416 protein-coding genes, 6 tRNA genes, 6 rRNA genes and 2 pseudogenes (1 of these 430 running past the window's edge) are annotated in these 454,499 nt (G+C 70.3%); 155 read left to right on the top strand and 275 right to left on the bottom strand.

The features are described from left to right. Positions 1–281, bottom strand: partial view of a hypothetical protein gene (locus tag OAW74_RS13390; protein WP_262874865.1) — the beginning only. Its footprint begins 649 nt before the window's first position; only the first 281 of its 930 coding nucleotides appear in the window; its start codon is at positions 279–281; its stop codon lies off the left edge, out of view. Between the two features lie 136 nt (positions 282–417). Here OAW74_RS13390 and OAW74_RS13385 point away from each other — a divergent pair, with 136 nt between their 5' ends. Then, positions 418–810 (top strand): HsmA family protein, encoded by a 393-nt coding sequence (locus tag OAW74_RS13385; RefSeq protein WP_262874864.1) that lies wholly within the window; start codon positions 418–420, stop codon positions 808–810. Between the two features lie 13 nt (positions 811–823). Here the strand turns inward: OAW74_RS13385 and OAW74_RS13380 are convergent, their stop codons facing one another. Continuing rightward, positions 824–1,282, bottom strand: coding sequence for a DoxX family protein (locus OAW74_RS13380; RefSeq protein ID WP_262874863.1), 459 nt, complete (start codon positions 1,280–1,282; stop codon positions 824–826). Positions 1,283–1,367: 85 nt separating this feature from the next. Between OAW74_RS13380 and OAW74_RS13375 the strand changes: the two genes are divergently transcribed. The 3 genes from OAW74_RS13375 to OAW74_RS13365 are packed head-to-tail and all read left to right on the top strand — an operon-like array spanning position 1,368 to position 3,912. Beyond that, a complete protein-coding gene (locus OAW74_RS13375) occupies positions 1,368–1,922 on the top strand; it encodes a TetR/AcrR family transcriptional regulator (protein ID WP_262874862.1) in 555 nt (184 codons plus the stop codon). Between the two features lie 24 nt (positions 1,923–1,946). Further along, positions 1,947–2,285 (top strand): hypothetical protein, encoded by a 339-nt coding sequence (locus OAW74_RS13370; protein ID WP_262874861.1) that lies wholly within the window; start codon positions 1,947–1,949, stop codon positions 2,283–2,285. A gap of 13 nt (positions 2,286–2,298) precedes the next feature. Beyond that, positions 2,299–3,912, top strand: coding sequence for an acyl-CoA dehydrogenase family protein (locus OAW74_RS13365; protein WP_262874860.1), 1,614 nt, complete (start codon positions 2,299–2,301; stop codon positions 3,910–3,912). Positions 3,913–3,951: 39 nt separating this feature from the next. Here OAW74_RS13365 and OAW74_RS13360 read toward each other — a convergent pair whose 3' ends face one another. Beyond that, a complete protein-coding gene (locus OAW74_RS13360) occupies positions 3,952–4,284 on the bottom strand; it encodes a HepT-like ribonuclease domain-containing protein (protein ID WP_262874859.1) in 333 nt (110 codons plus the stop codon). Then, a complete protein-coding gene (locus OAW74_RS13355) occupies positions 4,281–4,601 on the bottom strand; it encodes a nucleotidyltransferase family protein (RefSeq protein ID WP_262874858.1) in 321 nt (106 codons plus the stop codon). The genes OAW74_RS13360 and OAW74_RS13355 overlap by 4 nt, the downstream gene beginning before the upstream one ends. 136 nt (positions 4,602–4,737) lie before the next feature. Here OAW74_RS13355 and OAW74_RS13350 point away from each other — a divergent pair, with 136 nt between their 5' ends. The 6 genes and pseudogenes from OAW74_RS13350 to OAW74_RS13325 all read left to right on the top strand — a co-directional run bounded on the left by OAW74_RS13350 (position 4,738) and on the right by OAW74_RS13325 (position 9,117). Next, positions 4,738–5,157 carry a hypothetical protein gene (locus OAW74_RS13350; protein ID WP_262874857.1) on the top strand — a complete coding sequence of 140 codons (420 nt, stop codon included), beginning with the start codon at positions 4,738–4,740 and terminating at the stop codon, positions 5,155–5,157. A 4-nt stretch (positions 5,158–5,161) separates the two neighbouring features. Next, positions 5,162–5,647 (top strand): hypothetical protein, encoded by a 486-nt coding sequence (locus OAW74_RS13345; RefSeq protein WP_262874856.1) that lies wholly within the window; start codon positions 5,162–5,164, stop codon positions 5,645–5,647. Next, positions 5,644–5,964 (top strand): hypothetical protein, encoded by a 321-nt coding sequence (locus OAW74_RS13340; protein ID WP_262874855.1) that lies wholly within the window; start codon positions 5,644–5,646, stop codon positions 5,962–5,964. The genes OAW74_RS13345 and OAW74_RS13340 overlap by 4 nt, the downstream gene beginning before the upstream one ends. A 438-nt stretch (positions 5,965–6,402) precedes the next feature. Next, positions 6,403–6,927 (top strand): annotated as a pseudogene (locus tag OAW74_RS15535) (hypothetical protein); the annotation flags it as partial. Between the two features lie 59 nt (positions 6,928–6,986). Next, complete coding sequence (locus OAW74_RS13330) at positions 6,987–7,844, top strand: HNH endonuclease (RefSeq protein WP_262874853.1); 858 nt, start codon at positions 6,987–6,989, stop codon at positions 7,842–7,844. A 115-nt stretch (positions 7,845–7,959) separates the two neighbouring features. Then, positions 7,960–9,117 (top strand): DUF4232 domain-containing protein, encoded by a 1,158-nt coding sequence (locus OAW74_RS13325; RefSeq protein WP_262874852.1) that lies wholly within the window; start codon positions 7,960–7,962, stop codon positions 9,115–9,117. Between the two features lie 134 nt (positions 9,118–9,251). Here OAW74_RS13325 and OAW74_RS13320 read toward each other — a convergent pair whose 3' ends face one another. Together OAW74_RS13320 and OAW74_RS13315 are read right to left on the bottom strand one after the other, a co-directional pair. Further along, positions 9,252–9,722 (bottom strand): hypothetical protein, encoded by a 471-nt coding sequence (locus OAW74_RS13320; protein WP_262874851.1) that lies wholly within the window; start codon positions 9,720–9,722, stop codon positions 9,252–9,254. A gap of 53 nt (positions 9,723–9,775) precedes the next feature. Further along, a complete protein-coding gene (locus OAW74_RS13315; RefSeq protein ID WP_262874968.1) occupies positions 9,776–10,477 on the bottom strand; it encodes a TetR/AcrR family transcriptional regulator in 702 nt (233 codons plus the stop codon). 144 nt (positions 10,478–10,621) lie between these two features. Between OAW74_RS13315 and OAW74_RS13310 the strand changes: the two genes are divergently transcribed. Continuing rightward, entirely contained in the window at positions 10,622–11,185 is a 564-nt protein-coding gene (locus OAW74_RS13310) for an NYN domain-containing protein (protein ID WP_262874850.1), read from the top strand. 115 nt (positions 11,186–11,300) lie between these two features. Here OAW74_RS13310 and OAW74_RS13305 read toward each other — a convergent pair whose 3' ends face one another. Continuing rightward, positions 11,301–11,678, bottom strand: coding sequence for a hypothetical protein (locus OAW74_RS13305; RefSeq protein WP_262874849.1), 378 nt, complete (start codon positions 11,676–11,678; stop codon positions 11,301–11,303). Between the two features lie 181 nt (positions 11,679–11,859). Further along, positions 11,860–11,933, bottom strand: a tRNA-Pro gene (locus OAW74_RS13300). A gap of 104 nt (positions 11,934–12,037) precedes the next feature. On the opposite strand from OAW74_RS13300, the gene OAW74_RS13295 reads away from it, so the two are divergent. The 3 genes from OAW74_RS13295 to OAW74_RS13285 are packed head-to-tail and all read left to right on the top strand — an operon-like array spanning position 12,038 to position 13,712. Beyond that, positions 12,038–12,619, top strand: coding sequence for a GNAT family N-acetyltransferase (locus OAW74_RS13295; RefSeq protein ID WP_262874848.1), 582 nt, complete (start codon positions 12,038–12,040; stop codon positions 12,617–12,619). 59 nt (positions 12,620–12,678) lie between these two features. Continuing rightward, positions 12,679–13,356 carry a lysoplasmalogenase gene (locus tag OAW74_RS13290; protein ID WP_262874847.1) on the top strand — a complete coding sequence of 226 codons (678 nt, stop codon included), beginning with the start codon at positions 12,679–12,681 and terminating at the stop codon, positions 13,354–13,356. Continuing rightward, a complete protein-coding gene (locus OAW74_RS13285; RefSeq protein WP_262874846.1) occupies positions 13,353–13,712 on the top strand; it encodes an RNA-binding S4 domain-containing protein in 360 nt (119 codons plus the stop codon). Before OAW74_RS13290 ends, OAW74_RS13285 begins: the two co-directional genes overlap by 4 nt. A gap of 1 nt (position 13,713) precedes the next feature. On the opposite strand, the gene OAW74_RS13280 is transcribed toward OAW74_RS13285, so the two are convergent. Beyond that, positions 13,714–14,616, bottom strand: coding sequence for an NUDIX domain-containing protein (locus OAW74_RS13280; RefSeq protein WP_262874845.1), 903 nt, complete (start codon positions 14,614–14,616; stop codon positions 13,714–13,716). A 67-nt stretch (positions 14,617–14,683) separates the two neighbouring features. Between OAW74_RS13280 and OAW74_RS13275 the strand changes: the two genes are divergently transcribed. Together OAW74_RS13275 and OAW74_RS13270 are read left to right on the top strand one after the other, a co-directional pair. After that, on the top strand, positions 14,684–16,528 hold the full coding sequence (locus OAW74_RS13275; protein WP_262874844.1) for a ribonucleoside triphosphate reductase: 1,845 nt from the start codon (positions 14,684–14,686) through the stop codon (positions 16,526–16,528). Between the two features lies 1 nt (position 16,529). Beyond that, positions 16,530–17,285: an anaerobic ribonucleoside-triphosphate reductase activating protein gene (locus OAW74_RS13270; protein ID WP_262874843.1), complete on the top strand. Its 756-nt coding sequence runs from the start codon at positions 16,530–16,532 to the stop codon at positions 17,283–17,285. A gap of 151 nt (positions 17,286–17,436) precedes the next feature. On the opposite strand, the gene adhE is transcribed toward OAW74_RS13270, so the two are convergent. The 23 genes from adhE to OAW74_RS13155 form a co-directional block, all read right to left on the bottom strand. Beyond that, positions 17,437–20,130, bottom strand: a complete 2,694-nt coding sequence (gene adhE, locus OAW74_RS13265) for a bifunctional acetaldehyde-CoA/alcohol dehydrogenase (protein WP_262874842.1) — start codon at positions 20,128–20,130, stop codon at positions 17,437–17,439. Positions 20,131–20,284: 154 nt separating this feature from the next. Beyond that, complete coding sequence (der, locus tag OAW74_RS13260) at positions 20,285–21,811, bottom strand: ribosome biogenesis GTPase Der (RefSeq protein WP_262874841.1); 1,527 nt, start codon at positions 21,809–21,811, stop codon at positions 20,285–20,287. Then, positions 21,801–22,505 carry a (d)CMP kinase gene (gene cmk, locus OAW74_RS13255; protein ID WP_262874840.1) on the bottom strand — a complete coding sequence of 235 codons (705 nt, stop codon included), beginning with the start codon at positions 22,503–22,505 and terminating at the stop codon, positions 21,801–21,803. The genes der and cmk overlap by 11 nt, the downstream gene beginning before the upstream one ends. A 58-nt stretch (positions 22,506–22,563) precedes the next feature. Then, positions 22,564–23,682, bottom strand: a complete 1,119-nt coding sequence (locus OAW74_RS13250; RefSeq protein WP_262874967.1) for a prephenate dehydrogenase — start codon at positions 23,680–23,682, stop codon at positions 22,564–22,566. Between the two features lie 5 nt (positions 23,683–23,687). Continuing rightward, entirely contained in the window at positions 23,688–24,467 is a 780-nt protein-coding gene (locus tag OAW74_RS13245) for a pseudouridine synthase (protein ID WP_262874839.1), read from the bottom strand. Continuing rightward, positions 24,464–25,066: an SMC-Scp complex subunit ScpB gene (gene scpB / locus OAW74_RS13240; RefSeq protein ID WP_262874838.1), complete on the bottom strand. Its 603-nt coding sequence runs from the start codon at positions 25,064–25,066 to the stop codon at positions 24,464–24,466. The genes OAW74_RS13245 and scpB overlap by 4 nt, the downstream gene beginning before the upstream one ends. Continuing rightward, entirely contained in the window at positions 25,056–25,928 is an 873-nt protein-coding gene (locus tag OAW74_RS13235; RefSeq protein WP_378734004.1) for a segregation and condensation protein A, read from the bottom strand. Before OAW74_RS13235 ends, scpB begins: the two co-directional genes overlap by 11 nt. Then, positions 25,912–26,745 carry a ParA family protein gene (locus OAW74_RS13230; protein WP_262874965.1) on the bottom strand — a complete coding sequence of 278 codons (834 nt, stop codon included), beginning with the start codon at positions 26,743–26,745 and terminating at the stop codon, positions 25,912–25,914. The genes OAW74_RS13235 and OAW74_RS13230 overlap by 17 nt, the downstream gene beginning before the upstream one ends. Before the next feature lie 88 nt (positions 26,746–26,833). Further along, complete coding sequence (gene xerD, locus OAW74_RS13225) at positions 26,834–27,757, bottom strand: site-specific tyrosine recombinase XerD (RefSeq protein ID WP_262874837.1); 924 nt, start codon at positions 27,755–27,757, stop codon at positions 26,834–26,836. Between the two features lie 10 nt (positions 27,758–27,767). Next, a complete protein-coding gene (locus OAW74_RS13220; RefSeq protein WP_262874836.1) occupies positions 27,768–28,391 on the bottom strand; it encodes an NUDIX domain-containing protein in 624 nt (207 codons plus the stop codon). Further along, positions 28,391–30,088, bottom strand: coding sequence for a CTP synthase (locus OAW74_RS13215; protein ID WP_262874964.1), 1,698 nt, complete (start codon positions 30,086–30,088; stop codon positions 28,391–28,393). The genes OAW74_RS13220 and OAW74_RS13215 overlap by 1 nt, the downstream gene beginning before the upstream one ends. 65 nt (positions 30,089–30,153) lie before the next feature. Next, positions 30,154–31,842, bottom strand: coding sequence for a DNA repair protein RecN (recN, locus tag OAW74_RS13210; protein WP_262874835.1), 1,689 nt, complete (start codon positions 31,840–31,842; stop codon positions 30,154–30,156). Beyond that, on the bottom strand, positions 31,839–32,771 hold the full coding sequence (locus OAW74_RS13205) for an NAD kinase (protein WP_262874834.1): 933 nt from the start codon (positions 32,769–32,771) through the stop codon (positions 31,839–31,841). The genes recN and OAW74_RS13205 overlap by 4 nt, the downstream gene beginning before the upstream one ends. Next, positions 32,768–33,568 (bottom strand): TlyA family RNA methyltransferase, encoded by an 801-nt coding sequence (locus OAW74_RS13200; RefSeq protein ID WP_262874833.1) that lies wholly within the window; start codon positions 33,566–33,568, stop codon positions 32,768–32,770. The genes OAW74_RS13205 and OAW74_RS13200 overlap by 4 nt, the downstream gene beginning before the upstream one ends. After that, on the bottom strand, positions 33,565–33,720 hold the full coding sequence (locus OAW74_RS13195; protein WP_262874832.1) for a hypothetical protein: 156 nt from the start codon (positions 33,718–33,720) through the stop codon (positions 33,565–33,567). The genes OAW74_RS13200 and OAW74_RS13195 overlap by 4 nt, the downstream gene beginning before the upstream one ends. Before the next feature lie 77 nt (positions 33,721–33,797). Then, positions 33,798–33,914, bottom strand: a 5S ribosomal RNA gene (gene rrf, locus OAW74_RS13190). 100 nt (positions 33,915–34,014) lie between these two features. Then, positions 34,015–37,120: ribosomal RNA gene (locus OAW74_RS13185) — 23S ribosomal RNA — on the bottom strand. Between the two features lie 417 nt (positions 37,121–37,537). Next, positions 37,538–39,061, bottom strand: a 16S ribosomal RNA gene (locus OAW74_RS13180). Together the 16S, 23S and 5S rRNA genes form the textbook arrangement of a ribosomal RNA operon. A 508-nt stretch (positions 39,062–39,569) precedes the next feature. Continuing rightward, positions 39,570–40,607 (bottom strand): HAD-IIA family hydrolase, encoded by a 1,038-nt coding sequence (locus OAW74_RS13175; protein ID WP_262874831.1) that lies wholly within the window; start codon positions 40,605–40,607, stop codon positions 39,570–39,572. Further along, a complete protein-coding gene (locus OAW74_RS13170; protein ID WP_262874830.1) occupies positions 40,607–42,016 on the bottom strand; it encodes a primosomal protein in 1,410 nt (469 codons plus the stop codon). The genes OAW74_RS13175 and OAW74_RS13170 overlap by 1 nt, the downstream gene beginning before the upstream one ends. Positions 42,017–42,093: 77 nt before the next feature. Beyond that, a 5S ribosomal RNA gene (gene rrf / locus OAW74_RS13165) occupies positions 42,094–42,210 on the bottom strand. A gap of 100 nt (positions 42,211–42,310) precedes the next feature. Further along, positions 42,311–45,416, bottom strand: a 23S ribosomal RNA gene (locus tag OAW74_RS13160). 417 nt (positions 45,417–45,833) lie between these two features. Further along, a 16S ribosomal RNA gene (locus tag OAW74_RS13155) occupies positions 45,834–47,357 on the bottom strand. Between the two features lie 596 nt (positions 47,358–47,953). Here OAW74_RS13155 and OAW74_RS13150 point away from each other — a divergent pair. Continuing rightward, positions 47,954–49,216 carry a CoA transferase gene (locus tag OAW74_RS13150; protein ID WP_262874829.1) on the top strand — a complete coding sequence of 421 codons (1,263 nt, stop codon included), beginning with the start codon at positions 47,954–47,956 and terminating at the stop codon, positions 49,214–49,216. A 4-nt stretch (positions 49,217–49,220) separates the two neighbouring features. Here the strand turns inward: OAW74_RS13150 and OAW74_RS13145 are convergent, their stop codons facing one another. Then, positions 49,221–50,024 carry a DUF4184 family protein gene (locus OAW74_RS13145; RefSeq protein ID WP_262874828.1) on the bottom strand — a complete coding sequence of 268 codons (804 nt, stop codon included), beginning with the start codon at positions 50,022–50,024 and terminating at the stop codon, positions 49,221–49,223. A 6-nt stretch (positions 50,025–50,030) separates the two neighbouring features. Continuing rightward, positions 50,031–51,341 carry a tyrosine--tRNA ligase gene (gene tyrS, locus OAW74_RS13140; RefSeq protein WP_262874827.1) on the bottom strand — a complete coding sequence of 437 codons (1,311 nt, stop codon included), beginning with the start codon at positions 51,339–51,341 and terminating at the stop codon, positions 50,031–50,033. A 241-nt stretch (positions 51,342–51,582) separates the two neighbouring features. On the opposite strand from tyrS, the gene OAW74_RS13135 reads away from it, so the two are divergent. Beyond that, on the top strand, positions 51,583–54,573 hold the full coding sequence (locus OAW74_RS13135) for a thioester domain-containing protein (protein ID WP_262874826.1): 2,991 nt from the start codon (positions 51,583–51,585) through the stop codon (positions 54,571–54,573). Positions 54,574–54,666: 93 nt separating this feature from the next. After that, entirely contained in the window at positions 54,667–55,272 is a 606-nt protein-coding gene (locus tag OAW74_RS13130; protein WP_262874825.1) for a hypothetical protein, read from the top strand. Positions 55,273–55,279: 7 nt separating this feature from the next. On the opposite strand, the gene OAW74_RS13125 is transcribed toward OAW74_RS13130, so the two are convergent. Continuing rightward, the gene (locus OAW74_RS13125) at positions 55,280–55,912 is read right to left on the bottom strand and encodes a SatD family protein (RefSeq protein ID WP_262874824.1); all 633 of its coding nucleotides are present in this window, start codon (positions 55,910–55,912) and stop codon (positions 55,280–55,282) included. Positions 55,913–56,061: 149 nt separating this feature from the next. Between OAW74_RS13125 and OAW74_RS13120 the strand changes: the two genes are divergently transcribed. Next, a complete protein-coding gene (locus tag OAW74_RS13120; RefSeq protein ID WP_262874823.1) occupies positions 56,062–57,678 on the top strand; it encodes an L-lactate permease in 1,617 nt (538 codons plus the stop codon). Between the two features lie 30 nt (positions 57,679–57,708). Here OAW74_RS13120 and argH read toward each other — a convergent pair whose 3' ends face one another. The 20 genes from argH to infC all read right to left on the bottom strand — a co-directional run bounded on the left by argH (position 57,709) and on the right by infC (position 78,050). After that, positions 57,709–59,139, bottom strand: coding sequence for an argininosuccinate lyase (gene argH / locus OAW74_RS13115; protein ID WP_262874822.1), 1,431 nt, complete (start codon positions 59,137–59,139; stop codon positions 57,709–57,711). A 213-nt stretch (positions 59,140–59,352) separates the two neighbouring features. Next, complete coding sequence (locus OAW74_RS13110) at positions 59,353–60,486, bottom strand: heparan-alpha-glucosaminide N-acetyltransferase domain-containing protein (protein WP_262874821.1); 1,134 nt, start codon at positions 60,484–60,486, stop codon at positions 59,353–59,355. Then, a complete protein-coding gene (gene argF / locus OAW74_RS13105; RefSeq protein WP_262874820.1) occupies positions 60,465–61,388 on the bottom strand; it encodes an ornithine carbamoyltransferase in 924 nt (307 codons plus the stop codon). The genes OAW74_RS13110 and argF overlap by 22 nt, the downstream gene beginning before the upstream one ends. After that, positions 61,385–62,611: an acetylornithine transaminase gene (locus OAW74_RS13100; RefSeq protein ID WP_262874819.1), complete on the bottom strand. Its 1,227-nt coding sequence runs from the start codon at positions 62,609–62,611 to the stop codon at positions 61,385–61,387. Before OAW74_RS13100 ends, argF begins: the two co-directional genes overlap by 4 nt. Continuing rightward, positions 62,608–63,504 carry an acetylglutamate kinase gene (gene argB, locus OAW74_RS13095; RefSeq protein ID WP_262874818.1) on the bottom strand — a complete coding sequence of 299 codons (897 nt, stop codon included), beginning with the start codon at positions 63,502–63,504 and terminating at the stop codon, positions 62,608–62,610. Before argB ends, OAW74_RS13100 begins: the two co-directional genes overlap by 4 nt. Continuing rightward, positions 63,501–64,658, bottom strand: coding sequence for a bifunctional glutamate N-acetyltransferase/amino-acid acetyltransferase ArgJ (gene argJ / locus OAW74_RS13090; RefSeq protein ID WP_262874817.1), 1,158 nt, complete (start codon positions 64,656–64,658; stop codon positions 63,501–63,503). The genes argB and argJ overlap by 4 nt, the downstream gene beginning before the upstream one ends. Beyond that, on the bottom strand, positions 64,655–65,704 hold the full coding sequence (gene argC, locus OAW74_RS13085; RefSeq protein WP_262874816.1) for an N-acetyl-gamma-glutamyl-phosphate reductase: 1,050 nt from the start codon (positions 65,702–65,704) through the stop codon (positions 64,655–64,657). Before argC ends, argJ begins: the two co-directional genes overlap by 4 nt. A gap of 226 nt (positions 65,705–65,930) precedes the next feature. After that, positions 65,931–67,514 carry a hypothetical protein gene (locus OAW74_RS13080; protein WP_262874815.1) on the bottom strand — a complete coding sequence of 528 codons (1,584 nt, stop codon included), beginning with the start codon at positions 67,512–67,514 and terminating at the stop codon, positions 65,931–65,933. After that, the gene (locus OAW74_RS13075) at positions 67,496–68,275 is read right to left on the bottom strand and encodes an ABC transporter ATP-binding protein (protein ID WP_262874814.1); all 780 of its coding nucleotides are present in this window, start codon (positions 68,273–68,275) and stop codon (positions 67,496–67,498) included. Before OAW74_RS13075 ends, OAW74_RS13080 begins: the two co-directional genes overlap by 19 nt. Positions 68,276–68,299: 24 nt before the next feature. After that, positions 68,300–68,695, bottom strand: coding sequence for a hypothetical protein (locus OAW74_RS13070; protein ID WP_262874813.1), 396 nt, complete (start codon positions 68,693–68,695; stop codon positions 68,300–68,302). A 73-nt stretch (positions 68,696–68,768) separates the two neighbouring features. After that, positions 68,769–71,279, bottom strand: a complete 2,511-nt coding sequence (gene pheT / locus OAW74_RS13065) for a phenylalanine--tRNA ligase subunit beta (protein ID WP_262874812.1) — start codon at positions 71,277–71,279, stop codon at positions 68,769–68,771. Then, positions 71,279–72,319, bottom strand: a complete 1,041-nt coding sequence (gene pheS / locus OAW74_RS13060; RefSeq protein ID WP_262874811.1) for a phenylalanine--tRNA ligase subunit alpha — start codon at positions 72,317–72,319, stop codon at positions 71,279–71,281. Before pheS ends, pheT begins: the two co-directional genes overlap by 1 nt. Positions 72,320–72,370: 51 nt before the next feature. Beyond that, complete coding sequence (locus OAW74_RS13055; protein ID WP_262874810.1) at positions 72,371–73,315, bottom strand: amino acid ABC transporter permease; 945 nt, start codon at positions 73,313–73,315, stop codon at positions 72,371–72,373. Then, positions 73,312–73,959 carry an amino acid ABC transporter permease gene (locus OAW74_RS13050; RefSeq protein ID WP_262874809.1) on the bottom strand — a complete coding sequence of 216 codons (648 nt, stop codon included), beginning with the start codon at positions 73,957–73,959 and terminating at the stop codon, positions 73,312–73,314. Before OAW74_RS13050 ends, OAW74_RS13055 begins: the two co-directional genes overlap by 4 nt. Before the next feature lie 75 nt (positions 73,960–74,034). Next, positions 74,035–74,946: a glutamate ABC transporter substrate-binding protein gene (locus OAW74_RS13045; RefSeq protein ID WP_262874808.1), complete on the bottom strand. Its 912-nt coding sequence runs from the start codon at positions 74,944–74,946 to the stop codon at positions 74,035–74,037. Between the two features lie 62 nt (positions 74,947–75,008). Beyond that, the gene (locus OAW74_RS13040; RefSeq protein WP_378733991.1) at positions 75,009–75,797 is read right to left on the bottom strand and encodes an amino acid ABC transporter ATP-binding protein; all 789 of its coding nucleotides are present in this window, start codon (positions 75,795–75,797) and stop codon (positions 75,009–75,011) included. Positions 75,798–75,880: 83 nt separating this feature from the next. Then, a complete protein-coding gene (locus OAW74_RS13035; protein ID WP_262874807.1) occupies positions 75,881–76,675 on the bottom strand; it encodes a TrmH family RNA methyltransferase in 795 nt (264 codons plus the stop codon). Positions 76,676–76,758: 83 nt separating this feature from the next. Beyond that, positions 76,759–77,139: a 50S ribosomal protein L20 gene (gene rplT / locus OAW74_RS13030; RefSeq protein ID WP_262874806.1), complete on the bottom strand. Its 381-nt coding sequence runs from the start codon at positions 77,137–77,139 to the stop codon at positions 76,759–76,761. Positions 77,140–77,169: 30 nt separating this feature from the next. Then, positions 77,170–77,364, bottom strand: a complete 195-nt coding sequence (gene rpmI, locus OAW74_RS13025; RefSeq protein WP_005048908.1) for a 50S ribosomal protein L35 — start codon at positions 77,362–77,364, stop codon at positions 77,170–77,172. A 71-nt stretch (positions 77,365–77,435) separates the two neighbouring features. Then, positions 77,436–78,050 carry a translation initiation factor IF-3 gene (infC, locus tag OAW74_RS13020; protein WP_262874962.1) on the bottom strand — a complete coding sequence of 205 codons (615 nt, stop codon included), beginning with the start codon at positions 78,048–78,050 and terminating at the stop codon, positions 77,436–77,438. Positions 78,051–78,265: 215 nt separating this feature from the next. On the opposite strand from infC, the gene OAW74_RS13015 reads away from it, so the two are divergent. Beyond that, positions 78,266–78,655, top strand: coding sequence for a DUF1844 domain-containing protein (locus tag OAW74_RS13015; RefSeq protein WP_262874805.1), 390 nt, complete (start codon positions 78,266–78,268; stop codon positions 78,653–78,655). 94 nt (positions 78,656–78,749) lie between these two features. On the opposite strand, the gene OAW74_RS13010 is transcribed toward OAW74_RS13015, so the two are convergent. From OAW74_RS13010 to OAW74_RS12985, 6 genes are read right to left on the bottom strand one after another with little or no spacing between them, the layout of a single operon-like run. After that, complete coding sequence (locus OAW74_RS13010; RefSeq protein WP_262874804.1) at positions 78,750–79,538, bottom strand: SseB family protein; 789 nt, start codon at positions 79,536–79,538, stop codon at positions 78,750–78,752. Further along, positions 79,522–80,268, bottom strand: coding sequence for a bifunctional 1-(5-phosphoribosyl)-5-((5-phosphoribosylamino)methylideneamino)imidazole-4-carboxamide isomerase/phosphoribosylanthranilate isomerase PriA (gene priA / locus OAW74_RS13005; RefSeq protein ID WP_262874803.1), 747 nt, complete (start codon positions 80,266–80,268; stop codon positions 79,522–79,524). Before priA ends, OAW74_RS13010 begins: the two co-directional genes overlap by 17 nt. 52 nt (positions 80,269–80,320) lie before the next feature. Further along, positions 80,321–81,007 carry an imidazole glycerol phosphate synthase subunit HisH gene (gene hisH, locus OAW74_RS13000; protein WP_262874802.1) on the bottom strand — a complete coding sequence of 229 codons (687 nt, stop codon included), beginning with the start codon at positions 81,005–81,007 and terminating at the stop codon, positions 80,321–80,323. Continuing rightward, positions 81,004–81,618, bottom strand: a complete 615-nt coding sequence (gene hisB, locus OAW74_RS12995) for an imidazoleglycerol-phosphate dehydratase HisB (protein ID WP_262874801.1) — start codon at positions 81,616–81,618, stop codon at positions 81,004–81,006. Before hisB ends, hisH begins: the two co-directional genes overlap by 4 nt. Continuing rightward, positions 81,615–82,709, bottom strand: coding sequence for a histidinol-phosphate transaminase (locus tag OAW74_RS12990; protein ID WP_262874961.1), 1,095 nt, complete (start codon positions 82,707–82,709; stop codon positions 81,615–81,617). The genes hisB and OAW74_RS12990 overlap by 4 nt, the downstream gene beginning before the upstream one ends. A gap of 14 nt (positions 82,710–82,723) precedes the next feature. After that, on the bottom strand, positions 82,724–83,077 hold the full coding sequence (locus tag OAW74_RS12985) for a LysM peptidoglycan-binding domain-containing protein (protein WP_262874800.1): 354 nt from the start codon (positions 83,075–83,077) through the stop codon (positions 82,724–82,726). Between the two features lie 258 nt (positions 83,078–83,335). Between OAW74_RS12985 and lexA the strand changes: the two genes are divergently transcribed. Continuing rightward, complete coding sequence (lexA, locus tag OAW74_RS12980; RefSeq protein WP_262874799.1) at positions 83,336–84,016, top strand: transcriptional repressor LexA; 681 nt, start codon at positions 83,336–83,338, stop codon at positions 84,014–84,016. A gap of 52 nt (positions 84,017–84,068) precedes the next feature. Further along, the gene (locus tag OAW74_RS12975) at positions 84,069–85,577 is read left to right on the top strand and encodes a hypothetical protein (RefSeq protein ID WP_262874798.1); all 1,509 of its coding nucleotides are present in this window, start codon (positions 84,069–84,071) and stop codon (positions 85,575–85,577) included. On the opposite strand, the gene metE is transcribed toward OAW74_RS12975, so the two are convergent. Then, on the bottom strand, positions 85,574–87,895 hold the full coding sequence (gene metE / locus OAW74_RS12970; protein ID WP_262874797.1) for a 5-methyltetrahydropteroyltriglutamate--homocysteine S-methyltransferase: 2,322 nt from the start codon (positions 87,893–87,895) through the stop codon (positions 85,574–85,576). The genes OAW74_RS12975 and metE overlap by 4 nt on opposite strands. Further along, positions 87,892–88,845 carry a methylenetetrahydrofolate reductase gene (locus OAW74_RS12965; RefSeq protein ID WP_262874796.1) on the bottom strand — a complete coding sequence of 318 codons (954 nt, stop codon included), beginning with the start codon at positions 88,843–88,845 and terminating at the stop codon, positions 87,892–87,894. The genes metE and OAW74_RS12965 overlap by 4 nt, the downstream gene beginning before the upstream one ends. Positions 88,846–89,040: 195 nt before the next feature. Between OAW74_RS12965 and OAW74_RS12960 the strand changes: the two genes are divergently transcribed. After that, positions 89,041–90,966, top strand: a complete 1,926-nt coding sequence (locus tag OAW74_RS12960; protein ID WP_262874795.1) for a S9 family peptidase — start codon at positions 89,041–89,043, stop codon at positions 90,964–90,966. A gap of 96 nt (positions 90,967–91,062) precedes the next feature. On the opposite strand, the gene hflX is transcribed toward OAW74_RS12960, so the two are convergent. Continuing rightward, positions 91,063–92,577: a GTPase HflX gene (gene hflX / locus OAW74_RS12955; RefSeq protein ID WP_262874794.1), complete on the bottom strand. Its 1,515-nt coding sequence runs from the start codon at positions 92,575–92,577 to the stop codon at positions 91,063–91,065. 102 nt (positions 92,578–92,679) lie between these two features. On the opposite strand from hflX, the gene OAW74_RS12950 reads away from it, so the two are divergent. Beyond that, positions 92,680–93,321, top strand: a complete 642-nt coding sequence (locus OAW74_RS12950) for a class I SAM-dependent methyltransferase (protein WP_262874793.1) — start codon at positions 92,680–92,682, stop codon at positions 93,319–93,321. 77 nt (positions 93,322–93,398) lie between these two features. On the opposite strand, the gene dapF is transcribed toward OAW74_RS12950, so the two are convergent. The 4 genes from dapF to miaB all read right to left on the bottom strand — a co-directional run bounded on the left by dapF (position 93,399) and on the right by miaB (position 97,264). Then, entirely contained in the window at positions 93,399–94,256 is an 858-nt protein-coding gene (gene dapF / locus OAW74_RS12945; protein ID WP_262874792.1) for a diaminopimelate epimerase, read from the bottom strand. Between the two features lie 29 nt (positions 94,257–94,285). Continuing rightward, positions 94,286–94,708 carry a GNAT family acetyltransferase gene (locus OAW74_RS12940; protein ID WP_262874791.1) on the bottom strand — a complete coding sequence of 141 codons (423 nt, stop codon included), beginning with the start codon at positions 94,706–94,708 and terminating at the stop codon, positions 94,286–94,288. A 4-nt stretch (positions 94,709–94,712) separates the two neighbouring features. After that, a complete protein-coding gene (gene miaA / locus OAW74_RS12935; RefSeq protein ID WP_262874790.1) occupies positions 94,713–95,645 on the bottom strand; it encodes a tRNA (adenosine(37)-N6)-dimethylallyltransferase MiaA in 933 nt (310 codons plus the stop codon). A gap of 74 nt (positions 95,646–95,719) precedes the next feature. Next, complete coding sequence (gene miaB, locus OAW74_RS12930; RefSeq protein WP_262874789.1) at positions 95,720–97,264, bottom strand: tRNA (N6-isopentenyl adenosine(37)-C2)-methylthiotransferase MiaB; 1,545 nt, start codon at positions 97,262–97,264, stop codon at positions 95,720–95,722. Between the two features lie 176 nt (positions 97,265–97,440). Between miaB and OAW74_RS12925 the strand changes: the two genes are divergently transcribed. The 5 genes from OAW74_RS12925 to OAW74_RS12905 are packed head-to-tail and all read left to right on the top strand — an operon-like array spanning position 97,441 to position 103,683. After that, a complete protein-coding gene (locus OAW74_RS12925; RefSeq protein ID WP_262874788.1) occupies positions 97,441–98,718 on the top strand; it encodes an efflux RND transporter periplasmic adaptor subunit in 1,278 nt (425 codons plus the stop codon). After that, positions 98,715–99,461 (top strand): ABC transporter ATP-binding protein, encoded by a 747-nt coding sequence (locus OAW74_RS12920; protein ID WP_316250226.1) that lies wholly within the window; start codon positions 98,715–98,717, stop codon positions 99,459–99,461. The genes OAW74_RS12925 and OAW74_RS12920 overlap by 4 nt, the downstream gene beginning before the upstream one ends. Next, the gene (locus OAW74_RS12915) at positions 99,458–100,690 is read left to right on the top strand and encodes an ABC transporter permease (protein ID WP_262874787.1); all 1,233 of its coding nucleotides are present in this window, start codon (positions 99,458–99,460) and stop codon (positions 100,688–100,690) included. The genes OAW74_RS12920 and OAW74_RS12915 overlap by 4 nt, the downstream gene beginning before the upstream one ends. A gap of 22 nt (positions 100,691–100,712) precedes the next feature. Then, positions 100,713–101,603 carry a hypothetical protein gene (locus tag OAW74_RS12910; protein WP_262874786.1) on the top strand — a complete coding sequence of 297 codons (891 nt, stop codon included), beginning with the start codon at positions 100,713–100,715 and terminating at the stop codon, positions 101,601–101,603. Further along, a complete protein-coding gene (locus tag OAW74_RS12905) occupies positions 101,596–103,683 on the top strand; it encodes an HlyD family efflux transporter periplasmic adaptor subunit (protein WP_262874785.1) in 2,088 nt (695 codons plus the stop codon). The genes OAW74_RS12910 and OAW74_RS12905 overlap by 8 nt, the downstream gene beginning before the upstream one ends. Before the next feature lie 98 nt (positions 103,684–103,781). On the opposite strand, the gene OAW74_RS12900 is transcribed toward OAW74_RS12905, so the two are convergent. From OAW74_RS12900 to thyX, 12 genes are all read right to left on the bottom strand, one after another. After that, entirely contained in the window at positions 103,782–104,294 is a 513-nt protein-coding gene (locus tag OAW74_RS12900) for a regulatory protein RecX (RefSeq protein ID WP_262874784.1), read from the bottom strand. Positions 104,295–104,455: 161 nt separating this feature from the next. Further along, positions 104,456–105,505, bottom strand: a complete 1,050-nt coding sequence (gene recA, locus OAW74_RS12895) for a recombinase RecA (protein ID WP_262874783.1) — start codon at positions 105,503–105,505, stop codon at positions 104,456–104,458. Between the two features lie 233 nt (positions 105,506–105,738). Further along, entirely contained in the window at positions 105,739–105,960 is a 222-nt protein-coding gene (locus OAW74_RS12890) for a DUF3046 domain-containing protein (protein WP_262874782.1), read from the bottom strand. Positions 105,961–105,972: 12 nt separating this feature from the next. Then, on the bottom strand, positions 105,973–106,281 hold the full coding sequence (locus OAW74_RS12885) for a helix-turn-helix domain-containing protein (RefSeq protein ID WP_172990241.1): 309 nt from the start codon (positions 106,279–106,281) through the stop codon (positions 105,973–105,975). 147 nt (positions 106,282–106,428) lie between these two features. After that, positions 106,429–106,890 carry a CinA family protein gene (locus OAW74_RS12880; RefSeq protein ID WP_262874781.1) on the bottom strand — a complete coding sequence of 154 codons (462 nt, stop codon included), beginning with the start codon at positions 106,888–106,890 and terminating at the stop codon, positions 106,429–106,431. After that, positions 106,887–107,459 (bottom strand): CDP-diacylglycerol--glycerol-3-phosphate 3-phosphatidyltransferase, encoded by a 573-nt coding sequence (gene pgsA, locus OAW74_RS12875; RefSeq protein WP_262874780.1) that lies wholly within the window; start codon positions 107,457–107,459, stop codon positions 106,887–106,889. The genes OAW74_RS12880 and pgsA overlap by 4 nt, the downstream gene beginning before the upstream one ends. 16 nt (positions 107,460–107,475) lie before the next feature. Then, the gene (locus tag OAW74_RS12870; protein ID WP_262874779.1) at positions 107,476–110,136 is read right to left on the bottom strand and encodes an FtsK/SpoIIIE family DNA translocase; all 2,661 of its coding nucleotides are present in this window, start codon (positions 110,134–110,136) and stop codon (positions 107,476–107,478) included. Positions 110,137–110,187: 51 nt separating this feature from the next. Further along, on the bottom strand, positions 110,188–110,682 hold the full coding sequence (locus tag OAW74_RS12865; protein WP_262874778.1) for a GNAT family N-acetyltransferase: 495 nt from the start codon (positions 110,680–110,682) through the stop codon (positions 110,188–110,190). A gap of 23 nt (positions 110,683–110,705) precedes the next feature. Beyond that, positions 110,706–112,382 (bottom strand): ribonuclease J, encoded by a 1,677-nt coding sequence (locus OAW74_RS12860; protein WP_262874777.1) that lies wholly within the window; start codon positions 112,380–112,382, stop codon positions 110,706–110,708. Between the two features lie 12 nt (positions 112,383–112,394). Beyond that, positions 112,395–113,372: a 4-hydroxy-tetrahydrodipicolinate synthase gene (gene dapA, locus OAW74_RS12855; protein WP_262874776.1), complete on the bottom strand. Its 978-nt coding sequence runs from the start codon at positions 113,370–113,372 to the stop codon at positions 112,395–112,397. Positions 113,373–113,417: 45 nt separating this feature from the next. Next, positions 113,418–114,176: an SDR family NAD(P)-dependent oxidoreductase gene (locus tag OAW74_RS12850; RefSeq protein ID WP_262874775.1), complete on the bottom strand. Its 759-nt coding sequence runs from the start codon at positions 114,174–114,176 to the stop codon at positions 113,418–113,420. A gap of 2 nt (positions 114,177–114,178) precedes the next feature. Beyond that, positions 114,179–114,922, bottom strand: coding sequence for an FAD-dependent thymidylate synthase (gene thyX, locus OAW74_RS12845; RefSeq protein ID WP_262874774.1), 744 nt, complete (start codon positions 114,920–114,922; stop codon positions 114,179–114,181). Positions 114,923–115,016: 94 nt separating this feature from the next. Here thyX and OAW74_RS12840 point away from each other — a divergent pair, with 94 nt between their 5' ends. The 4 genes from OAW74_RS12840 (at position 115,017) to OAW74_RS12825 (ending at position 117,360) form a co-directional block, all read left to right on the top strand. Further along, positions 115,017–115,454 carry a TlpA family protein disulfide reductase gene (locus OAW74_RS12840; protein WP_262874773.1) on the top strand — a complete coding sequence of 146 codons (438 nt, stop codon included), beginning with the start codon at positions 115,017–115,019 and terminating at the stop codon, positions 115,452–115,454. Then, positions 115,447–115,974: a DUF4395 domain-containing protein gene (locus OAW74_RS12835; RefSeq protein ID WP_262874772.1), complete on the top strand. Its 528-nt coding sequence runs from the start codon at positions 115,447–115,449 to the stop codon at positions 115,972–115,974. The genes OAW74_RS12840 and OAW74_RS12835 overlap by 8 nt, the downstream gene beginning before the upstream one ends. Before the next feature lie 71 nt (positions 115,975–116,045). Next, positions 116,046–116,471 carry an OsmC family peroxiredoxin gene (locus tag OAW74_RS12830; RefSeq protein WP_262874771.1) on the top strand — a complete coding sequence of 142 codons (426 nt, stop codon included), beginning with the start codon at positions 116,046–116,048 and terminating at the stop codon, positions 116,469–116,471. Beyond that, on the top strand, positions 116,464–117,360 hold the full coding sequence (locus OAW74_RS12825; protein ID WP_262874770.1) for a TIGR01777 family oxidoreductase: 897 nt from the start codon (positions 116,464–116,466) through the stop codon (positions 117,358–117,360). The genes OAW74_RS12830 and OAW74_RS12825 overlap by 8 nt, the downstream gene beginning before the upstream one ends. 243 nt (positions 117,361–117,603) lie before the next feature. Here the strand turns inward: OAW74_RS12825 and OAW74_RS12820 are convergent, their stop codons facing one another. After that, positions 117,604–118,047 carry a hypothetical protein gene (locus OAW74_RS12820; RefSeq protein WP_262874769.1) on the bottom strand — a complete coding sequence of 148 codons (444 nt, stop codon included), beginning with the start codon at positions 118,045–118,047 and terminating at the stop codon, positions 117,604–117,606. Then, positions 118,044–118,856 carry a 4-hydroxy-tetrahydrodipicolinate reductase gene (gene dapB / locus OAW74_RS12815; RefSeq protein ID WP_262874768.1) on the bottom strand — a complete coding sequence of 271 codons (813 nt, stop codon included), beginning with the start codon at positions 118,854–118,856 and terminating at the stop codon, positions 118,044–118,046. Before dapB ends, OAW74_RS12820 begins: the two co-directional genes overlap by 4 nt. Positions 118,857–118,910: 54 nt before the next feature. Between dapB and OAW74_RS12810 the strand changes: the two genes are divergently transcribed. Continuing rightward, the gene (locus OAW74_RS12810; protein ID WP_262874767.1) at positions 118,911–119,375 is read left to right on the top strand and encodes a GNAT family N-acetyltransferase; all 465 of its coding nucleotides are present in this window, start codon (positions 118,911–118,913) and stop codon (positions 119,373–119,375) included. 5 nt (positions 119,376–119,380) lie between these two features. On the opposite strand, the gene OAW74_RS12805 is transcribed toward OAW74_RS12810, so the two are convergent. From OAW74_RS12805 to OAW74_RS12795, 3 genes are all read right to left on the bottom strand, one after another. Continuing rightward, positions 119,381–119,983 (bottom strand): histidine phosphatase family protein, encoded by a 603-nt coding sequence (locus tag OAW74_RS12805; RefSeq protein ID WP_262874959.1) that lies wholly within the window; start codon positions 119,981–119,983, stop codon positions 119,381–119,383. 105 nt (positions 119,984–120,088) lie between these two features. Next, entirely contained in the window at positions 120,089–121,123 is a 1,035-nt protein-coding gene (locus OAW74_RS12800; protein WP_262874766.1) for an aldo/keto reductase, read from the bottom strand. Between the two features lie 268 nt (positions 121,124–121,391). Continuing rightward, positions 121,392–123,671 (bottom strand): polyribonucleotide nucleotidyltransferase, encoded by a 2,280-nt coding sequence (locus tag OAW74_RS12795; protein ID WP_262874765.1) that lies wholly within the window; start codon positions 123,669–123,671, stop codon positions 121,392–121,394. A 368-nt stretch (positions 123,672–124,039) separates the two neighbouring features. Between OAW74_RS12795 and OAW74_RS12790 the strand changes: the two genes are divergently transcribed. The 3 genes from OAW74_RS12790 to OAW74_RS12780 all read left to right on the top strand — a co-directional run bounded on the left by OAW74_RS12790 (position 124,040) and on the right by OAW74_RS12780 (position 126,355). Beyond that, entirely contained in the window at positions 124,040–124,717 is a 678-nt protein-coding gene (locus tag OAW74_RS12790) for a YqaJ viral recombinase family protein (protein WP_262874764.1), read from the top strand. Between the two features lie 26 nt (positions 124,718–124,743). Then, positions 124,744–125,214, top strand: coding sequence for a MarR family winged helix-turn-helix transcriptional regulator (locus OAW74_RS12785; RefSeq protein WP_262874763.1), 471 nt, complete (start codon positions 124,744–124,746; stop codon positions 125,212–125,214). 109 nt (positions 125,215–125,323) lie between these two features. Continuing rightward, a complete protein-coding gene (locus tag OAW74_RS12780; protein WP_262874762.1) occupies positions 125,324–126,355 on the top strand; it encodes an NADP-dependent oxidoreductase in 1,032 nt (343 codons plus the stop codon). On the opposite strand, the gene OAW74_RS12775 is transcribed toward OAW74_RS12780, so the two are convergent. Beyond that, positions 126,352–127,239, bottom strand: coding sequence for a LysR family transcriptional regulator ArgP (locus tag OAW74_RS12775; protein ID WP_262874761.1), 888 nt, complete (start codon positions 127,237–127,239; stop codon positions 126,352–126,354). The two genes, OAW74_RS12780 and OAW74_RS12775, sit on opposite strands and share 4 nt — an antisense overlap. Positions 127,240–127,311: 72 nt before the next feature. On the opposite strand from OAW74_RS12775, the gene OAW74_RS12770 reads away from it, so the two are divergent. Next, a complete protein-coding gene (locus tag OAW74_RS12770) occupies positions 127,312–127,965 on the top strand; it encodes a LysE/ArgO family amino acid transporter (RefSeq protein WP_262874760.1) in 654 nt (217 codons plus the stop codon). A gap of 6 nt (positions 127,966–127,971) precedes the next feature. On the opposite strand, the gene OAW74_RS12765 is transcribed toward OAW74_RS12770, so the two are convergent. After that, the gene (locus OAW74_RS12765; RefSeq protein ID WP_262874759.1) at positions 127,972–128,343 is read right to left on the bottom strand and encodes an iron chaperone; all 372 of its coding nucleotides are present in this window, start codon (positions 128,341–128,343) and stop codon (positions 127,972–127,974) included. A gap of 45 nt (positions 128,344–128,388) precedes the next feature. Between OAW74_RS12765 and OAW74_RS12760 the strand changes: the two genes are divergently transcribed. The 4 genes from OAW74_RS12760 to OAW74_RS12745 all read left to right on the top strand — a co-directional run bounded on the left by OAW74_RS12760 (position 128,389) and on the right by OAW74_RS12745 (position 132,969). After that, on the top strand, positions 128,389–128,664 hold the full coding sequence (locus OAW74_RS12760; RefSeq protein WP_262874758.1) for an acylphosphatase: 276 nt from the start codon (positions 128,389–128,391) through the stop codon (positions 128,662–128,664). A gap of 28 nt (positions 128,665–128,692) precedes the next feature. Next, positions 128,693–129,694: a LacI family DNA-binding transcriptional regulator gene (locus tag OAW74_RS12755; RefSeq protein ID WP_262874757.1), complete on the top strand. Its 1,002-nt coding sequence runs from the start codon at positions 128,693–128,695 to the stop codon at positions 129,692–129,694. A gap of 169 nt (positions 129,695–129,863) precedes the next feature. Continuing rightward, positions 129,864–131,345, top strand: coding sequence for an APC family permease (locus OAW74_RS12750; RefSeq protein WP_262874756.1), 1,482 nt, complete (start codon positions 129,864–129,866; stop codon positions 131,343–131,345). Further along, positions 131,338–132,969, top strand: coding sequence for an amidohydrolase (locus OAW74_RS12745; RefSeq protein ID WP_262874755.1), 1,632 nt, complete (start codon positions 131,338–131,340; stop codon positions 132,967–132,969). The genes OAW74_RS12750 and OAW74_RS12745 overlap by 8 nt, the downstream gene beginning before the upstream one ends. Before the next feature lie 62 nt (positions 132,970–133,031). On the opposite strand, the gene rplA is transcribed toward OAW74_RS12745, so the two are convergent. The 7 genes from rplA to OAW74_RS12710 form a co-directional block, all read right to left on the bottom strand. Next, on the bottom strand, positions 133,032–133,724 hold the full coding sequence (gene rplA / locus OAW74_RS12740; RefSeq protein WP_262874753.1) for a 50S ribosomal protein L1: 693 nt from the start codon (positions 133,722–133,724) through the stop codon (positions 133,032–133,034). A gap of 14 nt (positions 133,725–133,738) precedes the next feature. After that, positions 133,739–134,170 carry a 50S ribosomal protein L11 gene (gene rplK, locus OAW74_RS12735; protein WP_262874752.1) on the bottom strand — a complete coding sequence of 144 codons (432 nt, stop codon included), beginning with the start codon at positions 134,168–134,170 and terminating at the stop codon, positions 133,739–133,741. A 96-nt stretch (positions 134,171–134,266) separates the two neighbouring features. Then, the gene (gene nusG / locus OAW74_RS12730; RefSeq protein ID WP_262874751.1) at positions 134,267–135,283 is read right to left on the bottom strand and encodes a transcription termination/antitermination protein NusG; all 1,017 of its coding nucleotides are present in this window, start codon (positions 135,281–135,283) and stop codon (positions 134,267–134,269) included. 54 nt (positions 135,284–135,337) lie between these two features. Beyond that, entirely contained in the window at positions 135,338–135,601 is a 264-nt protein-coding gene (gene secE, locus OAW74_RS12725; protein ID WP_262874750.1) for a preprotein translocase subunit SecE, read from the bottom strand. Positions 135,602–135,647: 46 nt separating this feature from the next. Continuing rightward, positions 135,648–135,720, bottom strand: a tRNA-Trp gene (locus OAW74_RS12720). A gap of 154 nt (positions 135,721–135,874) precedes the next feature. Next, on the bottom strand, positions 135,875–136,330 hold the full coding sequence (locus OAW74_RS12715) for a pyridoxamine 5'-phosphate oxidase family protein (protein ID WP_262874749.1): 456 nt from the start codon (positions 136,328–136,330) through the stop codon (positions 135,875–135,877). A gap of 60 nt (positions 136,331–136,390) precedes the next feature. Beyond that, positions 136,391–137,143, bottom strand: a complete 753-nt coding sequence (locus tag OAW74_RS12710) for a DeoR/GlpR family DNA-binding transcription regulator (RefSeq protein WP_262874748.1) — start codon at positions 137,141–137,143, stop codon at positions 136,391–136,393. A 56-nt stretch (positions 137,144–137,199) separates the two neighbouring features. Here OAW74_RS12710 and OAW74_RS12705 point away from each other — a divergent pair, with 56 nt between their 5' ends. Beyond that, positions 137,200–137,568, top strand: a complete 369-nt coding sequence (locus OAW74_RS12705) for a DUF4406 domain-containing protein (protein WP_262874747.1) — start codon at positions 137,200–137,202, stop codon at positions 137,566–137,568. Between the two features lie 28 nt (positions 137,569–137,596). Here OAW74_RS12705 and OAW74_RS12700 read toward each other — a convergent pair whose 3' ends face one another. The 6 genes from OAW74_RS12700 to gabT are packed head-to-tail and all read right to left on the bottom strand — an operon-like array spanning position 137,597 to position 145,636. Then, the gene (locus OAW74_RS12700) at positions 137,597–138,964 is read right to left on the bottom strand and encodes an NAD-dependent succinate-semialdehyde dehydrogenase (RefSeq protein WP_262874746.1); all 1,368 of its coding nucleotides are present in this window, start codon (positions 138,962–138,964) and stop codon (positions 137,597–137,599) included. 19 nt (positions 138,965–138,983) lie between these two features. Beyond that, positions 138,984–140,450, bottom strand: coding sequence for an NAD-dependent succinate-semialdehyde dehydrogenase (locus OAW74_RS12695; RefSeq protein WP_262874745.1), 1,467 nt, complete (start codon positions 140,448–140,450; stop codon positions 138,984–138,986). Then, positions 140,447–142,006 carry an APC family permease gene (locus OAW74_RS12690; protein WP_262874744.1) on the bottom strand — a complete coding sequence of 520 codons (1,560 nt, stop codon included), beginning with the start codon at positions 142,004–142,006 and terminating at the stop codon, positions 140,447–140,449. Before OAW74_RS12690 ends, OAW74_RS12695 begins: the two co-directional genes overlap by 4 nt. After that, entirely contained in the window at positions 142,003–142,890 is an 888-nt protein-coding gene (locus tag OAW74_RS12685) for a universal stress protein (RefSeq protein ID WP_262874743.1), read from the bottom strand. Before OAW74_RS12685 ends, OAW74_RS12690 begins: the two co-directional genes overlap by 4 nt. Then, complete coding sequence (locus OAW74_RS12680) at positions 142,887–144,251, bottom strand: flavin monoamine oxidase family protein (RefSeq protein WP_262874742.1); 1,365 nt, start codon at positions 144,249–144,251, stop codon at positions 142,887–142,889. The genes OAW74_RS12685 and OAW74_RS12680 overlap by 4 nt, the downstream gene beginning before the upstream one ends. 32 nt (positions 144,252–144,283) lie before the next feature. Then, positions 144,284–145,636: a 4-aminobutyrate--2-oxoglutarate transaminase gene (gabT, locus tag OAW74_RS12675; protein ID WP_262874741.1), complete on the bottom strand. Its 1,353-nt coding sequence runs from the start codon at positions 145,634–145,636 to the stop codon at positions 144,284–144,286. A 93-nt stretch (positions 145,637–145,729) separates the two neighbouring features. Here gabT and OAW74_RS12670 point away from each other — a divergent pair, with 93 nt between their 5' ends. The 5 genes from OAW74_RS12670 to OAW74_RS12650 all read left to right on the top strand — a co-directional run bounded on the left by OAW74_RS12670 (position 145,730) and on the right by OAW74_RS12650 (position 151,592). Further along, on the top strand, positions 145,730–147,256 hold the full coding sequence (locus OAW74_RS12670; protein ID WP_262874740.1) for a PucR family transcriptional regulator: 1,527 nt from the start codon (positions 145,730–145,732) through the stop codon (positions 147,254–147,256). A 116-nt stretch (positions 147,257–147,372) separates the two neighbouring features. Continuing rightward, positions 147,373–148,668, top strand: a complete 1,296-nt coding sequence (locus OAW74_RS12665) for a sugar ABC transporter substrate-binding protein (RefSeq protein WP_262874739.1) — start codon at positions 147,373–147,375, stop codon at positions 148,666–148,668. A gap of 6 nt (positions 148,669–148,674) precedes the next feature. After that, complete coding sequence (locus OAW74_RS12660; protein ID WP_262874738.1) at positions 148,675–149,604, top strand: carbohydrate ABC transporter permease; 930 nt, start codon at positions 148,675–148,677, stop codon at positions 149,602–149,604. Position 149,605: 1 nt separating this feature from the next. Then, positions 149,606–150,427 carry a carbohydrate ABC transporter permease gene (locus OAW74_RS12655; protein ID WP_262874737.1) on the top strand — a complete coding sequence of 274 codons (822 nt, stop codon included), beginning with the start codon at positions 149,606–149,608 and terminating at the stop codon, positions 150,425–150,427. A 10-nt stretch (positions 150,428–150,437) separates the two neighbouring features. Further along, positions 150,438–151,592 (top strand): glycoside hydrolase family 1 protein, encoded by a 1,155-nt coding sequence (locus OAW74_RS12650; protein ID WP_262874736.1) that lies wholly within the window; start codon positions 150,438–150,440, stop codon positions 151,590–151,592. Between the two features lie 3 nt (positions 151,593–151,595). Here OAW74_RS12650 and OAW74_RS12645 read toward each other — a convergent pair whose 3' ends face one another. From OAW74_RS12645 to OAW74_RS12635, 3 genes are all read right to left on the bottom strand, one after another. Then, a complete protein-coding gene (locus OAW74_RS12645) occupies positions 151,596–152,246 on the bottom strand; it encodes a TetR/AcrR family transcriptional regulator (protein WP_262874735.1) in 651 nt (216 codons plus the stop codon). Next, complete coding sequence (locus OAW74_RS12640; RefSeq protein ID WP_262874734.1) at positions 152,236–153,819, bottom strand: glucoamylase family protein; 1,584 nt, start codon at positions 153,817–153,819, stop codon at positions 152,236–152,238. Before OAW74_RS12640 ends, OAW74_RS12645 begins: the two co-directional genes overlap by 11 nt. An 89-nt stretch (positions 153,820–153,908) precedes the next feature. After that, positions 153,909–155,375 carry an XRE family transcriptional regulator gene (locus tag OAW74_RS12635; protein WP_262874733.1) on the bottom strand — a complete coding sequence of 489 codons (1,467 nt, stop codon included), beginning with the start codon at positions 155,373–155,375 and terminating at the stop codon, positions 153,909–153,911. A gap of 132 nt (positions 155,376–155,507) precedes the next feature. On the opposite strand from OAW74_RS12635, the gene aceB reads away from it, so the two are divergent. The 4 genes from aceB (at position 155,508) to OAW74_RS12615 (ending at position 160,512) form a co-directional block, all read left to right on the top strand. Next, entirely contained in the window at positions 155,508–157,139 is a 1,632-nt protein-coding gene (gene aceB / locus OAW74_RS12630; RefSeq protein WP_262874732.1) for a malate synthase A, read from the top strand. Between the two features lie 79 nt (positions 157,140–157,218). Next, entirely contained in the window at positions 157,219–158,814 is a 1,596-nt protein-coding gene (locus OAW74_RS12625; RefSeq protein WP_262874731.1) for an isocitrate lyase, read from the top strand. 107 nt (positions 158,815–158,921) lie between these two features. Then, on the top strand, positions 158,922–159,263 hold the full coding sequence (locus OAW74_RS12620) for a YciI family protein (RefSeq protein ID WP_262874730.1): 342 nt from the start codon (positions 158,922–158,924) through the stop codon (positions 159,261–159,263). A 46-nt stretch (positions 159,264–159,309) separates the two neighbouring features. Beyond that, positions 159,310–160,512: a pyridoxal phosphate-dependent aminotransferase gene (locus OAW74_RS12615; protein ID WP_262874729.1), complete on the top strand. Its 1,203-nt coding sequence runs from the start codon at positions 159,310–159,312 to the stop codon at positions 160,510–160,512. Positions 160,513–160,515: 3 nt separating this feature from the next. Here the strand turns inward: OAW74_RS12615 and OAW74_RS12610 are convergent, their stop codons facing one another. The 10 genes from OAW74_RS12610 to OAW74_RS12565 all read right to left on the bottom strand — a co-directional run bounded on the left by OAW74_RS12610 (position 160,516) and on the right by OAW74_RS12565 (position 167,325). Then, the gene (locus OAW74_RS12610; RefSeq protein WP_262874728.1) at positions 160,516–161,652 is read right to left on the bottom strand and encodes a UDP-N-acetylmuramate dehydrogenase; all 1,137 of its coding nucleotides are present in this window, start codon (positions 161,650–161,652) and stop codon (positions 160,516–160,518) included. 4 nt (positions 161,653–161,656) lie between these two features. Then, positions 161,657–162,079, bottom strand: coding sequence for a MaoC/PaaZ C-terminal domain-containing protein (locus tag OAW74_RS12605; RefSeq protein WP_262874727.1), 423 nt, complete (start codon positions 162,077–162,079; stop codon positions 161,657–161,659). Further along, positions 162,076–162,522 (bottom strand): MaoC family dehydratase N-terminal domain-containing protein, encoded by a 447-nt coding sequence (locus OAW74_RS12600; RefSeq protein ID WP_262874726.1) that lies wholly within the window; start codon positions 162,520–162,522, stop codon positions 162,076–162,078. Before OAW74_RS12600 ends, OAW74_RS12605 begins: the two co-directional genes overlap by 4 nt. A gap of 37 nt (positions 162,523–162,559) precedes the next feature. After that, entirely contained in the window at positions 162,560–163,354 is a 795-nt protein-coding gene (locus OAW74_RS12595) for a sulfite exporter TauE/SafE family protein (protein WP_262874725.1), read from the bottom strand. Further along, positions 163,351–164,163: a DUF2510 domain-containing protein gene (locus OAW74_RS12590; protein ID WP_262874724.1), complete on the bottom strand. Its 813-nt coding sequence runs from the start codon at positions 164,161–164,163 to the stop codon at positions 163,351–163,353. The genes OAW74_RS12595 and OAW74_RS12590 overlap by 4 nt, the downstream gene beginning before the upstream one ends. Before the next feature lie 26 nt (positions 164,164–164,189). After that, positions 164,190–164,642, bottom strand: a complete 453-nt coding sequence (locus OAW74_RS12585; RefSeq protein ID WP_262874723.1) for a hypothetical protein — start codon at positions 164,640–164,642, stop codon at positions 164,190–164,192. A gap of 150 nt (positions 164,643–164,792) precedes the next feature. Next, a tRNA-Met gene (locus OAW74_RS12580) sits at positions 164,793–164,866 on the bottom strand. A 35-nt stretch (positions 164,867–164,901) separates the two neighbouring features. After that, positions 164,902–164,973, bottom strand: a tRNA-Thr gene (locus OAW74_RS12575). 65 nt (positions 164,974–165,038) lie between these two features. Continuing rightward, positions 165,039–166,358: a M23 family metallopeptidase gene (locus OAW74_RS12570; protein WP_262874722.1), complete on the bottom strand. Its 1,320-nt coding sequence runs from the start codon at positions 166,356–166,358 to the stop codon at positions 165,039–165,041. Between the two features lie 166 nt (positions 166,359–166,524). Then, positions 166,525–167,325, bottom strand: a complete 801-nt coding sequence (locus OAW74_RS12565; protein WP_262874721.1) for an inositol monophosphatase family protein — start codon at positions 167,323–167,325, stop codon at positions 166,525–166,527. Between the two features lie 35 nt (positions 167,326–167,360). On the opposite strand from OAW74_RS12565, the gene OAW74_RS12560 reads away from it, so the two are divergent. Further along, positions 167,361–168,935, top strand: coding sequence for a phytoene desaturase family protein (locus OAW74_RS12560; RefSeq protein ID WP_262874720.1), 1,575 nt, complete (start codon positions 167,361–167,363; stop codon positions 168,933–168,935). A gap of 30 nt (positions 168,936–168,965) precedes the next feature. Here the strand turns inward: OAW74_RS12560 and OAW74_RS12555 are convergent, their stop codons facing one another. The 4 genes from OAW74_RS12555 to OAW74_RS12540 all read right to left on the bottom strand — a co-directional run bounded on the left by OAW74_RS12555 (position 168,966) and on the right by OAW74_RS12540 (position 171,573). Next, a complete protein-coding gene (locus OAW74_RS12555; protein WP_262874719.1) occupies positions 168,966–169,820 on the bottom strand; it encodes a hypothetical protein in 855 nt (284 codons plus the stop codon). Positions 169,821–169,993: 173 nt separating this feature from the next. Next, positions 169,994–170,075 (bottom strand) — tRNA-Tyr (locus tag OAW74_RS12550). Positions 170,076–170,164: 89 nt separating this feature from the next. After that, positions 170,165–171,076, bottom strand: coding sequence for a PfkB family carbohydrate kinase (locus tag OAW74_RS12545; RefSeq protein ID WP_262874718.1), 912 nt, complete (start codon positions 171,074–171,076; stop codon positions 170,165–170,167). Next, positions 171,073–171,573 carry an FBP domain-containing protein gene (locus OAW74_RS12540; protein WP_262874717.1) on the bottom strand — a complete coding sequence of 167 codons (501 nt, stop codon included), beginning with the start codon at positions 171,571–171,573 and terminating at the stop codon, positions 171,073–171,075. The genes OAW74_RS12545 and OAW74_RS12540 overlap by 4 nt, the downstream gene beginning before the upstream one ends. A gap of 263 nt (positions 171,574–171,836) precedes the next feature. Here OAW74_RS12540 and OAW74_RS12535 point away from each other — a divergent pair, with 263 nt between their 5' ends. After that, on the top strand, positions 171,837–172,325 hold the full coding sequence (locus OAW74_RS12535) for a YajQ family cyclic di-GMP-binding protein (RefSeq protein ID WP_262874716.1): 489 nt from the start codon (positions 171,837–171,839) through the stop codon (positions 172,323–172,325). Positions 172,326–172,338: 13 nt separating this feature from the next. On the opposite strand, the gene OAW74_RS12530 is transcribed toward OAW74_RS12535, so the two are convergent. From OAW74_RS12530 to OAW74_RS12505, 6 genes are all read right to left on the bottom strand, one after another. Beyond that, a complete protein-coding gene (locus OAW74_RS12530; RefSeq protein ID WP_262874715.1) occupies positions 172,339–174,057 on the bottom strand; it encodes a hypothetical protein in 1,719 nt (572 codons plus the stop codon). A 2-nt stretch (positions 174,058–174,059) separates the two neighbouring features. Beyond that, positions 174,060–176,906 carry a hypothetical protein gene (locus OAW74_RS12525; RefSeq protein ID WP_262874714.1) on the bottom strand — a complete coding sequence of 949 codons (2,847 nt, stop codon included), beginning with the start codon at positions 176,904–176,906 and terminating at the stop codon, positions 174,060–174,062. Positions 176,907–176,996: 90 nt separating this feature from the next. Then, complete coding sequence (locus tag OAW74_RS12520) at positions 176,997–177,971, bottom strand: alpha/beta hydrolase (protein ID WP_262874713.1); 975 nt, start codon at positions 177,969–177,971, stop codon at positions 176,997–176,999. A gap of 22 nt (positions 177,972–177,993) precedes the next feature. Continuing rightward, complete coding sequence (locus tag OAW74_RS12515; RefSeq protein WP_262874712.1) at positions 177,994–179,367, bottom strand: FAD-dependent oxidoreductase; 1,374 nt, start codon at positions 179,365–179,367, stop codon at positions 177,994–177,996. Positions 179,368–179,396: 29 nt separating this feature from the next. Continuing rightward, a complete protein-coding gene (locus OAW74_RS12510; protein WP_262874711.1) occupies positions 179,397–180,452 on the bottom strand; it encodes a polyprenyl synthetase family protein in 1,056 nt (351 codons plus the stop codon). 52 nt (positions 180,453–180,504) lie between these two features. Next, on the bottom strand, positions 180,505–181,176 hold the full coding sequence (locus tag OAW74_RS12505; protein WP_378734053.1) for a class I SAM-dependent methyltransferase: 672 nt from the start codon (positions 181,174–181,176) through the stop codon (positions 180,505–180,507). 114 nt (positions 181,177–181,290) lie between these two features. Between OAW74_RS12505 and OAW74_RS12500 the strand changes: the two genes are divergently transcribed. Both OAW74_RS12500 and OAW74_RS12495 read left to right on the top strand, forming a co-directional pair. Further along, on the top strand, positions 181,291–182,586 hold the full coding sequence (locus tag OAW74_RS12500; protein ID WP_262874709.1) for an isochorismate synthase: 1,296 nt from the start codon (positions 181,291–181,293) through the stop codon (positions 182,584–182,586). Positions 182,587–182,610: 24 nt separating this feature from the next. After that, positions 182,611–183,372 (top strand): class I SAM-dependent methyltransferase, encoded by a 762-nt coding sequence (locus tag OAW74_RS12495; protein ID WP_262874708.1) that lies wholly within the window; start codon positions 182,611–182,613, stop codon positions 183,370–183,372. Positions 183,373–183,375: 3 nt separating this feature from the next. Here OAW74_RS12495 and OAW74_RS12490 read toward each other — a convergent pair whose 3' ends face one another. From OAW74_RS12490 to OAW74_RS12480, 3 genes are read right to left on the bottom strand one after another with little or no spacing between them, the layout of a single operon-like run. Beyond that, a complete protein-coding gene (locus OAW74_RS12490) occupies positions 183,376–184,239 on the bottom strand; it encodes a polyphosphate kinase 2 family protein (RefSeq protein WP_262874707.1) in 864 nt (287 codons plus the stop codon). A 39-nt stretch (positions 184,240–184,278) separates the two neighbouring features. Then, positions 184,279–186,069, bottom strand: a complete 1,791-nt coding sequence (gene menD / locus OAW74_RS12485; protein ID WP_262874706.1) for a 2-succinyl-5-enolpyruvyl-6-hydroxy-3-cyclohexene-1-carboxylic-acid synthase — start codon at positions 186,067–186,069, stop codon at positions 184,279–184,281. Between the two features lies 1 nt (position 186,070). After that, on the bottom strand, positions 186,071–186,424 hold the full coding sequence (locus OAW74_RS12480) for a PLD nuclease N-terminal domain-containing protein (RefSeq protein WP_262874705.1): 354 nt from the start codon (positions 186,422–186,424) through the stop codon (positions 186,071–186,073). A 76-nt stretch (positions 186,425–186,500) separates the two neighbouring features. On the opposite strand from OAW74_RS12480, the gene OAW74_RS12475 reads away from it, so the two are divergent. Further along, complete coding sequence (locus tag OAW74_RS12475; RefSeq protein WP_262874704.1) at positions 186,501–186,776, top strand: DUF4229 domain-containing protein; 276 nt, start codon at positions 186,501–186,503, stop codon at positions 186,774–186,776. 12 nt (positions 186,777–186,788) lie between these two features. Here the strand turns inward: OAW74_RS12475 and OAW74_RS12470 are convergent, their stop codons facing one another. After that, positions 186,789–187,766, bottom strand: coding sequence for a 1,4-dihydroxy-2-naphthoate polyprenyltransferase (locus tag OAW74_RS12470; protein WP_262874703.1), 978 nt, complete (start codon positions 187,764–187,766; stop codon positions 186,789–186,791). A gap of 70 nt (positions 187,767–187,836) precedes the next feature. Between OAW74_RS12470 and OAW74_RS12465 the strand changes: the two genes are divergently transcribed. Then, complete coding sequence (locus OAW74_RS12465) at positions 187,837–188,220, top strand: VOC family protein (protein ID WP_262874702.1); 384 nt, start codon at positions 187,837–187,839, stop codon at positions 188,218–188,220. Between the two features lie 124 nt (positions 188,221–188,344). Here OAW74_RS12465 and OAW74_RS12460 read toward each other — a convergent pair whose 3' ends face one another. After that, positions 188,345–189,496 carry an AMP-binding protein gene (locus OAW74_RS12460; protein WP_262874701.1) on the bottom strand — a complete coding sequence of 384 codons (1,152 nt, stop codon included), beginning with the start codon at positions 189,494–189,496 and terminating at the stop codon, positions 188,345–188,347. Position 189,497: 1 nt separating this feature from the next. Next, complete coding sequence (locus OAW74_RS12455; RefSeq protein WP_262874700.1) at positions 189,498–190,400, bottom strand: 1,4-dihydroxy-2-naphthoyl-CoA synthase; 903 nt, start codon at positions 190,398–190,400, stop codon at positions 189,498–189,500. Between the two features lie 65 nt (positions 190,401–190,465). Between OAW74_RS12455 and OAW74_RS12450 the strand changes: the two genes are divergently transcribed. Genes OAW74_RS12450 through OAW74_RS12440 form a run of 3 tightly spaced genes read left to right on the top strand, consistent with a single transcriptional unit; the run spans position 190,466 to position 194,484 of the window. Beyond that, a complete protein-coding gene (locus OAW74_RS12450) occupies positions 190,466–191,011 on the top strand; it encodes a hypothetical protein (protein ID WP_262874699.1) in 546 nt (181 codons plus the stop codon). Then, positions 191,008–194,049 carry an ATP-binding cassette domain-containing protein gene (locus tag OAW74_RS12445; protein WP_262874698.1) on the top strand — a complete coding sequence of 1,014 codons (3,042 nt, stop codon included), beginning with the start codon at positions 191,008–191,010 and terminating at the stop codon, positions 194,047–194,049. The genes OAW74_RS12450 and OAW74_RS12445 overlap by 4 nt, the downstream gene beginning before the upstream one ends. A gap of 9 nt (positions 194,050–194,058) precedes the next feature. Further along, positions 194,059–194,484, top strand: coding sequence for a hypothetical protein (locus OAW74_RS12440; RefSeq protein ID WP_262874697.1), 426 nt, complete (start codon positions 194,059–194,061; stop codon positions 194,482–194,484). A gap of 7 nt (positions 194,485–194,491) precedes the next feature. On the opposite strand, the gene metH is transcribed toward OAW74_RS12440, so the two are convergent. Genes metH through OAW74_RS12420 form a run of 4 tightly spaced genes read right to left on the bottom strand, consistent with a single transcriptional unit; the run spans position 194,492 to position 200,219 of the window. Continuing rightward, positions 194,492–198,118 (bottom strand): methionine synthase, encoded by a 3,627-nt coding sequence (gene metH, locus OAW74_RS12435; RefSeq protein ID WP_262874958.1) that lies wholly within the window; start codon positions 198,116–198,118, stop codon positions 194,492–194,494. A 5-nt stretch (positions 198,119–198,123) separates the two neighbouring features. Next, complete coding sequence (locus OAW74_RS12430; protein WP_262874696.1) at positions 198,124–198,921, bottom strand: LLM class F420-dependent oxidoreductase; 798 nt, start codon at positions 198,919–198,921, stop codon at positions 198,124–198,126. Positions 198,922–198,930: 9 nt separating this feature from the next. Then, a complete protein-coding gene (locus tag OAW74_RS12425) occupies positions 198,931–199,881 on the bottom strand; it encodes a permease prefix domain 1-containing protein (protein ID WP_262874695.1) in 951 nt (316 codons plus the stop codon). A gap of 2 nt (positions 199,882–199,883) precedes the next feature. Continuing rightward, positions 199,884–200,219, bottom strand: coding sequence for a PadR family transcriptional regulator (locus OAW74_RS12420; RefSeq protein ID WP_262874694.1), 336 nt, complete (start codon positions 200,217–200,219; stop codon positions 199,884–199,886). Positions 200,220–200,236: 17 nt separating this feature from the next. Here OAW74_RS12420 and OAW74_RS12415 point away from each other — a divergent pair, with 17 nt between their 5' ends. Together OAW74_RS12415 and OAW74_RS12410 are read left to right on the top strand one after the other, a co-directional pair. Next, positions 200,237–200,506, top strand: a complete 270-nt coding sequence (locus tag OAW74_RS12415; RefSeq protein ID WP_262874693.1) for a hypothetical protein — start codon at positions 200,237–200,239, stop codon at positions 200,504–200,506. 4 nt (positions 200,507–200,510) lie between these two features. Next, the gene (locus tag OAW74_RS12410) at positions 200,511–201,503 is read left to right on the top strand and encodes an o-succinylbenzoate synthase (protein WP_262874692.1); all 993 of its coding nucleotides are present in this window, start codon (positions 200,511–200,513) and stop codon (positions 201,501–201,503) included. A gap of 3 nt (positions 201,504–201,506) precedes the next feature. On the opposite strand, the gene OAW74_RS12405 is transcribed toward OAW74_RS12410, so the two are convergent. Next, on the bottom strand, positions 201,507–202,130 hold the full coding sequence (locus OAW74_RS12405) for a TetR/AcrR family transcriptional regulator (protein WP_262874691.1): 624 nt from the start codon (positions 202,128–202,130) through the stop codon (positions 201,507–201,509). A gap of 147 nt (positions 202,131–202,277) precedes the next feature. Here OAW74_RS12405 and OAW74_RS12400 point away from each other — a divergent pair, with 147 nt between their 5' ends. Together OAW74_RS12400 and OAW74_RS12395 are read left to right on the top strand one after the other, a co-directional pair. Continuing rightward, positions 202,278–205,181 carry an MMPL family transporter gene (locus OAW74_RS12400; protein WP_262874690.1) on the top strand — a complete coding sequence of 968 codons (2,904 nt, stop codon included), beginning with the start codon at positions 202,278–202,280 and terminating at the stop codon, positions 205,179–205,181. Continuing rightward, a complete protein-coding gene (locus tag OAW74_RS12395) occupies positions 205,178–207,358 on the top strand; it encodes a YhgE/Pip domain-containing protein (RefSeq protein WP_262874689.1) in 2,181 nt (726 codons plus the stop codon). Before OAW74_RS12400 ends, OAW74_RS12395 begins: the two co-directional genes overlap by 4 nt. A gap of 246 nt (positions 207,359–207,604) precedes the next feature. On the opposite strand, the gene ccsB is transcribed toward OAW74_RS12395, so the two are convergent. The 7 genes from ccsB to OAW74_RS12360 all read right to left on the bottom strand — a co-directional run bounded on the left by ccsB (position 207,605) and on the right by OAW74_RS12360 (position 214,548). Next, entirely contained in the window at positions 207,605–208,633 is a 1,029-nt protein-coding gene (ccsB, locus tag OAW74_RS12390) for a c-type cytochrome biogenesis protein CcsB (RefSeq protein ID WP_262874688.1), read from the bottom strand. Between the two features lie 34 nt (positions 208,634–208,667). Then, positions 208,668–210,371, bottom strand: coding sequence for a cytochrome c biogenesis protein ResB (gene resB, locus OAW74_RS12385; RefSeq protein ID WP_262874687.1), 1,704 nt, complete (start codon positions 210,369–210,371; stop codon positions 208,668–208,670). Further along, positions 210,352–211,155: a cytochrome c biogenesis CcdA family protein gene (locus OAW74_RS12380; protein WP_262874686.1), complete on the bottom strand. Its 804-nt coding sequence runs from the start codon at positions 211,153–211,155 to the stop codon at positions 210,352–210,354. The genes resB and OAW74_RS12380 overlap by 20 nt, the downstream gene beginning before the upstream one ends. Next, a complete protein-coding gene (locus tag OAW74_RS12375; protein ID WP_262874685.1) occupies positions 211,152–211,739 on the bottom strand; it encodes a TlpA family protein disulfide reductase in 588 nt (195 codons plus the stop codon). Before OAW74_RS12375 ends, OAW74_RS12380 begins: the two co-directional genes overlap by 4 nt. Then, positions 211,739–212,368, bottom strand: a complete 630-nt coding sequence (locus OAW74_RS12370) for a histidine phosphatase family protein (RefSeq protein ID WP_262874684.1) — start codon at positions 212,366–212,368, stop codon at positions 211,739–211,741. Before OAW74_RS12370 ends, OAW74_RS12375 begins: the two co-directional genes overlap by 1 nt. Positions 212,369–212,412: 44 nt before the next feature. Beyond that, positions 212,413–213,015: a DedA family protein gene (locus OAW74_RS12365; protein WP_262874957.1), complete on the bottom strand. Its 603-nt coding sequence runs from the start codon at positions 213,013–213,015 to the stop codon at positions 212,413–212,415. A 138-nt stretch (positions 213,016–213,153) separates the two neighbouring features. Then, on the bottom strand, positions 213,154–214,548 hold the full coding sequence (locus tag OAW74_RS12360) for an HNH endonuclease signature motif containing protein (protein ID WP_262874683.1): 1,395 nt from the start codon (positions 214,546–214,548) through the stop codon (positions 213,154–213,156). Positions 214,549–214,733: 185 nt separating this feature from the next. Here OAW74_RS12360 and aspS point away from each other — a divergent pair, with 185 nt between their 5' ends. From aspS to OAW74_RS12345, 3 genes are all read left to right on the top strand, one after another. Then, complete coding sequence (gene aspS, locus OAW74_RS12355; protein WP_262874682.1) at positions 214,734–216,074, top strand: aspartate--tRNA(Asn) ligase; 1,341 nt, start codon at positions 214,734–214,736, stop codon at positions 216,072–216,074. A 16-nt stretch (positions 216,075–216,090) separates the two neighbouring features. Continuing rightward, positions 216,091–216,876 carry a tyrosine-protein phosphatase gene (locus OAW74_RS12350; protein WP_262874681.1) on the top strand — a complete coding sequence of 262 codons (786 nt, stop codon included), beginning with the start codon at positions 216,091–216,093 and terminating at the stop codon, positions 216,874–216,876. A 66-nt stretch (positions 216,877–216,942) separates the two neighbouring features. Beyond that, positions 216,943–218,670 carry an AMP-binding protein gene (locus tag OAW74_RS12345; RefSeq protein WP_262874680.1) on the top strand — a complete coding sequence of 576 codons (1,728 nt, stop codon included), beginning with the start codon at positions 216,943–216,945 and terminating at the stop codon, positions 218,668–218,670. 7 nt (positions 218,671–218,677) lie between these two features. Here OAW74_RS12345 and OAW74_RS12340 read toward each other — a convergent pair whose 3' ends face one another. From OAW74_RS12340 to OAW74_RS12320, 5 genes are all read right to left on the bottom strand, one after another. Continuing rightward, positions 218,678–218,977: a Dabb family protein gene (locus OAW74_RS12340; RefSeq protein WP_262874679.1), complete on the bottom strand. Its 300-nt coding sequence runs from the start codon at positions 218,975–218,977 to the stop codon at positions 218,678–218,680. Next, positions 218,974–219,231 (bottom strand): glutaredoxin family protein, encoded by a 258-nt coding sequence (locus OAW74_RS12335; RefSeq protein ID WP_262874678.1) that lies wholly within the window; start codon positions 219,229–219,231, stop codon positions 218,974–218,976. The genes OAW74_RS12340 and OAW74_RS12335 overlap by 4 nt, the downstream gene beginning before the upstream one ends. Positions 219,232–219,241: 10 nt before the next feature. After that, positions 219,242–219,535 (bottom strand): rhodanese-like domain-containing protein, encoded by a 294-nt coding sequence (locus OAW74_RS12330; RefSeq protein WP_262874677.1) that lies wholly within the window; start codon positions 219,533–219,535, stop codon positions 219,242–219,244. Between the two features lie 85 nt (positions 219,536–219,620). Next, positions 219,621–219,719, bottom strand: a complete 99-nt coding sequence (locus OAW74_RS12325; protein ID WP_003792170.1) for a 30S ribosomal protein bS22 — start codon at positions 219,717–219,719, stop codon at positions 219,621–219,623. Positions 219,720–219,802: 83 nt separating this feature from the next. Continuing rightward, positions 219,803–219,994 (bottom strand): helix-turn-helix domain-containing protein, encoded by a 192-nt coding sequence (locus OAW74_RS12320; protein ID WP_262874676.1) that lies wholly within the window; start codon positions 219,992–219,994, stop codon positions 219,803–219,805. A 169-nt stretch (positions 219,995–220,163) separates the two neighbouring features. Between OAW74_RS12320 and OAW74_RS12315 the strand changes: the two genes are divergently transcribed. Continuing rightward, a complete protein-coding gene (locus OAW74_RS12315) occupies positions 220,164–220,556 on the top strand; it encodes a hypothetical protein (protein WP_262874675.1) in 393 nt (130 codons plus the stop codon). Positions 220,557–220,562: 6 nt separating this feature from the next. Here OAW74_RS12315 and OAW74_RS12310 read toward each other — a convergent pair whose 3' ends face one another. Continuing rightward, positions 220,563–220,967, bottom strand: a complete 405-nt coding sequence (locus tag OAW74_RS12310) for an ArsR/SmtB family transcription factor (protein WP_262874674.1) — start codon at positions 220,965–220,967, stop codon at positions 220,563–220,565. 69 nt (positions 220,968–221,036) lie between these two features. On the opposite strand from OAW74_RS12310, the gene OAW74_RS12305 reads away from it, so the two are divergent. Continuing rightward, positions 221,037–222,479 carry a TrkH family potassium uptake protein gene (locus tag OAW74_RS12305; RefSeq protein WP_262874673.1) on the top strand — a complete coding sequence of 481 codons (1,443 nt, stop codon included), beginning with the start codon at positions 221,037–221,039 and terminating at the stop codon, positions 222,477–222,479. Then, positions 222,472–223,143 (top strand): potassium channel family protein, encoded by a 672-nt coding sequence (locus OAW74_RS12300; RefSeq protein ID WP_262874672.1) that lies wholly within the window; start codon positions 222,472–222,474, stop codon positions 223,141–223,143. The genes OAW74_RS12305 and OAW74_RS12300 overlap by 8 nt, the downstream gene beginning before the upstream one ends. Position 223,144: 1 nt before the next feature. Here OAW74_RS12300 and OAW74_RS12295 read toward each other — a convergent pair whose 3' ends face one another. Genes OAW74_RS12295 through proC form a run of 3 tightly spaced genes read right to left on the bottom strand, consistent with a single transcriptional unit; the run spans position 223,145 to position 225,855 of the window. Continuing rightward, entirely contained in the window at positions 223,145–223,552 is a 408-nt protein-coding gene (locus OAW74_RS12295) for a potassium channel family protein (RefSeq protein WP_316250224.1), read from the bottom strand. Between the two features lie 55 nt (positions 223,553–223,607). Continuing rightward, the gene (locus OAW74_RS12290) at positions 223,608–224,972 is read right to left on the bottom strand and encodes a TrkH family potassium uptake protein (RefSeq protein WP_262874671.1); all 1,365 of its coding nucleotides are present in this window, start codon (positions 224,970–224,972) and stop codon (positions 223,608–223,610) included. A gap of 40 nt (positions 224,973–225,012) precedes the next feature. Continuing rightward, positions 225,013–225,855 (bottom strand): pyrroline-5-carboxylate reductase, encoded by an 843-nt coding sequence (proC, locus tag OAW74_RS12285; RefSeq protein WP_262874670.1) that lies wholly within the window; start codon positions 225,853–225,855, stop codon positions 225,013–225,015. Between the two features lie 133 nt (positions 225,856–225,988). On the opposite strand from proC, the gene OAW74_RS12280 reads away from it, so the two are divergent. The 3 genes from OAW74_RS12280 to OAW74_RS12270 are packed head-to-tail and all read left to right on the top strand — an operon-like array spanning position 225,989 to position 229,031. Further along, positions 225,989–227,101: an alpha/beta fold hydrolase gene (locus OAW74_RS12280; RefSeq protein WP_262874669.1), complete on the top strand. Its 1,113-nt coding sequence runs from the start codon at positions 225,989–225,991 to the stop codon at positions 227,099–227,101. A gap of 21 nt (positions 227,102–227,122) precedes the next feature. After that, complete coding sequence (locus OAW74_RS12275) at positions 227,123–228,094, top strand: cation diffusion facilitator family transporter (protein WP_262874668.1); 972 nt, start codon at positions 227,123–227,125, stop codon at positions 228,092–228,094. A gap of 7 nt (positions 228,095–228,101) precedes the next feature. After that, positions 228,102–229,031, top strand: coding sequence for an LLM class F420-dependent oxidoreductase (locus OAW74_RS12270; RefSeq protein ID WP_262874667.1), 930 nt, complete (start codon positions 228,102–228,104; stop codon positions 229,029–229,031). Between the two features lie 6 nt (positions 229,032–229,037). On the opposite strand, the gene OAW74_RS12265 is transcribed toward OAW74_RS12270, so the two are convergent. Then, positions 229,038–229,505, bottom strand: a complete 468-nt coding sequence (locus tag OAW74_RS12265; protein ID WP_378733936.1) for a nucleoside deaminase — start codon at positions 229,503–229,505, stop codon at positions 229,038–229,040. A 42-nt stretch (positions 229,506–229,547) separates the two neighbouring features. On the opposite strand from OAW74_RS12265, the gene upp reads away from it, so the two are divergent. Further along, positions 229,548–230,180, top strand: coding sequence for a uracil phosphoribosyltransferase (upp, locus tag OAW74_RS12260; protein ID WP_262874666.1), 633 nt, complete (start codon positions 229,548–229,550; stop codon positions 230,178–230,180). Between the two features lies 1 nt (position 230,181). Here the strand turns inward: upp and OAW74_RS12255 are convergent, their stop codons facing one another. Continuing rightward, positions 230,182–233,709 (bottom strand): TM0106 family RecB-like putative nuclease, encoded by a 3,528-nt coding sequence (locus OAW74_RS12255; RefSeq protein ID WP_262874665.1) that lies wholly within the window; start codon positions 233,707–233,709, stop codon positions 230,182–230,184. Positions 233,710–233,792: 83 nt separating this feature from the next. Between OAW74_RS12255 and OAW74_RS12250 the strand changes: the two genes are divergently transcribed. Then, positions 233,793–235,862, top strand: coding sequence for an NAD(+) synthase (locus OAW74_RS12250; protein ID WP_262874664.1), 2,070 nt, complete (start codon positions 233,793–233,795; stop codon positions 235,860–235,862). Here OAW74_RS12250 and OAW74_RS12245 read toward each other — a convergent pair whose 3' ends face one another. Then, on the bottom strand, positions 235,863–236,450 hold the full coding sequence (locus tag OAW74_RS12245) for a hypothetical protein (RefSeq protein WP_262874663.1): 588 nt from the start codon (positions 236,448–236,450) through the stop codon (positions 235,863–235,865). 251 nt (positions 236,451–236,701) lie between these two features. Here OAW74_RS12245 and OAW74_RS12240 point away from each other — a divergent pair, with 251 nt between their 5' ends. After that, positions 236,702–237,268 (top strand): phosphorylase family protein, encoded by a 567-nt coding sequence (locus tag OAW74_RS12240; RefSeq protein WP_262874662.1) that lies wholly within the window; start codon positions 236,702–236,704, stop codon positions 237,266–237,268. 67 nt (positions 237,269–237,335) lie between these two features. Here the strand turns inward: OAW74_RS12240 and OAW74_RS12235 are convergent, their stop codons facing one another. The 3 genes from OAW74_RS12235 to OAW74_RS12225 all read right to left on the bottom strand — a co-directional run bounded on the left by OAW74_RS12235 (position 237,336) and on the right by OAW74_RS12225 (position 242,489). Beyond that, positions 237,336–238,169, bottom strand: a complete 834-nt coding sequence (locus tag OAW74_RS12235) for a GDSL-type esterase/lipase family protein (RefSeq protein WP_262874661.1) — start codon at positions 238,167–238,169, stop codon at positions 237,336–237,338. A 178-nt stretch (positions 238,170–238,347) separates the two neighbouring features. After that, positions 238,348–241,338, bottom strand: coding sequence for an AAA family ATPase (locus OAW74_RS12230; protein WP_262874660.1), 2,991 nt, complete (start codon positions 241,336–241,338; stop codon positions 238,348–238,350). Further along, positions 241,335–242,489 carry an exonuclease SbcCD subunit D gene (locus OAW74_RS12225; RefSeq protein WP_262874659.1) on the bottom strand — a complete coding sequence of 385 codons (1,155 nt, stop codon included), beginning with the start codon at positions 242,487–242,489 and terminating at the stop codon, positions 241,335–241,337. Before OAW74_RS12225 ends, OAW74_RS12230 begins: the two co-directional genes overlap by 4 nt. A 148-nt stretch (positions 242,490–242,637) precedes the next feature. Here OAW74_RS12225 and OAW74_RS12220 point away from each other — a divergent pair, with 148 nt between their 5' ends. Continuing rightward, positions 242,638–245,985 (top strand): hypothetical protein, encoded by a 3,348-nt coding sequence (locus OAW74_RS12220; RefSeq protein WP_262874658.1) that lies wholly within the window; start codon positions 242,638–242,640, stop codon positions 245,983–245,985. Positions 245,986–246,040: 55 nt separating this feature from the next. Here OAW74_RS12220 and OAW74_RS12215 read toward each other — a convergent pair whose 3' ends face one another. Then, complete coding sequence (locus tag OAW74_RS12215) at positions 246,041–246,334, bottom strand: DUF2277 domain-containing protein (protein ID WP_262874657.1); 294 nt, start codon at positions 246,332–246,334, stop codon at positions 246,041–246,043. A 200-nt stretch (positions 246,335–246,534) separates the two neighbouring features. Beyond that, a complete protein-coding gene (locus tag OAW74_RS12210; RefSeq protein WP_262874656.1) occupies positions 246,535–248,016 on the bottom strand; it encodes an MFS transporter in 1,482 nt (493 codons plus the stop codon). 42 nt (positions 248,017–248,058) lie between these two features. Between OAW74_RS12210 and OAW74_RS12205 the strand changes: the two genes are divergently transcribed. Further along, entirely contained in the window at positions 248,059–248,811 is a 753-nt protein-coding gene (locus tag OAW74_RS12205) for an alpha/beta fold hydrolase (protein ID WP_262874655.1), read from the top strand. Between the two features lie 2 nt (positions 248,812–248,813). Here OAW74_RS12205 and OAW74_RS12200 read toward each other — a convergent pair whose 3' ends face one another. The 9 genes from OAW74_RS12200 to OAW74_RS12160 form a co-directional block, all read right to left on the bottom strand. Then, entirely contained in the window at positions 248,814–249,017 is a 204-nt protein-coding gene (locus OAW74_RS12200; RefSeq protein WP_262874654.1) for a hypothetical protein, read from the bottom strand. Next, a complete protein-coding gene (locus tag OAW74_RS12195; protein ID WP_262874653.1) occupies positions 249,007–249,375 on the bottom strand; it encodes a hypothetical protein in 369 nt (122 codons plus the stop codon). Before OAW74_RS12195 ends, OAW74_RS12200 begins: the two co-directional genes overlap by 11 nt. Before the next feature lie 95 nt (positions 249,376–249,470). Next, complete coding sequence (locus OAW74_RS12190) at positions 249,471–249,764, bottom strand: GNAT family N-acetyltransferase (protein WP_262874652.1); 294 nt, start codon at positions 249,762–249,764, stop codon at positions 249,471–249,473. A gap of 226 nt (positions 249,765–249,990) precedes the next feature. Next, positions 249,991–251,418, bottom strand: coding sequence for a GH1 family beta-glucosidase (locus OAW74_RS12185; protein ID WP_262874651.1), 1,428 nt, complete (start codon positions 251,416–251,418; stop codon positions 249,991–249,993). Next, on the bottom strand, positions 251,415–253,652 hold the full coding sequence (gene yicI, locus OAW74_RS12180; RefSeq protein ID WP_262874650.1) for an alpha-xylosidase: 2,238 nt from the start codon (positions 253,650–253,652) through the stop codon (positions 251,415–251,417). The genes OAW74_RS12185 and yicI overlap by 4 nt, the downstream gene beginning before the upstream one ends. After that, positions 253,652–254,542, bottom strand: coding sequence for a carbohydrate ABC transporter permease (locus OAW74_RS12175; RefSeq protein WP_262874649.1), 891 nt, complete (start codon positions 254,540–254,542; stop codon positions 253,652–253,654). Before OAW74_RS12175 ends, yicI begins: the two co-directional genes overlap by 1 nt. Further along, positions 254,542–255,513, bottom strand: coding sequence for a carbohydrate ABC transporter permease (locus OAW74_RS12170; RefSeq protein ID WP_262874648.1), 972 nt, complete (start codon positions 255,511–255,513; stop codon positions 254,542–254,544). Before OAW74_RS12170 ends, OAW74_RS12175 begins: the two co-directional genes overlap by 1 nt. 53 nt (positions 255,514–255,566) lie before the next feature. Continuing rightward, the gene (locus OAW74_RS12165; RefSeq protein WP_378733930.1) at positions 255,567–256,886 is read right to left on the bottom strand and encodes an ABC transporter substrate-binding protein; all 1,320 of its coding nucleotides are present in this window, start codon (positions 256,884–256,886) and stop codon (positions 255,567–255,569) included. A 91-nt stretch (positions 256,887–256,977) separates the two neighbouring features. Further along, positions 256,978–258,006 carry a LacI family DNA-binding transcriptional regulator gene (locus tag OAW74_RS12160; protein ID WP_262874646.1) on the bottom strand — a complete coding sequence of 343 codons (1,029 nt, stop codon included), beginning with the start codon at positions 258,004–258,006 and terminating at the stop codon, positions 256,978–256,980. A 505-nt stretch (positions 258,007–258,511) separates the two neighbouring features. On the opposite strand from OAW74_RS12160, the gene OAW74_RS12155 reads away from it, so the two are divergent. Both OAW74_RS12155 and OAW74_RS12150 read left to right on the top strand, forming a co-directional pair. Continuing rightward, positions 258,512–259,240 carry a winged helix-turn-helix domain-containing protein gene (locus OAW74_RS12155; protein ID WP_262874645.1) on the top strand — a complete coding sequence of 243 codons (729 nt, stop codon included), beginning with the start codon at positions 258,512–258,514 and terminating at the stop codon, positions 259,238–259,240. 235 nt (positions 259,241–259,475) lie between these two features. Next, positions 259,476–260,447, top strand: a complete 972-nt coding sequence (locus tag OAW74_RS12150; RefSeq protein WP_262874644.1) for a DNA-3-methyladenine glycosylase family protein — start codon at positions 259,476–259,478, stop codon at positions 260,445–260,447. 75 nt (positions 260,448–260,522) lie between these two features. Here the strand turns inward: OAW74_RS12150 and OAW74_RS12145 are convergent, their stop codons facing one another. Both OAW74_RS12145 and OAW74_RS12140 read right to left on the bottom strand, forming a co-directional pair. After that, complete coding sequence (locus tag OAW74_RS12145; RefSeq protein WP_262874643.1) at positions 260,523–264,014, bottom strand: M14 family metallopeptidase; 3,492 nt, start codon at positions 264,012–264,014, stop codon at positions 260,523–260,525. 261 nt (positions 264,015–264,275) lie between these two features. Beyond that, positions 264,276–264,707, bottom strand: a complete 432-nt coding sequence (locus tag OAW74_RS12140) for an Lrp/AsnC family transcriptional regulator (RefSeq protein WP_262874642.1) — start codon at positions 264,705–264,707, stop codon at positions 264,276–264,278. Between the two features lie 76 nt (positions 264,708–264,783). On the opposite strand from OAW74_RS12140, the gene OAW74_RS12135 reads away from it, so the two are divergent. Together OAW74_RS12135 and OAW74_RS12130 are read left to right on the top strand one after the other, a co-directional pair. Continuing rightward, positions 264,784–265,014 carry a hypothetical protein gene (locus OAW74_RS12135; protein WP_262874641.1) on the top strand — a complete coding sequence of 77 codons (231 nt, stop codon included), beginning with the start codon at positions 264,784–264,786 and terminating at the stop codon, positions 265,012–265,014. A gap of 71 nt (positions 265,015–265,085) precedes the next feature. Continuing rightward, complete coding sequence (locus OAW74_RS12130) at positions 265,086–265,271, top strand: DUF1918 domain-containing protein (protein WP_262874955.1); 186 nt, start codon at positions 265,086–265,088, stop codon at positions 265,269–265,271. Between the two features lie 13 nt (positions 265,272–265,284). Here the strand turns inward: OAW74_RS12130 and OAW74_RS12125 are convergent, their stop codons facing one another. After that, complete coding sequence (locus OAW74_RS12125; protein WP_262874640.1) at positions 265,285–267,375, bottom strand: S9 family peptidase; 2,091 nt, start codon at positions 267,373–267,375, stop codon at positions 265,285–265,287. A gap of 281 nt (positions 267,376–267,656) precedes the next feature. On the opposite strand from OAW74_RS12125, the gene OAW74_RS12120 reads away from it, so the two are divergent. Further along, positions 267,657–268,826, top strand: a complete 1,170-nt coding sequence (locus OAW74_RS12120) for an RtcB family protein (protein ID WP_262874639.1) — start codon at positions 267,657–267,659, stop codon at positions 268,824–268,826. Positions 268,827–268,842: 16 nt separating this feature from the next. Here OAW74_RS12120 and OAW74_RS12115 read toward each other — a convergent pair whose 3' ends face one another. Both OAW74_RS12115 and OAW74_RS12110 read right to left on the bottom strand, forming a co-directional pair. Further along, positions 268,843–269,676: an aldo/keto reductase gene (locus OAW74_RS12115; protein WP_262874638.1), complete on the bottom strand. Its 834-nt coding sequence runs from the start codon at positions 269,674–269,676 to the stop codon at positions 268,843–268,845. 106 nt (positions 269,677–269,782) lie between these two features. Next, entirely contained in the window at positions 269,783–270,601 is an 819-nt protein-coding gene (locus tag OAW74_RS12110; protein WP_262874637.1) for a Cof-type HAD-IIB family hydrolase, read from the bottom strand. Positions 270,602–270,727: 126 nt separating this feature from the next. On the opposite strand from OAW74_RS12110, the gene pgi reads away from it, so the two are divergent. Next, the gene (gene pgi / locus OAW74_RS12105) at positions 270,728–272,407 is read left to right on the top strand and encodes a glucose-6-phosphate isomerase (protein ID WP_262874636.1); all 1,680 of its coding nucleotides are present in this window, start codon (positions 270,728–270,730) and stop codon (positions 272,405–272,407) included. Positions 272,408–272,449: 42 nt separating this feature from the next. Here pgi and OAW74_RS12100 read toward each other — a convergent pair whose 3' ends face one another. Both OAW74_RS12100 and OAW74_RS12095 read right to left on the bottom strand, forming a co-directional pair. Beyond that, positions 272,450–273,103, bottom strand: coding sequence for a YdeI/OmpD-associated family protein (locus OAW74_RS12100; protein ID WP_262874635.1), 654 nt, complete (start codon positions 273,101–273,103; stop codon positions 272,450–272,452). Further along, positions 273,100–275,217 (bottom strand): glucose PTS transporter subunit IIA, encoded by a 2,118-nt coding sequence (locus OAW74_RS12095; protein ID WP_262874634.1) that lies wholly within the window; start codon positions 275,215–275,217, stop codon positions 273,100–273,102. The genes OAW74_RS12100 and OAW74_RS12095 overlap by 4 nt, the downstream gene beginning before the upstream one ends. Positions 275,218–275,416: 199 nt before the next feature. Between OAW74_RS12095 and OAW74_RS12090 the strand changes: the two genes are divergently transcribed. The 3 genes from OAW74_RS12090 to OAW74_RS12080 all read left to right on the top strand — a co-directional run bounded on the left by OAW74_RS12090 (position 275,417) and on the right by OAW74_RS12080 (position 279,439). After that, entirely contained in the window at positions 275,417–276,910 is a 1,494-nt protein-coding gene (locus OAW74_RS12090) for a phytoene desaturase family protein (protein WP_378733925.1), read from the top strand. Positions 276,911–276,914: 4 nt separating this feature from the next. Next, positions 276,915–278,387 carry a lipase maturation factor family protein gene (locus OAW74_RS12085; protein WP_262874632.1) on the top strand — a complete coding sequence of 491 codons (1,473 nt, stop codon included), beginning with the start codon at positions 276,915–276,917 and terminating at the stop codon, positions 278,385–278,387. A 155-nt stretch (positions 278,388–278,542) separates the two neighbouring features. Then, the gene (locus OAW74_RS12080) at positions 278,543–279,439 is read left to right on the top strand and encodes an aggregation-promoting factor C-terminal-like domain-containing protein (protein ID WP_262874631.1); all 897 of its coding nucleotides are present in this window, start codon (positions 278,543–278,545) and stop codon (positions 279,437–279,439) included. Positions 279,440–279,445: 6 nt separating this feature from the next. Here the strand turns inward: OAW74_RS12080 and OAW74_RS12075 are convergent, their stop codons facing one another. Genes OAW74_RS12075 through OAW74_RS12060 form a run of 4 tightly spaced genes read right to left on the bottom strand, consistent with a single transcriptional unit; the run spans position 279,446 to position 283,326 of the window. Next, positions 279,446–279,766 carry a DUF4387 domain-containing protein gene (locus OAW74_RS12075; RefSeq protein WP_262874630.1) on the bottom strand — a complete coding sequence of 107 codons (321 nt, stop codon included), beginning with the start codon at positions 279,764–279,766 and terminating at the stop codon, positions 279,446–279,448. Then, a complete protein-coding gene (locus OAW74_RS12070; protein ID WP_262874629.1) occupies positions 279,759–281,135 on the bottom strand; it encodes a DUF1446 domain-containing protein in 1,377 nt (458 codons plus the stop codon). The genes OAW74_RS12075 and OAW74_RS12070 overlap by 8 nt, the downstream gene beginning before the upstream one ends. After that, entirely contained in the window at positions 281,132–281,998 is an 867-nt protein-coding gene (locus tag OAW74_RS12065; RefSeq protein ID WP_262874628.1) for a hypothetical protein, read from the bottom strand. Before OAW74_RS12065 ends, OAW74_RS12070 begins: the two co-directional genes overlap by 4 nt. After that, the gene (locus OAW74_RS12060) at positions 281,995–283,326 is read right to left on the bottom strand and encodes an MFS transporter (RefSeq protein WP_262874627.1); all 1,332 of its coding nucleotides are present in this window, start codon (positions 283,324–283,326) and stop codon (positions 281,995–281,997) included. The genes OAW74_RS12065 and OAW74_RS12060 overlap by 4 nt, the downstream gene beginning before the upstream one ends. 74 nt (positions 283,327–283,400) lie before the next feature. On the opposite strand from OAW74_RS12060, the gene OAW74_RS12055 reads away from it, so the two are divergent. Then, positions 283,401–284,111, top strand: coding sequence for an RraA family protein (locus tag OAW74_RS12055; protein ID WP_262874626.1), 711 nt, complete (start codon positions 283,401–283,403; stop codon positions 284,109–284,111). Here OAW74_RS12055 and OAW74_RS12050 read toward each other — a convergent pair. Both OAW74_RS12050 and OAW74_RS12045 read right to left on the bottom strand, forming a co-directional pair. Continuing rightward, entirely contained in the window at positions 284,081–284,797 is a 717-nt protein-coding gene (locus OAW74_RS12050) for a GntR family transcriptional regulator (protein ID WP_262874625.1), read from the bottom strand. The two genes, OAW74_RS12055 and OAW74_RS12050, sit on opposite strands and share 31 nt — an antisense overlap. A gap of 509 nt (positions 284,798–285,306) precedes the next feature. After that, entirely contained in the window at positions 285,307–287,106 is a 1,800-nt protein-coding gene (locus tag OAW74_RS12045; protein WP_262874954.1) for a DUF2207 domain-containing protein, read from the bottom strand. Between the two features lie 67 nt (positions 287,107–287,173). On the opposite strand from OAW74_RS12045, the gene OAW74_RS12040 reads away from it, so the two are divergent. After that, positions 287,174–287,602: a MarR family winged helix-turn-helix transcriptional regulator gene (locus tag OAW74_RS12040; RefSeq protein WP_262874624.1), complete on the top strand. Its 429-nt coding sequence runs from the start codon at positions 287,174–287,176 to the stop codon at positions 287,600–287,602. 3 nt (positions 287,603–287,605) lie between these two features. Here the strand turns inward: OAW74_RS12040 and OAW74_RS12035 are convergent, their stop codons facing one another. The 10 genes from OAW74_RS12035 to OAW74_RS11990 all read right to left on the bottom strand — a co-directional run bounded on the left by OAW74_RS12035 (position 287,606) and on the right by OAW74_RS11990 (position 296,524). Beyond that, positions 287,606–288,340 carry an ABC transporter permease gene (locus OAW74_RS12035; protein WP_262874623.1) on the bottom strand — a complete coding sequence of 245 codons (735 nt, stop codon included), beginning with the start codon at positions 288,338–288,340 and terminating at the stop codon, positions 287,606–287,608. Continuing rightward, entirely contained in the window at positions 288,337–289,122 is a 786-nt protein-coding gene (locus OAW74_RS12030; protein WP_262874622.1) for an ABC transporter ATP-binding protein, read from the bottom strand. Before OAW74_RS12030 ends, OAW74_RS12035 begins: the two co-directional genes overlap by 4 nt. 2 nt (positions 289,123–289,124) lie before the next feature. Next, a complete protein-coding gene (locus OAW74_RS12025) occupies positions 289,125–289,415 on the bottom strand; it encodes a DUF4287 domain-containing protein (RefSeq protein WP_262874621.1) in 291 nt (96 codons plus the stop codon). 59 nt (positions 289,416–289,474) lie between these two features. Continuing rightward, on the bottom strand, positions 289,475–290,473 hold the full coding sequence (locus tag OAW74_RS12020; RefSeq protein ID WP_262874620.1) for a DUF2804 domain-containing protein: 999 nt from the start codon (positions 290,471–290,473) through the stop codon (positions 289,475–289,477). Then, a complete protein-coding gene (locus OAW74_RS12015; protein ID WP_262874619.1) occupies positions 290,470–292,323 on the bottom strand; it encodes a glycoside hydrolase family 2 protein in 1,854 nt (617 codons plus the stop codon). The genes OAW74_RS12020 and OAW74_RS12015 overlap by 4 nt, the downstream gene beginning before the upstream one ends. After that, positions 292,320–293,654: an MFS transporter gene (locus tag OAW74_RS12010; protein WP_262874618.1), complete on the bottom strand. Its 1,335-nt coding sequence runs from the start codon at positions 293,652–293,654 to the stop codon at positions 292,320–292,322. The genes OAW74_RS12015 and OAW74_RS12010 overlap by 4 nt, the downstream gene beginning before the upstream one ends. A 169-nt stretch (positions 293,655–293,823) precedes the next feature. Continuing rightward, the gene (locus OAW74_RS12005; RefSeq protein WP_262874617.1) at positions 293,824–295,305 is read right to left on the bottom strand and encodes an L-serine ammonia-lyase, iron-sulfur-dependent, subunit alpha; all 1,482 of its coding nucleotides are present in this window, start codon (positions 295,303–295,305) and stop codon (positions 293,824–293,826) included. A 26-nt stretch (positions 295,306–295,331) separates the two neighbouring features. Then, positions 295,332–295,697: a VOC family protein gene (locus OAW74_RS12000; protein WP_262874616.1), complete on the bottom strand. Its 366-nt coding sequence runs from the start codon at positions 295,695–295,697 to the stop codon at positions 295,332–295,334. A gap of 120 nt (positions 295,698–295,817) precedes the next feature. Next, a tRNA-Arg gene (locus OAW74_RS11995) sits at positions 295,818–295,890 on the bottom strand. A 46-nt stretch (positions 295,891–295,936) separates the two neighbouring features. Further along, positions 295,937–296,524, bottom strand: a complete 588-nt coding sequence (locus tag OAW74_RS11990) for an asparagine synthase (RefSeq protein ID WP_262874615.1) — start codon at positions 296,522–296,524, stop codon at positions 295,937–295,939. Between the two features lie 85 nt (positions 296,525–296,609). Between OAW74_RS11990 and OAW74_RS11985 the strand changes: the two genes are divergently transcribed. Further along, on the top strand, positions 296,610–297,455 hold the full coding sequence (locus OAW74_RS11985) for an SDR family NAD(P)-dependent oxidoreductase (protein WP_262874614.1): 846 nt from the start codon (positions 296,610–296,612) through the stop codon (positions 297,453–297,455). 2 nt (positions 297,456–297,457) lie between these two features. On the opposite strand, the gene OAW74_RS11980 is transcribed toward OAW74_RS11985, so the two are convergent. Next, a complete protein-coding gene (locus OAW74_RS11980) occupies positions 297,458–297,886 on the bottom strand; it encodes a YdeI/OmpD-associated family protein (RefSeq protein ID WP_262874613.1) in 429 nt (142 codons plus the stop codon). A gap of 102 nt (positions 297,887–297,988) precedes the next feature. Here OAW74_RS11980 and OAW74_RS11975 point away from each other — a divergent pair, with 102 nt between their 5' ends. Beyond that, on the top strand, positions 297,989–298,189 hold the full coding sequence (locus tag OAW74_RS11975) for a hypothetical protein (protein ID WP_262874612.1): 201 nt from the start codon (positions 297,989–297,991) through the stop codon (positions 298,187–298,189). Between the two features lie 113 nt (positions 298,190–298,302). Here OAW74_RS11975 and OAW74_RS11970 read toward each other — a convergent pair whose 3' ends face one another. The 5 genes from OAW74_RS11970 to OAW74_RS11950 all read right to left on the bottom strand — a co-directional run bounded on the left by OAW74_RS11970 (position 298,303) and on the right by OAW74_RS11950 (position 305,820). Then, complete coding sequence (locus OAW74_RS11970; protein WP_262874611.1) at positions 298,303–300,468, bottom strand: S8 family serine peptidase; 2,166 nt, start codon at positions 300,466–300,468, stop codon at positions 298,303–298,305. 87 nt (positions 300,469–300,555) lie between these two features. Further along, on the bottom strand, positions 300,556–301,497 hold the full coding sequence (locus tag OAW74_RS11965; protein WP_262874610.1) for an aldose 1-epimerase family protein: 942 nt from the start codon (positions 301,495–301,497) through the stop codon (positions 300,556–300,558). 10 nt (positions 301,498–301,507) lie between these two features. Then, positions 301,508–303,010, bottom strand: a complete 1,503-nt coding sequence (gene araA / locus OAW74_RS11960; RefSeq protein ID WP_262874609.1) for an L-arabinose isomerase — start codon at positions 303,008–303,010, stop codon at positions 301,508–301,510. A gap of 76 nt (positions 303,011–303,086) precedes the next feature. Then, positions 303,087–304,712, bottom strand: a complete 1,626-nt coding sequence (locus OAW74_RS11955) for a xylulokinase (RefSeq protein ID WP_262874608.1) — start codon at positions 304,710–304,712, stop codon at positions 303,087–303,089. 103 nt (positions 304,713–304,815) lie between these two features. After that, a complete protein-coding gene (locus OAW74_RS11950; RefSeq protein WP_262874607.1) occupies positions 304,816–305,820 on the bottom strand; it encodes a LacI family DNA-binding transcriptional regulator in 1,005 nt (334 codons plus the stop codon). Between the two features lie 151 nt (positions 305,821–305,971). Between OAW74_RS11950 and OAW74_RS11945 the strand changes: the two genes are divergently transcribed. The 8 genes from OAW74_RS11945 (at position 305,972) to OAW74_RS11910 (ending at position 315,698) form a co-directional block, all read left to right on the top strand. After that, entirely contained in the window at positions 305,972–307,195 is a 1,224-nt protein-coding gene (locus OAW74_RS11945) for an MFS transporter (RefSeq protein WP_262874606.1), read from the top strand. A 407-nt stretch (positions 307,196–307,602) separates the two neighbouring features. Continuing rightward, the gene (locus OAW74_RS11940; protein ID WP_262874605.1) at positions 307,603–308,589 is read left to right on the top strand and encodes an ABC transporter substrate-binding protein; all 987 of its coding nucleotides are present in this window, start codon (positions 307,603–307,605) and stop codon (positions 308,587–308,589) included. Between the two features lie 83 nt (positions 308,590–308,672). Next, on the top strand, positions 308,673–310,217 hold the full coding sequence (locus tag OAW74_RS11935) for a sugar ABC transporter ATP-binding protein (RefSeq protein WP_262874604.1): 1,545 nt from the start codon (positions 308,673–308,675) through the stop codon (positions 310,215–310,217). Further along, a complete protein-coding gene (locus tag OAW74_RS11930) occupies positions 310,214–311,260 on the top strand; it encodes an ABC transporter permease (protein ID WP_262874603.1) in 1,047 nt (348 codons plus the stop codon). Before OAW74_RS11935 ends, OAW74_RS11930 begins: the two co-directional genes overlap by 4 nt. Further along, positions 311,257–312,282 (top strand): ABC transporter permease subunit, encoded by a 1,026-nt coding sequence (locus OAW74_RS11925; RefSeq protein ID WP_262874602.1) that lies wholly within the window; start codon positions 311,257–311,259, stop codon positions 312,280–312,282. The genes OAW74_RS11930 and OAW74_RS11925 overlap by 4 nt, the downstream gene beginning before the upstream one ends. Positions 312,283–312,332: 50 nt before the next feature. Next, complete coding sequence (locus OAW74_RS11920) at positions 312,333–313,844, top strand: sugar ABC transporter ATP-binding protein (RefSeq protein ID WP_262874601.1); 1,512 nt, start codon at positions 312,333–312,335, stop codon at positions 313,842–313,844. Further along, on the top strand, positions 313,841–314,854 hold the full coding sequence (locus OAW74_RS11915; protein ID WP_262874600.1) for a LacI family DNA-binding transcriptional regulator: 1,014 nt from the start codon (positions 313,841–313,843) through the stop codon (positions 314,852–314,854). Before OAW74_RS11920 ends, OAW74_RS11915 begins: the two co-directional genes overlap by 4 nt. 241 nt (positions 314,855–315,095) lie before the next feature. Then, positions 315,096–315,698 (top strand): DoxX family protein, encoded by a 603-nt coding sequence (locus OAW74_RS11910; RefSeq protein WP_262874599.1) that lies wholly within the window; start codon positions 315,096–315,098, stop codon positions 315,696–315,698. An 88-nt stretch (positions 315,699–315,786) separates the two neighbouring features. Here the strand turns inward: OAW74_RS11910 and OAW74_RS11905 are convergent, their stop codons facing one another. The 9 genes and pseudogenes from OAW74_RS11905 to OAW74_RS11865 form a co-directional block, all read right to left on the bottom strand. After that, entirely contained in the window at positions 315,787–316,821 is a 1,035-nt protein-coding gene (locus OAW74_RS11905; protein ID WP_262874598.1) for an alcohol dehydrogenase catalytic domain-containing protein, read from the bottom strand. Between the two features lie 19 nt (positions 316,822–316,840). Then, positions 316,841–317,836, bottom strand: a complete 996-nt coding sequence (locus tag OAW74_RS11900) for a tocopherol cyclase family protein (protein ID WP_262874597.1) — start codon at positions 317,834–317,836, stop codon at positions 316,841–316,843. Between the two features lie 155 nt (positions 317,837–317,991). Next, positions 317,992–319,308, bottom strand: a pseudogene (gene efeB / locus OAW74_RS11895) (iron uptake transporter deferrochelatase/peroxidase subunit); the annotation flags it as partial. 205 nt (positions 319,309–319,513) lie between these two features. Continuing rightward, positions 319,514–320,740 (bottom strand): iron uptake system protein EfeO, encoded by a 1,227-nt coding sequence (gene efeO, locus OAW74_RS11890; protein WP_262874596.1) that lies wholly within the window; start codon positions 320,738–320,740, stop codon positions 319,514–319,516. Next, positions 320,737–321,732, bottom strand: a complete 996-nt coding sequence (efeU, locus tag OAW74_RS11885; RefSeq protein WP_262874595.1) for an iron uptake transporter permease EfeU — start codon at positions 321,730–321,732, stop codon at positions 320,737–320,739. Before efeU ends, efeO begins: the two co-directional genes overlap by 4 nt. Before the next feature lie 146 nt (positions 321,733–321,878). Then, positions 321,879–322,871: a VOC family protein gene (locus OAW74_RS11880; protein WP_262874594.1), complete on the bottom strand. Its 993-nt coding sequence runs from the start codon at positions 322,869–322,871 to the stop codon at positions 321,879–321,881. Between the two features lie 25 nt (positions 322,872–322,896). Then, entirely contained in the window at positions 322,897–323,997 is a 1,101-nt protein-coding gene (locus tag OAW74_RS11875; protein WP_262874593.1) for a PrpF domain-containing protein, read from the bottom strand. Further along, a complete protein-coding gene (locus tag OAW74_RS11870) occupies positions 323,984–324,694 on the bottom strand; it encodes a 4-carboxy-4-hydroxy-2-oxoadipate aldolase/oxaloacetate decarboxylase (RefSeq protein WP_262874592.1) in 711 nt (236 codons plus the stop codon). Before OAW74_RS11870 ends, OAW74_RS11875 begins: the two co-directional genes overlap by 14 nt. Next, positions 324,691–325,440 (bottom strand): PIG-L deacetylase family protein, encoded by a 750-nt coding sequence (locus tag OAW74_RS11865; protein ID WP_262874591.1) that lies wholly within the window; start codon positions 325,438–325,440, stop codon positions 324,691–324,693. Before OAW74_RS11865 ends, OAW74_RS11870 begins: the two co-directional genes overlap by 4 nt. Before the next feature lie 161 nt (positions 325,441–325,601). Here OAW74_RS11865 and OAW74_RS11860 point away from each other — a divergent pair, with 161 nt between their 5' ends. From OAW74_RS11860 to OAW74_RS11840, 5 genes are all read left to right on the top strand, one after another. Further along, positions 325,602–326,261 carry a GntR family transcriptional regulator gene (locus OAW74_RS11860; RefSeq protein ID WP_262874590.1) on the top strand — a complete coding sequence of 220 codons (660 nt, stop codon included), beginning with the start codon at positions 325,602–325,604 and terminating at the stop codon, positions 326,259–326,261. Positions 326,262–326,432: 171 nt separating this feature from the next. Next, positions 326,433–327,410, top strand: a complete 978-nt coding sequence (locus OAW74_RS11855) for an ABC transporter substrate-binding protein (protein WP_262874589.1) — start codon at positions 326,433–326,435, stop codon at positions 327,408–327,410. A 2-nt stretch (positions 327,411–327,412) separates the two neighbouring features. Beyond that, positions 327,413–328,258 carry an ABC transporter permease gene (locus OAW74_RS11850; protein ID WP_316250223.1) on the top strand — a complete coding sequence of 282 codons (846 nt, stop codon included), beginning with the start codon at positions 327,413–327,415 and terminating at the stop codon, positions 328,256–328,258. Further along, positions 328,255–329,031, top strand: coding sequence for an ABC transporter permease (locus OAW74_RS11845; RefSeq protein ID WP_262874588.1), 777 nt, complete (start codon positions 328,255–328,257; stop codon positions 329,029–329,031). Before OAW74_RS11850 ends, OAW74_RS11845 begins: the two co-directional genes overlap by 4 nt. Positions 329,032–329,062: 31 nt before the next feature. Then, entirely contained in the window at positions 329,063–329,920 is an 858-nt protein-coding gene (locus tag OAW74_RS11840) for an ABC transporter ATP-binding protein (RefSeq protein WP_262874952.1), read from the top strand. A 214-nt stretch (positions 329,921–330,134) separates the two neighbouring features. Here the strand turns inward: OAW74_RS11840 and pcaC are convergent, their stop codons facing one another. The 6 genes from pcaC to OAW74_RS11810 all read right to left on the bottom strand — a co-directional run bounded on the left by pcaC (position 330,135) and on the right by OAW74_RS11810 (position 335,021). Then, on the bottom strand, positions 330,135–330,536 hold the full coding sequence (gene pcaC / locus OAW74_RS11835; RefSeq protein ID WP_262874587.1) for a 4-carboxymuconolactone decarboxylase: 402 nt from the start codon (positions 330,534–330,536) through the stop codon (positions 330,135–330,137). Next, positions 330,533–331,312: an alpha/beta hydrolase gene (locus OAW74_RS11830; protein ID WP_262874586.1), complete on the bottom strand. Its 780-nt coding sequence runs from the start codon at positions 331,310–331,312 to the stop codon at positions 330,533–330,535. The genes pcaC and OAW74_RS11830 overlap by 4 nt, the downstream gene beginning before the upstream one ends. Then, complete coding sequence (locus tag OAW74_RS11825; RefSeq protein WP_262874585.1) at positions 331,309–332,634, bottom strand: lyase family protein; 1,326 nt, start codon at positions 332,632–332,634, stop codon at positions 331,309–331,311. Before OAW74_RS11825 ends, OAW74_RS11830 begins: the two co-directional genes overlap by 4 nt. Positions 332,635–332,687: 53 nt before the next feature. Continuing rightward, complete coding sequence (gene pcaG / locus OAW74_RS11820) at positions 332,688–333,269, bottom strand: protocatechuate 3,4-dioxygenase subunit alpha (RefSeq protein WP_262874584.1); 582 nt, start codon at positions 333,267–333,269, stop codon at positions 332,688–332,690. A 1-nt stretch (position 333,270) separates the two neighbouring features. Further along, positions 333,271–334,137: a protocatechuate 3,4-dioxygenase subunit beta gene (pcaH, locus tag OAW74_RS11815; RefSeq protein WP_262874583.1), complete on the bottom strand. Its 867-nt coding sequence runs from the start codon at positions 334,135–334,137 to the stop codon at positions 333,271–333,273. Between the two features lie 122 nt (positions 334,138–334,259). Continuing rightward, a complete protein-coding gene (locus tag OAW74_RS11810) occupies positions 334,260–335,021 on the bottom strand; it encodes an IclR family transcriptional regulator (RefSeq protein WP_262874582.1) in 762 nt (253 codons plus the stop codon). Between the two features lie 145 nt (positions 335,022–335,166). Between OAW74_RS11810 and OAW74_RS11805 the strand changes: the two genes are divergently transcribed. Beyond that, the gene (locus OAW74_RS11805) at positions 335,167–336,366 is read left to right on the top strand and encodes an MFS transporter (RefSeq protein WP_262874581.1); all 1,200 of its coding nucleotides are present in this window, start codon (positions 335,167–335,169) and stop codon (positions 336,364–336,366) included. A 104-nt stretch (positions 336,367–336,470) separates the two neighbouring features. On the opposite strand, the gene OAW74_RS11800 is transcribed toward OAW74_RS11805, so the two are convergent. The 9 genes from OAW74_RS11800 to OAW74_RS11760 all read right to left on the bottom strand — a co-directional run bounded on the left by OAW74_RS11800 (position 336,471) and on the right by OAW74_RS11760 (position 345,712). Next, on the bottom strand, positions 336,471–336,797 hold the full coding sequence (locus OAW74_RS11800) for a hypothetical protein (RefSeq protein WP_262874580.1): 327 nt from the start codon (positions 336,795–336,797) through the stop codon (positions 336,471–336,473). Between the two features lie 12 nt (positions 336,798–336,809). Further along, positions 336,810–337,856, bottom strand: coding sequence for an FUSC family protein (locus OAW74_RS11795; RefSeq protein WP_262874951.1), 1,047 nt, complete (start codon positions 337,854–337,856; stop codon positions 336,810–336,812). 114 nt (positions 337,857–337,970) lie between these two features. Next, complete coding sequence (locus OAW74_RS11790; RefSeq protein WP_262874579.1) at positions 337,971–339,239, bottom strand: sugar ABC transporter permease; 1,269 nt, start codon at positions 339,237–339,239, stop codon at positions 337,971–337,973. Further along, positions 339,236–340,021 (bottom strand): ATP-binding cassette domain-containing protein, encoded by a 786-nt coding sequence (locus OAW74_RS11785; RefSeq protein ID WP_262874578.1) that lies wholly within the window; start codon positions 340,019–340,021, stop codon positions 339,236–339,238. The genes OAW74_RS11790 and OAW74_RS11785 overlap by 4 nt, the downstream gene beginning before the upstream one ends. A 78-nt stretch (positions 340,022–340,099) precedes the next feature. After that, positions 340,100–341,209: a sugar ABC transporter substrate-binding protein gene (locus OAW74_RS11780; protein WP_262874577.1), complete on the bottom strand. Its 1,110-nt coding sequence runs from the start codon at positions 341,207–341,209 to the stop codon at positions 340,100–340,102. A 160-nt stretch (positions 341,210–341,369) separates the two neighbouring features. After that, positions 341,370–342,578, bottom strand: a complete 1,209-nt coding sequence (locus OAW74_RS11775; RefSeq protein ID WP_262874576.1) for a sugar ABC transporter permease — start codon at positions 342,576–342,578, stop codon at positions 341,370–341,372. After that, positions 342,575–343,423, bottom strand: coding sequence for an ATP-binding cassette domain-containing protein (locus OAW74_RS11770; RefSeq protein ID WP_262874950.1), 849 nt, complete (start codon positions 343,421–343,423; stop codon positions 342,575–342,577). Before OAW74_RS11770 ends, OAW74_RS11775 begins: the two co-directional genes overlap by 4 nt. 64 nt (positions 343,424–343,487) lie before the next feature. Further along, a complete protein-coding gene (locus tag OAW74_RS11765; protein WP_262874575.1) occupies positions 343,488–344,528 on the bottom strand; it encodes a sugar ABC transporter substrate-binding protein in 1,041 nt (346 codons plus the stop codon). Continuing rightward, the gene (locus tag OAW74_RS11760) at positions 344,525–345,712 is read right to left on the bottom strand and encodes an ROK family transcriptional regulator (RefSeq protein WP_262874574.1); all 1,188 of its coding nucleotides are present in this window, start codon (positions 345,710–345,712) and stop codon (positions 344,525–344,527) included. Before OAW74_RS11760 ends, OAW74_RS11765 begins: the two co-directional genes overlap by 4 nt. A gap of 148 nt (positions 345,713–345,860) precedes the next feature. Between OAW74_RS11760 and OAW74_RS11755 the strand changes: the two genes are divergently transcribed. The 3 genes from OAW74_RS11755 to OAW74_RS11745 all read left to right on the top strand — a co-directional run bounded on the left by OAW74_RS11755 (position 345,861) and on the right by OAW74_RS11745 (position 350,166). Further along, on the top strand, positions 345,861–347,603 hold the full coding sequence (locus tag OAW74_RS11755; protein ID WP_262874573.1) for a thiamine pyrophosphate-binding protein: 1,743 nt from the start codon (positions 345,861–345,863) through the stop codon (positions 347,601–347,603). A gap of 238 nt (positions 347,604–347,841) precedes the next feature. Beyond that, complete coding sequence (locus OAW74_RS11750) at positions 347,842–348,135, top strand: GIY-YIG nuclease family protein (RefSeq protein WP_262874572.1); 294 nt, start codon at positions 347,842–347,844, stop codon at positions 348,133–348,135. A gap of 312 nt (positions 348,136–348,447) precedes the next feature. Further along, positions 348,448–350,166 (top strand): Na+/H+ antiporter, encoded by a 1,719-nt coding sequence (locus OAW74_RS11745; RefSeq protein WP_262874571.1) that lies wholly within the window; start codon positions 348,448–348,450, stop codon positions 350,164–350,166. 9 nt (positions 350,167–350,175) lie between these two features. Here OAW74_RS11745 and OAW74_RS11740 read toward each other — a convergent pair whose 3' ends face one another. Then, complete coding sequence (locus OAW74_RS11740) at positions 350,176–351,318, bottom strand: acyl-CoA dehydrogenase family protein (protein WP_262874949.1); 1,143 nt, start codon at positions 351,316–351,318, stop codon at positions 350,176–350,178. 121 nt (positions 351,319–351,439) lie between these two features. Here OAW74_RS11740 and OAW74_RS11735 point away from each other — a divergent pair, with 121 nt between their 5' ends. From OAW74_RS11735 to OAW74_RS11725, 3 genes are all read left to right on the top strand, one after another. Then, the gene (locus OAW74_RS11735; protein WP_262874570.1) at positions 351,440–352,624 is read left to right on the top strand and encodes a CaiB/BaiF CoA transferase family protein; all 1,185 of its coding nucleotides are present in this window, start codon (positions 351,440–351,442) and stop codon (positions 352,622–352,624) included. A 283-nt stretch (positions 352,625–352,907) separates the two neighbouring features. Beyond that, entirely contained in the window at positions 352,908–354,809 is a 1,902-nt protein-coding gene (locus OAW74_RS11730) for an FAD-dependent monooxygenase (RefSeq protein ID WP_262874569.1), read from the top strand. Between the two features lie 8 nt (positions 354,810–354,817). Further along, positions 354,818–355,237 (top strand): MarR family winged helix-turn-helix transcriptional regulator, encoded by a 420-nt coding sequence (locus OAW74_RS11725; RefSeq protein ID WP_262874568.1) that lies wholly within the window; start codon positions 354,818–354,820, stop codon positions 355,235–355,237. A gap of 102 nt (positions 355,238–355,339) precedes the next feature. Here OAW74_RS11725 and OAW74_RS11720 read toward each other — a convergent pair whose 3' ends face one another. Together OAW74_RS11720 and OAW74_RS11715 are read right to left on the bottom strand one after the other, a co-directional pair. Next, positions 355,340–357,193 carry an FAD-binding monooxygenase gene (locus tag OAW74_RS11720; RefSeq protein ID WP_262874567.1) on the bottom strand — a complete coding sequence of 618 codons (1,854 nt, stop codon included), beginning with the start codon at positions 357,191–357,193 and terminating at the stop codon, positions 355,340–355,342. 29 nt (positions 357,194–357,222) lie between these two features. Further along, positions 357,223–358,605, bottom strand: a complete 1,383-nt coding sequence (locus OAW74_RS11715; RefSeq protein WP_378733903.1) for an MFS transporter — start codon at positions 358,603–358,605, stop codon at positions 357,223–357,225. Between the two features lie 110 nt (positions 358,606–358,715). On the opposite strand from OAW74_RS11715, the gene OAW74_RS11710 reads away from it, so the two are divergent. From OAW74_RS11710 to OAW74_RS11680, 7 genes are all read left to right on the top strand, one after another. Next, a complete protein-coding gene (locus OAW74_RS11710) occupies positions 358,716–360,350 on the top strand; it encodes a fumarylacetoacetate hydrolase family protein (protein WP_262874565.1) in 1,635 nt (544 codons plus the stop codon). Continuing rightward, positions 360,347–361,030, top strand: coding sequence for a GntR family transcriptional regulator (locus tag OAW74_RS11705; RefSeq protein WP_262874564.1), 684 nt, complete (start codon positions 360,347–360,349; stop codon positions 361,028–361,030). The genes OAW74_RS11710 and OAW74_RS11705 overlap by 4 nt, the downstream gene beginning before the upstream one ends. Positions 361,031–361,043: 13 nt before the next feature. Beyond that, on the top strand, positions 361,044–362,588 hold the full coding sequence (hpaE, locus tag OAW74_RS11700) for a 5-carboxymethyl-2-hydroxymuconate semialdehyde dehydrogenase (protein ID WP_262874563.1): 1,545 nt from the start codon (positions 361,044–361,046) through the stop codon (positions 362,586–362,588). Positions 362,589–362,693: 105 nt separating this feature from the next. After that, positions 362,694–363,854 carry a 3,4-dihydroxyphenylacetate 2,3-dioxygenase gene (gene hpaD, locus OAW74_RS11695; protein ID WP_262874562.1) on the top strand — a complete coding sequence of 387 codons (1,161 nt, stop codon included), beginning with the start codon at positions 362,694–362,696 and terminating at the stop codon, positions 363,852–363,854. 99 nt (positions 363,855–363,953) lie between these two features. Continuing rightward, a complete protein-coding gene (locus OAW74_RS11690) occupies positions 363,954–364,739 on the top strand; it encodes a 2-keto-4-pentenoate hydratase (RefSeq protein ID WP_262874561.1) in 786 nt (261 codons plus the stop codon). After that, positions 364,724–365,524 (top strand): HpcH/HpaI aldolase family protein, encoded by an 801-nt coding sequence (locus tag OAW74_RS11685; RefSeq protein WP_262874560.1) that lies wholly within the window; start codon positions 364,724–364,726, stop codon positions 365,522–365,524. Before OAW74_RS11690 ends, OAW74_RS11685 begins: the two co-directional genes overlap by 16 nt. 204 nt (positions 365,525–365,728) lie before the next feature. Continuing rightward, entirely contained in the window at positions 365,729–367,744 is a 2,016-nt protein-coding gene (locus tag OAW74_RS11680) for a primary-amine oxidase (RefSeq protein ID WP_262874559.1), read from the top strand. Between the two features lie 58 nt (positions 367,745–367,802). On the opposite strand, the gene OAW74_RS11675 is transcribed toward OAW74_RS11680, so the two are convergent. Next, entirely contained in the window at positions 367,803–369,320 is a 1,518-nt protein-coding gene (locus OAW74_RS11675) for an APC family permease (RefSeq protein WP_262874558.1), read from the bottom strand. 157 nt (positions 369,321–369,477) lie between these two features. On the opposite strand from OAW74_RS11675, the gene OAW74_RS11670 reads away from it, so the two are divergent. Continuing rightward, a complete protein-coding gene (locus OAW74_RS11670; protein WP_262874557.1) occupies positions 369,478–370,443 on the top strand; it encodes an AraC-like ligand-binding domain-containing protein in 966 nt (321 codons plus the stop codon). A 109-nt stretch (positions 370,444–370,552) separates the two neighbouring features. Beyond that, positions 370,553–371,962: an aldehyde dehydrogenase family protein gene (locus OAW74_RS11665; RefSeq protein ID WP_262874556.1), complete on the top strand. Its 1,410-nt coding sequence runs from the start codon at positions 370,553–370,555 to the stop codon at positions 371,960–371,962. Between the two features lie 87 nt (positions 371,963–372,049). On the opposite strand, the gene OAW74_RS11660 is transcribed toward OAW74_RS11665, so the two are convergent. Both OAW74_RS11660 and OAW74_RS11655 read right to left on the bottom strand, forming a co-directional pair. Further along, positions 372,050–372,592, bottom strand: a complete 543-nt coding sequence (locus OAW74_RS11660; protein ID WP_262874555.1) for an NADPH-dependent FMN reductase — start codon at positions 372,590–372,592, stop codon at positions 372,050–372,052. Positions 372,593–372,629: 37 nt separating this feature from the next. Continuing rightward, positions 372,630–373,208 carry a TetR/AcrR family transcriptional regulator gene (locus OAW74_RS11655; protein ID WP_262874554.1) on the bottom strand — a complete coding sequence of 193 codons (579 nt, stop codon included), beginning with the start codon at positions 373,206–373,208 and terminating at the stop codon, positions 372,630–372,632. An 89-nt stretch (positions 373,209–373,297) separates the two neighbouring features. Here OAW74_RS11655 and OAW74_RS11650 point away from each other — a divergent pair, with 89 nt between their 5' ends. The 4 genes from OAW74_RS11650 to OAW74_RS11635 all read left to right on the top strand — a co-directional run bounded on the left by OAW74_RS11650 (position 373,298) and on the right by OAW74_RS11635 (position 377,189). Further along, positions 373,298–374,131, top strand: a complete 834-nt coding sequence (locus OAW74_RS11650) for an SDR family oxidoreductase (RefSeq protein ID WP_262874553.1) — start codon at positions 373,298–373,300, stop codon at positions 374,129–374,131. A gap of 2 nt (positions 374,132–374,133) precedes the next feature. Continuing rightward, positions 374,134–375,075: an alpha/beta hydrolase gene (locus OAW74_RS11645; protein WP_262874552.1), complete on the top strand. Its 942-nt coding sequence runs from the start codon at positions 374,134–374,136 to the stop codon at positions 375,073–375,075. A gap of 55 nt (positions 375,076–375,130) precedes the next feature. Continuing rightward, entirely contained in the window at positions 375,131–375,889 is a 759-nt protein-coding gene (locus tag OAW74_RS11640) for an IclR family transcriptional regulator (RefSeq protein WP_262874551.1), read from the top strand. A gap of 115 nt (positions 375,890–376,004) precedes the next feature. Beyond that, a complete protein-coding gene (locus OAW74_RS11635; RefSeq protein ID WP_262874550.1) occupies positions 376,005–377,189 on the top strand; it encodes a 4-hydroxybenzoate 3-monooxygenase in 1,185 nt (394 codons plus the stop codon). A 221-nt stretch (positions 377,190–377,410) separates the two neighbouring features. On the opposite strand, the gene OAW74_RS11630 is transcribed toward OAW74_RS11635, so the two are convergent. Further along, positions 377,411–378,250, bottom strand: a complete 840-nt coding sequence (locus tag OAW74_RS11630) for a hypothetical protein (protein WP_262874549.1) — start codon at positions 378,248–378,250, stop codon at positions 377,411–377,413. Further along, the gene (locus OAW74_RS11625; RefSeq protein ID WP_262874548.1) at positions 378,247–379,287 is read right to left on the bottom strand and encodes a Gfo/Idh/MocA family protein; all 1,041 of its coding nucleotides are present in this window, start codon (positions 379,285–379,287) and stop codon (positions 378,247–378,249) included. Before OAW74_RS11625 ends, OAW74_RS11630 begins: the two co-directional genes overlap by 4 nt. A gap of 106 nt (positions 379,288–379,393) precedes the next feature. On the opposite strand from OAW74_RS11625, the gene OAW74_RS11620 reads away from it, so the two are divergent. The 3 genes from OAW74_RS11620 (at position 379,394) to OAW74_RS11610 (ending at position 382,128) form a co-directional block, all read left to right on the top strand. After that, entirely contained in the window at positions 379,394–380,659 is a 1,266-nt protein-coding gene (locus OAW74_RS11620; RefSeq protein WP_262874547.1) for an ROK family protein, read from the top strand. Between the two features lie 63 nt (positions 380,660–380,722). Next, positions 380,723–381,133 (top strand): C-glycoside deglycosidase beta subunit domain-containing protein, encoded by a 411-nt coding sequence (locus OAW74_RS11615; RefSeq protein ID WP_262874546.1) that lies wholly within the window; start codon positions 380,723–380,725, stop codon positions 381,131–381,133. Between the two features lie 14 nt (positions 381,134–381,147). Next, complete coding sequence (locus OAW74_RS11610; RefSeq protein ID WP_262874545.1) at positions 381,148–382,128, top strand: restriction endonuclease subunit R; 981 nt, start codon at positions 381,148–381,150, stop codon at positions 382,126–382,128. Between the two features lie 19 nt (positions 382,129–382,147). Here OAW74_RS11610 and OAW74_RS11605 read toward each other — a convergent pair whose 3' ends face one another. From OAW74_RS11605 to OAW74_RS11540, 14 genes are all read right to left on the bottom strand, one after another. Next, positions 382,148–383,011 (bottom strand): ThuA domain-containing protein, encoded by an 864-nt coding sequence (locus tag OAW74_RS11605; protein WP_262874544.1) that lies wholly within the window; start codon positions 383,009–383,011, stop codon positions 382,148–382,150. A 10-nt stretch (positions 383,012–383,021) separates the two neighbouring features. After that, on the bottom strand, positions 383,022–384,029 hold the full coding sequence (locus OAW74_RS11600) for a sugar phosphate isomerase/epimerase family protein (protein WP_262874543.1): 1,008 nt from the start codon (positions 384,027–384,029) through the stop codon (positions 383,022–383,024). Between the two features lie 17 nt (positions 384,030–384,046). Next, positions 384,047–385,207: a Gfo/Idh/MocA family protein gene (locus OAW74_RS11595; RefSeq protein ID WP_262874948.1), complete on the bottom strand. Its 1,161-nt coding sequence runs from the start codon at positions 385,205–385,207 to the stop codon at positions 384,047–384,049. Positions 385,208–385,272: 65 nt separating this feature from the next. Beyond that, on the bottom strand, positions 385,273–385,689 hold the full coding sequence (locus tag OAW74_RS11590; protein ID WP_262874542.1) for a C-glycoside deglycosidase beta subunit domain-containing protein: 417 nt from the start codon (positions 385,687–385,689) through the stop codon (positions 385,273–385,275). Between the two features lie 10 nt (positions 385,690–385,699). Beyond that, positions 385,700–386,482: a nuclear transport factor 2 family protein gene (locus OAW74_RS11585; protein ID WP_262874541.1), complete on the bottom strand. Its 783-nt coding sequence runs from the start codon at positions 386,480–386,482 to the stop codon at positions 385,700–385,702. Positions 386,483–386,494: 12 nt separating this feature from the next. Continuing rightward, positions 386,495–387,547 carry a sugar phosphate isomerase/epimerase family protein gene (locus OAW74_RS11580; RefSeq protein ID WP_262874540.1) on the bottom strand — a complete coding sequence of 351 codons (1,053 nt, stop codon included), beginning with the start codon at positions 387,545–387,547 and terminating at the stop codon, positions 386,495–386,497. Beyond that, positions 387,544–388,650: a sugar phosphate isomerase/epimerase family protein gene (locus OAW74_RS11575; protein WP_262874539.1), complete on the bottom strand. Its 1,107-nt coding sequence runs from the start codon at positions 388,648–388,650 to the stop codon at positions 387,544–387,546. The genes OAW74_RS11580 and OAW74_RS11575 overlap by 4 nt, the downstream gene beginning before the upstream one ends. Next, a complete protein-coding gene (locus OAW74_RS11570; protein WP_262874538.1) occupies positions 388,647–389,042 on the bottom strand; it encodes a C-glycoside deglycosidase beta subunit domain-containing protein in 396 nt (131 codons plus the stop codon). The genes OAW74_RS11575 and OAW74_RS11570 overlap by 4 nt, the downstream gene beginning before the upstream one ends. A 50-nt stretch (positions 389,043–389,092) precedes the next feature. Continuing rightward, positions 389,093–390,613, bottom strand: coding sequence for a GMC oxidoreductase (locus OAW74_RS11565; protein WP_262874537.1), 1,521 nt, complete (start codon positions 390,611–390,613; stop codon positions 389,093–389,095). Next, positions 390,610–391,404 carry a sugar phosphate isomerase/epimerase gene (locus OAW74_RS11560; protein WP_262874536.1) on the bottom strand — a complete coding sequence of 265 codons (795 nt, stop codon included), beginning with the start codon at positions 391,402–391,404 and terminating at the stop codon, positions 390,610–390,612. Before OAW74_RS11560 ends, OAW74_RS11565 begins: the two co-directional genes overlap by 4 nt. Before the next feature lie 14 nt (positions 391,405–391,418). Then, positions 391,419–391,793: a nuclear transport factor 2 family protein gene (locus OAW74_RS11555; protein WP_262874535.1), complete on the bottom strand. Its 375-nt coding sequence runs from the start codon at positions 391,791–391,793 to the stop codon at positions 391,419–391,421. Positions 391,794–391,800: 7 nt separating this feature from the next. Next, a complete protein-coding gene (locus OAW74_RS11550; protein ID WP_262874534.1) occupies positions 391,801–392,637 on the bottom strand; it encodes a carbohydrate ABC transporter permease in 837 nt (278 codons plus the stop codon). A gap of 1 nt (position 392,638) precedes the next feature. Continuing rightward, positions 392,639–393,598, bottom strand: a complete 960-nt coding sequence (locus OAW74_RS11545; protein WP_262874533.1) for a carbohydrate ABC transporter permease — start codon at positions 393,596–393,598, stop codon at positions 392,639–392,641. Between the two features lie 77 nt (positions 393,599–393,675). After that, positions 393,676–394,971 (bottom strand): ABC transporter substrate-binding protein, encoded by a 1,296-nt coding sequence (locus OAW74_RS11540; RefSeq protein ID WP_262874532.1) that lies wholly within the window; start codon positions 394,969–394,971, stop codon positions 393,676–393,678. Between the two features lie 231 nt (positions 394,972–395,202). On the opposite strand from OAW74_RS11540, the gene OAW74_RS11535 reads away from it, so the two are divergent. Continuing rightward, positions 395,203–396,147, top strand: a complete 945-nt coding sequence (locus tag OAW74_RS11535) for a LysR family transcriptional regulator (protein WP_262874531.1) — start codon at positions 395,203–395,205, stop codon at positions 396,145–396,147. Here the strand turns inward: OAW74_RS11535 and OAW74_RS11530 are convergent. The 12 genes from OAW74_RS11530 to OAW74_RS11475 form a co-directional block, all read right to left on the bottom strand. After that, positions 396,136–397,611 (bottom strand): sugar phosphate isomerase/epimerase, encoded by a 1,476-nt coding sequence (locus OAW74_RS11530; RefSeq protein WP_262874530.1) that lies wholly within the window; start codon positions 397,609–397,611, stop codon positions 396,136–396,138. The genes OAW74_RS11535 and OAW74_RS11530 overlap by 12 nt on opposite strands. A gap of 14 nt (positions 397,612–397,625) precedes the next feature. After that, the gene (locus OAW74_RS11525; protein ID WP_262874529.1) at positions 397,626–398,927 is read right to left on the bottom strand and encodes a sugar phosphate isomerase/epimerase; all 1,302 of its coding nucleotides are present in this window, start codon (positions 398,925–398,927) and stop codon (positions 397,626–397,628) included. Between the two features lie 14 nt (positions 398,928–398,941). Further along, a complete protein-coding gene (locus OAW74_RS11520) occupies positions 398,942–400,507 on the bottom strand; it encodes a GMC oxidoreductase (RefSeq protein WP_262874528.1) in 1,566 nt (521 codons plus the stop codon). 28 nt (positions 400,508–400,535) lie between these two features. Next, positions 400,536–402,029: an MDR family MFS transporter gene (locus OAW74_RS11515; RefSeq protein WP_262874527.1), complete on the bottom strand. Its 1,494-nt coding sequence runs from the start codon at positions 402,027–402,029 to the stop codon at positions 400,536–400,538. 452 nt (positions 402,030–402,481) lie between these two features. After that, positions 402,482–403,480 carry a fumarylacetoacetate hydrolase family protein gene (locus OAW74_RS11510; RefSeq protein ID WP_262874526.1) on the bottom strand — a complete coding sequence of 333 codons (999 nt, stop codon included), beginning with the start codon at positions 403,478–403,480 and terminating at the stop codon, positions 402,482–402,484. Beyond that, on the bottom strand, positions 403,477–403,917 hold the full coding sequence (locus OAW74_RS11505; RefSeq protein ID WP_262874525.1) for a VOC family protein: 441 nt from the start codon (positions 403,915–403,917) through the stop codon (positions 403,477–403,479). The genes OAW74_RS11510 and OAW74_RS11505 overlap by 4 nt, the downstream gene beginning before the upstream one ends. A 74-nt stretch (positions 403,918–403,991) precedes the next feature. Then, positions 403,992–405,170 (bottom strand): alpha/beta hydrolase family protein, encoded by a 1,179-nt coding sequence (locus OAW74_RS11500; protein WP_262874524.1) that lies wholly within the window; start codon positions 405,168–405,170, stop codon positions 403,992–403,994. A gap of 52 nt (positions 405,171–405,222) precedes the next feature. Beyond that, on the bottom strand, positions 405,223–406,017 hold the full coding sequence (locus OAW74_RS11495) for an SDR family NAD(P)-dependent oxidoreductase (RefSeq protein ID WP_262874523.1): 795 nt from the start codon (positions 406,015–406,017) through the stop codon (positions 405,223–405,225). After that, positions 406,014–406,430 (bottom strand): VOC family protein, encoded by a 417-nt coding sequence (locus OAW74_RS11490; protein ID WP_262874522.1) that lies wholly within the window; start codon positions 406,428–406,430, stop codon positions 406,014–406,016. Before OAW74_RS11490 ends, OAW74_RS11495 begins: the two co-directional genes overlap by 4 nt. Next, on the bottom strand, positions 406,430–407,005 hold the full coding sequence (locus OAW74_RS11485) for a cupin domain-containing protein (RefSeq protein ID WP_262874521.1): 576 nt from the start codon (positions 407,003–407,005) through the stop codon (positions 406,430–406,432). The genes OAW74_RS11490 and OAW74_RS11485 overlap by 1 nt, the downstream gene beginning before the upstream one ends. Beyond that, positions 407,002–408,129: an FAD-dependent oxidoreductase gene (locus OAW74_RS11480; RefSeq protein WP_262874520.1), complete on the bottom strand. Its 1,128-nt coding sequence runs from the start codon at positions 408,127–408,129 to the stop codon at positions 407,002–407,004. Before OAW74_RS11480 ends, OAW74_RS11485 begins: the two co-directional genes overlap by 4 nt. Before the next feature lie 105 nt (positions 408,130–408,234). Continuing rightward, a complete protein-coding gene (locus OAW74_RS11475; protein WP_262874519.1) occupies positions 408,235–409,149 on the bottom strand; it encodes a LysR family transcriptional regulator in 915 nt (304 codons plus the stop codon). Positions 409,150–409,248: 99 nt separating this feature from the next. Between OAW74_RS11475 and OAW74_RS11470 the strand changes: the two genes are divergently transcribed. From OAW74_RS11470 to OAW74_RS11460, 3 genes are all read left to right on the top strand, one after another. Then, a complete protein-coding gene (locus OAW74_RS11470; protein WP_262874518.1) occupies positions 409,249–410,187 on the top strand; it encodes a VOC family protein in 939 nt (312 codons plus the stop codon). 40 nt (positions 410,188–410,227) lie between these two features. Further along, the gene (locus OAW74_RS11465) at positions 410,228–410,746 is read left to right on the top strand and encodes an RpiB/LacA/LacB family sugar-phosphate isomerase (RefSeq protein ID WP_262874517.1); all 519 of its coding nucleotides are present in this window, start codon (positions 410,228–410,230) and stop codon (positions 410,744–410,746) included. A 202-nt stretch (positions 410,747–410,948) separates the two neighbouring features. After that, positions 410,949–412,250: an FAD-dependent oxidoreductase gene (locus tag OAW74_RS11460; protein ID WP_262874516.1), complete on the top strand. Its 1,302-nt coding sequence runs from the start codon at positions 410,949–410,951 to the stop codon at positions 412,248–412,250. On the opposite strand, the gene OAW74_RS11455 is transcribed toward OAW74_RS11460, so the two are convergent. After that, positions 412,166–412,786: a TetR/AcrR family transcriptional regulator gene (locus OAW74_RS11455; RefSeq protein WP_262874515.1), complete on the bottom strand. Its 621-nt coding sequence runs from the start codon at positions 412,784–412,786 to the stop codon at positions 412,166–412,168. The genes OAW74_RS11460 and OAW74_RS11455 overlap by 85 nt on opposite strands. Positions 412,787–412,901: 115 nt before the next feature. Between OAW74_RS11455 and OAW74_RS11450 the strand changes: the two genes are divergently transcribed. Further along, a complete protein-coding gene (locus tag OAW74_RS11450) occupies positions 412,902–413,816 on the top strand; it encodes an alcohol dehydrogenase catalytic domain-containing protein (protein ID WP_262874514.1) in 915 nt (304 codons plus the stop codon). 102 nt (positions 413,817–413,918) lie between these two features. Here OAW74_RS11450 and OAW74_RS11445 read toward each other — a convergent pair whose 3' ends face one another. Further along, entirely contained in the window at positions 413,919–415,295 is a 1,377-nt protein-coding gene (locus OAW74_RS11445) for an NADP-dependent succinic semialdehyde dehydrogenase (RefSeq protein WP_262874513.1), read from the bottom strand. 134 nt (positions 415,296–415,429) lie between these two features. Here OAW74_RS11445 and OAW74_RS11440 point away from each other — a divergent pair, with 134 nt between their 5' ends. From OAW74_RS11440 to OAW74_RS11405, 8 genes are all read left to right on the top strand, one after another. Beyond that, positions 415,430–416,134, top strand: a complete 705-nt coding sequence (locus tag OAW74_RS11440) for a GntR family transcriptional regulator (protein WP_262874512.1) — start codon at positions 415,430–415,432, stop codon at positions 416,132–416,134. Further along, complete coding sequence (locus tag OAW74_RS11435; RefSeq protein WP_262874511.1) at positions 416,131–417,135, top strand: ornithine cyclodeaminase family protein; 1,005 nt, start codon at positions 416,131–416,133, stop codon at positions 417,133–417,135. The genes OAW74_RS11440 and OAW74_RS11435 overlap by 4 nt, the downstream gene beginning before the upstream one ends. A gap of 12 nt (positions 417,136–417,147) precedes the next feature. Beyond that, on the top strand, positions 417,148–418,167 hold the full coding sequence (locus OAW74_RS11430; RefSeq protein WP_262874510.1) for a dihydrodipicolinate synthase family protein: 1,020 nt from the start codon (positions 417,148–417,150) through the stop codon (positions 418,165–418,167). A gap of 65 nt (positions 418,168–418,232) precedes the next feature. Continuing rightward, a complete protein-coding gene (locus OAW74_RS11425) occupies positions 418,233–419,828 on the top strand; it encodes an FAD-binding oxidoreductase (protein ID WP_262874509.1) in 1,596 nt (531 codons plus the stop codon). A 216-nt stretch (positions 419,829–420,044) separates the two neighbouring features. After that, on the top strand, positions 420,045–420,812 hold the full coding sequence (locus tag OAW74_RS11420; RefSeq protein ID WP_262874508.1) for a cyclase family protein: 768 nt from the start codon (positions 420,045–420,047) through the stop codon (positions 420,810–420,812). Positions 420,813–420,936: 124 nt separating this feature from the next. After that, positions 420,937–421,230, top strand: coding sequence for a putative quinol monooxygenase (locus tag OAW74_RS11415; protein WP_262874507.1), 294 nt, complete (start codon positions 420,937–420,939; stop codon positions 421,228–421,230). A gap of 1 nt (position 421,231) precedes the next feature. Continuing rightward, the gene (locus OAW74_RS11410) at positions 421,232–422,200 is read left to right on the top strand and encodes a fumarylacetoacetate hydrolase family protein (RefSeq protein ID WP_262874506.1); all 969 of its coding nucleotides are present in this window, start codon (positions 421,232–421,234) and stop codon (positions 422,198–422,200) included. Positions 422,201–422,412: 212 nt separating this feature from the next. Next, positions 422,413–423,345, top strand: coding sequence for a LysR family transcriptional regulator (locus OAW74_RS11405; RefSeq protein ID WP_262874505.1), 933 nt, complete (start codon positions 422,413–422,415; stop codon positions 423,343–423,345). Here the strand turns inward: OAW74_RS11405 and OAW74_RS11400 are convergent, their stop codons facing one another. Together OAW74_RS11400 and OAW74_RS11395 are read right to left on the bottom strand one after the other, a co-directional pair. Beyond that, entirely contained in the window at positions 423,346–423,726 is a 381-nt protein-coding gene (locus OAW74_RS11400; protein ID WP_262874504.1) for an NAD(P)/FAD-dependent oxidoreductase, read from the bottom strand. It abuts the gene before it with no gap. 117 nt (positions 423,727–423,843) lie between these two features. Then, entirely contained in the window at positions 423,844–424,767 is a 924-nt protein-coding gene (locus OAW74_RS11395; RefSeq protein ID WP_262874503.1) for a LysR family transcriptional regulator, read from the bottom strand. A 102-nt stretch (positions 424,768–424,869) separates the two neighbouring features. Between OAW74_RS11395 and OAW74_RS11390 the strand changes: the two genes are divergently transcribed. Together OAW74_RS11390 and OAW74_RS11385 are read left to right on the top strand one after the other, a co-directional pair. After that, entirely contained in the window at positions 424,870–426,135 is a 1,266-nt protein-coding gene (locus OAW74_RS11390; protein WP_262874502.1) for a multidrug effflux MFS transporter, read from the top strand. Further along, positions 426,122–426,889 (top strand): SDR family NAD(P)-dependent oxidoreductase, encoded by a 768-nt coding sequence (locus OAW74_RS11385; RefSeq protein ID WP_262874501.1) that lies wholly within the window; start codon positions 426,122–426,124, stop codon positions 426,887–426,889. The genes OAW74_RS11390 and OAW74_RS11385 overlap by 14 nt, the downstream gene beginning before the upstream one ends. 97 nt (positions 426,890–426,986) lie before the next feature. Here OAW74_RS11385 and OAW74_RS11380 read toward each other — a convergent pair whose 3' ends face one another. Both OAW74_RS11380 and OAW74_RS11375 read right to left on the bottom strand, forming a co-directional pair. Then, positions 426,987–427,379: a type II toxin-antitoxin system VapC family toxin gene (locus OAW74_RS11380; protein WP_262874500.1), complete on the bottom strand. Its 393-nt coding sequence runs from the start codon at positions 427,377–427,379 to the stop codon at positions 426,987–426,989. Position 427,380: 1 nt separating this feature from the next. Then, entirely contained in the window at positions 427,381–427,644 is a 264-nt protein-coding gene (locus OAW74_RS11375; protein WP_262874499.1) for a type II toxin-antitoxin system prevent-host-death family antitoxin, read from the bottom strand. 168 nt (positions 427,645–427,812) lie between these two features. Here OAW74_RS11375 and OAW74_RS11370 point away from each other — a divergent pair, with 168 nt between their 5' ends. From OAW74_RS11370 to OAW74_RS11360, 3 genes are read left to right on the top strand one after another with little or no spacing between them, the layout of a single operon-like run. Then, positions 427,813–429,231: an FAD-binding protein gene (locus OAW74_RS11370; protein WP_262874498.1), complete on the top strand. Its 1,419-nt coding sequence runs from the start codon at positions 427,813–427,815 to the stop codon at positions 429,229–429,231. After that, the gene (locus tag OAW74_RS11365) at positions 429,231–430,016 is read left to right on the top strand and encodes an SDR family NAD(P)-dependent oxidoreductase (RefSeq protein ID WP_262874497.1); all 786 of its coding nucleotides are present in this window, start codon (positions 429,231–429,233) and stop codon (positions 430,014–430,016) included. The genes OAW74_RS11370 and OAW74_RS11365 overlap by 1 nt, the downstream gene beginning before the upstream one ends. A gap of 50 nt (positions 430,017–430,066) precedes the next feature. Then, on the top strand, positions 430,067–430,777 hold the full coding sequence (locus OAW74_RS11360; protein WP_262874496.1) for an SDR family NAD(P)-dependent oxidoreductase: 711 nt from the start codon (positions 430,067–430,069) through the stop codon (positions 430,775–430,777). A 96-nt stretch (positions 430,778–430,873) separates the two neighbouring features. Here OAW74_RS11360 and OAW74_RS11355 read toward each other — a convergent pair whose 3' ends face one another. Beyond that, complete coding sequence (locus OAW74_RS11355) at positions 430,874–432,808, bottom strand: hypothetical protein (protein WP_262874495.1); 1,935 nt, start codon at positions 432,806–432,808, stop codon at positions 430,874–430,876. 150 nt (positions 432,809–432,958) lie between these two features. On the opposite strand from OAW74_RS11355, the gene OAW74_RS11350 reads away from it, so the two are divergent. From OAW74_RS11350 to OAW74_RS11330, 5 genes are all read left to right on the top strand, one after another. Beyond that, positions 432,959–433,120 carry a hypothetical protein gene (locus tag OAW74_RS11350; protein WP_262874494.1) on the top strand — a complete coding sequence of 54 codons (162 nt, stop codon included), beginning with the start codon at positions 432,959–432,961 and terminating at the stop codon, positions 433,118–433,120. A gap of 53 nt (positions 433,121–433,173) precedes the next feature. Continuing rightward, positions 433,174–434,322 (top strand): sugar ABC transporter substrate-binding protein, encoded by a 1,149-nt coding sequence (locus OAW74_RS11345; RefSeq protein WP_262874493.1) that lies wholly within the window; start codon positions 433,174–433,176, stop codon positions 434,320–434,322. Beyond that, positions 434,319–435,917: a sugar ABC transporter ATP-binding protein gene (locus OAW74_RS11340; protein ID WP_262874492.1), complete on the top strand. Its 1,599-nt coding sequence runs from the start codon at positions 434,319–434,321 to the stop codon at positions 435,915–435,917. The genes OAW74_RS11345 and OAW74_RS11340 overlap by 4 nt, the downstream gene beginning before the upstream one ends. Next, positions 435,914–436,930: an ABC transporter permease gene (locus OAW74_RS11335; protein WP_262874491.1), complete on the top strand. Its 1,017-nt coding sequence runs from the start codon at positions 435,914–435,916 to the stop codon at positions 436,928–436,930. The genes OAW74_RS11340 and OAW74_RS11335 overlap by 4 nt, the downstream gene beginning before the upstream one ends. 116 nt (positions 436,931–437,046) lie before the next feature. Further along, on the top strand, positions 437,047–437,991 hold the full coding sequence (locus tag OAW74_RS11330; protein WP_262874490.1) for a LysR family transcriptional regulator: 945 nt from the start codon (positions 437,047–437,049) through the stop codon (positions 437,989–437,991). Between the two features lie 199 nt (positions 437,992–438,190). On the opposite strand, the gene OAW74_RS11325 is transcribed toward OAW74_RS11330, so the two are convergent. Continuing rightward, the gene (locus tag OAW74_RS11325) at positions 438,191–438,619 is read right to left on the bottom strand and encodes a nuclear transport factor 2 family protein (protein ID WP_262874489.1); all 429 of its coding nucleotides are present in this window, start codon (positions 438,617–438,619) and stop codon (positions 438,191–438,193) included. A 285-nt stretch (positions 438,620–438,904) separates the two neighbouring features. Between OAW74_RS11325 and OAW74_RS11320 the strand changes: the two genes are divergently transcribed. Next, the gene (locus OAW74_RS11320; RefSeq protein WP_262874488.1) at positions 438,905–439,351 is read left to right on the top strand and encodes a tellurite resistance TerB family protein; all 447 of its coding nucleotides are present in this window, start codon (positions 438,905–438,907) and stop codon (positions 439,349–439,351) included. Between the two features lie 14 nt (positions 439,352–439,365). Here OAW74_RS11320 and OAW74_RS11315 read toward each other — a convergent pair whose 3' ends face one another. Both OAW74_RS11315 and OAW74_RS11310 read right to left on the bottom strand, forming a co-directional pair. Beyond that, entirely contained in the window at positions 439,366–440,382 is a 1,017-nt protein-coding gene (locus tag OAW74_RS11315; protein WP_262874487.1) for a zinc-dependent alcohol dehydrogenase, read from the bottom strand. Between the two features lie 98 nt (positions 440,383–440,480). Continuing rightward, complete coding sequence (locus tag OAW74_RS11310) at positions 440,481–441,074, bottom strand: TetR/AcrR family transcriptional regulator (protein WP_262874486.1); 594 nt, start codon at positions 441,072–441,074, stop codon at positions 440,481–440,483. Between the two features lie 157 nt (positions 441,075–441,231). Between OAW74_RS11310 and OAW74_RS11305 the strand changes: the two genes are divergently transcribed. Beyond that, entirely contained in the window at positions 441,232–441,846 is a 615-nt protein-coding gene (locus tag OAW74_RS11305) for a GTP pyrophosphokinase (protein WP_262874947.1), read from the top strand. 48 nt (positions 441,847–441,894) lie between these two features. Here the strand turns inward: OAW74_RS11305 and OAW74_RS11300 are convergent, their stop codons facing one another. From OAW74_RS11300 to OAW74_RS11250, 11 genes are all read right to left on the bottom strand, one after another. Further along, positions 441,895–443,238 (bottom strand): papain-like cysteine protease family protein, encoded by a 1,344-nt coding sequence (locus OAW74_RS11300; protein WP_262874485.1) that lies wholly within the window; start codon positions 443,236–443,238, stop codon positions 441,895–441,897. Positions 443,239–443,242: 4 nt separating this feature from the next. After that, positions 443,243–444,625 (bottom strand): papain-like cysteine protease family protein, encoded by a 1,383-nt coding sequence (locus OAW74_RS11295; RefSeq protein WP_262874484.1) that lies wholly within the window; start codon positions 444,623–444,625, stop codon positions 443,243–443,245. Further along, a complete protein-coding gene (locus OAW74_RS11290) occupies positions 444,622–445,386 on the bottom strand; it encodes a hypothetical protein (protein ID WP_262874483.1) in 765 nt (254 codons plus the stop codon). The genes OAW74_RS11295 and OAW74_RS11290 overlap by 4 nt, the downstream gene beginning before the upstream one ends. Next, positions 445,383–445,631 (bottom strand): hypothetical protein, encoded by a 249-nt coding sequence (locus OAW74_RS11285; RefSeq protein ID WP_262874482.1) that lies wholly within the window; start codon positions 445,629–445,631, stop codon positions 445,383–445,385. The genes OAW74_RS11290 and OAW74_RS11285 overlap by 4 nt, the downstream gene beginning before the upstream one ends. Before the next feature lies 1 nt (position 445,632). Then, complete coding sequence (locus tag OAW74_RS11280) at positions 445,633–445,788, bottom strand: hypothetical protein (RefSeq protein ID WP_262874481.1); 156 nt, start codon at positions 445,786–445,788, stop codon at positions 445,633–445,635. Continuing rightward, positions 445,788–447,749 carry a hypothetical protein gene (locus OAW74_RS11275; protein ID WP_262874480.1) on the bottom strand — a complete coding sequence of 654 codons (1,962 nt, stop codon included), beginning with the start codon at positions 447,747–447,749 and terminating at the stop codon, positions 445,788–445,790. The genes OAW74_RS11280 and OAW74_RS11275 overlap by 1 nt, the downstream gene beginning before the upstream one ends. A 9-nt stretch (positions 447,750–447,758) precedes the next feature. Then, a complete protein-coding gene (locus OAW74_RS11270; protein ID WP_262874479.1) occupies positions 447,759–448,883 on the bottom strand; it encodes a hypothetical protein in 1,125 nt (374 codons plus the stop codon). Between the two features lie 8 nt (positions 448,884–448,891). Beyond that, positions 448,892–450,256: a hypothetical protein gene (locus OAW74_RS11265; protein WP_262874478.1), complete on the bottom strand. Its 1,365-nt coding sequence runs from the start codon at positions 450,254–450,256 to the stop codon at positions 448,892–448,894. Continuing rightward, on the bottom strand, positions 450,253–450,729 hold the full coding sequence (locus OAW74_RS11260; protein WP_262874477.1) for a hypothetical protein: 477 nt from the start codon (positions 450,727–450,729) through the stop codon (positions 450,253–450,255). Before OAW74_RS11260 ends, OAW74_RS11265 begins: the two co-directional genes overlap by 4 nt. 15 nt (positions 450,730–450,744) lie before the next feature. Then, the gene (locus tag OAW74_RS11255) at positions 450,745–452,079 is read right to left on the bottom strand and encodes a S8 family serine peptidase (protein WP_262874476.1); all 1,335 of its coding nucleotides are present in this window, start codon (positions 452,077–452,079) and stop codon (positions 450,745–450,747) included. A gap of 94 nt (positions 452,080–452,173) precedes the next feature. Next, positions 452,174–452,953: a helix-turn-helix transcriptional regulator gene (locus OAW74_RS11250; protein WP_262874475.1), complete on the bottom strand. Its 780-nt coding sequence runs from the start codon at positions 452,951–452,953 to the stop codon at positions 452,174–452,176. 180 nt (positions 452,954–453,133) lie between these two features. Between OAW74_RS11250 and OAW74_RS11245 the strand changes: the two genes are divergently transcribed. Next, on the top strand, positions 453,134–454,288 hold the full coding sequence (locus OAW74_RS11245) for an AI-2E family transporter (RefSeq protein WP_262874474.1): 1,155 nt from the start codon (positions 453,134–453,136) through the stop codon (positions 454,286–454,288). Positions 454,289–454,499: the final 211 nt, after the last annotated feature.

The following is a 454,499-nucleotide window of genomic DNA, read 5'->3' as shown; positions in this document are numbered from 1 at the left end:
GTGAGCAGCAGCCCGTCGCTGGCCATATTGGCGGGGCCGGAGGCCGCAGCATCCGCCTCCGCCTGCGCGGCGGCCTGCGCGTTGGCGACCGAGGCGACCGTGACGCCGGCGGCGGCCACCACGACGACGGCGCCCGCCGCGCTCCACCCGATGATGCGGCGGCGGCGCTTCTCGCGTGCGAGGCGCTCCCGCTCGGCGCGACGCACCTCGCGCACGAACTGCTGCCTCTCGCGCTTGGTCATCCCCTGCACGAGTTTCCGATCCACGGTGACCTTGGCCACGCCACTCCCTTCGCCGGGCCGTTGCGGCCTCTCTGGGAACGGTACGAGCGCGGGCTTGGCGGCGGTTCAGCGCAGGTTGAGAGCGAGCTATGCACGTCGCCTTCAGTATTGCTGAAGCTTGGCGTATGCTGACGGCATGCTCGTCCCTGCGATCGTCATCATCACCGCCGCGCTCGTCTTCTATTCGATCGGGGTGTGGGCCGAGCGCATTCAGCGCACGCTGAAGTGGTGGCACGCCGCGATGTTCGCGGTAGGGCTCGCGTGCGACATCACCGGCACGCTGCTGATGACGCGCCTCGCCGCAGATCAGGCCGCCGCGGGCGTCGCGATGTCGGGCGCCGACGTGCTGATGAGCTGGACCGGCACCCTCGCGATCGTGCTCATGGCCGTGCACCTCGTGTGGGCGGTCGTCGTGCTCGCGCGCGGCAGCGAGCACGCGAAGAGCGTGTTCCACCGCTTCTCGATCGTCGTGTGGGCGATCTGGCTCGTTCCGTATATCGCAGGTGCGGCCGGCGCGATGATGGGCTGAGGCGGATGCCGCCTCACGCCGTCACGGCGACCACGACCGCCGCAGCCACGAACGCGACCTGCATCAGCGTGCGCGGCACGAGCGGCGTGTGCGGAGCGTCGGGGTGGCGACGGGCGCGCGCCGCGTAGACGTTCGCGGGAAAGAGCACGAGCAGCAGCAGGGCGAGACAGATCGCCGCGGCCGTGCGGATGCCGGCGATCCAGGTCGGCGAAACGAGCAGGCCGATCGCCCCCGCGATCTCGAGCAGTCCGGTGGCCGTCACGACGAGGCCGGGGCGTGGGATCGCCGGCGGCACGATCGCGATGAGCCCCGCGCGACGCGGCCGGGCGAAGTGCGCCGATGCGGTCAGCAGGAACATCGCCGCGAGTCCCACGGCGAGCGCCTCCGGCCAGGTGTCGACGTAGGTGACGCCGGTGAGGCCCACGAGGCGGGCGGCTGCGGTGACGACGACGAGAGTGACGAGCGGTGCCATGGCGGCCTCCCTTATCTAGTCGGTGACTAGATTGCCCTTCCAGGCGGGACTTGTCAATGACTAGATCGCCGATAGGCTGAGCGACATGCCTTCGAGCTATCACCACGGAGACCTTCGCGCCCAGGTGCTGCGCGGCGCCGCCACGGCCGTCGCCGACTCCGGCCCCGACGCGCTGTCGCTGCGCGACCTCGCCCGGCAGGTCGGCGTGTCGCACGCCGCCCCCGCCTACCATTTCGGCGACCGGCGGGGTCTGTTCACGGCGCTTGCGGTCGAGGGATTCGGCCTACTCGGCGATGCCCTCGCAGACTCGGTCGCGCAGGGGGCGTTCGACCGCACGGCGGTCGCGTACGTGGGGTTCGCCGTCGCGCACCCCGGGCACTTCGCCGTCATGTTCCGCCCCGCGCTGCTCGATGCCGCCGACCCCGACCTGGTCGCCGCTCAGGCGCAGACGGGCGCACTGCTCGACGCCGGGCTCGACAGCATCCGAGACGAATGTCTGCGCGTGCCGCGCGCGCAGGCACGCGCGGCCGCGTGGGCGCTCGTGCACGGCGTCGCCGTGCTGTGCCTGAGCGGTGCGCTGCCCGATGCGCAGCCCGAGGAGCTCGCACTTGCGGCCGCGCGGCAGCTGTTCGGCGAGTGAGCGGCGCGCCGTAGTCTGTGCGACATGTCGTTCCCCTCGATCCTCCGCAGCGTCGTGGGCGCCGCCCTGCTCGTCAATGCCGTGCCGCACGGCGTCAGCGGAGTGCAGGGACAGCCCTTTCCCAGCCCCTTCGCCGACCCGCCGGGAGTGGGCGATTCTCCACCCCTGGTGAACGTCGCGTGGAGCGCGGCCAACGCGAGCGCCGGCGCGCTGCTGCTGCGCGGCGGGGCGCGGTCACGGGGCGAAGCGCTCGGCGCGGTGCTCGGCGGCGTGGGGATGGCCTTCGCGCTCGCGTTCCATTTCGGCGACGTGCGGCGCGGCGGGAAAGGCCTGCGAGGTCTGGCAGATCGGGCGCGACACTGATTCGATGGGCGCGATGAGCACTCACGATGTGGTGAACCAGGCTCCCCCGCGCACGGGCCTCGACGAGTACGCCGAGAATGCCGCCCTCGTCGAGGCGGTCGAGCGGCACGACGCCGGCTGGGCGCACCATCGCCTGCACCTGACGGGCCAGCGCGTCGGCACCGAGGCCTTTCAGCACGACGCCGCGCGGGCGAACCGCGCAGAGCCGGTGCTCCACACCCACGACAGATACGGGCATCGCATCGACGAGGTCGAGTACGACGAGAGCTACCACCGGGTCATCGCGGCGGCCGTCGCCGACGGGGCGCACACCGCCGCCGATGCCGACCCGCGGCCCGGCGCGCACGTCGCGCGTGCGGCGACGTTCATGCTCTACGCGCAGGTCGAGCCCGGGCACGCCTGCCCGATCTCGATGACCCACGCCGTCGTGCCGGTGCTGCAGCAGCATCCGGGGGTCGGCGCCGAATGGCTGCCCCGCGGGCTGAGCACGACGTACGATCCGGCGCTGCGGCCGGGCAAGACGAGCGCGCTGTTCGGCATGGCGATGACCGAGAAGCAGGGCGGCTCGGATGTGCGCGCGGGCACCACGGTGGCGCGCCCCGTCGGCGACGGCCGGTATGCGCTGAGCGGGCACAAGTGGTTCTGCTCGGCGCCGATGTCGGATGCCTTCCTCGTGCTCGCGCAGGCCCCGGGCGGCCTCTCGTGCTTCCTCGTGCCGGGCGTCGTCGACGGGCGACGCAACGGCATCCGTCTGCAGCGGCTGAAAGACAAGCTGGGCAACCGCGCGAACGCGTCGAGCGAGGTCGAGTACGACGATGCGATCGGCTCTCTCGTCGGCGACGAGGGGCGAGGCGTGCGCACGATCATCGACATGGTCGCCGGCACGCGGCTCGACTGCGTGCTGGGGACTGCCGCCGGCATGCGTCAGGCGGTCGCCGAGGCCGCGTGGCACGCGCGCCACCGCCGCGCCTTCGGCGCGCTGCTGAGCGAACAGCCGGCGATGGTCGGCGTGCTCGCCGATCTGCAGCTCGAGACCGAGGCCGCCACGGCGACCGCACTGCGGCTCGCCAGGGCGTACGACCTCGACGCATCGCCCGACGAGGTCGCGTTCCGCCGACTCGCGACCGCCGTGGCGAAGTACTGGATCTGCAAGCGCGGCCCTGGGCACGCGTACGAGGCGATGGAGTGCCTCGGCGGCAACGGCTACACCGAGGCGTTCCCCCTCGCGATGCGCTACCGCGAGCAGCCGGTCATGGCGATCTGGGAGGGGTCGGGCAACGTCATCGCGCTCGATGTGCTTCGGGCCCTCGCGCGCGAACCCGAAGCGTTCGAGGCGTTCGACGCCGAGCTGTCGCTCGCGCGCGGAGGCGACCGGCGGCTCGATGCCTTTCTCGATCGTGCGCGGATGCTGGTGCGCGACGTCGCGACGGATGCCGCACCCGAGACCCGTGCGCGCGAGCTGGTCTCGACGCTCGCACTGGCACTGGAGGCTTCGCTGCTCGTGCGCTTCGCGCCGGCGGCCGTGGCCGACGGGTTCGTCGCGGCGCGACTCGTCGACGGCGTCGGCGGCCTGTACGGCGCGCTGCCGGCCGGCTTCGATGCGGCCTCGATCGCCGCGCGGGCGTGAGGGCGGGCTGCCGGATTCCTCGACGCCGGCTCCGGGCGATCAAGCGCGATGTGCGCGAATCGCCGCAGCCAGCGGGACCAGTTCGTCGTCGAGGATCTCGACGACGAGCGCAGGCTGGACGCGGAAATACTCATGCACCACCACATTGCGCAGACCCGCGATCGACACCCACGGGACGTCGGCCATTGACGCGAGATCGTCGTCGGGAAGCGCACGGACTGCTTCACCGATCACCGCGAGGTTTCGCAACACGGCGTCGTAGGCCATTCTCGCGATCAACGGATCGGCGCCATCCAGAAATCTCCTGTATCCCAGGCACCTTTCGATCGCCGCAAGGATGTCGGCGAAGCGCTCGTCCGAAGACCGACTCACAACGCGACCAGGTCGCGCCGCACGGTCGTAGAGACCGGATCGCGTAACAACTCTTCCGCGACCACATCCACTCGGACTCCGAGAAGGCGGCTGAGTTCCTCGCCGATACCCGCGACGCGAAGCAGCGGATTGCCGCCGCTGGGATCGAGGTCGACGAACAAGTCGACGTCACTATCAATGCCCGCGTCACCTCGCGCCACCGAGCCGAAGAGGCGCGGATTGGCCGCGCCGTGACGAGCGAGGATGCTGCTGAGCGCGAGATGGTTCGCACTGAGTGCTGCACGCAGGGCTCGCGCGTACTCAGTCTCGGCGGGCATGACTAGAGGATACTGGCCGGCGGCGTTGTGAGTTGCGCTACGTTCACCTCACTTGCAGATCGGGAGGACTGAAGAGATGACGCGAGCACGCCCTCGGACTCGCCACTGGGGGTGCGATCGCTGCTTCTACTGCGAGATGTACCTGTCGTCCCGGCACGAGCACGACCACTTCCCTCTCCAGTGGACCTTCGGCGGCGAAGGAACAGTCCCGACCTGCGTCAATTGTCATGATCTCAAGGACCGGGTTCCATTGCTGAGCTGGCCGCTCATCGCCGTGGCAGCGGGATTCGAAGAAGTCGGAGAGGAACTCGTTCCACCGAGCGAGATGAAGCGGCAGATCCTGGCCGATGGCGCGCCCAGAGAGTACCCGCATTGGCTCCTGACGCACCTCCGTTGGGTCGTCGTGCAGGAGAAATGGCAGTCCCTGTCTCCCATTGCACGCATTCTCGTCGCGAAACTGCTCGTCATCGACCAGATGGGGAGGCATCGCGCCTGGCACACGTGGTCGGCCGAGGTCGAAGACGCAGAGTTCCAGCCAGGCGGAGAGAAGGGTTAGTCCGATGGAGATTGCGATCGACGAAGGCACGCGCGCCAATAGGCCCACGATCCTGCTCTTCCACGTGATGCGTGCTGATGAGGCATTCGAGGAGACCGCCGAGATGGTCTTCGCCGTCGTAAGGGAATCCGCCCTGAAGCACCCGGGACGACCGCGAACGCTCGTTCTCGATATCGAAGGACATCGAGCGGGTCGCAATGGGGCCTACGACCCCGATGCCTACGAGATCATGAGCAGCTTCGCGATCGGCATCCTGTCGCCCTGGCTGACCGAGATCTGGACTCCACTGATACGAACCAGAGCGAGGCGCGGACAGCGGGAAGATGTCCCTGACCGACTCCTCGTTCTAGAGACGCCAACGACTCTGGACCAGGCACGGGACCTCTCCCATCGCCTCGGCATGCCCGTCTTCCACTCCGATACAGGACAGTGGGTGAGCGAAGTTCACGACACATCATCCGAGCGCCAGAGCAAGAGCAAGAACTATTGAGCGCACTGAGACAGCTTGAATCGGGCAAGTGGTGCGCGTCGGTCCTCCTCGACAGCGGGCACTCCGTTCGTCGAGAGTTCTCGACGCTCGAGGCGGCGGTCGAATGGTCGGCGGCTACCGAGAACACACGCAACAACGAACGGCGCCTACGCAGTTCCGCTGACGCCCGCCGGTCGATAGACGTCGCCTTGGCAACCTTGCGGCGACACGCCAACCATGGGCGCCTCGGTGGTGCCGACCTTGAGGCGCTGGAGTACATCACTCTGATCGCACAGAACCATCCTGATGAGGATGCCGCGGGCATCAGGGCCGAATGAAACGCCGGAGAGCCTCACCGATGCGCCACATCGCGCAGGCCACTCTTTGGCTACCCCCGCGGCTGCTCACTGACGGGGGCGGGAGCTGGCGTCGAAACTAACCGGTCACGACTGGTTGCGACCACCACTGCCGTACACATACGTCAGTGCATCGAGTTCGACACACCAGAGCCCCTCTCGCTGGCGAGGCTCGAACCGCATCGCCTGCTTCACGTCGATTCCGTAGTGGACGAAAGGCGCCGCGGCTTCGTGCTCACCTGATTGCTCTTGCTCTGGCCTTCAGGCGTAAGTTTGAGGGCCCTCTTGGCTTCCTTCGAGGCTAGGGCAGTTCAATGGTTCGTCCCCACGAGATGGCCATTGAACGTTGTCCACAGTTTCGAGGTTTGATCTGGGGTTTGTTCTGCGGGGAATGTCGGAGGTACTCGGCAGACTGGAGTCATGACCAGTTCGACCGAACCGACACCCGCTCCCGGGTTCTCCGATGATGAGGCGCGGCTGCTCGATGAGCTCACGACCCGGGTGGTCGAGGCGCGGAAGGCGAAGGCCGCGGCCGAGGCGGCGGAGTCGGTGGCGCTATCGGAGGCGATGAACCTGGCGATCGTGCGCCGCGCACGATCGGGGGATGCGGGGAGGATCGATCTGCCGTTGCGGGAGATCGCCGCGGAGCTCGCGTGTGCGGTGCGGGCCTCGGACCGCACGATCCAGGCACGGCTCGCCGAGGCCGCGATGCTCGCCGACGACTTCCCCGAAACCCTCCGAGCTCTCGCCGGTGGCCAGATCGAACGCGGACACATCGTCGCGATCCTCGACACGGGGTCGCGGATCGCCCACCCGAAGGCACGGGCCGAGTTCGAGCAGAAGGCTTTGGGCATCTGCCGGAGGGAGACCCCGGGGCGGGCGCGTCCGCTGCTGCGGATGCTCGCCCAGCGCATCGATCCGATCCCTCTGCAGGAACACCACGACCTCGCCCGCCGCGACCGCGACGTGCGACTGCGCGACGGTGACGACGGCATGAGCGAACTGTGGAGCCTGCAACCCACCGTCATCCACACGGCATCTTCGACCGCCTCACCCAACAAGCCAAAGCCGTCATCGACGCACGCAAGACGGATGCTGCCGGCACCGGCGCCGACACACTCGAGGGATTCGATGCGCTCGACGGCGACGGCGACGGTGGCGGAGGCGGGGCCGGCGGCACCGACGGCATCGGCGGCACGGACAGGTCGTCCGAACCCACCCGCGACACTCGCACTCTCAGCGAGGTACGCGCCGACGTGCTCGCCGACACGCTGCTCACCGGCCACGCGACGGCGGCCGTGTCGGACGCGTCGGTGCCCGAAGCGCAGGCCATCCACGCCCGCGTGCAGATCACCGTGCCGGCATCGACCCTCACCGGCCAGGGCGACGAACCCGCCGAACTCATCGGACACGGCCCCATCGACCCCGACACCGCCCGCCGCCTCGCCGGTCACGCCCACGTCTGGATGCGACTGTTCACCGATCACGGCACCGGCTGCGTCCGCGCGATCGACCAATACCGCCCGCCCGCCTCGCTGCGGCGACTGCTCGCCGCCCGCGACGAACACTGCCGATTCCCCGGATGCCGCCAACCCGTCTGGCGCTGCGACCTCGACCACACCTTCGCCCACGTCGAAGGCGGGCGCACCGAAGCCTGCAACCTCGCCCACCTCTGCGAAGGGCACCACATCCTCAAACACCACACCGCATGGAAAGTGCAACAGCTGCCCGGCGGTGTGCTCGAGTGGACGAGCCCCACCGGACGCACCTACCCCGACACCCCCGCCCGCACCCTCATGTTCACCACCATGCAAGCCGACGCACCACCCGGCGACCCACCCGACCCCCCACCCCCGTTCTGACCGGCTGGGTCGCGGCCTCCGTGGCCCTGGCGACCCTGGTGCCAGACGACGGCGTCGCACACCGCCCCACGACAAGGGCACGAGCGGCGCAGCCGATGGGACAGGATGAGACGTGATGAGCTCCTCGATCAATCGCCGCCAGTTCGCCTCGAGCGCGCTCGCAGCGGCCCTGTGGCTGCTGTTCGCCGTCGGACGCTGGCTCCTCTCGCAGCTGCAGGGATCGGCCGTCCAGCTCGCAGGCCTCGTCCCCGAGGTGGTGCCGTCGCAACTCATGGGGACCGAGAGCAGCATCTGGGTGATGCTCGGTCTGCTCGTCGGCGCAGTCTCGATCGCACTCGTGCACGCCTCGCTCATCTCGATCACCGCACGCGGCACGGAGATGTTCGTTCCGGCGTGGTTCGCGACGGTGGCAGCGGGGGCCGTGGTGGGGCTCGCTCTCGACCTCGCCGCCGCAGCGGATTCCATCGGCGACTTCGGACTTCGCGGCCTGCTGGTCGGCGACTTCGGCGCGGCCGCGGCCTCCGGCGCCCTCTGGGGCCTGGGAGTCGGATGGATGGTGGGCCTCGTGGCCCGCACTCCCGCGCACGTGCCGGGATATGACGGCCGACCGGCGACACCGCGAAACCGACCGAGGTGGCTTGCGCCCGCAGCATCCGTCTCTGTCGTCGCCGTGCTGTTGAGCGGTCTGGCGTCCGACGCTGCGCGCACCGCCGCCATCGAGGCCGAGGTCGCGGCGCGGCAGGAGGCCGAGGCTGCCACGACCTTCGGCGCTCTCCCCGACCCCGAGGCATCCGGTGTGCCGGTTCCCGACAGGGTTGACGCCGCTTCCGCGGCCCTGGATCCCGAGTGGTGCACGCCCGACAAGGCGACGGTGCTCAAGGGTGAGCCCGACGCGGCGACGGGACACCGCGCCATGACGATTCGACTCATGAACTTCTCGGACGAATCGTGCGTGATCGAGGGATACCCCGATGTGGCCTTCGGCGACCAGAATCAGCACCTGCTCGACGTGACCATCGAGCACGGCGGATCCTTCATGACGCACGACCCCGGTTCCCAACGCATCGAGATCCCTGCCGGAGGCTACGCGGTGACGGTGCTCGGATGGGATGCCGCGTCGCCGCACGGAGCGCTCGTGACGAAGACCGTCTACGCCGCACCGACGGCGGGAATGCCTCGCGGGTCGTGGCCGATCGATCTCGACATCGTCGAGGGCTCCACTGTCGCGGTCACCGCCTGGATGCTCGACGCCGCGCCCGAGTCATCCGACTGACCGCCGGCTACGCCCCACGGGTCACGTCACGCAAAGAGAAAGCCCCGACCGTTACCACACAGCCGGGGCGAGACGAATGAGAAGTTCGCCTATCCCGAACAGCATACCGCGCCCACCTGGGAAGTGGCTCGGCGTCAGTGCTCGGCGGCGAGGTCGGCTCGGCGTGCTCGGCGGAGAGCCTTGTGCTGACCGAACGGAACGGCGACGCCCCCGCAAACGACCAGAGCGACCCAGAGGCCGTCCAGTGCCGGAAGCGGCAGCACGATCGAAACGGCCCACAGTGTCGCCACGCCCACTCCCGCGCCGAGGATCGCGAACGAGAGCAGGTGGAGGCGCTCGGAGCGAATGCTGCGGAGCGAGACCCCGAGGAGCCAGGCCAACGGCGAACCGAGGAGGGTCGAGATCGTGCTCGCCGTCAGGCCCACAGTCCCGCCCATGACGGAGATCATGAAGGCTCCGGACACGACCGATCCAGAGCTTGCGGCCCCGCCACTGGGAAGGGTGACGATCACGCCTGTGGTGAACACGGCGAGCGCGCCGGCGCATTGGAAGAACAGCCAGGCGCACCACGCGCCGTAGGCGAACTCGCGCCGGGTGAACGCCATCGGTCGCTCGAGCGTTCGTGGAGACGACAACGGACGGGAGTCCGCGACGGCGCTCACTTGCCCACCTGCCCCACCAGGTCGAGCAGCTGGAGCAGCGGACCCCGCACGAGGGGCATCCGCGTCAGCGGGAGTCCGAGCTTGAAAAGCCTCAACGCCAGGTCGAGCAGCGTGAAGGAGCGTGCCTGCCCCGCGCTGCGGTCGTAACTCCAGTAGAGACTCAGCAGGAGGTAGGCGAGCCACAGCGCCTGAGGCACACGTGCGGCGAACTCCGCCGGCAACGGATTCTTCGCTCCGGTCACAGCGTCTCGGAACAACCCGACTGTGATGTCGCGAGCAGGACCGGACTCGGAAGACAGGGGGTTCAGCGGCGACTCCGGAGCGATCATCGCACCGAGAAAGCTCGGTGCGAACCCGTGGAACGGCGCCAACTGATCGAGCCCACAACGGAAGACGACGCCCAGGCGATCGGTCAGGTCCGCGGTCTTGGCAAGCAGGGGCGTCACGGCGTCGCGGTGCGCCTCCTGCACCTCCACATACAGCTCCTGCACCAGATGCGTCTTCGTCGGGAAGTAGTAGTAGGCATTTCCGACCGAGACGCCCGCGTCGGCGGCCACCTTGCGCATCGAGGTGGCTTCGAACCCGTGCTCGCGGAACGACCGGAGGGCAGCATCCCGAATCGCGGTACGAGTGCGAGCCGCTTTCGGTGTCAGCGGAGGATTCGAGTCGCCGTCCAGCTCGGAGTCATTTTCGAACATGTTCAAAACATAGCACGTCGACGGGGACTCTCGAAGAGGCGCGGCCGCCTGACCGGATCGACGGGCAAGGGTGGCGCCGTCATCCGAGCCACCCGGCGAGACACCGGCCGCTTAGGATTCGAAGAGGCGGATCGAAGGAGACGGATGTCAGACGCAGGATCTCGAACCACATGGCTTCTCATCGACGGCGAGAACATCGACGCGACCCTGGGTGGATCGATCCTGAATCGGCGCCCCCAGCCCGACGAGAGGCCGCGCTGGGACCGGCTGATCACGTTCGCGCAGAAGACATGGGCGCAGCCCGCACGCGGTGTGTTCTTCCTCAACGCCTCCGCCGGCATCCCGATGCCGTTCGTGCAAGCGCTGAAGGCGATGGACTACCTCGTCGTGCCGCTGTCGGGCGATGCCGATGAAAAGGTCGTCGACATCGCGATTCAACGGACACTTCGCGCCATCGCCTCGCGGCCCGCCGACGTGCTCCTGGTCAGCCACGACGGCGACTTCATCGAAGACCTCTCGGCCCTCATCGCGCCGCCGCGCCGGGTGGGGATCGTCGCCTTCTCCGAGTTCCGCAATGCCGGCTTCAGTTCGATCTCCGGCCTCGAGAAGTTCGACCTCGAATACGACGGACGGGTCTTCGACTCGCCCCTCCCCCGCATCCGCATCATCCCCATCGACGAGTTCAACCCTGACTCGTTCCTGGACTGAGGTCGGGCGCACCGACGAACGACAAAGCCCTGGTGAGTCCATTCCCGGCTCACCGCCCCGCTTCGGTGGGCCGCTGTGCGAATGCTCGGCAGCGCGACCGACGCGGCGAGGGCCCTCAAGGACCGGTCAGGTACCAGAAGAGCAGAACGGGCATCAGCACGTTCACGATGATCATGAAGGCCGAAGCGCTCAGGATCACGATGCGAGGAACCCGTGGCATCGGCGCAGCAACGGCGACCACGAGTGCGATGAGCGCCAACACCACAGCCGGGACCGCAACGACGAGCCCGAACAGCAGCGGAAAGACCACCACGTATCCCTCGACCGGGTCTGAGGCGGCCGCGACGAACGACCACGTGAACATGGATGCTGAGAGAAAGGTCACGGCCGCTGCGAGCCCGACGAAGGTGGTCGCAACGACCGTACGCCCGATGCCGGTGGCCGGCGGCGGGACCGCTGGGGGCCAGGGTGGCGTCGGCGCGAACTGGGTCATGGCGTCACGGTACCGACCCGCGTGGGCGCGCGGTGTAACGATTACGCCGCGAGATGCCTTACGCGCCACCGACGCGCAGCAGGACGGGCTACGGGGAGAAACGAGAAGGGCACCTGCGCGAGGCAGGTGCCCTTCTCATCTTCCGGCCGTTTGCAATCAGTATTGCCGACGGCCTTTTCTGTCGGGATGACAGGATTTGAACCTGCGACCCCTTGACCCCCAGTCAAGTGCGCTACCAAGCTGCGCCACATCCCGTTGTTCATCGTCCGCACGCGGACAACTCCCCTATCCTACCCGCTCCGCAGGCCACTCGCGAACCACGCTTGGCGCTGTCGGCGCCCGGGAGTAGCGTCGCCGCCATGTCGACGATCACGATCGAACCAGCGACGCCCTCCCGCTTCGACGACACCGAGCTCACCCTCACCGGCGGCGGCGACGGCGGCAGCTGTCAATGCCAGTGGTGGATGCTGACCGGCGCGCAGTTCGACGCAACCACGCGGTCGGAACGCGTCGAACTGCTGCGCGAGCAGCACGAGCAGACCCTCGCACCCGGGCTCATCGCTTACGTCGACGGCGAGGCCGCCGGGTGGGTGAAGGTCGCACCGCGCACCGCCCAGCCCCGACTCGCGCGCACGCGCGCCTACGCGCAGAACTCCCCCGAGCCCTTCGACGACCCCAACGTGTGGGCTGTCAGCTGCTTCTCGGTGCGCAGAGAGCACCGAGGCCAAGGACTCAACGCCGCACTGCTCGAGGCCGCTGTGGCCTTCGCGAAGAATCACGGCGCCCGCTACGTCGAGGGCTACCCCATCGACACCGACGCGGGCGAGAAGGTCTCGTCGAACGATCTCTTCCACGGCGCGCTGTCGACCTTCGAGGCCGCGGGATTCCGCGAGGTCGCCCGCCACAAGCCGACACGCGTGATCGTCGGCCTCGACCTCTGACGCCTCGCGACGACGCGGCGTGCGACGATGGGTGCTGCCCATCCGCGACGAGGAGGATCATGCACAGGCTGTGGCTCGCGTTCATCCCCTACACGCTGGTCTCGATCATCCACGTGGTCGCCCTCTCGGCCAATGCCGACGCCGTCGCGGCACCCACCAAGCTGCTGCTCATGCCGCTGCTGGCCGCCGCGGTGGCATGGAGCCTGCGCGCGACGCCCGGTGCGGCGACCGCGCTGCTGCTCGCGGCCATCGCCCTGTCGTGGCTCGGCGACGGCGCGGGCACCTTCGTGCCGTTCCTGCCGACGATCCCGATGATGATGCTCTTCTTCGGACTCGCCCACGTCTGCTACATCGTGCTGTTCACGGGCCACCTCGCCCAGCGCCGACTCCCGGCCTGGTCGATCGTGTACGCGCTGTGGTGGGGCGTGCTGCTCGCGGTGCTCTGGCCGCACCTGGGCGGCCTCACGATCGCCGTGGCCGTCTACGGTCTCGTGCTGGGCGGCACCGCGGTCGCCGCATCCCGCTGCCACCCGCTCGTGGTCGCCGGCAGCGTCTTCTTCCTCACCTCCGACTCGGTGCTCGCGTTCCGCCTGTTCCTTCCCGACGCGATGCCCGACTGGACGAGCCCGCTCGTCATGGTGACCTACTGCCTGGGCCAGGGGCTCATCGCCGCCGGCTCCGTCAGCGCGCTGCGCACCCGCACCTGCACCGATGCGTCGAGGGCGGTGCCGGCGTGACCGGCGCCGTGCGCGTCGACTCGTGGCTGTGGGCGGTGCGCGTCTACAAGACCCGCTCCGCCGCGACCACTGCATGCCGCGCCGGGCATGTTCGTGCGAACGGTGAGAAGGCCAAGGCCGCGCAGCAGGTGCGGCCGGGCGACGAGCTGCGCGTGCGGATCGCCGGATTCGACCGCATCCTGGTCGTCCGTCAGCCCATCGCCAAGCGTGTCGGCGCCGTGCTCGCCGCCGAGGCCGTCGACGACCGCACTCCGCCGCGCGAGACCGTGCCACAGGTCGCCGCGCGCGACCGCGGCGCGGGGCGCCCCACCAAGCGCGAGCGCCGCGAGATCGACCGCTTCCGCGGGCGAGAGTGACCTACGCCGGCAGCTGGTCGAGCAGCCAGCGCGCTCCGCGCGCCGTGGCGCCCGCATCCGTCACGCGTCGAGCCAGCTCGCGGTCGCTCGTGACCACCGTCACCGTGCGCCCTGCCGACGCCAGCCGGGAGGCCTGAGCGACGATCTCATCGTCGCCCGAACCCGGCGCGGCCACCACCTCGACCGCGCCACCCGACGCCACTCGCGCCGCCTGCCCCTCGACCACCGCCAGCCACTGCGGAAACCACGTGTCGGCGGGCAGGCCGATGCGCTCGGCACTGACCCCGACCTCGGCGAGCGCCGTCAGCCGCGCGATCAGGCGCTCCGCCGCCCCTGCGCGATCGCGCCACCACCCGTCGGGCACGGCGCCCATCACGTTGGCGACGTCGACGACGACGGCGGGTCGCACCGCCAGCAGTGAGCGCAGCGCCGGCCAGGACGCGGCGAACCCCGGATGCAGCAGGTACGACTCGACGGCATCCACCGGCACCCATGCCAGCTCGCGGCTCTCGGGGTCGCTGATCACCGGCTCGAACGGCGCCACGACATCGGCCACGAGCGTCGCGTAGGTCCAGACCTCGAGGTCGAGCACGCTCAGCAGGCGCGGCCGCACGGCACCCGCGGGCACGCCGGCCTCCTCCGCGGCCTCGCGCAGCGCCCCGTCGCACGCCGATTCGCCCTCGTGGCGCGCACCGCCGGGGAGCGCCCACGTGTCGCCGTGGTGGCTCCACGCCACCCGGTGCTGCAGCAGCACACCGCGGTCCGCATCGATCGCCAGCAGCCCCGCGGCACCGAACCGCCCCCAATACCGCGTGCCGTCGCCTCTCACGACCCACGCATCACCGGGATCGCGCGGCCCGAGCGGGCGGCGCGGCTCACCGGGCGCTGGGGGCTCGATCGTCACGCCTCCACCCTGTCACAGCCGCTGTGGACCGACCACATCCGCGACACGCCACATCTGGCCTTCACGAATGTCGGAGGCCCCACATATTGTGGTCAGACAACAATCCCCCGCCGCCCGAAGGAGAACCATGAACGGCACCGTGCACGTCGCCGACACGATCGACGAATACCTCTCGCGCGGCGACTGGCGCGTCAACGCGAACGCCAACCAGGGTTACTCGCTCGGCGGACTCATGCTCAACGCGTCGGGCAAGCTCGTGGCCAACTACTGGCTCGACGAGGTCTACTCCCCCGAAGCCGGCGGTGCCCACCGCGAGGGTGATCTGCACATCCACGACCTGGACATGCTCGCCGGCTACTGCGCCGGCTGGTCGCTGCGGATGCTCCTCGAACAGGGCTTCAACGGGGTGCCTGGGAGGATCTCGTCGCGGCCGCCGAAGCACCTCTCCACGGCCCTCGGCCAGATGGTCAACTTCCTCGGCACCCTCCAGAACGAGTGGGCGGGCGCTCAGGCGTTCAGCTCGTTCGACACCTACCTCGCCCCCTTCGTGCGCCTCGACGGCCTCTCCTACGAGCAGGTGCTGCAGGGGATGCAGGAGTTCGTCTACGACCTCAATGTTCCGAGCCGCTGGGGCACCCAGACCCCCTTCACCAACCTCACCTTCGACTGGACCTGCCCCGACGACCTCGCGCCGCAGCATCCGCTCATCGGCGGAGCCGTGCAGCCGTTCACCTACGGCGAGCTCACGGCAGAGCGCGAGGTGATCAACCGCGCGTTCATCGAGGTGATGACCACCGGCGACGCCGACGGCCGCGCCTTCACCTTTCCCATCCCCACCTACAACATCACGCGCGACTTCGACTGGGACGGCCCCGTCGTCGACGACCTCTTCGCGATGACCGCGAAGTACGGCCTCCCCTACTTCCAGAACTTCGTCAACTCCGACCTCGACCCCGGCATGATCCGCTCGATGTGCTGCCGCCTGCAGCTCGACCTCACCGAACTGCTCAAGCGCGGCAACGGCCTGTTCGGCTCGGCAGAGCAGACCGGCTCGCTCGGCGTCGTCACGATCAACTGCGCGCGGCTCGGCTTCGTGCACACGGGAGATGAGGATGCTGCGCTCCACCGCCTCGACGCACTGCTCGAGCTCGCCCGGGACACCCTCGAGGCCAAGCGCGCCGTCATCTCCCATCACATGGAGCACGGGCTCTTCCCCTACACGCAGCGCTACCTCGGCACGCTCGACAACCACTTCTCGACGATCGGGGTCAACGGCCTCAACGAGTTCGTGCGCAACCTCACCGGCGACGCCGACGACATCACGACGTCGACGGGGAGGGCGATCGCGGAGCGGCTGCTCGACCACGTCCGCGCGCGCATGGTGGAGTTCCAGGAATCCACCGGCAGCATGTACAACCTCGAGGCGACGCCCGCCGAGGGCACGACGTATCGGTTCGCCAAGGAGGATCGGGCGCGGTTCCCGGGCATCCGGCAGGCCGGCACGGCGCAGCATCCGTACTACACGAATTCATCGCAGCTGCCGGTCGGCTACACCGACGACGCCTTCGAGGCCATGGAGCTGCAGGAGCCGCTGCAGCAGAAGTACACCGGCGGCACCGTGCTGCACCTCTACATGGGCGAGGCCCTCGCCTCGGCCACGGCCTGCAAGCAGCTCGTGCGGCGGTCGCTCGAGCGATTCCGGCTGCCCTACCTCACGATCACCCCGACCTTCTCGATCTGCCCCGCGCACGGCTACCGCTCGGGCGAGCACGCGGCCTGCCCCGACTGCGGTGCGGCCTGCGAGGTGTGGACTCGCGTGATGGGCTACTTCCGCCCGATGAGCTCGTTCAACATCGGCAAGCAGGGAGAGGCCGCCGAGCGGGTGTACTTCGATCAGGGCAAGGCCGCCTGACATGGCCGCCGCCAACCTCGGCCCCGCCCGCGCGGCGCCCGCAGCCGAAAGCCTCCGCATCGCGGGCCTCTCTCGGCTGTCGAGCGTCGACTGGCCCGGCCGCCTGGCGGCCACGATCTTTCTGCAGGGCTGCCCGTGGGACTGCTTCTACTGCCACAACCCCTCCCTCATCGACCCGCGCACCGACGGCGCGATCGCCTGGGAGCAGGTCGAGCAGTTCGCCCGCAGCCGCGTCGGGCTGCTCGACGCCGTCGTCTTCTCGGGCGGCGAGCCGACGATGCAGCCGGGCCTGGGCGACGCGGTCTCGCGCGTGCGCGACCTCGGCTTCGCCGTCGGGCTGCACACCGGCGGCGCCTACCCGGCAGCGCTCGGGCGCCTGCTGCCGCAGCTCGACTGGGTGGGGCTCGATATCAAGACGACGGATGCCGCCTACGACCGGGTCACCGGACGCCCCGGCGGCGCCGCGAACGCCTGGCGCTCGCTCGAGCTCGTACTCGGCAACCAGGCGCTGCGCGAGCACACCGACCGACCGCTCGCGTTCGAGGTGCGCACGACGGTGCATCCTGCCGCGATCGACGACCATGGGCTCGGCGAGCTCGGCTGTCGCCTCGCCGACGCCGGCGTGCGGTCGTGGGCGGTGCAGCGCTTCCGCGCGACGGGTGCCCGCTCTCCCCTGCCCCGGGTCGGGCAGACCGCCGCCGAGCCGCAGCTCGACCGCATCCCCCGCACCCGCTTCGCCTCGTTCACCATCCGCTGACCCCGCGCCCCATTCCGTTTACGGTCACGACGCGCCGTGCGACCGCTCCCCGCACGCGGCGCGTCGTGACCGTAACCGATCTCGGGCACACGACGACGCGCCCGCTCCGAAACGGGAGCGGGCGCGTCGTGGCTGTGAGGCCCGAGGGGGGTCAGGCCTTCTGGGCGACGACCTTCACGGTGCCGGTGACGGCGTCGCTCTCTTCGTGCGTGGTCACGCGCTGGGCGCGCACGGCGTCGAACGAGGTGCCGTAGTAGGCGGCCTCCATGAGCGTCTTCATGTCGGCGAGCATCGGCATCCGCGGGTTGGCGGGTGCGCACTGGTCGCCGTAGGCGGCCATCGCGAGCTCGTCGAGGCGGCCGATGAACTCGGCCTCGGCGACGCCCTGCTCCTGGAACGAGCGCTCGATGCCGACGGCGTCGCGCAGACGCTCCACGGCGGCGGCGTAGCTCTCGACGCCCTCCTCAGGGGTGGATGCCGGCAGGCCCAGGTGCGCGGCGATCTGCTGGAACCGCTCGGGGGCGACGTAGCGCTCGTACTTGGGCCAGCTGGTGAGCTTCGACGGCACCCGGCCGTTGTAGCGGATGACGTGCGGCAGGTACACCGCGTTGGTGCGGCCGTGCACGAGGTGGAACTTCGATCCCGTGACGTGGGCCATGGCGTGCACGATCCCGAGGAACGCGTTGCCGAACGACATGCCGGCCAGGGACGACGCGTTGTGCATCTTCTCGCGGGCGAGCTTGTCGGCAGGATCCGTGCTGCCCGGCTGCGCCTTGGCGCTGCGCTCGATGTTCTCGAAGATCAACTTGATGGCGTGCAGGGCCAGACCGTCGGTGAAGTCGTTCGCGTACACCGACACATACGCCTCGGTGGCGTGCGTGAGGGCGTCGAAGCCGGCGTCGGCGACCAGGAACGCGGGCAGCGCCGAGGTCAGCACCGGGTCGATGATCGCGACCGAGGGGGTCAGCGCGTAGTCGGCCAGCGGGTACTTCATGCCGGTCTCGTCGTCGGTGATGACGGCGAACGGGGTCATCTCGCTGCCGGTGCCCGACGTGGTCGGGATGCAGACGAGCTTGGCCTTCTTGCCGAGGTCGGGGAACTTGAACGCACGCTTGCGCACGTCGAAGAACTTCTCGCGCATGTCGCTGAACTGCACGTCGGGGTTCTCGTAGAGCAGCCACATGACCTTCGCCGCATCCATCGGCGAGCCGCCGCCGAGAGCGATGATCGTGTCGGGCTGGAACTCGCGCATCTGCGCGGCGCCCGCCTGCACGGCCGACAGCTTCGGCTCGGGGAGCACGTTGTCGATGATCTGCAGGTGCACACGGCCGGGGCGGCGGTTGAGCACGTCGATCACCTTGTCGACGAAGCCCATGCGGGTCATGCCGCCGTCGGTGACGATCGTGACGCGCTCGACGCCCTTCATGTCGATGAGGTAGCGCACGGCGTTCGGCTCGAAGTAGGTCTTGGCCGGCACCTTGAACCACTGCAGGTTGTTGTTGCGGCGCCCGACGCGCTTGACGTTCAGCAGGTTGACGGCCGACACGTTGTTCGACACCGAGTTGTGCCCGTATGAGCCGCAGCCGAGCGTCAGCGACGGCATGAAGGCGTTGTAGATGTCGCCGATTCCGCCGAGGGCCGACGGGGCGTTCTCGATGATGCGCACGGCCTTGACGACCTCTGCGAACTCGGCGACGACCGCGGGGTCGTTCGAGTGGATCGCGCCCGAGTGGCCGAGGCCGTCGAAGGCGACCATCTGCGCCGACAGGTCGATGCCCTCGGCGGGGGTCGCGGCGCGCAGCACCGCGAGCACGGGGGCCAGCTTCTCGCGGGTCAGCGGCTCCTGCGGACCGACGCTCGCCACATCGGCGAGCAGGATCGAGGTGTCCTCAGGCACCGAGAAGCCCGACTGCTCGGCGATCCAGACCGCCGACTGCCCGACGACCTTCGCGTTGAGCTTGGCCAGGCCGCAGTTCTCGCTGGTGGCAGAGACGCCGAAGATGAACTCCTCCAGCATCCGCTTCTCGTCGGCGTTGACGCGGTAGGCGTGCAGCCGCTCGAACTCGGCGAGCGCCTCGTCGGCGATCGGCGCGTCGAGGATGACGGCCTGCTCCGACGCGCAGACCATGCCGTTGTCGAACGACTTCGACAGCACGATGTCGTTGACGGCGCGGCCGACCTTGGCGGTGCGCTCGATGAAGGCGGGCACGTTGCCGGCGCCCACGCCGAGGGCGGGCTTGCCGCACGAGTAGGCGGCGCGCACCATGGCGTTGCCGCCCGTGGCGAGGATGAGCGCGACACCCGGGTGGTTCATCAGGGCGCCGGATGCTTCCATCGAGGGCTCTTCGATCCACTGGATGCAGTCGGCCGGGGCGCCCGCGGCGATCGCCGCGTCTCGGACGATCGTGGCGGCTGCCACCGACGAGCGCTGCGCCGACGGGTGGAACCCGAAGACGATGGGGTTGCGGGTCTTCAGCGCGATGAGCGACTTGAAGATCGTCGTCGAGGTGGGGTTGGTCACGGGAGTCAGGGCGCAGATGACGCCGACCGGGTCGGCGATCTCGGTGATGCCGGTGATCTCGTCATGCGAGATCACACCCACCGTCTTCTGCTTGATGATCGAGTGCGTGACGTGCTCGCACGCGAACATGTTCTTGACGGCCTTGTCTTCGAACAGGCCGCGGCCCGTCTCTTCGACGGCCATCACGGCGAGTTCACCGTGGTTGTGCAGTGCCGCCACCGAGGCCTTCCGCACGATGTGGTCGATCTGCTCCTGCGTGAATGATGCGTACTCGGTCAGGGCGCTCTGCGCCTTCTCGACCAGGACATCGATGGGGGTGGACATGGGATTCCTCTCGAACCCGGCGCGGATGCGGTATCCGCACCATTGCTGCCGGGTCTGAGATCGTGTCTCTCGCCCTCTTCCTTCCTCTATTGTGCACCATGTGGTCTGACCACACAAGGGATGCGGGAAAACTCCCAGAAGGAGTTCCCGAAAATCAGCGCTGGCGGCGCTCGCGCACCCGCATGTTGATGACGATCGGCGTGCCCTCGAAGCTGTAGAGCTCACGCAGGCGCCGCTGGATGAAGCGGCGGTAGCCCGGGTCGAGGAACCCGGTCGTGAACAGCACGAACGTCGGCGGGCGGGTCGAGGCCTGCGTGCCGAACAGGATGCGGGGCTGCTTGCCGCCGCGCACCGGGTGCGGGTGCTCGGCGACGAGCTCGGAGAGGAACGCGTTGAACTTCCCGGTGGGGATGCGGCGGTCCCACGACTCGAGGGCCAGCTCGAGCGCGGGCACGAGCTTGTCGAGGTGGCGGCCGGTGCGGGCCGAGATGTTGACGCGGGGCGCCCACGCGACGTGCGCGAGGTCCTGCTCGATCTCGCGCTCGAGGTAGCGCCGGCGATCGGCGTTCTCCATGTCGTCGTCGTTCAGGCGGTCCCACTTGTTGAACGCGAGCACGAGGGCGCGGCCCGACTCGAGCACGAGATCGATGATGCGCACGTCCTGCTCGCTGAGCGTCTCGCTCACGTCGAGCACGACGACGGCCACCTCGGCCTTCTCGAGCGCGGCCGACGTGCGCAGCGACGCGTAGAAGTCGGCGCCCTGCTGCAGGTGCACACGGCGGCGGATGCCGGCGGTGTCGACGAAGCGCCACAGCTTGCCGCCGAGCTCCACGATCTCGTCGACGGGGTCGCGGGTGGTGCCCGCGAGTTCGTTGACGACGACGCGCTCTTCGCCGGCGGCCTTGTTCAGCAGCGACGACTTGCCGACGTTGGGCCGGCCGAGGATCGCGACGCGGCGAGGCCCGCCGATCTCCTGCTTGGCCACCGCCGAGACCTCGGGAAGAACCTTCATGATCGCGTCGAGCAGGTCGGCCACTCCCCTGCCGTGGATGGCGGAGACCGGATGCGGCTCGCCCAGGCCCAGGTTCCACAGCGCGGCGGCCTCGGGCTCCTGGCGGGCGTCGTCGATCTTGTTCGCCACGAGGAAGACGGGCTTGCCGCTCTTGCGCAGCAGTCGCACGACGTGCTCGTCGGTGGAGGTGGCCCCCACCATCGCGTCGACGACGAACATCACGACATCCGACAGATCGATGGCGACCTCGGCCTGCGCTGCGACCGACTTGTCGATGCCCTTGGCATCGGGCTCCCAGCCGCCGGTGTCGACGAGCGAGAAGCGCCGGTCCATCCACTCGGCCTTGTAGGTCACACGGTCGCGAGTGACGCCGGGGGTGTCTTCGACGACCGCTTCACGGCGACCCAGGATGCGGTTGACCAGCGCCGACTTGCCGACGTTCGGCCGCCCGACGATCGCGACGACCGGAAGCGCGGGCAGGAACTCGATGCCGTCTTCGCCGAGCTCGACGCCGGCAAGCAGCGCGGCGTCCTCGTCGTCGAGTTCGTAGTCGGTCAGCGATGCGCGCAGGGTCTGCGCGCGCTGCTCCGCCAGCTCCTCATCGAGGTCGGCCAGCTTCTCGGCGAGCTGGTCGGGTCCGCCTTCGTATTCTTCGTCTTCAGCGCCCATGGGTCGCTCCTGTCTGCTGCTCCTCGACCGTGGCGATGACGCCGAGCACGGCATCCACGCTCTGATCGAAGTCGAGTTCTGTCGTGTCGACGACGGTCACGCCCGGTGCCGCCGTGAGAAAGTCGACGACCGTCGAGTCGGCCGCGTCGCGTCGGTGCAGCGCTTCGGCGACCGCGGCCGCCGACTGCGTCGTGACCTCGGCGCTGCGCCGAGCCGCCCGCACCTCGGGGGCCGCCGTCAGCAGGATCCGCACCGGGGCGTCGGGGGTGACCACCGTCGTGATGTCGCGCCCTTCGACGACGACTCCCGCCCGGCCCGACTCGGCGATCAGCTGACGGAACAGCCGGTTCGCCGCCTCGCGCACCGCCGGCACGCGTGCGACGCCGCTCACGGCTTCGGCCACCCGCGTCTCGCGGATCGCGGCGGTCACATCGGTGTCGCCGACGCGCACCCAGTAGGCGTCGGGGTCGAGCGAGATGGCGTAGTCGAAGTCGCCGAGGATGTCGATGACGGATGCCGCATCCGATGTGTCGGCTTCGTGCGCCAGCGCGTGCCACGCGAGGGCGCGGTAGGCCGCGCCGGTGTCGAGGTAGCCGTAGTCGCGGCGGCGCGCGACCTCTTTCGAGACGCTGGACTTGCCGCTGCCGGCCGGTCCGTCGATCGCGACGACGAACACGGTCCCTGAGCCTGTCACGGTCCCTGAGCCTGTCACGGTCCCTGAGCCTGTCACGGTCCCTGAGCCTGTCGAAGGGTCAGTCATTGGTGGTGCTCGCAATCTTCCAGCCGCGTGCTTCGAGACCCCGCACGGCACGCTCCACGGCGGAGGGCACGACGCTGATCTCGGCGAGGCCGAACTGGGCGCCGGGAGAGTGCTCCAGGCGCAGGTCTTCCACGTTCACGTCGAGCTCGCCGAGCTCGCCGAACAGTCTTCCGAGCTGGCCGGCGGTGTCGTCGACCATGACGACCAGCTGCTCGAAACGGCGCTTCTGCCCGTGCTTGCCCGGGAGGCGCCCCACGCCGTCGTTGCCGCGGCGGATGGTGTCGGCGACGGCCCGGCGCGAGCCGGGCGCGTCGGGGTCGCGCAGGGCGTCGGCGACCGACGCCAGGTCGACGGCGAGCGCGTCGAGCACGTCGACGACGGGCTGCGCATTGGCCCCGAGGATCTGCACCCACAGCTCGGGGGCCGATGCCGCGATGCGGGTCGTGTCGCGCACGCCCTGGCCGGCGAGCCCCAGGAACTCGTCGGGAGCCCCGGTGAACCGGCCGGCGAGCAGGCTCGCGACCAGCTGCGGCACGTGCGAGACGAGCGCGACGGCCCGGTCGTGCTCGTCGGGCGACATCTCGACGGGCGTGGCGCCGAGGTCGAGGGCGAGCCCCTCGACGATCGCGAGGTCGGCCGACGCCGTCTCTTCGTCGCGGCACACGACCCAGGGGCGCCCGATGAAGATGTCGGCGCGCGCCGAGATGGCACCGCCGCGCTCCCGGCCCGCGAGCGGGTGGGAGCCGATGTACTTGGCGAGGTCGACCCCGCGCTCGCGCAGCGCCGTCAGCGGCTCGAGCTTGACCGAGGCCGTGTCGGTGACGACGGCGTTCGGGTAGGCGGCGAGCTCACGCTGGATGACGTCGGCGGTCACATCGGGCGGCACGGCCACCACGATCAGTGCGGGGTCGTCGCCGTCGGCTTCCCGGCGACCCGCGCCGTAGTCGACGGCCAGGCGCAGCTGCGCGGGCGAGGCGTCGGCGAGCGCGACATCGACGCCCAGGCGCGAGAGGGCGTGCCCGATGCTCGAGCCCAGAAGGCCCGCGCCCACGATCCGCACCGTCCCCGACGTGCGTGCAGCCAGTGCTCCTGCGGCGCGCGCGTCGGCGATGCTGGTCACGGTGTCTCCTGGTCCCCCGGGTCACGGCGCGCGAGAGTCAGCAGAGCGCCACGTTCCACTGTAGTCAACTCGCGGGCCCGCCCCGCTGGGAGCGTGCCCAGGTGCAGCGGGCCGAACTGGCGCCGCACGAGCTCGACGACGGGGTGGCCGACCGCCGCCATCATGCGGCGGACGATGCGGTTGCGTCCAGAGTGCAGCGTGAGCTCGACGAGGCTCGTACCCCGCTCCGAGCCCAGCAGCCGCGCCTTGTCTGCGGCGATGGGGCCGTCCTCGAGCTCGATGCCCTTCGTCAGCTGCGCGACCGTCTGCGGCGTGACCCGGCCGTCGACCTTGGCGATATAGACCTTGGTCACCCCGAACGACGGATGCGCGAGCACGTGGGCGAGCTCGCCGTCGTTGGTGAGCACCAGCAGACCGCTGGTCTCGGCATCGAGGCGCCCCACGTTGTAGAGGCGCTCGGGCCAGTCCTTCGTGAAGCGACGCAGGTCGGGACGGCCGTGCTCGTCCTTCATGGTGCTGACCACGCCCGTGGGCTTGTTGAGCATGACGTAGCGCTTGGACTGATCGAGCTGCACGGCGACGCCGTCGACGTCGACGAGGTCGTTCTCGGGGCGGATGCGGCTGCCCAGCTCGGTGACGACCACGCCGTTCACGCGCACGCGCCCCTCGACGATCAGCTGCTCCGACACGCGACGCGACGCGACGCCCGCGTTCGCGAGCACCTTCTGCAGCCGCACGCCCTCGTCGTCGGCTCCCTGAGCCTGCCCAAGGGTCACCGCACGACCTCCCCGTCGAAGCCGGCCGATCCGTCATCGAGCAGCGGCGAGATCGGCGGCAGCTCGTCGAGCGAGTTGATGCCGAGGTGGCCGAGCAGGGCATCCGTCGTTCCGTAGTTGATGGCCCCCGTCTCGCTGTCGGTGAACAGCTCGGTGATGAGGCCGCGCGCGAGGAGGGTCCGCACCACCGAGTCGACGTTGACCGCGCGGATGGATGCCACCTGGCTGCGGGTCACCGGCTGCTTGTAGGCGATGACGGCCAGGGTCTCCAGCGCCGCCTGCGAGAGGCGCGAGGGCGCCTGCGCGTTGACGTACTCGCTGATCATCTCGTCGTGCTCCTCGCGGGCGTACAGCCGCCAGCCGCCGCCGACCTCGCGCAGCTCGAAGCCGCGCCGCGGCCCGCCGCCGGAACCGTCGTAGTCGGCCACGAGCGTCTCGATCGCCTGCCGCACGGCCGGCACCGGCGCGGCGACGGCGGCGGCGAGCGCGACGAGGCTCTGCGGCTCCTCGACGATCAGCAGGATCGCCTCGAGCTTCTGTGCGACGGTGGTGGCAGCATCCGCCTCGGTCACTGAGCTTGTCGAACGGTCAGTGGTCATAGTCGGCCCCCAGGGTCGCGAGATTCTCGTCGGACCACCGGTCGGCGGTCCAGCGCAGGGTGAGTTCGCCGAGCGGCTCGAGCTGCTCGAACGACAGCGCGGCATGGCGATAGAGCTCGAGCACCGAGAGGAACCGCGCCACGACGATGCCGGGCTGGGTGACCCCTGCGACGAGCTCTCGGAAGTTCAGGCTGCCGGCATCGCGCAGCAGTGTCACGACGACCGCGGCCTGTTCGCGGATGCTGACCAGCGGCGCATGCAGATGGTCGAGCCCCACGTGCGGGATCTCCTTGGGCGCGAAGGCGAGGAGTGCGAGCGCCGCGAAGTCGTCCTTCGACAGGCTCCAGACGAGCTCCGGCACGGCGTTGCGGTACTTCGCGTCGAGCTTGACGGTGCGGGCGTGCCTGCTCTCTTCGCGCTGGAGGCACCGGGCGAACCACGCCGACACCTCTTTGAACGCGCGGTACTGCAGCAGGCGCGCGAACAGCAGATCGCGGGCCTCGAGCAGCGCGACCGACTCCGCATCGACGAGCTCGCCCTGCGGGAGGAGACCTGCGACCTTCATGTCGAGCAGGGTCGCGGCCACCACGAGGAACTCGCTGGCCTCTTCGAGCTCTTCGTCGGACTCCACCTGGCCGAGGTACGCGATGAACTCGCCGGTCACCGCCGACAGGGCGACGTCGGTGATGTCGAGCTCGTGCTTGCTCAGCAGCGTGAGCAGCAGGTCGAACGGGCCGTCGAAGACGCCGAGCGAGACGCGGAACCCTTCGACTCGCCCTTCGGGCTCGCTCAGGGACCGCCCTTCGACAGGACCGGATGCGACAGCATCCGCGTCGTTCGACGGATCAGGCGACGGCACCACGCGCGACCAGCTCTCGCGCCAGTCGCAGATAGGCCTGGGCGGCCGCGTGCTCGGGCGCGAACTCGGTGATGGGCATCCCAGACACCGACGCGTCGGGGAACTTGACGGTGCGCCCGATGACCGTCTCGAGCACGTCGTCGCCGAAGGCCTCGACGACCCGCTCGAGCACCTCGCGGGAGTGCAGAGTGCGCGGGTCGTACATCGTGGCGAGGAGCCCGTCGAGGGTGATCGCGGGGTTGAGCCGGTCGCGCACCTTCTCGATCGTCTCGATGAGCAGGGCGACGCCGCGCAGGGCGAAGAACTCGCACTCCAGCGGAATGAGCACACCGTGGCTCGCGGTGAGCGCGTTGACGGTGAGCAGGCCCAGCGACGGCTGGCAGTCGATGAGGATGACGTCGTAGTCGCCGGCGACCTGGCGCAGCACGCGGGCCAGGATCGTCTCGCGCGCCACCTCGTTGACCAGGTGCACCTCGGCGGCCGACAGGTCGATGTTGGCCGGGATCACGTCGAGGTTCTCGACCGACGAGTGCACGATCACCTCGCGCGGGTCGCGCTTGGTGTCCAGCAGCAGGTCGTAGATCGTGGGCACGTCGTGCGTCGGGATCCCGAGGCCCGCCGACAGCGCGCCCTGCGGGTCGAAGTCGACGGCGAGCACCTTGCGCCCGTACTCGGCCAGCGCCGCGGCCAGGTTGATGCTCGTCGTGGTCTTGCCGACGCCGCCCTTCTGGTTGCACAGGGCGATGATGCGGGCGGGGCCGTGGCCGTCGAGCTTGGGTGGTGTCGGAAAGCCGTGGTACGGACGACCGGTGGGTCCCATCGTGGTCTCGTCCGACGACTTCGTCGTACCCCGCTTGCTGCCCGCCACCGGCGTTCCTGCCCTTCTCACAGTCGTCACCCGATTCTAGTCATCGGGCGCGCGGGTGCGAGGTCGCGTACACGTCGCGCAGCGCATCGACCGACACGTGGGTGTAGATCTGCGTGGTCGCCACCGACGCATGGCCGAGCAGCTCCTGCACGACGCGCACATCGGCGCCGCCCTGCAGCAGATGGGTCGCGAACGAGTGGCGCAGCGTGTGCGGCGAGACGTGGGCGGTCAGCTGCGCGCGGGCCGCGGCATCCTGGATCACCTTCCACGCGCTCTGCCGCGACAGCGGAGCGCCCCGCGCCCCCAGGAACAGCCGAGGTGTGGCGCGACCCCGACGCGACAGCTCGGGCCTGGCGCGGGTGAGGTAGGCCTCGAGCGCGGCGCGGGCATACGAGCCGACCGGCACGATGCGCTCCTTCGAGCCCTTGCCCCGCACCCGCACGATCTCGCCCTGCGCGAGGTCGTCGACGTCGAGCTGCACGACTTCCGACACGCGCGCTCCGGTGGCATAGAGCAGCTCGACCAGCGCCCGGTCGCGCAGGGCGACGAGATCGGTCTCGGTCGCCGCTCCCGGAGCGGGGCCGGAGGCATCGAGCAGCCGCTCGACCTGGTCGATCGTCAGCGCCTTCGGCAGTCGCTGCGGAGCCTTGGGCGGCCGGAGCCTGCCCGTGGGGTCGTCGGAGGAGATGCCCTCGCGCGCGAGAAAGCGGTGCAGCCCCCGCACCGACGACTGCAGACGAGCGAGGCTCGATGCTGCCGGTGCCGGCTCTGCCGACGCACGCGCCGCGGCGAACTCCGACACGAGCCCCGTGGTGACCTCGCCGGTGTCGGTCACCGCCCGCTCGGCGAGCCACGACGAATACGCGGCCAGGTCGCGCCGGTAGGCGCCGACGGTGTGCTCGGACAGTCCGCGCTCGATCGTGATGTGCCTCAGGTAGGCGTCGATCGCGCGGTCGAGCTGCATACCGCGGAATCTACCCGCCGACAGGGCGCGAACGGCGCGCCCACTCGGAATCGGCCGCGGCGAGCGTCGACCAGCCGCGCGCGCGCGAGGCGAACGCGGTCATGGCGCCCACGACGAGCGACGGATTCTGCAGACGCCGGTCGAGCACCGCGTCGACCACCTCGTCGAGGGGCGCCCACCGCACCTCGATGTCGGCCTCTTCCGCCGTGCGGTCGAACGCCTGAGGTGCGGGCCGCAGCCCTCGGGCCAGGTAGATGCGGATCGCCTCGTCGCTGCCGCCTGGAGTCGTGTAGAACTCTGCCAGCACATCCCAGCGGTCGGCGACGAGGTCGGCTTCTTCCGCGAGCTCGCGCTGCGCCGAGGCCAGCGCCGCTTCGCCGTCGATGTCGAGCAGCCCCGCCGGGATCTCCCAGTCGCGCGCGCGCACGGGGTGACGGTACTGCTTGATCAGCAGCATCCGATCGTCGTCGTCCAGCGCGAGGATCGCGACGGCGCCGGTGTGGTCCATGTACTCGCGCACGATGGTCTCGCCGTTGTAATCCACCTCATCGCGGCGGATGTTCCACACCCGGCCCTCGAAGACCGTCTCGGTGCCGATGACCGGCGCTGCGAACGGCTCGTCGCTGAGCACCATCAGTCGTTCTCGACCTCGAACAGCTCGCTGGCGCGGTGACGCTCCAGCGCCGCGCCGATGAGGCCGCGGAACAGCGGATGCGCCTGCGTCGGCCGCGAGCGCAGCTCGGGGTGGGCCTGCGTGGCGATGTAGTACGGGTGCACGTCGCGCGGCAGCTCGATGTACTCCACGAGGTTGCGGTCGGGCGACAGGCCCGAGAACACCAGGCCCGCCTCGGCGATCGACTCACGGTACGCGTTGTTGACCTCGTACCGGTGACGGTGGCGCTCCTGCGAGGTCGACGAGCCGTAGAGCTCGGCCGCCAGCGACCCCTCGGCGAGGTCGGCGGTGTACAGCCCCAGGCGCATCGTGCCGCCCATGTCGCCGTGCTCGATGATGTCGACCTGCTCGGCCATCGTGGCGATCACCGGATGCTGCGTGTCGGGGTCGAACTCGCTCGACGACGCGCCCTCGATGCCGGCGGCGTGACGGGCGTATTCGATGACCATGCACTGCAGGCCCAGGCAGATGCCGAGGGTCGGGATGCCCTGCTCGCGGGCGAAGCGCAGGGCCCCCACCTTGCCCTCGATGCCGCGGATGCCGAATCCGCCGGGCACGACGATGCCGTCGATGTCGGCGAGCGCCTTCTCGGCGCCCTCGGCGGTCTCGCAGAGGTCGGAGGGGATCCAGGTGATCTTGACCTTGGTCTCCTGCGCGAAGCCGCCGGCCTTGAGGGCCTCGGTCACCGAGAGATAGGCGTCGGGCAGGTCGATGTACTTGCCGACGAGGCCGATCGTCACTTCGTGCTTGGGGTTGTGCACGGCGCTGAGCACCTTCTGCCACCGCGTCCAGTCCACCTCGCCCGCCTTGGCGGCAAGGCCGAGGCGCCGGGTGATGTAGCTGTCGAGGCCCTGCTCGTTGAGCGTCGAGGGGATGTCGTAGATGCTCGGCAGGTCGACGGTGTTCACGACGCCCTCGACGTCGACGTCGCACATGAGGGCGATCTTGTTGCGGTTGCTCTCGCTCACGGGTCGGTCGCTGCGCAGCACGAGCGCGTCGGGCTGGATGCCGACCTGGCGCAGGGCCGCAACCGAGTGCTGCGTGGGCTTGGTCTTCTGCTCGCCCGAAGCGCCCATGAACGGCACGAGCGAGACGTGCACGAAGAACACGCTGTCGCGGCCGAGCTCGTGACGCAGCTGTCGGGCGGCCTCGAGGAACGGCTGCGACTCGATGTCGCCGACGGTGCCGCCGACCTCGGTGATGATCACATCGGGCCGGGGGTCCTCGGTCGCCTGCAGGCGCATGCGGCGCTTGATCTCGTCGGTGATGTGCGGAATGACCTGCACGGTGTCGCCGAGGTACTCGCCGCGGCGCTCGCGCGCGATTACCTGCGAGTAGATCTGACCGGTCGTCACGTTCGCGGCCTGGCTCAGCTCGATGTCGAGGAAGCGCTCGTAGTGGCCGATGTCGAGGTCGGTCTCGGCGCCGTCGTCTGTCACGAAGACCTCGCCGTGCTGGAACGGGTTCATCGTCCCGGGGTCGACGTTCAGGTAGGGGTCGAGCTTCTGCATGACGACCCGCAGACCCCGCGCCGTGAGGAGATTCCCCAGGCTCGCCGCCGTCAGACCCTTACCCAAAGAAGAGACGACACCGCCGGTCACGAAGATGTGCTTGGTGGTGTCGCCAGTCGATTCCGCTGCTGAGTCTGAAGTCTGCATCACGGGCTTTGATCCTATCAGTCGGAAACGGGGGCAGGCTGTGGACTCACCGCATCGGCGGTCTCCTACGGCGCCGCGCCGGTGGTCAGCAGCTCTCTGGCGTGGGTGAGCGCGGCCGCCGAGTCGGGAGTGCCGGACAGCAGGCGTGCGATCTCTGCCTCGCGATCGGCGCCGGCCAGGGCGCGCACATCCGACGCCGTCACCGAGCCGTCGTTCGCCTTGACCACGGTGAGGTGATTGGTGGCGAAGGCGGCGACCTGGGCGAGGTGGGTCACCGCGATGACCTGGGAGTTCTGCGCGAGGCGGGCCAGGCGGCGCCCCACCTCGATCGCCGCGGCGCCGCCGATGCCGGCATCCACCTCATCGAAGACGAACGTCGGCACGGGGTCGACGGCGGCGATGACGACCTCGATCGCGAGCATGACGCGGCTCAGCTCACCGCCGGAGGCGCCCCTGCTCACCGAGCGCGGCGTGGCACCGGGGTGGGGGGCCAGCAGCAGCGCCACCTCATCGCGTCCCGCGGCGCTGGTCGCCGTCTCGGTCACCGCGACGGTCAGGTTCGCATCCGGCATCGCGAGCGCCCTCAGCTCGGCGGTCACCGCTGCGCCCAGTCGCCCGGCCGCCGTCGTGCGCGCGGCGGTGAGCGCGGCTGCCGCCTCGTCGAGGGCGGATGCTGCGGCATCCTGTTCCCCGGCGAGCCGGTCGATGCGGTCATCGTCGTCGTCGAGTTCCACCAGCCGCGCCGAGCCGGTCTGCAGCAGCTCGAGCGCCGCGTCGAGCGTGCCGTGCTCGCGTACGAGACCGCCCAGCACAGCCCGACGCTCCTCGACCGCGGCGAGCTCGTGCGGGCCCGACTCGTCGAGGTCGGCGAGGTAGCCGGCGAGGTCGCCCGCGAGGTCGGCGGCGCGGTACTCGAGGTCTGCCAGCTGCGTCGACAGCTGCGTGAGCGCGTCGTCGCCTGCCCGCTCGAGCGTGCGGCGGGCCTCGGCGAGCAGCGCCTGCACGTCGGGGGCGTCGTCGTCGGCAGACAGGGCCTGATGGGCGGATGCCGCCGCCACCCGCAGCTCTTCGGCGTTGGCGAGGCGCTCCGCGCGGGCGGTGAGCTCGAGGTCCTCTCCCGGCTGAGGATCGGCCTGCTCGATGCCGGCGATCGCCGCCCGCAGCTGCTGAGCCTCGTCGGCACGGGTGTCGCGGTCGCGCACGAGCGCCGACAGCTCGTCGTCGACGGCACGGAAATGCTCGTACGCGGCGCGGAACGTCTCCAGCGCTGTGGCGACCGCGGCGCCGCCGAAGCGGTCGAGGGCGTCGCGCTGCGCGACCGCCGAGCGCAGCCGCAGCTGGTCGGACTGTCCGTGCACGACCACGAGGTGATCGGCGAGGTCCGCCAGCACGCCGGCCGGCGCCGCACGGCCGCCGACGGTCGCTCGGCCTCGGCCTTCGCTCGAGATCGATCTGCCCAGCAGCAGCTCGGCCGATCCGCCGCCGATCGGCTCGAGGTCTCCCCCTGCCTCCTGCACGCGCTCCGCGACGACACCGTGCTCAGGAACGATCCAGGTGCCGTCGACCGCGGCCTGCGCGGCGCCGGCGCGCACGACGCCGGAGTCGGCGCGCTGACCGAACAGCAGCCCGAGACCGGTCACCACCATCGTCTTGCCCGCGCCGGTCTCTCCGGTGATCGCGGTGAACCCAGGGCCGATGGGCAGCGTCGCCTCGGCGATCACCCCGAGATCCCGCAGGCGCACCTGCTCGATCACGGCGCCTCGCCCGAGATCGCCGCCGGCCCCCGCCAGCCCGAGACGGGCAGACGGAACTTGCGCACCAGTCGGTCGGTGAACGCCGCCGGGTGCAGCCGCGCGAGCCGCACGGGGTGCTCGGAGCGCCGCACGACGACGCGTGCCCCCGGCGGCAGGTCGTGCGAACGACGACCGTCGCACCAGAGGATGCCGTTGACATCCGTGCGGTCGAGCACCTCGATCGCGACGGAGTGCTCGGGGCCGACCACGAGGGGCTTGGCGAACAGGGCGTGCGCCGACAGGGGCACCACCGAGATGGCCTCGACGGTCGGCCAGATCACCGGACCGCCTGCCGAGAAGTTGTAGGCGGTCGAACCCGTCGGGGTCGAGACGACCACGCCGTCGCATCCGAACGACGACAGCGGGCGGCCGTCGATCTCGATCACGACCTCCATCATGCGCTCGCGTGCCGCCTTCTCGACGGTCGCCTCGTTGAGCGCCCAGGTCTCGAACACGACGTCGTCGGCGGTGTCTTTGACGCGCACCTGCAGCGCCATGCGCTCCTCGACGCCGTAGTCGCGCGCGATCACGCGGCGCACCGCCGCGTCCATGTCGTCGCGTTCGATCTCGGCGAGAAACCCCACGTGCCCCATGTTGATGCCGAGCACCGGCGCGGTGCCCTCTCGCACGAGCTCGGCCGCGCGCAGGATCGTGCCGTCTCCGCCGAGCACGATCGCCAGCTCGATGTCGTCGACGGGCACCTCGACGCCGAGGATCGCGATGCCCTCGGGGTCGGGCAGCGCCTGCACGAGGGTGTCGCGATCGTCGGCCGGAACGACCGGCCGGGCACCCGCTTCGCGCAGCGCCGCCACGACGCGCGCCGCCGCCTGCACGGTGTCGTCGCGCAGGGCGTGCACGACGACCAGGATGCTGCGGTCTTCGTCGCTCATCTGCTCCCCGTCAGTCGGTCCACGGTCTGCAACCATTCTGTCGGATTGTCGCCGCGCCCCGGCGCGAGGTGCACGACGAACTCCGCGTTGCCGTGCGTCCCGGCCAGCGGAGAGGCGATCACTCCGAGGGTTCCCAACCCCGCATCCCAGGCCGCCCACAGCACCGTCGCCACGGCGTCGGACCTGGCGGCAGCATCCGTCACGAGGCCGCCCTTGACCGCCGTGCGCCCCACCTCGAACTGCGGCTTCACCAGCAGCACCAGATCGGCTGCCGGGGCGGCGACAGCGGCTGCCGCCGGCAGCACGTGCGTCAGCGAGATGAACGAGAGGTCACCGGTGACCAGCTCGGGTGCGGCGGCGATGCCGCTGGCGGCGGCGAGCGACTCGGGCGTGAGGTAGCGCACGTTCAGCCCCTCGACCGATATGACCCGGTCGTCGCCGGCGATCTCGGGCGCCAGCTGACCGTGGCCGACATCGACGGCGATCACGCGGTCGGCGCCGCGCTCGCGCAGCACCTGGGTGAATCCGCCTGTCGACGCACCCATGTCCAGTGCGAGTCGGCCCCGCGGGGCGACTCCGAACGCGTCGAGCCCGGCGATGAGCTTGTGCGCGGCACGGCTGACGTAGTGGTCGGCGGCGGCGACCTCGATCAGGGCGTCGTCGGCGACCTGCGCCGACGCCTTCACGACCGGCATGCCGTCGACGGTCACGAGTCCCTGCGTGATGAGCGCCTGGGCCTGCGTGCGCGAGCGCGCCAAACCGCGCGCGGCCAGAGCCGCATCGAGTCGCGACGTCATGACCGCGGCACGGGTGCCGACTCGAGCCGACGCGCCAGCACATCGTGCAGACCCTCGTAGGCGTGTGCGCGGGTCTCGAGCGGCTGCGCCTCGATCACCTCGAGCGTCGAGACGAGATCGTCACGGTCGTCGGTGTCAGGCGTGCGGTCCATGCACCCCAGAATACTCGGTGCACGGCCCGTAAACGGGAAAAGGCCACCCAGCGTTGGGTGGCCTTTTCTCGGAAGAAGTCCGGCGGTGTCCTACTCTCCCACAGGGTCCCCCCTGCAGTACCATCGGCGCTGTGAGGCTTAGCTTCCGGGTTCGGAATGTAACCGGGCGTTTCCCTCACGCTATGGCCGCCGAAACACTATTGATGTTTCAGTCTGCATAACAAAGTCATTGTCATGCGGTTCTCGACCGTACATCGAGAACCACTCAGTGGACGCAAGCACCAAGAACGGTGTGTTATCAAGTCATCGGCTTATTAGTACCAGTCAGCTGCACGTGTTACCACGCTTCCACATCTGGCCTATCAACCCAGTAGTCTGGCTGGGAGCCTCTCGCCCGAAGGCATGGAAGTCTCATCTTGAGGCCGGCTTCCCGCTTAGATGCTTTCAGCGGTTATCCATCCCGAACGTAGCTAATCAGCGGTGCTCCTGGCGGAACAACTGACACACCAGAGGTTCGTCCAACCCGGTCCTCTCGTACTAGGGTCAGATCCTCTCAAACTTCCTACGCGCGCAGCGGATAGGGACCGAACTGTCTCACGACGTTCTAAACCCAGCTCGCGTACCGCTTTAATGGGCGAACAGCCCAACCCTTGGGACCTACTCCAGCCCCAGGATGCGACGAGCCGACATCGAGGTGCCAAACCATGCCGTCGATATGGACTCTTGGGCAAGATCAGCCTGTTATCCCCGAGGTACCTTTTATCCGTTGAGCGACAGCGCTTCCACAAGCCACTGCCGGATCACTAGTCCCGACTTTCGTCCCTGCTCGACCTGTCAGTCTCACAGTCAAGCTCCCTTGTGCACTTACACTCGCCACCTGATTGCCAACCAGGTTGAGGGAACCTTTGGGCGCCTCCGTTACTTTTTGGGAGGCAACCGCCCCAGTTAAACTACCCACCAGGCACTGTCCCTGAACCGGATTACGGTTCGAAGTTAGATATCCAGAGTGACCAGAGTGGTATTTCAACAATGACTCCACGGTAACTGGCGTCACCGCTTCAAAGTCTCCCACCTATCCTACACAAGCCACACCGAACACCAATACCAAGCTGTAGTAAAGGTCACGGGGTCTTTCCGTCCTGCTGCGCGTAACGAGCATCTTTACTCGTATTGCAATTTCGCCGAGTTCGCGGTTGAGACAGTTGGGAAGTCGTTACGCCATTCGTGCAGGTCGGAACTTACCCGACAAGGAATTTCGCTACCTTAGGATGGTTATAGTTACCACCGCCGTTTACTGGGGCTTAAATTCTCAGCTTCGCCTTGCGGCTAACCGGTCCTCTTAACCTTCCAGCACCGGGCAGGCGTCAGTCCGTATACATCGTCTTGCGACTTGGCACGGACCTGTGTTTTTAGTAAACAGTCGCTACCCACTAGTCTCTGCGGCCTCCAAACGCTTTCGGAGCAAGTCCTAATACGTCGAAGGCCCCCCTTCTCCCGAAGTTACGGGGGCATTTTGCCGAGTTCCTTAACCACGATTCTCTCGATCTCCTTGGTATTCTCTACCTGACCACCTGAGTCGGTTTGGGGTACGGGCGGCTAGAACCTCGCGTCGATGCTTTTCTCGGCAGCATAGGATCACCCACTTTTCATCCGCATCGTGTCTCAGCCTGTATGAGAGACGGATTTGCCTATCTCTCGGCCTACGCACTTGCCCCGGGACAACCATCGCCCGGGTTGGGCTACCTTCCTGCGTCACACCTGTTAATACGCTAACCGCACCAGCATGGGGTCGTGCGCTAGCTCCAACGTTCTCACCCCGAAGGGATCGATACAGAGGAATTCGGGCACTTAGCACCACTGGATTGATTGGGGCGGTTCTTCGCCGGTACGGGAATATCAACCCGTTGTCCATCGACTACGCCTGTCGGCCTCGCCTTAGGTCCCGACTTACCCAGGGAAGATTAGCTTGACCCTGGAACCCTTGGTCTTTCGGAGGACGTGTTTCTCACACGTCTTTCGCTACTCATGCCTGCATTCTCACTCGTGTAGCCTCCACGGCTGGTTCACACCGCCGCTTCGCTGGCCACACGACGCTCTCCTACCCATCAACACGGCTGGACCACGAAGGCCTACCAATAATGTCAATGCCACAACTTCGGTGGCGTGCTTGAGCCCCGTTACATTGTCGGCGCGGAATCACTTGACCAGTGAGCTATTACGCACTCTTTCAAGGGTGGCTGCTTCTAAGCCAACCTCCTGGTTGTCTAAGCAACTCCACATCCTTTCCCACTTAGCACGCGCTTAGGGACCTTAGTTGGTGGTCTGGGTTGTTTCCCTCTCGACTATGAAGCTTATCCCCCACAGTCTCACTGCTGCGCTCTCACTTACCGGCATTCGGAGTTTGGCTGACGTCAGTAACCTTGTAGGGCCCATCGGCCATCCAGTAGCTCTACCTCCGGCAAGAAACACGCAACGCTGCACCTAAATGCATTTCGGAGAGAACCAGCTATCACGAAGTTTGATTGGCCTTTCACCCCTATCCACAGCTCATCCCCTCAGTTTTCAACCTAAGTGGGTTCGGCCCTCCACGACGTCTTACCGTCGCTTCAGCCTGGCCATGGATAGATCACTTCGCTTCGGGTCTAAGACATGCGACTGAATCGCCCTATTCAGACTCGCTTTCGCTACGGCTACCCCACACGGGTTAACCTCGCCACATATCGCTAACTCGCAGGCTCATTCTTCAAAAGGCACGCTGTCACAGCTACCAGGGCTGCTCCAACGGTTTGTAAGCAAACGGTTTCAGGTACTATTTCACTCCCCTCCCGGGGTACTTTTCACCTTTCCCTCACGGTACTTGTCCGCTATCGGTCATCTGGGAGTATTTAGGCTTATGAGGTGGTCCTCACAGATTCACACGGGATTTCTCGGGCCCCGTGCTACTTGGGATACTCTTCGCGCTGCGGAAGACATTTCGACTACGGGGTTGGCACCCTCTATGACCTGGCTTTCAATCCAGTTCGTCTATATCGCCACATCACGCTCGCTGCTCGGCAGAACAACATGAAAAGTCCCACAACCCCGAATACGCAACTCCTGCCGGATATCACACGTACTCGGTTTAGCCTGTTCCGGTTTCGCTCGCCACTACTAACGGAATCGCGGTTGCTTTCTCTTCCTGTGGGTACTGAGATGTTTCACTTCCCCACGTTCCCTCTACCCGCCCTATATATTCAGGCGGGAGTCACTGGGTCGGCACGCCGCCCAGCGGGGTTTCCCCATTCGGACATCCTCGGATCAAAGTGTGCTTATCCACTCCCCGAGGCTTATCGCAGATTGCTACGTCCTTCTTCGGCTCCAGATGCCAAGGCATCCACCGTTTGCTCTTAAAGACTTGAAATCACATGAGTTCAATCAAAGAATCGGATCCGGCCGAAACCGGATCAGAAATTGACTAATGATCTAAAAGATCATCTATGTGAAATGACTCGAAAGTCATCTCAAAGATGCTCGCGTCCACTGTGTAGTTCTCAAAGTACGGGCGGTACCCTTCCCGCCGCCGGCCACGCCGACAACCAGAAAAGGCCCTGAGGTTCGTCTGCTCCCGACCCCGAAAGGTCGAAGCGCATCCGGTCCCTCAGGACCCAACAGCGTGCATGTGCCGGCTCACTCACCCCCAGCGTTCCAGACCCGAAGGCCGTACTGACTCGAAGATCACTCCCCGACACCCCATCAAATGTTCCACCCATGAGCTCCCTGCAGAGACATTCGCTCTGATCAGGGTTCTGGAAGCCCGAAGACTTCAGATGCTCCTTAGAAAGGAGGTGATCCAGCCGCACCTTCCGGTACGGCTACCTTGTTACGACTTAGTCCTAATTACCGATCCCACCTTCGACGGCTCCCTCCACAAGGGTTGGGCCACCGGCTTCAGGTGTTACCGACTTTCATGACTTGACGGGCGGTGTGTACAAGACCCGGGAACGTATTCACCGCAGCGTTGCTGATCTGCGATTACTAGCGACTCCGACTTCATGAGGTCGAGTTGCAGACCTCAATCCGAACTGGGACCGGCTTTTTGGGATTCGCTCCACCTTACGGTATTGCAGCCCTTTGTACCGGCCATTGTAGCATGCGTGAAGCCCAAGACATAAGGGGCATGATGATTTGACGTCATCCCCACCTTCCTCCGAGTTGACCCCGGCAGTATCCCATGAGTTCCCACCATTACGTGCTGGCAACATAGAACGAGGGTTGCGCTCGTTGCGGGACTTAACCCAACATCTCACGACACGAGCTGACGACAACCATGCACCACCTGTTCACGAGTGTCCAAAGAGTTCTACATTTCTGCAGCGTTCTCGTGTATGTCAAGCCTTGGTAAGGTTCTTCGCGTTGCATCGAATTAATCCGCATGCTCCGCCGCTTGTGCGGGTCCCCGTCAATTCCTTTGAGTTTTAGCCTTGCGGCCGTACTCCCCAGGCGGGGAACTTAATGCGTTAGCTGCGTCACGGAATCCGTGGAATGGACCCCACAACTAGTTCCCAACGTTTACGGGGTGGACTACCAGGGTATCTAAGCCTGTTTGCTCCCCACCCTTTCGCTCCTCAGCGTCAGTTACGGCCCAGAGATCTGCCTTCGCCATCGGTGTTCCTCCTGATATCTGCGCATTCCACCGCTACACCAGGAATTCCAATCTCCCCTACCGCACTCTAGTCTGCCCGTACCCACTGCAGGCCCGAGGTTGAGCCTCGGGTTTTCACAGCAGACGCGACAAACCGCCTACGAGCTCTTTACGCCCAATAATTCCGGATAACGCTTGCACCCTACGTATTACCGCGGCTGCTGGCACGTAGTTAGCCGGTGCTTTTTCTGCAGGTACCGTCACTTTCGCTTCTTCCCTGCTAAAAGAGGTTTACAACCCGAAGGCCGTCGTCCCTCACGCGGCGTTGCTGCATCAGGCTTTCGCCCATTGTGCAATATTCCCCACTGCTGCCTCCCGTAGGAGTCTGGGCCGTGTCTCAGTCCCAGTGTGGCCGGTCACCCTCTCAGGCCGGCTACCCGTCGACGCCTTGGTGAGCCATTACCTCACCAACAAGCTGATAGGCCGCGAGCCCATCCCAGACCGAAGTTCTTTCCAGCTGCTGAAGATGCCTTCGCAGCTCGTATCCGGTATTAGACGCCGTTTCCAGCGCTTATCCCAGAGTCCGGGGCAGGTTGCTCACGTGTTACTCACCCGTTCGCCACTGATCCCCAAGAGCAAGCTCCTGGTTCACCGTTCGACTTGCATGTGTTAAGCACGCCGCCAGCGTTCATCCTGAGCCAGGATCAAACTCTCCGTAAAGAAAATTTGCTGCGATCAAACCGGAAAAAGGCTTGAAGCAGCGAGCTTGATCTGACGATCGGATGCCATTGCTGACATCTCGTTTAATCTCAAAAGAATCTCACCGGCCAGCAAAGCTGACCGCGAGGTTATTTGGCATTTGACAAGTGCACGCTGTTGAGTTCTCAAGGATCGGATGCTCCCGCAACCCAGCCACACGACCAGGCCCACCGGGGCAACTTCTCTATCTTAGTCCACGCTGTCGGGCTGTCAAATCGGCCGGCATGCGTGTGAAGCGGATGCTGCCGACTCGACGAATCCTGTCGAGAGTGGAAGTCCTCCTCCGAAGCGGCTCACGCCGACAGACTCGAGAGTCCTGATCGAAGGGGGGTGGTTCTCCACTTGAGGGGGCGAGGCCTTCTGGCTCTTCGCTCTTCCCTGTGGGGCGAACAAGTAAAAACTTACGCGAGATCCGCGGGTCTGCCAAATCGGCACGTGATCCCGGGCGTGTCGCGCCGGAATCCCGCGGCTACGGCCGATGGAAGGGGTCTGCGTACAGCTGCTCCGGCACGCGGAACCCGAAGATCGCCCGACCGGTGTCCCAGATCGCCGTGGCGCCGGCGCGGAGCAGGTCGATCTGCCGCTCCCCCGCCGCGAGGATGCGCACGTCCGCGCCGTCGATCCGTACGGCCGCCTGGCCCACGGTCACCACGCCGTCGCGCACCTTCGCCACAGGGTACGGCTCGTGCAGCTCCCGCAGATCGGAGAGCAGGAACCGCGGCTGCGAATCGGCCGGGCTCGCGAGCACGTGCTTGGGACGGTCCACACCGGTGAGCACGAGCGCCGACGGGATGCCGGCGCGGTTCGCCCCGAGGATGTCGGTGTCGAGCCGGTCGCCGATGAACAGCGGATGCTGCGCACCGAACCGCACGACGGCCTCCTCGAAGATCGGCACCTCGGGCTTGCCGGCGACGGTCGCGAGGCGCCCGACGGCGGTGTGCACCGCCGAGACGAGCGTGCCGTTGCCCGGCGCGATCCCCCGCGACTGCGGAATGGTCCAGTCGGTGTTCGTGGCGATCCAGGGGATGCCGCCCTCGTCCTCAGGCGTCTTCAGCGCGAACGCCGCTTCTGCCAGGTGCGACCAGCCGACGTCTGGAGCGAATCCCTGCACGACCGCTGCAGGTGCATCGTCGGCGCTGCGGGTCACGGCATAGCCGGCCTTCTCGAGCTCGACGACGAGTCCCTCTCCGCCGACCACGAGGATCGTGGAGCCGGCCGGCACGCGCGATGACAGCAGGCGCATGGCGGCCTGCGGGCTCGTGACCACCTCGTCGGGCGCAGTCTTCAGTCCGAGCTCGGTGAGGTGCGCGGCCACGGATGCATCGGTGCGCGAGGCGTTGTTCGTGATGTACCCCAGGCGCCGCCCCTCGCGCGCACGCTCGAGGCTCTCCACCGCGTGCGGCAGCGCGCCCGAGCCGGCGTACACGACGCCGTCGAGGTCGGCGAGCACGAGATCCACGCCGGCCAAGGGCGTCGTCGCACGTGCCTCCCGCGAGAACAGCGCCATCAGCTCTCGTCCGCCTCGGCGGCGGGCTCTTCGGCGGTCTCGCCGGATGCCGCATCGGCAGCATCCGTCGGCATGTCTTCTGCGGGCAAGTCTTCTGCGGGCATCGCCACTTCGGGCTCGTCATCGTCGATCGACTCGACCAGCACCACCTCGGTGTCGTCGAAGCCGGAGGCTGCGTCGAGCGCATCCGCGGCGACCTCGGCACGATGCTGCCACTGCGCCGCCTCGCCGGCGCGGCCGAGCTCCTCGAGCACTGCGGCTCGAGCAGCGAACAGCGCGGGGCTCCATTCGAAAGCCCGCTCCGGATCCAGTTCGGGGATGTCGAGCTCGAGCAGGGCACGTTCGGCCTGCCCGAGGTCCAGACGGGCGCCCGACATCGCGATCGCCAGCTCCGCGCGCACCGCGGGTGCGAGCGCCGCACGATCGACGCTGCGCCCCAGTTCGAGCGCCTGCTCGGGCCGGCCGATTCCGCGCTCGCTGTCGACCATGAGCGCGATCTGATCGTCCTTGCCCGAGATGCGACGGTACGTGCGCAGCTCGCGAAGCGCCAAGGCGAAGTCGCCGATGGCGTACGCCGTGATCGCTGCGGTCTCGCGCACGACGGCGATGCGGCCCGCACGCCGGGTCGCGGCGACGGCATGGCGGTGGGCCAGCTCCGGATCGTCGTCGATCAGCTGCGCGGCCATCGCGAGATGGCGGGCCACCTCGTCGGCGTTCTCCTTGCTCAGCGTCTTCAGCTCGTTGCGGGCGCTGGGGTGCAGGTCGCGGGCGGTGATCTCCTCGGGGATCTCCGGGGCGTCGCTGCGCGGACGCACCGACCGCGTGTCGATCTCGCGCTGGTCGCGCGGCCCCCGGTCCGCGCCGCCGCGACTCGGGTAGCTGCTCGAGCGGCGCTGCTCGCCATCGCGCGGCGTGTAGGGACGTCGCTCGCCGTCGCGCTTCGGATAGGGGCGCTTCTCGCCATCGCGCTTCGGATAGGGGCGCTTCTCGCCATCGCGCTTCGCGTAGGGACGATCGCCGTCGCGCTTGACATAGGGGCGCTTCTCGCCGTCGCGCTTGGCATACGGCTTGTCGCCATCCCGCTTCGGATAGGGACGCTTCTCACCGTCCCGAGGCGGGTACGGACGCTTTTCACCGTCCCGCTTCGCGTACGGCTTGTCGCCATCGCGCTTCGGATAGGGACGCTTCTCACCATCGCGCTTCGCGTACGGACGGTTCTCGCCATCGCGCGGAGCGTACGGACGCTTCTCACCATCGCGCTTCACGTACGGCTTGTCGCCATCGCGCTTCACGTACGGACGCTGCGCGCCCGCGCCGCGCGGAGAAGACGCGCGTCTCGGCGCGCCGGAGGGTCGATCGGAACGACGCCGGTCGCTCGACGCGTTCTCGGGGTGTTCGGTATCCGACATGTCTCGATCCTCTCGCGGAAATCACCGCGTAAACGGGAAAAGGCCACCCAGCGTTGGGTGGCCTTTTCTCGGAAGAAGTCCGGCGGTGTCCTACTCTCCCACAGGGTCCCCCCTGCAGTACCATCGGCGCTGTGAGGCTTAGCTTCCGGGTTCGGAATGTAACCGGGCGTTTCCCTCACGCTATGGCCGCCGAAACACTATTGATGTTTCAGTCTGCATAACAAAGTCATTGTCATGCGGTTCTCGACCGTACATCGAGAACCACTCAGTGGACGCAAGCACCAAGAACGGTGTGTTATCAAGTCATCGGCTTATTAGTACCAGTCAGCTGCACGTGTTACCACGCTTCCACATCTGGCCTATCAACCCAGTAGTCTGGCTGGGAGCCTCTCGCCCGAAGGCATGGAAGTCTCATCTTGAGGCCGGCTTCCCGCTTAGATGCTTTCAGCGGTTATCCATCCCGAACGTAGCTAATCAGCGGTGCTCCTGGCGGAACAACTGACACACCAGAGGTTCGTCCAACCCGGTCCTCTCGTACNAGGGTCAGATCCTCTCAAACTTCCTACGCGCGCAGCGGATAGGGACCGAACTGTCTCACGACGTTCTAAACCCAGCTCGCGTACCGCTTTAATGGGCGAACAGCCCAACCCTTGGGACCTACTCCAGCCCCAGGATGCGACGAGCCGACATCGAGGTGCCAAACCATGCCGTCGATATGGACTCTTGGGCAAGATCAGCCTGTTATCCCCGAGGTACCTTTTATCCGTTGAGCGACAGCGCTTCCACAAGCCACTGCCGGATCACTAGTCCCGACTTTCGTCCCTGCTCGACCTGTCAGTCTCACAGTCAAGCTCCCTTGTGCACTTACACTCGCCACCTGATTGCCAACCAGGTTGAGGGAACCTTTGGGCGCCTCCGTTACTTTTTGGGAGGCAACCGCCCCAGTTAAACTACCCACCAGGCACTGTCCCTGAACCGGATTACGGTTCGAAGTTAGATATCCAGAGTGACCAGAGTGGTATTTCAACAATGACTCCACGGTAACTGGCGTCACCGCTTCAAAGTCTCCCACCTATCCTACACAAGCCACACCGAACACCAATACCAAGCTGTAGTAAAGGTCACGGGGTCTTTCCGTCCTGCTGCGCGTAACGAGCATCTTTACTCGTATTGCAATTTCGCCGAGTTCGCGGTTGAGACAGTTGGGAAGTCGTTACGCCATTCGTGCAGGTCGGAACTTACCCGACAAGGAATTTCGCTACCTTAGGATGGTTATAGTTACCACCGCCGTTTACTGGGGCTTAAATTCTCAGCTTCGCCTTGCGGCTAACCGGTCCTCTTAACCTTCCAGCACCGGGCAGGCGTCAGTCCGTATACATCGTCTTGCGACTTGGCACGGACCTGTGTTTTTAGTAAACAGTCGCTACCCACTAGTCTCTGCGGCCTCCAAACGCTTTCGGAGCAAGTCCTAATACGTCGAAGGCCCCCCTTCTCCCGAAGTTACGGGGGCATTTTGCCGAGTTCCTTAACCACGATTCTCTCGATCTCCTTGGTATTCTCTACCTGACCACCTGAGTCGGTTTGGGGTACGGGCGGCTAGAACCTCGCGTCGATGCTTTTCTCGGCAGCATAGGATCACCCACTTTTCATCCGCATCGTGTCTCAGCCTGTATGAGAGACGGATTTGCCTATCTCTCGGCCTACGCACTTGCCCCGGGACAACCATCGCCCGGGTTGGGCTACCTTCCTGCGTCACACCTGTTAATACGCTAACCGCACCAGCATGGGGTCGTGCGCTAGCTCCAACGTTCTCACCCCGAAGGGATCGATACAGAGGAATTCGGGCACTTAGCACCACTGGATTGATTGGGGCGGTTCTTCGCCGGTACGGGAATATCAACCCGTTGTCCATCGACTACGCCTGTCGGCCTCGCCTTAGGTCCCGACTTACCCAGGGAAGATTAGCTTGACCCTGGAACCCTTGGTCTTTCGGAGGACGTGTTTCTCACACGTCTTTCGCTACTCATGCCTGCATTCTCACTCGTGTAGCCTCCACGGCTGGTTCACACCGCCGCTTCGCTGGCCACACGACGCTCTCCTACCCATCAACACGGCTGGACCACGAAGGCCTACCAATAATGTCAATGCCACAACTTCGGTGGCGTGCTTGAGCCCCGTTACATTGTCGGCGCGGAATCACTTGACCAGTGAGCTATTACGCACTCTTTCAAGGGTGGCTGCTTCTAAGCCAACCTCCTGGTTGTCTAAGCAACTCCACATCCTTTCCCACTTAGCACGCGCTTAGGGACCTTAGTTGGTGGTCTGGGTTGTTTCCCTCTCGACTATGAAGCTTATCCCCCACAGTCTCACTGCTGCGCTCTCACTTACCGGCATTCGGAGTTTGGCTGACGTCAGTAACCTTGTAGGGCCCATCGGCCATCCAGTAGCTCTACCTCCGGCAAGAAACACGCAACGCTGCACCTAAATGCATTTCGGAGAGAACCAGCTATCACGAAGTTTGATTGGCCTTTCACCCCTATCCACAGCTCATCCCCTCAGTTTTCAACCTAAGTGGGTTCGGCCCTCCACGACGTCTTACCGTCGCTTCAGCCTGGCCATGGATAGATCACTTCGCTTCGGGTCTAAGACATGCGACTGAATCGCCCTATTCAGACTCGCTTTCGCTACGGCTACCCCACACGGGTTAACCTCGCCACATATCGCTAACTCGCAGGCTCATTCTTCAAAAGGCACGCTGTCACAGCTACCAGGGCTGCTCCAACGGTTTGTAAGCAAACGGTTTCAGGTACTATTTCACTCCCCTCCCGGGGTACTTTTCACCTTTCCCTCACGGTACTTGTCCGCTATCGGTCATCTGGGAGTATTTAGGCTTATGAGGTGGTCCTCACAGATTCACACGGGATTTCTCGGGCCCCGTGCTACTTGGGATACTCTTCGCGCTGCGGAAGACATTTCGACTACGGGGTTGGCACCCTCTATGACCTGGCTTTCAATCCAGTTCGTCTATATCGCCACATCACGCTCGCTGCTCGGCAGAACAACATGAAAAGTCCCACAACCCCGAATACGCAACTCCTGCCGGATATCACACGTACTCGGTTTAGCCTGTTCCGGTTTCGCTCGCCACTACTAACGGAATCGCGGTTGCTTTCTCTTCCTGTGGGTACTGAGATGTTTCACTTCCCCACGTTCCCTCTACCCGCCCTATATATTCAGGCGGGAGTCACTGGGTCGGCACGCCGCCCAGCGGGGTTTCCCCATTCGGACATCCTCGGATCAAAGTGTGCTTATCCACTCCCCGAGGCTTATCGCAGATTGCTACGTCCTTCTTCGGCTCCAGATGCCAAGGCATCCACCGTTTGCTCTTAAAGACTTGAAATCACATGAGTTCAATCAAAGAATCGGATCCGGCCGAAACCGGATCAGAAATTGACTAATGATCTAAAAGATCATCTATGTGAAATGACTCGAAAGTCATCTCAAAGATGCTCGCGTCCACTGTGTAGTTCTCAAAGTACGGGCGGTACCCTTCCCGCCGCCGGCCACGCCGACAACCAGAAAAGGCCCTGAGGTTCGTCTGCTCCCGACCCCGAAAGGTCGAAGCGCATCCGGTCCCTCAGGACCCAACAGCGTGCATGTGCCGGCTCACTCACCCCCAGCGTTCCAGACCCGAAGGCCGTACTGACTCGAAGATCACTCCCCGACACCCCATCAAATGTTCCACCCATGAGCTCCCTGCAGAGACATTCGCTCTGATCAGGGTTCTGGAAGCCCGAAGACTTCAGATGCTCCTTAGAAAGGAGGTGATCCAGCCGCACCTTCCGGTACGGCTACCTTGTTACGACTTAGTCCTAATTACCGATCCCACCTTCGACGGCTCCCTCCACAAGGGTTGGGCCACCGGCTTCAGGTGTTACCGACTTTCATGACTTGACGGGCGGTGTGTACAAGACCCGGGAACGTATTCACCGCAGCGTTGCTGATCTGCGATTACTAGCGACTCCGACTTCATGAGGTCGAGTTGCAGACCTCAATCCGAACTGGGACCGGCTTTTTGGGATTCGCTCCACCTTACGGTATTGCAGCCCTTTGTACCGGCCATTGTAGCATGCGTGAAGCCCAAGACATAAGGGGCATGATGATTTGACGTCATCCCCACCTTCCTCCGAGTTGACCCCGGCAGTATCCCATGAGTTCCCACCATTACGTGCTGGCAACATAGAACGAGGGTTGCGCTCGTTGCGGGACTTAACCCAACATCTCACGACACGAGCTGACGACAACCATGCACCACCTGTTCACGAGTGTCCAAAGAGTTCTACATTTCTGCAGCGTTCTCGTGTATGTCAAGCCTTGGTAAGGTTCTTCGCGTTGCATCGAATTAATCCGCATGCTCCGCCGCTTGTGCGGGTCCCCGTCAATTCCTTTGAGTTTTAGCCTTGCGGCCGTACTCCCCAGGCGGGGAACTTAATGCGTTAGCTGCGTCACGGAATCCGTGGAATGGACCCCACAACTAGTTCCCAACGTTTACGGGGTGGACTACCAGGGTATCTAAGCCTGTTTGCTCCCCACCCTTTCGCTCCTCAGCGTCAGTTACGGCCCAGAGATCTGCCTTCGCCATCGGTGTTCCTCCTGATATCTGCGCATTCCACCGCTACACCAGGAATTCCAATCTCCCCTACCGCACTCTAGTCTGCCCGTACCCACTGCAGGCCCGAGGTTGAGCCTCGGGTTTTCACAGCAGACGCGACAAACCGCCTACGAGCTCTTTACGCCCAATAATTCCGGATAACGCTTGCACCCTACGTATTACCGCGGCTGCTGGCACGTAGTTAGCCGGTGCTTTTTCTGCAGGTACCGTCACTTTCGCTTCTTCCCTGCTAAAAGAGGTTTACAACCCGAAGGCCGTCGTCCCTCACGCGGCGTTGCTGCATCAGGCTTTCGCCCATTGTGCAATATTCCCCACTGCTGCCTCCCGTAGGAGTCTGGGCCGTGTCTCAGTCCCAGTGTGGCCGGTCACCCTCTCAGGCCGGCTACCCGTCGACGCCTTGGTGAGCCATTACCTCACCAACAAGCTGATAGGCCGCGAGCCCATCCCAGACCGAAGTTCTTTCCAGCTGCTGAAGATGCCTTCGCAGCTCGTATCCGGTATTAGACGCCGTTTCCAGCGCTTATCCCAGAGTCCGGGGCAGGTTGCTCACGTGTTACTCACCCGTTCGCCACTGATCCCCAAGAGCAAGCTCCTGGTTCACCGTTCGACTTGCATGTGTTAAGCACGCCGCCAGCGTTCATCCTGAGCCAGGATCAAACTCTCCGTAAAGAAAATTTGCTGCGATCAAACCGGAAAAAGGCTTGAAGCAGCGAGCTTGATCTGACGATCGGATGTCATTGCTGACATCTCGTTTAATCTCAAAAGAATCTCACCGGCCAGCAAAGCTGACCGCGAGGTTATTTGGCATTTGACAAGTGCACGCTGTTGAGTTCTCAAGGATCGGATGCTCCCGCAACCCAGCCACACGACCAGGCCCACCGGGGCAACGATGAAGATCCGTCATCCGCTCGGCGACCCTCTCGGGCGCCCGGCTGGACAACTTCTCTATCTTATCCCTCCTGCGATGGCTGTCAAATCGTCTTCGACAGCTTCTCGAGGAGTGGAACCTCCATCCTAGACCTCTCGGCCCGACACCTCAATCACGAGGATGTCTGATGGGGGGGTGGTTCTCCACTTGAGGGGGCGGGGCCTTCCGGCTCTTCGCTCTTCCCTGTGGGGCGAACAAGAAAGAATCTACGTGAGATCCGGGGGTCGGGCAAATCGAGCGGTGCCGCCGGGCGTGTCGGGCAGGTCAGCGCGGATTTCGGTGCCGGCGGTCGGCCGAGGGTCTTCTCGCCGCCGCGGCGTGCGCGTAGCGTCGGCGCATGCCGCCTCCCTCCGACGTGCCCCTGCCGGCCCGCACCTCGGTCGCAGGGCTCGCCGCCCTCAGCGTGGCCGCCGCCTCGCGCGCAGCCGCGCGTGTGGCGGGTGTCGCCGAGGGCGAGCCCGACCCGCAGCGGATCGCCGTCGCGTACTCGAGCGAACGCTGGTTCCGCATCGACGGGCTGCGGCCCAACGCCTTCGCTCCGCTCTCCGGCTTCTTCCGCACCCGTGACGGCTGGGTGCGGACGCACGGCAACTACCCGCATCACGCCGCCGTGCTGCGGGCGCAGCTCGGGCTCGCGGCCGACGCGGACTGCGAGGCTGCCGCGCTCGCATTCGCCTCGACGGATGCTGCCGCCATCTCGGCACGCATCCAGTCCGCGGGCGGACTGTGCGTCGTCGTCGGCGGCGAGCAGCCGCGCCTCGACCGCACGCTCCGCTCGCAGGCCCTGGTCGAGGTGCATCGGCTCGGCGCCGGCTCCCCCGTCGCCCTCCCTGGCGCCGGCGATGCTCGGCAGCCGCTTCAGGGCGTGCGGGTGCTCGACCTGACGCGGGTGATCGCGGGGCCCGTCGGCACTCGGGTGCTCGCACTGCTCGGTGCCGACGTGCTGCGCATCGACCCGCCGCGCCTGCCCGAGATCGAATGGCAGCACCTCGACACCGGACACGGCAAGCGCTCCGCACTGCTGGATCTGGCCGCTCCCGCCGATCGACGCGCATTCGACGAGCTGCTCGCCGACGCCGACGTCATCGCGCTCGGCTATCGGCCGGCGGCCCTCGCGCGCCTCGGCCTGACGCCCGAAGCGCTGGCGGCGCGCCGGCCGGGCATCGTCGTGCTGCAGCACTCCGCGTGGCCCGACCCCGCACGCCGCGGATTCGACAGCCTCGTGCAGGCGGAGTGCGGCATCGCATTCATCGAGGGGTCGGCCGGCCAGCCCGGCGCCCTTCCCGCCCAGGCGCTCGACCACAGCACCGGCTACCTGATGGCCGCCGCCGCGATCACGCTGCTGGAGCGCAGATCGGCAGAAGGGGGCTCGTGGCTGGCGCGCACGTCGCTGCGCCGCGTCGCCGCCGAGCTGCTGGGCATGCCCCGCACTCCGGAGCCGCGCCCCGACGGCTCGATCGACCCGTCGGGGCGCACGCAGCACTTCGTCGTCGACGGCCACGAGATCACCACGAGCGGGCCGGCGATCGCCTACGCGGGGGCGCCGAGCGCTTATCCGCCGCCGCGCCCGTGGGGCCGCGACGAACCGGTGTGGCGGTGAGCGCTCAACCGCGTCGGCGGCGACGCACGACGACCGCGACGCACAGCGCGAGAGTCGCCATGCCCCACACCGCGACGGCGGGCGGCAGCACGCGATAGGCCAGGTGGGCGGGCGTCCACACAGCGGTGAGCGGCCCATAGACGGCGAGGCCGATCACCCACGCGGCGATGAGAGCCAGGGGCAGTGCGCCCCACCAGAGCACGCGCACCGCGGGCGCGATGAGGCGATCGACGGATGCCGCCGCCTCCCGGCCGGCCAGCCACACGGCGCCGGCGATCGCCAGAACCACCAGACCCAGCACGCCCGAGCCGTACTGCAGCCACTTGTATCCGAGGAGCGGCCCCCACTGCTCGTCGAGCGCGGGGACGAGTCCCACCCCTGCCCGCCCCTCATGGGTGAACGCGTCCCACGCGATGTGCGAGATGACCCCCAGCATGAGCGAGATCGCGAGCGTCAGCGGATACAGCGCGCGCCAGACGGCGTGGCGGGCGCCGGGGCGCGGGGCGCGGATGCCGTTCCAGGTCGCGACGGCGCCGGCATCCCACTCCTCCGGCAGCCGACGGGCGAGCCAGGTCGGCGACAGTTCACGCACGGCAGGCCGCAGCAGCAGGTACCACCCGGCATAGAGCACGAGGGCCACCAGTGCGCCGACCACGACGTTCGTGTGCGTCGCGTCGTAGGTGAGGGGCGTTCCTCGGACGAACAGCGGCAGGTCGGGCGCCATGGCACCGACCGCGATCGCGGGGGCGATCAAGGGCGTCCGCACGAACGGCAGCGCGACGACCGCGTGACTGGGAGTGAACGGCACCGCGGCTCAGGCGGCCGAGGTCACGAAGAGCCCCGCGAGCGTCTTCTTGCCGCGGCGCAGCACCGACACGCCGCCGGGGAGGCCGCCGTGCACCACCGCGGCCTCGTCGTCGACGCGCGCTCCGTCGAGCGACACCCCACCCTGGCCGATGGCGCGCCGGGCCTCGCCGAGGCTGGCGACCAGCCCCGTGTCGACGAGGGCCTGCACGACCGTCGCGCCCGCGGGCACCGCAGCGTTGGGCAGCTCCTCGAGTGCCGTGCGCAGGGTCTGCGCGTCGAGCGAGGTGAGGTCGCCCTGGCCGAACAGCGCCTCGGACGCGGCGCGGGCGGAGGCGGCAGCATCCGCGCCGTGCACGGTCGTGGTCACCTCGAGCGCGAGACGCTTCTGCGCCGCACGCCGGAAGGGCTCGTCGGCCACCAGTCGTTCGTACTCGTCGATCTCGGCGCGCGTGAGGAACGTGAAGATCTTCAGTCGCGAGATCACGTCGGCGTCGTCGGTATTGAGCCAGAACTGGTACATGCGGTAGGGGCTGCACATCTCGGGGTCGAGCCAGATGGCGTTGCCCTCGCTCTTGCCGAACTTGGTGCCGTCGCTGTTGGTGATCAGGGGCGTGCCGATGGCGTGCACCGACCGCCCCTCGACGCGGTGGATGAGATCGGTGCCGCTGGTGAGGTTGCCCCACTGGTCGCTGCCGCCGGTCTGCAGCACGCAGTCGTACTGGCGGTGGAGCTCGAGGAAGTCCATGCCCTGCAGGATCTGGTAGCTGAACTCGGTGTAGCTGATGCCGGCCTCGGAGTTCAGGCGCGCACTGACGGCGTCTTTCTTGAGCATCGTGCCGACGCGGTAGTGCTTGCCGATCTCTCGGAGGAAGTCGATGGCGCTCATCGGCGCCGTCCAGTCGAGGTTGTTGACGATGCGCGCGGCGTTGTCGCCCTCGAAACTCAGGTAGCGCTCGACCTGGCCGCGGAGGATCGCGACCCACTCACCGACCGTCTCCTTGGTGTTGAGGGTGCGCTCGGCGGTCGGCCGCGGATCGCCGACGAGTCCCGTCGATCCGCCGACGAGACCGAGCGGCTTGTGGCCTGCCAGCTGCAGCCGGCGCAGCAGCAGCAGCTGCACGAGATTGCCCAGGTGCAGGCTCGGCGCTGTCGGGTCGAAGCCGCAGTAGTACGTGATCGGGTCGCCCGAGAGCAGGGCGCGCAGCGCCTCCTGGTCGGTGGACACGTGCACCAGGCCACGCCACACGATCTCGTCCCACACGTTCTCGAAGGTGGGGTCGTTGGCGGGCGCGAGGGCGCTCACGACGGTTTCGGACACGCGCTTCAGGCTATCAGCGGGAGTAATAGGTACACCAAACACGGGCGATCCAATCCGATGCTGTGGGAACGCTCCCGAGTGTGAGGTTTCCACAGCCCGATTCTTTGTGGTCGGACAACAGATGAGAAGCTGATGAGACCGAAGCAGTGGGCATAACCCGATGCCCTGCCGTGGTGACGTCGCATCGACCCGAATCGATTCGGCGCCATTCGGCTCGCGCCTACCACTGGGAGGTGCTGCAATGAGCGCGAAGCAATCCAGCAGCAGAAGGAAGAAGAGGGGTCTTCTGCAATCGATCACGGCGGTTCTCGCCGCCGTGGCACTCACCCTCACCGGAGCCGTGCCCGCCAGCGCGGCCGAAGAGACCGTCGACGACACGATCACGGTCACCGGCTACGAGACCGGCCAGAACGTCACGGGCGCCACTCCGAGATCGGGTGGCGGATCCGTTGTCGTGCCGAGCACGACCGCGACCTACCCCGCGAGCATTCCGAGCAGCGGATACAACTCCAGCTCTCGTTCGTGGGCCGGACTCATCGAGGCGAAGAGCAGCTCGGGGACGACGTTCAACCTGTACTGCATCGACATCAACACGCCGACGAGCACGGGATACGAGTACGAGCTCGGCACCTGGTCGGAGGCGAATGTCACGCACTCGGGCTACGTCGCACGGATCCTCAACGAGTACTACCCGAACACCAGCGCGCCGGCCGGCCTGACCAGCAATCAGAAGGCCGCAGCGGTGCAGGCGGCGATCTGGTATTTCAGCGACGGCTACGTGCTCGCCTCGAACGACAGCATCCGCTCGTACACCGCTGCGATCGTCAACGCCGTCATGGTGGCCGGACCCATGTCCGAGCCCATCGCACCGACGCTGTCGATCGACGGTGTGAACACGACCGTGATGGCCGACGAGCTCGCCGGTCCGTTCACGGTCAGCGGCTCGAGCGGGAACGTGACCGTGACCGCGTCGGGTGCCACGATGTACCGTGACGCCGCCGGCACGCAGCCGGTGTCCAACGGCGCCTCCGTCCCCGTGGGCACGCAGATCTGGCTGGAGGCGATCGGCGACGCGACCAGCGCCACCCTCACCGCCACCGGCTCGGTGACCGTGCCCGGCGGCAGCGCCTGGCTCTACACCGGCAACACGTCGGCGCAGAGCGGGCAGAAGCTCATCCTGGCCCAGCAGGTCACGATGAAGACGAGCGCCGAGGCGACCGCGCGGTTCACGCAGTTCGGCTCGCTCACGATCGACAAGACGATCACGGGCAACGGCGCGGGACTGCAGAGCGACATCGTCATCAGCGTGAAGGGCGACAACGGTCTCGACAAGACCTGGACGATTCCCGCGGGCAGCGAGGCGGACCCCTACTCGAAGGAGTTCACCCGCATCCCGGTCGGCACCGTCGTGACGATCACCGAGACGAGCACCGGAGACAACGGGCACGTCGTGGTGGATGCATCCGGCACCCAGAAGGTGACGATCAAGAAGGGCGACGTCAACACCGCGTCGCTGACGAACGACTACACCCACGTGGGTTCGCTCGTGATCGACAAGGTCATCGCGGGCGACGGCGGCTACCAGGACGCGATCCAGCTGAAGGTGGAGATCGACGTCGACGGCGAGGTCTCGACGCAGACCATCGACATCGCAGCCGGCAAGACCGGAACGGTGCAGACGGTCATCGACGACGTGCCGGTCGGCGCGATCGTCACCGTCACCGAGCCGGTCACCGGCCAGAGCACCTGGGTGGAGGTCTCTTCGACCGCACCGCAGACGATCGAGATCGAAGACGGTGTCAACACGGTCACGGTCACCAACACCTACAGCGCTTATGGTTCGCTGACGCTCGACAAGACGATCACCGGCCCCGGTGCCGGCGATCAGGGCGAGATCGTCATCGACGCGCTGGTCGACTCGGAGGTCGTCGGCTCGATGACCATCCCGGCGAACGCGGCTGCGGGTGACTACAGCAAGCTCGTCATCGAGCGGCTGCCGATCGGCACCGTCGTCACGATCACCGAGACCCAGAACGGCTCCACCGAGACCGTCGCGGTCGCCACCGTGATCGAGGGCGAGACCGGCGTCACGGCCGAGCACGAGCTCGGCGTCGGCGCGAACACCATCGAGGTCGTCAACACCGTCGTCGCGTACGGCACCGTCGAGGTCGTCAAGACCATCGACGGCGAGGGCGCGGCGCTGCAGGACGACATCGTGCTGCTCGTGACCGGCGACAACGGCTTCGAGCAGGAGATCACGATCCCCGCGGGGACCACCGGCGAATACCGGGCCTACCTCGACGAGATCCTGCCCGCGGGCACGATCGTCACGATCACCGAGACCTCGAACGGGGCCAACGGCTTCGTCGAGGTCGAAGTGACCGGCGGAGACCCCATCACGGTGGAGGCGCACGAGGTCACCCAGCTGGAGCTGACCAACACCTACGAGCACATCCGCGGCTCCATCGAGGTCGTCAAGACGATCGACGGTGAGGGTGCGGGCGCGCAGAGCGACATCGAGCTGCAGGTCACGGGCGTCATGCCCCAGACCGGCATCACGACTCTCGACCAGGTGGTCGTCATTCCCGCCGGCTCCACCGGCGACGTGGCGACGCTCATCGAAGATGTCCCGGTCGGCACGGTCGTGACCGTGACCGAGACGGTCGACGGCGCGAACCACCTGGTGAGCGTGACGGTCACCGAGGGCGACACCGCCGTGGTGTCGGCCGAAGAGGTCGCCCAGATCACACTCGTGAACACGTACGACGCCCGCCCGGGCTCGCTCGTGGTCACCAAGCTGATCGACGGCACCGGCGCCGGGCTGCAGGACGACGTGGTGCTCCACGTCTCGGGCAGCAACGGCCTCGAGCAGGACATCATCATCCCCGCCGGCACGACCGGATCCACCACGACCGCGATCACCGGCATCCCCGCCGGCACCGTGGTCACGGTGACCGAGACGGCAGACGGCGCCAACGACTCCGTGACCCTCGTGGTCTCGGCGTGGGAGCAGGCGGTGATCGGCGCCGACGAGGTGTCGAGCATCGTGGTGACGAACACCTATACCGCCAACGAGGTGGGTGGGGACTCCGTGGTCGCCGATGACTCGACGACCGAGCTGGCCGCGACCGGGGCGGACTTCTCCGCCGCCATCCGCGTGCTGCTCGCCGGAATCGGCATCGCGCTGGCCTCCGGCATCACCCTGCTGGTGGTGCGCCGCAAGACCGCCTGAGCGGTCTGACGCTGAGCGGCCGGGCATCCTTGGGGGTGTCCGGCCGCTTCGGCGTTCCCTGACACCGCGCGGGGCCCATGCCAGACTGACGCCATGCTGTTCTCCCCGGAGGTCATCGCCGTCGCCGTGCTGTCGATCTACCTGTTCCTGTCGCTGTGCGGGGTGCTGGTGCTGATCGTGCTGAGCATGCGCTCGCCCGGCAGCATCCCGCTGCTGATCGCGACCGGCCTTCTGGTGCTCGCCCTCGTGGTCGTGGCGGTCGCCCCGGTCAACGTGCCCCTCGTGGTCGGACTCATGGTCGCGCTCCTGGGCGTCGCCATCGGGGTCGTTGGCGGCAATCCGGTCACCCGCCGCGTGCTCGAGATCGCGACCGGCGGCCGCGTGCGCGAGACCGAAGACGGCGGCATCGTCGTGCCCGTCGCCTCGTCGGATGCCGCCACCCCCGCATCCGACGGGACCACAGAGCGCGCCGTGCTGCGCGGCGGCCGGACGATCGGGTATCTCGAGCGCCTCGGCACGGTCGTCGCGATCGTCGCGGGATTCCCGGAGGCCATCGCCGTGATCGTCGCGATCAAGGGCATCGGCCGCTTCTCGGAGCTGGCCGGCCCCGAGGCGCGCGAGCGCTTCATCATCGGCACCCTCGCCAGCCTGCTGTGGGCCGGTCTCGCCGGCGGCCTCGTGCACCTCGCACTGTGGTGAGCCGCCGTCACTGCGCGACGAGCAGCCGGAACCCCTCCACCACGGCGCCCGCGCCCGACGTCGCCAGCGCCTGCGAGACCGCCGACTGGGTGATCCCCTCACCGGCTGCCAGATCGGACTGGGTCGCCCCCAGACAGCGTCCGTAGACGAGCCGCCGCGTGCGCTCGGTCATGTCCGAGACGAGCTGATCGCGTGCGAGCAGGTAGGCGTTCGCCGCACTCGCGGCGGCGTCGGCATCGGCCTGCGCGGCTGCGGCGACCCACGTGCGCGCCCCCGGCACCGCACGGGACTGCAGTGCGTGCACGGTGTCGATCGCCGCGCGCGCCGCCCACCACCCCGGGCCCTCCGCGATCCCGCCGGCGGCGGAAGGCACCTCTCCTACGGCTCCGATACCCACTCCGAAGCGGCATTCGACGCCGTCGGGCAGGGCCAGCCGCAGCAGCAGAGTCGTCGCCATGGCGTGCGGCAGCGAGGGGTAAAGCCCCTGCAGCTCGTCGCCGACGATGGGTCGGAGCGCACGGACCGCGCCGGGCAGATCGGCGTCGACCTGCGCGAGTGCCGTGTCGAGAAGCGCCTGCGCCGAACTCCGGTCGGGCAGCTGTCTCGAGCCGACGATGTCGGCGATGACGGGAGTGATCACGGCATAAGCATATCGCTTATCTCTGAAGAATATAAGCAAGAACCTTCTGCCGAGACACCACCTCGGGGTGCTTCCCCCCACCCTCTCGCGGTCGATACGCTACCCGCATCCGCCCCCGGATAGGGGGTCAGCGAGAAAGGCCCTCCGCCATGTGGCAGCAGGACATCGACCCGGTCGGCCAGCTCTGGGTCTCGGCGCTCGTCGCGATCATCCCGATCCTCGTGTTCCTGATCTGTCTCGTCGTCTTCAAGCTGCGCGGCATCGTCGCCGGCCTCATCGCCGTCGTGCTGCAGATCGTCATCGCGATGTGGCCGTTCGGGATGCCGGTGCCCTCGGTCGCCGGCGCCGGACTCCTGGGCCTTCTCACCGCGATCTGGCCGATCGCCTACATCATCATCATGGCCGTCTGGCTCTATCGGCTGACCGTCGCCAGCGGACGCTTCGACATCATCCGCACCTCGATCTCGAGCGTCTCCCCCGACCAGCGGGTGCAGGTGCTGCTGATCGCGTTCTGCTTCGGCGCCTTCCTCGAGGGCGCCGCGGGATTCGGGGTGCCGATCGCCATCTGCGCGGCCCTGCTCGTGCAGCTCGGGTTCCGTCCGGTCAAGGCCGCCATGATCTGCCTCGTCGCCAATGTGGCCGCCGGCGCGTACGGTGCGATCGGCATCCCCGTGATCGTCGGCGCGCAGGTCGGCGAAGTCGACGTCATGGCGCTGAGCTTCCAGATGGTCCTCGTGCTGCAGCTGCTGTCGTTCGTGACACCGTTCCTGCTGGTCGTGATCCTCGACGGCGTCAAGGGGCTGCGCGAGACCCTTCCGATGGTGCTCGGCGTCAGCATCGCCTACAACGCGGCGCAGGCGCTGATCCTCATCACCCTCGGCCCCGAACTCGCCGACATCCTGCCGGGACTCGTGGGCATGGTCGTCGTCTTCATGATCAGTCGCGCATGGAAGCCCTCCCGCGTCTTCCGCGAAGACGGCGGCGAGCCTCCGGCTCCCGTCAAGCAGGAGTTCGGCGAGGTGGTCGTCGCGTGGAGCCCCTTCTACATCCTCACGGCGGTCATCTTCGTGTGGTCGATCCCGTGGTTCAAGGCGCTGTTCGCCGCCGGCGGGCCGCTCGAAGCCCTCGTTTTCAAGATCCCCATCCCCGGCGTGACGGGCGTGATCGTTCCGGCGGGGAAGGATGCCGCCACCACCGCCACGTGGGACTGGGCGCCGATCTCCGCCACCGGAACCGCGATCCTCATCGCGGTGCTGATCACCTTCTTCACGACGCCCCAGCTGAACGGCAGGCAGCTCTGGGACGAACTCGTGGCCACCGTGCGGCAGCTGTGGGAGGCACTGCTGCTGATCGCGCTGATCCTCATCGTCGCCAACATCGCGAACTACTCCGGGGGTTCGGCGAGCATCGCCAACGCCCTGGCCGGCGCCGGGGCGCTCTTCCCGCTGTTCTCGCCCATCATCGGCTGGTTCGGCGTGTTCATCACCGGGTCGGTGGTCAACAACAACACCCTCTTCGCGCAGCTGCAGAGCATCACGGCGCAGCACATCGGGGTCGACCCCACGCTGCTGGTCGCCGCGAACACGTCGGGCGGCGCGGTCGCCAAGATCGTCTCGCCGCAGTCGATCGCGATCGCCGCCGGAGCGGTGGGGCTGGCCGGCCGCGAGAGCGATATCCTGCGGGCATCCATCAAGTACAGCCTGTGGATGCTGGTCTACATCTGCGTGTGGGTGTTCCTGCTGTCGCTGGTCGGCCTCAGCCTCTGAGAGCGCGAGGCGGCAGCATCCGCCCCGCCGTCACAGCCCGAGGGCGTGCGTGGCGGCCTGCGCCCGCGAGATGAGCTCTGCACGCTGCTCCGCCACCCGCGCGGGCGCCGTCCCACCGGCTCCGGTGCGACTGGCGACCGAGCCGGTGATCGTCAGCACGTCGCGCACGTCGGGGGTGAGATCGGGCGAGATCGCGGCGAGCTGGTCATCGCTCGCCTCGTGCAGTTCGAGGCCCTGCCGCTCGCAGAGCGCGACGAGGGCGCCCGAGACCTCGTGCGCGTCGCGGAAGGGCACGCCCTTGCGCACGAGCCAGTCGGCCACGTCGGTCGCCAGCGAGAAGCCCTGCGGGGCGAGCTCCGCCATGCGGGCGGTGTCGAAGGTCAGCGTCGCGACCATGCCGGCGAAGGCGGGAAGAACCGTCTCGAGCGTCGTGACCGAGTCGAAGACGGGCTCCTTGTCTTCCTGCAGATCGCGGTTGTACGCGATCGGCAGGCCCTTGAGGGTCGCGAGAAGTCCCGCCAGGTTTCCCAGGAGCCTGCCCGCCTTGCCTCGGGCGAGTTCGGCGATGTCGGGGTTCTTCTTCTGCGGCATGATGCTCGACCCGGTCGAGAAGCCGTCGTGCAGCGTGACGAAGCCGAACTCGCGGGTGTTCCAGAGGATCACGTCTTCGGCGAAACGCGACAGGTCGATGCCGATCTGGGCGGCGACGTAGGCGAACTCGGCGACGACGTCGCGCGCCGACGTGCCGTCGAGCGAGTTCTCGGCCGGGCGCGACAGCCCCAGTTCGCGGGCGACGAGCGCGGGGTCGAGGCCGAGGCTCGAACCGGCGAGCGCGCCCCCGCCGTAGGGGCTCACGGCCGCGCGGGCCGACCAGTCGCGCAGGCGCTCGAGGTCGCGCACGAGTGGCCAGGCGTGGGCCTGCAGGTGATGGGCGAGCAGGATCGGCTGCGCGTGCTGCAGGTGGGTGCGGCCGGGCATGATCGCGTCGGGGTGCGCTTCGGCTTGCGCGACGATCGCGTCGATGAGACGCAGGATCTCGCGCGCGACGGTGCGGGAGTGGTCGAGCAGATACAGCCGCACGAGGGTCGCGATCTGGTCGTTGCGGCTGCGTCCGGCGCGCAGCTTGCCGCCGAGCTCGGGCCCGACCGTCGCGATGAGGGCCGCTTCCAGCGCGCCGTGCACGTCTTCGTCGGTGTCGGTGGGCTGCAGGGTGCCGTCGGTGATGCGACCGGCGAGCTCATCGAGCCCCGCGTGCATGCGCGCCGCCTCGTCGGCGGTGAGATAGCCCGCCGCTTCGAGGGCGACGGCGTGCGCGTGGGAGCCGGCGATGTCGTAGAGCGCGAGCGTCCAGTCGAAGTGGGTCGACCGGCTCAGCGTCGCCAGCTCGGGCGAGGGCCCTGAGGCGAAACGGGCGCCCCAGAGGGCTCCCTCGTTGGTGCCGGATGCCTTGTTCTCGCTCACCGTGCCAGCCTATCCGCGCGTGGCCGCGGCATCCGCCGGTCGCGGCAGGGCCGACGCGCCTCACTCCGCCAGATCAGGTGATCTCGCCGCATCCCCTCTGCCAGATCAGGTGATCTCACCGGCACAGGTCGTTCCGCGGCCGAACGACCTGTCTCGGCCGAAACTCCTGATCTCAGGGCACGGGCGAGGGCACGGGCGAGGGCGGAGGCGGGATCACGCGTCGGGCACGACCCAGCGGGTGACCCGCATCGTCAACTGCTCGAGCGGGCCGCGGCCGACCAGCAGCGCCCATGCGGTGCAGCCCGCCAGGGTGATCAGGGCGAACCACCAGAACGGGTCGAGGGCGCGGAAGCCCGACAGGTCGCCCGAACTGCCCAGCAGCACGGCCGACGCGATCGCCCAGACGACCAGCTGCCCCGTGTAGGCGGTCAGCGGCATCGCCCCGACGGCGCGCAGCGGCAGCGTGAGCCATGAGATCGCGACCGCGGCCGGCCGGTGAGGCTCTGCGGCGGCGCGGATGCTGCGGCACAGCAGCAGGCAGGCCCCCAGCACGGCGAGCGCGAAGCCGCCCGAGCCCACGACCTCGAGGATGCCGCCCGAGTGCGCCTGCGCGGTCCAGACGCCGACCCACCAGCGCACCGGGATCGCTCCCTCCGGCAGTCCTGCCACGGCGTCCCATCCGTAGCCCAGGGCGGCCAGCGCCGCACCTCCGCCCAGCAGCCACCACTGCACACGGCTGCGCTGCAGCCCCGCGCGGGCGGCGCCCATGCCGGCCAGCACGAAGGTGATCCAGGTGACGAACGGGTAGTGCCAGCCGAGCCCCTGGACGACCTGCTCCGCGGCGGGCGTCGCCCAGAACTCCCACGAGTCGATGAGCACCAGCAGGAACGGCGAGACGATCGCCCAGACCGCAGCGAGCGGCAGCAGCACCCGCGCGGAGAGCCCCGTGAACGGCAGCGCCAGCACGAACAGCACCGCGTAGGCGGGGAGGATGACGTAGACGGGCACGCCGGTCGAGATCAGCACGACGCCGAGCACCCACAGCAGCGCCGCGCGCACCGCCAGACGCCCGCACGCGCGGGCGCGGGCGGAGCCGCGCAGGGGCGTCGTCCCCCCGGTGACGAGCGCGATCGAGACCCCGGCGAGGGTCGCGAACAGGATCGAGGAACGGCCGGCGGCGATCCCGCCCCAGGTCGACGGATCGGCCCAGACGAGATCGGGCAGCGCGGAGAGGTGGGCCGCCAGCATCCCCATCACGGCGAGGCCGCGCGCCAGGTCGACCCCGGCGAATCGCGGCGGCGCGTTCAGGCGCCGCAGGTGCGCGGTCAGCCCTGCCGCAGCAGCCACACCAGCAGCGCCTTCTGGGCGTGGAGCCGGTTCTCGGCCTCGTCCCACACGACGCTCTGCGGGCCGTCGATCACTTCGGCGTCGACCTCGTAGCCGCGATCGGCGGGCAGGCAGTGGATGAAGATCGCGTCAGACTTCGCGAGTCCCATGAGCTCGGTCGTCACCTTGTACTCGCCGAGATCGCGCAGGCGCGCGAGCTTCTCCTCCTCCTTGCCCATCGACACCCACGTGTCGGTGACGATGATGTCGGCACCGGCGGCGGCCTCGTTGGGATCGGTGTAGAGGGTCACCGAGCCGCCCGTCTCGGCGGCACGGCGGTCGGCGTCGACCACGACGTCTTCTCGCGGCGCATACGACTCCGGCGACGCGACGCGCACGTGCATGCCCGCAGTCACGCCGGCCAGCACATACGAGTGCGCCATGTTCGACATCCCGTCGCCGAAGAACGCGAGGGTCAGACCCTGCAGAGCGCCCTTGTGCTCGGTGATCGTGAGCAGGTCGGCAAGCAGCTGGCAGGGGTGGAAGTCGTCGCTGAGCGCGTTGACGACCGGCACGCGGGTGCCCTTGGCCATCTCTTCGAGCCCGGCCTGCGCGTAGGTGCGCCACACGATCGCGGCGACCTGGCGCTCGAGCACGCGTGCCGTGTCGCTCGGGGTCTCTTTGCCGCCGAGCTGGCTGTTGGCGGTCGAGATGATCAGCGGCGACCCGCCGAGGTCGGCGATGCCGACGGCGAACGACACGCGCGTGCGCGTCGACGACTTGTCGAAGATGACGGCGACGGTCTGGGGCCCTTCGAGGGGCTTCAGCTTCCAGCGGTCCTGCTTCAGCTCGAGGGCGAGCTCGAGGATCTCGGCCTGCTCGGAAGCGGTCAGGTCGTCGTCGCGCAGCAGGTGGCGGGTCATGCGGGGGTCTCCTCGGTGGCATCGAGCACGAGCGCGTCGGCGACCGTGTGCAAGGCGGCGGTGAACAGGGCGACGAACTCGTCGATCTCGACATCGCCGATGTTCAGCGGCGGCGCGAGGCGCACGGTGTCGTCGTTGGCGGCGTTGACGATGAGGCCGTGCTGCTGGGCGGCGGCCGTGACGGCCCCGGCGACGGGATGCTGCAGCGCGACGCCGATGAGCAGTCCGCGCCCGCGGGTGCCCGCGATCAGGGGCGAGTCGATCGCCGCGATCGCCTCTCTCAGCTGCCGCCCGCGGTCGGCGGCGTTGTCGACGAGGCCCGCGCGCTCGATCTCGGCCAGCACGGCGCCCGCGACGGCGGTGCCGAGGGCGTTGCCGCCGAAGGTGGAGCCGTGGGTGCCGGGATAGAACAGGTCGCTCGCCGTGCCGAAGGTGACCAGCGCCCCGATCGGGAACCCGCCGCCGATGCCCTTGGCCACCGTGATGGCGTCGGGGGTGATGCCGGCGTGCTGGAAGGCGAACCATGCGCCGGTGCGCCCGGCGCCGGTCTGGATCTCGTCGATGATCAGGAGCGCCCCGTGGCGCTCGGTGAGCTCACGCGCCGCCTCGAGGTAGCCCTCGGGCAGATCGACGACTCCCGCCTCGCCCTTGATGGGCTCGACGAACAGTGCGGCGACGCGGTCGTCGAGGGCGGCCTCGAGCGCTTCGACCGTCGAGTCGAGGAACTCGACGCCCGGGGTCATCGGCAGGAACGGCTCCTGCATGTAGGGCTTGCCGGTGAGGGCCAGCGTGCCCATCGTGCGACCGTGGAAGGCGTCTTTCAGGGCGAGGATGCGGGGGCGCTCCGTGCCGCCGTGAAGGCGCGCGAGCTTGAACGCGGCCTCGTTGGCCTCCGCACCGGAGTTGCCGAAGTACACGCGGCCCGCAGGCCCCGTGCCCGCCAGCCGCTTGAGGGTCGCGGCCAGGGCGAGCTGCGGAGGCGTCGCGAAGTAGTTCGAGACGTGGGCGAGGGTCGCCGCCTGCGCCGAGATCGCCTCGACGAAGGCGGGATGGGCGTGGCCGAGCGCGTCGACGGCGATGCCGGCGAGGAAGTCGAGATAGCGCCGGTCGGCGTCGTCCCAGAGGTATGCGCCCTCGCCGCGGACGAACATCGCCTTGCGGTCGCCGACGTTGAGGGTCAGATCGCTCCCCGCGGCCTCCTGCCAGGTCTGCGTGTCGGTCATGCCACCACCTCCGTGCCGATGCCCTTGGTCGTGAAGATCTCCACCAGCACCGAGTGCGGCACGCGGCCGTCGATGATGGCCGCCGTCTCGACACCGCCGGTGACGGCGTCCAGGCACGCCTGCATCTTGGGGATCATCCCCGACTCCAGCCGCGGCATCAGCTCGCGCAGCTCGGTCGAGGTCAGGTGCGAGACGAGCGATTCGCGGTTCGGCCAGTCGGCGTAGAGGCCGGGCACGTCGGTCAGCACGACGAGCTTGGTGGCCTTCAGCGCCACGGCGAGGGCGGCGGCCGCCGCATCCGCGTTGACGTTGAGCGAATGGCCCGGATTGTCGAGGTCGGGGGCGATCGACGAGACCACCGGGATGCGGCCGGCGGCGAGGTGGTCGAGGATCGGCTGCGGGTCGACCTCGGCGACGTCTCCCACACGGCCGAGGTCGTGCTCGACGCCGTCGATGACGACCCCGCGGCGGCGCCCGCCGAACAGGCCCGCGTCTTCGCCGGATAGTCCCGTCGCGAGCGGCCCGTGCGCGTTGATCTTCGCCACCAGCTGCGGATTGATCTGGCCGGTGAGCACCATGCGCACGACCGAGATGGCCTCGGTGCTGGTGACGCGGTAGCCGCCCTTGAACTCGCTCGGGATCGCGAGACGGTCGAGCATGTTCGAGATCTGCGGGCCGCCGCCGTGCACGACGACGGGCTTGGCGCCCACGTAGTTGAGGTAGGCGATGTCGGCGGCGAAGGCGTCCTGCAGCTCCTCGGAGACCATCGCGTTGCCGCCGTACTTGATCACGACGATCTGGTCGCGGAATCTCCGCAGCCACGGCAGCGACTCGACGAGGGTCGCGGCCTTGGCGGAGGCCTCTGCGGGATCGGTGTCTTGGATGTCGGTCATGAGGAGTACGCGCTGTTCTCGTGGACGTAGTCGTGGGTGAGGTCGTTGGTGAGGATCGTGGCGGTGGCCTCGCCCACCCTGAGGTCGATGATGAGGTGGGTCGCGCGCGGCGTGAGGTCGACGGCTTCGCGGGGCGCATCGGGGCCGCCGGCGGTGCACACCCGCACGCCGTTCATCCACACGTCGACGTCATAGGGGTCGAAGGCGGCCGCCGTCGTGCCGATGGCGGCGAGCACGCGCCCCCAGTTGGGGTCGTTGCCGAAGATCGCGGCCTTGAAGAGGTTGTTGCGGGCGACCGAGCGGCCCACCTCGACGGCGTCGGCCTCGCTCGCGGCGTGCGTCACCTCGATCGTGATGTCGTGGCTGGCGCCCTCGGCGTCGCCCTGCAGCTGGCGGGCGAGGTCGGCGCACACCGCGGTGAGAGCCTGCGCGAACGCGTCGGGGTCTGGGCGAACGCCGCTGGCCCCCGAGACCATGAGAGTCACCTGGTCGTTGGTCGACATGCAGCCGTCGGAGTCGAGCCGGTCGAAGCTCACCCCCGTGGCCCGCCGCAGCGCCGCATCGGCCTCGGCCGAATCGAGCACGGCGTCGGTCGTGATCACGACGAGCATCGTCGCAAGGCCGGGCGCCAGCATCCCCGCGCCCTTCGCCATGCCGCCGATCGTCCAGCCGCTGTCGGTGACGACGGCGCGCTTGGGCTTGGAGTCCGTCGTCATGATCGCGAGGGATGCCGCCGCTCCCCCCTCTGCGGACAGCTCGGCGATCGCCGCGGCGGTGCCGTCGAGCACCTTGCCGCGGAACACCTCGTCGCCCGTGCCGATGAGGCCCGTGGAGCACACCAGCACGTCGCCGGGGCTCACCTCGAGCAGCTCGGCGGCCTTCTCGGCGGTCTGGTGGGTGGTCTGGAAGCCGAACGACCCGGTGAAGCAGTTGGCACCGCCCGAATTGAGCACGACGGCTTCGACCACTCCGTCGGCGATCGCCTGCTGCGACCAGATGATGGGGTTGGCCTTGGCGCGGTTGCTCGTGAACACGGCGGCGCCGACCTTGAGCGGACCGCGGTTGACGACGACCGCGAGGTCTTTCTTGCCGGTGGACTTCAGGCCAGAGGCGACCCCGGCCGCCTCGAAACCCTGGGCTGCGGTGACGCTCACGGGGCGACTCCGTTCACGGTCAGGCCCGTGCCCTCTTTCAGGCCGAGCGCGATGTTCATGGACTGCACGGCGGCGCCGGCGGTGCCCTTGACGAGGTTGTCGACGGCGGTGACGACAACGACGCGGTTCGCCGCACGGTCGATCGCCAGACCGATGAGCGCCGTGTTGGCGCCCAGCACGTCGGCGGCGCGGGGGAACTGCCCCTCGGGGAGCAGCTGCACGAAGGTCTCGTCGGCGTAGGCCGCCTCCCACGCGCCGCGGATGTCGGCGTCGGTCGCACCGGCTGCGATCGGGGCGGTGGAGGTGGCGAGGATGCCGCGGGCCATCGGCACCAGCACGGGCGTGAACGAGATGCGAGGGTCGACGGTCGCCGAGCCCGCGGCGCTCAGCGCCTGCTGGATCTCGGGTATGTGCCGGTGCGTGCCGCCGACGGCGTAGGGGTTCGCCGTGCCGAGCAGCTCGCTGCCCAGCAGGTGCGGCTTGAGGCTCTTGCCCGCCCCCGACGGGCCGACGGCGAGCACGCTCACGATGTCGCCGGCGTCGATCACCCCCGCCGCGACGCCCGGGGCGAGGCTCAGGCTCACCGTCGAGGCGTTGCAGCCGGGGGCGGCGATGCGGGTCGCCCCCACGAGGCTCTCGCGCTGCTTGCGGCCGCCCACGAGCAGCTCCGGCACCCCGTAGGCCCACGGCTCGTGGAAGTGCCCGCCGTAGAACGCATCCCAGGCGGCCTCGGAGGTGAGGCGGTGGTCGGCGCCGGCGTCGATCACGAGCGGGGTCGTGCCGAGCGCATCGGTGTACTGGCCCGACTGGCCGTGCGGCAGCGCGAGGAAGACGATGTCGTGCCCCGCGAGGATCTCGGGGGTCGTGTCCTGCAGCGTCAGGTGGGCGAGCGAGCGCAGGTGCGGCTGGTGCTGCACGAGGGGCTGCCCGGCGTTCGAGTGGGCGGTGACGGTGCGGATCTCGATGTCGGGGTGAGCTGCGAGGATGCGCAGGATCTCACCGCCGGCGTAGCCGGAGGCGCCGGAGACGGCGACCGAATAGGTCATGCTTCTACCTTAGTTTCCACGACGGAGTCACCAGACGATGACGAGGGCCGGCGGCGGCGACACCGCCGACTCCACCCGGAAACGGGGAGCGTGCAGCGTCGCCTAGAGTCGGCGCCCGCGTCGGCGCGCACGCGCGTCACCCGTGAGGGGAGCAGCGAGGGCCGAGAGCATGCGCCGACGATAGCGGCCGGGGCGCGGCATCCGCAAATCGGGCGGCGCGCCCCGCTCACGAGACCGGGAAGGCCTTGATGCGCATGAGCAGATCGGGACCGGTGCGCTCGATGGCCCGGCCGCCGACGACGACCCCGAGCGCGATCTCGGCGACACCCCCCACGAGGGCGATCGCCAGGGCGAGCCAGCCCAGGCCCGCGGATCCGCCCACGAGCGCGATCGCCGAGACGATGCCGGCGGGAGCGGCCAGCACGGCGACCGCTGCCAGCACGACGAACACGAGCAGACCGTTCACGAAGGTCTGGCCAGGCACGGTCTTGAAGGGGCTGTCACCCGGTGCCGCCACCGGACTGGCGATGAGCGCCGACGACACCGCCGTGACCGCGTAGCCGGCCAGCAGCACCCCGAGCGCGGCGCCGAGCAGGGCCGGCAGCCGAGCGAGAGACCCCGAGATCGCCGCGGTCACCACGGCGATCAGCACGATGCTCGGCACGCCGACGCACGCGGCGCCGAGGAGGCGCCCGAGGCGGTCGTCTCGCCCGCGCGCGGGGGTCGAGAGCACCGAGGCGAAGGCCGTGCCGTCGTACGAGACGTCGGTGTAGCCGGCCATCACGAGGATGAGCGCCACGACCACGGCGCTCAGGCCGAAGAGGGGTCCGTCGATGCCGCCGGTGAAGGCGAACAGCACGGGGAACAGCGGAACGAGCAGCAGCTGGCGCCCGTACCGAGGGTCGCGCAGCCACCCCGTGAGCGACCGCGCCCACGTCGCCCCGAGGGCGCCTGTGGGCATGCGGCCGAACAGTCCCAGTCGGCCGGGCGCCACGGTGCGGGCGGCCTGGCGGGGCGGCGACGACAGCGAGGCGTCGAGGGCGCGGGCCCACAGCATCCACACCGTCACGAGGGTCGCCACCGCGATGAGCGCCGTGGCGAGCGCCTCGACCCACGCGCCCTGCGCGACGTAGGCGGGCGCCGCCCAGGCGGCCCCGAGCGGGGTCCACGCCAGCACGGCTGCGGCCTGCTGCACCCGCGCACCGAGATCGGCGGCCTCGTCGAGCAGCGTCATGACGCCGGTGAGGATCGGCCCGGTCATGATGAGCACGACCAGCACGATCGTGCTGACGAGCTGACTCGCGCGGCGGCTGGCTCCGAGCCCCACCGAGAGCGTCGCGACCAGGCGCCCCGCGACGACGCAGGTGAGCACCGCGAGCAGCGCGCAGGGCACCGCCGCGATCGCCGCGGCTGGCCGGTGCAGCCACAGCGCGGCGGCGGCGAGCGCCGCCAGGGTCGTCACGATCCCGGGGATGCCGGTGGCGCCGACACCGGCGAGCGCGACCATCGTCTGCCGGCGGCTGAGCGGGAAGGGCGCCAGGCGCGCCGCGTCGACCGACGTGTCGATCCCGGCCACGAGCACCGGGGCGAGCACCCAGCCGACCAGCAGCAGCGAGCCGGCGACCACCGCGACCACGCGCGACAGGGTCGGATCATCCGCCGCACCGACCGCGACGCACGCCACCACGATCAGGGCGAGGATCGACAGCGCCCACAGCACGCCGAAGCAGAAGCCGACCAGCTGCCAGGGCCTGCGCGCCAGGCTGTTGCCCAGCACCCGCCACCGCAGCCTCAGGACCGTCGCAACCACTGCGGTCCCTCCGAGCTGTGGCGGCCGCCCACGAGGGAGACGAACCGGTCTTGCAGGCTCTCGCCCGCGCGCACCTCGTCGACGGCGCCCGCCACGAGCACACGCCCGGCGGCGATGATCGCGACGTGGTCGCACATGCGCTGCACGAGATCCATCGAGTGGCTCGAGATCACGACCGATCCGCCCGAGGCCGTGTATCCGCGCAGCACGTCCTCGATGTTGGCCGCCGAGACCGGATCGACCGACTCGAACGGCTCGTCGAGCACCAGCAGGCGCGGTGCGTGCACGAGAGCGCAGGCGAGCGCGATCTTCTTGGTCATGCCCGCCGAGTAGTCGGCGACGATCGTGCCGGCGGCATCCGTCAGATCCATCATCGTGAGGAGGTCGGCCACCCGAGGCGCGATCTCGGTGCGCGGGATGCCGAACATCATCGCCGTGTAGGTGATGAGCTGCTCGCCGGTCAGGCGGTCGAACAGCCGCACCCCGTCGGCCAGATTGCCGATGATCGCCTTGGCCTGCACGGGATGCTGCCAGACGTCGATGCCGTGCACCTGGACGCTGCCGCCGTCGGGGCGCAGCAGGCCTGTCGCCATCGACAGGGTCGTGGTCTTTCCCGCTCCGTTGGGACCGACGAGGCCGTAGAACGATCCGGCGGGCACCGTGAGATCGATGCCCGCCACCGCGACCTTCTCACCGAAGCGCTTGAGCAGGCCGCTCAGCTGCAGGGCGGGCGGGGATGCGTCGAGGGAAGGGTCGCTCACCGCCCCGAGCCTATCGGGGCGAGGTCACAGCAGCACGAGCACGATGCCGACGACCACGAAGAACACGCCCACCGCGAACCCGCAGATCGTCATCGCGCGGAAGGCGCCGATCAGTCGCCGCCCCGGCGTCGCACGCAGGGCGCCGACGACGGTCACGATGACCGCCACGGCCATGATCACCCACCACAGGTCGCCGCGCCCTGTGTAGTCGTCGTATGCGCTCGGGAACAGCCCGGACGCCTGAGGGAAGAAGATCGCGAGCCCGCCGGCGGTCTGGGTGAAGGTGAAGCCGATGACGCTCAGCACGATCGCGAGCACGTTGAACGCGGCGAAGGCGAGGATGAGCGGCGTCAGTCCGCGGACGGGGCGTACGGATGCGGCGGCAGCGGCGTCGGCGTCGACGGGCGCGGAGATCGTCATGGTCGCACGGTACCGCGCCGGCGGGCGCCGCGTCCGTCCCCTCTTCGGGGGACACCGCGCGCACCCCCTGCGCTCACTCCCTGATCTTCGCGCCGAAGCGCTCGGCGGCCACCGCCACGCCCTGCAGCTTCGCGTCGGTCGCCTCGGCGGCCGTCAGCGTGCGATCGGCGGAGCGGAAGCGCAGCGCGAACGTCAGGCTCTTGGTGCCCTCCGGCAGCCCCTGACCGCGGTAGTCGTCGACCAGGTGCAGCGCCTCCAGCAGCGCGCCCGCACCCTCGGCGAGCGCGGCGCCCACCTCGGCGGCCGCGACGTCGGAGGGAACGACCACCGACACGTCCTGCGTCGCGGCGGGGTACCCCGACAGCGACGCGGCGACGACCCGTTCGCCGGCGAGCGCGAGCACGCGGTCGAGATCGAGCTCAGCCACCACGACACGACCGGGCAGATCGGATGCGGCGGCCACGGCCGGCAGCAGTTCGCCGACGTAGCCCACCTCGGTGCCATAGGCGCTGAGCACGCCGGTGCGCCCGGGGTGCAACGCCGCCCGCTGGGACTGCGTCACCGTGATCTCGACGCCCGCGGCCGAGCCGATCGTGCGCACGGCGTCGAGGGCATCGGCGAGGTCGAACGCCTCGGCGGCCACCCCGGGCTGCTTGGCGACGCGGTGACCGGTCAGCAGCACCGCGACGTGGCGCGGCTGCGGCGGGATGGCGGCGTCGAGTGCGGCGAGGGTCGCGGCGTCGGGTCGGACGGCTGCGGCCGGCACCGTGTCGGTGCCGTAGGTCACACCGGGCTCGGGGAGGAAGACCGTGCCCGTCTCGAAGAGCGCGAGGTCGGTGAGACCGCGTGAGGCATTGCGGTGCGCGACCTGCAGCAGGCCAGGGATGAGGGAGCGCCGCAGGAACGGCGCCTGGCCGTCGAGCGGGTTGGCGAGCTTGATCGAGGGCAGGTGCGCGCCGGTCGCCGAGCCGTGCAGGTCGTTCTGCTCGTCGGTGGTGAACCCGAACGACGGCGTCTCGACGAGGCCGGCCGCCGCGAGTGCATTGGCGACGCGTCGGCGCCCCTGCTGGGCGGGCGTGAAGCCGCTGCCCGAGGGCGGCACGGGCAGCTCGGAGGGGATGCGGGCGTATCCGTCGATGCGGGCGACCTCTTCGGCGAGCGTCCACTTGTCGGTGAGGTCGGGGCGCCACGACGGAGGGATGACGGTCCAGGAGGCGCCTGCGGCCTCGACCTCGCAGCCGATCTTCTCGAGCGCGGCGACGATCTCGGCATCCGTGTAGTCGACGCCGATGAGGCCGGGCACGAACGCCTTCGGCAGCTCGATCGCCTCGAGGAAGACCTCGGTGAACAGGGCCCCGCCGGTGGCGGTGTCGAGCGTGCCGCCGGCGAGCTCCACCATGAGGTCGGCGACCCGGCGAGCCGCGACGAACGGGATCAGCGGGTCGACGCCGCGCTCGAAGCGCCGCGACGCCTCGCTGGGCAGCTTGTGACGGCGCGCGGTGCGGGCGATCGTGACGGTGTCGAAGATGGCCGCCTCGATGAGCACGTTGCGGGTCGACGGCGTCATCTCGGTGGTGCCGCCGCCCATGACCCCTGCCAGGCCGATGGGGCCGGACTCGTCGGTGATGAGGAGGTCCTCGACGTGGAGGGCGCGCTCCTTGCCGTCGAGCGTCGTGAGCTTCTCGCCGGGCGCAGCCCGGCGCACCGTGATGCCGCCGGCGAGCGTGTCGAGGTCGTACCCGTGGATGGGATTGCCGAGCTCGAGCATGACGTAGTTGGTGATGTCGATGAGGATGCCCAGCGACCGGATGCCGGCCAGCGTCAGCCGCGCGACCATCCACGCGGGCGTGGGCCTGGTCGGGTCGACGTCGCGGACGATCCGCACGACGAACTCGCTCGCACCCACGCGTCCGCGGATCGGGGCGTCGTCGACGACGGCCACCGCGAAGCCGCCGGTGGGCTGCTCGAGCTCTTCGAACGCGCGCGCGCCGGGGTCGCGGAAGGCCGCGCCGGTGGCGTGCGAGTACTCACGGGCGACGCCGCGCAGCGACAGCGCGTAGCCCCGGTCGGGGGTGACGTTGATGTCGACGGCGACGTCGTCGAGGCCGAGCAGCGCGATCGCGTCGATGCCCACCTCGGGGTCGAGCCCCAGTTCGACCAGGCGCAGGATGCCGGAGTGCTCGTCGCCGAGACCCAGCTCCTTGGCCGAGGCGATCATGCCGTCCGAGACGTGCCCGTAGGTCTTGCGCGCCGCGATCGGGAACGGGCCAGGCAGCACCGCCCCCGGCAGGGTCACCACGACCTTGTCGCCCGCGAAGAAGTTGCCTGCACCGCAGACGATGCCGCGCACTCCCCCGTTCTCGGGACCCACGTCGACCTGGCACCACCGGATCGTCTTGCCGTTGGACTGCGGCTCCTCGACGAACTCGACCACCTGGCCGACGACGATCGGGCCGGTCAGCTCGAACGAGAAGACGTCCTCCTCCTCGAAGCCGACCGACACCAGCGACGCCAGCACGTCGTCGGCCGACGCCTCCGCCGGCACCTCGACGTATTCACGCAGCCACGAAAGCGGGACGCGCATCAGACCACCATCCCGAACTGCTCGCTGAAGCGCACATCGCCCTCGGCCATGTCGCGCATGTCTTTCACGTCGGAGCGGAACATCAGCGTCCGCTCGAAGCCCATCCCGAAGGCGAACCCGGAGTACACGTCGGGGTCGATGCCCGCCGCGCGCAGCACGTTCGGGTTGACCATGCCGCAGCCGCCCCACTCGATCCAGCGCGCGCCGCCCTTGAAGGTCGGATGCCACAGGTCGAACTCGGCGCTCGGCTCGGTGAACGGGAAGTAGTTGGCCCGGATGCGGGTCTTCGCGTCGGCGCCGAACAGCTGCCGGGCGACGTGGTCGAGCGTGCCGCGGAGGTGCGCCATCGTGATGCCCTTGTCGACGACGAGTCCCTCGAACTGGCTGAAGACGGGCAGGTGGGTCGCGTCGAACTCGTCGGTGCGGAAGACGCGCCCTGGCGAGACGATGTAGATCGGCAGGTCGCGCGTGAGCATCGAGCGCATCTGCACGGGGCTGGTCTGCGTGCGCAGCAGCAGGTGCCGGGCGACGGGGTCGACGTAGAACGTGTCCTGCATCTGCCGCGCCGGGTGGTCGGCGTCGAGGTTCAGGGCATCGAAGTTGTACCACTCGTGCTCGAGCTCAGGGCCCTCGGCGATCTCCCACCCCATGCCGACGAACAGATCGGCCACCTGATCCTGCAGCAGGGTCAGCGGATGCCGGGCGCCCACACGGGCGCGCTGCGGCAGCGCCGTGATGTCGACCCGCTCGGCCTCGAGCTTCGCGGCCGTCTCGGCTGCCGCGAGCTCCTCCTCGCGTGCGGCGAGGGCCTGGTTGACGCGCCCGCGCGCCTGACCGATGAGCTTTCCGAACTCGGCCTTGCGATCGTTCGGCACGTCGCGCAGCCGCGCGTTGAGCGCCGCCAGCGGCGAGCCCTCTGCGGTGTGCGCCGATCGGGCGGCCTTCAGCTCGGCGGTCGTGCCGGCCGCCGCGATCGCCGCGAGGGCGTCGTCGACGGCGGTCTGCACCGCGTCAGGGGAGATCTCGGGAGTGTCGGACACGAGGATCAAGTCTACCGACGGCGGATGCGGCATCCCGCCGTCGTCGTGCCGTCAGTGCCCCATGCCCGCGCTGCCGTCGTACTTGCCGAATCCGCGACGCGCAGCGATCCGGTCGGGCTCTTCCTGCGTCGCGATGAGCTGCGTCGTGGTGAGGTCCTGGATCGGTCGTGCCTCGCCGCGCTGCGCCCTCGGCGAGCGCCGCGTGCGCTTCTCGAGCAGGTACGCGACGTACGAGAGCGCGAGGCACAGCGCGACGTAGATCGATCCGCCGACCATCGCGGCGGGGATCAGCGGCGAGCCGAATTGCGCGTTCGAGCCGAGGAGCTTCACGAGGTAGAGCAGCTCGGGGTACGTGATGATGAACCCGAGCGCGGTGTCCTTGAGGGTGACCACGAGCTGGGCGACGATCACCGGCATCATGGCGCGGATCGCCTGTGGCAGCAGCACGAGGCGCATGACCCCCGACTTGCGCAGGCCGATGGCGTAGCCGGCCTCCTTCTGGCCGCGGGGCAGCGACTCGACGCCGGCGCGGATCACCTCGGCCAGCACCGAGCCGTTGTAGGCGACGAGGGCGATGACGACGGCGAAGTAGGGCGCCATCTTGACGCCGACCACCGGCAGCCCGTAGTAGAGCAGCATCATGAAGATCAGCACGGGGATGGCCCGCAGCACCTCCACGATCCAGCTGACCGGCACGCGGATCCAGGCGTGATCGCTCAGCCGCCCGAGCGCGAGGACGAACCCGAGGATGATCGCGCCCACGGCGGCCGAGGCGAAGGCGGCGAGCGTGTTCAGCGTCGCCTCGAGGAACCGCATCCAGATCGCGGTGTAGGTGAACAGCTCCCACTTCTGCGCGGTGAACTGCCCCGTGTCGAACAGGCGCCAGATCACCCACGCGGCGATCGAGAGCACGACGAGCACGACGACGACGCCGATGATGCGGTTGCGGACGATCGCCTTGGGGCCCGGGACGTCGTAGAGGACGGAGGAGCTCATCGCGCGACCCTCCACTTCTCTTCGAGCACCCGTTGCAGCCATGCCAGCAGCAGCACCAGCACGACGAAGATGACCATCACCCACAGCAGCACGACGAGCTGGTTCTCGCCGCGCTCGCTCAGCCAGTTGCGGATCGAGCCGAGGTTGAGCACCGAGAAGCCGGCGGCGACCGTCGTGTTCTTCAGCAGCGCGATGAACACGCTCATCATCGGCGGGATGACCGATCGGGTGGCCTGCGGCAGCACCACGAGGCTCATGACCTGCCCGAAGGTGAGGCCCAGGGCCCTCGCCGCCTCGGCCTGACCGACCGGCACCGTGTTGACGCCCGAGCGGATCGTCTCGGCGACGTAGGTCGCCGTGTAGATGCCGAGGGCGATCGTGGCGAGCAGGATCGCGTCGATCCGCTGCCGCAGCAGGATCGGCAGGCAGAAGGCGAAGAAGAACATCACGAGGGTCAGCGGGGTGTTGCGGATCCAGTTGACGTAGACCGTGCCGACCGAGCGGGCGATCGGCACCGGCGAGACGCGCATGGCGCCCACGATCAGCCCCAGCACGAGGGCGATCAGCCCGCCCCCGAAGAACAGGATCAGCGTGCCGGCGAGCGCCTCGCCCCACAGGTCGAGATTGTCGGTGACGGTCCCCATCGGGTTCCCTTCGTGGTGGTGCAGACGGCGGATGCTGCGGCGGCGGCGCCTCTCGGACGCCGCCGCCGCGCAGCCTCACTCGACGGGGTCGACCGCCGGCTGCTCGGCGCTCACGCCCGAGGCGCCCAGGTTCTTGTCGAAGATCGCCTGCCAGGTGTCGCCGCCGTCGGTGAACATCGTGTTGATGAACTCCTGCAGCGCCGTGTCGCCCTTGGCAAGACCCACGCCGTAGCGCTCCTCGCTGAAGACGTCGCCGACGACCTTGAGGTTGTCGGGGTCCTGAGCCGCGTAGCCGATGAGGATCGCCTCATCGGTGGTGACGGCATCCACCTGGCCGTTCTTGAGGTCTTCGACGCACGTGGAGTAGGTGTCGTACTCCTTGGTCTGGGCCGGGGTCTCGTCCTTGATGCGCTGGATCGAGGTCGAGCCCGTCGCCGAGCAGACGACGTCATCGGCGGTCAGGGAGTCCTTGCCGGTGATGGTGTCGTTGTCTGCTGCCACCAGCAGGCCCTGCCCGGTGATGAAGTAGGGGCCGGCGAACGAGATCTGCTGCTTGCGCTCGTCGGTGATCGAGTAGGTGCCGACGTAGTAGTCGATGTCGCCGTTGATGATGGCCTGCTCGCGGTTGGCCGACGGGATCGCCTGGAACTCGATCTTGTCTTCGTCGTAGCCGAGCGAGGCGGCGATCCAGCGCGCGATGTCGACGTCGAAGCCGGTGCGCTCGTTGGTGGTCGGGTCGAGGTAGCCCAGGCCCGGCTGGTCCTCCTTCACACCGACCTTGACCGATCCTCGCGAGCTGATCGCGTCGAAGGTGGGGCTGCCGTCGATCGAGACGTCGGTGGCGACCTCCCAGGGGTTCTCGCTGGTCGTGCCGTCGCCCTCGCCCTCGGAGCCCGTGCTGCCGGGCGTTCCGCTGTTGCAGGCGGTCAATGCCAGTGCCGCGATCGCGATGCCCGCGAACGCCGCACCGATCCGTGATGTGCGCATGTGATCCTCCACGTCTGGTTTCGTATCTTCTGTTGTGTCGCCGCGCACGGGGCGCGGACGTCTCAGTGGGTCAGGAGCTTGGAGAGGAAGTCCTTGGCGCGCTCGCTCTTCGGGTTCGTGAAGAACTCCTCTGGGGTCGCCTCTTCGACGATCTGCCCGTCGGCCATGAACACGACGCGGTCTGCGGCCTTGCGGGCGAAGCCCATCTCGTGGGTCACGACGATCATCGTCATTCCCTCTTCGGCGAGTTCGACCATGACGTCGAGCACTTCGTTGATCATCTCGGGGTCCAGCGCGCTCGTCGGCTCGTCGAAGAGCATGACCTTCGGCGTCATCGCCAGGGCGCGGGCGATCGCGACGCGCTGCTGCTGACCGCCGGAGAGCTGTGCGGGGAGCTTGGCCGCCTGGTGGGCGACCCCCACGCGCTCGAGCAGCGTCGTGGCGGCGGCCTCGGCATCCGCCTTCTTGGTCTTGTTCACCTTGATGGGTCCGAGTGTGACGTTCTCGAGGATCGTCAGGTGCGAGAACAGGTTGAACGACTGGAACACCATGCCCACGTCGGCGCGGAGGGCGGCCAGCGCCTTGCCCTCTTTGGGCAGCTCTTTGCCGTCGATCGTGATGGTGCCGCTCGTGATCGTCTCGAGGCGGTTGATCGTGCGACACAGCGTCGACTTGCCCGACCCGGAGGGGCCGATGACGACGACGACCTCGCCGCGGTTGACGGTGAGGTCGATGTCTTTCAGCGCCTGGAAGTCGCCGTAATGCTTCTGCACGTCTTTCACGACGACCAGCGGGTCACCCCGCCGCACCGTGATGTTCGACGTCGGGGGCGCACCGGAATCCGCTGTCATATCGACACCCTAGGAGCGCGCGTCGGGCGTTGTCAGGGGGTTGACGGCAAGCTTTACCCTCTTGTAACAGCCGCGGAACAGCCTCAGGAGCGCTGCGCGAACGCCGTCTCGTAGAGGCACACGCTGGCGGCGGTGGCGAGGTTGAGCGACTCGGCGGCACCGAAGATCGGCAGCCGCAGCGAGAGGTCGGCGTGGGCGACCGCCTCGTCGTCGAGGCCGCGCGCCTCGTTGCCGAACAGCCACGCGGTGGGCTCCGCCAGCAGTGCCCGACTCGCGAGGAAGTCGCCGCCGCCGACATCGGCGGCGATGATGCGGATGCCGGCGGCCGCCGCCTTCTCGGCGACCACCGCGAGGTCTGCGCCCACGGCGACCGGCACGTGGAAGAGCGACCCGGTCGTGGCGCGCACGACTTTCGGGTTGTAGAGGTCGACGGTGCGCCCCGTGAGGATCACGGCGTCGGCGCCCGCCGCGTCGGCGGCGCGGATGATCGTGCCGAGGTTGCCCGGATCGCGCACCTCTTCGCAGATCGCGATGAGGCGGGGGGAACCGGCGAAGACGTCTTTCAGCGCGGTCGGCGCCTGCCGAGCGACCGCGACGATCCCCTGCGGCGTGACGGTGTCGGCCATCGCGTCGAGCACGGCCTCGGTCGTGTAGACGACCTCGATGCCGGCATCCGCCGCCGCCGCACGAAGATCGTCGTGCCGCTCGAAGGCGGTGGGGGTGGCGAACAGCTCGACCAGGGTGTCTGGGCGGTGCCGCAGCGCTTCACGAGTGGACTGCGGCCCCTCGAGCAGAAACAGCCCCGTCTCCTGACGGGCGCTGCGCTTTGTCAGCTTCGCGACGCCGCGCACGCGCGGGGATCGAGGGTTCTCGAGCACCCCTCCAGTCTATTGATCGCGAGGGGGAAAGACCGAACGGGCGCCCTCCGGAGAGGACGCCCGTTCGACGAGGATGCTGCGCGTTACGCCTTGGGGGCGTTCACGTCGCTGGGCAGCGCCTTCTTGGCGGTCTCGACGAGCGACGCGAACGTCTTGGGCTCGTGGACCGCGAGCTCGGCGAGCATGCGACGGTCGACCTGGACGCCGGCAAGGCCCAGGCCCTGGATGAAGCGGTTGTAGGTGATGCCGTTCTGACGGGCAGCGGCGTTGATGCGCTGGATCCACAGGCGGCGGAAGTCGCCCTTGCGCTTGCGGCGGTCGCGGTACGCGTAGACGAGCGAGTGGGTGACCTGCTCCTTCGCCTTTCGGTACAGGCGCGAGCGCTGCCCGCGGTAACCGGATGCGCGCTCGAGGATGACGCGACGCTTCTTTTGGGCGTTGACAGCCCGCTTGACTCTAGCCATTTGGTTTCGTTCCTATTCCTGCGTCGGCGCTCAGATGCCGAGAAGCTTCTTGGCGACCTTGGCGTCACCCGGGGCGAGGATCTTGTCCGCCGACAGGCGGCGGGTGCGCTTGGTGGGCTTGCCCTCGAAGTTGTGGCGGAGGTTCGCCTGCTGCTTCTTGATCTTTCCGCTGCCGGTGACCTTGAAGCGCTTCTTGGCACCCGAGTGGGTCTTCTGCTTAGGCATCTTCGTTTTCCTATTCGTGTCGCCCGTTCGGGCTTCGTTGTGCATCCCGCCGGAGCGGGAGTCTGTGGGGGCTACTCCGTGGGAGCAGCCTGAGGCGAGGGGCCGTCGGAGCGGGCGGCGCGAGCCGCCTCCTTGTTCGCCGCACGGGTGGCGTTCTGCTCCGTCTTGACCTCGGACTTGTTCTTGTGCGGGGCGATCACCATGACCATGTTGCGACCGTCGATCGTCGGGTTCGACTCGACCGTGCCGAACTCGGCGACGTCTTCGGCGAACTTGCGCAGCAGCCGCACACCCTGCTCGGGGCGCTGCTGCTCGCGACCGCGGAAGAGGATCATGGCCTTGACCTTGTCACCCGACTGCAGGAAGCCCTCGGCACGCTTGAGCTTGGTCTGGTAGTCGTGCGCCTCGATCTTCAGGCGGAAGCGAACCTCTTTGAGGACCGTGTTGGCCTGGTTGCGCCTGGCCTCCTTGGCCTTCTGCGCGGCTTCGTACTTGAACTTGCCGTAGTCCATGATCTTGACCACGGGCGGCTTCGAGTTGGGGGCCACTTCGACCAGGTCCAGATCGGCCTCCTGCGCCAGACGCAGGGCGACCTCGATGCGGACGACGCCGACCTGCTCTCCGGCGGGACCCACGAGACGGACCTCGGGGACGCGGATGCGGTCGTTGGTGCGGGGATCGCTGATTGCGGAACTCCTCTTCGTGCGGGGTGTGGCGGGAAATCGGCGCACACACCACCCGGCACGACGCGGAGCGCCGGCTCTGCACCCTGGACAACCCCGAATGGGGCGGAGTGCGTGGACCCGGTAGCCTGGAGCGGCAAGCGCGGGTGGGATGTGATCCTCTTTCGGTCCGGAGCAGAACGCACCGGAGCCCGCAGAAGTCTACCAGAGAGTGCCCCGTGACGACGATTCCGCCCGACGACGCCCGCTACCAGCGCTGGGAGGAGGAGCAGTCCCGCGCGGCCGAGGCCTCGGCATCCCGCGACATCGCCGATGTTCCGGCCGTCGAGGTGATCACGACGACCGCCGTGCATCTGATGAGCGCCGCGGCCGTCAAGGTGGGCCTTGCCGACGACCCGTCGACCCAGACCGACCTCGACGAGGCCCGCAAGCTCATCAACGCACTGGCCGGACTCATCACCGCCGGTGCCCCCGAGATCAGCGACATGCACGCCCGGTCCCTGCGCGACGGCCTGCGCTCCGTGCAGCTCGCGTTCCGCGAGGCCTCGCTCATCCCCGACCCCATCGGCAAGGGCCCCGGCGAGAAGTGGACCGGCCCGGTCACCTGACCGAACCCCCTTCCCCCCTGCGCGAGTTGGCACCTGTTGTCGCTCGCGCCGGCGGCGCAGCGACCACAGCTGCCAACTCGCGGAGAGGATGCGGTCAGAGCGGGGTGCGGCGGAGCTTGACGGTCAGGGAGTCGACCAGCACCGCGATGCGGTCGTCGGCGGCCCAGCGCTTGGCGAGGCGCTGCAGCACGGCGTCCAGGGCCTGTTGATCCAGGCCAGGAACGAGCTCGAGCGTCACGACCAGCTCGGGGCCGCGCAGGCGCGCATCGGGGTCGCCCGGCGCGACGGCGAGGTCGATGACCGACAGTTCCGCGCCGATGCTCTGCTGCAGGGCCGTGTAGACCTCGGGCGACGTGAAGGCGGGCTCCCACGGCTGGCCCTGCGCGATCGCCCACACGGCGGGGCGACGCATGACGAACTCGGTCGGGCTCGTCGGATCGACGACGATGAGATCGGTGTCGTCGTCGGCTGCCGACAGTGCGGTGCGCACGCCGTCGGCCGGAACGGGGCGCGCCTTCGCATCCCAGTGCGCCATCGCCGCGACCGAGGTGAACACGGGCAGCACGCGGCGACCGTCGGGGGCGGCCACCGTGACGATCGACAGCTCCTGCGTCTTGTCGACGACCAGGCCCGTGGGGCCGACTCCCTCGTCGCCCTTCTCGGCGACGAGCGGGATCAGCAGGCGCGCGTTCCGGTAGGCGTCGACGACCTCGGCGGCTCCCGCCTCGCCCGCCCGGAAGCGCTCCAGCGCCGCCGCGAGCGCGGGGTCGGCAGAGCCGTCGTCGCCGGCGTGCGGGTTCTGCTCGAAGCTGCGGCCCGCCCACGGCACGCCGGCGGAGTCCGCCGAGTGGTCGCAGGCGTCGGGGTCAGTGCCCTGCGACATCCAGCGCCTCGGCCAGCGTGAACGCGCCGGCATACAGCGCCTTGCCGACGATCGCGCCCTCGACGCCCAGCGGCACGAGTTCGCGCAGCGCCGCGATATCGTCGAGGCTCGACACGCCGCCCGAGGCGACAACGGGCTTCGGGGTGCGGGCGGTGAGCTCGCGCAGCAGATCGAGGTTGGGGCCGCGCAGCGTGCCGTCCTTGGTCACATCGGTCACGACGTAGCGGCTGCATCCGGCGTCTTCGAGGCGGTCCAGCACCGTCCACAGGTCGCCGCCGTCCTGCGTCCAGCCACGCGCGGCGAGGGTCGTGCCGCGCACGTCCAGGCCCACGGCGATGACGTCGCCGTAGCGCCCGATGACGTCGGCCGCCCACTCCGGGTTCTCGAGAGCCGCCGTGCCGAGGTTGATGCGGGCGGCGCCGCTGTCCAGCGCCGACTCCAGCGACGCGTCGTCGCGGATGCCGCCCGACAGCTCGACCTGCACGCCGCGCACCTGCTTGATGACCTTGCGCATGATCGCGGCGTTGCTGCCGCGCCCGAAGGCGGCATCGAGGTCGACCAGGTGGATCCACTGCGCCCCCTGGCGCGCCCACTCCAGCGCCGCATCGACGGGGTCTCCGTAATGCGTCTCGCTGCCGGCCTCCCCCTGGGTCAGACGGACGGCCTTGCCGCCGGCGACATCGACCGCCGGCAGAAGGACAAGCTCAGGCGTGGACGCGAAATCGTTCATGGCTCCCTGTGCCCCTGGCGCCACGGCGGAGTGCCCGGCGACATGCACGACTTCAGAGGGTAGCCGCGCGGAGGCCGTCGATCCAATTGGCGAGGAGCCGGATGCCGGCCGCCCCCGACTTCTCGGGGTGGAACTGCGTCGCCGACAGGGGTCCGTTCTCGACCGCCGCGAGGAACGGCGTGCCGTAGTCGCACCAGGTGAGCTGCGGCTGCGGGAAGGGCGGGATGACGTCGAGGCTCCAGTGCTGAGCCGCGTACGAGTGCACGAAGTAGAACCGCTCGTGCTCGATGCCGCGGAACAGCCGAGAGCCCGCATCGGGGGTCACGGTGTTCCAGCCCATGTGCGGCAGCACGGGGGCGTCCAGCTCGGTCACGACTCCCGGCCACTCGCCGAGTCCCTCGGTGTCGGTGCCACGCTCGACGCCTCGGCCGAACAGAACCTGCATGCCGACGCAGATGCCCAGAACGTGGCGGCCGCCCGCGAGGCGTCGATCGATGAGCTCGTCGCCCCTGCTGGCCCTGAGCGCCTCCATGACGGCGCGGAACGCGCCGACACCGGGCACCAGCAGGCCGTCGGCGTCCATCACGAGTCCGCGGTCCTTGGTCAGCCTGGCGTCTGCTCCCGCAGCCACGAGGGCCTTGACCGCCGAGTGCACGTTGCCCGAGCCGTAGTCGAGTACGGCCACGAGCGGCCTCGGGGTGTCGGGATCGTCGATGCCCGCAGCATCCGACGGGCTCACAGCGCGCCCTTGGTGCTGGGGATCCCCTCCACGAGAGGGTCGAGAGCCTTCGCCAGGCGGAACGCCCGAGCGAAGGCCTTGTACTCCGCCTCGGCGATGTGGTGCGGGTCACGCCCGCCCAGCACCGTGACGTGCACCGTGAGCCCCGCGTTGAACGCGATGGCCTCGAATGTGTGCCGCACGAGCGAACCGGTGAAGTGCCCGCCGATGAGGTGGTGCTCGTAGCCTGCGGGTTCGCCGGTGTGCACGAGGTAGGGGCGGCCGCTGATGTCGACGACCGCCTGGGCCAGAGCCTCGTCCAGCGGAACCAGCGCGTCGCCGTAGCGGGCGATGCCGCTCTTGTCGCCGAGCGCCTCGCGGATCGCCTTCCCCAGCACGATCGCGACGTCTTCGACGGTGTGGTGGGCGTCGATGTCGGTGTCGCCAGAGGCGCGCACCGTGAGGTCGGTCAGCGAGTGCTTGGCGAACGCCGTGAGCAGGTGGTCGAAGAACGGCACGGTCGTGTCGATGTGGCTGCGACCGGTGCCGTCGAGGTCGAGCTCGAGCTCGACGGTCGACTCGCTCGTCGCACGGCGCAGCGACGCCGTGCGGTGTTCGGTGGGGCGCGTCATGAGCGCGAGTCTATCGAGGCCAGTGCGTCGAGGAACGCCGTGGTCTCGCCTTCGGTGCCCGCCGTCACCCGCAGGTGGTGGGCGATGCCCACGTCGCGGATGAGCACGCCGCGGTCGTAGAGCGCCTGCCACGTGGCGGCGGGGTCGTCGACGCCGCCGAACAGCACGAAGTTCGCCCAGGACTCGTAGGGCTGATAGCCCAGGGCATCGAGGGTCGCCGAGATGCGGTCGCGCTGGGCGACGATCTCGTCGACCATGCGCAGCATGACCGGCGCGTGGCGCAGCGCCGCGGTCGCGGCGGCCTGGGTGAGTGCGCTCAGGTGATAGGGCAGCCGCACGAGGCGCAGGGCGTCGATCACCGCCGGATCCGCGGCGAGATAGCCCACGCGCGCGCCGGCGAACGCGAACGCCTTGCTCATGGTCCGAGAGACGACCAGCCGCTCGCGCCCCGGCAGCAGCGTCAGCGCCGAGCGCTCGTCACGCGGCGCGAACTCCCCGTACGCCTCATCGACCACGACGATGCCCGGGGCCGCGTCGTAGACGGCCCTGATCACCTCGAGCGGCAGCGGCGTGCCGGTCGGGTTGTTCGGCGAGCAGAGGAACACGACGTCGGGCTGGAGCACGCGCACCTGGGATGCCGCATCGTCGGGGTCGATCGTGTAGTCGTGGCCGCGGGTGCCCGCGATCCACTCCGCTCCGGTCGCCCGCGTGAGCAGCGGATACATGGAGTACGTCGGGGCGAAGCCGAACGCCGTGCGCCCGGGGCCCGCGAAGGCCATCAGCACGTGCTGCAGCACTTCGTTCGAGCCGTTAGCCGCCCAGATCTGGTCGCGCGAGAGCCCGTGTCCGAGGTAGTCGGCGAAACCCTCGCGCAGGGAGGTGAACTCGCGGTCGGGGTAGCGGTTGACGTCGCGCAGCGCCAGTGCGACCGCGTCGACGATGTCGTCGGCGACCTCCTGTGGAACCGGATGCGTGTTCTCGTTGACGTTCAGCGCCACCGGCAGCGGCGCCTGCGGTGCGCCGTAGGGCGTCAGTCCGCGCAGATCGTCGCGGAGGGGCAGGTCTTCGAGTCGAGAACTCACCCTTCCCATCGTAGGGGCGCCGCTCACGACCCGGCGGTGTACTCCGCGGGGATCGCGAGGCTCTGGCCGGCGGTGAGGCCGGCGCCGTGCAGAGCGTTCAGGCGGACGATGTCGTCGATGACGTCGCGCGGGTCGGCGTCGGGCGCGACCCGCTCGGCGATCGACCACAGCGAGTCGCCCGCGGCGACCGTGATGCTCGAGAAGGCGTCGGCGGGCGCACCCGCGGAGTGCGACGCCAACGCCGAGCCTCCGCCGATGACCGCGGCGGCCAGTACGACGGCGGCGGGCAGTGCCGCCAGACCCAGCAGCACGCGACGGCCACGCGCCGTGAGACGCAGACGGGTGGTGGTCGTGACCGGCAGTGCGATGGCGCTCATGCGATTCCTCCTGTGTGCGAGGGAGATTCGCCCGAGCCGACCGCGGGAGCGGTGCAGCATCCGAATCTCTCTTCCGAAGCTATCTTCGATGTTCTAGAATGTCAACGTGGTCGTCGGTGGCGGATCTCTCGAACACGACACGCGGGTGGGCTGACCACTCGCGAGGCCGGAAGCGGATACCGTTTCGACAGGAAGACCACATCACGGACCTCCGACATTCGAAGACGACTGCACGATCCAGGAACAGGAGCCGGCACGGTGAGCGAAGCGAACGGGCGCGAGAAGCCCCAGACCAGGCGGCGCAAGAGCCTCAGCGACAAGCAGCTGGCGATCCTCGAGGTGATCCAGCGGTCGATCGCTCGGCACGGCTACCCGCCGAGCATGCGCGAGATCGGCGACGCCGTCGGCCTCAAGTCGCTCTCGAGCGTGACGCACCAGCTCAATCAGCTCGAGCTGAGCGGCTACCTGCGCCGCGACGCCGGCAAGACCAGAGCCATGGAGGTGCTGATCGATCTGCCGGGCACCGCCGCCGAGAACCCCGACGACGCGGCGCCCGCACTCGGCGATGCGGCCCTCGTTCCGCTCGTGGGCCGCATCGCCGCCGGTGTGCCGATCACGGCCGACCAGCAGGTGGAGGAGATCTTCCCGCTCCCCCGCCAGCTCGTGGGCAAGGGCGATCTGTTCATGCTCAAGGTCGTCGGCGAGTCGATGATCGATGCGGCGATCTGCGACGGCGACTGGGTCGTCGTCCGCGCCCAGGCGACGGCCGACAACGGCGACATCGTCGCGGCCATGCTCGACGGCGAGGCGACGGTCAAGACCTTCCGCCAGCGCGACGGTCACACCTGGCTGCTCCCCCGCAACTCGGCCTTCGAGCCCATCCTCGGCGACGAGGCGGTCGTGCTCGGCAAGGTCGTGGCGGTGCTGCGCGCGGTCTGATCATCCACGTCGGGTGGTGCGCCGATCGGCCGTCTCGGCCACAATGGCGCCCATGAGCAAGAACCCGTCCGCCGACATCGACGAGCTCCACGAGCGCCTGCGGCGACTCGAGAGCGAGAACGCACAGCTGCGCTCGGCGGCGGGTGAGCCGCAGGACCGCTCGGCGGCGGCGCCCGGCCGCTGGCGCGCCTTCGTCTCGGCGCTGTGCATCGTGATCGCCTCGATCCTGGTGCCCGTCGCGATCGTCGGCGCCTGGGCAAGGCTGCAGCTCGTCGACGAAGACGCGTTCGTCGCGACCCTCGCCCCGATCGCCTCAGACCCCGCCGTGCAGAGCATGGTCGTCGACGAGACGATGGAGGCCATCGGCGCCCAGGTCGACTTCGGCGAACTCACCTCGAACGTGTTCGACGGCATCGCGTCGATCGAGGGGATGCCCCCGGCCGCGGTCTCTGCGCTCGGGCTGCTCGAACAGCCCGCGGCCCAGGGTCTGGAGAACCTCGTGCAGACGACCGTGACGCGGGTGGTCGAATCCGACGCGTTCGTCGACGTCTGGGCGACCGCGACCCGCGGCGCGCACCGCGCCGTCACCGCCGCGGCCACCTACGACAACCAGGGCGCCGTGGTGATCACCGACGAGGGCCTGGGCATCCAGCTCGGCGTCATCGTCGACCAGGTCAAGCAGCGCCTCACCGAGCGGGGCATCGGCATCGCCTCGCTCATCCCCGCCGTCGATCGGGTGGTGATCATCGGCACCGGGTCGGCACTCGTCGCGATCCAGACGATCTACACGATCGCGACGCTGGTGGGCCTCTGGCTGCCGTTCCTGTGCCTCGCGCTGTTCCTGGCGGGCATCCTGGTGGCGCGCAGACGCACGACCGCCGTGCTCGGCTCGGGCATCGGCCTGGCGGTGGGCGCCGGCGCGCTCGCGCTCACGTTCTCGATCGCCTCCGCCGTCGTGGCCCAGGCCGCCGTGAGCCTCGCCGTCTCGCCGACGGCGCTCGACGTGGTCTACCGCCAGCTCGTCGACGCGATGGCGCACACGGCCGCCGTCGGCTTCGTCATCGGACTCGGCATCGCGGTGCTGGCGTGGGCACAGGGCCGCTGGAAGGCCGCCAGAGCGGTGCGCGCCGGCGTCGGCTCGATCAATGCCGGCCTGCGCCGCGCTCTCGTCTGGCGCGGCATCGACACCGGCGCGTTCGGCACCTGGATGTACGAGCGGCGCGCCGTCGCCCGCGGCATCCTCGTGGCGCTCGTCGTGCTCTGGCTGCTGCTGCTGCGCCCGCTCGGGTTCGGCGAGGTCGTGCTCGTGACCGTCGTCGCCCTGTTCGTCTGGTGGCTCATGGAGCTGGCCCAGCGCCGCCCCGGCGAGGCGATCGGCGTCTCGACCGACGCCGCCGCGCAGGCAGCCGAGGCCGCGCACGCCGAAGCGTACGGCACGGCCGAGCCGACGGTGGCCGCCGACGTGCCGGCCGCCGTCGTCGCGGCGCAGGCGGCGGATGCTGCGCCCGCGCCCTCCGATGAGCCGGAGCCGGCAGCATCCGCCCCCCGCAGCGAAGGCTAAGCGCCCGCCGCGACCGCCTCGCGCACCTGCCGCGCAGCCGTGACGAGGTTGCGCAGCGACGCGACGGTCTCGTCGTAGCCGCGGGTCTTCAGCCCGCAGTCGGGGTTGACCCACACCTGGCGGAGGGGCAGTTCGGCGACGGCGCGCTCGAGCAGCTGAGCGATCTCGTCGGTGGACGGCACGCGCGGCGAGTGGATGTCGTACACGCCGGGCCCGACGCCGTGCGAGAAGCCGGAGTCGCGGATGTCGTCGATCACCTCGCCGCGGCTGCGCGCCGCCTCGATCGAGGTCACGTCGGCATCGAGCGCCGCGATGGCGTCGATGACGACGGCGAACTCCGAATAGCAGAGGTGCGTGTGCACCTGCGTGGCATCCGCTGCTCCCGCGGTCGCGAGCCGGAACGACCCCACCGACCAGTCGAGATAGGCCGGCTGGTCTGCGCGCTTGAGCGGCAGCAGCTCGCGCAGCGCGGGCTCGTCGACCTGGATGATGCCGACTCCGGCGGCCTCCAGGTCGGCGATCTCGTCGCGCAGGGCCAGGGCGACCTGATTCGCCGTCTCGGCCAGCGGCTGATCGTCGCGCACGAACGACCACGCGAGGATCGTCACCGGCCCGGTGAGCATGCCCTTGACGTGCTTGTCGCTGAGCGATTGCGCGAACCGGGTCCACTCCACCGTGATCGCCGAGGGGCGCGAGACGTCTCCCCACAGGATCGACGGGCGCGTGGCGCGCGAGCCGTAGGACTGCACCCAGCCGTTCGCCGTGACGGCGAAGCCGTCGAGGTGCTCGGCGAAGTACTGCACCATGTCGTTGCGCTCCGCCTCGCCGTGCACGAGCACGTCGAGCCCGAGGTTCTCCTGCAGGTCGATCACGGAGCGGATCTCGGCGCGCAGGAACTCCTCGTACTCGGCCACCGACAGCTCGCCGCGACCGTGCTGCGCGCGTGCGCGACGGATGTCGCCGGTCTGCGGGAACGACCCGATCGTCGTGGTGGGGAGCACGGGGAGACCGAGCGACTCCTGCGCGGCGGTGCGCGCGGCATAGTCGCCGCGGTCGAAGTCGGCACCGGTGAGGGCGGTGAGCCGCGAGCGCACGACACCGTCGCGCACGCCGGGGGCCTCGCGGCGGTCGGCGAGGGCGGCGGATGCCGCCGCGAGCTCTGCCGCGATCGCCTCGCGCCCGTCGGCGAGCCCGCGCGCCAGCGTCACGATCTGCGCCGTCTTCTGGTCGGCGAACGCGAGCCACGACGCGAGGCGCGGGTCGAGCGCGGTCTCGTCGGCGACGTCGTGCGGGACGTGCTGGAGCGAGGTCGTGGTGCCTGCCGCGACGGCCGCTGCACCGAGGCCGCGCAGCTCGTCGAGCGTGGTCCAGGCGCCCTCGAGGTCTCCGCGCCAGATGTTGCGACCGTCGACGACGCCGCCCACGAGGGTCTTCGCCTCGAGTCCGGCGGCAGCCGGCGGCACAGCGCCGCGGCGCAGGTCGACAGCGATCGCCTCGATCGGCGCGGCGGCCAGCGCCGCCCACGCCTGCGGCGACAGCTGCGCATAGCCCGCGGCGACCAGCAGCTGCGGGCGGTCAGCGGCAGAGCCGAGCACCGCGTACGCGCGCTCGGCGGCCGCCGCCAGCGCATCGGGCGAGACGTCGAGGCTCTCCGAGACGAGCGCCGGCTCGTCGAGCTGCACCCACGCCGCCCCCGCCGCCTTCAGCGACGCGAGCAGCTCGACGTAGACGGGCAGCAGGTCGTCGAGGCGCTCCAGCGGCGAGAAGCCGGTGGGCGCCGCATCCGTCGCCTTCGCGAGCGCCAGAAGCGTCACCGGACCCACCACGACGGGGCGCACCGTGAACCCGTCGGCGGCGGCCTCGGCGACCTGCCGCGCGAAGCGGTCGCTCGACAGCGAGAACACCGTCTCGGGTCCGATCTCGGGGACGAGGTAGTGGTAGTTCGTGTCGAACCACTTGGTCATCTCGAGCGGCGCGTGCTCGCCCTCACCGCGCGCGGCCGTGAAGTACGCGGTGAGCCCGATCGATCCGTCGGACTCTCGGAGGTGTGCGAACCGCGCGGGCAGCGCGCCGACGGTCGCGGCGGCGTCGAGCACCTGGTCGTAGAACGAGAACGACTCGGGGATCGACGAATCGGTGCGGCCGAGGCCCAGCTCGGCGAGGCGCTCCCTGGTCGCCCGGCGCAGGTCGGCCGCGGCGCTCTCGAGCCCCGCCTCATCGAGGGCGCCCGCCCAGTGGGCCTCGACGGCGCGCTTGAGCTCGCGGCGGCGGCCGATGCGGGGGTAGCCGAGGATCGTTCCTGCGGGGAAGGCGGTCATCGTGTCGTCTCCTTGTCGGTGGTGAGGATGCCGGCCTCGCGCAGCGTCGCGAGCACCGTGTCGTGGTTGTTGAAGGCATAGAGGTGCACGCCGGGCGCTCCGCCGGCGACGACGTCGCGGGCCAGCGACGCGGCATGGGCGATGCCGATCTGGCGCTGCCCCTCGGCGGTGGGCTCGACCTCGAGCGCGACGGCGAGCTCTCCCGGCAGCGCTTCACCACTGAGCTCGAGCACGCGCTTCAGGCGCGAGGGCGAGGTGATCGGCATGATGCCGGGGAGGATCGGGATGCCGATGCCTGCGGCGCGGGCGCGCTCGACGAAGCCGAGATAGTCGTCGGCGTGGAAGAACAGCTGCGTGATGGCGAACTGTGCGCCTGCGGCCTGCTTGGCCAGCAGCGCGTCGATGTCGGCGGTCGCGTGCGGGGCGCGCGGATGCCCGTTGGGGAAGGCCGCGACGGCGATCTCGACGGGCGAGCGCCGCGTGACGCGCGCGGCCCCCGGCAGCGTGGGGATCGCTGATTCGGCATAGGGCTCGCGCTCGGTCTGCACGCGGCCGATCAGCTGCACGAGCTGCGCGGCGCTCTCGAGGTCGCCGAGGAAGACGTCCTCCTCGGCGACTCCGGCCGGCGGATCGCCGCGGAGGGCGAGGAACTTCGTGATGCCGGCATCGAGGAACTCTCGGATGATGGCGGTCGCATCGGCGTAGGTGCTGCCGACGCAGGTGAGGTGCGCGAGAGGGGGCACCGAGGTCGTGTGCAGGATGTGGGTGAGCACGTCGAGCGAGCGGTCGGTGGTCGATCCGCCCGCGCCGAAGGTCACCGAGATGAACTGCGGCCCGGCCGCGGCGAGATGACCGATGGTCTCGTGCAGCGCGGGCATGCCCTCGGGCTTGCGCGGCGGGTAGATCTCGAAGGAGAACGGCACCGGCGGGGTGCGCGATTCGTTCGGCATGACGTGCTCTCGATAGCGGGCGGAGGGGCCGGTTCGGCCGCGGACGACACGCAGAGGCGGGTCGTGCATCGCGGGCGGGTGCCGGGCTCGGCTGTCGCTCCTGCCGGGGTGCACCCGGCGACGATGTGGCCAGCGTATTGCACGGCGCTGGGCGCGCACGGTGTGTGACGGTCTGTTTCGCCCTAGCGTGGAGGGGTGCCCCAGATCCTTCCCTTCGGCTCATGGCCCTCGCCCCTGTCCGCCGACTCGGTGGCCGCCGCATCCCCCCGCATCGACGGCGCGCGATTCGTCGGCGACGACATCTGGTGGGGCGAGACGGTCGCCCACGAGGGCGGCCGCACGGCGGTGCGCCGCCGCGGTGCCGACGGCGCCGTGACGGACGTGCTGCCGGCGCCCTGGAGCGCCCGCTCACGCGTGCACGAATACGGCGGAGGGTCGTGGACGACCACCGCCGACGGCGCGCTGCTGTTCGTCGAGAAGAGCGACCAGCGGGTGTGGATGCTGCGCCCCGGCGCCGAGCCGACGCCCCTCACGCCCGCCCTCGGCGGCATGCGCTTCGGCGGTCTCGCTTACACCGCCGGGCGCCTCATCGCGGTGCGCGAGACGCACGACGGCACGGGCGGGGTCTCCCGCGATCTCGTGGACATCCCGCTCGACGGCAGCGCCACCGCGAACCCCGGCGCGCTGCGGTTTCTCGTCGCCGACAGCGACTTCGTCGCCCAGCCCGCGCTGAGCCCCTCAGGCGACCTGCTCGCGTGGATCGCCTGGGATCACCCCGACATGGCCTGGGACCGCAGCGAGCTGCGCGTGGGCCGCATCGAAGACGGCACGGTGGCGGAATGGACGACCGTCGCGGGAGGAGCGAGTTCGCCGCTGCAGCCGATGTGGGTGGGCGATGCCGATCTGGTGTTCGTCGACGACCCCACCGGACGCTGGAACCTCTGGCGGGTGCACCTGAACGCCGGGCTCGAGGTGCATCCTGTCGCCCCTGCCGACGCCGACACGGGCGGCCCGCTGTGGGTGCTCGGCCCGCGCTGGTTCGCGCCGCTCGACGACGGACGCACCGTCGCGGTGCGCACGAACGGCGCCGACGAACTCGTGCTGATCGACCCGGAGGGGTCGGCCGTGCCGGTGCCCCTGCCGGTCTCCGCCGACGTGACCATCGACGACGTGCAGGGCACGCGCGTGCTGCTCTCGGGGGCGGGCCCGGCCGCCATGCCGGGGCTCTGGCTGGTCGACCTCGACGACCCCACGGGTGCGGCCGCCGTCCGCGGCGGCGAGGCGCCGTGGGGCGCCGAATGGATGCCGCGGCCCCGCGCCGCGACGTACGACGGCCCGCACGGCCCCGTGCACGCCTTCGACTACCCGCCGACGAACCCCGACGCAGCCGCGCCCGCCGATGAGAGGCCCCCGTACGTCGTATTCGTGCACGGCGGACCCACCTCGCACGTGGCGGGCGCCGCATCCGGGCGCATCGCCTACCTCACGAGCCGCGGCATCGGGGTGCTCGACGTCAACTACGGCGGCTCCACCGGCTACGGCCGCGCGTACCGCGAACGCCTCCGCGGACAGTGGGGCATCGCCGACGTCGACGACGTCGTCGCCGCCGCGCGCGGGCTCATCGCGGAGGGCGCGGCCGACCCCGCCCGCATCGGCATCGCGGGCGGCTCGGCAGGAGGTTGGACGGTGCTGTGCGCGCTCGTGGGCTCCGACGTGTTCTCGGCGGGCATCAGCCGCTACGGCGTCGCCGACCTGCGGCTGCTCGCCGCCGACACGCACGACTACGAGTCGCGGTACCTCGACGGCCTGGTCGGCCCGCTGCCTGTGGCCGAGCAGGTCTACATCGAGCGGTCGCCGCTGTCGCACCTGGAGCATCTGCGCACTCCGCTGCTGATCGAGCAGGGGCTCGACGACGAAGTGGTGCCCCCCGCGCAGTCCGAGGCGGTGCGCGACGCCCTCGCCGCGCGGGGCGTGCCGCACGCCTACCTCGCGTTCGAGGGCGAGGGCCACGGCTTCCGCCGCGCCGAGACGCTCATCGCGACCATGGAGGCCGAGGTCGGCTTCCTCGGCGCCGTCCTGGGCTTCGCCCCCGACGCGCTGCCCCCGCTCCCCCTGGACTGATCCGACTCACCCCTCCCGCGACTTGGCACCTGCCGTCGCTTGAGCGGGCCGTCGAGCGGCAACAGGTGTCAAGTTGCGGGGTGTGGTGAGGCGGAGTCAGGCGAGGAAGGGCTCGAGCTCGGCGGCGAGGCGCTCGCCGACATAGGCGTGCAGCGCCGTCCCGCCCGCCTCGTGGGTCTGCGAGACGATGTGCCCGGACTCGTGCGCGGCAGAGACGAGGTCGCCGCGGTCGTAGGGCACGAGCGCGTGGATCTCGACGGCCGGCAGCGGCAGCATCCGCTCGATCTGCGCGCGCAGCTCGTCGATGCCCTCCCCCGTGCGCGACGACGCGAACAGCGCGGTCGGCTCGAGTCCGCGGAGCACGAGGCGTGTGTCGTCGTCGACCAGGTCGGCCTTGTTGAACACGACGAGCTCGGGCACATCGCGCGCACCCACGTCGCCGATCACATCGCGCACGGTCTGCAGCTGTGCGGCGGGGTCGGGGTGGCCGGCGTCGACGACGTGCACGATGACATCGGCGTCGCCGACCTCTTCGAGGGTCGAGCGGAACGCCTCGACGAGCTGGTGCGGCAGGTTCCGCACGAACCCGACGGTGTCGGTGAGCGTGTAGACGCGTCCATCGGATGCCTCGGCGCGGCGCACCGTGGCGTCCAGGGTCGCGAACAGTGCGTTCTCGACGAGCACCCCGGCGCTGGTGAGCCGGTTGAGCAGGCTCGACTTGCCGGCGTTCGTGTACCCGGCGATCGCGACCGAGGGGATCGTGTTGCGCTTGCGCTCGGCGCGCTTGGCGTCACGTGCCGGCGCGAAATCGCGGATCTGACGGCGCAGCTGCGCCATGCGGGTGCGGATGCGGCGGCGATCGAGTTCGATCTTCGTCTCACCCGGTCCGCGCGAGCCCATGCCGGCGCCACCGGCGCCGACCTGGCCGCCGGCCTGACGGCTCATCGAGTCGCCCCAGCCGCGGAGGCGGGGAAGCAGGTACTCGAGCTGGGCGAGCTCGACCTGGGCCTTGCCCTCGCGGCTCTTGGCGTGCTGGCTGAAGATGTCGAGGATGACGGTCGTGCGGTCGATGACCTTGACCTTGACGACGTCTTCGAGTGCGCGGCGCTGGCTGGGTGCGAGCTCGGTGTCGGCGATGACGGTGTCGGCGCCGAGCGCCGCGATGAGGTCGCGCAGCTCCTGCGCCTTGCCGCTGCCGAGGTAGGTCGCGGGGTCTGGGTGCGGGCGGCGCTGCAGCACGCCGTCGAGCACGACGGCTCCGGCGGTCTCGGCGAGCGCCGCGAGCTCGCGCAGCGAGTTCTCGGCGTCTTCCTGCGCGCCCTGCGGGTGCACGCCGACGAGCACGACGTTCTCGAGACGCAGCTGCCGGTATTCGACCTCGGTGACGTCCTGCAGCTCGGTCGACAGACCTGCGACGCGGCGGAGCGCGGCACGCTCTTCGCGGTCCCACTGCTCGCCGTCGGTGTCGCCGCCGACGGCGGTCGCCGCGTCCTGCAGGGCCTGCGCGCCGAACACCCGCACACCCGATCGCGCTTCGGCGCGCGCGAGCACGCGGTCGACGGGGTCGACCTGCGTCTCGTCGGTGTCGACAGGGGTGGTCGTGTCGGTCATTGTGTCCTTTCGGGGCGGTTTTCCCGCCTGTTCGGGCGGTTCCGCCCATCCGTGTACTCTAGCTTTCCCGCCTGGACGGCGGCTCCGCTAGGCTCGATCGCCATGGGCAATGAGCACTATTTCAGCGCGTCGCCCGCCAGCGCCGAGAATCTGCGCCGCATCCGCGTCACCCTCGCCGGGCACCCGCTGGAGGTGACGACGGCGGGCGGGATCTTCAGCCCCGACCACGTCGACTCCGGCACCGGCGTGCTGCTGGCCAACACCCCCGCACCTCCCCCCGGCGGCGACCTGCTCGACCTCGGCTGCGGGTGGGGGCCGATCGCCCTCACGCTCGCGCTGCAGTCGCCCAGGGCTCGCGTCTGGGCCGTCGACGTCAACGAGCGTGCCCTCGATCTCGTTCGCCGCAACGCCGCCGATCTCGGTCTCGACAATGTCAACGCCGTGCTGCCGGACGATGTTCCCGACGACGTCGTGTTCCGCAGCATCCGCTCGAACCCGCCGATCCGCATCGGCAAGAACGAACTGCACGGGCTGCTCGAGCGCTGGATCCCTCGGCTCGATGAGCGCTCGGACGGCTGGTTCGTCGTGCAGCGCAACCTCGGGTCGGACTCGCTGCAGCGCTGGCTCGACGCGACGTTCGACCGCGGCTACTCGGTGCACCGGGCCGCGACCTCGCGCGGGTTCCGGGTGCTCAAGGTGCGCAGGCACGGCACGCCGCCGACGGCTCCGGTCGCCCTTCCCTGACCGCCGACTCTCGCAACTTGGCAGTTCTTGCCGCCCACCCGGGCTCGGGAGCGGCGATAGCCGCCAACTCGCGGGGATCAGGCGAGGGTGACCTCGCCGGAGAAGACGAGGGCCGCGGGGCCTGAGAGCAGCACGCGGCCGTCGACCATGCGCACGCCCAGGGTGCCCCCTGGCACCTCGACCGTCCACGCGTCGGGTGCCGCCGCTCCCGCCCAGTGCCGAACGGCGAGCGCCGCCGCCGCGACGCCCGTGCCGCAGCTGAGCGTCTCGCCGACGCCGCGCTCGAAGACGCGCATGCGGATGCCGCCGACGCCGCCCTGCACGAGCGGGTCTCGCGGCACAACGAACTCGACGTTGGCGCCGTGCGCGGGCTCGGGATGGAGCTGGGGCCGCGTCGACAGGTCGAGCCCGGCGAGCTCGGCCTCGCTCGAGAGGGCGACCACGACGTGCGGATTGCCGACGTCGATGCCCTGGCCCGGACGGGCCACCTCGATGCCCTCCGCCCGCACGAGCACGTCGGCATCGTCGACGATCCACTCCCCCAGGTCGACCTCGTAGCCGAGGTCGCTGCGAGTGAGCGTCTTGACGCCCGCCCGCGTGCCGATCGGCAGCGGCGCGTCCAGCGAGGCGAGGCCGGCCGACTCCAGGTAGTGCGCGAACACGCGGATGCCGTTGCCGCACATCTCCGCAGCCGACCCGTCGGCGTTGCGGTAGTCCATGAACCACTCGGCGCCGGATGCCGCAGCATCCGCCCCCTCGTCGATCGCGGCCGCGCGCACCACCCGCAGGATGCCGTCGCCGCCGATGCCGAACCGGCGGTCGCACAGGGCGGCGACCTGGTCGTCGGTGAGGGCGAGCGCGCCGTCGGCGTCGGGGACGATCACGAAGTCGTTGCCGGTCCCGTGGCCCTTCGCGAAGGGGATGGTCTGCGGCATCCCTCCAGCATAGGGCGGCGGCGCTGCGGTCAGTCGGCGATGAGCCGCTTGCCGGTCGCCCAGACCTCGAAGGGCTCGTACCCGAGTGCGGCATAGAAGCCGTGCGCCTGTTCGTTGCCCGGGCGCACCATCAGCTGCACCTTGGGGCATCCCATCTCGTGCAGCAGATGCTCCGCCTCCGCCACGAGGCGCCGTGCGATGCCCTGGCCGCGCCGGCCGGGATCGCTGGCGAGGTAGTAGAGCCAGCCGCGGTGCCCGTCGTAGCCGGCCATCACCGAGCCGACCACCTCGCCGCCGTCGACGGCCACGAGGAAGAGCTCGGGCTGCACCGCGAGCTTGCGGTTGATGTCCTGATACGGGTTGTTCCACGGCCGGGTGAGGCCGGCCGACTGCCACAGCGAGACGACGGACTCGGTGTCGGCCGGTGCGAACGTGCGGATCTCGAGCGTCATCCGGTCAGTCTGCCAGGGCCGCGGCATCCGCGCCCTGGTCGACCCACGTCACCCCGGCGTAGCGGCGGAACCACGACACCTGGCGGCGCGCGTAGCGCCGCGTCAGCGCCTGGGTCTCGGCGATCGCCTCGGCCTCGGTCATCCGCCCCTCCAGCTGGGCGAGCGCCTGCGCATAGCCGATGGCCTTGCGCGCCGTGACGCCCTGCTCGAGCCCCCGCTCGCGCAGACCCGCGACCTCGTCGACGAGGCCCTCGCGCCACATGCCCTCGACCCGCGCGTCGAGGCGCACGACGAGCTCGTCGCGGGGCACCTGCACGCCGATGACGCGGGTGGGCTCGTGCCAGAGCGTCGGCGCCGCCGGCAGGGCGGCCCCGTGGGTCTGCTCGCCCTGGGCGAGGACTTCGAGCGCCCGCACGATACGGCGGCCGTTGCGCGGATCGACGCGCTCGGCCGTGGCGGGGTCGAGCGCTCGCAGCCGGGCGAACAGCGCACCGGCGCCCTGCGCGTCGAGCTCGGCCTCGAGCCTCTCGCGCAGCGCGGTGTCGCGCGGAGGGAAGCGGAAGTCGTAGATGACCCCCGAGACGTAGAGCCCAGAGCCGCCGACGAGGATCGCGTCGGCGCCGCGCGCGTGGATCTCGCCGATCGTCGTGCGCGCCGCATCCTGATACCAGGCGACGGCCGCCTCGTCGGTCACCTCGAGCACGCCGAAGAGGTGATGCGGGATGCCGCGGCGATCGGCGACCGGCAGCTTCGCCGTGCCGATGTCCATGCCCCGGTACAGCTGCATCGCGTCGGCGTTGACGATCTCGGCGGGAGTGCCGCGGGCGGCGAGCGCTTCGGCGAGGTCGAGCGAGAGCGCCGTCTTGCCGGTGCCGGTGGCGCCGACGACCGCCCAGAGGGTCGGCTCGGCGCGTTTCGTCTCGCTTCGCTCGCTCAACGCCCGGGTGCTCTCGTCAGGCTCGCTCAACGCCCGGGTGCTCTCGTCAGGCTCGCTCAACGCCCGATCGATGCTCACACGCCGATACGCAGCGTCGGCAGCCCGAGCGACACGGCGCGGGGTGCGCCCGCGTCATCAGCAGGGGCGGGGATGCCGCAGCTCTCGGCCTGCGAGCGGTCCCACGCGTCGCCGGCCCGTGTCCGACGGATGCGCAGCGGCGCGCCGTCCGGGGCGTCGGCGAGCAGGTGGAAGGGCGCGGCGTGCGTGATCACGACCGAGACGACGTCGCCCGGCCGCGGCACGGCGGAGCCCGCCGGCACCTCGAAGTGCACGAGGCGGTTGTCTTCTGCGCGCCCCGTGAGCCGGTGCGTCTCGGCGTCCTTCTTGCCCTCGCCGGCCGACACGAGCACCTGCACCTCGCGACCGAGCTGCTTCTGGTTCTCTTCGAGGCAGATGCGCTCCTGCAGCGCGACGAGGCGCTCGTAGCGCTCCTGCACGACCTCCTTGGGCACCTGGCCCTCCATCGTGGCCGCCGGCGTGCCCTCGCGGATCGAGTACTGGAAGGTGAAGGCGCTGGCGAACCGCGCCTGCTCGACGACCCGCATCGTGTCTTCGAAGTCCTCCTCGGTCTCGCCGGGGAAGCCGACGATGATGTCGGTGGTGATGGCGGCGTGCGGCATCTTGGCGCGCACGCGATCGAGGATGCCGAGGAACCGGTCGCTGCGGTACGAGCGGCGCATCGCCTTGAGGATGCGGTCGCTGCCCGACTGCAGCGGCATGTGCAGCTGCGGCATGACGGCGCCGGTCTCCGCCATCGCGTCGATCACGTCATCGGTGAAGGCCGCGGGGTGGGGCGAGGTGAAGCGGATGCGCTCGAGCCCCTCGATCTCGCCGGCGGCGCGCAGCAGCTTGCCGAAGGCCTGCCGGTCGCCGAACTCGACGCCGTAGGAGTTGACGTTCTGGCCCAGGAGGGTGACCTCGATCGCGCCGTCGTCGACCAGCATCCGGATCTCGCTGAGGATGTCGCCCGGACGCCGATCCTTCTCCTTGCCCCTCAGGCTCGGCACGATGCAGAAGGTGCAGGTGTTGTTGCAGCCCACCGAGATCGACACCCAGCCCGAGTGCACGCTGTCGCGCTTGGTGGGGAGGGTCGACGGGAAGATCTCCAGCGACTCGAGGATCTCGAGCTCGGCCTCGTCGTTGTGGCGCGCTCGTTCGAGCAGGCTCGGCAGAGACCCCATGTTGTGGGTGCCGAAGACGACGTCGACCCAGGGGGCCTTCTGCTGCACGACGTCCTTGTCCATCTGGGCGAGGCAGCCGCCGACGGCGATCTGCATGCCCTCCTGCTTGTCCTTGCGGCTCTTGAGGTGCCCGAGGGTGCCGTAGAGCTTGCCCGCGGCGTTGTCGCGCACGGCGCACGTGTTGATGACGATGACGTCGGCGTCTTCGCCCGCGGGCGCCGGAACATACCCGGCGCTCTCGAGCGAGCCCGACAGCCGCTCGGAGTCGTGCACGTTCATCTGGCAGCCGAAGGTGCGCACCTCGTAGGTGCGCGCGCGGCCGGAGGCATCGCGGGCGGCCGGCGAGGGCGCGATCAGGGTGGGGGCGGCGCTGGTCATGATGTCCCATTCTACGATCCGCATCTCCCTGTGCGCCGTGAGCGCCGTGGCGCGCGATCCCGCCTTTCATAGCGAACTCATCACTGCAGAAAACCGTGCGCATGAATGCGGTTCGTAGCGTCGGTGGCGCCCGACTTCCCTGCATCCTTCTGCACGTTCTGAGGAGACCCGACTCGATGAGTCCACGCTCGTTCATCCGCAAGATCCCCCGCTGGACCTGGTTCACCCTCTCGACGGTGCTGGTCGCCGTGGTCGGTCTGTCGATCTGGGCCTTCGGCTTCCTGCTGCCCTCGCAGCAGGCGGCGGCCGAGACGATCACCCAGACCGCGACGGCCGACCTGCAGACCATGGAGAAGTCGGTCACCACCACCGGCACGGTCACCCCCACCGTGCAGGAGGACGTCAGCTTCGCCGTGTCGGGCACCGTGACCAAAGTCGCCGTCGAAGCCGGCGAGACCGTCGAGAAGGGCCAGACGCTCGCGAAGGTCGACACGCTCGAGCTGAAGGCGTCGCTGCTGGAAGCCAAGGCGACGCTCGCCGAAGCCGAGGCGACGCTCGCCACCGCCGAAGACGACAACGACGGCACCGACTCCGCGCAGGCGCGAGAGGATGCGGCTGCCGCTGCCGTCGAGGTGGCGCAGGAGTCGGTCGACGACGCCGAAGACGCGATGGACGACGCGACCCTGGTCGCCCCCGCAGACGGGCTCATCACGAGCGTGGGCGTCGCGGTGGGCGACAAGATCTCCGGTTCGTCGAGCTCGGGGTCGAGCTCGACCTCGGGCGGCTCGGGTGCCACGATGGGCGGCTCCGGCTCGTCGAGCACCTCCACCACGACCACCTCGTCGAGCGCGGCCTTCACCCTCGTGAGCACCGACTCGTGGAGCCTGGATGTCACCGTCGGCGAGACCGACGTCTCGAACGTCGCCGCCGGCGACCAGGTCGAGCTCACCACCGACGACGGCACCGAGTACTTCGGGCTCGTCGAAGAGGTCGGGCTCCTGCCGTCGACCACCTCGGGCTCGGCGGCCTACCCCGTCTCGATCGCCGTCACCGGCGACGGCGAGGGGCTCTTCGACGGCGTCTCGGTCGACGTGTCGATCATCTACGAGCGCCGCACCGACGTGCTCGCCGTGCCGTCTGCCGCCGTCACGACCGCCGACGGAACGAGCACCGTGACCGTCGTCGCCGACGACGGCACGCAGACCGAGACCCCCGTCGAGGTCGGCGACTCGAGCGGCAGCTACACCGAGATCGTCTCGGGCATCGACGAGGGCACCACCGTGCTGGTCGCCAGCTTCACGCCTGGCGAGGGCAACAGCGGCACGACCGGCGGCTTCCCGAGCGACGGAGAGTTCCCGAGCGACGGCACGTTCCCCGGCGGCGGCGAGATGCCCAGCGACGGACAGTTCCCCGGCGGCGGCCAGATGGGCGGCGGCATGGGCGGCAACCAGTGAGCGCGGTCACGACGTCGTTCGCCGAGACCGCAGCCGACGGCATCCGCGAGCCGGTCATCGAGCTCGTCGACGCACGCAAGACCTACCGCACCGGCGAGATCGAGTTCGAGGCCCTCCGAGGCATCGATCTGCAGGTCACCGAGGGCGAGTACGTCGCGATCATGGGCCCGTCGGGCTCGGGCAAGTCGACGCTCATGAACATCCTCGGCTGCCTCGACGTGCTCACCACGGGGTCCTACCGCCTCGGCGGCGAAGACGTCGAGCAGCTGAGCGAGGCCGACCTGGCGCGCGTGCGCAACCGGCAGATCGGGTTCGTCTTCCAGCAGTTCCACCTGCTGCCGACCCTGTCGGCGTGGCGCAACGTGGAGCTGCCGATGGTCTACGGGCAGGTCGCCAAGGCGGAGCGCCGCGAGCGCGCAGAAGCCGCGCTCACGCGCGTGGGCCTCGGAGACCGCCTCGACAACCGCCCGGGCGAGCTCTCCGGCGGCCAGCAGCAGCGCGTCGCGGTGGCGCGGGCGCTGGCCGGAGAGCCGACCATGATCCTCGCCGACGAGCCCACCGGAAACCTCGACTCGGCCTCGACGGCCGACGTGCTGGGGCTGTTCGACGAGCTGCACGAGGCGGGCCGCACCATCGTGCTCATCACGCACGAGCTCGAGGTCGCCCAGCGCGCGCGGCGCATCGTGTTCGTGCGCGACGGCCGCATCACCTCCGACGAGCAGGTGCGGGAGGTGGCGGCATGAACTGGTCGGAGACCCTCTCCACCTCGTGGCACGCGATCCGCTCACACGCGCTGCGGTCGCTGCTGACGGTGCTCGGCATCCTCGTGGGCATCGCCGCCGTCGTGGTGACGGTCGGGCTGGGCCTGGGCACCCAGAAGGACGTCAGCGAGCAGATCAGCTCGCTCGGCAGCAACCTGCTGATCGTCTCGCCCGGTTCGAGCACCGACTCCAGCGGCATCCGCGGCGGGTTCGGCTCGGCCTCCACGCTCACCCTGTCCGACGCAGAGGCGCTCGAGTCCGACGTGGCCGCGCCCGACGTGCAGGCCGTCGCCCCCGAGAAGACCTCGTCGCTGTCACTGGAGGCCAACGACACCAACTGGACGACGTCGGTCACCGCCACGACCACCTCGTGGACCGAGGTGCGCTCGCGCACCCTGGAGTACGGCGACTTCTTCAGCCAGGAGCAATACGACACCAACGAACGGGTCGTGGTGCTCGGCTCGGAGACGGCCGAAGAGCTGTTCGGCACCACCTCGGTCGTCGGCCAGACGGTCACGATCGATGCGACCGACTTCGAGATCATCGGCGTGCTCGACACCGCGGGCTCGAGCTCCTCGACGAACCTCGACGACATCGCCGTCATCCCGATCACCACCGCGGCCAACACCGTGATGGGCGGGACGGATGCTGCCAGCGTCTCGACCGTGTACGTCAAGGCGGTCTCGGACGACGTGCTGTCGGCGGCCTATCAGGAGGTCACGGCGATCCTGACGAACCTGCACGGCATCACCGACGCCGACAGCGCCGACTTCACCGTCTCGAGCCAGGACGCCCTCGTCGACACGGCGACGGCGATCTATCAGACCCTCACCGTGCTGCTCACCGGCATCGCGGCGCTGTCGCTGCTCGTCGGCGGAATCGGCGTGATGAACATCATGCTGGTCTCGGTCACCGAGCGCACCCGCGAGATCGGCCTCCGCAAGGCGCTCGGGGCGCCCCCCGGGGCGATCAGGCGCCAGTTCCTGATCGAGGCGGCGATCCTGGGCCTCGGCGGCGGCATCCTCGGCGTCATCGTCGGCATCGTCGCCACCTGGGTGCTGCCGGCACTCATCGGCAGCTCGGTCATCGTCTCGGTGCCGATCATCTTCCTGGCCCTCGGCGTCGCCGTCGCGATCGGCATCACCTTCGGTGTGTACCCCGCCACCCGCGCCGCGCGCCTGACCCCCATCGACGCACTCCGCAGCGAGTGAGAACGCGAACAAGAGAGATCCCATGAAAACTCCCCCTTCCCCTTCCCGTCGTCCGCTGAAGACGCTCGCCGCGTTCGCCGGCGGTGCCGCCGCACTGCTTGTGCTCGCCGGGTGCGCCACGAGCGCAGCATCCGAGCAGACCGCCACGCCTGCGGCGACCGATCAGCCGCAGCAGCAGGGCGGCTTCGATCAGGATCGCGCCGGCGTGTCGGGCCTCATCGCCTACGCTCAGGACGGCACCCTCCAGGTGCAGGCCAGCGACGCGCAGACGGCGGTGCGCTACACCGACGACACGACCGTCTCGAAGACCGTCTCGACCGACGTCTCGGCGATAGCGGTGGGCGACTGCGTCATGGCGGTCGTCGACGAAGACACGCAGACGGCGACCACGATCACCGTCACCGCCGCCTCCGACGACGGCACCTGCACGAGCGGCTTCGGCGGCGGGCAGATGCCCGGCGGCGACCTGCCCGAGGGAGGCATGCCCAGCGGCGCGCCGAGTGGCGCACCCGACGGCGCCGGCATGCCCTCCGGCGCTCCGTCCGGCATGCCCAGCGGTGGCACCGACGGCGGCGGCATGCCCTCAGGGGGCGGCTTCGGCCAGCTCACCGTCGGCGCCGTCACCGCTGTCTCCGACTCGACCGTGACCGTCGAGGCGGTCGGGCAGGACGACGAGACCACCACCACCGAGGTCGCGGTCGACGCCGACACGGTGGTCACCACGACCGAGGAGGCCGACGCGTCGGCCGTCGAGGTGGGCCTGTGCGTCACCGCGATGGGCACGGCCGACGACTCCGGCGGCTATGACGCGACGTCGCTGACGCTCTCGGACCCCGATGAGAACGGCGACTGCAGCACCGGCTTCGGCGGGTTCGGCGGCGGGCGCCCCGATCAGGGCGGCACGGATGAGTGACACGCCGGGTGTGAAGGGCGCCGCCGGTCGCGCGTGGGAGAAGGCCCGCGCAGGGCTCGCCACGCGCCGCGGCAGGATCGTCGCCGGCGGTGCGGTGGCCGTCGTCATCATCGGCGCCGGCAGCGGCGCGGTGTTCGCGGTCGGCCGCACCGACGACAGCCGGTACCGCACTGCGGTGGCCGAGCTCGGCCAGGTCGCCGAGACCCTGAGTCTCACGGGGCAGCTCGCGTCCAGCAGCAGCGTCGACGCCGCCTTCCAGGTCTCCGGCACGGTCGGCGAGGTGCTCGTCGCCCTCGGCGACACGGTCGGCGCAGGCGACGAACTGGCCTCGCTCGACACGGACGATCTGGATGCTGCGGTCACCAACGCCGAGGACGCCCTCGCGCAGGCCGAGCAGCAGCTCGAAGACGACCTCGAGGCCCAGAGCGACTCGTCGAGCTCATCGAGCTCGACCTCATCGAGTTCGTCGTCGTCGAGCTCATCGTCGTCGAGCACCGGATCCTCGTCGCCGACGACCGGGTCGGGCGCCGCGTCGTCGGGCTCGTCGGGCTCGGGCTCGTCGGGCAGCGGCTCGAGCGGCACCGGGTCGAGCGGAGCCGGATCGTCGGGATCTTCGATCTCGACCGACCCCGCTGTCATCGCCGCGACGACCGCCGTCACCGACGCGCAGAGCGCGCTGCTGGCCCAGTACGACCTGACCGTCGCGGCCCAGGACGCCTCGCGTGCCGCCGTGACCTCGACGCAGCAGACCTGCGCTCCGTTCCTCGAGGCGCAGATCGCCGATGACGGAACGATCGTCGAGGACGATGCGGACGCGGACGCGGAAGCGGAAGCGGAAGCGGACGCCGACGCCGACGCCGACGCGGAAGCGGAAGCCGACGCCGACGCCGACACCGACACCACGGCCGCCGAGCAGCTCGCCGACGCGCAGGCGCTTCTCACCGAGTGTCAGAGTGCGATCTCCGGCACCCTCGACGCGCAGGAGGCGACGGCCGACGCGCAGGAGGCGCTGACCACCGCGGCCTCAACCCTCGACGAGGCCGTCACGGCGCTCCACCAGGCGATTGCCGAGGCGGAAACCGCGGCGACGACGTCTGGTCCCACGGGTTCGACCGGGTCAAGCGGCTCCACCGGCTCCACCGGCGGCTCGGCGGACTCCGACACCGATGCATCCTCGTCGGGCTCGACGGCGAGCGACTCGTCCGCGGCCGGGACCTCCTCGGGCGACTCGGGCACCGCGGCGGGCGCGAGCGGGTCGACCGCTTCGCTCGGCGGGTCGAGCTCGGCCACGAGCGGCACCGTCACGGCCGAGCAGATCCTCGCCGATCGCGCCGCGATCGACGTCGCAGAGGCCGACCTCGCCCTCGCCGAGCAGGACCGCGAGTTCGCCACCCTGACCAGCCCGATCGACGGCACCGTCGTCGCGGTCGCGATCGCGGAGGGCGACACCGTCTCGGCGGGTTCGACCACGTCGATCATCACGATCGAGGGCGAGGGCGGATACACCGTCGAAGCGACCGTGTCGCTGTCGAAGATCGCGAAGGTCGAAGTCGGCCAGTCGGCCGACGTGCTCCTGCCCGCCTTCGCCGCGACCTACGACGCGACGGTGAGCTCGATCGGCGTGCTGAACGTCTCGGAGACCTCGACCCCGTCGTACACGGTGTCGATCGCGGTGGATGCCGGAGACGATCAGCCGCGCATCGGCGCGACCGCGCAGGCCACGGTCTCGCTGTCGACAGCCGACGATGTGCTCACCGTTCCGACGTCGGCCGTGTCGATCACGGCCACCGGCGCCACGGTGAACGTGCTCTCCGACGGAGAGGTGCGCGCCGTGACCGTCGAGGTCGGTGCGGTGGGCACCGAGCGCACCGAGATCACGTCGGGGCTGTCCGAGGGCGACGTCGTCGTGCTGGCCGACCTCGAGCAGGCGATCACCACCGACGATGACACCTCATCGGGCAGCCTCACCGACCTGGGTGGCAGCACCGACGGGTTCTCGGGCGGCAGCTTCCAGAGCGGGGGCAGTTTCCCCAGCGGCGGCAGCTTCCCGGGCGGTGGAAGCTTCCCCAGCGGCGGATGACCTGAGGCAACCCGCCCCGCCAGAAGGCCCCCATGACGTGTGACGCCGTGGGGGCCTTCTGACGTTCTCTCGGCTCTCCGCCGAGCGACATTCCGCACTCAGCGGAACTGCACGCCGCTGCGGGGACGGTCGTCGAGTGCGCGCCGCGCCGCCGACAGTGCCACGGAGCCGGGGTAGCCGCGGCGGGCGAGCTGACCGCTGAGCCTGCGCAGGGCCACGTCCGGCTCGAGCGAACGCATCGCGGCGACCTTCGACCGGGCGAACTCGAGCGCCCGATCGAAATCGTCGTCGGGGAGCTCGGCCAGTGCCGCGTCGGCGACGTCGCGCGGGATGCCGCGCTTCGACATCGTCTGCGCGATCACCTGACGCCCCTGCCCCTTGCGGTCGACACCGGCGTGCACGAGCTGTTCTGCCAGCGCTGCATCGTCGAGGTAGCCGCGATCGAGGAAGACCTCGACGAGCTCATCGGCGATCCCTGGGGCGAGATCGTGCTCGGAGAGCACGGCGCGTGCCTCGCGTTCAGACAGCGACCGCGTGCGGAGCTTGCGCAGCAGACTGCGCTCGGCCGCCTCGCGAGACGTCTCGGCATCGGCGGGGGCATGTCGTGGCACACCGCGTCGATCGCGCCCGTGGTCCCCGCTCTCGCGGGCTGCGTCCGCCGCTGCGGTGACACCCCCCTCGTCGCCCCACCTGTCGTTCCACGCAGGGGCGGGGGCGCTCGCTCCGAAGATCGGAATCACCGGAGCGAGCCCCTCAGCATCCGAATCGCGCATCAGGCCGGTCGACGCGCTGCCAGCTCGTCTGCAGCACCGGCTTCGGCCTTGGGCTGCCCGATGCCGAGCTTCTGCAGGATCTTGGTCTCGATGTCGGCGGCGATGTCTTCGTTCTTGAACAGGAAGTTGCGCGCGTTCTCTTTGCCCTGACCGAGCTGCTCGCCGTCGTAGGTGTACCAGGCGCCGGACTTCTTGACGATGGCGTGCTCGACGCCGAAGTCGATGAGGCTGCCCTCGCGGGAGATGCCGACGCCGTAGAGGATGTCGAACTCCGCCTGCTTGAACGGCGGCGCCATCTTGTTCTTGACGACCTTGACGCGCGTGCGGTTGCCCACGGCATCGGTGCCGTCTTTCAGCGTCTCGATGCGGCGGATGTCGAGGCGCACCGAGGCGTAGAACTTGAGCGCCTTGCCGCCGGCGGTGGTCTCGGGCGAGCCGAAGAACACGCCGATCTTCTCGCGCAGCTGGTTGATGAAGATCATCGTCGTGTTGGTCTGGTTGAGCCCACCGGTGAGCTTGCGCAGCGCCTGCGACATGAGGCGCGCCTGCAGACCCACGTGCGAATCGCCCATCTCGCCCTCGATCTCGGCCTTGGGAACGAGCGCGGCGACCGAGTCGATGACGATGAGGTCGATCGAGCCCGAGCGGATGAGCATGTCGGCGATCTCGAGCGCCTGCTCACCCGTGTCGGGCTGAGAGACCAGCAGCGAATCGATGTCGACGCCCAGCTTCTTGGCGTACTCGGGGTCGAGCGCGTGCTCGGCGTCGATGAACGCCGCGATGCCGCCGTTGCGCTGGGCGTTGGCGATGGCGTGCAGGGTGAGCGTCGTCTTACCCGACGACTCCGGGCCGTAGATCTCGATGATGCGGCCTCGAGGGAGTCCGCCGATGCCGAGGGCGACGTCGAGGGCGATGGAGCCGGTGGGGATGACCTCGACGGGGGCGCGCTCGTCGCTGCCCAGTCGCATCACCGAGCCCTTTCCGAACTGCCGGTCGATCTGTGCGAGTGCCGACTCGAGGGCCTTCTCGCGGTCTGCGGGTGAGGGCATGGCGTGCTCCTTCGTGCTCGTGTTCCGTCGCCTGTAGGCTGTCGCGCTCCGTGCCGGTTGGAACGGATGCTGCGACAAGGCGGAGGTGTCGTGTGACGGTCTTCACGTTAGGAAGGGGTTCCGACATCCGTCGGCGCCCGATCCGATCCGTGGAGAGATCGACCCTCGACACCCGCTGTTGAGGAGACTACGTGTCTGTCGAACACTTCTTCGATGTGACACGCCGTGAGGAATCAGCGCCGCGCGTCCAGGCGCCCCACGCCGTAGCGGCGCTCGGGCGGCACATCGGTCTCCGCGCAGAGAGCGAGCCAGATCTCGCGGGGCGGCACGCCCTCTTCCAGCGCCTCGGCTGCGGTGCGCCCGCCCACCGCGGGCAGCACGAGATCGGTCAGGAGAGCGGCGCTGCGCGAACCGAACTCGCCGCGCACGGCGCGTTCGAACTCACTGCGGCGCACGGAGATCGAGGATCAGCGCAGCGACAGCTCGGCATCGACCGATGCCACGAGCTCGTCGGGGACGACATCGGGGAAGGTCTGCAGACCCTCGAGCACCGAGATTCGATCGCCGACCTCGCGCATGATCGTCGAGATGGGAACATCGAGCGCTTCGGCAACGGAGGCGAGGATCTCGCTGGAGGCTTCTTTCTGACCCCGCTCGACCTCGCTCAGGTAGCCGAGCGCGACGCTCGCGCGGCTGGCGACCTGGCGGAGGGTGCGACCCTTCTGCTGACGGAAGTCACGAAGGACTTCGCCGATCTCTTGACGTACCAAGATCATCTGGATCCCCTCCTCACTGCTGATCACCGCCCCATCCGGGTGCACCACAGTACAACACCGAATGAGGTCAATCTAATCCCCTGCCCTGTGCGATGGGTGGGAATCGCCGAATGTAACGGACGTGAAACACGGGCTATTCCCGAGCCGTCACACCAGTTCCAGAGCCCGCGCGATCACCTCGTCGACGGCGGCCGCACGGATGCGGTCGCGGTCGCCAGGCAGCTGCAGCGCCGTGACGGTCGAGCCCTCGGGAGTGCTCACCGCGACGTAGACGGAGCCGACGGGCCGGCCGTCCTGCGGGTCGGGGCCGGCGACTCCGGTCGTGGCCAGTCCGACATCGGCCCCCGTGGCCACCCGTGCGCCTTCCGCCATCTGACGCGCGACCTCGGGGTGCACGGCGCCTTCGGCGGCGAGAAGATCGGCATCCACTCCCAGCAGCGAATGCTTGAGGCCGGTCGCATACGCGACGATCCCGCCGCGCATCGAGGCCGAGGCGCCCGGCACCGCGACGATCGCGGCGGCGACCAGTCCCCCGGTCAGCGATTCGGCCGTCGCGACGGTCCAGCCGCGAGCCGCGAGCCGCTCGAGCAGCAGCGCGGCCGAGCTCATGCCGCCTGACGCTTCGCGCGCGCGGCGCGCACCTCGGTGACGATGTAGTCGATGCCGCTGGTGATCGTGAGCACGACGGCCACCGTCATCGCGACGCCGTTGACCCAGAAGATCCACTCCCCCACGAGGGTCCACAGCGGCAGCAGAGCGAGCGAGAGTGCGACCGCCTGCGCGACCGTCTTGACCTTGCCCATCCACGCCGCGGCCAGCACATGGTCGCTGACGACCATGAAGCGGTAGACCGTGATGCCGATCTCGCGGATCAGCACGACGATCGTGATCCACCACGGCAGCTCGCGCAGGATCGACAGGCACACGAACGCGCAGCCGGTGAGCGCCTTGTCGGCGATCGGGTCGAGGAGCTTGCCGAGGTCGGTGACGATCTCGTACCTTCGGGCGAGATAGCCGTCGATGCCGTCGGTGGCGATCGCGACGATGAACAGCACGGCGGCCCACCAGCGGAGCGCCCCGTCGGCGCCGGCGTCGGCCAGCAGCATCCACACGAAGACCGGTGCGCACAGGATGCGCACGATCGTGATCGCGTTGGGAAGCTGCCTGGGGATCGCCACGGGGAGAGACTACCGGTCAGTCGCGGCCGGTGAGGCCCCAGGCGTCTTCGGAGCCCTCGTCACCGTCGACGACCTCGTAGCCGTCGTACTGGGCGGCCACGGCATCCGCCCCATAGCCGTCGCCGGCGGGCGCCGCAGGCACGTCTTCGCCGCGCAGCCGCGCGAGCACCGCCGGCAGCTGGTCGGGTGTGACGAGCACGTCGCGGGCCTTCGAGCCCTCGGAGGGCCCGACGATCTCGCGCGACTCGAGCAGATCCATGAGGCGACCGGCCTTGGCGAAGCCGACGCGGAGCTTGCGCTGGAGCATCGAGGTCGAGCCGAACTGCGTCGAGATGATCTGCTCTGCGGCCGCCAGCAGCAGCTCGAGGTCGTCGCCGATGTCGGCGTCGATCTCTTTGCGCTCGGCGACCGCCTGCACGTCGGCCCGGTACTCTGGCCGCGCTTGGCGCGTCACGTGCTTGACGACCTTCTCGATCTCGGACTCGCTGACCCACGCGCCCTGCACGCGCACGGCCTTGGAGGCGCCCATCGGCAGGAACAGTCCGTCGCCCTGCCCGATGAGGCGGTCGGCGCCGGGCTGGTCGAGGATGACGCGGGAGTCGGTGACGCTCGTCACGGCGAAGGCGAGCCGCGAGGGCACGTTCGCCTTGATGAGGCCCGTGACGACGTCGACCGACGGGCGCTGGGTGGCCAGGACCAGATGGATGCCGCTGGCACGGGCGAGCTGGGTGATGCGCACGATCGAGTCCTCGACGTCGCGGGGGGCCACCATCATGAGGTCTGCCAGCTCGTCGACGACGACGAGCAGGTAGGGGTAGGGCTTGAGCACGCGCTCGCTGCCGGGCGGCAGCTGGATCTCGCCCGCGACGACGGCGCGGTTGAAGTCGTCGATGTGGCGGAACCCGAACGACGCGAGGTCGTCGTAGCGCATGTCCATCTCTTTCACGACCCACTGCAGCGCCTCGGCCGCCTTCTTGGGATTCGTGATGATGGGGGTGATCAGGTGCGGCACCCCGGCATAGCTGGTGAGCTCGACCCGCTTGGGGTCGATCAGCACCATGCGCACGTCAGAGGGCTTGGCCCGCATGAGCAGGCTCGTGATCATCGAGTTCACGAAGCTCGACTTGCCCGATCCGGTGGACCCTGCCACGAGGAGGTGCGGCATCTTGGCGAGGTTCGCCACGACGTAGCCGCCGCCGACGTCTTTGCCGACGCCGATCGTCATGGGGTGGGTCGACGAGGTCGCCGTCTGCGAACGCAGCACGTCGCCCAGGGTGACGATCTCGCGATCGGTGTTGGGGATCTCGACGCCGATCGCGCTCTTGCCGGGGATCGGGGCGAGGATGCGCACCTCGTTGGAGGCCACCGCGTAGGCGATGTTGTTGGTCAGGGCCGTGATGCGCTCGACCTTGACTCCGGGGCCGAGTTCGATCTCGTACTGCGTCACCGTCGGGCCGCGCGAGAACCCGGTCACCCTGGCATCGACCGAGAACTGGTCCAGCACCGCCGTGATCGCCGCGACCGTGCGGTCGTTGGCCTCGGAGCGGGCCTTGTGCGGCGCGCCGGCGACGAGAGTGGTCGCCGCGGGCAGGTTGTAGGGCGCGTCGAGGGTCGTCTTGGAGCCCTCGGTCCCGAGCCCGGAGAGCCCCGGCAGCACACCGTCGTCGATCGGATCGGTGCTGTCGTCGCGCAGTCCGGTGTCGCCGCGGGGCGCTGTGCCCAGCGGCGCGATGACCTCGGTGAGCGCGTCGGGCGCAGCAGGCAGCGGCGGAACGGGCGGCGCGGCGATCGCCTGATCGAAGCCGCCCTCGCTCGCACCCGGATTGAGCAGTGCCGTGAGCGCATCGGAGTCGAGGCCGTCGTCGGGATCCTCTTCTCGGCCGGTCTTGTTGCGCCGCCACCACGGCACGCTCGCCTCCGCCTCGTCGGCATCTGCGTCTGGCGCGAACGCCGGCTTCTCCCGGGGCTCGGGGCGCTCGGCGCCGAACATCCAGGCGTACAGGTCGCCCAGGCGCCGGCCGATGCGGTTCGGCGGGGTCTTGGTGAGGATCAGGATGCTGAGCACGGCCAGCAGCGACAGCGCGACGTAGGCGCCCACGGCGGTCAGCAGCATCGCGAGCGGCTCGCCCAGCATCCACCCGAGCACCCCGCCCGCCGCGCTCAGCGCGGGAAGGCCCTCCCGAGGCTGCGGGCGATCGCCGGCGACGTGGCAGAAGCCGGCGACGGTGATCACGAACAGGCCGAAGCCGATGCCGATGCGTCCGTTGTCATGCACCGAGGCGGGATGGCGGAACAGCCACCCGGCCAGCACGATCAGCAGCACCGGCATGACGAAGGCCTCGCGGCCGACGAGCCCACCCACGCTGTAGGCGCTGATGGTCTCGGCGACCTCGGTGCCGATGAAGAACCACTCGACGACCGCGCCGGCGATCGCCAGCAGCACCAGCAGGAGCGGGAAGCCGTCTCGACGCTGGTCTTTCTCGAGAGTCTCGGGTCCGAAGGCGCGGAAGATCCCACCCGTGGCATGGGCCAGGCCCAGCCATGCGCGCACGGCGACCGGCGGCTTCGGCTCTTCGCCGACGTAGCGCTTGGGCGTCGGCTCGGGTTTGCGGGCGCGCGAAGACGACCCCTTCGCGGGCGCGCGTCCACTCGCGGTCGAGCTCGAGCTCCTGGCCATGCGTTCCACGCTACGGCGGGGGTGCGACTTTTCGCCGGAGCGACGCGGTGCTCAGCGCAGCCGCTTGACCATGGTGTCGCGGCCGATCCCGCTCTGGGTGACGGCGAATCCCTCGCTGCGGTAGAGGGTCGCGGCGAAGTTGCCGCGCTCGACGCTCAGGCTGATGCGGGCGAACCCCTCGGCTCGGGCATGCTCGCAGAGGCGCTGCAGCAGCATCCGCCCCACGCCGTGTGCGCGCCAGATCGGGCGCACCCCGATGATGAGCTCCGGCACGCCCGTGCCGACGTAGCCGTATCCGGGGTCGCTGCGGGGCAGCATGCGGTACCAGGCGGCGCCGATCGGCTCCCCGTTGCCGTCGAGCGCGACGAACCCGGCGTCGCCCGGGCGCATCCAGCCGGCGAGGTAGCGCCGGTGCTCGTCATCGGTCATGACGTCGTGGCGCGGTCGGGCGCCGCCCTGCCGCCAGTTGGCCGCCTCGACCACCATGTCGGCCAGGAACGCGCCGTCTGCGGCCGTGGCGGGCCGCACCGTGAACGTCGCTGGCATGGCGGAAGTGTAGGGCTCCTGTGTTACGCCTCGATGACAAGGGGCACGATCATGGGGCGGCGGCGCAGGGTCTGGTTGACCCAGCGGCCGATCGTGCGCCGAACGACCTGCGACAGCGCATGGGTGTCGCGCACGCCCGAGGTCGCCGCCTCTTCGAGCGCGGCGGCGATCTTGGGCTTGACCGAATCGAACACCTTGTCGTCTTCGGCGAAGCCTCTCGCGTGGATCTCGGGGCCCGAGATGATGCGCCCGGTCGCGGCATCCACGACGACGATGACCGAGATGAAGCCCTCTTCGCCGAGGATGCGGCGATCCTTCAGGTCGGCATCGGTGATCTCGCCGACCGTCGAGCCGTCGACGTAGACGAAGCCGAGGTCGAGCTGGCCGACGACCTTCGCGACGCCGTCCTTCAGATCGACGACGGTGCCGTTCTCGCCGATGATCGTGTTCTCGGCGGGGATGCCGGTGTCCTGCGCGAGACGGGCGTTGGCCATGAGGTGGCGGTACTCGCCGTGCACGGGCAGCACGTTGCGAGGTTGGAGGATGTTGTAGCAGTACAGCAGCTCGCCGGCGGCGGCGTGGCCCGACACGTGCACCTTGGCGTTGCCCTTGTGCACGACGTTCGCGCCGAGCTTGGTGAGCCCGTCGATCACGCGGTAGACGGCGTTCTCGTTGCCGGGGATCAGGCTCGAGGCCAGGATCACGGTGTCGCCCGGCCCCGGTTCGATCGCGTGGTCGAGGTTGGCCATGCGGCTGAGCACCGCCATCGGCTCGCCCTGCGAGCCGGTCGACATGTAGACGATGCGGTCGTCGGGGAGGTCCTTGGCCTTCTTGTAGTCGATGAGCACGCCGTCGGGCACCTTGAGGTAGCCGAGGTCTTCGGCGATCGTCATGTTGCGCACCATCGAGCGGCCGAGGAAGGCGACGCGACGGCCGTGGGCGTGGGCCGCGTCGATGACCTGCTGCACGCGGTGCACGTGGCTCGAGAAGCTCGCGACGATGACGCGCCGAGGCGCCTTGCCGATCACCTGGTCGAGCACCGGCCCGATGGCGCGCTCGAGCGGCGTGAACCCCGGCACGTCGGCGTTGGTGGAGTCGACGAGGAAGAGGTCGACCCCCTCCTCCCCCAGCCGCGCGAAGGCGCGCAGGTCGGTGAGCCGGTCGTCCAGCGGGAGCTGGTCCATCTTGAAGTCGCCGGTGGCCAGAACCATGCCCGCGGGCGTGCGGATGGCGACCGCCAGGGCGTCGGGGATCGAGTGGTTCACCGCGACGAACTCGAGGTCGAAGGGGCCGAGCTTCTCGCGCTCGCCCTCCTTGACGGTGAGCGTGTAGGCCTTGATGCGGTGCTCTTTGAGCTTCGCCTCGGTGAGGGCGAGCGTCAGGCCGGAGCCGATGATCGGGATGTCCTGCTTGAGTCGCAGCAGGTACGGCACGGCGCCGATGTGGTCTTCGTGGCCGTGCGTGAGCACGACCCCGACGATGTCGTCGAGGCGCCCGCGGATGGGCTCGAGGTCGGGAAGGATCAGGTCGACGCCCGGCTGATGCTCTTCGGGGAAGAGCACGCCGCAGTCGACGATGAGCAGCTTCCCGTCGTATTCGAAGACGGTCATGTTGCGACCGACCTCGCCGAGGCCTCCGAGCGGGGTCACCCGAAGGGTTCCGGTTTCGAGGGCGGGCGGGTCGTACACGGTGTTCGGCATGGAGTGCCCTTGCTATCTGGTGGTGCCCGACACCTTCGGAAGCGCGCCGCCGGCGGCGGCGTTGCGGTCGGGACGGAAGTTGGAGAAGTCGGCGCCCGGCACGTCGGTGACCAGGGCGATCTCGTCTTCGATCTTGGCGGCCTCCCACTCTTCTGGGCCCACGAGGGGCAGCCGCACGCGGGGGCTCGAGATGCGACCGAGGCCGTGGAGGATGTATTTGGCCGCGACCGTGCCCGGCACGTGCGTCATGACGGCGCGCACGAGCGGCTCGAGCTGACGGTGGGCGGCCGTGGCGGTCTTCAGATCGCCCGTGTTGACCGCATCCACGATCTGGCGGTAGGGGGCCGCAGCGATGTTGGCCGTCACGCCGATGAGGCCTGAGGCCCCGATCGACAGGTGCGGCAGCACGTTGGCGTCGTCGCCGGAGAAGTACAGGAGGTCGGTCTGGTTGAGCACGCGGCTCACCTCGCTGAAGTCGCCCTTGGCGTCTTTGATCGCGAGGATGTTGGGGTGCTTGGCCAGGCGCAGGATCGTCTCGTACTGGATCGGCACGCCGGTGCGGCCGGGGATGTCGTAGAGGATGACCGGCAGATCGGTCGCGTCGGCGACGAGGCGGAAGTGCGTGAGGATGCCGGCCTGCGTCGGCTTATTGTAGTACGGCGTCACGATCATGATGCCGTCGGCGCCGGCCTTCTCGCTGTGCCGGTAGAGCTCGATCGCGTGGGCGGTCTCGTTGGAGCCGCCGCCGGTGATGATCTTGGCCCGGCCCGCCGCGACGTCTTTGCCGACCTCGACGAGACGGATCTTCTCGGGGTCGGTGAGGGTCGAGGTCTCGCCCGTGGTGCCGGTGACGACGATGCCGTCGGCCCCCGCGGTGATGACGTCGTCGATGTGCTTCTCGACGGCGGGCCAATCGACCTCGCCGTCGGCCGTCATCGGGGTGACGAGCGCGACGAGCACCTGTCCGAAGGGATTGCCCGTGTGCGTCATCCCTCCAGGCTATCGGGTCGGCGCGGCCCCGACGGGACCCGGCCCTCAGCGCCCCTTCTGACCGAGCGAGGCAGACACCCGGTCGGGGAGCAGGCCGACCAGCCGCGTCATGACCTTGTACCTGACGGAGGGCACCGACACCGACCTGCCGCGGGCGGCATCGCGCAGCGACTCGGCCACGACGTCGGCAGCGTCGAGCCACATCCACGAGGCGATGCCCTCGCGCCCCGGCGCGAGACCCATGCGCTCGTGGAAGTTCGTGTGCGTGAACCCCGGGCACACGGCGGTCACGGTCACGCCGCGCGGTGCGTAGCGGGTGTTCGCCCATCGGCTGAAGGCGACGGTCCAGCCCTTGACGGCGCCGTAGGTCGAGCGGGGCATGAAGGCCGCGACCGAGGCGACGTTGACGATGCGGCCGTGTCCTCGGTCGAGCATCGGCTGCAGCGCCGCGTGCATGAGCCGCATCGGCTCTTCGACGTGCAGACGCAGGTGGCGCACCTCGTCTTCGATGTCGTTGCGCTCGAACGCGAGCGGCAGCCCGAAGCCGGCGTTGTTGATGAGCAGCTCGATCGGATGCCGCGGGTCGGTCACTCGCGCGATCACGGCGTCGCGCTGCTCGGGCACCAGCAGGTCGGCCACGAGCACCTCTGCCTCGACGCCGGATGCCCTCGCCTCGACCGCGACCCGCTGCAGCGCCTCGCGGTCGCGCGCGACGAGCATGAGATCGGCGCCGCGCGCCGCCAGCTGCCTGGCGAACTCGGCGCCCAGGCCCGAGCTCGCGCCCGTGATGAGCGCGGTCGCCATGCCTAGGGGGCGACCCGGCCGTTGGCGTTGAAGGCGGCGTGGGTGAGCGGCATGAGCTCGGTCCAGAACGCCTCCATCTTCTCGGCGCACATCTCGATCTCGCGCTGCGGGAACGAGGGGAAGTGCGTGCCCTCGACCTTGGTGCGCAGCGAGAGGAAGTTCATGAGCGATCGCGCGTTGAGCGTCACGTACATCGACGAGTAGATGTTCAGCGGCAGCACGATGCGCGCCACCTCGCGGGCGACGCCGGCCTCCAGCATCCGCTGATACGCCCCGAACGCGTGCGTCGACGCCTCACGGGTGGTCTCGTCGACGAGCGCGAACTGCTCGTCGGTGCCGGGGAGGAACTCGTAGGCCCCAGGCTTGCCGACCTGGTTGAGGTTGCGCTCGCGCGCGGGAACGTAGAAGACGGGGCGCAGCTCGCGGTAGCGGCCGGACTCCTCGTTGTACGAGGCGATGCGGTGGCGCATGAACTCGCGGAACACGAAGATCGGCGCCTGCACATAGAAGGTCATCGAGTTGTGCTCGAACGGCGAGCCGTGGCGGTCGCGCATGAGGTAGTTGATGAGGCCGCGGTCGCGGGCGCCGGCCTCTGCGCCGGATGCGGCCGCCTCCAGCGTCTGCTCGCCCTGTGTCGACACGCGCGCGGCGAACAGCACGTCGGAGTCGGCGGCACTCGCGCGCACGAGCTCCACGGTGACGTCGCTTCGGAATTCGATCGAGGGGGCTTCGCTGGCTTCGCTCACGGGTGCAACACTACCGGCGCGATTGTTACGCACCGGCTGTCACACTCGGGGGTTTCACCCTCCATCCAGGCGCATGGGGTTACTCTGAACAGTTGTGACCCTCGTGAGCGCTCTCGTCGCGATCGCCGCCCTGCTGGTGGCGACCGTGGCGCTGGGCGTCTACGTGCAGTGGCGGCAGGGCCGCCCGAGCCACCACATCGAGCACGAGGTGGTCGAGCCCGCCCGCCTCGGCGCCGATCGCCTCGGCGAGGCGGCGACGCTGCTGCAGTTCAGCACCGAGCTGTGCGCCCGCTGCCCCGGCGTGCATCGCACGCTGTCGCAGATCGCCGAGGGGCACGAGGGCGTGCGTCACCTCGACATCGATCTGACCCACCGCCCCGACATCGCCAAGCACTTCCACGTGCTGCAGACGCCGACCACGCTCATCCTCGACAAGCAGGGCGCCGTGCAGTCGCGCATCGCCGGCGCCCCGAACCGCGACGTCATCGAACTCGAGCTGACCCGCCTGACCAGTGAGGCCGCCAATGTCTGACCGAACGGATGCCGCCGCCACCCGCCGGGGCATCGACCCGCGCGGTCCGCGCTTCACGGCCGGGATCACGGCGCTGCTGCTGCTCGTCGACGCCTTCCTGGGGCTGACCGGGCTGTCGACCTCGGGGGACCTCGCGACCGCGAGCCTCGCCGAGCGCGTCGCCGACCCGGCCTTCGTGCTGCTGGCGATCATCGCAGCGCTGTTCCTGTGGGGCGTGCTCTCTCCGCGCACGGCGCCGTGGGGCGCCCTCTTCCGCGCGCTCGTGCAGCCCCGCCTCGCTCCCCCGACCGATCTCGAAGACCCCCGCCCGCCGCGCTTCGCGCAGGGCGTGGGCCTGTTCGTCACCGTCGTCGGGCTGCTGCTGCACCTCGTCGGCGTGCCGTGGGCCCTGCCGATCGCCGCGGCCGCCGCGTTCATCGCGGCCTTCCTCAACGCCGTGTTCGGCCTGTGCCTGGGCTGCCAGCTCTATCTGCTGCTGCAGCGGGCGGGCATCGTCGGCCGGGAGCGCCCCGCCGTCTGAGCCCCGTTCCGCTGTGCGCGGGCCGCGGTTAGGCTGGCCGCATCCGTCTCACCCACGACAGGGAGCACAGCATGAGCGTGACCAGCGAAGCGACGACCACCTGGCAGGGCAGCCTCTTCGAAGGGTCGGGCCAGGTCGCGCTCGAGAGCTCGAACCAGGGACCCTTCCCGGTGAACTGGAAGGCGCGCAGCGAAGGCTCGTCGTCGGTGACCACCCCGGAAGAGCTCATCGCCGCGGCGCACTCGTCGTGCTTCAGCATGGCGTTCTCCAACGCGCTCGCCCAGAACGGCACCCCCGCGCAGTCGATCGAGACGACGGCATCCGTGACGTTCATCCCCGGCACGGGCATCACCGGCAGCCACCTCAACGTCAACGCGACGGTGCCGGGGCTCGCCCAGGCCGACTTCGACCGGCTGGCCGCCGAGGCGAAGGCCGGGTGCCCCGTCTCGGCCGCGCTCGCGGGCATCGAGATCACCCTCGAGGCGACGCTTGCCTGACCCCTCGCGGGTCGTCATCGCCGGTGCGTCCGGTCTCATCGGCAGCGCCTTGGCCGCGAGCCTGCGGGCCGACGGCGTCGCCGTGACCCGGCTCGTGCGCAGACCGCCGGAGTCATCCGACGAAGTCGAGTGGGCGCCGGGCGCGACCGCGCTCGACCCTGCTGCACTGGCGGGCGCCGACGCCGTCGTCGGCCTCAACGGCGCGAGCATCGGGCGGTTTCCGTGGACCGCGAGCTACCGGCGCACGCTGCTGTGGTCGCGCATCACGCCGACCGTCACGATCGCGGGTGCGCTGCGCGAACTCGGAGCCGACGCGCCGCTGTTCGTGTCGGCATCCGCCGTCGGGTATTACGGCTCGGCGCCCGGCGCGCGCCTCGACGAGACGGCGCGCCGCGGCGACGGGTTCCTCGCCGACGTGTGCGGCGAGTGGGAGGCGGCGGCGCGCGGCGCAGGCGAGCGGGTGGCGCTGCTGCGCACGGCGCCGATCGTGCACCGCGACGGCGTGCTCAAGCCCCTCATGCTGCTGACCAGGGCAGGGCTCTCCGGCCCCATCGGCCGGGGCACCCAGACCTGGGCGTGGATCTCGCTCGACGACGAGATCGCCGCGATCAGGCACGTGCTGCACCACCGGCTGACCGGGCCGGCCAATCTCACCGGTCCCACGAAGGCGACCGCGAACGACCTCGGCTTCGCCCTCGCCCGCGCCCTGAACCGCCCCTACCTGCTGCGCGCGCCGGAGTGGGCGCTGCGCCTCGCGCTCGGCCGCGACGCGACCGAGGCCCTGCTCACGGTCGATGCCGACGTCGTGCCCTCGGTGCTGGAGAGCACGGGCTTCGCCTTCACCCACCCGACCGTGGAGGCCGCCGTGGAGGCTGCCGTCGCGGGCTGATCGTCTCGACCGAACCGAGCGACCCGACGCTCAGTCGTCACAGATGGCGACCGCTTCGGCCGACAGGTCACCGTTTACGACGACCGAATGGAGAGGCCCGACGCTCAGTCGTCACAGATGGCGACCGCATCACCCCCGCAGGTCACCGTTTACGACGACCGAAGGCGGATGCGGAGCGGCGATCACGATCGCCGCGGATGCCTGCGCCTCGGGCATCCGTGATGGCGGCTCTCCCTGCCGGCCTCAGCGGGTGGCCGACTCCAGCCGGATGGCCCTGCGCACGGCCTCGCGCGCGCGGCGGCGGTCGCCGGCGGCGTCGTAGGCGAGACCGAGGCGGTACCAGGCCCGCCAATCGTCAGGATGCTGCTCGACGTCGGCGCGGTAGCGCGGAAAGGCCGCCTCGCCGTCGGCGCGCACGACACGTCCGCTCGGGTGCACCTCGACCTCGTCGACGGGCAGCGCGTCTTCGGTCTCCATGCGGGTGGCCAGCTGCTGGGCTCGCACCCCGAACCACAGCTCCCGCCCGAGCGCCCAGACCGCGACCGCCGGCAGCACCACGAGCGCGACCCCCATCGCGATCAGCACGGGTTCGCCGCTGGTCAGCATCACCCAGGCCCGCTGGCCCACCAGGAAGATGTACAGCGCCAGCAGCACCGCCATCACGGCGACGCCGAAGCGGGCGCTCATGCTCCGGTGGCTCGCGCGACCTGGCCGGGCACGCCGCCCTCGTCGAGCGGGCGCGCGGGCGCGCCGCCTGGCGTGCGCAGACCGATGTCGATGAAGCTGTCGAGCCCCACGACCACGCCGCGCACGTCGCGCGCGGCGGCGAGGGCGAGTCGGATGCCGGGGCCATAGGCCAGGGCGGGGTCGACGGTGTCGTGGGTGAGGGTGAGCGATTCCCCCGGCCCCGAGAGCACGACGTCCTGGCGGGCGACGACGCCGGGGCGACGCAGCGAATGGATCGGCACGCTCGCGACTTGCTGTCCGCGGGCGCGCTGGTCGACGTGCGGCGACTCGACGGGACCCACCTCGGCGCGTGCCGCCGCGATCAGCTCGGCCGTGCGCACGGCGGTGCCGCTGGGCGAATCGACCTTGGTCTCGCGGTGGGCCTCGACGATCTCGATCGACGGGAAGAAGGGCGCTGCGGCGGCGGCCAGCGCCGTTCCGAGCACCGAGCCCAGCGAGAAGTTGGGGATGAAGATCGCGCCGGTGCCGGCAGCTTCCACGAGCGGCCTGATGAGCGCGATGCGCTCTGCCGACCAGCCCGAGGTGCCCACGAGCACCGGGATGCCGCGCTCGATCGCGGCCCGCACGACATCGATCGAGACCGCAGGGGTCGAGGCGTCGATCACGAGGTCGGCACCGTCGAGTTCGCTCAGCTCCGACCGCGACGAGAGCGTCGCCGAGATCTCGTAGCCCTCTTCGCCATCGACCACCGCCCGGATGATGCCGCCCAGCTTGCCGGTGCCGCCCACGATGGCCACGCGCGTCGTCATGCCCTCCAGCTTAGGCGGGGCACCGGCCGCCCCCGCCCGATTAGGCTCGTCGACATGGTCGAACTGCGTCCGATGCCCGCCGACGATCCCGTCTCGCGAGGGCTGCTGACCGACTACTTCGCGATGCGCGCCGAGAGCTTCCCCGGTCAGTACACGCCGGCCTTCCCCTCACGTACGGTGTTCGAGGCGCCCGCGGGCGTGTTCGTGGTCGTCTTCGACGGAGCGGATGCCGTCGGCTGCGGCGGCATCCGGCGCGTGGCCGACGGGCCGACCGGCATCCGCTACGAGGTCAAGCACCTCTACCTCGCGCCGTCGACCCGGGGCCGCGGCTGGGGCCGGCTGCTTCTCGATGATCTCGAGCGTCGCGCGCGCGAGTGGGGCGCGTCGGAGCTCGTGCTCGACACGCATCACACCCTCGCCGCTGCCGGCGGGCTCTACACCTCGAGCGGGTTCACCGAGATCGAGCCCTACAACGACAACCCCAACGCGACGCGCTGGTACGGCAAGCGCCTGACCTGAACCGATCAGACCGGGTACTGCTCGGGGAGCCCCGTGCGCAGTTCGACCGGCAGATGGGCGAGGTCGTTGTGCGAGACGAGGGTCCAGGGGCGCCCCTGCTTCTGGGCGATCACGGTGAGACCGCAGTGCGCCTGATTGAGGGTCATCCACCGCCACGCCGGCGCCTGCAGCACTTCGCGCACGAACCAGCCGATGACGAAGTTGTGCGTGATGAGCAGCTCGTGCACCTCGCCGGGCTTGCGCACGAGGAACTCGCTGACGGCATCGTCCATCTGGGCGCTGCCTGCCTCGATCTCGGCGTCGGTGACGCTGCCGAAGAAGGGCTCGAAGCTCGCCGGGGTCTGGTCGGTCATGCCGGTCGGCACGCAGTCGAACAGCAGCGCCGAGGGCTCGGGCGACACCGACGGCAGTCGATCCGCGACGGCCTTCGCGGTCTCGCTGGCGCGCATCAGCGGCGAGTGCCACACGGCATCCAGCGGCACGCCCGACAGCCGATCGGCCACCAGCGACGCCTGCCGACGGCCGCGCGGCGACAGCGGTCCATCGACCAGTCCGTGCTCGGCGTCCTGATGCTCGCCGTGCCGCACGAGGTAGATGTAGTGCGTCATCAGCGAGTCGTCTCCGTGGGGGTCCGGCGCCACGAGGCGCTCCTCCACCCTACGTCACGACGCCCCGACCGCCAGTTCGGCGTCGGCGCGTGACCGGCGACGCGCCTACTCCGCCGCGCGTGCGATCTCGGCCAGCTGCGAGCGGCTCAGGCGCACCCCGACACCCTGCACGAGCTCTTCGACGTGCTGCGGGGCGAACGCGTTGATGATCGGTGCGGTCACGATGCGCTGTGCGAGCAGCCACCCCACCGCGACGGCGGCATCGGGCACGCCCAACTCCGATCCGACGGCGTCGAGCGCCCGCAGCGTTCGGCTGCCTCGGCGGTTGAGGTGTGCGGCGATCTGCAGCCCTCGCACCGACAGGCTGCCCTTGGCCCTGGTGCGCAGGCGGCCGGACAGGAATCCGTGCTCGAGTGCGTGCGAGGGCGTGACCGCCATGCCCTGCGCCGCGGCGACCAGCCGCAGGTCCGCGTCGAATTCGTCGCGTCGCACGATGTTGAAGGGCACGTCGAGCACCGTGATGCGGGGGTAGCCGGCCGAGGCGAGGATGCGGGCCTGCACGAGCTGCTCGGCGGCGTACTCGGTCGCCCCGATCGCTCGTGCCTTGCCCGATTCGACGAGCCACTCGGCGGTGGCGAGGGTGTCTTCGAGCACGGCGGAGCGATCGGCCGATGCGTCGAGGTAGAGCAGATCGATGCGGTCGGTGCCCAGGCGGGTGAGCGACGCCTCGACGGCGCGCACGAGGTTGACGGGGCCGAGCCCCGGGTTGTCGGGGTGGCCGCCGACGCGCACCGACAGCACGACGTCGTCGCGCACACCGCGTGAGCGCAGCCACTGGCCGATGATGTGCTCGCTGCGACCGCCCGAGTAGCTGTCTGCGGTGTGCAGCGCGTTGCCGCCGAGACCGGCGTAGGCATCGAGGATCTCGTGGCTCGACTCGAGGTCGACGTTCCAGCCGAACTCGGCGCCGCCGAGGATCAGCGGGAAGACCCGGAACCCGGTCTCGCCGAGGGCGATGCGCACACCTTCTCCGATCGGGGGACCCTGCACGGGGATCGGTGCGGAGGGATGCACGAGCGCGGGCGAGTGCGGCGCGGCGGCCGCCGCATCCGTCACACTGCCGACGCCGGACGTGGCCATCTCTCTCACCCCCTCACGATCCGAGCGGACCGTGGAACGCTGTCTCTCCCGCACCCCCCGGCGCGTACTTAGAGGGTAGGGCAGCCCGTGGACACTCCCGGTCATTGAGGCGGCCGAGCGGTAAACATTCGATAACGCTTGAGTCACGGCTTCGTCCGGGACCGGTCCCACGTCCCCCATCCGGCGGACAGCGGCCGGGAATGCGGAATGCCCGCTCCTCTGCGAAGGAGGAGCGGGCATTCCTGCGGGGTGATACCCGCAGCCTGGATCAGCCCTCGGCGGGCGCCTCGGGGCCCTCGCTGGCGGCAGCGGAGCCCTCCTGGTCGGCGGCCTCTTCGAGCACCGGCTCGAGCGACAGCTTGCCGCGGTCGTCGATCTTCGTGATGCGCACGAGCAGCTTCTGGCCGACGCCGAGCACGTCTTCGACGTTCTCGACGCGCTTGCCGCCGGCGAGCTTGCGCACCTCGCTGACGTGCAGCAGGCCGTCCTTGCCCGGCAGCAGCGAGATGAACGCGCCGAACGTCGCGATCTTCACGACCGTGCCGAGGAACTGCTCGCCGACCTCCGGGTTGGTGGGGTTGGCGATCGCGTTGACCTGGGCCCGGGCGGCCTCGGCCGACGGTCCGTCGACGGCGCCGATGTAGACGGTGCCGTCCTCCTCGATGGAGATCTGCGCGCCGGTCTCGTCCTGGATCGCGTTGATCGTCTTGCCCTTCGGGCCGATCAGCTCGCCGATCTTGTCGACCGGGATCTGCACGCTGATGACGCGCGGCGCGGTGGGCGCCATCTCGTCGGGGCCGTCGATGGCGGCGTTGAGCACGTTGAGGATCGTCAGACGCGCGTCCTTGGCCTGGGTCAGCGCGGCGGCGAGCACCGACGACGGGATGCCGTCGAGCTTCGTGTCGAGCTGGATCGCGGTGACGAACTCGCTCGTGCCGGCGACCTTGAAGTCCATGTCGCCCAGCGCGTCTTCCGCACCGAGGATGTCGGTCAGCGCGGCGTAGCGCGTCTGCCCGTCGACCTCGTCCGAGACCAGGCCCATCGCGATGCCGGCGACGGGAGCGCGCAGCGGCACACCCGCGTTCAGCAGCGACAGCGTCGAGGCGCAGACCGAGCCCATCGACGTCGAGCCGTTGGAGCCGAGGGCCTCGGAAACCTGGCGGATCGCGTAGGGGAACTCCTCGCGCGAGGGCAGCACCGGCACGAGGGCGCGCTCGGCCAGGAAGCCGTGCCCGATCTCTCGACGCTTCGGCGAGCCGACGCGGCCGGTCTCACCGGTCGAGTACGGCGGGAAGTTGTAGTGGTGCATGTAGCGCTTGTGCGTCACCGGCGAGAGCGAGTCGATCTGCTGCTCCATCTTGAGCATGTTCAGCGTCGTGACACCCAGGATCTGGGTCTCGCCGCGCTGGAAGATCGCCGAGCCGTGCACTCGGGGGATGACCTGCACCTCGGCGTCGAGCGCACGGATGTCGGCGAGGCCTCGACCGTCGATGCGCACACCCTCGGCGAGGATGCGGCCACGCACGATCTTCTTGGTGACCGACTTGTAGGCGGCGGACACCTCGGCGTTCGCCGCGGCAGGCAGCTCGCCGGCCTCGACGGCGGCGGCGACCTCTGCCTTGACGGCATCCTTCAGTGCGTCGTCGGCGGTCTGGCGCTCGACCTTGTCGGCGATCTGGTAGATCGGCACGAGCTTGTCGTAGGCGCGGCCGGCGACGAAGTCGTAGGTCTCCTGCGCGTACGGCGGGAACACCGGGTACGGCTGGATCTCCTTCGCGGCGGTGTTCGCCACGACGTTCTGCGCCGCGACGAGCTCCTTGATGAAGGGCTTGGCGGCCTCGAGGCCCTGCGCGACGATCTCTTCGCTGGGCTTGGTGGCGCCGGCCTTGATGAGGTTCCAGCTGTGCTCGGTGGCCTCGGCCTCGACCATCATGATCGCGACGTCACCGTCGGGCAGCACGCGGCCGGCCACGATCAGGTCGAACACGGCCTCCTCGAGCTGCTCGGCCTTGGGGAAGGCGATCCACTGGTCGGCGTGCTCGCCGTGACCGGGGATGAGCGCGAGGCGCACGCCCGCGATCGGGCCGGAGAACGGCAGACCCGAGATCTGGGTCGACAGCGACGCGGCGTTGATGGCCAGGGCGTCGTAGAACTCGCCCGGCGCGATCGAGAGCACCGTGACGACGATCTGCACCTCGTTGCGCAGGCCGTCGACGAACGACGGACGCAGCGGGCGGTCGATCAGACGGCACACCAGGATCGCCTCGGTCGAGGGGCGGCCCTCGCGGCGGAAGAACGAACCGGGGATCTTGCCGGCGGCGTACGAGCGCTCCTCGACGTCGACGGTCAGCGGGAAGAAGTCGAAGCCTTCGCGGGGCTGCTTGCCGGCGCTGGTGGCCGACAGGAGCATCGTCTCCTCGTCGAGGTAGGCGGCGACGGCGCCCTGCGCCTGCTGGGCGAGGCGACCGGTTTCGAACCGGACGGTGCGGGTGCCGAAGCGTCCGTTGTCGAGGACGGCTTCGGCGAACGTGATTTCAGGACCTTCCAAGAGGTCTCTCCTTCTTTGTTTAGCCTCGCCGAGCCGTGTGCCGGGCGAGGGTCATGCGAAGGAGCAGGAACAGACAGATCTCGGCGCGCGGGAATCCCGCGATCCAGCGCTGGCCACCAGTAGAAAACCACCCGGCACGATGACGGGGGATCCACCACAGGGGACCAGCTAGCTGCCGGCCTGCTCCGTGAGCTCGTGTTGAATTGAGCGGTCGCCCAGAGGGCAACCTCACCGATCCTATCAGCGCCGCCGTTCTGGCGCCTGTTCCGGCCTTATCCCCGCGCGCCTCGACGCGCAAGGGCGACGGATGCGGTGACGCGCGGCCGAGGCGACCGGTGCTGTCGGCAGATCGGCGTAGCCTCGAAGACGTGTCGCCCGAACTCGCCGCCCGATCGCCGCAGCTGGCGGCCAGGATCGTGGCGGACTCGCGCGATCGGGTCGCATGGGTGCGCGCTCGCTCCCGCGGGATCACCGCGACCGACGTCGCGACGCTGACCAGTGACAACGCGATCGCCCGCGCGGCCGACGCCAAGCTCATGGGGTCGGGGTTCTCCGGCAACGCCTACACGGCGCACGGGCGCCTCCGCGAGCCCGAGATCGCCCGCTGGGTCGCCGCGACCCACGGCATCAGCCCCTCCAGCGCCCTCTTCCACGCCGAGATCGAGCGTCGGCACCTGGCCACCCCCGACGGCATCGCGGTCGACGCCCATGGGCGGGTCACCCTCGCCGAGATCAAGACGACCAACAAGGCCTGGCGCAGCATCCCTCGGACCTACCTGCGACAGGTCTTCTGGCAGCAGCACGTGCTGGGCGCCGAGCGCACACTCGTGGCCTGGGAGCAGCACGACGACTTCGTTCCGGTCGGCGACGAGCCGCGGTGCGCCTGGGTCGACCGCGATGAGGCCGAGATCGCGAAGCTCGTGCGGCTCGCGACGGCGCTCATCGACGAACTCCACCGGCGCACCACCGGCGGACGCCGCCCGGTCGAGTCGACGCCGGCCTCGGCGCCCCGGCAGCCGTTCCGCGCCCTCGCCCTCGCAGACTGAGCGCCGCCGCACCCTAAAATCATCACGTGCACGAAGACGACTCGGAGCAGGCGCGCATCGATGCCGTGCGCGGCCTCGAGGCCGAGTTCGGCGAACTGGTGAACACGATGCGGCGGATGGTCGCCGACAACGCCGCCCGACTCGCCCCCGGCATGCTGCCGGCGGCATACAAGGTGTTCACGACGATCGTGCGACGCGAATCGGTCACCCAGTCGGCCCTCTCCGAGCTCCTCATGGCCGACAAGGGTCAGATCAGCCGCACGGTGCACGACCTCGAAGACCTCGGTCTGGTCGAGCGCACCCCCGACCCGAACGACCGCCGTTCGAGTCTGCTCTCGCCGACGGCCGAGGGGCTCGCCCGTCTGCAGCAGGCTCGCGCGCCCATGGAGCGCTCGCTGGTCTCCACCGTGCAGCAGTGGCGCGTCGACGAGATCCGCAGCCTCACGCAGCTGCTGCACGCCCTCACCACGGGCGAGCTCCCGTCGTCGCGGGATTAGCCGACCGGTAGCAACCGCGTAACACTGCCGAGACAATGCTCGGGTTGACTGTCGACAGAGACATCGAGCCGCACCGACGGCGGTGCTGGCCAGGCGGAAGGAGCGACCGATGAGACTGCGGCCGCTGCGGGGAACCACGACCCCCGCCACCGAGATCGTTCCCGTGCCCGAGCCGCCGGCATCCATGCGTGCCATGGCGATCGATGCACCTGGCGCTCCCACCGCCCTGCACTCCGCGACAGCAGCCGTGCCGTCGCCGGTGCTGAGCGAAGTGCTGGTGCGGGTGGTGGCGGCGGGGATCAACCCCATCGACGCCAAGACGCGCTCCGGAGCAGGGGTCAGCGGCGCGATCGCCGACTTCCCCGCCGTGCTCGGCTACGACTTCAGCGGCATCGTCGTGAAGGCGCCCTACGAGTCCCACCCCTTTCCGCCTGGGACGCCCGTGTTCGGCATGGTCTCGTTCCCCCGCACGGGGGGCACCTACGCCGAGTACGCCGTGGCGCCGACCCTCTCGCTCGCGCACAAGCCGTCGACGCTCTCGCACGTGGAGGCCGCGGGCGTGCCGCTGGCCGCCCTCACCGCGTGGGGGCTCGTCGTCGAGACGGCGCGGGCGCACCAGGGCCAGCGCATCCTCATCCATGCCGCGAGCGGCGGTGTCGGCCATTTCGCGGTGCAGTTCGCCGCCTACTTCGGCGCGCACGTGACGGCCACGGCGTCCGGCCGCAACGCGGGCTGGCTGCGCGACCTGGGCGCCGACGTCGTGATCGACTACACCTCGACGCGGTTCGATGAGGTGATCGCCGGAGTCGACGTCGTGATCGACCTCGTCGGCAACGTGTCCGGCGACACCGGCGCCCGCTCACTGAAGGTGCTGCGACCCGGAGGACTCTATGTTCTGGTGCCCACCGGGGGCTGGCCCGACTACGCCGAGGCCGCCGCGGCGGCAGGGGTGCGGGCGACGTCGTACAAGGTGGTCCCCGACGGCGGAGCGCTGGCCACCATCGGGCGCCTGCTCGACTCGGGCGCTGTGCAGGTCTACATCGACGAGGTGTACGACCTCGCCGATGCGCCCGCCGCCCACGCGGCCCTCGAGCAGGGGCACACCCGCGGCAAGATCGTGCTGCGCGTGAGCGACGACTAAGCCGCTCCCAGCACCCGCCTGCCCTCCGCGACGATCTCGTCGGCGACCGCCTGCAGCAGCGGCGAGCGCAGATTCCACTGCTGCCAGTGCAGCGGCACGTCGATCGGCGCTCCCCCCAGGCGTACGAGACGCCCGTCGGCCAGCTCGTCGCGCGACTGGAAAGCCGGCAGCAGTCCCCACCCCAGCCCGAGCTTCACGGCGACGGCGAAGTCGTGGGACGCCGGAACGCAATGCCGGGGCGCGGATGCCGGGGCGACGCCCGCCCGTTCCAGCCACTGCGACTGCAGATCGTCGCGGCGATCGAAGTCGACGCGCGGCGCCCGTGCCAGGCTCCGCGGATCGAGCCCGGATGCGAGCCACGCCGCGCGATACTGCGGGGTGGCCACCGCCTCGTAGCGCATGGTGCCGAGCGCCACCACCCGGCATCCCGACACGGGGGTCGCCCGCGAGGTCACCGCACCCATGACGGTGCCCGACTCCAGCAGCCCTGCGGTGAAGTCCTGGTCGTCGCGGTGCAGGTCGAACACGACCCCGTGCCGGCCGGTCAGCCGCGCCAGCGGCGGCAGGAACCAGGTCGCCAGCGAATCGGCGTTCACCGCGAGCGGCACCGAGACCAGGTCGGTGTCGCCGTCGCCGAGGTCGGCGATCGCGTCGTGCTCGATCAGCTCGAGCTGTCGAGCCAGCCGGACGATCCTCTCCCCCGACTCGGTGGCCCGCACGGGCTTGCTGCGCACGAGCAGCACACGGCCCACCTGCTCTTCGAGCGCCTTGACGCGCTGGCTCACCGCCGACGGGGTGATGTGGAGTCTGCGCGCGGCCGCCTCGAGCGTCCCCTCGTCGACGACGGCCGCCACGGTCGCGGCGAGATCGAGCGGAATCCTCATGTGAAGTCATGCTAATGCTGGTGAAGAATCCTGAGCTTCACTGAAGAGATCCGTCTGGGTACCGTCGAAGGCGTGACCCCCGCCTTTCTCGCCGGCCTCGGCCTCGGACTGTCGCTGATCATCGCGATCGGCGCGCAGAACCTGTTCGTGCTGCGCCAGGGACTGCGCCGCGAACACGTGCTCGCGGTCGCGGCGATCTGCGCCGCCTCCGACGCGGCGCTCATCGCCCTCGGCGTCTCGGGGGTCGGTCTCGTGCTGCACGCCGTTCCGTGGCTGATCGATGCGGTGCGCTGGGCCGGGGCGCTCTTCCTCGTCGGATACGGGCTGCTGGCGGCCCGCCGCGCGCTGCGCCCGAGCGGCGAGGCGCTGCGCGTCGAGGCCTCCCCCGCAGCGGATGCGATCGCCGCCGACGGCACGACCATGACGACGAGGCGCACCCGCCTCGTCCCGGTCGTGCTCACGTGCCTCGCGCTCACGTGGCTCAACCCGCACGTCTATCTCGACACGGTGTTCCTGCTCGGCACCGTCGCGAACACGCACGGAGACCAGCGCTGGATCTTCGCGGCGGGTGCGGTGCTCGCCAGCATCCTCTGGTTCTTCGCACTCGCCCTCGGCGCCCGCTACCTCAGCCGGTGGCTGGCCACCCCGCGCGCGTGGCGCGTGCTCGACGGCGTCATCGCGGTCGTGATGATCGCGCTCGGCGTCTCCCTCGTGCTGCCGCGCTGAGCGGAGTCACTCGACGGGACGCTTGCGCAGTCCGGGGTCGTCGATCTCGGCCAGGCGCGCCGTCACGACCGCTTCGACAGCGGCGTCGGGCAGCGGTCGGTCGGGCTGGAAGCGGATCGTGCCCTTGTCGTGGTCGAACCCCTCGAGCGCATCCGCGACCGCTTCCGGCACGCGTCCGCTGAACGGGTACACGCCGATGTGCCTGCGGGTGCGCATGACCGAGATGAGCGGCTTGCCGCGCACGATGAGAGCCGGCATCCCGTAGCCCTTGCCCTGCTCCGCGTCCGGCGCGAGCCGGCGCGCGACGTCGTAGACGTGGTCGATCACGGCGCGGTCGGCCTCGTCGAGTCCGGCGAGGTAGTCGTCGACGGTTCCCATGCCGCCATCCTGTCGCGCCGGCTCGCCCGGCGGCAAGATGGAGGGATGCGGCGGGTGCACGTGATCGTCAGGGGCGAGGTGCAGGGCGTGGGCTATCGCTACACGCTGCGCATGGTGGCGACGCAGGAAGGCGTCGCCGGGTGGGTGCGCAACCTCCGCGACGGCACCGTCGAGGCCGAGCTCGAGGCGCACGACGACGCGGTCGACGCCGTGCTCGCCTGGATGGCGCAGGGCCCGCCGGGGTCGCGGGTGTCTGGGGCGAGCGTGTCGGAACTCACCCCCGAGGGCACGAGGGGCTTCGAGGTGCGCCGCGACGGCTGAGCCGCACCCGCTGTCTAGACTTGCGGGCGTGCCCCCCGTCGTGACGCTGCAGGACGTCGCCGATCGTGCCGGCGTCTCGCGGGCGACGGCTTCGCTGGCGCTGCGCGGACTCGGTCGCATGTCGGACGAGACACGCGAGCGCATCCGCCGTGCCGCAGACGATCTGGACTACGTCGTCAACATCACGGCGCGCAACCTCCGCACCTCGCGTTCGGGGGCTGTCGGCCTCTACGTGCCGGACAACGGGCAGAGCTACCGCTACTACATGGACGTCGCCTTCGGCGCGGTCGCCCGCGCGCAGGAGGACGACGTGCTGGTCACGCTCGTTCCGACCGCACGCGACCTCCGCGCGCCGATGCTCGAGCAACTCGACGGCTACATCGTGGTCGACCCCGTCGACGACGACCCGATGGTGGCGCGGCTGCTGGAGAGCCGTCGCCCCGTCGTGACCGGCGAGTTCCCCCCGGAGGGGGTCCCTGAGCCGTGGGCGGCAGCCTTTGGCGACCATCGCGCCGGCATGCGGATGCTGCTCGATCACGTGTGGGAGCGCGGTGCGCGGCGCCCCGTGGCGCTGCTGCCCACCGGGCAGATGTCGTGGAGCCGCGAGATGATCGCGGCGCACGAGGAGTGGTGCGTCGAGCGCGGCGTGCCGGTCGTCGCGCTGCAGAGCTTCTTCGGCACGTCGGAGGAGGAGCTCAGGGCCCGCGTCGAGGAGCTCCTGCGTCGTGACGACCGGCCGGACGCCGTCATCACGGCGCCCGAGGGGATGGCGACGCTCGCCCTCGAGACGGCGCGCCTCGTGGGGCTGGAGGTCGGGCGCGACCTTCTGCTGGCGAGCTATGTCGACAGCGACGGACTGCGGTTGAGCGCCCCGTCGGTGACGGCGCTGGATCTGAATCCGCGCGAGATGGGCCGCACGACAGCCGAGCTGCTGCTGGGCGCCCTCGACGGGTCGGTCGCGCGCGGCGAGCGGCGCGTCGTGCCGATCGCGCTGATCGAGCGCGAATCGACCGCCGCGCTGCCGCGCTGACGGCATCCGCATGAGAAATCGATTGACCATTGCCTTATCTGTGTGAATAATCGATTTACCCGTGCGATGCACGCTCGTGACGAACTCGAAACAACCGCTCCATAATGTGACGCGGGTCCACCCGATTCGAGTCGCACGAACTGACCGACTCGAGCAAAGGAGCCGAGAGATGCCACCCGCCACCGACAACGACATCGCCCCGATCGTCGATACGAGCCACGTCCACACGCTGCAGCGCAATGCGCTCGGCACCGGCGGCATCGTCTTCATGGTGATCTCGGCCGCAGCGCCCCTGACCATCGTGGCGGGCGTCGCACCGCTGGCGATCCTCATCGGCGGAGTCTCTGCACCGCTGGTCTACACGATCGCCGGGATCATCCTGGCGATCTTCGCCGTCGCCTTCATGGCGATGACCAAGCACGTCAAGGCGCTCGGCGGCTTCTACACCTACATCACCGAGGCTCTCGGCAAGGCGGCCGGGCTCGGCGCCTCGCTGGTCGCACTCGTCTCGTACAACGCGCTGCAGATCGGCCTCTACGGCATGATGGGCACCGCCGGCCACGACCTGCTGCAGGTCGAATTCGGCATCGACGTGCCGTGGTGGCTGATCGCGGGCGTCGGCATCGCCGCCGTGTTCGTCGTCGCCTGGCGCGGCATCGACGTGGGAGCGAAGGTGCTCGGCGTGCTGCTGGTGGCCGAGACCCTCATCCTGCTGGTGCTCGCCGTCGCGATCCTCGCTCAGGGCGGCGCGGAGGGCATCACCTTCGGCACGTTCGACCCGGCCAACATCTTCACCCCCGGCATGTTCGCCGTCATGGGCATGGGCTTCGCGGCCTTCATGGGCTTCGAGTCGACGGCGCTCTACCGCGAAGAGGCACGCGACCCCGAGCGCACCATCCCCCGGGCGACCTACATCTCGGTCGTCTTCATGGCCCTGTTCTACGGGTTCATCGTGTGGACGATCGTCGTCGGCGTCGGCGAGTCGAACGTCGTGGGCGCCGCGGCCGAGAACACCGCGGGGCTGGTCTTCGCCACGGCATCCGACTACCTCGGCGGCTGGGCGGAGCTCGTGATGTACCTGCTCATCCTCACGAGCGTCTACGCGTCGCAGCTCGCCTTCCACAACGCGATCAACCGCTACACCTTCTCGCTCGCCCGCGACGGCGTGCTGCCCCGCCGCCTCTACGACACCGACCCGAAGACCCACTCCCCCGTCGTGTCCGGACTCGCCCAGACCGCGCTGGCCGCCCTGGTCGTCGCCGTGTTCGCCGTGCTGGGCATGGATCCCTACCTGCAGCTGCTGCTGTGGGTGAACAGCCCCGGCGTCGTCGGCATCATCGTGCTGCAGATCCTCACCTGCATCGCCGTCGTGGTGTTCTTCGTGAAGCGCCCTCAGCTCGCCCGCCGCTGGTACGTGCTTCCCGCCGCGATCGTCGCGGGGCTGGCGATGACGGTGATCCTGGTGATCCTCTGCCTGACCTTCGATCTGCTGACCGCCGCGTCGCCGCTGGTCAACGGCCTGCTCATCGCGATCACGCCCGTGACGTTCCTGGTCGGCGTCGTGCTCGCGGTGCGGTGGAAGCGCACACGACCCGACGTGTACGCCCGCATCGGCGGCCACCGCGACGAAGCGGAGACGATCGATGCCTGAGCAGATCGACCTGCTGGTGCGCGCCGGGCGCGTGCTCACCCCCGCCGTGCTGGCCGGTGACGAGGCGGCGGCGGCCGGGTTCGTCGCGGTGCGCGGCGACACGATCGTCGCCGTCGGATCCGAATCGGATGCCGATGCCTGGGCCGCGCACGCGCACCGAGTCGTCGACGTCGGCACCGGCTGTCTCACCGCCGGCATCGTCGACGCGCACATCCACCCGGTGGGCGGCATCCGCATGACCCGCGGTGTCGACCTGTCGGGCATCCAGGACCTCGCGGCGGCCCGTGCCGCCCTCGCGGCGGAGGCCGCGGCGAGCGACGGGTGGGTGCTGGGCTGGGGGCTCGACCCCAACGCCTTCGGCGACGCCGCCCCTTCGGCGGCCCTCTTCGACGGCGCCACCGGCGACCGGCCCGCCTTCGTGCAGCTGTTCGACGGGCACTCGGCCGTCGCGTCACGGGCAGCACTCGCGGCGGCGGGCATCACCGGCGCCGAGCGCTTTCCCGACGGGTCGTCGGTCGCGATCGATGCCGCCGGATCCCCCACGGGGTTCCTTCTCGAGCTCAGCGCCATGGCACTCGCGCAGCGGGTCATCCCCGAGCAGAGCTTCGACGAGCGCGTCGAGGCCCTCGGCGGGATCCTCGGCGGCATGGCCGCGTGCGGAGTCACCTCCGGGCAGATGCTCGATCTCTTCGACGACGACGCGTTCGAGCTGCTCGACGAGCTCGAGCGGCGGGGAGACCTGCCCCTCCGGCTGCGCATCTCGCCGATGGTCGCCCCCGGCTCGACCGAGGCCGACCTCGAAGAGCTCCTCGCGCTGCAGGGCCGCCACGGCAGGCGGTGGCACGTCGCCGGCATCAAGCTCATGATCGACGGGACGATCGACAACGGCACGGCGTGGCTGTTCGAACCGGACGCCCTGGGCGAATCGACCGACTCCCTCTGGCTCGAGCCGGAGGAGTACGCCGCCGCCGTGCGGTTCTTCCACGCGCGGGGCATCCGCACGACGACCCACGCGATCGGCGACAAGGGCATCTGGTTCGTCGCGCAGACGCACGCGGACCTCGCACCCAACGGCACGCAGCATCGCATCGAGCACATCGAGACCCTCCCCGACGAGGTGCTCGAGCTCATCGCGTCGTCGAGTGTCGCGGCGAGCATGCAGCCCACCCACTGCACGCACTACACACGCGCCGACCACACCGACAACTGGTCGCGGCGCCTCGGCGACGAGCGCGCCGATCGTGCGTGGCGCATCCGCGACCTGCGCGAGCGCGGCGTCATCGTCGCCCTCGGCTCGGACTGGCCGATCGCCCCCTACGACCCCCGAGGCACGCTCGCCGCCGCGACGCTGCGTCGGCCGGCAGGGCGGCCGGAGGTCGCCCCCGTGCAGCCGGCACAGGCGCTGTCGGCCGCCGCCGCGCTCGACGCGCACACGGCGGGATGGTGGCGGTCCGTCGGCGAAGAGGGCGGCGCGCTGCGGGCGGGCCTGCCCGCCGACCTCACGGTGTTCGCCGACGATCCGCTGGCGACCGACCCCGACGTGTTCGCGGACAGTCCCGTGCTGCTCACGGTGGTGGGCGGCGAGGTCGTCGTCGATGCGGTGCCGGCCGGCGCGCAGCGCTGACAGCATCCGCGAACGCAGGAAGGCCCCCTCCGAGGAGGGGGCCTTCCTGATGAAGCGATGCGTCAGACGAGCGCGTTCACGTCCAGCGGGATGCCGGGGCCGAACGTGGTCGACACGGCGCCCTTCTGGATGTAGCGGCCCTTCGAGCTCGACGGCTTCAGACGCACGATCTCTTCGAGCGCGGCCTTCAGGTTCTCGTCGAGCTGCTCGGCCGAGAACGACGCCTTGCCGACGACGAAGTGCACGTTGGCGTGCTTGTCGACGCGGAACTCGATCTTGCCGCCCTTGATCTCCTCCACAGCCTTGGCCGGGTTGGGGGTCACGGTGCCGGTCTTCGGGTTCGGCATGAGGCCTCGGGGACCGAGCACCTTGCCGAGACGTCCGACCTGACCCATGAGCTCAGGGGTCGAGACGGCGGCGTCGAACGACGTCCAGCCGCCGGCGACCTTCTCGATGAGCTCGGCGCCGCCGACCTCATCGGCGCCCGCGGCGATCGCGGCCTCGGCCGCGGGGCCGGTGGCGAACACGATGACGCGGGCGGTCTTGCCGGTGCCGTGCGGGAGGATGACGGTGCCACGCACCATCTGGTCCGCCTTGCGCGGGTCGACCGCGAGCTTCAGCGCGACCTCGACGGTCGAGTCGAACTTCGCCGAGCCGGTCTCCTTCGCGAGGGTCACGGCCTCGGTGGGCGTGTAGAACTTGTCAGCCGCGATCTTGGCGGCGGCGGCCTGGTAGGCCTTGGACTTGGTAGCCATTGTCGTTATCCCCCTCAGTCCTCGACCGTGATGCCCATGGAGCGGGCGGTGCCGGCGATGATCAGCGAGGCAGCCTCGATGTCGTTCGCGTTCAGGTCGGGCATCTTCGTCTCGGCGATCTGGCGCACCTGGTCCTTGGTGATCTTGGCCACCTTGGTCGTGTGCGGGGTCGGCGAGCCCTTGGCGACGCCTGCGGCCTTCTTGATGAGCTCGGCGGCCGGCGGGGTCTTCAGGACGAAGGTGAAGCTGCGGTCCTCGTAGACGGTGATCTCCACGGGGATGACGTTGCCGCGCTGCGACTCGGTCGCGGCGTTGTACGCCTTGCAGAACTCCATGATGTTGACGCCATGCTGACCGAGCGCGGGGCCGATCGGCGGCGCCGGGTTGGCTGCACCGGCGTTGATCTGAAGCTTGATCAGGCCGGTCACCTTCTTCTTCGGTGCCATTCGTGTTTCCTTTCATCGAGCGGATGCTGCCGCATCCGTCTCTCCCGCACGTCCGGCATCTCCGGACAGCGGTTCTCCTCCCGGCGGGAGGAAGTCCTATTGCTTGGTGACCTGGTCGAACGACAGCTCGACGGGGGTCTCGCGCTCGAAGAGCGAGACGAGCACGGTGAGCTTGCCGCTCTCGGGCTTGATCTCGCTGATCGAACCGGGAAGACCCGCGAACGAGCCCTCCTTGATCGTGATGGTCTCGCCGATCTCGAAGTCGACCTCGGTGACCACCGAGCGCGCCTGCGTGGCAGAGCCCTTGGCGGCGCCGCCCTTCGCGGTGGCGACCTCCTTGACCTCGACGAGCGACTTCAGCATGTTGAAGGCCTCTTCGAAGCGCAGCGGGGTCGGGTTGTGCGCGTTGCCCACGAACCCGGTGACGCCGGGCGTGTGACGCACGACCGACCAGGTGTCTTCGTTGAGCTCCATGCGCACCAGCACGTAGCCGGGGATGCGCACGCGCGTGACCATCTTGCGCTGGCCGTTCTTGATCTCGACGACGTCCTCCATCGGGACCTCGATCTGGTAGATCTCCTCTTCGACCTCGAGCGTGGATTTGCGCTGCTCGATATTGGCCTTCACCTTGCGCTCGAAGCCCGCGTAGGAGTGGATGACGTACCACTTGCCCGGGAGCATCCGCAGCTCGGTGCGGAAGGCCTCGTAGGGGTCTTCGTCTTCGTCGGCGGCCTCGTCGTCGGCAGCCTCGTCCTCGTCGGCGCCGAGCTCGGGGCCGACGTAGGGCGTCACCTGGTCGGCGGCGTCGGCGGCGGCATCCGCTGCCTCTTCCGCGTACGAGTCGTTGAGCACCTCGGCGGCGGCCTCGACCTCAGCGGCCTCGTCGATCTCGAGTGCGTCGTTCACGATGGCGTCTGCCTCCGGGTCGTCGATGTCGATGTCTTCGTCGTCGGACTCGTCGTCCTCGCCCTCGATGTGCAGCGCGGCGTGCTCGGCGGCGTCACTGGCGCGCACCTCTTCGGCCAGGACGTTGCCCTCCTGGGCCTCGTCGTCTTCGCTGGACAGCTCGGCCGCGGTCGCCCAGTCGGCGTCGTCGACATATCTTTCAGACACGTGGTTTGTTCTCTTCCGTTGCGGCGGATGCGGTGACCCGCCCGGTCAGGATGCTCAGGCGGGGATGCCGAAGACGATGGTCGTGACCCAGACGAACAGTGCGTCCAGACCGTAGACCAGCGCCATCATCACGACGACGAATCCGAGGACGACCGCCGTGTACTTGCCCAGCTCCTGCCGCGTCGGAGTGACGACCTTGCGGAGTTCGGCGAAGACCTGACGGATGAACAGGGCGATGCGCGCGAAGAAGTTCGGCTTCTTCTCACGGGGTGCCGCGGAGGCCGCGACCACCTCGCCCTTCGACTCGTCCTGGACCATCAACCCACCTGACTGGTTTTTCGTTGGATCAGCTTGCGCTGACGCGCAGGGCGGACAGGAATCGAACCTGCAACCTGCGGTTTTGGAGACCGCTGCTCTGCCAATTGAGCTACCGCCCTAAGGGGCCGGATGGCCCCCGCGAAGCCCGCACTCTTGCACCATCGGATTCGTGAGGAATACCGCCCGGAGGCCGGGCATGGCAAAAGAATGCAGATTTCGACTGCACTCCCCAGTGTACGGCATGCCTCGGGCAGCCGCGAACCGGGGCAGCGCTCAGTACTGCTGGATCCCGTACCGATCCGGCTCCACTCCTCGGCGGAATGCACGCCCCGACAGCGACGTCGGGGTGATGCGCACGTAGTTGTACTTCAGCGTCGGAATCCACGGAGTGAGGGCGAGTCCGTCTGCGCGCTCGACCTCGGCCGCCGACTCGAGGCGCGACGCATGCCCGCGCACCACGACGCTCCACGCATCGGCGTCGGAGTGGTCGTCGACTTCGAACAGCACCTCGTCGTTGATGCTCAGCTCGAACAGCTTGCTGCCCTCACCGGTGCGGAAGAGCACCGTCCGGTCGTCGACGACGTAGTTGACCGGAAAGATGTCGAGCACGTCGCCGACATGGGTGACGAGCCTGCCGAGCTGCTGACGTCCCAGCAGCTCCCAGCATCCGTCGTCGTCCAGCATCGCCACCGGACCCTGGTCCGCGCCGGTCGTCTCGCTCTCGCTCATACATCCATCCTGCCCCTTCCGGCGCCGTGCCGCTCGGGCCTTTCGTCCCGCCCGCTCGCCTCAGCCGCCCGCGACCAGGATCTCGACTCCTGCGGCGGCCAATTGGTCGGCGACGCCGTGACGAACGGTGGTGATCACTCCGGCCACTGCGGCAAGGGGCAGGACCTCGAAGCGGGACGCCGCGCCGATCTTCTCCTCGCTGGCCAGTACGTAGGTCTCGGCTGCTCGGGAGGCGAGGGTGCGCTTCATCGCCGCCTCGTCGGCGTCGCCGGTGGTCAACCCTGCGGTCGGATGCACGCCGGTGACGCCCACGAAGAACAGGTCCGCCGTGATGCGGCCCGCCGCTTCGGCGGCCGCCGCCCCGCATGTCACTGCGGAGTGCTTGAACAGCTGACCCCCGATGAGGAACACGTCGGCATCGTGTTCGAGCAGAGCCGCAGCGATCGTGGGGCTGTGCGTGACGATCGTGCAGCGAAGCGTCCGCGGAAGCGCGGCGACCATCGCGAGCGTGGTCGTCCCGCCGTCGAGGATCACCGTGGACCCCTCTCCGATGAGCGTGACCGCCGCGGCCGCGACGAGCCGCTTGCTGTCGGTGGCCACTGCGGCGCGACTCGCGTAATCGACGACGGCCGGCGACGCCGGCAGCGCGCCGCCGTACACGCGCACCGCCAGGCCCGCCGCATCGAGCTCGCGCAGATCACGGCGGATGCTGTCTTCGGACAGCCCCAGCTCGGCGGCGACCTCCTTCGCGACGACGCGACGGTCACGGCGCAGCCTCTCCAGCAGCAGATCCTTTCGCGCAGCCGCCAGCATTCTCATTCCTTCCGGTTTTTGCACGTTTGTACACGTTTGGGTCTAGGGTAGCGCATATGACTGCTTCCCTCATGATCCTCATCGCCGGCCCCTACGCCTCCGGGACGGACGGCGATGCCCAGAAGATGGCCGACAACCTGAAGCGCCTCGAAGAGGCGGCGTGGCCGATCTTCCAAGCCGGACATGTGCCGATGATCGGCGAATGGGTCGCGCTGCCTGTGCTGTCCAGCGCCGGGGCCAGCGGGCCCGGCGACCCTCTGGCCGCGGAGGTGATGTATCCCACGGCCGAACGCCTGCTGCAGCACTGCGACGCCGTCCTGCGTCTGCCCGGCGAGTCGCGCGGGGCCGATCAGGACGTCGCGATCGCCCTGTCCCGCGGCATCCCGGTGTACAACTCGCTCGCAGAGATCCCTCGCGCCGCCTGACCGAGGGGCGCGAGGGATCTCGGGGCGACTACGCGCCGACGCGGATGAGCTTCTTGTTCACGAACTCGTCGGCCGCGAGCAGCCCCATCTCGCGCCCGGTGCCGCTGCGCTTGACGCCGCCGAAAGGCAGCTCGGGCGAGTCGGCGAGCACGAGGTTGACGTAGACCATGCCGGCCTCGATGCGGTCTGCCACACGCTCGGCCTGTGCGGCGTCGGTCGTGAACAGGTACGAGCCCAGACCGAAGTCGGTGCCGTTGGCCACCTCGAGCGCCTCGTCCTCGTCGGCGACGCGGTAGACGACGCCCACCGGGCCGAAGAACTCCTCTTTGTAGGCGTCCATGTCGGCCGTGACGCCGGTGAGCACCGTGCCCGGATAGAAGGCGCCGTCGCGCTTTCCGCCGGTCACGAGGGTCGCACCCTGCGCGACGGCGCGATCGACCTGCTCCTGCAGGCGCTCTGCCGCGAGCTCCGACGAGAGCGGGCCGAGCACCGTCCCCTCGGCGAAGGGGTCGCCGACGGTGGCGGCGGCCATCGCGGAGGTGAACTTGTCGAGGAACTCGTCGTAGAGGCCGTCGACGACGATGAACCGTTTGGCCGCGTTGCACGACTGGCCGGTGTTGTCCAGGCGCGCGTCGACGGCGGCCTGCACGGTGGCGTCGAGGTCGGAGGTCGACAGCAGGATGAACGGGTCGGAGCCGCCGAGCTCGAGCACGACCTTCTTCAGCGCCCGGCCGGCCGCCTCGGCGACGGCGGAGCCCGCGCGCTCGGAGCCGGTGACCGAGACGCCCTGCACGCGGCGATCCGCGATGACCTCGGCGGCCTGCTCGTTGGTCAGGCGCACGTCGGTGTAGACGCCCGCCGGGAAGCCCGCGTCGGTGTAGATGGCCTCGAGCGCCGCCGACGACTCCGGGCACTGGCCCGCGTGCTTGAGCAGGATCGTGTTGCCCAGGGCGATGTTCGGGGCGGCGAAGCGGGCCACCTGGTAGTACGGGAAGTTCCACGGCATGATGCCCAGGAGCACCCCGAGGGGTGACCGGCGGATGACCGCGGTGCCGTCGCCGAGGATGTCGACCGGAGTGTCGCCCGTGATCTTGTCGACGTTGTCGGCGTAGAACTCGGTGATGTCGGCGGCGAAGTCGACCTCGCCCAGCGCCGCCTCGATCGGCTTGCCCATCTCGCGCACGATGATCGCGGCGAGCTCCTCGCGGCGCTCGCGGTGCAGCTCGGCGACGCGACGCAGCAGTGCGGCGCGGTCGGCCGGCGTGGAGGTGCGCGACCAGCCGCGGTACGCCTGGTCGGCGGCGGCGACGGCCGCCTCCACCTCGGCGTCGGTGGCCGTCGGGTACGTCGCCAGGGTCTCGCCCGTTGCGGGGTTGACGACCGCGTAGTGGCTCATGATGCTCCGTTCCTCCCGCTCACTGAGCGGGGATCAGCGTGTACTTCGTGGACAGGTATTCGTTGATGCCTTCGAGGCCGCCCTCGCGGCCGACGCCGGACTGCTTGACGCCGCCGAAGGGTGCGGCGGCGTTGGAGACGACTCCGACGTTGAGTCCCATCATCCCGGTTTCCAGGCGCTCGATCATGCGGTGCCCCCGCGCGAGGTTCTCGGTGAAGACGTACGAGACGAGCCCGTACTCGGTGTCGTTGGCCAGCCGCACCGCCTCGTCCTCGTCGGAGAAGGTCGAGATCGCCAGCACAGGGCCGAAGATCTCCTCGCGGAGGATCGCGCTGCCCGGTGCGACGTCGGCGACGACCGTCGGCTCGTAGAACGACCCCGCGCCCTCGATCGCGCGGCCTCCGGCCAGCAGGCGGGCGCCGCGGGCCACGGCGTCGTCGACGAGCTCGGTGGCCTTGGCGACCGCGCGGTCGTCGATGAGGGGGCCGATCTGCACACCCTCCTCCGTGCCTCGACCGAGCGGCATCCGCTCGACCCGCTCCGTCACGCGGCGGGCGAACTCGTCGGCGACCGATTCGTGCACGATGAAGCGATTGGCCGCTGTGCAGGCCTGGCCGATGTTGCGGAACTTCGCGAGCATGGCGCCGTCGACCGCCCTGTCGAGATCGGCATCGTCGAACACGACGAACGGCGCGTTGCCGCCGAGCTCCATCGAGACCCGCAGCACGCCCTCGGCCGCCTGTGCGATGAGCTTGCGGCCGACCGGCGTCGAGCCCGTGAACGAGAGCTTGCGCAGCCGCGGGTCGGCGATGATCGGCGCCGAGACGGCGCCGGAGGTCGAGGTCGTGACGACGTTGACGACGCCGGCGGGAAGCCCCGCCTCGACCAGCAGCTGCGTGAACAGCAGCGTCGTCAGGGGCGTGAGCTCCGGCGGCTTGATGACGACGGTGCAGCCGGCGGCGAGCGCCGGCGCGATCTTGCGGGTCGCCATCGCGAACGGGAAGTTCCACGGCGTGATGAAGAACGAGGGGCCGACGGGTCGCTGCGAGACGACCATGTGCCCGGTGCCCTCGGGGTTGAGGCCGTAGCGGCCCGAGATGCGCACGGCCTCCTCGCTGAACCAGCGCAGGAACTCGCCGCCGTAGGCGACCTCCCCGCGGGCCTCGGCCAGGGGCTTGCCCATCTCGAGGGTCATCAGCAGCGCGAGGTCCTCCTTGCGCTGCTGCACGAGGTCGAACGCGCGCCGCAGGATCTCGCTGCGGGCCCGCGGTGCGGTGGCCGCCCACGCGTCCTGCGCGGCGACGGCCGCGTCGAGCGCCCTGACGCCGTCTTCTGGTGAGGCGTCGGCGATCGAGGCGATGACCTCGCCGGTCGCGGGATCGTGCACGTCCAGCGTGCGGGCGCCTTCGGCATCCACCCACTCCCCGTCGATGAACAGCCGGCGCGGGATGCTCTCCAGCAGGGTCTTCTCGTCGGCTGCGGTCACCGGCGTGCTCCGTTTCCGGCGCGCAGTGCGCGCCTCATGCTCTCGGGGGCGTCTGTGGTCAGGGTCTCGCCGCGGAAGAAGGCGGGTCGGCGGATGCGCTGCCAGATCATCACGACGACGCCGGCGAGGATGATGGCGACCCCGAGGATGAAGACGAGCCCGACGCCGCCGATGTTCGAGCCGCTGCCGTAGGCAGGGTCGGCGCTGTCGACGAGGGTGATGACGAACAGGATCGCGAGGATCACTCCGCCCACGATCGGGAAGAGGAAGGCGAAGAAGAACATCCGCACCGAGTCGAACCACTGCCGGCGGAAGTACCAGACGCAGGCGAAGGCGGTCAGCCCGTAGTAGAAGCAGATCATCATGCCGAGGGCCGTGATGGTGTCCCACAGCACGTTCTCGCTCGCGAAGCGCATGACGGCGTAGAACACCGAGGCGACGACGGCGGAGACGATCGTGGCGTACCCGGGCGTGAAGAACCTCGGGTTGACGCGCGCGAACGACGACGGCAGCGCGCCGTAGTGTCCCATCGCGAGGAGCGTGCGGGCAGGACCGACCGCCGTCGACTGCAGCGAGGCGGCAGAGCTGGTGAGCACCGCTAGCGACACGAGGAAGGCGAGGGGTCCGAGGATCGGCCCCGACAGGTAGAAGAACACGTTGCCCTGGATGTCGGGGTTGCCCAGGCCCAGCTCACCCTCGCCGACGCCGGCGAACGACAGCAGCGACATCGACAGCAGCAGGTAGAGGCCCGCCACGATGATCACCGTGATGGTGGCGGCACGACCAGGCGTCTTCTCCGGGTGCTTGGTCTCCTCGTTCATCGTGAGCACGACGTCCCAGCCCCAGAAGATGAAGATCGACAGCGACAGGCCCGCCACCACCGCGCCGAAGTCGCCGACGGCGAACGGGTTGAACCAGCTGAGCTCGACGGGGCTCGCGTCGTAGGCGGTGCCGTTGGCGACATGCACGAACGCCACGACGGTGAACAGCACGAGCACCAGCACCTGGAAGCCCACCAGCACGTACTGCAGCTTCTGCGTGGTCTGCAGGTCGCGGTACGAGATGAACGTGGCGCCCAGCATGAACAGCAGGCACACCGCGACGTTGATGAACGGGTTGAAGGCGAGTTCGGCGATCCAGCCGGGGCTGCCGGCGAGCTGGTCGATGAGCAGGAACAGGAACTCCACCGCGATGCCGGCGAGGTTCGAGAGCACGATGACGGTGGCGGCGACCAGGCCCCACCCGGCCATCCAGCCGATCCAGGGTCCGAAGGCGCGGGTGGCCCACGTGAACGACGTGCCCGAATCGGGCATGCGGGTGTTGAGCTCGCGGTAGCCGAAGGCCACCAGCAGCATCGGCAGGAACCCGACGATGATGATCGCCGGCACCTGGAAGCCGACCTCCGAGACGGTGGGGCCGAGCGAGGCGGTGAGGGTGTAGGCGGGGGCGATCGTCGAGATGCCGATGACGACGGCGCCCACGACGCCGACCGTTCCCGCGCTCAGGCCCTTCTTGGTGATGCCCCCGGTCTCGGCGGTCTGCTGCGAGGTGCTCATGAGCGCGCCCCCTTCTGCTCGGCGCGGGTGCGCGGAACGACGACCACGGGAACGGGGACCTCGTGCATCATCTTGGCGGCGGTCGATCCGAGGAACAGGCGCCGCGGCTGGGCGAGCCGGCTCGAGCCGACCATGAGCAGCTCGCCGGGCTGCCAGTCCAGGTGCGCGACGGCGTCTTCGATGCTCTCGCCGTCGGCGACGACGACGTCGGTCTCGATGCCGTCGGGCATCGCGGTCTCGGCCGCCGCGAGCACCTCTCCGGCATGCGTGCTGCCGGCGATGCGGATCGCGGCGGTGTCTGCGGTGGCGGGCAGGTCGACCGTCAGCAGCGACAGCAGGCGGATCGGCACGTGCGCCGCGAGTGCGAGCCGGGCGGCATCGTCGATGAGGGCGTCGGCGCCTGGACGCGAGCCGATCGCGACCGTGAGGCGGGTCAGACCGGTCTCGGCGGCGATCTTGCGCGCCCCACGGGGCACGAGCACGACGGGGACGTCGGAGGAGTGCACGAGCTCGCTGGTCGTCGTGCCGAGGCGGTGCCCGCCGCGCGAGGCGCCGTCTGCCGCACCGACGACGATCGAACCGGCGCCGAGTTCGTGGGCCAGATCGATGAGCCCCTCGGCGAACGACTCCGCCGTGCGGATGTGCGAGTACGCCGTGACGTCGGCGGGGATGCGGTCGATCGCGGCCGTGATCCAGCGCTGGGCCTGCTCCCGCAGCATCCGGTCGTACGACGCGTCCGGCGGGGTGATGACGCTGCGCGCCGCCGGCAGCACGATCGCGACGTCGAGCGGAGCACCGACGGCGGCGGCCATGCGGGCGGCGAAGGCGACGGCATCGCGCCCCGTCTTGGTCGCGGTGTAGCCCACGACGATGCGGCCGGTCACGAGCGGGCCTCTGCGACGATGTTGCCCGCGACCAGGCGACCCATGCGGATCGCACCGTCGACGTGCTGGTAGCCGGCGCCCGCCATGTCGCTGCAGGCGAAGTGGATCGGGCCGACGGGAGTGCGCAGGTCGGCGCCGTAGCGGCTGAGCCCGCCGAGGTCGAAGCTCGCGGCGTAGGCGCCCCTGGTCCATTCCTCGGCGCCCCAGTCGCTCTCGAAGTACACGAGCGGGCTCTTGGCCTCGTCGCCGAAGTAGTGCGAGAGCGACTCGAGGATGCGCTCCTTGCGCTCCGCGGCGGAGACCCGGAACAGGTCGTCGGCGTTGCGGTCGGAGACGAAGCCGACGAGCGTGCCGCGCTCATCGCCGTGGTTGGTGTTGTCGTAGGCCTCGTGCGAGATCTCGTACGGGCTGAAGGCCGTGCCCGACAGCCCCTGCTCGCGCCAGAACGGCCGGTCGTAGACGGCGTGCACCTTGATCACGAAGCCCATCGAGATGTGCTGGTGCAGCTGCTGCTTGAGCCGAGGCAGCGGTGGCACGAACTCGATCCAGGGGTAGAGCACGGGCGCGTGGGCCAGGATCGCGAAGCGCGCATGCACCGTGAGCCCGGCATCCGTGACGACGGTCACGCCCCCTTCGGCACCCCAGTGCACCTCGGTGACCGGCTGCTCGAGCAGCACGTCGTCGCCCAGGCGCTCGGCCAGCAGCAGCGGAACCTGCTGGAGGCCGCCGACCACGCGCGCGTCGAGGATGTAGTCGGCGTCGACCAGGTGCGAGAAGCTGCCGGCGCTCGCGGCCATCAGCAGCGCCTGCAGAGCCGAGAACGCGTAGGCGGGCTTGGTGAGCATGGCCCCCGCGATGAACAGGGCGATGTTGTCGCGCGCCTCCTGGTCGTCGGTCTCCTGCTCGAGCCACGCCTCGAACGAGATGCGGTCGAGCTCTTCGGCGTCGGGGTGCTCCCATGGCCTATCGGGGTCGATCTCGGCGACCATCGCGTCGAGCTTGTCGATGAGGCGCACGAGCTCGGCCTCGGTCTCGGGCCCCACGGGGAAGATCTCGCCGGTGAACCGGGTCAGCGCTCCGTCGGGGCCGACGTAGACGCTCTCGCCTTCGCGGTAGCGGGGGTAGGTCTCCAGCCCCAGCTCCTCGATGGTCTCCAGCAGCGCCTCCTGGTCGGGCGAGACCCACTGGCCGCCGATCTCGAGCATGGCGCCGTCGATCTCGTCGGTCCACAGCCGCCCGCCGACGCGGTCGCGCGCCTCGAGCACGAGCACCGAGAGCCCGGCCTTCTTCAGCTGGCTCGCCGCCGTGAGGCCGGCGGCGCCGGCGCCCACGATGACGACATCGCAGTTCTTCTCGTTCATGACAACCCCTTCGTTGCGAGCGAGTGCTCGGGTCAGGATGCGGCCAGCGCCGCAGCCACGACGTCCAGGCCCTCGGCGAGCAGCTCGTCGGTGATCGACAGCGGCGGGAGGAAGCGGATGACGTTCCCGTAGGTGCCGCAGGTGAGGACGATCACGCCCTCGGCGATGCATGCCTTCGCGATCGCGGCGGTCAGCGCAGCATCCGGCTCGTTCGTCTCGGGGTCCACGAACTCGGCCGCGATCATGCCGCCGTGGCCGCGGATGTCGCCGATGCGCGCGTCGCCGGCCTGCAGCTCGGAGAGGCGGGCCTTCAGCAGCGTCTCGATCTCGAGCGCGCGGCCCGCGAGCCCCTCGGTCTCGAACACCTCGATGGAGGCCAGCGCCGCGGCGCAGGCCACGGGGTTGCCGCCGTAGGTGCCGCCGAGGCCTCCCGCGTGCGAGGCGTCCATGATCTCGGCGCGGCCGGTGACCGCCGCCAGCGGCAGGCCGCCGGCGATGCCCTTGGCGGTCGTGATGAGGTCGGGCACGATGCCGAACAGCTCGCTGGCGAACATGCGGCCGGTGCGTGCGAAACCGGTCTGGATCTCGTCGGCGATGAAGACGACGCCGTTGGCGCGGCACCACTCGACGAGGGCGGGGAGGAAGCCGTCGGCGGGCACGATGAAACCGCCCTCGCCCTGGATCGGCTCGATGATGACGGCGGCGAGGTTCTCGGCGCCGACCTGCTTCTCGATGACCGAGATGGCCTTCTTGGCGGCCTCTGCGCCCGTCAGCCCGTCGCGGAACGGGTACGACAGCGGTGCGCGGTAGACCTCGGCGGCGAACGGGCCGAACCCGCTCTTGTAGGGCATCGACTTGGCGGTCAGGGCCATCGTGAGGTTCGTGCGGCCGTGGTAGCCGTGGTCGAAGGCGACGACGGCGGGCTTGCCGGTGAACTTGCGGGCGATCTTGACCGCGTTCTCGACCGCTTCTGCGCCCGAGTTGAACAGCGCGCTCTTCTTGGCGTGGTCGCCCGGGGTGACGCGGTTGAGCGCCTCGGCGACGGCGACGTACGACTCGTAGGGCGAGACCATGAAACACGTGTGGGTGAACTGGGCGACCTGGGCCTGCACAGCCTCGACGACCTTGGGGTGGGCGTTGCCCACCGTCGTCACGGCGATGCCGGAGCCCAGGTCGATGAGCGAGTTGCCGTCGGCGTCGACGACCACGCCACCGCCGGCAGCGACGGCGTGGACGGGAGCGGTGTGACCGACGCCGGCCGCGACCGCGGCGGCCTTGCGCGCCAGCAGCTCCTGCGACCGAGGACCGGGGATCGAGGTGACGAGGCGGCGCTCCTGCGGGAGGGTGGGGCCGCCCAGGGGCGCGGTGGAGATCGTCGTGGTCATGGGGCGACTGTACGGTCCGAGACGGCGCGCCGACACTGGACGCGATGTACATTCTTCTCGACGTGATGTGCACGCCGTACAAGAAGGACACGAATGGATGCTGTCGCCGAGACCCCCACGCTGCGCTCGCTGCTGCGCCGCACCGACCTCTCGCTGACCCTCGCCGGTGACGAGAGGGCGCTGGAGGCCGGCGCTCTCGACCGCCCGATCCGCTGGGTGCACAGCACCGACCTGGCCGACCCCACGCCGTTCCTGGCCGAGGGCATGGCACTGCTGACGACGGGGCGGCAGTTCCTCGAGGGCGGCGAGGGAGCCGCCTTCGCGAGCGACTATGTGCAGCGGCTCGTGCGGCGAGGCCTCGTCGCACTCGGCTTCGGCACCGAGGTCGTGCGCGACGGCATCCCGCCCGCGCTCATCGCGGCATGCGCGGCCCAGCGCCTGCCGCTGTTCGAAGTGCCCTACCGCACGCCCTTCATCGCGGTGGCGCGCGCCAACGCCGAGGCCATCGCCGCGAGGGCCTATGCCCGACGCACCTGGTCGCTGGCCGCGCAGCGCGCGATCTCGCTGGCTGCCCTGCGCCCCGACGGCCTCGGAGCCACGGTTGCGGAGCTGGCCAGACAGCTCGACACGTGGGTCGGACTCTACGACGCGTCGGGCGCGCTGAGCCGCGAGCATCCGCGTCGCGCGCGAGGTGCGGCCGGCGCCGGTCTGCACGAGCAGGTCGCGGCGGTCCTGCGCCGCGGCGCACTCGCGGCGACGAGCCTGCGGGTCGGCGACGACGTCTTCACCGTGCAGACGCTCGGCCGCGGTGGGCACCTCCGCGGCGCTCTCGCGGTGCGCTCGGGAGAGCTCGACCAGGAGGCCCGTGGGGTCTTCAACGCCGTCGCCGCCATGACCGGCCTCGCCCTCGAGCAGAACGAAGGCATCCGCCGCGAGCGGGGACTCGTGCGGGCGGCCGTGCTGTCGTCACTGCTGACCGACGACGCCGGCCTCGCGCGCGGCATCGCGCACGACCTCTGGGGCGCCCTGCCGCCCGAGCCCCTGGTCGTCGCCGTCGCAGACACCCAGACCGACGCCACCGCCGAGTGGCTCGAGGCGCGGTCCGTCGACCTCGGCGGCGCGCTTTTCTTCGGGCGCGACGGCGCGTCGACGGTGATCGCCGTGCCGGCCTCCGAGACGGCGGTGCTCGACGAGTTCGCCGCAGCCTTCGACCTGCAGCTCGGCGCGTCGGCGCCCGTCGAGTACTCCGGCTTCTCGACCGGGCGCGCCCAAGCGATCACCGCGCAGCACCGCGGCGGCGGCCAGGTCGCGCATTTCGGCAGCCTCGCCGGCTCGAGCGTGCTGACGGCGCTGGACACCGAGGCGGCGCGCGCGCTTGCGACGGCGTTCCTCGCACCGCTGCGGGCACACGACGCCGCGCACGGCAGCGCCCTGATCACGACCGTGCGCACCTGGCTGGCCGAGGACGCCCGCATCGACGCGGCAGCCGACGCCCTCGGGATGCACCGCCACACGGTGCGCGCACGGCTCGCGCAGGCCGAGGCGCTGCTGGAGGTCGACCTCTCGTCGTTCCCGGTGCGGGCCGAGCTCTGGGCCGCGCTCGTCGCGGCGAAGGTGTAATACCTTCCACCTGTTCAGTTTTTGCGGTACAGTGTCGGAACCGCCGCGCGCTCCTGCCGCGCGGATCGAGGCGAAGGCGCTGCAGAAGCGGCGACACCAATGGAGGCGTCAGACCGATGAACCGCTCGACATCCACGACCACCCGGTGGCTGAGTGCCACCGCCCTGCTCGGAATCGGAGCTCTGGCACTGGCCGGCTGCGGCCGCAGCGACTCCCCCGCCGAACCGGCCGCATCCGCCGGAGCGGCGATCGACGACAGCCCCGCCGAGGGCACGATCGACATCTGGGCGATGGGCAACGAAGGCGAAGTGCTCGACGAACTGGCCGCACAGTTCGAGGAGCAGAATCCCGACGCGACCGTGAACGTGACCGCCGTCCCCTGGGACGGCGCCCACGACCGCATCGCGACGGCGATCGCCGGCGGCCAGACGCCCGACGTGACGATGCTGGGCACGACCTGGGTCGGCGAGTTCGCCTCGACGGGAGCCTTCGAGCCGACCCCGGAGGGTGTCGTCGACCCCTCGGCGTTCTTCGAGGGATCGCAGGGGACCACCGAGGTCGACGGGGTCTCGTACGGCGTGCCGTGGTACGTCGACACCCGGGTGCTGTACTACCGCACCGATATGGCCGAGAAGGCCGGACTCGAGGCGCCGGAGACATGGGACGATCTCACCGCGTTCGCCCAGGCCATGGTCGACGAGGGCGCCGGCTCGGGGCTTTCGCTCCCCCCTGGCGGCCTCGACTCGTCGCTCTACCTGCTCCCCTTCGTGTGGCAGGCCGGCGGCGATGTGCTCACCGACGACGGCAGCGACTTCGCGTTCGACACGGATGCGTGGAAGACGGCGCTGGAGTACTACAACAGCTTCTTCACCGACGGGCTCAGCGAGAACGTGCGGCTGGAGACCGGCGAGATCGAGCAGAAGTTCATCGACGGCGACGTCGCCGCGTTCTACTCCGGCCCCTTCCACGTGAGCCTGCTCAAGGAGCAGGGCGGCGCCGACTTCGAAGACGACTTCGCCGTGGCGATGGTGCCAGGCGACCAGAGCCGCACGAGCTTCACGGGCGGCGGCAACCTCGCCGTGTTCGACGACGCCGACAATCGCGACGCCGCGTGGAAGTTCGTGCGCTGGCTGAGCCAGCCCGAGACGCAGGTGCAGTGGTACGGCATCTCGACCGATCTGCCCAGCGTGCAGTCGGCCTTCGACGACCCGGTGTTCGCCGACGACCCGTACACGAGCGTGTTCGGCGAGCAGCTGGCCGACGCCAAGGCTCCCCCGGCGATCCCCACGTGGGCGCAGATTTCGGCGGTCATCGACCAGGAGATCGAGCAGGTGACCCGCGGCGACAAGAGCGTCGACGACGCCCTGGCCAGCATCCAGCAGCAGGCCGAGGCCATCGGCACCGGCAGCTGACCCGACATGGCCATCGCAACGGCGCCGGCCGTCACCGTCGCCCCGCCGCCCCGGCCCGGGCGGCGGCGGCGACGCATGACCTTCACGGCGTGGGGCTTCGCCGCCCCGTTCGTCGCCCTCTTCGCGGTGTTCCTGGCGGGCCCCATCGTGGCGAGCCTGTTCATGAGCTTCACGGACATGACCACGCGCGACCTGCGCAGCCCGCTGAACGTGAACATCGTCGGGTTCGCCAACTACATCGCGCTCTTCCAGGATCCGCGGTTCCTCCGGAGCCTCGGCAACACGGCGTACTTCGTGCTCGTGGGCGTGCCCGTCACGATGGCCCTCGCACTGCTGGTGGCGCTCGCCCTCGACAAGGGCATCCGGCGACTGCGCACCGTCTTCCGCGTCGGCTACTACGCGCCGGTCGTCACGAGCATCGTCGCGATCGCCATCGTGTGGCGGTTCATCCTGCAGCCGGACGGACTGCTCAACGGCTTTCTCGGGATGCTGGGAATCCAGGGCCCCGATTGGCTGCAGTCGACGACCTGGGCGATGCCGGCGCTGATCATGATGGCCGTCTGGCGCAACATCGGCACGCTCATGGTGATCTTCCTCGCGGGTCTGCAGGGCGTGCCCCGCGAACAGCACGAGGCGGCCATGGTCGACGGCGCGAACGTGTTCCAGCGTTTTCGCAACGTGACGCTTCCCGCCCTCCGCCCGACGATGCTGTTCGCCGCCGTCATCACCGGCATCGGCTTCCTGCAGTTCTTCGAGGAGCCGTTCGTCATGACCCAGGGCGGGCCGCTGGATGCGACCCTCTCGACCGCGATGTACACCTACGACCAGTTCGGCTTCGGCAACTACGCGTTCGCGTCGGCCTCGAGCTACGTGCTGTTCCTGGCGATCGTGCTGCTGTCGCTGATCCAGTTCCGCCTGCTCGGACGGAGGGACTGACATGGTGCGCACCCGCCCCCGCTGGTGGCTCTATGTGCTGCTGACGCTCGGTCTCGTGGCCATGATCATGCCGTTCGTCTGGATGATCCTGGGCTCGTTCAAGACCACCGCCGAGATCCGCCAGTACCCCACCGAGTTCCTCCCGCGCGACGCGACGCTCGACAACTACACGCAGCTGTTCGGCCGGCTCGATTTCGCGACCTACTTCACCAACAGCGTCGTCGTCGCCGTGTGCGTGACGGCGGGCAACATCGTCTTCTCGTCGATGGTCGGCTATGCCCTCGCCAAACTCGACTTCGCCGGCAAGCGGCTGCTCTTCGGACTGGTGCTGGTGACCCTCATGGTGCCGGGCGTGGTGACCTTCGTGCCGCTGTTCGTGCTGACCGCGAACCTGGGGCTCGTCAACACCTACCCCGGACTGATCCTGCCGTTCCTGATCACCCCGCTCGGGGTCTTCCTCATGCGGCAGTTCATGCTGAGCCTGCCCGACGACATCATCGAGGCCGCCCGCATCGACGGGGCGAATGAGTGGCGCATCTTCCTGCGCGTCATCATGCCGCTGTGCGGCCCGGCCGTCGCGACCCTCACGATCCTCACGTTCCTGGGCAGCTGGAACAACTTCCTCTGGCCCCTCGTGGTGGCCACCACCGAGGACAAGTACACCCTGCCGGTCGCGCTCGCCCTGTATTCGGTCGGCCAGAACGCCGCACAGTACGGGCTCATGATGGCGGGAGCCGTCGTCGTGGTCGTGCCGGTGCTCGTCGTCTTCGTCGCCCTGCAGCGCTTCTTCGTGCAGGGCATCGCCCTCACCGGCATCAAGTGAAAGGAACCGCATGACCTTCCCCGACGGCTTTCTGTGGGGCGCGTCCACGGCGGCGCACCAGATCGAGGGCGGCAACGTCAATTCGGACTGGTGGCAGCGCGAGTGGGGGCACCTGCCGGGTCCGCCCGTGGCCGAGCCCTCTGGCGACGCCGCCGACGGCTACCACCGCTACCCCGAAGACATGGCGCTGCTCGCGCAGGCGGGCCTGAACTCGTACCGGTTCAGCATCGAGTGGGCGCGCATCGAGCCCGAGCGGGGGTTCTTCTCGCGCGCCGCGCTCGACCACTATCGGCGCATGGTCGACACCGCCCGCGAGCGCGACCTGACCCCGATGGTGACGCTGCACCACTTCACCCATCCGGTGTGGGTCGCCCGCGCGGGCGCGTGGCTCGACGACGGCATCGTCGACCAGTTCGCCCGCTACGTCGAGGCGGCCCTGCCCGTGCTCGACGGCGTCGACCTCGTGTGCACGATCAACGAGCCGAACATGGTCTCGGTGCTCGCAGACCCCGAGGTGGGCTTCCCTTCCATCGGGCTGCCCCCTGGCGTGCCCGCCGTCACCGACCGCCTCGTGGCCGCACATCGTCGAGCCGTCGAGGTGCTGCGCGGCGCCGGGCACCGGGCGGGCTGGTCGGTCGCGACCCAGGCGTATCAGCCGGAGCCGGGCGCAGAGGCTGTCGCCGCCGACTACGGCCGATCGCGTGAAGACGTCTTCCTCGACGCCGCCGCGGGCGACGACTGGGTCGGCGTGCAGGCCTACACCCGCACCAGGATCGGCCTCGACGGGCCCCTTCCCATCCCCGACGGCGTCGAACGAACCCTCACCGGGTGGGAGTTCTTCCCTCCCGCCGTCGGCGACGGCATCCGCAATGCCTGGCGGCGCGCGGGCGTGCCGGTCTACGTGACCGAGAACGGCATCGCCACCGCCGACGACGACCGCCGTATCGTCTACACGACGGGGGCCCTCGAGGCCGTCCAGGACTGCCTGCGTGAGGGGGTCGACGTGCGCGGCTACCTGCACTGGAGCGCCCTCGACAACTACGAGTGGGGCTCCTACCGTCCGACCTTCGGGCTCATCGGGTGGGACCGAGATACGTTCCAGCGCCGGCCCAAGCCGAGCCTGGGCTGGCTGGGCGCGGTCGCGAAGGCGAACGCGCTGCCGTGAGCGTCAGGGGCGCAGGTAGCCCCGCACGAACTCCGCGAACAGCGCGTTCATGTCGACGTCGTCGTCGAGCAGCCACTGCAGCTGGATGCCGTCCATGACGGCGCTGATCAGGCGAGCCGCGAGCGCGGGGTCGAGGTCGGCGCGCACCTCGCCGTCGCGCTGGCCGGCGGCCAGCAGCTCGGTCGCCCCCGCCGCACTGGCGCGATAGCGCTCGGCGAACTCCTCATGCGACGGATGCTGCGGGTCGGTCGCCTCGGCGGAGACCATCGCGTAGAGCGAGGTGAGGCCGCGCGTCTGCTGGTTGTGGGCGACCACCTTGGCCGCCTGCTCGACGACCGTGTGCGCGGCGGGATCCCCCGCCGCCTGCCGCACCTTCTCGTCGCGCTGGCGCAGCACCTCGGCGAACAGCTCCTCCTTGCTGGAGAAATGGTGCAGCACTCCGGCAGGGGTCAGATCGACGCGTTTGGCGATCTCGCGGATCGATCCGGCGGTCAGCCCGCTGCGGGCGAACACGAGCAGCGCCTCGTCGACGATGCGCTGGCGTCGAGCCTGCCCCTTCGCGTAGCTGCCGCGCTTGGCGCGGGTGGCACGCGCCGGCGCGGCCGCCCCGTCGCCGGGGGCGGCCGCATCCGTCAGGTCTTCGTCAGCGCTCACCGGTCTCCTTCTTCGCCGATCCCCAGTCTGCACTGAAGACCAGCTCACGGATCGCCGGGGCCAGGCGCGTCCGCGCGGCCCGGTCGACGAAGTAGTCCTTGAGCGTGTCGCCGGTCAGCTCGTTGCCGATGGCGGCCATGATCATCGACTGGTCGAGCGAGAGGTAGCGCTCGGCGATCGTGCCGCTGTGCACGGCGACGGAATCGTAGAACCCGCCGGGGCCGTAGGCTCCGAGGTCGTTCTCGATGCCTCGCAGGTTCTTCAGCGCTCCCGCGCGGTCGTAGGGCAGCGCGAGGAAGCTCGCGTGCGGCGTGACGACGCCGTCGCCGAAGGTCGGATCGGGGTTCGTTCCCATCGTGCACCCTGGACGGTCGATGTCGACGTCGGTCTTCTCCACGTCGGAGGCGTAGCCGTCGGAGCGCATGCCGGCCAGGTCGACGCCGTATTCGGAGTAGCCGCCGAACGGGTTGCTGGCGGGCGAGAAGCCCCAGTACCCGTAGCCCGCGTCGGCGCCGTGCGCCTCTTGCACGGCGACCGTGATCGAGTGATTGAGCGCCCACGAGCGGTGGCCCCACTGCGCCTCCGGCACGAGCAGGTCGGGCATGAGCGCCTCGAACATGCTGCCGCCCCAGCTCGGCACGAAGCTCATGCCGTCGTAGGAATAGACCCCCTCCCACACGTCGTAGCCGTGATAGCTGCGCGTCGTGCCGGTGGGGAGCTGCTCCTGCCACGCCCAGTCGCACCCGGGCGGCATGGTGCGGTGCGTGCCGGCGAGCGCCGTCGACGGGATCTGCCCGTTGATGATGCCGAGGTAGGTCGCGATGCGGCTCTCACTGACGGTCGTGTCGTAGTGGTGGCAGGTGTAGAAGGCCGTCTCGCCCGACCCGTTGTACATGGGCGCGGCCACCGAGCACCCGGCGGGCTCGGCGTCCCAGAATCCGCCGCGGTTGGTGCCCGCCTCGAGCCCGGCCGCGCCCGCCGGGTCGAAGAAGGCACCGAAGTCCATCGAGTCGTAGAGACGGTCGGCCTGGCGCGCCAACCGCGGCTCGGCCTCGGCGACGATGCGCAGCGCCGCGGCCAGCCACCCGTTGTCGACCGTCGACAGGAACGGCTCGACCGGGTCTCCCGATTCGGGCCACGTCGTGAGCTTCTCTCCCGTGGCCGGGTCGTACCAGTTGTAGAACATGCCGCTGGCCTCGTTGCGCTCCAGCCGTTCGAGCGTCGTCAGCGTCGTGCGCAGTCGCTCCCGCGCGTCGCGGCGGTCGATGATCCCGAGATCGCGCGCCGTGACCGTCGACCACAGGTAGCCGCCGATGTTGGTGGGCGACGTGTAGGCACCGGGGTCGGTGAGGTCGCCCTCGATGTTGTCGGCGGCCAGGCCGGTGTCGGGATCGGTCATCGCGTCGAGCGACGCCCAGGTGTCTTCTGCATACCTCTCCAGCGTCTCGCGGGTGGAGCCGCCGCCGTGGTCGCCTCTGCCGGTGGCCACGGCATCCGCCGCCGCCGGCATTGCGGTCGCGATCAGCCCGGCCGTCGCCGCGGCCGCGATCAGGGCACGTGTGGATCGTCTCATCGTCGCTCTCCTCATCGAAAGCGCCCGCGGGAAGCGTCAGCGCTTCCCTAAAACCATACACGCGGCAGGTTTTTGCACAACCCCCTCGCTCACCGCGGCGCGTGGGCCTCGAGGAACTCGTAGAGATCGGTGGTGTCGACGCCGGGGAACGAGCCGGTCGGCAGGGTCGCCAGCAGGGTCCGCGGCGTGCGAACATTTGGCCACGAGTTCTCGCGCCATGCCGATTCGAGCTCGGCGGGTGCGCGCCGGCAGCACACCTCGACCGAATGCTTCGACACTCCGCGATTGGTCGTGTCGCGCCCGAGGAACCACTTGGTGTCGTCGAAACGCACGCCCACCGAGACCGAGTGCGCCCCCTCGCTGGAGTTCTCGACCCTGGCCGTGCACCAGTACGTGCCGTTGCCGGTGTCGGTGTACTGGTAGTAGGGGTTGAAGTGGTCGTCGACGTCGAAGACGACCCGCGAGGTCCACTTGCGGCAGCACATCTGCCCCTCGATCGCGCCGAGGCGGTCGGTGGGGAAGTTGACGTCGTCGTTCTCGTAGGCCTTGGTGATCGTGCCGGACTCGTGCACCTTGAGGAAGTGCACGGGGATGCCCAGGTGCACCGTCGCGAGGTTCGTGAACCGGTGCGCGGCCGTCTCGTACGAGACCGAGTAGCCGTCGCGGAGGTCTTCGATCGAGATGGCTCGATCGGCCTTGGCGTCTTCGAGGAACGGCACCGCGTGCGCCTCGGGGATCAGCAGCGCACCCGTGAGGTAGTTCGTCTCGACGCGCTGGCGCAGGAACTCGTCGTAGCTCGTGGGCTCGCGGTGCCCGAGGATGCGGCTCGACAGCGCCTGCAGCACGGCGGTGCGCGGATCACCCTTGGAGGTCAGGCGGCTGGACAGGTAGAGCCGGCCGTTCTTGATGTCGGCGACACTGCGGGTGGTCTGCGGCAGATCGGGCACGTAGTGCAGCGTGAAGCCCAGATGGGCGGCGATATCGGATGCTGTGCGCTGCGTGAGCGGACCGCCGGGGTGGTCGACGGCATCCAGGATGCGCCGCGCCTGCACCTCGAGCTCGGGGAAGTAGTTGTTCTGCGTGCGCATGAGACGGCGGAGAGCCACGTTGGCGCGCCGCGCCTCTTCGGGGGTCGCCGCCCGCTCGTCGCGCAGCCGCTCGATCTCGCCCTGGAGCGCCAGCATCGCGCGGAGGGCGTCATCGGGGATCGCCTTGCCGATGCGGAAGGGTGCGATGCCGAGTGCCGAGAAGGTCTGGCCCTTCATGGCCCGCTCGAGCGAGATCTCGAGCGTCGCCCGCTCGTCGAGGGGTTCAGACTCCAGCAGCGCATCGAGGGTCGTGCCGAGGGTTCTCGCGATCGCGCGCAGCAGCGTCAGCTTGGGCTCGCGCTTGCCCGTCTCGATCATCGAGAGCTGGCTGGGGGCCCGATCGACGGCCTCCGCGAGCTCGTCGAGCGTCATGCCGCGACTCGTGCGCAGCTGCCGGATGCGGCGGCCGATGGTCAGCGCGTCGGCCTCCGCCTCGCCCTCGTCGACCGCGTCTTCGATGATCGTCATGTCGGAGAGTGTGTCACACGAGCAGAAGAACGGCAAAACTTCACAGCGTGATTGGTCGGCTCGGGTTCCGAACTTCACGCAGAGTGGTCACACGGACCTCCCCGCACCACCACCACACAGGAAGGCAGGGCCATGACACCTCCCGCCACGGGCATCGCGCCCACCCGCATGATCGAGATCACCGGGCCCCTCCGCGACCGCTACGACGAGATCCTCACGACCGAGGCGCTCGCCTTCCTCGCCGAGCTGCACCACCGCTTCGCGGCGCGCCGCCACGATCGCCTCGCCGACCGCATGCGTCGCCGCTTCGAGATCGGCAACGGCCACGACCCGCAGTTCCGCGACGACACGCGTCACATCCGCGAGGATGAGGGCTGGCGGGTCGCCGGCGCCGGCCCCGGGCTGGAGGACCGCCGCGTCGAGATCACCGGACCGACCGACCAGAAGATGACGATCAACGCGCTCAACTCGGGCGCCAAGGTGTGGCTGGCCGACCAGGAGGACGCCACGAGCCCGACCTGGAGCAACGTCATCGAAGGCCAGCTGAGCCTGCGCGACGCGATCCGCGGCGAGCTGTCGTACACGAGCCCCGAGGGCAAGCGCTACGAGGTGACCGCCACCGAGACCCCGACGATCGTGATGCGCCCCCGCGGCTGGCACCTCGTCGAGAAGCACATCCGCTACACCGACCGCACCGGCCGGGCGCTCGACGCCTCGGGCTCGCTCGTCGACTTCGGTCTGTACTTCTTCCACAACGCGCAGCAGCTCATCGCGGGCGGCCGCGGCCCCTACTTCTACATCGCCAAGCTCGAGTCGAGCGAAGAGGCGAAGCTGTGGGACGACGTGTTCACCTTCAGCGAGGAGTACATCGGCATCCCCCACGGCACGATCCGCGCGACCGTGCTGATCGAGACGCTGCCGGCGGCGTTCGAGATGGAGGAGATCCTGTTCGAGCTGCGCGACCACATCGCGGGCCTGAACGCCGGCCGCTGGGACTACATCTTCTCGATGATCAAGAACTACCGCGGCCGAGGGGCCCGCTTCGTCCTGCCCGACCGCAGCCAGGTCACCATGACGGTGCCGTTCATGCGCGCCTACACCGAACTGCTGGTCAAGACCTGCCACAAGCGGGGGGCCTTCGCGATCGGCGGCATGAGCGCGTTCATCCCGAACCGCCGCGACCCCGAGGTGACCGAGCGCGCGTTCGAGAAGGTCGCCGCCGACAAGAAGCGCGAGGCCGGCGACGGCTTCGACGGCACGTGGGTCGCCCACCCCGACCTCATCCCGGTCGCGCGGGCGGAGTTCGACGCAGTGCTGGGCGAGCGGCCCAACCAGGTCGACCGCCAGCGGCCGGAGGTCTCGGTGCGCGCGGAGGATCTGCTCGATGTGCACATCGGCCTGCCGATCACGGCGGAGGGCGTGCACGGCAACGTGTCGGTCGCGATCCGCTACATCGAGGCGTGGCTGCGGGGCCTGGGCGCCGTCGCGATCGACAACCTCATGGAAGACGCCGCCACCGCCGAGATCAGCCGCAGCCAGGTGTGGCAGTGGATCCACCAGGACCGCTCCACCGACGACGGCACGCAGATCACCCTCGGCTACATCGAGGGCCTGATCGAGCGCGTGCTCGGCGAGGTCGAGCGCCGAGACGGCGACCGATTCGACGACGCCGCGGAGCTCTTCCGCGAGGTCTCGCTCGGCCAGGAGTTCCCGATGTTCTTGACGGTGCCCGCCTACGCGAAGTTCCTCGTCGAGAGCGAGTGACACTCCCCCGGCCATCGGACCGCACGACACACCGACGCCAGACCCCTTTGACGCCAGACCCCACGACGCAGGAGACGCCATGACCACCTATCAGCACGACATCGAGGCCATCGAGGCCCTCACCCAGCGCAACGGCAGCAGCTGGGACGCCATCAACCCCGAGTACGTCGCACGGATGCGGGCGCAGAACCGCTTCAAGACGGGCCTGGAGATCGCCCAGTACACCGCCGACATCATGCGCCGCGACATGGCCGAGTACGACGCCGACTCGTCGGTCTACACCCAGTCGCTCGGCGTCTGGCACGGCTTCATCGGGCAGCAAAAGCTGATCTCGATCAAGAAGCACCTGAAGTCGACGAACAAGCGCTACCTCTACCTGTCGGGCTGGATGGTCGCCGCGCTCCGGTCGGAGTTCGGCCCCCTCCCCGACCAGTCGATGCACGAGAAGACCTCGGTGCCCGCCCTGATCGAAGAGCTCTACACGTTCCTGCGCCAGGCCGACGCCCGCGAGCTCGACCTGCTGTTCACCAAGCTCGACGCCGCACGCCTGGCCGGCGACGAGACGGCGGTGGAGTTCCTGCAGTCCGAGATCGACAACCACGAGACCCACGTCGTGCCGATCATCGCCGACATCGACGCGGGCTTCGGCAACCCCGAGGCCACCTACCTCCTGGCCAAGAAGATGATCGAGGCGGGTGCCTGCGCCATCCAGATCGAGAACCAGGTCTCCGACGAGAAGCAGTGCGGCCACCAGGACGGCAAGGTCACGGTTCCGCACGACGACTTCATCGCCAAGCTCAACGCCGTCCGCTACGCGTTCCTCGAGCTCGGCATCGACAACGGCATCATCGTGGCGCGCACCGACTCGCTGGGTGCGGGGCTCACCCAGAAGCTCGCCGTCTCGCGCACCCCCGGCGACCTCGGCGACCAGTACAACGCGTTCCTCGACGTCGAGGAGATCACCGAGGCGGACCTCGGCGACGGCGACGTGATCATCCGCCGCGAGGGCAAGCTCCTGCGCCCGAAGCGCCTGGCCAGCAACCTCTACCAGTTCCGCAGCGGCACCGGCGAGGAGCGCTGCGTGCTCGACTGCATCACGGCCCTGCGCAACGGCGCCGATCTGCTGTGGATCGAGACCGAGAAGCCCCACGTCGAGCAGATCGCCGGCATGGTCGACGAGATCCGCAAGGAGATTCCGAACGCGAAGCTCGTCTACAACAACAGTCCCTCGTTCAACTGGACGCTCAACTTCCGCCAGCAGGCCTACGACCTGCTCGTGGCGGAGGGGCGCGACGTGTCGGCCTACGATCGGGCCGACCTCATGAACGTCGCCTACGACGAGACCGAACTGGCCCAGCTGGCCGACGAGAAGATCCGCTCGTTCCAGAAGGACGGCTCGGCCAGGGCCGGCATCTTCCACCACCTCATCACGCTGCCGACCTATCACACGGCGGCCCTGTCGACCGATGACCTGGCCAAGGGCTACTTCGGCACCGAGGGCATGCTCGCCTACGTCAAGGGCGTGCAGCGCCGCGAGATCCGCGAGGGCATCGCGACCGTCAAGCACCAGAACATGGCAGGGTCCGACATCGGCGACAACCACAAGGAGTACTTCGCCGGCGACGCCGCCCTCAAGGCCGGCGGCAAGGACAACACGATGAACCAGTTCGGCTGAGCGCCGATCCGCTCGGATTCTCGAGCCGCAGCATCCCGGATGTCGATTCCGGATGCTGCGGCTCGACGTGTGGTCGTAACGTCGCAACTGACGAAAGGACCACTGCGATGCGTTTTCTCATGCTGGTGCTCAGCGACCCTGAGCTGACCGACCCGGCCGCCGAGCCGGCACCCGTGACCATCGAGGAGTGGTCGGCCGAGGTCTACGACACCGGGCGCGGAATCGAGGGAGACCGGCTGCGCCCGCCCGCCGAGGCCAAGACCGTCCGCCGCCGCAAGGGCGAGGTGATCGTCAGCGACGGCCCCTTCGCCGAGAGCTACGAGCTCATCGGGGGCTTCGACGTGCTCGAGTGCGCAGACCTCGAGGAGGCCGTCGAGATCGCGTCGCGGCATCCGATGGCCGCCTGGGGCGCGATCGAGCTGCGGGCGTACTGGCCGCTGGATCTCTGAGGCAACACTCACGCGCCCGCGGCGGCGCCGCACTACGCTTTCAAGGGTGACCGAACGCGCTCCCCTCTCTCGCAAGCTGTCCGCCATCGCCGAGTCGGCGACCCTCAAGGTCGACGCGAAGGCGAAGGCCCTGCAGGCCGCCGGTCGGCCCGTGATCAGCTACGCGGCGGGCGAGCCCGACTTCGCCACCCCGAGCTTCATCGTCGACGCCGCCGCGCACGCGCTGGAAGACCCCGCGAACTTCCGCTACACCCCCGCCGCCGGACTCCCTGTGCTCCGCGAGGCGATCGCCGCCAAGACCCTGCGCGACTCGGGCCTGGAGGTCGCACCGTCGCAGGTGATCGTCACCAACGGCGGCAAGCAGGCCGTGTACCAGGCCTTCCAGGCGGTGGTGAACCCCGGCGACGAGGTGCTGCTGCCGGCTCCCTATTGGACGACCTACCCCGAGGCGATCCGCCTGGCCGACGGCACCCCTGTCGAGGTGTTCGCCGGCGCCGACCAGGAGTACAAGGTCACGGTCGCCCAGCTCGAGGCCGCCCGCACCGACCGCACCACCGTGCTGGTGTTCGTGTCGCCCTCGAACCCGACAGGCTCGGTCTACACACCGGAGGAGACCAGGGCGATCGGCCAGTGGGCGCTCGAGCACGGCATCTGGGTCATCACCGACGAGATCTACCAGAACCTCGTCTACGAGGGCGCGCGGGCCGTGTCGATCGTCGAGGCGGTGCCCGAGCTCGCCGGCCAGACGATCCTCGTCAACGGCGTCGCGAAGACCTACGCCATGACCGGCTGGCGCGTCGGCTGGATGGTGGGGCCCGCCGACGCCATCAAGGTCGCCGCCAACCTGCAGTCGCACCTGAGCTCGAACGTCAACAACATCGCCCAGCGTGCGGCGCTGGCCGCCCTCACGGGCCCGCAGACCGAGGCCGAGGAGTTCCGCCAGGCCTTCGACCGCCGCCGCAGGCTCATCGTGGCGGAGCTCTCGAAGATCGAGGGGGTCACCGTGCCGAACCCGCTCGGCGCCTTCTACGTCTACCCCGACGTGCAGGGACTGCTCGGCCGCGAGTGGCGGGGTGTCACCCCGACGACGTCGCTCGAGTTGGCAGACCTGATCCTCGACAAGGCCGAGGTCGCCGTCGTGCCGGGTGAGGCGTTCGGCCCCTCGGGGTACCTGCGCCTGTCGTACGCGCTGGGCGACGACCAGCTGCTGGAGGGCGTGCAGCGCCTGCAGGAGCTGTTCGCCTCGTAGGGGCTACAGCTCGACGCCGACGAGCACGGGCTCGGGCTGGAGGATGAGCCCGAACTCGGACTGCACACGGCCCTGCACGTAGCGCGCGAGCTCGGCGATCTCCTCTGCCGTCGCGCCGCCGCGGTTGGTGAGCGCGAGCGCGTGCTTGGTCGACAGCGCCGCGCGCGACCGCCCGAGGCGGAATCCCTTGCGCACTCCTGCGTGCTCGATGAGCCAGGCGGCGCTGACCTTGACGTCGGGCTCGACCGACGCCGGCGGCGCGATGTAGCCGTCGTAGCGCTCCAGCGGAATCACCCGAGTGGCCTCGCGCACCTGCGCCATCGGCCACCTCGGGCACGCCTCGGGCAGCGTGCGGGCGAAGGATGCCGAGACCACCGCGTTCTGGAAGAACGAGCCCGCGCTGTGCGTGTCGGGGTCGGCGTCGTCGAGCACCATGCCCTTGCGGGCGCGGGTGGCCAGCACCGTCTCGCGCACCCATTGCAGGGTCACGGTCGCGTCAGGAGCGAGCCCCAGCGCCTGGCGCAGCTGGTCGCCCCGCACCGGGAACTCGCCCGAGCCGACCTCGGCGAGTTCGAGCGTGACCGAGAGGATCACGGCGGGGCGGGTCGGCACCGACCCGTAATGCTGCTTGAGCACCGAGGTGCGAAAGCCCAGCCCGAGCTCGTCGGCGGGCACCGTCGACACCTCGCCGGTCGCCTCGTCGATGAGCTCGACCTCGACGAGGGTCTGCACGATCTCCTGACCGTAGGCGCCGATGTTCTGCACGGGCGCCGCTCCGACCGTTCCCGGGATGCCCGACATCGCCGCGATTCCGGAGAGCCCCTCGGCCACCGAGTGGGCGACGAGGGCATCCCAGCTGTGGCCCGCCTGCACGCGCAGCCGCACGAAGCCGGGCCGTGGCGACGGCAGCCGCTCGATTCCCTCCGTGAGCACACGGATCACGGTGCCGGCGAAGGGCTCGTCGCCGGCCAGCAGGTTCGAGCCACCGCCGAGCACGAGCCACTCGTCGCGTTCCGCCCAGACGTCGCGGAGGGCGTCGACGAGCTCATCGACGCTGCGGGCGTCGATCATCCGCTCGGGGGTGCCGCCGGCGCGCAGCGTCGTCAGCTGCGCCAGCGGGATCGGCGTGACCTCGGGCATGTCGTCAGGCGGTCCGCACGCGCACCTGCGCCTTGCCGAGCACCGTGGTGTCGGCGGCGGTGACGGTGAGGTCGATGCGTGCGGTCTCGTCGTCGACGACGCCCACGGTGGCCACGACCGAGACGTCGGCGCCGCTGTCGGCGTCGACGACGACGGGGCGCGTGAAGCGCACGCCGTATTCGACGATGCGACCGGAGTCGCCGAGCCACGGTACGAGGGTCTCGATCGACAGGCCCATCGTCAGCATCCCGTGCGCCAGCACGCCGGGAAGTCCCACGCGGGCCGCGACGTCGTCGCGGTAGTGGATGGGATTGAAGTCGCCCGACGCGCCCGCGTAGCGCACGAGCGATTCACGCGTGAGATGGATGCTGCGCTCGGCGACGACATCGCCGACCGTCAGGGCTCCGAGGCCCGCAGACGCGCTCACTCGTCGCCTCCGATCAGGAGCACCGAGGTCGCCGTGACGACGTGGGCTCCGGCCGCATCGGTGATCTCGGCCTCGCTGGTGACCATGGCGCCCTTGCCGATCGCGCGCACGCCGACGATCGACAGCTGCCCGGTGAGCTCATCGCCTGCCACGATTGGCCGCGTGTAGCGGAAGCGCTGCTCGGCGTGGATCGTGCGCTCGAGCGCGATGCCCGAGTCGGGCTCGGCGAGAAGCTGCTGCAGAGTCAGGTCTTGGATCACCATCGCGAAGGTGGGCGGCGCGACCACGTCGGGGTAGCCCAGGGACTGCGCCGCGGCGGGGTCGAGGTGCTGGGGGTCGGTGGCGAAGACGGCGCGCGCGAACTCGCGCACCTTCTCGCGGCCGACCAGGTAGGCATCCGTCGGGGGGAAGACACGCCCGACGAGCTCTGGGTTCACTGGCACCCGACAAGTCTATCGAGCGCGCTGGGCGGGCCGATGGTCACCGCCGTCGGCCGCGGACCGCCTTGACCGCCATCTGGACGGCGATGTAGGTCATGAACAGCGCGAACAGCGCGTTGGCCACGACGGGGTCGAGCAGGGTCGCGATCCAGGCGCCGAGCGCCGTGGTCGTGCAGGCGGCGATGCCGATCGTGACGGCGGCGACCAGATCGACATTGCGCCGCCGGACGTTTCCGACGGTGCCTGAGACCGCGGTCGGGATCATCATGAGAAGCGAGGTGCCCTTGGCGACCAGGTCGCTCGCGCCGAAGAGCACCATCAGCGCCGGCACGACGACGACGCCGCCGCCGACGCCGAGCAGCCCGGAGAGCACCCCCGTGAACAGGCCGAGCACGAGCAGCGCGATGATCGACCACGGCGTCAGCTCGATCGTCGCACCACGATCGGGCACGACGAGGAAGAGGCTGACGATCGTGACCGCGACGAAGACGACGAAGCCCCACCGCAGCGCGGTCTGCGAGATGCGCGGCAGCAGCCAGGTGCCCAGCTGCGCGCCGAACACCGCTCCCAGGGCGAGCACGAGCGCCGGGATCCACGCGACCGACCCGTGCACCGCGTAGGAGACGACTCCGACGGATGCCGTCGGCACGATCGCCGCGAGGGAGGTGCCGGCCGCGAGCCGCTGGTCGAAGCGCAGCAGCATCACCAGCATCGGCACGATCACGGTGCCGCCGCCCACCCCGAACAGCCCTGAGAGCAGTCCGGCGAGCAGGCCGATCACGATGCACGCGACGAAGAACCGCGCCGTTCGAGGGCGCGCGCCTGCCTCGCTCACTCGTCGGTCGAGGTCAGCACGTCGATGGCCCATCCGTCGGCCGAGGGCACGGTGACGTAGCGGTAGCCGCTCGAGTAGTCCTGCGGCTCGTCGATCGGGTCGCCGTTCTGGTCGAGGTAGGCCGAATAGTCCTCCGTCGTCTCGAGGACGATCTCGTCGTCGGCGGCGTCGATCGAGGTGATGGTCACCTCGTACGAGGCGATCGACTCGCTGAAGTACCCCGCCTGCTCCTCGAACACCGCGCAGTCCTCGAGCAGCTGATCGGCCCGGAACCGGGCCGTGGTGGCCTGCTGGAACTTGTCGCAGTCGGCCTCCTTCCACGCCTGGTCGTAGAGCTCCACGGCGGCGACGGCGGCCTGTTCGTCAACGCTCTCCGGCGCCGCGGCGGCCGCCCCCGAGAAGAACCGGAGCGCGAGCGGGATGAGCACAGCGGCGGCGATCACGAAGAACAGCAGCACGGCGCCCAGCACGACCCAGACGACCCACAGCCTCGACCTGCGCGGCTCGGTGGCGGCAGTGAAGATCCCCCCGCCGCCGGGGTACCCGTCGGGCGGCGCCAACGGCGGAACGGTCGCCGCGGGCTCGGCGGAGACGTCGGTCACCGGTGCCGACGGCCCGGCCTGCGGCTCGACGGGCGCGAAGCCGAGCTGCTGCTCGAGCGGCTGCGGCGCGGGCTCGGCGGCCGGAGCCTCGGCATCTGCGGCGGGCTCGGGATCCGGCTCTGCCACGTGCTCCGTCCACTGCTGGCCGTCCCACCAGCGGAGGGCACCGTGCCCGTCGTCGTACCAACCGGGAGGCGTCGTGCTCATGCCGCCCACCCTACCCCGGTGCGCTGTCAGGGGCGGTGGATCCAGAGGGTCGCCTGCCGCGAGAACAGCAGCACAAGGGCGATCACGACGAGGCACAGGTGCACGATCCCGACGGCGACGAACATCCCGCCGCGCAGCATCGTGAGAACGGACGAGGCGGCCCCCAGTGCCAGCCCGAACGCCATGAACCAGCGCATCAGCGAGGTGCCGAAAAGCACGCCGGTCGCCACCGTCGCAGCGACGAGGCCGGCGACGATGAGATACACCCCGACGGCGGCCGCGGCGCTGTCGGCGTCGTAGCGCTGCACGAAGGCTGCATCGGTGAGGCGGGTGAGCAGGACGAGCCCGACGATCGTCTGCAGCGCGGCCTGCGCGTAGCCGAGCACGGCGACGACGGTGATCTCCCACGGGCGCGTGCGCACGGGCCATTCGACACTCGCGACCATCCGCTGCCCTTCCGGGTCGGGTTCCCCGCCCATCGTGGCACGCTTCGGTTGCCGAGACCCGCTATACCGCCCGAAACCGATCCACTGCGACGAGGTTTCGCTCCAGAGGGCAGGTCTCGCGCGCAGCGGCGACGCAGCGCGATCCGGCAACGAGAAAGGGCCCCGGAAAGGGGCCCGTTTCGGTAGCGGGAGCGGGGCTTGAACCCGCGACCTCACGATTATGAGTCGTGCGCTCTCACCAACTGAGCTACCCCGCCGCGCCGCATCCGCACGGCGAGATGTGGATGCTGCGAGCCCCGAGTCAGGATTGAACTGACGACCCCTTCCTTACCATGGAAGTGCTCTGCCACTGAGCTATCGGGGCGTGCTGCCCGCAAGCAGGCAACTAGAAGAGAATACCAGAGCGAACGGGCACCTCTGAACCTCAGGTCACCCCACCGTGTGGGTGCCGTCGGTGTACTCACGCAGCCACACGATCGGGTCAGTGGGGGTCGTGCCGTTCAGCAGAACCTCGACGTGGGTGTGGGCGCCGTACGAGCGACCGGTGTTGCCGGTGTTGCCGATCACGGTGCCGACGGTGACCTTGTCGCCGACCGAGACCTTGAGCGAGCCGTACTGCATGTGTCCGTACCGCGTCGAGACCAGCTTGCCGTCGATGATGTGGTCGATGACGACCGTGACACCGTAGGCCCCGCCGCTCTCGGTCGCGATGCGCACCGTGCCGTCGGCGATCGCCTGCACGTTGGCGCCGTTGCCCGGAACGAAGTCGGCGCCCTCGTGCATCGCGCCCGATCGCCAGCCGAAGCCGTAGGAGATCGAGACGCCGACCGCGAACGGCCACTGGATGTTCGAGGTCGGATCGTTCGTGTAGAAGTCCGACGGGTAGAGGATGTTGTCGTCTTGCGCGATCTGCGCCGTGCTGACCATCGAGTAGTTCTCGTTGCGCGAGAGCTCGACATTCTCGACGCTGGCCGGAGCGACGTAGGCCTGGATCTCGCTGTCGTCTGCGGCGACGTCGCCGGCCGGTGCGACGACCGACATCGACGCGGTCGCCGTTCCGCTCGCGGCGGCGACGGCGACGGCAGGGGTGGTCATTCCGACGGCCAGTAGGCCGACGACCCCGACGACCCCGATCGAGAAGGATGCCGTGGCCAGCCGTCGAAGCGACACTCCACGTCGGAGCGACACCCCCGGCACGACGACATCGGCCGCAGCGACGGGCTCGGCGTCGGCCGGCGCATTCTGCGTCGGGATGTCGGCGGTGAAGGAGAAGAGCCGGGCCGCGGCCTCGAACTCGTCGAACTCCGCACGGAACGCGTGCTGCGGCTCGGGCTCGGCCTCTCGCTCGGGCTCCGGAACGTCGACGGGCTCCTGCAGGAACGGCTCGTCGAAGACGAGGTCGGCGTAATCCTGACCGGGGTCACCGGCGGCGACCGCCTGAGTGAACGTCTCGGGCTCCGCGGCCTGCTCTGGCGCGACCTGCTCCGCGACGATCTCCTGTGGTGCGGTGGCGACCCGACGAGCGCGACGCGACAGCACGGCGGCGACAGGCGCCGGAGCGACGACATCCGTCGTCACGTCGTCGGTCACGACGTGCGCGTCGACCTGCGGCACCGCGGCGGCAGCGCGCCGGCGGAGCTCTGCCCTGGTCGTCACCGACGGCACCGACGGCGCCTGCACAGGCGTCGCGGAGGTGCGGCTCGATCGGCGCGTGGGCGCGGAATCGGGCACAGGGGGGTGAAACGACAAGCGGGGATGCTCTCAGCTCGGGCGCCGGGGGGCAGCGTTCGGATCTCGGGTGTCGAACCCACGCCGTTCGGGCGGCGTTGGTAACGAATGGGTAAACACTACTCCCCCGAGCCTGGGAATGCCATGCGCGCGAGCCATCGACTCGCCGTCGATCGACGGACGGGCTTCAGTGCCCCTTGGCCGCCGCCGACAGGGCCGCGAACAATCCGGGACCCGACGCGACGGTGAGGTCGCGATTCGGGGTGTCGCCGATGCCTGCTCCGCCGACCATGCCGCCGGCCTCGGTCACCAGCAGCGCCCCGGCCGCGTGGTCCCAAGGGTGCAGTCCGCGCTCGAAGTAGCCGTCGAGCCGCCCGGCGGCGACGAACGCGAAGTCGAGCGAGGCCGCTCCCGCCCGCCGCAGGTCGCGCGCGAGGGGCATCACCCGCGCCACGCGGGCGAGGTCGCCGACGTGCGTGGCGGGGTCATAGCCGAAGCCGGTGGCCAGGAGCGCCCCGGCCGCCGACGGTTCTGCGTTCACCGCGAGCCGCTCCTCGCCGAGCCATGCCCCCTCGCCGCGCGCCGCGTGGAACAGCTCGCCGGTGACCGGGTTGAAGACGACCCCCACGAGCGCGAGCCAGGTCGCCGGGTCGGGCTCGCCGGCGACCGCCGCGATGCTCACGGCGTACGACGGAATGCCGTAGGCGTAGTTGACGGTGCCGTCGATCGGGTCGACGACCCACGTGAGATCGCCGATGCCGCGCTCGGCTCCCGACTCCTCGCCGAGGAAGCCGTCGCCCGGCCGCGCCTCGGCGAGCCGATTGCGGATGAGCCGCTCCACCTCGCGGTCGGCCTCGGTGACGATGTCGGCGACGGCCGACTTCGTCGCCGCGATGCGCACGCCCTCGCTGCGCCGCAGCCTGGCGAGCTCACCGGCCTCGCGCGCGATGTCGATGGCCAGCTGCTGAAGGGCGCGCACGTCGGTCACGCGTTCCACGCTAACCCTCGCGCTACGGTGGCGTCATGCCCGACGCCTCCCCTGTCACCCACGACGTCGTCATCGTCGGCGGCGGCCATAATGCCCTCGTCGCCGCCGCGTACCTCGCGCGCGCGGGACTTCGCACCGTCGTTCTCGAGCGGCTCGCGCACCTCGGCGGGGCGGCGGTGTCGCAGCGCCCGTGGGACGGCGTCGAGGCGAGGCTCTCGCGCTACTCCTACCTGGTGAGCCTGATGCCGCAGCAGATCATCGACGACCTCGGGCTGCGCTTCGATCTGCGCCGACGCCGCTACTCCTCGTACACCCCCGACCCCGGCGACCCCTCGCGCGGCATCCTCGTCGACAACGCGGATGCCGCCGCCACGGCGGCGTCGTTCGCGCGGGCCACAGGAGATGCAGCCGAAGCCGAGCGGTTCGCCGCGTTCTCGGCACGGCTCGGACCGCTCGCGCGCACCATCTTTCCGACGATGACAGACCCGCTGCGGCCGGGGCACGAGCTGCGCACGGCGCTGGGCGACGACGCGCTCTGGCGCGATGTGGTCGAGCGGCCGCTCGGGCGGCTGCTGCGCTCGTCGCTGTCGACCGATCTCGCCCGCGGCATCGCCCTGACCGACGGCCTCATCGGCACGTTCTCGACGGCCGACGACGAGAGCCTGCGGCAGAACCGCTGCTTTCTTTATCACGTGATCGGCGGTGGCACCGGCGACTGGGACGTGCCCGTGGGCGGCATGGGCCGGGTCACCGCGGAGCTCGAGCGCGCCGCCCGCGAGGCCGGAGCGGAGCTTCGTGTCGACGCGCCGGTGACCTCGGTGCACCCCGACGGTGAAGTCGAGGTCGGCGGCGAGCGCCCCGAAGTGCTCCGCGGGCGGGTCGTGCTCAGCGGGGTCGGGCCGTCGGCGCTGCGTCGGCTGCTCGGTGAAGACGACGTGCGCACACCTGAGGGCGCTCAAGTCAAGGTCAACATGCTGCTGCGGCGGCTCCCCCGGCTCCGGGACACGAGCGTCGCCCCCGAGGCCGCGTTCGCCGGCACCTTCCATGTCAACGAGACCCTCACCCAGCTCGACGCCGCGCACGCGGCCGCGATCAGCGGCAGCATCCCGTCGCCGCTTCCCGCCGAGATCTACTGCCATTCGCTGACCGACCCGTCGATTCTCGGGCCAGAGCTGCAGGCGGCGGGTGCGCAGACGCTGACGCTGTTCGGGCTGCAGGTACCGCACCGGCTCGTCGCCGGCGCCGACACGGATGCCGCGCGCGCGGCGCTGCTGCAGGCTGCGACGCGCTCGCTCGACAGCGTGCTGGGCGAGTCGCTCGAGGATTGCCTCTGGCTCGACGACGCGGGCGACCCGTGCATCGAGGCGCGCACGACGGCCGATCTGGAGGGGTCGCTGGGCATGATCGGCGGCGACATCTTCCATGGCGATCTGTCGTGGCCGTGGGCAGACGACGATGCCGACCTGTCGACGCCGGCGCAGCGCTGGGGAGTCGCGACCGACCACGAGCGGGTGCTGCTGTGCGGCTCGGGCGCACGCCGCGGCGGCGCCGTCAGCGGGCTCGGCGGGCACAACGCGGCCATGGCCGTGCGGGAGATGCTGCTGGCGTGACGCGCGACGTCGCCGTGCGCGCCGACGCGGTCAGGAGCGCGGCGGCAGCGGGGGCGGCGGCGGGTATCCCTCGTAGCCGGCGGCCTGGGCGGGCGCGGGCGGCTGAGAGCCGGTGGGGTAGCCGGTGTAATAGGCGTTCCAGTCGGGCGACCCGTCGACCAGTGCCGGAAGCGGCGTGATGCCGTCGACATACGTGGGCCAGGCGGCGAACGCCTGCGGCGTGTAGGCCGCAGCGGCGGGTGGCGCGAGCCGGGGCCGGCGCGGGGCGAACAGTGCGTTGACGAGCGGGATGAGCGCGGTGCCGAGGGCCGCGAGGATCGCGACCGCCACCACGATGCGCCAGTAGATGTCGAGGAAGATCACATACTCCGACCACATCAGCGGAACGATCAGCAGCGCCGCCAGGCCCACCACCAGCGCGATCGTGATGACGGCGACCGTGAGCGTGAACCCCGTGCGGTAACGCGCGAGCGCCTTGGAGTAGAGCCGCACATGCAGGAGCGCCAGCTGCAGGATCAGCACGATCAGCAGGAACTGCATGAACCGGCCGATGCCGCCGAAGAGGTAGCGCTCCGGCATCCAGATGAGGATCGCGCCTGCCAGGAGCGCGACGACCCACGAGGCCATGCTGGCCAGAGCGAACCACGCGGGGCGGCGTGCAGCCAGGTGCGCCTCGAGGATCGCGATGCCACCGAACGCCGCCAGCAGCAGGATCGTGAGGAACGCGCGGCCGACGATGCCGTTCTGCGTGCCGACGAGCACCCAGATGACGCACACGATCGCGGCGGCGATGAGTGCGCCGATGGCCACCCAGATCGCGGCGCGCACCAGGGCGCTGCGTTCGCCGGTGTGCGGGGGCTGCGGGTACTGATCGGGCGCGGTCATGCGGGATCCTCTCGGCGGTACGTGCCCTCATCCTGGCATGACCCGGCCGGTGCGCGCCGCCGTCGCTCCTCTATCGGGGACGGATGCGGCGCGGCCGAGCCTGGGGAGGAAGAGGCGACGGTCGTCCGCTCCCGCAGACGAGAACACCCCTCCGAGGAGGGGCGTTCACAGGGTGGCGAGTGAGGGATTCGAACCCCCGAAGTCTAAGACGGCTGATTTACAGTCAGATCCCTTTGGCCGCTTGGGTAACTCGCCAGGTGCGCACCCGCCCGGCTTTTGCAGTCGATCGGAGGCGCGATCCACAATCCTACTCTGCGATCGCCGACGTCAGAAATCGGCGTCGCTCACGTGCCGATGCGGTCGAGATCCTGCCCTTCGAGGGCTGACGGCAGCCGCAGCAGCGCTCCCTCGAAGCGGCACGTTGCTGCGGCGATGTCCATGGCCCGCTGCAGCGCACTCGTCCACCCGTCGGCGTCGTGCGGAGGCGTGCCGAGCATCGTCGTGACGACGGCGGCGAAGGCCGCATCCCCCGCGCCCATGGTGTCGATGATCCGGCCCGGCAGCGCCGACACCGGCCGGGTGACCACGATGCCGTCGGTCTCGACCGTCGCTCCCTGCGCGCCCTCGGTGGCCAGCACCACGCCGACCCCGCGATCGATGAGGTCGGCCCGCATGGCGTCCAGCGGCTCGCCGTAGAGCAGCGTCGCGTCGTCGTCGCCGACCTTCACCAGGGCCGCGCCGGCGGCGAGCGCCTCGAAGCCCCGCACGAACTCGGCCCGGTCGTGCAGCATCCCCTCCCGAGGATTCGGGTCGATCGCGAGCTGAGTCCCCGCGCACACACGGGTCAACTCGAGGGCCTGCGCGACGTTGTCGAACGGAAAGCAGCTGACCGCGACGATGTCGGCCGCGGCGATCGCGTCGCGCTCGCGTTCGCCGAAGCGGATGCTGCGCCCCTGCGCGGCGGCGTTGAACTCGTACTGCGGCTCGCCGCCGCCGCTGCGCACACTCACGGCGCGGGAGCTGCCCCGCGGCGAGGGACTCGCGAGCAGTTCGACATCGAAGTCGGCGAGGTAGCTGCGGATGCGCTCGCCGGGCTCGTCGTCGCCGACCATGGCGATCAGCGCCGTCGGCACGCCGAGGCGGGCGAGACCCACCGCGACGTTCAAGGCCGCGCCGCCGACGAACTCGCGCACGCCGGTGTCGTCGCGCAGCTCATCGATGAGCGCGTCGCCGACGACGACGACGCGGGCGGTCACCGCCTGCTCCCCGCGGTCTCGGCGACCCGCTGCACGAACGACTCCGCGCGATGGCGGGTGCCGTCGATGCGCCGGTCGACGCTCGCGCGCACCTCGCTGGGCGCCAGCGGAGCCGCGATCCGCACATTCTCGTGGCACGACAGATCGCTGCAGATGTACGTGCCGACGCTGTCACCGTTGGCTCCGGCATCCCCCGCCTTGCGCGCCGAGAACAGCGACACCTGGTCGCCCGGCTGCATCGTGTGGCAGAAGTCGCACATCGCCGAGCGCGAGCGCGAGTTGCCGTCGGCGCGGCGCAGCACGATGCCCGTCGCCTCGCCGTCGATCTCGGCCACCATGTAGCCGCGACTGCGCGTGCGCGGATCGCGCCAGGCGAAGAAATCGAGGTGGTCCCAGTCGACGAGCGGAAGATCGAGGGGCGGCTCGAGCAGACGCAGCTCCTCGGCGGAGGCGTTGACGAACGCGGCCCGCAGGTCCCCTTCGGTGAGCGGTCGCATCGCCCCAGTCTACGAAGGCGGGTTCGGGCCGAACAGAGGATCCGGCTCGCGTGCCGTGCCGGTCGCAGTACCTGCGGCTCACGCGCCGTGGGGCGACCGGTTGTGAGACCCGCTCGGCGGCGAAGTCGCACAATCTGCGGCTCACGCGAGCGCAGGCCACCACTTGTGCGACACACCCGGGTCGCCGGTCGCACTATAGGGCGACCGGATGGTCAGGCAGGCACGCCCCACCCTGAGCGGCACCGGCTGGCTAGACTCTCGGCATGGCAGATTCCTCGTTCGACATCGTCAGCAAGGTCGACCACCAGGAGGCGGAGAACGCCCTCAATCAGGCCCGCAAAGAGATCGAGCAGCGCTACGACTTCAAGGGCACCGGCGCATCGGTCGAGTGGAGCGGAGAGTCGGTGCTCATCAAGGCGAGCACCGAGGAGCGCGCCAAGGCCGTGCTCGACGTCTTCCAGTCCAAGCTCATCAAGCGCGGAATCTCGCTGAAGAGCCTCGAGTCGGGCGACCCGTTCGCCAGCGGCAAGGAGTTCCGCATCGTCTCGACGATCAAAGACGGCATCTCGTCGGAGAACGCGAAGAAGATCTCCAAGCTCATCCGCGACGAGGGCCCCAAGTCGGTCAAGTCGCAGATCCAGGGTGACGAGCTGCGCGTGCAGTCGAAGTCGCGCGACGACCTGCAGGAAGTGCAGCGGATGCTGAAGGCAGCCGACCTCGAGGTGGACCTGCAGTTCGTCAACTACCGCTGACGCACGCTTCTGATCAGGGCCGTCCCACGGTCGTCCAGTTGAAGGCGAAGCCGGTCGCCAGCTCGAACATGAACGCGTGCTGGATGTCGTCGTCGCGAAACGCGGGATACGTCGGCAGCGTCGGAGGCGTGGGCGGTGCGGCTGCCGTGAGATAGGGATTGCTCGCAGCGAAGGCGACCCAGCGGTTCGATGGCCCCGCCCAGAACTCGGCGCGACGAGAGGGATCACTGCCGCGCAGCACCGGCCTGCGCGTCGCGGCCGCAGCCAGCGCGGGGAAGCGGGTGACGAGGTCGGTCGCGGTGGTGGTGCCCGATGCCCCCAGCACGAAGCGTCGCTCGTTGTTCTCGCCGAGCCACGCGAGAAGTGCCTTCTCGAACACATCCGAGCCGACCGACTCCCCCGCCTTGGTGAAAGGGTCCAGCGCCCACGTCTCGCGCCAGGCCTGGTCGGCCACAGCCTGCACGGTGGGCGAGGGGCCCCACAGCGCCGCATCGAACCGGCGACCCTGCGCCTCGGAGGTCAGCAGCGGGACGAGCTGAACCGACGACGCGCTGTACGCGGCCACGGCGATCCGTCGCGTCCCCGGGATCGGCGTCGTCACCGTCGTCGAGACCGGGGGGCCCGATCCGGCTCCCCACCACCGCGTCAGCGCGTCGGCCGACAGGCCGTAGCGCACGCGATGGAGGAAGAACTTGACCTCTTCGACGAGTCGCCACATGCCGCTCCGATCGCGGAAAGGGCGCCCGTAGTCGAGCTGGTCGTCACCCGCGGTCTGCCCCTTGGCGAGCGGCGGGGCACCGGGCATGATCGGCATCACCACGACCGCCGAGTTGCCCGGCCACCGATACTTCGCCCACGAGCCGACCAGGTAGCGCATCGCGAGCTCGACGTACGGCTGGAAGGTGCGACCGCTCGGCTGCTCGCCTTTGGGCGGCGGGACCGGCACCACTCCATAGGGGTAGCCGCCCGACCGGTAGGGGTGACCGGCGGGCGGGAAGGGAGGCTTGCTCGTATTCGGGTGCAGGAACGCGACGAAGTCGTGCTCCGTGGGCGCCTTGCGCGCGTCATGCGCCGGCGCCCAGATCGCCACGAGGAATCGCGCCCCCGATGTCGACGAGCCGACATCGCCGTACTCGAGCAGCAGCGGCGCCCCGGCCCGGTTCATGTCGAGGTTCGTCTTGGTGATCCGATTGAACCTGCCCCAACCGGGCGCGTCCGGGTCGGCGAAGACCGTGCCCCCGGCCGCGGGAGGGCTCAGCGCCTCGAGCGACGGCAGAGCGCCGAAGGACTGCATCCGCAGATCGCCGTACACGACAGAAGGCAGAGCGGGGTTTCCCGACGCCGTGAGCCATGGTCCGGTCAGGATGCCCGGGTCGGGCTGCGGACTGATGGGCACGCCTCTACTCTCGCGCAGCCGCAGAAGCCGAGTCGACACGACGAGCGCGTCAGCGCCGGCCGTCACGACCGACAGCGGATCGTCTCGATACACGCTCTGATCGCGTCCACTCACCGTGAGACGCAGCGGCGCATACCGCACCGGATTCACTTCGATGACCGCCGACGACCAGGATGCTGCTGCCAGGGTCGCGGTGAGCACGGCGCCGGAGTAGGGCGTCGGCGGCTGGGAGGCGACCGGCCGCCCGTTGTCGGAGAGGGTGACCGACCAGGTTCCCCCGCCGACCGCGGCGACCGCGACCGCATCGGCCAACCCCACCGTCACCCGCACGGGCATCTCTAGAGCTGTCTGCCGGTCTTCGGGTCGTAGCTCACCTCGACGGGCACCACCTGGTCGGTCGGCACGATCTCGAGCCATTGATCGAAGACCTCGTAGTCGTCCGAGACGTTGGCACGGAAGCCGCCCTGAAGCGGGAAGAACCCGTGCTCGTAGACCCGATCGATCGGTGTCGACGTCACGACGTTGTCTTCGTCGACCAATTGAGGGTCGGCGACTTCGGAAGCCTTGGGGAAGGTGCCTTTCGACACCGCCTCCTCGTGCTTGCGGCGCACCTTCGCACCGAGGTCGTGGATCACATCCAGCAGCGGCTGACCGTCGAGCGGGTTGCCGTCGATGTCTTTCTCGTCGGGGTTGGAGGTCTCGTAGCGATCGTCATCGCCGATGCCGTTCATGCCTTCGACGCCCGTGAGCCAGTTGATCGCCGCCTCCTCCTTGCCAGGGCGGATCGGGATCACGGCCTTCACCCACGGCGCATTGAGGAAGGCGTTGCGCAGGTTGTCGCCGTCGAGCTGCAGCAGCCATCCCAGCGAACTGCCGAAGCGAGCCGGACGGGAGTCCTCGGTGATGAAGTAGTTGTCGCGACCCACGTCGCCCGCACCGCCCCACCCCACGGTGCTCGACGAGAGCGGCGAGGGCTTGGCGAAGGCCGACACGGCGCCGAACCCCCGCGCGAGCGAGGCGATGGTCGCCGTCGCGGCGGCGCCACCTCCGCCCGCGGCCCCCGCGGCGACGCCGCTGGGTGTCGGACCGAGCTGCTGCTTCGTGCGCCGCAGCCGGGGGCGCCACCACTCCGGAGCGACGAAGTAGAGCATCTTGTCGACGTCGAAGATGGAATTGATCAGCTCGGCCACGACGTGCCGCGTGCGGTCGTCCGGCTGGGGCACGCCGGCCGTGAGCAGCTCCTGGATGAGCTTTCGATACACCACGATGCGCTCTTCCTCGCGCAGCTCCTCGCTCGGCCTGGACGTTATCGCGTGCGTCAGCTTCACCCGGTCGCGGGCGTTCTGCAGGTAGGCCTTCTGGTACTCAGCGGCCTCCTTCGCCTTGAACTCCGCCTTGGCTTTCTTGTTGGCCTCGATCGCCTCGGTGTTGGCCCCTGGAGCGGGAGCCCAGTGCAGGGTGAGCTGCACCTGCACGCTGTTCTGCCCCTGGAAGTCGACGGAGTCGAGGTGGAGGACGAACTTCGCCTTGTCACCGGCGTTGGAGATATCGCCCTTCCGTGACGCGGTGACGGGCTTGCCCAGGCCGTCGAACTCGACATCGGCCAGCACGTATCCGCTGCGGGAGCACACGAACTCCATGTCGAAGTCGGACTGGATCTGCTCGTAGCTTCCGGCGAACTCCGAGTCGTCGACTTCGCCGCCGTCGCGATACACCTCCCCCTCGTTGTCTGCATCGCTGTCGTTGATCGAGATGAACGGAATCGTGACCTGGCGGGTCTCGGGGAACTCCTTGAGCATCGGCACCTCGGCGGGCGCGTGCAGACCGTCCAGCTCCGGCGGCTTGGCGATGTGCAGCAGCTCGGCCACACCGAGCGTCTCGCCCGGCCGATCGACGTAGGTCTGCCAGCACAGGTACGTTCCGACGTCCTGCACCTGCACGGCGACCTGACGCATCTTTCGCCGCAGCTCGTAGTTGACCAGGTCGGTCCCGCTGTTGGTGAGCAGGTAGCGCTTGCTGGAGGTGTCGGTGGTCTCGGTGACGGTGCGGAAGGTCGACTTGTAGTTCTTGCGGATCTCGCTCGAGAGCTTCTCGGTCTGCCTCCGCATCCGCTTGTGCGTCTCTTCTCGCGCAGTCTGCTGCGTCGTGGCGAAGTCGAAGCTCGAGTTCGCCGTGATCGATGCGTACGAGGCTGTGACGCTCGCGCCGAACTTCACATCCTGCTTGTTGTCGGTCTTGACCGCCTCGCTGAGCTCGTCCTCCTCCACCCGCTCCGACTCGGACTTGATCGTGGTCTCGGTCGCGAACTCCTCCACTCGCTCGACCAGCGTGCGGCGGGTGCTCACCTCGATCAGCTCGACCGTCGAGCCCGGCGAGAGCCACACGTGCCCGACCGGAGTGCCCAGAAAGCTGTCGAGCTCGAAGAAGTACTGGCGGAACAGGTGCACCACGCTGATCGGCGACAGCGCGACTCGGCGCAGCTGCTCGGCGCTCTGCGGATCGAGCGTGTCGATTCCGAACAGACCCTCCAGCGGGCCGGCGGCCTCGGCGAGACGCACGAGGGCCGCGAAGCGCTCGGCGTCGTCGTGCACAGCGTAGAAGATCGACTCGAGCTGCCGGATCTGTCCGCCCTCTCGAAGCTGCAGCACGGCGCCGGCGACGCGGGACTCCTGCGCGAGGCGCTCTTCGAGGGCCGCGTGCGCGAGACGGGGATCGGTGCGCACGACGGCGGCGAACTGCTCGTTCTGCCCGCGCGCCGCGCTGAAGCCGAGCTCCTCGTACAGCGGCGCGACATCGCGGGCGAAGAGCTCCTCGACCGCCTCTCGCGTGATCACCTCGTCGAACGCCTCCGGCCGGTACTCCTCCCACGGCGGGAGTCGATCGGCGATCAGCTGCAGGATGCGCTCGTCGAAGCGCCGCGTCCGCCCGCCCACCGGCTCGGCGGCATGCAGATCGATCTTCGGGTAGCCGTCTTCGTTGTACGTGACCCGCGCCCGCGGCGCCAGCGGTGCCGCGAGGGAATCGATGACGCGACGGCGGTCGCGAGCGAAGCCCGCGTCGAACCTCGCTGCCATGCGCTTGGACTTCCACCCCAGCAGCGGCTGGTAGACGCCGAAGAGCTCGCTGGCGTAGGGCAGCACCGCCGTGTAGTCGGTGAGTTCGGAAAGCCTCTTGTTGCCGGGCATGATGACGTCCCCCCGTCACGTGATGCCACCGACTGTGGCACGCCGTCGGCCGGGACGAAACCCCCCCCCTGGCTCACCGGCCGGGCGCCGCTACAGCGCCGAGCGGGTGAGCCATTGCCGCAGCATCCCGTACGCCTCTTCGCGGGACTCCGCCCGCGAGAGGAACACGTCGTGGATCGCGCCGTCGATGCGACCGATCGTCACGCGCGACCCCAGGCGCGTCGCGGCCCGGGCGATGTCGTCGACGACGAGCACCGAATCGGTCGAGGTCATCGCATCGACCCAGCTGAACGCCATGGTCGAGCGCGCCGACAGCAGCACGAGCGTGGGCACGTCGATGCCGAGCCCTGCGGCGACCTGCGCGTGCCCTGTCAGCACGGCGCTGAGCCAGCCGGGGTGGGTGGCGAAGCCCCTCTCGGGCCGCCACTCCTGCCGGTAGCCGGGCACCGGCAGCGCCCCGACCTCGGTCTGCGCGCGCGTGTAGAAGCCGAGGTCGACGACCGGCTGCGTGCCGAGCGGATCGTACTTGGCCCGCACCCCCACGATCGGGGCGAGCGCTTGCCGGCCGAAGCCTCCCGTCTGGAGCTCCAGCCAGGGGCTGTTGAGCACGAGCGCGTGCACTTCGTGCTCGAACCTGGCCGCCCACAGCGACAGCGTGAGGCCGCCGGTGGAATGGCCCAGCAGCACGAGGCGCCGCCCGGTCGCCGCGTCCCTGCCCATCGCCGTCAGCGCGGCGGCGATGTCGGCGTCGTAGTCGTCGAGGTTCGTGACGAAGCCCGGCGTCTGCCCCGGTCGCAGGCTGCGCCCGTACTTGCGCAGGTCGAGGGCGTAGAAGCGCGCACCCAGGCTCGTCCAGAAATGGGCCTGCTCGGGCTGGAAGAAGTAGTCCGACCAGCCGTGCACGCTCAGCACATCGACGTCGTGCAGCGGTCTGGTGAGCGCGATGACGGGATTCGGGATGCTGCGCACCACCGTCGCGACGACGGGCCCCTCGGCGTCCTCCCCCAGCTCGAGCGTCTGCTGCTCGAAGCCAGGACCGAGGATGTCGGGCTGCCAGCGGCTCATGGGCTCAGCCTATGAGGGCCCGCTACTCGCCGCGCGAGACGCGCACCATCTCGTCGCGCGGCACGACCTTGATGCGCGCCCGGCCGTGCGGCTCGCCGAGGGCGATCTCGTGCTCGTCGAGGCGGTGCCAGCCGTCGAGGTCGGTCCACCGCACGTCGCGCGACGCCAGCAGTGCCGGGATCGCCTCGGGCGACGGGTCGGCAGGGCTCCACCACGAGCCCTGGTCGTTGATGAGGTGGCTGATCGTCTCCATCGCATCGGACTTGGTGTGGCCGATCAGACCCACCGGCCCGCGCTTGATCCAGCCGGTCGCGTAGATGCCAGGCACCCGCTCGTTGGAGTCCTTCTGCAGCACCTGACCCTCGTGGTTGGGGATCACGCCGTGCCGCTTGTCGAAGGGAACGCCGGGCAGCGGCGAGCCGAAGTAGCCGACGGCGCGATAGATCGCCTGGATCTCGACCTCGCGGATCTCGCCGGTGCCGACCACTCCGCCCTGACCGTCGGGCGCCGTGCGCTCGTAGCGCAGCGCCGCCACGCGGCCGTCGTCGCCGACGCGCACCTCGAGCGGCTTCGCCCAGAAGTGCAGGTGCAGGCGGCGCGATGCGGTGCCGCCGGCGTTGTTGACCGAGGCGCGCGTGCGCCACGACTGCAGCACGCGGTCGATCACCATGACCTGCTTGTTCGAGGCGATCGCCGCCTTCGCGGCGTCGTCGTAGTCGAAGTCCTCGTCGTAGACGACCATGTCGACGTCGCGCAGCTCGCCGAGCTCGCGCAGCTCGAGCGGCGTGAACTTCACCTGCGCGGGGCCGCGGCGGCCGAACACGTGCACGTCGGTGACCTTCGATGCGGCGAGGCCCTCGTGCACGTTGTCGGGGATCTCGGTGGGCAGCAGGTCTTCGGCGTGCTTGGCCAGCATCCGCGAGATGTCGAGGGCGACGTTGCCGTTGCCGACGACGGCGACGGATGCCGCATCCAGCGGCCATTCGCGCGGCACATCGGGGTGGCCGTCGAACCAGCTGACGAAGTCGGCCGCACCGTAGGAGCCCACCGCGTCGATGCCGGGGATGGCGAGGTCGGCGTCGCGGATGGCGCCGGTCGAGAAGATCACGGCGTGATAGTGCTGCTTGAGGTCGTCGAGGGTGATGTCACGCCCGAACAGCACGTTGCCGAAGATGCGGATGTCGCCGCGGTCGAGCACTTCGCGCAAGGCCGTGATGATGCCCTTGATCCGAGGGTGGTCGGGGGCGACGCCATAGCGCACGAGGCCGTAGGGGGCGGGCAATTGCTCGAACAGGTCGATCGAGACGTCGAACTTGCGCTCGGCCTTGAGGAGGATGTCGGCCGCGTAGATGCCGGCGGGGCCTGCCCCGACGATGGCCAGCCTGAGCTTGGTCATGGGTGTTCCTTGCGTTGTGGGTTCGTGCGTCAGCTGCTGCGGTCGGCCACGGCCTGCGCGAAGCGGGTGAGGGCTTCGCGCACCGGGCCGTCGGGCAGCGGCGAGAGGGCGTCGATGGCGTCGCGCGACCACTGCTCGGCGAGCGCGAGCGTGGCCGCGGTGGCCTCGTGGTCGCGCAGGGCCGCGATGTCGTCGTCGAGGATCGAGGGGTCTTCGCCCTTCGCGATGCGGGCGACGCCGTCGTCGATGCGGGCGCGCAGCGCCACGGATTCGGCGTCGGTGCGCCGGGCCAGCAGCAGATAGGGCATCGTCACGACGCCGGCACGCAGGTCGGTGCCCGGCACCTTGCCGGTCTCATCCGCGTCGTCGGAGAGGTCGATGACGTCGTCGAGCAGCTGGAAGGCGACACCGGCGCGGTCGCCGAAGGCGACGAGCGGCTTCTCGTACTCCCCGGGAGCCCCCGAGAAGATCACGCCCGCCTGCGCGGAGGCGGCGATCAGCGACCCCGTCTTGTCGGCGAGCACCTTCAGATAGAACTCCACCGGGTCGGCGCCCTCGGCAGGGCCCACCGTCTCGTGCAGCTGCCCGAGAACGAGCCGCTCGAAGGTGTCGGCCTGGAGCCGGATCGCGCCGTCGCCCAGGCGCGACATGATCACGCTCGCGCGCGAGAACAGCAGGTCGCCGGTGAGGATGGCGACGTTGTTGCCCCAGATCGCATGGGCGCTGGGCACTCCGCGGCGGCGGTCGGCGGCATCCATCACGTCGTCGTGGTAGAGCGAGCCGAGGTGGGTCATCTCCAGCGCCGTCGAGGCCAGCACGACCTCATCGGTCGCCCCCGACCCGAGCTGTGCGGTGAGCAGGGCCAGCATGGGGCGCACGCGCTTGCCGCCGGCCTCGTACAGGTAGCGCCCTGCGGCATCGGCGATGGGATCGGCGCTGCGCAGTTCGTGGCCGAGGGAGGCGTCGACGCGCTCGAGCCCCGCTTCGACCGCCGCGAGCAGCGCCCGCGCGCGGGTGCCGGCGAAGATGCGGTCGGCCAGGCCCAGCTTGCCTGCGATGCGCGAGCGCGGCACGGGAGGAGTCACGCCGTCCAGCCTACCGGGCCGCGCTTCGACAGGCTCAGCGACCGCGACAGGCTCAGCGACCGGATGCTGCCGGCTTGGTGGCCCGATGCAGCGCGACGATGCCGAACGACAGGTTGCGCCATGCGACGTCGGTCCACCCCGCCTCGCGCAGCCACGCGGCGAGCGTGCGCTGGTCGGGCCAGTCCTTGATCGACTCGTTGAGGTAGTCGTAGGCCTCGGCGTTGGTGCTGACCGCCTTGGCCACGACGGGCAGGATGCGGTCGTTGTAGAAGCGGTAGAAGCCGTTGAAGACGCGAGAGGGCGGCTGCGAGAATTCGCAGACGACAAGCCTGCCGCCGGGCTTGGTCACCCGCAGCAGCTCGGCGATCGCCTTCTTCGGCTCGTTGACGTTGCGCAGTCCGAACGACATCGTCACGGCGTCGAACTCGTCGTCGCCGAAGGGCAGCGCCGTGGCGTCAGCCTCGACGAAGGTGAGGTTCGGGATGCGACCGTGCCGACGCCGGCCTTCGGCGATCATCCCCGCCGAGAAGTCGGCGGCGACCACGTCTGCACCGCTGGCGGCGAGTGCGACGGAGCTCGCCCCGGTGCCGGCGGCGAGGTCGAGGATGCGCTGCCCGCGGCGCGGAGCGACGGCGCGCGTCGTGGCTGCCCGCCAGAGCCTGTCGTTGCCCAGGCTCAGCACCGTGTTGGTGCGGTCGTAGCCCGCGGCGACCTCGTCGAACATGCCGCTGACGCGGGCGGGGTCTTTGCCGAGGTCGGCCCGGTTGGGTTCAGCGCTCACCCGACCAAGCTTAGGCGGGCCGATCGGCGGTCTCGGCGCCGCGTCTACGATGGAGGAGTGACCGGCTCGCCTGCTCCTCGACTCGTCGTCGAGACGCGCGAGATCGACCCGATCGACGATCTGCTGGCCTACGCCGACCCGCGCGATCCGCTGGTCTGGCTGCGCCGAGGCGACGGGATCGTCGGACTCGGCAGTGTCGGCGGCTACGAGCACGGCATCCACCTGCCCCCGGGCGTCGACGCGGCAGATGCCCCCTCGCCGTCGGAGGCGTGGCGGCGCATCGCCGCGACAGCGCACGTCGACGACCCGGTCGGCCTTCCCGGCACGGGGCTCGTCGCCTTCGGCACGCTCGTGTTCGACGAGCGCTCCACCGCGACCAGTCGTCTCATCGTGCCCCGTGCGGTCGTCGGCCGGCATGCGGGGCGCTCCTGGATCACCCGCATCCGCCCGACCTATGCCGATCTCGCCGAGCCCCCCGCGCAGCGGATTCCGTTCGGGGCGTACTGGTCGGCCACCCTCGGGCCGGGTTCGCTCGACCCCGCAGGGTACGAGGATGCCGTGCGCGGCGCGCTCGCGGCCATCTCGGCGGGCGAGGTCGAGAAGGTCGTGCTCGCGCGCGACGTCGTCGGCACGCTGCCGGCCGGCGCCGATCTGCGCCGACTCGTCCGCTCCCTGGCCGACGGCTACCCCGACACCTGGACCTTCGCCGTCGACGGCCTCATCGGCGCGAGTCCGGAGACCCTCGTGACCGTCTCGGGCGGTGCCGTGACGGCACGGGTGCTGGCAGGGACCGTCGCGCGCGGAGCGGACGCCGACGAGGATGCGGCAGCATCCGCCGCTCTCGCGCACAGCGGCAAAGACATCGGCGAGCACCGCTACGCCGTGCGCAGCGTGCTCGACGCCCTCGAATCGCACACCCGGGGGCTGCGGGCAGACGACGAGCCCTTCGTGCTCGAGCTGCCGAACCTCTGGCACCTCGCCACCGACGTCGCGGGCGAGCTCGCCGACCACGCGTCGGCGCTCGACCTCGTGGCCGCGCTGCACCCGACCGCCGCGGTGGCCGGCACGCCCACGCCCGTGGCGCTGGATCTCATCCGGCGGCTCGAGCCCTTCGACCGCGGCCGCTACGCGGGACCGGTCGGGTGGATCGACGCGGCGGGCAACGGCGAGTGGGCGATCGCGCTGCGGTGTGCGCAGATCGGCGCGGCCCCCGCGCACCGCTATGCGGCGTTCAGCGACACGATCCCTGTGGTCGCCCACGCCGGCGCCGGGATCGTGGCCGGCAGCGACCCCGAGACCGAGCTGCTCGAGACGCGGGTGAAGTTCCGTCCCATCGTCGACGCGCTCGCGTAAGGCCGCGGGCGTAGACTCCGCGCCATGTCGTTCGAGGTCGCGGCACAGTCGTACGACCGGTTCATGGGGCGCTTCTCGGTGCCGCTGGCCGAGCGCTTCGCCGCGTTCGCCGCTCCCCCGCCGGGTGCCCTCCTCGACGTCGGCTGCGGTCCCGGTGCCCTCACCGCTGTGCTCGCCCGGCGGGCAGGCGAGGAGCAGCTGTCGGGCGTCGATCCCTCCGAGAGCTTCGCGGCAGCAGCATCCGCCCGCTTCCCCCTGGCCGACATCCGCCGCGCCTCCGCCGAGGCACTGCCCTTCGCCGATGCCGTCTTCTCGGCGACGCTGGCGCAGCTCGTGGTGCACTTCATGGCGGATGCCGATGCCGGCGCCCGCGAGATGCTGCGGGTCACCCGCCCCGGCGGCGTGGTCGCCGCGTGCGTCTGGGACTTCGCGGGCGGCCGCGCGCCGCAGAGTCTGTTCTTCTCGGCGCTGGCCGACGTGGTCGACGACGTCGAAGACGAGTCACACCGGGTGGGCGCCCACCGCGGCGATCTGCGCGCGCTGCTGGAGAAGGCCGGCTGTGGCGAGGTGACCGAAGCCGAGCTGAGCGTCCAGGTGCCGATCGCGGGCTTCGACGACTGGTGGGAGCCGTACACGCTCGGCGTCGCCCCGGCCGGGCGCCAGCTCGCGGCGCTCTCGCCCGCCGACCGCGAGCGCGTGCGGGCCGCCGCCCGGCCGCTCGTGCCCGACGGGCACTTCAGCGTGACGGCGACCGCGTGGGCCGCCCGCGGTCTGCGCCCGGCGTAGGCGTCAGCTCGCGGCGAGCCGTGCCTTCTCGGCCTCGACGTCGAAGGTCGCCGCCGGCCACTGCGGGTCGATGTCTTCGAGCGCCTGCAGCAGCAGGGCCTGCACCGCCAGCCGCGCGTACCACTTGGCGTTCGCCGGAACGACGTGCCAAGGCGCGTGCTCTGTCGAGGTGCGCTCGAAGACCGTCTGGTAGGCCTGCATGTAGGCGGGCCACAGCTCGCGCTCGTCGACGTCGCCGGGGTTGTACTTCCAGTGCTTGTCTGGGCGGTCGAGCCGCTCCATGAGCCGCTCCTTCTGCTCGTCGGGCGAGATGTGCAGCATGACCTTGACCACGCGCGTGCCGCCGTCGACGAGGCGCTTCTCGAAGTCGTTGATCGCGCCGTAGCGCCGCTCGATCTCGTCCGCCGGCGCGAGCTCGCGCACCCGGCCGATCAGCACGTCCTCGTAGTGCGAGCGGTCGAAGACCCCGATGAACCCCGGCTCGGGCAGGCGCCGCTCGACCCGCCAGAGGAAGTCGTGTGCGAGCTCCTCGGCCGTGGGCTTCTTGAACGCCGTGAGCGAGACGCCCTGCGGATCGACGGCGCCGATCACGTGGCGCACGATGCCGCCCTTGCCCGCCGAGTCCATCGCCTGCAGCACCAGCAGCACCGAGGCGTCGGTGGCATCGACCCGGCTCGCGGCGAAGAGCTTCTCCTGCAGCTCGTCGAGCTCGGCGACGCCGGCGGCCAGGTCTTCCGCGCCGTCCTTCTTGTCGCCCTCGTAGCCGGGCTTGGAGTCGGGGTCGACGGCGGCGAGAGAGAATCCCTCCCCCACGCGCAGGGTCTCGGCGGGGTCGGCGTCCCAGTTCTGCTGGCTCTTCGCGGTCATTCCGCCATTGTTCCCTCCGGCGGCCCCGCTGTCACGGGCTCAGCGGTCCAGCGGCACCTCGATGATCTGCCGGCCGCCGACGGGCGCCGTCAGGGCCTGATCGAGAGCGGCGCGCGTCGTCACGCGATGGTGCTCCCAGCCGTACGCCTCGGCGAGCTGGGCGATCCTGGCCGTCTGCGGCGTGTAGAGCACGCGCTCCATCGCCGCGGCGTCGGCGACCGACGAGACCTCGAGCCCGTCGAAGATCGTGCCGCCGCCGTCGTTGCCGACGATCACCTGCACGCGCGGCTCGCGTTCGCCCGGCGTGCGCAGCAGCGCCCCGACGTCGTGCAAGAAGGTCAGGTCGCCCACGAGCACGCGGGTGAGCCCTGGCGCGCCGTCGCGCTGGCTGGCCAGGGCCACCCCGATCGCGGTCGCGATCGTGCCGTCGATGCCGGCGAGACCCCGGTTGGCGTGCACGGGCACCTTCTTGCCGCCCAGCACCGCGTCGGCCACGCGCACGAGGCGCGAGGATCCGAACACGAGACGGTCGTGCGGCCACGTCGCCCGCCACACCGCGTCGACGAGCGTCGTGCGGTCCAGGGGCGCACGGAACACGGCGAGCTCGGCGGCGATGGCCGGCAGACGCTCGCCCGGAACGGCCGACGAGAGGCCGGCAGCATCCGGCGCGGGAGGCGCGAGATCGACGGCCGCCGCCTGCGAGGCCCGCAGCCATGCGCCCACCCACTCCCGGTCGGTCTCTCCGACGGCGACCGCGACGAGGTCGACGGGCGTGGTGGCCCCGTTGAGGTTGAGGGGCTCGCCAGGACCGCGGACGGCGTAGACGTCGACGTCGGCGCGTGAGAGCAGCGCCACGACTTCGCGGCTGAGGGTGGGGTGCCCGAGCACGACCGCCCGCTCCACACGTCCACCGAGGTCGGCGTCGCGCAGCAGTTCGCGATAGCCGTGCACGAGGTTGCGGCCGTAGCGCGCGCCGCTGACGATCTCGGCGACGAGCGGCCAGCCGCCCAGGTGCGCCAGCTCTTCGGCATCCGCACCCGCATCGGCGCCGGCGATAACGACGGTGCGCGGCCCGCGGGTGAGCACGAACGGCTCATCGGCCGTGTCGATCGGCACGTCCGACTCGCCGATGCCGCCGCCGCCCTGGTAGAGCGCGCCGAACGACTCGTCGTCGGGCACGGGCTCTTCGGGCGCCGCGTCGAGATCGACGGATGCCGGTGCCTCCGGCGCAGGAGCGCCCAGCCACTGCGGCAGGGGGCCCGCCAGCGGCTCGCGGAACGGCAGGTTCAGGTGCACGGGGCCCGGCGACCGGGTGCCGGCGCCGAGCGCCGCGCTCAGCGCCTGCTCGGCGACCTCGCGCAGCATCGCGGACTGCTCGCTGTCGCCGCCCTGGTCGACGGTCTCTGGGACGGGAAGGTCGGCTTCGAACCGCACGGTGGGGGCGAACATGCCCGGCTGACGCGTCGTCTGGTTGGCACCGACGCCGCGCAGCTCGGGAGGCCGGTCGGCCGTCAACAGCAGCAGCGGCACGCCCGCATGGTGCGCTTCGAGGGCGGCGGGCAGCAGGTTGGCCGCCGCCGTGCCCGACGTGCAGACGACGACCGCCGGCATGCCGCTCTCGCGGCCGATGCCGAGTGCCGTGAAACCGGCGACGCGCTCATCGATGCGCACGTGCAGCGAGATCTCGCCACGGCGCTCGAGTTCGGCAGCGACCAGGGCGAGCGCCTGCGACCGCGAGCCGGGGCTCAGCACGACGTGACGCACACCCTGCGCGACGAGACCGCACAGCAGGGCCGCGGCGGCATCCGTCGCCGGTGACGCGGCAGGCACGTCAGCCGGCCGTCCCGCTCGAGGGCCGAGGGTCGTCGTCGTCTTCCGCGTCGAGGCGCGCCAGCTCCTCTTCGAGCTTGCGGATGCGCTCGTCCTGATCGGCCTTCGCGCGGATGCTGCCGAGGAATTCGGGGTCGTCGTCGGGAGCCAGCCCCACCCGCAGCGACGAGGCGCGTGCGCGGCCGACGGCGAACCAGAGGATGCCGCCGAGCACCGGCAGCAGCACGACGATGAGGATCCACACCGGCTTGCTCACACCGCGGTGGCGGGTCGGGGGCTGCACCGCGCAGTCGACGACGGTGTAGACCCAGAACGCGGTCGCCACCAGGGCGAGGATCAGCAGTACCCGTGGCACGTGTCCCATCCTAGGCGCGCGTCGCACCGGCGGCTCGCCCGCAGGTCACGGCTCGGTGCCGATTTAGACTGGTGGGGTGAAGGTCCGCTCCGCTGTCGTCTACACCGTGCTGCGGCTCGCCGCCTTTCTCGTGCCGTTCGGCATCATGATGCTCTTCCCGATCCTGCGCGAGTACTACTGGCTCGCCGCGATCTTCGCCGCCCTCATCGGGCTGAGCCTGTCGGTGCTGTTCCTGGGCCGCCCTCGGAGCGAGGTCAGCGCCGGACTCGCCGAGCGCCGCGCGAGCCGCCGCGACGCGGCCCCGACCGATGAGGACGTGGAGGATGCGGCATCCGATGCCGCCGAGCGCTGAGCGCGCCGCGGCTCAGCCGAAGTACGCCCAGGCCAGCAGCAGGCCGTAGGCCAACGACGTGAGCGAGGTCACGCCGAGCGCGACGACGAGCTCGCGCGGCTGGCGGTAGGTCCAGACGATGAGGATCGCCGGCAGTGCGCCCAGCAGCGCCAGCAGCGTGAGCCAGGCGATCGGGTAGAACAGCGCCAGCATCACGCCGATCGCGAACGGCACCAGGACGAACACGGTGAACAGCACCTGGGTGGCGCGGCGGCCGATCAGCACCGACAGCGTGCGCTTGCCGGCCGCTCTGTCCTGCTCGATGTCGCGCAGGTTGTTGGCCAGCAGCACGGCGCAGGCGAACAGGCCCGCCGCGACGGCGCCGAGCCACGCCTCCTGCGGCAGCGCGAAGGCCTGCACCCAGGTCGTGCCGAGGGTCGCCACGAGTCCGAAGAAGACGAAGACGAAGACCTCTCCCAGACCCGCGTAGCCGTAGGGGCGCTTGCCGCCCGTGTAGAACCAGGCGGCGACGATGCTCGCAGCCCCGACCAGCAGCATCCACCACTGCCCCGTGCGGATGACGATCGCGAGCCCCGTCACTGCGGCGAGCGCGAAGAAGACGAGGGCGACCGTGAGCACCGTGCGAGGCTTCGCCTTGCGGCTCGCGGTGAGGCGCGCGGGACCCACGCGGTGGTCGTCGGTGCCGCGGATGCCGTCGCTGTAGTCGTTGGCGTAGTTGACGCCGATCTGCAGCGCCACGGCCACGATGAGGCAGCACAGCGCGATGACCCAGTGGAAGCTCACATCGACCACGTGCGCGGCGCCCGTGCCGATGACGACGGGGGTGACCGCCAGCGGCAGCGTGCGCAGCCGCGCGGCGCCGATCCAGTCGCCGAGCGTCGCCTTCTGCACGTGACGGGGGTCGCCGTGCTGCTTGGGCCGCGCGGGATTGCCGCCGGTGGAGGCCTTGCGGGGGGCCGGGTTCTTGCGCTTCTTGCTCTGCGTCGCCACGACTGGCGATCCTAGTCGGCCCGCCGATGAGGGGGTGTTCCCGGCGCGCGTCGCCCTCGACAATGGGGGGATGCTGAGCATCGGAACCATCGTGCTGACGGTCGAAGACATCGCGCGGGCCGGCGAGTTCTGGCGCGCGGCGCTGGGCTACGTGAACCGCGGCGAGCCGAGCGGGGACTGGGTGATCCTCGACCCGCCCTACAAGGAGCACTGGGATGCGCCTGGGGCGAGCGTGGCCCTCTCGGTGACGGGGTATCCGCAGGCCTATCCTCCCCGCATCCATCTCGATCTCTATGCCGACGATCAGGCGGCGGAGGTCACTCGACTGCTCGCGCTGGGGGCGCGCGAAGTGGACTGGCACGGCTATCCGGAGGATGCCGACTGGGTCGTGCTCGAAGACACCGAGGGCAACCGCTTCTGCGTCGTCGACACCGCCGCCGACACCGCCGCCTGACCTTCTCTCCTCCGCAACTTGGCGGCTGTCGCCGCATGCGGGCGCCGCTGAGCGACAGCAGGTGCCAAGTTGCGGGAGAGGGAGGGGCGGATGCTGCGGGAGAGGGCGGGGCGGATGCTGTGGGTCAGTGCAGTGCGGCGACCGCGCGGCGGATCGCCTCACGGTCGGGCTTGCCACTGGGCAGCACCGGCAGCTCGTCGACGAGCACGAGCCGCGACGGGCGCGCGTGCGGACCGACGGCCTGCGAGACGGCGGCGCGGGCGTGGTCGAGCTGCTCGGCCTCGCTGCGGCGCAGCGCCTCGCCGCGCGGCGCGACGACGACCGAGGCCTCCCCCCAGGTCGGATCATCGACCCCGACGACGACGGCCTGGGCGAGGCCCGGGATCGCGCGCACCGCCTGCTCGACGCGGTCGAGCGAGATGTTGATGCCCCCCGAGACGATGACGTTGTCGATGCGGCCGTGGATGCGCAGCATCCCGTCGTCGATGAGCGCCGCGTCGCCGGTGCGGTACCAGCGCCCCTCGTCGCGCACGAAGACGCGGTCGGTGAGCTCGGCGTCGCCGAGGTAGCCGTCGGCCAGGGTCGGGCCGCCGATCTGCAGCTCGCCGTCGACGACACGCATGCGCACGGTGTCGAGCGGGCGGCCGTCGTAGACGCAGCCGCCGCTGGTCTCGGTCGAGCCGTAGGTGCGCACGATGCGCACGCCCGCCGCGTCGGCACGCTCGCGCACGGCGGGCGGCAGCGCCTGCCCGCCGACGAGGATCGCCGCGAACGAGGTGAGCGCGCGGCGCACGTCGGCGTCGTGATCGGCCGCATCGAGCAGCTTCACCAGCTGCGCGGGCACGAGCGAGGTGTAGGCGGGCACCCGCTGACCGCCGACGCTCGAGGCCATGCCGTTCGCCGCCGCCGCGAAGGCGGCCGGCGAGAACGAACCGGCGAGGATCGAGGGCTCGCGGCCGGCGACGAGCGAGCGCACGAGCACCTGCAGTCCCGCGACGTAGGTCGCCGGCAGCGCCAGCAGCCACGCCCCGTCGCCGATGCGGGCAGCCGTCGCCATGGCGCTGGAGGTGAGCGCGTCGCGGCTGAGCACGACGCTCTTGGGGATGCCGGTGGAGCCGCTCGTGGTGACGACCACCGCCGTGCCGCCGGCGACCTCCGCGGCGGGCGGCTCCCCCGCAGCCCCCAGCGCCAGCGCAGGGCCGGCGCCGTGCAGCGCGCCGCGCAGACCCCGCAGCACGTCGCGCGGGTCGTCGCCGATGAGGGGCTCGAGCTTCATGTCAGTACAGCCAGGGCGACGCCGACCAGTCCGGCTCCCGCTTCTGGAGGAACGCATCGCGCCCCTCGACGGCCTCATCGGTTCCGTACGCGAGGCGGGTGGCCTCGCCGGCGAACACCTGCTGGCCCACCAGGCCGTCGTCGACGGCGTTGAAGGCGAACTTCAGCATGCGGATCGCCGTGGGCGACTTCGTCAGGATCGTGCGCGCCATCGCGATCGCCTCGCGCTCGAGGTCGGCGTGCGGCACGACGCGGTTGACGGCGCCCATCTCGTAGGCGCGCTGGGCGGAATACTCCTCGGCGAGGAAGAAGACCTCGCGTGCGAACTTCTGCCCGACCTGGCGCGCCATGTAGGCCGAGCCGTAGCCGGCGTCGAACGAGCCGACATCCGCGTCGGTCTGCTTGAACCGGCCGTGCTCGGCGCTCGCGATCGATAGGTCGCACACGACGTGCAGCGAGTGCCCGCCCCCTGCCGCCCACCCGGGGATCACGGCGATGACGACCTTGGGCATGAAGCGGATGAGTCGCTGCACCTCGAGGATGTGCAGGCGCCCCGCCCGGCCGGGATCGGCGACGGATGCCTCGTCGTCGCTGTACTTGTAGCCGTCGCGCCCGCGGATGCGCTGGTCGCCGCCCGAGCAGAACGCCCAGCCGCCGTCTTTCGGGCTCGGACCGTTGCCGGTGAGCAGCACGACGCCGATCCTCGTGTCCTGCCTGGCGGCATCGAGCGCCCGATACAGCTCGTCGACGGTGTGCGGGCGGAAGGCGTTGCGCACCTCGGGGCGGTCGAACGCGATGCGGGCGATGCGCCCATCGGGCGAGACGTGCGCCGTGATGTCGGTGAAGGCCTCGGCGCCGGGCGCGAGCACCCATTCGGACGGGTCGAACAGCTCGGATACGCTCACCGCCCCAGCCTACGCGCGCCGTCATCGAGGCGACGGCGGTGGATGCGGCGCCCTACGCTGGATCGGTGACTTCGACGCCCCGCATCCTCGCCCTCGCCGCCGCCGCGGCGCTCGCCCTCAGTCTCGCCGCGTGCTCTTCGACCACGACGGCCCAGCCGGGCAGCAGCGCCGCCGAAGAGACCGCCGCTCCGACCAGCGCCCCCTGCGCGGGCGACGAGGGCGTGACCTTCGTCGTCGATTCGTCGGCTCTGGCCGGCGGAGCGGACGCCCAGTACTGCGTGCCCGCCGAGGCGACGATCGCCGCCGCCGACGTGCTTGCCGCGACCGGCGTCGAGACCGAGGGCACCGACGAGTACGGCGACCAGGTGGTCTGCCGCGTGAACGGCCTGCCGTCGGCGACCGAGCCGGTGGGCTCGACGGAAGATCCCGCCTATGTCGAGGAGTGCGCCTCGATGCCGGCCGCCTTCGCCTACTGGTCGCTGTGGGTCAAGCCCGCGGGCGGCGAGTGGGGCTATGCCGAAGAGGGCCTGTCGACGCTGCAGGTCGAGCCCGGCGACAGCCTCGAGCTGCTGTTCACCCTCGACGGGGAGCCCGCAGCCCCCGCGTCATGAGCCTGCGCCCCTCGGCACTGAAGCCCGCCGCCGCGCTGGCGGCGGGCTTCATCGTCGTGCGGGTCGTCTACCGGGTGCTGTTCCACGGAGCCGACGGCGGCGGACTCGTGCTGCTGCCGATGCCGGTGCTGCGCCTGCCCGCACCGTTCGCGCATGTCGAGCTGCTCGGGCCCGCGACGCTGGACGGCGTGTGGACGGCGGCGGTCAGCGCCGTGCCGATCGCCGCGACGATCCTCGCGTTCGGGGTGCTCAACGCGCTGGTCGACGTGCCGCGGCTCATCGCGCGCGGCGCGCGGCGGGGGCCGCTGCGCGGCGTCGCGCGGATGCTGTCGATCGCCTGGGCGACCCTGCCCGCTCTCGCCGACGCCGTGCGCTCGGCACGCTTCGCGCGGCGGCTGCGCGGCGAGCGGGGCGGGGTGCGCGTGCTCGCGCCGGTGCTGGAGCGCACGCTCGAGCGCGCGACCGCGGTGGCCGCGGCCCTCGAGCTGCGCGGCTACGCCGGCAGCGCGCGCGAGGGCGACTGCGACCACCCCGTGGAGCTGCGGGGGGTGTCGGCGGGGTTCGCCGCGTCACCGACCGTGGCGGTCGACGACGTGTCGCTCGGCACCGGCCGCCTGGTGCTGCTGGCCGGCCCCACCGGCTCGGGCAAGTCGACGCTGCTGCGCGCCCTCGCGGGGCTGCACTCGCAAGTGGACGGCGGGTGGCTGACCGGACGGATGCGGGTGGTCGGGCTCGACCGCCAGACGGTGCCGCCCCGCGACACGTCGCGCACGGTCGGGGTCGTGCTGCAGCATCCGCGCGACGCGTTCGCGACGGAGCGGGTGCGCGACGAGGTCGGGCTCGCGCTGGAGCTGCGAGGAGTCGCGCCGGTGATCGCCGAGGCGCGCGTGGCCGAGGTCGCCGAGCGGGTCGGGATCGTCGAGCTGCTCGACAGGCCCGTTCGGGGGCTGTCGGCGGGTCAGGCGACTCTCGTCGCAATCGCGGCGGCGATCGTGGAGCAGCCGATCCTGCTGCTGGTCGACGAGCCGCTGGCCGACCTCGACATCGCCGCCCGCGCCCGTATCGTGGCGCTGCTCGACGCCCTCGCGCACGAGGCCGGCATGTGCGTCGTGGTGGCCGAGCACCGCACGGCGGCGCTCGCCGGGATCGCCGACGAGGTGCTGCTCATTTCGGAAGGGGTGGTGCGTGCGGACTCGGTCTCAGAGCTCGGGGCGGACACAACTCCTCCTGAGACCGGGGCGAGCGGCCCGATCCGGACCGAATGGCCCTCCGCGGCATCGACCAGGAGGAGTAATGGACGCGCCGAGGGCGAGACTGCGGCCGCCTCGGCGGCCGCGACGGCCCGGGCGGTGCTCGAGGTGCGCGGCCTCACGGTGCGCCACGGCGACACCGTCGCGGTCGCGGATGCCGCGCTGGCGGTGAACGCCGGCCAGATCGTCGCCCTGACCGGGCCCAACGGCGCCGGCAAGTCGAGCCTGCTGGCCGCGATCGCCCTCGCCGACAGCGATGACGCCGTGCAGGTCGGCGGCCGGCGCGCAGACTGGCGTGATCGGGCGATCGCGCTCGTGCCCGATGCCTCCGACGACCTGTTCGTGCGCGACACGGTCGCCGCCGAGTGCCGGCACGCCGATCGCGCCGCCCGCAGCGCCCACCGGGTCGCACCCCGCGGCACCGGCAGCGGTAGAGGTGCCCGTCGAGGCGCGCTTGCGGGAGGCGCCTCGGTGCCCGACACTGCGGAGCGCTTCGCAGCCCTGCTCGGCCTCGACCCGCACGGCGCCGGGTTCGCGCGGCGGCTCGCACAGCATCCGCGCGATCTCTCGGTCGGCGAGCGTCGGTGCCTCGCGATCGCGCTGCAGACGGCGCACCTGCCCCGCGTGCTGCTGATCGACGAGCCGACGCGCGGGCTCGACGCGGCCGCGCGCGACCTGGTCGCGGGGTCGATCGTCGCGCAGGCGGATGCGGGGACCGCCGTCGTGCTCGCCACGCACGAAGCGGAACTCGCCGCGGCTCTCGCGGATCGCGTGCTGCCGATCGAGGGCGGGGTCGTGGAGCAGGCACAGCACGTTTCGTCTCGTCGCTTCGCTCCTCGCTCAACGCCCGGGGAGCACAAGTCGGGCACCTCCCGAGCGCAGCGAGACGAAACGCAACCCCCGGGCGTTGAGCGAGCGCAGCGAGACGAGACGTCGCCACGTCCGGACGCCTCCCGAGCGCAGCGAGACGAAACGTCGCGACCCGCACGCCCCTCCTGGCGCACCCTCGCCCTCGTCGCGGCGAACCTCGCGGCAGCCACCGCCTTCCTGTGGCCCCTCGTCGCGATCGCGGTTCCGGCGCAGGCGCACGCCGCCGTGCCCTACATCGCCCTCGCGCTCGCACCCGTGGCCGTCGTGCTGGTGCTCGCCCTTCTCGACGGCTCGGTGCGCTCGGCGCACACCCTCGCCCTTCTGGCCGTGCTGGCCGCGATCGGCGCGGCCATCCGCATCGTCGGCACCGGCGTCGGCGGGGTCGAGGCGCTGTTCGTGCTGCTGATCCTGGCCGGCCGTGCCTACGGCCCGCGCTTCGGGCTGCTGGTGGGTGCGGCATCCATCCTGCTGTCGGCGGTCGTCTGGGGCGGAGTCGGTCCGTGGCTGCCGTTCCAGATGTTCGCGTGCGGCTGGATCGGCGCCGGTGCGGGACTGCTCCCCCGACGCGTGCGGGGCTGGGCGGAGATCGGGATGCTGTGCGCCTACGGCGTGGTCGGCTCGTACGCGTTCGGCCTCATCATGAACATGTGGTTCTGGCCGTTCGCGGTGGGCGCCGACACGAGCATCTCCTACGTCCCCGGCGGATCTGTCGGCGAGAACCTCGCGAACTTCCTCGTCTACTCCCTCGTGACCTCCACGCTCACCTGGGACACCCTTCGCGCCGTCACGACGGTCATCGGCCTCATCGTGGTCGGCCGCCCCGTGCTCGCGGCGCTGCGCCGGGCGAAGCCGGTGGCGCCGGCATCCGCCGTGGAACCGGACCACACAGTCCTGGCGACCGCGTCGCATCGGCCGTAGGGTCGGGCCATGCCCGCCACGCGCATCGACCTCCGCCGGCCCTGCGCACTGCTCTTCGCGATCCTGGCTGTCGGGGTGTGCACGGCGTGCAGCACGACCGAGGGCGACCCCGCCACGTGGGAGCTCCGCTCCGCGGTGACCTCGGCGAGCACCTCGCTGACGATCGGCGCGAGCCGCCTGGAATGCGCGAGCGGCGTCACCGGTGAGCTGCTCGAGCCCGTGATCGCCTATGAACCCGACCGCATCGTCATCCGGGTGGATGCCGCGCCCAACGGCGACCAGGCGGCGGACTGCCAGGGCAACGACGTCGTCGACGTCGACGTCGTGCTCACCGAATCCGTCGGCGACCGGGATCTCGTCGACGGCGCGTGCGCGCAGGATCGCGCCGCCACGGGGACCGTCTTCTGCGACACCGCGGTGCGCTGGTCGCCCTGAGCGGGTCTCAGACCGAGAAGTACTTCGCCTCGGGGTGGTGGAAGACGAACGCGTCGGTGGACTGCTCGGGATGCAGCTGCAGCTCTTCGCTCAGCTCGACGCCCATGCGCTCGGGGCGCAGCAGCCCGACGACCTTGCGGCGGTCCTCCATGTCGGGGCACGCCGGGTAACCGAGCGAGAAGCGCGCACCGCGGTACTCGAGCTTGAACAGCCCCGCCGTGTCGGCCGGGTCTTCGGCGGCGAAGCCGAGCTCCGAGCGGATGCGGGCGTGCCAGAACTCGGCGAGCGCCTCGGTCAGCTGCATCACGAGGCCGTTGAGCTCGTAGTAGTCGCGGTACCTGTCTTCGGCGAAGAGCTTCGCGGTGACGGCGTCGATCGCGGCTCCCGCGGTGACCAGCTGCACCGGCAGCACGTCGACCTGCCCCGCGTCGCGCGAGCGCACGAAGTCGGCCAGGCACAGGTGCCGGTCGCGACGCTGCCGCGGGAAGTGGAAGCGCAGGCGCTCGCTGCCCAGCGCGCCCGACCCGCCGTCTGGGGCCAGCAGCCCCGGCACCCCGAGCACGCCCGACGGGTCGTCGCCGTGGTGCAGCACGACGAGGTCGTCGCCGTCGGAGACCACCGGGAAGTAGCCGTAGGCGACGGATGCGTCGAGCATGCCCTCCGAAAGGATCCGGTCGAGCCAGTACCGCAGCCGAGGCCGTCCCTCGGTCTCGACGAGCTGCTCGTACGACAGGCCGTCGTCGCCGCGGCCGGGCTTGAGGCCCCACTGACCCATGAAGGTCGCCCGCTCGTCGAGGAAGGCGGCGTAGTCGGCCAGGGCGATCCCCCGCACGATCCGGGTGCCCCAGAAGGGCGGTGCGGGCACCGGGTTGTCGGCGGCCACGTCGGAGCGCGCCGGCATCGCCTCGGGCTCGGTGAGCGTCAGCTGCGAGCCCGCTCGGTGGATGCGCTTCTTCAGCGGCGGGAGGCCCACGGCATCCGCCGCCTCGCCTCGTGCGATGCGCACGAGCGGCTCCATGAGCGTCAGCCCCTCGAAGGCGTCTTTCGCGTAGCGCACCTCGCCGTCGAACAGGCCCGCGAGGTCGTCTTCGACGTAGGCGCGGGTGAGGGCTGCGCCGCCCAGCAGCACCGGCCAGCGCTTCGCGAGCCCTCGGGACTGCAGCTCCTGCAGGTTCTCCTTCATGACGACCGTGGACTTGACCAGCAGCCCGCTCATGCCGATGACATCGGCGTCGTGCTCTTCGGCAGCGGCGATGATGTCGGCGATCGGCTGCTTGATGCCGAGGTTGATCACCTCGTAGCCGTTGTTGGTGAGGATGATGTCGACGAGATTCTTGCCGATGTCGTGCACGTCGCCGCGCACGGTCGCCAGCACGATGCGGCCCTTGCCGGCCGAATCGCTCTTCTCCATGTGCGGCTCGAGCAGGGCGACGGCGGTCTTCATGACCTCCGCCGACTGCAGCACGAAGGGCAGCTGCATCTGGCCGGAGCCGAAGCGCTCGCCGACGACCTTCATGCCCTCCAGCAGATGGTCGTTGATGATCTCGAGCGGCTTCAGCCCACCGGCGCGGGCGAGGTCGAGATCGGCCTCGAGACCCTTGAGCTCGCCGTCGATGATGCGCCGCTCGAGGCGCTCACCCACCGGCAGTGCGGCCAGCTCGGCCGCACGCTGGTCGCGCAGGGCCGCCGTGTCGACCCCGGCGAACAGGTCGAGCATCGTGGCGAGCGGGTCGTAGACGAGGTTGCCGTCGGCGTCGTACTCGCGGCGGTCCCACACGAGGTCGAGCGCGACCTGACGCTGCTCGTCGGGGAGGGAGGCGAGCGGCACGATCTTGGCGGCATCCACGATCGCCGACGACAGCCCCGCCTCGCGCGCCTCGTTGAGGAACACCGAGTTGAGCACCGAGCGGGCGGCCGGGTTGAGGCCGAACGACACGTTCGAGACGCCGAGAGTCGTGTTGATGCCGGGGTATCTCGCGACGAGCCCGCGGATCGCCTCGATCGTCTCGATGCCGTCGCGGCGGGTCTCTTCCTGGCCCGTCGCGATCGGGAAGGTCAGGCAGTCGACGACGATGTCCTCGACGCGCATGCCCCACTCGCCCACGAGCTGGTCGACCAGCCGCGAGGCGATGCGCAGCTTGTCTTCGGCGGTGCGGGCCTGCCCCTGCTCGTCGATCGTCAGGGCGATGACGGCCGTGCCGTGCTCTTTGACCAGCGGCATGATGCGCCCGAAGCGGCTCGACGGCCCATCGCCGTCTTCGTAGTTGACCGAGTTGACGACGGGGCGCCCGCCGATGAGGGCGAGCCCCGCGCCGATGACGGCGGGCTCGGTCGAGTCGATCACGAGGGGAAGAGTGGATGCCGAGGCCAGCCGCGAGACGACCTCGCGCACATCGTCGACACCGTCGCGGCCGACGTAGTCGACGCACACGTCGAGCAGGTGCGCCCCGACGCGGATCTGGTTGCGGGCGATCTCGACGCAGTCGTCCCAGCGCTCATCGAGCATCGCCTCGCGGAACGCCTTGGAGCCGTTCGCGTTCGTGCGCTCGCCGATCGCGAGGTAGGCCGCATCCTGCGCGAACGACACGTGCTGGTAGAGCGACGCGACCCCCGGCTCCCCACCCCCGGGCGTTGAGCGAGCGCCGTAGGCGCGAGACGAAACGTCACCGCCGTGCAGCCGTTCGACGACCGCAGCGAGGTGCTCGGGCGTCGTGCCGCAGCATCCGCCGACCAGGCCCACGCCGAACTCGCGGACGAACTGCTCGTGCGCCGTCGCGAGCTCGGCGGGCGAGAGCGGGTAGTGCGCGCCGTCGGCGGTCAGCACCGGCAGCCCCGCGTTGGGCATGCACGCGATCGTGACGGGCGAATGCTGCGAGAGGTGCCGCAGGTGCTCGCTCATCTCGGCGGGCCCGGTCGCGCAGTTCAGACCGATCGCGTCGACCCCGAGGGGCTCGAGCGCCGTCAGCGCCGCGCCGATCTCTGAGCCCATGAGCATCGTGCCCGTGGTCTCGACGGTGACCTCGACGAAGATCGGCAGCCGCACCCCGCGGGCGACGATCGCCTGCTTGCAGCCGTTGACGGCCGCCTTCGTCTGCAGCAGGTCCTGGCTCGTCTCGACGAGGAACGCGTCGGCGCCGCCGTCGATGAGTCCCTCGGCCTGCAGCGCGAAGGTCTCTTTGAGGTGCTCGTAGGTCGTGTGCCCGAGCGAGGGCAGCTTGGTGCCTGGACCCATCGAACCCAGCACCCACCGCATCCGCCCGTCCGCCGTCTCAGCGGCCTCCGCCCGCTCGCGGGCGATGTGCGCGCCCGCCTCGGCGAGCTCGGCGATGCGGTCGTCGATGCCGTAGTCCGACAGATTCGACCAGTTGGCCCCGAACGTGTTGGTCTCGACGGCATCGACGCCGACGGCGAGGTAGGCGTCGTGGATCTCGCCGATCATGTCGGGTCGCGACACGTTGAGGATCTCGTTGCAGCCCTCGAGCTGCTGGTAGTCGTCGAGGGTCGGATCGTGCCGCTGCAGCATCGTGCCCATCGCGCCGTCGGCGATCACGACGCGCTCGGCGAGCGCCTGAAGCAGCGCCTCCGATCGGGCGGGGCGCGCGATCGCGGCGATGTCGAGCGGATGCCGCAGCACGGCCGTCACGCGTTCTTGGCGTCGCGCCAGTCGAGCCAGCGCTGCACGAGGTCGTAGTCGAAGTCGGGGCCGCTCATGCCGAGCGTGTAGAGCCGCACGCCGCCGTCGAACAGGGCGTCGGCGAAGGCCGCGTCGCGGCCCTGGAGCTCGTTCGAGATCACGAGCTGCGACAGGTCACGCTGCTCGGTCTCGCCCCACTTCGCGATGACGTCGAGCTTGTGCGGCAGCTCTTCGTGGCCGACGAAGCTGTGCCAGATGTCGGCGTGGCGCGCGACCAGGCGCAGCGTCTTCTGCTCGCCCTTGCCGCCGATCAGCACCGGGATGCGGCGGGTCGGAGCAGGGTTGAGCTTCGCCCACCGCGTCTCGATGCGCGCGAGGCCCTGCTCGAGGTCGCGCAGGCGCGAGCCCGGCGTGCCGAACTCGTAGCCGTACTCGTCGTAGTCGCGCTCGAACCAGCCGGCCCCGGTGCCGAAGATGAACCGGCCCGTGCCGCCCTTGGCCGAGATGTGGTCGATCGTGCGGGCCATGTCGGCCTGGAGGTCCGCGTTGCGGTAGCTGTTGCAGTTGACGAGGGCGCCGAACTCCACCCGCTCGGTCTGCTCGGCCCAGGCCGCGAGCATCGTCCACGACTCGAAGTGCAGCCCGTCGGGGTCACCCGAGAGCGGGTAGAAGTGATCCCAGTTGAACAGGATGTCGACGCCGAGCTCTTCCATGCGCAGCACCGCGTCGCGGATCTGCGCATAGGTGGAGTGCTGGGGCTGAATCTGCACGCCGAAGCGCACCGGAGTGTCGAGAAGGGGCATGCCTCCAGCTTAGGAGCGGCGGGCCTTGAGGAAGGCGTCGATCGCGTCCCAGATCGCGATCACCGCGATGCCGAAGCCTGCGATCACCGAGAGGATGCCGAAGACCTCGACGCCGTCTTCGGGGATGACCGCGATCCAGAACGCGGGGTCGAGCAGGCGCCCCTCGACCAGCAGCCAGATCGCCGGGATGGCGACGACGGCGTCGAGCACGGCGTTGAACGCCGCCAGCCCGTACGTCCACCGACGGCGCAGGTAGACGACGACCTGCAGCACCGCCTCGGCCGCCATGACGATCAGCAGCGCCGCGATCCACCAGGGCCACAGGTCGTGGTGCAGCAGCGAGTACCACTGCCCGTCGACGTAGACGAGGCCCACCCGCTGGTCCCACAGCACGACGCCGGCGCCGATCACCAGGAAGATCAGGCTCGCCAGCATCTCGCCGAAGGTGGCGCCGCGCTCATGCGGCAGGGGCAGCTGGTCGAGGCTCCACGCCGGCAGGGCCATGCCCTTCGCCCCCTGCGCACTGCGCTCCACGATCGCGAAGACGAGGGTCGTCCAGAACGACAGGTTGACGACGACTCCCAGCATCCCGGCGACCGTCGAGCCGATGATCGCGCCGATCGGCGCTCCCGACAGGGTCTGGCCGAGCGCGATGCCGAAGGCGGCCAGAGGGGTCACGATCCACAGCAGCAGCTTCAGCAGGCGCCACCACTCCAGGTAGTACCGCGGGCCGATCAGGTGCAGCGGCCGGTCGGTGTAGCCGGCGGCGAGCTTGTCGGGGTCGCCGAGGTCTGTGAGCACGGCGCGCTCGGCGACCTCGCGGGCAGCACCTGACTCGGCGCGCGCCTCGATCTGGTCGTCGATCGATGCCCGCAGCTCGGCGGCCAGGTCGGCGCGCTGCGCCTCGGGCACCGTGCGCATGGCGGCCAGCACATAGCGGTCGGTCAGCGTCTCGTTCATGTTCAGTCCTCCTCGGGAAGGGCGTCGATCGCCGCGGCGATCGCATGGAAGTCGTCGGTGAGAGCGGCGGCCAGTCGCGCCCCCGCGGCACTCGTGCGGTAGAACTTGCGCGGCCTCGCCTCGTCGGTGTTCCACTCGCTCACGAGGTGCCCCTGTTTCTCGAGGCGCCGCAGCAGGGGGTAGAGGGTGTTGGCGTCGGTGTCGAAGCCTCGACCCTGCAGCTGCTCGAGCAGCCCATAGCCGTAGCCGGGCTCTGCCAGCAGGCGCAGGCACGCGAGCACGACCGTGCCGCGGCGCAGCTCCTGCAGGTGGGTCTCGAGCGCTTCCGTTTCACTCATGGCTCACACCTTACTGTGTGTCACACACTATCGTCAAGCACACATTATCGGATGCTGCGACCCTTCGCGCCGAGCGGATGCTGTGGCAAGATGCCGTCAAGGAGGCCACCATGACCGCCACGCCCTCGCTGTTCATCCGCCTGAAGCACGCGATCTTCGGAAAGCCGCTCAACCATGAGGAGGCCCGCGCCCGGCACGACGCCGAGGTCGCGACCCAGCGCCAGGCGAACGGCGTGAACGGATCGGAGCGCGGCCGTCAGGTGCAGAACCAGTCGTACTGGTTCTGACGCCGTGCCCGCACCACTCCCCCCGCTCTCCGAGATCCTCGCCTCCGCGCGAGTGGTCGCGCTGCCGCTGGCCACCCGTTTCCGCGGCGTCGACGTGCGAGAGGCCGTCGTCTTCGAGGGATCGGAGGGCTGGACCGAGTTCTCGCCCTTCGCCGAATACGACGACGTCGAGGCTGCGACGTGGCTCGCCGCGGCGATCGACTACGGCTGGAGCGCGCAGCCGGCGGCCGTGCGCGAGACGATCGCGGTGAACGCGACGGTGCCGGCCGTGCCGGCGGCATCCGTCGCCGAGGTGCTCGCTCGCTTCGACGGCTGCCGCACCGCCAAGGTCAAGGTCGCAGAGCGCGGCCAGTCCCTCGCCGACGACATCGCGCGGCTGCGCGCCGTGCGCGCGGCGATGGGTCCGGAGGGGCGCGTGCGGGTCGATGCGAACGGCGGGTGGAACCTCGACGAGGCCGAGCACGCCGTGCACGCCCTCGCCGAGTTCGATCTGGAATACGTCGAACAGCCCTGCGCGAGCGTCGACGAACTCGCCGAGCTCCGCCGCCGCGTGAAGCACATGGGCATCCCGATCGCCGCCGACGAGAGCGTGCGCAAGGCATCCGATCCCCTCGCCGTCGCGCGGGCGGGGGCCGCCGATCTGCTCGTGGTCAAGGCGCAGCCCCTGGGCGGCGTGCGCCGCGCACTCGCGATCGTGGCCGAGGCGGGACTTCCCGCGGTCGTCTCCAGCGCGCTGGACACCTCGATCGGACTGTCGATGGGGGTCGCCTTGGCCGCCGCGCTGCCCGAGCTCGACTTCGACTGCGGGCTGGGCACGTCGGCGCTGTTCACCGCCGACGTGACCGCCGCGCCGCTGCGACCGCGAGACGGGATGCTGCCGATCGGGCGGGTCGAGCCCGAACCCGCCGCGATGGACGCCGTGGCCGCTGACGCCGAGCGCACGCAGTGGTGGTTCGAGCGGGTCGCGCGCTGCCACGCGCTGCTCGAACGGGCCTGATGCTCAGCCGATGTCGACGAGGGCGACGACGATCTGCTGCAGACGCTCTTTGAGCAGCTCTTCGGTCTGAGCGCGCGAGCACCCCTCGATGGCGGCTCGGACGCACGTGTCGTCGGCGATGTCGACGAGCAGCCGCGCGGCCTGCGGCGCGGTCAGGCGCAGGCGCACGGGGTGCAGCGCCGTGACCTCGTCGATGATCTGCTCGACTCTGCCGATGATGCCGTCGTGCCACGCGAGGTACGCCTCGGCCATCCGCGGATCGCGCAGCGCCTGCGTGCGCAGCTCGCTGACGAGCTGCGGCTCCATGCCCGCACCTTCGGAGACGCCGATGATCTGATGCACGAGAGCGGCGGGGTCGGCGATCTCGCCCGGCTCAATGGCCCGCACGCGGACGGCGACCTCGTCGAGCTTGGCCTCGGTCATGTGCGTGATCAGCTCGAGGAAGAGCTGATCCTTGGACTCGAAGTTGGAGTAGAACGCCCCGCGGGTGAACCCCGCGCGATCGCAGATCATCTCGACCGAGGCAGCGTCCATCCCCACCTCGGCGAACACCTGTGCGGCCGCCTCGAAGAGCTTCGCCCTCGTGGTCTCTCGGCGACGGGAGGGGGCGACGGTGATGTCGGTCACTGCCTCTCCTCTCGTCACGATTCACACCGCGCGTTCAGCTTTCACACCCGATGGATTTCCTACGATACACTCATGTATCCGATACACCGGTGTATCCGACTTCTCGCATCGCTCTGATGCACACTTCCTGAACGCCACGGAGGCGCCGTGTCCACTCTGCTGTACTCGCTCGGACGGTGGGCGTACAACCGCCCGTGGCGGGTTCTCGTCTCCTGGGTGCTGCTGCTGGCTCTCGCCGGCGGCGGGGCGGCGCTGTTCATGAAGGGCACCGACAACTCGTTCTCGATCCCCGGCACCGAGGCGCAGGAGGGCATCCTGCTGCTGGAGCGCACGTTCCCGCAGGCCAGCGGCACCTCCGCGCAGCTGATCGTCGTGGCCGCCGACGGCGACCAGGTCGACGAAGAGCCCTACGTAGATGCGATCGAAGACACCGTCGCCGCCTACGAAGACCTCGACGGCGTGATCGCCGTGACGAGTCCCTTCAGCGAGGTCGTCGACGGCCTCGTCTCCGACGACGACTCGGCGGCCATCATCCAGCTCCAGTTCGACGGTCAGTCCACCGCCGTCAGCGACGAGACCAAGGACGAGCTCAACGCACTCGCCGACGACCTGGGCGCCTCGCTCCCCGGGGGCTCGCAGGTCGCGCTCGGCGGTGACCTGTTCTCGTCATCTGTGCCCGCCCTCTCGCTCATCGAGGCGGTCGGCGTGTTGATCGCCCTGTTCGTGCTCATCGTCACGTTCCGCTCGTTCGCCGTCGCCTGGTTCCCGCTCGTGAGCGCTCTGATCGGCGTGGGTCTGGGCATCGCGCTCATCTACGTGTCGACGGCGTTCGCCTCGGTCTCGTCGACCACACCGATGCTCGCCATCATGCTGGGCCTGGCCGTCGGCATCGACTACGCCCTGTTCATCGTCGCCCGACATCAAGACCAGGTGCGCGCCGGCGTCGACCCAGAGGAGTCGGCCGCGCGCGCCACCGGCACGGCGGGCTCCGCCGTCGTCTTCGCCGGCGTCACGGTGCTCATCGCCCTCATCGGCCTGGGCTTCGCCGGCATCCCGTTCCTCACGACGATGGGCATCGCCGCCGCCGTCACCGTCGCGATCGCCGTGCTCGTCGCGATCAGCCTCACCCCCGCCCTGCTCGGGTTCGCGAAGGGGCGAGTGGCCGGCTGGGGATACCGGATGCTGTCGGCCGGGGTCGGACCGCGGCGCGGCGCCGCCTCCCCCGAGAAGAAGCGGGCGGACGCGAAGAAGGAGGCCGCGAAGGCCGAGAAGGCGGCGGCCAAGGCCGCAGCCGCGCAGCGCCCGAACCGCTGGGTCATGCTGGTGACGCGGCATCCTCTGGTCACCACCATCGCCGTCATCGTGGGTCTCGGCGTCGTCGCCATCCCGGCGGCGAGCCTGTCGCTGGCCCTCCCCAACGCGGGTGTGCAGCCGACCTCGAGCCAGGCCAGACAGGCCTACGACCTCACCGCCGAGCACTTCGGCGCCGGCTACAACGGCCCGCTCATCATGACCGGCACGATCGTGACCTCGACCGACCCGCTCGGGCTCATGGACGATCTCGCCGCGGAGGTCGAGAAGATCCCCGGCGTCAAGGAGGTGGCCCTTTCCACCCCCAACGAGACCGCCGACACCGGGCTCATCCAGATCATCCCCGAGACGGCCCCCGACGACCCGGCGACCGCCGACCTCGTGCGCGAACTGCGCGCGCACCACGACGAGTGGCTCGACGAATACGGCGTCGACCTCAAGGTCACCGGCTTCACCGCCGTCGGCATCGACATCTCCGACCGCCTCGGCGCGGCGCTGCTGCCCTTCGGCATCTTCGTGGTGGGGCTCTCGCTCGTGCTGCTGATGATCGTGTTCCGCTCGATCTGGGTGCCGATCAAGGCGGCGGCAGGCTACCTGCTGTCGGTGCTGGCCGCGTTCGGCGTCGTCGCCGCCGTCTTCGAGTGGGGCTGGGGCGCCGACCTGCTGCACGTGACCCGCACGGGGCCCGTGATCAGCTTCATGCCGATCATCCTGATGGGCGTGCTGTTCGGACTCGCGATGGACTACGAGGTGTTCCTGGTCTCGCGCATGCGCGAGGACTATGTGCACACCAGCCGCGCCCGCGGCGGCCGCGCCGACCGCGCGACCGCGATCGGCGCCGTGCGCAGCGGGTTCACGGCGTCGGCCCGCGTGGTCACGGCGGCCGCGATCATCATGTTCGCCGTCTTCGCGGCGTTCGTGCCGGAGGGCGATTCGTCGATCAAGCCGATCGCTCTGGGCCTTGCCGTCGGCATCGCCGTCGACGCGTTCGTCGTGCGGATGACGCTGGTGCCGGCGGTCATGACCCTGCTCGGCGAGAAAGCGTGGTGGATGCCGCGCTGGCTCGATCGGGTGCTCCCCCACTTCGACATCGAGGGTGAGGCCGTGGAGCGCGAGCTGAAGCTCTCGGACTGGCCGGAGGATGCCGCATCCACTCCCGTCGTCGCCGACGGCCTCACCGTGCTCGCCGACGCGGGCTCGGGCGGAGAGGTGCCGCTGTTCACCGGCGCCCGGTTCCGCATGGAGCACGGCGGCACGCTGCTCGCCCTCGGCGACCCGCGGGCGGCGCGGGCGCTGCTGCTGACCGTCGCCGGGCGCATCGAGCCGTCGGCGGGGCGCCTGCGCGTCGCCGGGCACCTGCTGCCCGGCCGCGGGGCCTGGGTGCGCGCCCACGTGGGCGTCGCCCTGCTCGAGGGCGCGGAAGACCCGGCAGGGGAGCTCACGCGGGCGCTGGCCGGCGGCACCCGCATCGTCGTGATCGACGGCATCGACACCCTCGACGACGCCGAGCGCGATCAGGCCGCCGCAGTGCTGCGCGACGCGTCCGGACCGCGACGCGACCGTCGTGGCGTCGAGCGCCCCCTCACCGTGCTGGCCTCGGCGCGCCGGGAGGGCGCCGCGCTCGCCTTCTTCGCCGACGCGCACCGCGACGGCGTCTCCGAACTCGTGCTGCGCCGCGATCCCGTGCGCACACCCACGACTGCCTCCGCGCAGACCGACTCGAAGGGAGTCGAAGCATGACCGTTCCGGTCGAACGCGCCCGCCCGAGAAAGCCCGTCACGTGGCTCACCCTCGCCGGGGTGCTGCTGCTTCCCGTCATCATCGGCGGAATCCTCATCGCGACGCTCTACAACCCCGTCGAGCGGCTCGACAACATGAGCGCCGCGATCGTCAACTCCGATGAGCCGGTGACGATCGACGATCAGTACATTCCGCTCGGCCGCCAGCTCACGGCGGGCCTGGTCGAAGGCTCCGACGACCTCGACAGCAACCTCACGTGGACGATCTCCAACGAGGACGACGCCGCGGAGGGGCTGGCCGACGGCACGTACGACGCCGTCATCACGATCCCCGAGGACTTCTCGGCCGCCGCCACCTCCACGGCCCCGGGGTCCACCCCGCAGCGCGCCGTGATCCAGGTCACGACCTCGCCCGACGCGCTGATCGTCGACGACGCCATCACGGCCCAGATCACCGCCGCCGCGGCCTCGCTCATGGGCCAGCAGCTGTCGGAGACCTACCTCGAGAACGTGTTCCTCGGCTTCACGACCCTCGGCGACGGCATCGCGGATGCCGCCGATGGCGCCGACAAGCTCGCCGACGGCTCGGCGGAGGCCGCCGACGGTGCCGTGAGCCTCGCCGACGGCGTGCGCCAGCTCTCGTCGGGCGCCTCGCAGCTCGCCACCGGTGCCAACGGCATCGCCGACGGCGCCTCGCAGTCGGCCTCCGGAGCGTCGCAGCTCGCCTCGGGAGCGTCCCAGCTCTCCGGCGGAATGACCTCGTGGGCCTCGGGTGCGCGCTCCGCCGCCGACGGCCTCGACGACTGGGCATCCGGCGCGCGCTCGCTCGCCGACGGCAGCACCGGGCTCGCCGACGGCCTCGATCAGCTGGCAGACGCCGCCTCGATCATCCCCGCCATCCCCGACGACGTCGTCTCGGCCGTGAACGATCTGGCCGCTGACAGCGACGAGATCTCGCAGAACATGACGGATGCGGCATCCCAGCTGTCTCAGCTGTCGGCAGACTGCCTCGCCGACGGCGGGACGCAGGAGCTGTGCGACGCCGTCGCCGAGATCTCCTCGCAGGTCGACGCGGCGATGCCCTCGGTCACCGGCGTGCTCGACAACGCCGACACGATCGCCGCCGGCGTGGCAGGCCTTGCACAGTACGGCCCGCAGCTCACGGCCGGCATCGAGGCCTCGGCCGACGGTGCGCGCGAGATCTCGGGCGGCATCGACAAGCTCGCCGACGGAGCCTCCGACGCGGCCGGCGGCATCGACAAGCTCGCCGACGGCGCGCAGTCGCTCGCCGGCGGCGCCGGCGGCATCGCGACGGGCACCTCGCAGCTGGCCTCGGGCATCACGCAGCTCTCGTCCGGCGCGGCCACGTGGGCCTCGGGCGCAGGCACGTGGGCCTCCGGCGCCTCGGAGGCCGCAGACGGCACCGACACCTTCGCCGACGGCGTCGACCAGCTCGCCGACGGCACGTCCGACCTCGCCGACGGCCTCCACACCGCGGCCGACTCGGTGCCCTCGTACACCGACGACGAGGCGACCGAACTCGCGAGTGTCGTCTCCGACCCCGTGCAGGCCGAGGGCCTGGGCTCGAGTCTCTTCGGCGCCTCGGCGATTCCGCTGCTGGCCACCGCCGTGCTCTGGTTCGGCGGTCTCGGCAGCTTCATCGCCCTGCAGGCCGTCTCGCGTCGCGCGCTCACCTCGCGCCGCTCGTCGGGCATGCTCGCCCTTCGCACCCTCGCCCCCGCCGCCGCACTCGGAGCCGCGCAGGGCCTGCTCGTGGCCGTGGTCGTGCAGATCGCGGGCTCGTACAGCTGGAGCGACTGGTCGATCTTCGCGGGTGTCGCGATCGTCGCGGGCATCGCCTTCGCCGCGGTCAACCAGGCGCTGGTCGCGGTGTTCGGCGGCGCGGGCCGCTGGGTGAGCGCCCTGATCGGCGTGCTGGCGCTGGCGACGGGCATCGTGTCGACCATGCCCGGCGTGTTCGGCGACATCGCAGCCCTCCTGCCCACGGCACCCGCCTACAACGCGATGCTCGCGGCCCTCACCCCCGCGACGGGGGTCAGCGCGGGCCTTGCGGGCCTTGTGATCTGGTCGCTGCTGGGCTTCATCGTCACGGTGATCGCCGTGACCCGCAGGCGCACGACGTCTGCTCGAGCGCTGCTGGCGGCATCCCCCGCCTGATCGCTCCTGCGCACGACGGCGGCCGGCTCCCTCTCGGGGCCGGCCGCCGTCGTTCGTGGCGCGGGTCGTCCGTCACTGTTGCGCGCCAGGTCGCAGCATCCTCCCTACCGATCGACGGCGCGGATGCGGCGAACTGGCGCGCGCGTGGGATCACAGCCGCCGAGGCCTGGCGCGACGGTCGAGACCTGGCGCGGATGCGGCGAGGTGGCGCGGATGCGGGGAGCAGCGCCCCGGGTCGAGCTCAGCTCAGCTCAGGCCGGAGTAGGCGTGCAGACCCTTGAAGAACATGTTCACGATCGTGAAGTTGAACAGCACCGCGGCGAAGCCGATGATCGACAGCCAGGCCGAGCGCGAGCCGCGCCAGCCGCGCGTCGCGCGCGCGTGGATGTAGCCGGCGTAGAGCACCCAGATGATGAAGGTCCAGACTTCCTTCGTGTCGAAGCCCCAGTAGCGGCCCCACGCGTCGTTGGCCCAGATGGATCCGGCGATGAGGGTGAAGGTCCAGAAGATGAAGCCGATGATCGCGAAGCGGTAGGCCAGCGACTCGAGCTTCTCAGAGCTCGGCAGGGTCCGCAGGAACCGCGGCCCGCTGCCCGTCGCGGCAGCCGCCACGAGCTTCGCCTCGCGCCGCGCCTGCATGAGCTGCAGCACCGACAAGCCGAAGGCGAGTGCGAACAGGGCCGTCGCGAGAGACGCGACGAACACGTGGATGACGAGCCACACCGACTTCAGCGGATCCATCAGCGGCACGACCTCGACGTAGAAGCCGAGGGCGGCACCGCCCAGCAGCACCACGACGAGCCCCGTGATGAACGTGCCGAGGAAGCGCAGGTCGTACTTCACCAGCACGACGAGGTAGACCAGCACGATCAGCAGAGTGCCCGTGAGAGCGAACTCGTACATGTTCGACCACGGCACACGCCCGGCGGCGATGCCGCGGGTGACGGCGCCGGCGAGGTGGAAGAGGAAGCCCAGCACCGTCAGCGACGTGCCGATGCGGGCCCACAGCAGCCGCGGGCGATCGGCCGGTCGGGCCTCGAGCGCGGCGTCGGCTTCGCGGGCGGCGGCGCGCGCCTCGACGAGGGTCTCACCGGCAGCGCCCACTCCGACGAGCTCACGGGTGCGGGCGGCGGCATCCTTGGCCTCGACCGCCGCGGCGCCCCGGCGGGCGAGGTCGACGGTGTAGGCGATGAACGCGAGCGCGTAGATGGCGATGGCCGTCCAGACCAACAGCACCGAGACGTCGTCGAGCGTGAGGGTTTCGGTGCCGGTCATGGATTCCAGTCTACGCGGGGGGACGGATGCGGCCTCAGTCGGCCGCTGGGGGCTCGCCGAGGGCGCGCTCGAGCGCGTCGCCGTGCCGCTGCTGCAGCTGCTGCACGGCGTCTTTCAGCGTCGGGTCCTCGCCGCGGGCCAGGCCCGCGTACTCGATCTCGAGGGCGCCGCCGGAGCGGGTGACCTTGACCCACATGCGGCGCCGGGGCACGAAGAGGGCGGCGAGCAGACCCGCCAGCGCGATGATCGCGAAGGCGAGCACCCACGGGGCGGCGAGGTCACGGTGGATCGAGAGCGACACGAAGCGCTTGACCGACTGCTCGTAGCCCTCCGCACCCTCGGGCGCCTCGTTTTCAAAGGTGATCGTGCCGAGGTCGTTCGGCAGGTCGACCGTGTCGCCGGGGGCGAGCTGGATCGAGTCGACCCCGGTGTCGCCGCCGGTGAGGCGCTGCATGTCGCCGGTGTCGAGGGTGTAGACCGAGCGCGGCGTGCCGTCGTCGATGCCGAGGTCGCCCTCGAAGACGTTGAGGGTGACGACGGGGTTCGTCAGCGACGGGTAGGCGGAGGTCGCCGCCCCCGAGCTCATCAGCACCTGGGTCGGGTAGAAGAAGCCGACCAGGCCCAGCTGCTCGGGCATGCCGTCGGTCACCTTGACTACGCCGACGGAGGTCATGTTGGTGTCCTGCGGCAGGAAGGGCACCGACTCGCTGAACACGACGTCGCCGTCGGCGTTTCGGATCGTGAGGGTCGGCGCATAGCCGTTGCCCATCAGGTAGACGCTGTCGCCCTCGATGTGCATCGGGTGGTTGACCCGCACAGCGCCCTCGGCGGGCTCCTCGCTCGGCACCTGCACCGTGAGGTTCGCCGCGAAGTCGCCCGCCTGGCCCGCGGCCTCGGTGCCGGCCGGCTGGTAGGTGACGTCGAACGAGTCGAGGGTCAGCGCATACGGCGACAGCCGCTCTTCGTCGACGAAGCGACCGGGGTTGAACGACGCGTAGTCGAGCATCGTGTTGACGAACGAGCCGCCCTCGATGATGACGGCCTGTCCGGTGTAGGTGAATCCGCCGCCGACTCCCACCGAGATGAGCACGCCGACGAGGGCAGAGTGGAAGACGAGGTTGCCGGTCTCGCGGAGGTATCCGCGCTCGGCCGAGACCGACAGCATCCCGTTGCCGTCATAGCGCTCGGTCCGGTAGCCGAGCTTGCGCAGCTGCTCCCCCGCGAGACCGGTCGCCTGCTCGGCGGCGGCATCGGCGTCGGTGCCGGGGGCGAGTTCGACGATCGCCGTGCCGTGCGCCTCGAGGCGCGACAGGCGCGCGGGGGTGCGCGGGGGCCGCGCCCGCAGTGCCTTGTAGTGGTGCTTGGTCCGAGGGATCACGCAGCCGATCAGCGAGATGAACAGCAGGATGTAGATCGCCGAGAACCACACCGAGCTGTAGACGTCGAACAGCTGCAGCGTGTCGAGCACGGGCGCGAGGTCGGGATTGTCGGTGTAGTACTGCGTGACGCCGTTGGGGTCGGCGCTGCGCTGCGGCACAAGCGACCCCGGCACGGCGGCGATCGCCAGCAGCAGCAGCAGCACGAGCGCCGTGCGCATCGAGGTGAGCTGGCGCCAGCCCCATCGCAGCCACCCCACGACGCCGAGCGCGGGCGAGGTCACCCCGTCGGAGTCGGCGTGGTCATCGGGCCGCAGCGGATCGGTCGCGGTGTCGGAGCTGTCAGAGCGGGAGTTCGACATACGGCAGCACCCCCTGCAGCTGAGCCATGAGCTGGGTCCAGACGCCGGTGACCATGAGCAGGCCCAGCAGCACCAGCATCCCTCCCCCGATGAGGTTGACGGCGCGGATGTGACGTCGCAGGAACGCGACCGACCGCGTCGCCCAGCCGAAGCCGAGCGTCAGCAGCACGAACGGGATGCCCAGGCCCAGCGAGTACGCGAGCCCCAGCAGGCCCGCGCGCACGGGATCGCCGAAGCCCCACGAGATCGAGAGGATCGCCGTGAGCGTCGGGCCGATGCACGGCGCCCACCCGATGCCGAGCGCGAGGCCCAGCAGGGGCGCGCCGATCAGGCCGATGTTGCCGCGCACCTGCGGGTGCACGATGCGCTGGGCGAACCCGAAGACGCCGATGAAGACGAGGCCCAGCACGATGATCACGACGCCGAAGATGCGCGTGAGCACCTCGGTGTACTGGATGAAGAAGGTGCCGGCCACGCCGCCGAAGATGTTGACGGCCATGAACACCACGGTGAACCCGGCGATGAACAGCAGCACGCCCACGAGCAGCCGGCCGCGGGTGGGGGCGAGTTCAGTGGGCGCCTGGACGGCGGATGTGGCGCCCTCCGGCCGCGCGGAGGCCACGACCCGCGGCGCCCGGGGCGCGACGGCGCCCCCGATGTAGCCGAGGTAGCCCGGCACGAGCGGCAGCACGCACGGCGAGAGGAACGACAGCAGGCCCGCGACCAGCGCGATCGGCAGCGCCAGCCAGAGCGCGCCGTCGGCGACGATCTCGCCGGCGTTCACGCCTCGGCCTCGACGTCTTCGATGAGCGTCGCGAGAACGGAGGCGTCGGGCAGCTGCCCGATGATGCGGGCGGCGACGCGGCCCTCGCGGTCGAGCACGAGCGTCGTGGGCGTCGCGTTGATCGGCGTCTTCTCGGCGAAGGCGAGCTTGACCGAGGGGTCTTCGCTGGCGATGACGCTCGGGTAGCTGACCTCGTAGGTGTCGGCGAAGGCGGCCGCGGCAGCGGCGGAGTCGACGGTGTTGACCCCGAGGAACGCCACGTCGTCGCCGCCGGTGCGGTCGAACGCCTCGTTGAGCTCGGGGGCCTCGGCGCGGCACGGACCGCAGGCGGCGTACCAGAAGTTCACGACGAGCACCTGCCCGGCGAAGTCGTCGCTCGCCACGGCGGCTCCCGCTTCATCGACGCCGGTGAACGCGACGGGTTCGGTGCGGTCGGCCGGATCGATCTCGACGACGCGGAAGTCGCCGGCGATGTACCCCTTGTTGTCGCCGTCGCGGTACTGCTCGGCGAGCGGGTCGGCGGCGCACGACGCGAGGGTCGCGACCAGGGCGAGGGCGGCCAGGGCCGACAGCATCCGCTTCATCACACGGCCCCCACATCGACGGCACCGGTCGTGGCGGCGGGCTCCGCGTACGCGACCTCGATCCAGCGGTCGCCGTCGCGCTCGAAGCTCGTGACGCTCGAGAGCGCGCAGCGGCGGTTGCGAGGGTCGTGCCGGAGCGGCTCGCCCTCGACGTGCAGATGGGTGATCCAGATCGGCAGCTGGTGCGAGACGACGACGACGTCGCCGGATGCCGTGCGGTTCCACGCGTCGGTCATGGCGGCGTCCATGCGGGCCACGACTTGGGCGTACGGCTCCCCCCAGCTCGGCACCGAGGGCCGGAGCAGGTGACGCCAGTTGAGCGGATTGAGGAGTGCCCGCTTCATGCGGCGCCCCTCGAAGACGTTGGTGGGCTCGATGACCCGCTCGTCGACGAGCGGTTCGATGCCGAACAGCTCGACGAAGGGCTCGGCCGATTCGCGCGTGCGCTGCAGCGGCGAGTGGACGAGCGCGCCGACGGGGCGGTCGAGTGCGCGCACGTGCTCGGCAGCGGCCCGCGCCATCTGCCGGCCGGCGGTGCTCAGCCGGAAGTTCGGCAGTCGCCCGTACAGCACGCGCGTGGGGTTGTGGACCTCCCCGTGGCGCACGAGGTGGAGGCGTTCGGCGGGCACCTCGACAGTCTACGTGGGCCGACTCTGTGGGCAGGCCGAGAGGGTCAGGCGAGGTCGGGGTCGAGGTCGCGATCACGACCGCGCAGCTGGCGCACCCGCGCGACCACGAACCAGACGACGGCGACGGCGACCGCCGCGATCACGACGTACTGCAGGATGTCGGCGTAGGCCTCCACGATGTGCCAGGACTCGCCGAGGAAGAAGCCGGCGAGCACGAACACGGTGTTCCAGATGAGCGAGCCCGCGAAGGTGAGCAGGCCGAAGCGCCACAGCGGCATGCGGGTGATGCCGGCCGGGATCGAGATGAGGCTGCGGAAGATCGGGATCATCCGTCCGAAGAACACCGCCTTGCCGCCGTTGCGCCCGAACCAGGCGACCGTGCGGTCGATGTCTTCCGGATGCAGCAGCGGCACGCGCGCCGCGATGCGGCGCAGCCTGTTCAGCCCCAGCCACGCGCCCAGCCCGTAGAGCGCGAAGGCGCCGACGACCGATCCGGCGGTCGTCCACGCGAGCGCCTCGAACAGCGTGAACGAACCGCGCGAGGCGGCGAGCCCCGCCATCGGCAGGATCGCCTCGCTGGGCAGCGGCGGGAAGAGGTTCTCGAGCGCGATCGCGATGCCGGCGCCGGCCGGCCCGATCACGTCCATGAGCGAGACGACGGCGTCGACGAGCGCGGTCAGCCAGGAGCCGTCGGATGCAGTCACCCGCTCGAGGCTAGGCGGCCAGGATGAACGGATGCTGTGCTCCGCGCCAGCGGGGGGCCTGCCCGGCCGCCGCCGACCCGGTCAGAAGGGCGCAGGCTCTTCCATGGGAAGGGGGTCGCTCGGCACGAACCGCACCAGCGCGGGCGGCTTGTCGAGGTACCTGCGCCCCGACGGACCGGTCCACTCCAGCGTTCCGCGGCCGACCTGTCGCACCCGCCATGCGGTGTGGTGCTTGCACACGTGGTGGCGGCGGCAGCAGTGGGCGAGGTTGCCCACGCAGGTTCTGCCACCGCCCGCGTGATCCTCGGTGTGGTCCACGTCGCAGCGGTGCACCGGGCGGGTGCACCCGGGGGTGCGACACCGCTCGTCTCGCGCAGCCAGATGCCGGCGCAGCGCATTCGACGGCCGATACCTGTCGACCTCCAGCGGCTCGCCGGTGCCGGGGTCGACGAACACCCGGTCCCAGCCGGGAGCTGCGACCGCGAGTCGGCGGGCGAGCTCGACGCCGATCGGTCCGTAGCCGGCGAGCAGCGCGGGATCACCGCCGGCACCGGCGAGCGTCAGCGCGGGAACGGTGATCTGGATGCTGCCGCGGATCGCGCCGATCGCGTCGCCGTGCGCGGTGGGCGCCGCCGCCAGCGGCAGGTCGCAGAGCACATCGGCGCGCACCTGATCCATCGTGCGGGTCGCGCCGATGCCGGTGACCACCGCGGTCTGCGCTGACTCGGCGTCGCCGCGCTGTTCGTCCATCCCGCTCTCACCCGCTTCATCGGCCGCGTCATCGTCGGCGAGCCCCGCCTCGGTCGCGATCAGGTGCCGTGCCATCTCGGTGAGCCGGTCGGCGATGGCGTACGCGAGGGGTGCCGGCAGATCTGCGACCAGCCGCGCGAGGCCCGCCTCGAGGGCGTACACCGGTACCCGCCGCTCGCCGTGGGCGCAGCCGAGCAGCTCTTCGAACGTCTCTGGATCGATCGATGCCGCGATCGCCTTCGCAATCGGCCCCAGTCGGGCCGGCGACTCCGTCGCGGCTGCCGCGAGCGCGAGCTTCTCGTAGCGCCGGCGCTTCTTCGCCCGGCCGATCGAGACCCCCGCATGCACGATCGCCCACACATGCCCCGCGTCGATGTCGCCCGACTCCCAGCGCGCCAGCGTCGCGCGGAACTTCGTCACCAGGGTGAACGAGTCTCCGATGCGCCCCTGCACGGTGCGGTCGGAGACGCGCATCGCCATGCCGAGCTCGAGTGCCACCTCGCGAAGCGGCAGATCCCTGTCTGAGACGAGCCGGCGCTTGCGACCGGCCTCGTCACGGCGCTGCGCGATGCGCGCCGTGATGAGCTCGGCGGATTCCGCGAGCACCCTCGCCTCGGCGGCCTGTGCTGCCGCGACCTGCGCCCGGGTGCGCACGAGTCGCCCGACGAGATCGTCGAGCTCCGGCCAGAGCATGTCGCTCGGCGGTGGTTTCGTTGTGTGCCCCATCGTTTCCCTCTCTCCGACGACGTCGGATCAGATCACCGGGAAAGTGGGCACGATCGGCGATATGCCCAGCGTAGTTCTTTTCTTCTACCTGCACAAGCCTTTCGGCACACATATCTCGTATATCTCTTCGCCCTGTCTCCTCACCCGCCGAGCCCGCCGGCATCCCCCACGTAGACTGGTCGATCGTGAGTGAACGCGTTCTCGTCAGTCAGCTGCAGTCCCGCGAAGACGGCCCCGTCTCGGTATCCGGATGGGTCGAGACCGTCCGCGATCAGAAGAAGGTGCAGTTCGTCATCCTGCGCGATGAGACCGGCGCCGTGCAGCTGGTCAACCCGGCCACGCGTCCCGACCCCGAAGGCGGCGAGCAGGATGCTGGGGCCCTCGCCCTCACGACCCTCATCTCCGAGATGAGCACCGGCACGTTCCTCACCGTCACCGGCGACCTCAAGCACGACGAGCGCGTCAAGCTCGGCGGCGTCGAGATCAAGATCGCGAACCTCGAGGTCGCGGCAGCGGCCCTGCCCGAGACCCCGATCGCCGCCGACAGCGGCCTCGACAAGCGCATGGACTGGCGCTTCCTCGACCTGCGCCAGCGCCGCAACAACCTCATCTTCCGGGTGCAGACGACCCTCGAGCACGCGATGCGCAGCTACTGGATCGAGCGCGACTACATCGAGATCCACTCCCCCAAGCTCATGGCGAGCGCCTCGGAGTCCAACGCAGAGCTGTTCGAGGTTCCCTACTTCGAAGACAAGACGGCCTACCTCGCCCAGAGCCCGCAGTTCTTCAAGCAGATGGCCCAGTCGGCCGGCTTCGGCAAGATCTTCGAGATCGGCGACGTCTACCGCGCAGACCCGTCGTTCACGAGCCGTCACGCGACCGAGTTCACGAGCATCGACGCCGAGATCAGCTGGATCGACTCGCACGAAGACGTCGCGGCGATGCAGGAGGAGCTGCTGCGGACGGCGATCCAGGCCGTCGCCGACAAGCACGGGGCCGAGATCAAGGAGCTCTTCGGCCTCGACGTCGTCGTGCCCGCCGTCCCGTTCCCGCGGATTCCGCTCGCCGAAGCCCGCGAGATCGTCACGGCGCGCGGCTACGAGATCCCGCGCACCGACGGCGACCTCGACCCCGAGGGCGAGCGCCAGATCTCGGCGCACGTGCTCGAGACCTACGGTCACGAGTTCGTCTTCATCACCGATTACCACCCCGAGATCCGGGCGTTCTACCACATGCGCGACCCCGAGACCGGGCTCACGAAGTCGTACGACCTGCTCTACAAGGGTGTCGAGATCACCACCGGCGCTCAGCGCGAGCACCGCGTCGACGTGCTGGAGGTGCAGGCGCGCGAAAAGGGCCTCGACCCCGAGCACCTGGCGTTCTACTTCGACTTCTTCCGCTACGGCGCCCCGCCGCACGGCGGCTTCGGCATGGGCCTCGCGCGCGTGCTCATGCTGCTGCTGGGCGAGTCCAGCATCCGCGAGGTCACCTATCTTTTCAGAGGCCCTACGCGCCTCGCCCCCTGACCCTAGGGTGGGGTCCATGACGACGATCGAGGGCCTGCACAACTTCCGCGACACCGGCGGCACGCCGCTGACCGGGGGCGGTGCGACGCGCACCGGCGTGCTCTATCGCTCCGACGCGCTCAACGCGCTGACCGCCGACGGTCTCGCGCAGTTCGCCGAGAGCCCGATCGGCGTCATCGTCGACTTCCGCACGCCCACCGAGCGCGCCATGGCGCCCGACCTGCTTCCCTATGCCCGCCCGTTCGAGGTGGTCGAGCTGTCGATCCTCGAGGGCGCCATGTCGACGATGGCGCAGGACCTGATGCGCGCGGGCGGCGCCGATCCGTCGCTGGTCGCGCAGGCGATGGCGATGCTTCCGACCCTCGGCGAGCTGTACATCGGCATGCTGCAGCACGGCGCCGCCGCCTTCGCCGAGGTCGCGCGCCTGGTCGCCGCCTCGACCGACGACGCACCCACCGCCGTGCTCGTGCACTGCACGGCGGGCAAAGACCGCACGGGGGTCGCCACGGCACTGCTGCTCGACGCGGTGGGCGCCGACCGTGCGGCCGTCGTGGCCGACTACGCCTCCAGCGCCGAGAACCTCGCGGGCGTCTGGGCCGACGGCATGCTGGCGACACTCGAGCGCATGGGCGCCCCGCTGACGCCCGCCCTCGTGGAACTCGTCACCGGCACGCCGGCGGCGGCCATCGAGCACGCCCTGGGCTGGGTGGATGCCGAGCACGGCGGATCGGCCGGCTACCTGCGCTCGGGCGGCCTCACCGACGCCGAGCTGGCGTCGCTGCGCGGCCGGCTCGCCTCCTGACGCGGCACCGAGACCGCGCCGACCCGCATGCCGCGGCGCGCATGCCTCTGGCAATAGCCTGGGGCGATGCCCTCCCGTGACTTCTCCGGACGCCCCGCCACCCCCGCGACCGAGAAGGTCCGCGCCGCCCGCGACCTGCTGTTCGCCCATGCCGACGACTACGACGGCGCCGTCGCGGCGTTCTCGTGGCCCGAGCTCGATGAGTTCAACTTCGCCCTCGAGTGGTTCGACGTGGTCGCAGGCGAGCACCCCGACCGCGCCGCCGTCACGATCGTCGACGCCGATCTCGAGGCGCGCTCGTGGAGCTATGGCGAACTCTCACAGCGCTCCGACCAAGTTGCCAATCACCTGCTGAGCCTCGGGCTCCACCGCGGCGACCACGTGATCGTCATGCTCGGCAACCAGATCGAGCTGTGGGAGACGATGCTGGCGCTCACCAAGATCGGCGCCGTCGCGATCCCCACCACGACGCTGCTGTCGGCCGACGACCTCGCCTACCGCGTGACGCACTCCGACGCCCGCGCGATCGTCGCGCCCGTCGAGGTGGCCGACCGCGCCGAGGGCGTCGCCGCCGAGGTGCTGCGCATCGGCGTGGGTGCGAACGTGCCCGCCGACTGGAGCGACTTCGCCGCATCCGCCGACGCCGCCGAGCAGTTCACGCCCGAGAGTGCCACCGCCGCCGACGAGCTGAACCTGCTCTACTTCACGTCGGGCACCACCTCGGCGATCCCCAAGCTCGTACGGCACACCCACGTCTCGTACCCGGTCGGGCACCTCTCGACCCTGTGGTGGCTCGGCGTGCGCCCCGGCGACGTGCACATGAACATCTCGTCGCCCGGGTGGGGCAAGCACGCCTGGAGCAACTTCTTCTCGCCCTTCCTCGCGCAGGCGACCGTGTTCGTCTACACCTACGACCGGTTCGACGCGGCGACCCTCATGCACGTCATGGACACCCACCGGGTGACGACGTTCTGCGCGCCCCCGACGGTGTGGCGGATGCTGATCCAGGCCGATCTGACGCAGCTCACGACTCCGCCGCGTGAGCTGCTGGGCGCCGGCGAGCCGCTGAACCCAGAGGTCATCACGCGGGTGCGCGAGGCGTGGGGCGCGACGATCCGCGACGGCTACGGCCAGACCGAGATGACCTGCGCGATCGGCAACTCTCCCGGTCAGGTGGTCAAGGACGGTTCGATGGGACGGCCCCTGCCCGGCTACCCCGTGGTGCTCATCGACCCCGAGACCGGCGAGCGCGTCGACGACGAGGGCGAGATCTGCCTCGATCTCTCCCGGCCGATCCTCGGCCTCATGGACGGCTACCACGGCGCCCCCGACCGCACGGCGCGCGCGATGCACGACGGCCTCTACCGCACCGGCGACATCGCGAGCCGCGATGCCGACGGCTACCTCACCTACGTCGGCCGCAGCGACGACGTGTTCAAGGCGTCCGACTACAAGATCTCGCCGTTCGAGCTCGAGTCGGTGCTGCTGGAGCACTCCGCGGTGGCAGAGGCCGCCGTCGTGCCGAGCCCCGACCCGCTGCGCCTGGCCGTGCCGAAGGCCTTCGTGCGGCTGAGCGCACTGGCCCCCGACGACCCCCGCGAGGCCGCGCGCGAGATCTTCGCGCACGCCCGCGGGCGCCTGTCGGCGTATCAGCGGGTGCGAAGGCTCGAGTTCGTCGACGAGCTCCCCAAGACGATCTCGGGCAAGATCCGCCGCGTCGAGCTGCGCGCCCGGGAGACCGAGGCCGGCAGCATCCGCCCGGAGGGCGAGTTCTCCGACCGCGACTTCCGCTGAGCGGGGTTCAGAGCTCGATGTCGATCGCGGCGCGCCCAGAGCGCACGCTCGCGATGTAGGCGACGACCTCGCGGTGCGCCGGGTGCTCGGAGTAGGCCGTGAGCGCGTCGGCGTTGGGGAAGTCGGCCGTCAGCGCGAGATCCCAGTTGCCCTCGAGCGGCAGCACGTTCGGGCCGACGACCATGTTGGTCAGGGCGGGCACGACACCCACGAGAGCCTTCAGGCGGCGAGCGGCCTCGGCGGCGTGCTCGGCACGCACCGCGGGGTCGTCGGCTGCCATCTGGAACGCGGCGATGTGACGGATCATGCGGAGACCTCCTGGTCGAGCGCGGCGCGCAGCCGCTCGGGGGACACACGCCAGTGGGCGTGCAGACGGCCGTCGATGAGCACGACCGGGATCTTCTCCCACCACTGGGCGTAGAGCGCCGGGTCGTCGGCGATCGAGAGCTCCTCGACGGCGACCGCGTCTTCGGGGAGTTCTGCCACCACCGTCTCGACGACCTCGCGGGCGACGTCGCAGAGGTGGCAGTCGGGCTTGCCGATGAGGGTGAGCGAGGTCACTTCTCGATCGTCACTTCTCGACCGGGTACCCCGAGGCCACCCAGTCGCCCGTGCCGCCCTCGACGTTGGTGACGTCGTGGCCGCGGGCCTCGAGGGCCTCGACGACGCGGGCGGAGCGGCCGCCGATCTGGCAGATGACGTGGAACGGCTCGGCCGGCAGCGCGTCGAGGTGCTCGCCGAGTGACGACATCGGCAGGTTGATGGCCCCCGGCACGTGACCTGAGGCGAACTCGTCGACCTCGCGCACGTCGATGAGGGGGACCCCGGTGCTCTCGCGCAGCTGCTGAACGGTGATGGACTTCATGATGCCTCCCGACATCCCGCGGCCGGATACACGAAGCGCCCCCTGCGACGGTGAGACCATCGGGGGCGCTTGTGTCGGATGCCGCTTACTTCTTGTTGCGGCGCTGGTGGCGAGTCTTGCGAAGCAGCTTGCGGTGCTTCTTCTTCGCCATGCGCTTGCGGCGCTTCTTGATGACAGAACCCACGGAAAACCTCACTACGTCAGGGGTCTGGGCGCGAAGGTTTCGCGCCCGGGAACGGGCAGATGCAGAAAATGCCTCGAGACAGTCTAGCCGACGTCGGCGATGGGACGACGCAACGCCTCGGTGACGGCGGTCTCGGGCACCCGGTAGCTGCGACCGAAGCGAACGGCGGGAAGCTCCCCCGCGTGCACGAGGCGGTAGACCGTCATCTTCGACACGCGCATGATCTCGGCCACTTCCGCGACCGTCAGAAAGCGCACGTCAGGCAGTTCCGCCATCGAAAGTGATCCCCTCATGTCCCCGGTGTTGCTGGGAGAAGCCTATGGTGTCGAAGGTGCGCGTGTAAACCGTCGTGACGAGAGTTGCCCGTGATCAGCCTGGACGATGCATATGCGGCGCATAACCGCCGCTGGGCGCCCGCGAAGATGCCGACCGGATGCTGGGGGCATGTCTTCGATCGACGCACAGCCCGACGTGGCCCCGGCGCCCGCCGACACCGTGTCGGCACCGCCCGTTCCTCCCCTCCCCGCGCAGGCGCAGGCGCCCGCGCGCCCACCGCGCCGCTGGCTGAAGATCACCGCGATCGTCGCGGGCGGCGTCATCGCCCTCGGCGCCGTCTTCGGCGGCGGTGTGGCACTGGGCTGGAACCTGGGCGCGTCCGGCGCCACGTCGATGCGGGGCGGATTCCCCGGCGGCGACATGCCCGAGGGCGGCCCCGGCGGCCAGAACGGCGACGGGCAGTTCACGCCGCCCGACGGCGGACAGGGAGGCGGGCCGGGGCAGGACTCCGGCTCGGACGGCTCGGGCGGCTCGAACGGCCAGTCCGACACCGACTCGTAACGCGGCTCAGCGACCGGGGAGCTTGCGCAGCGCCGTCTGCACGGCGTGCGAGACCGATGCTGCGGCGCGCCCCACCGCGTCGGCGGCCTGCGCCGCCGTGTCGGTGAGGCCGGGGCCCGGGTCTGCGGCATCCGACTCGTCGACCTCGAGGAACGGCACCAGCCAGTCGTCGACCTCGTCGAGGGGCTCGGCCGAGAGGCTGTAGTAGCGGTGCTGACCTTCTTCGCGCACGGACACGAGGTGCGCGTCGCGCAGCACCTTCAGGTGCTTCGAGACGGTGGGCTGGCTCACTCCGAGTTCCTGCACGATGTGCGAGACGCTCGTGCCGCCGTCTGAGGCGGAACGCTCGAGAAGCAGATGCAGGATGTCGCGGCGCGTGCCGTCCGCGATCACGTCGAAGATGTCCGCCATAGGGTTAGGTTAGCCGCGAGCCCTGCGGAGTACCATGACGGGGTCCCTCGGAGCGAAAGGCACCTGGAGATGACGTCCGAATCCCCCGGGCTGCGCCGGCGATTCGGATGGCGCGGCCGGGCAGCCCGCCTCTGGGACACGCTTCGCGACCTCACGACGAACTCGCCCGCGCGCTTCGCCGTCGGCGTGTTCGTGGTGCTCATCCTCATCTTCACGCTGCTCTACTCGCTGCCGGCGGCCGCCGCCGACGGGCAGCGCACTCCCTTCGCCGACGCGCTGTTCACGGCGGTCTCGACGATCTGCGTCACGGGCCTGTCGACCGTGAACATGTACACGCACTGGTCGCCCTTCGGGCACGTGCTCACCTTTCTCGGCGTGAACGTCGGCGCGATGGGCGTGCTGACCCTCGCTTCGATCCTGGGCCTGGTGATCTCCAAGCGCCTGGGCCTTCGGGCCAAGCTCATCGCCGCCGGCGACAGCAATCCGCTGCGCGCCCACGGCGGCCCGGTCAACGAGGGCCAGACGGTGCGCCTGGGCGAGGTCGGCGGGCTGCTGGCGACGGTGGCACTGTCGACCCTCGCGATCGAGGCCGTGCTGGCGATCCTGCTCTACCCGTCGCTGCTGATGGCGGGCATCGACCCCCTCGCGGCACTGTGGGAGGCGCCGTACTACGCGGCGATGTCGTTCACCAACACCGGATTCGTGCCCAATGCCGATGGTCTCGCGCCCTTCGCCGACGACTACTTCCTGCTGGGCGTGCTGATGGTCGGCGTCTTCCTCGGGCAGCTCGGCTTTCCCGTGATCTTCACGATGGCGCGCAAGAAGTGGCACTTCCGCCTGTGGTCGCTGCACGCCAAGCTCACCGTCATCACGACGATGCTGCTGTTCTTCCTCGGCGCCGGCGCGATCCTGCTGCTCGAATACGCGAACCCGCGCACGTTCGGCAGCATGGACGCCTGGGACACCACGTTCCAGTCGTTCTTCATGTCGGCGATGACCCGCTCCGGCGGCTTCGCGGTCGTCGACATGGGCGAGCTGCACGGCTCGACCCTCGTCGTGGGGTCGATGCTCATGTTCGTCGGCGGCGGCTCCGCGTCCACCGCCGGCGGCATCAAGGTCACGACGCTCGCGATCCTCGCGCTGGCGGTGTGGTCGGAGGCCAAGGGGCGCCGGTCGGTGGAGGTGTTCGGGCGGCGGGTGCCCAGCGACGTGCAGCGCGTCGCACTCTCGGTCGTCGCGTGGGGCGCGACGATCGTCGCACTGTCGACCATCACGATCACCCAGATCACCCAGGCCCCCGTCGAAGACGTGCTCTTCGACGTCATCTCGGGCTTCGCGACCGTGGGCCTGTCGACCGGGCTCACCGAGACGCTGCCCGACCCCGCCGTCTACGTGATGGCCCTGACGATGTTCATGGGCCGCGTTGGTACAGTGACTCTCGCCGCGGCGGTGGCCGCGACATCCCGTTCGCAGCTCTACTCGCTGCCGGTGGAAAGGCCGATCGTTGGTTGAGCAGATCAGAAGCGATGCTCCCGTCCTGGTGATCGGCCTGGGGCGTTTCGGCGCCGCCTGCGCCGGCGAGCTCGACCGTCTCGATCGCGAAGTGCTCGCGATCGACGACAGCCTCGATCTCGTGCAGAAGTGGTCGGAGCGGGTCACCCACACGGTGCAGGCCGATGCCCGCAACATCGACGCGCTCAAGCAGATCGGCGCGCAGGACTTCCAGGTCGCCGTCGTCGCGGTCGGCTCGTCGATCGAGGCCTCGGTGCTCATCACCGCCAACCTCGTCGACTTGAAGGTGCCGCAGATCTGGGCGAAGGCGGTGTCGCAGTCGCACGGCAAGATCCTCGCCCGCGTCGGCGCCAACCACGTCATCTACCCCGAGCGCGAGGCCGGCGAGCGCGTCGCGCACCTCGTGAGCGGACGGATGCTGGACTTCATCCGCTTCGACGACGACTTCGTGCTCGCCAAGATGTATCCGCCCAAGTTCATCCGCGGCGTGGGCCTGAACGAATCCGGCGTCCGCACGAAGTACAGCGTGACGGTCGTGGGCGTCAAGAGCCCCGGCAAGCCCTTCCGCTACGCCGAGGCCGACACGATCGTGACCAACCACGACCTCATCATCGTCTCGGGCACGAACTCCGACATCGAGCGGTTCGCCTCGCTCGACCGCTGAGTCATCGACGCTCGTCGGCGGATGCACCCCGCATGATCTGCGCGATGCGTCGGCCGACCTCCTGCTCGGGGTACACGATGTGATCGACGCCCAGCTGCTCGAGGATCCGACCGTGCTGCGCGCTGATCGCCTTCGCCCAGATCTCGGGATGCGCGAAGCCTCGCACGACCGAGCACGTGAGGATCGACGCCTGCAGGTCGTCGCCGATCGCCACCACGACGCTGTCGAACTCGTGCACGGCGAGCTGACGCAGGGTCTCTTCCTTGGTGGAATCGGCGCGCACGACCTGAGCGAGCAGCCCGTTGTGCGCCTGCACGATCTCGTCGTCGGAGTCGATGCCGAGCACCTCGACGCCCGACTCCGCCAGCTCCAGTGCCAGCGCACTGCCGAACCGACCGAGACCGATCACGGCCACAGCGCCCTGCGGCGCGTGCGCGCGCGCCTCACGACCGGACCAGGGGAATCTAGCCAACGGCGGGCCTCTCTTTCGGATACTCGAACAGCTCCTTGCGCTCGCGCAGCGCGATCGCGGTGCCGAGCGTCAGCGGGCCCAGGCGCCCGAGGAACATCAGCAGCACGAGCACGAGCTTGGCAGGCGCCCCCAGACCCGGCGTGATGCCGGTCGTCAGGCCCACCGTCGCGAAGGCCGACACCGATTCGAAGAGCGCTGCATCCAGGCCGAGGTCGGCGATCACCATGAGGGCGATCGTGCCGGTGACCACGGCCGCCACCGCGATCAGCGCGACCGTCAGCGCCTGGCGCATGACCTCGGGTGCGAGCTGCTTGCGGAAGATGTTCACGACGCGCTCGCCTCGGAGCTCTGCCAGCAGCACGAACGCCAGCACGGCGAAGGTCGTGACCTTGATGCCGCCCGCCGTGCCGCCAGGGCCGCCGCCGATGAACATGAGCACATCCATGCCGATGCGGGTGTGCTCGGCCATCAGCCCGATGTCGACGGAGTTGAAGCCGGCTGTGCGCGTCTGCACCGAGTGGAAGAACCCGATGAGCACACGCTCGCCGGGGCTGTAGGCGCCGAGGGTCGCCGGGTTCGACCACTCCCCTGCGGTGATGTAGATCGTGCCGACCACGAGCAGTGCCGCCGAGACCACCAGCACCAGGCGGGTGTTCATCGACCAGCGCCGCGGCCAGCTGAACTGCCGGCGCAGCTCGTGCAGCACGGGGAAGCCGAGGCCGCCGAGGATGATCGCGGCGCACAGGGGCAGGCAGATCCACGGGTCGGCGGCGAAGCCGATGAGGTTGTCGCTGTAGAGCGCGAACCCGGCGTTGTTGAACGCCGACACGGAGTGGAACAGCGCGTGCCAGGTCGCGAGCCAGACATCGTGGTCGTAGGCGAGGGCGAAGCGCGGCAGCAGAAGCGCGAACACGATGGCCTCGATCACGAGCGAGGTGAGCGCGACGCGCCGGATCGCCCCGCGCACGTCGCTGCGATCGAGCGTGCTCGACTCGGCGATCGCGGTGATGCGTCGGCGCACCGTGAACCTTCGGGCGAGGATCAGCCCGAGGAGGGTCGCGAAGATCATGATGCCGAGGCCGCCGAGCTGGATCATGACCAGGATCGCGGCCTGGCCGAAGCCGCTCCAGTGGGTCGCGGTGTCGAGGGTCGTCAGTCCCGTGACGCAGATCGCGGAGGTCGCCGTGAACAGGGCATCGACGGGGTTCGTCCACGCTCCGGTGCGCGACGACAGCGGCAGCATGAGCACGCCCGTGCCGATCAGGATCGCGGCGGCGAATCCATAGACGACCACGCGCGCCGGGCGCACCGGCCGCATCCGCGGCCGGGCTCTGCGATCGACCGCCCGGGTGGCCACGCTCGTACTGTAGCGGGCGGGTGCGGCCGCCGAGACCGGACTAGGCGCCGGTGGCGAGCTCTTTCGCGCGTGCCAGCGCAGCATCCGTCGCCGCACCGAGCAGCAGGTCGAGACGCGCGTCCTGCAGCACCGCGACCGCGCGCTCGGTGGTGCCCTTGGGGCTCGTGACACGTCGGCGCAGTTCGGCCGGGTCGACGTCGGACGCCTCGAGCAGCGCGGCCGACCCGACGAAGGTCTGCTCGGCCATCAGCCGCGCGTCGGCCTCGGCGAAGCCCTTCGCGACGGCCGCCTTGGTGAGCTCCTCGACGAACAGGAAGAAGTAGGCGGGGCCCGAGCCCGAGATCGTCGAGAGCGCGTCGATCTGCGCCTCCGGCACATCGATGACGGCGCCGCAGGTGGCGAACAGCGCCCGCACGGCCTCGAATCGGGCATCGGAGACCGCACTGCCCCTCGCGATGCCCGTGACCGCCTTGCCGACCACCGCCGGGGTGTTCGGCATCGAGCGCACGACCGCGACGCCGTCGCCGAGGATCTGCTCGAACGTCGCGATGGTGACGCCGGCCGCGATGCTCACGACCGTCGCACCCGGCCGCAGCGCGGGCGAGATCTCGCGCAGCAGGTCGGGCACCATCGCGGGCTTGACACCCACCAGCACGATGTCGGCGGACGCCGCGGCAGCCGTGTTGCCGTCGGGGCGCTGCTCGAGTGCGATGCTCTCCACCCCGTCGAGGTCGGCGAGCGCGGCGGCTTTCTGCGCGCTGCGATTGGTCACCGTGACGCCGTTCGAGGCCAGCGACGAGCTCACGAGCCCCTGCAGGATCGCGCCTCCCATGGCGCCTGCGCCGATGATCGCGATGGAGGGAAGAGCGGATGCGGTGGCCATGCGCTCAATCCTAGGCACGCGCTCATCCTCCCCTTCGGATATCCTCGGTCGACCCCCTGCGTCGGCGCAGACCCGCGGACTATCATCGGAGGCCCCGGGAGCGGCGGCGCTCCCCTCGGAGGAGGTTCGTGCCATGACCGTGCTCGACGGGATCACCGCCCGCATCATCGAGACGCCCGAGCTGACGGTGGGCATTCTGGAGCGGGCGGGTGGCGACCCGGCCACTCCGCCCGATCGCACCGTCGTGCTCATCCACGGCAACGTGTCGTCGGCGCTGTTCTGGCAGGAGACGATGCAGGACCTCCCCGGCGATCTGCGGGTCATCGCCGTCGACCTGCGCGGGTTCGGCAGCACCGAGCACCTGCCGATCGACGCCACCCGCGGAGTGCGCGACTTCAGCGACGACATCTTCGCGGCGCTGACCGCCCTCGAGATCCCCACCGCGCACCTCGTCGGCTGGTCGATGGGCGGCGGCGTGGCCATGCAGTACGCGCTGGATCACCCCGTGCTGTCGCTGACCCTCGTCTCGCCCGTCTCGCCCTACGGGTTCGGCGGCACCCGCCGCGACGGCTCGCGTCTGACCGACGACGACGCCGGCTGCGGCGGCGGCGGGGCGAACCCCGACTTCGTGCAGCGGCTGGCAGGCGCCGACACCACCGACGATGCACCGACCTCGCCGCGCAGCGTCTTCCGCACCGGATACGTCGCCGACGGCTATCGCGGCGAGCACGAGGACATCTGGGTCGAGTCGATGCTCACGACGTCCACCGCCAGCGGCAACTACCCCGGCGACTCGGTGCCGAGCGAGAACTGGCCGGGGTTCGCGGCCGGCACCGTGGGCGTGCTCAACACGATGGCGCCCCGCTACTTCGACGTCTCGGCGATCGTCGATCTCGCCGTCAAGCCGCCCGTGCTGTGGATCCACGGCACCGCCGACGCCATCGTCTCCGATGCGTCGTTCTACGACCTCAACCACTTGGGCGCCCTCGGGGTCGTTCCCGGCTGGCCCGGCGCCGACGTCGCCCCCGCGCAGCCGATGGTGTCGCAGACCCGCGATGTGCTGGCCGCCTACGCCAGCGCGGGCGGCGAGGTCACCGAAGTGCCGCTGGAGGGTGCGGGGCACAGCGCGCACCTCGAGCGCCCCGTGGAGTTCCGCCATGCGCTGCTGCAGGTGATCGGCTACATCGGCCAGTCCCCCACCGTCGCCCCGCCCACCGAGACGATCATCCTGCGCGCCTCCGACTGACCCCGACCCTAGACTCAGGGCATGAGTGCATCCGGCGGCGGCAAGGCGATCATCGCGGCGTTCCTGGCGAACATGGGCATCGCCCTGGCGAAGTTCATCGCGTACGTGCTGTCGGGCTCGGCCTCGATGCTGGCCGAGGCGATCCACTCGGTCGCCGACTCGTGCAACCAGCTGCTGCTGCTGTGGGGCGGCCGCAAGGCCAAGCGCAAGGCCGATGCCGCGCATCCGTTCGGCTACGGTCGCGAGCGCTACGTCTACGCCTTCGTCGTCTCGATCATCCTGTTCACCGTCGGCGGCGTGTTCTCGATCTACGAGGGCATCGAGAAGCTCACCCACCCGCATGCGCTCGACGAGAAGTGGCAGTGGCTGCCGATCGCGGTGCTGCTGATCTCGATCGTGCTCGAATCGTTCTCGCTGCGCACGGCGGTCAAGGAGTCGAACCACGTGCGGGCCAAGGGGCAGTCGTGGGTCTCGTTCGTCCGGCACTCCAAGGCGCCGGAGCTGCCCGTCGTGCTGCTCGAAGACGTCGCCGCCCTCACCGGTCTCGTCTTCGCCCTGCTCGGCGTGGGTCTGACGATCATCACCGGCGATGCCGTGTTCGATGCGATCGGCACCCTGTTCATCGGCGCGCTGCTGATCGCCGTGGCCATCGTGCTGGGCATCGAGACCAAGAGCCTGCTGGTCGGCGAAGGAGCGACCGAGGCCGACCACGACGCCATCGTGGCGGCCATCGAGTCGAGCTCCGAGGTCGAGAAGCTCATCCACATGAAGACCCTCTACCTCGGCCCCGACGAGCTGCTGGTCGCCGCGAAGCTCGCCTTCGCCGCCGACAAGCCGCTCGGCGACGTCGCCGGCGACATCAACGCGGTCGAGGAGCGCATCCGCGCCGCGGTGCCCGCCGCACGGGTCGTGTACCTCGAGCCCGACCTCTACCGCCCAGACGCCTCACCGGCCCCGCCGACCGACGCGATCGTCATCAAGGCATCGGACTGACGCGGCCATGGAGTACTGCGTCTTCACCGAGCCCCAGCAGGGCTTCTCGTACCGCGAGCAGCTGGCGCACGCCCAGGCCGCCGAGCGCGCGGGGTTCGACGGCTGGTTCCGCTCCGACCACTACTTGCGCATGGGCCCCGGCTCGCCGCTTCCCGGTCCGACCGATGCCTGGACGACACTGGCGGGCCTCGCCCGCGAGACCTCGCGGCTGCGCCTGGGCACCCTCGTCTCGTCGGTGACGTATCGCCAGCCCGGCGTGCTCGCGATCCAGGTCGCCCAGATCGACGAGATGTCGGACGGCCGGGTCGAGCTGGGCCTGGGCACCGGGTGGTTCGAGCAGGAGCATCGGGCCTACAGCATCCCGTTCCCCGCGAAGCGGTTCGGGATGCTGGAGGAGCAGCTCGCGGTCATCACGGGCCTGTGGCAGACCCCCGCCGGCGAGAGCTTCTCGTTCGAGGGCGAGCACTACCGGCTCGAGGACTCGCCGGCACTGCCCAAGCCCGTGCAGGAGCGCGTGCCGGTGATCGTCGGCGGCGGCGGACCGAAGCGCACCCCCGCCATCGCCGCGCGGTTCGCGACCGAGTTCAACATCGGTTTCCAGCCCGAAGACGTCGTCGCCGAGAAGTTCGCCGGCGTGCAGGCGGCGTGCCGCGAGATCGGCCGCGACCCGCAGAGCCTCACGCTCTCGGTGGCGCTGCCCACCCTCGCCGGGGCGACGGAGGCCGATCTGGCGCGGCGCGCCGAGGCGATCGGCGACTCGATCGACACGTTCCGCGGCGACGTCAACATCACCGGCGGCCGCGACGAGATCGTTGCCAAGGTCGAGCGACTGCGGGCGCTGGGAGCACAGCGCGTGTACTTCCAGCTCATGGACATCCGCGACCTCGACCAGGTCGACTACCTCGGCTCCGAAGTGCTCCCGCACCTCCCCCGCTGACCCGCCTCAGCGGCGGGGCTCGAAGAAGGCGCGCAGCAGGGCTGCGGCCTCAGACTCGCGCACCCCGGCGACGACCTCGGCGCGCACAGGCAGGCGCCGATCGCGCACGACGTCGTACTGCGACCCGACGGCGCCCGCCTTCTCGTCCCACGCGCCGAACACCACGCGCGAGATGCGCGACTGCAGGATGGCCCCTGCGCACATGAGGCACGGCTCGAGGGTGACCGCCAGGGTGCAGCCCTCGAGATTCCACGAGCCGATCGCACGGGCGGCGGCGCGGAGGGCGACGATCTCGGCGTGGGCGGTGGGGTCGTGCAGCGCCTCGCGGAGGTTGCGGCCCTCGCCGATCACGGTGCCGGCGGCATCCGCCACGACCGCGCCGACCGGGATGTCGCCTTCGGCGCCCGCGATGGCGGCGAGCTCCAAGGCGCGCGCGACCAGCGCGTCGTCGGATTCGGATGCTGCCAGCCCCACGAACCCCAGCGTAGGCCCGGGCGCGTGTTCTACCCTGGGCATATGCGTGTCCACGTCGCCGACCACCCGCTCATCACCCACAAGCTCACCGTCCTGCGCGACGAGAACACGCCGTCGCCGGTATTCCGCCAGCTGACCGAGGAGCTCGTCACTCTGCTGGCCTACGAGGCGACCCGCAGCGTGCGCGTGAGCGAGATCACGATCCGCACGCCCGTAACCACGACGACCGGAGTGCGCATCTCCGAGCCGCGCCCCCTCGTCGTGCCGATCCTGCGCGCGGGGCTGGGCATGCTCGACGGCATGGTGAAGCTGCTGCCGACCGCCGAGGTGGGCTTCCTGGGCATGGCGCGCAACGAAGAGACCCTCGAGCCGACGACCTATGCCGAGCGCCTCCCCGTAGACCTCAGCGACCGGCAGTGCTTCGTGCTCGACCCGATGCTGGCCACCGGCGGTTCGCTCGGCGCCGCCATCGACTTCCTTTTCGCGCGCGGCGCGCAGGACGTGACGGCGATCTGCATCCTGGGCGCGCCCGAGGGCGTCGAGGCGATCCAGAAGCAGGTCGGCGACCGCGATGTGACCCTCGTGCTCGGCGCTCTCGACGAGCGCCTCAACGAGAAGGGCTACATCGTCCCCGGTCTCGGCGACGCCGGCGACCGTCTCTACGGCACCGTCTGACTCACACCGCCCCGACCAGGCGCGCGAACGCGCTCAGACGCGCCACGCCTTCCGGGGTGTAGGGCAGATCGTCGAGCAGCCCGGGCGAGTGCACGAGGTAGGCCGCGTGCTGCGCGCGCGAGATCGCGACGTTGAGGCGATTGCGCAGCAGCAGGAACTCCGGCCCGCGGGGGGCGTCGCGGCCCGACGACGCCGCGAGGCTGACGATCGCGACCGCCGCCTCCTGCCCCTGGAACCGGTCGACCGTGCCGACCGGCACCTCCGCGAAACCCGCGGCGGCGAGCGCCTCTTCGACCATCACCTGCTGGGCGTTGTAGGGGGTGACCACGATGATGTCGGCGGGTGTCAGCGCACGCGCCGCCTGCCGCGTGACCACACCGTCGTCGTCGACGCGGATGTCGATCCACGCCCGCCCGACGAGGTCGCGCACCAGCTCGACGACGGCCGCCGCCTCTTCCGGCGACGAGGTCGCATTGCCGTGGTGGGCCAGCGGCAGGGGGTGGAGCCCCGGGGCGACGCCCTCGAGCTCGCGCATCGCCGTCGAGGGGTGCGCCGCCAGCTCGCCCCGGTACGACAGCCGCGACACCGGCGCGGCGACGGCAGGATGCATGCGCCACGTGCGCCCGAGGAAGAAGCCGTACTCGGGCGGGATGACGTCGGCGCCGTCCATGACCCAGCCGAGTGCCGAGGTGTCGACGGGCTCGGGGTGCGTGCCCTGGCTCACCTGGGGCAGCTGCTGGGGGTCGCCGAGCAGGAGCAGCCGGGGAGCGGCGAGCGAGACGGCGATCGTCGAGGCCAGCGAGAACTGGCCCGCCTCGTCGATGACGAGGAGGTCGAGACTCCCCCGCGGCACCCGCCCTTCGTGCGCGAAGTCCCACGCCGTGCCGCCGAGCACGTAGCCGCCGGTCTGCTCCGCGGCGAAGACGGCGAGCGCGTCCTTGTTGCGCAGTGCGGTGAACGGATGCTGCGCCGCGGCGTCTTTCGGCGCCTTCGCGACCTGCGCCTGCGGCACGCCGGCACGAACGACCCGGTCGAGCATGTTCTCGACGACGTTGTGCGACTGCGCGACCACGCCCACGCGGTACCCGTGATCGCGCACGAGCCGGGTGATGACGTGGGACCCGACGTAGGTCTTGCCGGTCCCCGGAGGCCCCTGCACCGCCAGATAGCTGCGGTCGAGGGCGAGCAGCGCGCGCGTGATGGCCTCGACGTCGTCGCTTCCGGGGCGTGAGCCGAGGCCGGCGCGGTACCGAGGCGGGCGCCGGCAGAGCAGGTCGGCGGCCGGGCCCGCCGGAACGGTCGGCGCGGCGGCGATGACAGCATCCGCCCACTCGTCGATCGCGACCTGCTGACGTGCCGCGGGCGGCGGAGCGCCCGGTGTGAGCGCGATCGGCAGCTCCGACCACGTGAAGCCGTCGACCGCGGTCTCCGACACGATCGCGCCGTCGTCGAGCACCTCGACGACCTTCACGGCCCTGGCGCCGTGGATCCACCTCGGCATCGGCTCGAACGGGAACGGCGCGGGCAGCTCGTACAGCGCGAAGGGCGATCCGTCTGCGCTCAGCCTCGTGCCGGGCGCGAGCTCTCCTCGGAGTTCGACGAGCCGGCGCATGCCGCCGCGGCCCGATTCGGGGAAGGCCCAGTCGTCGACCACGCGCGAACGCTCGAGGTCGACCGCCACGACGTCGCGCTGCTGGTCCCACAGCGAGACGGGCTCGCGCAGCCGCAGAAAGTGGGTCGCCCAGAACGACTTGGCCTCGCGCGGGTAGTAGTCGATCGCCGCGGCGGCCAGCCGCAGGGCGCGGTCTTCTGCGGAATCGGCCGGGTGGGCCGTCGCGAGTCGGACGAGATCGAGCGAGCGCGCCGAGGGCTCGTACGCCTTCTCGTCGGGCTCCCGGTCGACCGAGGGCAGCACCCCGGCCTCTCGGGCGCGGTCCACGAGCCAATCGCGCAGGCGGCGGGTCGAGACGCAGTCGTAGCGGTTGTAGTCGGCGAGGTCGTCGAGGATCTGCTGGGCACCGACGTCGTCGCCGTCTGCGGCCAGCGCACGGGCCTCGACATACCGGACGATGGAGTCGTCGCCCTTCTGCACGTCCTGCGTGCGCACCTCATCGCCCATGTAGAGAGGCTCGAGCTTCTTGATCGAGTACGACCGCGAGCCCACCCGCAGCGCGCGCCGCACGATCGGGTACAGGTCGACGAACACGCCGTCGCGCAGAAGCCGGTCGACGTCGCCTTCGCGCACGCCGTAGCGCGCCGCCATCGCCAGCAGATGCGAGGGCTCGTAGGGCGCGTAGTGGTAGATGTGCATGCCAGGATGCTGCTGCCGCCGCAGCGCGACGAGATCGAGGAACGTCTCGAGCGCCGCTCTCTCGTCGGCGAAGGTGTGCGCCCACAGTGCCGAGTACGTCTCGTCGAGGTCGACCCAGCCGAAGAGGTAATCGAGCCCCCAGACGGGGCTCGCGGATGCCTCGGTGTGCAGCGGATCGCCCTCGAAGTCGAAGAAGATGTCGCCACGGTCGGGTCGAGGCAGGGCCCCGAGCGCCTTCGGCGCGACCACCTTGTAGCGCGGCACCGGCGGGCGCCCTGCCGGCGCCGGCTCGGCAGAGGGCACTCCCGCCGGGCTCGTGAGCTGCAGCCGCGCCTGCGTGCGCAGCGAGGCGAAGGTGTCGGCGGCCATGCGAGCGGGCGCCGTGGTCGCGGCGGCCAGGTCGTCGATCGTGCGGATGCCGTCGCCACGCAGCCGCTCGCGCTGGCCCGCGCGCATGCCGGCCACCAGAAGCAGGTCTCGCGTCGCGACGACCTCGAGCTCGCAGGTGGCGCAGCGCCCGCACGCGACGACGCCGAGCTCTCCGCGCGGATCGCCCCACGCGATGGCGGGGTGCCCCTGCCCCGACTCGAGGTGCCGGTCGGCGACCAGCGCCTGCAGCCGTGCGCGGCGCAGCTCGAACACCGGCAGCAGGTCGTCGACCTCGTGGACGCTGACGCTGCCGTCGCCCAGCAGCAGCTCGACGCGATCGGCCCGCGGCACGCCGAGGCGGTCGAGCTGCACGACGTAGGCGGCCAGCTGCATGAGCGCCGTCACGCGCGCGTGGCGGGCGAGCTTGGTGTCTTGCACGATCCAGGGGCGGGGCCCCGGCCCGGGTGCGCGCACGACGAAGTCGGCGAATCCGACGAAATCGCGATCGGAGAACGCCGCCTGATAGACCACCTCGACGGCGGGGTCGGCGAGCGCCTGCAGGGTGAGGTCGACGGCCGCGGCCAGCCCCTCGGCATCGGCCGAGCGCGTCTCGGGGATCTCGACGACGGCGCCGGGGAAGCGCTCGCGGTACTCGGCGAGCACGCGCCGCTCATGCACGCCGCCCAGCAGACCCGCGCGCGCGAGCGTGGCGTCTTCGGGTTCGTCGACCGCGGCGATCCTGCCCAGCCGCGCATCGATGGCGCGCACCCAGGCGAACTCGCACTCGGCCGCGGCCTTCAGATCGCTCGCACTCCAGACGACCCGGTTCTCACCCTCGATGTACCGCATGCTCCCCTTCCGCCTCGAGGCTATCCGCCGCCCCCGACATCCGGGCCGCGACCGCACGGGCGAGAACTGACAGACTTGGGGGCGTGAGCACCGAGCTGCCCTTTGAGAGCGCCTACCGGCACGGCTTCGCACGCATCGCCGCGTGCACGATCCCCGTCGCGATCGCCGATCCCGCCGCGAACGCCGCCGCGGTGCTCGAGACCGTCCGCGAACTCGACGCCGAGGCCGTCGCGGTGGCCGTCTTCCCCGAGCTGTGTCTGACCGGCTATGCGATCGACGACCTCGTGATGCAGGATGCCGTGCTCGACGCCGCCGTGACGGCACTGACCGAGGTGGCCGCGGCATCCGCCGATCTGCTGCCGGTCATCGTCGTGGGCGCCCCCCTGCGCGTGCGCAACCGTCTGTACAACTGCGCGGTCGTGATCCACCGCGGCGAGATCCTCGGCGTCGCGCCGAAGTCGTATCTGCCGACCTACCGCGAGTTCTACGAGCGCCGCTGGTACGCCCCCGGTGAGAAGTGGTCCGGCGAGACCGTCCGCATCGGAGAGTCCGAGACCGTCTTCGGCACCAATCTGCTCTTCGAGGTGCGCGACGTGCCAGGGCTCGTGCTGCACGCCGAGGTGTGCGAAGACGTGTGGGTGCCGGTGCCGCCGTCGTCCCGGGCGGCGCTGGCGGGCGCGACGGTGCTGCTGAACCTCTCCGGCAGCCCCATCACCATCGCCCGCGCCGACGACCGTCGCGCGCTCGTGCAGTCCCAGTCGCTGCGGTGCCTGGCCGCCTACGCCTACGCGGCCGCAGGCACGGGCGAGTCGACCAACGACGTGTCGTGGGACGGCCAGACGATGATCTACGAAGGCGGCACACTCCTGGCCGAGACCGAGCGCTTCCCCGACGGGCCCCGCCACAGCATCGCCGACGTCGACCTCGACCGCCTGCGGCAGGATCGCCTGCGCCAGGGCACCTTCGACGACAATCGCACCGCCGAGGCCGGCGGCTACGACGACTTCCTCCGCGTCGAGACGTTCCTCGAGCCGCCCGCCCGCGACATCGGCCTGCGCCGCCCGCTCGACCGCTTCCCGTTCGTGCCCGACGACTCCGCCCGGCTCGCACAGGACTGCTACGAGGCGTTTAACATCCAGGTATCGGGGCTCGCGCAGCGCATGCGCGCGATCGGCGACCCCAAGCCCGTCATCGGCGTGAGCGGGGGCCTGGACTCGACCCACGCGCTGCTGGTCGTCGCCCGCGCGATGGACCGCATGGGGCGCCCGCGCAGTGACATCCTCGCCTACACGATGCCCGGGTTCGCGACCACCGAGCACACCAAGTCGAACGCGATCGCGCTGGCCGAAGCCCTCGGCGCGCGCATCGAGACGGTCGACATCCGACCGCTGGCGACCGAGATGCTCGAGCGTCTCGACCACCCGTTCGCCGACGGCGAGCCCGTGCACGACATCACCTTCGAGAACGTGCAGGCCGGCATCCGCACCGACTACCTCTTCCGCCTGGCCAACCACCACGGCGGCATGGTGATCGGCACCTCCGATCTGTCAGAGCTCGCCCTCGGCTGGGCGACCTACGGCGTGGGCGACCAGATGAGCCACTACGCCGTCAACACCGGGGTGCCGAAGACCCTCATCCAGCACGTCATCCGCTGGGTGATCGCCCAGGGCGAGTTGGATGCCGCCACCGCCGGCGTGCTGCAGTCGGTGCTCGACACCGAGATCAGCCCCGAACTGGTGCCGGCGGGGCAGGACGGCAGGATCCAGTCCACCGAAGACCGCATCGGGCCCTATGCGCTGCACGACTTCACGCTCTTCCACGTGCTGCGCTATGGCTTCCGCCCGTCGAAGATCGCCTTCCTCGCCGAGCGCGCCTGGCGCGACGCGGATGCCGGGGCCTGGCCCCCCGGATTCCCCGACGAAGACCGCTACGCGTACGACCTCGAGACCATCGCGAGATGGCTGCACGTGTTCCTGCGCCGGTTCTTCGCCTTCGCACAGTTCAAGCGCTCCGCGATCCCGAACGGGCCGAAGGTGTCTCCGGCCGGATCGCTGTCGCCCCGAGGCGACTGGCGCGCGCCGTCTGACGGCAACGCGCGGGTGTGGCTGGCCGAGCTCGACGAGGCGCTGCCGCAGTACGCGCCGCGCGACTGATCAGCTCTCGTGCGTGGGCTGCGGCCCGTAGGCCAGCGTGATGATCCATCCGTCGCGCGAGAGGTCGACCAGCTTGTACTTCATGTCGCGGTCGGGGATCCAGCCCTTGGCGAGATTGCTCTCGAGCCGCACGTGCTCACCGCGCACACGGGCTCCGCGGCCGTCGGCGTCGCGGATGGCCTGCACCCGCGTCCAGTGCGCGATGAGCCCCGTCAGCGACGTCTCGTCGAACAGGTGCGAGTGCCGCTTCATGTCGCTGAGGGTCAGCTCGTCGGGGTGCGCGTCGCGCAGGTCGAGGCCGACCGGCCAGCCCGGCTCGAAGACCGCCGCCACCGTCGCGGCACGGAAGCTCACAGTGCGGATCGCCAGCGGCACCTCGTCGCCGTCGACGCGGGCGTAGAGCTGCGTGTGGTGACCGAACGACCGCGGCGCCTCGCGCTCGACGACGATCGAGCGCGGCTCGACGTTCATCCTGGCCGCGATGATCTCCTTGGCGAGCACCCGCTTGCGGTCGTGGTCGGTCATCTTCGGGTCCCACCCGAGCTTGGCCGTGATCCCCGCGGGGGTGTCCAGCAGCACCGACTCCATCGCGCGCCTCCTTGTCAGCATCCGTCGTTCTCATCCTGCCGAACAACGTGCGGGTTGCCTAGCGACGGGGCCGGTGGAGACAACGACTACCCTCGAAGGGTGACTGACGACGGCAAAGGCCCCTCCACCGCCCGCATCACGATCTGGATCGTGGTCGGCGCGATCGGCGCCTACATGCTGATCTCGGGCATCATCGGCATCGTCTCGGGCGGAAGCTGAACCTCGCGCCGCCCGGCAGCGACAATGGAGGGGTGAAACTCCTCGTCGCCGCATTGGAAGCAGAGCTCGCCGCCTTCGAGCACGAGCTGGCCGGATTCGATCGCCTGGTCACCGGGCCGGGCAAGCTGCAGGCCGCCCACGCGCTCACCCGCGCGCTCGAGTCGACGGCGTACGACGAGATCGTCGTGGTGGGGACCGCGGGCGCCATCGACGCACGCCTGCACGCCACCGTGTTCGAGGTCTACGAGGTCTGCGCGGCGATCCAGCACGACGTGACCGACATCGACGGCATCGTCGGCCAGCACGTCTCGCTGCCGCAGCGCGTCGATCTCGCCCGCGGCGACGTCGTGATCGCCACCGGCGACCACTTCGTCGACGATGCGGAGGCGGTCGAGGTCATCCGGCCACTGGGCGCATCGCTGGTCGACATGGAGACCTACGCCTACGCGTGGGTGGCCGAGCAGTACGGGGTGCCGCTGCGGGTGTTCAAGGCGGTGTCGGACCGCGCCCAGGACGACGCCATCACCGACTGGCGCGCGACGGTGACGGCGTGCAGCGAGCGGCTGCGCGCACACCTGCGGGCGGAGTACGGGGTCTAGACGAGGAGTCCCCCAGCAGCCTCGTCCAGACCCCGTTTTCCCGGCGCCGAACCCGCCGGGCGTCAGATCACGGACCCCACTGCGACGCACCCCAGGTGAACGCGGCGAGGCTCTGCTGCCCCGTGACCGACGGATGGAAGTAGTCGCGCGTCGACACCTCCGCCTTCGTGAAGGCGTAGGCCGCGACGGCATAGCCGTCCCAGTGGCACTTCGCCGTCGCGGAGCAGGCCGCCGCCAGCGCCGCGTTGTACTCGTCGACCCGCAGCTGCACGGCATCGCGGCGCTGCACGTCGGCCGCCTTCGTGCTGGTGGGGCTGGCGAGCATCGACTGACAGATACCCAGCAGCGCCCAGGCGAGTCGCGCGGAACTGCTCGACTTGTTGACCTCGAGCAGACGCTTGAGGTTCGGGATGCTGGCGACGAAGATCTCGGGCTGCGATGAACTGGCGGCCAGGGTCGCCAGCGCCGTCGTGACGGATGCGGTGAACGACGCCGTCGAGGTCATCTTGGCCACCGAGCGCTGGCACGCGTCGTTCGCTCCGATCTCGATCGTGACGTACTGGGCGTTCTGACCGACCGCCTTCGTGGCCTGCCCGGGAAGGTCGGCGGCCTTGGCCCCCGCGACCGCGTCGTTGTACGCCGTGAGCGTCGCACCGGCCTGACGCAGCCGCGTCGCGTGCGAGAGCACCGACGCCGTCGTGCCGGTCGACCAGCTGTTGGTGGGACAGCTCAGCAGCGACGAGCAGGTCATCGAGGCCTGCGTGATCGAATCACCCAGCGCCGCCATGCGGGCCGGCAGCGGCGGCGCGGCGGATGCCGGGGCCACCCCGGCGGCGAAGGTGAGCGTCGCTGCGGAGACGACGGCGATGAGGGCACGGCGCCCTCGGAGGATGGTGCGCATTGCGGCTCACTTCACATCGGCGTGCAGAGCAGGGCGCGGTGGGACCGCGGCCGGACGACCGGCTGGTCGAGGCATGAACCTCGACGGCGGATCAGCGGGTGTCGGGCTTCTCGGTGCGGCTTCTGTGCTGATCTGGCCGCGAAGATACACCCGTCGCGTGCACGCGACAAGGGGGCGCTCACACCGCCGCGCGGGCGTCCGCGTTCTGACCGATCGTGCTGGGCCCGTGCGGCGCCGCGATGACGGTCACCTGCGCCGGCAGCTGCTCCTTCATCGCCTCGACGTGGCTGATGACGCCGACCGTGCGACCGCCCTGGCGCAGCTCGTCGAGCGTCGCCATGGCGAGCTCGAGCGTCTCGCCGTCGAGGGAGCCGAAACCCTCGTCGATGAACAGCGTGTCGAGCCGCAGTCCACCCGCCCGCGCCGTCACGACCTCGGCCAAGCCGAGGGCGAGGGCGAGCGATGCGAGGAAGGTCTCGCCGCCCGACAGGGATTGCGCGGGGCGAGCGCGGCCGGTGTAGGAGTCGACGATCTCGATCCCCAGGCCCGAAGCCGCATTGCGGGCCGCGACGGCATCGGAATGCCGCAGCCGATATCGCCCGGACGACATGTCGGACAGCCGCAGGTTGGCCGCCACGACGATCTCTTCGAGCTCGGCGGCCAGTACGAAGGTCTCCAGGTCCATGCGGCTGGAGGTGCGCCCCGCGATCGCGTCGGCCAGACCCGCCAGCACATCGTGCTCGCGCGACCGCTCCGCGATCGAGGCGTGGGCGGCATCGATGCGCTCGGCCAGTGCACGCAGTCGCTGCGCCGCCTGTGCGACGCGCTCGGCTGCGGTGGTCGCCACCTGCACCGCGGCGGCGGCGGCTCGCACGGCCTCCTGCGATGCGGTGAGATCGACAGGTTGCTCCGGTTCGCCTGCCAGCTCCAGTTCGAGGGTGCTCAACCGGGATCGCACGGCGCGCAGGTCTGCCTCGTGGGCGATGAGCGCCTCTTCCAGGAGCGAGCGCTCGGTCTCGCTCAGGAGCGCCGCCCCCACCGCGGCTGCGTCGGCGAAGTCGGATGCCGCCACTCGCGCGTCGAGTTCGACGGCCGTCGCGTCGCGGATCGCGGTGCGGGCGTCGAGGGCCTCGCGTGACGCGACGAGTCCGCGCGCGAGATCGCGGCGCACCGTCACGGCCGAGATGCGCGCCGCGACCGTCGCCGCTTCGCCGCGGGCCGCCTCGACGATCGCAGCCGTCGCCGCGACGCGGTCTTCGCCCACCGCGAGCTCTTCGCGCCGCGGAACGAGCACCGCGACGAGCCTCTCGCGCTCGGCGGCCGTCTCGAGGTCGAGCCGCGCGAGCTCTTCGCGCTGTGCCTGCAGCGCAGTGCGGCGATCGAGGTCAGCGACGGCGAGGGCACGCGCCGTCGCCGTGCCCGTCACGGCCTCCTCCAGCTCGGCGACGGGCAGGCCCTGCGCGCGCGCGAGGGCCGCGGCGTGCGCAGCGCGGGCGGCGGATGCGGCGGCCGCGGCGGCACGTTCCACCTCGGCCGCCGCATCCCTCGCGCGCTCCGCCGCCTCGAACTGGGCATCGTCGACGGGATCGTCGGCGTGCGGTGCGGGCGCGGGGTGCTCGAGTGAACCGCACACGGCGCACGGCTCCCCCGTCACCAGGCCCGCCGCGAGCTCGCCGGCATAACCGGCGAGACGTCGCCGCAGCAGCGCCGTGACGGTGGCGGAGGCCCTCGTGGCAGCGTCAGACGCGGCCAGCTGCGCCTCATCGGCGGTGCGACGCTCGGCGAGGAGCGCCTCGGCCTCGCGCGCGGCCGCGAGCTGGGCCTCGGCGGCGGCGTGCGCGGCGCGAGCGCTCTCGGCGACGACGGGGGCTTCGGCGAGGGCCGCGAGCTGCACGTCGAGCGCCTCGAGCGCGGGGGGAACCGCCGCACGGCGGGCGTCGAGCTCGGCGAGCGACTGCTCCGACCCGGCGACGGCTTCGCGCAGTGCGGTCAGGCTCGCGGTCCGGCCCTGGAGTTCGCTCTCGAGTCGCGCGACCTCGGCCCAGCGGGAGAGGTCGCCGGTGAGCTCGTCGACGAGCGCGCGCAGCGCGACGACGTCGAGGTCGGATCCGTCGGCGTCGCGCCAGGATCCGGTGGCCGCCTCGTCGAGCTCTGCGGCCCGCGATCGCTCCGCCTCCGCCCGCGCCGCGGCCTCGATCGGGGCGCGCAGAGACTCGGCCCGCGTCGCCCGCGACAGCCGCTCTCGGTCTGCGGCCATGCCGGCCTCGGCGGCCTCGAGCGCGTCGGCGCTCGCGCGGAGCGCGGCGCGCTCGAGCTGCCGGCCGCGCAGCGCGACCAGCGCCGCATGGGTCGCGTGGGCGGTGGTGTGCGCCTCGGCCGCGGACTCGCGCTCGCGTCCGAGGGTGTCGGCCTGATAGGCCGCGCGGTCGACGGCATGGCCGAGCTGCGCGATCCGTGCGGCGGTGCCGACGGCGTCGTCGCCCTGCGCGCCGAAGCCGTGCGAGCGCACGACCTCGTGCGCTTCGGTCAGCATCAGCTCGACCTGCTCGGACGCCCGGCCGAGAGTCTGCTCAGAGGCCTTGCGGCGCCGGTCGAGCTCTGCCTGGTACTGCTCGTAGACGCGGGTGCCGAACAGCGTGCGCAGCAGCGCCTGCCGCTCGTCGTTGCGGGCGAGCAGGAACTGCGCGAACCGGTTCTGGGCGAGCAGGATGACCTGGAGGAACTGGTCACGGGTGAGCCCCAGGATCTGCCCCAGCTCCTCGCCCACGACACGGGGTCCGGGGGCGCGGCCGATCCATTCGCCGTCGACGAGCTCGTCGAGCTGCGCCGCGTGCTTGACGGGCGTCGTGCCTTCTCCGCGCGCTTTGGGGCGCTCATAGTCGGGCGAGCGGGTCACGCGCAGCCGCCGGTCGTCGACGGTGAACTCCACCACGACCTCGGTCGGATCCTCCGGCGCGCAGTGGTCGCTGCGCAGCCGCTTCTCGCCGGTGTCGTAGCGGGGAACCGAGCCGTAGAGCCCGAAGCAGACCCCGTCGAGGATGCTGGATTTGCCGGCACCCGTCCGCCCGGAGATCAGGAAGATGCCGTCGCGGTCGAAGGCGTCGAAGTCGACGATCTGGCGCTCCCGGAACGGACCGAAGCCTTCGAGTTCGAGGCGGTGCAGCTTCACGCGATCGCCTCGGCGGCGACGCGATCGCCGATCACCTCGCGCAGCAGACCGCGCTCGTCGTCGACGGCGCCCTCGCCGCCGCGCACATGCGCGAGGAACGCATCGATGAGCTCGAGGTCGTCTCGTGCCGCCTGAACCCGCGCCGCGTAGGTGCGCCCGTCGCGTTCGGCGACGACGGCCGGCGCGTGCACGACCGTCGCGCAGTGCGCGAAGCGCGCCTGCAGCCGCCGCATCGGGTCGCTCTGCGGTGCGGTGTCGGTGTAGCGGGCGCTCACCCATGCGTCTTCGAACTCGGCGAAGCGGCCGTCGGCGAGCAGCTCATCGAGGGGTGCGGTGAGGGTCACCAGGCGCCGGGGCACCGGCAGGTCGAGCCACTCGATCGACGCGTGGCCTGCGGCATCCAGATCGATCAGCCACGAGCCGCGCGGCTTGTCGCCCTCGCCGAAGCTGTAGTGCAGCGGCGCGCCGGCGTAGCGGATGCGGTCGCTCAGGGTCTGGCGGCCATGGATGTGGCCGAGAGCCGCGTAGTCGACCCCGGCGAAGACGCTCAGCGGCACGACGTCGAGCCCGCCCTGCTGGATGTCGCGCTCGAGGTGCGGCGTGGGCTCGACTCCCGCCGCGAAGCAGTGCGCGATCGCGACGGAGCGCCCGCCGCGCGTGGCCAGGTCGGCGCGCACGAGACCCATCGCATGATCGAGCGTCTGCGCCTGCGAGCGCAGCTCGACGCCGGGCCAGAGGTGGCGCACGAGCGCGGGCTCGAGGAACGGGATGCCGTAGACGTGCACGGGCCCGTCGGCGTCGTCGATCGACACCGGAGTGCCCACGGCGAGCGGGTCGGTCAGCACGTGGATGCCCTCGCGCAGCAGCCTGGCCTGGAACCCCAGCCGCGCCGCGGAGTCGTGGTTTCCGCTCGTCACGACGACGCGGGCGCCCGCCTCGCGCAGGGCGACGAGCGTGTCGGTGAGGAGCGTGTAGGCCGGCGCGGCCGGTGTCGCGGAGTCGAACACGTCGCCCGCGACGATGACGAGATTGACCCGCTGATCGCGCACCTGCTGCACGAGCGCGGCGAGCACTCCGGCGAGCGCGTCGAGCGTCGAGTGCCCGTGGAAGGTGCGCCCGATGTGCCAGTCGGAGGTGTGCAGGATCCGCATGCCCTCAACGGTATGTCGGCCCTCCGACATCGTCGGTGCGGCGCACCGGGGCGGCATGGCCGGACGTCGTCCCCCGAACGGAGGGGTGTCGTCGCCGTCGCATGGTGAGTAGCGTGGCCCGTGGGCGCCACTCAGGGAGGGGAAGGGCATGGAGCCTCGACGACGCTGGAGAGCGGGATACGTCGTGGCGGCCGTGCTGGCCCTGGTCGGAGCGGGAGGGATCGCACTGGCACCGCCGGCGTCCGCCGCGGGAACGGCCACCCTCTCGCTGTTCAAGCGCATCGAGAACGGCAGCACCGGAGCGAGCTTCGGCGACCGCGGCGCGTGGGACGTGCGCGCCGTCAACGTCGCGACGGGGCAGGCCTTCCAGGGGCAGGGGCTCAACGGCGTGCAGAGCATCACGGTTCCCGCCGGCGACTACGTCATCTCGGAACTCGAGAACGCGGCGACCCCCGACGGCTACCGGTTCGTGAACTGGGACTGCGGCACGCTGGGCACCTTCACCGACCCCGCCCCGACCATCTCGCTCGCCGAGAACGCGAACGTCACCTGCACGGTCGAGAACGAGGCGGTGCCGCCCACCCTCACGCTGCTCAAAGAGGTCGACGGGGGCAGCGCGTCGCCCTCGCTGTGGACGCTCGTCGCCGAGGGGCCGAACTCGATTCGGGGCCCGAGCGGCGTCACCGGCGATGCGCGCATCGGCACCTACACCCTGCGCGAAGAGGGCGGTCCCAGCGGTTACGAGTCCGCGGGGTGGGCGTGTGTCGACGAGTCGACCGGCGCCGACGTCGTCGTCGACCAGAACAGTCAGATCGCCGTGGAACTCGGCCAGGACATCACCTGCACCGTCACGAACGTGGGGGCCCTCCCGATGCTCACCCTCGTCAAGGAGGTCGTCGGCACCGGAGGGCCGCTGGATGCGGCGACGGCGTGGACGCTGACGGCGGACGGCCCCAGCGGCGCGCTCTCCGGTACCACCGGATCGACCGCCGTCACCCATGTCGGGGTCGAGCCCGGTGCATTCACGCTGTTCGAGAACGGCCCGGACGGCTACACCGCGAGCGACTGGGAGTGCATCGACCAGGCAGCGGGCGGGGCACCGGTCGCGGTCGCGGACGCCGTCGTCGAGGTCACCGGCGAGGCCGATGTCCAGTGCACCGTCGTGAACACCTTCGCCGGCGCCTGGCTGACGCTCGTCAAGACCGTCGACGGCGCGGCCTCGCCGACCAGGTGGATCCTCGGCGCCGACTCCGGATCGGACAGCATCGTGGGGCGCACCGGCAGCGCCGCCGTCACCCGCACACCGGTCTCCGCGGGCACCTACGACCTCTCCGAGACCGGGCCCACCGTCGGTTGGACGACAGACGGGTGGCAATGCACAGGCAGCAGCGATTTCGTCACGTCGGTGACTCTCAACCCCGGCGACGATGTCACCTGCTCGATCGAGAATGTGTCGGTCGAACCCCACCTCACGCTCGTCAAGACGGTCGTCAACGCGGGCGGCGGCCCGCTCGACGCGGACGATTGGACCCTCACCGCGAGCGGACCTGTCGTGGCGAGCGGGGTCACCGGGTCCGACGAGGTCACCGATGCCACCGTCGTCCCCGGCGACTACATCCTCTCCGAGCAGAGCCCTGCCGCCGAGGCCGAGGGCTACAACGCGGGCGCGTGGTCGTGCGTGTTCACCGCGACCGGAGAACCCGCCGAGCTGGAGGGTGTCGTGCTCACGGTGCCCGACACCGACGAGTCGATCACCTGCAGCATCCAGAACACCTGGACCGGCTCGACCCTGACCCTGCAGAAGCAGGTCATCACGGCCTTCGGCGACACCGCTGCGCCCACCGAGTGGGTGCTCACGGCGACCGGCGACTCGACCTTCTCTGGGCGCATGGGCGAGGCCGCCGTCACCGATCACGCGATCCCCGCCGGTTCGACCTGGACGCTGTCGGAAGACGGGCCCTCGGGCTACGACCCCCTGGGGTGGAGCTGCACCGGTGCGACCAGGGTCGACGACGACACGTTCACCGTCGCCGGCGGCACCGATGCGGTGTGCCGTATCACCAACGCGGCCATCACCCCCTCGCTCACCCTCGTCAAGGACCTCGTGTCGGGCGGCGGGGGCACCGCGACGGCATCCGACTTCCTGCTGAAGACCCGTGGGCCGGGCAACGCCGCGTTCGCCGGCACCTCGGGCTCCGCCGCGGTCACCGGCGTGTTCGGCCCCCCGGGGGAGTACGTGTTCAGCGAGTCGGGACCTGCCGGCTACGACGTGTCGTGGAACTGCACGGGCACGACCTTCGACAGCGCTGCCGAGCGGATGCAGCTCGGCTACGGCGATGAGGCCGTGTGCACGGCGACCAACACGCCGATCAGACCGATGCTGTCGCTGACCAAGGCCGTCTCGGGCGGCGTGGTGGATCCGGATCAGTGGCTGCTGACCGCCGTGCTCGACGGGCGGACCGTGCTCTCGGGCGCCGGAGCGGTGGCCTCGACCGAGGTCGATGCCGGGGTCTACACGCTCGCCGAATCGGGCACGGGGACCGGCACACCCGACTACCTCCCCGGCGACTGGCTGTGCACCGGCGACGGGTTCGACGCCGACCAGCTCGTGCAGACGGGTGCCGGCACGGCGGAGCTGACGCTGCCGCTCGGAGCCGAGGTGGACTGCACCGTCGTGAACGCCTTCACTCCCCCGACCCTCACCCTCGTCAAGTCCGTCGACGACGGACCCGACGGCCCGGGAGGCGCCCCGGAGAACTGGGTCCTCACCGCGACCGGCCAGGGAACGGCGACCGGCACGACCGTGTCGGGCGCCGGCGGGGTGGACTCGCAGGTGGTGACGGCGGGCGACTACCAGTTGAGCGAAGTTCCGAACGCGAGCGACCCGCCGCCGTCGGACGACTACGGCGCGACCGAGTGGACGTGTGCGGGGCTGGGCTTCACCGACGACGATCTCGCGGGCGACCTGCTGACCCTCGGGCCCGGCTACGACGTCACCTGCACGATCACGAACGTCTACGACCCGCCGCGGCTCACGCTGGTCAAGGAGGTCGACGGCGGGCCGCTGGAAACCTCTGACTGGACGCTGTCGTGGACCGACGTCGACGACTCCTCGCACACCGGTTCGGGTGCCACGGGGGATGCCGCCGTGACCGACGCCCCCGTGGAAGAGGGCACGTTCCGCCTGGCGGAGTCGTCGACGCACCCGCTGGCCGCCGACTACACGGCCTCGGAGTGGACCTGCGACGGCGGCGAGGTCGCCCCGCCCGACGTCGTCGCGCTCACCGCCGACGACGTGACCGTGACCTGCACCGTCGTCAACACTTACGTCACGCCGACGCCGACGCCCTCGCCCTCGGACTCGGGCGACGGCGGCGGCGAGGGCGACCTGCCGGCGACCGGCTCGGATCAGGGCACGGTCTTCGCGCTCACGGCGCTCGCCGTGCTCGCGCTGCTGGTCGGGGCGGGCGTGATGACGCGGGCACGCCAGCCGTGAGCCTCGCCCCTCGCCGCCCGACGACGGTGATCGGGCGCCCGGCGCGCCGCGCGGATCAGGATGCGGCGGCTACGCGCGGCGCGTAGCGCCCCGACTTCTCGGCCCGCGCCCGCGCCTTGGCCACCTCCTCCTCGCGGTTCTTGGGCGGTGCGACCGCGACGAGGTCGGCCAGCAGATGCTCGGTCGCGTGCGCGATGTCGTGCACGGCCCGGTCGAAGGCCGCCTGGTTGGCCTTGGAGGGCTTGGTGGTGCCGGCGATCTTGCGCACGTACTGCAGCGCCGCCGCGTGCACCTCGTCGTCGGTGGCGCGGGGCTCGAAGTTATGGAGGGTGTGGATGTTGCGGCACATGCGGGCCACGGTACGCCGGGGGCCCGACGGCGGCAACGGGCTCGCCCCCCCCCCCCCCGGCATCCGCCGCCCCGCAGCATCCGCCCTCGCCCGAGGCGAGGAGATCGCGCCACGCGAGGACGGAATGCCCCGATGCGGTCCTCGCCCCGCGAGATCTCCTCGCCTGGAGCGAGGAGCCGAAGGGGCGAGGGGCGGATGCGTCAGCTGGAGGCGTCGGAGAGGCGCCGCGAGCGGCGCCGGGAGAGCAGATCGATGACCCCAAGGAAGAACGCGAGCCCGACGAAGACGCCGACCGAGATCATGCCGTAGGTGTAGGCGTCGTGGTAGACGTCGAGGCCGTGCGTGCCGTCGCCCTCATCGCGGTAGATCGCGCCGTAGAAGAGCGACAGGGCCACGGCGGTGCCCACGGCCGTGCCGATGCGCTGGCCGAGCTGGCCCACCGAGCCCGCGAGTCCGCCCTCCCTGGTGGGGATGTCGGCGAGGGTCAGGGTCTGGTTGGGCGCGACCACGAGGCCCGCGCCCACACCCGCCACGAGCATGACGCCCGCCATCGCGTAGGCCACGGCATCCGCCGGCACTGAGGCGGCCACGAAGGCCAGCGCCGCGACGCTGACCAGCACGATCCCCAGGCCCCAGACGACCAGCGGCCGGCCCAGGCGCGTCACGAGGTTGCCGCCGAACCATGCGCTGACCGCGCTGGCGAGCGCGAAGCCGATCGAGACCATGCCGGCGAACACGGGCGCGAGGCCCACGCCGGTCTGCAGGAAGAGCGTCGTCAGCAGGAACATCGCCGGGATCGCCGTGAAGTACGCCGTGACGATGAGCGTGCCGTTGCGGAACGAGGCGATCGAGAACAGCGAGAAGGGCACCAGCGGGTTGCGACCGAATGCGGCATACCGCCGCTCCCACCAGGTGAAGGCCGCCGCGAACACGGCGAAGAGCACGAGCGTCCACCACCGCCGAGGGTCGTCGTCGGGTGACCCGGTGGTCAGCAGGAACGGCCACATGAGGGTCACGATCATGACGGCGAACAGCACGAGCCCGATCGGATCCAGCTGGAGTCTGCCCGGGGCCGCATGCCGCGTGCGCGGCAGCAGCCAGATGACGCCCGCGAGCACCAGCAGGCACAGCGGCACGTTGATCCAGAAGATCCACCGCCAGCCGTCCTGCGGCCCGCCGACGGCGATGAGCAGGCCCCCGAGGGTCGGGCCGAAGGCCGTCGCGATGCCGATCGTCGCACCGAACAGCCCGAACGCGCGGCCGCGCTCGCGGCCCACGAACACCTGCTGGATGGTGCCGACCACCTGCGGCATCTGGATGCCGGCGGCAAGGCCCTGCAGCAGCCGCGCCGCGATCAGCACCTCGGGCGTCGGCGCGAGGGCGCAGACGACGCTCATCGCGATGAACAGGCTCAGGCCGATGATGAACATCGTCTTGCGCGAGCGCTGGTCGCCGATGCGCCCGGAGGGCACGAGCGCCAGGCCGAACAGCAGCACGTAGCCCGAGACCACGAGCTGCAGCTCGGTGGATCCGGCCCCGAGGGCCTCTTCGATCGAGGGCAGCGCGACGTTGACCTTGCTGAGGTCGAGGATCGTGAGGGCCGCCACCGACACGCACACCCAGAACGCGCGCCAGCGCTGTCCGTGGGTGAGCGGGATGCTGGCCGTGGCGGGTGCGCTCATCGCTCCAGGCTATGCCCGCCCGGGAGTGGGTAGCCTGCAACGGTGGCTGCTGCATCCGATCCGGTGACGGAGTTCTCGCACCGGGGGGCGACCGTCGTGGTCGAGGAGCACGACGGTCGGGGACCGCACGTGTTCCTGCTCGCGCACGGCATCGGCATGGGCCGGCTCGCGTTCGGCGACCTCGTCGAGCACCTGAGGCCGCACGGCCGGGTCGTGACCCTCGACCTGCCTGGCTACGGCGATGCGCCGGAGCCCGACCGCACGCCGACGATCGAGCGGATGGCCGACCTCGTGGCGGCGCTGCTGCGCGCGCGGGGGCTCGCCGGAGCGGTTCTCGTGGGGCACTCGATGGGCACGCAGGTGGCCGTCGAGGTGGCCGCCCGGCACCCGGGGCTGGCATCGGGCGTCGTGCTGGTCGGGCCGACCGTCGACGCCCGTGCGCGCACGGCGCCGCGGCAGCTCGGCCGGCTCGCGCACGACCTCGCGATCGAGAGCCCGAAGGTGCTGTGGCTGGGCACCAGGGAGTATCTGCGCGCGGGCCCGCACCTGCGCCGCAAGCTGCGCGCGATGCTCGTGCACCGCCCCGAGCTGGCCTACCCGCGGGTCGGCGTGCCGGCGCTCGTGCTGCGCGGCGAGACCGACCCGGTGTGCCCACGCGAGTGGTGCGCGCTGGTGTCCGCGCTGCTGCCCGACGCCCGGTTCGCCGAGATCGCGGGGCACGGGCACGAGACGATGATCCGGGATGCCGCACCCGCCGCCGCCGAGATCATGCGGTTCGCCGGGGGCTCGGGGTAGCGCTACTGCCGAGCGAGCGCGTCGATGTCGGAGTGCGACAGGGCGATGCCTGCCTGCTCGAGCCGCTGTGCGAGCACGGCGGCGATGCGCTCGGGCGACTCCCCCGCGAGGTCGGCGCGCACCTGGGCGACGATGCCGTCGACCTTGTCTGCGTCGGAGGCGACGTTCTGCTCCATCGCCGGCTGGTCCTCGGCGTCAGTGCTCATGGTCGGGCTCCGGGTAGTCGATGACGCCGATGCCGACGGCCTCGTGGCTGACGTCGTCGGGCTCGGGCGGGTCGGCGGCCTTCGGCTCGTCGCCGACCGGCTTCTCGGTGCTCGGCTGCGGGTCGGCGGCTGCCGCCGCCTCCTCGTCGGCCGACGCGCTGTCGTCGGTGGCCAGGTCGGGATCGGCGCCCTCGACGGACTCCTCGACCGTGCCGACGTCGAGGCCGTCGGGCGCGGGTGTCTGCTCCTGCGCGCGCTCGGTCGACGCCGCGGTCTCGGCATCCGCCGTCTCGCCCGCCTCCCAGCCGCCGGCCGGGTCGGCGTCGACGACGCCTTCGGGAAGGTCAGGGTTGCTCATGTCGTGCCCCTTTCGTCCCCTCCACCCTCGCCCCGACGCCCGTCAACCGCACGGGGGTTGACGGCTCGGGCTCGCGCGGGTAGCGGATGCTGCGGTCAGGCCGGGTGGGTCTGACGCAGGATGCCGGCGCGCTCGGGGTGGGCGGCGAACCAGTCGGCCACATACCAGCAGACGGGCACGATCTCGCGGTCGCCCGCGGCCTCGAGCTCGGAGACGGCGCGGGCCACGACCTCGCCCGCGTAGCCGTGACCGCGGAAGGTCGGCACCGTGTAGGCGCGGTTCATCCACACGGCGCGCCCGTCGTCGCGGTAGTCGAGCACGCTCACGAGGTTCGCTCCGTCGTGCAGCGTGTAGCGCGACGCATCGGGTTCATGCGTGAAGGTCAGCACCCCGTCAGGCTACGCCCGGGCGGCGACACCGGGGCGCGCACCGACCGCGCGTCGGCACCGCACTCCCCCGGCATCCTGCTCGCGGCCGGCGCCGCCGGCATCCGCCCCTCGCGAGATCAGGAGATTCGGCTGCAACAGGACGATTCGAGCCGAAACGACCTGCGCCGGCGAGATCTCCTGATCTGGTCGGGTGGGGAGGGGAGGATGCGGCAGGCGGGCGCCGGGGTCAGGCCGGCAGCACCCCCGAGGTCGCCAGCTCGCGGAACCAGTGCGCGCTGCGCTTGGGCGTGCGCTCGAGCGTGTCGAAATCGACCCGCACGATGCCGAACCGCTTGGCGTAGCCGTAGCCCCACTCGAAGTTGTCGAGCAGCGACCACACGAAGTAGCCGCGCAGATCGACCCCCTGCGCGAGGGCGCGGTGGACCGCCGTCAGGTGCCGCTGCAGGTAGTCGACGCGGTCGGCGTCGTCGATCGAGCCGTCGGCGGCGACCTCGTCGGCGAACGCGGCGCCGTTCTCGGTGATCATGAGCGGCTGCTCGGGGAACTGCTCCTTCAGCGACACCAGCAGCTCTTCGAGCCCCTCTGGCGCGATGTTCCAGCCCATCTCGGTGTACGGGCCCGCCTGTTCGACGAACTCGACGACCGTGTCGCTGCCCGGCCAGGCGGTGCCGCCCGCGGCGCCCTTGTGGCCGTCGTTCTGCTGCTTCGGCGAGACGCCGTCCCACAGGCGCACGGTCGTGGTCGCGTAGTAGTTGACGCCCAGCACGTCGATCGGCTGGTGGATGTCGGCGAGGTCGCCCTCCCGCACGAACGACCAGTCCGTGACGGATGCCGTGTCCGCCAGCAGATCGTCGTCGTACCGGCCGCGCAGCATGGGCGAGGTGAATGCGCGGTTGGCGAGCGCGTCGACGCGCCGCATCGCCTCGTCCGCGCCGTCGCCGACTCCGCGGAGCACGTGGAAGTTGAGCGTCACGGAGTACTCCGGCGACCCCGTCGAGGTCGCCCGCAGCGCCTGCAGCGCCCGGCCGTGGGCGAGGTTCAGGTGATGCACGGCCGCCAGCGCCGCCGCCGGCTCGTGCCGGCCAGGCGCATGCCCGCCCTGCCCGTAGCCGAGGTAGGCCGAGCACCACGGCTCGTTGAGGGTCGTCCAGGTGTGCACGCGATCGCCGAGGGCGGTGCCCACGACCTCGGCGTAGCGCTCGAACGCGTCGACCGTCGCGCGGTTCGCCCAGCCCCCTGCATCTTCCAGCGTCTGCGGGAGGTCCCAGTGATAGAGCGTCGCGACGGGGCGGATGCCGCGCTCGAGCAGTCCGTCGACCAGCCCCGAATAGAAGTCGAGCCCGCGTCGGTTGACCGTGCCGCCGGCGCCGACAATGCGCGGCCACGCGATCGAGAAGCGGTAGGCGCCGAGGCCGAGCTCCGCCATCAGGTCGAGGTCGCTCTGCCACCGGTGGTAGTGGTCGCACGCGACGTCGCCGGTGTCGCCGTTCCAGACCTTGCCCGGCGTGCGGCTGAAGGTGTCCCAGATCGAGGGCACGCGGCCGTCCTCGCCGGCCGCCCCCTCCACCTGATACGACGCCGTCGCCGACCCGAACGTGAACCCCGCGGGGAACACCAGCCCGCTGTCGCGGTAGTCCGCCGATCCGCCCGTCACTCGGTCACCTCCGCCCGGTCGACCTCGAAGCTCTCGGTGCGCCCGTCGGGCGTCGTGACCGTCACGGATGCCGTCCCTTCTGCGCCGGGAAAGACCCGCAGCGTCAGATCCTGAAGATAGTCGTAATCGGGCCGGTCATCGCGGGCCCCCCACGGCAGCACGGCGCCGGGGCGCACGTACAGCGGCAGGCTCAGGAAGCCGTGCGTCTCGCGGATCCAGCGACCGCCCTCGACCCTCTCGCCGGTGATGAGGCTCGTCCACGTGCCCTCCGGCAGGTAGAACTCCACCTCGCCCGACGCCGTGAAGACGGGGGCCACGAGCAGGTCGGGGCCGAGCATGTACTGCCGGTCGAGGTAGGCGACGGCGGGGTCGCCGGGGAACTCGAGCGCCATCGGCCGCATGAGCGGTACGCCGGTCTCGGGTGCCTCCACGCCCAGGCGGTGGAGGTAGGGCATGAGCCGCATCTTGAGCTTCGTGAACACGCGGGTGACGTCCACCGCCTCCTCGTCGAACTGCCACGGCACGCGGTAGCTCTGCGAGCCGTGGAACCGGGAGTGCGAGCCGAGCAGGCCGAAGGCCGTCCAGCGCTTGAAGACCGCCGCATCCGGGGTGCCCTCGAACCCGCCGATGTCGTGGCTCCAGTAGGCGAAGCCGCTGAAGGCGAGCGACAGTCCGCCTCGGAGCGTCTCGGCCATCGACGGGAAGGTCGAGGTCGAGTCTCCGCCCCAGTGCACGGGCATCGCCTGGCCGCCGGTGGTGGCCGACCGCGCGAAGAGCACGGCATCGCCCTCGCCGCGGGCCTTCACCAGCACGTCGTGCACGGCCCGGTTGTACAGCTGCGTGTACAGATTGTGCATGCGCGAGGGGTCGGAGCCGTCGAAGTAGTCGACCTCGAGCGGGATGCGCTCGCCGAAGTCGGTCTTGAAGCAGTCGACGCCCTGGTCGATGAGCCGCTGCAGCTTCGACTGGAACCACGCCGTCGCGTCGGGGTTCGTGAAGTCGACCAGGCCCATGCCGGCCTGCCAGAGGTCCCACTGCCACACCGAGCCGTCGGCGCGCTTCACGAGGAAGCCCTGCGCCGCCGCCTCGGCGAACAGCGGCGAGCGCTGCGCGATGTAGGGGTTGATCCACACGCACACCCGCAGGTCTTTCTCGTGCAGCCGCGCGAGCATGCCGTCGGGGTCGGGGAAGACCCGCGGGTCCCACTCGAAGTCGCACCAGTTGAACTCACGCATCCAGAAGCAGTCGAAGTGGAACACCGACACCGGCAGCTCGCGGGCGGCCATCTCGTCGATGAACGAGGTGACGGTCTGCTCGTCGTAGTCGGTCGTGAACGAGGTCGACAGCCACAGCCCGTACGACCACGCCGGCACCACCGGGGGGCGACCGGTGAGAGCCGTGTAGCGGCCCAGCACGTCCTTGGGGGTGGGTCCTGCGATGACGAAGTACTCGAGCACCTCGCCCGGCACCGAGAACTGCACGCGCTCGACCGACTCCGAGCCGATCTCGAACGAGACGTGGCCGGGGTCGTTGACGAGCACCCCGTAACCACGGCTGGAGAGGTAGAACGGCACGTTCTTGTAGGCCTGCTCGCTCGAGGTGCCGCCGTCGGCGTTCCACACGTCGACGGTCTGCCCGTTCTTCACGAGCGGACCGAACCGCTCGCCGAGGCCGTAGATGAGCTCGCCGACGCCGAGGTCGAGCTGCTCGTGCACGAACGTCGGCCGGTGCGGCACGGCGGTGCCGGCGCGCGCGTTGCCGACGATGCCGGGGTCGACCTGCGCGTCGCCGTCGAGCTGCACGTACGCCTCGGACTTGTGGCCGCTGCCGGTGACGCGCACCCCATCGACCTCGAACGCGAGATCCCACGGCGCGCCGGGGGCGACGCGGGCAGTGAGGGCGCCGCTCGTCAGCACTCCGCCTTCGGCGGAGACGGATGCCTCGCCCACCCCACCCGCGACCGCGCCCGGCAGTCCGAACCCGCCGTGCCAGGTGCCACCCTCGTGATGTGCGACACGCACTCGTACGACGCCCTCGAGCGGCGACGAGAGCGTGACGGTGAGTACGGGCCGGTTGAGGGTGTCGCCGCGGCCGCGGATGACGGTGGTGGGGGCGGTCACGACGACACCACGGCCGTCGGTGGCGGCATCCGTCTCGTCGATGTCGTAGGCCTCCTGGCCGTACAGCGCCGTGACGCCGGGGCGCAGCTGCCAGAACCCGTCGGTGAACTTCATTACTTGACTGCTCCTGCCGTGATGCCGCGTGTGAGCGTGCGCTGGAAGATGAGGAAGAAGATGAGCGTCGGGATGATGCCCATGAGGGCTGCTCCCGCCGTCGTGGTGACGTCCATGAGCCGGTCGCCCTGCAGCACGCTGATGGCCACGGGCACGGTCTGGTTAGCGTTGGACGGCAGGAAGGTGAGCGGGATCAGGAACTCGTTCCACGTCCAGATGAAGAAGAAGATGAGCAGCACTGCGAGCGTCGGGCGGCTGATCGGGAAGACCACCCGCCACAGGATCTGCCATCGGGTCGCGCCGTCGAGCGAGGCCGCCTCGAGCACCTCTTTGGGGAACGTGCCGAAGACGGATGCCAGGAGGTACGTGCCGAAGGCCGCCTGCACGACCGTGAACACGATGATCACCGACCAGACGTTGTCGTAGAGGCCCACCGACTTGAACATGTAGTACAGCGGGTACAGCAGCGCCTCCTGCGGCAGGAGGTTGGCCAGCAGGAACAGCAGCACGATCCAGGTGCGGCCACGGACGCGCCCTATGCCGATCGCGAAGGCGTTGAGCACCGAGATGAGCACGGCGAGCACCGCGACCACGCTCGAGATGAAGATCGAGTTCCACACCTTCTCGGGGAAGTTCACCCGCACCCAGAACTTCTCGATGCCGCTGAAATCCAGTGCCTGCGGGAGCGCGAACGGCCCCGAGGTCGCGTAGTCGATGGGCGACTTGAAGGCGTTCACGAGGATCAGATAGAAGGGCACCATCACGACGATCGCGCCGAGGATGACCCCGACCAGCAGCACCCAGTCGGCGGGGCGCTTCTTGGTCATGCCGCCGCGGGCCCGCTGGCGCTTCGCGCCGCGGCCGGTGACGACCAGAGTGGTGGCAGCCATCACAGACCCGCCCTTTCCTTGCGCTCCAGCGAGCTCTGCACGCGGATGAAGATGATCGAGACGATCACGACGAGGATCGTCAGCACCGTCGCGATCGTGGCGCCGTAGCCGATGTCTCGCTTGGTGAAGAACTCCTGGTAGGCGTAGTACGCCGGAACCAGGGTGGCCCCTGCGGGCCCGCCCTGCGTGATGACGTAGACGGGACCGAAGACCTTGAGGGCTGCGATGGTGCAGGTCAGCGTGACGACGAAGATCTCGGGGCGGATGATGCTCAGGGTGATGGCTCCGAACCGCTGGAACCAGTTCGCTCCGTCGAGCTCTGCCGCTTCGTAGAGCTCGGGATCGACGCGCTGCAGCGCGGCCATGAACACGACGATCGGATAGCCCAGCTGCACCCACACGAGCACCGCCATCAGAACCAGCAGCGCGGAGGGCATCTGGCCGAGCCAGTCGAAGGCGGGCAGGCCGAAGGTGCTGAGGATCTGGTTCATCGCCCCGGTGGGGCCGGGGCGGAAGATCCACCCGATCACGATGCCGGCCACGGCGATCGGGAGGATCTGCGGGAGGTAGTAGGTGGCCCGAAGGAAGCTGCCGAGCTTGCCGCCGAACTTGCGCCCGACGACGTCGAACAGCAGCGCCGCGATCACCAGACCCAGGATCGTCGGCACGATCACCATCGCGATGACCATCCAGATCGAGTTGGTGAACGAGGTCCAGAACTTCTCGTCGGTGAAGATCTTGAGCCAGTTGTCGAGCCCGATGAACTCGGGCGTGCGCACGCCGCGCCACTTGGTGAACGTGAGATACACGTTGAACAGCAGCGGGATGACGATGATGACCAGCAGCAGCACGAAGCCGGGCAGCAGGTACACCCAGTAGCCGGCGGTGCCGCCGCGGCGCTGCGGGATCGCGGGCTCCTCCGGGGGGAGCTTGGTGCGCGCGCCGCGCTCGGCGCGAGTGGTGACAGACATGGTGGTGACTCCCGTGGTGCGGGGGCGGCGTGGCCGCCGCCCCCGCTGGTCGGTCAGCGGAAGTCCGCTGTTCCTGCTTCGTACTCGGCGCCGAGGTTGGAGTTCGTCGTCGCCGCATCCTGCGTGCCGGTGACCAGGCCCTGCAGCTGCTGCACGATCACGTCGTAGAAGCCGGGCGCGGGCCAGTCGGGGTAGAACGAGAGACCGTCGGCGTCGAGGATGCCGTTGAAGGTCTCGATGAGCGCGGCGCTCTTCTCGTCGGTGATGTCGGCGGGGTCGGCCGCGACCGGCACGCCGCCGTTGTTGCCGATGATCGCCTGGATCTCGGGGCGCATCGTGATGTCGATGAACTCATAGGCGAGGTCCTTGTTCGCGGCGTTCTCGGGAACGACCCACAGGTTGCCCGACGAGCCGAGCGACAGGTCGGAGCCGGGGAAGGCGGCCATCGACCAGTCGAACCCGGTGGCCTCCTCGACGAAGCGGCCGTACCACCACGAGCCCGACACGAAGATGGGCGCGCTGCCGTTGATGAACGAGACGCCGGCATCCTCCGCCTTCATCGACGAGACGTCCTCGGCGATGTAGCCCTTGTCGACGTAGTCCTTGAGGGTCTGGGTGGCGTAGGTGAGCTCGGGGCCCTGCCAGTCGACGGGGTTCTCGTAGAGCTGGTAGTCGTTGACGAACTGGCGGTCGGCCTGCGAGAGGGCGAGCTGGTACCAGAGCTGCCCCAGCGGGTATTCGGCGCCCGCCTCGGCCAGCGGCGTGATGCCCTTGGCCACGAACGCGTCGAGCACATCGAGGAACTCGTCGTAGGTGGTGGGGACCTCCAGGCCCGCCTCTTCGAACGCGTCGAGGTTGTAGTAGACGCCGACGAACTCGCCGTAGTTCGGGATGCCGTACCACGTGTCGCCGCCCATGACGCCGTCTTCGCTGTACTTCGCCGTCGTCTGCAGCGACGGGGCGAGCTTGTCGGCCCAGCCGTACTCGTCGACCGCGTCGGAGATGTCGGCGATGAGGCCGGTGGAGGCGAGGAAGCCCGCCGTCGCGTTGCCCTTGTTGAACTCCATCAGGTCGGGGGCCGCGTCGGAGTCGAGCACCTGGCTGGCGGTCTTCTGGATCTGCTCGAACGACTTCTCCTCGAACTCGACCGTCGCGCCGGTCTCCTCTTCGAAGACCTTGATCGCCTCGGCCCACGCCTTGCCCATGGCGCTATCGGCGCCCTCGTAGTGCCAGAGCTTGAGGGTCTTGCCCTCGGCGCTGTCGCCGTCGCCGCTGTCGCCGCCCGAGCAGCCGGCGAGCGCGAGCGCGCCGACCGCCACGGCTCCGACGGCCGCGAGAACGCGACCCCTGGACTTCTTCGTCATGCGTGCCATCTTCGGCATTCCTTTCTTGGTGTCCGGCTGCGCCGGTGGGTTGTCGAAGCGCTTCGATGAGAAGCGCGCGGATATCGGGTCGTGGGTGGGTTCAGTCGCCTCGAGGTGCCGCGACCGAGCCCCGCGCGATGAGGGTCGGTGCGATGAGGTGGAGCCCTGGACGGGGCGGGTCGTCGGTGAGGCTGCGGATCGCCAGCGCCACCGCGAGATCGCACGAGGGTTCGGGCTGCAGCGGGATGACGTCGAGGGCGACCGGCAGCACCGAGGTGTCGAAGGAGGCCGCGACCGAGACGATCGAGACGTCGTCCGGCACCCGCAGCCCGCGGGCGTCGAGCTCGGCCAGCACGGCGCCGTGCACGTCGTCGGCGGCGTGCACCAGCAGCGCCGTCGCGCCCGCGTCGATCAGCTCACCGGTGGCACGGCGCGTGGCCGCGACCGACGACAGCCGCCCTCCGGAGGTGCGCGACGACAGTTCGGCGCCGCGGCGCTCGGCGTGCGCGTGCGCCGCCCGGCGCAGCCTCGGGGGGAAGTTCGACTTCTCGTACGCGACCTCGGGCTGCCCCACGAGACCGATGCGGGTGTGCCCCTCGTCGAAGACGCGGTCGACGGCGAGCTCGGCGGCGCTCTCGAAATCGAGGTCGACGCAGATGAGCCCCTCGTGGTCGTCGGGCACGCCGATGAAGATCGAGGGGGTCTCGATCGTGCGCGAGAGCGCGACCCGCTCGTCGTCGGGGGCGACGTCGAGCACGAGGATGGCATCGACCAGGCCGCTGGCCGCGACCCGTCCCATGCCCGCCGAGGCCTGCTCCTCGGTCAGCAGCAGGATGTCGTAGTCGTGCCGCCGGGCCGCGACCGATGTCGCCAGCACGAACGACATGTGCGTGGGCGCATGGCTGTCTTTTCGCAGCGGCTCGGTGAGCGCGAAGATGTGGGTGCGGCTGCCCGCCAGCATCCGCGCGCCGGCGTTGGGGCTGTAGCCGAGTTCGCTCACGGCCTGCTGGATGCGTGCGCGCGTGCCCGCAGACACCGGGCGCTTGCCGCTGAGGGCGTACGACACGGTGCTGATCGAGACGCCGGCGGCCTTGGCCACCTCGTCGATCTTCACCATCTCAGACTCCATCGTGTGTGAGTGTCGAAGCGCTTCGCGTAAGCGCTTCGACAGCGAGATTAGGGGGCCGAGCGGCGAAGCGCAAGCCATTTGTCGGAATTGCCCACAAATTGGTCATGGCCACACGCGCGGTCCGGTGAGCAGAGTGCTCAGCCTCGGCGTGCGGCGGATGCTGCGACTGCGCGATTTGACGCGCGGCGACATGGTCCGTCATAATCGCCGACATGACTGACTTCGCGCATTCTCTGTCCGCCTGGGAGGCGAACGGGACTGCCGGCATGATGATGCCGGCGCGCGCTGTCATGTGTTGTCGAATGTGCCGCTGACACGGTGACCCCCGCTGGACTCCCCCGCGCTTCTGCAACACGCGAAGGCTGAGTCCCCGAGCATCGGACCGCGCAGACCCGCGCACCCGTGTGCTCCGCACCGCGACCCTCACCCAGGATCGCGAACAGACAGCACCGCAGAACCCGCTTCGAGGCGTATCGCCCGGGTTCCCACTCCAAGGACTCCTCTCATGTCGACCACCGCCCTTCTCGACCGCCCGACCACCGCCCGTCCCGATCTGCGTCTCGTGCCCGACCCGGCCCCGCGCATCGAGGTCGCCGCAGCCCCTGCCCCCGCGCAGCGCAATCTTCCGCCCGGGGTGGCCCCTCGAGGCTTCGCCCTGTACGTCGGACTCGACGAGGAGAAGGCCGCCGCATCCGGCGTGTCGCTCAACGTACTCGTCGAGGCGCTCCGCCGCACGATCGCCGAGCTCTCCCCCGAGGCCGAGACCTACGCCACCGTCGCGCTCGCCCCCGTGGGTGCGGGCGGCCGCGACGTCGACGTCGTGCGCCTCGCGCTGCACGAGCCGTCGGCGGTCGCGCGCACCAAGGCCGACGAGCCCGAAGAAGAAGACCGCGCCCCCGGCGGAGTCGTCGTCGACATCTCGCGCAAGCGCGTGCTGATCGACGGCCAGTCGGCCGCGTTCACGTTCAAGGAGTTCGAGCTGCTGCAGTACCTCGTGCTGCGCGAGGGCCGCACCATCGAGCGGGCCGAGCTCGTCTCGTCGCTGTGGCAGCAGGGCGACGACGAAGCCCCCGGCGAGCGCACGATCGACGTGCACGTTCGGCGCCTGCGCGCCAAGCTCGGCCGCTACGAAGACATCGTGCGCACCGTCCGCGGGGTCGGCTACCGCTTCGATCGGCACGCCGACGTCGTGATCCGCTACGGCCACGGCACGCCGTCGCCCGACCGCTTCTGAGCCGGCGCGCCGCTGCGCGCTGCGCGGCAGCATCCGATCGCTTCGGTCGTCACGTATGGCGACCCCGAGGGCCCCGCAGGTCGCCGTATACGACGACTGAACGAGCTCCCTTTCGGTTCAGTCGTCACGTATGGCGACCCCGAACGCCCCGCAGGTCGCCGTATACGACGACTGAGCGGCGGGCCGCGCGCCGCTGCCGCCGGGAATGTCGGATGCTGCGGCGTACCGTAGTGGCATGAGTCGGGGTGTGCGAGAGGCGGTCGTCGGCGGTGCCCCGCAGACCCGCGACCCGCGGCCCGCGCACGAGCGTCCGCTCGAGACGGAGTACCGCCCTCGCCATCCACTCGACCTGCACCGCACGGTGGGCTTCCAGCAGCGCGGGCGCAACGACCCGACCATGCAGCGCCACGGCGCGGTGATCTGGCGCGCGTGCCGCACGCCAGAGGGCATCGCGACCCTCGCACTGCGCGAGGTCTCCCCCGGCGTCATCCGGGCGGCGACCTGGGGGCCGGGCGCCGGCTGGGCCCTCGACCAGGTTCCGGCCCTGTGCGGCGCGAACGACGATCCCGCCGGCATGCCCGAGCCGCCGCATCCGCTCATCGCCGAGGCGCACCGCCGCCACCCCGGCCTGCGCCTGGGCCGCACCGACCTCGTCTTCGACGCGCTGGCGAGCGCGATCTTCGAGCAGAAGGTCACCGGCCTGCAGGCCTTCGGCGCGTGGCGACGCATCGTCACGTGGTGCGGCGAGCGCGCCCCCGGCCCCACCCCGACTCCGATGTTCGCGCCGCCGTCGGTCGAGGGCTGGCGCGGCATCCCCTCGTGGTCGTGGCACCGGGCGGGGCTCGAGCCGCCGCAGGCGCGCGCCGTCGTCGAGGCGGCCCGCCGCGGCGAGGCGATCGCGCGGGCGACGGCCGCCGACGCCGACCGTCTGCTCACGAGCCTGCGCGGCATCGGCCCGTGGACGGCGGCCGAGACCCGCATCCGCGCCTTCGGCGACCCCGACGCGGTCAGCGTCGGCGACTTCCACCTCGCCCACCACGTCGGCTACGCCCTCGCCGGCGCGCGCACCGACGACGACGGGATGCTGGAGCTGCTCGCCCCGTATGCCGGCCACCGCCAGCGCGTCATCCGGCTGATCGGCGCAGCCGGGCTGCACGAGCCGCGCCGCGGCCCTCGACTGCACCCCGAAGACCACCGCAGCCGCTGACCCCCTGGCTGTGACACGGCACGACCCCGCCGAGCAGATGCCCGACGGGGTCGTCCGTGTGCGCGACTCAGGGGGTCAGCCGCGCACCTTCACGGTCTTGGTGGGGGAGACCGACGACGACAGGTTCGAGCTGCCGCCGTAGGTGACCGTGATCTTCGCCGTGCCCGTCTTCGCGAACTTCGGCAGCGTGAACGTCTTGCTGCCCTTGTCGGCCGCGCTGAGGGTGAAGGTCTTGACGGCCTTCCCGTTCACGCGCACGGTGATCTTGCCGCTGGGCGCGATCGACGACGCCGCACCGGGCACCTTGACCGTCACCGTCGCCTTGGCGCCCGATCGCTTGAGCGTCGAGGCCACCTTGAGCGACGAGGTCGTCGACGCCTTGGTGACCTTCACCGAGACCGTCGAAGACGACGCGCCGCTGGTCACGGCGTCGCCCGCGTAGGTCGCGACGACCTTGTGGGTGCCGACCGTCAGCGACACCGGGAGCGAGACCTTCGCCGTGCCTCCGGAGATGGTCGCCGAACCCGCCGAGCGTCCGTCGACGGTGAAGGTGACCTTGCCGGTCGCCCCTCCGTCCGGACCGGTGACGACGGCCGTGGCCGTCGAGGCACGACCGTAGGCTGCGCCCTTGGTCGTGACCGACACCGTCGAGGCGGCCTTCGTCACGGTGTAGTCGACCGCGGCGCTGGTCGACACGGCCAGTGCCGAGCCCTCCTGCGGAGTGAACACCGCGGAGAGCGCGTGCGCACCCACCGCGAGGTCGGCCGGCAGGGTGACCTTGCCGTTGCCGTAGGAGTTGACCGTCACGGTCGCGATGGTCTCGGTGCCGTCGAGGATCGACACCGTTCCCTTGCGGCTGGGGTTGCCGGCGGCTGCGACCTTGACGGTAGCCGTCGCCGGAGCACCGTAGACGGCTTCTGCGGAGCTCAGCGAGAGGGTCGTCTCGGTGGCCACCGGTGCCGTGAGCACGTCGTCGGTGGCAGGCTTGGCAGTCCAGTAGAGTGCCGTCGCCGCCTCGGAGAAGTGCCCGCGCGGGTGCGCCCGGAAGAACACCGACGTGCCGAACACCATCGCCTTGGCGCCCGAGTCGAGCGTCGCCGAGAAGGCCGACGCACGACCGGCCGCAGCGGTCGGTCCGTTCGTCGAGGTGGTCTGGCGCCAGTGGCCCGAGATGAGCGGGTTGCCCTCACCGTAGGTCTGCTCCACCGTGCCGTGACCGGTCGCGTCGAGTGCGAACGAGTACGCCGGGTAGACGAACCCGTACTCGGTGTCGAGCTCGCCCAGCACGCCGTCCGAGACGGTGTCGAGGTGCACGACGCCGTTGCCCGAGCTGTTGCCGCTGACGGTGGTCGACTTGGCGTCGTACCACGTGTTGGCGAACGTCGCCGCCCCCGTGCCACGGCCGACCGTGCCCTTGCCCGCGGCCACGAAGCTCTGCACCTGGGCGTAGGCGACCGGCTGCGACGACGAGCTGGGGGCCAGCGCCGATCCGAGCCACAGCACGTCGGCACCGTCGAGGGTCGTCGCCCCCGACTGCAGCGTGGCTGCCGTGACGAGGGTGAGCTGATCGGCGGCGAAGCCGAGCTGCTTGAGCGACTGCAGGTCGTCCTGCGTTCCGGTGTAGGCGATCTGCAGCTCGTCGAGCGGCTTCACGTCGTCACCGGCCAGCTCGAGCCCGGTGGTCGCCTCGAAGGCGACGCCGTACTCGTCGGCGACCTCTGCCGCCGCCTCGTAGCTCGCGGTGTCGTTGCCGATCACAACCGTGTTCGTGCCCACCATGCTCGCTGGCACGTCGTCGGCCAGCAGGGCGTTCAGCCCGGCGAAGTCGTCGACGCCGTCGAGCTCGAAGGTGAGGTAGGAGCCGGCCGCGGGAAGCGACGAGGTGTCGGCCGCAGCCGTCACGCCCGAGGTCGCCACGGGCAGGTTCGCGTCTTCGGTCGAGCCGATGGGCGTGACCGTCGCGCCCCACAGGTAGCCGTGGCTCCACGCGGAGATGTCGTACATCGACGGCACCCACGCCGAGATGTCCGAGCCGGCCGCCAGCAGCGCGTTGGCCAGACCGCGCAGCGGCTGGTGCATGTCGACGATGTAGCTGCCCGCTTCGTAGTCCACGCCCTCTGCGGTGAAGTCGTCCTTCGCGACCGACACCTGCACACCATGACTGAGCAGGAAGTCGACGAGGTACGCCGCATCGGAGTCCGATCGCTGCGCGTCACCCGAGGGGATGACGTAGCCGCGGGGGAACGTCGCGACCGACTCCTGGTCGTGGCCGTTGGCGTCGCCCTGGTCCCAGAGCTCGACCCACTCGGTGGGTCCGGTGATCGTCGAGGCGTCCAGACCGGCGTCGATCGTGCGCAGGGGCTCGCCCGCGGCGCCGCGTCGGAAGATCTCGATCTGGTTCTTCAGGATCTCGTCATCGTTCTCGACGATGTAGTCCATCGTCGAATCGATCACCTGGAAGCCGACCTTCGTGTCGACCGCCGAGTTGAAGGCGCTCGTCGTCGCGTTGCTCGTGCGTCCGAGCGGCAGCTCCGCGGTGTACGAGATCGCGCCCTGGTAGGCCACGTACTGCGCGGTGAACACGGGGGGCCAGTCGTCCCATCCCGACGGGGTGTCGCGGAACGGGATGATGATGCCGCTCGTGTCGGTGAGGGTGGTGCTGGTGGCACCTGTCACCTTGTCGCGGTAGGTGTTGCCGGGGATGGCAGCATCCACGACGTCTTCCTCGATCTTCAGCGCCGCGGCGTACGCGTGGCCGATGAACAGGTCGTAGTCGTAGTTCTCACCGTGCGGCGGTCCACAGGGCTCGATCTGCAGCACGTTGGTGTAGCCGTGCAGGTCGATGAAGAAGATGGGCTGGATGAGCGCGGTCAGGTCGCGGATGAGCGTCGTCTCGGGCGTGACGTTCGTGACGAAGTCGCGGTTGAGGTCGAGGTTCATCCCGTTCGGGCGCTGACCGAGGATGCGGCCGTCGGGGTTGTTGGTCACCGTGAAGTACATGCGGTACTGGTCGAGCATCGCCTTGACCGACGAGGTGTTCTCGTTCTCGATCAGGTACTCGATGTAGTCCAGTGACGCGTCGGTGCCCTCCCACTCGTTGCCGTGGATGTTGCCGTTGAACCAGATCGGGTCCTTGTACCCCGCCAGCAGCTCGTCGTCGCGCGAGGCGGCCGCGGCGTTGTACTTGACCTCGTCGCGCCACGTCTCCTGCTGGGCGGTCTCTGCCGCCGTCTCCGGAGCGGTGACGGTCACGAGGTAGATGTCGTAGCCGTTCGCCGACTGCCCCACGACCTGCGTGGAGAGGATGTCGGTCTCGTCCATCCAGTCGTTGAGCTTGGGCGCGATCTCGTCGTAGGGGATCGCACCTCGGGCGATCGACGCGTCAGCGGGGTTGTCTGGCCACTCGCGCAGTTCGGGCTGCACGGGATAGCTGTCGGGGAACTCGATCCCCAGTGAGGCCGCGCTCACGGTGTCCGCTGCTGCGGATGCCGGTGGTGCGACGACGAACCCCGCGAGGAGCGCCGCACCGGTAGCTACGGCGGTGATGGTGTGTCGTGGAGTGGACACGTGTCTCCATTCATCGTCGGCGGTGCTTAACCGCCCCGCGGACACACGTGATGGAACTGTCGGACTCCGTGGGGGACGGTGACGCACATATGTGTGCGCTGATCGGATGGTATGAGTTGCGTGTGAAGGGGTGATCTCCGGAACGTTTCCGCCGTGTTACCGGATCTCAACGCACGGTTGCTGCGAGAAGTAACGCCTGACGCAAGAATTATGCGCTTGAGCGGAAATCGACGCGGATATCCTGCGCGCCCCTGAAGCGAATCAATCCCGCCGGAGGACGGGCGTGAGCACGATCGCGCTCACCGTGTGATCGACGTTCGGCGCTTCGCGGATGCGCTCGATCGCGGCCTCGAGCCGTGCGATCGTCGGGGCGACCATGTGCACGATGGCGTCGGCCTGCCCGCTGATCGTGCTGGCGTTCTGCACCTCGGGAACCTGTTCGAGCAGTTCCCGCAGCACCTGCGGGCTGACCGTGCCCGAGCAGTAGATCTCGACGTAGGCCTCGATGCGGTCGGGGCGGTGCGCGGCGCCGGTGCGCACGCTGAACGACTCGATCACGCCGGTGGCCACGAGCCGGTCGACTCGACGCTTCACCGCGGATGCCGAGAGCCCGACCTCGCCGCCGATGCGCCCATACGACGCGCGACCGTCGACACGGAGAAGATCGAGGATGAGTTCGTCGGTGGCGTCCACGACAGCGAGGATACGCAACATCCGCGAGTCGGCCACGCCAGGACGCGACGACGCGCCCACCGCATAGGCTGATCGCATGACCTCCCCCGACGCTCACAGCGGCTGGCCCAAGGGCCGAGTCGGCTGGCTGGCCGGAACCGTCGTGCTGCTCGTGCTCGGCGTCGTGCTCGGGCTCATCCTGCAGAACGTGTGGCTGGGGCTCGCGATCGCCGTGGTGATCTCGATCGGATGGCTCATCGCCTACGAGTCGTGGCGCGGCAAGACGCCTGGTCTGGACGACCCCTACGACGACGGCGCGAAGCTCTGACCCGCGCCCGCGCGCGGCCTCTACCCACCGGCATCCGCCCGTCGTATCGTGGCGATGAGGGGGTGATCGACATGCAGGCCAGCGTCGGCGATCGTGTGACGATCCACGGACGAACGGTCGGAGCGGGCAACCGCAGCGGCGAGGTCATCGAGGTGCGCGGCACGCCGGAGGCGCAGCTGCTCGTGGTGCGCTTCGACGACGGCCACCAGGCTCTGATGTCGCGCGGCAGCGACTGCGAGATCACGCACGTCGCCTAGCCGCGCGCGGCGGTCAGCCGAGGCGGTCGGGGCGCACCCACTCCCCGCCGAGCACGTGCTGCGCGAGGAAGGCGAACACGGTCTCGTACCAGACGACGGCGTGCTGCGGCTTCAGCACCCAGTGGTTCTCGTCGGGGAAGTACAGGTAGCGGTGCACCGTCGACCCGTCGTCGGCGGCGAAGGTCGTGTTCAGCTCGGACCACAGCCGCAGCCCCTCCCCGATCGGCACGCGGTAGTCGCGGTCGCCGTGCACGACGAGCATGGGGGTGCGGATGCTGTCGACGAAGCGGTGCGGAGAGTTCTCGACCATCGCCTCGGGCGTGAAGATCGACGTCCAGTAGCTCGTGAGATCGGTGGTGCCGGCGAACTGGTCGAGGGCCCACAGGCTCGCGTGTGTGACGATCGCGTCGAACCGGTCGGTGTGCCCGGCCATCCAGTTGGCCATGTAGCCTCCGAACGAGCCGCCCATCGCCGCCGTGCGGGACTCGTCGACATCGTCGCGCGCGACGACGGCGTCGGTGATCGCCATGAGGTCGGTGTAGGGCGCTGCTCCCCACGCGTTCCAGCCGCGGGCGATGAACTCCAGCCCGTAGCCGGTCGACAGGGCAGGATCGGGCAGCAGCACGGCATAGCCGCGGGCGACCGCCAGCTGAGGGTTCCACCGCCAGCTCCACGCGTTCCACGAGCTCAGAGGTCCGCCGTGGATCCACAGCAGCAGCGGCGCCGGCGCGGCGGCCGAGGCCCCGGGGGGCAGCATGAGCCAGCCGCGCACGCGCGCGCCGTCGGGGGCCGTCGCCTCGACGTCGACCATCGTCGCCGGCACCTCGGGGAGGGCGACGGGTGCTGCGAGCGGCGTGATCCCGCCCGAGCGCGCGATGCGCACAGCGTGGGCAGGGGCCATCCACGACGAGCGCAGTGCGACGAGGTCGCCCGTCGTGCGATCGACTCGCACGTCGGAGTAGGCGAAGTCGTCATGCGTGAGCTGCGCCGGCTCGCCGCCGTCCAGAGGCACCAGGAAGATCGGGCCACGGCCGTCCTGGTCTGCCGTGACGATCAGCGCGGCATCGTCGGAGTCGAAGGTGAGGCTCGTCGGCCAGCGGTCCCAGGCGGGGGCGAGGCGGGCGGCATCCGTCCCGTCGATCGCGGCGATCCACAGCTCCTGCTGCGTCGGGCCGGCAGGAGTCGGCTTGACGGAGCGCACGAAGGCGACCCTGGTGCCGTCGCTGCTGACGACCGGGGCCTCGAAGTCGGTGTCGGGCTCGTCGAAGAGCACGGTGTGCGCGCCGGTGGCGACGTCGATCGACACCAGTCGATAGCGCGCGTCGGCGCCGACCGGCACCCGCAGCGCGGCGACGACGGTCGCCCCGTCGGGGGTGATCGCGACCCCCGCGGCGTCGGCCGAGCGTCCGGGCGCGGGCGTGAGGTCGCGCGGCCGCGGCAGGTTAAGCGGGTAGGGGGTGGGGGCCGCGGTGTCGCCGGTGTCGTCGGTCGCCGCTTCGTCGCGCACGGCGCCGAGGGTGTCGCTCAGTCCTTCGAGGTCGACGCCCAGCAGGTGCGGCTCGGCGGGGCCGAGGTCATGGTCCCAGTACCGCACCGGGTAGGTCTCGTGCAGGATCGCGGCGACCTTGTGCGTCTTGCGGTCCGCGCGCAGCTTCGCGTCGTCTTCGAGCGTGGCGGCGCTCGGCAGCAGGTCGGCCCCGATCACGAGCCGGGCGGATGCGGTGGCGACCGCCGCGATCGACCCCACGCCGCCGGCGAGCCGCGTGACCGGTCGCGCCTCGCCGCCGGTGGCGGGCAGCATCCACAGCTGTCCCGCGGTGTCGTCGGATTCTTCGGCCTCCGCGTCGGGGCGGGCCGAGACGAACAGCACGTCACCGTCGGCCGTGAAGGCGGGCGCCGATTCGCCCTTGGCGGAGCGGGTGAGGCGCACGGCACCCTCCGCGCCGTCGGCGGGCACCTGCCACAGCGACCGGTCGAACCCGGTGCCGTCCTTCTTCAGCGTCGCGATCGTGAGCACGGCCCGCGTGCCGTCGGGCGAGAGCGCGAGCCCTTCGATCCGAGGGAGGGCCAGGTAGTCGTCGAGGGAGTCGAAGCGCGTGGGCATGACTTCACGCTACGCCGGTTGACGACCGCACCCGCCACCGGTACAGTCGCAAGGCTGCGTCGACCGATGCAGCATCCACCGGAGGAGACGACGATGGCGCACCAGAGCAATCTGACGCCAGCGGAATCGGGCAAGCCCCAGTTCCGCTACGAGTCGTACCCTCCGGCGCGAGCCGTCTGACACCGCCACTGTCGACGCCCCGCACCGTCAAGGTCCGGGGCGTTTTCCGTGTCACCCTCCTGCACGGCGAGCCTCCCGGCCGCCACGCAAGGAAAGGAAACATGGAGAAGCTCTCCGATCGGCTGCTGTCATGGGCCAGCATCATCGACGAGAAGACCGTCGAGCAGGCCCGCACGTCATCGCGCATGCCGTTCATCTACCCGCATCTGGCCCTCATGCCCGATGCCCACCTCGGGAAGGGGGCGACCGTCGGGTCGGTCATCCCGACGCTCGGCGCCATCATCCCCGCCGCCGTCGGTGTCGACATCGGCTGCGGCATGATCGCCGTGCGCACCCCGTTCACCCGCGACCAGCTGCTCGCGCGCGACCTCACGGCTCTGCGCGAGCAGATCGAGCGCGCCGTGCCGCTGTCGGCGGGGCGCGACAACCGCAAGGTCGTCGCCACCGCCGAGCCGCGCGTGGCCGAGCTGGAGGAGCTCGCCCGTGAGGCAGGGTTCGATCCCGGCCGGTACGCCCCGCACTGGCGGCTGCAGGTGGGCTCGCTCGGCTCTGGCAACCACTTCATCGAGATCTCGGCCGACGAGAACGACGCGGTGTGGATGTTCCTGCACTCGGGCTCGCGAGGGGTCGGCAACAAGATCGCCACGCACCACATCGGCGTCGCGCAGCGCGCGGCGACGCAGTGGTGGATCGATCTGCCCGACCGCGACCTCGCCTACCTCGTGGAGGGCACCGAGGAGTTCGATCGGTACATCGCCGAACTGCGGTGGGCGCAGCACTTCGCCCTGCTCAACCGCGAGGAGATGATGGACCGCGTGTCCCGACAGCTGTCGGAGGCGATGGGCGCCGAGGTCGAAGAGCTCGAGCGCATCAACTGCCACCACAACTTCACCGAGCGCGAGAAGCACTTCGGAAAGGAGGTGTGGGTCTCGCGCAAGGGCGCGATCAAGGCGGATGCTGGTCGTCCCGGGCTGATCCCCGGGTCGATGGGCACGGCGTCGTACGTCGTGTCGGGGCGGGGCCACCCGCTCTCGCTCGACTCGTCGCCGCACGGCGCCGGGCGGGAGTACTCGAGGTCGGCCGCGCGCCGCACCTTCACCCACGACCAGCTGCGCGCCGCGATGGCGGGCATCGAGTTCCGCGACACCGACGCGTTCATCGACGAGATCCCGCAGGCATACAAGCCGATCGATCGCGTGATGGCAGACGCTGCCGACCTCGTCGAGGTGCGGCACACCCTGCGCCAGCTCGTGAACGTGAAGGGCGACTGAGCCGGGTCGGCGGCCCCTACATCTCCTCGTGGGTGTCGGGGTCGCCGTCCCACAGCCGACCGCGCTCGAGGCCCGAGATCGCGGCGATCTGCTCGGGCGTCAGCGCGAAGCCGAACACGTCGGCGTTCTCGTGCTGGCGCTCGGGGTCTGCCGACTTCGGGATCGGCGTCGAGCCCAGCTCGACGTGCCAGCGCAGCACGACCTGGGTGGGTGTCACACCGTGCACGGCGGCGATCTCGTGCAGCACCTGCTCGGTGAGCAGTTCGCTCCGCCGCGCGAGCGGGCTCCAGCTCTCGGTGCGGATGCCGTGCGCGTCGTGGAAGGCCCGCAGCGCCTGCTGCGGGAAGTACGGGTGCAGCTCGACCTGGTTGACGGCGGGGGTCACACCCGTCTCGTCGACGAGGCGCGTCAGCATCCGCTCGGTGAAGTTCGAGACGCCGATCGAGCGCACCTTGCCCTGCTCGCGCAGCTCGATCATGCCGCGCCACGTGTCGACGTACTTGTCGTGGCGGGGGTTGGGCCAGTGGATGAGCGAGAGGTCGATGCGGTCGAGACCGAGCGTCTTCAGCGACCCGTTGGTGCTCTCGATGGCCTCGTCGAAGCCGTGCATGCGGCCGGGGATCTTGGTGGCCACGATCAGCTCGTCGCGGTCGAGACCGCTGCGGCGCACGGCCTCGCCGACCTCGCGCTCGTTCTCGTAGTTCACGGCGGTGTCGAGCAGCCGGTAGCCGCCCTCGATCGCGGCGACGACGGAGGCGATGCCCTCCTCGCCGCGGAGGTTGTAGGTGCCCAGGCCCAGCTCGGGAAAGGCCGTGCCGTCGTTGAGTTCGATGGTGGGGATCGTCAGCATGCTCTCCACGCTACGCCCGTTTCCCGCCCCGCGACTTGGCACCTTCTGCCGCATGCAGGGGGGCGGCAGCGGCAACAGCTGCCAACTCGCGGAGGGAGTGAGGGGCTCAGGGGCGAAGGTCGAGCAACTGCTCGATGACCTCGATGACGCCCTCGTCGGCGTTCGAGGGCGCTCGGTGGCGGGCGACGGCCTGCACGTCGGGGTGGGCGTTGTCCATGGCGTACGACCAGTCGGCGGACTTCAGCAGCTCGACGTCGTTGAGGTAGTCGCCGAACGCCATCGTCTGAGCCGGCGTGATGCCCAGGGCCCGCTGGAGGTTCTGCAGTGCGACGCCCTTGTTCACGGTCGCGTTCATGATGTCGACCCAGTGGGCGCCCGACACGACCACCTGATGCGTCTTCTCGAAGTCGGCGAACGCGGGGGCGGTGTGCGCCTCTCCCCCGTCGAAGTCGTAGACCGCGAGCTTGAGCACCTGATCGTCGACGGCGAGCAGATCGTCGGTGGTCGAGAGCTTCGCGTAGTACCTCTCGACCTCGGCGACGAAGTCGGGCTCTGTGCTCTCGATGTGAGCCGAGCGCTTGCCGCAGATCACGAGTCCGGCGCGCAGCTCGCCGTCTTGGACGAGCGAGCGGATGCGGCCGACCACGGCCGCGACGACGCTCTGGTCCATCGCATCCGACGACACCTCCTCGTCGCCGCGGACGACGTACGCGCCGTTCTCGGCGATGTAGTCGAGCTCGCCGTCGACGCCCGCGAACATCGACTGCAGCGTCGCGAGCTGGCGGCCGCTGGCCGGAGCGAACGCGATGCCGCGCTCGTCGAGGCGGCGCAGCAGCGCCCAGAGCCGGTCGGGGATGCGGCCCCCCGGCAGCAGCAGCGTGCCGTCCATGTCGGCGGCGATGAGTCTGATGTCGGGCGCGCTCACCTTCCCCATCCTCCCCCAACCCGGTTACGGTCGCGACGCGCCGTGCGGTCGATGGGTGCTCGCGGCGCGTCGTGACCGTAATCGAGAGGGGCGCGGAGGCGCGCGTGGGTGGCTAGGTTGGTGCACGTGACCACTCCCATCGACGCCACCGCCACCCCCGCCTGGTCCGAGCTCACCGCTCACGCCGACGGGTTCGCCCCCGACCTGCGCGGCTGGTTCGCCGCCGACCCCGACCGGGTGCGACGCCTCACGTTCGACCTCGCCGACCTGCACGTCGACCTGTCGAAGAACCTGGTCGACGACGGCATCCTCGCCTCTCTCGTGGCGCTGGCCGAGCAGACCGGGGTCGCCGAGCGGTACGCCGCGATGCTGAGCGGCGAGCACCTCAACACGAGCGAAGACCGCGCGGTGCTGCACACGGCGCTGCGGCGCCCGCCGGGAGCTCAGCCCGGGCTCGTGGTCGACGGGCAGGATGTCGACCACGACGTGCAGCAGGTGCTCGAGGCCATGTCGGCGTTCGCGCAGCGCGTGCGCTCGGGCGAGTGGGTGGGCGTCACCGGCAAGCGCGTCGAGACCGTCGTCAACATCGGCATCGGCGGCTCCGACCTCGGCCCCGCCATGATCTCGGCGGCGCTCGAGCCGTATGCCACCGCCGGCATACAGGCGCGCTTCGTCTCGAACATCGACCCGTTCGACCTCGCGCACAAGACGAAGGACCTCGACCCCGAGACGACCCTGGTCGTCGTCGCGTCGAAGACCTTCACAACCCTCGAGACGCTCACCAACGCGCGGCTCGCCCGCGACTGGCTGTGGGCGGGGCTGACCGCTGCCGGTGCGATCGACGGCTCGGAGGCGGCCAAGACGGATGCCGTCGCCCACCACTTCGTGGCGGTCTCGACGGCGCTCGACAAGGTCGCCGCCTTCGGCATCGACCCGACCAACGCGTTCGGCTTCTGGGACTGGGTGGGCGGCCGCTACTCCGTCGACTCCGCCATCGGACTCTCGCTCATGATCGAGCTCGGACCCGACGCGTTCCGCGAGCTGCTCGCCGGCTTCCACGCCGTGGACGAGCACGTGGCCACGACCCCGCTCGCTCAGAACGTGCCGGTGCTGATGGGGCTGCTCAACGTCTGGTACACGAACTTCCTCGGTGCGCAGTCGCACGCCGTGCTGCCCTACGCGCAGCAGCTGTCGCGCTTCGCGGCATACCTGCAGCAGCTGACGATGGAGTCCAACGGCAAGCGCGTGCGGTGGGACGGGTCGGCCGTCACGACCGACACGGGTGAGATCTTCTGGGGCGAGCCGGGCACGAACGGCCAGCACGCGTTCTATCAGCTGATCCACCAGGGAACCCGGCTGATCCCGGCCGACTTCATCGGCTTCGCCACCCCCGCCTACCCGCTCGAAGACGGCGGGCGCGACGTGCACGGTCTTTTCCTGGCGAACTTCCTCGCGCAGACGAAGGCCCTCGCCTTCGGCAAGACCGCCGAAGAGGTGGAGGCCGAAGGCTCGACCGGCGCGCTCGTGGCCGCCCGCACCTTCCCCGGCAACCGCCCGACCACGTCGATCTTCGCTCCCGCGCTGACCCCGTCGGTGCTGGGGCAGCTGATCGCGCTGTACGAGCACATCACCTTCACCCAGGGCACGATCTGGGGCATCAACTCGTTCGACCAGTGGGGCGTCGAACTCGGCAAGCAGCTCGCCCTGCAGATCGCCCCCGCGCTGGAGGGCGATGCCGCCGCGCTCGAGTCGCAGGACGCCTCGACAAAGGCGCTGCTCGAGTACTACGCCGCCCACCGCAGCTGATCCCTGGGGCTCGCGCCCCAGCATCCGCCACCTGGCGGGCGCTCAGCCGGCAGCGGCAGCAGCAGCCGCCGCCGCGGCACGGGCGAGCCAGGCCGGCGGCTCGCCGTAGCGCTGGAACGGCACGAGGCGCCCGGCGGCGCTGTCGGCGACGAGGGTCGCGAGCCGGTCGGCGCGGGTCTGCTCGCGCTTGGCCGACTGCACCCAGTTGGCGACGGCGCGGCGGTACCCGGGGGTCGCCGCCTGCCAGAAGGCCGCGGCCGCGGGCGACGCCGAGATCACGGCGAGTTCGTCGACCGTGAGCTCGTTGCGCTGCTCGTGCGAGTACACGCCGATGCGGTCGGCTCGGCGCCGCTCGTAGGCGGCGAGCCCGGCCGGATGCATGCGCCCCTCGGCCCGCAGCCGTTCGACGTGGGCGATGTTGATCTCGCTCCAGTTCGACGCGGGCTTGCGCGGCGACCAGCGCTGCGCCCTGGCGTCGTCGTCGATGCGGCGGCTGGTCGAGTCGATCCACCCGAAGCAGAGCGCCTCGAGCACGGCGTCTTCCCACGTCAGCCCTCGGCGCGGGTCGCCGACCCGGTAGAAGCCGGTCCACACCTCGGTCGCCGTCGCGTGGTTCCGCTCGAGCCACGCGCGGAACTCCCCGGCGGAGGCGAAGAACACCGCCGCCGGGGAGTCGCCCGAAGAACCCTGCGTCACGCCTTGGTCTGGATGTCGAGCAGCGGGTCGCCCGCCTTTACCGGGCCGAGCGCGACCGGGTCGACGGTGTCGAACTGGTCGGCGTTGAGCACGATGACCGGCGTGATCAGCGGATATCCCGCCTTCTCGATCACGGCGCGGTCGAAGGTCACGAGCTCCGTGCCGACCTCGACGCGGTCGCCGTTTTTCACCTTGACGTCGAACCCTTCGCCCTTGAGGTTGACGGTGTCGATGCCGACGTGGATCAGCAGCTCCACGCCGTTGTCGAGCTGCAGGCCGAAGGCGTGGCCGGTGGGCTGCGCTGCGACGACGGTGCCGACGCCGGGCGAGACCACGGTCGTGCCGCTCGGCTCGATCGCGACGCCCGGGCCCATCACGCCCCCGGCGAAGACGGGGTCGGGCACTTCGCTGATCGCGACGGCCGTGCCGTCGAGCGGCGACATCAGCTGCACGAGCTCGCCGACCTCCATGACGGCGGTGGCCGTCGCCGGCGCGGCAGCCGCGGCAGCCGTCGCTCCTGCGGCCGCCGGTGCGGCGACGCTCGCGGCGGGGGCGGATGCTGCCGCCGCCCCGCGGTGGTGCGCACCGCCCGCGGCGGCTTCGGCCGCATCGCGCTCGGCCTCGAACGCCGCCTGCTGCTCGGGCGTGCGGAAGTTCGAGAACAGCACGAGCAGCATGGCGGTGACGAAGGCGATCGCCACGGCGATCGCGTAGAGCCCGATCGGCGAGAACGCGGGGATCGTCAGCAGCGACGTGAACACGAACGCCTGCGTCGTGACGCCGTGCTCGAGTCCGAGCAGGAGGCTGCCGAGGCCGATCGTCAGACCGCCGACGAAGCAGCCCACCAGCATCCGCGGATAGATGCGCTTGAAGCGCAGATGGATGCCGTAAAGGGACGGCTCGGAGATGCCGCCGAGCAGACCCGCCGCCAGGGCACCCGTCGCGGTCTGCTTCATCTGAGTGTCGCGGTGGCGGTAGGCGAGGATCAGGACACCTGCCGTCGCACCGAAGCACGCGAAGTTCCACGCGCCCATCGGGCCCTGGATGAAGTCGTAGCCGAGGGTCTGGATGTTCAGCAGCATGATCGCGTTGATCGGCCAGTGCAGGCCCAGCGGCACCATGAACGGGTAGGCCAGCGGAATGACGATCGCGAAGATGAACGGCGACCACGTGTTGATCGCCGACAGCAGCTGGGCGAGACCCGCACCGACGTAGACGCCGATCGGGCCGATGAGGAAGGCCGTCAGCGGGATCATGATGAGCATCGCGAAGAACGGCACGAAGATCAGCTGCAGGTTCGGGGTGATGATCTTGCGCAGCAGCTTGTAGAGCGGGCCGAGCACGGCCGCCATCAGCAGCGGCGGGAACACCTGCGACGAGTAGTCGGCGATCGGCATCGGGATGCCCCAGATGTCCACGATCGCGACCTGCGCGGCATCGAAGCCGAACAGCGGCGTCTTGTCGACGTCGGCGCCGAGGGCCGTGAAGCCGGGCAGCATCAGCACCGCCATGATCGCGAAGCCCACCCACGGGTCGGCCCCGATCTTGGCCGAGGCGTTGTAGGCGACCATCAGCGGCAGGAAGACGAACACGCACTGCCACATCAGGTTCACGAACGCCCACGAGGGGTCCAGCGTCACGCCCGGAGCGTTCCAGTCGGGGATGACGTCGAGGGTCGCCATCAGCGCCATGAACGTGATGAAGAACGACGCGCCCAGCAGCGCCCCCAGGATCGGGCGGAACGAGTCGGAGAGGAACTCGAACAGCGTGTCGATCCAGGCGACCTTGCCCCGAACGCCCTTCTCGCGCTCGCGCTTCTTGATGTCGTCGAGGCTCTCTTCTGCGGACGCGGCGGCGGCACCGCCCGACATCTGCGGCAGCGCCATGATGTCGTTGTAGACGTTCTGCACGCCGCCGCCGATGACGACCTGGAAGCGGTCGCCGGCCTGCGGCACGGCGCCCATGACGCCGGGGATCGCCTCCATCCCCGCCTTGTCGACCTTGTCGCCGTCGTGCAGCTGGAATCTCAGCCGCGTCGCGCAGTGGGTCAGGCTCGCAACGTTGCCCGCCCCTCCGATCTTGTCGATGATCTCGGATGCCGGACTCGTTGCCATGGGACTGCTCCTTGTCAAGGGGTGCACCACTCACGGTGTGGCGGCCACGCCGCCGTCTGTTCGCGACTCTAGCGGGCGGGCACAGCCCGTGGAAGCGGCTCAGGGAGTGTCGGCTCAAGACCACCCCGAGCGGGTGAGCCGATGCTGTCGGCCCGCCGCCGCGACCCGCCTCTGCCGTCATCGCCTCCCACGCGGGAGGATGAGAGGGAGCCCGCGAGAGGAGGGACCGGCCGTGACGCGACCGCTCGACGCCGCCGTGATCGGCGCGGGGCCCAACGGGCTGGCCGCCGCCGTGACGCTGGCGCGTGCGGGGCTGTCGGTGCGGGTCTACGAGCGGGACGAGCGGGCAGGCGGCGGCGCGTCGACCCGCGAGCTGGCCCTCCCCGGCTTCCACCACGACGTGTGCTCGGCGGTGCATCCGCTGGCCTTCGAGTCGGCGTTCTTCCGCGCGTTCGGCCTGCGCGAGCGCGTCGGGTTCGCGGTGCCGGACGTGTCGTTCGCCCAGCCTCTCGACGGCGGCCGCGCCGCCGTCGCCCACCGCGATCTCGCCCGCACGCGCGACGGACTGGGGCGCGACGGCCACGCCTACGAGCGGCTCATGCGGCCGCTCGCCGAGCGGGCCGCCGAGGTGGCCGAGTTCACCGGGGCGACGCTCGTGCGGTGGCCGCAGCATCCGCTCACGGCCGCGCGGTTCGCGGCGCGCGCCGCCGAGCAGGGCACTCTCGCGTGGAACGTCCGGTTCCGGGAGGATGCGGCGCCGGCCCTGGTCACGGGGGTCGCGGCCCACGCGATCCTCGCCCAGCCCTCGCTCGCGGCGGCGGGGGCGGGACTCGCCCTCGGCGCCTACGCCCACGCGCAGGGCTGGCCGATCCCGATCGGCGGCAGCCAGGCGATCATCGATGCCCTCGTCGCCGACCTGCGCGCCCACGGCGGCGAGGTCGTCACGGGGCACGAGGTGCGCTCGCTCGCCGAACTCGACGCCCGCGTCGTGCTGGCCGACGTCGCCCCGCGCGCGCTCGTGCGGCTCGCGGGCGACCGGATGCCCGCGGCCTACCGCCGGCGCCTGGCTGCCGTGCGCTACGGCGGCGCCGTCGCCAAGGTCGACTTCGCGCTGCGCGAGCCGGTGCCCTGGGCGCACGCCGACGTGCGCCGGGCCGGCACCGTGCACGTCGGCGGCACGCGCGCCGAGATGGCGGCGGCCGAGAACGCCGTGCGGCGCGGCCGCATGCCCGAGCGCCCCTACGTGCTGGTGTCGCAGCCGTCGCTGTTCGACGACACCCGCGCGCCCGCGGGCGCCCACACGCTGTGGACCTACACGCACGTTCCGGCCGGCAGCTCCGTCGACCGCACGGAGGCCGTGATCGCCCAGCTCGAGCGGTTCGCGCCGGGCTTCCGCGACACGATCCTCGCCGTCTCGTCGCGCACCGCTGTCGACGTCGCGGCGCACAACCCCAACTACGTCGGCGGCGACATCGCCGCCGGCTCCCCCGACCTGCGGCAGATGCTCCGCCGCCCGACGCTCTCGCGCGATCCGTGGCGCACCCCGATCCCCGGCGTCTATCTCGCGACGGCGTCCGCCGCGCCCGGGCCGGGCGTGCACGGCCTGGCCGGCTGGCACGCCGCGCGCAGCGCCCTCCGGCACGAGTTCGACATCGCCGAGGCCCCCGACCTCTCCCGGGGAGCCGCAGGGTGACGCCGTGCACGGGTTCGCGGCGGTCGACTACGTGCTGGCACGAGAGGTGCTGCAGCGGGGCATCGCCGCGCTCTACCTCGTCGCGTTCGTCTCGACGCTGAATCAGTTCCGCCCGCTGCTCGGCGAACACGGGCTGCTCCCCGCCCCTCGGCTGCTGGAATGGGCGGGCTCATCGCCGGCGCGACGGCGGATGCTGCATCCCACCCTCTTCACGCGCGTGCGCTACACCGACCGGCGCCTTGCGGCCCTGTGCGGGGCGGGCATCGCGATCGCGGCCGCGCTCGTCGCGGGGCTCCCCCAGCTCGGACCGCCGTGGCTGCCGATGATCGCGTTCCTGCTCCTGTGGGGCGGCTACCTCTCGATCGTCTCGATCGGGCAGACCTTCTACGGCTTCGGCTGGGAGATGCTGCTGCTCGAGGCCGGATTCCTCGCCGCTTTCCTCGGCTCGCGCGACCAGCCGCCGCAGACGGTCGTGATCGTGCTCGTGTGGTGGCTGCTGTTCCGCCTCGAGTTCGGCGCCGGCATGATCAAGCTGCGCGGCGGGCGCGAGTGGCGCGACCTCACCGCTCTCACCTACCACCACGAGACCCAGCCGATGCCAGGCCCCTTCAGCCGGCAGGCGCACCTGCTGCCGCGGTGGTTCCACGAGCTCGAGGTGATCGGCAACCACTTCGCGCAGCTCGTCGTGCCCTGGCTGCTGTTCGCGCCGCTCGTCGGACTGTGGGTGCCCGGCCCCGTGCCGACCCTCATGGGCACGGCCGCGGCGGCGGTGGTCATCGCGACGCAGCTGTGGCTCGTCGTGACCGGCAACTTCGCGTGGCTCAACTGGGCGACGATCGTGCTGGCCTTCTCGGCGGTGGGCATTCCGGATGCGGCGGCCCCCGCATCCGCCCTGCCCTGGATGATCGACGGCACGCCCCTGGTGTGGGTGATCGTCACCTGCGCGCTGGGCGCGGCGTACGTCGTCATCAGCGTGCCGGCCGCGCGCAACCTCGTCGCCCACCGCCAGCTCATGAATGCGAGCTTCAACCGCTGGCAGCTGGGCAACGCCTACGGCGCGTTCGGAACCGTGACGAAGCAGCGCATCGAATACGTCGTGGAGGGGACCCTCGACGCCGACGCCGCGACCGCCGGGTGGCGGGAGTACGAGTTCAAGGGCAAGCCGGGCGACCCGACCCGCGTGCCGCGGTGGTTCGCGCCGTATCACCTGCGGCTCGACTGGCTGATGTGGTTCCTGCCGCTGGGCAGATCGCTCGACGACTGGTTCGCGATGTTCGTCGTGCGGCTGCTCGAGGCCGACCCGCCGACGCTCGCGCTGCTGCGGGTCGATCCGTTCGAGGGCGAGCGCCCGAGATGGGTGCGCACGGTGGCGTTCCACTACCGTTTCGCGACCCGCGCAGAGCGCCGCGAACTCGGCGTCGTGTGGGTGCGAGAACGGCGGTGGACCGTGCTCGCTCCGGTGTCGCTCGGAGGCTGAAACGATTCGGCCCTCTCACGGTTCTCCCAGGTGACGCTGGGGATCCGTCCAGAACGGGCGCCCAGACTCGGGGACTTGTGCCCCGCCTCGCACCCGACGAGCGCGGCCGTCACCCGGTCGCGGCACGACTCCCCCGATACGAAACGCGCTCCAACATGCATCACCTCGACACGCCCTCCACCCCCGCCACCGGCACCCGCCGCACGCTCCGTGCGCAGCACTCGAAGCGCCGCCGCACGCTCGCCCGCGATGTGCTGCTGGGCCTGGCGGCCGCCGCGACCGCCGTGTCGATGTCGAGCGTCGCGGCTGTCGCCGCCACGTCGGCCGACCCGGAGGCGATGCCGCTGGCGGCCATCGCCTCCGACGCGCAGAGCACTCTCGACGATGCCCGCGCGAGCCTCGCCGAGGCCGCGCTCACCTCGACGGCGGCCGAGGCATCCGGTCTGGATCTCGGCGATGCGCAGACCTCGATCGACACGGCGTCGCTGACGGCCGAGGTGGATCAGCTCAGCGGCCTCGACCTTCTTCCCACCCTGCTGCTGACCGACGTCGTCGACCGCACCGCCGATGCGACGACGAAGGTCGAGAGGGCCACCGCCGAGCTGCAGAACGCGATCGACACCGCCGAAGCGGCCGCGAAGGCCGAGACCGAGGCCGCCGCCGAGAAGGCCCGCATCGCGAAGAAGAAGGCGGAGGCCAAGAAGAAGGCAGAAGCGGCCGCCAAGGCCCTCGCTGCCGCCAACACCGTCGCCGGCGCCAAAGCGACCGCCGCCGCGATCGCCGCCGACACCTACGGCTGGGGCTCCGACCAGTTCTCGTGCCTGTCGTCGCTGTGGCAGAAGGAGTCGGGCTGGAACTACCAGGCCTACAACTCCGGCAGCGGTGCCACCGGCATTCCGCAGGCCCTGCCCGGCAGCAAGATGGCGAGCTTCGGCAGCGACTGGGCCACGAACGCTTCGACGCAGATCGAATGGGGGCTCGACTACATCGATCGCGCCTACGGATCGCCGTGCGCCGCGTGGTCGCACTCGCAGTCGGTCAACTGGTACTGACCGCTCTCACGGCAGCGGCAGCACGGCGAGCGGCACATGGTGCTGCCCCGCGTGCATGTCGGTGTCTCGGAGCGACCCCTGGCTCACCGGCCGCGGGAACGACACCTTGACGACCCGCAGGTCCGGCAGCCGGAACATGCGGATCTGAGCGGGGTCGACGCGGTAGATCGCGCCGATGCGCTCCTCGTCGAGGTAGCCGGGGTCGGCGACGACCGCGTAGTCGGCGGCATCCTTCACGAAGACGTCGATGGTCACCCAGAAGGGTCCGGCGTTTTTCGAGCGCACCTCGTGGCACGCGTCGGCGAGGGTGCGGGTGGACTCAGACATGCGCGGCGACTCCGGTCTCGATGCGGAAGAGGGCGGTGGGGCTCGGCGAATCGACGACGTGGTTGAGCACGAACTCGTAGGTCGCGCCGCGCTCCTGCTCGGCCGGTGACATCGCGAACGCGAAGCTCGGCAGATAGTCCATCGCCGCCGTCGGCATGTGCAGCAGGTAGGGGTTCACGGTCTTGGCGATCGCGGTCGCCGTCTGCTGGTCGGCGGCGCTCACGAGGAGCATGACCCCCAGTTCGCGAGGGGCGGATGCGGCCGGGTCGAGGTCGCGCAGGATCGCGTCGTACCCGTAGAGGCGCAGGTCGAACTCGTAGGCGTCGGGGCCGAGGCCGAGCGCCTGCTGGATCCTCATGACGAGATAGCCGCGCAGGGTCTGCGCCCACGCCTCGGGGTCGGCGAGCACCTGCGGTTCGCGCACGCCGACGAACGACATCGTCTGATAGCCCGCGATCCGGGCGCCCTCGAGCTTGACGGTGTGCTGGGCGGCATGGTGGAACACCGAGCCCTCCACGCGCACGCGCCGCTCGTCGAGGGCGACGTAGGTCGCCTCGCGCACATCGAGCGTGCCGTCGGGCTCGCGCAGCAGGAACGGGTCGACGTTCTCGTACAGCATGTGCGCGGCCACCGACACCGGCGTGCACGCCGTGTCGGCGTCGACCGCCTCGATCGTGAAGCCGGTGGCGTCGATCGTGGCGAAGATGCCGCCGGTGCGGGGATTGGTCGTGGCCTGCGCCCCGCACTCGACGATCTTGCCGGCGTGCCAGGAGGGTCCGGCCGGCATGCCCCGCATGAGCGGCACCGCGGCGGCGACGGCCGTGTCGGTCGCGCGTCCGCACAGCACGACCTGCGCGCCGGCCTCGAGCGCCTCGACGATCGGCTCGTGCCCCATGAGCCCCACGATGTGGGTGCAGTCGTCGAGCGTCGCGGGGTCGAGCTCGCCCATCGGCGGCAGCGGGTGGATGCGGCCGGCCGCCAGGTGCTGCGTCAGGTCGTCGGCACGCTGCTCGCTGTAGATGCGGGCGACGGGCAGGTCGAGCCCCTCTTCGGCGAGGAGGTCGTCGACGATGCCGGCGACCCAGTCGACACCCGCATCCGTTCCGCTCGTGCCGCACGACCCGACGATGAGCGGGATGCCGCGCGCTGCCGCCGCGCGCAGGAGCAGCCTCAGGTCGCGGGCGATGGAGGCGGTGGGCGACTTGGCCGTCGCCGACCCCAGGTAGTGCGGCCCCGAGTCGGTCGAGCCGCCGTCGACGGCGATGACGTCGGCGCCGAGGGCCATGCCGCGCTCGACGATCTCTTCGGGGAAGCCGCCGCCCAGCATGCCGATCGGCACGAAGACGCGGACGGAGTCGGGGGTGTTCATGCGGGGGCTCCTTCGGGGGCGGGAGTGGGCGCGGCGGCGGCCGGCACGCGTTCGAAGAACGCGACGACCTCGGCGGTGACGGCGAGGGGGTCGTGGCCGGCGCCGGGGACGATGCTCAGGTCGACGTCGGCGCCCAGGGCGCGCAGCTCCTCGGCGAGAGCGGTCGCCCGCGCGACACGGGTGGCGCCCGCACGCGCTTCTCGTGGGTCTTCGGCGACGGCGGCGAGAAGCTCTGCGGCATGGTCGTCGGCGCCGACGACCACCTGCATCGGCACGGCCGCGACGGCGGCGAGATCGACGTCGGCGCCGAAGACCGCACCCGCGCCGCCGACGCCGTGAGGCCAGGGCTCGGCGGTGTCGGGCAGGGTGACGCGCCCGGGGGCTCCGATCGACACGGCGAGCAGCCGCTCGGGGTGGAGGTAGGCGAAGCGGTGGGCGAACTGCCCGCCGCCCGAGAACCCCGCCAGGAAGAACCGGTCGGTGCGCAGTCGCCACCGCGCGGCCGCCTGCTGCAGCATCCCGATCACGATCTCGTCGAAGCGGATGCCGCGGTAGGCCAGCTCCTTGTAGTTCGACACGTCGTCGGGCTCGCCGATGCCCACAGGGAACAGGGGCGCCAGCACGGCGACGCCGTGGCGCTCGGCGAACGGGATGAACTGGTCGCGCGAGCGCTCGACCTTGCGCCCCGTGCCGTGCACGCTCACGAGCACGGGCAGCTCTCCCGCCAGCTCGCGGTAGCGCCGCGGCACATAGAGCGAGAAGGGGAACCGCGAGTCGCCCTCGAAGGCCTGGAAGGGCGTGACGCCGGTGAGCAGGTCCCACGCCGGATGCTGCGGCGCGAAGTCGTCGAGGCGACGCGTCATGCGACGGCCCCCTTCGCCTCGGCCGCGAGGGCTGCGGTGGCGGCGTCCTGCGCGGCCTCGGCGGTCTGGGCGGGGTGGTTCTCGCTGCGCACGAGCAGGAAGAGCACGAGCGCGACGACGGCCAGGATCGCCGCGTGCAGGAACAGCAGGCGCCAGCTGGTCGCGTCGACCATGAGACCGATGAGGGCCGGCCCGAGCGAGGCGCCCAGGGCGCTCGCCAACGCGTACATGCCGGTGTAGGCCCCCGCCACGGCGGCGCTCGGGGCGAGGTTCCACATAAGCACGATGCCGTTGATCGAGAACGCGGCGTAGCCGACCGACGCGATGATCACGCCGGTGATGGTGACCGGGAGGTTCGGCACCGAGAAGGCGACCAGGGCTCCGGCGATGAAGACCACCAGGCCGATCCGCACCATGAGGCGGCGCCCGATGCGGTCGGAGAGGAACGCGATCGGCAGCGCGACCACGATGAACGCGAGGCCCGCCGGCAGCGTCAGCGATCCTGCCTCGCCACGCGAGAGGTCGAGCACCTCCATCGCGTACGGGGTCAGCTGCGAGCGCAGCGCCGCCCATGAGCCGGCCGTCGCGAAGATCGCCAGCAGCAGGAAGACGCGGCTGCGGTCGGCATCGCGCACGAGTTCGCCCACGACGCGGCGGAAGGTCCATTCGGGTTCGCCCTCGCCGCCCCGCTGCGCGACGGCGCGCTGGTAACCGGGCGAGCGGGTCTCGTGCAGCGTGAAGCCCACGATGAGCATGGCGCACACCATCATGACGGCGGGGATCGCGAAGGCGAGCTCCAGGCTCTCGTCGACCACGAGCAGGCTGATCAGGGCCGACACGATGATCGTGAGGCTCGTCGCGATCTTGGCGATGCCGTTGGCGAGGCTGCGGCGCCCAGGCACCTGGAAGTCGGGGGTGAGCGACTCGGTGACGGCCTTGAACGAGTTCGCGACGATCGCGAACGCGAAGATGCAGGCGATGAGCGCTCCGAACGATCCCGCGAACGGGATCAGCATGAAGAACACCGCCGCGATGATCGCCCCGACCACCATGTAGGGCACTCGGCGCCCGAACCGGGTGCGGGTGCGGTCGGAGAGGTGGCCGACGAGCGGCTGCAACACGATGCCGAGTGCGTTGTCGACGCCCATCAGCAGTCCGATGAGGGCGGCGCTGGAGGTGTATTGGGCGATGGATGCGGGAACCTGGGCGTCGTAGAAGTTCCAGACCGACTCCTGAGCGAAGACGGCGAGCGCCACGAGCATCGCGGCGCGCAGGTTCAGCCGGGCGCGCGCGGTGGCGACCGTGACCGTCGGGACGAGATTGTCCATCAGACTCCTTTGTCTGTTGATATTTGCTATAGCAAGATAGAACGAGACATCGCCGAGTGCAAGGAGGCATTTCCATGGCCGATGACAGAACGCCGTCCCCCGCCGAGCTCGACTTCCTCGCCGGCGTCGACAGCCCGACCGTCGCGAACGCGCTGGAGCGCCTCGCGCTGCGGGATCGGCGCGCCGGCTACCTCGGCGGCCGCATCCGCTGCAACTTCCCGGAGCTCGGCACCATGGTCGGCCGCGCCCTCACGGTCACCGCGACGGATGCGGTGGGTCGCGCCGCCGACCAGAGCGGCTATTGGGAGCTGTGGGAGCGGCTCGAGGCGATGACCGGCCCCGTCGTCATCGTCATGAAGGATGCCAGCGGCACACCCCACCGAGTGGCCTACGCCGGCGAGATCATGACGACCCTCGCGCAGCGCCTGGGAGCGGTCGGCATCGTCACCGACGGCGGACTGCGCGACGTCGCCGAGGTGCGCGCGAACGGCTTCCACTACTTCTCGCGCTACACCGTCGTCTCGCACGCGAACTTCGAGCTGTCGGCGGTGGGTGAGCCGGTGCTCATCGACGGCGAGCAGATCTCGACAGGCGACCTCGTGCACGGCGATGCGAACGGCGTCGTGCTGGTGCCGTGGGAGGCGCTGGACGCGCTGCCGGGCGCCGTCGAGGCGGTGCGGGCCGGCGAGGCGCGCGACCTCGCCTACCTCGCGAGCGACGACTTCATACTCGCGGGCTACCGGCAGCAGCGCAGCTACGGCGCCACTCCCTCGCCGTCGGCGTGATCGGCGCCGTGGCCGTCACCGTCGAGACGTGACAGCGCCGATCGGGCATTCTGCCGCGTGATGCGCTCGGCGAGGTCCTCATCGTGGGCCTCCAGCGCCGCGAACAGGTCGCGGTGCTGCTGCAGCCGCATCCGCCGCCATGCCGGGTCGCCGACGAGCACCAGGTCGAGGTGATTGCGGTCGTCGCCGCCGAGGATCGTGAAGCTCTCGATGATGCGACGGAGCCCCGGGTTCTCGGCGGCCTCTGCGACCTCGGCGTCGTACTCCCGCGCCATCACCAGCAGGTCTTCGGGGGGCAGATCCTGCACTCCCGCCTGGGCGCGCGCGAGGATGCCGCGGAGTCGCTCGAGCGCCGGTTCGCCGATCTTGCGTGCAGCGAAGCGGGCCTCCATCGCCCGCAGCACGATCTCGACCTGCCGCAGCTCCTCCACCGTCTCGACCGGCTCGGGGGCGACGGTGAGCCGGCGCGCGTCACTGCGCACCACGAGGCCCTCGTGCTCGAGCTTGCGCAGCGCCTCGCGCACGGGGGTCGGGCTCACCTCGAGCGTCGAGGCCAGCTGCCGCTCGGTGATCGCGGAGCCGGGCGCGAGCGACCCGTCGGCGATGCTCGAGCGGATCGCCCGGTACGCCTGCTCGGCCAGCGACCCCGCGCGCGCGACCGGGCGCAGCGTGCTGTTCTCGATCACTCGGCTCTCCTCGGTGGTTCGTCCCGATCCTATGACCTGCCGCCGGGCCCGGACCGGGCTCGCTCTCGCCGATTCTGAGCAGATGCTGTGGGTCGGCAAAGAATCACGAAAAGATAACGCCGAGGTCTTCCCTTCCGTTATCTCGTCGTTATAGAGTGCTTGCACGGTAGTTGTTTTGCTGTGGCAGCTACCGGCATGTGATTGCAGGACACTCTTGGTGCAAGGGACAAGGGCCGGCCGGAAGCCTCTCCGACCGGCCCTTACTCTTGCCACCTGCCGGGTCACGGCCACCGAAGGCGGACTTGACGCGGCAAGTGGCAAGGTCGCCCTTCGATACGCGCCGCTGCGCGGCGCTACTCAGGAACCGTAGCCGCCGCAGGCGGGGTATCGAGACCTGGTCGCTGTTCCCGTACGGTGCGCGTGGTCTCGATACGCGCGCCTGCGGCGCGCTCCCCGACCAGCGGAAGAGCGCGCCTGCGGCGCGCTCCCCGACCAGCGGGAGGGGCGACCTACACCCCACCGCCGCCGCCACCGCCGCCTCCACCACCGGCGGAGCCGCCGCCCGACGAGCCGCCGGAGGTCGACGACGACGTCGACGACGCGGTCGAGAGGGTCGAGATGCCCGACGAGAAGGCCGACGCGTCGAAGCCGTGCGTGCCGATGTACCAGGCGGGTGCGGCGGCGCCGTAGAGCACCGCCAGCTCCTTCGCCCACTGCTTCTCCTGTCCGAAGACGACGGCGTAGGGCAGCAGCGCCTCATACAGCTCGAGCTTCTGGCGAGGGTCGGTGACATCCACCCGCGCCCGCTCGGCGCCGGCCGGCGACTGCAGCATGCGGATGCGATCGGCCTCGGCCCACTCGATGAAGATCTTGAGGCCCTCGAGGTGGTCGCGCACCTCGGCGCCCTCCGCCGTGAGCGGCTGGTGCGCGAACAGGATCAGTGCGATCACGACGAGCAGCACCGCGGCGCCGAGGAGGACCAGCGGCAGCAGCGGCGCCACGTAGCCGATCAGCGCCAGCACGGCGAACACCGCGACGAGCGCGGCCGCGCCGATCACCGCGAACAGCGGGCCGGAGCGCGTCGACAGCGACACCTTCTTGCGCAGCCCTCTGGTCTCGAGCTCGCGCTCCGCGGCCTTGAGGATCGCCTGCGCGGCCTTCGACAGCCGCGTGTCGGTGCTGCCGAACTCGTAGATCGAGCCGGTGCCGCCGGAGCGCCCGAACAGACCGTCGAGCAGCATGCGCCCATCGGCATCGGCGCGGGTGCGATCGAGCAGCTCGGCCCGCAGCTTCACGCCGCCGAAGAACTTGCGCTCCCCCTCGAGGATGCGGATGCTGCCGCGCACCGCCTGCTCGAGCACCTCCGCGGGGATCGCCTTGGCCGTCTTCCCCAGCAGCACGGCGCTCTCGAGCGCGTCGACCTGGGCGGGCGGGGTGTACTCGGCGATGATCGTGGCGCGCCCCGGCTCGTCGCGCAGCATCCGCCGGCGCACGCGCGCCGCCCACACGAAGGCGGCCGCGAGCAGCGCGCCGGCGACCATCGTCAGCCAGCCCCACACCGACGAGAGCGGCGACGAATCGAACGGCGTGAAGGTGCCCTGCGCGAACCCGACGGCCACCGTCACCGACTGATACGGCTGCAGCTCGGCCGCCGACGCGGTGATCGTCGCACCGTCGGCGCCGACGGCGATCTCGCACCGGTCGGTCGATCCCGTCCAGCCGCGGTAGCACGCCTGTTCGCCGGTGAGGGCGGCGGCGAGCTCGGCATCGAGGTGCAGCGTCATCGACACGGCGGCGAAGGGCTGCGCCCACTCCTCGCCGAGCACATCCCAGTAGAACTCGTCGGCGCCGGTGTCGGCGAAGAATCGGGTGACGTTCTCGAGGGTGTAGGTGAAGACATAGGTCTGCGCGCCGTGCACGTAGTCGTCGGCGGCGCTGGTGACGATGAGATAGCCGTCTTCGCTCTCGGTCTCGGCCGGCCGTGGGGCGCCCGCTTCGTCGGTCACCGAGACGAGCGTCGGATGCAGCGGCGCACCCTCGTACGAGTCAGGGATGCTGCGGCGCATGCCCCTGTTCTGGTCGTACTCGGGGAACTCGGCCGCGAAGGTCTCGACGACCCTGAGCCTGCTCGTGCCGTCGTCGGCCCTCGTCAGGGTGAAGTCCACGTCGAGGCTCGAGAACGAGAAGTCCTGCACGTCGGCGCGCGCCGCGGGGGCGGGGCCGGCGACCGCAGGCCCGGCGACCAGCGCGGCGAGCAGGACCAGGAGCAGCAGCATCCGCCCCGATGCAGACGACGAGCGCGCGATCATACCGTGCACGGAACCCTCCCCATAGCCTTCCCATGTGAAGCCTATGCGCCCCACTACGCTGGTGCGCATGACCGACCGCCGTCTCGCCGCCGAAGCCTGGGAGAGCCTCTTCCGCGCGCAGCATGAGATCTTCGGCGAGATCTCCGCCGACTTCGAAGGCGCGACACTGACCAACTCCGAGTACGACGTGCTGCTCACGGTGGTGCGCTCCCCCGGCCTGCAGGCGAGGCTGCGCAACGTGACGGCCAACCTGCTGATCAGTCAGCCCTCGGTCTCGCGCCTGGTCGATCGGATGGTCGTCGACGGTCTCGTCGAGAAGCTCCCCGACCCCGACGACGGACGGGGGGCGATCGTGCGCGCCACACCCAAGGCGGCCGCCGCCTTCCGCAAGCTCGCGACCGCGCACGCCACGACCATCGCCGAGCGCATGTCGGTGCTCAGCGACGAGGAGCTCGCCGAACTCCTCGCCCTCACGCGCAAGCTGCGCGACCGCTGACCTTCAGGGCGTGCGCCGCCGCAGCGTGAGTGCCGCCAGCACGAGCGAGCCGACCGCGAATGCGACGACGATCAGCAGCGGCCGCCACACGTCCCACCCCTCGTCGCCGGCGGTGACGGCGTTGATGGTGTCGATGGCGTAGCTCAGCGGCAGCCAGTTGCTGATCGCCTCGAGCACCTCGGGCATCTGGTCGCGCGGCATGAACAGACCGCCGAGGATGATCTGCGGGAACACGAGCACCGGCATGAACTGCACGGCCTGGAACTCGGTGCGCGCGAAGGCGCTCGCCAGCAGCCCCAGCGCCGTGCCGAGGATCGCGTCGACGATCGCGACCAGGCCCAGCTGCCACACCGGACCGTCGACTTCGAGTCCGCACACGGTCACGGCGAAGGTCACCGTGACGATGGCCTGCAGCGTCGCCATGAGGCCGAAGGCCAGCGCATAGCCGAGTACGAAGTCGGCCTTGCCGATGGGCGTGGTCATGAGCCGCTCGAGTGTGCCGGATCGGCGCTCCCGCAGCGTCGTGACGGAGGTGATGAGGAACATCACGATGAAGGGGAACAGCGCGAGGATCGGCCCGCCGAACATGTCGAACACGCCGTCCTGGTCGCTGAACAGCCACGCGAACAGGCCCACCAGCAGGCTCGGCGCCACCAGCATGAGCGCGATCGATCGGGGATCGTGCCGCAGTTGGCGGAGCACGCGCCGCGCGGTCGACAGCGTGAGCATGACGTTCATCGCGCACCGCCGTCGCGCGCCTCGCGGCGGGTCAGCGGATGCTGCGTCCCCTCGTGTGCGGCCGCGTCGCGCGCGATGAGCGCGAGGAAGGCGTCGTCGGGGTTCGCCGCCCCCGTGTCGGCCAGCAGCGCGTCGGGCGTCGTGTCGGCGATGATGCGACCGGCGCGCATGAGCAGCAGCCGGTCGCATCGCAGCGCCTCGTCCATGACGTGGCTCGAGACGACGAGGGTCGCGCCGGAGTCGGCGAGGCCGCGGAAGACGTCCCACAGCTCGGCGCGCAGCACCGGATCGAGCCCGACGGTCGGCTCGTCGAGCACGATGAGTTCGGGCGTGCCGAGCATCGCCACCGCGAGCGACACGCGGTTCTCCTGGCCGCCGCTGAGCGAGTCCACGGTCTGCCCCGCCTGCTGCTCGAGGCCGACCTGGGCGATCACCCGGTCGACATCCGACCGGGGGGCTCCCAGCAGCCGGGCGAAATACGACAGGTTCTGGCGGATCGTGAGGTCGCCGTACACGCTCGCGGCCTGGGTGTCGTACGCCACGGCGCGGCGCAGCATCCGACTCCCCGCGGGGTGCCCCAGCACCGTCACCGACCCGCCGTCGACCAGCTGCACGCCCACGATCGAGCGCATGAGGGTGGTCTTTCCGCATCCCGACGGGCCGAGCAGGCCCGTGATCTGACCGCGCGGGATCTCGAGATCGATCCCGTCGAACACCTCGGTGCGCCCTCGGCGCACCCGAAGGCCGTCGATGACGACGGCGGGAGTCAGTGTGGCGTCCATGCTCAGGCGTTCGGGTTCGACGCCTTGCCGTCGAGCCACAGCGTGTCGGTCTTGTCGCTGTGGGCGGTGCCGGTGCCGACGTGCTTCCCGTCGATCTGCGGGCCCTTCGTGATGACGTGCACGAGCGCCATCGCGTGGCCGCGCCCGAGGCCGTAGTCGTCGCCGAGCCATGCGACGATCTCGCCCGCCTTGGTGCCGGGGCCGAAGCCCTTCTCGTCCGCCTTCGCGATGAACGCGCGCGGAGTCAGCCCGGTCTTGTCCTCGATGTTGTCGAGGTATGCCTGGAACGACATGCGGGGCCTCCTGCCCGTCGGTGGGTCCGGCGCTCAGCCTAGGCCCGCGACGGCGGCGCTCACCAGCGGTTGTGCACCTCTTCGGCCCAGCCGTTGATGCCCTCGAAGGCGATGAGCTCGCCGTCCGGCGTCGTGAAGGTGCCCGACCAGGTGCCGAAGCACTGGTCGGTGCGCGAGGCGAGCACGATCAGCTGCGTGCGGGTCTGCTTGTCGTAGACCGGCGTGAAGGTCGCCTTCAGGCCGCCCCCGGTGATGCGCCACGGGCGGCGCCAGTGCGCGATGTCGTACTCCCAGACGAGCTCGTCGCTGATCTTGTGCAGCCGCCCGTCGACGAAGAACGCGTTCTCGGTCGAGCCGGTGCCCTCGGTCCACCTGCCCCCGACCTGGATGCCGATCACGTGACCGCCGGAGCGCCCGGAGCCGGCTCCCCAGTTCCAGCGGATGTCATAGGGCCAGCGACCGCGGCCGTGATCGAGCACCGCCCAGGACTCGCCCTCGGGCACGGCGTGCGCAACCCCGTCGACGATGATCGTGCCGGTCGCCGGCCGGGCGACGTCTTTGACCGTGTACTGGAACCTCGTGCGACTCCACGGCACGACGACGGCGAGGCGCTCGTGCCCCTCGGGCAGCGCCGCGACGACGTCGAAGGCCGCGCCGGGCATGCGCGCCTGGATGCGGGTGCCCTGCGGCACCTCGGTGATCTCGATCTCGATGTCTTTCGCGCGCGCACGGCTGGGGCCCTGCTCGAGGCTCGGCGGCAGCTCGACGTCTCTGGCCGGGAGCACCGTGACGCTGCGGTGCCGTTGCTGCTCGGTGGCGCGGTCGAAGATCCACACCTCGTGCACCGCCGCGTAGTCGATCGACGACACGGTGAGGGCCAGGATGTGCGTCGGGGTCGTGACGTTCCAGTACTCCCACCGCTTGTTGCGCCCCCAGAAGCGGCCGCCGATGCCGGTCGTGTCGACGATCGGCTGCCGCGCCCAGCCCAGGGCGTCGGGGTTGAGGGTGCCGCCGGGCAGCGTCAGCGACACGGGGGCGGTGAGCTCGCGCTCTGTCATGGGGTGACCTCCGGTTCGGGGGCGACGGATGCCGCCGCCTCCAGCTCGGCGACGAGCGCGCGCATGAGCGCATCGTCGACCTTCACGAAGCGGCGGTCGTAGGTGACCAGGCCGTTGACCTCGTCTTCGACGTCGGAGAGCTGGGTGTAGACGGTGGCTGCGAGGCCCCGGCGGATCGCGGGGACCAGCTCGCGGCGGTGCAGGCGCGCGAGCGCCCGCGCGAAGCGGTCGCGGCGGCGGTAGACGCGGTAGCCGAAGGTGCGCGTGCCCCAGCGATGGCCAGGCACCGCGAGGCTGTACCCGCCGAACTCTGTGACCGCCAGCACCCGCTCGTCGCGCTTTCGGGGAGCACGCACCGGGCGGAAGTAGACGTGGAGGCTGCGCAGGTCGCCCGCCCCCTGGTCGTGCCACCCGCTCGCGTGATCGATCGGCCGGGTCGGGTCGAGCTCGCGCACGAGCGTCTCGGCGATGCGTGCCGCGTCGAACTGGCCCCACCCTTCGTTGAAGGGCACCCACAGCGAGATCGAGGGCACGCTGCGCAGGTGCTCGATCATCTCGCGCAGCTCGACCTCGAACTGTGCGCGGCCGGCGGCATCGGACCGCCCGAACCGGGCATGGCGACGGTCATCGAGCGGGGGCGCGCCGACGACGGGCGCCGTGATCACGAGCGGGTTGTAGGCGGTGCCGCCGTTGACCGCGTCCTGCCAGACGAGCATGCCGAGCCGGTCGCAGTGGTGGTACCAGCGCAGCGGCTCGACCTTGATGTGCTTGCGCAGCATCGTGAAGCCCAGACGCCGGGCCAGGGCGATGTCGTATTCCAGCGCCGCGTCACTCGGCGCCGTGTAGCCGCCGTCGGGCCAGTAGCCCTGGTCGAGCAGGCCCACCGGCAGGTGGGGCCGGCCGTTGAGCAGCAGCCGAGGATGCCCGCGGTCGTCGCGGCCGACTCCGAACGACCGCATGCCCAGGTAGCTGGTCACGATGTCGGTGCCGAGCGTCACCGTCACGTCGTGGAGGAACGGGTCGTCGGGGCTCCAGGTGCGCACCGGAGTCGGCAGCGCGATGCGGGTCGGGGTGTTCACCGGAACGTCGACCGCCGCGAGCACGATGTCGGCGGCGGCGAGCTCGACGCGGGCGGTGGCGGCGGCATCCGCATGATCGCTGCGCACCGTGATCTCGACCTCGGGGTCTGACCCGGCACCTGACCCCGCCAGGTGCGGCGTCAGCACGAGCCCGTCGACGGCCACGCACGGCACGATCTCGAGCCACACCGTCTGCCAGATGCCCGACTGCGGCGTGTACCAGATGCCCCCTCGCCTGCTCGACTGCTTGCCGCGCGCGAGCCACGACCGATCGGTCACGTCGCGCACCGCGACGACGAGATCGTGCTCTGCCTCGTCGCCCAGGGCGGAGGTCGCATCGAGCGCGAACGGCAGGTAGCCGCCGGTGTGCCCGCCGACCTCGTGCCCGTCGACCGCCACGCGACAGGTCTGATCGACCGCGCCGAAGTGCAGCAGCACGCGCTCGCCGGCGGCGAGCGGCCTCGGCAGAGTGAACGTGCGGCGATACCAGAGCGTCTCATCGGCTGCGACGGTACGTCCCACCCCCGACAGCGCCGTCTCGGGCGAGAACGGCACGACGATCTCGCCGTCCCACCGCGTCGGAGGCTCTGCGGGGTCGGCGGCCGAGAGCGGGTCGGCGACGTCGATGCCGGATGCCCCCGCGATCGCATACGACCACAGGCCGTTGAGATTCGCCCAGTCGCCCCGAACGAGCTGCGGGCGCGGATACTCCGGCAGGGGCGCGGTGCGATCGAGCCGCTCGCCCCACGGGGTCGTCAGCGCCGTGGTCATGCGCTGCTGCGCTCCCGGAGGGCGTCGGCGGAGCGGGCCGCCGGCATCCGCCGCAGCGCGAAGGCCGGGATCACGACGAACGCGGCGACGACGGCGGCCGCGACGAAGATCCAGGGCGTGGGCACCTGCTTGATGACGCCCAGGTCGTCGTAGGTCTCGTTGGCCCCGACGATGACGGCCGCGCCGATGAAGGGGCCCGCGACCATCGGGATGAGGATCGCGAAGATCATCCGCAGGCCCTGCACGGTGCCCGCACGTCCATCGGGGGTCGCGTCGCGCACCGCCGCGGCGAGGGCCGCGACCGACAGCATGAAGCCGCCCATCATGATGGTTCCGAAGACGATGACCGGCAGCATCCCCCTCGCGAAGAACATGCCGGCAAGGCCCGCGACCATGATCGCGGCGGCCGGCACGATCGCGCGGATCTTGCCGACGCGATCGATGACGCGGCCTCCGAGGATGCTGATGACCGATGCGAGGATCAGGACGCTGCCGAGCACGATCGCATAGCCGTCGATGCGCAGGTACCGCTGGATGTAGATGATCAGGTAGGGGATGAACACCTGCGTCGCGGTGCCGACGATCGCCCACGCGAGCAGCAGCAGATACAGCCGCGGGTTCGCGCGCACCGTGGAGGGCCTGAGCCCGTAGACGAGCGCGGCGAGATACCCCTCGGTCTGAGGCTGGATGTCGGCGTCTTTCACGAGGAACCACGCGACGATGCCGACCGCGGCGGTGACCGCGCCGACGATGCCGAAGAACAGCTGCCACTGCCCGGCCTGGGTGAGCCCGTCGAGGGCGCCGAAGACGACGAGCATGCCCATGAGCGGCATGATCGCGAGCACACCGTCGACCCGGCCGCGGTTGCCCGGCTCGGTCGAGTCGGTCACCCAGCCCTGGAACGCGGCGTCGTTGGCGCCCGAGCCGAAGAACGACATGACGCAGTCGAGCACGATGATGCTGACGACCGCGAGGCCCACCGCCTGCCCTGCCACGGCGGCGTGATCGGGCTGCACGAAGCCGAACGAGGCGGTCGTCGCGCCCCAGAGGATGTAGCCGACCGCGATGAAGGGCCGTCTCGTGCGGGCGCGATCCGACCAGGCGCCGACGAGCATCGTCGCGAGCGTCGCGGCGGCCGCGGACGCCGCCACGAGGATCGCGATGACGGTGGGGTCGGTCGTGATCGTGTCGTACACGAACACGTTGAGGTACATGTTCTCGACGGTCCAGGCGAGCTGGCCGACCAGGCCCAGCACGACGACGACCCACCAGGTGCGGGCGGCGACGGCGCTGCGGCGGGCGCGCGCGGGCGCGGAGATCGGTGCGGGCATCGGCATCCTTGCTGACGTTCCGGGGTTTCGGGTCGCCCGCTCCGGGGTCGGCGGGCCCTGCGAGTCTACGGGGTGTGCGCGCGGGGCGGTGCGCGGGTGCATCCCCGCCCCGGGGGCGGTCGCACAAGATGCGGGTGGCCGGCGGGGGCAGGGGGCGGATGCCGCGACCTCAGCACTCGATGACGTTGACGGCGAGGCCGCCTTCGCTGGTCTCCTTGTACTTGGTCGACATGTCGATGCCGGTCTGCCGCATCGTCTCGACGACCGTGTCGAGCGACACGAAGTGCGAGCCGTCGCCGCGCAGGGCGAGCCGGGCGGCGGTCACGGCGGTCGAGGCGGCGATCGCGTTGCGCTCGATGCACGGGATCTGCACGAGACCGCCGACGGGGTCGCAGGTCAGGCCGAGGTGGTGCTCCATCGCGATCTCGGCGGCGTTCTCGATCTGGCGGTTGGTGCCGCCCATCACCGCGGTCAGCCCCCCGGCGGCCATGGCGCACGCCGAGCCGACCTCGGCCTGGCACCCGCCCTCGGCGCCCGAGATCGACGCGTTCGCCTTGAAGAGCGAGCCCAGGGCGGTGGCGGTGAGCAGGTAGCGGCGGATGCCGCGGCGCCGGTTCGCCTCGATGACCTCCACGGGGTCGAGCTCGGGCATCGCCGCCTCTGCTTCTGGATGGAAGCCCAGCAGGGCAGAGCCGACCAGCTCGCCATGCGGCGTCACCGCGTTGCCGACGCCGAGCCCCGAGTCGGCCAGGAACCGCCACCAGTACATCGCGACGGCCGGCACGATGCCGGCGGCTCCGTTGGTGGGGGCGGTCACGACGCGGCCTCCCGCGGCGTTCTGCTCGTTCACGGCGAGTGCGAAGGCGCCGAGCCACTCCCCAGGAAGCTCGCGCCCGCTCTCCGCCTCTGCGGCCTCCAGCTGCGCCCTGATCGCCGCCGCGCGACGCTTGACGCGCAGCATCCCCGGCAGAATCCCCTCGGCATGCAGTCCCGCCTCGACGCACCCGGCCATCGCATCCCAGATCGCGTCGAGACCCACCGCGACGTCTTCCTCGCCTCGGAGCGCCTGCTCGTTGAGCCTGGCCGCCTCGGCGATCGTGATGTGGCGCTCGTCGCACAGCGCGAGGAGGTCTTCTGCCGAGTCGAACTCGAGCGGGAACGGGGCCGCGGCGACCTGCGGCGGCTCGCCCTCCCGGCGGATGAACCCGCCGCCCACCGAGTAGTAGGTGTCGTCGACGAGCACGGCGCCACGGTCGTCGAGCGCCCGCAGCGTCATCGCGTTCGGGTGGCCGGGCAACCGGGTGCGCGGCTCGAAGCTCACGTCGTCGCGGGCGAACGGGATGCGGCGACCGCCGTCGAGGGTGAGTTCGCGTCCGTCGGGCCAGCCGCTCCACGCGGAGCGCACCGCATCCGGGTCGACGGTCTCGGGCTCGAGACCCTGCAGGCCCGCGACGACCGCATCGGGGGTGCCGTGGCCGAGGCCCGTCGCCCCCAGCGACCCGAAGAGCGCGCAGGTCACCCGCGCCACACCGTCGACCGCGCGCAGGCGCGCGGCGAAGTCCCTGGCCGCCCGCATGGGGCCGACCGTGTGCGAGCTCGAGGGTCCCACGCCGACGGAGAACAACTCGAACGCCGAGACGTAGGCGCTCATACCCCCAGGCTACGTCGCGCCCGCGCTCAGGGGCGCTGGAACGCGATCAGTCCGATCGTGCTGCCTTCGCTGTCGCGCACGAATCCCTGCCACTCCTCATGGCCCGCGGGGCCCAGCGTGTCGTCGTCGTGGGTGAAGATCACGTGCGGCGGTGTGACGACCTCGATCGCGCCGCCCATCCGCTCGATCGCCTCGTGCACGTTGTCGACCTGCAGGTAGATCAGCGCCGACGGCGCGCTGCGGTCCAGCAGCAGCCGCACCCCGTCGAGGTCGAAGAAGAGGAGGCCCGGCGGATCGAACATCGCCGTCGGCTCGGTGCGCAGCAGCGCCGTGTAGAAGCGCGCGGCGCGATCGAGGTCATCGGCGTGCTGGGCGACCTGCACGAGTCTCATGGCCGGGCTCCTTCGGGCGGCGGATGCTGCCGCCCACCCTACGCCGCGACCACGACATCGCCGGAGAACAGCGAAACGGCCCGCCGAAGCGGGCCGTTCCAATACTGTCTCAACACAGTGCGCGCCTCGAGGGACTCGAACCCCCAACCTTCTGATCCGTAGTCAGATGCTCTATCCATTGAGCTAGAGGCGCAGGTGCCTGCGCACGAAACGGCGCGCGGGCACTAGACGAGAATACATCACATCGGGCCGGGCGCCGAATCGAGGCCGGCTTCCCCTCGGCCTGCCGCGAGATGACGCCGATGGGCGGCGAGGCGAGGCAGGTCGACCATCACGAGCGCCTGCAGCCGGGCCGACCGCATCCGCTCGTAATCCTCGTCGAGGTCGGGGCGGGCCGCCTCGGCGCGGAGGCGCCGCTGCAGATTCTTCTCGACGTCGCCCCAGGCCGCGTCGCGCGAGTCGTCGACGAGGGCGCGCACCGCTGCGGGGTCTTCTGCCTGCGCCCGCAGCGCCTTGGCCACCCCGAGATACTGCCGCCTGCGGCGCCGCAGGTTCGACAGATCGCGGTCGCGGTAGTCGTGCGTGCCGTGCGGGTCGCTGTGCTTGCCCCACGCGCGCTTGCGCTGCCGCTGCGCGAGATCGGCCGCCGCATCCTGCTCGTCGGCGAGCGCGAGCAGCGTCTCGACGGCGAACGGCGCGAAGCGCTCGGCGTCGAAGGGTTCATCGTGGGCGATGGTCTCGACGAGGATGTGGTTGCGCACCGTCAGCCGCGCGGCAGCAGACGCGATCGAGACGCCCTCGGCAATCGCATCCGAGGTTCTTCCCATCGCTCCACCTCCCCTGCTTCGAGAGTAGTGGCACGCCACAGCGCCCGAGTCGGGGAAAATGGCCCGACGACCCGAAAGGACCCGCATGACCCGGATGCCGCCCCTCACCGTCGAGGGAGCCACCACCGCCATCACCGGAGCCGCCGCCGGCATGGGCGCGGAGGCCGCGCGCCTGCTGGCCGCGCGCGGTGCGCGCCTCGCGCTGATCGACCGCGACGCCGACGGCCTCGCCGCCCTCGCGGCGGCGCTCCCTGGCACCGGGCACACGGTGCACGCCGTGGATCTCACCGACGACGAGGCGGTGCGCGCCGTCGCGGCCGAGGCGACCGCATCCCATCCGCGCCTGCAGGCGCTCATCACGTGCGCGGGCTCGTCGATGCTGGGCAGCATCGACCAGCTGACGATGGCCGAGATGCGCTGGCTCATGGACGTGAACCTGTGGGGCACCGTCAACATCACCCAGGCGCTGCTGCCGGCGCTGCGGCGGCAGCGGGCTGCGCACATCACGCACCTCGTGTCGATCTACGGCCTGGCGGCGCCCGCCGGCCGCATCCCGTACGCCATGAGCAAGTACGCCGTGCGGGGGTTCACCGAGGCGCTGCGGCACGAGCTCGAAGGCTCGACGGTCACCGTGGGGGCGATCTACCCCGCGGGGGTCAAGACCGGCATCATCCTCCGAGGGCGCTATGCTGCCGCGCTCGACCCGGCGATCGCCGACCGGGCGGCGAAGGCGCAGGCGCAGATGTACCACACCGAGCCCGCCGACGCCGCGCGGCGGATCGTCGAGGCGACCGTGCACCGCCGCGCGCGCACGATGGTCGGCCGCGAGGCGCGGTTGGTCGACGCGCTGGCGCGCGTGACGCCCACGGGCTATTGGCGCTTCATGCGCGGTCCGCTGCGCGAGGCGATCGACACGACCACCCCCGCCTGAGATCACGCCAGGTCGGCGACGATCTTCTCGACGCGGCGGGCGCGGGTCTCGGCGGCCTTGGCGGCCTCGACGTTCGTGACGTGCGCCTTGCGCGCGCTCGGAGCGAGCTTGTCGAAGGCGGCGCGAGCACCGGCCGCCTCGAGCGCTGCGGCGAGGTCGGCGGGCACTTCGACCTCGCGCGGGGCGGTGTCGAGGTTCAGTTCGACGGTGATCGCGTCGCCGCCGCCGAGCCCTGTCGCGGCCCGCTTGTCGGAGCTGAACGGAATGAGGAACCTCCCGCCCATCGACGCGATCGTGCTGCGGTAGTCGAAGCCGTTGACCGACACGGTGACCGCCGGCCGCTTGCCGCCGCCGAGCTGCTCGACGAGCTCCGGAGGCACCTCGATGCCCGTGTTGTTGCCCTGCTGGAAGAGAGTCGTCTCGAAACGCATCCTCCTCGCTTACCAGCCGCAGCCGGTCGTGGCAACCCCCGGGGCGTGCGCGCCGGGGCGACGTAGCGTCGAGTCACAGCCCTTCACGAAAGGAGCAGCGACATGGGATTCATGGACGACGCGAAAGAGACGGCAGAGACCGTCGGTCGCAAGATGAAGGACGCCTGGGACGACACCGCCGACCGCATCGGCGACAAGGTCGACGAGGCGAAGGCCGACGCCAACGTCAAGAAGGCGGAGGCCGAGAAGGAATCGGTCGAGAAGCGCAACGAGCTCAAGGAGCAGGTGCGCGGAGACGGCTGAGCACGACCCGGAGGGCACCGGAGAATACTCCGGGGCCCTCTGGCTGTTCGGGGGGACAGGGGGAGGGGGATGCTGTCGCTCGCTCACGCGGGCGACAGCATCCATTCTTCTCTTCAGCCGAAGATCGGCGCCGCCTGCACACTGCCGAAGATGTCGAACAGCGTCGGGATCTGCGTCCAGGCGATGCCGTACCAGACGTCGTCGGTGCCCGACCAGCGGCGGATGACGATGTCGTAGGTCTCCCCAGGGCTCGCGTCGAACTCGGCGATCTCGTAGCTGTTGTCCCACGACATGCTCGAGGCGACCGTGCGCCCGGCCGAATCGCGCACCTGCAGGTCCAGGTCGACCGTGAGGGCGTTCTGGAAGATCGACAGGAACAGGATGTCGGTGCGCGTCGCCTTGGAGTCCCAGGCCAGCGCCACCTTGACGTGCGAGCCGAAGAACAGCGGCCGGCGCGGGGTCGTGATGCGGTAGCGGAAGGCCGCGACCCCCGACCCGTCGAGGTCGGCCGACCGCAGCGTGCCCACATCGAAGCCGCGCAGGGCGCCCGCGTTGTCGCGCCGCTGACGTGAGCCCGCGATGCGCACCGAGCGGTCGGCGTCGACAGATCCTGCCCCGTCGCTGCCGTCGAGCCCGGCGATGAGGTCGGCGCGCCAGCGCCCGCCGCTCGGGTTGCGCCACGCGCCCGCCATGAGCACGGCCCGCGTGCCCTCGGGCCACGACTGCAGCACGGGAGCAGCCTCCTGCACGCACGCGGCGATGCCGGCGACGGCGGGAGCGGCGAAGCTCGTGCCGCTGTCGGTGAGCCCGACGACCGTCACGCCCATGCCGTTCGCCGCGATCTCGGGCAGCTCGCGGTCGGCGTGCGGCGACGAGGGGTTTCGGAAGACCGACGACGAGGCCATGGCGCTCGCGGCGTCGTTGTGGCTGCCGACCGTCAGCCGGTTGTAGCCCTTGTGGTTGACGAACTCGGTCGAGGTGCCGTTGCCCGCCGCCTCGACGATCGTCGGGAACGGCCAGTGCAGCGCGAGCCAGTCCTTGTAGTTGTCGTCGTGCGACAGCGTCGAGCTGGTCTGCTCGGCGGTGCGGTGGAAGCTCTGACTGATGACCGTGCAGCCCTGATCCTGCGCGGCCCAGCGGATGGCGTCGAGGTCGCCGCTGTTGGCCGAGAACACCGTCGCGTCGGGCGCGTGGCCGTGCGGGCGACCGCGCTCGCTGTTGCGGATGATGCCGGTGGTCATGCGCGCGTGGCTGCTGGGCGAACCCGACGACGTGTACTGCCCCGAGATGACGAGGTTGGTCGTGACGTCTGGGCTGTCTTCGTAGACCGCGACGCGCACACCGTCGCCCGTGAAGCCCGCCGCGTGCGCGTCGTCGCTGTTGTGCACGGCGATCGAGTCGCCGAGGTCTTCGACGACGTCGTCGTGGTGGGTGAAGACGCCCGCGACGAGGGGGTCATCCGCCAGCGCGCGCACCGCCTCGGCGGGCATGCGCCCGTAGACGACGGGCGCGGCCTGATCGACGCGCGCGACCTCGAGGCCGTGCTCGCGCGCCACCTCGGCGAGCTTCTCGCCGAGCGCTGCGATGTGTCGGCGCGTGCGCAGGTCTTCGCGGCTCGGCTTGCCGGCCGCGCGTCGGTCGGACTTCGGCGGCAGCTCCTCGTCGAGGTCGCCGGTCGCGGCCCACACCGCCACCTCCACCTCGCCGCCCCGCTCGAGGCGCTCGGCGAGGGCCTGCTCGACGCGGCCGAACCGCTTCAGGCGCCGCTCGGCCAAGGCCGCCCACTCGGCGTCGAGGTCGACGACCTCGCCTGAGCGGTCGAAGGCGAAGGTCGTGGCCGACGTGCCGTCGCGACTGACCGCCTTGAACACATCGCGGAAGTCGCCTTCGACACCGTCCGCCATCGGCAGCGACTCGACCTCGAGATCGCCGATGCGGATGCGCCGCGCATGCAGCACGGCGAACTCGTCCGGCACGCGGGCCGGCGAGTCGATCACCACGATGTCGATCGAGAGGTCGCCTCGACCGGGTGCCCGACGCCCCGAGGGGCCGGCGAGGCGGAGGGTGTGACCACCCACGGCGAGGCCGGACGTGTCGATCGCGATCGCGCCGTCGGTCCAGGTCACATCGGCGCGTCCCGCTCCGGTGACTTCGACCGCGTGCACGTCACGCTCGCCGAACTCACCGCTGAGGGTGATCACGCGACCGCGCCTGACGACCTCCCCCGGCATGACGTCGGCGAACGGACGCGCGCCTTTCTTCAGGATGCTGCGAGCCATCTCCTGCTCCTTGCTGACGGCACACCTCCCCACGGTGTGCGATGTCGACAGGAGTCGGGTGGAGCGCCCGGTGATACCCCGAGTGCGTCAGATCGCGGCGATGAGCCAGGACGCCTCGACCGAGGCGCCGGGCTCGATGACCTGCAGGCCGGTGTCGAACGCGTAGCGGTCGGCGTTGAACGCGTCGGGCGCGCACGTCATCGGCTCGACGGCGAGGCCCGCGCGGTGCCCCGGCATGCCCTGTCCCTTGTCGGAGGTGTGCACCTGCACCCACGGGCACGACGCGCCCCACGACATCGCGACACCCGTGCCGCCGGGGGCGGTGACCCGCACCGTGACGGTGCCGCCGGCATCCGCGTCGAGACCCGTGTAGGCGTGGTCGAGCTCGATCTGCTCGATCGCGCGGGCCGCGCGGAAGTCGAAGCGGTCGGCGCCGGCCTGCTCGACCGACTCGAGCGCGACGGGGCTGAGCCTGTCGTCGGTCAGCAGCACGTCGGCCGCCGGCAGCTCGAGCGTCCAGTCGTCGACGGTGCCGGGCCCTGCCACGAGATACGGGTGGGGTCCGGTGCCGAAGGGCGCCGCATCCGCACTGTCGTTTCGCGCCGTGACCGTCTGGGTCAGTCCATCGGGGCCGAGCGCGAACGACGTCGCCACCGTGATGCGCCACGGGTAGCCGGTCTGCGGTTCGATGACGGCGGCCAGGGTCACGTGGTCCGGGCCCTTGTCGACGGCCTCGAACGGCAGCCAGGCGGCGAGGCCGTGCAGCGCGTGATGGCGCGCAGGCTCGGTGAGCGCGACCTGATGGTCGGCGCCGGCGAACCCGTAGCGGCCGTCGACGATGCGGTTGGGCCACGGGGCCAGCAGCGCGCCGCGGTAGCTCGGGCGCACCTCGTCGGCCCCGAAGGGCGCGATGAGGTCGCGGCCGCGGTGGGTGAGCGAGCGCAGCGTGCCGCCGACGCTCGCCACCACCGCTTCGTAGTCGCCCGCGCGCAGCGCGTGCTGGGTTCCGGAGAGGGGTGTGCGCACCATGGATCCGAGCCTAGAGACCCTGCGCCAGTCGGTAATAGGCCTGGTTCCAGCGCAGTTCGCGCTGGAAGCCGCGCACCGTCGTGTCTTCGTCGATGACGACCAGCTCGGTCTTCGCGATCTCGGCGAAGTCGCGGAACACCTCGATGCCCACGGCCGTCGTCATGACGGTGTGGTGAGCGGCGCCGGCGGCGAGCCAGCAGGCCGCGGAGGTCGCGAAGTCAGGGGCGGGCTTCCAGATCGCGCGGCCGACCGGCAGCTGCGGCAGGTCGGGCGCTTCGACGTTCTCGACGACGTTGGCGACCAGCCGGAACCGGTCGCGCATGTCGCTCATGGCGACCACGAGCGCGGGGCCGGGGTCGGCGGTGAAGACGAGGCGCACCGGGTCGTCCTTGCCGCCGATGCCGAGCGGGTGGATCTCCAGCCGAGGCTTCGCCGTCGTGAGGCTCGGGGCCACCTCGAGCATGTGCGCGCCGAGGATCTTCTCGTCGCCGGCGACGAGGTCGTAGGTGTAGTCCTCCATGAGGCTCGCACCTCCCGGCCGGCCCGCGCCCATGACGTTGGCGACGCGCACGAGGATCGCGGTCTTCCAGTCGCCCTCGGCGCCGAAGCCGTAGCCCTCGGCCATGAGGCGCTGCACAGCCAGCCCAGGCAGCTGCTTCAGCGAGCCGAGGTCTTCGAAGCTCGTCGTGAAGGCGCCGAAGCCGCCGGCTTCGAGGAAGGAGCGCAGGCCCACCTCGATGGCCGCGCCGTCGCGGAGCGACTGGTGGCGGTCGCCGCCGGGGAGGAGCTCTTCGGCGACGTCGTATTCGGCCAGGTAGACCTCGACGAGCGCGTCGATGTCGGCGTCGGATGCGGCGGCCACAGCATCCGCCAGCTCGTTCACGCCCCACGTGTTCACCTGCACGCCGAAGCGCAGCTCGGCCTCGGTCTTGTCGCCCTCGGTGACGGCGACGTAGCGCATGTTGTCGCCGAAGCGGGCGAGCTTGAGGGTGCGCACGGCCTGCCAGCCGGCGGCGGCGCGCTGCCAGTCCTCGACCTGCTGGAGCACGGCGGGGTTCGACACGTGGCCGACGACCGTCTTGCGGGCCACGCCCAGACGGGTCTGGATGTAGCCGAACTCGCGGTCGCCGTGGGCGGCCTGGTTGAGGTTCATGAAGTCGAAGTCGATGTCGGCCCACGGCAGCTCGACGTTGGCCTGCGTGTGCAGGTGCAGCAGCGGCTTCTGCAGCGCGTCCAGGCCCGAGATCCACATCTTGGCGGGGCTGAAGGTGTGCATCCACGCCATGACGCCGATGACGTCGTCGCGGGCGTTGACCTCGAGGGCGAGGCGGCGGATCGCGTCGCTGTCTTTCAGCACGGGCTTCCAGACGACCCTGACGGGAAGGCCGGCGAGGCCGGCGACGACCTGCTGCGACTGCTCGGCCACCTGGCGCAGCGTCTCTTCGCCGTAGAGGTTCTGGCTGCCGGTGACGAACCAGACCTCGTAGCCGTCGAGCGATGTGGTGAGGGTCATGGGGTTCTCCTTGGATGAGATTCGGTCGTGGGAATTCCGGTCGTAGAGCGAGGCCCGCAGGGCCGAGACGAAACGTCTAGAGCGCCTCGACCGCGGCCCGCTCGGCCGCAAGTCCCGCGCGGTAGCGCGCGAGGTAGGCCGAGAAGCCGGCCACGTCGGCGGGATCGGGGGCGGCGACGTCGATCGCGGCTCCGGCGAACACGCGGCCGTCGAGGTAGGCGCTGAGGGACTCGGATGCGGCGTGCTCGAGGTAGGCGGCCAGCACTGCGATGCCCCACGCCCCGCCCTCGGCGGCGGTCTCGCCGACCGCGACGGGCGCGTCGAGGGAGGCCGCCAGCATCCGCTGCGCGACGCCGGCGGTTCGGAACATGCCGCCGTGGGCGAACATGCGGTCGAGGGCCACGCCCTCGCCGTGCTCGGGGTCGGTGAGCACCCTCATGCCGAGCGCGAGCGTGCCGAACACGCCGTAGAGCTGCGCGCGCATGAAGTTGGCGAGCGTGAAGGCGCTGTCGGGGGTGCGCACGAACAGCGGCCGACCCTCGTCGAGGCCTGCGATCGGCTCGCCGGCGAGGTGGTTGTAGGCGAGGAGGCCGCCGGCGTCGGGGGCTCCGGTGAGCGCCTCGGCGAAGAGCGTCTCATAGACGCCGTCGGTGCTCGTCTCGGCGCCGCTCGCGGCGGCGAACCGGGCGAACAGGCCCACCCAGGCGCCGAGCTCGCTCGCGCCGTTGTTGCAGTGCACCATCGCGACCGGGTCGCCGGCGGGCGTGGTGACGAGGTCGAGTTCGTGGTGCACGTGCGCGAGAGGGCGCTCGAGCACCACCATGGCGAAGATGCTCGTGCCGGCGCTGACGTTGCCGGTCCGAGGCGCGACCGCGTTTGTGGCGACCATGCCGGTGCCGGCGTCGCCCTCCGGGGGGCAGAACGGGGTGCCGGGGCGCAGCGCCCCGGTGGGGTCGAGGAGCTCCGCGCCCTCGGCGGTGAGGCTGCCGGCGTCGGCGCCCGCGGGGAGCACGGCCGGGAGCCTGTTGATGAGTTTTCCCGACAAGGGGGCATCGGCGACGAGGGCGTCGTAGCGCGCGGCGAGGTCGGCGTCGTAGCCGCCGGTCGCCGAGTCGATCGGGAACATGCCCGACGCGTCGCCGACGCCCAGCACACGCCGGCCGGTGAGGCGCTCGTGCACATAGCCGGCGAGGGTCGTCACGTGCGCCACGCGGCCGACGTGCGGCTCGTCGTCGATCACGGCCTGGTGCAGGTGCGCGATCGACCAGCGCAGCGGGATGTTCACGCCGAACAGCGCGGTGAGCTCGGCGGCGGCGGGGCCGGTGTTGGTGTTGCGCCACGTGCGGAAGGGCACGAGCAGCTCGCCCGCCTCGTCGAACGCCAGGTAGCCGTGCATCATCGCCGAGACCCCCGCGGCGGCGAACGTCGTCGGAGCGGCGCCGTGGCGATGCTGCGCGTCGGCGACGAGGTCGGCGTAGGCGGCCTGCAGGCCCGAGTGCACGTCGTCGAGCGAGTAGGTCCAGAGGCGCTCCTCGAACCGGTTCTCCCACTCGTGGCTGCCGACGGCGAGCACCGTGGCGGGGTCGTCCGCGTCGACGAGGCACGCCTTGATGCGCGTCGAGCCCAGCTCGATGCCCAGGGCCGTGCGGCCGGAGCGGATGCGGTCGGCGGCGGCCTGGTCGCTGCTCGCGGTCGTGCTCACGGGGTCCTCCGTTGGTCTCGTGGGGCGGGGCTCCGCTGGGTCGCGCCGAAGGCGCGGGGTGGTGTCAGCATCCGCCGGTCCGATCGATGTTACCGGTAACACTTCACGGGTGCCAGCCCTGAGCGGCGGTCGATCCGCGCACGACGAGCTCCGGGGGCGCAGGCGGAGCCCCGGCGGCTTCGCCGAGGGCGGCGGCGACGCAGCGGCGGGCCTCTCCGGCGAGGTCGAGGCGCACGGTGGTCAGCGCGGGGCGGTAGTACGCGGCATCCGGAACGTCGTCGAAGCCGGTGACGCTCACGTCGCGCGGCACCTCGAGGCCCGCGTCGCGCAGGCCGGCGATGAGGCCGAGCGCCATCTGGTCGTTGGCGACGGCGATCGCGGTGGGGCCGTCGCCCTCGGGGATCGCGGCGGCGATCTCGGGCGCGCGGGCAGCCCCAGCGGCGGCGCTCCAGTCGCCCGACCACTGCGCGGTCACGACGATGTCGTGCGTGCGCGCGGCGGCCGCGAAGCCCTCGGCGCGCGCCACCTCTTCGGCCCAGTCGGCGGGCCCGCCCAGGCGCGCGATGCGCCGGTGGCCGAGGCCCGCCAGGTGCGCCACGGCGAGCGCCGCGCCCGCCGACTGCGGCTCGGCGCCCGCGCCGCCGTGCATCGCGATGAGCGGCACGCCCAGGCGCATCGCCTCGAGCCGCTCGAAGGCGCGCACGTGCGGGGCCACGAGGATCACCCCGTCGACGCCCTGGCCGAGCACGTGCGCGACGGCGTCGTCGACCGAGGCCTCGTCGGCGGCGTCGGCGTAGGCGGTCGCGATCCAGCGCGCCTGGGCGCGCGCGGCGGTCTCGAGCGCGGCGATCGCCGCGGCCGGGCCGAACAGCGTCGCGTCGGAGGCGATCACCCCGAGCGTGCGGGTGGTGGCGGTGCCGAGGCTCCGCGCGGCGTTGTTGACGCGGTAGTCGAGGGCCTCCATGGCGTCGAGCACGCGGGCCCGCGTCTCGTCGCGGATGTTCGGATGCGCGTTGATCACCCGCGACACCGTCTGCGTCGACACCCCGGCCAGACGCGCGACGTCGCGCACGCCGACGCGGCGCGTCGTGGCTGCGGCATCCGTCATGGCTCCTCCGCGGTCAGGGTATCCCGTCGCCGGGGCGGGCCGGAGGGCCCGGCGGTAGACTGAGACCGACATCCCCGATGTGTATCTACCTGGCCGGCACGGCCAAGGCGGCACGACGTGCCGCCGCCGGCGGCAGAGACACAGGAGACAGATGCACTCGACACTCGCCGCGCCGCGCGCGACCAGCCTCATCCGCGAGGCGGGGTTCTCGTACTTCCCGATCGCCCTGATCGCCCGACTGCCGTTCGCGATGATGGTCGTCGGCGTGCTCACCCTCGTCGTCGCGGCGCGCGGGTCGATCTCGCTCGGCGGCGCGACCTCCGCCATGACGGGCCTCGGCACCGCGATCTTCGGCCCCCTGCTCGGTGCCGCGGCCGACCGCTTCGGCCAGCGCCGCGTGCTGCTGATCGCCGGCACCGCGAACAGCCTGCTGCTGGTCGCGATCGCGTGGCTCGTGTTCACCCCCGTGGCGGATGCTGCCGTGCTCGCCCTCGCGTTCGCCATCGGCGCGACGATGCCCCAGGTCGCGCCGCTGTCGCGCGGGCGGCTGGTCGGAATCATCCGCGCGCGCTTCCCTCTCGCCCGCCGCGACCGGGTGATCGTCGGGACCATGGCCTACGAATCCGCCGCCGACGAGATCGTCTTCGTCTTCGGCCCGGTCATCGTGGGCCTGCTCGCCACGACGCTCAACCCCGCGGCCCCGGTCGTCGGGGCTGCGGCCCTCGCGATCGTGTTCGTGACGGCGTTCGCCCTGCATCCGTCTGCCGCGAAGGCCGAGCCCGCTCCTCACGAGGTCGCCGACCGCGCCCCCGTCCGCACACTGCTGCGCCCCCTCGTGCTCACGCCGGCGGCCGGCGCCCTCGGCATGGGCCTGTTCTTCGGCACGATGCTGACCTCGCTCACGGCCTTCATGGACGACCGCGGCGTGCCGGAGCAGGCGGGCCTCGTCTACGGCGCGATGGGCGTAGGCTCGGCGGCACTCGCCCTGGCGGTCGCGCTGTTTCCCGACCGGTTCACCCTGGGCGCGCGCTGGCTCACGTTCTCTGCGCTGGTTTTCGCCGGAACGCTCGCGCTGCCCTTCATCGACACCGTCGGCGGCATGCTCGTGTGCCTGCTGATCATCGGCATCGGCATCGGGCCGACCCTGGTCACCCAGTACAGCCTCGCCGCGGCGCGCACTCCGCGCGGCCGGTCGGCGACGGTCATGACGATGCTCGGCTCTGGCGTCATCGTGGGGCAGTCGGCAGCATCCGCCGTCACGGGCGCCGTCGCCGAGAACCTCGGCACGGATGCCGCCCTCCTCGCCCCGATCGCCGCCGCCGCCGTCGTGCTCGCGGTCGGTGTCGCGGACGCCCTGCTCGCCCGCCGCGCCTGACGCGCTGCGCGCCGCAGCATCCGTTCCCCACCCGCGAGTTGGCAGCTTCTGCCGCTTGGCGGGGCATCTGAGCGACCAGAGGTGCCAAGTCGCGGATCATGCACGGCCCGAACCGCCCCCGCGAGTTGGCGTTTCTTGCCGCTGCAACAGGTCGCGACACGACCGAAGGTGCCAAGTCGCGGGAGGGGTGACCCGAATGTGATCGCTCACGGAAAGCGGATGCCGATGCCGCCGCGGCCGACGCTGACAGCGACCGCGATCCAGGCGCGTGTTACGAAACTGTTATCGCTCACATCTTGCGGCGACCAGAAATGTGAAGGCTAACATTCAAGCCAACGGGCCGCCCCGATAGCGGCCCCTGAAACCACGCCGGCACAGAGGCCGGTGCGAACAGAGAGGTTCACGGCATGAAGAAGAAGGTTCTCGCCGGCGTCGCGCTGCTGGGTGCGCTGACGTTCGCGGCGGCAGGCTGCAGCAGCTCCACCGGCGACGACGGCGCCAGCGGCGACGGCGGCAGCGGCGACGTCATCACGGTCGGCTTCGCCCAGACCGGCTCCGAGTCGGGCTGGCGCTCGGCCAACACCGAGTCGATGAAGGAGGCGTTCTCGGCAGACAACGGGTTCGACCTCAAGTTCAACGCGGCCGACAACAAGCAGGAGGCCCAGATCGCGGCCGTCCGCAGCTTCATCAACCAGGGCGTCGACGCGATCGTCATCGCGCCGATCACGGTCGACGGCTGGGACGACGTGCTCAAAGAGGCCCAGGATGCCGGCATCCCGGTCGTCCTCGAAGACCGCACGGTGAGCGCGAGCGAAGACCTCTACGCGAGCTGGGTGGGCCTGGACTTCGAACAGGAGGGCAAGACCGCCGGCGAGTGGGTCAAGGAGAACTTCGACGGCAAGGGCGCGAACCTCGTGATCCTCGAGGGCACGACCGGCTCGTCGGCCGCGCTCGACCGCGCGACCGGGTTCGCCGAGGCGACCGAGGGCACCGACATCAACGTGCTCGACTCGCAGACCGGCGACTTCACCCGCGACGGCGGCAAGAAGGTCATGGAGGGCTACCTGCAGAAGTACGGCGACGACATCGACGTGCTGTTCGCGCACAACGACGACATGGGCCTGGGTGCTCTCGACGCGATCGAGGCGGCGGGCCTGACGCCCGGCAAGGACATCCAGATCGTCACGATCGACGCGGTGCACGACGGCATGCAGGCACTGGCCGACGGCAAGTTCAACTTCATCGTGGAGTGCAACCCGCTGCTCGGCGAGAAGGCCGCCGACCTGGTCAAGGCCGTGCTCGCAGGCGAGACGGTCGAGAAGAAGACGATCGTCCCCGACCAGTCGTTCACGCAGGAGCAGGCGATCGAGGCCCTGCCGACGCGCCCCTACTGATCGGCGCACACACCCGCAAGACCCCGTCGGGGCCGGCATCGCCCGGCCCCGACGGGCACCCCAGAAACAGGCAAGGAAGCCCCATGGCCGCGGACTCCGCTCCCCCACCCGTCGTCCGCATGCGCGGCATCAGCGTCGAGTTCCCCGGCGTGAAGGCCCTCGACGAGGTCGACTTCACGCTGCGCGGCGGCGAGGTGCACACGCTCATGGGCGAGAACGGCGCCGGCAAGTCGACGCTCATCAAGGCGCTCACGGGCGTCTACGGCATCACGGCCGGCGAGATCAGCGTGTCGGGCACCCCTCGCGTGTTCCGTTCGACGGCGGATGCCGAGGCCGCCGGCATCTCGACGGTGTACCAAGAGGTGAACCTCTGCGCCAACCTCTCGGTCGGCGAGAACGTCATGCTCGGCCACGAGAAACGGCGGTTCGGACGCATCGACTGGCGGGCGACCCACCGCGAGGCAGAGACCCACCTGGCCAATCTGGGTCTGGCCCTCGACACCCGCTCGCTGCTGTCGAGCCACTCCATCGCCGTGCAGCAGCTCGTCGCGATCAGCCGGGCCATGGTCACCGACGCCACCGTGCTCGTGCTCGACGAGCCCACCTCGAGCCTCGACCGCGGCGAGGTCGAGCAGCTGTTCGGCGTGATCCGCGACCTCCGCGACCGCGGCGTCGCGATCCTGTTCGTCACCCACTTCCTCGATCAGGTCTATGAGATCTCCGACCGCCTCACGGTGCTGCGCAACGGGCGCCTCGTCGGCGAGTACCTCGCGAAAGACCTCCCCCGCGGCGAGCTCATCTCGCTGATGATCGGACGCCAGCTCGACGAGCTCGACGCGATCTCGCGCTCCGCCGACCGCGAGATCGACCGCACCGGCACCCCCGTGCTGCGCGCGACAGAGCTCGGCCGCAAGGGCGTGCTCGAGCCCGCCGACCTCGACGTGTACGACGGCGAGGTCGTCGGCATCGCCGGCCTGCTCGGCTCGGGGCGCACCGAGCTCGTTCGGCTGCTCTACGGCGCCGATCGCCCTGACAGCGGCCGCATCGAGGTGCGCGGCCGGCACGCGCGCATCACCGCTCCCCGGCACGCCATCGACCGCCGCATCGCCTTCTCGTCCGAAGACCGCCGCGCCGAGGGGATCGTCGGCGAACTGACCGTCGCCGAGAACATCATCCTCGGCATCCAGGCCAAGCGCGGGGCGCTGCGCCCCGTGCGCCGAGCCGAGCGCGACGCCATCGTCGACGAGTACATCGCGGCTCTCGGCGTGCGCCCGGCCGACCCCAACGCGCTCGTGCGCAACCTCTCCGGCGGCAACCAGCAGAAGGTGCTGCTCGCGCGGTGGCTCGCCACCGCACCGCAGCTGATCATCCTCGACGAGCCGACCCGCGGCATCGACGTCGGCGCCAAGGCCGACATCCAGCGCAAGGTCGCCGAGCTCAGCGAGCGGGGCCTGGCGGTCGTCTTCATCTCGAGCGAGCTCGAAGAGGTGCTGCGCATCGCGCAGCGCGTCGCCGTGATGCGCGACCGTCGTAAGATCGGCGAACTCGCATCGCACGACACCGAGGTCGGCACGCTCGTCGACTTCATCGCCCAGGAATCCCCCGAGAGCGCGGAGCACGTCGCATGAAATCGCTGACCCTCGCCGCCGTGAAGCACCGGCTGTTCTGGCCGGTCATGGCGCTGCTGACCCTCATCGTGATCAACACGATCGCCCGCCCGTCGTTCATCGGCATCACGGTGCGCGACGGCAACCTCTACGGTCCGCTCATCGACATCCTGCGCAACAGCGCACCGCTCATGCTCGTGGCCCTCGGCATGACGATCGTCATCGCCACCCGAGGCATCGACCTGTCGGTCGGGGCGATCATGGCGGTCTCGGGCGCCGTCGCCCTCACGATCATCTCTGGATCGTCCGAGCCCGAATCGCTGCCGACGGTCATCCTCGCCATCACGGTGGGCGTGCTCGTGGCGCTCGTGCTCGGTGTGTGGAACGGGTTCCTGGTGGCCGTGCTCGGCATCCAGCCGATCATCGCGACCCTCGTGCTCATGCTCGCCGGCCGCGGCGTGGCGCTGCTGATCACCGGCGGGTTCATCACCACGATCAACAGCGCGCCGTACAAGTTCATGGCGCAGGGCTACGTCTTCGGCCTGCCGTTCGCCTTCTACGTCTCGGTCGCCGCCATCGCCGTCGTCGCCCTCATCGAGCGCCGCACGGCCCTCGGCGTGCTCACCGAGGCCGTCGGCATCAACCCCGAGGCGTCGCGCCTGGCGGGTGTCCGCTCCCGGGGGATCATCTGGGGCGCCTACGCCGCGAGCGGTCTGCTGGCCGGGCTCGCCGGCATCCTCTACAGCTCCAACATCATGGCGGCGGATGCGAACGCCGCCGGTCTCTACATCGAACTCGACGCGATCCTCGCCGTCGTTCTGGGCGGCACCTCGCTCATGGGCGGCACCTTCACGATCGCCGGCACCGTGGTGGGCGTCTTCACGATCCAGACCCTGAAGTCGACCATCACCTTCCTGGGGGTGCCCCCGGCGGTGAGCCCGCTGTTCCTCGCGATCGTCGTGGTGGTCGTCGTGCTCGTGCAGTCGCCCCGCTTCCGCGGGTGGATCGGCGCCGCCGCCCGCAGCACCCGAACGCGCAGCACCCGAGTGGAGGTGGCCCGATGACCACGACGACCGCAGCACCCGAACGCAAGGCCACCCCGATCTCGGCCGTGTTCGCCCGCTTCCTCAGTCGCCACTCCTCGTGGATCCCGGTGTTCGCCGCGCTCGGCATCCTGCTGCTGATGCTGATCGTCGCGGAGGCCTACTTCGGCAACTTCCTGACGCCCCGCGTGATCTCGGCGCTGCTGCTGGACAACGCGTACCTGTTCATCCTCGCGGTGGGCATGACCTTCGTGATCCTCACCGGCGGCATCGACCTGTCGGTGGGCGCCGTGATGGCCTTCACGGGGATGCTGGGCGCCTCGATGCTCCGAGACGGCGTGCCGACGGCGCTCGTCGCGCCGATCATGCTGGGCCTGGGCGCGCTGATGGGGCTCGGCGTCGGTGTGCTCGTGCAGTACTTCGACGTGCAGCCGTTCATCGCCTCCCTCGCGGCGATGTTCGCCGCGCGCGGCCTCGCCTTCATGGTGAGCCTGTCGTCGATCAAGGTCGAAGACCCCGCGATCCTGTGGCTGCAGTCGACCCGCCTGCAGACCGGCGTCGGCGGCTGGTACATCACCCCCACCGGCATCATCGCGCTGCTGACGGTGCTCGCCGGCGCCCTGGTGCTCGCCTACACGCGGTTCGGCCGCACGATCTACGCGATCGGCGGCAGCGAGCAGTCGGCGCGCCTCATGGGCCTGCCGGTGGTGCGCACCAAGCTCCTCGCCTACGTCGTCAGCGGGCTGTGCGCGGGCCTCGCCGGCGTCGTCTTCACGGCGTACACGGGCGCCTCGTATCCGCTCAACGGCATCGGCACCGAACTCGACACGATCGCGGCGGTCGTGATCGGCGGCACGCTGCTCACCGGCGGCAGCGGCTACGTCGTCGGCTCGATGATCGGCGTGTTCGTCTACGGCACCATCAAGACGTTCATCTCGTTCCTCGGGGCCGACCAGTCGTGGACGCGCATCGCCATCGGGGCGCTCCTGCTGCTGTTCGTGGTCGTGCAGCGGCTCATCGTCGCGCGGTCGTCGCGCAGATAGTGCCCGCGTCTGACCTCTGGTCGGCGCAGGCCCAGGGCAAGATGGTGACCATGGTCGAAAGCCCCGTCGTCGAGGTCTCCGGGGCGACCGTGCGATTCCAGGCCGAGACCGCGCTCGACGGCGTCGACTTCCGCATGTTCCCCGGCGAGGTGCACTCGCTCATGGGCGAGAACGGCGCGGGCAAGTCGACGCTCATCAAGGCGATCACCGGCGCGCTGCGACTGGATGCGGGGGCCATCCGCATCGACGGCGACGAGGTGCGCTTCACGACGCCGCACGATGCTCTGGCGGCCGGGATCGGCACCGTCTATCAGGAGATCGACCTGCTGCCGAACCTCTCGGTGGCCGAGAACATCTGGCTGGGGCGCGAACCCCGACGCCGCGGCGGCATCGACTGGCGCGAGATGCGCCGCCGCGCCGCCGCCGCTCTCGCCGACCTCGGACTCGACATCGACCCGGCCTCGACGCTGTCGAGCCACTCGCTCGCGGTGCAGCAGCTCGTCGCGATCGCGAGGGCGATCTCGATCGACGTCAAGGTGCTGATCCTCGACGAGCCCACCTCGAGCCTCGACCTCGATGAGGTGGCCGAGCTCTTCCGCGTGATCCGCGACCTCAAGCAGCGCGGCGTCGCGATCCTGTTCGTCTCGCACTTCCTCGATCAGGTCTACGAGATCTGCGACCGCGTGACGGTGCTGCGAGGCGGCCGCCTCGTCGGCGAGTACCTCACCCGCGAGCTCCTGCGCATCGACCTCGTGCAGAAGATGCTCGGCCGCAGCATGGAATCGCTCACCTCTCGGCCGCGCGCCGGGCTGACCGAGGCCGTGCAGGCGCCGTTCCTGCACGCCGAGGGGGTCACCGTCGGCACCGGCATCGTCGACGCCGACCTCGACCTCGGCGAGGGCGAGGTGCTGGGCGTCGCGGGGCTCCTCGGCTCGGGGCGCACCGAGCTCGCCCGCGCGCTCACCGGCGTCGACCGGCCGGACGCCGGCATCGTGCGCATCGCCTCGGGCGAGGTCGGCGGGGTCCGCCGTGCGATCTCACTCGGCGTCGTCTACTCATCGGAGAACCGGCGCACCGAGGGCATCATCAGCGAGCTGAGCGTGCAGGAGAACATCACCCTCGCGCTGCAGGCCCAGCGCGGCATCGCGCGCCGCATCCGCACCGAGCGCCAGCGCGAACTCGCCGCCAGCTGGGTCGAGGCCCTCGACATCCGCCCGCCCGATCTCGACCGGCCCGCCGGCACCCTGTCGGGCGGCAACCAGCAGAAGGTGCTGCTGGCGCGGCTGCTCGCCCTGTCGCCGCGGGTGCTCGTTCTCGACGAGCCGACCCGCGGCATCGACGTGGGCGCCAAGGTCGAGATCCAGAACCTCGTGTCGGAGCTCGCCGACAACGGACTGTCGGTCGTGTTCATCTCGGCCGAGCTCGAAGAGGTGCTGCGGGTGGGCCACCGCGTCGCGATCCTGCGCGGCGGCAAGGTCGTCGACGTCGTCTCGGCCGAGGGGCTCAGCGTCGACTCGCTCATGGCGCTGGTCGCCCAGCCCGACGAAGACGAGGCCGAGTGAGCGACGACAAGGGCGCCCGCACCGCGAACATCTTCGATGTCGCGCGGCTCGCGGGCGTGTCGCACCAGACGGTCTCGCGGGTGCTCAACGACCTGCCGAACGTGCGGCCGGCGACCCGCGCGCGCGTCGAGCAGGCCATCGCGCAGCTGCGCTACTCCCCCTCGCCGGCGGCACGGGCGCTCGTCACCCGCCGCACCCGCACGATCGGCCTCGTCGCGCCGGGCGTCGCCGACTACGGGCCCACCTCGATCGCGATGCACTTCGCGATCGCGGCGCGCGCCGAGCGCTACAACGTCGAGACGGTCTCGACCCTCGACGCCGACCCGGCGGCCGTGCGCTCGGCGGTCGAGGGACTGCTGCGCCAGCGCGTCGACGCGATCGTGCTCATCGTCGTCGACATCGGCGTGCTCGAGGTCGTGCGCAGCCTCGATCTCAGCATCCCCGTCGTCGCCGCGGCCGCCTCGCAGCGCCGGAGCCCCCATCTCGTCTCGATCGACCAGTATCGAGGCGCCCGCTCGGCGGTGCGGCACCTGGCAGAGCTCGGACACACCCGCATCCTGCATCTCGCGGGTCCCCAGCGCGCCCCCGACGCGATCGAGCGCATCCGCGGATGGCGCGACGAGCTGGCCGCGCACCGGCTCGAGGCCGTCGAGCCGGCCAGCGGCGACTGGAGCGCCGCGTCGGGGCACGACCTCGGGCTGAGGCTGCCGGTGGAGGCCGGCACCGCCGTGTTCGTCGCGAACGATCACATGGCGATCGGCCTGCTGTCGGCGCTGCGCGAGCGAGGACTTCGCGTGCCAGACGACGTCAGCGTCGTGGGCTTCGACGACGTGCCAGAAGCAGGATTCCTGTATCCGCCGCTCACGACGGTGCGGCAGGACTTCGCCGCGCTCGGCGAACTGATCATGCGCAAGGTGCTGATCGCGATCGAAGAGCCCGAGAGCGCGACCGAAGACACCCCGCTGCCGACGCATCTGATCGTGCGGCAGTCCACCGCCGCACCTCGCTGACCCCACGCCGCAGCATCCGCCTTCCTTCCCTCCCGCAAGTTGGCAGCTTCTGCCGCTCGCGATCACCCTCATGCGACCACATCCGCCAAGTCGCGGGGAGGGGAAAAGACGGCAAACCGCGGATGCTGAAAGAAACCTGGACATCAGCCTTGCATATGGTGTGACCACAGGTGTAACGTGTGGTCTGACCACAAAGAAGGTCGGGCCCACAAGGCCCGATGCACAAGGAGGAAGAAACACCATGACCACCCACGCCGTCCCCACCGGGACCACCCTGACCGCCGGTGCGGCGAAGGCGACCACCGCCGCCAAGGCCATCCCGCTGCAGGACACCATCGTCACGAGCCTCACCGGGCGCCGCTGGCTCGCCGTCACGCGCCTCGCGACCGGCTTCATCTTCCTCTGGGCCTTCCTCGACAAGACCTTCGGGCTCGGGTTCTCCACACCCGTCGAACGTGCCTGGGTCAACGGCGGCGCCCCCGCGCAGGGCTTCCTCGGCAGTGAGGCCGTCACCGGCCCGCTTCAGCCCTGGTTCGCGAGCCTCGCGACGCCGCTGGCCGACTGGATGTTCATGGCCGGCATGCTCGGCATCGGTGCGGCGGTCATGCTCGGCATCGGCCTGCGCGTGAGCGCCGTGGCCGGCAGCGTCATGATGCTCCTGATGTACCTCGCCGAATGGCCCTTCGCCTACGGCGCGGGCAGCACCAACCCGCTCGTGGACTACCACATCATCTACGCGCTCGCCCTCGTGCTGGTCGCCGTGTTGGCCGCCGGCGACACGTGGGGTCTGGGCGCCTGGTGGAAGAGCCTGCCCGTCGTGCAGAGCATGCGCTGGCTCGTCTGAGCGATCACACACAGAAGCGCCGCGGTTCACCCGCGGCGCTTCGTCGTGTGCGGCGGGGCGGATGCTGCCGCCCCGGCGCCCGCACCCGCTACGGCCGCAGCAGCACCTTCAGCGCCTCGCGCTCGTTCATGAGGCGGTACCCCTCGGCGGCGTCTTCCAGCGGCAGCTCGCGGTCGAAGACGCGGCCGGGCTCCACCGAGCCGTCGAGCACCCCAGGGAGCAGCTCTTCGACGTAGGCGCGCACCGGGGCGACGCCGCCGGTGAGGGTCGCGTTGGGCCACCACAGCCGACGCCCGATGTCGCCGTCGGTGTACTGCGGCACCCCGACGCGGCTGATGACGCCGCCCGCGCGCACGACGCCCAGGGCCGTCTCGTAGGCGTCGGGGTAGCCGACCGCCTCGAGCACGGCGTGCACTCCGTCGCCGTCGGTGAGCTCGCGCACGCGCGCGACGGCCTCGTCGCCGCGCTCGGGCACGACGTCGGTGACGCCGAAGGCGACGCCGAGGTCCGTGCGGTCTTCGTGGCGGCCGAGCAGGATGACGCGCTCGGCGCCGAGCCGCACCGCCGACAGCGCCGCGAGCAGGCCCACGGCGCCGTCGCCGATCACCGCGACGGTCTGGCCGCTGCGCACCCTGGCGGTGACGGCGGCGTGGTGACCGGTGCCGTAGACGTCGGAGAGCGTCAGCAGCGACGGCACGAGCGCCTCGTCGAATCCGGCCGGCACCGCCACGAGCGTGCCGTCGGCCAGCGGCACCCGCACCGCCTCCGCCTGCGCGCCGGCCGCGCCGTGCTCACCCCAGCCCTGGCTGAACCGGCACGAGGTCTGCAGCCCCTCGCGGCAGAAGTCGCACTCGCCGCACGAGATCATGAACGGCGCGATGACGAAGTCGCCCGGCCGCACCGTGGTCACCTCGGCCCCGACCTCGTCGACGATGCCGACGAACTCGTGCCCCTTGCCGGCGCCGCGCTCGCTCTGGTGCATCTTGCGGTAGGGGTGCAGGTCGCTCCCGCACACGCACGCCGCCACGACGCGCACGACCGCGTCGGTGGGCAGCTCGATCCGAGGATCGGGAACATCGATCACGCGCACGTCGCCGGCGCCGTACATCCAGGTGGCCTTCATGCGCCCATCCTCTCGCAGGTCAGATCGCCAGCATCCGCTCGATGTCGCCGAACACCTCGATGCCCGCGCACTCTGCCGTGCCGTCGAGCAGCACGTGGCCGTCGCGGCCGGTGTGACGCAGGCGGATGCTGCCGTCGAGCGTCTCTTCGACCCTGCGGTGCATCGACTCACGCGCCGGGGCGTGCAGCAGCCCGCCGCGGACGCGCTGGGCCTCGAGTTCGAGCGTGCCGTCCGGGCCGTCGACGACCCAATGCACGCGGTCGTCGTCGATCGTGAGGAGCTTCTCGGTGGAGCGGTTGTAGGTGGTCCACTTGTGCAGCCGGCCGGAGTGACGCAGGCCGACGATCGATCCGCGGAAGGCGCCGCGCAGCCACGGGATGATCGCGACCGAGGCGATCAGCGACGCCTCCGCGTCGGCGTCGAGATGGTTGCTCGCGAGCCACACATACCCCGCGGGGAATGCCCTGCCCCAGTCCTTCTCGATGTAGCCGCGGCCGCCGTGGAACGAGACGGGCGCCCCCTCGATCTCGAGCTCGCCGCCGAGGGCGTGGCCGAACGAGACGATGCCGTGGAAGCACTCCATGAAGGGCACGAGGCCGTACCAGCCCATGATCCCCGGTTCGCGCAGAGTCGCCGGCCAGGGCTCGAGCGGCGTCGTGAACTCGACGCGGCCCCGCAGCTGCGGCAGGTCGAGGGTCACGCCGTTCGCGGTGAACCGGCTGGCACCCACCCGCACGTCGAACTCGGTGTCGGACGCGTGGAACTCGTGCGGCGGGAACCTGTGGAACCACGAGCGGCCGGTGAGCCCGTCGAGCACCTGCACGAACGCCTCGTCGTCGGTGTCGGTGTCGGCCTGCAGGCCCCGGAAGATGCCGGGGATCACCGCCCAGCGCTGCGCCCGGTCGGCGCTGACGAGCTTGACGTACCAGCCCTCGAAGAACCCGCGCCGCGCGCCGCGGCCGTGGAAGGCCTCTGGGTGGCGCACGCCGCGCGCCCAGGCCGCAGGTGTCCGCATGCCCCCAGCATCCCCTGTCGCGGGCGGCCGGGTCCACCCTCCCGTGCCCGCGCACGGCTGACGGACCTTTCCGGCGACGCGCGGTCCACAGCATCCGCCCCTCGGCGTGTCGGGAACGACCTCACTCGGTTGTGCACCGAGTGGGCGGCGGCGACTCAGGTGAACAGACCCGCACCCACATACGAGCCGGTCGACGCCCCGGGCGGGATCGCCCAGATGCCGGAGCCGACGTGACGGACGTACTCGGCCATGAGGTCGGTCGACAGGGCCCGCTGCAGTCCGATGAACTGCTCCGGCGAGCGCTGGTACGCCAGGAAGAACAGGCCCGCGTCCAGGCGCCCCAGCGCGTTGTTGCCGTCGACGTAGTTGTAGCCGCGGCGGAGGATCCGTACGCCCCCGTTGAAGTCGGGGTGGACGAGCCGCACGTGGCTGTGCGCGTCGATCGCGGCAGCGCCGGCAGCATCCGTCGCGGCGAAATCGGGGTCGGTGGCCTCGACGCCCCCCGACAGCGGAGCGCCCTCGCCCTTGTCTCGGCCCGTGATGCGCTCCTGCTCGGCCAGCCGCACGCGGTCCCACGTCTCGATGAGCATCGCGATCTTGCGGGCGACCAGGAACGACCCGCCCGCCATCCAGGCCTGATCGTCGGATGCCGCCGCCCACACGTGCTCGTCGAGTGCCGCAGCATCGTCGGCGAGGATGTTGGCGGTGCCGTCCTTGAACCCGAAGAGGTTGCGCGGGGTCTGTTGATCGGCGCTCGTGCGCGAGGTCTTGCCGTACCCGAGCTGCGACCAGCGCAGCCGCGCGCGCCCGAAGGCGATGCGGCTGAGGTTGCGGATCGCGTGCACGGCGACCTGCGGATCGTCGGCGCAGGCCTGGATGCACAGGTCGCCGCCCGTCGTATTCGGGTCGAGGTCGTCGCCGAGAAAGGCGGGCAGGGGCTGCAGGGCTGTGGGCCGCCGCGCGGCGAGGCCGTAGCGGTCGGTGCCGTCGGCGTCTTCGAACAGAGTCGGGCCGAACCCGAACGTGATCGTCAGCCCGTTGGCCGCGAGGCCCTGCGCCTCGCCGGTGTCGTCGGGCGGCGCCTCCGGCGAGCCCCCGACGGCGCCGGTCGCACTGACCTCGAGCCCCTGGGTCATGCGCGACGCGGCATACGACCAGTCCTGCAGCAGCTCGACGAGGTCGTCGAGGGTCGTGCGGGCCATCATGTCGAACGACGCGAAGTGCAGGTGGTCCTGCACCGGCGTCGTGATGCCCGCCTGGTGCGCGCCGAAGAAGGGATAGGCGGATGCTGCGCCCTGCGCACTCTGCGCCGTCGCCGTCGCGACGGCCGCGCCCGCCCCGGCCCCCACGGCGAGCCCCGCCGCCCCCGCGCCGAGCGCGAGGCCGAACAGGCCCCGGCGGCTGAGGCCGCGGGGTGCTTCCGCCGTTTCGTCTCGCGGCTGCGCCGCTCGCGAGGCGCCCGGGGAGGGTTCCGGCGTTTCGTCTCGCGGCTGCGCCGCTCGCTCAACGACCGGGGAGGGTTGCGGCGTTTCGTCTCGCGGCTGCGCCGCTCGCTCAACGACCGGGGGCTGCAGCGGTTCGGGCGTTGAGCGAGCGAAGCGAGACGAAACGTCCGGGTCGGGTTCGGGCGCCCCGCGAACGGAGCGAGACGAAACGTCTTCAGCCATCGGACCGGCGCTACTCCAGGATCGTCGAGGTCAGCTGCGACAGCGGCTCGGCGAGGGCGTTGATGAGATCGGTGAACTCGCGCTTGTCGTCGTCGGTGAGCTCACCGTAGTTCACGAACCCGTCGGCCAGCGACCCGTGCTCGGCGAGCGCCGCCTCGAGATCCGTGTAGCCCTGCTCGATGTCGGTCACGAGCGCCGCGCCGTCGTCGCCCTGCGCCGTCGCGAAGTCCTGCACGAGCGAGAACGCCATCTTCGAGCCCTCGACGTTGGCGGCGAAGTCCCAGAGGTCGGTGCCGCTCCACCAGTCCTCCTCACCGCTGATCTTGCCGGTTGCGACCTCGTCGAGCAGGCCGATCGCGCCGTTGGAGATTCCGGCGATGCCCTGCGCATCGAGCGCCTGCTGGAAATCGTCGGAGTGCACGTAGTCGTTGAGCTCGGCGACGTCGGCGATCAGCTGGTCGCCGAACGCCGCGCGCTCGGCGTCGGTCGAGGGCTGCCAGTCGGTCCACGCCGAGGATCCGTCGGCGTTGAGACCGTCTTCCGCGGGCACCCACAGGTCTTTCTCGATGCGGTGGAACCCGGTCCAGTCGAGGCCCTCGGCGACAGCATCCACTTCGCGGTAGTCGATGCGGGGGTCGAGGTCGCCCAGCGACTCGGCTACCGGCTCGATGCGCTCGTAGAAGGCGCGGGTCGGGGCGAACAGGTCGCGCGCCGTCTCGTCGTCGCCCGACTCGTAGGCCGCGACGAACTCGTCGACGGCGGGCACGAGCTGCTCGACCTGGTCTTTCACGAACGCGGCGTAGAGGTCGACCGCCTGCTGCTTCTGCTCGGCGTCGTCGCCCGTCGCCTCGACGGTGTCACCGGTGACCGAGAACGCTGCGCGCCCGACGCCCTCGCCGACCATGCCCGGCTTGCAGAGGGTGAAGTAGTCGCCGGGCTGGGCGACGACCGTGAGGGTGCGCGAGGCGCCGGGGGCGATGTTCTCGACCTCGCCGACGATCCGAAGGCCGTCGTCGGCGAGCAGGTAGAACTCGCTGACCTCCGAGCTCTCGTTGGTCACATCGAAGCTCAGCGTGCCGCTCGTGGCCGTGGCCGTCGAGACGTCGCAGGCCGCGTCGGTCGAGGTGACCGTGAGCGCGTCGGATGCTGCCACGTCGGCCTTCGCGACGCAGCCGGCGAGCGCGAGGGCGCTGATCGAGACGGCGGCGACGGCCCCGAGAGTGCGGATGGCGGTCATGATGCTCCTTGCTGTGCGGGAGTGGTGGGGTCTTCGCTCGAGCGGCGCTCGGCGGGAGTGACGGGGGCAGGGGAAGAGCCGGCGGGCGCCGCGGCGCGCCGAGGCGGCCGCGAGCGCAGCACGCCGCGCACGAAGAAGCCGCCGACGAGGGCGATGTACAGCATCCAGGCGATCACCTGCAGCCACGACATCTGCGGCATGAAGCCGACGGTCGCCTGCAGCACGGCGGCGAGCGCACCCCCAGGGGGGATCGTGGCCGACACGTCGAACGCCCAGCCGAACGGGAGGCCCGCCCAGCCCACGGCGACAGCTCCCGTGACCGGGTCGATCGGGGCGGCCGCCGTGTAGGGCCCGGGGAGGGCGCCCGCCTCCTGCAGGTCGTGGATCGCGTACGCGAGCACCCCGGCGGCGACGATCACGAGAAAGGCGCCGGTCCACGTGAAGAAGACCCGCAGATCGATGCGCAGCATCCCCCGCGAGAGCAGCCAGCCGAGCACGACGGCGGCGGCAAGTCCCACGAGAGCCCCGACGAGGGCGGCGGGCGCGTCGCCGAACGACTGCACCATCGACCACAGCAGCAGCGTGGTCTCGACCCCCTCGCGGGCGACCGAGACGAACCCGATGGCGACGATCGCCCACAGGCTCCCCTGCGCGAGGGCGCGGTCGAGGTCGCCCTCGAGCGCCCGCTTCATGGTGCGGGCGGTGCGCTGCATCCAGAAGATCATCCAGGTGACCATGCCGACCGCGAGGAGCGAGAGGACACCCCCGATGAGCTCCTGCGCCTCGAAGGTGAGCGCGTAGGCGCCGAAGGTGAGCACCGCGCCGATGATGAGTGCGAGCGCGATCGCGAGACCGACGCCGATCCACAGCCGCGGGAGCACGTCTCGGCGCCCGACGCGCGAGAGGTAGGCCACGAGGATGCCGACGACGAGGGCGGCCTCGAGGCCCTCGCGGAGGCCGATGAGGAACGTGGGGAGGAAGCTGGCGAGCACGGGGTCGATTCGGGTGTGACGGAGCGAGGCCGATGCCGACTGCCCCGTTGCAGCTCACCCGCGCTGACGCGCGGGTGAGGTTAGGCGAACCTCACCTGGCGACGGTACACCCGCTTCCCGCTCGCCCACAACGTCCGATTCCGAGCTCAGTGCCCGGCGAGGGCCTGGCGGTCGATCTCCTCCTGGTTCTCGACGATCGGGGTGCCGTGGGTGTGGAAGGTCGCGACGGTCTTCATGCCCCACGCCTGGCCCTTCGCGCGCTCGGCCTGGCTCCACTCCACGACGGGCCAGTCGGGGTCGAGGATGAGCCGGGCCTGGGCCGTCGCGAACTCGATGCGGTTGCCGCCGGGCTCCCACACGTAGAGGAAGAATGTCTGGTTGATCGCGTGCTTGTAGGGGCCGTACTCGATGTAGATGCCGTTCTCGAGGCAGATGTCGGCCGCCTTGAGGATGTCTTCGCGGTTGTCGGGCGCGAAGGCGAAGTGATGGAAGCGGCCGCGCTCACCCGTCCAGTCGTCGGAGTAGACGACGTCGTACGACTTCTGGTGGAACCGGAACCACCACGCGCCGTACCCGCCGGCGTCGAGTTTCACGCGCTCCGACTCGCGGCTCATCATGACGTCGCGCCAGAACTCGCCGCACGCGTTCACGTCGCTCGTGAGGTAGTTGATGTGGTCGAGCCGGCGCACGTTGATGCCGCGGCCGGGGAACTTGGCGGCCTGGTTCTTCAGCGCGGGGCGGTCCTCGTCGTCGGGCACGTAGTGCTCGGTCTCGTAGTAGATGCCCATGAGGTGCCCGTCGGGGTCTTCGAACTCGTACGACGGCCCGACCCCGACCTCGGGGTCGCGCCAGCCATGCCCGAGCCCGGCCTTCTCGATCGCGGACACGCGGCGGGCCAGTGCCTCGGGCGACGACGCGCGGTACAGCGTGCGGCCGACGCCGTTGGTGTCGGAGGCGGTGAGCTTGAGCGAGTAGAGCTGGTACTCGTCCCACGTGCGCAGATACACCGAGTCGCCGACGCGGGCGACCTCGCGCATCGCGAGCAGGTCGCGGAAGAAGTGCAGGCTCTCGTCGAACTTGGGGGTGAACAGCTCGATCGCGCCCAGGTGGGCGAGGTCGAAATTCTCGGGGTGTGCCATGGCGGTTCCTCTCTGGCGAAAACGACTAGGGGCGCGGCCGCGGGAAGACCCGGCCGTCGAAGATCTTGCGCGCGGTGCGCAAGGAGAGGGATGCGGCGTGCCACACCCCGCCGGCGCCCTGCGCGACGCGCACGCGCGAGTCGAAGACGCCGCTCGGGTGCTCGACGAGCGTGGACTCCCCCGGCGCGAGTTCGGCGAGCGCCGAGCCGACGGCGCCGGGGATGCGGATGCCGGCGGCGACGGATGCTGCCATCAGCACGCCGATCGAGGTGTGCACGCGCGTCGGGATGAAGGCGCGCGCGGCGATCGCCCCGCCCGCGGCGGGGGCGGCGAGCAGGATCATCTTCGGCACGGTCTGCGCCGACACGTCACCGAGGCCCATGAGCGGCCCCGCGGCCAGGCGCACCCGCTCCACCTCGGCGGCGAGCGCGGCGTTCTGCTCGAGCTCGGCGGGCGACTCGTGTCCGGTCGCGCCGAACTCCGCGGCGTCGAGCAGCACCACCGGCATGCCGTTGTCGATGAGGCTGACCCGATGACCGGCGACCTCGTCGACGACCTCGCCGCTCGGCAGCAGCGCCTTGCCCTCGGCGCCCGTCAGCTCCAGCGAGATGCCGCCGGCCGTGCCGGGCACGCCGGCGATCGCGACGTCGCCGTCGTAGTCGGGGCGCCCGCCCGCGACGCCGAAGGTCGCGGTGGCGACGTCGCCGGTGTTGACGAGGCGGATGCGCACGGTCGCCGTGTCGCCGGGCGCTGAGACCAGCCCGCGCTCGAGGGCGAACGGACCGACTCCCGCGAGCAGATTGCCGCACGTCTGCGCGTCGGCGACCACCGGCTGATCGACCACGACCTGCAGGAACAGATAGTCGACGTCGACGCCAGGGGCCTCGGAGCGCGAGACGATCGCGACCTTGCTGGTCAGCGGATGAGCGCCCCCCAGGCCGTCGATCTGGGCGGGGTCGGGGCTTCCCATGATCCGCAGCAGGAGATCGTCGCGCGCGGACGGGTCGGCCGGCACGTCCTGCGCCAGAAAGTAGGCGCCCTTCGAGGTGCCCCCTCGCAGCAGCATGCACGGGATGCCGTCGCGGACGGCATCCGTCTCGGCGAACGCGCCGTCAGCGGCCGCCATCGAGGTACTCCGCCTGCGTGACGTAGCGCACGCCGAGCTCGTCGAGGAGCGGCCGCAGGCCCTTGCGGTCGAGGCTCAGCTCGCGCCCGCTCGCATAGGCATCGCGGTCGGCGGCCTCCTTCTCGACGCGCGCGTCGGCGGCGTCGAGCGCGGCCGCTGCGTGCAGGCGCGGCACGACGACCACGCCGTCGTCGTCGGCCACGACGATGTCGCCCGGGTTCACCACGACGCCGTCGACGACGATCGGCACATTGACCGAGCCGGGTGTCGCCTTGACGGTGCCCTGCGAATGCACGGCGCGCGCCCACACCGGAAAGCCCATCTCACGCAGGTCGGCGGTGTCTCGGACCCCGCCGGTCGTGATCATGCCGCGCACGCCGCGGCCCTTCAGCGCCGAGGCGAACAGGTCGCCGAACGCACCGTCGGTGGAGGGTGACGTCGTCGCGATCACGAGCACATCGCCCGCGCGGCACTGCTCGATCGCGGCGTGGATCATGAGGTTGTCGCCGGGGGCCTGCAGGATCGTGACGGCCGTGCCGGCGATGCGCGCGCCCTGCTGCACGGGCCGGACCGAGGGCCCGGCGAGTCCCGTTCGTCCCATCGCCTCGTGCACCGTCGCGACGCCGTGCACCGCGAGCGCATCGGCGGTCGCGGCGTCGGCACGGGCGATGTCGGTGACGATCACGGGGCTCGTCATGCCAGCACGTCCGTGACCTGCGGGTAGTACCGCACGTAGGCCTCGCCCTTGGTGTCGACCGGCAGGCCGAGGTTGGGGCCGGCGTTGCGCTTGACCTGCACTCCGCGGCGCACCGCGAGGTCGGTGTAGTACGACCACATGTGCTTCTGGGCGGGCAGGCACTCCATCGCGGCGCGCTTGCGCTCCCACGCCTCGGTGACATCCAGCAGCACGTTCGGCTTGAAGTCGCTCTGCTCGCTCTGGTGCGGCTCGAAGAAGAACACCGGCGGCGCCCCGATGATCTCGTCGCGGGTGGGGTACGAGCCGTCGGAGTTCGCGACGCCGATCGCCTGCGCGAGCACGCGCGCCTGCAGCGCCATGCGGGCCGCGGCGGGGTGGTCGCCGTTGTAGGGGTCGTGCAGCGGGTGGGTCAGCACGACGGTGGGCTGGGTGCGCCGGAACACGTCGACCAGGTGCGAGACGGCATCCGTCGACTCGACGAGGGGGTAGTCGCCCAGGTCGAGGAACTCGATGTCGGCACCCAGAACGGATGCTGCCGCCTCGGCCTCAGCGCGACGGATCTGCTTGATCTCGTCGAGCGCCTTGCCCTCCAGCCACTGACTGGCCGACTCGCCGCGCTCGCCGTACGACAGGCAGGCCACCGTCACGCGCTCGCCTCGGAGGGCGGCCAGGGCGATGGCTCCGCCCGCGCGCCAGACGAAGTCGCCGGCGTGGGCGCTGATCACGAGAGTCGACGGATTCGACATTGAACCTCCTGTGGTGCTCGGCCCATTATCGGCATATCGTGCATCGGATTGTCAACAATCTGTGCACGATGGGTGGGATCGACGACGCGAGCCTCACCACGCAACCCCGTGACGTGGTGCATGATCGGAAGGATCCCCGGATGGCCGAGAGGAGCAGATCGGTGCCCGAAAAGACGGATGTGCGCGCACAGCTGCGCGCCGCGATCCTGCAGGGCGTGTATGCCCCGCGCCAGCGACTCATCGAAGCCGAGCTGGCCGAGGAGTACTCGGCGAGCCGCTTCGTGCTGCGCAACGCCCTGATCGCCCTGGCCGCGGAGGGGCTCATCGAGCTGCAGCCCAACCGCGGAGCGCGGGTGCGCGAGATCTCGGTGCCGGAGGCGATCGAGATCACCGAGATCCGCCAGGCCGTCGAGGGGCTCGTCGCCGCGCGCGCCGCCGGCCGGGCCAGCGCCGAGAACATCGTGTTCCTGCGGGCGCTCGGCCAGGAGATGCGCGACGCCGTCGACCAGGGCGAGCTCGCCCGCTACTCCGATCTCAACGCGACTCTGCACGGCACTCTTCGGGTGATCGCCGACCACGCGTCGGCCACCCGCATCCTCGAGCAGCTCAACGGGCAGATGGTGCGCCACCAGTTCCGCCTCTCGATGGTCCCAGGGCGCCCGAGCATCTCACTGCCCGAGCACCTCGCGATCATCGACGCCGTGTGCGACCGCGACTCCGAGGCCGCACGGGCGGCGATGATGGCCCACGTGGGCAGCGTCATCGCGACGCTGGCGAGCCTGGGCGCCGACGCGCCTGGGCGCATCTCGACGCCGCGCTGAGGCATCCGTCGCCGTCGTCACGGTGACGTCACAACCGGGTCGTGAATTGATAACAATTTCGTTGACGGAATTGACACTGCTTTCGAGACGCGGTTATCGTCGCCCACAATCGAGGTACATGGTCTCGTCAACAGCGACGAGGTCCCGAGGCCCCTGACACGACGGAGTGACATGAAGAAAGCGAGCTTCTTCGCCATCGCAGCCATCGCAGCCATCGCCCTGACCGGCTGCACCGACTCTGAGGCACCCGAAGGCGACGCATCCGGCGAGGCTTCGGCCCCTGCCGACCTGACCCCCATCACGGTGGGCGTCATCCCGATCGCCGACACCGCGGCGCTCTACCTCGGCGACTCGCTCGGGTACTTCGAGGAGGCCGGCCTCGACCTCACGATCGAGACCGCCGAGTCGGGCGCGGCCATCGCGCCGGCCGTCGTCTCGGGCGACTACCAGTTCGGCTTCAGCAACAACCTGTCGCTGCTGACGGCCAACGAGAAGGGCCTGGGGCTGCAGTCGGTCTCGGCCGCCGTCGCCACCACGGGCGACACGTCGGCCGACATGGGCGGCATCATCGTCAAGGGCGACTCCGACATCTCCAGCGTCGCCGACCTCGCGGGCAAGACCGTGTCGTCGAACGCCGTCGGCAACATCAACCAGGTCGTCACCCGCGCCGCGATCGACGCCGCCGGCGGCGACTCGTCGACGACCGAGTTCGTCGAGGTCGCCTTCCCCGACGCCATCGCCGCCGTCGAGAACGACCAGATCGACGCCGCCTTCGTCGTCGAGCCCTTCGTCACGGCGGCCATCGAGGCCGGCGACAAGGTGATCAGCTACGCGTATGCCGAGTTCGACCCCAAGCTCGACATCGCGAGCTACTTCACCTCGAACGCCTACGCCGACGCCAACCCCGAGATCGTCGAGGCTTTCCAGTCGGCCATGCAGAAGTCGCTCGAAGCCGCCCAGAGCGACTCCGACGCGGTGCGCGAGATCATCGGCACGTACACCAAGAACGACGCCGAGACCCTCGCGAAGATCGTGCTGCCGACCTACCCCACCGAGATCAACCGCGACGCCCTGCAGAAGCTCGGCGACGCCGCGGTCGAGTACGGCATCCTGACGGCTGCGCCCGACCTGGACGCGCTGCTCAAGTAATCGTGACTTCGACCCAGACCCTCATCGCGGTCGCGACCGCGGAGCCCGGGCGACGGTGGCCTCACCGTCGTCCGGGCTCCGCCCTCGGCCCGCTGCTCGGCGCGATCGGCATCGTCGGCTTCCTCGTTCTGTGGGAGATCGTCAGCCTCACCGGTCTCGTCGACACCCGCTTCCTCCCCGCCCCCCACACGGTGCTCGTGCGCCTGGTCGACTACCTGCGCGACCTCGCGTTCTGGCGCGATGTGGCCGACACGATGACCTCGTGGGCGATCGGCCTGACGATCTCGGTCGTGGCCGCCGTCATCCTCGGCTTCCTCATCGGCTCCAGCCGCTTCCTCGAGCACGCGACCCGCTCGACGATCGAGTTCCTCCGCCCCATCCCGTCGGTCGCGCTGATCCCCCTCGCTGTACTGCTGTTCGGCGTCAAGATCCAGGCCAGCCTGCTGCTTATCATCTACGCCTCGTTCTGGCAGGTGCTCATCCAGGTGATCTACGGCAGTCAGGACGTCGACCCCGTCGCCGACGCCACAGCCAAGAGCTACGGCCTCAACCGCTGGCAGCGCATTCGCCACGTGGTCTGGCCGACGACCCTCCCCTACCTCATGACCGGCATCCGCCTCGCCGCGACCGTCGCCCTCGTGCTCGCGATCACCTCCGAGCTCATCATCGGCACACCGGGCCTGGGCAAGCAGATCGGCCTCGCGCAGTCCAGCGGCGATGTCGTGAGCATGTACGCGCTCATCATCGCGACCGGGCTCATCGGCGTCGCCATCAACCTCATCGCCCGCTTCGTCGAGCGCAAGGTGCTCGGCTGGCACACCTCGGTGCGAACGGAGCTCGTCGGATGAGCAAAGCACTCAAGAACTTCGCGTACCTCGTCGGGCTCCCCCTGATCCTGATCGCCTGGTGGTGGTGGGCGACCCTCGACGGCTCGAGCTTCTACGTGCCGACTCCGCAGCAGCTCGTGACGACGTTCGTCGACACGTGGTTCGGCGAGCGGTTCTGGACCGATGTCGTGCCCTCGATCGGGCGCCTGTTCGCGGGCCTCGTGCTCGCCATCGTGCTGGGCGTCGGCTTCGGCGTGCTGATCGGCTCGTTCAAGCGTCTGCGGCAGCTGCTCGAGCCGCTGCTCGAGTTCATCCGCGCCGTGCCTCCTGTCGTGCTCGTGCCGCTGCTGATGCTGCTGATCGGCATCAACGACTTCATGAAGATCGTCGTCATCGTCTCGGGTGCCATCTGGCCCGTGCTGCTGAACACGGTCGAGGGCGTCCGGGCCACCGACGAGGTGCAGCGCGACACGTGCTCGACCTACCGCATCCGCGGGATCGATCGCCTCCGCTACCTGACCCTGCCGGCGGCCAGCCCGCAGATCCTCGCCGGTGTGCGGCAGTCGCTGTCGATCGGCCTGATCCTCATGGTGATCTCCGAGATGTTCGGCTCGTCGTCTGGCCTGGGCTTCACGATCGTGTGGTTCCAGCGCAACTTCGCGATCCCCGAGATGTGGTCGGGCATCCTCGTGCTGGGCCTGATCGGTCTCGGCCTGTCGATCATCTTCCGCGTCGTCGAGCGACGCATCCTTCGCTGGTATTTCGGTTTGAGAGAGGTGCAGCGTGAGAGCTGACACGAAGTCCACCCCCGTCTTCGACGGGCCGATGCTGAAGGTCCAGGGCCTTCGCAAGATCTACCCGACCGCCACCGGCGGCTTCGAGGCGATCCGCGATCTCACCTTCGAGATCCCCGCCGGCCAGCTCGCCTGCATCGTCGGGCCGTCGGGCGCCGGCAAGACCACGCTGCTCAAGTGCATCGCGGGCCTGCTCCCCCGCACCGAGGGCGTGCTCGAGCTGCACGGCAAAGACATCAGCGGCCCGCCCAAGACGATGGCCGTCGTCTTCCAGGAGTACGGGCGCAGCCTCTTCCCCTGGATGAGCGTGCAGGCCAACGTCGAGCTGCCGCTGAAGTCGGCGGGCGTGCCCAAGGCCGAGCGCCGGGCACGGGCGAGCGAGGCGCTCGCGCAGGTCGACCTGGCAGACGCCGGCGCGAAGTACCCGTGGCAGCTCTCCGGCGGCATGCAGCAGCGCGTGGCGATCGCGCGTGCGGTGGCCTATCGCCCCGAGGTGCTGCTCATGGACGAGCCGTTCGCGGCGGTCGACGCGCAGACCCGCGCCGACCTCGAAGACCTCGTGCGCAAGCTCTGGAAAGACCTCGGCATCACGATCCTGTTCGTCACCCACGACATCGACGAGTCGGTCTACCTCGGCGAGCGCGTCATCGTGCTCTCGAACCGCCCGACTGTCGTGCAGGACGACGTGGCGATCGACCTCGGCGTCGACCGCGACCAGCTCCAGACGCGCTCGGAGGCGCGCTTCGCCGAGCTGCGCCACCACATCTACGGCGAGATCCAGCGCGCCAAGACCAACACGGGCGACACCGAAGCGGCCGACGCGACGGGCGTTCCCGTCTCGGTGCCGAAGCCGACCGACGACGCGCAGCGGGCCGGCAGCGCGCTCTGACACGCGCAGAGAGGGCGGGCGGATGCTGCGGCATCCCCCGCCCTTCGTCGTTGCGGCCACTGAAACCCCCGCCTGCGCGCGAAACCCCGCGCCGCTGGCCGGGTCTCAACGCCAACGGCGGGTCTCGCCGGCTGGAGCCCGGGTCTCGGGGTACGGGGCGGGTCTCGGGCCGGGCGAGCGGACCCACGGGAGCCCGAGCGGTAACGCCGCCGGGCTACTCCGCTTCGGCGAACACCTCGCCGGCCAGGCGGAACGCCGTGTTGGCGGCGGGCACGCCGGCGTAGATCGCCGACTGCAGGATGACCTCCTGGATCTCGGCCTGCGTCAGCCCGTTGCGAAGGGCCGCCCGCACGTGCATGACGAACTCCTCGTGGTGGCCGAGCGCGATCAGCGACGACAGCACCGCGATCGAGCGCGAGCGGCGGTCGAGGCCGGGGCGCGACCACACGTCTCCCCACGCGACGCGCGTGATGAAGTCCTGGAAGTCGGCGGTGAACTCCGTCGTGTTCGCGATCGAGCGGTCGACGTGCTGGTCGCTGAGCACCGCGCGGCGCACGACCATGCCCTGGTCGTAGCGCTCCTGGTCGCTCAGGCCCTCGCCTGCGGGACGGGTCATCGTGCCACCTCCTCGAAGTAGGCGAGCAGAGCGGATGCCGTGGCCTCCGGCTGCTCGGCCGGCGGCAGGTGCGCCGCGCCCGCGATGCGCGCGGCCTGGCCGTTGCGCACCCCCGCGGCGATCTCGTCGGCCTTCTCCACCGGCGCGACCTGGTCGAATTCGCCCCAGAGGGCCAGGATCGGCTGCGCGATCTCGCCGAGGCGGTCGCGCACGTCGTAGGCGGCGAGGGCCTCGCAGCACAGGGCGTACGACTCATCGTCGGCGTCTTGCAGGGCGTGGAAGAGGCGGCCGGAGAGCACGGGGATGCGCGCGACCGAGTCGGGCGCGAACCAGCGCTGCCCCGACTGCACGATCAGCGACGAGGTCGACTCCGCGCGCACCTTGGCGGCGCGCTCGTGCCAGCTCTCCGGCGTGCCGAGCTGTGCGCCGGAGGCCACGATCACGGCAGCCTCGACGAGCTGCGGGTGCCGCAGCGCGAGAGCGAGACCCGTCGCTCCGCCGAGCGAGACGCCCGCGTAGAGGATGCTGTCGGCGCCGAGCGCGGCAGCGCCCGCGGCGACCGCATCCGCCAGCTCGTCGACCGTGAAGGCGTCGGCGGTCGGGGCCGAGGCCCCGTGGCCGGGGAGATCCCACGCCGTCACGCGGTAGCGCTCGGAAAGCAGGGGCGTCGCCGTCTCCCACAGGATCGCCGACGTGCCCAGCGACGGCCCCAGCACAAGCAGCGGCGCCCCGTCGGGCCCGACGGGGGCGGTGAAGGTCAGGTCGGGGGCGGTCATGCTGCTCCTGGTTCGGGGGTCGTGGGTTCGGGGGCGACGGCGCGGTCGACGAGGTCGGCGGCGAGGCCCGTGTAGCCGGCGGGGTCGGCGATCTCGCCGGCGCGGGGGCCGGGCAGCACGTCGGCGAGGTCGGCGCCGGCCGCGACGGCGGCGACCACTCCCGGCACATCGGCACGGGCGATGGTGTCGGGCTCGTGCGACAGCCGCTCGGCCACGATGAGACCGCGGGTGAGGTCGAGGTTGCGCTGCACGGCGGCGTCGTCGACGGCGAGCCCCTCGACGAGGGTCGCCGTGTTCGCCGAGGCGCCGAGGGCGAGGCGCAGGAGCTCACGCAGCGTCGGCCACTCCGCATGCCACGCGCCGTCTGGGCGCTCGTCGACCGCCAGAGCGGAGGCGAGGTGCAGCGTCGCGCCCAGCTGCGGGGCTCGCAGCGCGGCCGAGCGCAGCAGCACCGAGGCGGCGGGGTTCTGCTTCTGCGGCATCGCCGACGAACCGCCGGCCGCGCCCTCGGCGAGCTCGCCGATCTCGGTGCGGCTGAGGGTCGCGACGTCGGCGGCGAGCTTTCCCACCGCGTCGATCGCCTGCACGAGCGCGTCGCCCAGCTCGGTCACCGGCCACCGCGTCACGTGCCACGGGGCGTCCGGCGCGTCGAGGGCGAGCTCGGCGGCGTAGGCGGCCGGCAGGGCGGCGGCCGCTGCATCCGCCCCCGCGTTGCGCGCGATCTGCACGAAGGCGGCGAGTGTGCCGCCCGCCCCACCGAGCTGAGCCGGCAGCGTGAGGCCCTCGAGGCGATCGGCGGCGCGGCGGATGCTGCGCAGCCACGTCGCCGCACGCAGCCCGACGGTGGTCGGCACGGCGTGCTGGGTGAGGGTGCGGGCCGCGGCGACCTGATCACGGCGGGCGAGGGCGAAGGCCGCCAGGTGGTGCTCGGCGGTGCGCAGGGCCACCACGATCTGCGGCACCGCGCGGGCGGCGACCAGCATGAGCGCGGTGTCGAGGATGTCCTGACTCGTGGCCCCCGCGTGCACCCAGGCGCGAGCGTCGGCGGGCACCCGCTCCTTGAGCAGCGTCACGAGCGGGATCACCGGGTTGCCGCCCGCAACCCCCGCCGCGGCGAGGGAGGCGAGATCGATCCCGTGCCCGTCGCCGAGGGCCTCGACGACCGCGTCGGCCGCGGACTGCGGAGCCGCCCCGACCGCGGCCCACGCCCGGGTGAGGGCGACCTCGGCCTGCACGAGGGCGTCGAGCACGGCAGCATCCGTCACCGCGTCGTCGTGGCCGACGGTCACCGGAGACAGCAGTCCTGCGTCGAGATCGGTCACTGGCGATCGCCCTTCGGGTTCGGTGCTTGCCAATTTAGTCGCGGCAGCACGCGTCAGAAGGTGAGGAACACCGTCTCCGCCTCGCCCTGCAGCCGGATGTCGTGGTGCAGGTACCCCTCGGGCGTGCGCGTCGCGATGAGGGTCGCACGCTCTTCGGGCTCGAGCGCCGACAGGAACGGGTCGCTCGCCAGCGCCTCTTCGTCGTCGGGCAGATAGATGCGCGTGTGCAGCTTGTTCGGCAGGCCCCGCGCGTAGACGATCACGGCGAAGAACGGCGCCTTGCCTGCCGAGAGGGCACCAGGGTTGCACGTCCAGAACTCGTAGTGGCCCTCGTCGGTGGTGAAGGTGCGGCCGAAGCCCGTGAAGGTGTGGTCGTCGCGGCGGATCGCGCCGCGGTTGCGCGAGATCTTGCCGTCGCTGTCGGGCTGCCAGATCTCCACGATCGAGTCGGGGATCGGGGCGCCGTCGCCCTGATAGACGGTGCCGCCGAGCACGATCGCGCCGGGGCTGTGCGGGAAGACGACCTGGTTCATCTTCGGGTACTCGGTGCCGAAGGCGAAGAAGGGGCCGACGGTCTGACCGGCGGTGGGCTCGAGGGTCTTCGGACCCCACGAGGCGGGAGGGACGGCGGCCATCTCAGTGCTCTCCTTCGGGCTCGAACCACGTCGAATCGGGGCCGTCGACGACGATGTCCCAGCGGTAGCCCATCGAGAACTCGGGCACCGTGAGGTCGTGGTCGTAGGTCGCGATCAGCGCATCGCGGTCTTTCTGGCGGCGGATCGTGTTGTAGATCGGGTCGAGGGCGAACAGCGGGTCGCCCGGGAAGTACATCTGCGTCACGATGCGCTGGGTGAACCCCGAGCCGAACAGCGAGAAGTGGATGTGCGCGGGGCGCCACGCGTTGACGTGGTTCTTCCACGGGTACGGGCCCGGCTTGATCGTCGTGAACTTGTACTCTCCGTTGTCGTTCGTGACGATGCGGCCGGCGCCGGTGAAGTTCGGATCGAGCGGAGCAGGATGCTGGTCGCGCTGGTGGATGTAGCGCCCGGCGGAGTTGGCCTGCCAGATCTCCACGAGTTGGTTGCGCAGCGGCCGACCCCAGGCGTCGACGACGCGTCCCTCGACCGTGATGCGCTCACCGAGCGGCTCGCCGGCGTGCTGCAGCGTGAGGTCGCTCTCGATGAGGGCGACGTCGCGCTGGCCGTAGGCGGGCGAGAACAGCTCGATCGACTCGGGGTCGACCAGCCGCGGGTTCTTGGTGGGGTGACGCAGCACGCTCGAGCGGTAGGGCGCGAAGTCGTACAGCGTCGCGGGCACGTGCTCGCCGGCGGCCTCGCGGGCGTCGGCGGCGGCATGGAGCTCGGCCATCTCGTCGTTGATCGCGCTCTGCGACGGCATGTCGGGCGAGGCGAGGAGCGACTCGGGGGCGACGGCGGTGGGTTCGATGATCACCGACGACGAGAACGCCTCCGCGTCGGGCGACCCTGGGCGGGCAGAAGTCATGGGCAGGGTCTCCTTCGACAGTGCGGCAACCTGGCGCGCCGACGGCGGCGCTGCGTCAAGGATGACAGCGGATGCGGCAGAAACCCGGTCTGATTCTCATTCAGTGAGATTCAGCATCCGCCTCACGTGTCGCGGAGCGACCGCGCGAGGTCTTTCGCGGCCTGCACGACCAGCGCGCCCAGCCGCCGCTCGTCGGCGTGCTCGAGGTGCACGACGATGCCGATCGCCACCGGCGGCAGTCCGTCGACGCGGGTGAGCGCGGCCGCGACCGAGAGGTTGCCGAGCGTCATCTCCTCGCGGGTGAGTGCATAGCCGCGCGAGCGGGTGCGCGCGATGTCGTCTCGCAGCTGGTCGACCGAGGTGATCGAGCGGGTCGTCTCGCGCTCGAGCGGGCGGCCGAGCAGGAACCGCTCGAGCCACTCGTCGTCTCGGGCGGCCAGCAGCGCCTTGCCCACACCGGTCGTGTGCAGCGGATGCCGCCCGCCCATCCGGCTGAGCGTCGGGATCGACCCCTGCCCCGTCATGCGCCCGACGTAGAGCGCCTGCGCCGTCTCGGGCGCGGGCGGATCGAGCACGGCGAGGTGCACGTTCTCTCCGGTCGCCTCGTAGAGGCGCACCATATGCGGCAGCGCGGTCTCGCGCAGCCGCAGGGCCAGCGGCGAGAGCTCCCCCAGCTCCCACAGTCGAGGGCCGATCGTGTAGCGGTGGCCGGAGGTGCGGGTCACCAGGCCCAGCCCGGTGAGGGTCGCGAGCAGCCGGTGCAGGGTCGACAGCGGGATGCCGGTGCGCTCCGCGAGCTCCGCCGCGGTCAGGGCCGGATCGTCTTCGGTGAAGCAGTCGAGCACCCGCATGGTGCGGGTCAGCATCCCCTCGCCGTCGTCCACTGCGACCTCCCGCCCCGAGCGTACCCGGGGCGGGAGGTGCGCTTCGCTCCCTCTCGTGCTGCTCACCATGTGGCACACCTCGCGGGTTCAGGTGCCCTGGAGCACCCCAGGTGTGCCACATGGTCGCCGCTCCTAGGATGAGCAGGTGAAGGCCCGCCACACCTCCCCCGTTCTGCTGGTGGTGGCGGTGTGTCTCGTGGCCGCGAACATGCGCCCCGCCATCACCGCGATCGGCCCCGTGCTCGACGACATCGGCGCCGACATCGGGGTGCCGACGGCGGTGCTGGGACTGATCTCGTCGCTCGTGCTCATCACGTGGCTGATCGTGTCTCCGTTCGCGCACGACCTCAGCCGCCGGTTCGGCCTGTCGCGCACGATGCTGGCGGCTCTCGGGCTGCTCGTGATCGGCGTGGTCGTGCGATCGATCCCCGGGGCGAGCGCGTGGCTGTGGATCGGCACGATCGTGATCGGCGTGGCCATCGGCATCGGCAACGTGCTCATGCCCGCCGCGATCAAGCGCGACTTCCCCTCCAGAGTGCCCGTGATGATGGGCGTGTACTCGGCGCTCCTGGGCGCGTTCGGCGCCCTCGCCTCGGGCGCCGTCGTGCCGCTGGCCGAGCTGCCGTTCGCCGGCGGCACCGCGGGCTGGCGCTTCGCGCTGCTGATCACCGGCGGCGTGCTGCTGCCGTTCGCGATCGTGGCCTGGGCGGCCGCGACCCGCCACGAGCCGCGCCCGGCCGCGCTGCCGCGTGGCCACCGGCATCCGCCGACGGGCATCTGGCGCGACCCGGTCGCATGGCTCGTGGCCGGATACATGGGGCTGCAGTCGGCGACCTTCTACATCCTGGTCACGTGGCTCGCCGCGATCTCGACCTCGGGCGGGCGCGATGCGGTCACCGCCGGGTTCGACGTCATGTTCTATCAGCTCGTCTCGATCGTCGGCTCCCTGACTGTGCCCTTCGCTCTGCGGGGACGTCTGAAGCGCCTCGTGCCCGCGCTCATCCCGCTGCTGGGAGCGGCCGGCACGGTCGGTCTCATGGTCGCGCCCGACGCGATCCTCGTGTGGTGCGCCGTGCTCGGACTGTTCTCGGGAGCCTCGCTCGGCATGGCGCTGACCCTCATGGCCGAGCGGGCGCGCGACCACGACGCCGCGACGGCGCTGTCGGGCATGTCGCAGTCGTTCGGCTACGGCGTGGCCGCCCTCGGCCCCGTCGCGTTCGGTGCGCTGTATGCCGCGACCGGCGGGTGGGGCACGCCCCTCGCCCTGCTGCTCGTGATCATGCTGGGGCTGAGCGCCATCGGCGTCTTCGCCGGCCGCGAGAGCTTCGTGCTCGAGCGTCGCTGACGCGCAGGCGGCAGCATCCGCCCCCCTTCTCTTCCCGCGAGTTGGCACCTGTTGCCGCTTCGGGTGCGCGACAGGCGGCGGAAGGTGCCAAGTCGCGGGGAGGGTCAGGCGGTCAGGCGGTCAGGGGTCAGGGCGGCGATCTCGACGTCTTCGATCGCCGCGGGGTGCGCGACCGCGTCGGCGATCTCGTCGAGGTAGCCCGCATAGTCGGCCGCCTTCGCGGCATCGCCGACCCCCTCGGCTGTGATCGAGGCGGGATCGGCGGGAGCGGGGCGCCCACCGGGGGTCGCGATCGCGACGTCGAACCCCGCGGCGGTCAGTCCGCGATGGGCGGTGACGAACTCCTCGGCCCAGAACCCCGTGGGGTGCTCGGTGCCGTCGTCGAGGCGGATGACGTCAGAGGCGGTGAGAACGATCAGCACGCGGGTCATGCCTCCAACCTGTCACCGCGACGGCGGCTCCGCACGGGTGTGCAGCAATCCCGAGACGGCTCCCAGGAGCGCGCCGATCAGGGTGTCGATGATGCGCTCCGAGACCACCGTCGTGTCGATCGTGCCGGTGGCGGCAGTGGTCAGCAGCAGCACGAGGGGTGTGATGAAGGTGAGCGCGAGCGCGTAGTTGCGCACCACGACCAGCTCGATCACGAACTGCAGCCCGCCCATCACGAGCGCGAGCCAGAGCCCGGTCAGCGGCAGCTGCGCGACCAGCAGGAAGAGCCCGGCGCCGACCACAGTGCCGATGACGCGATGGATGCCGCGCTCGAGCGCGAGCTGGCGCCTGCTCGCGACACCCACGACGGCGATGCCGGCCCCGACGATCCAGTACGCGCGGTGCGGATCGCCCAGCGCCCCGATGAGGGTGCCGACCGTGCCGACGGCGACGGCGCGCACCAGCAGGGTTCCGGCGGAGCCCCGCAGGTCGGCCCGCGGCGCGAGCTGCCGCAGGGGGCGCGCGCGGATGCGCCGGTTGCGCCGATGCAGCAGCGGCGTCATGGCGATGAGGTAGGCGACGGCGACACCACCGGCCAGGGCCGCGACGCCGATGGCGGCGCCGACAGCATCCGTCGCCCGCGCCGCGTTCGCCGAGAGCCCATAGACGAGCACGAAGAAGACCGGCCCAGGAGGCCCGAGCGAGCGGCCGTAGGCGACGGCGCTCGAGGCGGCCGTCACGACGAAGAGGCCGATCAGGACCGCGATGTCGGATGCCGACAGCAGCGCGCCGAGAGCCGCACAGGCGACGAGGCCCGCGCCGATCAGCGGCAGCAGCCGGGCCCGCTCCACAGTGGGCAGCTGCGACGCGAAGATCACCGTGAAGGCGCCGGCGGAGGCCTGGAAGCCGAGCTGCGGGAGCCCCGCGAGCGTGAAGACCGTGATGGGCACGGCGATGCCGAGGGCCGCCTGCAGCGCGAGCGGCCAGCGGCGCACGGGTGAGCGGTGGAAGTGGAAGAGGCTGCGCAGCGCGGCCCCGACCGCGTGCATCCACTCCCTCATCGCCACGGCTCTATCCGATCACACGCGAGTGCTCGAATCGGTTACGGTCACGACGCGCCGTGCGGGCACTCGGGCCCCGCGGCGCGTCGCGACCGTAACCGGTGGGGGGTGGGGTCAGGTGCGCACCTGCCCGCCACGCAGCCGCGACAGCGCGTCGACGGTCGCGGCGAGGATCAGCACGCCGCCGGTGACCAGCAGGTTGATGCCGGCCGGCAGGTTGAGCAGGCCCAGGCCGTTGGTGATCGAGGCGATCACCAGGGCGCCGATCGCGGCGTGCACAAGGCGGCCGCGTCCGCCGAACAGGCTCACGCCGCCGACGACGGCCGCCGCCACGCCGCTGAGCACGATGTCGCGGCCGGCTGCCGCATCCACCGATCCGATGCGGGTCTGGGCGAACAGGCCCGCCATCACCGCGAGCCCCGAGCAGATCACGAAGCAGCCCCACTTGACCCACCGCACCTTGACGCCCGAGCGCCTGGCCGCCTCGGCGTTGCCGCCGATCGCGTAGACGTAGCGGCCGAACTTGGTGCGGTCGAGCACGAAGGTGCCGATGAACAGGATCGTGAGCACCACCGGCACGATGATCGGCACGCCCTGCACGGGGATGACCGACTGCGAGCGGTTGAGGTTGAGCACGCCCACGACCGCGCCGCCGAGCACCGCGATGACGCCGAGCTTGATCCACACGAGCGAGATCGCCCGGTTGGGGACGCCGGCCCTCTTGCGGCGCGAGCGGTCCCAGAACGAGATGCCGCCCGAGATGAGCAGCATGATCGTGAGCATGACCCACCCGCCCCACACCGGCAGGTTGCCGTTCTGCAGCGCGATGAGCTCTGGCGCGTTGATCGGGTAGAGGCCGCCCGCGCCGATGATCAGCAGCGCGAGGCCCTGGTAGCCCAGGAACAGGCCGAGCGTCACGACGAACGATGGGATGCCGACCCTCGCGACGAGGAAGCCGATGAGGGCGCCGGTGGCCAGGCCGAAGCCGAACCCGAGCACGAGGGCGAGCGGCCACGCGAAGCCGAACTTCACGTTGAGCACGACGAACAGCGCCATCGCGACGCCGCCGGTGACACCGGCCGACAGGTCGATCTCACCCAGCAGCAGCACGAACACGAGTGCCATCCCGAGCATCACGAGCGAGGCCGCCTGGTTCATGAGGTTCGCGAAGTTGCCGGCCGTCAGGTAGTAGGGGCTGAGCAGCGCGAACAGGATGGTGAGCACGACGAGGCCGCCGACGGCGGGGAGCGCCCCCATGTCGCCGCTGCGCACCCGCTGCCACCAGGCCGTGATCTGGTCGACGAGGCCTCCCTCGACGCCGCTGCCGATGAGGTCGCTCGCCACGGGGTCGGGAGCGGCGTTCGTGCGAGCAGTGGTGGTCATTCCGCTCCTCCCGTCGTGATGGTCGACGTCTCGATGAGGGTGACCCCCATGGTCTTGGTTCCGGTGATGTACCCCACGACGTCGTCGCGGGTGGTCTCGGCGACGGGCACCTGCGCGACGAGCTGACCGAGATAGAGCACGGCGACGTCGTCGGCGACGGCGAAGACGTCGGCGAGGTTGTGGCTGATGAGGATCACCGCGACGCCCTGCTCTTTGAGCCGGGTGACGAGGTTGAGCACCTGCTCGGTCTGGGCGACGCCCAGGGCAGCGGTCGGCTCGTCGAGGATCACGACGCGCGCCTTCTTGAGCACGGCGCGGGCGATCGCGACCGTCTGCCGCTGGCCGCCCGACAGGCTCGAGACCTTCTGCCTGACCGACTTGACGGTGCGCACCGACAGCGAGCGCAGCGTGTCAGAGGCCTCACGCTCCATGAGCCCCTCGTCGAAGGTGCCGGCCGAGAGCTCTTCGCGGCCGAGGAACATGTTCTGCACGATGTCGAGGTTGTCGCACAGCGCGAGGTCCTGGTACACGACTTCGATGCCCAGGCCCGCGGCCTCGCGCGGGGTGTGCAGGTCGCGGTGCTCTCCGTCGACGAGCACCTCACCCTCGTCGTAGGGCTGGACCCCCGCGAGGCCCTTGATGAGCGTGGACTTTCCGGCGCCGTTGTCGCCGACGAGGGCCGTGACGCGGCCGGGGTAGACGCTCAGGTCGACGCCCTTGAGCACGCTGACCGGGCCGAACGACTTCTTGACATCTCTGAGTTCGATGATGGGTTCGGGCATTATCGCTTCCTTGCGGTAGGGCCGAGTGCCGAAGGGGCGCCACGCCGGTGACGGCGCGACGCCCCTCACGACTGGCGCTTACTGTACGCCGTGCTCGCTGCAGAGGTCGGCCATCGTCACCTCGGTCGACGGGTCCTCGCTGCTCGGCAGCGTGCCCGCGCAGACCTCGTCGGCGGAGGCGTCGCCTGCGGCCACGACATCCTTGACCTCGTCGGGTCCGACCAGCTGAGGCGTCACCGCGATGTACGGGGTGCCGTCGTCGAGCTTCTGGTCGGCGGTCGGGGTCTCGCCGTTGAGGATCGCGACGGCGACCTCCACGGCCTTGTCGGCCTCGAGCTTGACCGGCTTGTAGACGGTCGCCGTCTGCCACCCTGCCAGGATGTTGCGCAGACCCTCGAGGTTGGCGTCCTGACCCGAGACCGCCACACCCGTGAGGCTCTTGTCCTGGAGCACCTTGATGACGCCGTCGGCGTTGGTGTCGTTGGCGGCCCACACGCCGTCGACCTTTCCGTCGAGGCTCGTCAGGGCCTGCTCGAAGTTGGTCTGCGACTTGGCGCCGTCCCACACGCCGGTGGGCTCGGCGGCCGGCTTGATGCCCGCGGCCTCCATCACCTCGACGGCGCCGTCGTGGAACATCTTCGCGTTGCCGTCGGTCGGGTCGCCGCCCATGTAGACGACCACCGCGTCGGCAGGGTCGACCCCTGCGGCCTCGAGGCCGTCGAGCACCGTCTGACCCTGGAGCCGTCCGACCTCGACGTTGTCGAACGACACGTAGTAGTCGGCACCGGTGAAGGGGCGGTCGTAGGCGATCACGGGGATGCCCTGCGCCTTGGCCTTGGTCGCGACGCCCTCGGCGGCGCCGTTGTAGTCGACCAGCAGCATGACGCCGCAGCCCTTGGTGAGCTGCTGCTCGGCCAGGGTCGCGTACTTCGAGGTGTCGCCCTGCGCGTTCTGGATGTCGGCCTCGAAACCGGCGGCTTCGAGCCCCTCCTGCAGGTACTTGCGGTCGAAGTTCTCCCAGCGGGGGGAGGATGCCGCATCGGGCAGGATCACGCAGGCACGGCCGGCCGAGGCCTCACCGCCGCCGCTGGTGGTCTCGGTCGGAGTGGAGCCGCCTGAGCAGCCGGCCAGCAGCAGTGCGGCGATGCCGCTGACGGCTGCTGCGGCAGCCAGAGAGGTCTTCTTCATCGTTCGCCTTTCGTCGTCGAATGTGCGATTGCAGGTGGGCTCCCTCGCCCACTGGGCACGATCATCCGGCGTTCACAACTTGAAGTCAAGACATGAACATAAAGATTCCGCATCCATCGATCCGCGTTCGCTCGATGAACCCACGGTCGAATCGATGCGACTACGCTCTGCCGGTTGCGACCCTCGTTCGGCGCGAGACGGAGTCGATCATGACGGCCAGCACGAGCACGACACCGGTGACCATGAACTGCACCGACGAGTCGAGATTGAGCAGGTTCAGCCCCGACGAGATCGACTGGATCACGACGATGCCCAGCAGCGCCGCGAACGCCGTCCCCCGCCCGCCGAACAGCGACGCCCCGCCGATGACGGCCGCCGCGATCGCGTTGAGATTGATGTCACCGGCGCCCGAGCTCTGGTTGGCCGCCGCCAGCCGCGCCGCCGCGAGCACGCCGCCGGCGGCGGCCAGCGACGAGCACAGCACGAAGCCCGAGACGTAGATGCGGTCGACGCGGATGCCGGCGCGCCTGGCCGCCTCGACCGATCCGCCGACGGCGTACACCGCCCGGCCCCACCGCGTGCGGGTGAGCACGAGGTTCATCACGACGACGAGCAGCACGAAGCACAGGAACATGACCCCGACGCCCCGCGAGAGGTTGAGATACCAGGCGGTGGCGAGGAGGAACGCGAGGAGGATGCCGGAGCGCACCGCGATCTGCCGATAGCTCTGGCTGTCGAGGTTGGCCGCCGTCCGGCGGCGCGCGCGCCGCGCGAGCGACCAGGCGTAGAGCGCCACCGCGACGACGACCACGACGTACGAGAGCCACGGGGGCAGGAACAGGTGCTGGGCGAACTGCACGATCGCCGAGTCGAAGGGCAGATTGATCGATCCCGCGCTGCCGAGCACCCACAGCTGCACGCCGAGGATGCCGAGCAGCCCCGCGAGGGTGATCACGAAGCTCGGCAGCCCGAAGCGCGTGAACAGGAACCCGTAGAGAAGGCCCGCGAGCGACCCGGCCCCGACGGCGGCGACGAGCGCCAGCACCAGCGGCCACTGCAGCTGCACGAACGAGACGACCAGCACGGCCGAGGCGAGCCCCGACACCGAGCCGACCGACAGATCGATCTCGCCCAGCAGCAGCACGATGACGATCCCGAGGGCGATCGTGCCGGTGGCGGCGCACTGCATCGTGAGGTCGACGAGGTTGCGGCTGGAGAGGAACACCGGGTTGAGCAGCTGGAACACCGTCCAGATGACGGCGAGCCCGAGCACGACCGGCAGCGACCCCAGGTCTCCCCCTCTGACGCGGGCGACGAGCTGGTCGAGCCACGAACGGATGCTGCGACGCTCCTCTTCGACGACGCTCACGTGCGGTCCTCCCGCCGGCCGCCGGGGCGCGGGCGCCGCGGCGGCCGGTCGGGCAGGCGGATGACGCCGCTGTCGGCGAGTGCGGCGGCACTGGCCTCCGTCGCTGCGGGCCCCGGCATCCGCTTCGCACTCTGCTGGTCGACGGCCCCCGTGATCGCCGCGATGAGCACCTCGGTGGTGACCTCGGCGGCGTTGTAGACGCCGTTGTTGCGGCCGAGGCGCAGCACGACGATGCGGTCGGCGACGGCCATGACGTCGGCCATATTGTGGCTGATGAGCACAACGCCGTGACCGCGCTCGCGCAGGCGCTCGATGAGGTTCAGCACCTCGGCGGTCTGGGCGACGCCGAGGGCCGCCGTCGGCTCGTCGAGGATCACGACGCGCGGCTCGCCGATGAGCGAGCGGGCGATCGCGACCGTCTGCCGCTGCCCGCCCGACAGAGAGGCGACTGGCGTGCGCACCGAGGGGATCTTGGCGGCGAGCTCGCGCAGCAGCGCCCAGGTCTGCTCCTCCATGCCGACCTCGTCGAGCGCGCCCTCGGCGGTCAGCTCGCGGCCGAGCCAGAGGTTCGCGACGACGTCGAGGTTGTCGCAGAGAGCCAGGTCTTGGAACACCGTCGCGATGCCGAGCTCCTGCGAGTCGGCGGGGCTCGCGATCTGCACGTTCTCTCCGTCGAACTCGATGGTGCCGGCATCCGGAGAATGCACGCCGGCGAGGAGGTTGACGAGCGTGGACTTGCCGGCGCCGTTGTCGCCGATGAGGGCGACGACCTCGCCCTCGTTGACCCAGAAGTCGACGTCGGTGAGCGCCTTGACGGCGCCGAAGTGCTTCGCGATGCCGCGCATCGTGAGCACGCGCTCGCGGTGGCGCGCGCTGCGCTGCGGAAGGGGCGTGCTCACGCGGGTGACCTCACAGGATGCCGGCGGCTTCGCAGGCTGCCGCGTAGTCGGGAGTACAGATATCTTCGACGGTCCAGAAGCCGTCGGCAACCACCGTGTCGACGATGTCGTGCACCGTCACCGCGACGGGGTCGAGCAGCGTCGCCGGCACGCCGTCGACCTCGGTCTCGGCGTCTACCGCGCCCCCCGTCAGCAGCGCGACGGCGGCGTCGGCGGCGATCGTGGCCTGGGGCTTGAGCGCCTTGTAGACGGTCATGTACTGGTCGCCCGCGACGATGCGCTGCAGGGCGGACAGCTCGGCATCCTGCCCCGTGACCACCGGCAGCGGCGACACGTCAGCGGCGCGCAGGGCCGCGATCGCGCCGCTGGCGGTGCCGTCGTTGGCGGCGTAGACCCCGGCGATGTCGTGCCCGAACTGCGCGATCTGGCCGGCCACCCAGGTCTGCGCCTTGTCGGGGCTCCAGTCGGGGGTGTCGTACTCTGCCAGCACCCTCAGGCCGCTCTCGTCGAGGATGCTGCGGGCACCCTGCTGGAAGAGCTTCGCGTTGTTGTCGGTCGGCGACCCGTTGACCATGAGGATGCCGCCGTCGGGCTCGCCGCGCTCCTCCAGCGCCGTCACGAGCGCCTCGGCCTGGAGCTCGCCGACCCGCACGTTGTCGAACGACACGTAGAAGGCGACCTCGCCGCCCGAGATGAACCGGTCGTAGGCGATCACCGGCACCCCCTGCGCGTTCGCGGTGTTGACGATCGTGGCCGCCGCCTTGCCGTCGACGGGATCGAGCACGAGCACCGCGGCACCGGCGGCGAGCGCCGACTCGGCCTGCTGCTGCTGCTTGGCGGCGTCTTGATCGGCGTTGGAGTAGAGCACCTCGTAGTCGCCGAGCTCGGCGACGCGCTCGGTGAACACGGGCCGGTCGAAGGTCTCGTACCGCGCCGTCTTCTTGTCGGGCAGCAGCAGCGCGATCGCCCCGTCTCCCCCGGTCGGGGCGCAGCCGACGAGGGCTGCGGCGACGAGCCCCGCCGCGACGGCGAGCCCGATCAGGCGCCTCATGCCGAGAAGGGCACCGCGTCGGCGTCGACCGTGACGTGATCCAGCGCCATCGCGATGGCACCACGGGTCTCGGCCCACTCGCCGAAGCTCGCGCCGACGATCTCGGGCAGCCCGTTGGAGGCCGCCAGCGCCGAGCGTTCGAGCGCATGGCGCATCGGGGTCATCAGGATCTCCCCGGCCTGCGCCAGCTCGCCGCCGACGATGATCAGCTCGGGGTCGAAGAGGTTGCACAGGCTCGCCGCCGCGATGCCGATGTGGCGCCCGGCATCCGCGATCACCCTCTGGGCGCTTCCCACCCCCGCCTCGGCCGCGGTGAGCAGATCGCCGAGCCGCTGCATCCCCTCCCCCTCGGGGAAGAGCGCGAGAAGTGCCGGACCCGCGGCGTACATCTCGAGGCAGCCGCGGTTGCTGCAGCGGCAGATCGGGCCGTTCTCGTCGATCGTGACGTGCCCGATCTGGCCGGTCTTGCCGCTGACGCCGCGGAACAGGTCGCCGTCGACGATGAGGCCGGCGCTGATCGTGTGGCCGACGCGGATGTACACCGACGACGACGCGGCTCGGCCGCTGCCCTCTCTGGCCTCGGCGAGGCCGCCGAGGTTCGCCTCGGAGTCGACGAACACCGGGCGTCCGATGCGGGCGGCGAGACTCTCGGCGACGTCGACGCCCTCCCAGCCGGGGAGCAGCCCCGCCGTCGAGACCATGCCGGTGCGCGGATCGATCGGCGCGGGAAGCCCCACCCCGACCGAGAGCAGGTCGGCCAGTGTGCCGCCGAGCGACTCCATCATGTCGCCGAGCAGGATGCCGAGGCGATCGAGCTCGGCATCGTGGCGGTGGCCCGGGGGCAGCGGCAGCGAGGTCTGCGAGACGACCGTGCGCGTGGCGTCGGCGATCGCGATGCGCAGCTGGCGGGAGCTGAAGTGCACGCCGGCGACGAGGCCGACGCGGCGGGCCAGCGAGACGAGGGTCGCCCGGCGGCCGCTGCGCGAGGTGAACGAGGTGTGCAGGATGCCGGCGGCGGTGAGCTCTTTGACGATGTTCGACACCGTCGCCGGCGACAGGCCCGTGTTTCCGGCAAGCTCGATCTGCGTCAAACGCCCATGACGTTTGAGCGACTCGATCAGTCGCGCCCGATTCGCCTCCCTCAGCGAGGACTGCGAGCCGGGCGGGGTGCTCCGGCGTACCACGATCGCCACTGTACCCGAGGGCCCGTATACTCGTCCCCGTCCGGAGGCGACGTCGCCGCCGGTGCTCGAAAAAAGGGCACGACACCGCCGCGCAGGCGCGTGAGACACATACGGCTCCGCATCCGTCCGTCTCACTCGAGGTTCTGCCATGCCCACCGTCTCCGCCCACGTCGCCCTCACTCTCGCCCGTCACGTCGACCATGTCTTCGGGGTGATGGGAAACGGCAATGCCTACTTCCTCGATGCGCTCGAGCGCGCCACCGACGTCTCGTACACCGCGGTGCGCCACGAAGCAGGCGCCGTTGTCGCCGCCGACGCCCACTACCGCGCCGGCGGCGGTCTGGCCGCGGCCACCGCCACCTACGGCGCCGGGTTCACCAACACGCTCACGGCGCTGGCCGAGGCCGTGCAGGCGCACGTGCCGCTCGTGCTCGTCGTCGGCGACGAGCCGACGTCGGGCCCCCGCCCGTGGGACGTCGACCAGATCGCCCTGGCGTCTGCCGTGGGCGCGCGCACCTACACGGTGGGGCGAGCGGATGCCGCCGCCACGACCGTCATCGCGATCGAGCACGCCCTCGCCTACCGCGTGCCCACCGTGCTCGCGATCCCCTACGACGTCGCGCGGCTCGAGGCAGGCCCCGTGCCGCCGGCGCCGGAGCCTGCGCTGCCCGCTCCGCTGGCCCCTGCGGAGCCGTTCGGCACGGCGGCCGTCTCGTCGGTCGCCCGCGCATTGGCCGGTGCCCGGCGGCCGTTCCTGCTGGCGGGGCGCGGCGCGTGGGTGGCGGGCGCCGGCGAGGCCCTGGGGCGCCTGGCCGATGCGACGGGTGCTCTGACGGCCTCGACCGCTTTGGGGCGGGGCATCTTCCCTCGGTCGGAGTTCGATCTCGGGGTCACCGGCGGCTTCGGCGCCGACGGGGCGATGGCGCTCGTGCGCGAAGCCGACGTCGCCGTCGTGTTCGGCGCATCGCTCAACCAGTTCACGATGCGCTTCGGCGAGCTGTTCGCCCCCGGCACCCGCATCGTGCAGGTCGATGTGGCCCCCGCGGCGACCCACCCGCACGTGGGCGCGTTCGTCCGAGGCGACGCGCGCGTGGTGGCCGAGGCGCTCGTGGCTGAGTTGGCTGCGATGAGCGCCGCCGGGGCGGGTGCTGCCGGGGCGGATGCCGCCGGGGCGGATGCCGCCGGGGCGGGTGCCGGCGGGGCGGATGCTGCCGGGGCGGGTTGGCGCGAGAGCGTGCAGGTGGCTGCGGCGCTGGTGCGCGACGCCGGCGAGGGCACGGCCGCCGACGGCCGCCTCGACCCCCGATCGGTGGCGGCGCGCATCGGCGAGCTGCTCGAGGGTGCCGCGTCGACCCGCGACCGTGTCGTGGTCTCGGACGGCGGGCACTTCATCGGGTGGGCGAACATGTACTGGCCGGTCGCCTCCCCCGACCGCTTACTCATGGTGGGCACCGCGTACCAGTCGATCGGCCTCGGCTTCCCCTCGGTGCCGGGCGCCGCGAAGGCCAAACCCGACTCGACCGTCGTGCTCACGACGGGCGATGGCGGCGGGCTCATGGCCCTCGCCGACCTGGAGTCGGCCGTGCGGGTAGCCGCGGGCCGCGGACTCGCGGTGGTGTGGAACGACGGCGCGTACGCCGCCGAGGTGAACCTCTACGGCCTCAAGGGGCTCGCGGTCGAGCCGATGCTCATCCCCGAGGTTGACTTCGCCGGGCTCGCCGCGGCCGTCGGCGCGGAGGGGGTCGTGGTGCGGACGCTGGCCGATCTGGAGCGTCTCTCGTCGTGGGCGCAGGAGTCGGCATCCACTCGCCCGTTCCTGCTGCTGGACTGCCGCATCTCGAGCTCGGTGATCGCCCCCTACCAGCACGAGATCATCCGCGTGAACGCCTAGGACGTTTCGTCTCGCTGCGCTCGCTCAACGCCCGAGATGCACACCGTGTTTCGTCTCGCTGCGCTCGCTCAACGCCCGAGATGCACACCGTGTTTCGTCTCGCTGCGCTCGCTCAACGCCCGAGATAGGCCGGGAGAAAGGTTCCGGGCGTTGAGCGAGGACGCCCGCAGGGCGCCCGAGACGAAACGGCTGTGGAGAAAGGGAACGGCTGCAGCAGCATCCGCCCTACGCTCCCGACATGGCGTGGGTGTACATGCTCGAATGCGCCGACGGCACTCTCTACGTCGGCAGCACGATCGACCTCGACCGACGACTCGCGCAGCACGCCGCCGGAGAGGGCTCCATCTACACGCGCCGCCGGCTGCCCGTGCGGCTGATCTGGAGCGACGAGTTCGAACGCGTCGAAGAGGCGTTTCTCTGGGAGAAGCGGCTGCAGGGCTGGAGCCACGACAAGCGGCTGGCCTTCACCGAAGGCGGGATCGACGCGGTGAAGGGGTGGAGCGCGAGCCGGCGGCGTGAGGCCGAGGACTGAACCGCCGACGTTTCGTCTCGCTGCGCTCGCTCAACGCCCGGGAAGCACACCACGCTTCGTCTCGCTGCGCTCGCTCAACGCCCGAGAAGCACACCGCGTTTCGTCTCGCTGCGCTCGCTCAACGCCCGGGAAGCACACCACGTTTCGTCTCGCTGCGCTCGCTCAACGCCCGAGAGGTTCCGGACGTTGAGCGAGGACGCCCGCAGGGCGCCCGAGACGAAACGGCAGACCTCGAAGCCAGGGAATGCCAGGGCCTGTCGGGTTGCTGTGCTCTGAGCGCAGACTGGAGCAAGCGCAGAGCGGGGGTCGCCCATGGAAGGTCTCGAAGTCACGGTGCTGCTGGGGCTGGCGGTGCTGATCGGCACCGTGCTCGCGCCGCGGCTGCGGCTCGCGACGCCGCTCGTGCTGCTGATCATCGGGCTGCTGCTGGGGTTCTTCCCGCAGCTGCGCGAGATCGAGCTGCCGCCCGAGACGGTGCTGCTGCTGTTCCTGCCGGTCATGCTCTTCTGGGAGAGCCTGACCACCTCCATCCGCGCGATCCGCCGGTCGCTGCGCTACATCGTGCCGATGAGCACGCTGCTGGTGGTCGCATCCGCCTTCGCCGTCGCCGGCATCGCGACCGCGATGGGCGTGCCGTGGGAGGCGGCACTGATCCTCGGCGCGGCCGTCGCTCCGCCCGATGCCACCGCCGTCGCAGCCCTCGGGCGGCTGCTGCCGCCGCGCACGTTCATGAAGCTCAAGGCCGAGAGCCTCACCAACGACGGCACGGCGCTCGTGCTCTATGCCATCGCCGTGTCGGTGGCCACGGGCGGTCAGATCACCGCGTGGACGGTCACCTGGACCGTGCTCGTCTCGTACCTCGGCGGGGCCGCCGCCGGCATCGCCGTCGCGGCGCTCGCCTACTTCGGCCTGCGGCGCATGCGCTCGAGCCTGTCGATCAACATCGCGCTGCTGCTCGTGCCCTTCACGGCGTTCCTGCTCGCCGAGCTCATGGGCGCCTCGGGCGTGCTCGCCGTCGTGTTCGCGGGCCTCATCATCGCGTGGATCTCGCCGCGCATCACGACGGCGGCCTCTCGCCGCCAGGCGGTCGCGGCATGGCCGTTCGGCGTCTACCTGCTCAACGGCGCGCTCTTCGTGCTGATCGGCATCGAGGTGCAGCACGTCGTGCACGAGATCTCGGCGCGCGAGATCGGCTGGCTCACGCTCGTCACCGTCGCCGTCTGGATCGCGCTGCTGGTGGTGCGCTACCTCTTCCAGCTGCTGTTCGCGCCGTTCTCGCGCCCCGCCGCCGGCGGCCCGTCGTATTCGCACAACCGCGCCCGCATCGTCTCGACCTTCGCCGGCTTCCGCGGCGCCGTGTCGCTGGCGATCGCGCTGTCGGTGCCGTTGACCACGAGCGCGGGCGAGGCCCTCGCCGGGCGCGACGCCGTGGTCTTCGTCACGGCGGGCGTCATCGTGCTGAGCCTGCTGGTGCAGGGGCCGCTCCTTCCCGCTGTCGTGCGCTGGGCGAACCTCCCCGCCGACGACGCGGCGGCCTCCGAGCTCGAGCTCGCGCAGCGGGCGATCTCGGGAGCGGCGATGGCGGCCCTCGACGACCTCGCCGCCGAGCACGGCATCAGCGACGACGTGCGCGACCGCGCCCGCCGCGACGGCTACGAGATGCTCGAGCTCGCCAACGCGCGCGCCTACGCCCGCCAGCGCGCATCCGACGACGACGAGATCGCCGAGCTCGAGACGATGTTCGACGCTCCGGATGCGGTGCCCGCAGCATCCGGCAGCGTCCCCGTCGCAGACGGCTCGGGGCTGGAGATGATCGCGACGAGCACCGACATCGATGTGACGCAGCGCTCGCCGATCGTGCGGTTCGAGGAGGCCTCGCGCCTCAAGCTCGCCATGATCGACCGCAAGCGCGAGGTGCTGCTGCGCCTGCGCCGCGACGGAACGATCGACGACCTCGTCGCCCGCCGCGTGGAAGCGCACCTCGATGTCGAGGAGCTGCGGCTGAGCGGCCCGGGCGACGAATTCGACTGATCGGCCTCCTCAGCCGCGGAAGGCCGCGTAGCCGGTGATCTTCTCGCCGAGCACGAGCGTGTGCACCTCGTCGGTGCCCTCGTAGGTGCGCACCGACTCGAGGTTCACCGCGTGGCGCAGCGGTGAGTAGTCGAGCGTGATGCCGTTGCCGCCGAGCACCGTGCGCGCCTCGCGGGCGATCTCGATGGCGATGCGGGTGTTGTTGAGCTTGGCGACCGAGATCATGTGGTGCTCGAGCCTGCCGGCGTCTTTCAGGCGCCCGAGGCGCAGCGCGAGCAGCTGCGCCTTCTGGATCTCGAGAGCCCAGTTCACCAGCTTCTGCTGCGTGAGCTGGAACCCCGCGATCGGGCGGTCGAACTGCGTGCGCTCGAGGGCGTAGCCGAGCGCCTGGTCGAAGCTGTCTCGGGCGGCGCCGACGGCGCCCCACGCGATGCCGTAGCGGGCCTCGTTGAGGCACGCGAACGGTCCGCGCAGGCCCACGACGTTCGGCAGCACGGCGTCTTCTGGCAGCCGCATGTCGACGAGCTCGATGTCGCACTGGATCGACGCGCGCATCGAGAGCTTGGGCTGGATCGGGGTCGCCGTGAAGCCGGGGGTGCCGGTGGGAACGATGAAGCCCCGCACACCCTCGTCGGTCGTCGCCCAGATGACGGCGATCTGGGCGATCGAGGCGAGGCCGATCCAGCGCTTGGCGCCGTTGAGGATCCACTCCCCGCCCTCGAGCCGCGCCGTCGTGACCATGCTCGACGGGTCGGAGCCGGCGGTCGGCTCGGTCAGCCCGAAGCAGCCGATCACCTCACCGCGGGCCATCTTCGGCAGCCAGGTGCTCTTCTGCTCCTCCGAGCCGTGCTTGTGGATCGCCGACATCGCGAGCGACCCCTGCACCGACACGAAGGTGCGAAGCCCCGAGTCTCCCGCCTCGAGCTCCTGCATCGCAAGGCCGTAGTCGACCGCCGAACCGCCCGCACAGCCGTAGCCGTGCAGGTGCAGGCCCAGCAGGCCCAGCTCGGCGAACTCGGGCACGAGCTCGACGGGGAAGACGGCGTCGTCGAACCACTGCGCGATGTTCGGGCGGATGCGGCGATCGACGAACTCGCGCACGGTGTCGCGCAGTTCGAGCTCGGCGTCGCTGAACTCGTCGTCGATGTTCATGAGGTCGCTCGCCGAACGGGGGTGGATCTGTGACACAAGCACTCCTTCGTGTACTGGCAGGCTATCCGCCGCACGTGCGCGAGACTGAATGCGCCCGCACCGTCGCCGACAAGGAGCCCGCGTGATCGCACCGGAAGACCTCGCCGCTCACTTCGGCCGCCCCGCGACCGGCCCCCTCGCGGGGGTGGTCGTCGCCGACCTCAGCCGCGTGCTGGCAGGACCCTACGCGACGATGCTGCTGGCCGACATGGGCGCCCTCGTCATCAAGATCGAGTCCCCCGGCGGCGACGACACCCGCGGGTGGGTGCCGCCGGCGCGCGACGGCGAGGGCACCTACTTCCTGTCGGTCAACCGCGGCAAGTTCTCCATCGCGCTCGACTTCGCCGACCCCGATCAGCTCGCCGTCGTGCACGACATCATCGCGCGCGCCGATGTGCTCGTCGAGAACTTCAAGCCCGGCGGCCTCGCGCGCTACGGCCTGGACCACGTGAGCGTCAACGCGCGGCATCCGTCGCTCGTCTACGGGTCGATCACGGGCTTCGGCCCCGCCGGCGGCGCCGATCTGCCCGGCTACGACCTGCTCGCGCAGGCGGTGTCTGGGCTCATGTCGGTCACCGGCGCACCCGACGGCGAACCCACCAAGGTGGGGGCGGCCCTCGTCGACGTCATCACCGGACTGCATGCCTCCGCCGGCATCCTCGCCGCACTCAACGCCCGGCATGCGACGGGTCGGGGCGATCACGTCGAGGTGAACCTGCTGTCGTCGATCCTGTCGGGGCTCGTCAACCAGACCTCGGCGTTCGTCGCCGGCGGCGTGGTGCCCGAGCGCATGGGCAACGCGCACCCGAGCCTGTCGCCGTACGAGCCCTTTCCGACGGCCGACCACGACCTCGTGCTCGCGGTCGGCAATGACGGGCAGTTCGCTCGCCTGTGCGAGGTGGTCGGGGCGCCCGAATGGGCGTTGGACGAGCGGTTCGCCACAATGGGCGCGCGCAACGCGCACCGCGAGGCGCTGCGAGAGCTTCTCTCCGCGCGGCTGCGCACCCGGGGCTCGGACGAGTGGTTCGCGCTCCTGCGCACGGCGGGGGTGCCCAGCGGCCCGATCACCGGGGTCGACGGCGGCGTGCGGCTCGCCGACAGCCTGGGCCTGGAGCCGGTGGCCCTCACGGGCCGGGGCGAACGGATGATCCCGACCGTGCGGCATCCGATCTCGTACGCGAGCGCCGACGTCGACTATTCGCAGGCTCCCCCGCTGCTCGACGCCGACCGCGAGCGGGTGCTGGCCTGGCTCGGTTCGACGCGCTGACTCCGGGGGCCACCGCGCGCTCCCTGATGTTCAGTCGTCGTAAACGGCGACCGATGCCGGGCGAACGGTCGCCATACGTGACGACTGAGCCGCAGCATCCGCTCTCTCCCTGATGTTCAGTCGTCGTAAACGGCGACCGATGCCGGGGGGAAGGTCGCCATATGTGACGACTGAGCGCAGCCGGGACGGCGGATGCTGCGCGCACCGCACCTGTGCCGCTTGCAATCGTTGGGGTACTGACTATATCCTCGAGCGCATCCCACCGTGATCGAAGGAGATCAGCATGCAGTTCTACCGCGACGGCTATCGGCCGGGAGATCCCGACATCCACCCCGCCTCCGCAGAGGCCCTCGCCCGCCCGCGGGAGATCCCGGCCGAGATCGACGTGCTGATCGTCGGCACGGGCCCCGCCGGCACGGTGCTCGCCGCCCAGCTCGCGGCCTTCCCCGGCATCGACACCCGCATCGTCGAGCGCCGCGAAGGGCCGCTCGAGAAGGGCCAGGCCGACGGAGTCGCGTGCCGCACGGTCGAGATGTTCCAGGCGTTCGGCCTGGCGTCGGCCCTGCTCCGCGAGGCGTACTGGGTCAACGAGGTGCGGTTCTGGGGCCCTGCAGACGACGACCGCTCGAAGATCGTGCGCACCGGCTGGGTGCAGGACACCCTCTACGGGCTCAGCGAGTTCCCCCACGTCATCGTCAACCAGGCGCGCATGCAGCAGTACCTGCTCGACCACGCCGCGGCGTCATCGTCGAAGCTCGAGCCCGACTACGGCATCGAGTTCGTCACGCTCGAGGTGGGCGAAGGCGACCACCCGGTCGCGGTGACCCTCCGCAGGGTGCAGACGGGCGAGGAGTTCGTCGTCAACGCCCGCTACGTCGTCGGCTGCGACGGCGCGCGCAGCAACGTGCGCCGCGCGATCGGCCGGCACCTCGACGGGGATGCCGCCAACCACGCCTGGGGTGTGATGGACGTGCTCGCCACCACCGACTTCCCCGATTGGCGCACCAAGAACGTCATCCAGTCGGCCGGCAAGGGGAGCCTGCTGACGATCCCCCGCGAGGGCGGCAGCCTCGTGCGCTGCTACGTCGACCTCGGCGAGGTGCAGGCGGGCGACGCCGACATCCGCAGCACGACCGTCGAGCAGCTGACGGCGGTGGCCAACGGCATCCTGCATCCGTACTCCATCGACGTGCGGTCGGTCGCCTGGTCGTCGGTCTACGAGGTCGGCCAGCGCGTGACCGACAAGTTCGACGACGTGTCCGCGGGCGAAGAGGCCACGCGACTGCCGCACGTGTTCATCGCGGGCGACGCGTGCCACACCCATTCGGCCAAGGCCGGTCAGGGCATGAACGTGTCGATGCAGGATGCGTTCAACCTGGGCTGGAAGCTCGCCGCGGTGCTCGAAGGACGATCGGATGCCGCGCTGCTGCACTCCTACTCGGCCGAGCGGCAGGCCGTCGCGCAGAACCTCATCGACTTCGACCGGTTCTGGTCGGCGTTCATCGCCCAGCCCACCGTCGATCCGGAGCACCCCGAGCTCGGCGGCGTCACGAGCGAGCAGATGCAGGCGGAGTTCGCCCGCCAGGGCCGCTACACGGCGGGCCTCGCGACGCAGTACCGGCCCTCAGCGCTGACCGGCGGCGGCGAGCATCAGCACCTGGCGACCGGCTTCGAGATCGGCACGCGGTTCCACTCGTCGCCGGTCACGCGGGTCGCCGACGCCAAGCCCGTCGAGCTGGGGCATGCGCAGACTGCCGACGGCCGCTGGCGCATCTTCGCGTTCGGCGACGCGTCGGGCGACGGACTCGTCGACTTCGCCGCGTGGCTGAGCGACGACCCCGGGTCTCCGATCGCACGGTTCACGCCGGCGGGCGCCGACATCGACGCCGTCATCGACGTGCACGGGGTCTTCCAGACCCACCATCGCGACGTCGACCTCGGCGCTCTGCCCGAGATGCTGCTGCCGCACTCGGGGCCGCTCGGCCTGCAGGACTGGGAGAAGGCGTGGGCCGTCGACGACAAGCACGATGTGTTCGCCGATCGCGGCGTCTCGCGCGACGGCGCGATCGTGATCGTGCGGCCCGACCAGTACGTCGCGCACGTGCTGCCGCTGTCGGCCCGCGACGAGCTCACCGCCTTCTTCGGCGGGTTCCTCGTCGAGCAGAGGACGCCCGCTCTGGCATGATCGCCGAGATGGACGACATCGAACCGCGCCGGCACACCGGCTTCCTCATCCGACGCGCGCAGCAGCTGCACGTCGCGGCGTGGTCGAAGATCGTCTCGACCGAGGTCTCGAGCGTGCAGTATTCGATCCTCGCGGTGCTCGACCGGCTCGGCAGCGCGAGTCAGCGCGAGCTGTGCGAAGAGGTCGACCTCGACCGCTCGACGGTGGCCGACCTCGTGGCGCGCATGGAGCGCCGCGGTCTGCTGCAGCGCGAGCGGCATCCGGAAGACGCCCGCCGCAACGTCGTCGCCCTCACCTCCTTGGGACGTGACGAGCGGATGCGGCTGCAGCCCCTCGTCGACCAGGTCGACGCCGCGCTCACCGGCGCCCTGTCGGCGCACGATCGCGCCGAGCTGCGCCGCACCCTGCGCCTGATGCTCGCCGACTGACCCGCCGCACAACTGACGGAGATCTCGGCCGACACGCCGGGTGCAGCATCCGCCGCCCGACGTGTCGCCCACATTCTCAGTCAGCCGTGCGCAGCCGGAGCGTCAGGCCGGCAGCAGGTTGCCGGCGAAGAAGCCGGCCAGCTCGGCGGTCGCCGAGAAGGGCAGCACCTGCGCGACGTACTGGTCGGGGCGCACCACGACCACGACGCCGTCGCGCGAGAGGCCGCGCGACTCGAAGATGTCGTCTTCGGGGCGGGCGGCGTAGATCTTCTCGTAGTCGATGAGCTCGAACGGCCCCACCCGAGGCAGGAACACCTCGGGGATGGTCGGGATCTCGACCTCGGAGTGGTCCTGCTGATAGACGACCTTGACGTCGAAGACGCTGTCGGGGTCGGTGCCGGCCGGGGTGTGCGCACGCAGCGGCGAATCTGCACCCTCAGACAGCCACTGCGCCCACTCGCCCAGAGCGGTGGCCTCTGTGTCGGCGAACGCATAGATGCGCCACCGGCCGTCGGCCTTCGCGTGGTGGCCGAGGTGGGCGGGCACAGCGTCGGCGATGCGTACGACGGGGGCCGACTTGAAGCGCTTCCCGACGGGGAACCCCTCGGCGAGCCGCTGGTGCGCGTCGTCGCCGGTGATGATCGAGGGGGTGTACTGCGTCATGAACCCGGCGGGGAACTCGGCGGTGCGGGTGTAGAACTCGGCGAGCTCCGCGGGGCTGGAGAACTCCTCGGGCTTCTTGGCCATGAGCCCCGACCACTCCCTGTCGAAGTCGATGAGGTTCTGCGCGATCACCTGGCGCTCGGCCGAATAGGTCGCCAGCAGCTCTTCGGGCGCACGGCCGGTGAGCACCGAGCCGAGCTTCCAGCCGAGGTTGAAGCCGTCCTGCATCGACACGTTCATGCCCTGGCCGGCCTTGGCCGAATGCGTGTGGCACGCGTCGCCGCAGATGAAGACGTGCGGTGCGGCGTCTCCCCCGACCTCGACGTCGTCGAACTTGTCGGTCACACGGTGCCCGACCTCGTAGACGCTCCACCACGCGACGTCTTTGACCTCGAGGGTGTACTGCCCCAGGATGTCGTTCGCCTTCGCGATGATGGTCTCGAGCGGCGTCGCGCGCACGGCGCCGTGGTCACCCTCGGGCACTTCGCCGAGATCGACGTACATGCGGAAGAGGTACCCGCCTTCGCGGGGGATGTGCAGGATGCTGCCTGCCTCGCTCTGGATGGCGCACTTCGTGCGGATGTCGGGGAAGTCGGTCACGGCCAGCACGTCCATGACGCCCCACGCGTGCTGCGACTGCCCCCCGATGTGCTTGCGGCCGATCGCCTCGCGCACGCGGCTGCGCGCGCCGTCGCAGCCGACGACGTAGGTAGCCCGCACGGTGCGCTCCTCGCCGTCGGCACGGCGCAGCTGCACCGTGACGGGGCGCTCCGCCTCGCCGACGGTGAGCCCGACGAACTCCCACCCGTAGTCGGGCGTGATGCGCCCTGGGGAGATCGCGGCGACCTCGGCGTAGTAGTCGAGCACGCGCGCCTGGTTGACGATCAGGTGCGGGAATTCGCTGATGCCGTGCGGGTCATCGTCGGCGCGCGCCGTGCGGATGATGCGCGCATGGTCGGCGGGGTCGGGCGTCCAGAAGTTCATCTCGCTGATCGTGTAGGCCTCGGCGATGATGCGCTCGGCGAACCCGAAGGCCTGGAACGTCTCGACGCTGCGCGCCTGGATGCCGTCGGCCTGCCCGATCACGAGGCGCCCCTCGCGCTTCTCCACCAGCCGCGTCGTGACGCTCGGGTACTGCGACAGCTGCGCCGCGAGCAGCATGCCGGCCGGCCCCGAGCCGACGATGAGCACGTCGACCTCGTCGGGCAGGTCGTCGGGGCGGTCGATGCCGGTGCCCTCCGCGGGGCGCACCCGCGGGTCGGTGGACACGTAGCCGTGGTGGTGGAACTGCATGGGAACTCCTTCGAGCGGATGCCGGGGCGTCAGGCGCGGGAGAGCCCGCGGATCGGGGAGACGGCCTGTTCGGCCTCGTGGTCGGGGCCGAGCGGGATGCCGCTGCGATCGCGCAGCAGCAGCGTCGCGATGAGGGCGAGGATCACCATGCCGGCCAGGTACCAGGTGACGGCGGTCGTTCCGCCGGTGGCCTGCACGAGGGCCTGCGCGATCATCGGCGCGAACGCGCCGCCGAGGATGGCGCCCAGCGCGTACGAGATCGAGACACCCGAGAAGCGGATCGAGGCGGGGAACAGCTCGGTGTACAGCGCCGCCTGCGGCCCGTAGGTGAGGCCGAGGCCCACGGTGAGGATCACGAGGCCCAGGGTCAGCAGGCCGATCGAGCCCGAGTTGACCAGGGGGAACAGCAGGAACACGCCCACCAGCAGCACGCCCCAGCCGATGAGGTAGGTGGTCCGGCGCCCGATGCGGTCGGAGAGCCAGCCGGCGATCCAGGTGAACAGCAGCCAGGTGGCGCCCGAGATCGTCACGGCGTTCAGCACGGCGCCGCGGTCGAGCGCGAGAGGCCCTTCGGGGTTGGTCGCGTAGCCCTGGATGTAGCCGCCGGTGGTCATGTAGCCCACCGCGTTGTTGCCGGCGAACACGAGGGCGGCCAGCAGCACGAGGGGCGTGTGCTTGCGGAACAGCTGCACGATCGGCATCCGCGTCTGCTCTTTGCGCTCGGCGAGCTCGGTGAACACGGGGCTCTCTTCGACCCGGCGGCGGATGTAGTAGCCGATGACGATCAGCACGAACGACAGCAGGAACGGCACTCGCCAGCCCCACTCGAGGAACGCGTCGCCGGGGGCGATGACGTTCATGAGCGCCATCATGCCGCTCGCCAGCAGCAGGCCCAGCGGCACGCCCATCTGCGGCGAAGCGCCGAACAGCCCGCGCTTGGTCTTCGGGGCGTGCTCGACGGCCATGAGCACGGCGCCACCCCACTCGCCGCCGGCCGAGATGCCCTGCACGATGCGCAGCAGGATGAGCAGGATCGGCGCCGCCATGCCGATCGCGGCGTAGGTCGGCAGGAGCCCGACGAGGGTCGTGGCGACACCCATGAGGATCAGGGTGAGCATGAGCACGAGGCGGCGCCCGTACTTGTCACCGAGGTGGCCGGCCAGGAACGCGCCGAACGGGCGGAAGAGGAAGCTGATGCCGACCGTGAAGAACGACAGGATCTGCGCGAAGCCCTCGCCCGCAGGCTCGAAGAACAGCTGGGCGAACACGAGGCCCGCCGCGAACGCGTAGATGAAGAAGTCGTACCACTCCACGGTGGTGCCGACCACGGTCGCGAAGACCACGCGGCGGCGGTCGGCGTGGGTGGCGATGGTCCCGGTGGGCGTGAAGCCCGCAGCGGCTGGTGTCGTCATCATTGACTCCGTTCGATCTGACATCGGTGTCGGCTCAGTGAGCGGCAAGGGGTTGCCTGCGTGTCACCGATCATATACGATTTCGAATACGACGCAAGGGCGGGGAGTGAATGGACGACAAGAGCACGCACGACGGGCGGTTCTCGGGGCTGCCCGGGCGCCCGGGCAAGATCATCGCCGTGCACCTGAGCTACGCCTCCCGCGCCGACCAGCGCGGCCGCCGCCCCGGGGCCCCCTCCTACTTCTTCAAGGCATCGAGCTCGGTCTCGGCCACCGGAAGCGTGATCGAGCGCCCCGCCGGCACCGAGCTGCTCGCCTTCGAGGGCGAGATCGCCCTCGTCATCGGCACCGCCGCCCGCCACGTCTCGCTCGCCGAGGCGTGGGACCACGTCGGCTGGGTCACCGCCGCGAACGACTTCGGCGTCTACGACCTGCGCGCCCCCGACAAGGGATCGAACGTGCGCTCCAAGGGCGGCGACGGGTTCACCCCGATCGGCGCGGCCCTGATCGACGCGCGCACGGTCGACCCCGCATCCCTGCGGCTGCGCACGTGGGTGAACGGCGAGATCGTGCAGGACGACACGGCGGCGGGCCTCATCTTCCCCCTCGCCCAGTTCGTCGCCGACCTCTCTCAGCACTTCACCCTCGAGCCCGGCGATGTGATCCTCACCGGCACGCCCGCCGGCTCGTCGGTGATCGTCCCCGGCGACGTCGTCGAGGTCGAGGTGGATGTGCCGGGAGGCCCCACCTCGGGGCGCCTGGTGACGACGGTCGTGCAGGGCGCCGGCCCCGCCTACGACCCGTCGCTCGGGTCGCTGCCGGCCGTCGACGACAACCAGCGGGCGGATGCCTGGGGCACCACCCCGCCGGCAGGTGCGGGCATTTCGTCTCGTCGCTCCGCTCCTCGCGAGGCGACCGGTGCTTCCGCCGCTCCTGACCCCCGGTCGTTGAGCGAGCGAAGCGAGCCGAAACGCCCCGACCCTCTCCCGGCCGAGCTGCGGGCCAAGCTCGAGGCCGTGCCGGTCGCGGGCCTGTCGGCGCAGCTGCGCAAGCGGGGCCTGAACAACGTCACGATCGACGGCGTGCGGCCGCTGCATCCGGAGGCCAAGCTCGTGGGCCTCGCCCGCACCCTCCGCTTCGTGCCCAACCGCGAAGACCTCTTCGCGAGCCACGGCGGCGGCTACAACGCTCAGAAGCGCGCGTTCGACGCGGTCGGCGAGGGCGAGGTCATCGTGATCGAGGCCCGCGGCGAGACCGGCTCGGGCACGCTCGGCGACATCCTCGCGATCCGTGCGCACGCGCAGGGTGCGGCCGGCATCGTCACCGACGGCGGCGTGCGCGACGCGGATGCCGTCACCGCCGTCGGCATTCCGGTCTACACCGCCGGGGCCCACCCCGCCGTGCTCGGCCGCAGGCACGTGCCGTGGGACGCCGACCTGACGATCGCCTGCGGCGGCACCGCCGTGCAGCCCGGCGATGTCATCGTCGGCGACCGCGACGGCGTCATCGTGATCCCGCCGGGGATCGTCGAAGAGGTCGTCGACGCCGCCCTCGCTCAGGAGGACGAAGACGCCTGGGTCGCCGCACGCGTGGCCGAAGGGCACCCGGTCGACGGGCTCTTCCCCCCGAACGCGCAGTGGCGCGCCCGCTACGAGGCCGAGGCGTCGACCGACTCCCCCACCCGGTCGTTGAGCGAGCGCAGCGAGACGAGACGCCCCGACCCCCGAAACGAGGCACACCGATGACCACCGCCGTCGAACTGAGCAAGTCGCAGCGCGCCTACCAGTGGATCAAGCAGCGCATCGTCGAGCAGGAGTTCACGCCCGGGTACCGGCTCGTGCTCGGCTCGATCGCGAGCGACCTCGGCATGAGCGTCGTGCCGGTGCGCGAGGCGATCCGCCAGCTCGAGGCCGAGGGGCTGGTGACCTTCGAGCGCAACGTCGGCGCGCGGGTGTCGATGGTCGACGACTCGCAGTACCGCTTCAGCATGCAGGCCCTGAGCATCCTCGAGGGCACCGCGACGGCCCTCGCCGCCCGCAGCCTCACCGCCGATGACCTGCGCGCGGCGCGCGCCGTCAACGAGCTCATGGTCGAAACGCTCGCCCACTTCGACCCTCGGCGGTTCACCGCGCTCAACCAGGAGTTCCACGCCGTGCTGTTCGGCAAGTGCGCGAACCCCCGCATCCTCGAACTCGTGAACGCCGAGTGGGGGCGCCTCGGGCACCTGCGCGACTCGACGTTCAGCTTCGTCCCCGGCCGCGCGCAGGAGTCGGTGAAGGAGCACGAAGAGATCGTGCGCCTCATCGAGACCGGCGCGGCGCTGCGCGACATCGAGCTGGCCGCCCGGCGCCACCGTTCGGCGACGCTCGACGCCTACCTCATCCACGAACACCCCGACGAGGCCCTCGGCCTCCCCGCCTTCTGATCTGGAGGAACCCATGACCGACACCACCACGCCCGCGGGCGCAGCGCACGAAGGCGTCGCGCTCGACACCCGCCACGTGCCGGCAGAGCTGCCCGACCGCATCCGCCACTACATCGACGGCGCGTTCGTCGACTCGACCGACGGCGACACGTTCGACGTGCTCGAGCCCGTCTCGAACGAGGTCTACGTGCGGGCCGCGGCCGGCAAGAAGGCCGACATCGACCTCGCCGTCGCGGCCGCCAAGCGCGCCTTCGACGAGGGGCCGTGGCCGCGGATGCTGCCGCGCGAGCGCTCCCGCATCCTGCACCGCATCGCCGACATCGTCGAGTCGCGCGATGCGCGGCTGGCAGAGCTCGAGTCGTTCGACTCGGGGCTGCCGATCACGCAGGCGCTCGGCCAGGCCCGGCGCGCGGCCGAGAACTTCCGCTTCTTCGCCGACCTGATCGTGGCGCAGGCCGACGACACCTACAAGGTGCCCGGCCGCCAGATCAATTACGTCAACCGCAAGCCGATCGGCGTCGCGGGGCTCATCACGCCGTGGAACACGCCGTTCATGCTGGAGTCGTGGAAGCTGGGGCCCGCACTTGCCACCGGCAACACCGTCGTGCTGAAGCCGGCCGAGTTCACGCCGCTGTCGGCTTCGCTGTGGGCCGGCATCTTCGAAGAGGCCGGCCTGCCGCAGGGCGTCTTCAACCTCGTGAACGGACTCGGTGAGGATGCCGGCGACGCGCTGGTGAAGCATCCGGACGTCCCCCTCATCTCGTTCACGGGCGAGAGCCGCACGGGGCAGATCATCTTCGGCAACGCCGCTCCCTTCCTCAAGGGACTGTCGATGGAGCTCGGCGGCAAGTCGCCCGCGATCGTGTTCGCCGACGCCGACCTCGACGAGGCGATCGACGCGACGATCTTCGGCGTCTTCTCGCTCAACGGCGAGCGCTGCACCGCCGGCAGCCGCATCCTCGTGCAGCGCGAGGTCTACGACGAGTTCGTCGAGCGGTACGCCGCGCAGGCGAAGCGCGTCAAGGTCGGCTATCCGCACGACCCGGCCACCGAAGTGGGGGCACTGGTGCACCCCGAGCACTTCGATAAGGTCATGAGCTACGTCGAGATCGGCAAGGGCGAGGCGCGCCTGGTCGCCGGCGGCGGACAGCCCGAAGGGTTCGCGTTCGGCAACTTCGTCGCCCCGACGGTGTTCGCCGACGTCGCGCCGACCGCGCGCATCTTCCAGGAGGAGATCTTCGGCCCGGTCGTTGCGATCACCCCCTTCGACACCGAGGAAGAGGCTCTGGCCCTGGCCAACGGCACCAAGTACGGACTGGCCGCCTACGTGTGGACCAACGACCTCAAGCGGGCGCACAACTTCGCCCAGAACGTCGAGGCCGGCATGGTGTGGCTCAACTCCAACAACGTGCGCGACCTCCGCACCCCGTTCGGCGGCGTCAAGGCCTCGGGGCTCGGACACGAGGGCGGCTACCGCTCGATCGACTTCTACACGGACCAGCAGGCGGTGCACATCACACTCGGCAAGGTGCACAACCCCACCTTCGGCAAGCAGTGATGCGTTTCGTCTCGTCGCTTCGCTCCTCGCTCAACGCCCGAGCGTTGAGCGAGCGAAGCGAGACGAAACGCCCCGACATCGACCACGACAAGCAAGGACGCTGACATGACCAACCGCGATGAAATGACCAAGACCTCGTCGGGCTTCTACGTCTCGCAGGAGGCGCCGATCCACTCCGACAACCCGGTCGCCACCCCCTCCTCCCCCGCGCCCGACATCCTGCGCTGCGCCTACATGGAGCTCGTGGTCACCGACCTGGCCGCCTCCCGCGAGTTCTACGTCGACGTGCTCGGGCTCACGGTCACCGAAGAAGACGACTCGGTGATCTACCTCCGCTCGATCGAGGAGTTCATCCACCACAACCTGGTGCTCCGCCAGGGGCCGGTCGCCGCCGTCGCCGCGTTCAGCTACCGCGTGCGCACGCCGGAAGACCTCGACCGCGCCGTCGCGTTCTACACCGAGCTCGGCTGCGATGTGCGGCGCAACCCCGACGGGTTCGTCAAGGGCATCGGCGACTCGGTGCGCGTCGTCGACCCGCTGGGCTTCCCCTACGAGTTCTTCTACGCGACCGAGCACGTCGAGCGCCTCGCCTGGCGCTACGACCTCTACACGCCCGGCGCCCTCGTGCGCCTCGACCACTTCAACCAGGTCACCCCCGACGTGCCGCGCGCCGTGCGGCACTACCAGGACCTCGGGTTCCGCGTGACCGAAGACATCCAGGACGAAGAGGGCACCGTCTACGCGGCGTGGATGCGCCGCAAGCCCACCGTGCACGACACCGCCACCACGGGCGGCGACGGCCCGCGGATGCACCACGTCGCCTTCTCGACCCACGAGAAGCACAACATCCTCGCCATCTGCGACAAGCTCGGGGCGCTGCGCCGCAGCGACGCCATCGAGCGCGGCCCCGGCCGCCACGGCGTCTCGAACGCGTTCTACCTGTACCTGCGCGACCCCGACGGCCACCGCGTCGAGATCTACACGCAGGACTACTACACCGGCGACCCCGACAACCCCGTGGTCACGTGGGACGTGCACGACAACCAGCGCCGCGACTGGTGGGGTACCCCGGTCGTGCCCTCGTGGTACACCGACGCGTCGCTCGTGCTCGACCTCGACGGCAACCCGCAGCCGGTCGTCGCCCGCACCGACAGCTCGGAGATGGCGGTGACGATCGGCGCCGACGGCTTCTCGTACACCCGCCAGGGCGAGGACTCGATGCCCGAGTACAAGCAGGGCGAGTACAAGCTCGGCCACCAGCTCTGACCCCCGATCCGTTTACGGTCACGACGCGCCGTGCGAGGGCGCGACCCCCGCGGCGCGTCGTGACCGTAACCGATGAGGGGCCGAAGGAGGAGAGACAGGATGCTGACAGCAGACGAGATCGCGCAGATCGCGGCCGAGCTGGCCGAGGCCGATCGCACCCACGGCGTCATCGAGCGCATCACGGCGCGCTACCCGCACGCGACGATCGACGACTCGTACGCGATCCAGGGGCTGTGGCGCGACCAGCGCCAGGCGGCGGGGCACCGCATCGTCGGTCGCAAGATCGGCCTGACCTCCAAGGCGATGCAGCAGGCGACCGGCATCACCGAGCCCGACTACGGCGTCATGTTCGACGACACCGTCTACGCCTCCGGTGCCGAGATCCCCGTCGACCACTTCTCGAACGTGCGCATCGAGGTCGAGCTCGCCTTCGTGCTGAAGGCGCCGCTCGAGGGCCCCGACTGCACGCTCGAGGCCGCCCTGGCCGCCACCGACTACGTCGTGCCCGCCCTCGAGGTGCTCAACTCGCACATCGAGCTCGAGGGCCGCACGATCGTCGACACGATCAGCGACAACGCCGCCTACGGGGCGATGGTGCTCGGCGACACCCGTCGCCGCGTCGACGAGGTCGACCTGCCCTGGGTGCCAGGAGTGCTGAGCAAGAACGGCGAGGTCTGCGAGACCGGCGTCGCCGCCGGCGTGCTCGGCCACCCCGCGACCGGCGTCGCGTGGCTGGCGAACAAGTTCCACCAGCACGGTGCCAGACTCGAGGCGGGCGAGATCATCCTCGCCGGGTCGTTCACCCGGCCCATGTGGGTGAGCCGGGGCGACGACGTGCTGGCCGACTACGGACCGATGGGAACCATCACATGTCGCTTCGTCTGAGCTCGACCTTCCGCGACGACCTGGCCGCCGCATCCCGCCCGCTCGCCGGCATCTGGGCATGCACCGGCTCGGCGCTGGTGACCGAGATCTGCGCCGGGGCCGGCATGGACTGGATGCTCATCGACATGGAGCACTCCCCCAACTCGCTCGAGTCGGTGCTCGCCCAGCTGCACGCCGCGTCGGGCTACCCGACGACCTCCGTCGTGCGGGTGCCGATCGGCGACGTCGTCACGATCAAGCAGGTGCTCGACCTCGGCGCGCAGAACCTGCTGGTGCCGATGATCTCCACTCCCGATGAGGCGCAGCAGGCGGTGGATGCGGTGCGCTACCCGCCCCGAGGGCGGCGCGGCGTCGGATCGGCCCTGGCCCGCTCGGCCCGCTGGAACCGCGTCGACGACTACCTCGGCAGCGCCGACGCGCACGTCTCGCTGTTCGTGCAGATCGAGACGGCCGAAGGCGTCGACAACGCGGCCGAGATCGCCGCGGTCGACGGCGTCGACGGCGTGTTCGTCGGGCCGAGCGACCTCGCGGCATCCCTCGGCCTTCTCGGGCAGCAGACGCACCCCGACGTCACCGCCGCCGTGCTGCGCGCGTTCGCCGCCGTGCGCGCGGCCGGAAAGCCGGTCGGCGTCAACGCGTTCGACCCCGCCGTGGCGCAGTCGTACCTCGACGAGGGTGCGGCTTTCGTGCTCGTCGGGGCCGACGTGGCCCTGCTCGCCCGCGGCTCCGAAGCCCTCGCCGCCCGCTGGACCGGCGGCGACGCCGCCACCCACGCCTCGTACTGACCCGCCCCGCGCACACCTGACGGAGGTCGTGGCCGACACGCCGGGCGGCAGCATCCGCCGCCCGCGTGTCGCCGAACATCTCCCTCAGCCGTGCACGGGCGCCGACCGGCGACCGACAGGGGTGCACGGGCGGGCACGAGGCCTGCACGAGAGGGCAACCCGCGGCCGGGCCGGGGGCGCAGGCTGAGAGACAGGAGGACTCCGATGTCGCACGACCACACCCACGACCACCCGCAGAACCCCGACCTCATTCCGCTGACCGCGGTCGGCGGGCCGGCGCCGCAGCATCCGCTCGATCCGCTGACGGCGACCGAGATCGCCCGCGCCCGCGAGATCCTCGTGGCGGCCGGGATGCTGGGCGACACCGTGCGGGTGCCGATGCTCTTGCCCGACGAGCCGGCCAAGCAAGAGCTCGCCGCGTGGCACCCCGGCACGCCGCTCGACCGCCGCGTCGACGTGACGCTGCTCGACACGGCCACCGGCGCGACCAGCGAGGCGATCGTCTCGATCACCCGCGGCGAGGTCGTCGAGGTGCGCGGGCACGACTCGGCGAGCGCCCCCTACGGCCAGCCGCAGTACCTGTTCGAGGACTACGACCGCGCCGCCGACATCGTCAAGGCCTCCCCCGAGTGGCGGGCGGCTATGACCCGCCGGGGCCTCGCCGACCGCATGGAGCTCGCGTTCTGCTCCCCGCTGGCCCCGGGCTTCGTCGGTCGAGAGAACGAAGTAGGCAGGCGCGTGATCCGGTCGCTGACGTTCCTGCGCGACAGCGAAGACGACATCCCCTGGGCGCACCCCGTCGAGGGCCTCATCGTGCACATCGACCTCGTCGCCGGCACCGTCATCGGCATCGAAGACGACGGCGACGTGCCGGTGCCCGCCGGCAGCGGCAGGTACACGGCGGATGCCGTGGGCCCCGCCCGCGAGACCCTCAAGCCCATCGAGATCACCCAGCCCGAGGGCCCGAGCTTCCGCGTCGACGGACACCACGTGCAGTGGGAGAACTGGTCGCTGCGCGTGGACTTCAACGCCCGCGAGGGCCTCGTGCTGCACGATGTGCGCTTCGACGACCGCCCGGTTCTCGCCCGCGCGAGCGTGCCCGAGATGGTCGTGCCCTACGGCGACACCAGCAGCACCCGCTTCTGGATCAGCTACTTCGACGCCGGCGAGTACCTCCTCGGCAAGAACGCGAACCACCTCGAGCTCGGCTGCGACTGCCTCGGCGTCATCCGCTACTTCGACGGCTACGTCGCCGACGACCAGGGCCACCCGATGCAGATCCCGAACGTCGTGTGCATGCACGAAGAGGACTACGGCATCCTCTTCAAGCACACCGAGCAGGGCCCTGTGGGCTCGCACGTGCGGCGCTCTCGGCGCCTCGTCGTCTCGTACTTCTCGACGATCGGCAACTACGACTACGGCTTCTACTGGTACTTCTACCTCGACGGCTCGATCCAGCTCGAGGCCAAGGCGACCGGCATCGTGTTCGTCGGCGCGGGCCTGCCGGGCTCGACCAACCGGCATGCCTCCGAGATCGCCCCAGGCGTGTTCGCCCCCGTACATCAGCACCTCTTCTCGGCGCGCCTGGACGTCGCGATCGACGGGGAGGACAACCGCCTCGTCGAGATCGACGCCGCCCGCATCCCGATGGGCGACGAGAACCCGTTCGGCAACGCCTTCACGTGGACCGAGACGACGCTGCGCACCGAGCAGGAGGCTCAGCGCGAGGCCGACGCCACCGTCGCTCGGGTGTGGGAGGTGCGCTCGGCGTCGAAGACCAACTACATCGGCAAGCCCACCGCGTACCACCTCATCCCGCAGCCGACGGCGCTGCTGATGGCCGACCCGGCCTCGACGGTCGCCGCCCGCGCGGCCTTCGCCACCAAGCACCTGTGGGCCACCGCCTACGACCGCGACGAGCGCTGGCCGGCCGGCCGCTACCCCAACGCCCACCAGGGCGGGGCGGGGCTTCCCGCGTACACGGCAGACGACCGCTCGATCGACGGCGAAGACCTCGTGCTGTGGCACACCTTCGGCCTCACCCACATCCCCCGCCCCGAGGACTGGCCCATCATGCCGGTCGACTACGCCGGGTTCTGGTTCAAGCCCTACGGCTTCCTCGACGTCAACCCCGCGATGGACATCCCCGAGTCGAGCCAGGCGCACACCGTCGCAGACGGCGGCTGCGGCCAGGGCGAGGCCTGCACCTGCGCCCACTGACGCGCAACGGAACGGGGGCGGATGCTGCAGCATCCGCCCCCGTTCTGCGTTTCGGTCGTCAGACCCCGACCGGCTCGGAGCCCAGGTGCGGGGCCACATCGTCGTCGGTGCCGTGGCCGATCTGGCGGTACACGTCGGGCTTGGTCTTGCGCAGCCACAGCGCCCAGAAGACGGCGCCGATCGAGGGCACGAGGATCACCGCCGGCAGGATGAAGGTCGTCGGCGTCGACTGCGCCTGGCCGAGCAGCACGTCCCAGTTCATGAGGATGAGGATCCACACGATCGCGAGCGCCAGGAACGAGACGACCGGCGCCACCATGCGGCTGCCGACGCCCACGTCGCGCGGGTTCTTCAGGAAGAACCCGATGACGGCGAGCGAGACGAGGGTCATCAGCAGCACGAGGCCGAACGCGCCGAGGTTGGTGAGCCACGTGAACAGCGTCAGCACCGCGAAGGGGCCGTTGGCCGGATCCCAGCCGAGCTCGCCGATCGCGAAGGCGACGATCACGACGAGGGCCGTGACCGACTGCGCGAGCGAACCCGTCCACGGGGCGCCGCTGCTGATGCGCACGGTGCCGAGGGCCTTGGGCAGCACACCCTCGCGGCCGAGCGAGAACGAATAGCGCGAGACGGCGTTGTGGAAGCTGACGACGGCGGCGAAGACGCTCGTGATGAACAGCACCGACATGATGTCGACCCAGATCTCGCCGAGCGCCGCGTAGACGAAGTTGAAGAACAGCGGCGGGCCGGCCTCTTCGGGGGTGATGCCGTCGGGGGCGAGGATCTTCTGCTGGCCGATCGCGAGCGACAGCGCCCACGACGAGATCGTGTAGAAGACACCGATGACGGCGACGGCGAGGAAGGTCGCGCGCGGGATGGTGCGCTTGGGGTCTTTCGACTCCTCGCCGTAGATCGCGGCCGACTCGAAGCCCATGAAGGCGGCGATGCCGAAGGCGAGTGCGGCGCCGACGCCCGGGACGAACAGGGCGCTCGGGCTCACCGGCTCGGCCGTGAAGCCCTCGGTGGGGTTGGCGAACGCGACGACGTCGAAGACGATGACGACGAGGAACTCGAGGGCGACGAGCACACCCAGCACCTTCGCCGACAGGTCGACGCGGTTGACGCCCATGATGCCGACCACGACGATGCCGACGATCACCCACACCCACCAGGGCGAGGCCCAGCCGGTCTTGGACTCGATGAACGACGACACCTGGAAGCCGAACATGCCCCAGATGCCGATCTGCATCGCGTTGTAGGCGATGAGCGCGAGGATCGACGCGCCGACGCCGACCGGGCGCCCGATGCCCTGCGACACGTAGGAGTAGAAGGCGCCGGCGTTGGTGATGAACCGGCTCATCGCGGCGTAGCCGATCGCGAAGACCGCGAGCACGGCGGCCAGCAGGATGAAGCCGAACGGGATGCCGAGCACGTGGGTCACCGAGAAGGCGCTCGTCGAGCCTCCCGCGATGACGGTGAGAGGTGCCGATGCCGCGACGATCATGAACGCGACGGCGAAGACACCGAGCCGGCGATGCGCGTCGGTGCGCGTCGTGGCGGTGGTGGGGGCAGACATGGGCAGCTCCTTCGATGCAGGGGGACGGGTTCACCCTCGCCTCATCGTGGCGAGGGCCCGTGCAGCGGAGTTGCCCACGCGGGCAGAGACCTTGTCTCAGCGGGCATGCGTGGTAGACTCGCGATCGTATACGATCTGGCCACGACGAGGTGAGCCCATGTCCCAGATATCTGACTCTCAGACACCCGACCGACGCCCCGCTCCCGCGGAGCCCGCTCTCGACTTCACCGCCTACCGGCACGCCGTCTCGGATGCCGTCGTCTCGCTCGACGTGCACAGCGGCAAGGTCGACGGCTTCGCAGGCGCGCTGACGGCATCGGTCACCGGCGACATCCACGTGCTCGGCATCTCCGCCGACCAGCACTCGGTGCACCGCACCCCCGGGCTCATCGCGCGCGCCCCGCAGCGCTACTTCAAGTTCTCGCTCATCGAGCGCGGCACGGGGCTCATCGTGCAGGACGGCCGCGAGACCGCCCTCGGCCCCGGCGACATGGCGATCTACGACACCGACCGGCCCTATTCGCTCCTCTTCGACGAGGCGATGCACATGTCGGTCGTGATGTTCCCCAAAGTGCTGCTCGACATCCCCGCCGAGACGGTCGGACGACTCACCGCGACGCGCCTCGACGGCGCGGGCGGCGTCGGCGCGATGATCCGCCCCTACCTCGCCTCGCTCGCCCGCGACGCCGCCGACCTCGACGGGCACGTCGCCCGTCGCCTGTTCCGCACCGCCGTCGACATGGTCGGCACGCTCCTCGAGGCCAACCTCGGCCCCGCCCCGGCCGCGGGCGGCCACGACACCCTCATGCGCCGCATCCTCGATCACATCGACGAGCACCTCGGCGACCCCGAGCTCTCCCCCGGGCAGCTCGCCGCGGCGCATTTCATCTCGGTACGCCACCTGCATGCCCTCTTCAGCGAGCAGGGCACGACCGTCTCGACCGTCATCCGCACCCGCCGGCTCGAGCGCTGCTACGACGAACTCGTGAACCCGCAGCACGCGCACCGCTCCATCACCGCGATCGCCCTCTCGAACGGCTTCGTCGAGCCCGCCCACTTCAGCCGCACCTTCCGCGCGCACTTCGGCGTGCCGCCCAGCGCCGTGCGCGCCGAGCACGCCTGACTGCGCTCTGCGACTGCGCGCCCGCAGACAATGCGGCTGCGCGGATCGGCAACCGCGCAGCATCCGTCGATCCGAGAATCGAGGAACGAGGTCGATCGAGGAGGATCACATGACTGTCACGACATCGCTGCTGGACGCCGTCACCGTCGATGAGGGGCAGGGTCGGGCGATTCCGGATGCTGCCACGCGCGAGACGATCGGCTACGCGCCGGTGCACTCCGTGGCCGACCTCGACGCCGCGATCGCTGCGGCCAGGGCCGCGCAGCCGGCGTGGAACGCGCTCGGCCACGCCGAGCGCTCGCGCATCCTGCACGCGATCGCCGACGATCTCGAGGCCAACGCCGAAGAGCTCGCGGTGCTGCTCTCGCGCGAGCAGGGCAAGCCCCTCGACGGCCCCAACGCCCGCTTCGAGGTGGGCGCGTGCGCCGTGTGGACGCGGGTTCCCGCCGACACCGAGCTCGAGCCCGAGGTCGTGTTCGAAGACGGCCCCGCGCGGGCCGAGATCCACTACGACGCGCTGGGCGTGGTCGGCGCGATCGGCCCGTGGAACTGGCCGATGATGATCGCCGTCTGGCAGATCGCGCCCTCGCTGCGCATGGGCAACACGGTCGTCGTCAAGCCGAGCGAGTACACGCCGCTGTCGGTGCTCGCCCTCGTCGAGATCTACAACCGACACCTGCCCGCCGGCGTGCTCACCGCGATCTCGGGCGACCGCGAGGTGGGCGCCGCGATCGCCGCGCACCCCGACCTCGACAAGATCATGTTCACCGGCTCCACCGCCACCGGCCGGCGCATCGTCGAGGCCTCGGCGCACAACCTCGCCCGCCTCACCCTCGAGCTCGGCGGCAACGACGCCGGCATCGTGCTGCCGGGCACCGACGTCGCGGCGATCGCCGAGAACCTGTTCTGGGGCTGCTTCATCAACACCGGCCAGACCTGCGCCGCCCTCAAGCGCCTCTACGTGCACGACTCGGTCTACGACGAGGTCGTCGACACACTCGCCGGCATGGCGGCGCAGATGCCGATGGGCCGTGGCCTCGACGCCGGCAACGTGCTCGGGCCGCTGCAGAACGAGAAGCAGTTCGACATCGTGCGCGACCTGGTCGACGACGCTCGCGCGCGCGGCGCCCGCATCGTCACCGGCGGCTCCGCCGCGCCCGAGCTCGGGCCGCTCTTCTACCGCGCGACCGTCGTCGCCGACATCGAAGACGGCGCCCGGCTGGTCGACGAGGAGCAGTTCGGCCCCGCGATCCCCGTCATCCGCTACACCGACCTCGACGACGCGGTCGCCCGCGCCAATGCGTCGGAGCAGGGCCTCGGCGCCTCGGTGTGGTCGGCCGACGTCGACGCCGCCGTCGAGGTCGCGAAGCGCCTGCAGGCCGGCACCGTGTGGATCAACGGCCACGGCGGCCTCAACCCCGTCGTGCCCTTCGGCGGCATCAAGGCCTCCGGCTACGGCATGGAGTTCGGCGTGCAGGGCCTCAAGGCCGTGGCGGCACCGAAGGTCATCAGCCGCTGAGCCGGGGGCGCCTTCGCGCACAGATCGCTGAGATCTTCGCCGACACGCCGGGCTGCAGCATCCGCCGCCCGCGTGTCGCGCGAAACCTCAGTCAGCTGTGCCCAGGGCGAGCAGTTGGTCGAGGGCGGTGCGCAGGTCGTCGGGCTTGCGGTCGCCCGGCGTCACCTGCGCGCCGTCGAACTCGGTGAAGTTCGAGAGGGTCACCTGCGCGCGCACGCCGATCATCGAGAAGTTCGCGATGATCTGACGCCACTGCTCGACAGAGCGCACGCCGCCGACCGATCCGTACGAGACAAAGGCGACGGGCTTGCCCATCCACTCCGGCCCGAGCGAGTCGACGGCGTTCTTGAAGGCGCCGGGCACGCCGTGGTTGTACTCGGCGGTGACGAAGACGAAGCCGTCGCACGCGTCGATCGCCGCGCTCCAGCGGCGCACATTCGGCGAGTCGTACTGCCGGTTCGCCGCAGCCGGGTTGACGGATGCCGTCAGCAGCGGCACCTCGAACTCCTTGAGGTCGATCAGCTCGAACTCGGCGCCGCCGTTCTCGTCGGCGACGGCGTGCACCCATTCGCCGACGCTGCGGCCCTTCCTGCCCTCGCGGATGGACCCGATGACGATGCCGATCTTCATGACCTACTCCTTCGCTTCGCGGTGGGTCCAGTCAACCTCAGGATGGGGCGTCGAGGCCCGTCAGCAGCAGTCCGGTCAGCGCATCGGCGGCGTCGGGGGTCATCGGGGCCCCCGTGAGCACGCGGTAGAGCACCGTGCCGAACACGGCGTCGGCGGCGGAGTGGAGGCGCGGGTCGGTCGGGTCGGAAGCGCCGGCGGCGAGGCGCGTCACGAGTGCCTCGTGCCCCGGTGAGGTCAGCCGACGGTAGAGGGCATCGGCATCCGCTCCGCCGTCCGCGGCCGCAGCGGTGAGGGCCCGGATCACGGCCTGCTCCTCGGCGTCGCCGGCCGCAGCCACGAGCGCACGCGTCCATCCGCGGAGGTCGGCTCGCAGGTCGCCCGTGTCGACGATCGCCGGCCCGCCGAGGCTGATGCGCCCCTCGAGCACCGCCTCGGCCACGATCGAGGCCTTCGAGCCCCACCACCGGTAGATCGTCTGGCGTCCGACGCCGGCGCGGGTGGCGACCGCGTCGATCGTGAGGCGGTCGTAGCCGTCGGCCCGCAGCAGGTCGACGGCGGCGTCGAGCACCGCAAGCCGCGCCTGCTCGCTGCGCGGGCGACCGCGGCGCGCATTCATAGCGCGCCCATCGGTCCCGGGGGTAGAGTCAGCCATAACGAGACACAGTGTCTCATAACACCGTCTGCTTCAGAGGAGAAGTGATCACCATGGTGGATGACGTTCTGGTCATCATCGGCGTCGGCGGCATGGGTGAGGCCATCGCACGCCGCTCGGGCTCAGGCAGGAAGCTGCTGCTCGGCGACTTCAACGAAGAGCTGCTCGAGCGCGTGGCGGCATCCCTGTCGGGCGACGGCTTCGACGTCGAGACGGCGAAGGTCGACGTGTCGTCGCTCAAGTCGGTCACCGCCCTGGCCGACACGGCGGCAGCCCTCGGCCCCGTGCGCGGCGTCGTGCACACGGCGGGCCTCTCGCCCGCGCAGGCGCCCACCCCGGCGATCCTCAGCGTCGACCTGCTCGGCGTCGCGCACACCCTCGACGTGTTCGCACCCGTCATGGCGCCCGGCGGCGCGGGCGTCGTCATCGCCAGCATGGCCGGCACGATGGCGGCGATGCAGATGCCCGCTGAGCTCGAGGGCGCCCTCGCCTCCACGCCGACCGCGCAGCTGCTCGACCTGCCGTTCCTGCAGGGCGAGGCCGTGCCCAACCCGGGCGCCGCCTACAGCTTCGCCAAGCGCGCCAACCAGCTGCGCGTGCAGGCGGCGAGCCTGGAGTGGGGCCGTCACGGAGCGCGGGTCAACAGCATCAGCCCCGGCATCATCTCGACGCCCATGGGGCAGCAGGAGCTGGCGAGCGAGTCGGGCGCGCAGATGCGGCAGATGATCTCGGGCTCCGCCACGGGGCGCCTGGGCACCCCGGGCGACATCGCCGCGGCCGCCGCGTTCCTGCTCGGCCCCGACGCGACCTTCGTCACCGGCACCGACCTGCTCGTCGACGGCGGCGCCGTCGCGGGCGTGCGCGCCGCGATGGCGGCGGCGCGCTGAGCGTGACCTCCCGCCTGTCCGTCGGGGACCTGCACCCCGAGCTGCGCCGAACCTACCGCTGGTTTCCGACACCGCCGGTGACCCATGGCTGGCAGCGCCGACTCGCCCGCGCGGGCACCGGCATGATGCGCCCTCCGCAGCCGCCCGAGGGCGTCACGCGGGAGTTCGTCGCCCTCGGCGAAGGCTCCGGTGCGCACGTATTCCGACCCGCCGCACCCTCGGGCGCGGCCCTCCTGTGGATCCACGGCGGCGGCATGGTCATCGGCGCGGCAGCGCAGGATCACGCCCGCTGCGGTGAACTCGCGGCGGACCTCGGCCTCGTCGTGGTCTCGGCCGAGTACCGCCTCGCGCCCGAGCATCCGTATCCCGCGCCGCTCGACGACTGCCACTCGGCGTGGGAGTGGCTGCTCGCGCACGCCGCCGACCTCGGCGTCGCCCCATCCCGCATCGCGATCGGCGGCCAGAGCGCCGGCGGCGGACTCGCTGCGGGCCTCGTGCTGCGGGTGCACGACGAGGGCGGGGTGCAGCCGGCGGCGCAATGGCTGTTCTGCCCCATGCTCGACGACCGCACGGCGGCCGATCGCTCGCGAGACGGCATCCGCCACTTCCTGTGGAACAACCGGTCGAACCTCGCCGGGTGGAATGCCTACGTCGGGAAGGCGGGCGCCGCGAGGGTGCCGGCATACGCCGCGCCGAGCCGCCGCGACGACCTCGCGGGCCTGCCCGCCGCGTGGGTGGGCACCGGCGACGTCGAGCTGTTCTTCGACGAAGACCGGGCGTACGCCGAGCGCCTGCTGGCCGCCGGCGTCGACACGACGCTCGACGTCGTGCACGGCGGCCCGCACGCGTTCGAGTCGCTCGCGCCGGGCACCTCGGTGGCCCGCAAGTACAACGCACGGGCGCGGGCATGGCTGGCGGCAGCCCTCAAGGTGGCGGGCGCCTGACGCGACGAGGTGCCACAGCATCCCATTGAACGGGATGCTGTGGCACACTCGCCTCGTGGCGAACTCCCCGACCGGCGACTCGGTGACCGACCGGCTCGTGCGGGTGCTCGAGACGTTCACCCCGACGCGCACGGCGCAGACGACCGCCGAGATCGGCCGACGCGCGGGCCTGCCGAGCTCGTCGGCGCACCGCATCGTCGCCGAGCTCGTCGCCGCGGGCCTACTCGAGCGCGGCGAAGACGGCCGCGTCCGCATCGGGATGCGGCTGTGGGAGCTCGCGACGCGCTCGTCGCCCGCGCTGCGGCTGCGCCAGCTCGCGCTCCCGTTCATGGAGCGCGTGCAGCAGCGCGTGCGCGAGCACACGCAGCTGGCGATCCTCGAGCAGGACGAGGCGCTGTTCCTCGAGCGCCTCAGCGGCACGGCATCGGGCGCCAACGTCACCCGCGTCGCGGGGCGGCTGCCGCTCCACGCCTCGTCGTCGGGGCTGCTGCTGCTCGCCTTCGCCCCGCGCGAGCTGCAGGAGCGCGTACTGACCGGGCCGTTGGTCGCGTTGACCGCCGAGACCATCACCGACCCGCGGATGCTGCGCCGCAAACTCGACGAGGTGCGCACGCTCGGCCACGCCGTCGCCCCCGGCTCGATGGAAGCCGTCTCGACCGGAGTCGCCGTGCCGCTGCGCGACGAGACGGGCGCCGTCGTCGCCGCCCTCTCGGTCGTGCTGCCGCGCGAGGCCCCCACCGAGCCCGCGCTCCTCGAGCTCTACCGCGCCGCGCACGACATCGAGCGCGCCCTCTCCGGCGCCCGGCGGCTCTAGCCTCAGGTGTTCGCACCGCTCACCGTGCATCACTTCCCGTTCAACGGGCAAGACGGCGCAGCGGCGGAGCCGAACGGAGACAATCGGGGGCAGCATCCGTCGAAGGAGACACCGCATGACCCGCATCCGCACCCGCGTCGCCATCGTCGGCGCCGGCCCCGCCGGACTCTTCCTCTCGCACCTGCTGGCGGGCGCCGGCATCGAGTCGATCGTCATCGACAACCGCACCCGCGAGCAGATCGAGACCACGATCCGCGCCGGCATCCTCGAGCAGGGCACCGTCGAGGTGCTCGACTCGATCGGCGAACACAGTCGCGCGCGCACCGTCGGGCACCGCCACGACGGCATCGAGCTGCGGTTCGCGGGCGCCGGGCACCGCATCGACTTCCAGAAGCACGTCGGCCGCAGCGTCTGGCTCTACCCGCAGCACGAGGTGCTCAAAGACCTGCTCGCCGCCCGCACGGCGGCGGGGCAGGACATCCGCTTCGGCGTCACCGCCGACCACGTCGAGGGCGCCGACACCGCGACCCCCGTCGTGTTCGCGACCGATGCCGAGGGGCAGCCGCTCGAGATCGAGGCCGACTTCGTCGTCGGCGCCGACGGCTCGCGCTCGGTCGTGCGCGCCGCCGTGACCGGGTCGTCGACCGGCGGATACTTCCGCGAGTACCCGTTCGCGTGGTTCGGCATCCTGTGCGAGGCCCCGCCGAGCGCGGACGAGCTGATCTACAGCAACTCCCCCGACGGCTTCGCCCTCATCTCGCAGCGCAGCGACACCGTGCAGCGCATGTACTTCCAGTGCGATCCCGAGGCCGACCCCGCCGCGCTCAGCGAGGAGCAGCTGTGGGAAGAGCTGCAGAAGCGCGTGCCCGGCACGACCCTCAAAGAGGGGCACATCTTCCAGCGCGACATCCTGCGGTTCCGCAGCTTCGTCGCGCACGAGCTGCGCCATGGCCGGGCGGCTCTCGTGGGGGATGCTGCGCACACCGTGCCGCCGACCGGCGCGAAGGGCATGAACCTGGCCATCGCCGACGTGCTCGTGCTGAACAAGGCGCTGCAGGCGCTGCTGCTCGAGGGCGACGAGCGGCTGCTCGACGAGTACGCCGAGGTCGCTTCGCAGCGCATCTGGAAGGCGCAGCACTTCTCGTGGTGGATGACGAGCATGTTGCACGTCGCGCCCGATGCCAGCGACTTCGACCGTCGTCGTCAGCTCGGCGAGCTGCGCACCGTCGTGGAGTCGGAGGCCGGCCAGACCTACCTCGCCGAGGCCTACACCGGGTGGCCGCTGGCCGTCGGGCTGTAGCCTCCGCTCCTCTTCGCCTCTGACCGTCGGCACCTCTGCCCCTTGCCCATCTGCCCCTTGCCCATGTGGCACACCTGTGGGGCTCGGAGCCCTTCGAGGGCCTCATGTGTGCCACATGGCGCACCTCGCTCGGCGGCCCCTTTCTGCCAGGTGTGCCACATGGCGGGGTCGAGCCCGCTCGAGGGCCTCATGTGCGCCACATGGCGCGCGACTCGCGAGGGTCAGCGCAGCAGGGCGAGCGGGTGCAGGTCGTGCCGCAGCCCCGCGAGGTCGGCCAGGTCCATGTCGGGAGCCGAGCCCTGCTCGGCGGCGGTGATCGCGCGGCGCAGGGCGAGCCTCGCGCTCGTCTCCCGCCGCGCGGGCAGCACGAGCCGCCCGCTCCTGGTCGACACCGACACCTGGGAGCGCCGAGCCGCCGCATCGAGGTCGACCTCGATGCGCGTCGTGCCGTAGGCACCCGCACTCAGCCGCCAGCCCGCGTCGGCGCCCGCGAGCACGGTCACCGTCAGCGTCGCGGCGATCCGCTCCCGCTCCGTCTCGAGCAGCACGGCGCCGCCGCGGCCCGAGATCTCGCCGGCGGAGACGACGAGCGCATCGCCGGCGAGAACGCGCAGCCATCCGACCGCATCGGCCACGACTCCCGCCAGGTCGGCCTCCGCCGCGCACACGTGCGCCGCGAGCATGAGTCCCGCGCCCCGCACCCGCGCACCTCCCGCGGCCTCGGCCACCGCATCCGCCCGCACCCCCGGCACCCCGGCGCCCCGCACCGCCGCGACATCGGCAGCGAGGTCGGCGCGCAGCCCTGGACGCTCCAGCACGACCGGCACCGCGCCCGCACCGTGCACGAGCGCGGCCATCCACTCGTCCGCCTCGGCCACGGGCGAGTCCACGACCACCGCCCGCGCGCCGGCCGCGACCGCCTGCTCGGCCCGCGCGGTCCAGCCCGGCGTGCCGTCGACCACCACTACGGCACCCTCAGGCTCGCTCGCCGCCCGCGCCGACAACGGCAGCTCCGCGATCGCCTCGCGGTAGCGCGACTGCGCGGCGAGCACCCCGATCATGACCGGCCCTGCGCAAGGAGAGCGGATGCGGCATCCGCGAGGTCGATCGCGAACTGCGCGTCGGCGAGCAGCTCGTCGTATTCCACGGCGTCGGCGCCGTCGAGAAGAGCGACCAGCGCCCGCCATTCGGCGACGTAGCCGTCTTCGCCCTCGCTGGAATACTCCGTCACCCTCCCGTCGGGCGTGCGCACCCGCACGCGCGCCGTGCCGTCGTGCACGAAGGCCGGGCGGAAGTCGAGCTGCACGAGATCGCGCGACGTGCCGACCTGCATCCGCCAGAGCGCCTCCGGGCCGTCGGGAAGCATCACGGCCGAGAGGGTCACGGTCACCCCCGAGGCGACGAAGCCGACCGCGTAGCCGATCGGCGGCACGGGGCGCGCGAACACGACGCGTTCGAAGGCCGGCGCCAGATCGCGCACCAGCGGCAGGTCGTGGATGCCGAGCCCGAGCAGCAGCTGACGCACGACGGCCGCGGCGACGGCGGCGTCGCTCCAGTCGGGGGCAGGCCGGGCAGGCGGCGCCGAGGTGGAGGTGAACTCGGTCACCAGCTCATGCAGTGGACCGTTCGGCGGCAGGGCGACCGTGATCGCGATCGAGCGCACGTCGTCGCCCCCGGCCATGATGTGATGCCGGGCCCTCCCCCAGGCTTCGTCGAAGAGATGGTTGGTCCCCACGATCAGCGCCGTGCCGGCAGCGCGGCAGGCCTCGATCACCTCGGCCGCCTCGGCGTGATCGAGGGCGAGCGGCTTCTCACAGAACACCGCACGCTTTCCGGCCGCGACGGAGGCCCGCACGTGCTCGGCGTGCGTGTGCGGCGGCCCGCAGACGGCAACGACCTCGACGGCCGGGTCGGCGAGCAGCTCGGCTGCGCCGGCGGACGCGCGGGCGCCGCTGCGCGCGGCGAGCCCGGCCGCCCGGCCGCTGCCGTCGTCGGAGATGTGCACCACCTCGAGCCGGTCGCCGACGCGCGCGATCGTCGGCAGGTGCAGGGCGGCCACGCCCGGACCCGCTCCGATGACCCCGACTCCGTGCCTCATCGCACCCTCCGAACTTTTGACCAAAGCATACATAAGCGACGAACCAGGGAACCATAGTTTGCGTCTAATGACGTCTCGATTCGACATACTTGTGTCAGAATCAAGCATGGCCAGTGAGTCGACCCTGCGCTTCGGCGCCCAGACCGACGAAGTGACGAGCCTGCTGCGCATCGTCAACATGGTGCGCACCGGCGAAGCGAGCACCCGCCCCGAGATCGGCCGGGTCACGGGTCTGGGCCGCGGGGTCATCACGCAGCGCGTCGACCGCGCCATCGAGATGGGGTTTCTCGAAGACGGCGAGTTCGGCCCGTCGTCGGGAGGCCGCGCCCCGCGCACGCTGCGCTTCCGCGCGGAGCAGGCCCGCATCGTGATCTGCGCATTCGGCGCGCTGCACATCAACGTGGGCATCGCCGACCTCGACGGCGACGTGCTCGATCACGCGCACTCCGCATGGGACATCGCCCGCGGCCCTGCCGACACCCTCGACCACGCGCTCGGCATGATCGACGAGCTGCTCGCCCGCAATCCCGACAAGCCGGTGTGGGCGGTCGCCGTCGGCGTGCCGGGCCCCGTCGACTTCGAGACGGGCCGCCCCGTCGCCCCGCCGATCATGCCGGGGTGGAACGGCTTCGAGGTGCGCCGCCGGTTCGAGCAGCGCTTCGACGCCCCGGTCTGGGTCGACAACGACGTGAACCTCCTCGCGCTCGGCGAGCGCGCCCGCCGCCACGACGAGAACGCCGACCTCATCTACTGCAAGGTCGGCTCAGGCATCGGCGCGGGCCTGCTCTCGCAGGGGCGCATCCACCGCGGCGCGAACGGTGCGGCCGGCGACATCGGGCACGTGCGCGTGCGCGACTCCGACGCGCAGTGCCGCTGCGGAAAGATCGGATGCCTCGAGGCCGTGGCCGGAGGCTGGGCGCTGGTGCGCGACGCCGAGGCCGCCGTCGCCGCGGGCGCCGCCGGCACGCTCGCCCGCCGCCACGAGCAGGGCGACGCGCTGACCCCCGAGGTCATCGCGCGCGCCGCCGAAGACGGAGACGCACTGGCGATCACCCTCGTGCAGCAGTCGGCCCGCGTCGTGGGCGAGGCGATCGCGACGATGGTCAACATGTTCAACCCCGGGCTCATCGTCATCGGCGGGGCCGTCGCCGCAGCCGGTGAGCTCTTTCTCGCCGAGATCCGCCAGCGCGTCTACGAGCTGTCGCTGCCGCTGGCCACGCGCGACCTCAGCATCGTCAACTCCGTCGACGACGTGCGCGAGCCGCTGCGCGGCGGCGCCGAACTCGCCCGAGAAGAGCTGTTCGAACGCACCTTCCCTCGGTGGTTCGCCGACGGCCGGCCGACGGTCGACGGGGTCACGTCGGCCGCATGACACTTCTTCCATAATTCGACATAAGCCGGTATCTTCGGATCTAAAGACCCGAAGGACGGCGCTGTGCTCGAGATCCTGCGCGACGACGCGCTCACCTCCACGTCCGACGGCTTCGCGCTCCGACTCTCGCTGCCGTGGATCCGCTCGCTCCCCCTCGCGAGCCTCGACGGACTCGCCGTGACGATCGACGGGGTGCAGATCGACCGGATGCAGGCGGCGCTCGGCACCCGCCGCGTCGCCGTGTCAGACCTCGAAGCCGAACCGGGGTGGTGGTTCGTTCAAGACCGCCTGGTCGTGCACGGCACGACGGCGCTCGCACCGGGGCGCCATGCGGTGACCGTGTCGTTCCGCCTCGTCATCCCCTACCTGTCGGCAGGGCCCGATGCGCCACTGGCCCTCCCCTTCCACGCCGCACGCGAGCTCGATCTCGACGCTGCCGCATCCGTTCCGTCCGTCTCGCGCGACGTCGCCTGAACCTGGAGCCCGCCATGCCCGCCGAATGGACCCTCACCGCCAGCGCCTTCAACTGGACGCCCGACGTCATCCGCGCACACCGCGGCTCGACCGAGATCGCCGCCGGCGTCGTCTCGGCCGGCATCGCGCCGGTGATCGAGGTGGAGCTCGGCCAGTTGTGGCGCTCGTTCCCCGTCCCCTCCGACGCCGAGGTCGACCACTTCCGCGAACAGCTCACGAACGCGGGCGGCCGCGTGAGCATCGTCGGCGCGAGCATCGACGACTGGCGCGACGCCACGCACCGGCGCACCGAGAGCGAGCGGCTCGCGTTCCTGCTCCCCCAGGTGCGCGCGGCGCACCGACTCGGTGCCGACGGCATCCGCCTGCCGATCGGCCAGGCAGGCCCCGAGCTCACCGCTCGGCTGCTGCCGATCCTCCACGAACTCGAGGTCACCCTCTACGAGGAGGTGCAGGGCCAGCAGTCGCCCACCTCGCCGCACGCGGCCGACTACGCCGCGGTCGCCGCCCTCGACGACCCGCGCGTGCGCCTGCTCGTCGACATCAGCATGCTCATGCCGGCGCTGCCGATCACCTACCTCGATGCCCTCGCCGCGGGCGGCGTGCCCGCTGCGCTGATCGCCGAACTCGCCGAGCAGTGGCGCGCGCCCGAGACCCTGGAGGCCGTCGTCGGCCTGCTGCGGGCAGGCGCAGTGCCCGGCCCCGTGCACACGCTCTTCATGAACCTGCTGGTGCGCTTCGGGCGATCGGATGCTGCCGACCTCGCCGGCATCGCGCCGCTGGTCGGCGGGGTGCATCTGAAGTTCTGGGACCTCGACGACCGCGACGGCCGCATCTCCCGGCCGATCGCGGAGTTCGGCGAGCTGCTGCGGGCCGCCGGCTACGCCGGCACCCTCACGAGCGAATGGGGTGGCCACGAATGGCTCGACGACGACCCCGCCGAGATGACCCGCGCGCACCTCGCGCTGGCGCAGGCCGCGCTGGGGCGTCGCAGGTGACGCCCCAGCGCAGTGCCCGTCAGCCCTCGTGGTTGTAGTAGGGCCAGGGCAGGAAGCGCCGCTCGCCGCGGCGGTCCGGGCCCTCGAGCGACACCTCGCCGGTGGCGGCCCACTCCACCCCGCGCGGGAACATGCGGATGAACTCGATGCGCCGGAACGTGTCGATGTCGTGGCCGATCGTGATGGTGAACGAGCGGCCGGCGCCGTACTCGTTGATCCAGGCGATGGGCTGATCGGTGTTCATGCCGGGGAGGGCCGCGATGCCCTCGGGCGGGATGTCGACGGGATAGTGCGACATGGGCCAGACCGGCGCCCGCTCGTACGACTCGAGGTCGTCGAAGGTCGTCAGCAGCACCCGCGCCCCGTCGTAGATCTCGACGCCGGTGAGGATGTCGTCGCCGGTGACGGTCCACCTGGCGCTGATCCCCTCGGTGATCGCGTGCCGCGGCTCGACCGTGTCGAGCTGCGCCTCTCCCCACGGCCGGGGGCGCAGGCCGGTCTCGAACGCGCTGAGCTTGGCCCCGCGCATCACGTTGTACTCCTCGGGGTAGCCCCAGGAGTCCTCCTGCGCGGCCGAGCCGTGGAACCACACGATGCCCTTGCCGTCGCCGTGCACGAATTTCAGCAGCGCCGCGTCGGTCTCGGCGCCGAAGCCGACCGCCTTGTCGTGATAGCCGTCGCGGCCCTCGAACACGACGATAACGACGTCGTACTTGTCGATGATCTCGGCGCCCAGGCCCCGGGGGTCTTCGACGACGCGCACGCGGAAGCGCCCGGTGTCTTCGAGCAGCGTCGTCAGCCACTGGTTGTGCTGACGGAAGCTGCGGAACTCGTTGTCGTGCTCGCGGGTCATGTGCCCCGACAGGATCAGCACGTTCAGCACGCCCGCCACCTCACTCGGCCTTGGTCGAGAAGGCCGCGTCGAAGGCGGCGGCGGGCGGGGTGATGGCGTTGAGCCTGCGCACGAAGGCGAGCGCCTCGGGGGCGCCCTGCAGCCGGTCCATGCCGGCGTCCTCCCACTCCACCGAGGTGGGCCCGTCGTAGCCGATCGCGTTCAGCGCGCGGAACAGCGGCTCCCACGGCACCTGCCCGTGCGCAGTCGACACGAAAGTCCACCCGCGGCGGGGGTTGGCCCACGGCAGGTGCGACCCGAGCACGCCGTTGCGCCCGTCGAGGTTCGTGACCGACTCCTTCACGTGCACGTGGAAGATGTGGTCGGCGAAATCGAGCACGAACGCCACCGGGTCCAGCTGCTGCCACTTGAAGTGCGAGGGGTCGAAGTTGATGCCGAACGACGGCCGGTGCCCGATGGCATCCAGCGTCGCCTTCGCCGTCCAGTAGTCGTAGGCGATCTCCGACGGGTGCACCTCGAGCGCGAACCGCACCCCGACCTCTTCGAACACGTCGAGAATCGGGTGCCAGCGGTCGGCGAAGTCCCGATAGCCCGCCGCGATCCACTCATCGCTGGCCGGCGGGAACATCGCCACGGCCTTCCAGATCGACGACCCCGTGAAGCCTGTGACCGTGGTCACCCCCAGCGCAGCGGCGAACCGCGCCGTCATCTTGAGCTCTTCGGAGGCACGCTGCCGCACACCCTCCGGGTCGCCGTCGCCCCACACTCGGTCGTTCAGGATGTCGCGATGACGCTCGTCGATCGGGTCGTCGCACACCGCCTGCCCCGCCAGGTGGTTCGAGATCGTCCACACCTTCAGCCCGTTGCGCTCGAGGATGTCGCGGCGCGACTGCACATACGCCTCGTCGTCCCACCGTGACACGTCGATGTGATCGCCCCAGCACGCGATCTCGAGGCCGTCATAGCCCCACTCGCCGGCGAGCCTGGCCACCTCCTCGAACGGCAGGTCGGCCCACTGGCCCGTGAACAGCGTGATCGGTCGTGCCATCGTCGTTCTCTCCTGATCTATGCGGATGCCGGCTGGTGCGCCTCGATGCGCACCCACCGCGAGTCGTCTGCCGCGCTCTGCTCGACGGCGTCGAGCACGCGCTGCACCGCCAGCCCCTCGGCGAACGACGGATGCGGGGCGGTGCCGCCCGCGATCGCCTCGACGAGGTCTTTGGCCTGGTGCACGAACCCATGCTCGTACCCCAGCACGTGCCCGGCCGGCCACCACGCGGCGACGTACGGGTGCGCGGACTCGGTGACGAGGATGCGGGTGAACCCCTGCAGCTCAGCGGGGGCCGTGCGGTCGTAGAACTGCAGCGTGTTGAGGTCTTCGAGCTCGAACCGCAGAGCTCCCTTGTCGCCCGAGACCTCGATCGCGAGCGCGTTCTTGCGTCCCGTCGCGAAGCGGGTGGCCTCGAACGAGACGAGTGCGCCGCCGTCCAGGCGCCCGGTGAACAGCGCGACGTCGTCCACGGTCACCTCGCCGTAGCCCTCGGCGGCCGTGCCCGACAGCCCAGAGCCGGCGCCCAGCAGCGGGCGCTGGGTGACGATCGTCTCGACCGTGCCCGAGACGGCGGCGACCGACTGCCCCGTCACGAACTGCGTCATGTCGATGATGTGGGCGCCGATGTCGCCCAGGGCCCCGGAGCCGGCGTGCTCCTTCTGCAGGCGCCAGGCCAGCGGCGTCTCGGGGTCGACGAGCCAGTCCTGCCGGTACGACGCGCGCACCTCCTGCACGCGGCCGACCTTGCCCGCCGCGATGAGGTCGCGCAGCAGCGTGACGGCGGGCACGCGACGGTAGGTGAAGCCCACCATGGCGCGCACACCGTCGTCGGCCGCGGCGGCAGCATCCGCCATCGCCTCCGCCTCGGCGACGGTGTTGGCCAGCGGCTTCTCGACGAGCACGTGCTTGCCGGCCTGGAGCGCTGCGATCGCGATCTCGGCGTGCGAGTCGCCCGGAGTCACGATGTCGACGATGTCGATGTCGTCGCGCGCGATGACCTCGCGCCAGTCGGAGGCCGACTCCGCCCAGCCCCAGCGGCGCGCGGCCGTGGCGACGGCGTCGGCGTTGCGCCCCACGACCACCGCCATCTCGACGTCGACCGGCAGATCGAACATCCGCGGCGCCTGGCGCCACCCGACCGAGTGGGCGGCGCCCATGAAGCCGTAGCCGATCATGGCGACCCGCAGGGGCCGCCCTTCGACAGGCTCAGGGACCACGACAGGCTCAGGGACCTGGCCGGTCATGTCAGCACCAGCTCGCGCTCGACCGGCACGCGGTTCGTCACGTAGCGACCGGGGCCGCCGTCGGCGCCCGGCATGATCTGCATGTAGAGCAGCCGCATCGTCAGCACGACCTCGACGGTGAGCTTCTCGCCCGCCTCGGGCGCACGCCCCAGGTCGATGACGACCTCGGGCTTGTCGGCGACGAACCAGAGGGTCTCGGACTGCTCCGGGAGCTCCTCGATGCGGTACTCGCGCCCCTGGAGCACGAAGCGCAGGCGATCGGTCGGGATCTCGACGCCGTTGACGGATGCGGCGACGCCGTCGACCGCCGAGAGCCAGAGGCTGCGATACCAGGGCAGCTGCACCGCGACGGCGATGCCGCTGTCGGTGCGGCGCACATCCTTCTCGGAGAAGAGGGAGTTGTGGGTGGCCATGGCCGGCTCCTTACGCGAAGGTGTCGTCGAACGTGTCGTGCGCGACCGGCGGCACGGGCTCGAGCTTCTGGATCGTCGTCGGGCTGTAGGGGTGGTTGGTGCTGGGCACCGGCTCGTCGGCGGGCGGCATGAAGACCGGCTTGCCGTCGTCGCCGAAGTACATGAGGTCGAGGTCGAACGCGCCCTGGTTCTTCAGTCCGAAGCTCACCCAGTTCTCCTCGAAGGGGGCTCGCGCCAGCTCGTAGCAGCGGAACTTCCAGAACTTCCATTCGCCGTCCTGCTTGAGGAAGTCGACGGCGTACTTGCACCACACCCAGTGCGCCCAGACCTTCTTGCCGAGCACCTCGTCGGGCGAGTACATGTCGGGGAAGCCCTTGGCGACCTCGGGGTCGGTGAGGCCCGACTCGCTGCCGGCGATCGTGAAGACGCCCTTGGCCGTCTGTCCGTCCGCGGCGACCTCGATGACGGGGCTCGTCGTGTAGTGCAGGATGAGCTTTCCCTCGGGGGTGGGACGGTCGCGGTGGTAGCGGGTCACGCTCTCCCACGTCGTGTACTGACCGGCGTTGGTGTAGCGCGCCCGGATGCCGGGGGTGCCCTCCTTCACCCAGAGCGGGATGATCTGCTCGTCCTGGAAGGCGTTGTGCAGATACATGTAGCGGTTGAAGAGGTTCTCGACCTGTCCGCGGTCTTCGGCGCGCTGTGCGAGTGCCCTGGCTCCGGCGACTTCGTCGCGCAGACGCGCGATCTCGGCGGCGAGGTCTTCGACAGTGGATGCGACGACGGTGTCTGACATGCTGCTCCTTGCTCAGACCGTGGCGGATGCCGCGGCGACGGTGTCTTCGATGGCACGGCGCATGAGCGCGTGCTGCTTCTTCACGAGGTCGATGGGGTCGGCCTCGCCGAGATCCTGGAAGGCGTGCCCCTCCCACTCGCTGGAGAGGAAGCCGCGATAGCCCCCCTCGACGAACTGCCGCACGATGCGCGGGATGTCCATCGCGGGCTCGTCGCCGTTCGCGTCGATGTCGTAGAACTTCGCGTGCACGTGGAAGATCTGCGGCATGATGTCGAGCCACTCCTCCGGCGGCACGAGCCCGTGCATGTTGAACGCCAGGCGCGTAAACGGCCCGAACCGCAGGAAGTCGACGCCTTCGCCCGAGAGGTAGTCCTCGAACTTCTGGTTGCGCACGTGCATGGGCTCCGGCTCGTGCCAGATCTCGTCCATCACCGGGAAGTGCTTCGGGTCCATGCCCATCTTCTGCAGCTGCGCGAGCAGCGTCGGCGAGAGCGAGTGCATCGTCGACGAGAAGTCGGCGGTGAACCCGAGCCGGTCGCTGCCGAGTTCGTCGTAGAGTTCGCGGATGCCGACGACCTTGGGGTCGTTCGGCCCCTGCGGCGCGTGGATCTCGTAGCCCAGGCGCTGGTCGTACTTCTCGGCGAGTGGCAGCAGGCTGCGCAGCAGCTCGCGGCCCGCCGAGCGGATCACGATCCTCTTGAAGCCGAGCGTGTGCGCCGTCTTCAGCTGGCGGGCCAGGAAGTCGTGCTCCTCGTCGGGGGTCATGTCGCGGTCCTTGCGCCGCCCCATGTCGAGGTTGGTGCCCACCGCGCTCGGCTCGAGCCCGTACTTCTCGAGCGAATCGAACCAGAGCCTCGTGAACTCGGCATCCACGTCGGGGTAGGTGCGCAGCAGCTGCGCGATGTTGAACTCGACGCCGGGGCCGATGCCGTGCTCGGCGACCGCCGCGATGAGGGTCTCGGGCGTGTAGAGCCCCGCCGCGAACTCGCTCGTCATCGAGTAGAGGGTCGTGCCCAGCTCGATGCCGGTGCCGGCGATGCCGCCGTGGTCGTTCGAGACGCTCATGCCGTCACCCCCTGCGCCGAGGCGTGCCAGGCCGCGATGGCCGAGCGGGCCTCGGCCGCGTCGGTGATCATGCGGGAGCCGGCCGCGAGGGCCGCGGAGCGCTGCACCGCCTGCTCGTCGCGGATGATCTCGAAGGGCGACTGCCAGTGGTTCCAGTGCCAGCCCTCGTACTCGCTCGAGATGGCGCCGGAGTAGCCGTTGTCGACCAGCAGCGTCACGAGGTCGCGCACCGGCACCGAGGGCTCTTCGTGCTGTTCGTCGATGCCGAAGAACTTGCCGTGCACGTGGCGGATCCACGGCATGATCTCGAGCCAGTCGTCGACCCGGGCGGGGCCGAACAGCCCCGTGCCGTTGATGCCGAAGTCGATGCCGAACTGCGGCTGGCCGTGCTGGGCGGCCAGCCCGATGAACCGGCCGAAGCGCTGCCCGTGGTCCGCCTGATCGGCGGGGGGTCCCGCCTTGTAGAACTCGTCCCACAGGGCGACGACGGCGGCCAGCAGCTCTTCGGAGGCACCGCGGCGACGGTAGGCCTCGATCAGCGACGGCGCGAAGCCGGTGACGGTGGCGCCCCAGTCCATCGTGAAGCCGAGCAGGGGCGAGCCGACCTTCTCGTAGCGGTCGCGCAGCGCGACGATCCGGGGGTGGCTCGCGTACTGGTCGGCGTGCACCTCGAGGGCCAGGGTCACCCCGTAGCGCTCGGCGACCGGCACCAGCTGCTCCATCGAGTCGGGCGTGAGCGAGATCTGCACGCGCGCCACGGGGAACCCGAGGGTCGCGGCCGCTTCGATCTGGCGACGCATGTACTCGATCAGCTCGTCCTGGTTCAGCAGGCGATCGCGGTGGATGCCGATGTCGGCGTTGATGGCGAGCGAGGTCTGCACGAGGCCCACCTCGGCGACGAGGTCGCGGAACCAGCCGGCGAACGCGTCGTCGATCTGCGGGAAGCCCCGAAGGCTCGAGAAGCCGATGACCTCCAGGCCCGGCCCGTAGCCCTCGGCGGCCACCTTGCGGATGAGCCCCTCGAGGTCGTACTCGCGGCCGTGGAAGGCCCGCGTGAAGCTGTAGAGCGTGACACCCTGCACGGGCGTGCCGAGGCGCGTCATGCCGCCACCGCCGTCATGGTCTTGGAGTCGTGCTCCTCGATGTGCAGCACTTCGTTCTCTCCGATGACGATGTAGGGGATGTAGAGGGTGAGGTCGACGTCGACCGTGTGCTCGGCGCCTTCGCCCACGGGCACCTCGCCCGAGAGCACGGCCGAGTCGAGCGGGAACCACCACTGCTCGGTGTCGTCGACCATCTCGGCGAAGGTGAACTCCCTGCCGTTGAGCTGCCAGCGCACGCTCTCTGCCGGGGCGGTGCGACCGTCGATGGTCAGCGTCGCTCCCGCGATGCACGATGCCGGCAGGGCGCGATACCAGGGGATGCGCACTTCGACGGATGCTCGCGCGCCGTCGGTTCTGAGCGTGCCCTGCTCGATGATGCGATCGGGGATCATCGGGTCCTCCTTGACTGCTTTGTCACTGTTTCTACACTCTAATGTCTTTTTCAGACAGAAGTCAATCGATCGGCGATGACTCGTGCCCCCCGCACCGCGAGGGCGACCGAGGTCACGGTCGGGTTGCAGCCGGTCGGGGTCGGGATCACGCCGTTGCCGGCGACGAAGACCCCTGGGGCCGCCCACACCTCGCTGTCGGCGTCGCAGACGCTCGTGCCGTCGTCGACGGCGCCCATCCTGGTCGTGCCCTGGTAGTGCAGCGACGCACCGAGAGGCAGCGTGAACGGCGCATCGTCGAGGGGCTCGCCGATCGCACGGCCGAGCCGCACGATCTCTTCGCGCGCGCGGCCCAGCACCTCGTGATCGCGCTCGGTGAGGCGGTAGTGGATGCGAAGCGCGGGCATGCCGTAGCCGTCGAGCTCATCGCCGTCGAACTCGACCCGGTCGTGCTCCTGCAGGTCTTTGATGCAGAACAACCCGAGCCCCACGATGGAGCCTGGGACGACCGGATCGTCGTCGGCGAGCGGGATGGGCGACGCGTCGAGCTGCATGACCTGCCCGTGGAAGGGCTTGTCGTCGGTGTAGGGCACCCACGTCACACCGCTGTATTCGCTCAGGCCCGCCTGCGGCGCCCCGCTGCCGGCGCCGGACGGCGCAGCATCCGTGATGCGCGTCGCGAACACGACCTGCGTCTGATCGTTGAGGTAGCGCCCGAGGGCCGCGGGGCGGATGCCCGAGGCCCACAGCAGCTGCGGCGAGCGCAGCGCGTCGGCGGCGACCACGACGAATCGCGCGTGCACCGTCGAGGTCTCGCCCGACCGCAGGTCGCGCACCTCGACGCCCGCGGCACGTCGGTCGTCGAGCAGCACGCGCGTCACGAGCGACTCGTCGTGCAGCGCGAACGCGGGGCTCGACCGCGTGACGTCTCCGAGCACGACGTCGGAGCCCGACCACACGAGCCGCCCGTCGGGTCGGCGGTGCACGGCCAGCGGCATGCGCTGCACACGCGCGGCGGGCTCGCGCCCGTCGTCGACGGCGGCGGCCAGGCGCTCGCGCACGAGGTCGCCGAACGGCGTCGCGTCGAAGGCGTCGGTCGTGACGCCCAGCAGCCGGTCGCCTTCGGCGAGCAGTTCGTCGAGATCGGGGAGGAACGCGATGCGCTCGGCGCCGCCCGGCCGCGGGCAGGCCCCCGTCCAGTGCGCGGCCATGCCGCCGACGTTGCTCGACATGGCCGCGACCGGCAGACCGTCCTCCCCCGGCAGCGCGTAGCCGTCGTCGAGCAGGTACGTGCCCGGGCGGGCCCGGCGCTGACCGCTCTTGACGGCGCCCGGGGAGTTCACGGTCTCGCCGTGCTCGCCCGGCCCCTCCGAACGGCGCTGCGCGAGCGCGCGCTCGTGCGGGTCGGCGATGTTCTTGACGTGCGCGCCGGCGGGATCGGACACCGTGGGCCCGACCTCGAACATCGCGATGCGGGCGTGCGGGGCGCGCTCGGTGAGGATGCGGGCGTAGGCGGCGCCGGTGGGACCGCTGCCCACGATCGCGACGTCGACCTCTGCCGGGTAGCGGCTCATGCGCGTGCCGCGACTTCGCGGATGAGGGCGACGGATGCTGCCGACTCCTGCGTCGGGTAGTACTCCAGCCCGATCGGGCCGCCGTAGCCTGCCGCGCGCAGGATGCCGAGGCGCTCGGCCCAGTCGAGCGACCCCGACCCGGGCTCGCCGCGGCCTGGTGCGTCTGCGAGCTGCACGTAGCGGATGAGCTCGCCGCCGTTCGCGAGCTCGGCGGCCATGTCCTCCCCCTCGACGGCGGAGTGGTAGATGTCGTAGAGCACCCCGAAGAAGGGCGAGTCGACGCCGCGCGCGACGTAGACGGCCTCGCTCGTGCGATCCAGCAGCGACCCGGGATGGTCGACCCGCACGTTGACCGGTTCGAGCACGAGTGTGATCTCGGAACCGGCGATCTGAGCGGAAGCCTTGCGGTAGATCTCCACCAGCTCGTCGAGCTGGGTCTGGCGCTTGCTGCCGCCGAAGCCGGTGCCGCTGCCGACGACGATGCGGGGGCACCCCAGGTCGTGCGCGATCGCGACGCCCTCGTCGAGCTTGCGGTAGAACTCGGAGTGGTCGCGCGGCGGGATCATGAACTGCGTGCGCGGCTCGCTGAGCTGGGCGGTCAGCTGCGTGCCGGTCTCTTCGAGGGCGGCCTTCAGCGCGGGCAGGTCCTTCGGCTTCGCGGGGGCGCCGACGCCGGTCGGACCCCACATCTCCACGGCGGTGAAGCCCGCCGCCGCCGCCGCGCGCACGCGGTCGTGGTAGTCGCCGGCTTCGGTGAAGAGCAGTTCGATATTGGGGGCGAGCTGATACATCTGGAGGTCTTTCTCTAGAACATCGGGTGGTCGTGGGCGGCATGCACGGGGACCTGCTGCAGCACGTCCCAGTGCTCGACGATCCGGCCGTCCTCGAATCGATAGATGTCGGCGACCGCGGCGTCGGGGGCGCCGGGCCGCGAGGCTCTCACGTGCACCATCGCCAGGTCGCCGTCGACGATGATCCGCTGGATCTCGAATCGGGCGTCGGGGCTGCCGTCGAACTTCGGCGTCAGCATCTCGATCGCCGCAGCCGGCCCGTCGACGATGGTCGGGTTGTGCTGGCGGTAGTCGTCGGCGACGAGGAAGGCGAAGGCCTCGGCTACGCGCTTGCGGGTGTAGAACAGCTCGCAGAACCGCTCGAAGGCGGCCCGGTTGTCGGCGACCATGGCATCGTCAGCCCTTCAGCCCGCCGGCGAAGCCCTGGATGAACCGCTTCTGGGCGAACAGGTAGAAGGCCAGGATCGGGATCATCGAGACGATCACGATCGCGAAGATCTTGTTCCACGACGAGACGAGCGACCCGATGTAGTAGTACATCGCCACCGGCAGGGTCTGGTTCGCCGAGCCCCCGAGGAAGATCAGCGACGTGAAGAAGTCGTTCCAGACGATGAGGCCCGCGAGGATCGCCACGGTGCCGGTGGCCGGCGACATGAGCGGCAGCACGATGCGGAAGAAGGTCTGCGTGCGGGAGGCGCCGTCGATCGTGGCCGCCTCTTCGTACTCGGTGCCCAGCCCCCGGAAGAAGCCGGCGTAGAGGAAGATCGACAGCGGCAGCAGCATCCCCGTGTAGAGCACGATCATGCCCCACACCGACCCGGTGAGCCCGATGGTGCGGGCCCCGATGTACAGCGGCACGGTGCCCAGCTGCGTCGGCAGCACGATCGCGATGAGGAACAGGTAGTACACGGCCCTGCTCCACCGACGGGTGCTGCGGGCGATGACGTAGCCGGTGAGCGACCCGAGCAGCACGAGCAGCGCGATGGCGCCCGCCGTGATGAGGATGCTGTTGACCAGGCCCAGCACGACATTGGAGTTGCCCTGCGCCGTGAGCACCTCGAGGAAGTTCGAGAAGTCCAGCGAGGTGGGCAGGGCCAGGTTGGAGCTGGTGAGCACCTCTTCGTCGGATTTCAGCGCTGTCGTAACGAGGAAGTAGAACGGCGCGAGGAAGACGATGGCGAGCAGCCAGAAGCCGACCTCGCGCAGAGCCGTGAGCTTGGTGTAGCGGAACATGTCACGCCTCCTCGGTGCGGGGGTTGGCCACCCGCTGCTGGATGATCGCGAAGACCAGGATGATGACGGTCAGCAGCAGCGCGAGGGCGGCGCCGTAGCCGAAGTTGCCGAGGGCGAACGACTCCTTGTAGACCTGCGTGGCCAGCGTCTCGGTGGCACCGGCTGGCCCGCCGCCGGTGAGCGCCATGATCTGGTCGAACACCCGCAGGCCGTTGACGAGGCCGAGCGTCGTGGCGATCGCGACGGCGGGGCGGATCGACGGGAGGGTCACGTGCCAGAAGCGCTGCCACAGGTTCGCGCCGTCGATCGCGGCGGCCTCTTCGATCTCGACCGGCACGGCGGCGAGGCCCGCCATGTAGATCACCATGGCGAACCCGGTGTTCTGCCACACGATGACGATGAGGATGGTCCAGATCGCCCACGTCGGATCGGCGACCCATGCTTTCGCGAACTCGTCGAGGCCGATCGCCCGCAGGAACACGTTGATCGGGCCGTTGAAGTCGAAGATGAACTTCCACACGTACGAGACGGCGAGCGGGCTCAGCACGACCGGCATGAAGAACAGCACGCGCAGCACGTAGCGTGACTTGAGTCCGCGGTTCAGGCCCAGGGCGAGGGCGAGACCCGCGATGTTGCTGAGGATCACCGAGGCGAAGGCGAGGAACAGCGTGTTGCCGAGCGCCCCGATCTGGGTGGGGTCGGCGAAGATCTTGGTGAAGTTCTCGAGCCCGATCCACTCGAACGTGCCGATGCCCGACCAGTTCGTGAAGGCGAAGAAGCCGCCGATCGAGGTCGCCACGTAGTGGATGGCGATCACCAGCACGATGCCGGGCAGCGCCCACCACCAGTAGCCGAACTTCAGGAGCCCCGGTCGGCGAGGAGTGGCGTCTCGGCGGCGTCCCCGGCCTGAGCGCTTGGGGACGACGACCGCCTCGGTCTCTGAGTACATGGTCGCGGTCATGGTGTCCTCGTGTCCGTACGTCGTCGTCGGTCAGACGACCGCCCGGGCGGGGTGGCCCGCCCGGGCGATCGGATGGGTCAAGCGTCCCAGGCCGCATCCATGTCGGCCAGCACCTGGTCGATGGTCTTCTGACCCGTCAGCAGACCCTGCACACCGACCTGCAGCGCCTCGTACACCGAGGGGTTCGGCCAGATGTTGTTCGGCAGCGGCGTGTAGGAGCCCTCGGCCAGCAGATCGACCACCGGCGCGTAGATCGTGTCGCTCAGATCCATGTCCTTGTAGGCGGAGATGGGAAGCTCTCCGGAGAGCTCGTGGTAGCGCTGCTGCGCCTCGTCGGAGGCCATCCACTCGAGGAAGTCGGCGGCGGCGTCCTTCGCCTTCGAGGCCGCGTTGATCGACAGCGTGTAGTTGGAGCTGGCCAGGATGTACTCCTTGCCGCCGTCTGCCGGCGGGAAGGGCTCGACCTGGAAGTTCGCCTCGGCGGGCGCGGCCTTGGCGATCTCGATCGCCGAACCCGACGGGATGAAGCTGCCCACAGAGGTGCCCTGCGACAGGCCGTTGGTGATCGCGTCGAAGCCACCGCCCTCGGCTCCGTCCTGGAAGCATCCGCCGTCGTTGAGGTCGATGATCGTCTGCAGCGTGTCTTTCCAGCCCTGCGAGTCGGCGAAGGTCACCGTGCCGTCCGCGCGCTGCTGGTTCCAGTCGGGGGTCTGCGCGTAGACGCGCGTCGCCGAGATGGCCTGGGCCGTGAGGCCGGCGTTGGGCCCCGCCGCGCCGGCGAGCACCAGAAGCGACTTGCCGTCGGCGGCGAGCTGGTCGCACGCCGCGTAGAAGTCGGACTCGGTCGTCGGGAACTCGTCGATGCCGTTCATGTTCAGCGTGCCGATGCTGGCGACGATCGAGCCGATCGTGAAGTCGAGGGGCTGGCCGTAGACCTTGCCGTCGATCTCGAAGATCGACTCGCTGCCCGATGGGACGAGCGAGGCGGCCGTTTCGCCGAGGGGCTCGAGGAAGCCCGCCTCGGCGAGCGGGATGATGCCGCGCGCGTCGCCGGAGCCCGGCGTGGTCTGGATGACGTCGGAGGCGTTGCCCGCCTGCAGCTGCGTGCGGATCGTCTCGCCGTACTTGTCGTTGGGCGTGGGGTTGACGGTGATGGTGACGTCGGGGTTCGCGTCCATGTACTCGTTGGCGAGCGTCTCGTAGGGGCTCTCGAGGTCGTTCGACGTCGCGAACGTGAACGTGAACGACTGCGAGCCTCCGTCGGAGGAATCCGGTGTGCTCGAGCCCGAGCAGCCTGCGAGGATGAGGGCACCCGCGGCCGTCACGGCGAGGACGCCGGTGCGGACGATGCGGGAGCGGCGGTGCTGTGTCATGTCCAGCCTTTCTGACTTCGTTGTCGGCGACTCGTTCGGTCGAGCCCACCTGCTGTGTGACCAGTATCGCGGAGATGTGCCGGAATTGCACATAAGTTCTGTCAATATGCGGCATAAGCCGCGGATGCCGTGATTCCGCGGAATCCTCATCGCCACAGACGATGTGCCCTGCGGAGCACATAGACGTCATCGATAGACTCGTGCTCCACCCACCCGAAGGATCACACCGCCGTGACCGATTACAGCCTGCTCGCGCGACTGGATCTCAACCTGCTGGTCTCGCTCGATGCGCTCCTCACCGAGCGCAGTGTGACCCGTGCCGCCGAGCGGCTGCATCTCAGCCAGCCGGCGCTGAGCGCATCGCTGGCGCGATTGCGGGCTCACTTCAACGACCCGATCCTGGCCCGCCGCGGCAACACCTACGAGCTGACGCCGTTCGCCCTTCGCCTGTCGGAGTACACGTCGACGGCGCTCGACGGCGCCCGCCGCGTGTTCGAGAGCCAGGCTGCGTGGGCGCCCAGCGAGTCGACGCGGGAGTTCTCGGTCTACGGATCGGACTACGGGTTCGCGACGATCGGCGCGACGGTGTCGAAACTGGTCGCCGAGCGCGGGCTCGGCGTGCGGTTCCGGTTCATGCTGCACACGCCGGCGATCGTCGAAGACGCCGCGAGCAGGCTGCGCTCCGCAGACGCGCTGATCATCCCGCACGGCTTCCTCACCGACCTCGCCCACGCCGACCTCTTCCGCGACGAGTGGGTCGCCGTCGTCGCCGACGACCACGCGGCCGTCGGCGACGTCCTCACGATGGACCAGCTCGCGGAGCTCCCCTTCGTGATGACCTATCAGTCGCGGTCGGCCTTCACCTCGGTGAGCCGGCACATCCAGCAGCTGGGAATCGAGCCCCGCGTCGATGCCGTGGTCGAGAGCTTCGTCTCGCTGCCGCTGTTCATCGCGGGCACCGATCGCATCGGACTCATGCAGGCAGCCCTCGCGCCGCTGGCCTGCAAGGTCGCCCCCGTGCGCGTGGCGACGCTGCCGTTCGAGACGGCCCCCATCGCCAACGCGCTGTGGTGGCACCCCGTGCACGGGCGCGATCCGGAGCACGCCTGGATGGTCGACCTGTTCACCGAGGCGGGGCGGCTCGTGCAGCAGGAGCTGGGCGACTCAGGCCGGTAGCGCAGCCCGCATGCTCGCGCGGATGAGGTCGTGCTGCCGGCGCACCAGCAGCAGCGGATCGACCTCGCCGAGCTCGGCGAAGGCGTGCCCCTCCCACTCGCTCGACCAGTAGCCGCGGTATCCGCCCTCGACGAACACGCGCACGAGCTCCGGGTAGTCGATCGCCGGCTCCTGACCGCGCTCGTCGATGTCGTAGAACTTGGCGTGCACGTGCCGGATCTGCGGCATGATGTCGGCCCATTCGCGCGGATCGACGTGCCCGTGCATGTTGAACGCGAGGTGCGCGAAGGCGCCGAGGCGACCGGGGTCGAAGTCGCGCCCCTGGAGATAGCCGATGAACTCCTCCTGCCGCTCGCGCATGGGCGCGTCGGTCGCCCAGATGCGCTGCAGCGTCTCGAGCGCCTCGTCGTCGAGCCCCGCTCGCTGCACGGCCCGCAGCAGCGTCGGGCTCATCGCGTGCATCGTCGACGAGAAGTCGGCGACGAAGCCCAGCAGCGGTGAGTCGAGTTCGGCGTAGGTGTCGCGCACCTTCATGATCTCGGGCGAGTTCGGGCCGAGCGGAGCGTGGATCTCGTAGGCGAGCGTGAGGTTCTCTCGCTCGGCGATCGGCAGCAGCCGTCGCAGCAGCTCGGGCTTGGCCGACTGGATGCGCACCAGCGGGAAGCCGAGCTTCTTGGCGCCCTGGAACATGAGCTGCGAGAACTCGAACTCCTCGTTGGGGGTCATGTCGCGGTCGCGGCGCCTGCCCATGTCGAGGTTGGCTCCGAACGAGCTCGCAGCGAACCCGTGCCGGTCGAAGGCGTCGCGCCAGGTGCGCACGAACTCGTCGGAGACGACGGGGTAGGTCGGCACCATCTGCGAAGCGACGATCTCGATGCCGGGCCCGATGCCGAGCTCCGCCACGCGGTCGAGGAGCCCGTCGAAGTCGAACCAACCCGCACGGAACTCGGCAGAGGCCGAATAGAGCGTGAGCCCCAGCCGGAACGGGTCGGCGTCGGTCGCCGGCGGCGCGGGCGGCACGTCGGAGACGAGCGCGGGCGGCGCGGCATCGTGGTCGACGACGGTGAAGGTCCCGGCATCCCGCACGAAATTCGGCACGTACATGCCCGGGCCGCCGTCCTCGCCGGGGGCGATCTGCATATAGGGCAGGCGCAGCTGGCCGCGCAGCACGATGTCGTGCCGCTCGCCGAGCGCGACCGGCTCGTCACGGCGCGCCACCAGCAGCGGATGCTGCTGCAGGAACCAGAGCACGTCGCTGCGCTCGCCGAGCTCGTCGAGCCGGTACGACGTGCCGTCGAGGTCGAAGCGCAGGTCGTCAGCGGCGACGTCGACGCCGTCGACGGTCAGCTCCAGGCTCGTCACCGACGACAGCCAGAGGCTGCGGTACCAGGGCAGGGTGAGGCGCAGCGCGAGCCCGTCGGGGTGTGCGCGCAGCGAGTCTTCGTGGATGAGTCCGTTGGGCATGGTTCCTCCTCGGGTCAGAGCCGGTCGGCGATCTGGCGGATGAGCGAATGCTGGCGGCGCACCTGCTCGATCGAGCGCCACGGCGTGCGCTCCCCCTCGTACTCGCTGGAGAGGTAGCCGGTGTAGCCGGCGTCTTTGAGCGCCCGCAGCACCGGCTCCCACGGGATCTGCTGGTCGACGAGGTGGTCGTCGATGTCGTGGAACTTCGCCTGGATGAACACGACGTACTCGGCGATGCCCGCGATGTCGGCGGGGTCGACGGCGATGCCGTCCATGAACGCGGGGCGCCGCCCAGGCAGCTCGCCCGGCGCGAGCGGGATGGGCCGGTCCTGGAAGATGCCGGTGTCGAGCAGCAGGCCGAAGTGGCGCGTGCCGGTGCGCTGGATCAGCCCGATGTAGTCGTCGACGACCTCGTGCTTGATGGGGGTCGGCGAGTGGATCTCGGGGCAGATGACCACGTCGAGCTCGGCCGCGAGGTCGAGGCTGCGCTCGACGGCCTCGGACCACGTCGGGTGGGGCACGAGGTCGCTCGAGACGACGCCGATCTTGGGCCTGACGAAGCGGAACCCGAGGGTCTTGGCGAGCCGCAGATCGCGCTGCAGCATGGCCGCGCCCTCGATCGCCGTGAGGTCACGGGCGTTCGGGCCGCTGGAGTGCAGCCGCGTGTCGATCCACGAGCCCATGTTGGTGGGCTCGAGGCGGTAGCGCTCGAGCAGACGGAACCACTCGTCGATCCACGCCGTCGTCGGGTTCGGGAAGCCGGGCACGTGGCCCTCGCCGAGGATCTCGATGCCGGTCGCGCCGATGTCGGCGATGCCCTTCATCGCCGTCTCGAGGTCGAGCACCGTGCCGTAGTCGTGCATGAAGCTGTAAAGCGAGACGCCGTAGCGGAAGGGCGCGCCGCCCGCTTCGGGCGAGAGAGTCACATGCTTGGTGACCTGATAGCGGCTGGGCTGGTGCTCGAGCGGGATGTACGACATGCGCAGTCGCAGGTCGACCGACAGCTCGTGGATGCCGTCGGGCAGCCCTCCCGGGAGGGGCACCGTCACGATCGCCGCCTCTTCGAGCTGCCAGCGCACCCCCTCGCCGTCCCAGAGCTCCTGCAGCGTGTAGGTGCGGCCCTGCAGGGTCCACAGCGGGACGTCGGGCGCGACGTCGACGACACCGGGGATGCGCACGGCCACTCCGTCGATGAGGGATGCGGCCATGCCGCGATACGACGGCATGCGCAGCCGGAACTGGAATCCGGTGATCTCGCCACCCTCGCGCACATTGCGGAAGCCGACGGACTGGATGAGGTCTCTCTCGAGCAGCATGGGTCTCTCCGTTCTCAGCGCAGCGTCTGCGCGGCCGCGCGGGCGCCGCGGACGGCGAGCGCGACGCTGGTCAGGGTGGGGTTCATGGTGTTGGCGGTGGGGATGAGGGCGTTGCCGCCCACGACGAGCCCGTCGATGCCCCACACGCGCGACCACGGGTCGGCGACCGACGTGCCGTCGTCGGTCTTGCCCATGCGCATCGTGCCCATGTAGTGCAGGCTCGAGCCGTTGGGCAGCAGCCGGGGGCCGGCGACGAACGCCCCGAGCGCTTCTCCGGCCCGGCGCAGTCGCACCGTGGCCTCGTCGATCTCGGCGGTCTCGGCATCCGTCAGGGCGTACTCGATGGTCATGTTGGGCAGGCCCCGCCAGTCGAGTTCGTCGTCGTCGAAGCGCACGCCGTCTTCTGCACGAGGGTGCTTGCGCACGCCGTAGCCCATGTTCACGTAGCCCCAGCGGTTGCCCGCGCTCGGGTGAGTGGGGTCGAGCTGGAAGGGCGGGTTCTCGGCGTACATCACCTGCAGCGAGAAGGGGTGGTCGGGTTCGGAGAACGGGATGCGGTTGACCGCCGCGACCGGATCGGCGGCGTTCTGCGCCCTGCGGGCGAGTTCGCGGGCGAGCTGCTCGTCGGTGACGAGCCCGCCCATCTTCTCGGCGTCGAGAGCGACGGTGCAGATGACGACGTGGTGCTCGGTGAGGTAGCGCCCGAGCGCGGGCGGGCGGATGTCGGAGGCCCACAGCAGCTGCGGCGAGCGGAAGGCGTCGGCGGCCACCACCACGAGGTCGGCGGCGAAGAACGAGCTCTCGCCGGTGCGGAGGTCTTCGACGGTGACCCCGACCGCGCGGCCGTTCGCGTGCTCGATGCGGCGCACGAGCGACAGGTCGCGCAGCTCGAAGCGCGCGGCCTCGTCGGTTCCCTGGTCGAGGAGCGGGCCCAGCACCATGTCGGCGCCGGCCCACACCATTGATCCGTCGGGCTGCGGGTCGCCCGCGACGGGGAGGGTGCTCGGGCCGTAGCCCTCGGGCAGCTCGGCGCCGAACTCGTCGGTCAGGAGCGAGCGGATCGCGGTGCCGATGGGCGAGTCGCTGAAGGCGTCGGCGCGGTGGTGCAGCAGCGCCTCGGCCGTGGAGATCAGGTCTTCCCACTCGTCGTCGGGGATGAACGGCACCTTCTCGCTGAAGGCGGGCCGCGGGATCGCGCACGTCCAGTGCGCGCCCTGACCGCCCACGTTGTTGGCGGCGGCCGCCGCCGGGAAGGTCGCGGCGTGCGCGGCGCCCTCGCCGCCGAAGTCGAGCAGGAAGGTGCCTTCACGGGCGGTGAACATGCCCTCGACGACGACGCCTGCGGGGATGCCGAGCGATTCGCGGTGCGTGCCGGACTGCGGCCCCTGCGACCTCTCGCGGGCGAGGGCCTTCTGGGCGGGGTCGGCGATGTTGCGCACGCTCGCCCCCGCGGGCTCGGTGACCTGCGGACCGGCCTCGAACATGACCACGCGCGCGTCCGGCAGCGACTCGAGCAGCACGCGGGCGTAGGCGGAGCCGATGGGACCACTGCCGACGACGGCGATGGTGGGGGCGGTCATGATGTCTCCTCGCTGAGATGGGCGCCGCTCACGCGGTCTGGGTCTGGGGGTCGGTCACGGGGATCGACGAGGTGTCGTCGGAGAGCCGGCCGTGCGGCAGCATCACGGCGGCGACGACCCCGAGCGCATAGACGGCGGCCAGCGCCAGGAACACCGGCACGAACACGTCGCGGTAGATCTCGGCGACGGCGGCCTGGGTGGCGGGGTCGGCGGCGTGCACGATCTGCGGCGTGAGGGTGGCAGCATCCAGCCCCTGCGGCAGGCGTGCCGCGACGCCGAAGCCCACGACGCCGCCGATGACGGCGGTCGTGACGGTCGCGCCGATCTGCCGCACGAGGTTGGTGGTCGCCGTGACGGTGCCGAGCTGGTCGCGCGGGGCGGCGCTCTGCACGACGGCGAAGATGAGGTTCATGAACGACCCCGTGCCGATGCCGACGACGGCCATGACGGCCATCGGCACCGCCAGCGGGAGTCCCACCGGCAGCAGCGCCATGACGAACAGGCCGGCGGCGCCGAGGAGCGTGCCGATGATCGGGTAGAGCCGGTAGCGGCCGGTGCGGCTGACGAGGTGGCCGGTGACGAGGTTGCTCACCAGCATCCCGAGCACCGTCGCGATCGGCACGAGACCCGAGACGGTCGCGGTCGTGCGGTAGGCCATCTGGAAGTAGGTGGGCAGGTAGGAGGTCACCGCGAACAGGCCGATGCCGATGATGGCCGACAGCGCGAAGCAGGCCGCGATGGTGCGGTCGGCGAACAGCGGCAGCGGCAGGATGGGCGTCTGCGCCCGCGCCTCGATCGCGAAGAACACCGCGAAGGCGGCGAGCGCGACGGCGAACGCCACGGCGGCCGAGAGGCGCAGCGAGGCGTCGCCCACCCAGGTGACCCCGAGCACGAGGGCGACGAGGGCGATCGTGAACGAGATCGCGCCGGCGACATCGAAGCGCGCGCGGACCCCCGGCGCGATGTGCGGCACGGCGACGAGAGCGAGCACGAGGGCGGCGATTCCGACCGGCACGTTGATCCAGAACACCCACGGCCAGCCCCAGAAGTCGGTGATGAGGCCGCCGAGCACCGGACCCACGACGATCGCGATGGGAAAGGCGGCGCCGATGATCGCCATGTAGCGGGGGCGCTGGCGGGGCGTCGTGACGGTCGCGATGATCGTCTGCGACATGAGCTGCAGCCCCGCCGAGCACATGCCCTGCACGACGCGCGCCGCGATGAGCCAGCCCATCGACGGAGCGAACCCGCACACGAGCGACGCCGCGATGAACCCGACCAGCGAGATGAGGAACACGCGCCGCGGACCCACGACATCGCCGAGCTTGCCGAGCACCGGCAGCATCGCGGTGGCCGCGAGGGTGTAGCCGACGACGATCCAGCTGAGCTGCTCGAGGGCGCCGAGCGAGCCCGCGATGGTCGCGAGCGACGTGGAGACGACGGTGTGGTCGAGCGCGCCGAGAAAGCTGACGACCAGGAGCGAGGCGACCAGCAGGCGGAGGCGGAGTGCAGACAGAGGCATTCGTGGGCACCCGTACGACCGGGTGATCGACGCGACCGTGTGTGCCGCTGCGGCGACCGTGCCGAGCGAACGGGCCTATGGCCCCGACGTCGGTCTCAGACTAGCCCTACTTAGGTCGAAAAGCAACCAAAGGTGCTCCGTGGGTTCTCTCTCCCTCCGATCAGATCAGGAGATCTCGCTACGCCTCCTTCACCAGATCAGGAGATCTCGCCGGCACAGGTCGATCGGTCGCGGAACGACCTGTGTAAGCAGAATCACCTGATCTCGCGGCAGCGACCGGAACTGCCAGCATCCGCTCTCCCGCCACCTCCGCGGCTGCCCCTGCACGAGATCAGGAGATCTCGCCGGCACAGGTCGATCGGTCGCGGAACGACCTGTGTGAGCCGAATCACCTGATCTGGCGAAGGGTGGATGCGGTCGGCCCGGCTCGCGGCGAGCTTGGCGGCTGCGGCTCAGCGGCGGCGGGCGCGGGAGCGCTCGCGGGCGCGCGGGATGGGAGGGGCGGCGACCCGCTCCCCCACGACGTTGACGATCTCGCCGACGCCCTCGATCACCATGCGCACCTCGTCGCCGGGCTGAAGCGGCGGGATCGAGCTGCCGCGGCCCCAGAGCTCGCCGAGGCAGCCTCCGCCGCCCACGGTGCCCGAGCCGAGCACGTCGCCCGGCACGACGACCGAGTTGCGGGCGGCGTAGGCGATGAGCTCGCCGAAAGGCCAGCCCATGTTCGAGACGAGGTCTTCGCCCACGAGCGCGCCGTTGACGAAGACCTCGGCGCGCACGGCGAGGAAGCCGTCCTCGTCGAGATACGACGCCAGCTCGTCGGTGCTGACGATCCACGGGCCCAGGGTGATGCCGAAGTCCTTGCCCTTGGCGGGCCCCAGCCGCACCTTCATCTCGCGCGCCTGCAGGTCGCGGGCCGACCAGTCGTTCATGACGGTGTAGCCGAAGATGTGGGATGCTGCCGCATCCGCGTCGAGGTTCGCCCCCGACGATCCGGCGACACCGCCGATGACCGCCGCGAGCTCCAGCTCGAAGTCCAGGCGCTGCGACTCGGGCACCGGCACGACCTCGCCGGTCGCGCGCACCGTGTGCGGGTTGGTGAAGTAGAAGGTCGGCGCCTCGTACCACTCCGGCACCGCGCCTCCCTTGCCGTCGACCGAGGCCGAGACCCCCTCGACGTGCTCTTCGAAGGCGACGAAGTCGCGGATGGATGCCGGCACCAGCGGCGCGAGCAGTCGCACGTCGGCCAGGGGCACCGCGGCGGACTCGTCGCGGTCGTCGAAGACGGCGGCGGCAGCATCCAGGCCGCCGTGGAGGAGGCTCCGGACCGTCACGCCCTGCGGAAACGGCACGACGCGGTCGTCGACGACGAAGCCCTCCGACGCCTCGACGGGCTCGGCGACCGAGGCGGGCTCGGCGACCGAGGCAAGGGTCCAGCGTGCGATCTTCATTCGAGGGCTCCGATCTGCTCCACGAGCGGCACCGGCCGCTCGATGACTTCGATGAGGTTGCCCTCGGGGTCGGCGACGTAGGCGAGGATCAGCCCCGACATCGGCGACGGCCCTGGCGCGGAGATCACCCGCGCGCCTCCGGCGACGAGCGCGGCGAACCGGGCGGCCACGTCGGCCACCCGCAAGCACAGGTGCCCGTACCCTCGCGTGAGGATCGCCTCGGTCGGCGACGACGCCTGCAGCCCCGGGTTCGACCCGACGCGCTCGAGCAGTTCGATCGCCCACCCGTCTTCCGGGTCGACGAGGTACTGCGTGCGCACGCCGATCGCCGGGTTCGACATCGCGGGCGTGGGCACGAGCCCGAGCGCGTCGGCGTACCAGGCGGCCTGCGCATCGAGGTCTGCGACCGAGAGTCCGACGTGGTCGAGGGCGGTCATGCGGTGCTCCGATCGATCATCGCGCGCGCGAGGGAGGTGGTGCGCCGGGCCCGGCGGGTCTGCAGACGCCGGACTCAGCCGAGCTCGGCGAAGGTCTCGGCGATCCAGTCGGCGGTGAACTCGCCGACGTAGGCCATGTTGTCGATGCCGATGTGCTCATTGCCGCCCTCGACCTTGTCGAAGATGCGCAGCTCGCGCTTGGGCGAGTTCACCGCGGCCTCGTACTCGTCGTACGCGTACTTCACCGGGATCTGCCGGTCGTCTTCGCCGTGGGTCACCAGGAACGGCACCGTGATGTTCTCGACGACGCCCTCCAGGCGCATGTTCTTCGTCTTCTCGAGGAAGTCGGCGTCGTCGGATGCGCCGAACACCCAGTAGACGTGGTCCCAGTAGTGCGGCACGGGGTTCTCGCCCTCGCGGCGGCGGCGCGCCTCCTGCACGGCGGCCCAGTCGTAGTTCGCGCCCCACGCCACCGCCAGCGCGATGCGCTTCTCGAACGCGGTCGCCCGCGGCACGTAGTAGCCGCCGAGCGACCAGCCCACCAGGCCCACGCGCGCAGCATCCACGCCCAGCTCGGCGGCGTGCTCCTCGATCCAGTCGAGGGTCGAGGCCGCCCACACCTCGGTGTCGTAGCGGGCGCGCAGGTCGCGCATGCGCAGCGCCTCGCCCGAGCCGGGCGGGTCCATCATGAGCGTCGAGATGCCGCGGGCCGCCAGCTGCTGCGGGAAGCCCGAGGTGTACATCATCTCCTTGGTGGAGTCGAGGCCGTTCCACATGACGATGAGGGGCTTCGGGCCCTCGCCGGGCGCACGGTAGAAGTAGCCGGGCAGCGCAGAGCCCTCCGGCGCGTCGTCGCCCTTGTAGGGCACATCGACGGTGGTCAGCGGCACATCCGAGAGCTCGACGTGCTTCAGGAGCAGGTCGATCGACTTCTGGTAGGCGGCCTTGCGGCCCTCCCACTTGGGCGACTGCAGGCGCTCGGCCTGCGACGTGTAGAGCGCCGCACGGTAGTACTTGTCGCCCGCGCCGCGCTTCCAGCCGCGGGCCTCGGCCTCTTCGGCCGACGCCAGCAGCCGGTCGGCGACGGCCTGCCACGAGCCGTAGAGCAGCTCGGTGCCCACGTCGTCGCCCTGCTCGGAGGCCTCCAGCACGGGCTTCGAGGCCTTGTGCACATCGTCGATGAACCCGCCGTTGTTGAGCGAGGCGACGACGGCCATGCTCCAGACGTAGTTGGTGGGGAAGTACATGTACATGGTGTTGCTCCAGGTGAGTCGGGGCGTTTCGTCTCGGCGCTGCGCGCCTCGCTCAACGACCGGGTTGGGGGCCGCGCACGGCGTCGGAGAGGAAGGTGGACACGCCCGAGAGCAGCTGGCCTCCGTCGACCCCGACCTCCGCGCCGGTGACGTAGGAGGCGGCATCCGACAGCAGGAAGACGACGACGTTCGCGACCTCCTCAGGCTGCCCGCCGCGGTGCAGCGGCGAGACGGCCTCGTTGGCGGCGAGGAAGGCGGCGGGGGCGGATGCCGTCATCTCGGTGTGGATGTAGCCCGGGTGCACGAGGTTCACGCGGATGCCGCGGGGGCCGAGCTCGGTCGCACACGAGTGCGACAGGCCGCGCAGCGCCCACTTGCTGGTCGTGTAGGCAGCCGTGTAGTGGCCGGTGACGGCGGCCGCCGAGCCGATGTTGACGATCGACGAGCCCTCGCCCATGAGCGGCAGCAGCGCCTGGATGCCGAGCATGGGCCCCGTGACGTTGATCGCGATGACGCGGTCCCAGTCGTCGCGCACGACCTCGCCGATGCGCGTGCGCTGCGTGACGCCGGCGTTGTTGACGAGGCCCTTGACCGCGCGGCCGGCGAGCGAGTCGGCCAGCTCGGCCCACGCGGCCTCGTCGGTGACGTCGAGGCGGCGGTAGGTGACGGTGCCCGGGAGGGCGGATGCTGCCGCCACGAGCTCGGGGGCCTCGTCACGCACGTCGGCGGCGATGACGTCCGCCCCCTGGGCTGCGAGCAGGAGCGCCTCTTTCGCACCCTGGCCGCCTGCTGCGCCTGTGACGACGAACAGGCTCCCGGCGATGCCGGGGAGCTGGATCCCGGTCATGCCGCCACCGGTCCTTCGCGGTCGAGCAGCTCGATGAAGTTGCCCTCGGGGTCGGTGACGAACGCGAAGCGCACGCCGGGTTCGGGGGCAGGGGCCGGCGCCGTGACGACGGTGGCACCGGCATCCACGAGCCGGGCGAAGACCTCGTCGACGTCGGCGACGCGCAGGCACACGTGCCCCCAGCCCTGCGCGAGCAGCTCGTCGGGCGGGCTCGTCGCCGGAGTGCGGTGGGTCGAGCCTCGGCGCTCGAGCAGTTCGATCGCGAGATCGTCGGGGCCGAGCAGGAACACGCCCCGAAGGCCCACCGCGGCGATCTCGAACGGCTTGGCGGTGGCGAAGCCGAACGCCCGCTGGTACCAGTCGCGCTGCGCGTCGAGGTCGCCCACCGATAGGCCTACGTGGTCGACGTGCATCAGGCGCCCGCCTCGTGCGCGCCGGGTTCGTCGTGCGGGCCCTCGGTCATGAGCGCTGCGTGCACGTCGTCGGGGAGGACCCCCAGCAGCTCGGGCGCGAACTCGCCGTCGATGAGGATGAACGCGACCCGGCAGACCTTGTCGGTGCGGTTGGCCCACGCGTGGTCGGTGCCGCGCTGGATGACGACATCGCCGGCCTGCAGCGTCACCTCGCTGTCGTCGAGCATCAGCACGATCTCGCCCTCGAGCACGATGCCGTAGTCGACCGACTGCGTGCGGTGCACGGGCGACTGACGCCCCTCGGGGGTGAGGTGACCGGGGAAGAACTCGTTGACGCGCACCTTGGTGCCCCGCACCGGCGGAGGCACGCGGATCGAGTCGAGGGTCGGATCGCCCTCGTCGGCGACGATCGGCGCAGGTGCGCCCGCGGTCTGCCACACCTCGTAGAAGCCCACGCCGTCCTGCGGCATGAACCGGTGCACCGGCACGAGCCCGTCGGAGAGCACGACCGACACGCCGTTCGCGTCGTGCCCCGTGACGACGCGGCGCGGCACGGTGAGCGACTCGGGCGTCACGGCGCCGCCACCAGCGCACCCAGCGCCATGCCCATGACCCGGCCGGGGTCGGCACCGGGGGTGCCGGGGTTCTGCTCCCAGTGGGCCAGCTGCAGCGAGGCGTCGACGACGCCCTTGATGCGAGGGATGCGGCGGGCATAGAAGGCCGAGAGCTGGTCTTCGAGAGCGCCCTCCTCGGTGACGTACTGGGCGAACAGCAGCGAGTCCTCGACGCACTGCGCGGCGCCCTGCGCGATCAGCGGCGGCACGGCGTGCACGGCTTCGCCGAGCGCGACGACGCGGCCCTCGTGCCACGGGCCCTCGACGAAGATCCACTCGATCTCCTGGAAGTTGAGGAACGTGTCGGCGGTGATCGATTCGCGAAGGTAGTCGAACGGGCCGTGGAAGTTCTCCATCAGGCGCTTGACCTCCTGCCAGCCCTCGAGCCCATTGTCGGGGCGCTCGGGGCGGCAGAGCACGAAGATGTAGCACTGGTCGGCGTTGACGGGCGTGTAGCCCACCTTGTAGGCGCCGCCGTCGTCTTCGAACGGGTAGGCGATGCCGCCGGTCATCTCGGGCGTACGCGAGGTGACGGCGCGCCAGATGCCCAGGCCGCTGGGCGCACGGTCTTCGGCGATGCCGAGCTTCGGGCGAGTCTGGCTCTTGATGCCCTCGGCGATCACGATGAGGTCCCACGTCTCGGTGGTGCCGTCGGAGAGGGTCGAGACGGCGGTCTCGCCGTCGTTCTGGTAGGAGGTGAGCTCAAGGCCCAGGCGGATCTCGACGCCCAGCTCCTCGGCCTTGCGCACGAGGATCTCGTGCAGGTCGGGGCGGAGGGCCCCGATCGTGGCGGGCAGGTCGTCGCCGCCGGTGCGGGGCGTCGGCATCTCGGCCATCACCCGGCCGTCGGCGAAGAACAGCGTGAGCGAGTTCTCCTCCTGGCCCACGGCGAGCACGTCGTCGATGACGCCGATCTCTGTGAACACGCGCAGCGCGTTGCCCTGGATGGTGAGGCCGTGGCCGACACGGGCCCACGCGGGGGCCTTGTCGACGAGCGTGACCTTCACGTCGCGCTGGGCGAGTGCGATGGCCGCCGTCAGCCCGGTGAATCCGCCGCCGACGATGAGCACATTGCGAACCGACATCTTCGTCTCCTGTTTGTCTCTGGACGCGACACCGCCTCCAGAGCACGACGCTAGGGCCGACGTTCCCCGTTGACCAATCGCCCCCCGCGATGCCAGATATCGCGCTCAGGCGGCGAGGCCGCCCGTTTCGGCCATCTGCGCGGCCAGCCCGCGCAGCCACGCGTGCCCCGCATCGTGTGCGTGGGCAGGGTGCCACCACAGCCGCTGGATGAGCTCCACCGTCGGGAAGGGCGTGGGCACGGCGACGGTGCCGGTGACCTCGCCGTTGCGCTCGACGAGCCGGCTCGGCACGACGCCGATGAGATCGGTGCCGCTGATGATGAGCGGGATCGACAGCAGCGTCGAGGTCGTCACCCGCGTGCGCGGCCGGATGGCCAGCTCGTCCATCGTGCGCTCGATCGGCGTCACGTGCGCGCGCCCGAAGTCGCACCGGATGAAGGGACTCGCGACGAACTGCGCGACCGTGAGCCCGCCGTCTGCGATCACCGGGTTGTCTCTCGCCGCGATCACCACGTAGTCGTCGCGGAACAGCTCCATGCTCGCGGCCTCGATGCCGATGCCGGGGGCCGCGACGACGAAATCGTGCGCCAAGAGGTCCCGGTCGGCATCCGTCGGCTCCGTGGGCAGTCGCAGATAGTCGAAGCGGATGCCGGGGGCCGCGGCCTGCGCGAGGGCGAACAGCGGCCGCAGCTCGACCGCGCCGTAGTCCGACAGCTGGATGCCGAAGGTGCGCCGCGAGGTGGCCGGCGCGAAGGACTCCTCCTGCCCGAGCGCCTGAGCGACCAGGGGAAGCGTCAGCTGCACCTGCGGCAGGATCTGCCTCGCAAGCGGCGTGAGCTCGTAGTCCCGGCCGATGCGCACCAGCAGTTCGTCTTGGAAGAGGGTGCGCAGCCGCGACAGCGCCGCCGACATGGTGGACTGGCCGAGGCCGATGCGCTCGCCCGCGTGCGTGACGTTGGCCTCCTCGAGAAGCGCCCGCAGCGCCACGAGGAGGTTCAGGTCGGGGTCGCCGCCAGCCACAGATGCATGGTATCCGGCCGCGGCATGGCGGTTTGAGAGGCGGGCGTCCTAGCCTCGTCACGTCGCGCTCTGGCCGCGACCGGTTTCGAAGAAAGGTCGATGATGACTCAGCGGCTCGTGTCCCACCTGCGCTACGGCGCCCTCGCCATCCCCAACTACGACCAGGAGCGCGAGTTCTTCGTCACGCACTGGGGTCTCACCGAGGTGCACGCAGAAGACGGCCTCAGCTACCTGGCCGCCGAGGGCTCGACCGAGCCCTTCATCCTGCGACTGCGCCGCGACGACAAGCGCGTCGACCTCGCCGGCTTCGGCGTCGCCAGCCGTGCCGACGTCGATGCCCTCGCCGCCAAGCTCCACGCCGAAGACGTGCAGTTCATCCACGAACCGCAGGAGCTCACCGGCTTCGGCGGCGGCTACGGCTTCCGCATCTTCGACGGCGACGGCCGGGCGCTCGAGTTCGCCACCGGCTACCAGACCCGCGAGGCGCGCAAGATCCGCGAGCGCGAGCCGATCCCGGCCAAGCTCTCGCACATGGTGTTCAACTCCGCCGACCTCAACAAGACGGCGCAGTGGTACGTCGAGCACCTCGAGTTCACGATCTCGGACTCGCTGGTGCGCCCCGACGGCGTCGACATGATGCACTTCATGCGCTGCAACGCCAACCACCACTCGATCGCCGTGGCGATGGGCCCGCACCACTCGCTGCACCACCTGTCGTTCGAGATGCGCGGCATCGAGGAGTGGATGCGCGGCGCCGGCAAGATCCTCCGCTCGGGCGCCCGCATGATCTGGGGCCCCGGCCGTCACAACGCTGGCGACAACACGTTCGCCTACTTCCTCGATCCCTCCGGCAACACCATCGAGTACACGACCGAGCTGTCGATGGTCGACGACGACACGTGGGTCGCGCACAAGCACGACATCAGCCAGCTGTCCACGCAGGACCAGTGGGGCACGGCGCAGGAGATGAGCGAACTGGTCGCCAGGGAATCGTTCAACGACATCGACAAGGGACTGTTCGTCGCCCCTCCGGTGTGACCTGCAGCATCCGCTCTCTGGCCAAGGAAGGTCGACAGACATGACCCGCATCCACTTCGCCGCCGATCACGGCGGCTACGAGCTCGGCCGCACGCTCGAGGCGCGCGCCACCGCCGCCGGCTTCGACGTCGTCTGGCACGGCGCCGACGAGGTCGACCCGGGCGACGACTACCCGATCTACGCGGTGCGCGTGGGCCAGGCTGTGGTCACCGACCAGGACGCCGGCGTCGATGCCTTCGGCGTGCTGGTGTTCGATGAGGCCGTCGCCGGCGTCGTCGCCGCCAACAAGGTCAACGGCGCGCGCGCCGTGACCACCACCTCGCCCCGCGCCGCGATGAACGCGCGCGGGGTGGTCGATGCGAACGTCATCGTGATCGAGGGGATCGCCTACGAGGAGTCGGCCTGGCTCAACGTCTATGCCTTCGTGACCGCGGGCATGGAGCAGACCGTCGAGCGCGGCCGCCAGATCCTGCAGATCGAGGAGTTCGAGAACGCCGGCACGATCGAGGGCTGGGCGATCCAACTCGAGCCCGAGCAGATCGCCGTGCGGCACGAGTAGCCCCTGCTCTTCTGCCCATGTGGCACACATGATGGGGTCAGGCCTTGCTGAGGGCCCCATGTGGCACACCTGGTGCGGGGGGCGGCAGCCTCCCCATCGGCGCGAGCGATAGGCGGCATCGGCGAACCATCGGGTGCGAGTAACTGTAACGGCCTTACAGTTATCGCGAGGGCAGTGGAGCCCGCACCCGAAGGAGTCACCGATGACCCGAACCACCGACCACCCGATCGTCGTCCTCGGGGCAGGCCCCGCGGGCATGGCCGCAGCCCTCGCGCTGCACACCGCCCGGCACGACGTCGTGCTCCTGGAGCGCTACCGCGAGGCGCGCCCGGCCGGCAACATCCTCAACCTGTGGCCGCCGCCCATCAAGGCCCTCGGCCTCATGGGGGTCGACGTCGACGACCTCGGCGCCCCCTGCCACTCCACCTTCCGCAGCGCGAAGGGCAAGGTCCGTGCCGACGTGCAGATCCCCGCCGACGTCGTGGCGCGGTACGGCGGCGGATTCATCGGGATGCTGCGCCCCGACCTCTACCGCCGCATGCTCGCCGCGATCCCCGAGGGCATGCTGCTGACGGATCAGGAGGTCACCGGCATCCGCGATCTCGGCGACCACGTCGAGCTCACGATGAAAGACGGCTCGACCCGCTCCACTCCGCTGCTGGTCGGCGCCGACGGCATCGACTCGATGGTGCGGGCGCACCTCTGGGGTGCGTCGCCCAAGCGCGAGCATCGGCTGCACATCATCGGCGGCTACACGTTCGACGACGCGCCGAGCGCCGAGAAGGGCGAGGCGATCATCGCGCACACCCGCACGGTGCAGGGCTCGTACACCTCGATCCGCAGCCAGGGCCGAGACGGCTACCAGTGGTGGACGCTCGAGGCCTGCGACCCCGACGCCCCCGCGCCGGCCGACCTGCGCGGGCACGCACTGACCCTCGCCCAAGGCTTCGGCGCCCCGCTGACCTCGCTCATCGAGGCCACGACCGACGACCATGTGCAGCGGTGGGTCATCCGCGACCGCAAGCCCCTGAAGAAGTGGTCGAAGGGCCGCATCACCCTCGCCGGCGACGCGGCGCACGCGACCTCGCCCTACGCGGCGTACGGGGCGGGCATGTCGATCGGCGACGGCTACTTCCTCGCGCAGCTGCTGGCGGGCGCCGATCTCTCCGACACCGCGGCGGTGGGCGCAGCCCTCGACCGCTACGACGAGGTGCGCATCCCGCACACGACGATGCAGGTGCAGCAGGCCTACATCCTGGGCAGGGCCTTCCACCACGCCCCCGCGTTCCTGCGGCCCCTGCGCGACGCCGTGCTCGACGGCACCCCGCTGCTGCAGAAGCAGATCGGCGAGCGCAGCCCCGGCGAGATCGTCGCTCAGCTCGACGAGATGGGCGACAGCATCCTCGCCCCCCGCGTGAGTCACGCGCCCGCGTCGACGGCGTCGGCGCGGGCCGTGGCCATGCGCACCAGTCGCGCCCGCAGCTCGGCGTCATCCGGGCTGTAGGGCGAGGCGAAATCGACGCCGTACATCGTGCTCATGACGAGCTCGGCGAACAGCATCGTGGCGATGTCGCGACCTGCTTCGTCGCCGAGAGCGAGCCCCTGCGAGAGGGCGTCGATCACGCGGCGCGCCTCTTCGACGCCCCTGCGGTGCACCCAGGCGTCCTGCAGCGACGCGGCGATGATCGGGCGCAGCACGTCGGCGTTGCGTGAGAACTGCTCGGATGCGGCGGCCACGACCGCCGCGATGCGCTCGTCGCGCGGCGCATCGGGCGGCGGCAGGGCGCCCATCAGCTCTCGATCGGTGTCGAGGATGCGCACCATGACGTGCTCGTAGACGGCGGCGATGAGTCCGTCGCGGCCGTCCACGCGCGCGTACAGCGACGGCGCAGACATGCCCGCGCGGCGGCAGACCTCGGTGACGGTGAGCGCGTCGAGGCCGCCTTCGACGAACAGCTCGGCGCCGACCTCGAGCGCGCGCTGCCAGGCCGCGCGCGTGCGCTGCTGCTGGGGCTCACGCACCTCGCGAAGCTCTGTCACCCCTCGATTATCGCCTGGTCGGGCGGCCGCATCCCTGGTATCGACCCGAGGCATGCCGCAACGCCACTACGCTCGCTCGAGGAACCAGCGTCGCAGCCGACGCGGAGAGGAAGCCATGACACGCGCCGCGCTCTACGACCACACCGGTGCACCCGAGGTGCTCTACATCGGCGAGGCGGATGCCGGCACCCCCGGCGCCGGCCAGGTGCTCGTGCGCGTGCATGCGGCGGGACTCAACCCGTTCGACGGCAAGCAGCGCAGCGGCTTCATCCCGTCGAAGGCGCCGTTCCCTCGGCACATCGGCGGCGACTTCGCCGGCACCGTCGAGGCTGTCGGCCCAGACGCCGTCTACTGGGACGGCTCTGCGATCTCGGTGGGCGATGACGTGCTCGGGCGCGCGAACGGGGCGCTGGCCGAGAGCGTCGTGGCGGCGGCATCCGATCTGGCCCGCAGGCCTGCTGAGCTGGCCGTCGAGGTCGCCGGCGGCTTGCACGTCGCGGGGCTGACGGCCGTGTCGGTGCTGGCGACCGTGCCGGTCGGCGACGGCGACACGGTGCTCGTCGGCGGCGCGGCCGGTGGAGTGGGCCTGGTCGCGGCGCAGCTGGCAGTCGCCGCCGGCGCCCGCGTGATCGGCACCGCGAGCGAGGGCAACCACGAACTGCTGCGCTCGGTCGGCGTCGAGCCCGTGGTCTACGGCGAGGGGCTCGCCGAGCGAGTCGGGGCGCTCGGCGCCGTCACCGCCGTCTTCGACTGCCACGGCCGCGACGCCCTCGACGCCGGCGTCGCTCTCGGCGTGCCGGTCGACCGCATGGTCGCGATCGCCGCCTACGGAGCCCTCGACGAGATCGGCGCGCACAACGTCGAGCGCGAGGCGCGCACCGCCGAGAATCTCGAGAACCTCGCCGGCCGCATCGCCTCGGGCGAGATCGTGCTGCCGGTGGCCGAGACGTTCCCGCTCGACGAGGTCGCCGCTGCGTTCGCGGCGCTCGAGGGCGCGCACGCGCCCGGCAAGATCGTCGTGCTGCCCTGACCGCACAGCCCACCGCGTTTCGTCTCGCGCCAGCGGCGCTCGCTCAACGCCGGGGAACTGTCGGCGGCGTTGCGCGAGCGAAGCGAGACGAAACGCCGCTGCTCAGCCCTTCCAGACCGTCTTGAGGTTGCAGAACTCCCGGATGCCGGCGGCGGCGAGCTCGCGGCCGACGCCGGAGTCCTTGACGCCGCCGAAGGGCAGCTCGGGATAGGAGGCGGTCATGCCGTTGACGAACACGGCACCCGCGTCGAGGTTGTCGACGAACCACTCCTCCTCGTCGGCGTCGGTGGTCCACACCGCCGAGCTCAGGCCGAAGGTGGTGCCGTTGGCGAGATCGAGCGCCTCCTCCCGCGAGCCGACGCGGTACACGGTGGCCACGGGCCCGAAGGCCTCCTCGAGGTGCAGGCGCATCTCGGGGGTGACGCCGGCGAGCACCGTCGGCTCGTAGAACCAGCCGTCGCGCTCGGGCACGAAGCCGCCGGTCAGCACATGAGCGCCCTTGGCGACAGCGTCCGCCACCTGGCCCTCGAGCTCGTCGCGACCCGACTCGGTCGCGACGGGACCCACGTCGGTCGACTCGTCGAGCGGATCGCCGACCGTGAGCGCCGCGACCCCCTCGGCGAACAGGCGCGTGAACTCGTCGTAGACGTCCGTGTGCACGATGAAGCGCTTGGCGGCGATGCACGACTGCCCGTTGTTCTGATTGCGGGCGGTCACGGCGACCGAGGCTGCCTTGGCGACGTCGGCGCTGGACATCACGACGAACGGGTCGGAGCCGCCGAGCTCGAGCACGACGTGCTTGACCTCGGAACCGGCGATCGAGGCGAGCGAGCGCCCGGCCGGCTCGGAGCCGGTGAGGGTCGCGGCCTTGACGCGCGGGTCGCGCAGCACGGCCTCGACGCGCGAGGCCGGGATCAGCAGCGAGTGGAAAGCCCCCTCGGGGAAGCCCGCCCGCGAGAACAGCGTGTCGAGGTAGAGGGCTGCCTGCGGCACGTTCGAGGCGTGCTTGAGCAGGCCCGCGTTGCCGGCCATGAGCGCGGGACCGGCGAAGCGCAGCACCTGCCACAGCGGGTAGTTCCACGGCATGACCGCCAGCACGATGCCGATCGGCGCATAGCGGGTGCCGGCCTGCGAGGCGCCGACCTTCGACGGGTCGTCGAGGAGCTCCGGCGCGAGGAACTCCTCGGCGTGGTCGGCGTAGTAGCGCAGCCCCTTGGCGCACTTGAGCACCTCGGCGCGCGCGGCCTTGATGGGGCGACCCATCTCGATCGTGATGATGCGACCGAGCTCGTCGACGTCTGCCTCGAGCAGGTCGGCTGCCGCCCGCATCCATTCCGCGCGCTCCGAGAAGGTCGTCGACTTCAGCGCGACGAAGCCGGCCTGCGCACTGGCGATGCGGCGCTCGACCTCTGCGTCGTCGTGGGCCTCGAACTCCTGCTCGGTGAGCCCGGTGAACGGGTTGATGGTCGCGATGGCCATGCGGGTGCTCCTCGTCGAGTGGCGGATGCCGCGAGCGTATGTCGCGGCGGCGGTCTGCGTCCATTCTCGTCGCCGATGACAGCCATGGGCGCTGAGGGGTGGATCGGATGTCGGATATTGGATATTCCTTGTCCATGGCCCAGCTCACTCCGCGGCGCATGACCGACGAGGTCTTCCGCATTCTTCGCGACCGCATCGTCTCGGGCGATCTCGCCGCCGGCAGTCGCATCGACATCGCGACGCTCGCGGCAGACCTCGGCATCAGCCGCACCCCCGTGCGCGAGGCGATCCTGCAGCTCGAGGCGGCGGGGCTCGTGGCGCGCCAGCCGTATCGCGGCACGGTCGTCACGGGGGTCGACGTCGGCCGGCTCGACGAGATCACGGCGCTGCGCATCGATCTCGAAGGTCGCGCGGCCCTGCTGGGCGTCGCGCGCCTCTCCGATGCCGACGTCGACCGCATGGCGGCACTGCTGCACCAGCTCGAATCGCGGCACGCCGACGCCGACTTCTCGCTCGGCCTCTTCAACGACCTCAACCGCGAGTTCCACGGCGTGCTCTATGCCGCAGCCGACTCGCCTGTGCTCGTCAGCCTCATCGCGACCCTCGGCGCGGAGGCCGACCGCATCCGCCTGCACTTCGATCTGCACACTCCCGTCGCAGAGCCGTTCCACCGCGAGATCCTCGACGCCTGCCGGCGGAGGGATGCTGCCGCCGCCGTGCGCGCGACACGCCACCACCTCTGGGAGTCGTATCTCGGCATGTGCGGCGGGGTGCCGGCAGACGAGGCGGGCATCCTCGCGGGCGTGCTGCACGAGTTCGGCATGGAGACAGCGCGATGAACGCCGACGGGTTCGTCGCCGACCCGCCGACGCTGTTCCTGAGCGACGCGGACGTCGCCGCTCTGGCCGACTGGGATGGTGCGATCGCGGCCCTGCGCGAAGCGTATGCGCTCCCTGAGGATCCGAATGCGACGCCTGAGCGCACTGTCGCCGTGGTGGAAGGCGGATGGCAGCGCGTCATGCCGTCGGCACCTCCGGGCGGGCGTTACGCCGGGTCGAAGACGATCTCCGCCTCACTGCGCAACGGTCTCGCGAGCTATCTCATCACGCTCTTCGACACGGGCGACTCGCGTCTGGCCGCGCTGATCGATGGCAACCGCATCACCGGCATCCGCACGGCGGCCACTGCGGCGGCCGCCCTCACGGCGCTGCTGCCTTCACGCCCGCTCACCACCGCGGTGGTCGGGAGCGGATTCGAGGCCCGCGCCCAGCTGCGCGCCGCCGCACGGGTCGCCCAACTGGAGCACGTTCTGGTGACCAGCCCGACCGTCGCCAACCGGGAGCGCTTCGCAGAGGAGCTGTCTGCCGAGCTGGGCATCCCCGTCGATGCGGCGTCCACCCCCGAGCGAGCCGTCATGGGAGCGGACCTCGTGCTGTGCGCGGCGCGCTCGCGCGACGAGACCCCGACGGTCCGAGCCGAATGGGTCGCCGACGACGCCACGGTCGTCTCAGTCGGCTCCACCACCCGGGCACAGACGGAACTCGAGCCCGCGCTGCTGGGACGCGCCTCGCTCGTGGTGGCCGATGCCCTCGCAGAGGTGCTGCACGACAGCGGCGACATGATCGCGGCACGGGCCGCGGGCTTCGATTCCGACGCCGTCACGATCTCACTGCACGAGCTGCTCGGCGGGCGCGCACCGCGCCCTGAAGGGATCGCGATCTACAAGTCCACCGGCAGCGGCTTCCAGGACATCGTGCTGGCGACGCAGCTCTACGAACGCGCCGTCGCGCAGGGCGTCGGAACGCCGTTGCCCGTCGGCATCCTCACCATCCGCAAATAGGAGAGCACCACCATGGCTGGATACACCAAGGGCGAGGCACGCGACTGGGCGCGCGAGCGCCTCGTCGGCGCGGTCAACTGCACGATCCCGTCGTTCACGAGCGACCTGCGCGGGATCAACGAACTGGGCATCCGTCACGACGTCCGTCTCGCGAAGCAGCACGGGTTCCTGGGCACTCTGGGCGTCTCCGAGGTCAGCATCGCCCTCCCCGAGTACCTCGAGTTCCTCGAGATCGTGAAAGACGAGGCGAAGAGCGATTTCGTCGTGGTGCACCACGCCAGCTGGTCGAACCTCGAAGAGAACATCACCGCTGTTCAGCGCGCTGAGGCTGCCGGCGCCGAGCTGGTGCTGCTGTCGTATCCGCCGAACTTCTATCCCGAGTCGGAACAGGAGATCTACGACTATACGAAGGCCGTGTGCGATGCGACGAACCTCGCGGTGATGATCTTCCCGATGTTCCTCTGGGGCTTCAGCTCCCGCATTCACCCCTCCGACATCCCTGCTCGCCTCATCCGCCGGATGCTGGACGACATCCCGAACATCGCCGTCATCAAGGCCGAGGGCGGCGCACCGAGCATCATGGGCACCATCGAGGCGTACCGGAAATTCGGCGATGAGGTCGTGATCTCGTGTCCGATCGAGGGCGATCTGCTCACCCTCGGCCAGTTGATGCCGATCCAGCTCTCGGCGACCAGCGATCACGAGTTCTGGGGGCCGACGATCCCCCAGGCCATGACGCTGCTGCGCGAGGAGAGATTCGATGACGTCACTGATCTGTACTGGCAGATGCATCCCGCCCGCAAGGCGAAGGCGGCCGTCGCCGCGCAGCTGCACGGAGGGTTCTTCATCGACCGGCAGGCCTGGAAGTTCCAGGGGTGGCTCCGCGGCTATAACGGCGGGCCTCTGCGGATGCCGACCCAGCGGATCCACGACCCGCAGATGAACATGCTGCGCAAGGGGCTGCTCGACTCGGGCTTCGAGCCCAGCATGGACCCGTTCCGCGACTTCTTCGTCGGCCGCAACCCCGCCTGACCCGCGGGGCGATCGGACTCGATCGCACGCACCGCACCCCATCGAGCGACTCGAAGGAGAGTCCCATGCCCACACCAGCCCATATCCCCGCCCGCAGCGTCGACATCGACCCGACCGTCGTCGCGACCGCTCTCGCCGCCATCGCCGAGAGCATCGGCGCCGACCGCGTCGTGACCGGCGATGACGGCGGGGAGTATCGAGACCCGTTCCAGCCACCGACCTGGGACGCATTCGCAACGGCGGGTGTGGTGTGGCCGGGCTCGGCCGAACACGTGCAGGTGATCGTGCGGATCGCCGCCCAGCACGGGGTGCCGGTGTGGGCACAGGGCCAGGGCCGCAACAACGGGTACGGCGGCGCGGCACCCCGCGTTTCGGGTGGGATCACGATCAACTTCCGTCGGATGAATCGCGTGCTGTCGATCGATGAGGAACTCGGCTACGCGCTGATCGAACCGGGAGCGAGCTTCCAGGACATCTACGACGCGATCGAAGCGGCGGGGGCGGATCTCATGGTCAGCGTGCCCGACCTGGGCTGGGGATCGATGGGAGGCAACCAGCAGGACAACGGACTGACCTACCTTCCGTACGGCAAGGACTGGCGCAACATCTGCGGACTCGAAGTCGTCACCGCCGACGGAGGCCTGCTGCGCACCGGAATGGGCGCCATGGACGGCAACGAGTCGTGGAACCTCTACCGCCGCAGCCTCGGCCCGACGATCGAGCCGCTGTTCTTCCAGGGGAACTTCGGGGTCGTCACCAAGCTCGGGCTTTGGCTGATGCCCAAGCCCGAGGTCATCACGCACGTGCACGTGGACGTCCAGCGGGACGAGGATCTCATCCCGCTCGTCGACATCCTCCGCAGACTGCGCCTGGACGGAACGATCGACGGAGTGCCCTGCATCCTCAACACACTGCTGATCGCGTCGACCATCGCCCCGCGGGCGCACTGGTACGCCCCGCAGGAGGGAGTGATCCCCGACGAGGCCATCGACGAGATCGCCGCGTCCATCGGCATCGGCCGGTGGCACCTGCGCTTCGCGCTGTACGGCGACCGGGCAGTGAATGAGCACAACCTGCAGAAGTCGCTCGCCGCGTTCGGGGAGATCGCGGATGCCGTCATCCGCCACACCACCAGCGGCCCAGACGAGTGGGCATCGCTGCCAGACCCCAGCGACCGCGTCTACGCGGGCGTTCCCAACCTCGACTGGGCGGGGATGGCCGGCTGGCGCGGAGGCACACACGGCGGACACATGTCCTTCACCCCGGTCGCCCCTCTCACCGGGCGGCGCGTCTACGAGCTCCAGATGTGGCTCAAGTCGCAGTTCGAGCGCAATGGACTCGACCACACCGCCGACCTCATCGTCGTCAACGAACGCTCGCTCTGCTCAGTCGCAGGCATCACCTTCGACATCGACGACGAGCAAGCCACGACCGACGCCTACCGGGTGATGCAGGAGCTCGTACGCGATGCGGGCCGGATCGGCTACGGCGAGTACCGAGCCCACCTGCAGTTCATGGATCTCGCCCAGGAGCAGTTCGGCTTCTCCGATCACGCCTACCGGCGCTTCGTCGAGAAGATCAAAGACGCCGTCGACCCGCAGGGAATCCTCAACCCCGGCCGGCACGGCATCTGGCCGGCGAACATGCGCTCGCCCCGCTGAGATCCGGTCGACGATCTTCGTCGACCGCAACCCCGCCCTCGACGAGGCGATGCGTGCCCGTCTGCCCGCCATCTGCCGCCTCTACCTGCTGGCGCCCTCCACGCCGCTGTGATGCGTGAACACCCCGCGTCGCCGATGCCACGCATGCGCGCGAAGGGGTGACGCATCGACGCATCCACCGCGCATGATCGAACGGCGCACACGAAGGAGTTGCCCATGCGTTTCGTAGACCTCTCGATGCACCTCGACGACGTCGTCCCGGTGGACCCGCCGTTCCTGCGCCCGAAGATCGAGTACAAGGATCACCAGGGCGGACTCAAGGACATGTATGCCATGTACGGCATCCTCCCCGAGCAGTTGCTCGACCAGCAGGGCCTGGCCGCCGAGACCGTCACGATCACGACGCACGCGGGCACCCACGTCGACGCCCCCTGGCACTACCACCCCACGATGAACGGCGGCGAGCGCGCCTGGACCATCGACGAGGTCCCCCTGGAGTGGTTCTTCAAGCCGGGCGTCAAGCTCGACCTGCGGCACCTGCCCAACGGACACCTGGTGACACCCGACGACATCGACGCCGAGCTCGACCGCATCGGTTACGAGCTGCAGCCGCTCGACATCGTGCTGGCCCACACCATCGCCTCCGACGCCTACGGCCGCGAGGACTACATCGACACCGGCATCGGCTTCGGCCGCGAAGCGACGCTGCACCTCACAGGCAAGGGCGTGCGCGTCGTCGGCACCGACGCGTGGGGCTGGGATGTGCCGGTGTCGATCAACCGCGCGCAGTTCGAAGAGACCGGCGATCCTTCGATCGTGTGGGAGGGCCACAAGGCCGGCGCCGAGGTCGGCTACTGCCAGATCGAGAAGCTGCAGCACCTCGACGAGATCCCCGCGTTCGGCTTCACCGTCGCGTGCTTCCCCACGAAGGTGCGAGGGGCCTCGGCAGGCTGGACCCGCGCGGTCGCGATCTTCGACGAGTGAGGCGGATGCTGCGACCGCCGCGATGGGAGGCATCGCCTGTGCGCGGTGGCTCGCAGCATCCGTCCCCCGTACCGTGATGACCTGGGGCAGAGCCCCGACAACGACGTTGAGAAAGAGGAACCCCATGGCTTTCGTCTGCAGTGCCACCTGGACCGCCAAGCCCGGCGAGGAGGAGACCGTGCGCGACGCGCTCGAGAAGCTCTCGCCCGCCTCGCGCGAAGAGCCCGGCAACATCTACTACCAGGCCTACCAGAGCCCGGAGGAGCCGAGCATCTTCCGCATCTTCGAGGTCTACACCGACGAAGCCGCGTTCAAGGCACACGGCACCTACCCGCACTTCGAGCAGTGGGCGCTCGGCCAGGCCATCCCCGCCCTCGAGACCCGCCAGCGCGACTTCTACGAGACCCTGGACTTCTGAGATGGCGCAGTACGCGCGCTACGTCGGGCCGAACGGCATCGTTCACACCGGCCGCGTGCAGCACGGCAAGCTGCAGGATGTTCCGGGCGACCCCGAGATCCTCGACCTGCTGAATGCCCCAGAGGCCGTCAAGCGCGACCTCGACCTGCGCGGCGGCCGCTACCAGAAGCTGCCGATCGAAGACGCGACGTTCGCCGTGCCCGTTCAGCCCCGCGCGATGCGCGACTTCCTCGTTTTCGAGGCGCACATCGCGGGCATGAAGAAGACCGAGGGCGGCGACGGCAGCGTGCCGCCGGCATGGTACGAGGCTCCGCGGTTCCTGTTCATGAACCCGTGGTCGGTGCTGCCCACCGGCGCCGACATCCCGATGCCGCCGTTCACGCAGCGCCTCGACTTCGAGCTCGAGGTCGCGATGATCGTCAAGCACACCGTGCGCGACGTTCCCATCGAAGAGGCGCACGAGCACATCGCCGGGTTCTGCATCTTCAATGACTGGAGCGCGCGCGACATCCAGGGCCGCGAGATGAGCGTGGGCCTGGGCCCCTCCAAGGGCAAGGACTTCGCCAACACCCTCGGCCCGTGGCTGACGACGCCCGACGAGCTCGAGCAGTACCGCGAGGGCGACCGCTACGCCCTCGACATGTCGGTCGCCATCAACGGCGAGGTCGTCGGCACCGACAACCTGCGCAACATGTCGTGGTCGTTCGAAGAGATGCTCGTGCACGCCTCGCGCGACGCGTGGGTGGGGGCCGGCGACGTGCTGGCCACCGGCACCGCGTCGCAGGGCGCGCTCAGCGAGCGCTGGGCGCGCGCGGGCGGCGAGCTCGTGATCCCGCCGCTGCAGGTGGGCGACGAGGTGACGATGACGGTGCAGGGCCTCGGCTCGATCACCAACCGCATCGTCGAGACGGCGAGCCCCGGGTACACCGTGCCGCCGGCGCGGCGCACGTACGGCGACGACCGGCTCTGACGAGCACCCGCGTTTCGTCTCGCTCCGCTCGCTCAACGCCCGGAAAGACTCGGTCGCTGCGCTCGCTCAACGCCCGGACCACCATCGGGCGTTGAGCGAGCGGCGCAGCCGCGAGACGAAACGCAGCAACCGCAGCCGCGAGACGAAACGCCGCACCGCGGGCCGACCCACGTCGCCCCGGTAGGCTGGCCGGGGCGGGCGAAGGGGCCGACATGGACGATCTGCGGGGCATCGACCTCAACCTCATCGTCGTGCTCGACGCGATCCTCACCGAGCGTAACCTCACCCGCGCCGGAGAGGCGATCGGCCTCACCCAGCCCGCCGTCAGCGGCGCGGCGGCGAAGCTCCGCAAGCTCCTCGACGACCCGATCCTCATCCGCACCGGCCGCACGTCCGAACTGACACCCAAGGCCCGCGCGCTGCAGCCGGTGGTGCACGAGGCGGTCACCGAGATCGGCCGCACCCTCAACCTCCGCCCGCTGTTCGACCCGCGCACGACCGCGCGGCAGTTCCGGCTCACCGCATCCGACTACGCCCTCGCCTTCATGGCCGCTCCCCTGCTCGAGGTGCTCGAGCAGGAGGCGCCGAACGTCTCGGTCGAGTTCGCCCCGCTGAACAACCTCGGCCCCATCGATCTGCTGCGAGAAGACGTCGCGATCGCCTCGTCGGCGCGCGACGTGCCGGGCAAGCGCCAGGCGCTCTTCTCCGACACGATGGTGTGCGTCGTGCGGCAGGGCCACCCGAGCCTGCGCGACGGCGCCCTGAGCCTCGACGCGCTCGCGACCCTGCCCTACGTGCAGGTCAACTTCGCCGACGGCGTCGTCATGTACGCCGACGACGCGCTCTCGGCAGCCGGCGTGACCCCTCGGGTCGCCCGCAGCGTGCCCGGCTTCCTGCCGGTGCCGTTCGCGGTGGCCGGCACCGACATGTTCGGGTTCGTGCCTGCGCGCCTGGCCGAGATGTACGCGCCGAGCCTCGGGCTCGTCACCGCCGCGATCCCGGTGCAGCTGCCCGTGCTCATCGAGTCGGCGTTCTGGCACCCGTCGCGCACGAGCGACCCTGCGCTGCAGTGGCTGCTCGGGATCCTCCGGCAGGTCGCCGAGCGCGTCGAGTTCGCGGCGGATGCCGAGGCCGGCGCGCTCTGATCAGCGCGGGCTCTGCGCCCCGCCCCGGATGACGCGGTCGGCGAGCGCCTCGATGTCGTCGGCGTCGCCCAGCACGAAGACGCGGTGCGACGACGCGCCGGCGGCGACCTGCTCGGCCGCCCGCCCGTCGGCGATCACGATCGCGTCGTAGTTCTCGACGCGGCCGTTCGACAGCTCGGCCTCGACGTGACTGTCGACGTCGACGGCTCCCACGAGGGTCAGTTCGAGCCGCACGTCGCCGCCGGGCTCGAGCTCGCCGTCACCCGGACGCTCGCGCCCTCGCTCGACCAGCGCGACCTCGAGACCGCGGCGTGCGAAGGCCGTCGACGCGGCGAAGCCCCGCGGCCCGGCGCCTGCCACGAGAACGGACGTCACGGACATGGGGGGCTCCTTCACTGCGCAGCGGCGTCGCTGCCGGTACGAAGCTAGGCGGGCCGGGCGCCGCGCGGAATGCCGATCGGGCGATGCCTCATATCTCGGCCAAGGCGTGGCGCCGACTCACTGCTGCGCGGCCTCCCGCTCGGCAGCGAACGCGGCGGTCAGCGCCTCGCGGAACCAGGCGTGCACGGGGTCGGAGTCATGGCTGTGGTGCCACCAGAGCTTGAGGGCGATCTCGACCGATCCGAACGGCGCCTCCACCCCGACGGTTCCCGTGAGCGGCCCAAGGCGCTCGGCGAGCACGCGAGGCACGACGGCGACGAGATCGGTGCCGGCGACGACCGTCGGCAGCGGCAGGAACGACGAGGTCGTCACCCGAGGCTCCCTGCGGTCGATGCCGAGCTCGCGCAGGCGACGGTCTGCAGGCGTGAAGTGCAGACGCCCGAACTGCGCGACGGCCTGCGGCAGTGCGACGAAGTCGTCGAACGAGAGCGTGCCGTCTGAGATCGCGGGATTGTCAGCATCCACGAGGCACACGTAGTCGTCTTCGAGGAGGGGCAGACTCGCCCCGTCGATGCCGATGCCGGGCACGCCGACGACGAAGTCGTGCGTCACGAGGTCGCGCTCGCTCTCCATGGGCCGCTCGGGAAGCGGAATGAGGTCGACCTGGATGCCGGGGGCCTCCGCCAGCACGGCGGCGAGCGCGCCGTGCAGCCGCATGATGCCGTAGTCGGTGACCATGATCGACAGCGTGCGCCGGGCGGTGCGGGGGTCGGGCTCGGGCTCGCCGGTGAGCACGCGCTCGATCAGCGGCACGGTGGCCTGCACCTGCGGCAGCAGCTCGCGGGCGAACGGCGTGAGCTCGTAGTCCCGGCCCACGCGCACCAGCAGCTCGTCGTTGAAGGCGACCCGCAGCCGTGACAGCGCGGAGCTCATCGACGACTGCCCGAGCTGCACCCGCTGCCCGGCGCGGGTGACGTTGGCCTCTTCGAGCAGGGCCCGCAGCGGGATCAGCAGGTTGAGGTCGTAGCCGCCGTTGGTCATGGCGGCATCGTAGCCGGGGCGTCGATGAGCACGGCCGGGCGCGATGCCAGGTATCCCCCGCCCGGCGTTCCCGGCCCCCGCGCCCGCCCCTAGCGTGAGGGGGTGAGCACCGACGTCACGCGCGCCCCGCATGCCTCCGCCGTCGGCGTTCCCCTTCTGGTGGCGCTCGGGATGCTGTCGATGCTCGGGCCGTTCTCGACCGACGCGTTCCTTCCCGCCCTCCCGACGATGGCCGACGATCTGCACGCGCAGGCCGGACAGGTGCAGCTGTCGCTCACCGGAGTCACCCTGGGCATGGCGATCGGGCAGCTTCTGGCCGGTCCCCTCTCCGACGGCATCGGACGACGGATGCCGCTGCTCATCGGCAGCGCCGCGATGACGGTCGCAGCGGTCGGGGCCGCCTTCGCGCCGAGCCTCGTCGTGCTGGTGGCCTGCTGCGCCGCGATGGGCCTCGGAGCCTCGTTCGGCATGGTCGTCGGCCGTGCGGTGATCAGCGACCTCGCCGAGGGCGCCGTGCTGACCCGTGCCTACGCGCTGCTGGGCACCCTCATCGGCCTCGGCCCGGTGCTCAGCCCGATCTTCGGCGTGGCCGTGATGTGGCTGTGGGGCTGGCGCGCGATCTTCGTCGGGCTCGGCGTGCTCGCCGCGATCGGGCTCGCACTCGTCGCGTTCCTCGTGCCCGAGAGCCTCCCGCACGAGCGCCGCCTCGCCCACCCCCTGCGCTCGCTGCCACGCAACGCCGCCACGGCGCTGCACTCCCGCGCCTACCTCGGCGGAGCGACGGTGGTCTGGTTCGGGTTCGTCGCGCAGTTCGGCTACATCGCCGCATCCGCCTTCCTCATCCAGTCGGTGCTGGGGCTCTCGCCGCTCGTGTACGCCATCACGTTCGGCGTGAACGGGCTCGGCCTCATCGGCGCGGGCCTGGTGACGGCGCGGCTGTCGGCGACGTGGAGCAACCGCGCCCTCATGGCCCTCGGGCTCGGCGTGCAGGGGCTGGGCGCCGTCATCGTGCTCGTCACGGTGCTGACCGGCACCGTCAGCGCCTGGACGATGCTGCCGGCGCTCTTCCTCATCGCCTGCAGCATGGGCCTGGTGTTCGGTCCTGCCACGAGTTACGCGCTGCAGGACCTGCGGCACGTCGCGGGCACGGCCCTCGCGGTCATGGGCGCCGTGCAGTTCATCGGCGCCGGCATCGTGTCGCCGCTCGTGGCGATCGGCGGCGAGCACGACCCGCTGCCGTTCGCCCTCGTCGTCACCGGCGCCGTCGCGCTGGCCTGGCTCGGCTGGGCCGTGTTCAGCCCGCGCCGCACGAACCCCGCGCACGACGCTGCGCGCACCACTGAAGGAGGCCACCATGGCACGACTTGAGGGCAAGGTCGCCCTGATCACCGGCATCGGCGCAGGAATGGGCCGCCAGGCGGCCAAGCAGTTCGCCGCAGAGGGAGCGAAGGTCCTCGGCTGCGACGTGAACGTCGAGGGGCTCGAAGAGACCGTGCGCCTCGTGCGAGATGCGGGCGGCGAGATCACCGGCTTCGGCCCGGTCGACGCCGGCGATCCGGCGCAGGTGGAGAAGTGGATCGAAGACGCCGCGGCCACCTACGGCGGCATCGACATCCTCTACAACAACGCCGGCTGGCAGGCGCCCTTCCGCACGATCGACGAGCTGCCGATCGAAGACTGGCAGCGCAACATCAACCTCGAGCTGAACATCGTCTTCTACGCCGTGCACTACGCGTGGAAGCACCTGCAGCGCTCGCGCGGCGTCATCGTCAACATCGGCTCGATCGCCGGCATCCGCGGTGTCGAGTTCATCCCGCAGAACGTGCACGGCGCCGCGAAGGGCGGCGTCATCAACCTCACGCAGCAGCTCGCGGTCGAGGGCGGCCCGTTCGGCATCCGCGCCGTGTGCATCTCGCCCGGATTCATCGTCACCGAGGCCACGCAGTTCCTCGTCGATGCGCCGCCGCAGCCGCTCAAGGAGACCTGGGACCGCATTCCGCTGCGCCGAGTCGGCCAGACCTCCGACATCGTCAATGCGGCGATCTTCCTCGCCTCCGACGAAGCGTCGTGGATCACCGGCGTCAACCTCGTCGTCGACGGCGGCGGTTCGGTGCTCGGCTGACACCCCTCCCCCTCCCCCTCCCGCAACTTGGCACCTTCGGTCGCTCGATCCCGCCGGGAGGCGACCACAGGTGCCAACTCGCGCGAGAATGCGAACGTCAGCGCGGTGCAAGAATTCGGATGCCGTTGCTCTCGGCCGCGAGCGAGAGCCGGTCGTCGTAGCTGACGAAGCCCTCGAGGTCGTCGCCCAGCTCGAGCGCGGCAGCGACGTGCAGCGCGTCGAGACTGCGCAGCACCGACGGGTCGAGGCGCCCCGCCGACTCGAACGTCGCCGTCGCCACTTGGACGAGCGTGATGCTCTCGAGCACCGCCCGGGCCTGCACGGCGAGCGCCGGATCCACCCGCCGCACCGCACGCAGCAGTTCCGTACGCACGAGGTCCGAGGCGACCGGCTCACGATCGGCTGCCTCGAGCCAGGCGCGCAAGGCATCGGTCTCGGGCTCGCGTACGACGAGCTTCACCAGCGCCGAGGTGTCGAGATAGTGCGCCATCTCAATAGCGCTCGGCATCGCGCATCGCGTCGAGTTCGCCCGACAGCGCAGCCCCCTCGACCGCAGGCGGGAGGTCGGCGATCGTGCGTCGCGCCGCTCGCGCGCGTCCCGACGTGCGCAGCCGCTCCAGCGGCGACGACGGCAAAGGCGAGAGCAGCGCGACCGGCCGCCCCCGGTCGGTGATCACGATGTGCTCGCCGGCGGCCGCGCTCGCGACCACCTGCGACGCGTTCTGCTTCAACGCTCGAACTCCTGCCTCTGCCATGTGCTTCATTGTAGAACTTTGCTCTTCGCCGTGACAGCCCCAATCGGGCGGCCAGATAGCTGGTATCCCCTTGGGGGCGTTCAGCGGGCGGCATCCGATCTCTACTGTCGATAGCGGATGCTGCCGCCACCGCGCGCATCCGACCCGATGTTCCCGAGGAGTTCGACGATGACCCTGGATGCCCCCGCCTTCGACGGCCGCCTCGTGCTGCCGGCAGACCCCGACTGGGATGAGGTCCGCGTCGGCCGCGTCTTCAACGGCCGCCGCCCCGATCGCCAACCCGACGCGGTCCTGATCGCCGGCTCGGTCGACGACGTCGTGGCAGGTGTGCGCCTGGCCAAGGAGCAGGGCTGGACGGTCGCCGTGCGCTCCGGCGGTCACTCCTGGGCGGCATGGAGCGTGCGAGATGGCGGTCTGCTGCTCGACCTCGGTGCCCTCACCGACATCTCGTACGACGAGCAGACGCACATCGTCTCTGCGGGACCGGCGACCAAGGGCGGCGACGTGCTCTCGCCCTACCTCGAGGAGCGCGGCCGTTTCTTCAACGGCGGCCACTGCCCGTCGGTCGGCATCGGCGGGTTCCTGCTGCAGGGCGGCCAGGGCTGGAACCAGCGCGGCTGGGGCTGGGCCGCAGAGTCCGTCGTGGCGGTCGACGTCGTCACCGCCGACGGCGAGCTCATGCGCGCCGACGCCGAGCAGAACAGCGACCTCTACTGGGCCGCGCGCGGCGCCGGCCCCACCTTCCCTGGCATCGTCGTGCGCTTCCACCTGAAGACCCGCCCGAAGTTCGGCTGGCTCGCCCACACCGTGCACGGCTACGAGCTCGAGGACTTCACCGAGGTCATGACGTGGATGTACGAGGCGCACCACCGGGTGCCCGACAACGTCGAGATCGTGTGCGTGTCGAACCCCACACCGATGCCCGACGGCACCGAGAAGCGCCTGCTGCTGGTGACCGGGCTCGCATTCGGCGACGACGAGGAGCACGCGCGCGCGTCGCTCGCCGAGTTCAACAGCTCCCCCGTCATCGACCGTGCCGTCTTCGTGCAGGACGCCGCCGAGTCGACCCTCGCCGAGCACCGCGCGCAGCAGGAGCTGCAGAACCCCGAGCACTGGCAGTACATCTGCGACAACGCCTGGATCGACGGCGAGAACACCCCGGAGGGCGTCGCCGCGATGGTCGAGGGCATCCGGCCGCTGTTCACGACGAACCCCACCGACAAGGGCTTCGCGATCTGGATGAGCAACGCACCGATGCGCCGGGACCTCCCCGACATGGCGTTCTCGCTGCAGACCGAGGCCTACGTCGCGGCCTACACGGTCTATGAGGACCCGGCCGAGTTCGCCCGCAACCGCGCCTGGGTCGATGAGGTGTTCACCCACGCGCAGCCTGTCACCGCCGGTCAGTACCTCGGAGACTCCGACATGACGAACCGGCAGCTGAAGTTCATGGCGCCCGAGAACTGGGCGAAGCTGCAGCAGATCATCGCCGACCGCGACCCCGACGGACGCTTCCACCGCTACCTCGCCGCCGACCACGACGCCCTCAACGTCAACCACTGGGAGCGCGAGGGCGCGGCGGTCTGATGACCGACCTCTCGCCGCAGGCCCTGTTCTCGCTCGACGGCCGCGTCGCGATCGTCACCGGCGGCTCGAGCGGCATCGGGCTGGCGTCGGCCGAGGCGCTCGCCCGTGCCGGCGCGGCGGTCGTGATCGCGGGGCTCGGCGATGCGTCGGGCGCGGCGGCCGCACTTGCTGCCGAGGGGCTCGACGTCGTGGGCGTCGAGTGCGACCTGACCGAGCCGGGGGCTGCGGCATCCCTCGTCGACCTGGCGGCCGATCGGTGGGGACGGCTCGACACGGTCTTCGCCAATGCGGGCTTCGCGCTCGACGACGACCTCGATTCGCTCGGCTCCGAGGCCTCTCTGGCGGGCCTCGACCGCATGTTCGACCTGCACGTGCGCTCGGTGCTGCGTCTGGCGGACGCCGCTCTGCCTGTCATGGCCGATGGCGGCGGCGGGCTATTCCTCGTGATGTCGAGCCTGTCGGCGGTGCGCGGCAACAAGGTCATCGGCGGGTACGGCATCACGAAGGCCGCCAACGCCCAGCTGGCCCGCAATCTCGCGGTGCAGTGGGGGCCCCGCGGCATCCGCGCCAACGCCCTCGCGCCCGGTGTCATCGCGACCGAGTTCGCGACCCCCATCACGGGCAACGAGGATGCTGCCGCCACCCGCCTGGGCAAGACACCGCTGCGCCGCTTCGGCACGCCCGCCGAGATCGCCGGCACCGTCGTGTGGCTGGCATCCCCGGCCGGAGCCTTCGTCAGCGGCCAGACGATCATCGTCGACGGCGGCACCGTCGCGTCGGACTGACCTCGCGCGGGCACCGTCGCCGCGGACCAGGAGACCTGAAGGAGCAGCAGATGACAGCATCCGTCGCGATCGTCACAGGCGGCGCGCGCGGCATCGGCGCCGCCGTCGTCGACCGACTGCGCGAGGCGGGGCATCCGGTCGCGAGCCTCGACCTCTTCGCGCCGCCGAGCCCGCGAGAAGGAGTGCTCGACCTGGTGTGCGATCTCGCCGACCCGGCGCAGATCGTCGAGGCCGTCGAAGCCGCGCGAACCCTCGGGCCGCTCGGCGTGGTCGTGCACTGCGCCGCCTTCCAGCACATGGCGCCCTTCGCCGAGCTCGACACCGCCGACTGGGACCGCAGCTTCCGCGTGAACGTCGACGGCGCGTTCCACCTGCTGCGGGCGGCGCTGCCCGACCTGCGCGCCGCCGGGTGGGGGCGCGTCGTGCTGATCACGTCGTCGTCCTACTTCCAGCCACCCGCCGGCATGAGCCACTACATCGCCTCCAAGGGCGCCCTCACGGGCCTCGCGCGGGGGCTGTCGACCGAGCTCGGCCCCGACGGCATCACCGTCAATGCGGTGGCCCCCGGGCTCACCGCGACCGAGAACGCCGTCGCGTCGGTGCCCGCCGAGCACTTCGCGCTCGTGCAGAGCCGTCAGGCCGTGCCTCGGGCGGGGCTGCCCGACGACATCGCCGGGGCGGTGGCCTACCTCGTCTCGCCCGACGCGGGCTTCGTCACCGGCCAGACCCTGCTGGTCGACGGCGGCGAGAGCCGCCTGTAGCCTCCCCACCCCTCGCCTCCCCTCCGGTTACGGTCACGACGCGCCGCACCCCCGGGTGGAGGGCACGGCGCGTCGCGACCGTAAACGGATCGGGGGTCAGCCGAGGCTGACCTGGATGTCGCCCGTGTAGGTGGTGCCGGCGACGAGGGTCGTCGCGACGCCGTCGACGGTCACCTTCACGGCCTTGCCGCCGGCGCCCTTGAGCGCCGAGCCCTGCTCGACGGTGAGGCTCGACAGGTAGGAGGCGCCGGTGACGGTCCACACCGACTTGCCGGTGAGCGACACGATCACGCCGTTGTTGACGACCGATCCGGCGGTGTTGGTCACGACGCCGAGCTGCCGGTAGTCGGCCGAGGTGATCGTCGACTGATTGTGCTTCGCGGTCGAAGCCGACACCACGCCCTTCAGAGTCGCCCCGTCGAGGGTCACGACGAGGTTGCGCGGCTGGGCGGGGCCCATGCCGGCGATGTCACCGCGGAAGGCGTTGTAGAGGTCGCCCTTGAGCGAGATGTCGGTGAACGTCGTGACCGCATCCGTGGAGTGCACAGCCGACACGTCGAACGACGTGTTCTTGACGACCGCCGAGGTGGGCTCGGTGTAGACGCCCGTGTTGAGCATGCCGTTGGCGAAGTCGGGGCCCGGGTCGTCGTTGTCCATCAGCTGGTAGAGCACGCCGTTGTCGGTCGAGATCTTCGCGCCGTCGGAGCCGTCGACACTCACCGTCGCCTGCTGTCCCTTGTTGAGGAACACCGTCTCGTCGGTGGTGAGCCTCGTGCCGCCCGAGATGTCGACCGAGCCGGAGCCGTGCCACATGACGCCGAAGCGGTCGGAGTCGATCGTGGTCGAGCGCACCGGCAGTTTGGTGATCTCCTTGGTCGACAGCCCCAGGTCGAGCTCGGTGTTGAGCGCCGTGACGGCGGCGCGAGTGCTGTCGCCGTAAGCCACAGAGCCGCCCGTGACGATCGTCGCGTAGGTCGCGACGTCGAACGAGGTGCCCAGGAACGTCTCGTCGGCGTTGCCGATGACGTAGGTGCCGTAGCCGTCGTCGCCGCTGTTGGCGACCTTCGAGTTGATCGCCGACAGCTTCATGTTCTGGCCGCTGTCGACCGACAGCGCGCCCCAGTTCTCGCTCGTGATCGACGACGAGATGTAGGTGGCCTGCGTGTTCTCACCCAGCACGTTGGTGGCGCGGTTGCTTCCGGAGATGCCCAGCATCCACGGCGCGTCCTGCATGAACGACAGGTTCACCGACGACTGGTAGTCATCGGGAAGGATGCCGTCGGCCGTGCGGATCGTCGAGTTCTTCACGATGACATTCGCGCCGTCGGTCGCGATGATCGCGGGGCGCGTGACGCCCTTGTTGTCGATCTTCGCCCCGTCGATGAGGAGCGTCGTCTCGTCGCCGGAGCCGATGATGCCGGCGCCCATGCCGGCGAAGTCGCTGCGACCGTCGCCGGTGAACGAGATGCGGGGGTTCACGAGCGTGTAGTCGGTGTCGACGACGTAGACGCCGTTGAACGCCTCGCCCTTCGAGGTGATCGAGATGTTCTTGGCGACCGAGTCGCCGGCCCTGCCCTTGACCGCGGCGAGCACCGACTTGCCGGTGTCGACGCCGTCCGCGTCGACGTACAGGCCCTCGCGGAACTGATAGGTGAGCCCGTCGAACACGACCGGCGTCTGGTCGGCGACCGTGAGCACGACGTCGCCCCGATAGGTCCCCGGCACGATCGCCGTCTCGAGCGCCCCGGTCGAGGTGACCTTTTGGCCCTTCTCGACTCCGTTGACCGTCAGCGTCAGGGTGTATCCCTCCGGCGCGACCAGGGCCCCGCCACTGCGGATCGTCAGGGCGCTCAGCTTCGTCGTCTTGGTGATGACGGCGGTCTGACCCGACGCGACGACGAGCGTCTTGCCGCTGTGCGAGCTGTGCCCGCCCTTCGATCCGCTCGCCCCGGTGAACACCGTGGCGTTCGCGGCGACGGCGCCGCCCAGGCACATCGTGGCCGTCAGCGCGAACGCGGTCGTACCGACCACGAAACGGCGCCGAATCACCGGACGGGCACTCGAGGATGTCTTCATCAACTTCTCCTTCGATGGGGATGCCGCCACGTCTGCGTGCCGGCGCGGCCAGTGAAACAGCGCCCCGCGCCGACGAGAACAGCGATCGCCCGATAGCTGTCATCGATGGGATGCATCGACACCGATTATGAGAAGGTTCTCATCGACGGATGCCGGCAGCATCCGTCATCCGACGCCCCGATGCCAGTCATCGACGCCCACGCGTTCCCGATGGCGGGTCTGGCTGGTGTGATGATGTCGCTGGCACTGCCGCCAGCACCCGAATGAGGCGAGGAAGCCGAGCACTGGGCTTCCGCCTCCTGACACAGCAGGAGTGTCACGTGAAAGCAACCAAGAAGTTCGCGATCGCGGCGTCTGTCGTCGCGCTCGCCATCTCGATGACGGCGTGTACGAGCGGCGACGAGGAGCCCACGGGCGACTCGAGCAGCGCGGGCACCGAGATCAGCGCCGAAGCCCAGGCTGCTCTCGACACGGCCTACGAGGGCATCGGCGGCGGTCTCGACGACCTCGCCGCGGTCACCCCCGAAGCCGGCCTCAACTTCTATGTCATGTCGTGCGGCGAGTCGAACGCGACCTGCGCGGCTCCCGCGGCGGCGATGAAGGAGGCCGCCGAGACGGCCGGCTGGAACGCCACCATCGTCGACGGCAAGCTCAGCCCCGAGGGCTTCGCAACGGCCATCCGTCAGGCGGTCGCCGGCGGCGCCGACGTGCTCGTGCCGGTCGGCATCAGCTGCTCCGCGGCGGCGGCGGCCTTCACCGAGGCCAAGGAAGCCGGCGTCACCATCGTCGGCGGCGGCGGCCTCGACGACTGCGACCCGAAGCAGTGGGACTCCGAGCGCCTCTGGCTCGAGAACCCGCCCGTTCCGACGCCCTTCCACGGCATCGGCAAGCTGCAGGCCGACTACACCTTCGGCAAGACGAACGGCGACCCGCACACGCTGGTGATCAACCTGACCAGCAACCCGTGGGGCCAGCTCGTCACCGACGCCTACACGGCAGAGCTCGAGACGCTCGGCGGCGGCGAGGTCGCGACGGTCATCGACGTCTCCGACACCGAGAGCGCCGACGGCTCGTACATCCAGAAGGTCACGAGCGCCCTGCTGGCCGACGACACGATCAACTCGCTGGTCGTGCCGACCGACGCCTACCTCGTCAACGGCCTGGCCGCGGCGATCGACCAGGCGGGTCTCGCCGACAAGCTGACCGTCGTGGGCGGCTTCGGCTCCGAGGCGGCGCTCGACATGATCCGCGCCGGCCAGCCCGGCATCACCGCCACCGTCGGTCAGGCGCAGACCTGGGAGGCGTGGGGCTCGGTCGACACCGCGATCCGCGTGCTCGCCGGTGAGGACCCCGCCTACATCGGCCAGTCGCTGCAGGTCGTCGACGCCGACAACAACCTGCCCGACTCTGGCCCGTACGACGGCTCGATCGACTGGAAGAGCAAGTTCCTCGAATCGTGGGGCAAGTGACTGATTCAGCCATGAACCCGGGAGCGGCAGGGATCACCCCTGCCGCTCCCGGCACGACGTACGCGCTCGAGGCGCTGCACCTCGACAAGGACTTCGCCGGCACCCGCGCCCTCAACGACGCCGCACTTCGGGTGCGCAGCGGTTCGGTGCACGCCCTGCTCGGCGGCAACGGCTCGGGCAAGTCCACGACCATCAAGATCCTCGCCGGGGTCTACCAGGCGGATGCCGGTGACCTCGAGATCTTCGGCACCCCATACGACCTGAACTCGTACACGCCGGCCACCGCCCAGCAGGCGGGCCTGCGCTTCGTGCACCAGGACCTGGGCCTGTTCGACGATCTGTCGATCGAAGAGAACTTCGCCCTCGACTCCGGCTACCCGCGCTCGGGCCCCGGCATCGACTGGCGTGGGCTGCGCCGCCGCGTGGCGAAGCTGCTCGAGGAGTACGAACTCGACATCGACCCTCGGGCGCCCATCAGCCGCCTGCGCCCCTCCGACCAGACGATGGTCGCGATCGCCCGCGCGCTGCAGGAGCAGGACGCCGACCAGCGGCAGATCCTCGTGCTCGACGAGCCGACCGCGCGCCTGGCCGCACACGAGTCCGAGCTGCTGCTCGAGCGCGTGCGCCGCCGCGCCGAGCTCGGCCAGACGGTGCTCATCGTCAGCCACCGCCTGCGCGAGGTGCTCGCCGTCTCCGACGACTTCACGATCTATCGCGACGGCCGCGTGGCCGCAGAGCTCGTCGCCTCCTCCCCCACCGAAGACGAGCTGATCGAGCACATGGCAGGCCGCTCGGTGCGGGCGCTCCGCCCCACCGGCGACGTCGCCCACTCCGACCGCGTGCCCGTCTTCTCGGTCACGGGGCTGCGCGGCGGCCCCGTGCGCGGCGTCGACTTCACGGTGCACCGCGGCGAGATCCTCGGGCTCACGGGCCTGGTCGGCTCCGGTCGCTCCAGCATCCTGAAGACGATCTTCGGCGAGCACGCCCCCGAGTCGGGCTCGATGACGCTGAACGGCGAGCCCTATGCGCCCCGCAGCGTCGGCGACGCGATGGAGGCCGGAGTCGCGATGGTCCCCGAGGACCGCGTGCACGAAGCATCCTTCATGGACCAATCGGTGGCCGAGAACCTGGCCCTGGCGACCCTCAACGAGAACTGGACGAAGGGTTTCATGCCCCGCAGCCGCGAACGCGGCACCGCCCGCGACCTCATCGCCGAATACGGCGTGAAGGTCGCCGGCCCCGACGCGCTGTTCTCGTCGATGTCGGGCGGCAACCAGCAGAAGGTCGTCATGGCCCGCTGGATGCACCGCAGCCCGAGCCTGCTTCTGCTCGACGAGCCGACCCAGGGCGTCGACGTCATGAGCCGCGCCGACCTGTACGACAGCATCCGCCGCGCCGCCGCAGAGGGCTGCGCGGTCGTGGTCGCCTCGAGCGACCTGGGCGAGATCCACGCCCTCTGCGACCGCACGCTGGTGCTCAGCCGCGGCCGCATCTCCGACGAGGTCGCAGCCGGTGCGCTGGACGTCGACGGCCTTACCAGTCTCGTGCTGCGCGAGAAGACCGTTCCCGAAGCCCCCACGGAGGCCCCCGCATGACCGACACCAAGAACCCGCCGACGACGGCGACGGTCTCCATCCCGGTGAAGCAGACCCCCAGGCCCCTCCGACTGCTGGAGAACTACGCGCTGCCGCTGCTGACGGTGCTGGTCTACATCTTCTTCTCGTTCTTCCCGCTGTCGGCCGCGGCCTTCCCGACGATCAACAACCTCAACGTCATCCTCGGGTCGCAGGCGGTCATCGCGCTGATCGCGATCGCCGCGCTCTTCCCCCTGATCTCGGGCTACTTCGACTTCTCGCTGGGCGCGAACGCCGTGATGAGCCAGGTGATGACGGCGGGGCTCATGTCGCTCTACGGCCTGCCGCTGTGGCTGTCGATCGTGATCTCGATGATCCTCGGCACCCTCGTCGGAGTGGTCAACGGCTTCTTCGTGACCAAGCTCGAGATGAGCCCCTTCGTCACGACCCTGGGCATGTCGATGCTGCTGGCGGGTCTCATGACCTGGTTCACCGGCGGCAAGACGTTCGTCAGCGGCATCGACCCGTCGCTCATCAAGTTCGGCTCGACGCGCCTGCTCGGCATCCCGCTCGTCTTCTACATCACCCTGCTGGTCGCGGCGGTCGCGTGGTACTTCTTCACGCACACGCCCTTCGGCCGCTCGCTCTACGCGATCGGCTCGAACGCGACCGCGGCCAAGCTCGTGGGCCTTCCGGTGTCGAAGAACGTGTGGTGGAGCTTCATCGTCGCGGGCTTCATCGCCGGCGGCGCGGGCGTGCTGCAGCTGGCCCGCGTGGGCAGCGCGACGGCGTCGGACGGCGGCACGCTGCTGTTCCCGGCCCTCGCCGCCGTGTTCCTCGGCGCCACGGCCATCCGCCCCGGCTTCTTCAACGTCGTCGGCACGATCGTCGGCGCGATCTTCGTGTCGGTTTCTGTCAGCGGTCTGGCCCTGTCGGGGGCCAGCGGCTGGGCGTCGAACGTGTTCAACGGCCTCGCGCTGCTCGCCGCTGTCGCCCTGTCGACCTACCTCGGTCGCAGCAAGCGGCGAGGCTGACGGTCTGATCGTTGAAGCGGCCCATCGGCTTCGTCCGGTGGGCCGCTTCATCGTTCGCGCACAGCTCGCTTCCCTAGGATGAGACCGCACCTCCCGATAGCCAGGAACACACCGCCGTGACCGACGTCCGCAAGCTCGATCTCAACCTCATCGTCGTGCTCGACGCGCTGCTGATCGAGCGCAACCTCACCCGGGCCGGCGAGCGCGTGGGCATGACGCAGCCGGCCGTGAGCGGCGCGCTGTCGCGGCTGCGCGAGCTCTTCGGCGACCCGCTCCTCGAGCGCGACGGGCGCGGCTTCGTGCTGACGCCGCGGGCGGAGTCGCTCATCCCCGCCGTCGCCGAATGCATGGTCGAGGTGCAGCGCACCTTCGACGCCCTTCCCGAGTTCGATCCGGCGACGAGCTCGCGCACGTTCCTCGTCGCGGCGAGCGACTACGTGCTCTCGGAGTTGACGAGCCCCCTCATCGGCCTCCTCGAGCGCGAGGCGCCGCACACCCGCGTCGAGTTCAGTGGGCTCGCCCTCGATGCCGAGATCTCGGCCGTCGATCTGCTTCGAAGCGACGTCACGATCGCCGGCGCCGGCCGCGGAGTTCCTGGCAAGCGGGCGTCGCTGTTCAGCGATCGATTCGTGTGCATCGCGGATGCCGCCAACCCCGCGCTCCGCAACGGCTCGCTCTCGCTGGATGCCCTGCGCGACCTCCGGCACGTGCGCTCGGTGTTCGGCGCGCACGCCGCGACCCACATCGACGATATGCTCGCCGCCGCCGACCTCTCCCCTTCGGTCGCGGCCACCGTGCAGGGGTTCCTTCCTGTGCCGTTCGCCGTCGCCGGGACGCCCTGGGTCGGGTGGGTGCCCGAGCGCACGGCGCACCGCTACGCCGACGCCCTCGGACTCGTCATCGCCGACGTGCCGATCGCGCCGAGCGTGCTCGTCGAGGCCGCGCACTGGCATCCGTCGAAGACCGACGACGCGGCGCTGCAATGGCTGGTCCAGCGCCTGCGGCATGCCGCCGAGCTCGTCGAGTTCGGCACCGAGGGCATCGACCAGCCCGAGGAATGACCTGCGGGCTGAGGGGGCAGCATCCGCCCGTCGGCCGATCCCTCGCCACGGCCCCCGAGCGAGATCAGGAGATCTCGCTCACGCAGGACGAATCGCGCCGAAACGACCTGCGTCGGCGTAATCAGGAGATCTCGGGTCGCGCCTGCACGAGATCAGGAGATCTCGGCAATGCCGGCAGACCCGATGCGGCGCCCCGGGCTCAGTGCGGGATGCCGAGGTCGCGGCTGTTGCCTTCGAGGTCGGTGTAGACGAACGAGTTGTAGGCCACCAGGATGTCGGCGAACCGGTCGGTGTCGTCGATCTCGTACATGATGACGCCGTCGAACTGGAACGTCTCGCCCTTCTTGACGGCACCGAAGAGGGTGTCGTCGGCGTCGTGCTTGGCGGTGAAGACCGTGTTCATCTGGATCGCCGCGCGCCCGTCGTCGGAGACGAATCGCGGCACCGTCAGCCGCTCGACGAAGTGCGGCCAGATGAGGTCGCGGTAGTGGTGCTTCATGCCGTCGACGCCGTCGAACTCCAGCGTGCCGTTCTTCATGTGCATGTCGGGGGCCAGGTAGTCGTCGAAGGCGGTGTCGTCTTCTTCGTTGAACCGGCGGATGTACTCGCGGAACCGCGCCTCCTGCATCGGGGCGTCCTCTCGTCGTCGAAGGGTCTGCTCCGACGCTAGGCGCGGGGCGGCCTCGGCAGAATGCCGCTTCGGGCATACGTGGTATTCCGGCCGGCGACGCGGATGCTGCCCCATCCCGGCCCGCACGCTTGACGCCGCCCCGCCGCACCTCTACTGTCGGTTCTCGTGTCTGTCGAGTCGATGAACCCAGGAAGCCGAGCCACGGCCCAGGCCTGATGCCTGCCGAGCCGCTCGGCTCTTCCTGTTGTCACCGTTCACCGACGTAAGAGGACAGTCACGATCATGCACGACGCACTCTGGAGCGACCGCGAGCTCCGCAGCTTTCTCTCGAGCCTCCGCGGCCGGGGGCTCCTCTCCGGCGAGCCCGACGATCTCGAGCGCGCCCGGTTCGTCGACCAGGCCGCACTGCGCGTCGTCCCGCGTGTGCAGGCTCGCCTGATCGCCGAGGTCGGCGCGCCGCTCGACCCCGACGGCATCGCCGCGATCGCCTTCGAGGTGCTCGAAGACGAGACCTGGGGCAAGCACCACACCTGGATGATGGTCACGACCGACCCGTGGGGCCACCTGTCGGGTCTCGTCGCCGACCGCATCCGCTCGTCGTACCGTGCCACCGCCGGCCGCCGCGATCGCAAGGCCCTGAGGGGCATCGCCGAGGCGAGCGATCGGGTGGCGCTGCCCGCGGCGGCCGACCCGAACGACACCGACGAAGGCCTTTCGCTCACCGAGTGAGCGGGGCGCGTGGCCTACTCGAAGACCACCACGACCTTGTCCGTCGCGCCCGGAGTCGAGGCCAGCGCCAGCGCCTCGTCGGCGCGGTCGAACGGCAGCACATCGCTGATGATGTGGCGGTACTTGTCCCACGAGGCGATGATCGAGTCGGTCACCTCGAAGATCTCGGTGGGGTAGCCCATCGACATGCGGATGTCGACCTCGCTCGTGAGGATCGTCTGGAAGTCGACCTCGACCGGCTTCTTGTGCACCGCGACGATCGTGAGCACGGCGCGGCTCTTGGCTGCGGCGAGGGCCGTGTCGATCACGGCGGGCACGCCGGCGGCGTCGAAGTACACGTCGGTGGCCGGCTTGCCGGGGCGCCCCATGAACCCGGGCACCTCGCCGTGCAGCTCGATGAGCCGCGCGGCGACATCCTCCGAAGACGAGTCGATCACCGCATCCGCTCCCACCTTCAGCGCCTTCTCGAGCCGGTTCGGCACGACGTCGACGACCACGACGTGCGCGGCGCCCTTGCTCTTGAATCCGATGGCGGCGCCCAGCCCCACGGGTCCGGCGCCGAAGACGACGACCTTCGACCCCTCGCCGGCGCCCGAGCGATTGACGCCGTGGTAGGCGACCGCCATCGGCTCGTTGAGCGCGGCGACCTCCCACGGGATATCGTCGGGGATCACGCGGAAGTTGATCCCCGCCTGCGCGTCGAACAGCACGACCTCCGGTGAGAGCGCGCCCTGCGCGCCGCCGGAGCCGATGATGCCGTCGCGGTTGGCCATCGGGTTGATCACGACGTGGTCGCCGACCTTCACGCCCTCGACATCGGCGCCCACCTCGACGACCTCGCCGGCCGGCTCGTGCCCGAGCGGCGTCTGTCCCTGCCGCGGCGGGATGCCGCCGACGTGCACGTAGAGCGAGTCGGAACCGCAGATGCCGCATGCCCTGATGCCCACGACGATGTCGGCGGGCCCGGCGGCCGGGCGCTCGGTCTCGACCCACTCCGCCGTGTCGGGCGCGGTCACCATCAGTGTCTTCATGTTCTCCCCTTCGAGCGGATGCTGCGGGGCACCGACGTGCGCGATGCCCGCGCCGCGATCCTACGCCTATTTCCGAACAGAGTTCGGAAATCTGGAGATCACCCGAGCAGGGGCCGCAGCGCATCGGCGATCGGACGCAGCCGCTCGGCCGTGAACACGTCGAGGTCGACGGCGGGGGCATCGAGCAGCGACCACTCCTCGGTGCACCGCGACGCGACCGCCATCAGGGCGCGCGCGACGCTGTCGACCAGCAGCACGTCGATCCCGTCGCGCCGCGCAACCACCGCGGCCACGAGCGCGTCGAGCAGTTCGTCGCTGCGGGCGAACGCGACGGCCCGCAGCGCGGGGTCGTCGCGCACGATGCGCCAGCGCAGCGCGAGCCCCTCGTGCTCGCCCACGCCGTAGTGCGCGATCGCCAGCATCCCCGCGACAAGCGTGTCGACCGCGGGGTCGTCGGCTGCCGCTGCCAGCCTCTGCTCCATCAGGGCGACCAGCCGGTCGTGGTCCTCCCACAGCAGGTCGCTCTTCGCGGGAAAGTACGAGAACAGCGTCGTGCGGCTGATGCCGGATGCTGCCGCGATCTGAACCAGCGACGTCTCGGCGTACCCGTGCTCGGCGAACAGGGCCACCGCGGTGCGGCGGATCTCGTCGTGCGTGGTCTGGCGGGGCCGGCCGACGGGGTTGTCGCTCACCCCGCCATCATGCCGTGCCGGAGCGTCGCGCACTTCACAGCCCCCGCTGATGCGCGGCGGATACCGTCGGAGCATGCAGAGCCCGGCGGCACCCCGCTCCCTGTCCGTGACCAGCGACGACGGCGTCGTGACCTTCTCGCCCGAGCAGCTGAAGTCGATGCGCGACGAGTTCCAGCACCTGCTGCTGGAGTACGAGTTCGGGCTGCGCGAGGTCGAGACCAAGCTCGGCATCCTCCGCGACGAGTTCCAGCAGATGCACGACTACAACCCGATCGAGCACGTCTCGAGCCGCGTGAAGGCGGCCGACAGCATCGTCGACAAGGTCGCCCGCAAGGGCATCGAGCCCGACTTCGACACGATCCGCGCGAGCATCACCGACATCGCGGGGGTTCGGGTGACCTGCAGCTTCGTCGCCGACGCCTACCGCCTGTTCGACCTGCTCACCGCGCAGGACGACATCACGATCCTGCGGGTGAAGGACTACATCGCCGAACCGAAGCCCAACGGCTACAAGAGCCTGCACGCCGTCGTCCAGGTGCCGGTGTTCCTCTCGTCGGGGCGGGTGGACGTGCCCGTCGAGGTGCAGTTCCGCACGATCGCGATGGACTTCTGGGCGAGCCTCGAGCACAAGATCTACTACAAGTACGACGCGCGGGTGCCGGGGTCGCTGCTGGCTGAGCTGAAGGATGCCGCAGACACCGCCGCCGAGCTCGACTCGCGCATGGAGCGCCTGCACCGCGAGCTGCACGGCCCCCGCATCGAACGGGTGTGAGGCGCGGGGTCGTGCCCCGTCTCGCCGGGAGACGGGGCACGACCGGCCTCAGCCGCGCGTCTCGGTGAACTGCGGCGTGCGACCGTCGCCGTAGATGATGTAGTGCTGCGTGTAGGTCCCCGCCGACCCGCTCGGCTGCTGGAAGCGATACGTGATGCCGACGTCGACCGCACTGACATCCCCCTGCTCATCGGCGAACGACTGATTGACGCTCGTGTCGACCGACAGCACCCGGCCCGTCAGCGGCGCCGGCGGCGCGTAGCTGATGTTCTCGATGTGCACCTCGGCCAGACAGGTCCCGTTGTACTGATAGGTCACCTCGAACTCCGCGCCGACGTTGTCCTCGAACACCAGGTAGTCCCAGACGAGCCGGCGCAGGGAGCGGAAGCTCGTCTTGCGGAACGGGCCGACCTCGGCGAGATGCTTCTTCGCCTCGAGGTCTCCGGGCACGACCTTGCCCCTCAACCCTGCCTTCTCCCACTGCAGACCATGGGAGGTGGCAGCTTCCTTATAGGTGCTGAACAGCAGGCCGACCAAGCCGACGCCCGCCGCGACCGCCGCCGGCGACATCTGGCGGGCCCGCTCGAGCGCCTGCTGCGCCCACGAGGCCGACAGCTGCGCGGCCTGCTGTGCGCGAGCCGGCCAGTGCCGGATCTGGAACCCGGCGAACGCGGTGTTCGCGAGCTGCTCGTACTTCGCGACGAACTGCGACATCGGCATCGACACCTCGCGGCCCAGGCCAGGGTCGATGACATCGACCCTGGGGTCGCCATCGGAGGGCCCGTGGATGCCGACGAGGATGTGCGCGTGCACGCCCTGCACCCCGGCGGCCGGATTGTTGTCGGCCGTGACCCAGATCGGGCCCCACTCCCGCAGCATCGACTCCCAGCGCTCACTGGTGAAGTTCGCCTGCGTCGTCTCGATCTGCACGCCCATCGTCGCCAGCAGCACGGGGGCCTCAGCCGCCGAGAGTCCGCTGTTGGCATCGAGCTTGCCCTTCCACGGGCCGCCCAGACTGCCGATGTAGGCGGGCACCGCCCAGCTCTGCCGGTCGCGCCACGACGCCATCATGGTGGCCACGAAGGCCCAGCACACCATCGTCGAGGTCTGCTGGATGGGCATCGGCAGGTCGGGCACGCGGTAGTCGAGCATGCTCATCGCGCGGGCGCGACGCCGCCGAGGTGCCGACATCGACGACGCGCGCGAGCGCGTCCCCTGCCAGGACGACAGAGCGGATGCCGTCGCGCTGACCGTCGGGCCGGCAGCGGTCGGCGCGCTCGGGGTCGGCGGCGTCGGGGGCGGCGCGGGCTTCTTCGCCGGCACCGGCGCCCGCGCCGCGATGCGCTGCGAATGACGGCGGATGTCGCGTTCGAGGGCCTGGATCCGATTCATGGTGCTACCCCTTCCTGAGGCGGGCGATGAGAAGCTGCGCTCCGACGGCCCCGCCGATGCGCGTCGCGATCTGATCCCACGCGAGGCTCGCGCGGCTGCCGGTGGTGGGCGCGGCGAAGGTGGTCATGCCCTCTGCCCACGGGTCGACGACGTCGACGGTGGTCGCCGATCCGTCGGATCTCGCGCCGGCGATGACGACCGCATGCTCGCCGGGCGGCTGTGTCGCGACGAAGAGGGGGCCGTTCTCGTCGATCAGTGCGCACAGCGCGCGGCCGGTCGGGGCCTCGCCCGCCGACGCCACCTGCAGCCCGAACGCCTCCAGCACGTCGGGGCACGTCGCGGTGCGCCCCTCGGCGAACTGCTCCCAATACCCCTCGCCCGCCGCGATGGCCGCGGGGTCGGGTGCGACCTCATCACGCCAGGCGACCACCGAGGCGCACGCGGCGGCATGACAGCTCATGCCGGCCACCTGCGGCACGAGCGGTGCATCGGTGGTGACGGCGAAGACGTCGTCGCTCGCCACACGCTCGGACTGCTCGGGCGGGCCGGATGCAGGCGCCGAGGGCGCCGGTTCGGCCGGCGCCTCGGCGACCGCCGCGGTCGGCGCCGACGGCGTGGCAGCCGGAGCGGCCGGAGCCGGCTCTGCGGAGGGTGCGGTGTGCTCCTCGGCAGCCAGCGCGCCGTCGAGCCGCGAGAAGTCCACGCTGAGCGAGACGGGCCCCTGATCGAACCGGCTGGGCGCGTTGGCCGCGGTCATCCGCTCGAAGACGTCGTGGCCGACGGCCGCGCCCACACCCCACTGCGGGGCGGCTGGCGGCGCCTCGCGGGGCGCCTCCGGCACCTCGGGGAGCGGCGCACGCACGGGCTGCGGTCCTGAGCGGGCGTGCGAGAGGATCGCCCGGATGTCCTGTGCGAAGGCCGCCTCGTCCTCGGGTGCCCTCGGTGCGGGCGCGGTGACGATCCAGTCGTCGATCTTCTCCACTTCGGGCTCGACCGACTGCGCCGCGCCCAGGTCGTCGGCCTCCCCTGCCGTGCCGGCCGAGCCGGCCGCCAGCGTCGCCTCGGCGGGTCCGCTGCCGCCGGCATCCGATGTCGCCGGCCCTCCGAGATCACCGACCGCGGAAGGAGCCGCCCCCGCCGGCGCGGGCCCGCCCGCGACGGGCGTCGTCGTCAGCACGGAGCCGACGGCGGCGGATGCGGGCGCCTCCGCCGCGGGCGCGACAGCGGCGTCGGCCGACACGTGCACGGCGATGTCGGCGCCGTCGTCGAAGGCATGGGTCCGGCGATCGGCGGTGCGCGCGGGACGCGGCGTGCGGCGGCGTCCGGCGCTCGCGGGTGCGGGGGTGCGACACACCGACTGTTCGAGGCGTGAGATGCGACTGGTCATGGCGCCAGCTCCAGAGTGAGGACCGTGAGCGGATCGAGGGCGAGGGTGAGGCGGGCCGGGCGCCCGTGCGGGCGGAACCCCGAGGCATCCAGCGACACCCGATCGGGCCCCGCGTCACGCACAGCGCGAGGCATTCCGTCCAGAAGGGCGGCAGGGAACCCCGCCGATGAGGCGACCGCGAGGTTCTCCCCGTCGAGGTGCAGCACCAGAGCGCGATCGTGCACCGAGAGCTCGGCCGAGGTGACGCGCGGCGGCGTGCGGCGCCGGTGCGCCTTGGTGATGATGGCGGCGAGGTCGCTGTAGTCGGGCGCGCGGTTGTCGGTGACGCTCTTCAGGTCGACGCCGCGGCCGGCGATGCGTTCGAGGTCGCGGCCGCTGCGCACCCCGACGGCGGCCAGAGCATCCTTCTGGTCGGCGTCGAGTTCTTCGATGTCGTCGATGGCGACGTCGTCGGCGTCGGCGGGCTGCGGGGCGGAGTCGCGGATCGTGCCCGCCGAGATCGAGCCGAGCGAGAAGCGCAGCGCCGACGACCCGTCCTGCCCGGGCTCGGCGGTGACGAACTTGACCTGCTTGCCGTCGAAGACCGGAAAGCAGCGCAGATCGACGTCGACGTCTTTCACGGTGTAGGTGACGGGCCTGGTGAGCCCTTTGACGCCGAGCACATCCTGTGCGCGGTCGAGTTCGACGATGAGCGAGTCCATGAACGACTTGAGGTTCCACGACCGGTTGCCGGCGTCGCGGGCGATGACATCGGTCGTCATGGCGTCGGCTCCACCCGGAGTCGGATGCGGTGCAGCACGGGCATCACCGAGGTCTCGCGCGCCTGCCGGGGAGGCGCAGCGGCGAGGTCGACGTCCCCGGCCGCGCGAGCGCGCACCGAGAGTTCGAGCGGGGTCTCGACGACGACGGACTCGATGCTCATTCCGCCTGCCTCCCCGACGTCTGCGAGGTCGCCCACGGCCGTGACGATGTCGCAGAGGGCCGCGAGCGGGCTGTCCCAGGGCATCTCACGACTCCCGTCCGTCGAGCGGACGCGGTCGCCGAGGGGTCAGCGCGACGACCTGCTCGTCGATGACCTCCATGCCGTCGATGCTGATGGTCGTCGCACCGTCTTCCGCGGCCATCGCGAGGGAGGGGTACCTGCGGGACGAGACGATCTCCATCATGCGCTCCTCGTGGTCACGACGTGGGCGAGCGCCGGGATGGGCACGCTGACCGGCCGCACCTCGAAGGCCAGAACCTGGCCGGTCAGCGGCGAGATCTCGCCCGGAACGCGCAGCAGCACCTCGTGCAGCTTCACCTCCGGCCACACCCACACCGCCATCCGCGCGTGGCGGCGGCCGTGCAGATCGATCCGGCACGACGCGGCCCGTTCGAACGCGGCGCGGAACCCGTCGTCGGCGAGCGCCGCCATCGTCGCATCGTCGAAGCCCTCACCTCCGCCGAGTCGGGCGGCCAGCCGTGACAGCGACGCCACGGTGATGTCCAATCCCGACCGGAGGGTGCCCTCTCGGCGACGCTCGGTGTGCTCGGCGAGGTCGGATGCCGTCTGTCGCCGTCGATTGCCACCCGTTCCTGGCACGAGGCGATACGTGTAGTCGAGCCGCGCCACCGTGCGGCTGCTGCGCTCCTCCACCGTGTCGACCCACGCCTGATGCCACCAGTCCCTGTCGCGGTCGACGTCGTCCAGCCGCACGGGCGCGCGCCCCGTATCGATGCCGTCGAAGGTCGCCTGTCCCACCAGGCGCACGAGCTGGCCGACGGTCGTGTCGTACGTCGTGCCCTTGCCCCGCCACGACAGGCGCAGGGTGATGCGATACTCCTGGCCTGCAGCGAGCCGCGCCGTGACGGCGGCGGGAATCGTCACGGCCTCGCGCAGGTGTCCGTCTTCCACGCTCTCCAGACGCATCCGCCGCTGGGCCACGATTCGTTGGCTGCCCGCCTCCCGCACGATCACCTCCAGCTGGGCGCGCGGGATCGGACGCGGCGTGGTGACGCTGACCGGGAGCGTGATGTCCTCGCCCTGGCGGAAGGCCACCTGCGGGTACCCCTGGAGCTCGGCCGGCACGAGTTCGGGAAGCTCGAGTCGCACCGTCCGCGAGATCCGCGCGGTGCGGGCAGGCCCTGTCGACGCCGAGACCGACATCCCCTGGATCAGCGAGGCCACCAGATCATCCCCGACGCCGGGGTTGAGTTCGCGCAGGTGCTCGTGCAGCTTGTCTGTCGCCTGCTGGCCGATGCGCGCTGCATCGAGGATGCCGCCGATCGCCTGCTGCAGAAGTTTGGTGGGGTCCGCCGCCGAGATGAGCGACTGCACGGTCTGCGGGGTCAGCACATTCTGCAGCAGCGGGGCGAGAGCCGGCAGCGCCGCCAGCAGCGGAGCGATCGACGCATAGGAGTACGACGGCGACGACATGCTCGTGCTGTGCGACTGGGCGGCGGTGACCTCGGCGAGCACGCGCTGCAGCAGCTGAGCGAGATCTGCCGACGGCGCTGTCGGGGCCGCCGGTGCGGTCGCCGCCGCGGGAGTCGCCGGTGCGGGACCGGCGGCCGGTGCCGGTGTCGGCGCGAAGATGCGGCCCAGCACGGGCAGCGCCTGCTGCACGAGGGGCAGCACCTGCGAGATCACGCCGCCCAATGCGCCCAGGAACTGCGCCTGCGACATCGAGGGAGTCCCTGGCGGCGGCGCCGAGAGCGCGCGCAGCGGCGGCGCCGGATGCGGCTGCATCGGTCGATCGAGCAGTGACAGCGGTGCGGACATTCGGGGCTCCTCTCTCATCGGCACGGGCGGATCATCGCGGCGCCAACGCCACGGAACCTCGACCAGGTCGGATGCCGCCGGTCCCCGAAGCTCGTCGTCACGGAACGACAGCAGCTGCAGATGATGGTTCTCGCGGGTGAACTCGTCGGTCGGAACCCGAAGGCGGATCCGTCCACGCGCATCCGCTTCGACGGGCCCCTGCAGGGGCGACGTCCGGGAGCGTGTGGCGAGCAGTTCGACACCGGGGCGCTTGTTCGAGCCCGATCCGACGCCCCACGCGTAGAACCGGTTCGCTCCGATCTCGGCATCGAACTCCTGTGCACCATCGTTCTCTCCTCGCCACGTCACGATCGCGAGCGCCATCGTCGGACCTCACCCGCCCTGCGCAGGCGGCGCAGCGGGAGGAGCCGCAGGGGCGGGCTGAGCGGCCGGCGCGAGGCCGCCTGGCGCCGCCGGCGCCGCCCCCGGCGCGGTGGGGCCGTACATCGTGGCGAAGTTGTCGAGGCGGAAGTAGTCCGACTTGAACGTGATCTCGACGAAGCCCTGCAGGTTCGCCGTCACCGAGGTGTCGTTGTCGCTCTTGGTCGTCGACACGCTCAACTGCGAGTGGCGTGAGCTCTCGGTTCCGCCACCCTGCGGGCCGCCGAAGAGCGATCCGAAGAACCCGCCGGAGTGACTGAGGCTGCGTGAGCTGGACTGCACGTCCTGCACCATCGCCTTGTCCTGACGATCGATGTTCTCGGTGGCCTTGAAGTCGAACTTCACCGATGCTCTGACGACCCCCTTCTCGACCACCAGCCGGGTGACGCCCATCAGCAGCACCTCGCGGAGCATGGCCCGCTGCTCCTTGGCCATCGCGAGGGTCGCGTCCATGATCTTCGCCTTGATCACGGCATCGTCGGGCTCCTCTCCCTCCTTGGCGACCACGTTGCCGTCTTTGTCGGTCAGCTCGGCGGGCGCGTCGGGCGGGAAGTTGACGCTGAAGTCGTCTTCGTTGTTCGCTGCCAGGTAGGCGAACGACTCCTGCGGCGGGATCTTCTTCATGAAGAAGGCGAGCGACTGGGTCGCTGCCTTCAGCAGCTCCTGATACGCGACCATCTGCTCCTTGGTCACGCGCAGGTTGGCCCGGAACACCCCCTCGAGAAGATCCCCGACGAAGGTCGGGAACGACACGGCATCGATGAAGTCCGAGGCGATGTCGCCCAGCTGATCGATGCGCTTGTTGGTGTGACGCTGCTCGTTGATGAGGTCGCTCGCTCGGCGGGCACCGCCGGGGCGACCTCCACCGACGAGCCCTCCGAGTCCGGGCAGACCCGGCAGCAGCATCGCCTGTGAGCGCTCTCCTCTGCGCCGACGATCGAGCTCGTCGCTGCGCGCCGTCACGAGCTGGCGATACAGGTCGAGCTGGTCGCCCGACGACATCGTCGCGAAGTGCGGCACCATCGAAAGGGTCGTCTGGACGTCGGCCCTGGCCCTCCGGTCGATTTCGCTGTCCACGACCGCCCCTACTCCGACCACGTGTCGTCGTCTGCGTCGTCCTCGTCGAACTCGTCGTCGAACTCGTCGTCGACCGGCGCGTCGCGGTCTGACGCCACGTCGCCGAGGATGCCGTCGCCGGCGAGGTCCTGCGCGAGGATCCACGCCTTGGCCGACGAGATGAACTCCGCGAAGGCGTCTTCATCGAGCGTGCTGCGGCGGAAGTCGGCGATGTAGTCGACGACCTTGAACCCCTCGACGGCCGATGTGCGCAGGGCGTTGACATTGGGCGAGACGCCGAACTCCTCTTTGCTCAGGCGTTCGATGACCGACCACTGATCGCGGCGGCGCCCGGATGCGAGCTGGCCGACGACCTCGGGATGACCGAGGATGTCGAGCGCACCGAGCGCACCGGAGGCCGCGTCGGTCTGGCGCAGCTGGTTGTACATCTCGGTGACGGTCGTGAGCGCCATGCCGGCCATGCGCTCGGTGAGGTTGTACTGCACCTCTTCGATCGCCTGCACGACACCCTGCGCGTTGACGCGATCGCGGTACGAGGTCTCGCTGCGATCGATGTAGGTCGCGACCTCCTCCATGAGCGCGCGCCACAGCCGTGGGAACTCCTCGTTGACCACAACCCGTTCGCCGACCTGCGTCTGACCGAGATCGAGCACTCGCCGATAGAGCAGGAAGCGCTCCTCTTCGGCCGGTCGGTCTTCGCGCAGCTTGTAATAGCGGTACAGCTCGCTGGTCAGGTCGCCGTCGCCGAAGTCGAGCAGTCCGATCCACCACCGGTAGACGAGCGCGTCTGCCAGCTTGTAGACCCCGAGGCGCTCGCCGATGTCCCAGCACCACATCAGCGCGCCGGCGGCGCGCACATTGCCGGGGAGCACGATCTGCCCCGCCGTCGAGTCGAACAGGTCGACCTGGAAGTCCCAGGGGCTGGTCCGACCGAGCGGCCTGGTCAGCTGAGCCGGATCGGTTCCCGAGCCGCGGGTGACGTCGTCGACGACCTGCGCGATGAGCGTGTAGTTGTTGCTCGCGGTGACCGAGAGCCGGTCGAGTGCCGCGATCACGCGCTCGCGTCGGGCGAACGAGAGCACGACGCTGCGGTTCGCCGAGAATCGATCGACGAAGACGGCCCACGGACTCTCGGCGTTGGACGACGTGATCGCCTGCAGCACCGAGCGCTCGACGCCGGTGGAGAGATCGAGACCCTGCTCGCGAAGCCGTCGCAGCACGAGATCGGTGTCTTTGACGGTGACACCCGCCCGTGTCGCGACACGATCCACGAGCTCGAGATAGAACTCGTCTTCGATGCTCCGCAGGTTGTCGAGGATGTATGCCGAGACGCCTGCGGTATCGCGCAGGCGGTCTCCCAGTTCGTCGCTCATCGCGCCGCCGCCTTCGGATCCTGCCCATCGCGGCCGCTGCCCAGGAACGCCGCGACCGCATCGGCGAGTGCCTTCGCCGTCTTGTTGAGTTCGCCGACCTCTTTGTTGAGCGCGCCCACCTCGTCGCCGACATCTTCGACGGCGTCGAGCACCGAGTCGCCTCCGGCCTGCTGCGCAGCCTCGAGCTGGGGCTTGATGGCAGCGAGGAAGAGCGTCTCGGCGACACCGGGGGTCGACAGCAGCAGCCGTTGCGCATCGCTCTGCGCGGCCCGTGAGAGCCGGTCGCGCAGCCGCGCGACTTCGATGCTCAGGCCGTAGTCGGCGATGACGCGCCTGGCGGTGGCCAGGTCGCCCTTGTGATTCTTCGCGATCTCGGCGAGCGACTCGCGCACGACGCGTTCGCGCTGGCCGGGTGGCGGCGCGATGGTGAGGGTGTCGAGCGACCGAGACGCGAGTGCGGCATTCGGCGACATGGGTCTTCCTTCCGTTCAGACCGGGATGAGCTCTCGGCGGGCACGCGACGGTGCGCGCGCGGTGTCGATCCGGTGCGCTGCCAGACGCAGCGCATCGGGGATGTTGAGCAGGCCGGCTCCGGCCTGCGGCGTCTTGAACCGGGTGCCCTCACGATCGGCCGATGCACTCAGGATGCGCGCGACCTGGCCGGCGCCGAGGCGGGCACCTCCGTCGAGTGAGCGGCACAGCGCCGCCGCGCCGGCGACGAAGGGCGTGGCCTGCGACGTGCCCGTCGCGAAGGCGTAGCCGCCGTCGAGCCAGGTCGACCAGATCTCGGTCCCCGGTGCGACCAGGTCGACCTGCGCGCCCCAGGTGGAGTAGGTCGCGACCGAGCCGTCGCGACCGACAGCGCCCACGGCGACGACACCGGGGAGCGCCCCCGGGTAATAGAGGGTGTCGGCACCGTCGTTGCCGGCCGCTGCCACCACGACGACACCCTTGGCCAGTGCGTAGCGGATGACATCGACGTGCGGCAGACCGCCGCCTTCTCGACGGATGCCGAGACTCATGTTGATGACGTCGGCTCCGTGGTCGACAGCCCATTTGATGCCCGTGTTGATGTTGTCGACCAGGCCCGCCCCGATGTTGCGGCCGTCCTGCATCAGCGCGCCCAGCACCCTGACCGGCAGCACGCGGCAGCCCGGCGCGACGCCGGTGGGCATGCGGCCCGCTCCGCGCGCGACGAGGATGCCCGTGACGTGCGAGCCGTGCCCCACGCCGGGGTCGGACGGGTCGGCATCGGCCTCGAGCGCGTCGCCGAGGAAGGCCTCGGCTCCGTCGAGGATGTCGACGAAGTCGAACCCCGGCATCAGCCGCTCCCGGTACTGCTCGTGGTCGAGGTCGACGCCGGTGTCGAGAACGGCGATGACGACATCGCGGTCGCCGCGGGTCACGGCATGCGCGTCGTCGAGTCCCAGCATCCGCCCCGCCCAGTCCGACGGCGTCGTGCTGGAGGCCGTCGCCAGGGGCAGTGGGACGCTCGAGACGAGCCCGTCCTCCACACGCTCGACGACAGGCAGCTCGCGCAGTCGCGCGAGGAACTCGGCCGTCCAGGGGCGGTCGGCCAGCGCGACGACGCGGAAGATCCGATCGAGGCCGGCGATCTTCTCCTGTTCGGACCATCCCGCCGTGCCCGCCGGGTCGTGCTCGTGCGCCACGAGCACTCCGCCCGGCCAGGTCGCCAGGACGCGGTCGATGTCGGGGTGGAAAGAGGGCCCGGCGGCGGACGGGTCTGCGATCGCCGTCAGCCACGACCCGACGTCACGGTGCGCGACTCCCTCGCGCAGCCGGATCGTCGCGTGCGGCTTCATCGTGCCCCCTTCGATGAGCGCACCGACGTGGTCGGTGCACGTCACACGCTAGGAAGCGCGCGGGTGCGGAGCCATACGTACAAGTACCACCCCGTCACCACCGCAGATCGACCGCGGCGTCCAGCGCCGAGGCGGCCGGCGGTGCCGGATCGAGCAGCCCGAGCCGCTCCGCCGTGCGCACCGCGATGAGCCTGTCGTGCGCGTCGAGCTTTCGGTAGACGTTGGCGAGATGCTTGTGGACGGTGCGTGGAGAGACCGCCAGCCGCGTCGCGATCGCGCGCGCGATGAGCCCCTGAGCCATGAGGCGCAGCACCTCGAGCTCTCTGCCGGTCAGCGCGGGCGCACCCGGGGCGAGCGCGACCCTGCCCGGCGATGCGGCGAGTGTCGCCAGGTCTGCCAGCGGCGGCGCGAGACACGAGAGGAAGTGCAGGTCGCGCTCGGAGAAGTCGTCGCGCCGACAGACGACGGCGAGCCGGATGGCGGAGGGCCCCGCCCCCAGAGGCAGCTGCGCGATGTCACGCGAGCCGAGCACCCCCTCCAGCAGCAGGGTCGCGATCGTGCCTCGCCAGCTGTCGACGTCGGTGTCGCGCGAAAGGCACGACACCCGTCGCTCTGCGACGAGGTGGCGCATGAGCATGGGAAAGGTCTGCGGCAGGCTGGACAGCACGACTTTCATCCGCAGGATGTCGACCGTGTGCGGCCAGGCGACGATCGTCGCCTGGCGGTCGTCGATGTCGAGGGTGATCACGGCGGCCGCCGTCGCGCGCAGCCGCTCCATCAGCATCCGGCAGACGCATTGATCGAACCGATCGCCCGTGGCGAGAGCGCGCAGCGTGGCGACGACGGTGTCGAAGACGTCTTCGACGCACCCCATTTCGCGGCACACTGCGGATCCCCCGGCGAGACCCCTCCCCCGTACACGGGTCCACGGTGACGCTCACGGACCCGCCACCAGTACTACTCCTCCCTCGCGCGACCCGCCAGACGTACGTCGAGATTCACCTGCGCGGCGCGGGGCGCGGGCTTCATGCCGCTCTGCCCGTAGCGTCGGAGCATGCCACTGTTCCGCAGCAGCGAGCCCCGCAGCATCCGTCTCGAGAATGCGTCCGTCGAGCTGAAGGCGGAGCGGGCGCCCTGGAGCCTGTGGGCGGACGGCTTCGGCAGGCTCGCCACCCGGGCGATGCAGGTCATCGTCGTGGTCGCAGTCGCCGGGGCGATCGTCTACGTCATCACGTCGCTGACGCTCGTGACGATCCCTCTCGTGCTCGCGCTGATCTTCGCGAGCGCCTTCGCTCCGGCGATGTCATGGCTGAAGAGCCGCGGCGTGCCCGCGGTGCTCGCGACCCTCATCACACTGCTGACGATCGTCGTGCTGCTGGGGGCGTTGAGCTGGCTCATCGTGTGGGCGGTGCAGGATCAGTGGGACGAGCTGTATTCGCAGGCGCAGGAAGGCTTCCAGGCGCTGCTGAAATGGGCGCACGAGCTGCCCTTCTTCCCCGACACGACGCAGCTGCAGGAGTGGGTCGACCAGATCACCGCATTCATCACGAGCGCCCAGTTCGGCTCGGGGGCCCTTGCCGGCGTCAGCGCGGTCGCGAACTTCGTGACCGGGCTCGTGCTCATGGTCACGATCCTGTTCTTCTTCCTCAAGGACGGCCCCGAGATGTGGGAGTTCGTGCTGCGCCCCTTCCGCGGCGAGCACTACCTGCGCGCCCGCCGCATCGGCGACAAGACGGTCACCGTCTTCGGCTCGTACGTGCGCGGCACGGCGACGGTCGCGTTCGTGGATGCTGTCGGCATCCTCATCGGCCTGCTCGTCCTGCAGGTGCCGCTGGCCATTCCGCTGGCGGTGCTCGTGTTCCTCCTCGCCTTCATCCCCATCGTCGGCGCGACCCTCGCCGGAATCCTCGCCGCCCTCGTCGCACTCGTGGCCAACGGGTGGGTCACGGCGCTGCTCGTGGTCGGCGTCGTCGTGCTCGTCAATCAGCTCGAGGGCAACTTCCTGCAGCCGGTGCTGATGGGGCGCTCGATGAAACTGCACGCGTTCGTGATCCTCATCGCCCTGACCGTCGGCACGGCCCTCGGCGGCATCGTCGGCGCGGTGCTCGCCGTGCCGATCGCGGCGGCGGCCTGGGGCGTCATCCAGGTGTGGGACGGCCCCGACCTGCCGGCGCGGTGGGCCAGGCCCAAGGTCGTCCGAGCTGCCTGAGCCCCGGCCCGGTCGGCGGGCTGTCGCGCGGGCCGTGCCGCGGTCGTCAGATCAGGAGATCTCGCCGAGACAGGTCGTTCCGCGGGGCGGTCTCAAGGGGTCAGTGCAACACCCTGATGTGAGGGGTGTCGATGCTGTTGGTGTTGAGGTCGGTGAAGCGGGGGTTTTGGCGGGGGATCGCGGCGGGGTTGAGTACTGCGGATGCTGCGGC

Source organism: Microbacterium fluvii (assembly GCF_025515205.1).
GTDB lineage: Bacteria > Actinomycetota > Actinomycetes > Actinomycetales > Microbacteriaceae > Microbacterium > Microbacterium fluvii.
Note: the sequence above shows the minus strand (reverse complement) of the source record. Positions and strands in the feature narration are given on the sequence as shown.

What these genes read in the sequence shown, in the direction of transcription:
- OAW74_RS13385 (WP_262874864.1), top strand. Translation starts at nt 418, where the DNA reads ATGCTCGTCCCTGCGATCGTCATCATCACCGCCGCGCTCGTCTTCTAT.
- OAW74_RS13380 (WP_262874863.1), bottom strand. Translation starts at nt 1,282, where the DNA reads ATGGCACCGCTCGTCACTCTCGTCGTCGTCACCGCAGCCGCCCGCCTC.
- OAW74_RS13375 (WP_262874862.1), top strand. Translation starts at nt 1,368, where the DNA reads ATGCCTTCGAGCTATCACCACGGAGACCTTCGCGCCCAGGTGCTGCGC.
- OAW74_RS13370 (WP_262874861.1), top strand. Translation starts at nt 1,947, where the DNA reads ATGTCGTTCCCCTCGATCCTCCGCAGCGTCGTGGGCGCCGCCCTGCTC.
- OAW74_RS13365 (WP_262874860.1), top strand. Translation starts at nt 2,299, where the DNA reads ATGAGCACTCACGATGTGGTGAACCAGGCTCCCCCGCGCACGGGCCTC.
- OAW74_RS13355 (WP_262874858.1), bottom strand. Translation starts at nt 4,601, where the DNA reads ATGCCCGCCGAGACTGAGTACGCGCGAGCCCTGCGTGCAGCACTCAGT.
- OAW74_RS13350 (WP_262874857.1), top strand. Translation starts at nt 4,738, where the DNA reads ATGTACCTGTCGTCCCGGCACGAGCACGACCACTTCCCTCTCCAGTGG.
- OAW74_RS13345 (WP_262874856.1), top strand. Translation starts at nt 5,162, where the DNA reads ATGGAGATTGCGATCGACGAAGGCACGCGCGCCAATAGGCCCACGATC.
- OAW74_RS13325 (WP_262874852.1), top strand. Translation starts at nt 7,960, where the DNA reads ATGAGCTCCTCGATCAATCGCCGCCAGTTCGCCTCGAGCGCGCTCGCA.
- OAW74_RS13320 (WP_262874851.1), bottom strand. Translation starts at nt 9,722, where the DNA reads ATGGCGTTCACCCGGCGCGAGTTCGCCTACGGCGCGTGGTGCGCCTGG.
- OAW74_RS13315 (WP_262874968.1), bottom strand. Translation starts at nt 10,477, where the DNA reads ATGTTCGAAAATGACTCCGAGCTGGACGGCGACTCGAATCCTCCGCTG.
- OAW74_RS13310 (WP_262874850.1), top strand. Translation starts at nt 10,622, where the DNA reads ATGTCAGACGCAGGATCTCGAACCACATGGCTTCTCATCGACGGCGAG.
- OAW74_RS13305 (WP_262874849.1), bottom strand. Translation starts at nt 11,678, where the DNA reads ATGACCCAGTTCGCGCCGACGCCACCCTGGCCCCCAGCGGTCCCGCCG.
- OAW74_RS13295 (WP_262874848.1), top strand. Translation starts at nt 12,038, where the DNA reads ATGTCGACGATCACGATCGAACCAGCGACGCCCTCCCGCTTCGACGAC.
- OAW74_RS13290 (WP_262874847.1), top strand. Translation starts at nt 12,679, where the DNA reads ATGCACAGGCTGTGGCTCGCGTTCATCCCCTACACGCTGGTCTCGATC.
- OAW74_RS13275 (WP_262874844.1), top strand. Translation starts at nt 14,684, where the DNA reads ATGTCGGAGGCCCCACATATTGTGGTCAGACAACAATCCCCCGCCGCC.
- OAW74_RS13270 (WP_262874843.1), top strand. Translation starts at nt 16,530, where the DNA reads ATGGCCGCCGCCAACCTCGGCCCCGCCCGCGCGGCGCCCGCAGCCGAA.
- adhE (WP_262874842.1), bottom strand. Translation starts at nt 20,130, where the DNA reads ATGTCCACCCCCATCGATGTCCTGGTCGAGAAGGCGCAGAGCGCCCTG.
- der (WP_262874841.1), bottom strand. Translation starts at nt 21,811, where the DNA reads ATGGGCGCTGAAGACGAAGAATACGAAGGCGGACCCGACCAGCTCGCC.
- scpB (WP_262874838.1), bottom strand. Translation starts at nt 25,066, where the DNA reads ATGACCACTGACCGTTCGACAAGCTCAGTGACCGAGGCGGATGCTGCC.
- OAW74_RS13230 (WP_262874965.1), bottom strand. Translation starts at nt 26,745, where the DNA reads ATGGGACCCACCGGTCGTCCGTACCACGGCTTTCCGACACCACCCAAG.
- xerD (WP_262874837.1), bottom strand. Translation starts at nt 27,757, where the DNA reads ATGCAGCTCGACCGCGCGATCGACGCCTACCTGAGGCACATCACGATC.
- OAW74_RS13220 (WP_262874836.1), bottom strand. Translation starts at nt 28,391, where the DNA reads ATGGTGCTCAGCGACGAGCCGTTCGCAGCGCCGGTCATCGGCACCGAG.
- OAW74_RS13215 (WP_262874964.1), bottom strand. Translation starts at nt 30,088, where the DNA reads ATGCAGACTTCAGACTCAGCAGCGGAATCGACTGGCGACACCACCAAG.
- OAW74_RS13205 (WP_262874834.1), bottom strand. Translation starts at nt 32,771, where the DNA reads ATGAGCGACGAAGACCGCAGCATCCTGGTCGTCGTGCACGCCCTGCGC.
- OAW74_RS13200 (WP_262874833.1), bottom strand. Translation starts at nt 33,568, where the DNA reads ATGACGTCGCGACTCGATGCGGCTCTGGCCGCGCGCGGTTTGGCGCGC.
- OAW74_RS13195 (WP_262874832.1), bottom strand. Translation starts at nt 33,720, where the DNA reads ATGGACCGCACGCCTGACACCGACGACCGTGACGATCTCGTCTCGACG.
- OAW74_RS13175 (WP_262874831.1), bottom strand. Translation starts at nt 40,607, where the DNA reads ATGGCGCTGTTCTCGCGGGAGGCACGTGCGACGACGCCCTTGGCCGGC.
- OAW74_RS13170 (WP_262874830.1), bottom strand. Translation starts at nt 42,016, where the DNA reads ATGTCGGATACCGAACACCCCGAGAACGCGTCGAGCGACCGGCGTCGT.
- OAW74_RS13150 (WP_262874829.1), top strand. Translation starts at nt 47,954, where the DNA reads ATGCCGCCTCCCTCCGACGTGCCCCTGCCGGCCCGCACCTCGGTCGCA.
- OAW74_RS13135 (WP_262874826.1), top strand. Translation starts at nt 51,583, where the DNA reads ATGAGCGCGAAGCAATCCAGCAGCAGAAGGAAGAAGAGGGGTCTTCTG.
- OAW74_RS13130 (WP_262874825.1), top strand. Translation starts at nt 54,667, where the DNA reads ATGCTGTTCTCCCCGGAGGTCATCGCCGTCGCCGTGCTGTCGATCTAC.
- OAW74_RS13120 (WP_262874823.1), top strand. Translation starts at nt 56,062, where the DNA reads ATGTGGCAGCAGGACATCGACCCGGTCGGCCAGCTCTGGGTCTCGGCG.
- argF (WP_262874820.1), bottom strand. Translation starts at nt 61,388, where the DNA reads ATGACCCGCCACCTGCTGCGCGACGACGACCTGACCGCTTCCGAGCAG.
- OAW74_RS13100 (WP_262874819.1), bottom strand. Translation starts at nt 62,611, where the DNA reads ATGACCGACACGCAGACCTGGCAGGAGGCCGCGGGGAGCGATCTGACC.
- argB (WP_262874818.1), bottom strand. Translation starts at nt 63,504, where the DNA reads ATGACCGACATCCAAGACACCGATCCCGCAGAGGCCTCCGCCAAGGCC.
- argC (WP_262874816.1), bottom strand. Translation starts at nt 65,704, where the DNA reads ATGACCTATTCGGTCGCCGTCTCCGGCGCCTCCGGCTACGCCGGCGGT.
- OAW74_RS13070 (WP_262874813.1), bottom strand. Translation starts at nt 68,695, where the DNA reads ATGACGATCTCCGCGCCCGTCGACGCCGACGCCGCTGCCGCCGCATCC.
- pheT (WP_262874812.1), bottom strand. Translation starts at nt 71,279, where the DNA reads ATGCGCGTCCCGCTTTCGTGGCTGCGTGAATACGTCGAGGTGCCGGCG.
- OAW74_RS13055 (WP_262874810.1), bottom strand. Translation starts at nt 73,315, where the DNA reads ATGAGCTCCTCCGTCCTCTACGACGTCCCGGGCCCCAAGGCGATCGTC.
- OAW74_RS13050 (WP_262874809.1), bottom strand. Translation starts at nt 73,959, where the DNA reads ATGGGGACCGTCACCGACAATCTCGACCTGTGGGGCGAGGCGCTCGCC.
- OAW74_RS13045 (WP_262874808.1), bottom strand. Translation starts at nt 74,946, where the DNA reads ATGCGCACATCACGGATCGGTGCGGCGTTCGCGGGCATCGCGATCGCG.
- OAW74_RS13040 (WP_378733991.1), bottom strand. Translation starts at nt 75,797, where the DNA reads ATGACAGCGGATTCCGGTGCGCCCCCGACGTCGAACATCACGGTGCGG.
- rplT (WP_262874806.1), bottom strand. Translation starts at nt 77,139, where the DNA reads ATGGCTAGAGTCAAGCGGGCTGTCAACGCCCAAAAGAAGCGTCGCGTC.
- rpmI (WP_005048908.1), bottom strand. Translation starts at nt 77,364, where the DNA reads ATGCCTAAGCAGAAGACCCACTCGGGTGCCAAGAAGCGCTTCAAGGTC.
- OAW74_RS13010 (WP_262874804.1), bottom strand. Translation starts at nt 79,538, where the DNA reads ATGTCGCAGGGCACTGACCCCGACGCCTGCGACCACTCGGCGGACTCC.
- priA (WP_262874803.1), bottom strand. Translation starts at nt 80,268, where the DNA reads ATGAACGATTTCGCGTCCACGCCTGAGCTTGTCCTTCTGCCGGCGGTC.
- hisB (WP_262874801.1), bottom strand. Translation starts at nt 81,618, where the DNA reads ATGACGCGCCCCACCGAACACCGCACGGCGTCGCTGCGCCGTGCGACG.
- OAW74_RS12990 (WP_262874961.1), bottom strand. Translation starts at nt 82,709, where the DNA reads ATGGGAAGGGTGAGTTCTCGACTCGAAGACCTGCCCCTCCGCGACGAT.
- OAW74_RS12985 (WP_262874800.1), bottom strand. Translation starts at nt 83,077, where the DNA reads ATGAGCGCCATCGCACTGCCGGTCACGACCACCACCCGTCTGCGTCTC.
- OAW74_RS12975 (WP_262874798.1), top strand. Translation starts at nt 84,069, where the DNA reads ATGAGCAAGAACCCGTCCGCCGACATCGACGAGCTCCACGAGCGCCTG.
- metE (WP_262874797.1), bottom strand. Translation starts at nt 87,895, where the DNA reads ATGACCGCCTTCCCCGCAGGAACGATCCTCGGCTACCCCCGCATCGGC.
- OAW74_RS12965 (WP_262874796.1), bottom strand. Translation starts at nt 88,845, where the DNA reads ATGCCGAACGAATCGCGCACCCCGCCGGTGCCGTTCTCCTTCGAGATC.
- hflX (WP_262874794.1), bottom strand. Translation starts at nt 92,577, where the DNA reads ATGACCGACACGACCACCCCTGTCGACACCGACGAGACGCAGGTCGAC.
- OAW74_RS12950 (WP_262874793.1), top strand. Translation starts at nt 92,680, where the DNA reads ATGGGCAATGAGCACTATTTCAGCGCGTCGCCCGCCAGCGCCGAGAAT.
- dapF (WP_262874792.1), bottom strand. Translation starts at nt 94,256, where the DNA reads ATGCCGCAGACCATCCCCTTCGCGAAGGGCCACGGGACCGGCAACGAC.
- OAW74_RS12940 (WP_262874791.1), bottom strand. Translation starts at nt 94,708, where the DNA reads ATGACGCTCGAGATCCGCACGTTCGCACCGGCCGACACCGAGTCCGTC.
- miaB (WP_262874789.1), bottom strand. Translation starts at nt 97,264, where the DNA reads ATGACCAGCGCCGCCCCCACCCTGATCGCGCCCTCGCCGGCCGCCCGC.
- OAW74_RS12925 (WP_262874788.1), top strand. Translation starts at nt 97,441, where the DNA reads ATGAGTCCACGCTCGTTCATCCGCAAGATCCCCCGCTGGACCTGGTTC.
- OAW74_RS12915 (WP_262874787.1), top strand. Translation starts at nt 99,458, where the DNA reads ATGAACTGGTCGGAGACCCTCTCCACCTCGTGGCACGCGATCCGCTCA.
- OAW74_RS12910 (WP_262874786.1), top strand. Translation starts at nt 100,713, where the DNA reads ATGAAAACTCCCCCTTCCCCTTCCCGTCGTCCGCTGAAGACGCTCGCC.
- OAW74_RS12905 (WP_262874785.1), top strand. Translation starts at nt 101,596, where the DNA reads ATGAGTGACACGCCGGGTGTGAAGGGCGCCGCCGGTCGCGCGTGGGAG.
- recA (WP_262874783.1), bottom strand. Translation starts at nt 105,505, where the DNA reads ATGCCCTCACCCGCAGACCGCGAGAAGGCCCTCGAGTCGGCACTCGCA.
- OAW74_RS12885 (WP_172990241.1), bottom strand. Translation starts at nt 106,281, where the DNA reads ATGATCTTGGTACGTCAAGAGATCGGCGAAGTCCTTCGTGACTTCCGT.
- OAW74_RS12880 (WP_262874781.1), bottom strand. Translation starts at nt 106,890, where the DNA reads ATGAGCTCGGCCGCGCTGCTGCTCGAGCGGCTCGCGGCTCGCGGCTGG.
- OAW74_RS12870 (WP_262874779.1), bottom strand. Translation starts at nt 110,136, where the DNA reads ATGGCCAGGAGCTCGAGCTCGACCGCGAGTGGACGCGCGCCCGCGAAG.
- OAW74_RS12865 (WP_262874778.1), bottom strand. Translation starts at nt 110,682, where the DNA reads ATGCCAGCGACGTTCACGGTGCGGCCCGCCACGGCCGCAGACGGCGCG.
- OAW74_RS12860 (WP_262874777.1), bottom strand. Translation starts at nt 112,382, where the DNA reads ATGCCGAACACCGTGTACGACCCGCCCGCCCTCGAAACCGGAACCCTT.
- dapA (WP_262874776.1), bottom strand. Translation starts at nt 113,372, where the DNA reads ATGACGCACACGGGCAATCCCTTCGGACAGGTGCTCGTCGCGCTCGTC.
- OAW74_RS12850 (WP_262874775.1), bottom strand. Translation starts at nt 114,176, where the DNA reads ATGGCGACCGCGCTCATCACGGGCGCGAGCTCGGGCCTGGGCGCCGAG.
- OAW74_RS12835 (WP_262874772.1), top strand. Translation starts at nt 115,447, where the DNA reads ATGTCTGACCGAACGGATGCCGCCGCCACCCGCCGGGGCATCGACCCG.
- OAW74_RS12830 (WP_262874771.1), top strand. Translation starts at nt 116,046, where the DNA reads ATGAGCGTGACCAGCGAAGCGACGACCACCTGGCAGGGCAGCCTCTTC.
- OAW74_RS12820 (WP_262874769.1), bottom strand. Translation starts at nt 118,047, where the DNA reads ATGAGCGCCCGCTTCGGCGTCGCCGTGATGGCGGTGCTGCTGGCGCTG.
- dapB (WP_262874768.1), bottom strand. Translation starts at nt 118,856, where the DNA reads ATGACGACGCGCGTGGCCATCGTGGGCGGCACCGGCAAGCTGGGCGGC.
- OAW74_RS12810 (WP_262874767.1), top strand. Translation starts at nt 118,911, where the DNA reads ATGGTCGAACTGCGTCCGATGCCCGCCGACGATCCCGTCTCGCGAGGG.
- OAW74_RS12805 (WP_262874959.1), bottom strand. Translation starts at nt 119,983, where the DNA reads ATGACGCACTACATCTACCTCGTGCGGCACGGCGAGCATCAGGACGCC.
- OAW74_RS12800 (WP_262874766.1), bottom strand. Translation starts at nt 121,123, where the DNA reads ATGGCCACGTCCGGCGTCGGCAGTGTGACGGATGCGGCGGCCGCCGCG.
- OAW74_RS12780 (WP_262874762.1), top strand. Translation starts at nt 125,324, where the DNA reads ATGAGACTGCGGCCGCTGCGGGGAACCACGACCCCCGCCACCGAGATC.
- OAW74_RS12775 (WP_262874761.1), bottom strand. Translation starts at nt 127,239, where the DNA reads ATGAGGATTCCGCTCGATCTCGCCGCGACCGTGGCGGCCGTCGTCGAC.
- OAW74_RS12765 (WP_262874759.1), bottom strand. Translation starts at nt 128,343, where the DNA reads ATGGGAACCGTCGACGACTACCTCGCCGGACTCGACGAGGCCGACCGC.
- OAW74_RS12760 (WP_262874758.1), top strand. Translation starts at nt 128,389, where the DNA reads ATGCGGCGGGTGCACGTGATCGTCAGGGGCGAGGTGCAGGGCGTGGGC.
- OAW74_RS12750 (WP_262874756.1), top strand. Translation starts at nt 129,864, where the DNA reads ATGCCACCCGCCACCGACAACGACATCGCCCCGATCGTCGATACGAGC.
- OAW74_RS12745 (WP_262874755.1), top strand. Translation starts at nt 131,338, where the DNA reads ATGCCTGAGCAGATCGACCTGCTGGTGCGCGCCGGGCGCGTGCTCACC.
- rplA (WP_262874753.1), bottom strand. Translation starts at nt 133,724, where the DNA reads ATGGCTACCAAGTCCAAGGCCTACCAGGCCGCCGCCGCCAAGATCGCG.
- rplK (WP_262874752.1), bottom strand. Translation starts at nt 134,170, where the DNA reads ATGGCACCGAAGAAGAAGGTGACCGGCCTGATCAAGCTTCAGATCAAC.
- secE (WP_262874750.1), bottom strand. Translation starts at nt 135,601, where the DNA reads ATGGTCCAGGACGAGTCGAAGGGCGAGGTGGTCGCGGCCTCCGCGGCA.
- OAW74_RS12715 (WP_262874749.1), bottom strand. Translation starts at nt 136,330, where the DNA reads ATGAGCGAGAGCGAGACGACCGGCGCGGACCAGGGTCCGGTGGCGATG.
- OAW74_RS12710 (WP_262874748.1), bottom strand. Translation starts at nt 137,143, where the DNA reads ATGCTGGCGGCTGCGCGAAAGGATCTGCTGCTGGAGAGGCTGCGCCGT.
- OAW74_RS12705 (WP_262874747.1), top strand. Translation starts at nt 137,200, where the DNA reads ATGACTGCTTCCCTCATGATCCTCATCGCCGGCCCCTACGCCTCCGGG.
- OAW74_RS12700 (WP_262874746.1), bottom strand. Translation starts at nt 138,964, where the DNA reads ATGAGCCACTACGCGGTCGTCAACCCCGCAACGGGCGAGACCCTGGCG.
- OAW74_RS12690 (WP_262874744.1), bottom strand. Translation starts at nt 142,006, where the DNA reads ATGAGCACCTCGCAGCAGACCGCCGAGACCGGGGGCATCACCAAGAAG.
- OAW74_RS12680 (WP_262874742.1), bottom strand. Translation starts at nt 144,251, where the DNA reads ATGAACGAGAAGAACTGCGATGTCGTCATCGTGGGCGCCGGCGCCGCC.
- gabT (WP_262874741.1), bottom strand. Translation starts at nt 145,636, where the DNA reads ATGACCACGACGATCTCCACCGCGCCCCTGGGCGGCCCCACCCTCCCG.
- OAW74_RS12670 (WP_262874740.1), top strand. Translation starts at nt 145,730, where the DNA reads ATGGATGCTGTCGCCGAGACCCCCACGCTGCGCTCGCTGCTGCGCCGC.
- OAW74_RS12665 (WP_262874739.1), top strand. Translation starts at nt 147,373, where the DNA reads ATGAACCGCTCGACATCCACGACCACCCGGTGGCTGAGTGCCACCGCC.
- OAW74_RS12660 (WP_262874738.1), top strand. Translation starts at nt 148,675, where the DNA reads ATGGCCATCGCAACGGCGCCGGCCGTCACCGTCGCCCCGCCGCCCCGG.
- OAW74_RS12655 (WP_262874737.1), top strand. Translation starts at nt 149,606, where the DNA reads ATGGTGCGCACCCGCCCCCGCTGGTGGCTCTATGTGCTGCTGACGCTC.
- OAW74_RS12650 (WP_262874736.1), top strand. Translation starts at nt 150,438, where the DNA reads ATGACCTTCCCCGACGGCTTTCTGTGGGGCGCGTCCACGGCGGCGCAC.
- OAW74_RS12640 (WP_262874734.1), bottom strand. Translation starts at nt 153,819, where the DNA reads ATGAGACGATCCACACGTGCCCTGATCGCGGCCGCGGCGACGGCCGGG.
- OAW74_RS12635 (WP_262874733.1), bottom strand. Translation starts at nt 155,375, where the DNA reads ATGACGATCATCGAAGACGCGGTCGACGAGGGCGAGGCGGAGGCCGAC.
- aceB (WP_262874732.1), top strand. Translation starts at nt 155,508, where the DNA reads ATGACACCTCCCGCCACGGGCATCGCGCCCACCCGCATGATCGAGATC.
- OAW74_RS12625 (WP_262874731.1), top strand. Translation starts at nt 157,219, where the DNA reads ATGACCACCTATCAGCACGACATCGAGGCCATCGAGGCCCTCACCCAG.
- OAW74_RS12620 (WP_262874730.1), top strand. Translation starts at nt 158,922, where the DNA reads ATGCGTTTTCTCATGCTGGTGCTCAGCGACCCTGAGCTGACCGACCCG.
- OAW74_RS12610 (WP_262874728.1), bottom strand. Translation starts at nt 161,652, where the DNA reads ATGCCCGAGGTCACGCCGATCCCGCTGGCGCAGCTGACGACGCTGCGC.
- OAW74_RS12590 (WP_262874724.1), bottom strand. Translation starts at nt 164,163, where the DNA reads ATGAGCACGACGCCTCCCGGTTGGTACGACGACGGGCACGGTGCCCTC.
- OAW74_RS12585 (WP_262874723.1), bottom strand. Translation starts at nt 164,642, where the DNA reads ATGGGCGGGGAACCCGACCCGGAAGGGCAGCGGATGGTCGCGAGTGTC.
- OAW74_RS12560 (WP_262874720.1), top strand. Translation starts at nt 167,361, where the DNA reads ATGCCCGACGCCTCCCCTGTCACCCACGACGTCGTCATCGTCGGCGGC.
- OAW74_RS12555 (WP_262874719.1), bottom strand. Translation starts at nt 169,820, where the DNA reads ATGACCGCGCCCGATCAGTACCCGCAGCCCCCGCACACCGGCGAACGC.
- OAW74_RS12540 (WP_262874717.1), bottom strand. Translation starts at nt 171,573, where the DNA reads ATGCGACCGCTCACCGAAGGGGACCTGCGGGCCGCGTTCGTCAACGCC.
- OAW74_RS12535 (WP_262874716.1), top strand. Translation starts at nt 171,837, where the DNA reads ATGGCAGATTCCTCGTTCGACATCGTCAGCAAGGTCGACCACCAGGAG.
- OAW74_RS12530 (WP_262874715.1), bottom strand. Translation starts at nt 174,057, where the DNA reads ATGCCCGTGCGGGTGACGGTGGGGTTGGCCGATGCGGTCGCGGTCGCC.
- OAW74_RS12525 (WP_262874714.1), bottom strand. Translation starts at nt 176,906, where the DNA reads ATGCCCGGCAACAAGAGGCTTTCCGAACTCACCGACTACACGGCGGTG.
- OAW74_RS12520 (WP_262874713.1), bottom strand. Translation starts at nt 177,971, where the DNA reads ATGAGCCGCTGGCAGCCCGACATCCTCGGTCCTGGCTTCGAGCAGCAG.
- OAW74_RS12515 (WP_262874712.1), bottom strand. Translation starts at nt 179,367, where the DNA reads ATGACCAAGCTCAGGCTGGCCATCGTCGGGGCAGGCCCCGCCGGCATC.
- OAW74_RS12505 (WP_378734053.1), bottom strand. Translation starts at nt 181,176, where the DNA reads ATGTTCGACGAGGTCGCCGCGGGCTACGACCGCACCAACACGGTGCTG.
- OAW74_RS12495 (WP_262874708.1), top strand. Translation starts at nt 182,611, where the DNA reads ATGTCGTTCGAGGTCGCGGCACAGTCGTACGACCGGTTCATGGGGCGC.
- OAW74_RS12490 (WP_262874707.1), bottom strand. Translation starts at nt 184,239, where the DNA reads ATGACCGCGAAGAGCCAGCAGAACTGGGACGCCGACCCCGCCGAGACC.
- OAW74_RS12465 (WP_262874702.1), top strand. Translation starts at nt 187,837, where the DNA reads ATGCTGAGCATCGGAACCATCGTGCTGACGGTCGAAGACATCGCGCGG.
- OAW74_RS12460 (WP_262874701.1), bottom strand. Translation starts at nt 189,496, where the DNA reads ATGAAGCTCGAGCCCCTCATCGGCGACGACCCGCGCGACGTGCTGCGG.
- OAW74_RS12445 (WP_262874698.1), top strand. Translation starts at nt 191,008, where the DNA reads ATGAGCCTGCGCCCCTCGGCACTGAAGCCCGCCGCCGCGCTGGCGGCG.
- OAW74_RS12440 (WP_262874697.1), top strand. Translation starts at nt 194,059, where the DNA reads ATGCCCGCCACGCGCATCGACCTCCGCCGGCCCTGCGCACTGCTCTTC.
- OAW74_RS12430 (WP_262874696.1), bottom strand. Translation starts at nt 198,921, where the DNA reads ATGCCCCTTCTCGACACTCCGGTGCGCTTCGGCGTGCAGATTCAGCCC.
- OAW74_RS12425 (WP_262874695.1), bottom strand. Translation starts at nt 199,881, where the DNA reads ATGAACGAGACGCTGACCGACCGCTATGTGCTGGCCGCCATGCGCACG.
- OAW74_RS12420 (WP_262874694.1), bottom strand. Translation starts at nt 200,219, where the DNA reads ATGAGTGAAACGGAAGCGCTCGAGACCCACCTGCAGGAGCTGCGCCGC.
- OAW74_RS12395 (WP_262874689.1), top strand. Translation starts at nt 205,178, where the DNA reads ATGACCGTTCCGGTCGAACGCGCCCGCCCGAGAAAGCCCGTCACGTGG.
- ccsB (WP_262874688.1), bottom strand. Translation starts at nt 208,633, where the DNA reads ATGACCGGCACCGAAACCCTCACGCTCGACGACGTCTCGGTGCTGTTG.
- resB (WP_262874687.1), bottom strand. Translation starts at nt 210,371, where the DNA reads ATGTCGAACTCCCGCTCTGACAGCTCCGACACCGCGACCGATCCGCTG.
- OAW74_RS12375 (WP_262874685.1), bottom strand. Translation starts at nt 211,739, where the DNA reads ATGAAGCGGATGCTGTCGGCCCTGGCCGCCCTCGCCCTGGTCGCGACC.
- OAW74_RS12365 (WP_262874957.1), bottom strand. Translation starts at nt 213,015, where the DNA reads ATGGACGTGATCGGGCCGGCCGGCGCCGGCATCGCGATCGCGCTCGAG.
- OAW74_RS12360 (WP_262874683.1), bottom strand. Translation starts at nt 214,548, where the DNA reads ATGGGGCACACAACGAAACCACCGCCGAGCGACATGCTCTGGCCGGAG.
- OAW74_RS12350 (WP_262874681.1), top strand. Translation starts at nt 216,091, where the DNA reads ATGACGACGATCGAGGGCCTGCACAACTTCCGCGACACCGGCGGCACG.
- OAW74_RS12345 (WP_262874680.1), top strand. Translation starts at nt 216,943, where the DNA reads ATGCCCTCCCGTGACTTCTCCGGACGCCCCGCCACCCCCGCGACCGAG.
- OAW74_RS12340 (WP_262874679.1), bottom strand. Translation starts at nt 218,977, where the DNA reads ATGATCCGTCACATCGCCGCGTTCCAGATGGCAGCCGACGACCCCGCG.
- OAW74_RS12330 (WP_262874677.1), bottom strand. Translation starts at nt 219,535, where the DNA reads ATGAAGTCCATCACCGTTCAGCAGCTGCGCGAGAGCACCGGGGTCCCC.
- OAW74_RS12320 (WP_262874676.1), bottom strand. Translation starts at nt 219,994, where the DNA reads ATGGCGGAACTGCCTGACGTGCGCTTTCTGACGGTCGCGGAAGTGGCC.
- OAW74_RS12315 (WP_262874675.1), top strand. Translation starts at nt 220,164, where the DNA reads ATGTCTTCGATCGACGCACAGCCCGACGTGGCCCCGGCGCCCGCCGAC.
- OAW74_RS12310 (WP_262874674.1), bottom strand. Translation starts at nt 220,967, where the DNA reads ATGGCGGACATCTTCGACGTGATCGCGGACGGCACGCGCCGCGACATC.
- OAW74_RS12305 (WP_262874673.1), top strand. Translation starts at nt 221,037, where the DNA reads ATGACGTCCGAATCCCCCGGGCTGCGCCGGCGATTCGGATGGCGCGGC.
- proC (WP_262874670.1), bottom strand. Translation starts at nt 225,855, where the DNA reads ATGGCCACCGCATCCGCTCTTCCCTCCATCGCGATCATCGGCGCAGGC.
- OAW74_RS12280 (WP_262874669.1), top strand. Translation starts at nt 225,989, where the DNA reads ATGACCGTGCTCGACGGGATCACCGCCCGCATCATCGAGACGCCCGAG.
- OAW74_RS12275 (WP_262874668.1), top strand. Translation starts at nt 227,123, where the DNA reads ATGAGTGCATCCGGCGGCGGCAAGGCGATCATCGCGGCGTTCCTGGCG.
- OAW74_RS12270 (WP_262874667.1), top strand. Translation starts at nt 228,102, where the DNA reads ATGGAGTACTGCGTCTTCACCGAGCCCCAGCAGGGCTTCTCGTACCGC.
- upp (WP_262874666.1), top strand. Translation starts at nt 229,548, where the DNA reads ATGCGTGTCCACGTCGCCGACCACCCGCTCATCACCCACAAGCTCACC.
- OAW74_RS12255 (WP_262874665.1), bottom strand. Translation starts at nt 233,709, where the DNA reads ATGCGGTACATCGAGGGTGAGAACCGGGTCGTCTGGAGTGCGAGCGAT.
- OAW74_RS12245 (WP_262874663.1), bottom strand. Translation starts at nt 236,450, where the DNA reads ATGGAGTCGGTGCTGCTGGACACCCCCGCGGGGATCACGGCCAAGCTC.
- OAW74_RS12235 (WP_262874661.1), bottom strand. Translation starts at nt 238,169, where the DNA reads ATGCGCACCATCCTCCGAGGGCGCCGTGCCCTCATCGCCGTCGTCTCC.
- OAW74_RS12225 (WP_262874659.1), bottom strand. Translation starts at nt 242,489, where the DNA reads ATGCGGATCCTGCACACCTCCGACTGGCACATCGGGCGCACCTTCCAC.
- OAW74_RS12220 (WP_262874658.1), top strand. Translation starts at nt 242,638, where the DNA reads ATGGAGCCTCGACGACGCTGGAGAGCGGGATACGTCGTGGCGGCCGTG.
- OAW74_RS12215 (WP_262874657.1), bottom strand. Translation starts at nt 246,334, where the DNA reads ATGTGCCGCAACATCCACACCCTCCATAACTTCGAGCCCCGCGCCACC.
- OAW74_RS12210 (WP_262874656.1), bottom strand. Translation starts at nt 248,016, where the DNA reads ATGAGCGCACCCGCCACGGCCAGCATCCCGCTCACCCACGGACAGCGC.
- OAW74_RS12200 (WP_262874654.1), bottom strand. Translation starts at nt 249,017, where the DNA reads ATGAGCACTGACGCCGAGGACCAGCCGGCGATGGAGCAGAACGTCGCC.
- OAW74_RS12195 (WP_262874653.1), bottom strand. Translation starts at nt 249,375, where the DNA reads ATGAGCAACCCTGACCTTCCCGAAGGCGTCGTCGACGCCGACCCGGCC.
- yicI (WP_262874650.1), bottom strand. Translation starts at nt 253,652, where the DNA reads ATGAAGTTCACCGACGGGTTCTGGCAGCTGCGCCCCGGCGTCACGGCG.
- OAW74_RS12175 (WP_262874649.1), bottom strand. Translation starts at nt 254,542, where the DNA reads ATGGCTGCCACCACTCTGGTCGTCACCGGCCGCGGCGCGAAGCGCCAG.
- OAW74_RS12170 (WP_262874648.1), bottom strand. Translation starts at nt 255,513, where the DNA reads ATGTCTGTCACCACTCGCGCCGAGCGCGGCGCGCGCACCAAGCTCCCC.
- OAW74_RS12165 (WP_378733930.1), bottom strand. Translation starts at nt 256,886, where the DNA reads ATGGCACGCATGACGAAGAAGTCCAGGGGTCGCGTTCTCGCGGCCGTC.
- OAW74_RS12160 (WP_262874646.1), bottom strand. Translation starts at nt 258,006, where the DNA reads ATGGAGTCTGAGATGGTGAAGATCGACGAGGTGGCCAAGGCCGCCGGC.
- OAW74_RS12155 (WP_262874645.1), top strand. Translation starts at nt 258,512, where the DNA reads ATGTCGACCACCGCCCTTCTCGACCGCCCGACCACCGCCCGTCCCGAT.
- OAW74_RS12150 (WP_262874644.1), top strand. Translation starts at nt 259,476, where the DNA reads ATGAGTCGGGGTGTGCGAGAGGCGGTCGTCGGCGGTGCCCCGCAGACC.
- OAW74_RS12135 (WP_262874641.1), top strand. Translation starts at nt 264,784, where the DNA reads ATGACCTCCCCCGACGCTCACAGCGGCTGGCCCAAGGGCCGAGTCGGC.
- OAW74_RS12130 (WP_262874955.1), top strand. Translation starts at nt 265,086, where the DNA reads ATGCAGGCCAGCGTCGGCGATCGTGTGACGATCCACGGACGAACGGTC.
- OAW74_RS12125 (WP_262874640.1), bottom strand. Translation starts at nt 267,375, where the DNA reads ATGCCCACGCGCTTCGACTCCCTCGACGACTACCTGGCCCTCCCTCGG.
- OAW74_RS12120 (WP_262874639.1), top strand. Translation starts at nt 267,657, where the DNA reads ATGGAGAAGCTCTCCGATCGGCTGCTGTCATGGGCCAGCATCATCGAC.
- OAW74_RS12115 (WP_262874638.1), bottom strand. Translation starts at nt 269,676, where the DNA reads ATGCTGACGATCCCCACCATCGAACTCAACGACGGCACGGCCTTTCCC.
- OAW74_RS12095 (WP_262874634.1), bottom strand. Translation starts at nt 275,217, where the DNA reads ATGGCAACGAGTCCGGCATCCGAGATCATCGACAAGATCGGAGGGGCG.
- OAW74_RS12090 (WP_378733925.1), top strand. Translation starts at nt 275,417, where the DNA reads ATGAGAGGGAGCCCGCGAGAGGAGGGACCGGCCGTGACGCGACCGCTC.
- OAW74_RS12080 (WP_262874631.1), top strand. Translation starts at nt 278,543, where the DNA reads ATGCATCACCTCGACACGCCCTCCACCCCCGCCACCGGCACCCGCCGC.
- OAW74_RS12075 (WP_262874630.1), bottom strand. Translation starts at nt 279,766, where the DNA reads ATGTCTGAGTCCACCCGCACCCTCGCCGACGCGTGCCACGAGGTGCGC.
- OAW74_RS12070 (WP_262874629.1), bottom strand. Translation starts at nt 281,135, where the DNA reads ATGAACACCCCCGACTCCGTCCGCGTCTTCGTGCCGATCGGCATGCTG.
- OAW74_RS12065 (WP_262874628.1), bottom strand. Translation starts at nt 281,998, where the DNA reads ATGACGCGTCGCCTCGACGACTTCGCGCCGCAGCATCCGGCGTGGGAC.
- OAW74_RS12060 (WP_262874627.1), bottom strand. Translation starts at nt 283,326, where the DNA reads ATGGACAATCTCGTCCCGACGGTCACGGTCGCCACCGCGCGCGCCCGG.
- OAW74_RS12055 (WP_262874626.1), top strand. Translation starts at nt 283,401, where the DNA reads ATGGCCGATGACAGAACGCCGTCCCCCGCCGAGCTCGACTTCCTCGCC.
- OAW74_RS12045 (WP_262874954.1), bottom strand. Translation starts at nt 287,106, where the DNA reads ATGATCGCGCGCTCGTCGTCTGCATCGGGGCGGATGCTGCTGCTCCTG.
- OAW74_RS12040 (WP_262874624.1), top strand. Translation starts at nt 287,174, where the DNA reads ATGACCGACCGCCGTCTCGCCGCCGAAGCCTGGGAGAGCCTCTTCCGC.
- OAW74_RS12035 (WP_262874623.1), bottom strand. Translation starts at nt 288,340, where the DNA reads ATGAACGTCATGCTCACGCTGTCGACCGCGCGGCGCGTGCTCCGCCAA.
- OAW74_RS12030 (WP_262874622.1), bottom strand. Translation starts at nt 289,122, where the DNA reads ATGGACGCCACACTGACTCCCGCCGTCGTCATCGACGGCCTTCGGGTG.
- OAW74_RS12025 (WP_262874621.1), bottom strand. Translation starts at nt 289,415, where the DNA reads ATGTCGTTCCAGGCATACCTCGACAACATCGAGGACAAGACCGGGCTG.
- OAW74_RS12020 (WP_262874620.1), bottom strand. Translation starts at nt 290,473, where the DNA reads ATGACAGAGCGCGAGCTCACCGCCCCCGTGTCGCTGACGCTGCCCGGC.
- OAW74_RS12015 (WP_262874619.1), bottom strand. Translation starts at nt 292,323, where the DNA reads ATGACCACGGCGCTGACGACCCCGTGGGGCGAGCGGCTCGATCGCACC.
- OAW74_RS12010 (WP_262874618.1), bottom strand. Translation starts at nt 293,654, where the DNA reads ATGCCCGCACCGATCTCCGCGCCCGCGCGCGCCCGCCGCAGCGCCGTC.
- OAW74_RS12005 (WP_262874617.1), bottom strand. Translation starts at nt 295,305, where the DNA reads ATGAGCGCCTACGTCTCGGCGTTCGAGTTGTTCTCCGTCGGCGTGGGA.
- OAW74_RS12000 (WP_262874616.1), bottom strand. Translation starts at nt 295,697, where the DNA reads ATGAGACTCGTGCAGGTCGCCCAGCACGCCGATGACCTCGATCGCGCC.
- OAW74_RS11990 (WP_262874615.1), bottom strand. Translation starts at nt 296,524, where the DNA reads ATGGGAAGAACCTCGGATGCGATTGCCGAGGGCGTCTCGATCGCGTCT.
- OAW74_RS11985 (WP_262874614.1), top strand. Translation starts at nt 296,610, where the DNA reads ATGACCCGGATGCCGCCCCTCACCGTCGAGGGAGCCACCACCGCCATC.
- OAW74_RS11980 (WP_262874613.1), bottom strand. Translation starts at nt 297,886, where the DNA reads ATGCGTTTCGAGACGACTCTCTTCCAGCAGGGCAACAACACGGGCATC.
- OAW74_RS11975 (WP_262874612.1), top strand. Translation starts at nt 297,989, where the DNA reads ATGGGATTCATGGACGACGCGAAAGAGACGGCAGAGACCGTCGGTCGC.
- OAW74_RS11970 (WP_262874611.1), bottom strand. Translation starts at nt 300,468, where the DNA reads ATGGCTCGCAGCATCCTGAAGAAAGGCGCGCGTCCGTTCGCCGACGTC.
- OAW74_RS11965 (WP_262874610.1), bottom strand. Translation starts at nt 301,497, where the DNA reads ATGGTGCGCACACCCCTCTCCGGAACCCAGCACGCGCTGCGCGCGGGC.
- araA (WP_262874609.1), bottom strand. Translation starts at nt 303,010, where the DNA reads ATGACCCTCACCACATCGCTCGACGGCTACGAGGTCTGGTTCGTCACC.
- OAW74_RS11950 (WP_262874607.1), bottom strand. Translation starts at nt 305,820, where the DNA reads ATGACGGATGCCGCAGCCACGACGCGCCGCGTCGGCGTGCGCGACGTC.
- OAW74_RS11945 (WP_262874606.1), top strand. Translation starts at nt 305,972, where the DNA reads ATGCACTCGACACTCGCCGCGCCGCGCGCGACCAGCCTCATCCGCGAG.
- OAW74_RS11940 (WP_262874605.1), top strand. Translation starts at nt 307,603, where the DNA reads ATGAAGAAGAAGGTTCTCGCCGGCGTCGCGCTGCTGGGTGCGCTGACG.
- OAW74_RS11935 (WP_262874604.1), top strand. Translation starts at nt 308,673, where the DNA reads ATGGCCGCGGACTCCGCTCCCCCACCCGTCGTCCGCATGCGCGGCATC.
- OAW74_RS11930 (WP_262874603.1), top strand. Translation starts at nt 310,214, where the DNA reads ATGAAATCGCTGACCCTCGCCGCCGTGAAGCACCGGCTGTTCTGGCCG.
- OAW74_RS11925 (WP_262874602.1), top strand. Translation starts at nt 311,257, where the DNA reads ATGACCACGACGACCGCAGCACCCGAACGCAAGGCCACCCCGATCTCG.
- OAW74_RS11920 (WP_262874601.1), top strand. Translation starts at nt 312,333, where the DNA reads ATGGTCGAAAGCCCCGTCGTCGAGGTCTCCGGGGCGACCGTGCGATTC.
- OAW74_RS11910 (WP_262874599.1), top strand. Translation starts at nt 315,096, where the DNA reads ATGACCACCCACGCCGTCCCCACCGGGACCACCCTGACCGCCGGTGCG.
- OAW74_RS11905 (WP_262874598.1), bottom strand. Translation starts at nt 316,821, where the DNA reads ATGAAGGCCACCTGGATGTACGGCGCCGGCGACGTGCGCGTGATCGAT.
- OAW74_RS11900 (WP_262874597.1), bottom strand. Translation starts at nt 317,836, where the DNA reads ATGCGGACACCTGCGGCCTGGGCGCGCGGCGTGCGCCACCCAGAGGCC.
- efeO (WP_262874596.1), bottom strand. Translation starts at nt 320,740, where the DNA reads ATGACCGCCATCCGCACTCTCGGGGCCGTCGCCGCCGTCTCGATCAGC.
- OAW74_RS11880 (WP_262874594.1), bottom strand. Translation starts at nt 322,871, where the DNA reads ATGGCACACCCCGAGAATTTCGACCTCGCCCACCTGGGCGCGATCGAG.
- OAW74_RS11875 (WP_262874593.1), bottom strand. Translation starts at nt 323,997, where the DNA reads ATGGCGGCCGCTGACGGCGCGTTCGCCGAGACGGATGCCGTCCGCGAC.
- OAW74_RS11870 (WP_262874592.1), bottom strand. Translation starts at nt 324,694, where the DNA reads ATGACGAGCCCCGTGATCGTCACCGACATCGCCCGTGCCGACGCCGCG.
- OAW74_RS11865 (WP_262874591.1), bottom strand. Translation starts at nt 325,440, where the DNA reads ATGTCGAATCCGTCGACTCTCGTGATCAGCGCCCACGCCGGCGACTTC.
- OAW74_RS11855 (WP_262874589.1), top strand. Translation starts at nt 326,433, where the DNA reads ATGAAGAAAGCGAGCTTCTTCGCCATCGCAGCCATCGCAGCCATCGCC.
- OAW74_RS11845 (WP_262874588.1), top strand. Translation starts at nt 328,255, where the DNA reads ATGAGCAAAGCACTCAAGAACTTCGCGTACCTCGTCGGGCTCCCCCTG.
- OAW74_RS11840 (WP_262874952.1), top strand. Translation starts at nt 329,063, where the DNA reads ATGCTGAAGGTCCAGGGCCTTCGCAAGATCTACCCGACCGCCACCGGC.
- pcaC (WP_262874587.1), bottom strand. Translation starts at nt 330,536, where the DNA reads ATGACCCGTCCCGCAGGCGAGGGCCTGAGCGACCAGGAGCGCTACGAC.
- OAW74_RS11830 (WP_262874586.1), bottom strand. Translation starts at nt 331,312, where the DNA reads ATGACCGCCCCCGACCTGACCTTCACCGCCCCCGTCGGGCCCGACGGG.
- pcaG (WP_262874584.1), bottom strand. Translation starts at nt 333,269, where the DNA reads ATGGCCGCCGTCCCTCCCGCCTCGTGGGGTCCGAAGACCCTCGAGCCC.
- pcaH (WP_262874583.1), bottom strand. Translation starts at nt 334,137, where the DNA reads ATGACTTCTGCCCGCCCAGGGTCGCCCGACGCGGAGGCGTTCTCGTCG.
- OAW74_RS11800 (WP_262874580.1), bottom strand. Translation starts at nt 336,797, where the DNA reads ATGACCCGCGTGCTGATCGTTCTCACCGCCTCTGACGTCATCCGCCTC.
- OAW74_RS11795 (WP_262874951.1), bottom strand. Translation starts at nt 337,856, where the DNA reads ATGAGGGAGTGGATGCACGCGGTCGGGGCCGCGCTGCGCAGCCTCTTC.
- OAW74_RS11790 (WP_262874579.1), bottom strand. Translation starts at nt 339,239, where the DNA reads ATGACCACCACTGCTCGCACGAACGCCGCTCCCGACCCCGTGGCGAGC.
- OAW74_RS11785 (WP_262874578.1), bottom strand. Translation starts at nt 340,021, where the DNA reads ATGCCCGAACCCATCATCGAACTCAGAGATGTCAAGAAGTCGTTCGGC.
- OAW74_RS11780 (WP_262874577.1), bottom strand. Translation starts at nt 341,209, where the DNA reads ATGAAGAAGACCTCTCTGGCTGCCGCAGCAGCCGTCAGCGGCATCGCC.
- OAW74_RS11770 (WP_262874950.1), bottom strand. Translation starts at nt 343,423, where the DNA reads ATGCGCGGCATCGCGAAGCACTTCGGCGCCGTCAAGGCGCTCACCGAC.
- OAW74_RS11765 (WP_262874575.1), bottom strand. Translation starts at nt 344,528, where the DNA reads ATGAGGCGCCTGATCGGGCTCGCCGTCGCGGCGGGGCTCGTCGCCGCA.
- OAW74_RS11755 (WP_262874573.1), top strand. Translation starts at nt 345,861, where the DNA reads ATGCCCACCGTCTCCGCCCACGTCGCCCTCACTCTCGCCCGTCACGTC.
- OAW74_RS11750 (WP_262874572.1), top strand. Translation starts at nt 347,842, where the DNA reads ATGGCGTGGGTGTACATGCTCGAATGCGCCGACGGCACTCTCTACGTC.
- OAW74_RS11745 (WP_262874571.1), top strand. Translation starts at nt 348,448, where the DNA reads ATGGAAGGTCTCGAAGTCACGGTGCTGCTGGGGCTGGCGGTGCTGATC.
- OAW74_RS11740 (WP_262874949.1), bottom strand. Translation starts at nt 351,318, where the DNA reads ATGAACATCGACGACGAGTTCAGCGACGCCGAGCTCGAACTGCGCGAC.
- OAW74_RS11730 (WP_262874569.1), top strand. Translation starts at nt 352,908, where the DNA reads ATGCAGTTCTACCGCGACGGCTATCGGCCGGGAGATCCCGACATCCAC.
- OAW74_RS11725 (WP_262874568.1), top strand. Translation starts at nt 354,818, where the DNA reads ATGGACGACATCGAACCGCGCCGGCACACCGGCTTCCTCATCCGACGC.
- OAW74_RS11720 (WP_262874567.1), bottom strand. Translation starts at nt 357,193, where the DNA reads ATGCAGTTCCACCACCACGGCTACGTGTCCACCGACCCGCGGGTGCGC.
- OAW74_RS11715 (WP_378733903.1), bottom strand. Translation starts at nt 358,605, where the DNA reads ATGACGACACCAGCCGCTGCGGGCTTCACGCCCACCGGGACCATCGCC.
- OAW74_RS11710 (WP_262874565.1), top strand. Translation starts at nt 358,716, where the DNA reads ATGGACGACAAGAGCACGCACGACGGGCGGTTCTCGGGGCTGCCCGGG.
- OAW74_RS11705 (WP_262874564.1), top strand. Translation starts at nt 360,347, where the DNA reads ATGACCACCGCCGTCGAACTGAGCAAGTCGCAGCGCGCCTACCAGTGG.
- hpaE (WP_262874563.1), top strand. Translation starts at nt 361,044, where the DNA reads ATGACCGACACCACCACGCCCGCGGGCGCAGCGCACGAAGGCGTCGCG.
- hpaD (WP_262874562.1), top strand. Translation starts at nt 362,694, where the DNA reads ATGACCAACCGCGATGAAATGACCAAGACCTCGTCGGGCTTCTACGTC.
- OAW74_RS11690 (WP_262874561.1), top strand. Translation starts at nt 363,954, where the DNA reads ATGCTGACAGCAGACGAGATCGCGCAGATCGCGGCCGAGCTGGCCGAG.
- OAW74_RS11685 (WP_262874560.1), top strand. Translation starts at nt 364,724, where the DNA reads ATGTCGCTTCGTCTGAGCTCGACCTTCCGCGACGACCTGGCCGCCGCA.
- OAW74_RS11680 (WP_262874559.1), top strand. Translation starts at nt 365,729, where the DNA reads ATGTCGCACGACCACACCCACGACCACCCGCAGAACCCCGACCTCATT.
- OAW74_RS11675 (WP_262874558.1), bottom strand. Translation starts at nt 369,320, where the DNA reads ATGTCTGCCCCCACCACCGCCACGACGCGCACCGACGCGCATCGCCGG.
- OAW74_RS11670 (WP_262874557.1), top strand. Translation starts at nt 369,478, where the DNA reads ATGTCCCAGATATCTGACTCTCAGACACCCGACCGACGCCCCGCTCCC.
- OAW74_RS11665 (WP_262874556.1), top strand. Translation starts at nt 370,553, where the DNA reads ATGACTGTCACGACATCGCTGCTGGACGCCGTCACCGTCGATGAGGGG.
- OAW74_RS11660 (WP_262874555.1), bottom strand. Translation starts at nt 372,592, where the DNA reads ATGAAGATCGGCATCGTCATCGGGTCCATCCGCGAGGGCAGGAAGGGC.
- OAW74_RS11655 (WP_262874554.1), bottom strand. Translation starts at nt 373,208, where the DNA reads ATGAATGCGCGCCGCGGTCGCCCGCGCAGCGAGCAGGCGCGGCTTGCG.
- OAW74_RS11650 (WP_262874553.1), top strand. Translation starts at nt 373,298, where the DNA reads ATGGTGGATGACGTTCTGGTCATCATCGGCGTCGGCGGCATGGGTGAG.
- OAW74_RS11635 (WP_262874550.1), top strand. Translation starts at nt 376,005, where the DNA reads ATGACCCGCATCCGCACCCGCGTCGCCATCGTCGGCGCCGGCCCCGCC.
- OAW74_RS11630 (WP_262874549.1), bottom strand. Translation starts at nt 378,250, where the DNA reads ATGATCGGGGTGCTCGCCGCGCAGTCGCGCTACCGCGAGGCGATCGCG.
- OAW74_RS11625 (WP_262874548.1), bottom strand. Translation starts at nt 379,287, where the DNA reads ATGAGGCACGGAGTCGGGGTCATCGGAGCGGGTCCGGGCGTGGCCGCC.
- OAW74_RS11620 (WP_262874547.1), top strand. Translation starts at nt 379,394, where the DNA reads ATGGCCAGTGAGTCGACCCTGCGCTTCGGCGCCCAGACCGACGAAGTG.
- OAW74_RS11610 (WP_262874545.1), top strand. Translation starts at nt 381,148, where the DNA reads ATGCCCGCCGAATGGACCCTCACCGCCAGCGCCTTCAACTGGACGCCC.
- OAW74_RS11600 (WP_262874543.1), bottom strand. Translation starts at nt 384,029, where the DNA reads ATGGCACGACCGATCACGCTGTTCACGGGCCAGTGGGCCGACCTGCCG.
- OAW74_RS11595 (WP_262874948.1), bottom strand. Translation starts at nt 385,207, where the DNA reads ATGATCGGCTACGGCTTCATGGGCGCCGCCCACTCGGTCGGGTGGCGC.
- OAW74_RS11590 (WP_262874542.1), bottom strand. Translation starts at nt 385,689, where the DNA reads ATGGCCACCCACAACTCCCTCTTCTCCGAGAAGGATGTGCGCCGCACC.
- OAW74_RS11585 (WP_262874541.1), bottom strand. Translation starts at nt 386,482, where the DNA reads ATGTCAGACACCGTCGTCGCATCCACTGTCGAAGACCTCGCCGCCGAG.
- OAW74_RS11580 (WP_262874540.1), bottom strand. Translation starts at nt 387,547, where the DNA reads ATGAGCGTCTCGAACGACCACGGCGGCATCGCCGGCACCGGCATCGAG.
- OAW74_RS11575 (WP_262874539.1), bottom strand. Translation starts at nt 388,650, where the DNA reads ATGACGCGCCTCGGCACGCCCGTGCAGGGTGTCACGCTCTACAGCTTC.
- OAW74_RS11570 (WP_262874538.1), bottom strand. Translation starts at nt 389,042, where the DNA reads ATGATCCCCGATCGCATCATCGAGCAGGGCACGCTCAGAACCGACGGC.
- OAW74_RS11565 (WP_262874537.1), bottom strand. Translation starts at nt 390,613, where the DNA reads ATGAGCCGCTACCCGGCAGAGGTCGACGTCGCGATCGTGGGCAGCGGT.
- OAW74_RS11560 (WP_262874536.1), bottom strand. Translation starts at nt 391,404, where the DNA reads ATGTATCAGCTCGCCCCCAATATCGAACTGCTCTTCACCGAAGCCGGC.
- OAW74_RS11555 (WP_262874535.1), bottom strand. Translation starts at nt 391,793, where the DNA reads ATGGTCGCCGACAACCGGGCCGCCTTCGAGCGGTTCTGCGAGCTGTTC.
- OAW74_RS11550 (WP_262874534.1), bottom strand. Translation starts at nt 392,637, where the DNA reads ATGTTCCGCTACACCAAGCTCACGGCTCTGCGCGAGGTCGGCTTCTGG.
- OAW74_RS11545 (WP_262874533.1), bottom strand. Translation starts at nt 393,598, where the DNA reads ATGACCGCGACCATGTACTCAGAGACCGAGGCGGTCGTCGTCCCCAAG.
- OAW74_RS11540 (WP_262874532.1), bottom strand. Translation starts at nt 394,971, where the DNA reads ATGACACAGCACCGCCGCTCCCGCATCGTCCGCACCGGCGTCCTCGCC.
- OAW74_RS11530 (WP_262874530.1), bottom strand. Translation starts at nt 397,611, where the DNA reads ATGCCCAACGGACTCATCCACGAAGACTCGCTGCGCGCACACCCCGAC.
- OAW74_RS11525 (WP_262874529.1), bottom strand. Translation starts at nt 398,927, where the DNA reads ATGCTGCTCGAGAGAGACCTCATCCAGTCCGTCGGCTTCCGCAATGTG.
- OAW74_RS11520 (WP_262874528.1), bottom strand. Translation starts at nt 400,507, where the DNA reads ATGACCGCCCCCACCATCGCCGTCGTCGGCAGTGGTCCCATCGGCTCC.
- OAW74_RS11515 (WP_262874527.1), bottom strand. Translation starts at nt 402,029, where the DNA reads ATGCCTCTGTCTGCACTCCGCCTCCGCCTGCTGGTCGCCTCGCTCCTG.
- OAW74_RS11510 (WP_262874526.1), bottom strand. Translation starts at nt 403,480, where the DNA reads ATGAAGATCGCACGCTGGACCCTTGCCTCGGTCGCCGAGCCCGCCTCG.
- OAW74_RS11505 (WP_262874525.1), bottom strand. Translation starts at nt 403,917, where the DNA reads ATGACCGCCCTCGACCACGTCGGACTCTCGGTCGCAGACCTCGATGCG.
- OAW74_RS11500 (WP_262874524.1), bottom strand. Translation starts at nt 405,170, where the DNA reads ATGTACATGTACTTCCCCACCAACTACGTCTGGAGCATGGCCGTCGTC.
- OAW74_RS11495 (WP_262874523.1), bottom strand. Translation starts at nt 406,017, where the DNA reads ATGACCGGGATCCAGCTCCCCGGCATCGCCGGGAGCCTGTTCGTCGTC.
- OAW74_RS11490 (WP_262874522.1), bottom strand. Translation starts at nt 406,430, where the DNA reads ATGCACGTCGACCACGTAGGCCTATCGGTGGGCGACCTCGACGCGCAG.
- OAW74_RS11480 (WP_262874520.1), bottom strand. Translation starts at nt 408,129, where the DNA reads ATGTCGGTTCGCAATGTGCTCATCGTCGGCGGCGGATTCACCGGGCTG.
- OAW74_RS11470 (WP_262874518.1), top strand. Translation starts at nt 409,249, where the DNA reads ATGATGACTCAGCGGCTCGTGTCCCACCTGCGCTACGGCGCCCTCGCC.
- OAW74_RS11465 (WP_262874517.1), top strand. Translation starts at nt 410,228, where the DNA reads ATGACCCGCATCCACTTCGCCGCCGATCACGGCGGCTACGAGCTCGGC.
- OAW74_RS11460 (WP_262874516.1), top strand. Translation starts at nt 410,949, where the DNA reads ATGACCCGAACCACCGACCACCCGATCGTCGTCCTCGGGGCAGGCCCC.
- OAW74_RS11450 (WP_262874514.1), top strand. Translation starts at nt 412,902, where the DNA reads ATGACACGCGCCGCGCTCTACGACCACACCGGTGCACCCGAGGTGCTC.
- OAW74_RS11445 (WP_262874513.1), bottom strand. Translation starts at nt 415,295, where the DNA reads ATGGCCATCGCGACCATCAACCCGTTCACCGGGCTCACCGAGCAGGAG.
- OAW74_RS11440 (WP_262874512.1), top strand. Translation starts at nt 415,430, where the DNA reads ATGGCCCAGCTCACTCCGCGGCGCATGACCGACGAGGTCTTCCGCATT.
- OAW74_RS11435 (WP_262874511.1), top strand. Translation starts at nt 416,131, where the DNA reads ATGAACGCCGACGGGTTCGTCGCCGACCCGCCGACGCTGTTCCTGAGC.
- OAW74_RS11430 (WP_262874510.1), top strand. Translation starts at nt 417,148, where the DNA reads ATGGCTGGATACACCAAGGGCGAGGCACGCGACTGGGCGCGCGAGCGC.
- OAW74_RS11425 (WP_262874509.1), top strand. Translation starts at nt 418,233, where the DNA reads ATGCCCACACCAGCCCATATCCCCGCCCGCAGCGTCGACATCGACCCG.
- OAW74_RS11420 (WP_262874508.1), top strand. Translation starts at nt 420,045, where the DNA reads ATGCGTTTCGTAGACCTCTCGATGCACCTCGACGACGTCGTCCCGGTG.
- OAW74_RS11415 (WP_262874507.1), top strand. Translation starts at nt 420,937, where the DNA reads ATGGCTTTCGTCTGCAGTGCCACCTGGACCGCCAAGCCCGGCGAGGAG.
- OAW74_RS11410 (WP_262874506.1), top strand. Translation starts at nt 421,232, where the DNA reads ATGGCGCAGTACGCGCGCTACGTCGGGCCGAACGGCATCGTTCACACC.
- OAW74_RS11405 (WP_262874505.1), top strand. Translation starts at nt 422,413, where the DNA reads ATGGACGATCTGCGGGGCATCGACCTCAACCTCATCGTCGTGCTCGAC.
- OAW74_RS11400 (WP_262874504.1), bottom strand. Translation starts at nt 423,726, where the DNA reads ATGTCCGTGACGTCCGTTCTCGTGGCAGGCGCCGGGCCGCGGGGCTTC.
- OAW74_RS11395 (WP_262874503.1), bottom strand. Translation starts at nt 424,767, where the DNA reads ATGACCAACGGCGGCTACGACCTCAACCTGCTGATCCCGCTGCGGGCC.
- OAW74_RS11385 (WP_262874501.1), top strand. Translation starts at nt 426,122, where the DNA reads ATGGCACGACTTGAGGGCAAGGTCGCCCTGATCACCGGCATCGGCGCA.
- OAW74_RS11380 (WP_262874500.1), bottom strand. Translation starts at nt 427,379, where the DNA reads ATGGCGCACTATCTCGACACCTCGGCGCTGGTGAAGCTCGTCGTACGC.
- OAW74_RS11375 (WP_262874499.1), bottom strand. Translation starts at nt 427,644, where the DNA reads ATGGCAGAGGCAGGAGTTCGAGCGTTGAAGCAGAACGCGTCGCAGGTG.
- OAW74_RS11370 (WP_262874498.1), top strand. Translation starts at nt 427,813, where the DNA reads ATGACCCTGGATGCCCCCGCCTTCGACGGCCGCCTCGTGCTGCCGGCA.
- OAW74_RS11365 (WP_262874497.1), top strand. Translation starts at nt 429,231, where the DNA reads ATGACCGACCTCTCGCCGCAGGCCCTGTTCTCGCTCGACGGCCGCGTC.
- OAW74_RS11360 (WP_262874496.1), top strand. Translation starts at nt 430,067, where the DNA reads ATGACAGCATCCGTCGCGATCGTCACAGGCGGCGCGCGCGGCATCGGC.
- OAW74_RS11350 (WP_262874494.1), top strand. Translation starts at nt 432,959, where the DNA reads ATGGGATGCATCGACACCGATTATGAGAAGGTTCTCATCGACGGATGC.
- OAW74_RS11335 (WP_262874491.1), top strand. Translation starts at nt 435,914, where the DNA reads ATGACCGACACCAAGAACCCGCCGACGACGGCGACGGTCTCCATCCCG.
- OAW74_RS11325 (WP_262874489.1), bottom strand. Translation starts at nt 438,619, where the DNA reads ATGCAGGAGGCGCGGTTCCGCGAGTACATCCGCCGGTTCAACGAAGAA.
- OAW74_RS11320 (WP_262874488.1), top strand. Translation starts at nt 438,905, where the DNA reads ATGCACGACGCACTCTGGAGCGACCGCGAGCTCCGCAGCTTTCTCTCG.
- OAW74_RS11315 (WP_262874487.1), bottom strand. Translation starts at nt 440,382, where the DNA reads ATGAAGACACTGATGGTGACCGCGCCCGACACGGCGGAGTGGGTCGAG.
- OAW74_RS11305 (WP_262874947.1), top strand. Translation starts at nt 441,232, where the DNA reads ATGCGCGACGAGTTCCAGCACCTGCTGCTGGAGTACGAGTTCGGGCTG.
- OAW74_RS11300 (WP_262874485.1), bottom strand. Translation starts at nt 443,238, where the DNA reads ATGAATCGGATCCAGGCCCTCGAACGCGACATCCGCCGTCATTCGCAG.
- OAW74_RS11295 (WP_262874484.1), bottom strand. Translation starts at nt 444,625, where the DNA reads ATGACCAGTCGCATCTCACGCCTCGAACAGTCGGTGTGTCGCACCCCC.
- OAW74_RS11290 (WP_262874483.1), bottom strand. Translation starts at nt 445,386, where the DNA reads ATGACGACCGATGTCATCGCCCGCGACGCCGGCAACCGGTCGTGGAAC.
- OAW74_RS11285 (WP_262874482.1), bottom strand. Translation starts at nt 445,631, where the DNA reads ATGCCCTGGGACAGCCCGCTCGCGGCCCTCTGCGACATCGTCACGGCC.
- OAW74_RS11280 (WP_262874481.1), bottom strand. Translation starts at nt 445,788, where the DNA reads ATGGAGATCGTCTCGTCCCGCAGGTACCCCTCCCTCGCGATGGCCGCG.
- OAW74_RS11275 (WP_262874480.1), bottom strand. Translation starts at nt 447,749, where the DNA reads ATGGCGCTCGCGATCGTGACGTGGCGAGGAGAGAACGATGGTGCACAG.
- OAW74_RS11265 (WP_262874478.1), bottom strand. Translation starts at nt 450,256, where the DNA reads ATGAGCGACGAACTGGGAGACCGCCTGCGCGATACCGCAGGCGTCTCG.
- OAW74_RS11260 (WP_262874477.1), bottom strand. Translation starts at nt 450,729, where the DNA reads ATGTCGCCGAATGCCGCACTCGCGTCTCGGTCGCTCGACACCCTCACC.
- OAW74_RS11255 (WP_262874476.1), bottom strand. Translation starts at nt 452,079, where the DNA reads ATGAAGCCGCACGCGACGATCCGGCTGCGCGAGGGAGTCGCGCACCGT.
- OAW74_RS11250 (WP_262874475.1), bottom strand. Translation starts at nt 452,953, where the DNA reads ATGGGGTGCGTCGAAGACGTCTTCGACACCGTCGTCGCCACGCTGCGC.
- OAW74_RS11245 (WP_262874474.1), top strand. Translation starts at nt 453,134, where the DNA reads ATGCCACTGTTCCGCAGCAGCGAGCCCCGCAGCATCCGTCTCGAGAAT.